General features: G+C 35.9%; 440 protein-coding genes, 9 tRNA genes, 1 other RNA gene, 4 pseudogenes and 2 riboswitches (2 of these 456 only partly in view). Of the genes and pseudogenes, 306 read left to right on the top strand and 148 right to left on the bottom strand.

Features of this window, described 5'->3' with window-relative positions; all coding sequences use genetic code 11:
* The 6 genes in view from A6A10_RS06425 to A6A10_RS06400 are tightly spaced (at most 22 nt apart) and all read left to right on the top strand, a layout consistent with a single transcriptional unit that may run on beyond the window.
* Nucleotides 1-757, top strand: partial view of a glycosyltransferase family 52 gene (locus tag A6A10_RS06425; protein ID WP_121120834.1) — the 3' portion only. 164 nt of this gene lie to the left of the window's left edge; the window shows 757 of its 921 coding nt (coding positions 165-921); the start codon falls outside the window, past its left edge; its stop codon occupies nt 755-757.
* A 1-nt stretch (nt 758) separates the two neighbouring features.
* The gene (locus A6A10_RS06420) at nt 759-1,538 is read left to right on the top strand and encodes a glycosyltransferase family 25 protein (protein WP_121120835.1); all 780 of its coding nucleotides are present in this window, start codon (nt 759-761) and stop codon (nt 1,536-1,538) included.
* Between the two features lie 4 nt (nt 1,539-1,542).
* A complete protein-coding gene (locus A6A10_RS06415; RefSeq protein ID WP_121120837.1) occupies nt 1,543-2,715 on the top strand; it encodes a hypothetical protein in 1,173 nt (390 codons plus the stop codon).
* A 5-nt stretch (nt 2,716-2,720) separates the two neighbouring features.
* Nucleotides 2,721-3,605: a glycosyltransferase family 2 protein gene (locus tag A6A10_RS06410; RefSeq protein WP_121120839.1), complete on the top strand. Its 885-nt coding sequence runs from the start codon at nt 2,721-2,723 to the stop codon at nt 3,603-3,605.
* On the top strand, nt 3,605-4,405 hold the full coding sequence (locus A6A10_RS06405) for a glycosyltransferase family 2 protein (RefSeq protein ID WP_121120841.1): 801 nt from the start codon (nt 3,605-3,607) through the stop codon (nt 4,403-4,405). The genes A6A10_RS06410 and A6A10_RS06405 overlap by 1 nt, the downstream gene beginning before the upstream one ends.
* Before the next feature lie 22 nt (nt 4,406-4,427).
* Entirely contained in the window at nt 4,428-5,018 is a 591-nt protein-coding gene (locus A6A10_RS06400; protein WP_121120843.1) for a Maf family protein, read from the top strand.
* Here A6A10_RS06400 and holA read toward each other — a convergent pair.
* The 3 genes from holA to leuS form a co-directional block, all read right to left on the bottom strand.
* Nucleotides 5,007-6,029: a DNA polymerase III subunit delta gene (gene holA, locus A6A10_RS06395; RefSeq protein ID WP_121122239.1), complete on the bottom strand. Its 1,023-nt coding sequence runs from the start codon at nt 6,027-6,029 to the stop codon at nt 5,007-5,009. The two genes, A6A10_RS06400 and holA, sit on opposite strands and share 12 nt — an antisense overlap.
* A gap of 6 nt (nt 6,030-6,035) precedes the next feature.
* Nucleotides 6,036-6,536 carry an LPS-assembly lipoprotein LptE gene (locus A6A10_RS06390; RefSeq protein ID WP_121120845.1) on the bottom strand — a complete coding sequence of 167 codons (501 nt, stop codon included), beginning with the start codon at nt 6,534-6,536 and terminating at the stop codon, nt 6,036-6,038.
* A 109-nt stretch (nt 6,537-6,645) separates the two neighbouring features.
* Complete coding sequence (leuS, locus tag A6A10_RS06385; RefSeq protein WP_121120847.1) at nt 6,646-9,228, bottom strand: leucine--tRNA ligase; 2,583 nt, start codon at nt 9,226-9,228, stop codon at nt 6,646-6,648.
* Between the two features lie 272 nt (nt 9,229-9,500).
* Here leuS and A6A10_RS06380 point away from each other — a divergent pair, with 272 nt between their 5' ends.
* Complete coding sequence (locus tag A6A10_RS06380) at nt 9,501-10,730, top strand: MFS transporter (RefSeq protein WP_121120849.1); 1,230 nt, start codon at nt 9,501-9,503, stop codon at nt 10,728-10,730.
* Nucleotides 10,731-10,828: 98 nt separating this feature from the next.
* Here the strand turns inward: A6A10_RS06380 and A6A10_RS06375 are convergent, their stop codons facing one another.
* Nucleotides 10,829-11,632, bottom strand: coding sequence for a bacteriochlorophyll 4-vinyl reductase (locus tag A6A10_RS06375; protein WP_121120851.1), 804 nt, complete (start codon nt 11,630-11,632; stop codon nt 10,829-10,831).
* Between the two features lie 283 nt (nt 11,633-11,915).
* On the opposite strand from A6A10_RS06375, the gene thrS reads away from it, so the two are divergent.
* Nucleotides 11,916-13,847, top strand: coding sequence for a threonine--tRNA ligase (thrS, locus tag A6A10_RS06370; protein ID WP_121120853.1), 1,932 nt, complete (start codon nt 11,916-11,918; stop codon nt 13,845-13,847).
* Nucleotides 13,848-13,950: 103 nt separating this feature from the next.
* Here the strand turns inward: thrS and A6A10_RS06365 are convergent, their stop codons facing one another.
* Nucleotides 13,951-16,020: an autotransporter domain-containing protein gene (locus A6A10_RS06365; protein WP_121120855.1), complete on the bottom strand. Its 2,070-nt coding sequence runs from the start codon at nt 16,018-16,020 to the stop codon at nt 13,951-13,953.
* Between the two features lie 302 nt (nt 16,021-16,322).
* On the opposite strand from A6A10_RS06365, the gene infC reads away from it, so the two are divergent.
* From infC to A6A10_RS06345, 4 genes are all read left to right on the top strand, one after another.
* On the top strand, nt 16,323-16,862 hold the full coding sequence (gene infC / locus A6A10_RS06360; RefSeq protein WP_121120857.1) for a translation initiation factor IF-3: 540 nt from the start codon (nt 16,323-16,325) through the stop codon (nt 16,860-16,862).
* Between the two features lie 114 nt (nt 16,863-16,976).
* The gene (rpmI, locus tag A6A10_RS06355) at nt 16,977-17,174 is read left to right on the top strand and encodes a 50S ribosomal protein L35 (RefSeq protein WP_005596065.1); all 198 of its coding nucleotides are present in this window, start codon (nt 16,977-16,979) and stop codon (nt 17,172-17,174) included.
* 55 nt (nt 17,175-17,229) lie between these two features.
* Entirely contained in the window at nt 17,230-17,583 is a 354-nt protein-coding gene (gene rplT / locus A6A10_RS06350) for a 50S ribosomal protein L20 (RefSeq protein WP_121120859.1), read from the top strand.
* A gap of 64 nt (nt 17,584-17,647) precedes the next feature.
* Nucleotides 17,648-17,929 (top strand): hypothetical protein, encoded by a 282-nt coding sequence (locus A6A10_RS06345; RefSeq protein WP_121120861.1) that lies wholly within the window; start codon nt 17,648-17,650, stop codon nt 17,927-17,929.
* 123 nt (nt 17,930-18,052) lie between these two features.
* Here A6A10_RS06345 and A6A10_RS06340 read toward each other — a convergent pair whose 3' ends face one another.
* Entirely contained in the window at nt 18,053-19,330 is a 1,278-nt protein-coding gene (locus tag A6A10_RS06340) for an isochorismate synthase (RefSeq protein ID WP_121122240.1), read from the bottom strand.
* 139 nt (nt 19,331-19,469) lie between these two features.
* Between A6A10_RS06340 and A6A10_RS06335 the strand changes: the two genes are divergently transcribed.
* From A6A10_RS06335 to priA, 4 genes are all read left to right on the top strand, one after another.
* Complete coding sequence (locus A6A10_RS06335) at nt 19,470-20,687, top strand: pyridoxal phosphate-dependent aminotransferase (RefSeq protein WP_121120863.1); 1,218 nt, start codon at nt 19,470-19,472, stop codon at nt 20,685-20,687.
* 86 nt (nt 20,688-20,773) lie between these two features.
* On the top strand, nt 20,774-21,661 hold the full coding sequence (gene rarD / locus A6A10_RS06330) for an EamA family transporter RarD (protein WP_121120865.1): 888 nt from the start codon (nt 20,774-20,776) through the stop codon (nt 21,659-21,661).
* Complete coding sequence (gene rarD, locus A6A10_RS06325) at nt 21,662-22,525, top strand: EamA family transporter RarD (RefSeq protein WP_121120867.1); 864 nt, start codon at nt 21,662-21,664, stop codon at nt 22,523-22,525.
* Nucleotides 22,526-22,529: 4 nt separating this feature from the next.
* Nucleotides 22,530-24,740: a primosomal protein N' gene (gene priA, locus A6A10_RS06320; RefSeq protein WP_121120870.1), complete on the top strand. Its 2,211-nt coding sequence runs from the start codon at nt 22,530-22,532 to the stop codon at nt 24,738-24,740.
* A gap of 14 nt (nt 24,741-24,754) precedes the next feature.
* On the opposite strand, the gene A6A10_RS06315 is transcribed toward priA, so the two are convergent.
* Nucleotides 24,755-26,443 (bottom strand): protein-disulfide reductase DsbD, encoded by a 1,689-nt coding sequence (locus A6A10_RS06315; RefSeq protein WP_170143754.1) that lies wholly within the window; start codon nt 26,441-26,443, stop codon nt 24,755-24,757.
* Between the two features lie 215 nt (nt 26,444-26,658).
* Between A6A10_RS06315 and artP the strand changes: the two genes are divergently transcribed.
* The 5 genes from artP (at nt 26,659) to purD (ending at nt 31,021) form a co-directional block, all read left to right on the top strand.
* A complete protein-coding gene (gene artP / locus A6A10_RS06310; protein ID WP_121120872.1) occupies nt 26,659-27,393 on the top strand; it encodes an arginine ABC transporter ATP-binding protein ArtP in 735 nt (244 codons plus the stop codon).
* A 28-nt stretch (nt 27,394-27,421) separates the two neighbouring features.
* Nucleotides 27,422-28,147 (top strand): transporter substrate-binding domain-containing protein, encoded by a 726-nt coding sequence (locus A6A10_RS06305; protein ID WP_121120875.1) that lies wholly within the window; start codon nt 27,422-27,424, stop codon nt 28,145-28,147.
* A gap of 3 nt (nt 28,148-28,150) precedes the next feature.
* Nucleotides 28,151-28,822: an arginine ABC transporter permease ArtQ gene (artQ, locus tag A6A10_RS06300; RefSeq protein WP_121120877.1), complete on the top strand. Its 672-nt coding sequence runs from the start codon at nt 28,151-28,153 to the stop codon at nt 28,820-28,822.
* Entirely contained in the window at nt 28,822-29,505 is a 684-nt protein-coding gene (gene artM, locus A6A10_RS06295; RefSeq protein WP_121120879.1) for an arginine ABC transporter permease ArtM, read from the top strand. Before artQ ends, artM begins: the two co-directional genes overlap by 1 nt.
* A 232-nt stretch (nt 29,506-29,737) precedes the next feature.
* Nucleotides 29,738-31,021, top strand: a complete 1,284-nt coding sequence (purD, locus tag A6A10_RS06290) for a phosphoribosylamine--glycine ligase (protein ID WP_121120881.1) — start codon at nt 29,738-29,740, stop codon at nt 31,019-31,021.
* Nucleotides 31,022-31,134: 113 nt separating this feature from the next.
* On the opposite strand, the gene A6A10_RS06285 is transcribed toward purD, so the two are convergent.
* A complete protein-coding gene (locus A6A10_RS06285) occupies nt 31,135-32,364 on the bottom strand; it encodes a metallophosphoesterase (protein WP_211327971.1) in 1,230 nt (409 codons plus the stop codon).
* Nucleotides 32,365-32,579: 215 nt separating this feature from the next.
* Here A6A10_RS06285 and ettA point away from each other — a divergent pair, with 215 nt between their 5' ends.
* From ettA to A6A10_RS09635, 5 genes are all read left to right on the top strand, one after another.
* Nucleotides 32,580-34,250, top strand: coding sequence for an energy-dependent translational throttle protein EttA (ettA, locus tag A6A10_RS06280; protein WP_121120883.1), 1,671 nt, complete (start codon nt 32,580-32,582; stop codon nt 34,248-34,250).
* A 45-nt stretch (nt 34,251-34,295) separates the two neighbouring features.
* On the top strand, nt 34,296-34,622 hold the full coding sequence (gene grxD / locus A6A10_RS06275; RefSeq protein ID WP_121120885.1) for a Grx4 family monothiol glutaredoxin: 327 nt from the start codon (nt 34,296-34,298) through the stop codon (nt 34,620-34,622).
* A gap of 142 nt (nt 34,623-34,764) precedes the next feature.
* Nucleotides 34,765-35,205, top strand: coding sequence for a hypothetical protein (locus A6A10_RS06270; protein ID WP_121120887.1), 441 nt, complete (start codon nt 34,765-34,767; stop codon nt 35,203-35,205).
* Between the two features lie 91 nt (nt 35,206-35,296).
* On the top strand, nt 35,297-35,740 hold the full coding sequence (locus A6A10_RS06265; RefSeq protein WP_121120889.1) for a hypothetical protein: 444 nt from the start codon (nt 35,297-35,299) through the stop codon (nt 35,738-35,740).
* 468 nt (nt 35,741-36,208) lie between these two features.
* Nucleotides 36,209-36,631: a hypothetical protein gene (locus A6A10_RS09635; protein WP_229583597.1), complete on the top strand. Its 423-nt coding sequence runs from the start codon at nt 36,209-36,211 to the stop codon at nt 36,629-36,631.
* Nucleotides 36,632-36,739: 108 nt separating this feature from the next.
* On the opposite strand, the gene A6A10_RS06255 is transcribed toward A6A10_RS09635, so the two are convergent.
* The 6 genes from A6A10_RS06255 to A6A10_RS06230 form a co-directional block, all read right to left on the bottom strand.
* Nucleotides 36,740-37,627: an IS256 family transposase, variant Zn-binding type gene (locus A6A10_RS06255; protein WP_418789104.1), complete on the bottom strand. Its 888-nt coding sequence runs from the start codon at nt 37,625-37,627 to the stop codon at nt 36,740-36,742.
* A 282-nt stretch (nt 37,628-37,909) separates the two neighbouring features.
* Entirely contained in the window at nt 37,910-38,215 is a 306-nt protein-coding gene (locus tag A6A10_RS06250) for a type II toxin-antitoxin system RnlB family antitoxin (RefSeq protein WP_121120893.1), read from the bottom strand.
* Entirely contained in the window at nt 38,216-39,283 is a 1,068-nt protein-coding gene (locus tag A6A10_RS06245; RefSeq protein ID WP_121120895.1) for a type II toxin-antitoxin system RnlA family toxin, read from the bottom strand.
* A 259-nt stretch (nt 39,284-39,542) separates the two neighbouring features.
* Nucleotides 39,543-40,877: an ATP-dependent RNA helicase SrmB gene (gene srmB, locus A6A10_RS06240; RefSeq protein WP_121120897.1), complete on the bottom strand. Its 1,335-nt coding sequence runs from the start codon at nt 40,875-40,877 to the stop codon at nt 39,543-39,545.
* Nucleotides 40,878-40,924: 47 nt separating this feature from the next.
* A complete protein-coding gene (rimI, locus tag A6A10_RS06235; RefSeq protein ID WP_121120899.1) occupies nt 40,925-41,362 on the bottom strand; it encodes a ribosomal protein S18-alanine N-acetyltransferase in 438 nt (145 codons plus the stop codon).
* Nucleotides 41,359-41,778, bottom strand: a complete 420-nt coding sequence (locus A6A10_RS06230; RefSeq protein WP_121120902.1) for a DNA polymerase III subunit psi — start codon at nt 41,776-41,778, stop codon at nt 41,359-41,361. Before A6A10_RS06230 ends, rimI begins: the two co-directional genes overlap by 4 nt.
* An 84-nt stretch (nt 41,779-41,862) precedes the next feature.
* On the opposite strand from A6A10_RS06230, the gene A6A10_RS06225 reads away from it, so the two are divergent.
* Complete coding sequence (locus tag A6A10_RS06225) at nt 41,863-42,741, top strand: VirK/YbjX family protein (RefSeq protein WP_121120904.1); 879 nt, start codon at nt 41,863-41,865, stop codon at nt 42,739-42,741.
* 37 nt (nt 42,742-42,778) lie between these two features.
* Nucleotides 42,779-43,768 carry a 16S rRNA (guanine(1207)-N(2))-methyltransferase RsmC gene (gene rsmC, locus A6A10_RS06220; protein ID WP_121120906.1) on the top strand — a complete coding sequence of 330 codons (990 nt, stop codon included), beginning with the start codon at nt 42,779-42,781 and terminating at the stop codon, nt 43,766-43,768.
* Nucleotides 43,769-43,833: 65 nt separating this feature from the next.
* Here the strand turns inward: rsmC and A6A10_RS06215 are convergent, their stop codons facing one another.
* Complete coding sequence (locus A6A10_RS06215) at nt 43,834-44,778, bottom strand: class I SAM-dependent methyltransferase (protein WP_121120908.1); 945 nt, start codon at nt 44,776-44,778, stop codon at nt 43,834-43,836.
* 210 nt (nt 44,779-44,988) lie between these two features.
* Between A6A10_RS06215 and pth the strand changes: the two genes are divergently transcribed.
* Both pth and ychF read left to right on the top strand, forming a co-directional pair.
* On the top strand, nt 44,989-45,573 hold the full coding sequence (pth, locus tag A6A10_RS06210; protein WP_121120910.1) for an aminoacyl-tRNA hydrolase: 585 nt from the start codon (nt 44,989-44,991) through the stop codon (nt 45,571-45,573).
* Between the two features lie 29 nt (nt 45,574-45,602).
* Nucleotides 45,603-46,694, top strand: coding sequence for a redox-regulated ATPase YchF (gene ychF, locus A6A10_RS06205; RefSeq protein ID WP_121120912.1), 1,092 nt, complete (start codon nt 45,603-45,605; stop codon nt 46,692-46,694).
* Nucleotides 46,695-46,753: 59 nt separating this feature from the next.
* On the opposite strand, the gene A6A10_RS06200 is transcribed toward ychF, so the two are convergent.
* Complete coding sequence (locus tag A6A10_RS06200; RefSeq protein WP_121120914.1) at nt 46,754-47,641, bottom strand: TIGR01777 family oxidoreductase; 888 nt, start codon at nt 47,639-47,641, stop codon at nt 46,754-46,756.
* Nucleotides 47,641-48,114 carry a transcriptional regulator ArgR gene (gene argR, locus A6A10_RS06195; protein WP_121122246.1) on the bottom strand — a complete coding sequence of 158 codons (474 nt, stop codon included), beginning with the start codon at nt 48,112-48,114 and terminating at the stop codon, nt 47,641-47,643. The genes A6A10_RS06200 and argR overlap by 1 nt, the downstream gene beginning before the upstream one ends.
* 219 nt (nt 48,115-48,333) lie before the next feature.
* Between argR and mdh (A6A10_RS06190) the strand changes: the two genes are divergently transcribed.
* The 12 genes from mdh (A6A10_RS06190) (at nt 48,334) to A6A10_RS06135 (ending at nt 60,331) form a co-directional block, all read left to right on the top strand.
* Complete coding sequence (gene mdh / locus A6A10_RS06190) at nt 48,334-49,278, top strand: malate dehydrogenase (protein WP_121120916.1); 945 nt, start codon at nt 48,334-48,336, stop codon at nt 49,276-49,278.
* Nucleotides 49,279-49,496: 218 nt separating this feature from the next.
* Nucleotides 49,497-50,441 carry a malate dehydrogenase gene (mdh, locus tag A6A10_RS06185; protein WP_121120918.1) on the top strand — a complete coding sequence of 315 codons (945 nt, stop codon included), beginning with the start codon at nt 49,497-49,499 and terminating at the stop codon, nt 50,439-50,441.
* A gap of 98 nt (nt 50,442-50,539) precedes the next feature.
* Nucleotides 50,540-50,815, top strand: coding sequence for a DUF3761 domain-containing protein (locus A6A10_RS06180; RefSeq protein WP_121120920.1), 276 nt, complete (start codon nt 50,540-50,542; stop codon nt 50,813-50,815).
* Between the two features lie 312 nt (nt 50,816-51,127).
* Nucleotides 51,128-52,069 carry a malate dehydrogenase gene (gene mdh, locus A6A10_RS06175; protein WP_121120922.1) on the top strand — a complete coding sequence of 314 codons (942 nt, stop codon included), beginning with the start codon at nt 51,128-51,130 and terminating at the stop codon, nt 52,067-52,069.
* Nucleotides 52,070-52,257: 188 nt separating this feature from the next.
* Nucleotides 52,258-53,106: a co-chaperone YbbN gene (locus tag A6A10_RS06170; RefSeq protein ID WP_121120924.1), complete on the top strand. Its 849-nt coding sequence runs from the start codon at nt 52,258-52,260 to the stop codon at nt 53,104-53,106.
* Between the two features lie 67 nt (nt 53,107-53,173).
* Nucleotides 53,174-54,118 carry a thioredoxin-disulfide reductase gene (gene trxB / locus A6A10_RS06165; RefSeq protein WP_121120926.1) on the top strand — a complete coding sequence of 315 codons (945 nt, stop codon included), beginning with the start codon at nt 53,174-53,176 and terminating at the stop codon, nt 54,116-54,118.
* A gap of 50 nt (nt 54,119-54,168) precedes the next feature.
* Nucleotides 54,169-54,690 carry an RNA chaperone ProQ gene (gene proQ / locus A6A10_RS06160; protein WP_121122248.1) on the top strand — a complete coding sequence of 174 codons (522 nt, stop codon included), beginning with the start codon at nt 54,169-54,171 and terminating at the stop codon, nt 54,688-54,690.
* Between the two features lie 29 nt (nt 54,691-54,719).
* The gene (gene prc, locus A6A10_RS06155) at nt 54,720-56,723 is read left to right on the top strand and encodes a carboxy terminal-processing peptidase (RefSeq protein ID WP_121120928.1); all 2,004 of its coding nucleotides are present in this window, start codon (nt 54,720-54,722) and stop codon (nt 56,721-56,723) included.
* Between the two features lie 108 nt (nt 56,724-56,831).
* The gene (locus A6A10_RS06150; RefSeq protein WP_121120930.1) at nt 56,832-58,289 is read left to right on the top strand and encodes a L,D-transpeptidase family protein; all 1,458 of its coding nucleotides are present in this window, start codon (nt 56,832-56,834) and stop codon (nt 58,287-58,289) included.
* Between the two features lie 72 nt (nt 58,290-58,361).
* Entirely contained in the window at nt 58,362-58,919 is a 558-nt protein-coding gene (gene mepK / locus A6A10_RS06145; protein ID WP_121120932.1) for a peptidoglycan L,D-endopeptidase MepK, read from the top strand.
* 14 nt (nt 58,920-58,933) lie between these two features.
* Nucleotides 58,934-59,563, top strand: a complete 630-nt coding sequence (locus A6A10_RS06140; protein ID WP_121120934.1) for an MBL fold metallo-hydrolase — start codon at nt 58,934-58,936, stop codon at nt 59,561-59,563.
* Between the two features lie 15 nt (nt 59,564-59,578).
* On the top strand, nt 59,579-60,331 hold the full coding sequence (locus tag A6A10_RS06135) for an MlaA family lipoprotein (protein WP_154399694.1): 753 nt from the start codon (nt 59,579-59,581) through the stop codon (nt 60,329-60,331).
* A gap of 49 nt (nt 60,332-60,380) precedes the next feature.
* On the opposite strand, the gene A6A10_RS06130 is transcribed toward A6A10_RS06135, so the two are convergent.
* The 4 genes from A6A10_RS06130 to A6A10_RS06115 form a co-directional block, all read right to left on the bottom strand.
* Nucleotides 60,381-60,797 carry a YidB family protein gene (locus A6A10_RS06130; RefSeq protein WP_121120936.1) on the bottom strand — a complete coding sequence of 139 codons (417 nt, stop codon included), beginning with the start codon at nt 60,795-60,797 and terminating at the stop codon, nt 60,381-60,383.
* A gap of 81 nt (nt 60,798-60,878) precedes the next feature.
* On the bottom strand, nt 60,879-61,634 hold the full coding sequence (gene kdsB / locus A6A10_RS06125; RefSeq protein ID WP_121120938.1) for a 3-deoxy-manno-octulosonate cytidylyltransferase: 756 nt from the start codon (nt 61,632-61,634) through the stop codon (nt 60,879-60,881).
* A gap of 10 nt (nt 61,635-61,644) precedes the next feature.
* Entirely contained in the window at nt 61,645-62,211 is a 567-nt protein-coding gene (locus A6A10_RS06120; RefSeq protein WP_121120940.1) for an elongation factor P hydroxylase, read from the bottom strand.
* Between the two features lie 5 nt (nt 62,212-62,216).
* Nucleotides 62,217-62,780, bottom strand: coding sequence for an NAD(P)H nitroreductase (locus A6A10_RS06115; protein ID WP_121120942.1), 564 nt, complete (start codon nt 62,778-62,780; stop codon nt 62,217-62,219).
* Nucleotides 62,781-62,891: 111 nt separating this feature from the next.
* On the opposite strand from A6A10_RS06115, the gene sppA reads away from it, so the two are divergent.
* The 7 genes from sppA to A6A10_RS06080 all read left to right on the top strand — a co-directional run bounded on the left by sppA (nt 62,892) and on the right by A6A10_RS06080 (nt 69,693).
* Nucleotides 62,892-64,757 carry a signal peptide peptidase SppA gene (sppA, locus tag A6A10_RS06110; protein WP_121120944.1) on the top strand — a complete coding sequence of 622 codons (1,866 nt, stop codon included), beginning with the start codon at nt 62,892-62,894 and terminating at the stop codon, nt 64,755-64,757.
* A gap of 183 nt (nt 64,758-64,940) precedes the next feature.
* Nucleotides 64,941-66,035 (top strand): RodZ domain-containing protein, encoded by a 1,095-nt coding sequence (locus A6A10_RS06105; RefSeq protein ID WP_121120946.1) that lies wholly within the window; start codon nt 64,941-64,943, stop codon nt 66,033-66,035.
* Nucleotides 66,036-66,039: 4 nt separating this feature from the next.
* Nucleotides 66,040-67,149, top strand: coding sequence for a flavodoxin-dependent (E)-4-hydroxy-3-methylbut-2-enyl-diphosphate synthase (gene ispG, locus A6A10_RS06100; RefSeq protein ID WP_170143745.1), 1,110 nt, complete (start codon nt 66,040-66,042; stop codon nt 67,147-67,149).
* 57 nt (nt 67,150-67,206) lie between these two features.
* Nucleotides 67,207-68,487 (top strand): histidine--tRNA ligase, encoded by a 1,281-nt coding sequence (hisS, locus tag A6A10_RS06095; RefSeq protein WP_121120950.1) that lies wholly within the window; start codon nt 67,207-67,209, stop codon nt 68,485-68,487.
* An 11-nt stretch (nt 68,488-68,498) separates the two neighbouring features.
* A complete protein-coding gene (locus A6A10_RS06090; protein WP_121120952.1) occupies nt 68,499-69,122 on the top strand; it encodes a YfgM family protein in 624 nt (207 codons plus the stop codon).
* A gap of 102 nt (nt 69,123-69,224) precedes the next feature.
* Nucleotides 69,225-69,404 carry a hypothetical protein gene (locus tag A6A10_RS06085; RefSeq protein WP_121120955.1) on the top strand — a complete coding sequence of 60 codons (180 nt, stop codon included), beginning with the start codon at nt 69,225-69,227 and terminating at the stop codon, nt 69,402-69,404.
* Nucleotides 69,397-69,693: a type II toxin-antitoxin system RelE/ParE family toxin gene (locus A6A10_RS06080; RefSeq protein ID WP_121120957.1), complete on the top strand. Its 297-nt coding sequence runs from the start codon at nt 69,397-69,399 to the stop codon at nt 69,691-69,693. The genes A6A10_RS06085 and A6A10_RS06080 overlap by 8 nt, the downstream gene beginning before the upstream one ends.
* Nucleotides 69,694-69,752: 59 nt before the next feature.
* Here the strand turns inward: A6A10_RS06080 and purT are convergent, their stop codons facing one another.
* Complete coding sequence (gene purT / locus A6A10_RS06075) at nt 69,753-70,934, bottom strand: formate-dependent phosphoribosylglycinamide formyltransferase (RefSeq protein ID WP_121120959.1); 1,182 nt, start codon at nt 70,932-70,934, stop codon at nt 69,753-69,755.
* Between the two features lie 40 nt (nt 70,935-70,974).
* Nucleotides 70,975-73,302 carry a Tex family protein gene (locus A6A10_RS06070; protein ID WP_121120961.1) on the bottom strand — a complete coding sequence of 776 codons (2,328 nt, stop codon included), beginning with the start codon at nt 73,300-73,302 and terminating at the stop codon, nt 70,975-70,977.
* A 261-nt stretch (nt 73,303-73,563) separates the two neighbouring features.
* On the opposite strand from A6A10_RS06070, the gene A6A10_RS06065 reads away from it, so the two are divergent.
* Nucleotides 73,564-73,950 carry a DoxX family protein gene (locus A6A10_RS06065; protein WP_121120963.1) on the top strand — a complete coding sequence of 129 codons (387 nt, stop codon included), beginning with the start codon at nt 73,564-73,566 and terminating at the stop codon, nt 73,948-73,950.
* A gap of 62 nt (nt 73,951-74,012) precedes the next feature.
* Here the strand turns inward: A6A10_RS06065 and A6A10_RS06060 are convergent, their stop codons facing one another.
* Complete coding sequence (locus tag A6A10_RS06060) at nt 74,013-74,930, bottom strand: DMT family transporter (protein WP_121120965.1); 918 nt, start codon at nt 74,928-74,930, stop codon at nt 74,013-74,015.
* 54 nt (nt 74,931-74,984) lie between these two features.
* On the opposite strand from A6A10_RS06060, the gene A6A10_RS06055 reads away from it, so the two are divergent.
* Nucleotides 74,985-76,178, top strand: coding sequence for a BaiN/RdsA family NAD(P)/FAD-dependent oxidoreductase (locus A6A10_RS06055; protein ID WP_121120967.1), 1,194 nt, complete (start codon nt 74,985-74,987; stop codon nt 76,176-76,178).
* Between the two features lie 85 nt (nt 76,179-76,263).
* Here the strand turns inward: A6A10_RS06055 and A6A10_RS06050 are convergent, their stop codons facing one another.
* From A6A10_RS06050 to A6A10_RS06030, 5 genes are all read right to left on the bottom strand, one after another.
* Nucleotides 76,264-79,056 carry a lactoferrin/transferrin family TonB-dependent receptor gene (locus A6A10_RS06050; protein WP_121120969.1) on the bottom strand — a complete coding sequence of 931 codons (2,793 nt, stop codon included), beginning with the start codon at nt 79,054-79,056 and terminating at the stop codon, nt 76,264-76,266.
* Between the two features lie 14 nt (nt 79,057-79,070).
* On the bottom strand, nt 79,071-80,777 hold the full coding sequence (locus tag A6A10_RS06045; RefSeq protein WP_121120971.1) for a transferrin-binding protein-like solute binding protein: 1,707 nt from the start codon (nt 80,775-80,777) through the stop codon (nt 79,071-79,073).
* A 292-nt stretch (nt 80,778-81,069) separates the two neighbouring features.
* Nucleotides 81,070-81,480: an ExbD/TolR family protein gene (locus A6A10_RS06040; protein ID WP_121120972.1), complete on the bottom strand. Its 411-nt coding sequence runs from the start codon at nt 81,478-81,480 to the stop codon at nt 81,070-81,072.
* Between the two features lie 2 nt (nt 81,481-81,482).
* Nucleotides 81,483-82,151, bottom strand: coding sequence for a MotA/TolQ/ExbB proton channel family protein (locus A6A10_RS06035; protein WP_121120974.1), 669 nt, complete (start codon nt 82,149-82,151; stop codon nt 81,483-81,485).
* A gap of 20 nt (nt 82,152-82,171) precedes the next feature.
* Entirely contained in the window at nt 82,172-82,945 is a 774-nt protein-coding gene (locus A6A10_RS06030; RefSeq protein WP_121120976.1) for an energy transducer TonB, read from the bottom strand.
* A 268-nt stretch (nt 82,946-83,213) separates the two neighbouring features.
* On the opposite strand from A6A10_RS06030, the gene recN reads away from it, so the two are divergent.
* From recN to rlmC, 5 genes are all read left to right on the top strand, one after another.
* Nucleotides 83,214-84,893, top strand: coding sequence for a DNA repair protein RecN (recN, locus tag A6A10_RS06025; protein WP_121120978.1), 1,680 nt, complete (start codon nt 83,214-83,216; stop codon nt 84,891-84,893).
* Nucleotides 84,894-84,941: 48 nt separating this feature from the next.
* Nucleotides 84,942-85,622 (top strand): DNA mismatch repair endonuclease MutH, encoded by a 681-nt coding sequence (gene mutH, locus A6A10_RS06020; protein WP_121120980.1) that lies wholly within the window; start codon nt 84,942-84,944, stop codon nt 85,620-85,622.
* A gap of 98 nt (nt 85,623-85,720) precedes the next feature.
* Nucleotides 85,721-86,449, top strand: a complete 729-nt coding sequence (locus tag A6A10_RS06015; RefSeq protein WP_121120982.1) for a TerC family protein — start codon at nt 85,721-85,723, stop codon at nt 86,447-86,449.
* Nucleotides 86,450-86,532: 83 nt separating this feature from the next.
* Complete coding sequence (gene nagZ, locus A6A10_RS06010) at nt 86,533-87,570, top strand: beta-N-acetylhexosaminidase (protein ID WP_121120984.1); 1,038 nt, start codon at nt 86,533-86,535, stop codon at nt 87,568-87,570.
* Nucleotides 87,563-88,744, top strand: a complete 1,182-nt coding sequence (gene rlmC / locus A6A10_RS06005; protein ID WP_121120986.1) for a 23S rRNA (uracil(747)-C(5))-methyltransferase RlmC — start codon at nt 87,563-87,565, stop codon at nt 88,742-88,744. Before nagZ ends, rlmC begins: the two co-directional genes overlap by 8 nt.
* 108 nt (nt 88,745-88,852) lie before the next feature.
* Here the strand turns inward: rlmC and lysC are convergent, their stop codons facing one another.
* The gene (lysC, locus tag A6A10_RS06000) at nt 88,853-90,205 is read right to left on the bottom strand and encodes a lysine-sensitive aspartokinase 3 (protein WP_121120988.1); all 1,353 of its coding nucleotides are present in this window, start codon (nt 90,203-90,205) and stop codon (nt 88,853-88,855) included.
* Nucleotides 90,206-90,299: 94 nt separating this feature from the next.
* A riboswitch (Lysine riboswitch) is annotated at nt 90,300-90,513 on the bottom strand.
* Between the two features lie 251 nt (nt 90,514-90,764).
* On the opposite strand from lysC, the gene rng reads away from it, so the two are divergent.
* The 9 genes from rng to A6A10_RS05955 all read left to right on the top strand — a co-directional run bounded on the left by rng (nt 90,765) and on the right by A6A10_RS05955 (nt 98,873).
* Nucleotides 90,765-92,240: a ribonuclease G gene (gene rng, locus A6A10_RS05995; RefSeq protein ID WP_121120991.1), complete on the top strand. Its 1,476-nt coding sequence runs from the start codon at nt 90,765-90,767 to the stop codon at nt 92,238-92,240.
* Nucleotides 92,241-92,386: 146 nt separating this feature from the next.
* Nucleotides 92,387-93,427 carry an extracellular solute-binding protein gene (locus tag A6A10_RS05990; RefSeq protein ID WP_121120993.1) on the top strand — a complete coding sequence of 347 codons (1,041 nt, stop codon included), beginning with the start codon at nt 92,387-92,389 and terminating at the stop codon, nt 93,425-93,427.
* A gap of 189 nt (nt 93,428-93,616) precedes the next feature.
* Complete coding sequence (gene lptC, locus A6A10_RS05985) at nt 93,617-94,219, top strand: LPS export ABC transporter periplasmic protein LptC (protein ID WP_121120995.1); 603 nt, start codon at nt 93,617-93,619, stop codon at nt 94,217-94,219.
* A gap of 13 nt (nt 94,220-94,232) precedes the next feature.
* A complete protein-coding gene (lptA, locus tag A6A10_RS05980; protein ID WP_121120997.1) occupies nt 94,233-94,742 on the top strand; it encodes a lipopolysaccharide transport periplasmic protein LptA in 510 nt (169 codons plus the stop codon).
* Between the two features lie 9 nt (nt 94,743-94,751).
* Complete coding sequence (gene lptB, locus A6A10_RS05975; RefSeq protein ID WP_121120999.1) at nt 94,752-95,477, top strand: LPS export ABC transporter ATP-binding protein; 726 nt, start codon at nt 94,752-94,754, stop codon at nt 95,475-95,477.
* A 59-nt stretch (nt 95,478-95,536) separates the two neighbouring features.
* Entirely contained in the window at nt 95,537-96,094 is a 558-nt protein-coding gene (locus A6A10_RS05970; protein WP_121121001.1) for a PTS sugar transporter subunit IIA, read from the top strand.
* 1 nt (nt 96,095) lies between these two features.
* Nucleotides 96,096-96,953, top strand: a complete 858-nt coding sequence (gene rapZ, locus A6A10_RS05965; protein ID WP_121121003.1) for an RNase adapter RapZ — start codon at nt 96,096-96,098, stop codon at nt 96,951-96,953.
* Between the two features lie 4 nt (nt 96,954-96,957).
* Nucleotides 96,958-98,145 (top strand): FAD-dependent monooxygenase, encoded by a 1,188-nt coding sequence (locus tag A6A10_RS05960; RefSeq protein WP_121121005.1) that lies wholly within the window; start codon nt 96,958-96,960, stop codon nt 98,143-98,145.
* Between the two features lie 131 nt (nt 98,146-98,276).
* On the top strand, nt 98,277-98,873 hold the full coding sequence (locus A6A10_RS05955) for a lipoprotein HlpB (protein ID WP_121121007.1): 597 nt from the start codon (nt 98,277-98,279) through the stop codon (nt 98,871-98,873).
* 76 nt (nt 98,874-98,949) lie between these two features.
* Here the strand turns inward: A6A10_RS05955 and menC are convergent, their stop codons facing one another.
* Entirely contained in the window at nt 98,950-99,927 is a 978-nt protein-coding gene (gene menC, locus A6A10_RS05950) for an o-succinylbenzoate synthase (RefSeq protein WP_121121009.1), read from the bottom strand.
* Nucleotides 99,928-99,953: 26 nt separating this feature from the next.
* Nucleotides 99,954-101,864: an ABC transporter ATP-binding protein gene (locus tag A6A10_RS05945; RefSeq protein WP_121121011.1), complete on the bottom strand. Its 1,911-nt coding sequence runs from the start codon at nt 101,862-101,864 to the stop codon at nt 99,954-99,956.
* Between the two features lie 147 nt (nt 101,865-102,011).
* Here A6A10_RS05945 and moeA point away from each other — a divergent pair, with 147 nt between their 5' ends.
* The 5 genes from moeA (at nt 102,012) to gmhB (ending at nt 105,312) form a co-directional block, all read left to right on the top strand.
* Nucleotides 102,012-103,241, top strand: coding sequence for a molybdopterin molybdotransferase MoeA (moeA, locus tag A6A10_RS05940; protein WP_121121013.1), 1,230 nt, complete (start codon nt 102,012-102,014; stop codon nt 103,239-103,241).
* Between the two features lie 71 nt (nt 103,242-103,312).
* A complete protein-coding gene (locus tag A6A10_RS05935) occupies nt 103,313-104,146 on the top strand; it encodes a hypothetical protein (RefSeq protein WP_121121015.1) in 834 nt (277 codons plus the stop codon).
* A complete protein-coding gene (locus A6A10_RS09670) occupies nt 104,139-104,273 on the top strand; it encodes a hypothetical protein (RefSeq protein ID WP_257792055.1) in 135 nt (44 codons plus the stop codon). The genes A6A10_RS05935 and A6A10_RS09670 overlap by 8 nt, the downstream gene beginning before the upstream one ends.
* A gap of 11 nt (nt 104,274-104,284) precedes the next feature.
* Nucleotides 104,285-104,758, top strand: a complete 474-nt coding sequence (bcp, locus tag A6A10_RS05930) for a thioredoxin-dependent thiol peroxidase (protein WP_121121016.1) — start codon at nt 104,285-104,287, stop codon at nt 104,756-104,758.
* Entirely contained in the window at nt 104,758-105,312 is a 555-nt protein-coding gene (gmhB, locus tag A6A10_RS05925; RefSeq protein WP_121121018.1) for a D-glycero-beta-D-manno-heptose 1,7-bisphosphate 7-phosphatase, read from the top strand. Before bcp ends, gmhB begins: the two co-directional genes overlap by 1 nt.
* Before the next feature lie 83 nt (nt 105,313-105,395).
* Here the strand turns inward: gmhB and thrB are convergent, their stop codons facing one another.
* Both thrB and thrA read right to left on the bottom strand, forming a co-directional pair.
* Nucleotides 105,396-106,346 carry a homoserine kinase gene (thrB, locus tag A6A10_RS05920; RefSeq protein WP_121121020.1) on the bottom strand — a complete coding sequence of 317 codons (951 nt, stop codon included), beginning with the start codon at nt 106,344-106,346 and terminating at the stop codon, nt 105,396-105,398.
* On the bottom strand, nt 106,346-108,802 hold the full coding sequence (gene thrA, locus A6A10_RS05915) for a bifunctional aspartate kinase/homoserine dehydrogenase I (protein ID WP_121121022.1): 2,457 nt from the start codon (nt 108,800-108,802) through the stop codon (nt 106,346-106,348). The genes thrB and thrA overlap by 1 nt, the downstream gene beginning before the upstream one ends.
* A 360-nt stretch (nt 108,803-109,162) precedes the next feature.
* On the opposite strand from thrA, the gene sodA reads away from it, so the two are divergent.
* Nucleotides 109,163-109,789 (top strand): superoxide dismutase [Mn], encoded by a 627-nt coding sequence (gene sodA, locus A6A10_RS05910; RefSeq protein ID WP_121121024.1) that lies wholly within the window; start codon nt 109,163-109,165, stop codon nt 109,787-109,789.
* A gap of 97 nt (nt 109,790-109,886) precedes the next feature.
* Here the strand turns inward: sodA and tsf are convergent, their stop codons facing one another.
* Both tsf and rpsB read right to left on the bottom strand, forming a co-directional pair.
* On the bottom strand, nt 109,887-110,741 hold the full coding sequence (gene tsf / locus A6A10_RS05905) for a translation elongation factor Ts (RefSeq protein WP_121121026.1): 855 nt from the start codon (nt 110,739-110,741) through the stop codon (nt 109,887-109,889).
* Between the two features lie 99 nt (nt 110,742-110,840).
* Nucleotides 110,841-111,560 (bottom strand): 30S ribosomal protein S2, encoded by a 720-nt coding sequence (gene rpsB, locus A6A10_RS05900; RefSeq protein WP_121121028.1) that lies wholly within the window; start codon nt 111,558-111,560, stop codon nt 110,841-110,843.
* A 397-nt stretch (nt 111,561-111,957) separates the two neighbouring features.
* Here rpsB and A6A10_RS05895 point away from each other — a divergent pair, with 397 nt between their 5' ends.
* The 9 genes from A6A10_RS05895 to A6A10_RS05855 all read left to right on the top strand — a co-directional run bounded on the left by A6A10_RS05895 (nt 111,958) and on the right by A6A10_RS05855 (nt 122,320).
* Entirely contained in the window at nt 111,958-112,524 is a 567-nt protein-coding gene (locus tag A6A10_RS05895; RefSeq protein WP_121121030.1) for a hypothetical protein, read from the top strand.
* Between the two features lie 23 nt (nt 112,525-112,547).
* Nucleotides 112,548-113,546: an EF-P beta-lysylation protein EpmB gene (gene epmB, locus A6A10_RS05890; protein WP_121121032.1), complete on the top strand. Its 999-nt coding sequence runs from the start codon at nt 112,548-112,550 to the stop codon at nt 113,544-113,546.
* 37 nt (nt 113,547-113,583) lie between these two features.
* Nucleotides 113,584-115,158 carry a phosphoethanolamine transferase gene (locus A6A10_RS05885; protein WP_121121034.1) on the top strand — a complete coding sequence of 525 codons (1,575 nt, stop codon included), beginning with the start codon at nt 113,584-113,586 and terminating at the stop codon, nt 115,156-115,158.
* Nucleotides 115,159-115,238: 80 nt separating this feature from the next.
* Nucleotides 115,239-117,257 carry an excinuclease ABC subunit UvrB gene (gene uvrB, locus A6A10_RS05880; RefSeq protein WP_121121036.1) on the top strand — a complete coding sequence of 673 codons (2,019 nt, stop codon included), beginning with the start codon at nt 115,239-115,241 and terminating at the stop codon, nt 117,255-117,257.
* Nucleotides 117,258-117,363: 106 nt separating this feature from the next.
* Nucleotides 117,364-117,702, top strand: coding sequence for a carboxymuconolactone decarboxylase family protein (locus A6A10_RS05875; RefSeq protein ID WP_121121038.1), 339 nt, complete (start codon nt 117,364-117,366; stop codon nt 117,700-117,702).
* Between the two features lie 221 nt (nt 117,703-117,923).
* Nucleotides 117,924-118,703, top strand: coding sequence for a threonine/serine exporter family protein (locus A6A10_RS05870; protein ID WP_121122252.1), 780 nt, complete (start codon nt 117,924-117,926; stop codon nt 118,701-118,703).
* Nucleotides 118,704-118,707: 4 nt separating this feature from the next.
* Nucleotides 118,708-119,172, top strand: a complete 465-nt coding sequence (locus tag A6A10_RS05865; protein WP_121121040.1) for a threonine/serine exporter family protein — start codon at nt 118,708-118,710, stop codon at nt 119,170-119,172.
* Between the two features lie 35 nt (nt 119,173-119,207).
* Nucleotides 119,208-121,400 carry a tetratricopeptide repeat protein gene (locus tag A6A10_RS05860; RefSeq protein ID WP_121121042.1) on the top strand — a complete coding sequence of 731 codons (2,193 nt, stop codon included), beginning with the start codon at nt 119,208-119,210 and terminating at the stop codon, nt 121,398-121,400.
* Entirely contained in the window at nt 121,385-122,320 is a 936-nt protein-coding gene (locus A6A10_RS05855) for a DUF2971 domain-containing protein (protein WP_121121044.1), read from the top strand. Before A6A10_RS05860 ends, A6A10_RS05855 begins: the two co-directional genes overlap by 16 nt.
* 66 nt (nt 122,321-122,386) lie before the next feature.
* Here A6A10_RS05855 and asnS read toward each other — a convergent pair whose 3' ends face one another.
* The gene (gene asnS / locus A6A10_RS05850; RefSeq protein ID WP_121121045.1) at nt 122,387-123,790 is read right to left on the bottom strand and encodes an asparagine--tRNA ligase; all 1,404 of its coding nucleotides are present in this window, start codon (nt 123,788-123,790) and stop codon (nt 122,387-122,389) included.
* Between the two features lie 162 nt (nt 123,791-123,952).
* Between asnS and ppx the strand changes: the two genes are divergently transcribed.
* The 5 genes from ppx (at nt 123,953) to A6A10_RS05825 (ending at nt 128,826) form a co-directional block, all read left to right on the top strand.
* Nucleotides 123,953-125,461, top strand: coding sequence for an exopolyphosphatase (ppx, locus tag A6A10_RS05845; protein WP_121121047.1), 1,509 nt, complete (start codon nt 123,953-123,955; stop codon nt 125,459-125,461).
* A 190-nt stretch (nt 125,462-125,651) separates the two neighbouring features.
* Nucleotides 125,652-126,116 (top strand): N-acetylneuraminate anomerase, encoded by a 465-nt coding sequence (gene nanQ, locus A6A10_RS05840; RefSeq protein ID WP_121121049.1) that lies wholly within the window; start codon nt 125,652-125,654, stop codon nt 126,114-126,116.
* Between the two features lie 9 nt (nt 126,117-126,125).
* Complete coding sequence (locus A6A10_RS05835; protein WP_121121051.1) at nt 126,126-126,992, top strand: MurR/RpiR family transcriptional regulator; 867 nt, start codon at nt 126,126-126,128, stop codon at nt 126,990-126,992.
* Between the two features lie 88 nt (nt 126,993-127,080).
* Complete coding sequence (gene nanA, locus A6A10_RS05830) at nt 127,081-127,962, top strand: N-acetylneuraminate lyase (protein ID WP_121121053.1); 882 nt, start codon at nt 127,081-127,083, stop codon at nt 127,960-127,962.
* 108 nt (nt 127,963-128,070) lie between these two features.
* Nucleotides 128,071-128,826 carry a TatD family hydrolase gene (locus tag A6A10_RS05825; RefSeq protein WP_121121055.1) on the top strand — a complete coding sequence of 252 codons (756 nt, stop codon included), beginning with the start codon at nt 128,071-128,073 and terminating at the stop codon, nt 128,824-128,826.
* A 67-nt stretch (nt 128,827-128,893) separates the two neighbouring features.
* On the opposite strand, the gene glnS is transcribed toward A6A10_RS05825, so the two are convergent.
* Entirely contained in the window at nt 128,894-130,570 is a 1,677-nt protein-coding gene (gene glnS / locus A6A10_RS05820; protein WP_121121057.1) for a glutamine--tRNA ligase, read from the bottom strand.
* 232 nt (nt 130,571-130,802) lie between these two features.
* Here glnS and hisC point away from each other — a divergent pair, with 232 nt between their 5' ends.
* From hisC to A6A10_RS05745, 15 genes are all read left to right on the top strand, one after another.
* A complete protein-coding gene (gene hisC / locus A6A10_RS05815) occupies nt 130,803-131,897 on the top strand; it encodes a histidinol-phosphate transaminase (RefSeq protein ID WP_121121059.1) in 1,095 nt (364 codons plus the stop codon).
* A gap of 54 nt (nt 131,898-131,951) precedes the next feature.
* Nucleotides 131,952-133,247 (top strand): 3-phosphoshikimate 1-carboxyvinyltransferase, encoded by a 1,296-nt coding sequence (aroA, locus tag A6A10_RS05810; protein ID WP_121121061.1) that lies wholly within the window; start codon nt 131,952-131,954, stop codon nt 133,245-133,247.
* Nucleotides 133,248-133,367: 120 nt separating this feature from the next.
* Nucleotides 133,368-133,796: a universal stress protein gene (locus A6A10_RS05805; protein WP_121121063.1), complete on the top strand. Its 429-nt coding sequence runs from the start codon at nt 133,368-133,370 to the stop codon at nt 133,794-133,796.
* A gap of 180 nt (nt 133,797-133,976) precedes the next feature.
* Entirely contained in the window at nt 133,977-136,601 is a 2,625-nt protein-coding gene (alaS, locus tag A6A10_RS05800) for an alanine--tRNA ligase (RefSeq protein ID WP_121121065.1), read from the top strand.
* A gap of 57 nt (nt 136,602-136,658) precedes the next feature.
* Nucleotides 136,659-136,835, top strand: a complete 177-nt coding sequence (gene csrA, locus A6A10_RS05795) for a carbon storage regulator CsrA (protein ID WP_121121067.1) — start codon at nt 136,659-136,661, stop codon at nt 136,833-136,835.
* Nucleotides 136,836-136,978: 143 nt separating this feature from the next.
* Nucleotides 136,979-137,866 carry a UTP--glucose-1-phosphate uridylyltransferase GalU gene (gene galU, locus A6A10_RS05790; RefSeq protein ID WP_121121069.1) on the top strand — a complete coding sequence of 296 codons (888 nt, stop codon included), beginning with the start codon at nt 136,979-136,981 and terminating at the stop codon, nt 137,864-137,866.
* An 18-nt stretch (nt 137,867-137,884) separates the two neighbouring features.
* A complete protein-coding gene (degS, locus tag A6A10_RS05785) occupies nt 137,885-138,937 on the top strand; it encodes an outer membrane-stress sensor serine endopeptidase DegS (protein WP_121121071.1) in 1,053 nt (350 codons plus the stop codon).
* Between the two features lie 11 nt (nt 138,938-138,948).
* On the top strand, nt 138,949-139,617 hold the full coding sequence (cmk, locus tag A6A10_RS05780) for a (d)CMP kinase (protein ID WP_121121073.1): 669 nt from the start codon (nt 138,949-138,951) through the stop codon (nt 139,615-139,617).
* Nucleotides 139,618-139,718: 101 nt separating this feature from the next.
* Nucleotides 139,719-141,389 carry a 30S ribosomal protein S1 gene (gene rpsA, locus A6A10_RS05775; protein WP_121121075.1) on the top strand — a complete coding sequence of 557 codons (1,671 nt, stop codon included), beginning with the start codon at nt 139,719-139,721 and terminating at the stop codon, nt 141,387-141,389.
* A 74-nt stretch (nt 141,390-141,463) separates the two neighbouring features.
* Complete coding sequence (locus A6A10_RS05770) at nt 141,464-141,748, top strand: integration host factor subunit beta (protein ID WP_121121080.1); 285 nt, start codon at nt 141,464-141,466, stop codon at nt 141,746-141,748.
* 33 nt (nt 141,749-141,781) lie between these two features.
* Nucleotides 141,782-142,066 carry a LapA family protein gene (locus tag A6A10_RS05765; RefSeq protein WP_121121082.1) on the top strand — a complete coding sequence of 95 codons (285 nt, stop codon included), beginning with the start codon at nt 141,782-141,784 and terminating at the stop codon, nt 142,064-142,066.
* Nucleotides 142,066-143,256, top strand: coding sequence for a lipopolysaccharide assembly protein LapB (gene lapB, locus A6A10_RS05760; protein WP_121121085.1), 1,191 nt, complete (start codon nt 142,066-142,068; stop codon nt 143,254-143,256). The genes A6A10_RS05765 and lapB overlap by 1 nt, the downstream gene beginning before the upstream one ends.
* Nucleotides 143,257-143,272: 16 nt before the next feature.
* Nucleotides 143,273-143,965 carry an orotidine-5'-phosphate decarboxylase gene (gene pyrF, locus A6A10_RS05755; protein WP_121121087.1) on the top strand — a complete coding sequence of 231 codons (693 nt, stop codon included), beginning with the start codon at nt 143,273-143,275 and terminating at the stop codon, nt 143,963-143,965.
* A gap of 29 nt (nt 143,966-143,994) precedes the next feature.
* Nucleotides 143,995-144,306: a stress response translation initiation inhibitor YciH gene (gene yciH / locus A6A10_RS05750; RefSeq protein ID WP_121121089.1), complete on the top strand. Its 312-nt coding sequence runs from the start codon at nt 143,995-143,997 to the stop codon at nt 144,304-144,306.
* Nucleotides 144,307-144,391: 85 nt separating this feature from the next.
* Nucleotides 144,392-144,667 (top strand): DUF1294 domain-containing protein, encoded by a 276-nt coding sequence (locus A6A10_RS05745; protein ID WP_121121091.1) that lies wholly within the window; start codon nt 144,392-144,394, stop codon nt 144,665-144,667.
* On the opposite strand, the gene A6A10_RS05740 is transcribed toward A6A10_RS05745, so the two are convergent.
* The gene (locus A6A10_RS05740; protein WP_121121093.1) at nt 144,653-145,285 is read right to left on the bottom strand and encodes a histidine phosphatase family protein; all 633 of its coding nucleotides are present in this window, start codon (nt 145,283-145,285) and stop codon (nt 144,653-144,655) included. The genes A6A10_RS05745 and A6A10_RS05740 overlap by 15 nt on opposite strands.
* Nucleotides 145,286-145,358: 73 nt before the next feature.
* Between A6A10_RS05740 and A6A10_RS05735 the strand changes: the two genes are divergently transcribed.
* Complete coding sequence (locus tag A6A10_RS05735) at nt 145,359-145,994, top strand: TIGR01621 family pseudouridine synthase (protein WP_121121095.1); 636 nt, start codon at nt 145,359-145,361, stop codon at nt 145,992-145,994.
* Between the two features lie 3 nt (nt 145,995-145,997).
* Here A6A10_RS05735 and fdhD read toward each other — a convergent pair whose 3' ends face one another.
* The gene (gene fdhD / locus A6A10_RS05730) at nt 145,998-146,792 is read right to left on the bottom strand and encodes a formate dehydrogenase accessory sulfurtransferase FdhD (protein ID WP_418789103.1); all 795 of its coding nucleotides are present in this window, start codon (nt 146,790-146,792) and stop codon (nt 145,998-146,000) included.
* A gap of 221 nt (nt 146,793-147,013) precedes the next feature.
* On the opposite strand from fdhD, the gene fdnG reads away from it, so the two are divergent.
* The 4 genes from fdnG to fdhE all read left to right on the top strand — a co-directional run bounded on the left by fdnG (nt 147,014) and on the right by fdhE (nt 152,671).
* Nucleotides 147,014-150,073: a formate dehydrogenase-N subunit alpha gene (gene fdnG, locus A6A10_RS05725; RefSeq protein ID WP_147404736.1), complete on the top strand. Its 3,060-nt coding sequence runs from the start codon at nt 147,014-147,016 to the stop codon at nt 150,071-150,073.
* 1 nt (nt 150,074) lies between these two features.
* Nucleotides 150,075-150,974 (top strand): formate dehydrogenase subunit beta, encoded by a 900-nt coding sequence (gene fdxH, locus A6A10_RS05720; RefSeq protein ID WP_121121103.1) that lies wholly within the window; start codon nt 150,075-150,077, stop codon nt 150,972-150,974.
* On the top strand, nt 150,967-151,644 hold the full coding sequence (locus tag A6A10_RS05715) for a formate dehydrogenase subunit gamma (RefSeq protein WP_121121105.1): 678 nt from the start codon (nt 150,967-150,969) through the stop codon (nt 151,642-151,644). The genes fdxH and A6A10_RS05715 overlap by 8 nt, the downstream gene beginning before the upstream one ends.
* Nucleotides 151,645-151,747: 103 nt before the next feature.
* The gene (fdhE, locus tag A6A10_RS05710) at nt 151,748-152,671 is read left to right on the top strand and encodes a formate dehydrogenase accessory protein FdhE (protein ID WP_121121108.1); all 924 of its coding nucleotides are present in this window, start codon (nt 151,748-151,750) and stop codon (nt 152,669-152,671) included.
* A 62-nt stretch (nt 152,672-152,733) separates the two neighbouring features.
* On the opposite strand, the gene A6A10_RS05705 is transcribed toward fdhE, so the two are convergent.
* From A6A10_RS05705 to znuC, 3 genes are all read right to left on the bottom strand, one after another.
* Entirely contained in the window at nt 152,734-153,534 is an 801-nt protein-coding gene (locus A6A10_RS05705) for a class II glutamine amidotransferase (RefSeq protein ID WP_121121110.1), read from the bottom strand.
* A gap of 97 nt (nt 153,535-153,631) precedes the next feature.
* A complete protein-coding gene (gene znuB, locus A6A10_RS05700; RefSeq protein ID WP_121121112.1) occupies nt 153,632-154,417 on the bottom strand; it encodes a zinc ABC transporter permease subunit ZnuB in 786 nt (261 codons plus the stop codon).
* Nucleotides 154,418-154,425: 8 nt separating this feature from the next.
* Nucleotides 154,426-155,205, bottom strand: coding sequence for a zinc ABC transporter ATP-binding protein ZnuC (gene znuC, locus A6A10_RS05695; RefSeq protein ID WP_121121114.1), 780 nt, complete (start codon nt 155,203-155,205; stop codon nt 154,426-154,428).
* A gap of 151 nt (nt 155,206-155,356) precedes the next feature.
* Here znuC and mepM point away from each other — a divergent pair, with 151 nt between their 5' ends.
* From mepM to A6A10_RS05670, 5 genes are all read left to right on the top strand, one after another.
* Nucleotides 155,357-156,724: a murein DD-endopeptidase MepM gene (gene mepM / locus A6A10_RS05690; RefSeq protein ID WP_121121116.1), complete on the top strand. Its 1,368-nt coding sequence runs from the start codon at nt 155,357-155,359 to the stop codon at nt 156,722-156,724.
* A gap of 12 nt (nt 156,725-156,736) precedes the next feature.
* Nucleotides 156,737-157,426 (top strand): bifunctional protein-disulfide isomerase/oxidoreductase DsbC, encoded by a 690-nt coding sequence (gene dsbC, locus A6A10_RS05685; protein ID WP_121121118.1) that lies wholly within the window; start codon nt 156,737-156,739, stop codon nt 157,424-157,426.
* Nucleotides 157,427-157,563: 137 nt separating this feature from the next.
* On the top strand, nt 157,564-158,616 hold the full coding sequence (gene galT, locus A6A10_RS05680; RefSeq protein ID WP_121121120.1) for a galactose-1-phosphate uridylyltransferase: 1,053 nt from the start codon (nt 157,564-157,566) through the stop codon (nt 158,614-158,616).
* A 9-nt stretch (nt 158,617-158,625) separates the two neighbouring features.
* Nucleotides 158,626-159,780, top strand: a complete 1,155-nt coding sequence (galK, locus tag A6A10_RS05675; RefSeq protein ID WP_121121122.1) for a galactokinase — start codon at nt 158,626-158,628, stop codon at nt 159,778-159,780.
* A gap of 51 nt (nt 159,781-159,831) precedes the next feature.
* Nucleotides 159,832-160,815: a galactose-1-epimerase gene (locus A6A10_RS05670; protein ID WP_121121124.1), complete on the top strand. Its 984-nt coding sequence runs from the start codon at nt 159,832-159,834 to the stop codon at nt 160,813-160,815.
* 103 nt (nt 160,816-160,918) lie between these two features.
* On the opposite strand, the gene A6A10_RS05665 is transcribed toward A6A10_RS05670, so the two are convergent.
* The 5 genes from A6A10_RS05665 to grpE all read right to left on the bottom strand — a co-directional run bounded on the left by A6A10_RS05665 (nt 160,919) and on the right by grpE (nt 167,301).
* Nucleotides 160,919-161,581: a YoaK family protein gene (locus A6A10_RS05665; protein WP_121121126.1), complete on the bottom strand. Its 663-nt coding sequence runs from the start codon at nt 161,579-161,581 to the stop codon at nt 160,919-160,921.
* 294 nt (nt 161,582-161,875) lie between these two features.
* Entirely contained in the window at nt 161,876-165,796 is a 3,921-nt protein-coding gene (hrpA, locus tag A6A10_RS05660; protein WP_121121128.1) for an ATP-dependent RNA helicase HrpA, read from the bottom strand.
* The gene (locus A6A10_RS05655; RefSeq protein ID WP_121121130.1) at nt 165,797-166,249 is read right to left on the bottom strand and encodes a DUF441 domain-containing protein; all 453 of its coding nucleotides are present in this window, start codon (nt 166,247-166,249) and stop codon (nt 165,797-165,799) included.
* A gap of 68 nt (nt 166,250-166,317) precedes the next feature.
* Nucleotides 166,318-166,608: a CCDC90 family protein gene (locus A6A10_RS05650; RefSeq protein ID WP_121121132.1), complete on the bottom strand. Its 291-nt coding sequence runs from the start codon at nt 166,606-166,608 to the stop codon at nt 166,318-166,320.
* A gap of 99 nt (nt 166,609-166,707) precedes the next feature.
* Nucleotides 166,708-167,301 carry a nucleotide exchange factor GrpE gene (grpE, locus tag A6A10_RS05645; protein ID WP_121121134.1) on the bottom strand — a complete coding sequence of 198 codons (594 nt, stop codon included), beginning with the start codon at nt 167,299-167,301 and terminating at the stop codon, nt 166,708-166,710.
* A gap of 192 nt (nt 167,302-167,493) precedes the next feature.
* Here grpE and aspS point away from each other — a divergent pair, with 192 nt between their 5' ends.
* The 5 genes from aspS (at nt 167,494) to ruvC (ending at nt 171,868) form a co-directional block, all read left to right on the top strand.
* Nucleotides 167,494-169,263 carry an aspartate--tRNA ligase gene (gene aspS, locus A6A10_RS05640; protein ID WP_121121136.1) on the top strand — a complete coding sequence of 590 codons (1,770 nt, stop codon included), beginning with the start codon at nt 167,494-167,496 and terminating at the stop codon, nt 169,261-169,263.
* A gap of 89 nt (nt 169,264-169,352) precedes the next feature.
* Nucleotides 169,353-169,787 (top strand): dihydroneopterin triphosphate diphosphatase, encoded by a 435-nt coding sequence (nudB, locus tag A6A10_RS05635; RefSeq protein ID WP_121121138.1) that lies wholly within the window; start codon nt 169,353-169,355, stop codon nt 169,785-169,787.
* 89 nt (nt 169,788-169,876) lie between these two features.
* Nucleotides 169,877-170,617: a YebC/PmpR family DNA-binding transcriptional regulator gene (locus A6A10_RS05630; protein WP_121121141.1), complete on the top strand. Its 741-nt coding sequence runs from the start codon at nt 169,877-169,879 to the stop codon at nt 170,615-170,617.
* A 28-nt stretch (nt 170,618-170,645) separates the two neighbouring features.
* Nucleotides 170,646-171,197, top strand: a complete 552-nt coding sequence (locus A6A10_RS05625) for an ACP-like domain-containing protein (RefSeq protein ID WP_121121142.1) — start codon at nt 170,646-170,648, stop codon at nt 171,195-171,197.
* A gap of 95 nt (nt 171,198-171,292) precedes the next feature.
* Nucleotides 171,293-171,868: a crossover junction endodeoxyribonuclease RuvC gene (gene ruvC / locus A6A10_RS05620; protein WP_121121144.1), complete on the top strand. Its 576-nt coding sequence runs from the start codon at nt 171,293-171,295 to the stop codon at nt 171,866-171,868.
* A 33-nt stretch (nt 171,869-171,901) separates the two neighbouring features.
* Here the strand turns inward: ruvC and A6A10_RS05615 are convergent, their stop codons facing one another.
* The 3 genes from A6A10_RS05615 to A6A10_RS05605 all read right to left on the bottom strand — a co-directional run bounded on the left by A6A10_RS05615 (nt 171,902) and on the right by A6A10_RS05605 (nt 174,110).
* Nucleotides 171,902-172,651, bottom strand: a complete 750-nt coding sequence (locus tag A6A10_RS05615; protein WP_121121146.1) for a histidine phosphatase family protein — start codon at nt 172,649-172,651, stop codon at nt 171,902-171,904.
* A 19-nt stretch (nt 172,652-172,670) separates the two neighbouring features.
* On the bottom strand, nt 172,671-173,018 hold the full coding sequence (locus tag A6A10_RS05610; RefSeq protein WP_195759410.1) for a RidA family protein: 348 nt from the start codon (nt 173,016-173,018) through the stop codon (nt 172,671-172,673).
* A gap of 72 nt (nt 173,019-173,090) precedes the next feature.
* Nucleotides 173,091-174,110, bottom strand: coding sequence for a branched-chain amino acid aminotransferase (locus A6A10_RS05605; protein WP_121121149.1), 1,020 nt, complete (start codon nt 174,108-174,110; stop codon nt 173,091-173,093).
* 484 nt (nt 174,111-174,594) lie between these two features.
* Here A6A10_RS05605 and A6A10_RS05600 point away from each other — a divergent pair, with 484 nt between their 5' ends.
* Nucleotides 174,595-175,488 carry a transcriptional regulator GcvA gene (locus A6A10_RS05600; RefSeq protein ID WP_121121151.1) on the top strand — a complete coding sequence of 298 codons (894 nt, stop codon included), beginning with the start codon at nt 174,595-174,597 and terminating at the stop codon, nt 175,486-175,488.
* A gap of 78 nt (nt 175,489-175,566) precedes the next feature.
* Here A6A10_RS05600 and A6A10_RS05595 read toward each other — a convergent pair whose 3' ends face one another.
* The gene (locus tag A6A10_RS05595; protein ID WP_121121153.1) at nt 175,567-175,869 is read right to left on the bottom strand and encodes a hypothetical protein; all 303 of its coding nucleotides are present in this window, start codon (nt 175,867-175,869) and stop codon (nt 175,567-175,569) included.
* A gap of 102 nt (nt 175,870-175,971) precedes the next feature.
* Nucleotides 175,972-177,303 (bottom strand): argininosuccinate synthase, encoded by a 1,332-nt coding sequence (gene argG / locus A6A10_RS05590; RefSeq protein ID WP_121121155.1) that lies wholly within the window; start codon nt 177,301-177,303, stop codon nt 175,972-175,974.
* Nucleotides 177,304-177,692: 389 nt separating this feature from the next.
* Between argG and yhbY the strand changes: the two genes are divergently transcribed.
* From yhbY to lpxA, 13 genes are all read left to right on the top strand, one after another.
* Complete coding sequence (yhbY, locus tag A6A10_RS05585; RefSeq protein WP_121121157.1) at nt 177,693-178,007, top strand: ribosome assembly RNA-binding protein YhbY; 315 nt, start codon at nt 177,693-177,695, stop codon at nt 178,005-178,007.
* A gap of 62 nt (nt 178,008-178,069) precedes the next feature.
* Nucleotides 178,070-178,792 carry a phosphatase PAP2 family protein gene (locus A6A10_RS05580; RefSeq protein WP_121121159.1) on the top strand — a complete coding sequence of 241 codons (723 nt, stop codon included), beginning with the start codon at nt 178,070-178,072 and terminating at the stop codon, nt 178,790-178,792.
* Between the two features lie 2 nt (nt 178,793-178,794).
* Nucleotides 178,795-179,712, top strand: coding sequence for an N-acetylglucosamine kinase (gene nagK, locus A6A10_RS05575; RefSeq protein ID WP_121121161.1), 918 nt, complete (start codon nt 178,795-178,797; stop codon nt 179,710-179,712).
* Nucleotides 179,713-179,723: 11 nt separating this feature from the next.
* Entirely contained in the window at nt 179,724-181,283 is a 1,560-nt protein-coding gene (locus A6A10_RS05570; RefSeq protein ID WP_121121163.1) for a glycosyltransferase family 2 protein, read from the top strand.
* A gap of 55 nt (nt 181,284-181,338) precedes the next feature.
* Entirely contained in the window at nt 181,339-182,046 is a 708-nt protein-coding gene (gloB, locus tag A6A10_RS05565; RefSeq protein ID WP_121121165.1) for a hydroxyacylglutathione hydrolase, read from the top strand.
* Nucleotides 182,047-182,161: 115 nt separating this feature from the next.
* A complete protein-coding gene (gene uppS / locus A6A10_RS05560; RefSeq protein WP_121122254.1) occupies nt 182,162-182,854 on the top strand; it encodes a polyprenyl diphosphate synthase in 693 nt (230 codons plus the stop codon).
* Nucleotides 182,855-182,878: 24 nt separating this feature from the next.
* Nucleotides 182,879-183,748, top strand: a complete 870-nt coding sequence (locus tag A6A10_RS05555) for a phosphatidate cytidylyltransferase (RefSeq protein WP_121121167.1) — start codon at nt 182,879-182,881, stop codon at nt 183,746-183,748.
* A gap of 12 nt (nt 183,749-183,760) precedes the next feature.
* Nucleotides 183,761-185,095: an RIP metalloprotease RseP gene (rseP, locus tag A6A10_RS05550; RefSeq protein ID WP_121121169.1), complete on the top strand. Its 1,335-nt coding sequence runs from the start codon at nt 183,761-183,763 to the stop codon at nt 185,093-185,095.
* Nucleotides 185,096-185,147: 52 nt separating this feature from the next.
* Nucleotides 185,148-187,565 carry an outer membrane protein assembly factor BamA gene (gene bamA, locus A6A10_RS05545; RefSeq protein ID WP_121121171.1) on the top strand — a complete coding sequence of 806 codons (2,418 nt, stop codon included), beginning with the start codon at nt 185,148-185,150 and terminating at the stop codon, nt 187,563-187,565.
* 75 nt (nt 187,566-187,640) lie between these two features.
* The gene (locus tag A6A10_RS05540; protein WP_121121173.1) at nt 187,641-188,357 is read left to right on the top strand and encodes an OmpH/Skp family outer membrane protein; all 717 of its coding nucleotides are present in this window, start codon (nt 187,641-187,643) and stop codon (nt 188,355-188,357) included.
* A gap of 1 nt (nt 188,358) precedes the next feature.
* Nucleotides 188,359-189,396 (top strand): UDP-3-O-(3-hydroxymyristoyl)glucosamine N-acyltransferase, encoded by a 1,038-nt coding sequence (lpxD, locus tag A6A10_RS05535; RefSeq protein WP_121121175.1) that lies wholly within the window; start codon nt 188,359-188,361, stop codon nt 189,394-189,396.
* A 25-nt stretch (nt 189,397-189,421) separates the two neighbouring features.
* The gene (gene fabZ / locus A6A10_RS05530) at nt 189,422-189,874 is read left to right on the top strand and encodes a 3-hydroxyacyl-ACP dehydratase FabZ (RefSeq protein WP_121121177.1); all 453 of its coding nucleotides are present in this window, start codon (nt 189,422-189,424) and stop codon (nt 189,872-189,874) included.
* Nucleotides 189,875-189,902: 28 nt separating this feature from the next.
* Complete coding sequence (gene lpxA / locus A6A10_RS05525; protein WP_121121179.1) at nt 189,903-190,697, top strand: acyl-ACP--UDP-N-acetylglucosamine O-acyltransferase; 795 nt, start codon at nt 189,903-189,905, stop codon at nt 190,695-190,697.
* An 885-nt stretch (nt 190,698-191,582) separates the two neighbouring features.
* Here the strand turns inward: lpxA and metK are convergent.
* Nucleotides 191,583-192,731: a methionine adenosyltransferase gene (gene metK, locus A6A10_RS05520; RefSeq protein ID WP_121121181.1), complete on the bottom strand. Its 1,149-nt coding sequence runs from the start codon at nt 192,729-192,731 to the stop codon at nt 191,583-191,585.
* 246 nt (nt 192,732-192,977) lie between these two features.
* On the opposite strand from metK, the gene A6A10_RS05515 reads away from it, so the two are divergent.
* Nucleotides 192,978-193,634: a permease gene (locus A6A10_RS05515; protein ID WP_147404737.1), complete on the top strand. Its 657-nt coding sequence runs from the start codon at nt 192,978-192,980 to the stop codon at nt 193,632-193,634.
* Nucleotides 193,631-194,773, top strand: a complete 1,143-nt coding sequence (gene argE / locus A6A10_RS05510) for an acetylornithine deacetylase (RefSeq protein WP_121121185.1) — start codon at nt 193,631-193,633, stop codon at nt 194,771-194,773. The genes A6A10_RS05515 and argE overlap by 4 nt, the downstream gene beginning before the upstream one ends.
* A 53-nt stretch (nt 194,774-194,826) precedes the next feature.
* Here argE and A6A10_RS05505 read toward each other — a convergent pair whose 3' ends face one another.
* Nucleotides 194,827-196,179 carry a chloride channel protein gene (locus A6A10_RS05505; protein ID WP_195759395.1) on the bottom strand — a complete coding sequence of 451 codons (1,353 nt, stop codon included), beginning with the start codon at nt 196,177-196,179 and terminating at the stop codon, nt 194,827-194,829.
* A gap of 228 nt (nt 196,180-196,407) precedes the next feature.
* On the opposite strand from A6A10_RS05505, the gene A6A10_RS05500 reads away from it, so the two are divergent.
* On the top strand, nt 196,408-196,923 hold the full coding sequence (locus A6A10_RS05500) for an NADPH-dependent FMN reductase (protein WP_121121189.1): 516 nt from the start codon (nt 196,408-196,410) through the stop codon (nt 196,921-196,923).
* Nucleotides 196,924-197,009: 86 nt separating this feature from the next.
* Here A6A10_RS05500 and A6A10_RS05495 read toward each other — a convergent pair whose 3' ends face one another.
* From A6A10_RS05495 to hflD, 6 genes are all read right to left on the bottom strand, one after another.
* Nucleotides 197,010-197,948, bottom strand: a complete 939-nt coding sequence (locus tag A6A10_RS05495) for a pirin family protein (RefSeq protein ID WP_121121191.1) — start codon at nt 197,946-197,948, stop codon at nt 197,010-197,012.
* Between the two features lie 216 nt (nt 197,949-198,164).
* Nucleotides 198,165-198,251 (bottom strand) — tRNA-Leu (locus A6A10_RS05490).
* 90 nt (nt 198,252-198,341) lie between these two features.
* Nucleotides 198,342-199,214: a 4-hydroxybenzoate octaprenyltransferase gene (gene ubiA, locus A6A10_RS05485; RefSeq protein ID WP_121121193.1), complete on the bottom strand. Its 873-nt coding sequence runs from the start codon at nt 199,212-199,214 to the stop codon at nt 198,342-198,344.
* On the bottom strand, nt 199,215-199,979 hold the full coding sequence (locus A6A10_RS05480) for a DeoR/GlpR family transcriptional regulator (protein ID WP_121121195.1): 765 nt from the start codon (nt 199,977-199,979) through the stop codon (nt 199,215-199,217).
* Between the two features lie 75 nt (nt 199,980-200,054).
* A complete protein-coding gene (gene purB, locus A6A10_RS05475) occupies nt 200,055-201,422 on the bottom strand; it encodes an adenylosuccinate lyase (protein WP_121121197.1) in 1,368 nt (455 codons plus the stop codon).
* 18 nt (nt 201,423-201,440) lie between these two features.
* Nucleotides 201,441-202,076 (bottom strand): high frequency lysogenization protein HflD, encoded by a 636-nt coding sequence (gene hflD / locus A6A10_RS05470; protein WP_121121199.1) that lies wholly within the window; start codon nt 202,074-202,076, stop codon nt 201,441-201,443.
* 152 nt (nt 202,077-202,228) lie between these two features.
* Here hflD and lon point away from each other — a divergent pair, with 152 nt between their 5' ends.
* The gene (lon, locus tag A6A10_RS05465; protein ID WP_121121201.1) at nt 202,229-204,634 is read left to right on the top strand and encodes an endopeptidase La; all 2,406 of its coding nucleotides are present in this window, start codon (nt 202,229-202,231) and stop codon (nt 204,632-204,634) included.
* Nucleotides 204,635-204,720: 86 nt separating this feature from the next.
* Here lon and leuD read toward each other — a convergent pair whose 3' ends face one another.
* The 4 genes from leuD to rsuA form a co-directional block, all read right to left on the bottom strand.
* On the bottom strand, nt 204,721-205,326 hold the full coding sequence (gene leuD / locus A6A10_RS05460) for a 3-isopropylmalate dehydratase small subunit (RefSeq protein ID WP_121121203.1): 606 nt from the start codon (nt 205,324-205,326) through the stop codon (nt 204,721-204,723).
* 84 nt (nt 205,327-205,410) lie between these two features.
* Nucleotides 205,411-206,817 carry a 3-isopropylmalate dehydratase large subunit gene (gene leuC / locus A6A10_RS05455; RefSeq protein WP_121121205.1) on the bottom strand — a complete coding sequence of 469 codons (1,407 nt, stop codon included), beginning with the start codon at nt 206,815-206,817 and terminating at the stop codon, nt 205,411-205,413.
* 305 nt (nt 206,818-207,122) lie between these two features.
* Nucleotides 207,123-208,316, bottom strand: a complete 1,194-nt coding sequence (locus A6A10_RS05450) for a Bcr/CflA family multidrug efflux MFS transporter (RefSeq protein ID WP_121121207.1) — start codon at nt 208,314-208,316, stop codon at nt 207,123-207,125.
* On the bottom strand, nt 208,316-209,008 hold the full coding sequence (gene rsuA, locus A6A10_RS05445) for a 16S rRNA pseudouridine(516) synthase RsuA (RefSeq protein ID WP_121121209.1): 693 nt from the start codon (nt 209,006-209,008) through the stop codon (nt 208,316-208,318). Before rsuA ends, A6A10_RS05450 begins: the two co-directional genes overlap by 1 nt.
* Nucleotides 209,009-209,149: 141 nt before the next feature.
* Here rsuA and A6A10_RS05440 point away from each other — a divergent pair, with 141 nt between their 5' ends.
* The 3 genes from A6A10_RS05440 to apbC are packed head-to-tail and all read left to right on the top strand — an operon-like array spanning nt 209,150 to nt 212,441.
* A complete protein-coding gene (locus tag A6A10_RS05440) occupies nt 209,150-209,803 on the top strand; it encodes a YchE family NAAT transporter (RefSeq protein WP_121121211.1) in 654 nt (217 codons plus the stop codon).
* Between the two features lie 14 nt (nt 209,804-209,817).
* On the top strand, nt 209,818-211,347 hold the full coding sequence (locus A6A10_RS05435) for a peptide ABC transporter substrate-binding protein (RefSeq protein ID WP_121121213.1): 1,530 nt from the start codon (nt 209,818-209,820) through the stop codon (nt 211,345-211,347).
* Entirely contained in the window at nt 211,344-212,441 is a 1,098-nt protein-coding gene (gene apbC, locus A6A10_RS05430; protein WP_121121216.1) for an iron-sulfur cluster carrier protein ApbC, read from the top strand. The genes A6A10_RS05435 and apbC overlap by 4 nt, the downstream gene beginning before the upstream one ends.
* Nucleotides 212,442-212,535: 94 nt before the next feature.
* Here the strand turns inward: apbC and A6A10_RS05425 are convergent, their stop codons facing one another.
* From A6A10_RS05425 to A6A10_RS05395, 7 genes and pseudogenes are all read right to left on the bottom strand, one after another.
* Nucleotides 212,536-215,670: a TonB-dependent hemoglobin/transferrin/lactoferrin family receptor gene (locus tag A6A10_RS05425; protein ID WP_170143746.1), complete on the bottom strand. Its 3,135-nt coding sequence runs from the start codon at nt 215,668-215,670 to the stop codon at nt 212,536-212,538.
* 399 nt (nt 215,671-216,069) lie between these two features.
* Nucleotides 216,070-216,543: pseudogene (locus A6A10_RS05420) on the bottom strand (type I restriction-modification system subunit M N-terminal domain-containing protein); the annotation flags it as partial.
* Between the two features lie 191 nt (nt 216,544-216,734).
* Nucleotides 216,735-217,658: a DUF4268 domain-containing protein gene (locus tag A6A10_RS05415; protein ID WP_121121220.1), complete on the bottom strand. Its 924-nt coding sequence runs from the start codon at nt 217,656-217,658 to the stop codon at nt 216,735-216,737.
* A 351-nt stretch (nt 217,659-218,009) separates the two neighbouring features.
* Nucleotides 218,010-219,569: an ATP-binding protein gene (locus A6A10_RS05410; RefSeq protein WP_121121222.1), complete on the bottom strand. Its 1,560-nt coding sequence runs from the start codon at nt 219,567-219,569 to the stop codon at nt 218,010-218,012.
* A 70-nt stretch (nt 219,570-219,639) separates the two neighbouring features.
* Entirely contained in the window at nt 219,640-221,367 is a 1,728-nt protein-coding gene (locus A6A10_RS05405) for a DNA primase family protein (RefSeq protein WP_170143747.1), read from the bottom strand.
* A 1-nt stretch (nt 221,368) separates the two neighbouring features.
* The gene (locus A6A10_RS05400) at nt 221,369-221,572 is read right to left on the bottom strand and encodes a helix-turn-helix transcriptional regulator (RefSeq protein WP_121121226.1); all 204 of its coding nucleotides are present in this window, start codon (nt 221,570-221,572) and stop codon (nt 221,369-221,371) included.
* 118 nt (nt 221,573-221,690) lie between these two features.
* A complete protein-coding gene (locus A6A10_RS05395) occupies nt 221,691-222,188 on the bottom strand; it encodes a hypothetical protein (protein WP_121121227.1) in 498 nt (165 codons plus the stop codon).
* Nucleotides 222,189-222,347: 159 nt separating this feature from the next.
* On the opposite strand from A6A10_RS05395, the gene A6A10_RS05390 reads away from it, so the two are divergent.
* Together A6A10_RS05390 and A6A10_RS05385 are read left to right on the top strand one after the other, a co-directional pair.
* A complete protein-coding gene (locus A6A10_RS05390; RefSeq protein WP_121121229.1) occupies nt 222,348-223,400 on the top strand; it encodes a DNA cytosine methyltransferase in 1,053 nt (350 codons plus the stop codon).
* A 1-nt stretch (nt 223,401) separates the two neighbouring features.
* Entirely contained in the window at nt 223,402-224,616 is a 1,215-nt protein-coding gene (locus tag A6A10_RS05385) for a DNA cytosine methyltransferase (RefSeq protein ID WP_121121231.1), read from the top strand.
* Nucleotides 224,617-225,038: 422 nt separating this feature from the next.
* Here the strand turns inward: A6A10_RS05385 and A6A10_RS05380 are convergent, their stop codons facing one another.
* From A6A10_RS05380 to glgB, 14 genes are all read right to left on the bottom strand, one after another.
* Entirely contained in the window at nt 225,039-226,055 is a 1,017-nt protein-coding gene (locus tag A6A10_RS05380) for a restriction endonuclease PLD domain-containing protein (RefSeq protein ID WP_121121233.1), read from the bottom strand.
* A gap of 76 nt (nt 226,056-226,131) precedes the next feature.
* Nucleotides 226,132-226,482 carry a hypothetical protein gene (locus A6A10_RS05375; protein WP_121121235.1) on the bottom strand — a complete coding sequence of 117 codons (351 nt, stop codon included), beginning with the start codon at nt 226,480-226,482 and terminating at the stop codon, nt 226,132-226,134.
* A gap of 9 nt (nt 226,483-226,491) precedes the next feature.
* Entirely contained in the window at nt 226,492-227,862 is a 1,371-nt protein-coding gene (locus A6A10_RS05370) for a relaxase family protein (protein ID WP_121121237.1), read from the bottom strand.
* Nucleotides 227,837-228,190 carry a plasmid mobilization protein gene (locus tag A6A10_RS09630; RefSeq protein ID WP_229583594.1) on the bottom strand — a complete coding sequence of 118 codons (354 nt, stop codon included), beginning with the start codon at nt 228,188-228,190 and terminating at the stop codon, nt 227,837-227,839. The genes A6A10_RS05370 and A6A10_RS09630 overlap by 26 nt, the downstream gene beginning before the upstream one ends.
* Nucleotides 228,191-228,457: 267 nt before the next feature.
* Entirely contained in the window at nt 228,458-229,657 is a 1,200-nt protein-coding gene (locus tag A6A10_RS05360) for a tyrosine-type recombinase/integrase (protein ID WP_121121239.1), read from the bottom strand.
* 203 nt (nt 229,658-229,860) lie between these two features.
* Complete coding sequence (gene guaA / locus A6A10_RS05355) at nt 229,861-231,432, bottom strand: glutamine-hydrolyzing GMP synthase (protein ID WP_121121241.1); 1,572 nt, start codon at nt 231,430-231,432, stop codon at nt 229,861-229,863.
* Nucleotides 231,433-231,443: 11 nt separating this feature from the next.
* Complete coding sequence (locus A6A10_RS05350) at nt 231,444-231,761, bottom strand: hypothetical protein (protein ID WP_121121243.1); 318 nt, start codon at nt 231,759-231,761, stop codon at nt 231,444-231,446.
* A 27-nt stretch (nt 231,762-231,788) separates the two neighbouring features.
* Complete coding sequence (locus A6A10_RS05345) at nt 231,789-232,406, bottom strand: DUF1919 domain-containing protein (protein ID WP_121121245.1); 618 nt, start codon at nt 232,404-232,406, stop codon at nt 231,789-231,791.
* 41 nt (nt 232,407-232,447) lie between these two features.
* Entirely contained in the window at nt 232,448-232,864 is a 417-nt protein-coding gene (locus tag A6A10_RS05340) for a hypothetical protein (RefSeq protein WP_121121247.1), read from the bottom strand.
* Nucleotides 232,865-232,910: 46 nt separating this feature from the next.
* Complete coding sequence (gene guaB / locus A6A10_RS05335) at nt 232,911-234,374, bottom strand: IMP dehydrogenase (RefSeq protein WP_121121249.1); 1,464 nt, start codon at nt 234,372-234,374, stop codon at nt 232,911-232,913.
* 154 nt (nt 234,375-234,528) lie between these two features.
* A complete protein-coding gene (gene glgA / locus A6A10_RS05330; protein WP_121121251.1) occupies nt 234,529-235,962 on the bottom strand; it encodes a glycogen synthase GlgA in 1,434 nt (477 codons plus the stop codon).
* Between the two features lie 90 nt (nt 235,963-236,052).
* On the bottom strand, nt 236,053-237,330 hold the full coding sequence (gene glgC / locus A6A10_RS05325; RefSeq protein ID WP_121121252.1) for a glucose-1-phosphate adenylyltransferase: 1,278 nt from the start codon (nt 237,328-237,330) through the stop codon (nt 236,053-236,055).
* Between the two features lie 18 nt (nt 237,331-237,348).
* On the bottom strand, nt 237,349-239,346 hold the full coding sequence (gene glgX, locus A6A10_RS05320) for a glycogen debranching protein GlgX (protein WP_121121254.1): 1,998 nt from the start codon (nt 239,344-239,346) through the stop codon (nt 237,349-237,351).
* A 13-nt stretch (nt 239,347-239,359) separates the two neighbouring features.
* On the bottom strand, nt 239,360-241,564 hold the full coding sequence (gene glgB / locus A6A10_RS05315; protein WP_121121256.1) for a 1,4-alpha-glucan branching protein GlgB: 2,205 nt from the start codon (nt 241,562-241,564) through the stop codon (nt 239,360-239,362).
* Nucleotides 241,565-241,919: 355 nt separating this feature from the next.
* Here glgB and A6A10_RS05310 point away from each other — a divergent pair.
* The 4 genes from A6A10_RS05310 (at nt 241,920) to A6A10_RS05295 (ending at nt 245,936) form a co-directional block, all read left to right on the top strand.
* Nucleotides 241,920-241,995, top strand: a tRNA-Gly gene (locus A6A10_RS05310).
* Between the two features lie 9 nt (nt 241,996-242,004).
* Nucleotides 242,005-242,078, top strand: a tRNA-Cys gene (locus A6A10_RS05305).
* Nucleotides 242,079-242,178: 100 nt separating this feature from the next.
* The gene (xseA, locus tag A6A10_RS05300; RefSeq protein ID WP_121121258.1) at nt 242,179-243,510 is read left to right on the top strand and encodes an exodeoxyribonuclease VII large subunit; all 1,332 of its coding nucleotides are present in this window, start codon (nt 242,179-242,181) and stop codon (nt 243,508-243,510) included.
* Nucleotides 243,511-243,644: 134 nt separating this feature from the next.
* Nucleotides 243,645-245,936, top strand: coding sequence for a DNA internalization-related competence protein ComEC/Rec2 (locus A6A10_RS05295; RefSeq protein ID WP_121121260.1), 2,292 nt, complete (start codon nt 243,645-243,647; stop codon nt 245,934-245,936).
* A gap of 31 nt (nt 245,937-245,967) precedes the next feature.
* Here the strand turns inward: A6A10_RS05295 and queA are convergent, their stop codons facing one another.
* The 5 genes from queA to A6A10_RS05270 all read right to left on the bottom strand — a co-directional run bounded on the left by queA (nt 245,968) and on the right by A6A10_RS05270 (nt 251,570).
* Nucleotides 245,968-247,056: a tRNA preQ1(34) S-adenosylmethionine ribosyltransferase-isomerase QueA gene (queA, locus tag A6A10_RS05290; protein WP_121121262.1), complete on the bottom strand. Its 1,089-nt coding sequence runs from the start codon at nt 247,054-247,056 to the stop codon at nt 245,968-245,970.
* Nucleotides 247,057-247,106: 50 nt separating this feature from the next.
* Nucleotides 247,107-248,186 carry an AI-2E family transporter gene (locus A6A10_RS05285; RefSeq protein WP_121121264.1) on the bottom strand — a complete coding sequence of 360 codons (1,080 nt, stop codon included), beginning with the start codon at nt 248,184-248,186 and terminating at the stop codon, nt 247,107-247,109.
* 62 nt (nt 248,187-248,248) lie between these two features.
* Nucleotides 248,249-249,010, bottom strand: a complete 762-nt coding sequence (locus A6A10_RS05280; protein WP_121121266.1) for a class I SAM-dependent methyltransferase — start codon at nt 249,008-249,010, stop codon at nt 248,249-248,251.
* 354 nt (nt 249,011-249,364) lie between these two features.
* A complete protein-coding gene (gene ilvN / locus A6A10_RS05275) occupies nt 249,365-249,856 on the bottom strand; it encodes an acetolactate synthase small subunit (protein WP_121121268.1) in 492 nt (163 codons plus the stop codon).
* Nucleotides 249,849-251,570 (bottom strand): acetolactate synthase 3 large subunit, encoded by a 1,722-nt coding sequence (locus A6A10_RS05270; protein ID WP_121121270.1) that lies wholly within the window; start codon nt 251,568-251,570, stop codon nt 249,849-249,851. The genes ilvN and A6A10_RS05270 overlap by 8 nt, the downstream gene beginning before the upstream one ends.
* A 365-nt stretch (nt 251,571-251,935) precedes the next feature.
* On the opposite strand from A6A10_RS05270, the gene A6A10_RS05265 reads away from it, so the two are divergent.
* From A6A10_RS05265 to A6A10_RS05195, 15 genes are all read left to right on the top strand, one after another.
* Nucleotides 251,936-254,209 carry an NADP-dependent malic enzyme gene (locus A6A10_RS05265; protein ID WP_121121272.1) on the top strand — a complete coding sequence of 758 codons (2,274 nt, stop codon included), beginning with the start codon at nt 251,936-251,938 and terminating at the stop codon, nt 254,207-254,209.
* A gap of 115 nt (nt 254,210-254,324) precedes the next feature.
* Nucleotides 254,325-254,741, top strand: coding sequence for a toxin-antitoxin system YwqK family antitoxin (locus tag A6A10_RS05260; protein WP_147404738.1), 417 nt, complete (start codon nt 254,325-254,327; stop codon nt 254,739-254,741).
* Between the two features lie 193 nt (nt 254,742-254,934).
* A complete protein-coding gene (locus A6A10_RS05255; protein ID WP_121121276.1) occupies nt 254,935-255,162 on the top strand; it encodes a hypothetical protein in 228 nt (75 codons plus the stop codon).
* A gap of 117 nt (nt 255,163-255,279) precedes the next feature.
* Nucleotides 255,280-255,507, top strand: a complete 228-nt coding sequence (locus A6A10_RS05250; protein WP_121121278.1) for a hypothetical protein — start codon at nt 255,280-255,282, stop codon at nt 255,505-255,507.
* A gap of 124 nt (nt 255,508-255,631) precedes the next feature.
* On the top strand, nt 255,632-255,901 hold the full coding sequence (locus A6A10_RS05245) for a hypothetical protein (protein WP_147404739.1): 270 nt from the start codon (nt 255,632-255,634) through the stop codon (nt 255,899-255,901).
* A gap of 147 nt (nt 255,902-256,048) precedes the next feature.
* Nucleotides 256,049-256,456: a hypothetical protein gene (locus A6A10_RS05240; protein WP_121121282.1), complete on the top strand. Its 408-nt coding sequence runs from the start codon at nt 256,049-256,051 to the stop codon at nt 256,454-256,456.
* The gene (locus A6A10_RS05235) at nt 256,453-256,827 is read left to right on the top strand and encodes a hypothetical protein (protein ID WP_121121284.1); all 375 of its coding nucleotides are present in this window, start codon (nt 256,453-256,455) and stop codon (nt 256,825-256,827) included. Before A6A10_RS05240 ends, A6A10_RS05235 begins: the two co-directional genes overlap by 4 nt.
* A gap of 131 nt (nt 256,828-256,958) precedes the next feature.
* Nucleotides 256,959-257,369 carry a hypothetical protein gene (locus tag A6A10_RS05230; protein WP_121121286.1) on the top strand — a complete coding sequence of 137 codons (411 nt, stop codon included), beginning with the start codon at nt 256,959-256,961 and terminating at the stop codon, nt 257,367-257,369.
* 64 nt (nt 257,370-257,433) lie between these two features.
* Nucleotides 257,434-257,646 (top strand): hypothetical protein, encoded by a 213-nt coding sequence (locus tag A6A10_RS05225; RefSeq protein ID WP_121121288.1) that lies wholly within the window; start codon nt 257,434-257,436, stop codon nt 257,644-257,646.
* 157 nt (nt 257,647-257,803) lie between these two features.
* Nucleotides 257,804-258,043 (top strand): hypothetical protein, encoded by a 240-nt coding sequence (locus A6A10_RS05220; RefSeq protein WP_121121290.1) that lies wholly within the window; start codon nt 257,804-257,806, stop codon nt 258,041-258,043.
* Nucleotides 258,044-258,722: 679 nt separating this feature from the next.
* Nucleotides 258,723-259,070, top strand: a complete 348-nt coding sequence (locus A6A10_RS09590) for an HNH endonuclease family protein (RefSeq protein ID WP_170143748.1) — start codon at nt 258,723-258,725, stop codon at nt 259,068-259,070.
* A gap of 1 nt (nt 259,071) precedes the next feature.
* On the top strand, nt 259,072-259,917 hold the full coding sequence (locus A6A10_RS05210; RefSeq protein WP_121121295.1) for a hypothetical protein: 846 nt from the start codon (nt 259,072-259,074) through the stop codon (nt 259,915-259,917).
* A gap of 184 nt (nt 259,918-260,101) precedes the next feature.
* Entirely contained in the window at nt 260,102-260,290 is a 189-nt protein-coding gene (locus A6A10_RS09695; RefSeq protein WP_121121297.1) for a hemagglutinin repeat-containing protein, read from the top strand.
* A complete protein-coding gene (locus tag A6A10_RS05200) occupies nt 260,205-261,251 on the top strand; it encodes a VENN motif pre-toxin domain-containing protein (RefSeq protein WP_121121299.1) in 1,047 nt (348 codons plus the stop codon). The genes A6A10_RS09695 and A6A10_RS05200 overlap by 86 nt, the downstream gene beginning before the upstream one ends.
* Before the next feature lie 572 nt (nt 261,252-261,823).
* Nucleotides 261,824-262,369 carry a carboxymuconolactone decarboxylase family protein gene (locus A6A10_RS05195; RefSeq protein ID WP_121121301.1) on the top strand — a complete coding sequence of 182 codons (546 nt, stop codon included), beginning with the start codon at nt 261,824-261,826 and terminating at the stop codon, nt 262,367-262,369.
* A gap of 154 nt (nt 262,370-262,523) precedes the next feature.
* Here A6A10_RS05195 and cspD read toward each other — a convergent pair whose 3' ends face one another.
* Together cspD and A6A10_RS05185 are read right to left on the bottom strand one after the other, a co-directional pair.
* Nucleotides 262,524-262,733 (bottom strand): cold shock domain-containing protein CspD, encoded by a 210-nt coding sequence (gene cspD, locus A6A10_RS05190; RefSeq protein WP_121121303.1) that lies wholly within the window; start codon nt 262,731-262,733, stop codon nt 262,524-262,526.
* A 112-nt stretch (nt 262,734-262,845) separates the two neighbouring features.
* Nucleotides 262,846-263,409: a YceB family lipoprotein gene (locus A6A10_RS05185; RefSeq protein WP_121121305.1), complete on the bottom strand. Its 564-nt coding sequence runs from the start codon at nt 263,407-263,409 to the stop codon at nt 262,846-262,848.
* A 99-nt stretch (nt 263,410-263,508) separates the two neighbouring features.
* Between A6A10_RS05185 and A6A10_RS09665 the strand changes: the two genes are divergently transcribed.
* The 14 genes from A6A10_RS09665 to A6A10_RS05120 all read left to right on the top strand — a co-directional run bounded on the left by A6A10_RS09665 (nt 263,509) and on the right by A6A10_RS05120 (nt 278,943).
* Entirely contained in the window at nt 263,509-263,640 is a 132-nt protein-coding gene (locus A6A10_RS09665) for a hypothetical protein (RefSeq protein ID WP_257792054.1), read from the top strand.
* Nucleotides 263,641-263,711: 71 nt separating this feature from the next.
* Nucleotides 263,712-264,338 carry an outer membrane lipoprotein periplasmic chaperone LolA gene (gene lolA / locus A6A10_RS05180; RefSeq protein WP_121121308.1) on the top strand — a complete coding sequence of 209 codons (627 nt, stop codon included), beginning with the start codon at nt 263,712-263,714 and terminating at the stop codon, nt 264,336-264,338.
* Between the two features lie 77 nt (nt 264,339-264,415).
* Nucleotides 264,416-264,724 carry a trp operon repressor gene (gene trpR, locus A6A10_RS05175; RefSeq protein WP_121121310.1) on the top strand — a complete coding sequence of 103 codons (309 nt, stop codon included), beginning with the start codon at nt 264,416-264,418 and terminating at the stop codon, nt 264,722-264,724.
* Entirely contained in the window at nt 264,711-265,478 is a 768-nt protein-coding gene (gene mtgA / locus A6A10_RS05170) for a monofunctional biosynthetic peptidoglycan transglycosylase (protein WP_121121312.1), read from the top strand. The genes trpR and mtgA overlap by 14 nt, the downstream gene beginning before the upstream one ends.
* Before the next feature lie 70 nt (nt 265,479-265,548).
* A complete protein-coding gene (gene nfsA / locus A6A10_RS05165) occupies nt 265,549-266,268 on the top strand; it encodes an oxygen-insensitive NADPH nitroreductase (protein ID WP_121121314.1) in 720 nt (239 codons plus the stop codon).
* Nucleotides 266,265-267,170: an ATP-grasp domain-containing protein gene (locus tag A6A10_RS05160; RefSeq protein ID WP_121121316.1), complete on the top strand. Its 906-nt coding sequence runs from the start codon at nt 266,265-266,267 to the stop codon at nt 267,168-267,170. The genes nfsA and A6A10_RS05160 overlap by 4 nt, the downstream gene beginning before the upstream one ends.
* Nucleotides 267,171-267,252: 82 nt before the next feature.
* Nucleotides 267,253-268,584: a chromosome partition protein MukF gene (gene mukF / locus A6A10_RS05155; RefSeq protein WP_121122258.1), complete on the top strand. Its 1,332-nt coding sequence runs from the start codon at nt 267,253-267,255 to the stop codon at nt 268,582-268,584.
* Nucleotides 268,585-268,669: 85 nt separating this feature from the next.
* Nucleotides 268,670-269,389 carry a chromosome partition protein MukE gene (mukE, locus tag A6A10_RS05150; protein ID WP_121121318.1) on the top strand — a complete coding sequence of 240 codons (720 nt, stop codon included), beginning with the start codon at nt 268,670-268,672 and terminating at the stop codon, nt 269,387-269,389.
* Nucleotides 269,389-273,858, top strand: a complete 4,470-nt coding sequence (mukB, locus tag A6A10_RS05145) for a chromosome partition protein MukB (protein ID WP_121121320.1) — start codon at nt 269,389-269,391, stop codon at nt 273,856-273,858. The genes mukE and mukB overlap by 1 nt, the downstream gene beginning before the upstream one ends.
* 260 nt (nt 273,859-274,118) lie before the next feature.
* Nucleotides 274,119-275,348 (top strand): aromatic amino acid transport family protein, encoded by a 1,230-nt coding sequence (locus A6A10_RS05140; protein WP_121121322.1) that lies wholly within the window; start codon nt 274,119-274,121, stop codon nt 275,346-275,348.
* A gap of 41 nt (nt 275,349-275,389) precedes the next feature.
* Nucleotides 275,390-276,769 carry an L-serine ammonia-lyase gene (locus A6A10_RS05135; RefSeq protein WP_121121324.1) on the top strand — a complete coding sequence of 460 codons (1,380 nt, stop codon included), beginning with the start codon at nt 275,390-275,392 and terminating at the stop codon, nt 276,767-276,769.
* A 92-nt stretch (nt 276,770-276,861) separates the two neighbouring features.
* The gene (hemW, locus tag A6A10_RS05130; protein ID WP_121121326.1) at nt 276,862-278,019 is read left to right on the top strand and encodes a radical SAM family heme chaperone HemW; all 1,158 of its coding nucleotides are present in this window, start codon (nt 276,862-276,864) and stop codon (nt 278,017-278,019) included.
* Nucleotides 278,020-278,022: 3 nt separating this feature from the next.
* Nucleotides 278,023-278,769 carry a molybdopterin-synthase adenylyltransferase MoeB gene (gene moeB / locus A6A10_RS05125; RefSeq protein WP_121121328.1) on the top strand — a complete coding sequence of 249 codons (747 nt, stop codon included), beginning with the start codon at nt 278,023-278,025 and terminating at the stop codon, nt 278,767-278,769.
* Nucleotides 278,770-278,867: 98 nt separating this feature from the next.
* Nucleotides 278,868-278,943 (top strand) — tRNA-Asn (locus A6A10_RS05120).
* Nucleotides 278,944-279,061: 118 nt separating this feature from the next.
* Here the strand turns inward: A6A10_RS05120 and metF are convergent.
* Nucleotides 279,062-279,952 (bottom strand): methylenetetrahydrofolate reductase, encoded by an 891-nt coding sequence (metF, locus tag A6A10_RS05115; RefSeq protein WP_121121330.1) that lies wholly within the window; start codon nt 279,950-279,952, stop codon nt 279,062-279,064.
* Nucleotides 279,953-280,257: 305 nt separating this feature from the next.
* Between metF and icd the strand changes: the two genes are divergently transcribed.
* The 3 genes from icd (at nt 280,258) to A6A10_RS05100 (ending at nt 285,659) form a co-directional block, all read left to right on the top strand.
* Nucleotides 280,258-281,508, top strand: a complete 1,251-nt coding sequence (icd, locus tag A6A10_RS05110; RefSeq protein WP_121121333.1) for an NADP-dependent isocitrate dehydrogenase — start codon at nt 280,258-280,260, stop codon at nt 281,506-281,508.
* A gap of 196 nt (nt 281,509-281,704) precedes the next feature.
* On the top strand, nt 281,705-284,311 hold the full coding sequence (acnB, locus tag A6A10_RS05105) for a bifunctional aconitate hydratase 2/2-methylisocitrate dehydratase (protein WP_121121335.1): 2,607 nt from the start codon (nt 281,705-281,707) through the stop codon (nt 284,309-284,311).
* 58 nt (nt 284,312-284,369) lie between these two features.
* Nucleotides 284,370-285,659 (top strand): citrate synthase, encoded by a 1,290-nt coding sequence (locus tag A6A10_RS05100; protein WP_121121337.1) that lies wholly within the window; start codon nt 284,370-284,372, stop codon nt 285,657-285,659.
* A 59-nt stretch (nt 285,660-285,718) separates the two neighbouring features.
* Here the strand turns inward: A6A10_RS05100 and A6A10_RS05095 are convergent, their stop codons facing one another.
* From A6A10_RS05095 to mazG, 4 genes are all read right to left on the bottom strand, one after another.
* Nucleotides 285,719-286,492 carry a Nif3-like dinuclear metal center hexameric protein gene (locus A6A10_RS05095; protein ID WP_121121339.1) on the bottom strand — a complete coding sequence of 258 codons (774 nt, stop codon included), beginning with the start codon at nt 286,490-286,492 and terminating at the stop codon, nt 285,719-285,721.
* 21 nt (nt 286,493-286,513) lie between these two features.
* A complete protein-coding gene (gene cpxA / locus A6A10_RS05090; protein ID WP_229583593.1) occupies nt 286,514-287,932 on the bottom strand; it encodes an envelope stress sensor histidine kinase CpxA in 1,419 nt (472 codons plus the stop codon).
* Nucleotides 287,933-287,974: 42 nt separating this feature from the next.
* Nucleotides 287,975-288,697: a response regulator gene (locus A6A10_RS05085; RefSeq protein ID WP_121122262.1), complete on the bottom strand. Its 723-nt coding sequence runs from the start codon at nt 288,695-288,697 to the stop codon at nt 287,975-287,977.
* A 77-nt stretch (nt 288,698-288,774) separates the two neighbouring features.
* Complete coding sequence (mazG, locus tag A6A10_RS05080) at nt 288,775-289,557, bottom strand: nucleoside triphosphate pyrophosphohydrolase (RefSeq protein ID WP_121121341.1); 783 nt, start codon at nt 289,555-289,557, stop codon at nt 288,775-288,777.
* A gap of 141 nt (nt 289,558-289,698) precedes the next feature.
* On the opposite strand from mazG, the gene pepP reads away from it, so the two are divergent.
* The 10 genes from pepP to A6A10_RS05030 all read left to right on the top strand — a co-directional run bounded on the left by pepP (nt 289,699) and on the right by A6A10_RS05030 (nt 301,012).
* Nucleotides 289,699-291,000, top strand: a complete 1,302-nt coding sequence (gene pepP / locus A6A10_RS05075; RefSeq protein ID WP_121121343.1) for a Xaa-Pro aminopeptidase — start codon at nt 289,699-289,701, stop codon at nt 290,998-291,000.
* Between the two features lie 117 nt (nt 291,001-291,117).
* Nucleotides 291,118-292,200, top strand: coding sequence for a 3-phosphoserine/phosphohydroxythreonine transaminase (gene serC, locus A6A10_RS05070; protein ID WP_121121345.1), 1,083 nt, complete (start codon nt 291,118-291,120; stop codon nt 292,198-292,200).
* Nucleotides 292,201-292,267: 67 nt separating this feature from the next.
* Entirely contained in the window at nt 292,268-293,287 is a 1,020-nt protein-coding gene (gene glpX / locus A6A10_RS05065; protein WP_121121347.1) for a class II fructose-bisphosphatase, read from the top strand.
* Nucleotides 293,288-293,390: 103 nt separating this feature from the next.
* Nucleotides 293,391-293,467, top strand: a tRNA-Met gene (locus A6A10_RS05060).
* Between the two features lie 206 nt (nt 293,468-293,673).
* Nucleotides 293,674-294,135 (top strand): ribosome maturation factor RimP, encoded by a 462-nt coding sequence (rimP, locus tag A6A10_RS05055; protein WP_121121349.1) that lies wholly within the window; start codon nt 293,674-293,676, stop codon nt 294,133-294,135.
* 15 nt (nt 294,136-294,150) lie between these two features.
* Entirely contained in the window at nt 294,151-295,665 is a 1,515-nt protein-coding gene (gene nusA / locus A6A10_RS05050; protein ID WP_121121351.1) for a transcription termination factor NusA, read from the top strand.
* A gap of 18 nt (nt 295,666-295,683) precedes the next feature.
* Nucleotides 295,684-298,224: a translation initiation factor IF-2 gene (gene infB / locus A6A10_RS05045; RefSeq protein ID WP_121121353.1), complete on the top strand. Its 2,541-nt coding sequence runs from the start codon at nt 295,684-295,686 to the stop codon at nt 298,222-298,224.
* A gap of 175 nt (nt 298,225-298,399) precedes the next feature.
* Entirely contained in the window at nt 298,400-298,786 is a 387-nt protein-coding gene (gene rbfA / locus A6A10_RS05040; RefSeq protein ID WP_121121355.1) for a 30S ribosome-binding factor RbfA, read from the top strand.
* A 2-nt stretch (nt 298,787-298,788) separates the two neighbouring features.
* Nucleotides 298,789-299,709, top strand: coding sequence for a tRNA pseudouridine(55) synthase TruB (gene truB, locus A6A10_RS05035; RefSeq protein WP_121121357.1), 921 nt, complete (start codon nt 298,789-298,791; stop codon nt 299,707-299,709).
* 223 nt (nt 299,710-299,932) lie between these two features.
* Complete coding sequence (locus A6A10_RS05030) at nt 299,933-301,012, top strand: lytic murein transglycosylase (RefSeq protein WP_121121359.1); 1,080 nt, start codon at nt 299,933-299,935, stop codon at nt 301,010-301,012.
* Between the two features lie 107 nt (nt 301,013-301,119).
* Here the strand turns inward: A6A10_RS05030 and A6A10_RS05025 are convergent, their stop codons facing one another.
* A complete protein-coding gene (locus A6A10_RS05025; RefSeq protein ID WP_195759409.1) occupies nt 301,120-302,310 on the bottom strand; it encodes an amino acid aminotransferase in 1,191 nt (396 codons plus the stop codon).
* Between the two features lie 223 nt (nt 302,311-302,533).
* Between A6A10_RS05025 and accD the strand changes: the two genes are divergently transcribed.
* Complete coding sequence (gene accD, locus A6A10_RS05020; RefSeq protein ID WP_121121363.1) at nt 302,534-303,466, top strand: acetyl-CoA carboxylase, carboxyltransferase subunit beta; 933 nt, start codon at nt 302,534-302,536, stop codon at nt 303,464-303,466.
* Nucleotides 303,463-304,764, top strand: coding sequence for a bifunctional tetrahydrofolate synthase/dihydrofolate synthase (gene folC, locus A6A10_RS05015; protein ID WP_418789102.1), 1,302 nt, complete (start codon nt 303,463-303,465; stop codon nt 304,762-304,764). Before accD ends, folC begins: the two co-directional genes overlap by 4 nt.
* An 84-nt stretch (nt 304,765-304,848) precedes the next feature.
* Here folC and A6A10_RS05010 read toward each other — a convergent pair whose 3' ends face one another.
* The gene (locus A6A10_RS05010; RefSeq protein WP_121121367.1) at nt 304,849-305,241 is read right to left on the bottom strand and encodes a Z-ring associated ZapG family protein; all 393 of its coding nucleotides are present in this window, start codon (nt 305,239-305,241) and stop codon (nt 304,849-304,851) included.
* 302 nt (nt 305,242-305,543) lie between these two features.
* Here A6A10_RS05010 and rplM point away from each other — a divergent pair, with 302 nt between their 5' ends.
* From rplM to A6A10_RS04980, 6 genes are all read left to right on the top strand, one after another.
* Nucleotides 305,544-305,972: a 50S ribosomal protein L13 gene (gene rplM / locus A6A10_RS05005; RefSeq protein ID WP_121121369.1), complete on the top strand. Its 429-nt coding sequence runs from the start codon at nt 305,544-305,546 to the stop codon at nt 305,970-305,972.
* A 15-nt stretch (nt 305,973-305,987) separates the two neighbouring features.
* Entirely contained in the window at nt 305,988-306,383 is a 396-nt protein-coding gene (gene rpsI, locus A6A10_RS05000) for a 30S ribosomal protein S9 (protein WP_121121371.1), read from the top strand.
* Nucleotides 306,384-306,458: 75 nt separating this feature from the next.
* Complete coding sequence (gene yaaA / locus A6A10_RS04995; RefSeq protein WP_121121373.1) at nt 306,459-307,232, top strand: peroxide stress protein YaaA; 774 nt, start codon at nt 306,459-306,461, stop codon at nt 307,230-307,232.
* Nucleotides 307,233-307,234: 2 nt separating this feature from the next.
* Nucleotides 307,235-307,792 carry an ABC transporter ATPase gene (locus tag A6A10_RS04990; protein WP_229583592.1) on the top strand — a complete coding sequence of 186 codons (558 nt, stop codon included), beginning with the start codon at nt 307,235-307,237 and terminating at the stop codon, nt 307,790-307,792.
* Nucleotides 307,793-308,701, top strand: coding sequence for a cation diffusion facilitator family transporter (locus tag A6A10_RS04985; RefSeq protein ID WP_121121375.1), 909 nt, complete (start codon nt 307,793-307,795; stop codon nt 308,699-308,701).
* Nucleotide 308,702: 1 nt separating this feature from the next.
* Nucleotides 308,703-309,470 carry a Zn-ribbon-containing protein gene (locus tag A6A10_RS04980; protein ID WP_121121378.1) on the top strand — a complete coding sequence of 256 codons (768 nt, stop codon included), beginning with the start codon at nt 308,703-308,705 and terminating at the stop codon, nt 309,468-309,470.
* A gap of 45 nt (nt 309,471-309,515) precedes the next feature.
* Here A6A10_RS04980 and folD read toward each other — a convergent pair whose 3' ends face one another.
* On the bottom strand, nt 309,516-310,367 hold the full coding sequence (folD, locus tag A6A10_RS04975) for a bifunctional methylenetetrahydrofolate dehydrogenase/methenyltetrahydrofolate cyclohydrolase FolD (RefSeq protein WP_121121380.1): 852 nt from the start codon (nt 310,365-310,367) through the stop codon (nt 309,516-309,518).
* Nucleotides 310,368-310,527: 160 nt separating this feature from the next.
* On the opposite strand from folD, the gene A6A10_RS04970 reads away from it, so the two are divergent.
* Both A6A10_RS04970 and A6A10_RS04965 read left to right on the top strand, forming a co-directional pair.
* Nucleotides 310,528-310,604 (top strand) — tRNA-Pro (locus A6A10_RS04970).
* An 18-nt stretch (nt 310,605-310,622) separates the two neighbouring features.
* Nucleotides 310,623-310,699, top strand: a tRNA-Arg gene (locus tag A6A10_RS04965).
* Between the two features lie 31 nt (nt 310,700-310,730).
* Here A6A10_RS04965 and A6A10_RS09625 read toward each other — a convergent pair.
* From A6A10_RS09625 to rnd, 3 genes and pseudogenes are all read right to left on the bottom strand, one after another.
* Nucleotides 310,731-310,922, bottom strand: a pseudogene (locus tag A6A10_RS09625) (site-specific integrase); the annotation flags it as partial.
* Between the two features lie 54 nt (nt 310,923-310,976).
* The gene (locus A6A10_RS04955; protein ID WP_121121382.1) at nt 310,977-311,942 is read right to left on the bottom strand and encodes a hypothetical protein; all 966 of its coding nucleotides are present in this window, start codon (nt 311,940-311,942) and stop codon (nt 310,977-310,979) included.
* A 173-nt stretch (nt 311,943-312,115) separates the two neighbouring features.
* Nucleotides 312,116-313,246 (bottom strand): ribonuclease D, encoded by a 1,131-nt coding sequence (rnd, locus tag A6A10_RS04950; RefSeq protein ID WP_121121384.1) that lies wholly within the window; start codon nt 313,244-313,246, stop codon nt 312,116-312,118.
* 157 nt (nt 313,247-313,403) lie between these two features.
* On the opposite strand from rnd, the gene A6A10_RS04945 reads away from it, so the two are divergent.
* The 4 genes from A6A10_RS04945 (at nt 313,404) to lldD (A6A10_RS04930) (ending at nt 318,154) form a co-directional block, all read left to right on the top strand.
* On the top strand, nt 313,404-314,606 hold the full coding sequence (locus A6A10_RS04945) for an ROK family protein (protein ID WP_121121386.1): 1,203 nt from the start codon (nt 313,404-313,406) through the stop codon (nt 314,604-314,606).
* A gap of 51 nt (nt 314,607-314,657) precedes the next feature.
* Nucleotides 314,658-315,377: a dethiobiotin synthase gene (bioD, locus tag A6A10_RS04940; protein ID WP_121121388.1), complete on the top strand. Its 720-nt coding sequence runs from the start codon at nt 314,658-314,660 to the stop codon at nt 315,375-315,377.
* Between the two features lie 250 nt (nt 315,378-315,627).
* A complete protein-coding gene (lldD, locus tag A6A10_RS04935; protein WP_121121390.1) occupies nt 315,628-316,776 on the top strand; it encodes an FMN-dependent L-lactate dehydrogenase LldD in 1,149 nt (382 codons plus the stop codon).
* 232 nt (nt 316,777-317,008) lie between these two features.
* A complete protein-coding gene (gene lldD, locus A6A10_RS04930; RefSeq protein WP_121121392.1) occupies nt 317,009-318,154 on the top strand; it encodes an FMN-dependent L-lactate dehydrogenase LldD in 1,146 nt (381 codons plus the stop codon).
* Between the two features lie 199 nt (nt 318,155-318,353).
* Here the strand turns inward: lldD (A6A10_RS04930) and A6A10_RS04925 are convergent, their stop codons facing one another.
* Both A6A10_RS04925 and folA read right to left on the bottom strand, forming a co-directional pair.
* Complete coding sequence (locus A6A10_RS04925) at nt 318,354-319,949, bottom strand: L-lactate permease (RefSeq protein ID WP_121121394.1); 1,596 nt, start codon at nt 319,947-319,949, stop codon at nt 318,354-318,356.
* A gap of 163 nt (nt 319,950-320,112) precedes the next feature.
* Nucleotides 320,113-320,610, bottom strand: a complete 498-nt coding sequence (gene folA, locus A6A10_RS04920; protein WP_121121396.1) for a type 3 dihydrofolate reductase — start codon at nt 320,608-320,610, stop codon at nt 320,113-320,115.
* Nucleotides 320,611-320,686: 76 nt separating this feature from the next.
* Here folA and proB point away from each other — a divergent pair, with 76 nt between their 5' ends.
* The 3 genes from proB to nth are packed head-to-tail and all read left to right on the top strand — an operon-like array spanning nt 320,687 to nt 323,183.
* Nucleotides 320,687-321,787 (top strand): glutamate 5-kinase, encoded by a 1,101-nt coding sequence (gene proB / locus A6A10_RS04915; RefSeq protein ID WP_121121398.1) that lies wholly within the window; start codon nt 320,687-320,689, stop codon nt 321,785-321,787.
* Nucleotides 321,787-322,548, top strand: a complete 762-nt coding sequence (locus A6A10_RS04910; RefSeq protein WP_121122266.1) for a TSUP family transporter — start codon at nt 321,787-321,789, stop codon at nt 322,546-322,548. The genes proB and A6A10_RS04910 overlap by 1 nt, the downstream gene beginning before the upstream one ends.
* Entirely contained in the window at nt 322,548-323,183 is a 636-nt protein-coding gene (nth, locus tag A6A10_RS04905; RefSeq protein WP_121121400.1) for an endonuclease III, read from the top strand. Before A6A10_RS04910 ends, nth begins: the two co-directional genes overlap by 1 nt.
* An 80-nt stretch (nt 323,184-323,263) precedes the next feature.
* On the opposite strand, the gene A6A10_RS04900 is transcribed toward nth, so the two are convergent.
* Both A6A10_RS04900 and topA read right to left on the bottom strand, forming a co-directional pair.
* Nucleotides 323,264-324,205, bottom strand: a complete 942-nt coding sequence (locus A6A10_RS04900; protein ID WP_121121402.1) for a Slam-dependent surface lipoprotein — start codon at nt 324,203-324,205, stop codon at nt 323,264-323,266.
* 89 nt (nt 324,206-324,294) lie between these two features.
* Nucleotides 324,295-326,901, bottom strand: coding sequence for a type I DNA topoisomerase (topA, locus tag A6A10_RS04895; RefSeq protein ID WP_121121404.1), 2,607 nt, complete (start codon nt 326,899-326,901; stop codon nt 324,295-324,297).
* Nucleotides 326,902-327,039: 138 nt separating this feature from the next.
* On the opposite strand from topA, the gene A6A10_RS04890 reads away from it, so the two are divergent.
* A complete protein-coding gene (locus tag A6A10_RS04890) occupies nt 327,040-327,930 on the top strand; it encodes a LysR family transcriptional regulator (RefSeq protein ID WP_121121406.1) in 891 nt (296 codons plus the stop codon).
* Between the two features lie 19 nt (nt 327,931-327,949).
* Here A6A10_RS04890 and A6A10_RS04885 read toward each other — a convergent pair whose 3' ends face one another.
* From A6A10_RS04885 to A6A10_RS09685, 6 genes and pseudogenes are all read right to left on the bottom strand, one after another.
* Nucleotides 327,950-328,987, bottom strand: coding sequence for an oligopeptide/dipeptide ABC transporter ATP-binding protein (locus A6A10_RS04885; RefSeq protein ID WP_121121408.1), 1,038 nt, complete (start codon nt 328,985-328,987; stop codon nt 327,950-327,952).
* A gap of 5 nt (nt 328,988-328,992) precedes the next feature.
* A complete protein-coding gene (locus A6A10_RS04880; RefSeq protein WP_121121410.1) occupies nt 328,993-329,880 on the bottom strand; it encodes an ABC transporter permease subunit in 888 nt (295 codons plus the stop codon).
* The gene (locus A6A10_RS04875) at nt 329,870-330,829 is read right to left on the bottom strand and encodes an ABC transporter permease (RefSeq protein WP_121121412.1); all 960 of its coding nucleotides are present in this window, start codon (nt 330,827-330,829) and stop codon (nt 329,870-329,872) included. Before A6A10_RS04875 ends, A6A10_RS04880 begins: the two co-directional genes overlap by 11 nt.
* Nucleotides 330,829-332,517 carry an ABC transporter substrate-binding protein gene (locus A6A10_RS04870; protein WP_121121414.1) on the bottom strand — a complete coding sequence of 563 codons (1,689 nt, stop codon included), beginning with the start codon at nt 332,515-332,517 and terminating at the stop codon, nt 330,829-330,831. The genes A6A10_RS04875 and A6A10_RS04870 overlap by 1 nt, the downstream gene beginning before the upstream one ends.
* Nucleotides 332,514-333,458: a sigma 54-interacting transcriptional regulator gene (locus A6A10_RS09620; RefSeq protein WP_229583631.1), complete on the bottom strand. Its 945-nt coding sequence runs from the start codon at nt 333,456-333,458 to the stop codon at nt 332,514-332,516. Before A6A10_RS09620 ends, A6A10_RS04870 begins: the two co-directional genes overlap by 4 nt.
* A 354-nt stretch (nt 333,459-333,812) precedes the next feature.
* A pseudogene (locus A6A10_RS09685) lies at nt 333,813-334,115 on the bottom strand (sigma-54-dependent transcriptional regulator); the annotation flags it as partial.
* 358 nt (nt 334,116-334,473) lie between these two features.
* Here A6A10_RS09685 and can point away from each other — a divergent pair.
* Nucleotides 334,474-335,169 carry a carbonate dehydratase gene (can, locus tag A6A10_RS04860; RefSeq protein WP_121121418.1) on the top strand — a complete coding sequence of 232 codons (696 nt, stop codon included), beginning with the start codon at nt 334,474-334,476 and terminating at the stop codon, nt 335,167-335,169.
* Nucleotides 335,170-335,225: 56 nt separating this feature from the next.
* Here can and A6A10_RS04855 read toward each other — a convergent pair whose 3' ends face one another.
* The 4 genes from A6A10_RS04855 to A6A10_RS04840 form a co-directional block, all read right to left on the bottom strand.
* Nucleotides 335,226-336,350: a methionine biosynthesis PLP-dependent protein gene (locus A6A10_RS04855; protein WP_121121420.1), complete on the bottom strand. Its 1,125-nt coding sequence runs from the start codon at nt 336,348-336,350 to the stop codon at nt 335,226-335,228.
* A 61-nt stretch (nt 336,351-336,411) separates the two neighbouring features.
* Nucleotides 336,412-337,224: a 4-hydroxy-tetrahydrodipicolinate reductase gene (gene dapB / locus A6A10_RS04850; protein ID WP_121121422.1), complete on the bottom strand. Its 813-nt coding sequence runs from the start codon at nt 337,222-337,224 to the stop codon at nt 336,412-336,414.
* 109 nt (nt 337,225-337,333) lie between these two features.
* Nucleotides 337,334-338,449: a 23S rRNA (cytidine(2498)-2'-O)-methyltransferase RlmM gene (gene rlmM, locus A6A10_RS04845; RefSeq protein WP_121121424.1), complete on the bottom strand. Its 1,116-nt coding sequence runs from the start codon at nt 338,447-338,449 to the stop codon at nt 337,334-337,336.
* Nucleotides 338,450-338,851 (bottom strand): DUF423 domain-containing protein, encoded by a 402-nt coding sequence (locus tag A6A10_RS04840; RefSeq protein ID WP_121121426.1) that lies wholly within the window; start codon nt 338,849-338,851, stop codon nt 338,450-338,452.
* A 162-nt stretch (nt 338,852-339,013) separates the two neighbouring features.
* A riboswitch (molybdenum cofactor riboswitch) is annotated at nt 339,014-339,173 on the top strand.
* Between A6A10_RS04840 and moaA the strand changes: the two genes are divergently transcribed.
* The 3 genes from moaA (at nt 339,162) to A6A10_RS04825 (ending at nt 341,362) form a co-directional block, all read left to right on the top strand.
* Complete coding sequence (gene moaA / locus A6A10_RS04835; protein WP_121122268.1) at nt 339,162-340,184, top strand: GTP 3',8-cyclase MoaA; 1,023 nt, start codon at nt 339,162-339,164, stop codon at nt 340,182-340,184. It overlaps the preceding riboswitch by 12 nt.
* Before the next feature lie 29 nt (nt 340,185-340,213).
* Nucleotides 340,214-340,687, top strand: a complete 474-nt coding sequence (gene moaC / locus A6A10_RS04830; RefSeq protein WP_121121428.1) for a cyclic pyranopterin monophosphate synthase MoaC — start codon at nt 340,214-340,216, stop codon at nt 340,685-340,687.
* A gap of 45 nt (nt 340,688-340,732) precedes the next feature.
* Entirely contained in the window at nt 340,733-341,362 is a 630-nt protein-coding gene (locus A6A10_RS04825) for a hypothetical protein (protein ID WP_121121430.1), read from the top strand.
* A 192-nt stretch (nt 341,363-341,554) separates the two neighbouring features.
* Here A6A10_RS04825 and pldA read toward each other — a convergent pair whose 3' ends face one another.
* Complete coding sequence (gene pldA / locus A6A10_RS04820) at nt 341,555-342,388, bottom strand: phospholipase A (protein ID WP_229583630.1); 834 nt, start codon at nt 342,386-342,388, stop codon at nt 341,555-341,557.
* A 180-nt stretch (nt 342,389-342,568) separates the two neighbouring features.
* Between pldA and moaD the strand changes: the two genes are divergently transcribed.
* From moaD to parC, 9 genes are all read left to right on the top strand, one after another.
* The gene (gene moaD, locus A6A10_RS04815; protein ID WP_121121432.1) at nt 342,569-342,814 is read left to right on the top strand and encodes a molybdopterin synthase sulfur carrier subunit; all 246 of its coding nucleotides are present in this window, start codon (nt 342,569-342,571) and stop codon (nt 342,812-342,814) included.
* Nucleotides 342,815-343,267, top strand: a complete 453-nt coding sequence (gene moaE, locus A6A10_RS04810; protein WP_121121434.1) for a molybdopterin synthase catalytic subunit MoaE — start codon at nt 342,815-342,817, stop codon at nt 343,265-343,267. It abuts the gene before it with no gap.
* A 32-nt stretch (nt 343,268-343,299) separates the two neighbouring features.
* Nucleotides 343,300-343,776: an rRNA maturation RNase YbeY gene (gene ybeY / locus A6A10_RS04805; RefSeq protein ID WP_121121436.1), complete on the top strand. Its 477-nt coding sequence runs from the start codon at nt 343,300-343,302 to the stop codon at nt 343,774-343,776.
* Complete coding sequence (locus A6A10_RS04800; protein WP_121121438.1) at nt 343,777-345,642, top strand: GNAT family N-acetyltransferase; 1,866 nt, start codon at nt 343,777-343,779, stop codon at nt 345,640-345,642.
* Nucleotides 345,643-345,768: 126 nt separating this feature from the next.
* Nucleotides 345,769-346,764: a galactose/glucose ABC transporter substrate-binding protein MglB gene (gene mglB / locus A6A10_RS04795; protein WP_121121440.1), complete on the top strand. Its 996-nt coding sequence runs from the start codon at nt 345,769-345,771 to the stop codon at nt 346,762-346,764.
* A gap of 54 nt (nt 346,765-346,818) precedes the next feature.
* Nucleotides 346,819-348,336: a galactose/methyl galactoside ABC transporter ATP-binding protein MglA gene (mglA, locus tag A6A10_RS04790; RefSeq protein WP_121121442.1), complete on the top strand. Its 1,518-nt coding sequence runs from the start codon at nt 346,819-346,821 to the stop codon at nt 348,334-348,336.
* 18 nt (nt 348,337-348,354) lie between these two features.
* On the top strand, nt 348,355-349,365 hold the full coding sequence (gene mglC, locus A6A10_RS04785; protein ID WP_121121444.1) for a galactose/methyl galactoside ABC transporter permease MglC: 1,011 nt from the start codon (nt 348,355-348,357) through the stop codon (nt 349,363-349,365).
* Between the two features lie 124 nt (nt 349,366-349,489).
* Nucleotides 349,490-350,704, top strand: coding sequence for a sugar efflux transporter (locus A6A10_RS04780; RefSeq protein WP_121121446.1), 1,215 nt, complete (start codon nt 349,490-349,492; stop codon nt 350,702-350,704).
* 98 nt (nt 350,705-350,802) lie between these two features.
* Nucleotides 350,803-353,049, top strand: coding sequence for a DNA topoisomerase IV subunit A (gene parC / locus A6A10_RS04775; RefSeq protein WP_121121448.1), 2,247 nt, complete (start codon nt 350,803-350,805; stop codon nt 353,047-353,049).
* Between the two features lie 86 nt (nt 353,050-353,135).
* On the opposite strand, the gene lysS is transcribed toward parC, so the two are convergent.
* From lysS to cmoB, 3 genes are all read right to left on the bottom strand, one after another.
* A complete protein-coding gene (gene lysS / locus A6A10_RS04770) occupies nt 353,136-354,638 on the bottom strand; it encodes a lysine--tRNA ligase (RefSeq protein WP_121121451.1) in 1,503 nt (500 codons plus the stop codon).
* Between the two features lie 158 nt (nt 354,639-354,796).
* A complete protein-coding gene (gene gyrB / locus A6A10_RS04765) occupies nt 354,797-357,229 on the bottom strand; it encodes a DNA topoisomerase (ATP-hydrolyzing) subunit B (protein ID WP_121121453.1) in 2,433 nt (810 codons plus the stop codon).
* Between the two features lie 126 nt (nt 357,230-357,355).
* On the bottom strand, nt 357,356-358,321 hold the full coding sequence (gene cmoB / locus A6A10_RS04760; RefSeq protein WP_121121455.1) for a tRNA 5-methoxyuridine(34)/uridine 5-oxyacetic acid(34) synthase CmoB: 966 nt from the start codon (nt 358,319-358,321) through the stop codon (nt 357,356-357,358).
* 549 nt (nt 358,322-358,870) lie between these two features.
* Between cmoB and ffs the strand changes: the two genes are divergently transcribed.
* An RNA gene (gene ffs / locus A6A10_RS04755) (signal recognition particle sRNA small type) lies at nt 358,871-358,969 on the top strand.
* Between the two features lie 184 nt (nt 358,970-359,153).
* Here the strand turns inward: ffs and A6A10_RS04750 are convergent.
* Nucleotides 359,154-359,230: transfer RNA gene (locus A6A10_RS04750), tRNA-Met, on the bottom strand.
* Between the two features lie 215 nt (nt 359,231-359,445).
* On the opposite strand from A6A10_RS04750, the gene mltA reads away from it, so the two are divergent.
* Complete coding sequence (mltA, locus tag A6A10_RS04745) at nt 359,446-360,552, top strand: murein transglycosylase A (protein WP_121121457.1); 1,107 nt, start codon at nt 359,446-359,448, stop codon at nt 360,550-360,552.
* Nucleotides 360,553-360,649: 97 nt separating this feature from the next.
* On the opposite strand, the gene A6A10_RS04740 is transcribed toward mltA, so the two are convergent.
* The 6 genes from A6A10_RS04740 to sixA all read right to left on the bottom strand — a co-directional run bounded on the left by A6A10_RS04740 (nt 360,650) and on the right by sixA (nt 366,404).
* Nucleotides 360,650-361,387 (bottom strand): ATP-binding cassette domain-containing protein, encoded by a 738-nt coding sequence (locus A6A10_RS04740; RefSeq protein WP_121121459.1) that lies wholly within the window; start codon nt 361,385-361,387, stop codon nt 360,650-360,652.
* Entirely contained in the window at nt 361,384-363,204 is a 1,821-nt protein-coding gene (locus tag A6A10_RS04735; protein WP_195759394.1) for a glycine betaine ABC transporter substrate-binding protein, read from the bottom strand. Before A6A10_RS04735 ends, A6A10_RS04740 begins: the two co-directional genes overlap by 4 nt.
* Before the next feature lie 211 nt (nt 363,205-363,415).
* Nucleotides 363,416-364,678: a serine hydroxymethyltransferase gene (gene glyA, locus A6A10_RS04730; protein WP_121121461.1), complete on the bottom strand. Its 1,263-nt coding sequence runs from the start codon at nt 364,676-364,678 to the stop codon at nt 363,416-363,418.
* 214 nt (nt 364,679-364,892) lie between these two features.
* Complete coding sequence (gene cspE, locus A6A10_RS04725; RefSeq protein WP_121121463.1) at nt 364,893-365,102, bottom strand: transcription antiterminator/RNA stability regulator CspE; 210 nt, start codon at nt 365,100-365,102, stop codon at nt 364,893-364,895.
* Nucleotides 365,103-365,415: 313 nt separating this feature from the next.
* Nucleotides 365,416-365,625: a transcription antiterminator/RNA stability regulator CspE gene (gene cspE, locus A6A10_RS04720; protein WP_121121465.1), complete on the bottom strand. Its 210-nt coding sequence runs from the start codon at nt 365,623-365,625 to the stop codon at nt 365,416-365,418.
* Between the two features lie 272 nt (nt 365,626-365,897).
* On the bottom strand, nt 365,898-366,404 hold the full coding sequence (gene sixA / locus A6A10_RS04715; protein ID WP_121122274.1) for a phosphohistidine phosphatase SixA: 507 nt from the start codon (nt 366,402-366,404) through the stop codon (nt 365,898-365,900).
* 159 nt (nt 366,405-366,563) lie between these two features.
* On the opposite strand from sixA, the gene pyk reads away from it, so the two are divergent.
* The 3 genes from pyk to A6A10_RS04700 all read left to right on the top strand — a co-directional run bounded on the left by pyk (nt 366,564) and on the right by A6A10_RS04700 (nt 371,709).
* Complete coding sequence (gene pyk, locus A6A10_RS04710) at nt 366,564-368,003, top strand: pyruvate kinase (protein WP_121121467.1); 1,440 nt, start codon at nt 366,564-366,566, stop codon at nt 368,001-368,003.
* Nucleotides 368,004-368,117: 114 nt separating this feature from the next.
* Complete coding sequence (recD, locus tag A6A10_RS04705) at nt 368,118-370,079, top strand: exodeoxyribonuclease V subunit alpha (RefSeq protein WP_121121469.1); 1,962 nt, start codon at nt 368,118-368,120, stop codon at nt 370,077-370,079.
* 73 nt (nt 370,080-370,152) lie between these two features.
* A complete protein-coding gene (locus A6A10_RS04700) occupies nt 370,153-371,709 on the top strand; it encodes a SulP family inorganic anion transporter (protein WP_121121471.1) in 1,557 nt (518 codons plus the stop codon).
* 65 nt (nt 371,710-371,774) lie between these two features.
* Here A6A10_RS04700 and A6A10_RS04695 read toward each other — a convergent pair whose 3' ends face one another.
* From A6A10_RS04695 to A6A10_RS04680, 4 genes are all read right to left on the bottom strand, one after another.
* A complete protein-coding gene (locus A6A10_RS04695; protein ID WP_121121473.1) occupies nt 371,775-372,416 on the bottom strand; it encodes a hypothetical protein in 642 nt (213 codons plus the stop codon).
* On the bottom strand, nt 372,416-373,390 hold the full coding sequence (gene cysB / locus A6A10_RS04690) for an HTH-type transcriptional regulator CysB (protein ID WP_121121475.1): 975 nt from the start codon (nt 373,388-373,390) through the stop codon (nt 372,416-372,418). The genes A6A10_RS04695 and cysB overlap by 1 nt, the downstream gene beginning before the upstream one ends.
* 32 nt (nt 373,391-373,422) lie before the next feature.
* Nucleotides 373,423-374,097, bottom strand: coding sequence for a pyrimidine 5'-nucleotidase (gene yjjG, locus A6A10_RS04685; RefSeq protein WP_121121477.1), 675 nt, complete (start codon nt 374,095-374,097; stop codon nt 373,423-373,425).
* An 84-nt stretch (nt 374,098-374,181) separates the two neighbouring features.
* The gene (locus A6A10_RS04680; RefSeq protein WP_121121479.1) at nt 374,182-375,294 is read right to left on the bottom strand and encodes a porin; all 1,113 of its coding nucleotides are present in this window, start codon (nt 375,292-375,294) and stop codon (nt 374,182-374,184) included.
* A gap of 448 nt (nt 375,295-375,742) precedes the next feature.
* On the opposite strand from A6A10_RS04680, the gene priC reads away from it, so the two are divergent.
* Nucleotides 375,743-376,243: a primosomal replication protein PriC gene (priC, locus tag A6A10_RS04675; protein ID WP_121121480.1), complete on the top strand. Its 501-nt coding sequence runs from the start codon at nt 375,743-375,745 to the stop codon at nt 376,241-376,243.
* A gap of 42 nt (nt 376,244-376,285) precedes the next feature.
* Here priC and pmbA read toward each other — a convergent pair whose 3' ends face one another.
* Nucleotides 376,286-377,635 carry a metalloprotease PmbA gene (pmbA, locus tag A6A10_RS04670; protein WP_121121482.1) on the bottom strand — a complete coding sequence of 450 codons (1,350 nt, stop codon included), beginning with the start codon at nt 377,633-377,635 and terminating at the stop codon, nt 376,286-376,288.
* A 158-nt stretch (nt 377,636-377,793) separates the two neighbouring features.
* On the opposite strand from pmbA, the gene yjgA reads away from it, so the two are divergent.
* Both yjgA and A6A10_RS04660 read left to right on the top strand, forming a co-directional pair.
* Nucleotides 377,794-378,324, top strand: coding sequence for a ribosome biogenesis factor YjgA (gene yjgA, locus A6A10_RS04665; protein ID WP_121121484.1), 531 nt, complete (start codon nt 377,794-377,796; stop codon nt 378,322-378,324).
* A 9-nt stretch (nt 378,325-378,333) separates the two neighbouring features.
* Nucleotides 378,334-378,678 (top strand): SirB2 family protein, encoded by a 345-nt coding sequence (locus tag A6A10_RS04660; protein WP_121121487.1) that lies wholly within the window; start codon nt 378,334-378,336, stop codon nt 378,676-378,678.
* A 57-nt stretch (nt 378,679-378,735) separates the two neighbouring features.
* Here the strand turns inward: A6A10_RS04660 and rplY are convergent, their stop codons facing one another.
* Nucleotides 378,736-379,023: a 50S ribosomal protein L25 gene (gene rplY / locus A6A10_RS04655; RefSeq protein ID WP_121121489.1), complete on the bottom strand. Its 288-nt coding sequence runs from the start codon at nt 379,021-379,023 to the stop codon at nt 378,736-378,738.
* 265 nt (nt 379,024-379,288) lie between these two features.
* Between rplY and A6A10_RS04650 the strand changes: the two genes are divergently transcribed.
* Entirely contained in the window at nt 379,289-381,802 is a 2,514-nt protein-coding gene (locus tag A6A10_RS04650) for a glycogen/starch/alpha-glucan phosphorylase (RefSeq protein WP_121121491.1), read from the top strand.
* An 87-nt stretch (nt 381,803-381,889) separates the two neighbouring features.
* On the opposite strand, the gene sstT is transcribed toward A6A10_RS04650, so the two are convergent.
* Entirely contained in the window at nt 381,890-383,098 is a 1,209-nt protein-coding gene (gene sstT / locus A6A10_RS04645) for a serine/threonine transporter SstT (RefSeq protein WP_121121493.1), read from the bottom strand.
* Nucleotides 383,099-383,371: 273 nt separating this feature from the next.
* Between sstT and A6A10_RS04640 the strand changes: the two genes are divergently transcribed.
* The 7 genes from A6A10_RS04640 (at nt 383,372) to A6A10_RS04610 (ending at nt 390,409) form a co-directional block, all read left to right on the top strand.
* Nucleotides 383,372-383,734 (top strand): diacylglycerol kinase, encoded by a 363-nt coding sequence (locus A6A10_RS04640; protein WP_121121495.1) that lies wholly within the window; start codon nt 383,372-383,374, stop codon nt 383,732-383,734.
* 21 nt (nt 383,735-383,755) lie between these two features.
* Nucleotides 383,756-386,320, top strand: coding sequence for a bifunctional uridylyltransferase/uridylyl-removing protein GlnD (glnD, locus tag A6A10_RS04635; RefSeq protein WP_121121496.1), 2,565 nt, complete (start codon nt 383,756-383,758; stop codon nt 386,318-386,320).
* A gap of 19 nt (nt 386,321-386,339) precedes the next feature.
* Nucleotides 386,340-386,972 carry a lipoprotein insertase outer membrane protein LolB gene (gene lolB / locus A6A10_RS04630; protein ID WP_121121498.1) on the top strand — a complete coding sequence of 211 codons (633 nt, stop codon included), beginning with the start codon at nt 386,340-386,342 and terminating at the stop codon, nt 386,970-386,972.
* A 1-nt stretch (nt 386,973) separates the two neighbouring features.
* Nucleotides 386,974-387,822, top strand: coding sequence for a 4-(cytidine 5'-diphospho)-2-C-methyl-D-erythritol kinase (ispE, locus tag A6A10_RS04625; protein WP_121122276.1), 849 nt, complete (start codon nt 386,974-386,976; stop codon nt 387,820-387,822).
* Between the two features lie 21 nt (nt 387,823-387,843).
* Nucleotides 387,844-388,794 carry a ribose-phosphate pyrophosphokinase gene (locus A6A10_RS04620; protein WP_121121500.1) on the top strand — a complete coding sequence of 317 codons (951 nt, stop codon included), beginning with the start codon at nt 387,844-387,846 and terminating at the stop codon, nt 388,792-388,794.
* Between the two features lie 89 nt (nt 388,795-388,883).
* Nucleotides 388,884-389,888, top strand: coding sequence for a quinone-dependent dihydroorotate dehydrogenase (pyrD, locus tag A6A10_RS04615; RefSeq protein ID WP_121121502.1), 1,005 nt, complete (start codon nt 388,884-388,886; stop codon nt 389,886-389,888).
* A 56-nt stretch (nt 389,889-389,944) separates the two neighbouring features.
* The gene (locus A6A10_RS04610; RefSeq protein WP_121121504.1) at nt 389,945-390,409 is read left to right on the top strand and encodes a cytochrome b family protein; all 465 of its coding nucleotides are present in this window, start codon (nt 389,945-389,947) and stop codon (nt 390,407-390,409) included.
* Between the two features lie 45 nt (nt 390,410-390,454).
* Here A6A10_RS04610 and dcd read toward each other — a convergent pair whose 3' ends face one another.
* Both dcd and udk read right to left on the bottom strand, forming a co-directional pair.
* Nucleotides 390,455-391,036 (bottom strand): dCTP deaminase, encoded by a 582-nt coding sequence (gene dcd / locus A6A10_RS04605; RefSeq protein WP_121121506.1) that lies wholly within the window; start codon nt 391,034-391,036, stop codon nt 390,455-390,457.
* An 8-nt stretch (nt 391,037-391,044) separates the two neighbouring features.
* A complete protein-coding gene (gene udk, locus A6A10_RS04600; protein WP_121121508.1) occupies nt 391,045-391,701 on the bottom strand; it encodes a uridine kinase in 657 nt (218 codons plus the stop codon).
* A 349-nt stretch (nt 391,702-392,050) separates the two neighbouring features.
* Between udk and sucA the strand changes: the two genes are divergently transcribed.
* The 4 genes from sucA (at nt 392,051) to sucD (ending at nt 398,291) form a co-directional block, all read left to right on the top strand.
* A complete protein-coding gene (sucA, locus tag A6A10_RS04595; RefSeq protein WP_121121510.1) occupies nt 392,051-394,858 on the top strand; it encodes a 2-oxoglutarate dehydrogenase E1 component in 2,808 nt (935 codons plus the stop codon).
* Nucleotides 394,859-394,924: 66 nt separating this feature from the next.
* A complete protein-coding gene (gene odhB, locus A6A10_RS04590; RefSeq protein WP_121121512.1) occupies nt 394,925-396,145 on the top strand; it encodes a 2-oxoglutarate dehydrogenase complex dihydrolipoyllysine-residue succinyltransferase in 1,221 nt (406 codons plus the stop codon).
* A gap of 110 nt (nt 396,146-396,255) precedes the next feature.
* Nucleotides 396,256-397,422 carry an ADP-forming succinate--CoA ligase subunit beta gene (sucC, locus tag A6A10_RS04585; protein ID WP_121121514.1) on the top strand — a complete coding sequence of 389 codons (1,167 nt, stop codon included), beginning with the start codon at nt 396,256-396,258 and terminating at the stop codon, nt 397,420-397,422.
* A complete protein-coding gene (gene sucD, locus A6A10_RS04580; protein ID WP_121121516.1) occupies nt 397,422-398,291 on the top strand; it encodes a succinate--CoA ligase subunit alpha in 870 nt (289 codons plus the stop codon). Before sucC ends, sucD begins: the two co-directional genes overlap by 1 nt.
* A 100-nt stretch (nt 398,292-398,391) precedes the next feature.
* Here sucD and dapA read toward each other — a convergent pair whose 3' ends face one another.
* From dapA to alr, 6 genes are all read right to left on the bottom strand, one after another.
* Nucleotides 398,392-399,279 (bottom strand): 4-hydroxy-tetrahydrodipicolinate synthase, encoded by an 888-nt coding sequence (dapA, locus tag A6A10_RS04575; RefSeq protein WP_121121518.1) that lies wholly within the window; start codon nt 399,277-399,279, stop codon nt 398,392-398,394.
* 100 nt (nt 399,280-399,379) lie between these two features.
* Nucleotides 399,380-399,901, bottom strand: a complete 522-nt coding sequence (locus tag A6A10_RS04570; protein WP_121121520.1) for a GNAT family N-acetyltransferase — start codon at nt 399,899-399,901, stop codon at nt 399,380-399,382.
* A 13-nt stretch (nt 399,902-399,914) separates the two neighbouring features.
* On the bottom strand, nt 399,915-400,733 hold the full coding sequence (locus tag A6A10_RS04565) for a pyridoxal phosphatase (RefSeq protein WP_121121522.1): 819 nt from the start codon (nt 400,731-400,733) through the stop codon (nt 399,915-399,917).
* 90 nt (nt 400,734-400,823) lie between these two features.
* On the bottom strand, nt 400,824-401,672 hold the full coding sequence (locus A6A10_RS04560; protein ID WP_121121525.1) for an OmpA family protein: 849 nt from the start codon (nt 401,670-401,672) through the stop codon (nt 400,824-400,826).
* A 108-nt stretch (nt 401,673-401,780) separates the two neighbouring features.
* Nucleotides 401,781-403,502, bottom strand: coding sequence for a single-stranded-DNA-specific exonuclease RecJ (gene recJ, locus A6A10_RS04555; RefSeq protein WP_121121527.1), 1,722 nt, complete (start codon nt 403,500-403,502; stop codon nt 401,781-401,783).
* Between the two features lie 269 nt (nt 403,503-403,771).
* Complete coding sequence (alr, locus tag A6A10_RS04550; RefSeq protein WP_121121529.1) at nt 403,772-404,896, bottom strand: alanine racemase; 1,125 nt, start codon at nt 404,894-404,896, stop codon at nt 403,772-403,774.
* 123 nt (nt 404,897-405,019) lie between these two features.
* Between alr and A6A10_RS04545 the strand changes: the two genes are divergently transcribed.
* The 27 genes from A6A10_RS04545 (at nt 405,020) to A6A10_RS04415 (ending at nt 428,197) form a co-directional block, all read left to right on the top strand.
* A complete protein-coding gene (locus A6A10_RS04545) occupies nt 405,020-405,931 on the top strand; it encodes an SPFH domain-containing protein (RefSeq protein WP_121121531.1) in 912 nt (303 codons plus the stop codon).
* A 39-nt stretch (nt 405,932-405,970) separates the two neighbouring features.
* Nucleotides 405,971-406,417, top strand: a complete 447-nt coding sequence (locus A6A10_RS04540; protein WP_121121533.1) for an NfeD family protein — start codon at nt 405,971-405,973, stop codon at nt 406,415-406,417.
* Between the two features lie 83 nt (nt 406,418-406,500).
* Nucleotides 406,501-406,577 (top strand) — tRNA-Val (locus A6A10_RS04535).
* A 265-nt stretch (nt 406,578-406,842) separates the two neighbouring features.
* Nucleotides 406,843-408,078, top strand: coding sequence for a tyrosine-type recombinase/integrase (locus A6A10_RS04530; RefSeq protein ID WP_121121535.1), 1,236 nt, complete (start codon nt 406,843-406,845; stop codon nt 408,076-408,078).
* Nucleotides 408,079-408,470: 392 nt separating this feature from the next.
* On the top strand, nt 408,471-408,866 hold the full coding sequence (gpU, locus tag A6A10_RS04525; protein ID WP_121121537.1) for a phage tail terminator protein: 396 nt from the start codon (nt 408,471-408,473) through the stop codon (nt 408,864-408,866).
* A 12-nt stretch (nt 408,867-408,878) separates the two neighbouring features.
* Complete coding sequence (locus A6A10_RS04520; RefSeq protein WP_121121538.1) at nt 408,879-410,066, top strand: phage major capsid protein; 1,188 nt, start codon at nt 408,879-408,881, stop codon at nt 410,064-410,066.
* Between the two features lie 54 nt (nt 410,067-410,120).
* Entirely contained in the window at nt 410,121-410,684 is a 564-nt protein-coding gene (locus A6A10_RS04515; RefSeq protein WP_121121540.1) for an HK97 family phage prohead protease, read from the top strand.
* Nucleotides 410,685-411,899 carry a phage portal protein gene (locus A6A10_RS04510; RefSeq protein WP_121121542.1) on the top strand — a complete coding sequence of 405 codons (1,215 nt, stop codon included), beginning with the start codon at nt 410,685-410,687 and terminating at the stop codon, nt 411,897-411,899.
* Complete coding sequence (locus tag A6A10_RS04505; protein WP_121121544.1) at nt 411,883-412,233, top strand: phage head closure protein; 351 nt, start codon at nt 411,883-411,885, stop codon at nt 412,231-412,233. The genes A6A10_RS04510 and A6A10_RS04505 overlap by 17 nt, the downstream gene beginning before the upstream one ends.
* 12 nt (nt 412,234-412,245) lie before the next feature.
* Nucleotides 412,246-412,551 (top strand): head-tail connector protein, encoded by a 306-nt coding sequence (locus A6A10_RS04500; RefSeq protein WP_121121546.1) that lies wholly within the window; start codon nt 412,246-412,248, stop codon nt 412,549-412,551.
* 7 nt (nt 412,552-412,558) lie between these two features.
* A complete protein-coding gene (locus A6A10_RS04495) occupies nt 412,559-412,915 on the top strand; it encodes an HNH endonuclease signature motif containing protein (protein ID WP_121121548.1) in 357 nt (118 codons plus the stop codon).
* 560 nt (nt 412,916-413,475) lie between these two features.
* Nucleotides 413,476-413,835, top strand: a complete 360-nt coding sequence (locus A6A10_RS04490; protein ID WP_121121550.1) for a phage terminase small subunit P27 family — start codon at nt 413,476-413,478, stop codon at nt 413,833-413,835.
* Nucleotides 413,832-415,502 (top strand): terminase large subunit, encoded by a 1,671-nt coding sequence (locus A6A10_RS04485; protein WP_121121552.1) that lies wholly within the window; start codon nt 413,832-413,834, stop codon nt 415,500-415,502. Before A6A10_RS04490 ends, A6A10_RS04485 begins: the two co-directional genes overlap by 4 nt.
* Nucleotides 415,503-415,510: 8 nt before the next feature.
* Entirely contained in the window at nt 415,511-415,978 is a 468-nt protein-coding gene (locus A6A10_RS04480) for an HK97-gp10 family putative phage morphogenesis protein (RefSeq protein WP_121121554.1), read from the top strand.
* A 68-nt stretch (nt 415,979-416,046) separates the two neighbouring features.
* Nucleotides 416,047-416,343, top strand: coding sequence for a hypothetical protein (locus A6A10_RS04475; RefSeq protein ID WP_121121556.1), 297 nt, complete (start codon nt 416,047-416,049; stop codon nt 416,341-416,343).
* Nucleotides 416,344-416,436: 93 nt separating this feature from the next.
* Nucleotides 416,437-417,435 (top strand): hypothetical protein, encoded by a 999-nt coding sequence (locus tag A6A10_RS04470; RefSeq protein ID WP_121121558.1) that lies wholly within the window; start codon nt 416,437-416,439, stop codon nt 417,433-417,435.
* A gap of 139 nt (nt 417,436-417,574) precedes the next feature.
* Nucleotides 417,575-417,772 (top strand): helix-turn-helix transcriptional regulator, encoded by a 198-nt coding sequence (locus tag A6A10_RS04465; protein ID WP_121121560.1) that lies wholly within the window; start codon nt 417,575-417,577, stop codon nt 417,770-417,772.
* Nucleotides 417,773-417,774: 2 nt separating this feature from the next.
* Nucleotides 417,775-418,107 (top strand): hypothetical protein, encoded by a 333-nt coding sequence (locus tag A6A10_RS04460; protein ID WP_121121562.1) that lies wholly within the window; start codon nt 417,775-417,777, stop codon nt 418,105-418,107.
* Nucleotides 418,108-418,283: 176 nt separating this feature from the next.
* Nucleotides 418,284-418,883 (top strand): host cell division inhibitor Icd-like protein, encoded by a 600-nt coding sequence (locus A6A10_RS04455; protein ID WP_121121564.1) that lies wholly within the window; start codon nt 418,284-418,286, stop codon nt 418,881-418,883.
* Nucleotides 418,876-419,085, top strand: coding sequence for a hypothetical protein (locus A6A10_RS04450; RefSeq protein WP_121121566.1), 210 nt, complete (start codon nt 418,876-418,878; stop codon nt 419,083-419,085). Before A6A10_RS04455 ends, A6A10_RS04450 begins: the two co-directional genes overlap by 8 nt.
* Entirely contained in the window at nt 419,075-419,317 is a 243-nt protein-coding gene (locus A6A10_RS04445) for a hypothetical protein (RefSeq protein WP_121121568.1), read from the top strand. The genes A6A10_RS04450 and A6A10_RS04445 overlap by 11 nt, the downstream gene beginning before the upstream one ends.
* Before the next feature lies 1 nt (nt 419,318).
* Nucleotides 419,319-419,555 (top strand): hypothetical protein, encoded by a 237-nt coding sequence (locus A6A10_RS04440; protein WP_121121569.1) that lies wholly within the window; start codon nt 419,319-419,321, stop codon nt 419,553-419,555.
* Complete coding sequence (locus A6A10_RS04435) at nt 419,548-421,371, top strand: DNA primase family protein (RefSeq protein WP_170143749.1); 1,824 nt, start codon at nt 419,548-419,550, stop codon at nt 421,369-421,371. The genes A6A10_RS04440 and A6A10_RS04435 overlap by 8 nt, the downstream gene beginning before the upstream one ends.
* 760 nt (nt 421,372-422,131) lie before the next feature.
* Entirely contained in the window at nt 422,132-423,595 is a 1,464-nt protein-coding gene (gene betB, locus A6A10_RS04430) for a betaine-aldehyde dehydrogenase (protein ID WP_121121573.1), read from the top strand.
* A 60-nt stretch (nt 423,596-423,655) separates the two neighbouring features.
* Entirely contained in the window at nt 423,656-425,341 is a 1,686-nt protein-coding gene (gene betA / locus A6A10_RS04425; RefSeq protein ID WP_121121575.1) for a choline dehydrogenase, read from the top strand.
* Between the two features lie 101 nt (nt 425,342-425,442).
* Complete coding sequence (gene betT, locus A6A10_RS04420; RefSeq protein ID WP_121121577.1) at nt 425,443-427,458, top strand: choline BCCT transporter BetT; 2,016 nt, start codon at nt 425,443-425,445, stop codon at nt 427,456-427,458.
* Nucleotides 427,459-427,957: 499 nt separating this feature from the next.
* Nucleotides 427,958-428,197 carry a hypothetical protein gene (locus tag A6A10_RS04415; protein ID WP_121121579.1) on the top strand — a complete coding sequence of 80 codons (240 nt, stop codon included), beginning with the start codon at nt 427,958-427,960 and terminating at the stop codon, nt 428,195-428,197.
* A 102-nt stretch (nt 428,198-428,299) separates the two neighbouring features.
* Here A6A10_RS04415 and A6A10_RS04410 read toward each other — a convergent pair whose 3' ends face one another.
* The 4 genes from A6A10_RS04410 to A6A10_RS04395 form a co-directional block, all read right to left on the bottom strand.
* Nucleotides 428,300-429,631 (bottom strand): L-cystine transporter, encoded by a 1,332-nt coding sequence (locus tag A6A10_RS04410; protein ID WP_121121581.1) that lies wholly within the window; start codon nt 429,629-429,631, stop codon nt 428,300-428,302.
* Nucleotides 429,632-429,744: 113 nt separating this feature from the next.
* A complete protein-coding gene (locus tag A6A10_RS04405) occupies nt 429,745-430,365 on the bottom strand; it encodes a class I SAM-dependent methyltransferase (RefSeq protein ID WP_121121583.1) in 621 nt (206 codons plus the stop codon).
* Between the two features lie 154 nt (nt 430,366-430,519).
* On the bottom strand, nt 430,520-431,230 hold the full coding sequence (locus A6A10_RS04400; protein ID WP_121121585.1) for an MFS transporter: 711 nt from the start codon (nt 431,228-431,230) through the stop codon (nt 430,520-430,522).
* A 462-nt stretch (nt 431,231-431,692) separates the two neighbouring features.
* Nucleotides 431,693-432,505, bottom strand: a complete 813-nt coding sequence (locus tag A6A10_RS04395) for an ORF6C domain-containing protein (RefSeq protein WP_121121587.1) — start codon at nt 432,503-432,505, stop codon at nt 431,693-431,695.
* Between the two features lie 114 nt (nt 432,506-432,619).
* Between A6A10_RS04395 and A6A10_RS04390 the strand changes: the two genes are divergently transcribed.
* The 44 genes and pseudogenes from A6A10_RS04390 to A6A10_RS04180 all read left to right on the top strand — a co-directional run.
* Entirely contained in the window at nt 432,620-432,886 is a 267-nt protein-coding gene (locus A6A10_RS04390; protein WP_121121589.1) for a DNA-binding protein, read from the top strand.
* Between the two features lie 14 nt (nt 432,887-432,900).
* Nucleotides 432,901-434,857: pseudogene (locus tag A6A10_RS04385) on the top strand (transposase).
* A gap of 4 nt (nt 434,858-434,861) precedes the next feature.
* On the top strand, nt 434,862-435,743 hold the full coding sequence (locus A6A10_RS04380; RefSeq protein WP_121121591.1) for an AAA family ATPase: 882 nt from the start codon (nt 434,862-434,864) through the stop codon (nt 435,741-435,743).
* Nucleotides 435,744-435,751: 8 nt separating this feature from the next.
* A complete protein-coding gene (locus tag A6A10_RS04375) occupies nt 435,752-435,982 on the top strand; it encodes a hypothetical protein (RefSeq protein ID WP_121121594.1) in 231 nt (76 codons plus the stop codon).
* A complete protein-coding gene (locus A6A10_RS04370; RefSeq protein WP_121121596.1) occupies nt 435,945-436,250 on the top strand; it encodes a hypothetical protein in 306 nt (101 codons plus the stop codon). The genes A6A10_RS04375 and A6A10_RS04370 overlap by 38 nt, the downstream gene beginning before the upstream one ends.
* Nucleotides 436,251-436,252: 2 nt before the next feature.
* On the top strand, nt 436,253-436,519 hold the full coding sequence (locus A6A10_RS04365; protein ID WP_121121598.1) for a hypothetical protein: 267 nt from the start codon (nt 436,253-436,255) through the stop codon (nt 436,517-436,519).
* Nucleotides 436,516-437,130 (top strand): DUF3164 family protein, encoded by a 615-nt coding sequence (locus A6A10_RS04360; RefSeq protein WP_121121599.1) that lies wholly within the window; start codon nt 436,516-436,518, stop codon nt 437,128-437,130. Before A6A10_RS04365 ends, A6A10_RS04360 begins: the two co-directional genes overlap by 4 nt.
* 78 nt (nt 437,131-437,208) lie before the next feature.
* Nucleotides 437,209-437,412, top strand: coding sequence for an ANR family transcriptional regulator (locus A6A10_RS04355; protein WP_229583622.1), 204 nt, complete (start codon nt 437,209-437,211; stop codon nt 437,410-437,412).
* Nucleotides 437,413-437,424: 12 nt separating this feature from the next.
* Entirely contained in the window at nt 437,425-437,733 is a 309-nt protein-coding gene (locus A6A10_RS04350; protein WP_121121601.1) for a hypothetical protein, read from the top strand.
* Nucleotides 437,734-437,742: 9 nt separating this feature from the next.
* Nucleotides 437,743-437,940 carry a hypothetical protein gene (locus A6A10_RS04345; protein WP_121121603.1) on the top strand — a complete coding sequence of 66 codons (198 nt, stop codon included), beginning with the start codon at nt 437,743-437,745 and terminating at the stop codon, nt 437,938-437,940.
* Between the two features lie 117 nt (nt 437,941-438,057).
* Nucleotides 438,058-438,846 (top strand): polymer-forming cytoskeletal protein, encoded by a 789-nt coding sequence (locus A6A10_RS04340; protein ID WP_121121606.1) that lies wholly within the window; start codon nt 438,058-438,060, stop codon nt 438,844-438,846.
* 14 nt (nt 438,847-438,860) lie between these two features.
* Nucleotides 438,861-439,343, top strand: a complete 483-nt coding sequence (locus A6A10_RS04335) for a hypothetical protein (protein ID WP_121121608.1) — start codon at nt 438,861-438,863, stop codon at nt 439,341-439,343.
* Nucleotides 439,325-439,702, top strand: a complete 378-nt coding sequence (locus A6A10_RS04330) for a hypothetical protein (RefSeq protein WP_121121610.1) — start codon at nt 439,325-439,327, stop codon at nt 439,700-439,702. Before A6A10_RS04335 ends, A6A10_RS04330 begins: the two co-directional genes overlap by 19 nt.
* On the top strand, nt 439,678-440,097 hold the full coding sequence (locus A6A10_RS04325) for a gp16 family protein (RefSeq protein WP_121121612.1): 420 nt from the start codon (nt 439,678-439,680) through the stop codon (nt 440,095-440,097). Before A6A10_RS04330 ends, A6A10_RS04325 begins: the two co-directional genes overlap by 25 nt.
* 9 nt (nt 440,098-440,106) lie before the next feature.
* Nucleotides 440,107-440,310, top strand: coding sequence for a hypothetical protein (locus A6A10_RS04320; protein WP_121121614.1), 204 nt, complete (start codon nt 440,107-440,109; stop codon nt 440,308-440,310).
* A 176-nt stretch (nt 440,311-440,486) separates the two neighbouring features.
* On the top strand, nt 440,487-440,717 hold the full coding sequence (locus A6A10_RS04315) for a hypothetical protein (RefSeq protein ID WP_121121616.1): 231 nt from the start codon (nt 440,487-440,489) through the stop codon (nt 440,715-440,717).
* The gene (locus A6A10_RS04310; protein ID WP_121121619.1) at nt 440,717-440,968 is read left to right on the top strand and encodes a hypothetical protein; all 252 of its coding nucleotides are present in this window, start codon (nt 440,717-440,719) and stop codon (nt 440,966-440,968) included. The genes A6A10_RS04315 and A6A10_RS04310 overlap by 1 nt, the downstream gene beginning before the upstream one ends.
* Nucleotides 440,969-441,286: 318 nt before the next feature.
* Complete coding sequence (locus tag A6A10_RS04305; RefSeq protein ID WP_121121623.1) at nt 441,287-441,709, top strand: Mor transcription activator family protein; 423 nt, start codon at nt 441,287-441,289, stop codon at nt 441,707-441,709.
* 80 nt (nt 441,710-441,789) lie between these two features.
* A complete protein-coding gene (locus A6A10_RS04300; RefSeq protein WP_121121625.1) occupies nt 441,790-442,335 on the top strand; it encodes an N-acetylmuramoyl-L-alanine amidase in 546 nt (181 codons plus the stop codon).
* A 119-nt stretch (nt 442,336-442,454) separates the two neighbouring features.
* Complete coding sequence (locus A6A10_RS09660) at nt 442,455-442,589, top strand: hypothetical protein (protein ID WP_257792061.1); 135 nt, start codon at nt 442,455-442,457, stop codon at nt 442,587-442,589.
* A 137-nt stretch (nt 442,590-442,726) separates the two neighbouring features.
* Complete coding sequence (locus tag A6A10_RS04295) at nt 442,727-442,963, top strand: DUF2644 domain-containing protein (RefSeq protein WP_121121627.1); 237 nt, start codon at nt 442,727-442,729, stop codon at nt 442,961-442,963.
* Nucleotides 442,956-443,219: a DUF2681 domain-containing protein gene (locus A6A10_RS04290; RefSeq protein ID WP_170143750.1), complete on the top strand. Its 264-nt coding sequence runs from the start codon at nt 442,956-442,958 to the stop codon at nt 443,217-443,219. Before A6A10_RS04295 ends, A6A10_RS04290 begins: the two co-directional genes overlap by 8 nt.
* A 105-nt stretch (nt 443,220-443,324) precedes the next feature.
* Nucleotides 443,325-443,585 (top strand): hypothetical protein, encoded by a 261-nt coding sequence (locus A6A10_RS04285; protein WP_121121631.1) that lies wholly within the window; start codon nt 443,325-443,327, stop codon nt 443,583-443,585.
* Nucleotides 443,582-443,845, top strand: coding sequence for a hypothetical protein (locus A6A10_RS04280; protein ID WP_121121634.1), 264 nt, complete (start codon nt 443,582-443,584; stop codon nt 443,843-443,845). Before A6A10_RS04285 ends, A6A10_RS04280 begins: the two co-directional genes overlap by 4 nt.
* A gap of 2 nt (nt 443,846-443,847) precedes the next feature.
* Complete coding sequence (locus tag A6A10_RS04275) at nt 443,848-444,351, top strand: DUF1804 family protein (RefSeq protein ID WP_121121636.1); 504 nt, start codon at nt 443,848-443,850, stop codon at nt 444,349-444,351.
* Entirely contained in the window at nt 444,351-445,973 is a 1,623-nt protein-coding gene (terL, locus tag A6A10_RS04270) for a phage terminase large subunit (RefSeq protein ID WP_121121638.1), read from the top strand. The genes A6A10_RS04275 and terL overlap by 1 nt, the downstream gene beginning before the upstream one ends.
* Nucleotides 445,974-445,985: 12 nt before the next feature.
* Nucleotides 445,986-447,611: a DUF935 domain-containing protein gene (locus A6A10_RS04265; RefSeq protein WP_121121640.1), complete on the top strand. Its 1,626-nt coding sequence runs from the start codon at nt 445,986-445,988 to the stop codon at nt 447,609-447,611.
* Entirely contained in the window at nt 447,601-448,878 is a 1,278-nt protein-coding gene (locus A6A10_RS04260) for a phage minor head protein (protein WP_121121642.1), read from the top strand. Before A6A10_RS04265 ends, A6A10_RS04260 begins: the two co-directional genes overlap by 11 nt.
* Nucleotides 448,879-448,977: 99 nt before the next feature.
* Nucleotides 448,978-449,442, top strand: a complete 465-nt coding sequence (locus tag A6A10_RS04255; protein ID WP_121121644.1) for a phage virion morphogenesis protein — start codon at nt 448,978-448,980, stop codon at nt 449,440-449,442.
* 234 nt (nt 449,443-449,676) lie between these two features.
* Nucleotides 449,677-450,738: a phage protease gene (locus A6A10_RS04250; protein WP_121121646.1), complete on the top strand. Its 1,062-nt coding sequence runs from the start codon at nt 449,677-449,679 to the stop codon at nt 450,736-450,738.
* Complete coding sequence (locus A6A10_RS04245) at nt 450,738-451,652, top strand: Mu-like prophage major head subunit gpT family protein (RefSeq protein WP_195759402.1); 915 nt, start codon at nt 450,738-450,740, stop codon at nt 451,650-451,652. Before A6A10_RS04250 ends, A6A10_RS04245 begins: the two co-directional genes overlap by 1 nt.
* A 10-nt stretch (nt 451,653-451,662) precedes the next feature.
* Entirely contained in the window at nt 451,663-451,887 is a 225-nt protein-coding gene (locus tag A6A10_RS04240; protein ID WP_121121650.1) for a hypothetical protein, read from the top strand.
* 5 nt (nt 451,888-451,892) lie between these two features.
* Nucleotides 451,893-452,330: a gp436 family protein gene (locus A6A10_RS04235; protein ID WP_121122279.1), complete on the top strand. Its 438-nt coding sequence runs from the start codon at nt 451,893-451,895 to the stop codon at nt 452,328-452,330.
* Nucleotides 452,327-452,962, top strand: coding sequence for a phage protein Gp37 (locus tag A6A10_RS04230; protein ID WP_121121652.1), 636 nt, complete (start codon nt 452,327-452,329; stop codon nt 452,960-452,962). The genes A6A10_RS04235 and A6A10_RS04230 overlap by 4 nt, the downstream gene beginning before the upstream one ends.
* On the top strand, nt 452,952-453,146 hold the full coding sequence (locus tag A6A10_RS04225) for a DUF2635 domain-containing protein (protein ID WP_121121654.1): 195 nt from the start codon (nt 452,952-452,954) through the stop codon (nt 453,144-453,146). The genes A6A10_RS04230 and A6A10_RS04225 overlap by 11 nt, the downstream gene beginning before the upstream one ends.
* Nucleotides 453,146-454,570: a phage tail sheath subtilisin-like domain-containing protein gene (locus A6A10_RS04220; protein ID WP_121121656.1), complete on the top strand. Its 1,425-nt coding sequence runs from the start codon at nt 453,146-453,148 to the stop codon at nt 454,568-454,570. Before A6A10_RS04225 ends, A6A10_RS04220 begins: the two co-directional genes overlap by 1 nt.
* Nucleotides 454,571-454,583: 13 nt before the next feature.
* Nucleotides 454,584-454,958 (top strand): phage tail protein, encoded by a 375-nt coding sequence (locus A6A10_RS04215; protein ID WP_121121658.1) that lies wholly within the window; start codon nt 454,584-454,586, stop codon nt 454,956-454,958.
* Entirely contained in the window at nt 454,958-455,308 is a 351-nt protein-coding gene (locus tag A6A10_RS04210) for a hypothetical protein (protein ID WP_121121660.1), read from the top strand. Before A6A10_RS04215 ends, A6A10_RS04210 begins: the two co-directional genes overlap by 1 nt.
* A 263-nt stretch (nt 455,309-455,571) precedes the next feature.
* Entirely contained in the window at nt 455,572-457,857 is a 2,286-nt protein-coding gene (locus tag A6A10_RS04205) for a phage tail tape measure protein (protein ID WP_121121662.1), read from the top strand.
* 1 nt (nt 457,858) lies between these two features.
* The gene (locus tag A6A10_RS04200) at nt 457,859-459,160 is read left to right on the top strand and encodes a DNA circularization protein (RefSeq protein ID WP_170143751.1); all 1,302 of its coding nucleotides are present in this window, start codon (nt 457,859-457,861) and stop codon (nt 459,158-459,160) included.
* Nucleotides 459,144-460,262: a phage baseplate assembly protein gene (locus A6A10_RS04195; protein WP_121121666.1), complete on the top strand. Its 1,119-nt coding sequence runs from the start codon at nt 459,144-459,146 to the stop codon at nt 460,260-460,262. Before A6A10_RS04200 ends, A6A10_RS04195 begins: the two co-directional genes overlap by 17 nt.
* A 2-nt stretch (nt 460,263-460,264) precedes the next feature.
* Nucleotides 460,265-460,924, top strand: a complete 660-nt coding sequence (locus A6A10_RS04190; RefSeq protein ID WP_121121668.1) for a phage baseplate assembly protein V — start codon at nt 460,265-460,267, stop codon at nt 460,922-460,924.
* Between the two features lie 56 nt (nt 460,925-460,980).
* Entirely contained in the window at nt 460,981-461,331 is a 351-nt protein-coding gene (locus tag A6A10_RS04185) for a phage GP46 family protein (protein ID WP_121121670.1), read from the top strand.
* Between the two features lie 11 nt (nt 461,332-461,342).
* A protein-coding gene (locus A6A10_RS04180) for a baseplate J/gp47 family protein (RefSeq protein WP_121121672.1) crosses the window boundary here: on the top strand, nt 461,343-461,373 show its 5' portion. Its footprint extends 1,037 nt past the window's final position; 31 of the gene's 1,068 nt are visible here — the first part of the coding sequence; the start codon lies at nt 461,343-461,345; the stop codon falls past the right edge of the window.

The raw sequence follows: 461,373 nt of genomic DNA, 5'->3' as shown, positions 1-461,373 counted from the left end.
TTCATTACATCAACATACTGATCGCTTTAATCTTCTTAAAGAAATTATCGAATTAAAGTATCGATTTTACCGTAAAAATTTTCAGCGAGTATTTGTTGCAAGTATTAATGATATTCAGATTCAGTTTTTGCTTAGTTCAATCAGTTTTCAGCATTTTTATACCTTTGATGATGGTACAGCAAATATTGTGCCTTCAAGTGTTTATTATAAAGATGAACCGAAAACATTTATTCGTCGAACTATAAATCGAGTGTTACATAATAAATATAGTGTAGAAATTCTTAAATCATTATCTGAGGCTCATTATACGATCTATCCAGATTTTCCTAACATTATTAGTAATACAATCAATATTGATCTTTTTTCATCTTTATCTTCATCAAGCAATGTTGAGTCAGTTTCTATCTTACTTGGGCAACCTGCCTTTTTAGAGAATGAAAAAAATATAAAGTTAGCAGAGAGTGTTATTAAAAAATTTAATATTCAATATTATTTTCCTCATCCAAGAGAGCAGTATCAATTAAGTCAGGTTGAATATATTGATACACCACTTATTCTAGAGGATTATTTATCTCAGGTTGTAAAAAATAAAAAATGTAAAATCTATACCTATTTTAGTAGTGCGGTACTTAATGTTTATCACAATGAAAATATAGAGGTAACTTCACTTAGAATAGATACGGATGAGCCTGCTTTTATTGAGAGTTATGAATTACTTAAAAAAGTAGGGATTAATATTATTGATATTAGAGAATAAGATGAAAAAATATTTAATTTCATTAGATAAAGATACACATCGTAGAGAATTATTTTTTGCACAACCTGATACAAGAGATTTTCAAGTTTTTTCTGCATTTAATACGATGAATGATGATTTGGATAGTCTCAGTAAGCGGTTTGATTGTGAATATTTTTTGCAAAAATACGCTAGAGCAGTGACAAAAGGTGAAGTGGGATGCACGCTAAGCCATTTAGGTGTGTATCAACAGATTATTGATGATGAAAGTATTGCGGATAATGATTTCTGCTTAATTTGTGAAGATGATGCATTATTTAATCACGATTTTCAGGCTCAACTCACAAAACTTATTCAGCAAGGCATATCAGCCGACTTAGTTTTAGTTGGACAATCGAAGATTACCGATTTTAATCATCTAGAACTGGAAATCAATTATCCAACAACCTATCAATTCCTGCAACAGAGAATGGATGGATGTTACTTTAATGTGGTTTACCCTTATAAAAACTATTTTGCAGGTACAGTGGCTTATTTGATTAAGAAATCGGTGGCGAGAAAATTTATTGAGGAAATGGGTAATAAACCTTATTGGCTAGCGGATGATTTTATTCTCTTTGGTGATAAATTCGGCTTAGATATTCAATATGTGCGTCCATTGATGGCAATTGAAAATCCAAAATTAAACAGTAACTTAGAATCAATCAGAGGTTCAGTGTCTAATAATCTCATCAAAAAGTTAATCAAATATCCATTTAAAAAATTACTGGCGATCAAGCGTAATTTGAAGTTATCAGGATAGTAATATGTCAGCATTAGTGAATTTATTTTATATTTATGATCCTTGGCTATTCCATTTTTTTAGAATGGCATTTTTTGTTGGTATAGTTACAGGTTGTTGGCTACTTTATAAAAAGCTAAAAGGGGATTTTAGACAAGGCTTTATTGTTCCTGTTGATAGCTTAGGTGTTGTGTTGGGGTTAATTGTCATCAGTATTATTCCCGCCTTAATTTATAAAACCGCTGATTTTTCTGTTGCCTTAATGTATATCAAAGGGCTTATTTTGTTTGGATTGGGGGTGGCAATTTATAATGCATTTTATATTAATCAATCCTCAGAAAAATTGATTAGCGATTTTAAAATTGGGATCAGTGTACAAGCAATCATTGGTTTTTTAGCATTGCTTGGTATTCCTTTTATGATCGATTTTGCTTTATCCACCAATATTGTCTTACCGCGTTTTTATGGTTCTGAACAAGAATATCGCTTATATAATTTGACCTCATCGGCATTTTTCCAATTAAGTATTTTTTACTTAATGCTACTTCATTTCTTACTCGCTTATAATGCAAAACATAATACGATGAATAGTGTTTTCTTATTTTTATTGCTTTTTATTGGATTGATCTCAGGCAGAACATTTTTAGCATTATCGGTGGTGAGTATTCTTGTCTATTTTAAATGGCGATACATTCCTTCATTGCTAGTATTTGGTGGAGTTTGTCTATTTTTAGCTTTTAATTATCCAGAACATAAATATGTTGCTCATGCTTTAGAACCTTTAATTAATATTATTCATGGTACGGGACGAATTAGTTCATCTACAGAAACTTTAGTACAACAACATTTATTTGTACCAGAGTTAAAACAAATTCTATTCGGCGATGGTTATTACTATGCACCTGAAGGGGGATACTATGGCAGAACAGATTCTGGCTTTATTCGCCAAGTGTTGTATGGTGGAATAGGTTATTTGATCGTGTGTTTTGCTTTTACCGCTTATTTTGTTTTCCGTATTGCACAAAATTGGTTTGAGGGTAGTTGGAAGTTTATTTTATCTACGCTCTTTATTCTAAGTGTACTCAATGTGAAAGCCGATACTTACGCATTCCCTGGAATTATGATGGTATTACTCATGTTTTTATCTTTATTTGGCAATGCAGGCAAGCAACTTATCTTATTTAAAGGGAAGGAATAAAGTAAATGTTAAGTATTATAGTGCCTTCTTATAACCGAAAGGGTGAAGTTACCGCTTTATTGCAAAGCTTAACCTATCAAACTCGCTTTAATTTTGAAGTCGTGATTGTGGATGATAATTCTGTTGAGCCAGTAGAAATCACGCAGGATTATCCATTTACTGTTACCTTAGTCCGTAATCAAGCAAATAAAGGAGCAGCTGAAAGTCGCAATATTGGTGTCGCAGCCGCTCAGTATGACTGGTTGCTTTTCCTCGATGATGATGATCGTTTTACAAATGAAAAATGTGAAGTGGTTGAGCAAGCGATTCTAAGCAATGAAAGGATTAACTTTATTTATCATCCAGCTCAATGTGAAATGGTGAATGAAGGGTTTTCTTACTTAACGCATCCCTATGCAGATACAGCTCAATTAACTTTAGAAAATATCTTAAAAGCCAATAAAATTGGTGGAATGCCAATGTTGGCGGTGAAAAAGTCGTTTTTTCAGAAATTAAACGGACTTTCAACGGATCTATTGTCGTTGGAAGATTATGATTTTGTTTTGAAAGCGATTACTGATCCCACTTTTTCCCCATTGTATTTACCTCAAGCACTGACCAAATGTACTTTTCATACTAAACGCTCAAGTGTATCGACCAATAATACTAATACGGAACAAGCGATTTTAAAAATCAAACAAAAATTTGTGAGAACGCCTGAACAAGCTGAGAACTTTCAGCTCAATTCGTTGTATATGTTAGCATTTCCTTATGCAATGAATTTATCCAGAAAAGCGGCAAAATATTATTTTGAATTGTTTAAACACAGTAAAAATATTAAATATTTAGCGATTATGATAATTACACTAATTTCGCCGAAGTTAGCGATCAATATAAAAAGGTTTATTTAATGAAATTTTCGGTTTTAATGTCTTTATACTTTAAGGAAAACCCACAATATTTAATCGAATGTTTTGAAAGTTTGCAAGCTCAAACATTACCCGCTGATGAAATTGTACTTGTTTTTGATGGTAAATTGACCGATGAATTAGAACAAGTTGTGCAAAATTTTTCGACGATCTTACCGCTTGTGATTATTCGACTTCCTCAAAATAGAGGATTAGGTAAAGCCTTAAATGAAGGGCTATTGCATTGTCGTAATGAATGGGTCTTTAGGATGGATACCGATGATATCTGTTTACCCGATCGTTTTGCTAAACAGGTTGCTTTTATTGAAGCGAACCCTGATACCATTGTAGTTGGAGGACAAATTACCGAATTTGGACAAAATGTTAATGACGTTGTTGGGCATCGCCAAGTGCCGACCACCCACAATGAAATTATTGAATTTACGAAAATACGTTGCCCATTTAATCATATGACGATTGCTTATCAGAAAAGTGAAGTTTTAGCTTGTGGTGGGTATGAGGATTTACAAGAAGACTACTATTTATGGATTAAACTGGTGTCCTCAGGTAAAAAAGTCGCAAATTTGGAAGATACTCTCGTCTATGCAAGAGTAGGGAATGGGATGGTTGGACGTCGTCAAGGTGTTGCTCAAGCAAAGGCTGAATGGCGATTATTCGAATTAAAACGGAGATTAGGTGTTCAGAATTATGTTTCTGGTATGGCTGTATTCTTATGTCGAGCTATTCCTCGTTTATTGCCTGTTTCAATATTAAGTCGCTTGTATCGCTTAGTGCGTAAATAGTCAGCTAAATAAAGGATAGCTAATGAAACCAATTTACCTCGCTTCAAATAGCCCTAGACGTTGGGAGCTTTTACAACAATTAGGATTAGACTTGCATTCACTACAAAGTGAGATAGATGAAACGCCTTATCCTAATGAAGAGGCTAAAGCATACTGTTTGCGAGTTGCTATCGAGAAAAATAAGGCTGCACAAGCGGTTAGATCAGCAAAAAATTTAGCAAATTTTCCAATATTGACCGCTGATACAACGGTATCTATCGATCAGATGATTTTAGGTAAACCTAAAGATAAGGATGAGGCTTACTCGATGCTGAAAAGGTTATCAGGTAAAACTCATCAAGTATTTACCGCGGTTTGTGTCAGTGATGGAGAACAACAATACAGCTGTGTACAAACCAGTGAGGTAACCTTTAAGGTACTTTCCGATCAGGAAATTAATGCGTATATTGCGACAGGACAACCAATGGATAAAGCGGGTTCTTATGGTATTCAAGGAATTGGTGGTTGCTTTATTAGTCATTTAAGTGGCAGTTTTACAGGAGTCATGGGACTTCCAATGTATGAAACTGCTGATTTATTAAAACAGTGTGGAATAGCGGTGTTAGGTAAATAGTAAGCCTAAATGTTCTAAGTTTGCCCAAATTTCCTCACTAAATTCTTGTTTAATTTGTTTCTCGAGTTCAGCAAGGGCTTGGATTTGTTGGTAGAGTTTACGATAAGTTAATCGTTGTACCGCACTTTGATAGGTGGTGCGACGATTTTGCCACACTTTCAAGCGGTCAAATTCCGTACGTAAATTACGATTAAATAAGGGTTCATTACTATTGATTACCATTGGAGAACGTGTAATCTCGAGCAATATCATCAATTCTTTTTGAATAATTCTAAGCAATACAACGGGTTGTACTTCTTCATTTTTTAAATGATTTAGGATATGGGTTGCCCGTGCAATTTTACCTTCTAATAAGGCATCAATCCATTGAAATGGGGTATATTGAGCAGATTGAGCAATAACGTCTTTTGCTTTGATTGAAGTAATAAGTTGATTGGGATATTGCAACTGTAGCAATTGCAGCGTTTGCTTGAGTGCAAGTAGATTACCTTCATAGCTATAGCAGAGTAAATCAATGGTTTCCTGATCCAATTGTATTTGCATTGATTTCGCTCGGTATTTCAACCAGGTAGGTAATTTTGTAATATCTGGTGTTTGGCACTGAATCTGGATTCCATCATTTTCTACTATTGAAAACCAAGATTGCTTTTCCATCGCTTTGGTTAATTTAGGAAAATGTAGAATGAACAGTACATCAGAATGTGCAAGTTCTAATAAACTCATCAATTGCTTTTGATGCGTTGTGGTTGGATTATCAGGAAAATTGAGAATGAAGATTTGTTTGCTAGAAAATAACCCCGTCGATTGTAATTGATCAGCAAGATCATCCCACTTGGTTTCATTATTTACAGCGATTTCTATTTTTTCATCGAATTCATATTGGCGTGTCGTAGCAATAATTTTATCTTTGCTTTCTAGCACCAATAGAATATCTTGCCCACTTAACAGATAAAAAGGTTTTAAGCCTTTCTCTAGGGCAAGATCTAATCCTTCCGAAAAAATACGTTGAATCATCAATTATTTACTTTCAGATAATTCTTTCTGTAATCCAGCCATTTTGACAAGTAATTGGCGTGATGCTTGCTCATACATTTGGTTGATAATGACATCCCTTTCCTCTGATTTTGCAAGGGCGGCACGGGAGTCATCAAAGAATGTACGATGCACAGTTACTTCCAAAGGATAGCTACCTTTTTCTGGAATAGTCATCGTTGCTTTAACTGTAATATTGAGAATTTTCTGAGCTTCTCTTGCCTGTTTAAATACAGAAGCAACGGCAGAGCTATTTTCTGCTGAATTTAATCGTAATGTGGCGACAGGTGACTTATCTTCACTCGGTAATACGGTTATGCCACTCAATACTAATTCATTACGTAATACGCGAGACATATCGCTGTACATATCTGAACTTTCATAATGTAGTGTGCGTAACTCTTCTGGGAAACGTTCACTCGTTTTAAAATGCCAGCCACAAGCCGTGAGTAAAAAAACGAGGAGAAAAGTACACTTCTTAAACATGGTTTTTCCTTTTGATTTTGTAGGATATATGGGAAAATTTTGCAAAACTTTCCCAATAAACTACCGCTTGTATCCCTAGTTCTACTGATCTAGGGAAAACAGAGAACGATTATTTTGCCACAAAACTTAACATTTTGAATGGAATATAAATCACTTTAATGATATTTAATCCATCTAAATGTTTAGCGACGTTTTCATCATTTAACGCAACGGCTTTGACTTCATCTTCAGTTGCATTTGCTGAAACAGTGACTTTACCACGTACTTTACCATTTACTTGAACAACGACAAGTTTTTCATCTTCAACCATTGCAGATTCATCTGCTTGTACCCAAGGGGCGAAGTCGATAGTGGTTTCGTTACCAAGTGCTTGCCATAATTCAAAGCAAACGTGCGGAGTAATAGGGTAGAGCATACGTACAACTGCACTCAATGCTTCTGCCATTACTGCTTTATCTTGATCTTGAACAAGCGGTGCTTTAGTCAGTTTGTTCATCAATTCCATAATCGCTGCAATCGCAGTATTAAAAGTTTGACGACGACCAATATCATCACTCACTTTTGCAATCGTTTTATGCACTTCACGACGTAAAGCTTTTTGTTCACTTGAAAGTGATGAAGGATCTAATGCCACAGTTGCAGGCGCTTGTTGGTATTCAAATACTAAATTCCATAAACGACCTAAGAAACGTTTTGCCCCTTCCACACCAGACTCTTGCCATTCAAGTGTCATTTCTGCCGGTGACGCAAACATCATAAATAGACGCACAGTATCCGCACCGTATTTATCCACCATTTCTTGTGGATCGATACCATTATTTTTAGATTTAGACATCTTCGTCATACCGCTATGGATAAGCTCACGACCTTCTTTGTCAAAGGCTTTAACAATACGGCCTTTTTCGTCTTTTTCTAAAGTTACTTCTGTTGGTGACACCCAAATACGCTCATTAGTTGGGCTTGTGTAGTAGAACGCATCAGCTAATACCATGCCCTGACAGAGTAATTTGTCATTTGGTTCATCACTGCTTACGAGTCCCGCATCACGTAATAATTTGTGGAAGAAACGGAAGTAAAGCAAGTGCATTGTTGCGTGTTCAATCCCACCAATATATTGATCCACTGGTAACCAATAGTTTGCTTCATCACTATCTAACATACCTTGTTGATATTGTGGTGAAGTGTAGCGAGCGTAATACCAAGATGATTCCATAAAGGTATCGAAAGTATCTGTTTCTTTCAATGCAGGCTGACCTTGGTAAGTTGTTTTTGCCCATTCAGGATCGGCTTTAATTGGGCTTTTCACGCCGTCCATTACCACATCTTCAGGTAAGATAATCGGTAAATCTTCCATTGGAACAGGTACTACATCGCCATTTTCTAATGTAAGCATTGGAATTGGTGAACCCCAATAGCGTTGGCGAGAAACGCCCCAGTCACGTAAGCGGTAATTCACTTGACGTTTACCCACGCCAAGTTGTTCTAATTTATCCGCAATACCATTAAATGCTTTATCAAAATCTAAGCCATCAAATTCAGCTGAGTTAATTAACTTACCGTGTTCAATAAACGCTGATTGAGAAAAATCCCAAGCGGAATCATCAAGCGGTGCGATCACTTGTTTAATTTGCAAACCATATTTTTGAGCAAACTCAAAGTCACGTTGATCGTGTGCTGGTACTGCCATTACCGCACCTGTTCCGTAGTGCATCAATACAAAGTTTGCTACCCAAACAGGGACTTCTTGTTTAGTTAATGGATGAATCGCATACAAGCCAGTTGCCATCCCTTTCTTTTCCATTGTGGCTAATTCTGCTTCCGCTACTTTGGTATTTTTTGCTTCATTGATGAAAGCGGTCAGTTCAGGATTATTTTTTGCAGCTAAGGTTGCTAATGGATGAGCTGCAGCCACTGCAACGTAACTTACTCCGTAGAATGTATCAGGGCGAGTCGTATAAACAGGTAGTTTTTCATCAGAATCTTTAATATCAAAAGTGATTTCCACCCCTTCTGAACGACCAATCCAGTTACGTTGCATAGTTTTTACTTGATCAGGCCAGTTAGGTAACGTATCTAATCCATCTAATAACTGTTCTGCATAGTCAGTAATCTTGATAAACCATTGTGGAATTTCACGTTGTTCTACTGGTGTGTCACAACGCCAGCAACACCCTTCATGTACTTGTTCATTAGCTAATACGGTTTCATCATTTGGACACCAGTTTACTGTTGACGTCTTACGATAAATTAAGCCTTTCTTATATAACTCAGTAAAGAACCATTGTTCCCATTTGTAATATTCAGGTTTACAAGTGGTAACCTCACGATCCCAATCGAATCCAAAGCCCAAAATTTTGAGCTGATTTTTCATATATTCGATATTTTCGTAAGTCCATTTTGCAGGGGCTGTTTTATGTTTGATCGCAGCACCTTCAGCAGGTAATCCAAACGCATCCCATCCCATTGGCTGTAATACATTTTTACCATTCATACGTTGGTAGCGAGAGATGACATCGCCGATAGTATAGTTACGCACATGCCCCATGTGTAAACGACCTGATGGGTAAGGGAACATTGACAAGCAGTAATATTTTTCTTTCGACTCGTCTTTAATCGCTTTAAATACTTTATTTTCAGCCCAGTATTTTTGTACTTTAGGCTCAATCGCACTTGGATTATATTGTTGTTGCATATTTTATAACCTTGGAATTTGAATAAGAAAATTACCGCATAGAATAGCGTAATTTAAGGATTTTTTAAATGGAGATAGTTCATTTAGTTGCATTATATTGCAAATAGCTAGAGGAATTGAGTAAAAGGTAAATATGAGATAGTGATGAATAGAAATGAACATAGATTTTTCTTTTCTCTTGCTGAAAATTAAGTAAAATATGCGCCGATTTCTTCGAGGAGAAATCTTATTTCACTTTAATAGGCTAACAGAGAGTAGCAAAAGGATACAAAATGAACACTAAAGTTACTAAAGAAGGCTGGAAAGCCTTATTAGGATCCGTTGTCGGCTATGCGATGGATGGATTCGATCTTCTTATCTTAGGTTTTATGCTATCAGCAATTTCAGCAGATTTGGCATTAACTCCCACCCAATCAGGATCACTCGTTACTTGGACACTTATCGGTGCTGTTTTTGGCGGTATTGTCTTTGGTGCATTAAGTGATAAATATGGACGTATTCGAGTTCTTACTTGGACTATCGTTTTATTTGCCGTTTTCACTGGTTTATGTGCGTTAGCACAAGGCTATTGGGACTTGTTAGTATATCGGACTATTGCAGGGATTGGTTTAGGTGGAGAGTTTGGTATTGGGATGGCATTAGCCGCAGAGGCATGGCCTGCTAAACATAGAGCTAGAGCATCATCTTATGTTGCATTAGGGTGGCAACTGGGTGTACTAGCAGCTGCTTTATTAACACCACTTTTACTACCAGTAATTGGTTGGCGAGGTATGTTTGTTGTTGGTATTTTCCCTGCGTTTGTTGCTTGGTATTTACGTTCAAGATTACATGAACCAGAAGTCTTTGTGAAAAGACAAGTAGAGAAGCTCTCTCAGCCATCATCTCAATCTCGTTCAACATTAAATTCATTCAAATTATTAGTCAAAGATAAAGCCACAGCAAAAGTGAGTTTGGGAGTAGTCGTTTTAACCTCCGTTCAAAACTTCGGTTACTATGGCATTATGATTTGGATGCCAAATTTCCTTTCTAATCAACTTGGTTTAAGTTTAACTAAATCAGGATTATGGACGGCATTCACCATTTGCGGAATGATGTTGGGTATTTGGTTGTTTGGTCAGTTAGCCGATAGAATTGGGCGTAAACCAAGTTTCCTTTTATTCCAAGGTGGGGCAGTAGTAAGTATTCTTGTTTATTCACAACTGACAGACGCAAATTATATGCTATTTGCGGGCGCAATCTTAGGTATGTTTGTGAATGGAATGATGGGCGGTTATGGCGCATTAATGTCTGAGGCGTACCCAACAGAAGCAAGAGCAACAGCACAAAACGTATTATTTAATATTGGGCGAGCAGTTGGAGGATTTGGACCTGTGATTGTAGGTGCATTAGTCTCACTGTATTCTTTCCAAGTTGCTATAGCATTTCTTGCGGCGATTTACTTGCTTGATATATTGGCAACAGTATTTTTAGTGCCAGAACTAAAAGGTAAGGTTTTAGATTAGTTTAAATCTAATTAATAGAATTGAAGGCTCAATAAGGATTATTTATTGAGCCTATCATTTTACGGATAATATGAGATTTGCATTAAAAAAAATCAATTTTATTGATGATCCAATATTTCTTCATAAACAGCATCATAAACTTCTGGCATTTCCTTTTTCATAGATTCAATATCAGATTGTCTTTGGATATCAGTATAATTTATTCTTTTATCTAATTCTGTAATTAAACGGTTATTCATTTTGTTTATGGTAAAGTATGTTATGCCTCCAGAGACAATTCCTCCAAGGATAGGAACCACCTTTGATATTCCTTTTACGGCGGAATCTTTAGTCACTTTTATTCCGACATATTGGCCAATATTTTTAAGAATAGGATACCAGATTGTTTTTGTTAATGCCTGTTTAGGTAACTCAGTTACTAATCTCTCAGTCATTACTTGACTTATGTATCTTAAACTACTTGCTGCGCCACCTACTCCGAACATAGTACCTAGATATAGCATAAGTTCACTTTTAACTTTTTCATCAATAGTATTTTTATCAATCCAAAAATCTTTACTATCATATAAATATGCAATTTCTTGTGCTATTTTTAGTGTAAAACTGAAAAATTGTAATATATCTGTTGGTATTGTTGCTGCCATTGCAACACCACCAGGAATACCTGATGCAAAAGATAATGATGATGTTTGCCAGTTCCGTTTATTACCAAGATTTTTAGCTATTTTTGCTATCTCTTCCCTAGTGAACAGCCCCGACCCAATAGGTCCTTTATCTAACAATAGCGCGATTTTATCATTATCAACTTTTAGTGTTTTACTTAAAAATTCACGACGATTAACTTTTACACCAGGCATTGCTAAGACTGAGCTAACAGTATTTACTAACTGAGTACTATCCATTTAGGTTTCCTTATTTGCTTTGGTTAAAATTAAAACAGTGAAGTTATTTGTTTATTATATAGTACAAAATTATTTTAAGTATGAACGTATTTTAATTTTTATGATAAAATCTTCCCCGCTTTTTCGTCCGCCCATTTGTGAGGGCGAGTAAAGTACTCAATCATTGCAAAAAATCATCTTAAACTGACCGCTTGAAGCGGTCTTTTCGTTTCATTTTTTTGCAAAATTTTCAAACTAATAACAAGTAACCTCTCGTATGGGTTACCACTGTAAGGAATTTATTATGCCAATTATTACATTACCTGATGGCTCTCAACGCCAATTTGAAAACCCTGTTTCCGTGATGGAAGTTGCACAAAGTATTGGAGCTGGTTTAGCTAAAGCAACGATTGCAGGGCGTGTGAATGGCGAACGCCGTGATGCCTCAGATATTATCGATCAAGATGCAACCCTTGAAATTATTACAGCTAAAGATGAAGATGGTTTAGAGATCATTCGTCACTCAACCGCACACTTATTAGGGCACGCAATCAAACAACTTTTCCCTAACGTTAAAATGGCAATTGGTCCAACGATTGACAATGGTTTCTATTATGACGTTGATCTTGATCGTTCGTTAACTCAAGAAGATATTGATGCATTAGAAAAACGTATGCACGAGTTAGCAGATACAAATTATGACGTTGTTAAAAAACGCGTTACTTGGCAAGAAGCCCACGATGTATTTGAGCAACGTGGCGAGCCGTACAAAATGGCAATTTTAGATGAAAATATTGCTAAAACAGATAGCCCAGCACTTTATCATCACCAAGAATATATTGATATGTGTCGTGGTCCACACGTCCCAAATATGCGTTTCTGTCACCATTTTAAATTACAAAAAGTGGCGGGTGCATACTGGCGTGGTGACAGCAAAAATAAAATGTTGCAACGTATTTACGGAACAGCGTGGGCGGATAAAAAACAATTATCTGCATACTTAACTCGCTTAGAAGAAGCGGCAAAACGTGACCACCGTAAAATTGGTAAAGCATTAGATTTATTCCATCTACAAGAAGAAGCACCGGGTATGGTATTCTGGCACAATGATGGTTGGACAATCTTCCGTGAACTTGAAACTTTCGTTCGTACTAAATTAAAACAGTATGATTACCAAGAAGTAAAAGGTCCATTTATGATGGATAGAGTGCTTTGGGAAAAAACAGGTCACTGGCAAAATTACGGTGCGATGATGTTTACTACTTCATCTGAAAACCGTGAATATGCGATTAAACCGATGAACTGCCCAGGTCATATTCAAATCTTTAATCAAGGCTTAAAATCATACCGTGATTTACCATTGCGTATGGCGGAGTTTGGTTCTTGTCACCGTAATGAGCCATCGGGTTCTTTACACGGTATCATGCGTGTGCGTGGATTTACTCAAGATGATGCTCATATTTTCTGTACAGCAGAACAAGTTGAAAATGAAGTCACTTCATGTATCAAAATGGTATATGACATTTACAGCACTTTCGGCTTTGATAATATCAAAGTGAAATTATCAACTCGTCCTGAAAACAGCATTGGTACAGATGAAATGTGGGCAAAAGCGGAAGCTGATTTAGCCGCTGCATTAACTCACAATGGACTTGAGTATGAAATTCAAGAGGGTGAAGGGGCATTCTATGGTCCTAAAATTGAGTTTACTTTACACGATAGTTTAGATCGTGCGTGGCAATGTGGCACAATTCAGCTTGATTTCTTCTTACCTGAACGTTTAAGTGCATCTTACGTTGCAGAAGATAATGATCGTAAGACACCAGTAATGATCCACCGAGCAATTTTAGGATCGCTAGAACGCTTTATCGGTATCATCACAGAAGAATATGCAGGTTTCTTCCCTGCATGGTTAGCCCCAGTACAAGCTGTTGTGTTGAATATTACTGACAGCCAAGCAGACTATGTACAAAATGTTGTGAAAACATTATCTGATGCAGGTTTACGTGTTAAATCTGATTTACGTAACGAAAAAATCGGCTTTAAAATTCGTGAACATACCTTACGTCGTGTACCTTATATGCTTGTTTGTGGCGATAAAGAAATCGAAGCAGGCAAAGTGGCAGTGCGTACTCGTAAAGGTAAAGATCTAGGTACATTCACTATTGAAGAATTTACTGAAATGCTTAAAAACCAAGTAAGACAACGTGAGTTGAAATTGTTTGGTGAAGAGTAAATTTGACAGTAAGTCATTTGTAGCTTACTAATGAAAATAAAAGTTGCTAAAGGTGATACCGATAGCAACTTTTTATTGTCTTACATATTGTCTTAGAAATTATCTAGAATTGATACTGAATGCCTAAGTTTGCTTTTGTTTTTGCTAGGCTATGAGTTCTCCCCACTTCTTGCGTTAAGCTTGCATAAATTTGCAGAGGAAGACTTTGAGCTTGCCATTGTATGCCGGCTTGCAAATCAAACCATGAGTGATCTTCTGGATCAAGTAATACATTAAATTTACTTCCATTTAACCCAACACGAAGTGTTTGATCTTTGTGTAACCATTCATTAACCCAACGAGCGGATAGATAAGGTTGGAAATTTGCAATTTTATAGCGATATTCCAGTCCCAATCCTGTTTTGAATTGACGATGGGATTGTTCATCGAAGGCAAGGCTAGTTGCTTTCATTCCTCGTTCAGCAAAAGGATCGATCTTATCTAGTGAATATGTCATATCGAGAGTAGATGAAAGTGTATGATTTTCCCAATCCCATGCGTATCCCCCAAACAGTGATGCTAGCATAGATGAACCACTACTTTTACCTTGGTGAGTATGTGAAACACCACCTAATTTTATTGTACGTTGGCTATCATAATCAGCAATACTGATTTGTACACTTGAACCTAACCACCATTGTTTCGCATCATAACGTAATGTAGTATTCACTAATTTTGTTTTACTCTTCGCATTGGTTAACTTATAGCTTCCATCTTGTTGTTGATGACCAAATATCGCACTGAATTGCCATTCTGGATTAAATTGGATTTTTGCACCCACATAGAGATTTTCACTCTCTTTCTGCTTTTCATAAATAGAGATTGCACTCACCGTTTTAGGATCTTGACGTAAAAAATGATTACGATTGCTTTCTTGTCGAGCGATATCCATCGCATTTTCTGCATTATGATTGGCTAAACGGGTTAATATTTTCATTTCTTTTGGGGAGTTTAACGTTGTGAAAATATAATCAGCCATGACATTGTGAACTAAAACATTTGGATGGAAGCTATCTGCAAACATCATTGAGTCAGACGAATTATCAGTTGTATCACATGAATGAGTAAAATCATCTAAATTCACAGTGCCATCAGGACACGCCATACCCACAGTATTAGATAAACCATAAGCAGCTGGATTTGATAATAATTCTTTAAATAGTCCATTTGTATCAAGTCGTACAACATTACCACCGACATGATTTATTTCTTTGGTTATTGTTGTATTTAATAGTGCTGTAACTTGTTCTGCATTTTGTGTAACTTCTTGATATTTTGAATCAAGTAATGCAATCGCATCTTCTTTTGTGATGTAATCAGCTAATTGAGAGCCATATATTTCATATAAATTTTCTACTGAATTATGTAATGCAGCTTGGCGTTCACGATCAAAATCAGAAAATTGTGTTTGAGTTGAATTTTGTAGTTTACTTTGTTCTTCTTTAAAAATGGTTTCAAAACGTGATTGAATTGCATTAATCACAAATTGACCAAACAAGCGAACAATAAAGTTCTGTTGCTGAAGTTGTATATCGGCTTTATCTCTAATTCCTTGAGCGACAGCTTTACCAAACTGACTAAAAAATTCTGGGGTGTATAACACATTGGGAATGGTTGGCATAACAACAGTATTTATTCCCTTTGTTGTCAGTTTTTTCCACTGTTTTGCATTTTCATCTGCAAGTTGTTGGGCTGATGTTAGGATATAGGCCAATTGTTCCGCTTGATTCTCTTTGCTAATAGCGGTTTGTAGGATGGCGGCAATATCATTACCGCCCATCCACATAATGTGTAATGCATTTGGATCGACGCCATGAGCTAGATAATTATCAACTTGAGTATCGAGTAAAATATTGGGTTGCCGACTAGATCTAGCACTATTAGTCGCTAAAAGCACTCCGCCACTATAGGCATAGTTTTTTCCACCTTTTGTTGATGCAGTAATATTACTGCCTAGCAATTTGGCTAATAATTCATTATATAAAGGATTTGATTTTCCATTAATGGAATAACTGGCTTTATGTCCCCAATTATTTTGCCCGATATCACTAAGACTATCTCCAAAGACTACAATATCCTGAGCAAATGCGCTTGAGCATAATAAAAGAGACAGTGCTAATGGACTTTTTTTCATGTAAATTTCCTTTTGATGAATTCATAACATAGTGTAATAATTTTGACAATTATATGAAAAATACGTAGTGATAGTGGTAAGCTGAGTGGATGATTTAAGGTGGTTGGAGCAGTGAAATTTTCAATTTGGATGTAAATTAGTCCAGTATTGAATTTTGATGGCGCAAATTAGGCTTGATTGAAATAATAAAAATCAGTAGAATACGGCTCGTTTTGCTCTATCTAGGTAGGGTGTATAAGTAAGAAATCATATCTTCTGCAAGCGGTATGATCGTAAGTTAAATTTACTAGAGGAATAGTACTATTAAACCCGTAAAACGTGTTCAAACAAATCGCGCACATCGCCTTAATGATGAAATTCGCGTAAAAGAAGTTCGTTTAACTGACCAACATGGCGAACAAATTGGTATCGTGTCCATTCAAGATGCTCTAGCCAGAGCTGAAGAAGCTGAATTAGATTTAGTTGAAATTAGCCCGAATGCTGAGCCACCAGTTTGTCGTATTATGAACTATGGTAAGTTCATTTACGAGAAAGAAAAAGCAGCAAAAGAGCAGAAGAAAAAGCAGAAAGTTGTACAAGTGAAGGAAGTTAAATTCCGTCCTGGTACAGACGAAGGCGATTATCAGGTAAAACTACGCAACCTGACTCGCTTTTTAGAAGATGGGGATAAAGCTAAAGTAACTGTTCGTTATCGCGGACGTGAAATGGCTCACCAAGAAATTGGTTTAGACGTGCTAGAGCGTGTTAAAAATGATTTAGCTGAGATTGCCGTGGTAGAATCAGCGCCCGGCAGACTTGAAGGTCGTCAAGCCGTAATGGTCTTAGCCCCGAAAAAGAAATAATAAGTGCATCTAAGTAGAATGACGGTAAGGTTTGCTAAGTTTTTAGTGGAACTTACCGCTTGTTTTCGCCTTATTATTAGTGATTAACTTAAACAATGCGGAGTTATTTTAACAATGCCTAAAATTAAAACAGTACGTGGTGCTGCGAAGCGTTTCAAAAAAACAGCTTCTGGCGGTTTCAAACGTAAACAATCTCACTTACGTCATATTTTGACTAAGAAAACCACTAAACGTAAACGTCATCTACGTCATAAATCAATGGTTGCAAAAGCAGACCAAGTTTTAGTAGTAGCGTGCTTGCCATACGCATAAGCACGAGCGTACGATTAGTAAATTTTAGTTAAATTAGACAAATAGGAGATAAATAATGGCTCGTGTAAAACGTGGTGTTATTGCAAGAGCACGCCATAAGAAAGTTCTTAAGGCTGCTAAAGGTTATTATGGTGCACGTTCACGCGTGTATCGCGTTGCTTTCCAAGCAGTAGTTAAAGCTGCACAATATGCTTACCGTGACCGTCGTCAACGTAAACGTCAATTCCGTCAATTATGGATTGCTCGTATCAACGCTGCGGCTCGTCAAAACGGTTTATCATACAGCAAATTCATCAACGGCTTGAAAAAAGCTTCTGTTGAAATCGATCGTAAGATCCTTGCTGATATCGCAGTATTTGACCAAGTTGCATTTGCAGCTTTAGTTGAAAAAGCAAAATCTGCTCTTTAATTTTTTTAAAGAATAGAGAAAAGGCACCCTTAGTGGTGCCTTTTTGCTAAATAAGGAGTAAAGAATGAAGAAATGTTTATTACCGATTATTTCATCTTTTATTATTGTTGGTTGTTCGCTACCAAAGCAACAAAGTACTGTTCCTATGGATATGAAAACAGTTCAGGAATATCAACAACGTGTTGCTTCAGGAAATACTGTCAGTGATCAAAATTATGATGAGAGTGATTTGAATCATAGTGACAAAGTTGTCAAAATTAATGTATATAACAATTATCCGAGAGTTTACCCTTCAATCGGTTACCATCATGGATGGGGGCGATCAGGTATTTATTGGGGTTATTAATTTTTAGACTATTTTATGTATATTCATTTGACTTATATAAAGCGGTTGGATTTCACTCAAATTTTGCAAAAAGTTGGAGGAAACTTACCGCTTGTATTTATCTAATTAAGTCGTTTGAATGATTTATTTTACAAATAAGCTTGCCATAGCAAGTGATTTTCGTTCGATTTCTTGCCATTCTGATTCTGGATCAGAACCTTCAACAATGCCCGCCCCTGCGTATAACATAATTTGATTTTTTTCGATTTGTGCGGAGCGGAGAGCAACGCAAAATTCTGCATGAGTAGGGTTAAAATAACCTAATGTTCCTGCATACCAATTGCGTTTAAAGCCCTCATTATCTGCAATAAACTGTTTTGCAAGTAGGCGAGGCAGACCTGCAACCGCTGCGGTTGGATGAATTCGCATAAGGCAATCGGCATCAGATACGCCTTTTTTCAAGGTGGCTTGAATATTACGGCGTAAATGCTGTACGTTGTGTAGGCGTTTGATTTCAGCCTCACTAATTTGAATTTCTTCAATACTGTCTTTGATATGGTGATAAATATTATCGACTACTAATTGATTTTCATGGACATTTTTTTGATCACTCAACAACCACAATCCATTTCTTTCTGTTTGTTGTGGATCACTCGTTACTGCGACTGTGCCTGCCAATGCTTCGGTATAAAATAGTTGCTCATCACGTTGATAAAGCTTTTCAGGACTTGAACCAATAAAAGCACTTTCAGGCTTTTCAGACCAAAGGAAATGATAGCAACCGAGGTTTTTTTGTTGGCTTACAACAAGTAAATCATAGGCTGAAAGTGATTGATTAAAGGTAAGCGTTGAGGCATTTGCTAATACCACCTTGCTAAATTGATTTTCTCGAATCGCTTGGATTGCTTTTTCTATATTACTTTTCCATGTTGGGAAATCAGTCACACTCTCATGCTCAATAATCTGATAATGAGGGGCAGAAAGTTGTTGAATCGTATCTAAGCTATCCAGTACTGCTTTACTTTGTCGTTTTTCTTCTGTGAGATTAGCAGTATCAATATATAAGTAAGCGGTGAGTTTTGTTTTCGTTTTTGTCATTACGATACGAGGCAAAATAAATTGGCACTCGCATTCAAATTTAATCCCACCCAGTAAATCGTAGCCTGTTTGTTGGCTAAATTGTTGGGCTGATTCAAGCGTGTAAAATTGGCGTACCTTTCCTATCGAGGCGAGAGTCAGTTCTGCCGAACGATTTTTCCAGAAAAAATGAGGATAGGTAATATTTCCTTTTAACCAACCAAGTAAATCTGTATCTTTAGCAAGTAACGGCATTTCTGCTGTCAGTTGAATTATTCCTTGAGCTGTGCTGATTTTTGTTAATGCTGTATATAATTTTTGTTTTAGTTCTGTGAAAATAGACATAAGTAAACTTCGCGGTAAATCCAACACAATTGATAAAAAAGAGTGCTATTCTAGCTCATTTCCTCTTTTTTTTCTTAAAAAATCAGAGTAGAGTGGGATATTTTTCATCATATTATAATTAATCTATTAGGAAGTATAAATGGAACGTTTTGCAAAAACAGAGAAGCTGGAGAATGTACGTTATGATATTCGTGGTCCAATACACAAGGAAGCACTAAGACTTGAGGAAGAAGGGCATAAAATTCTTAAATTGAATATAGGGAATCCTGCTCCTTTTGGATTTGATGCCCCTGCTGAAATCTTAGTTGATGTCATTAGAAATTTACCGACTGCACAAGGGTATTGTGATTCTAAAGGGCTTTATTCTGCTCGTAAGGCAATTGTTCAATACTATCAATTAAAAGGTTTGCTTGAGATTGATGTTAATGACGTGTTCATTGGTAATGGAGTATCTGAGCTTATTACTATGTCAATGCAGGCGTTATTAAATGATGGCGATGAAATTTTAATTCCTATGCCTGATTATCCATTATGGACAGCAGCTGCAACTTTAGCAGGTGGTAAGGCGGTACATTACGTTTGTGATGAAGAAAATGAATGGTTCCCTGATATTGAGGATATCAAAGCTAAGATTACGCCAAATACTAAAGCAATTTTGGTTATCAATCCAAATAATCCAACAGGTGCGGTATATAGCCGAGCAGTGCTATTAGAAATTGCAGAATTAGCACGTCAGCATAATTTAATTATTTTTGCTGACGAGATTTATGAAAAGATCCTTTATGATGGTGCGGTTCATCATCACATCGCAACGTTAGCGCCCGATTTATTAACCGTAACTTATAATGGCTTGTCTAAGACTTATCGTGTAGCAGGTTTCCGTCAAGGTTGGATGGTGTTAAATGGACCTAAGCACCAAGCGAAAGGTTTTATTGAAGGGCTAGAAATGCTTGCGTCAATGCGTTTGTGTGCTAACACACCAATGCAACATGCGATTCAAACGGCATTAGGTGGATATCAAAGTATCAATGAATTGATTTTGCCGGGTGGTCGTTTATTAGAGCAACGTAATAAAGCTTATGAATTGCTTACTCAAATTCCGGGTATTAGCTGTGTTAAACCAAAAGGGGCAATGTATATGTTCCCTAAAATTGATACGGAAATGTATGGGATCAAAGATGATCAACAGTTTATTTTAGATTTATTACAGCAAGAGCGAGTGCTATTGGTGCAAGGCTCTGGCTTTAATTGGCATAAGCCTGATCATTTCCGTGTGGTTACTTTGCCTTATGTGTATCAATTAGAAGAAGCGATAGGCCGTTTAGAAAAATTCTTAAAGAAATATCGCCAAAGCTAACCTAATGAGTATTGTGCAAAGGCGTATATTTATACGCCTTTCTTTATTGTATTATTTTCTTATTTTGTATCGAGATCGATTTTAAAATGTATAAAGGTATCTTTTTTTCAGTATTTGCCTCGGTTTTATTCGGCGCACTATATTACCTCGCCACTTTTTTAAAACCACTGACAGGCGAAGATATCTTTGGATTTAGAATGGTAGTCATGCTCCCTTTTTTATGGGGGGCTATCGTTGGATTTAAACAACAAAAAGAGTTTACCGCTTTCCTACATAGATTAAAAAACGAACCGCATTTGATTTTGGTTTTATTCCTTTCTGCTAGTTTGGTTGGTGTACAAATGTGGCTTTTTTTATGGGCGCCGAATAATGGACGAGCGATAGATGTTTCCATTGGTTATTTGTTGATGCCGATTATTATGGTTGCAGTAGGTAAATTTATCTATAAGGAATATCTTTCCTTAAACAAATGGTTAGCCATTGGTTTTGCCTTAGTAGGCGTACTCAGCAATATATTCTTGTCGGGAAAATTATCTTGGGTTAGTAGTTTGGTTATGGTGGGGTATCCTGCTTACTTTATGTTACGAAAACGATTTGATATCAGCCATATTCACAGTTTTGTGCTAGAAGTAACTTTATTGTGTGTAGTCGCTATTTATTTCATCAGCCAAGTTGATTTAGTCGCGGTGAAATCTAACAATGATAATATTTATATTTACCTATTTTTATTAGGATTAATCAGTGGAACCGCATTGCTAGCTTATACAATGGCGAGTGCTTTAGTGCCATTTAATTTACTCGGATTATTGGGCTATGTAGAGCCATTGGGCTTATTACTGGTTTCATTTATTATTGGCGAAACATTGCAACCTAGTGCTTATATGCTGATGATTTGTCTTGCAATTGCTATCTTTTTCTTAGGATTAGATGGTGTATTATTGTTACGTAGAAAACAACGAATAAAGGTGGAATAGATGCTAAAAGGAGTTTTATTGTCATTAGGCGCAAATGTCTTATTTGGTATGGGATTTTATTTTGCCATTTTGCTTCAACCTTTACCTGATATGGGGATGTTTGGCTTTCGAATTTTAGTCTTAATTCCCATGTTGCTCTTAGCCATTTTTTTATTTAATCAGCAAGCAGCCTTTAAAGATTTAGCAAGAAGAATCAAAGAAAAGCCTTGGTTGATAGGCTTTGTAGTTTTATTAGCATGTAATTTAGGTGCTCAATTATGGCTCTTTTTGTGGGCACCCAATAACGGACAAGCAATACAAGTTTCTATTGGCTATTTATTATTGCCTATTGTTACGGCAGCAATGGGTAAGATCGTATTTAAGGAGTATTTTTCGCCATTCAAATGGCTTGCTTTAGCTTTTGCTTGTGTCGGTGTCGGGGCTAGTATTTTCCTAAATAGTGAAATCTCTTGGGCGACCTTTTTGGTAGCGTTTGGTTATTCTAGCTATATTGTGATTCGTCGTTATTTCAATATCAATACATTAGCCACCTTTGTGGTCGAATTAATTATTTGTTTACCTTGGGCGTTGTACTACGTGTTGCAATTAGATATGCCGATGATCATCAGTCAAAATGAATATTTATACTACTATCTTATTTTATTTGGTGTTGTGAATGGCTTTGGCTTTATTTGCTTTGTTGCCTCAAGTAATATTTTACCCGTCAATGTACTAGGATTGATGGGCTATGTTGAGCCATTAGTCATGCTGATTATCTCCTTTGCGATTGGTGAGGTATTAGATTCGCAATCTTATATTTTAATGGCTTGTTTAAGCGTTGCTATTTTGCTCTTAACCCTTGATAGCTTTAGGAAAAAAGCATAAGACTATGACTGTTATTCGCATTGCGTTGCCTGTTCCTCTTTTTCGTTATTTTGATTATCTCTTGCCAGAAACCATGAAAGCAGTGGTTGGGGCGAGGGTTTCTGTTCCTTTTGGGCGACAACATAAAATAGGCATTGTCGTTGAATTTCCTGAATCCAGTGATATTCCTTTAGAAAAACTAAAGCCAATAGATGAAGTGCTTGATAGCGACTCTATTTTTGATGAGGATAGTTGGCAATTATTAGCTTGGGCGGCTAAGTATTATCACGCTCCTTTAGGCGAAGTGTTGCAGACAGCTTTACCGATTAAACTTCGTCAAGGCTCTCCCGCTGAAAGAGGCGATGTGACTTATTTCACGATAACTGAACTAGGTAAAAAAGCCTTAATTGATCAGCGTTTAAACCGAGCTAAAAAACAAAAAGAGTTATTAACAGAATTAACGCATTTTGCAAAATTATTTGAGAAACCGACCGCTTGTTCCCCATCTGCTTGGAAATGTTTACTTGAAAAGGGTTATATTGAGCCAGTGCAAGTGCCAGACCAAGCTAAATCTTGGCGAGAAAAATTAGCTGATCTGCCGATTTGTAATCAAAACAACCGATTAACCCTCAATAAACAACAAAGTTTAGTCACAAGCCGATTAGTATATCAGCAAGGCTTTGCTACTTTTTTACTGAATGGGGTAACGGGATCGGGTAAAACCGAAGTCTATTTGCAGGTAATTGAAGAAGTCTTAAAACAGGGCAAACAAGTGTTAGTGCTTGTGCCTGAAATTGGGCTAACTCCTCAAGCCATTCAACGTTTTCAAGCCCGATTTAATGTAGAAATGGATGTGCTTCATTCAAACTTAAACGACACCCAACGCTTAAATGCTTGGATAAGAGCCAAGCAAGGTGAAAGTGCGATAGTGATTGGTACGCGTTCCGCCCTTTTTACCCAATTTCATCAATTAGGCTTAATCATTATTGATGAAGAACACGACTCCTCATTTAAACAGCAAGACGGTTGGCGGTATCACGCTAGAGATTTAGCGATACTGAGGGCGAAGAATAATGATATTCCGATTATTTTAGGCTCCGCAACACCTAGCCTAGAAAGCCTACATAATGTACAAAGCGGTAAGTTTGTTGAATTAAAACTCGATAATCGAGCAGGCAATGCGGTATTTTCTAAGCAACGACTGATTGACCTTAAAAAAGAACGGATTCATTCTGGAATTTCTGAAGGCTTGATGACTATGATGAAAGCCCATTTAGAAAAAGGCAATCAAGTGATGCTTTTCCTCAATCGCCGTGGCTTTGCTCCCGTATTATTGTGTCACGAATGCGGTTGGATGTGTCAATGTGAAGCCTGTGATAAACCTTATACCTATCATCAAAAAAATCGAGTGTTACGTTGCCATCATTGTGGATCCCAACATATTATTCCTCGTCAATGTGAGCATTGTGGCTCAACCAATTTAATTACGACGGGAACGGGGACAGAACAGCTGGAACAAGTCTTAGCGGAACAATTTCCAACCTATAAAATTAGCCGAATAGATAGTGATAGCACCGCTAAAAAAGGGGCGTTAGAACAGCATTTAAGTGAAATTCAAGCAGGCAAAAGCCAAATTCTCATTGGTACGCAAATGTTAGCCAAAGGGCATCATTTCCCAAATGTAACACTGGTTGCGATTGTGAATGTGGATAGCAGTTTATTCTCTACGGATTTTAGGGCAGAAGAACGACTTGCACAGCTTTATATTCAAGTGGCAGGACGAGCAGGACGTGCGGAAAAGCAGGGCGTTGTCGTGTTACAAACCCATTATCCAGAAAATGAATTACTCAAAAGTTTACTGAATGAAGGTTATGCAAAATTCGCACAACAAGCACTAGAAATGCGAAAACTCATTGGCTTACCGCCTTATTCTTCTCAAGTGCTTTTTCGAGCGACAGGTAAAGATAATCAAAAAGTGGAAGAATATGTCCAACAACTGACCGCTTGTTTAGATAGTGCGATTACTCAATATCAATGGCAAAACTTCCAATTAGTCGGACCAATGAGTTCGGCTATGGCAAAAAAAGCTGGGTATTATCGCTGGCAGTTGCTAGTCCAACACCCTAACCGTAGTGCCTTACAAAATTTATTGACTTATTTTGATAGAGTAAGGGATCAATTCCAACGTAGTGATATTCGACTTACTGTGGATATTGATCCGATAGAAATAGGTTAGAAGATGAATCGGTTTTAAAGCTGATTCAACCACTTAGAAAATTCTGGAGCTTTCATCTCTCCAGTTATACGTGAGTTACCGAGTTCATTACCTTTTTCATCAAAAAACAGAATGGTTGGAAGCCCTAGCACATTAAAATGTTCCATTAACTCATCATTTTTTTCTGAATTTTTAGTCATGTCTACACGTAAAAGCAGCATATTGTCTAATTGAGATTTAACTTGTGGATCGCTGAAGGTGTATTTTTCAAACTCTTTACAAGCCACACACCAATCGGCATAGAGATCAAACATGACTTTCTTATTCGGATTTTCGGCAATTTTTTGTTGTAATTCTGCTAAAGAACTGACTTGGGTAAATTGGCTTTCTGTTGTTTCAACAACTGGAGATTGATTCCAAACTAAATCTGCCCAAGGTTTTGCCACAACAACCATTCCCAAGATTAAAGCGACTCGCACTAATTTTTGCCAGATTTTAATCGTTGCAAATTGATCGATTAACCAAATTAAAAATGCGACAGAGAGAGCAGACCACATTAGAGGCTCAACGTAGCTTGGTAGTAAGCGAGAAAGTAGGAATACGGGTAGGGCTAGCATCACAAAACCAAATATCGTTTTTACTTTAAGTAACCAATCGCCTGATTTTGGTAAAATTTGATTGCCAAATAACGTGACTAAAACAAGCGGAAGTCCCATTCCCAAAGCTAGTAAATAGAGAGCTAATCCACCTGTGAGAATATCGCCACTTTGAGCTACATAAAGTAATGCCCCTGAGAGTGGTGCAGATGTACAAGGCGAAGCGACTAATCCTGCAATCATCCCCATTACAAATACGCTAGGATAAGCACCTCCTTGTTGTTTTTGGCTAATTTCATTTAATTTTTGTTGCCAACTATGCGGAAGTTGAATGGTGAATAAACCAAACATAGAACTAGCTAGGATGATAAATAGGACAGATAAGCCAATCAGTACTGGAGGGCTTTGTAGTGCCACTTGGAATGGTAAGCCAATTGCCGCGACGATCAAACCTAGTAATGTGTAAGTTAATGCCATACCTTGCACATAGGTTAAACTAAGCAAAAATGCTCTGACCATATTCGGTCTATTTTTATTACCAATCACAATGGCGGATAACAATGGGAGCATTGGTAATACGCAAGGGGTAAAGGCTAAACCAATGCCCAATATGAAAAACCAGAAAATAGAGAGTTGGCTTGTTGCTAAATTATTGGCTAAGACATTTTGTTCTGCTTGTAATGTTGCAGAATCTGGCAAGAAACTGACCGCTTGTGGTGATAATTTGACATTCACCGTTTGTGGTGGATAGCAGAATCCAGTTGTACAACCTTGATAACGTACTTCAATAGTTGAGTTTGATGATTGATTTTGGACAGGGACTTCAACTTTTAATTGATTGCGGAAGATTTCCGTTATCCCAAAAAATTCATCTTCGTGAGATTCACTTGGTGGGAAAACAGGCTTACCTAACGTGTTATTTTCACTTTTAATTTGAATTTCTTTTTTGTAGAGATAATAGCCATCAGCGATTTGCCAATTGAGATCAACTTTGTCCGACATTTGCTCATAGGAAAATCGAAAAGCATCTTCACTTCTTAAAAATTCAGGCTTTTTATCAAATAGCCCAGCCATTGCAGGTAATGCTACCAACAATGAAATCAATAAAGTGAAAAATCGAGCAAATATCATAGAAAATGTATTTTTAGTCATAGTTTATGCATTTTAATATGCAAACTGCATTTGTTAAAGCTTTAATTGGTTATTGTTTGGGGTTATAGCAGATATAAATTCAATCAATAATAAAAAAGGCGAAAATTTTTCAAAAAATAACTTGCATAATTATGCATTAAATCATAATATCTATTCAGTTTAATTTTAAAGGTAAATAGGATCTCATAAAAATGGCTATTCACATTAGCAATGTCAATTTTTACTATGGTTCAAATCAAGCATTATTTGATATCAATTTAACCATTGATACAGGTGATACGGTTGTTCTTCTTGGACCAAGTGGTGCGGGTAAGAGTACATTGATTCGTACGCTCAATTTAATGGAAGTACCACAATCAGGCATATTAGAAATTGCAAATCATAAGTTTGATCTCACCGCTAAAACCGATTCAAAACAAGTTGGGATATTGCGTAAAGAAGTCGGAATGGTATTTCAGCAATACCATTTATGGCCACATTTAAGTGTGATGCAGAATTTAATCGAAGCACCGATGAAAGTATTGGGCTTAACAAAAGAACAAGCGATCGAAAGAGCAAAAGGGTTGTTAGAAAGATTGCAACTTTCTGAGTTATCAGAGCGTTTTCCACTTCATCTTTCTGGTGGACAACAGCAACGTGTGGCGATTGCAAGAGCCTTGATGATGCAACCACAGGTATTGCTATTTGATGAACCAACAGCCGCTCTTGATCCTGAAATTACGGCACAGGTTGTCGATATTATCAAGGAATTACAAGAAACAGGAATTACTCAAGTCATTGTTACCCATGAGGTTTCTGTAGCACGTAAAGTGGCGACTAAAGTCGTCTATATGGAAAAAGGACATATTGTAGAACAAGGTGATGCAAGTTGTTTTGAGCAACCAAAGACAACACACTTTGCGAATTATCTTTCACATTCTGAATAATTTTAATAAGACTAACGAGGTAAACACAATGAAAAAATTACTACTAGCAACTATTTTAACTACGGCTGCGTTTGCGAACGCTCAAGATATTACTTTTGCAATGGAACCAAGCTATCCTCCATTTGAATCAACCACTCAAACAGGTGAAATCGAGGGATTTGACGTTGATATTGCTAATGCAATTTGTAATGAAATCGGTGCAAATTGTAGCTTTAAAGCTCAAGCCTTTGATGCGTTAATTCCTAGCCTAATTAAAGGAAGAGGTGGTTTTGATGCCGCAATTTCTGCGATTGATATCACAGAAGCACGTGCAAAACAGGTTGCATTTACCGATTCATATTATGATAGTTCAGCAAGTTTCATTGCAGTAAAAGATAAAGGTATCGATTTAGCAAGTGCGAAAAAGGTTGGGGTTCAAAATGGAACGACTTATCAACAGTATGTGAATGCTGAGGCAACTCAATATGCATCTAGCTCTTACAATAGCTTACAAGATGCAATCTTAGATCTTAAAAATGGTCGTATTGATCTGATTTTTGGTGATACTGACGTGTTAAAAGATATGTTCACTAAAAATCCAGAAGTGGGCTTTGTGGGCGAAAAAGTAACAGATAAACGTTATTTCAATAACGGTTTAGGCATTGCGGTGAAAAAATCAAATACCGAGCTTGTTGCTGAATTAAATAAAGGTCTCGCTGCAATTAAAGAAAATGGTGAATATCAAAAAATTTATGATAAATGGATGAGTAACTAATCTATGTTTTTGGATTATCTTCCCTTAATTTCAACCGCAGCCCTAATGACCTTAGGGTTGGCGGTTTGTTCCTTAATCTTAGGACTTATCTTGTCTATTGTTTTTGTTTCATTAGAAACGAATAAATGGGCTGTGATCAATAAGCCTGCAAGCGTTTTTATTGCACTCTTGCGTGGTTTACCAGAAATTTTGGTGGTTTTCTTAATTTATTTTGGCGCCCCAGAAGTACTAGAGCTTATTGTCGGTGAATATATTGAATTTAGTCCTTTTAGTAGTGGTGTAGTTGCACTTTCTCTTATTTTTGCAGCTTATGCTTCACAAACGTTAAGGGGAGCGATTCAAGCTATTCCTATTGGACAATGGGAATCGGGTGCAGCACTTGGATTAAGTCGAGCTTACACTTTTGTGAATATCATCATGCCACAAGTTTGGCGACATGCTTTACCTGGATTAAGTAACCAATGGCTCGTGTTGTTAAAAGATACCGCTCTAGTTTCATTGATTGGCGTGAGTGATTTAATGCGTCAAACAGAACTTGTTAATACTTCAACTCATGAACCATTTACGTGGTATGGCTTCGCTGCATTGATTTATTTAGTGATCACCTTAGTCAGCCAAGTGATTATTCGTAGATTAGAATTACGCTTTACTCGCTTTGAGAGAGGAGTTGAATAATGTTATACGATTATTTTATGGCAATAGCACAAGGGATTCCGACTAGCTTATTGCTTACTGTCGTTTCGTTATGTGTTGCCTTTTTCCTAGCGATAGTTCTTACTTTCCTATTATCGATGGAAAATAAAGGTATAAAAGCCGTCATTAATCTGTTCTTAACAGTATTTACGGGTACACCATTACTCGTACAATTCTTTCTGATTTATGCCGGTCCGGGACAATTTCAATGGATTGTCGATAGTCCACTATGGTTAGTATTATCTAACGCATGGTTCTGTGCAATGTTAGCTTTAGCATTAAATAGTGCAGCTTATACGACTCAACTATTTCACGGTGCAGTAAAGGCAATTCCCAAAGGGCAATGGGAAACTTGTGCAGCTTTAGGGTTGAATCGTTTACAAACATTGAAAATTTTGATTCCTTACGCATTAAAACGTGCATTACCTTCTTATAGTAACGAGATTATTTTAGTCTTTAAGGGTACTTCGCTTGCTTCAACCATTACCATTATGGATATTATGGGCTATGCTCGCAGATTATATGGTACAGAATATGATGCGCTTTCTATCTATGGGATGGCGGGTGTCATTTATCTACTTATTACAGGTGTGATGACTTTGGTATTACGTCGGGTAGAGAAAAAAGTATTGCGATTTGAACGTTTTGAAACAGAAAACGCATAACGTTTTAGTGCTTTTCAAGATAACCGAACATAATTTATTGTGTTCGGTTTTTTTATGCCTAAATTTTCCAATAAAAGCCATTGAATTCTTTTAGAAATTAAAGAAATTCGGTACACTACACGCATTTATGCAATCGTTTGCCTAACAAGCGGTAGGTTATTCAACTTATTTTGCAAATCACTTATTTTATGGCGAAGATTTTCGCTAGAACATTTAACTTACGAGGAAATTTATGAATATTTTGATCATTGGTAATGGCGGTCGTGAACATGCACTTGCTTGGAAAGCACGTCAATCCCCACTAGTAAAAACAGTCTTTGTTGCACCAGGTAATGCAGGTACCGCATTAGAAGAGGGGATTGAAAATGTGGCGATTTCAGCCACAGATGTGCAAGCCTTAGTCCAATTCGCTCAAAAAAATGAAATCGGCTTAACGATTGTTGGACCTGAAGCGCCATTAGTTATTGGTGTTGTTGATGCATTTCGCCAAGCGGGTTTAAAGATTTTTGGACCAACTCAAGCAGCAGCACAATTAGAAGGATCAAAAGCTTTCACTAAAGATTTCCTCGCTCGTCACAATATTCCGACTGCGGAATATCAGAATTTCACAGAAGTTGAACCTGCTTTAGCTTATTTAAAAGAAAAAGGTGCACCTATCGTGATTAAAGCGGATGGGTTAGCAGCTGGTAAAGGTGTTATCGTAGCAATGACGCTTGAAGAGGCGGAAGATGCTGTAAGAGATATGCTTTCAGGCAATGCTTTTGGTGATGCAGGTAGCCGAGTGGTGATCGAAGAGTTTTTAGATGGTGAAGAAGCAAGCTTTATTGTAATGGTGGATGGCAAACACGTTGAGCCAATGGCAACTAGCCAAGATCATAAACGTGTTGGTGAAGGTGATAAAGGACTCAATACTGGTGGAATGGGCGCATATTCACCAGCACCCGTAGTAACGCCTGATATTCATCAACGTATTATGGATGAAGTGATTTATCCAACCGTTCGTGGTATGGCTGCAGAAAATAATCCATATACAGGTTTCTTATATGCAGGGCTAATGATTATGCCAAATGGTCAGCCAAAAGTGATCGAATTTAACTGCCGTTTTGGTGATCCAGAAACGCAACCAATTATGATGCGTTTGGAATCTGATTTAGTTGAATTATGCTTAAAAGCCTGTGATGAAAAATTAGATGAAATTCAATCTAAATGGTGCGAACAAGCCGCATTAGGTATCGTCCTTGCCGCAGAAGGTTATCCTGCTGATTACCGCAAAGGTGATGAAATCACAGGGATTCCAACAGAATTAAATTCATCACAAAAAGTTTTCTTAGCGGGTGTTGAACAAAAAGACGGAAAATTATTAACCAATGGTGGACGTGTACTTTGTGCCACTGCACTAGGTAACAGCGTAAAAGAAGCTCAACAACAAGCTCTTGCTCTCGCAGAACAAATTAAGTGGACAGGACGTTTTTATCGTCGTGATATTGGATACAGAGCGGTGGCTAGAGAACAGTAATTTATTTTTTGATTTTCTGAAATACAAGCGGTCTGATTCTCATGATAATTTGCAAATTATTTAAAGAATCAGACCGCTTGTTTATTAATATAAAAACGAAATGTTATTTATTATTAAGCAGTAGGTGTTTTGCGTAATTCAATTACAGTAATTTCTGGCCATACACCTAATCGACCTGGGAAGGCGAGGTAACCGAATCCACGGTTTACATTGAGTCTCTTACCTTGTTCTTCGTACATACCTGCCCAGTATTTATATTGCCATCTTGCAGGACTCCATTTAATAAATCCTTCAATTTCAATCCCTAATTGCATACCATGAGTATGGCCACTGAGTGTTAAATGGATATTTTTATTTTGTGGTAATATCACATATTCCCAGTGAGTCGGATCATGGCTCATTAAAATTTTGAAATCTTTATCATCGACACCTTCAAGGGCTTTCTCTAAATCACCATGTTTAGAATAGCGACCATATCCCCAGTTTTCTACGCCAACTAACGCAATTCTTTGTCCGTCTTTTTCAAGATAGCGATGTTCATTTAATAATAAATCCCATCCCATTTCTTTTTGCAATCTTTTCAACGTTTCAAAGTTTTGTGTTTTTTCTTGAGTATTAGCCCAATTGGAATAATCACCATAATCGTGATTACCTAAGGTTGAAAAAACCCCATCTTTTGCTTTAAGTTGGCTAAAGATATCTTTCCAAGGCAATACTTCTGTTGCTATGTTATTAACAAGATCCCCTGTAAATAAAATGACATCACTTTCTTGTTGATTGATTAAATCAATCCCATACTGAATTTTTTCTCGGTTGTCGAAGCTACCACAATGGATGTCTGATATTTGGGTTAATGTATAACCCTCAAACGCTTCTGGGAGATCATCATAATAAAGAGTGTATTTCCACACTTTATAGTTATATCTACCTTTAGTAATAGCGTAAATCATGGAGGCAAAGGGTACCATCGCTAAACCTAATGCCATCCAGCTAATAAATTTTCGTCTTGATGGCAAAGAGGTTTTTGTATTTGGATCTGGTTTTTTACGGAACAAGCGTGCGCAAATTCGTTGAATATCTTCTAAGAATAACACCAAGGTTATGGTTATAAGAGTGAGTAACCAAATAATCAACGCTGAAACAGAATAGAGTTGAACACTATTCCAAATAGATTGGGCCCGGAATGTCCATTGCAGAATCAAGTTAAGAGGAATAATAATCGCCACTAGCCAAAATAGGTAATACCATATTTTAGAGGCTTGTAAGGTTTTTAATACCTGACTTACGTAAAAAGACAGGACAAAACATACAGGAATAAATATTGTAAAAAGATAAATCATCATATTAGTTACATCAATTAGTTATTAGTTAAATAAATATTATATAAGGATAGTGCCTCACTGTGACAAACTTACAAGTGCATAGTTCACTCACAAACTATCTATATGTTACAAATATGTAAAAAAAGGTCAAGGTTGTACGTTATATGTTTTCAATTCCAACTTAAGCTAATTTCAAGTAGAATGTGCGGTAATTTTTATCATAAGGAATAAATGTAATGTCCACACAATTTGTTTATACAATGCATCGTGTTGGTAAAGTAGTACCACCAAAACGACACATTCTAAAAAACATTTCTCTTAGCTTTTTCCCGGGTGCGAAAATTGGGGTACTTGGTTTAAATGGTGCGGGTAAATCGACCCTCTTACGTATTATGGCAGGGATTGATACTGAGATTGAAGGGGAAGCTCGCCCACAACCGGGGATCAAAATCGGCTATTTACCACAAGAACCAAAACTTGAACCACAACAAACTGTGCGTGAAGCCATTGAAGAAGCCGTTGGCGAAGTCAAACACGCTTTAACTCGCTTAGATGAAGTTTATGCGTTATATGCTGATCCTGATGCGGATTTTGATAAATTGGCCGCAGAACAAGCAGAATTAGAAGCGATTATCCAGGCTCATGATGGACATAATTTAGATAACCAATTAGAACGTGCAGCGGATGCATTACGTTTACCAGAATGGGATGCCAAAATTGAGCATTTATCGGGTGGTGAGCGTCGTCGTGTGGCACTTTGTCGCTTATTGCTAGAAAAACCAGATATGTTGTTGCTTGATGAGCCAACAAACCACTTAGATGCAGAATCTGTAGCGTGGTTAGAGCGTTTCTTACATGATTATGAAGGTACGGTGGTTGCAATTACCCATGACCGTTATTTCTTAGATAACGTAGCAGGTTGGATCTTAGAGCTTGACCGTGGGGAAGGTATTCCGTGGGAAGGTAACTATTCTTCTTGGTTAGAGCAAAAAGAGAAACGTTTAGCTCAAGAACAAGCGGCTGAATCGGCCCGTCAAAAATCAATTGAAAAAGAATTAGAATGGGTTCGTCAAAATCCAAAAGGTCGCCAAGCGAAAAGTAAAGCGCGTATGGCACGTTTTGAAGAATTGAATAATGGCGAATACCAAAAACGTAATGAAACCAATGAACTCTTTATTCCACCGGGTCCACGCTTAGGGGATAAGGTTATTGAAGTTCAAAACTTAGTAAAATCTTACGGAAATCGTACCCTAATAGATGATCTTTCTTTTAGCCTTCCAAAAGGTGCAATCGTTGGGATTATCGGGGCGAATGGTGCGGGTAAATCTACTTTATTCCGTATGCTTTCAGGGCAAGAACAACCTGATGCAGGTTCAATCACACTAGGTGAAACAGTGGTTATGGCATCGGTTGATCAGTTCCGTGATGCTATGGATAATAGTAAAACTGTTTGGGAAGAAGTGTCTGGCGGTTTAGATATTATGAAGATTGGTAACTTTGAGATCCCAAGCCGTGCTTATGTAGGACGTTTCAACTTTAAAGGTGTTGATCAACAAAAACGTGTTGGTGAATTATCCGGTGGGGAACGTGGTCGTTTACACCTTGCTAAATTGTTACAAGTAGGTGGGAACGTACTATTATTAGACGAACCGACCAATGATCTCGATGTCGAAACATTGCGTGCATTAGAAAATGCTATTTTAGAATTCCCGGGTTGTGCTTTAGTTATATCACATGACCGCTGGTTCTTAGACCGTATCGCTACGCATATTTTAGACTATGGTGATGAGGGCAAAGTAACCTTCTATGAAGGTAACTTCTCAGACTACGAAGAGTGGAAAAAGAAAACATTTGGTGCTGAAGCAACACAGCCACACCGTATTAAATATAAACGTATTGCAAAATAATTAAGTGCAATAAGTGAAACCAATTTCTAAAACATGAGGTAAAAAATGGAAACGATTGATAGAATCAAAAAACAAATTAGCGAAAACCCAATTCTTCTTTACATGAAAGGCTCACCAAAATTCCCTTCATGCGGATTCTCTGCTCGTGCAGTAGAAGCGGTAATTAATTGCCAAGTACCATTTGGATATGTGGATATTTTAACAAATCCTGATATTCGTGCAGAATTACCAAAATATGCAAACTGGCCAACATTCCCACAACTTTGGGTTGAAGGCGAGTTAGTTGGCGGAGCAGATATCGTGATTGAGATGTTCCAAAAAGGCGAATTACAAACTTTATTAAAAGAAGTAGCAGAAAGACATCCTGCTTAATTTTTTAAAGCTTAATTAGCAAATGACAAGCGGTCAGATTGGTAAAATAATTTACGGATCTGACCGCTTTTTTGTGTATGGAATACTTAGACAATAGATTATGATAACGTAATCTTAGAGTGCGATTGAGGATTTTAGTGTAGTGAACTTAAAAAATAAAATAGATCATTTAATGCTATTACAGGGCGAAAATATCGTAAAACCTAGAGATTCTGTTCTAAAATCTTATTCTTCTTTAGATAAATTAAATATAGATAAAGAATCTGACTTTTACAATTTCTTTTCTACATATTTTACTTATGGGTTGATAAAAAGGGTAGGTATAGAATCTTTAGTCGAAGTTGCTAGAGAAAAGGAATTTTTAGCGTTAAATAGAAATTTAAAAAATAGTTGGAATATACCTAATGAATATATCATTTTTGCGAATGATGGATATAGTGGAGGGTATTTATACAACACCGAAGATAATTCAGTTTGGAATTTTACCCTAGGCGAGCAAGATTTACTTGGAACGGATAAAATGAAACATTGGGATAGCTTTTATGCGTTTTTAGAATGGTATTTGACAAGTGAAGAAGAATAAATTAATAAAAATATACTTATTCTAAAATTAATTATTTGTGATTTTTTTACATAATAAGTTTTGAATTAGCTCAGAGAGAAGGGGAAATATTGTGAAATTAAAGAATAAGATAGAAATTTTATTAGCCAAACAAGATATGGCTAGATTAAAAAATGAATCAGAGAAACAATTAACAAGTAAAGTTCTTAATTCTTTTGGAGTTAAGAATAATAGTGAATTTTATAAATTATATACTAAATATTTTTTAGGATGTTTAGAATATAGAGATGGAGCTTCTGAAATAGTAGATCCTTGCCCACCTCAAAGTTTTAATGGTGTTATATTTGCCCATGAAGTATGGGGAATACCTAAAAACTATATCCTATTTACAACGGGAGAAGGGGAAGGTGGATATTTATATAATACCGAAGATAATTCAGTTTGGGATTTTACCCTAGGCGAGCAAGATTTACTTGGAACGGATAAAATGAAACATTGGGATAGCTTTTATGCGTTTTTAGAATGGTATTTGATCGAAGATGATGGAATGGATTAGAGTGATAAGAGTGGCGAACGAAGAAGTTAATATGTGAGAATTATAAAATGAATTTTGTCAACGAGCAGGAACTACATAAGCTTTTTACAACAGTTTATTATAATGTGAATGATATACCCTACGAATCATTATCATTAAGAGATATTAGTAGGGAATTTAATGGGTATAATTTTTTTCAATATGGGGATTTATTTGAATATATCATTGCACCATTTAAAGATACGCAACCGTTATCTTATAAGTATTTAATGCAAGGAAGATTTTTTATGCGGTAAAAAAAGCAAAGCAACCGCCTTTACAGTCAGATTTGACTCAATTAGGCATTTTAGTGAATGATAGAGCTTATTTTATTTATTATGATCCTTATTCTTATGCTGAAAATAATAAACAATACTCAACTATTCCGTTAGCTATATTAAACTCTTGGTTATATCGCAGTGAAAGTTGGGGGGGGGGATAGAGTACACTGTGCATAATGTTTATAAAAGCACGCTTCCTTCAACAACATTAATGCCATTACATTCATTGATTGCTGGTTTTGAAGATAAGAAAGGGTATGCGTTACCCAAATATGTGGATTTTTTAGAGGCGAAATTCAATCATTCATTTAGACAAGAATATGATACAGATGATTTTCTTGATGATGAAAAGTATTTTGAATTACGCTGTTTGCTCGATACCCGCCCAAATGAAAGTTGGGATAAAAGTGGTTTTCAGCTTTTTGTCTCTTCCCATAATCAGGAAAGAAATGTGTACCTTGTTCCCCAAGCGGATGTATTGAAAATCAAAAAACTGAGCAACCCCGCAGAAGCCATCGACCACTACGCCGCCCACCTTTTCGCCAAAAAAGAGGGGGAATTTGACTTTATGCAATACGCCGAGGATTTCTAACCCTCCATTGCAACAACACAAGCGGTAAGATTTCATTCAAAATTTGGGTGTAATGGACAAAATTCAGGCTGAAAATTAGCGGTTAGTCTCTAATGGACAAAATTCAGGTTATGTTGCAGAGTACGTAAGCAAAAAGTGCTTAATAAACTTGATCTTACGTTGTTTACTTAGCCCATTATGACTACTTAATTGTCGTTTTAACTCACTAAACAAACCTTCTAGAGAATTGGTGGTATTTGGAATGTTTAAGTTCCCCAATTCTCTATAAGTAAATAGCCAGTTACTATTTGTTCTTAAATTTCTATACGCACTTCTAAGACGCTTATGGGTGTACCAAGTCTTGCCTGTTTCTGCATTGATGCTACGCTCATTTAAGTAATCTTTATAAGCCAAATACCAACTCTCTAAATTTTGAATAAACGCTGTTTTATCATAAGATTTTATGTTTAAAACTAGATGTCTCAATGCAATACTTGCGATATTTTGAGGGCGACGAGTTAAATATCGGGTAATTATCTGTAACTGATGAAATTGACACATTTGCATAGGAATATCTTTAAACAACACGTTAAGACCCCGTCTTCCATCACAAGTAATGCTTTTTATATCAACACCTTGTGATTTTATATATTCTATTCCTTGCTGATATAATGCATTGGTTTCATAATCAATAATGCAGTGATGTAATACAACTTTCCTTGATGCGTCGATAAATACCATTAAGCCAAAGCTTCTACCGAAGTAGGTCGTATCCATTACGATATTTGCACGAGTAGTTAGCCTATTACGTGACTTAATGTCAATTGTATCCAACCGCCTTTGTATGGTCTTTTGACTACAGCCATACTTATCAGCAAGTTGTTTATAAGTCTGTTTACCTTGCGTATATTCTTGCCACAAAATTTGATTATTAAGGCGTTTACCCCCTAAAAACTGCCGATTACAGGTAAGGCATTTATACTGCTGTTTCCCTGATTTATAACCATTCTTTTTAATGTGTTTTTTTCCACAAAAAGCGCAGTTTTTTGATTCATTACTTTCAATCCACGCAAATGCATATAGTATATAGCCTTAAGAGGTTTTACAGCCTGAATTTTCTCTATTACACCTTTGTTAATTGTTTATTTGAGTTTCAGTGATAAAACCTAAAAGACAATAATTAGATGGGTGATGTTATTTAATAATAAAATAATAAAAGTCCATAATTTTATATCTATAAAATGTTATCTTATATAAATGGTGTAGTATTTAGAATTAATACACTCTATTATCACCAAATTAATGTTCGAATTTCTTATTTTGTTGATTAACTATTTCCTCATCAATCTTTTTAATAGGAATAATAGAATATGTTTCAGGAACAAATTTATTTCCATTAAAATATATTTTTGCAAATCTATTATCAGAATTTCCATTGGTATAATACATATCAAATAGCATTTCTGTTGGGGTTGAGTCATGTAGGTAAACCCATTTTTCTCTAATTTCTTTTAATAAAGAAAATAGGTTTAAATAATCTGTTCCCGTACAAACAACCAAAGACTTACCTAATTTAGTTTTATAAATATCTATTGTGAATAACATTTAATAAAAGCCTTCTATTAAACTATAAACTTTATCACATATATTTATAGCCGCCTGTAATGAGTCTACTTTAGAGCTTGTGTGAATAAAGCCTTGCATATGAAATAATGAATGTCGACGAGCTCTATAATATTTATATGCTGCTTCGATAGGAGTTTTAATTTGATTCAATTCCTTATACTGTTGTAGAATTTCATTTTTTAATGTAATTGCTTTTGGGTCATGTGGAATTTCAAATAGTTCACCAACATTATTTGGTATTTCTACAATTTGACATTCTACAAGTTTTGATTTAATGATACCTTCCAGAGCTTTTAATTCACAGTATGTTAGCATGGAATATTCAGGTAGATTGGGAGATGCAGCTCTTATACAACAACTTGATATTAACAAATTTTTGATTTCTTTAGGTAAATTATCATATGATTTTGGTAATTTCATTTTTAAAAGAGATTCAGATGTTTCTGGTCTTGCAATATTTTTTTCGCAATCATCTTTTTTGTAAAGAATTCTTGCCAGAGTGTCTGTGTTTATATCCATTGATAGTGAATAAGCTACTACTTTATAACAAGATAAAGGTCTCCCTTGAATTAATAAGTTATGATTTTTATCGTAATAAGAAAGATTTAATTGATCATCAAATGTTTCTGATTTAAGTTCATACAAGGTACCGCCGTTAATTTTTTTAGGTGTAATATTAATTTTGTTTATTCCTTGAATAGACTCTATTTCAGAAAAAATTTTTTCCATAGTGGTATTGCTTATTCCTTTAATCAAGATATTTAAACTTTTTATTTCTTCTTGACACAAGTTAAGTTTAATATATTCAGCAATTTCACAATTAAGTTTTTTATTTTTACCTTCATTAATTTGAATTGTAGTTGCTCCAGATTTCTTTAGATGAAAAACTAAACGAGCAGGTTCAAGTCCTGATTTAATAATTTTGAAAGTTTTCTTATTAGGTTTATCTTCTACAAATTCAAGATGAAACTCATTTTTTTTACAAAATTGCTCCAAACAGTTTTTTAATTTTTCTCTATCTAAGTTTAAATCTGTGAATTCATCCATTTTATATTCCTTAAATAATTATTTTTTAAAGTATAACCAAGGTTCTCGGCTGTATCTTTCTATCTATGATTTATATTATTGATAATAAGTTATTAAAGTTAATAAGTAATACAGTTTTTTATGAGTTATTACAATATAAACTAACATAGTTTAGTATATAAATCTTCTTATGAGATGTTTTTAGCATCTATTACTCAATCTATATAGGGCATATATTATTCAAAAAGTTAATATCCTTATTTTACTAGGTACGATGTTGCTAATCTTCTTTGTTCTCTACATTAGCAGAACTTGGCTTTCTACGTTTGCCGATATTTTTGGTATCTTTATGGCGGACTTTGACTTTTTTCTTTGTCGCCTCTTTTTTCGCCTCTTTCTTTTTCTTGATTCGTGCTTTTTCTTTTTTCGTCGTCGTGTTTAGCTCGCCATCTTTTGGGGCTTTTGTTCTTGGTTCTAAGCCTTCGATTGTTCTTGGCTTAAGTACTTCATCGGTGTAGCGTTGAATTTTACCTAACAATTTGTAATCGTGAGCCTCGACTAAAGAAACAGCTGATCCTTTTTTACCTGCACGGGCAGTACGTCCGATACGATGAAGATAGGTATCAGCACTGTATGGCAGATCGAAGTTAATCACAAAATCGACATCTTCAATATCAATACCTCGTGCGGCAACATCGGTGGCAACTAACACATTTACTACGCCTTCTTTTAGACGAGTAATCGCTTGAGTACGTTGAGTTTGTGCCATTTCCCCTTCAAGATAAGTAGAGCGGATGCCTCTTTTACGTAACGTATCACTTAATTCTCGAACATCATCTCGACGACGGACAAACACGATGCCTCGGTCTATTCCAAAATTGGTAATTAAACGGGCTAAGAGTTTTGTTTTATGCTCAACATTATCTGCATGGTAATACCATTGCTGAATCTTTTTGCGTTCACGACGGCTTGGTTCGGCATCAATTTCGATTGGATTGTCTAAAATACGCTGTGCAAAATCAGTAAGCAGTTCGCCCTCAAGAGTGGCAGAAAATAACCAAGTATATTTTCTCCAACGAGTTTCAGCCGCAATGCGTTCTGCATCTTGTCCAAATCCCATTTGTAACATTCTGTCTGCTTCATCAAAAATAAGGATTTCAACTGAACGACAATCGAAATTTTCTTCTTTAATGTATTGTAATAATCGCCCCGGTGTTGCAACGACTAAATCTTGGTTTGTATTAAATACTTCCCCATGATTTTGGTAAGCGACACCACCTGTGATGGTAGCAATATTCAGATTAGTGAATTCACTTAAAATTTCTGCTTGTTCCGCAACCTGCATGGCTAGTTCACGAGTAGGGGTGAGGACTAAAACGCGTGGTGGACCGGGTTTACGGCGTGGATAATCCAGTAAATGTTGAATGGCAGGTAATAAAAATGCCGCAGTTTTACCTGTACCCGTTGGGGCTGAGCCAAGGACATCACGTCCGTCTAATGCGGGTGGAATAATTTCTTGTTGGATTGCCGTTGGGCGTTTGTAACCTTTTTTAGTCAAGGCTTTTAATAATTCAGGGCTTAAATCAAGCTCTTCAAATGTTTCAATGGTGTTCATAGTGTTCTCATGTAATGACGATAGTTATCATCATAAAGTGAATAGGGTTAAAGATAAAGTGCCATCACGATCGCATTTTCTCGTTCGCCATTTGGTTTTGGGTAATAATTTTTGCGAACGGTCACTTCATTAAAGCCCATTGTGGTGTATAAGTGTTGTGCGGTTTGATTCGACTCTCTAACTTCAAGCCAAATCGTAGCAATATTCTTCTCGTTTAATTTTTCAATCAATCCTTGTAGCAATTGTTTGCCGTAACCTTTTCCTTGATAAGCGGGATCGACTGCAATATTGAATAAAGTCGCTTCATCTAAAATCGTTTGGCAAATAGCAAAGGCAATAATTTTTCCATCAATAGATAACTTTAAATTGAGATAACGCTCGCCCTGGTTATTCAGTAAAGTGCCTTTACTCCAAGGGGTAATATGTGCTTGTTGCTCAATGTTAAATAAGCGGTCAAAATCGGTAGATGTGATAAGTTCGATCACGAATTTTCCTCTAAATTAGGGCAAAAGGATTCAATTTGTTGCCAAAATTGTCGTTTTTGTGGGGGAAGTGAAAGATCATTCCAATCCGTTTGATACCAAGCGGTCAGATCTGCATATTTTTTTGCAAATAATTCATGATTTGATTTATCTTGAATTATCCAAAAAATAGGGCTGTGCTGGAAGTTGAGCCTCATAGATTGTGAAAAATTGATCCATTGATATTCTTCATTACTAATTTTTAAGGCTAGTAAAATATCTTGGAATCGTTGAGTTTGTTGATGATCTTCATCACAGACAATAACGAGTTTGATGTGATCTTCTAAGCGAATTTGAGCATCCCCTTTCAAAACCTGTGGTTTTGTTAATATCCATTGGGGGATATTCATTTCATGTAATAGTAAATCACGTCGATTCATTATGTTTCCTTATAAAATATTAGGGAATAGTAGCAAAAGTTGATAAAATGCGGAAATTGTTTTTGTAATTGGATGTTGTAATAAATGGAGTCGGAGTTTTTATTTCCAATTTATAAAGAATTATATGCAGATGAAAAAAGAGCATTAAAAAGAATTCGTTTATTTTTTCGCTATCATTTTTATAGCCTGTGGTGTTCAACTGAACGTAAACAATTTGAATCATATCTAAATCATAATCCATTATGGATACCTGTTTTTACTGATGTTCCTTATCGATGTAATGCGGTGCTACAAAAGTTTTGTGATAATAGTTTTACTAAGGCACAACGTGTTAAGGCAATTATTGATAGCCTTGCGATGACAAAGAATAAATTTGGCATAGCCTTTTCTAGTAAATTAGTTCAGCAAAAAACGATATTGCTCGCACAATTAACGGAAGATTTAAGCCTGTATTTGAATCTCAATAAGATTGATCCTTTTGAAGGATTTTTTTCTTTAAATATTAGAGATACAAATGGTAAGAGTGTTTATGATGCCTCATTTTCATTTTTATCTCCTAATTTATTATTGATTGCATCTATTCAGGGACCTAATGGTGAAAATGCTAAAGAATTAGTAAAGAAGGCGACTAAAAATTTACATGGTTTTAGACCTCATGCGCTGTTAGTGAATGCGTTTAAAATGTTGGCTAAAGTTTTCGATTGTGAATTGGTGGGTATTGCACATAAACATCAAGCGAAATACCGTAGAAATGATCATTCCAGATTACTATTTAACTATGATCATTTTTGGCAAGAGCATGAAGGGATACTCAACGAACGTGGTTATTGGGTATTGCCATTAGAAATTAAACGTAAGCCATTAGAAGAGATTGAAACCAAAAAACGATCGTTACACCGCAAACGCTATCAGATGTTTGATCATTTGCAAGAGAGCATTGAGCAGATGTTTGGTCAAAACTAATCCATTAAATTGTATGGAAAATTAAAATAGGAAAAATATGTTATCACCAGAGAGTGAAGTATTAGAACGCCATTTAGCGTTATTTGAAAAGAAAAATATCTTGCTATTTGGCTATATTAAAGATCATTTTGCGGAAGAAATTCGTAAGCAAAGTCAAAATGTTACCGTGTTTAGTAGCTATTTTGATTATGTAAATCAGTATGATAAAGCTAAATTTGGGTTGCTTTGTGAGGATTCTGCTGATTTAGCAGTTTTCTATTGGACGAAGAACAAACAAGAGTGTCAATTTCAACTGTTACAATGGTTATCTAATGCACCGATTGGGCAAGAAATGCTGATTATTGGTGAAAATCGTTCTGGTGTTCGCTCTGTTGAAAAAATGCTTGAGCCATTTGGTGATATTGCCAAAATTGATTCCGCTCGCCGTTGCGGACTGTATCATTTTTCTTTACAGACTCAACCTGATTTTAATTACAATTCTTTTTGGAAATCTTACCGCTTGCAATCACTTAATGTGTTTGCTTTACCTGCGGTATTTAGTTCGGCAGAGTTAGATAGTGGCTCGCAATTATTGCTTTCTACTTTTGATAAAGCGGATCGGTTAAAAGGTAAAGTGTTAGATTTAGGCTGTGGTGCGGGAGTGATTGGTGGATTCTTAAAACAACAGTTTCCAAAAATTAAACTGACAATGTCTGATGTACACGCAATGGCAATAGAATCAAGCAAACGTACATTAGCAGAAAATGAATTAGAAGGTCATGTCATAGCGAGTGATGTGTTTTCACATATTCCAGAGCGATTTGATTTGATTGTCTCTAATCCGCCATTTCATGATGGGGTCGATACCGCATATCGAGCAGTTGAATCTTTAATTCTTCAAGCCAAACAGCATCTGAGTAAAGGTGGTGAGTTGCGTATTGTCGCTAATGCTTTCTTACCTTATCCAGATTTACTCGATCACGCTTTCGGTTCACACACTTTGTTAGCTAAATCGAATAAATTTAAGGTGTATTCAGCAAAAGTTTAATTTCCGATTTACAAAATAAAAATGGCTCAAAATAAGTGACTAAAATGAGCCATTTTTTATGGGATTTAGTTAATTTCTATTGAATAATTAAGGATTTTAGAGAATTTACGGAATTTAGGTATCAATCTTATTAATTTGGCTTTGATTGACCATAGATGTGGCTTGATATCCATAATATATTTTGAGGACTGTAACTTATAACGTTTATCCCAAATAGTAAGTTGTTCATTATTTGACATTCCCCATTTAAATTCAGCATTCATGTGTCGAACTGCATCATGTTTTTTTGAGAATTTAGTGGCCAATACGCCTGTTGCATCAAACATGATATCTATATCAGCAATATGATATGAGTCTTTGGATGTTTTATTTGCGTGGGTTAAGGTATCAGCAAGCATAGCAAAAAATGATTTCACTTGTTCGGACTGAAAATACATTAAAACCCCTTCAATTAAAAAGCAGAAATTTACATTAATGGGCAGATTATTATTTGTTGTATTAAGCTTTAGAGTGTTAAGGATATCAATCAGCCATTTATCTTCAAACATTGAGCCAGCGATATAATGTTGGTTATACTTTTCAGGTATTAATTTTGAGCGTAATTCAATGACCTCAGGTAAATCGATTTCATAAAAATGGATATTATCAAAATAGGTTTTATCGATATTGGTTTGTTCTACAATACGTTGATATCTATTATCTAACCCACAGCCAATAGAAATAATAACTAAATGGTAATTTTGTTGAATAGATTGCTCAATTTTCTGAATTGCATATTGGTCAAAATAGTCAGCTCGTAAACCGCATCCAATCAAACTCATGTCTGCCGCAGAAAATTTATCAAAATTGTAGTTTAGCTTAGATACTAAATCAACGGCACTGCTGTCCTTGATTATAATGCTATTTTGATTAGTTAATTTCGCTTTCATGTATAGAGGAATTAATAAGGTTTCAGCGATAGGATTTTCAATATGTAAAGGTTTTTTGTCATTAGATGATAGTTTATTCATACATAACCACCTTTTTAAATGAGAATGATTATCGCATTTTAAGCTTTATCTTTAATAAAATGAAGATGTCATTCAATGATTAATAAAATATTTTATTTTAAATAGATAAAGGTTACATATTCTTTGTAAAGGCTTTCTCTTGTTAAGTCTTCGCTTTTTTCCTACAATACCGCCTTTATTATTTTAGGCCAGTATTTTAGGATAGATGACGTGTCACAAATTAAGTTGATTGTTGGATTAGCCAATCCAGGTGCCAAGTATGAGGAAACGCGTCACAATGCAGGGGAGTGGTTAATTAATGAAATCGCTCGCCAATATAGCGTTTCATTGAAAGAAGAATCAAAATACTTTGGTAAGGTTGCTAAAATTAATCCTGCACAGGGTGAAGTGCGTTTACTCGTGCCAACGACTTTTATGAATTTAAGTGGTAAAGCGGTTGGTGCGTTAGCAAATTTTTATCGCATAAAGCCTGAAGAAATTTTAGTCGCACACGATGAATTAGATTTACCTCCAGGTGTGGTGAAAATCAAACAAGGTGGTGGCCATGGCGGACATAATGGCTTAAAAGACATTATTGCAAGCCTAGGGAATGACAAGAATTTTTATCGTGTCCGAATTGGTATTGGTCACCCAGGACATAAAGATCTAGTAGCAAGCTACGTGTTAGGAAAACCCTCGCCAACAGATAAGCCATTGATTGATGCTGCCGTTGATGAAGCGGGGCGTTGTATGGATCTTTTATTTAAAGAAGGCATTGTCAAAGCAACGAATCGTTTGAACGCATTCAAGGCATAGCCATTTAACATTAAGAAATAGGAAAAATTATGGGATTTAAATGTGGTATCGTGGGTTTACCCAATGTAGGTAAATCAACGCTTTTTAATGCATTAACAAAAGCAGGTATTGAGGCGGCAAACTATCCGTTTTGTACAATTGAGCCGAATACTGGTGTCGTACCAATGCCAGATCCTCGCTTAGATGCATTAGCTGAAATTGTGAATCCAGAACGTGTATTACCTACTACAATGGAATTCGTGGATATTGCAGGTTTAGTGGCGGGTGCAAGTAAAGGCGAAGGATTAGGCAATAAATTCTTAGCAAATATTCGTGAAACGGATGCAATTGGGCATGTTGTTCGTTGTTTTGAAAATGATGATATTGTGCACGTTGCAGGAAAAATTGATCCCCTTGATGATATTGAAACTATCAATACAGAGCTTGCTTTAGCTGATTTAGATAGCTGTGAGCGCGCTATTCAACGTTTACAAAAACGTGCAAAAGGCGGCGATAAAGATGCAAAATATGAATTATCGATCATGGAAAAAATCCTACCTGTACTCGAAAATGCAGGCATGATCCGTACCGTTGATTTAGATAAAGATGAATTACACGCGATTAAAGGTTATAACTTCTTAACCTTAAAGCCAACAATGTACATTGCTAATGTCAATGAAGATGGTTTTGAAAATAATCCATATTTAGATAAAGTCCGTGAGTTTGCAGAAAAAGAAGGTTCTGTAGTTGTGCCAGTGTGCGCAGCGATTGAAGCTGAAATTGCTGAATTAGACGATGATGAAAAAACAGAATTTTTACAAGATTTAGGCATTGAAGAACCGGGTTTAAATCGTGTAATTCGTGCAGGATATGCTTTATTAAATTTACAAACTTACTTCACTGCCGGTGTAAAAGAAGTAAGAGCTTGGACAGTAGCCGTTGGCGCAACTGCACCGAAAGCCGCTGCAGTGATTCACACTGATTTTGAAAAAGGATTTATCCGTGCAGAAGTGATTGCCTATGAAGACTTTATTCAATATAAAGGTGAGAATGGTGCAAAAGAAGCGGGTAAATGGCGTTTAGAAGGAAAAGAGTATATCGTTAAAGATGGCGATGTCATGCATTTCCGCTTTAATGTATAGCATTTACTAAAGATGAGAAAGGGAGCGGTTGCTCCCTTTTTGTTTGTTTTTTATTGAGTTTAGAGAAACAAACTTGGTGTGAGTTTGTTATCTTGGAAAGTAAATCCTTCATTCAATAATTTTTGCGGAACAAGCGGTTGGTTATCTAATAATAATTGTGAACGTTCTCCAAGTATCATTTTTAACATAATTTCGGGAGCATGAAAAAATGCAGGACGTTTTACCACTTGAGATAAGATCCGATTAAATTCAGCATGAGTGATGGGTTCTGGAGAAACAAAGTTGTAAGCGCCTTTTGAGTTTGGATTATTCAGTAAAAATAATATTGCATTAACATGGTCTTCAAGAGAAATCCAAGACCAATATTGTGAGCCATTTCCTATTTTTCCACCGAGTCCTAATTTATAAAGCGGTAACATTCGTTTTAATGCACCGCCTTCTTTATTTAAGACAATTCCCGTTCGAATGAGACAAACTCGTGTTTTGTCAGAGTTCGCTTTAAGGGCGGTATTTTCCCAATCTGCACATAATTGAGCCGCAAATTGATCGCCACAAGCGGTCAGTTCATCATAATATTTTGCATTATTTTGTTTAGGAAGATCGCCATAAAAACCAGTGGCTGAACCCGATATAAAAGTGTGTGGTGGATGATTGCTATTTTTTATGAGATCAACTAATTGTTGCGTAATATTGATTCGGCTAGCTCGTAAAATGTCTTTTTGTTTGGTGGTCCATTTTTTATCAAAAATCGGCTCGCCAGCTAAATTAATAATCGCATCAAATCCATTCAAATTATCAAAATTTGCTAAAGTTTGATAATAAGTGACCGCTTGTGTATTTTGATGAGGGGAGCGACTTAAAATACTTAATGTATGATTTTGATCGATGAGTTTTTGGCAAAGCTCTTTACCGATAAAGCCAGTTCCCCCAGTGATTAGAATGTTCATTATAAGCTGTTTTCAAAGAGTTCTGTGATATTTTCAATAAGTTGATCCATTGCTGTTTGGCGTGTTGGGGTAATAAAAATAGTATCATCACCTGCAATGGTACCAAGAATACCTTCTGATTTTCCCATTGAATCTAATAAAAGCGCAATCAGTTGTGCCGCACCGGGAATGGTTCGGACAACAATGAGGTTATCGTTATGATCAATATCAACAACAAGATTTTTTAGTGGGCTTGATGTGGTTGGAATAGCAGGTTCATTGGGTAATTGATAAACCATTTCCATTTTTGCATTACGCGTCCTTACCGCACCAAATTTTGTGAGCATGCGGGATATTTTGGATTGATTTACATGTTCAAAACCAAGTTCTTGTAACGCTGTCACAATTTCACTTTGAGAACCAAATTTTTCTTGGTGTAACAAAGACTTGAAAGCTTCTGTTAGTGATTCATCTTTGTCTAGTTTTTTTTCCATCTTATCTGCTTGTTCCACTTGATTTCCTTTTTGATTTTTTATGGGACAAATATTTGAAATTTTTGCTTGTTTATATATAAAAAGCAATGAGAATTAAAATTTATTTGAGAAAAGTTTGCGTTATGTCGCAAATTTTTATTTTGTTGTTTGAATATTTGCACAATTTTACATAAACTTGCTACAAGATTTATATTTATACAAACTCATAAGGAGAAGTTTATGAAAGTTGCAGTATTAGGCGCAGCAGGCGGGATTGGTCAAGCATTAGCTCTTTTGCTAAAACTACAATTACCAGCAGGAACAAATCTTGCATTGTATGATATTGCTCCTGTTACTCCCGGCGTTGCGGCGGATGTGAGCCACATTCCAACTGCGGTGAAAGTTGAAGGTTTTGGTGGTGAAGATCCAACTCCTGCACTACAAGGTGCTGACTTAGTTTTAATCTCAGCTGGTGTAGCTCGTAAACCAGGTATGGATCGTTCTGATTTATTTAATATTAATGCCGGTATTGTTCGTAATTTAATTGAGAAAGTTGCAGCAGTTTGTCCAAAAGCGTGCGTAGGTCTTATTACAAACCCAGTCAATACTACTGTTGCGATTGCTGCAGAAGTATTAAAGAAAGCAGGTGTTTATGACAAAAATAAATTATTCGGTGTAACTACGCTTGATGTTCTTCGTTCAGAAACATTTGTATCAGAACTAAAAGGTAAAGATGTCAATAAAATTAAAGTGCCAGTTGTTGGCGGACACTCAGGTGTAACAATTCTTCCTCTACTTTCTCAAGCACATGAAGAAGATAAAATTAAATTTACAGATGAAGAAGTTGAAGCACTAACAAAACGTATTCAAAATGCAGGTACAGAAGTTGTTCAAGCTAAAGCGGGTGGTGGATCTGCAACTCTATCAATGGCGCAAGCAGCGGCTCGTTTTGCTCGTGCTGTATTAAAAGGCTTAACTGGTGAAGAAGTGGTTGAATACGCTTATGTTGAAGGCGATGGTAAATATGCTCGCTTCTTTGCACAACCAGTCCGTTTTGGACGTAATGGTGTTGAGAAAATATTACCAATTGGTGATTTAAGTGCTTATGAACAAGCTGCAATTGAGGCGATGATTCCTACATTGAAAGCAGATATTGAGTTAGGTGAAAAATTTATTAATGGGTAATAATCTTTTAATTTAATAAAAATAATAATAGCCGAGGAAAAATCCTCGGCTTTTTTTTAAAGAGTAATAGATTTGTATTCATATTTTTTTTAATTGTACTTCAGAAAATTGATAAAAATTAATTTTTAAGAATTATTTCACTTATATTGAATATTCGCATAATTTTACATAAACTAATAATATGATTTGTTTTTATACAAATTTATGAGGGGAAACTTATGAAGGTCACAATATTAGGTGCATCAGGTGGTGTAGGTCAAGCATTGTCGTTGTTACTTAAAGTGCGACTGCCAATAGGATCTCACCTTTCACTATATGATATAGCCCCATCAATGTTAGGCGTTGCAAGAGATTTAAGCCATATTCCAACAGAAGTTAAAGTAACTGGTTTTACAGGAGAGGATCCGACAAAAGCTTTGGAAGGGGCTAATTTAGTCTTAATTACAGCAAGTGCTGCTTTTACTCCAACTTCAGATCGTTCAGAATTGTTTACTTATAATGCGAGTATTATTAAAAGTTTGGTTGAAAAAATTGCAGTAACATGCCCAACAGCTTGTATTGGAATGATCTCAAATCCTGTTAATTCAACAGTTGCTATTGCTGCTGAGGTATTAAAAAAAGCAGGAGTGTATGATAAGCGTAAATTATTTGGTGTAACAACATTGGATATTTTACGGGCAGAAACCTTTGTGGCAGATCTTAAATCAAAAGATGTGAGTAAAGTTAAGGTCCCGGTTATTGGTGGTCATTCAGGTATTACTATTCTTCCATTATTTTCTCAAGCTTATGAACAAGTAAAATTACAATTTACCGATGAGGAAATTGAGAAATTGACCAAAAGTGTACAAGACGCTGGTGTTGAAGTAGTTAAAGATAAAGCAGGTACTGGGTCTGCTACATTATCAATGGGGGAGGCAGGCACACGTTTTGCTTTGGCTGTATTGAAAGGATTAGCTAGTGAAGATATAGTTGAATATGCTTATGTTGAGGGCGATGGAGAATATACTCGATTTTTTGCACAAGCAGTGAGTTTAGGTCGTAATGGTATTGAAAAAGTATTACCTTTAGGTGAGCTGAGTGCTAGTGAAAAAATAGCGTTCGAATCTCTGATTCCATTATTAAAAGCAGAGATTGAAGTGGGTGAGAAATATATCAATGGATAATGCTTGAATTTTGAATAATATCAAGTCATTATATATACCAAAGATTAAAATTTTCAGTTTTTATCTAACCTAAATTTTAGAGAAAATAGGAGTACATAATGAAAAATATTACAGTGGCTATGAGTTTATTAGTTCTACCTTTTGTATTAGTGGCTTGTACTCAAACAACTTCAGTTAAAGTAGCTGAAACTACATCAGATAAGACGGCAGTTTTTCCTCATCAAATTTTACAGTTACAAGCAACTGAAAATTTACCTGAAAATGTAACTGCTATTTGTCGTGATGGAAGTTATTCTATGGCTCAAGATGAGTCTAAATGTGCAAGTAATGGTGGAGTGAGAACGATAATTAGCCGTTATTCAGCAAAATACTAAACAATCATATTTTGGCATATAAAACTAAGTAAGAATGGGAGCCTTAATCATAGATTAGATGTAGGCAATATGAATAACACAGTTTATTTTATATTCAGGTATGATTAAGTTGCTTTGTCTATCTATTTCTCTTACTTTATTTTTTAATGGTAATACATGATCTTTTACTCTCATAGAATATATGCAAATTAAAATATTTTTAATATGAGTTTGTTTTAAGTTGAACAGTTTTTTATATTTGAATATTTTTATAATTATCCATAAATTTATTTTGGGAATGTTTTAGTACAACTTTAAGATATGGAGGCATTTATGAAAGTAACACTACTAGGTGCGGCAGGTGGTATAGGCCAATCATTAGCACTATTGCTTAAGTTACAATTGCCAGAAGGAACTAATTTGGCATTGTATGATATTGCACCTGTTACCCCAGGTATTGCAGCAGACATAGATCATATTCCAACATCAATTAATATTGTTGGCTATTGTGGGGATGATCCGAGTGAAGCTTTGAAAGGCTCTGATTTAGTACTAATTACGGCGGGAGTCCGTAAAACTGTGATGGATCGAGCTGAATTATTCGATTTTAATGCAGGAATCATTAAAAATTTAATCGAAAAAATTGCTGAAGTTTGTCCAAAAGCTTGTATCGGTATTATTACAAATCCAGTGAATACCATGGTTCCTGTTGCTGCAGAGCTTTTAAAAAAAGCAGGTGTTTATGATGAGCGTAAATTATTTGGGGTCACTTCTTTAGATCTTTTACGTTCAGAAAGATTTGTTGCTAGATTGAAGGGTAAAGATGTCAATAATGTTAAGGTTCCTGTCATTGGAGGTCATTCTGGTGTAACAATTCTTCCGTTATTCTCTCAGGCTACTGAAGAAGAAAAATTACAATTTACAGAAGAAGAAGTCGAAGAACTCACACTCAAGGTTCAAAATGCTGGGGTTGAGATTGTTAAAGCAAAATTAGGTTCTGGCTCTGCGACATTATCCATGGCTCAAGCTGCTGCTCGTTTCGCTCGTTCAGTTGTAAAAGGTTTGATTGGTGAAGATATTATTGAATACGCTTATGTTGAAGGTAATAGTGGATACACTCGTTTCTTTGCTCAACCAATACGCTTAGGACGTCATGGTATTGAAGAATTTTTACCAATTGGTAAGTTAAGTACGTATGAAGAAGCTGCGATTAATGCCATGTTACCTACATTAAAAGCAGAAATTGAATTAGGTGAAAAATTTGTCAATGGATAATGCTTGAATTTTAATGAATAGCTCAATCATCTGGACCGAGGACATTGTCCTCGGTTTTTTATTATAATATGATTGATAGATGTGAAGTTTTTAGTGGACATGATTCTATCAAATATAAGATCAATTATCGCTATATAACAGAATAGTGTTTATAATGATTACAATACGCTGAGTTTTATAAGGTAACAATGAATTATTTAATAAATGTAGACGAAACTAATTTTAGCGAAGTAATTAACGCCACAGCTGAAGTGCCTGTGGTGTTTCACTTTATTTCACCTAGCGAATCAATTTCTCTTGAAATGGAAGCGTTATTACGCAGATTAGCGGATGAATATGCCAAGCAGTTTTTACTTGCAATTGTGAATTGTGATGAACAACCGATGATTGCCTCACAATTTAGAGTGCAAGCCATTCCTACAACATATTTCTTTTTAAATGGTCAACCTGTAGATGCGATTCAAGGTGCGGTTTCTGAACAGGAATTACGTATTCGATTAGGTAATATTTTACCGAAGGAAGAAGAGTTACAATTTAGCCAAGCTATTGAATATCTAGAGGCAGAACAATATGATCTCGCTCTTCCTTTACTGAAATCTGCTTGGGAAAAAACAGATAAAAAGAATAGTGATTTTGGATTACTTTACGCTGAAACCCATATCGCATTGAAGAATATTGAGCAAGCGACAGAGATTCTATCTCAAATTCCGATTCAAGATAGAGATAGTCGATGGACAGGATTACAGAGCCAAATAAAATTACTAATGGAAGCGGCAGACTCACCTGAAATTCAGCAATTACAGGCAGAATATGAGCGTACTGCAACGCCAGAGATTGCGATTCAATTAGCTAATCAACTTCATCAAGTAAAGAGAAATGATGAGGCGTTGTCTCTATTATTAGCATGGTTAAAGAAAGATTTAACAGTTGCTAATGGCGAAATTAAAACACAGTTTTTAGCAATTTTATCAGCAATGGGAAATGCTGATCCTTTGGCTGCAAAATACCGCAGACAGTTATATTCCTTATTATATTAGTTAAATAAGCGGTAAGATAATTGCTCTTTTTTGTTATTATCTTACCGCTTATCTTTGGAGAAAAAGAATGACAGTAAAACATGCTAAGTTGTTGATATTAGGTTCTGGTCCAGCTGGATATACAGCAGCTGTTTATGCAGCAAGAGCAAATTTAAATCCAGTATTAGTCACTGGTATGCAACAAGGCGGACAACTCACTACAACTTCTGAAATAGAAAATTGGCCAGGAGAGTTTAATGAAATTACCGGTTCAGAATTGATGAATAAGATGCAACAACATGCTGAAAAATTTGATACAGAAATTATTTTTGATCATATTCATTCTGTTGATTTATCTAAACGTCCTTTCACTTTAAACGGTGATTTTAATACTTTTACTTGTGATGCCTTGATCATTGCGACTGGAGCTTCAGCAAAATATTTAGGTTTACCATCAGAAGAAGCTTACAAAGGGCGAGGTGTTTCTGCTTGTGCGACTTGCGATGGTTTTTTCTATAGAAATAAGCCTGTTGCTGTGATTGGTGGTGGAAATACTGCGGTAGAGGAAGCATTATATCTTTCGAATGTAGCTTCTGAGGTTCATTTAATTCATCGTCGTGAAACGTTTAGAAGTGAGAAGATTTTAATTGACCGCTTAATGAAGAAAGTAGAAGAAGGCAAAATTATCTTACATTTGAATAGTGTACTTGATGAAGTATTAGGTGATAATTCTGGTGTAACGGGCATAAATATTAAATCAACCAATGATGGAGAAGATAAGCTTATTACTTTAGATGGGGTATTTGTTTCAATTGGGCATTCACCTAATACTGAAATATTTGCAAACCAGTTGGAATTAAATAATGGTTATATTGTCGTAAAATCGGGATTAGATGGAAATGCAACAGCAACAAGTGTGGCTGGAGTGTTTGCCGCAGGTGATGTAATGGATCATCAGTATCGTCAAGCGATTACTTCGGCAGGTACAGGATGCATGGCTGCACTTGATGCAGAAAGATTTTTAGAAGGTTAGATTAAATAATTTGTTCTAACTTAGGTATGGATTTTTATATGGAAACTAGTATGACTGAACAACAAGTTGACGTTCAACAAAACAATAAAACAGCATTAACAACTAAGGAAGTAATTGTTTATTTAGCGGAAAAATTTCCACAATGCTTCTTCTTGGAAGGGGAAGCAAAACCATTGAAGGTTGGTCTTTTCCAAGAGTTAGCAGAAGCTTTGTCTGATGATGAGAAAATAAGTAAAACGTTATTACGTCAAGCATTAAGATCTTATACTGCAAATTGGCGTTATTTACATGCGTGTAAAGAAGGGGCAATTCGAGTTGGTCTTAATGGAGAACATGATGGTATTGTTGATGCTGCTCAAGCAGAGCATGCCGCAAAATCATTAGAACAAGCTAAAGCCGCTTATGCTGAAAAGAAGGCTCAGCAAATAAAAGAAAAACGTAAAGCTTACTTTAAGCAACAAGCTAAAGAGAATAATAAAAAACGTACAATGAGAAAGAATACTGAAGCACCTAAAGCCTCATTCGAAAGTCTTGTTGCATTGGAGAGTAAATTTAGTCGTGAACGTCACTAAATTTATTTTACTACAGGAGTAGAATTTATATGAAATACAACAAATTAAAGTATATTGTTAGTTTGGTTGGTTTGGTCGTATTAAATAGTTTAGCTGTTGAGCCGACAATTAAAGAATCAGATATCACGATTCCAAAATCAACAAGTCAACATGAGCTTTCAACTAAACGGGTTACTGCTCGTCTAACTCAATCTCATTATCGTAAATTTAATTTAGATGATAAATTTTCACAAAATATATTCAATCGTTATATTGACTGGTTAGATGGTAGCCATAATACCTTTCTTCAATCTGATGTTGATCAATTGAGACAAAAATATGCTTTAAAATTAGATGATGAATTATATGATGGTCAATTGACTTCAGCTTTTGAAATGTATGATTTAATGACAAAGCGTCGCTATGAGCGTTATAAGTATGCTCTTTCACTATTAGATAATGAACCTAATTTGACAGAGCAAGATCAAATTGAAAGTGATAGAGAAAAAGCAGCATTTCCTAAAACAATAGAAGAAGCTAATAAGCTTTGGACTCAGCGTGTTAAAAATGATGTTATAAATCTGTATTTAAAAGATAAAAAATGGCCAGAGATTAAAAAAACATTAGTTAAGCGCTATAACTTGGCCATTCGTCGCCTAACTCAAAATAGAGCAGATGATATTTTACAGACCTATTTGAATGCATTTGCAAGAGAATTGGATCCTCATACAAGTTACCTTTCGCCACGTTCTGCACAACGTTTTCAAGAGAGTATGAATTTATCTCTAGAGGGAATTGGTGCAACGCTTGAAATGGAAGATGATATTACAACTATTAAATCCCTTGTACCGGGTGCTCCAGCGGCTAGAAGTAAAGAAATTTCTGCAGGGGATAAAATTGTCGGTGTTGGTCAAACTAAAAGTAAAATTGAGGATGTAGTTGGTTGGCGTTTAGATGATGTTGTTGACAAAATTAAAGGTAAAAAAGGCTCTAAGGTTTATTTAGAAATAGAACCAGAAAAGGGTGGGAAAAATAAAATTGTTACTTTAGTTAGAGATACGATTCATTTAGAAGATAGTGCAGCTAAACTGACTTTTGATAAAATTGATGGCAAAAATATTGCTGTGATCAAGATACCTTCATTCTATATTGGACTTACTGATGATGTGCGTAAATTGTTAGTCGAAATGAAAGAAAAAAATGCTGAAGGATTGATTATCGATTTACGCGAAAATGGTGGCGGATCTTTACCTGAAGTCGTTGAATTAACAGGATTATTTATTAAAGAAGGTCCAGTCGTTCAAGTACGTGATGCTTTCAATCGCATTAGAGTGCATGAAGATCCTGATAGTGATGTGCAATATACTGGCGATATTATGGTGATGATTAATCGTCACAGTGCATCAGCTTCTGAGATTTTTGCTGCGGCATTGCAAGATTACAATCGAGCAATTATAGTTGGTCAAAAAACCTTTGGTAAAGGAACTGTACAACAAAGTCGCTCTTTAAACTTTGTCTATGATCTTGATAAAAATCCATTAGGGTATATTCAATATACTATTCAGAAATTCTATCGCATTAATGGCGGTAGTACTCAATTGAAAGGCGTTGAACCTGATATCTATTTTCCTGAGATTATTAATGCAGAAAAAACAGGTGAAAGCTTTGAAGATAATGCATTACCTTGGGATAAAATTCCAGCCGCAAATTATTCAGAAGTTGGTCATGCTCGCAATGCTGTAGCTGAATTAACCAAGAAGCATGAGGAACGCATTAAGGATGAACCTGAATTTATCACTTTGGCAGAAGATATTGCAGTTGATCGAGAAAGGGATGCCCGTAAATTTATTTCGCTAAATTTAGCAGAGAGACGTAAAGAACATACTGAAATGGATGCTAAACGTTTAAAAGATCTCAATGCTAGATTTAAACGAGAAGGAAAGAAACCATTAAAAAGTCTTGATGACTTACCAAAAGACTATGAAGCTCCAGACTTTTTCTTAACCGAAACTGAGCATATGATGGCGGATTGGTTAAAATTTGATAAAAAGTAAAAATTTCGTTTATAATGAAACAGTCCTCAGGTCGTAGGAATTTAGCGACCTGTATTTATACGCAGTTATACGAATATAGTATGCGAAATTTTTAAACACGGATTTAGAATGAAAAAATTAAAATATCTTCCTCTTGTGATGCTATCGAGTGTCACTTTTTCTACTATTGCTATTGCTAGTGATAATGTTTTGTCACAACTTAGCTTCAAGGTTCAGCAAGAAAAAGCGATGGAATTGGCAAGAAGTGCCCAATCTGCTATTCAACAAGAAAATAGTAAGATTGCAGCTGAGCAATTGGCAGTAGCACAGCAAAGAGTTCAGCAGGAAATAGGTAATAATCAGTTATTGTTATTAAAGACAACGGCTGGAATTTATTTGCAAAATGAGTTTATGCCATTATGGCAAGATAAAATGGCTGAAAAACTTTTCTTGAAGGAATATGCAGTATTTGCTGCTAGTGGTATTTCTAAGAAATCCACAATGGCACTGAAGCAAATTTTGAATAGTAATTCTGAATTAGAAAGAGATATTTTACTAACTGATAGTTTTTTAGATTATTTGTATTACACTAAAAATGTATCAAAATTTGCTAATGAGTGGTTATATGATCTTGGTAGCTACAGTGTGAAAGCACCATCTAACCAAGATATTGAACTTTGGATTAGCATGATAAAAACTGGCTATTCAGCTCAATTTGTTGGAGATTTAATTCCTCGAAATCATGTCTATCAAGAAACAGTAAATAAAATGTTTGAGTTATTATCGTCAAGCTCAACAAATTCTAATGTTTCTGCCCAGAATCTAGCTTTAAATGCTGAGCGATTACGCTTAATTCCTAGCTTTGATAATGGTATTTTTGTCAATATACCAAGTTATCAGCTTTACTATTTCCGTGATGGAAAACTGGCATTACAATCAAAAGTCATTGTAGGCAGAACTGATAGACGTACACCTGTAATGTATAGCAAGCTAAGCAATGTTGTGGTTAATCCACCTTGGAATGTACCAACTAGTATCAAGAATAAAGATTTAGTGCCTAAAATGAGAAAAGATCCAGGTTACGCTGAAAGAAATGGGTATGAACTCTTTGATAGTAAAGGTAATAAAGTTGATGCTTATAGTATTGATTGGACTTCTTATGATAATCCAAAAAAGAATTTTCCGTATCGTATAAGACAGAAAGCCGGAGATGATAGTGCTTTGGGGCGTTATAAATTTAATATGCCAAGTTCCGATGCAATTTATTTACATGACACACCAAATCATGGATTATTCGGTAGAAGTATGCGTGCATTAAGTTCAGGCTGTGTCAGGGTAGCAAAATCAGATGAACTGGCAATGATGTTATTAAAAGAGGCTGGATGGTCAGAGCAACGTAAGAATAAAGTATTACAAAGTAAAAAAACAACATCTGCTCGTATTCAATCCGATAATCCAGTCTATCTTTATTATGTGACTGCATGGGTAGAAAATGGGCAAGTACATACATTGCCTGATATTTACAAGTTAGATAAAAAAGTATCAAGTATTTCGCTAGATTGGGCAAAGTTAAGTACTCTGATCTAGAGTAATATAAGTTAATAATATAAATTAAGGGGTATTTTGATACCCCATTGTCGTTTAAATAATGGAGCTATGATGAAATCTATAGATGTACAGCGCCGAAGATGGCTTTCACTTGGAGGAGTGATTCTTGGTTCGAGTTGCTTATCTAATCTTGCTATGGCAATTGTATCAACTCCGAAACCCCTTTCTTTACGTTTGCATAATGTAAATACAGGAGAGTCTTTAGTTACCTCACATCGTGAAGGGCGTTTTTCACAAGCTGATCTAAAAAAACTCAATTATATTATGAGAGATCGCCATACTAACCAAGTTAAAGCAATTGACCCCAATTTATTTTTCAAGTTAACTAAAATTCAAGCTCGGTTAGGAGCTAGAAATTCTGAAATTCTTATCTTGAGTGGATACCGTTCTGCAAAAACAAATGCTGCAATGCGTCGTCGATCTAAACAAGTTGCTAGTAATAGCTATCATATTAAAGGCCAAGCTGTTGATTTTTATATAAAAGATATTCCATTGGCTAAACTTAAGTCTGTAGCAGAAAGCTTAAAGAGTGGTGGTGTAGGTTATTATCCTCGTAGCCATTTTGTTCATGTAGATACTGGACCTGTCCGTACTTGGCGAGGTTCTTAATAGGGTAGTGTATAATGTTTAATTTACAAATTATTCCTGTTGGTGCCTTTCAGCAAAATTGTTCGGTAGTATGGGATAATAATAAGAATGCTGTCATTATTGATGCTGGAGATGAAGCAGAAAAGATTATTAAATTTGTTGAATCACAACAATTAAAAGTGGATAAACTTGTTATTACGCATGGTCACCTAGATCATATAATGGCGGTTGAACCACTAAAAAAATACTTTGATGTTGAAGTTTTTGGTTCTCATCAAGATGATGAGCCTTTATTTGAGCAACTTCCTACAATCTGTCAAGAATATGGTTTTCCTCCAGTTCCTGCTTTTTTACCTGATTATTGGTTAAATGAATCAGATAATTTGAGCGTGGGTGAGCTGACTTTTTCTATTCGCCATTTACCAGGACATGCACCAGGTCATGTTGGATTTTTTGATTTTAATAATAAAATTGCTTTTACTGGTGATGTACTTTTCCGAAATAGTATAGGTAGAACTGATTTATTTGGTGGTAATTTTGAACAATTAATTGATACAATTCATTCTAAATTATTTGATTTAGCTGATGATTTCATTATTATTCCTGGGCATGGTGCACATACGACTATTGGACAGGAAAAGAAAAGTAACCCTTTTTTGAATTAAATGGAGATGAATTTTATGGGTAAATTGAAAACAGTTTGTATGCTAACTTCGGTTGCTTTTTTGGTTGCGTGTTCATCTTCACAAGATCCAAATACTGGTGAGAGAGTTGATTCTTTTGAAGGGTTTAATCGTGCGATGTGGAAGGTTAATTATGAATATCTTGATCCCTATGTACTTAAACCAGTCGCACAAGGATGGAGAGATTATGTACCTAGCCCAATTAAAACAGGGTTAGTGAATGTCGCAAATAACTTAGATGAGCCTGCTAGTTTTGTTAATCGTTTAGTTGAAGGTGAAGGTCAAAAGGCGATGGTCCATTTTACTCGATTCTGGTTTAACTCTATTTTTGGTTTAGGTGGACTCTTTGACTGGGCTAGTTTAACTGATGATTTGAAATTGGATAATGGGCAGCGTTCATTTGGACATGCTTTAGGTACTTATGATGTACCAACAGGTCCTTATGTGATGTTACCTGCTTATGGGCCAGCAACACCTCGTCAAGATTTGGGAGGGCTTGTTGATTCAACCTATCCTGTATTATCGCTACTTACTACGCCATGGACATTAGCGAAAGTAGGGGTTCAAGGCATTAATGCAAGAGCTAATTTATTAGATCAAGATGAGTTATTAAAACAATCACAAGATCCTTATGCGACAGTAAGAGAAGCGTATTTCCAAAATCTTGATTTTAAAGTGAGGGATGGAAAAGTGCCAAGCAGTGAATTACAAGAAACACTGTCGGAAGAAGAATTAGAAAATATTGACTAATTCACTGAAGAGTAAGCCCCTAATGGACAAAAATTAGGGGCTTAATTTTTTAATTAAACAATTTTCCAAATACAGCTTTTGCACCTTGTTGTAATAGATCGCTTGTATTTAGACTATCCAAATCTAATTTTCCATCTGGGCTGAGCGTATCTACAATTTTTGGTAGGTATTCAGAAAGTAAATTGGGTGCTTCATCTTGCTCAATACCCGCTTCTTGTGCAGCATTATCTAAATTGTCTTTACCAAAGATATCGACGATTTGATGATGAGAAATAGGCTTGTTTTCCCCTGTACTAATCCAAGATTTAACTAAATCTTCTAATCCACCTTGTTGAAATTTTGCAATAAGGCCTTGAATCCCACCTTGAGATTGTAACAATGTTTGAATAAGCTGTATTGCTTTTGACTGCCCTTCTCCACCACCTAATACTGATGATGCTACAGAACCTAAAATATTACCTAACATAAATGTCTCCATGTAAAATATAAGCGGTAACATCATTCGATTATTTTGCAAATCATGAATGTGATCTTACCGCTTGGGTTATTATTCAGATAGAATCTGACGTACTCTTTCTAGATCTTCTGCTGTATCTACACCAACCTGAGGGGCTTCTTTAGCAAGTTCTAGATGAATTTTTTCTCCATGCCATAATGCACGTAGTTGCTCTAAAGACTCTAATTGCTCTAAGGCACTTGGTTGCCAAGCTATATATTGTTTCACAAAGCCTGCTCGGTAGGCATAGAGTCCAATGTGACGCAAATAAGGTTGTTGCTCAATAAAGCTATCATCACATGCGGGAAATTGATCGCGAGCAAAAGGAATAGGCGCACGAGAAAAATACAATGCGATGCCATTTTTATCTGTTACTGCTTTAACCACATTTTTATTAAATAGTTCTTCACTTGAGGTTAATTTAACCGCTAATGTCGCCATATTTACTTGGTGTGAATCAAGATTTTTTGCGACTTGAGCAACAATAACTGGAGGAATAAGAGGTTCATCACCTTGAATATTGACGATGATTTCGTCATCACTAATTTCCATCTTGTCGATAACTTCGGCAATGCGTTCGGTACCTGATTGATGGTGCTCTGAAGTTAAACAAACTTCCCCGCCAAAGTTGGTTACCACGTCCACAATTTCCGGATGATCTGTGGCAACAATAATACGAGTAGCTCCCGATTGTTTGGCTTTTTCCCACACGTGTTGGATCATCGGTTTACCTACAATATCCAATAATGGTTTACGAGGTAATCGAGTTGAAGCATATCGAGCGGGAATAATTACAGTAAATTGCATAATATCCTTCCTAAATTCTGGTTATATCAAATTTTGAGAGATCAATAAAATTGGGTGTATTGTAAAACTGACTCAAGGCTTGTCTGAGTTTTTCTGCACGCAAAGGCAAACCTTTCTCTGCATAATGTTGCACTTGAGCATAGACCGCATGTTTAAAAGCGGTGTTATCACCTGCATTGCCTGTTAAGTTATCGGCACTCGCGAAATAACGAAAATTAGCCGCAGTAGAAAGGATCCATTCTATTGCTTGAGGTTTTACTTCGACCTGTTCAAATTCTCTTTGTCGCTCTTCAGAACGGCCATCAGGCTCATACCAATAGCCAAAATCTTCTAATTTTCGTCTTTTTTTGCCCGCAACTAGCCAATGCGAAATTTCGTGCAAGGCACTACTATAAAATCCATGGGCAAATAAGATCACATTATAAGAGCGATCACTCTTAATTTTTCCCTCATCACAAAATGCTGGGAGATAAATGGGATAATCACCGCCTTTTTCCAATTTTGTATTATAACTATCCGAAAAGCATTGATTAAAAATTTGAATCAAATCTTCATAATTATGATTATCTTGTTGCATAATAATTATTTGAGGTAACTCACAAAAGGGGTTGTATCATCGGTATGACTTGCTAGCGTGATACTTTCGCTATCGGCAGGCGATCCTATCATGACTAAGCCGATAATTTTATCGGATTCTTGGCAGTTAAATGCTTTGCGAAGATCTGAACCATCGATCCATTTATTCGAGATCCAACATGTCTCAAATCCTTGAGCGTTGGCAGCTAATTGCATCGCATAAGTTGCGCAGCCTGCGGTTAGCATTTGCTCCCAAGCGGGTACTTTCTCGATATCTTTTGTAATTTTTGCGACTACGCCAATAATCATCGGCGCTCGCTGACTAATTTTTTCCGCTTTTGCGAGTATTTCGTTACCTAATTTAAATTCAATTGCTGCCGATTTTAAATGCTTTTCAAACAGGGCCATACTCTCTTTTTCAATTACAACAAAATGATAAGGTTTTAAACGACCATGATCGGGAGCGCGTAGTGCGGATTTTAAAATAATCTCTAATTGTTCTTTAGTTGGTGCAATATCACTAAACTTTTTACTGGAACGGCGATGCTGTAATAGATTTAATACTTCCATTATGGAATCTCCATGCGAAAAATTGTGGTAAAGCATAGCATATTTTATTAATTTTCGTGTTTTTTTGTGGTAGCTTATACAACAACTTTTTTATTTTGTTTGAGAGTTAAAATGCTAGTATTTCTTAAAAATGTATATCGTGTTTTTCGTTGTATTAGAGAATTCGTAATGAGCTTGTTTTTTATTTTATTTGTGCTCTTTGTTTTTTCTATTTGGGGGCTTTTGTCTGAGGAGCCTACTTCGTCAAATCAATCCATGCCTTTTGATAAAGGGGCGTTACGATTAAATTTAGATGGATATCTTGCTGATAATCATGATGATTTTGGTGATTTTCGTCGTTTTGTAAGAAGTGAGTTTGGTAGTGGGAGTGAACCCGTTAAAATTTCTACATTTGATGTAGTGAGCGCAATCAGAAAGGCAACTTACGATGATGCTATCACTGGTTTAGTGTTGGATTTAAGCTTTTTTGAAGGGGGGGATCAACCTTCTTTAGAATTTATAGGCAAAGCTATTACCGACTTTAAAGCAGAGAATAAACTTGTTATTGCCATCGGGGATTATTTTTCTCAGAGACAATATTTTTTAGCTAGTTTTGCAGACAAAATTTTATTAAATAAAGCGGGTTTTGTTGATTTACATGGCATGAGCTATGAAACGGTTTATTTTAAGACGTTATTAGACAAAATAGAGGCTGTGCCACATATTTTCCGTGTAGGGACTTATAAATCTGCTGTAGAACCATTTATTCGCGATGACATGTCTCCAGAAGCAAAAGAAAATGCAACCTTATGGCTTTCCGCAGCTTGGCAAAATTTTAAAAATGGCATTGCTACTAATAGACAGATTGACCCTGAATCAATCGTTCCAGAACCCTCTAAATATATTGCTCAATTTAAAGAAGCGAATGGTGATGACGCTCAGTTTGCATTATCTCGTCAATTAGTCACTGAATTAGCGACTAATGCAGAGATTCATCAAATGCTGATTGATGAATTTGGGCGAGATCCAGAAGGTGATTATAATTATATTGATTTTTTTGATTATGTTAGCCATCTTCCTGATAGATTTAATGTTAATGGGCCAAATAAAATTGCAGTTGTGAATGTTGAGGGGGCAATTGTTTTAGGCGATAGTGATGAAGATTCAGCAGGTAGCGATACCATTGTTAGATTATTAAGAGAAGCAAAAGAAGATGAAAATGTAAAAGGCTTAATTTTGCGGATTAATAGTCCAGGCGGAAGTGCTATGGCATCAGAATTGATTCGACAAGAAGTTGAGTCAATTCAGAAAAGTGGTAAACCTGTGATTGCTTCTATGGGGGGAATGGCTGCATCTGGTGGCTATTGGATTGCTGCAACTAGCGATAAAATTGTCGCAAGCCCTACAACATTAACAGGCTCCATTGGTATATTCGGTCTTGCTGTAACTTTTGAAAATACCGCTAAAAAGTTAGGTTTAAGCCAAGATGGAGTCTCTACTTCATCACTTGCAAGCCAATCTCTGCTAAAAACATTACCGAGAGAACAAGCTGAATTGATGCAAATTAGTATTGAAAGTGGATATGATCGCTTTTTAGATTTAGTGAGCAGAGGAAGACATATGTCAAAATCAGATGTAGATAAAGTAGCTCAAGGGCAAGTTTGGCTGGGTGAAGTTGCATTAGATAAAGGTTTAGTTGACAAATTAGGTGATTTTGATGATGCCTATAATGAAATGGTAACTTTAATCAATCAACATCAAGTTGCAGAAGGAAAAGATGAGATTGATAATTTTGCTACACAATGGTTTATTTACACAGATGATTCATTTTTTGGCCAGGTAATGCGTGATTTTAAAATGAATATGAAAACAGAGTTAACACAATTACTTAATTTACCACTAGCGAGTCAAGTGAAACAGCAAGCGGATCTATTGAGTAAGTTTAACGATCCGAAACAATCCTATTTATATTGTTTAAACTGTGGAACAATAAACTGACGAGTGTAGTATAATGCGACCAAGCGGTGAAATAAAATATTTCATTTTTGTAAATGTATGAGAAAATCTCACCGCTTATATGGAACTTTCTATAAATTTGCGGTTCTTGACATAATGAAGATTGCAAAACAATCCATACGCCTTTAAACTTCCCTACAATTTTTCTTTAAAAAGTGGATGATAATGACTGAAACAACATCAACACTGTCTCTTGGACAGCAACTTAAATATGCACGTGAAAGCCTCAATATCAGTATTGAAGAAGCAGCTAAACAAACAAATCTAAAAAGATCCCATATTGATTCTTTAGAAAATGATATTTTTATTTTAGCAAATGTACCACCAACGTTCGTTAGAGGTTATGTTCGTAATTATGTCAGATTCTTGCGTTTACCTGAGGAATTGATTAGCTCTGTCAATTATGGTGAAGTAACGATTCCCAAGCAAGCCAAACGACCACTTAAGCCAATTAAAGTAACGAACAATCATAAATCTCAGACTCGCTGGGTAAAAATACTGACATGGTTAGTGTTGCTATCTGCTATTGGTATGACTTTAGCTTGGTGGTGGCAAGATCATCAAAAGACTCAAAATGGTGATGAACAGTTAGTTAACGAGTCAATTCAGTTATCTGAAAATTCAGATTCAGCTGTATCGTTACCTCTACCTACAACAAGCAGTTCATCTGAGTCAAATTCAATTGATTTATCTAATGTTTCACCAGCAATAACATCTGAAAAAAATAATGCTGTATCTGAAGCTACAACTGCAAGTTCTTCTGCAGAGATCCCAAATTCAGCTGTAAATGCGACTGGTACTGTGGTTGAATCTTCTCCAGTTGAACAAGCAAGTTCAATTACTGCTGTAGCTATAACTACAACAGAAAATACTTCAACTTCCCAAGAGAACATGAATGAAGCTGTGACATCTGTAACTACAGAAGAGTCAACAACGCCAGTTAATATTCTACAGCAAATTGCTCCAGTAGAATCCACAGCAGAAGAAACGACAGAAGTAACACCAGCTGTAATCAATAATGATGAATTACGTATTGAAGTGATTAATGCACAAAGTTGGTTGACAGTACGTGATGGAAATAATAAGAAATTAGCAGAAAAGCTTTATAATCCAGGAGATATATTAACTTTTAATGATAATGAAAATTATCGTTTAACTGTTGGCGCACCAATTAATGTGAAAATTTATTATAAAGGGCAAGAAGTTCCTATGCAATTAGATGGACGAGTTGCTCGTTTCAGATTACCTTTAGCGAATTAAAATAATGTTAAAAGAACCTTCTATTAAACGTCGTGAATCGACAAAGATTTATGTGGGAAATGTGCCTGTGGGGGGCGATGCTCCTATTGCAGTACAATCAATGACGAATACTCGTACTACTGATGTAGAAGCCACAGTAGCACAGATTAAGTCTCTAGAGCGTGTTGGTGCCGATATCGTACGTGTGTCTGTACCGACAATGGATGCAGCAGAAGCTTTTAAACTGATAAAACAGCAAGTCAAAGTGCCTTTAGTTGCCGATATTCATTTTGACTATCGTATAGCATTAAAAGTAGCAGAATATGGTGTTGATTGCTTGAGAATTAATCCAGGTAATATCGGCAAAGAAGAACGTATTCGTGCTGTTGTAGATTGTGCAAGAGATAAAAATATTCCAATTCGAATTGGAGTAAATGCGGGTTCATTAGAAAAAGATATTCAAGAAAAATACGGTGAGCCTACACCTGAAGCTTTACTTGAATCAGCATTACGCCATGTGGAAATTCTTGATCGTCTCAACTTCGATCAATTCAAAGTGAGTGTAAAAGCTTCTGATGTCTTTTTAGCGGTTGAATCTTACCGCTTACTTGCAAAAGCAATTAAACAACCTCTGCATTTAGGTATTACTGAGGCAGGTGGAGCAAGAGCAGGTGCGGTTAAATCTGCAATAGGCTTAGGCTTGCTTCTTTCAGAGGGTATTGGTGATACATTACGTATCTCTTTAGCAGCCGATCCTGTTGAAGAAATTAAGGTTGGCTTTGATATTTTAAAATCACTACGTATTCGATCTCGAGGGATCAACTTTATTGCTTGCCCAACTTGTTCTCGTCAAGAATTTGATGTTATCGGAACAGTCAATGCTTTAGAACAACGCTTAGAAGATATTATTACGCCAATGGATGTATCTATCATCGGTTGTGTGGTAAATGGACCAGGTGAGGCTCTTGTGTCTGATTTAGGTGTAACCGGTAGTAATAAAATGAGTGGATTCTATTTGGATGGCGTTCGTCAAAAAGAGCGTTTTGAGAATGAAAAATTAATTGATCAGCTTGAAACAAAAATTCGAGCGAGAGTAGCTGAACAGCATAAACGTATTGATGTTACCCAAGTCTAATCTCGACAAATAAGCGGTTAATTGGTTAATAAAATTTGTAATTATAGGAAATAAACAGTGGCAAAAGCGATTCAAGCAATTCGAGGAATGAACGATTGTTCCCCATCAGAAACGCCATTATGGCAATGGGTAGAGCAACAAATCAAAGACACTTTTACCAGTTATGGTTATACGGAAATTCGTAGTCCAATTATTGAATCGACTAACCTTTTCAAAAGAGGAGTTGGCGAAGCTACGGATATCGTTGAGAAAGAAATGTTTACGATGGTCAGAGATGAAGAAAGTCTGACACTCAGACCAGAAGGAACAGCAGGTTGTGTTCGTGCAGCGATTGAGCATGGATGGGTTTATAACCAAGAACAACGCTTATGGTATATCGGACCAATGTTCCGTTATGAAAGACCACAAAAAGGTCGCTATCGTCAGTTCCACCAAGCAGGTGTAGAAATCTTTGGGATTCAAAATGCAGAAGCTGATGCGGAACTTATTTTATTAACCGCAAGATTATGGGAAAAACTGGGTATTCGCGATAAAGTGACTCTACAACTTAACTCAATTGGTGGGTTAGAAGTGAGAAAAAAATACCGTGAAGCTTTAGTTGCCTTCTTGCAAGATCATCTTGATGTACTCAAACAAGATCCTGACAGTGAACGTCGCTTAGTGACTAATCCATTACGCATTTTGGATACTAAAAATCAGGCATTACAAGCTGTTTTAGATGGTGCGCCAAAATTGTATGATTTCTTAGATGAAGAATCGAGAACCCATTTTGATAGACTTTGCACTATCTTAGACAATATGGGCATTAGTTATGAAATTAATCCTAAGTTGGTACGAGGATTAGATTACTACAACAAGACTGTATTTGAGTGGGTTACCACAGCATTAGGCGCACAAGGCACAGTTTGTGCCGGTGGACGTTATGATGGCTTAGTTGAACAATTAGGTGGACATGCCACTCCAGGCGTAGGGTTTGCGATGGGATTAGAGCGTCTAGTGCTATTAATTCAAGAAGTTAATACCAATATTACTTTACCGAGAGCTGTTGATATCTATGTGATTAGTGCGGGCGATGGTGTCGCTGAAAAAGCATTTGGCTTAGCGGAAAAATTACGTTCAGCTTTACCACAATTAAGAATTATGCAACATACCAGTGGCGGTAACTTTAAAAAACAATTTAAACGAGCCGATAAACTCGGTGCAAAAATAGCATTAGTATTAGGCGAAACAGAAGTCGCTGCAAATACGGTAGTAATTAAAGATTTATTAGGTGAAGCAGAGCAAGTTACCGTTTCACAAAATGACATTATTCAACAATTAACATCACGCTTTGCATAAAAGGGGATAGGATGAGCGATTATTATAACAGTACCGAAGAACAACAATTTAATGAAGCTAAGAATTGGTTTAAGCAAAATGGTACGCCGATATTGTTAGTTATTGCTTTAGTTTCTGGCGCAAGTTTTGGTTGGAATTATTGGCAAAATCATCAAATGGAAGTTTCTCAAGCCACTTCTGCACAATATCAGCAAGTGATGGAAACTTATTTGCAAGATCCAACAAAGAATGCACCGCTTATTGATAAGTTTATCGATGATAATTCTGGTAGTTATGCAGTATTAGCAGAACTTGAACAAGCGAGACAAAATGTATTGCAAAATAAATTCACTGAGGCAGAAAGTGGCTTACAAAAAGCATTGTCAGGCACAGATGATCCGACATTGCAAAATATCATTCGTTTCCGTTTAGCATCCGTTCAATATCAACTAGGACAGTATGATACAGCTATTGCAACTTTAGGTAATGTTCAAGATAAAACGTGGGAACTTCGCAAACAGATTTTAGTCGGCGATATTTTGTCTAAAAAAGGCGATATAGATGCGGCTAGAAGTGCTTATGAACAAGCCAAAGCAAATGAAAATGCCTCAGAGCAAGATCGAGTGTTATTAGATCTGCGTTTGAATAATTTGTAAATCTATAAGCAGATGAAAACTTAAGCCCTAGGAAAATCCCTAGGGCTTTTTCTTTTTTCTAAATGTGAGCTATAATCAAAAATCAAGCTATTGGGGGCTGTTATGATTAAAGATAAAGGTTACGATGAATTTCTTGCTCAAGAAATTGAGTTAGGATTAAAAAATATTGAACAAGGCAATACATTGACACTTGAGCAATCTAAGATGGTAGTTGAAAAACTTCTAACTGAGCAAATTTCTGTATTAGAAACCCTTGATGAGAGTACGGTAATTTATGGCTAAACAAGTCATTATTACTCAAAATGCTCAAGATAATATTAATGAGATTATTAAAAGTGTCATTGAATTCACGGGACATTCATCAAGTGGGATAAAGCTTTACAGAGATTTATATGAAAAATTTGAATTGATTGGGTTTTTACCTAAGAGCGGAAAATTAAGGAATGATAATTCTGGTTTGAGAGAAATTTTTTGCCGTGGTACTTATCGAATAGTTTATCGAGAATTAGATGATATTATTCAAATTATCACAGTAATTCATACTAGAAAGAAATATCCGATAGTTAATTAGTTGATTTATAAAATAGCCACCTTAGAAATAATCCAAGGTGGCTTATTTTATGGGAGAAATTAAAGATTCACTTCTAATTTGTCATAAGCACGTCTGGCTTTTTCTAACGCTTTGTCTGTATTTTCATCACGGGCAAGGATTACACCTAAACGTCGGTGTCCATTTACCTCCCCTTTACCAAATAAGCGAATATTGGTATTCGGTTCAGCCAACACTTGTTCCAAGTTACCAAAAGATACTTGAGTTGATTTCCCTTCAACAACGATTGCTTTTGATGCAGATGGGCTAATCAAATTAATTTCTGGGATTGGTAAGCCTAGAATGGCTCTTGCGTGTAACGCAAATTCAGAGAGTTCTTGGGAAATTAAAGTCACCATACCTGTATCGTGTGGACGAGGAGATACTTCATTGAAAATGACTTCATCGCCACAAATAAACAATTCAACGCCGAAGATACCACGACCACCTAATGCGGTTGTGATTTTTTCTGCTACTTCTTGTGCTTTTTGCAGAGCGATATCTGACATTGCTTGTGGCTGCCAAGATTCACGGTAGTCACCGTCAATTTGAACGTGTCCAATTGGTGCAAGGAATGACGTGCCATTGATATGACGTACTGTTAAAAGCGAAATTTCATAATCAAATTTAATAAAGCCCTCAACAATCACTCGACCCCCGCCTGCACGTCCGCCTTGTTGAGCATAATCCCACGCTTTTTGAATATCTGCTTCTGATTTAATTACACTTTGCCCGTGACCCGATGAGGACATAATCGGCTTAACCACACAAGGAATACCAATATCATTGACAGCTTGTTTAAAGTCCTCAAGATTATCAACAAAACGATAAGGTGAAGTTTTTAAGCCTAGTTCTTCTGCGGCTAGACGACGAATCCCTTCTCGGTTCATTGTTAATTTTGTCGCTTTTGCCGTTGGGATAACGTTATAGCCCTCTTGCTCAAGTTCGACTAATGTGTCCGTTGCGATCGCCTCCACTTCTGGCACGATAAAATCAGGCTTTTCTTTTTCAACAAGTTTACGAAGAGCCTTACCATCTAGCATTGAGATCGTATAAGCACGATGAGCAACTTGTTGAGCTGGGGCGTTTTCGTATCGATCGACAGCGATAACCTCTACACCTAAGCGTTGAAGTTCAATGACGACTTCTTTGCCTAATTCGCCAGAGCCTAACATCATCACTTTGGTTGCTTTTGCAGTAAGGGGAGTGCCAAGTGTTGTCATTTTTTGTTCCTTTTAATTGAAATAAAATGTAAGTAACGGATTATTTTTTCCAGCCTTTTAATGCATCGGCAAAGGCATTATTGCTAAAACTATTTCCAGAATGATTACGATCTTGTCGTGACAAGCGGTCAGATCTTTCAACTTTTTTACGATTTTGATTTTGTTCATTCTGGTTTTTTTCAACGGGTTTATCGTCTAAACGCATTGTCAATCCAATACGTTTACGTGGAATATCGACTTCTAGCACTTTGACTTTTACCACATCGCCTGTTTTGACTACTTTATGCGGATCATCTACGAAACTATTGGATAACATTGAAATATGCACCAATCCATCTTGATGAACACCAATATCCACGAATGCACCGAAGTTGGTCACGTTAGTAATAGTCCCTTCTAAAATCATTCCAGATTTGAGATCTTTGATATCCTCAACGCCATCCATAAAGGTGGCGGTTTTAAATTCGCCACGCGGATCTCGTCCCGGTTTTTCTAATTCTTTGAAAATATCATTCACTGTTGGCAAGCCGAATTGTTCATCAACAAATTGTTTCGCATCAAGGCTATGAATTTTTGTCGCATTACCCATTAAATCTTGTAGGGTAGATGCAGTCGCTTGAAGAATTTTTTCAACAACCGGATACGCTTCAGGGTGAACACTTGAGGCATCTAATGGATTTTTACCGTCAATAATTCGCATAAAGCCCGCACATTGTTCAAAGGCTTTTGGTCCAAGTCGAGACACTTTTTTCAATTCAGCACGAGTGGAAAAGCGACCATTTTCATCACGATAAGCGACAATATTTTGTGCCAATGTTTTTGTCATCCCTGCAACACGAGCCAGTAATGGAGCAGAGGCTGTATTCAAGTTTACCCCAACGGCATTTACACAGTCTTCAACCACCGCATCAAGCTTGCGTGCTAATTGCGTTTGATTGACATCGTGTTGATATTGCCCAACGCCAATCGCTTTAGGTTCAATTTTTACTAATTCCGCGAGGGGATCTTGTAAGCGACGAGCGATAGAAACCGCACCACGTAAAGACACATCTAAATCTGGAAACTCATTGGCTGCCAATTCGGAGGCGGAATAAACCGATGCTCCCGCCTCACTGACTACAACGGTCTGGGGCTTCCAATCACTCACTTGTTTAATAATGTCTTTCGCAAAGCGTTCCGTTTCACGAGAGGCTGTGCCATTACCAATCGCGATTAAATCAACGTTATATTTTTTACCTAAGCTGTAAAGGATTTGTCCTGCTTTGATTGGATCGTTAGTGTGAGGGTAAATTGTTGCGGTATCTAATAATTTCCCGGTATTATCCACTACGGCAACTTTTACCCCAGTGCGTAAACCAGGGTCTAAGCCTATTGTATTTCTAGCGCCTGCTGGGGCTGCCATAAGTAGAGCAGATAAGTTACGAGCAAATACATCAATGGCTTCATCTTCTGCTTTTTCGCGTAATGCACCCATTAACTCTGTTTCAAGGTGGAGAGAGGCTTTGATTTTCCACGTCCAAGCGATCACTTGAGATCGCCATTGATCAGCAGGTTGTTGGCGGAGTTGTACACCTAAATGCTCACGAATAATTTCTTCACAATAACTAGAACGGCTACCTTCTTCCGCATCAGGATCGGCATTGAGGCTTAAGGATAAAATCCCCTCGTTTCTGCCTCTAAACATTGCTAATGCACGGTGAGACGGGACATTTTTTAATAATTCGGTATGAGCGAAATAATCGCTAAATTTCACACCTTCGGCTTTTTTACCTTCAATCACTTTGGATTCAAGGGTTGCATTAGCGGTCAGATACTGACGTAATTTTGCAAGTAATTCTGCATCTTCCGCAAAACGTTCCATTAAGATATATCTTGCACCATCAAGGGCTGATTTTGTATCAGCAATACCTTTATCGGCATCAATATAATTTTCTGCAACGGATTCTGGTACTTGGCTTGGATCTTGCCATAAACTATCGGCTAGTGGTTCTAGCCCTGCCTCAATCGCAATTTGCCCACGAGTACGACGTTTCGGTTTGTATGGAAGATAAAGATCTTCTAATTCTGTTTTACTTTCCGTTTGTTCAATTTTGGCACGAAGATCATCAGTCAATTTCCCTTGTTCCTCAATGGATTTGAGAATGGTTTGGCGACGATCATTGAGTTCACGCAAGTAAATTAAACGTGTTTCAAAATGACGGAGTTGAGTATCATCTAATCCGCCTGTCACTTCTTTACGATAACGTGCAATAAAGGGGATTGTATTGCCTTCATCAAGTAAGGTAATAGCAGCAAAAATTTGTTCGGATTTGACAGAGAGTTCAGTCGCAATGATTTGACTAATTTGTTGGGTAAGCGTATTTGTCATTTGTCTTCCTTGAAGAAAAGGTCAATAAACAGAAAAGGTTTCCAGTGATGGCGTAATATTATCATGAAATTTATAGGAGTTTTACATTAGGTATTATTGATATAATTGATTATTTTCTAATAGTAAATTATATTTTTCTATTTTTTATCTTTTTCTTATATTAGTAGATTGTTATCATGTACACAGTTATCGGTTGGTAACTCACTTTAATATTAATAAGTAGAGTATTACATTAAATTTTATATTAAGAAGGAAACTTAAATGAACTCATTAGATAAATTCACTCCATATGCACTTGCGGCGTTAAGACTTGTTACTGCGTATCTTTTCTTTACTCATGGTACTGATAAAGTATTCGGCGTACCGCATTTATTTGGTGCACAACCATTAGATTCTCTATTTGGTATTGCAGGTATTATGGAAGTGATTGGTGGAGCATTAATGATTTTAGGCTTATTTACCCGTCCAGTTGCATTCATCTTATCTGGTCAAATGGCTGTAGCTTATTTCCATGTTCATGCAACAGCTGATACTTTCTTGTTCCCTATTTTAAACCAAGGTGAACCACCAGTATTATACACATTCATCTTCTTACTTATCGTGTTTGCTGGTCCAGGTGCTTGGGCATTAGATAACAGAAAAAAATAAGAATTGATTAATTTAGTAATTCTAAATATTGACCATCTTACTGTAAAGTAAGATGGTTTTTTTCATCTGTTTCTAGAGAAATAAGGGAAAAGCTGTAGAGCGATACTTGCTCCTACAATAACTACAATGGCAGAAATAACTTGCGTAAGTGAAATAGTTTCGCCAAGTAGAAAATAAGCGATAACCGCTGTTGATATTGGCAGAATCAATTCTAAAACTTGATAAGTTACAATCCCTTGTTTTTGAATGACACTGAAGGTTAGCACCATCCCCGTTCCTATGCCATATAATCCAACCAAAATTAAACTAAATAATAGCCAAGTAGGAATTGTTGTCAGTTGTCCAATATTACCTGATTGTTGGCTGAAAATTAGGCTCATAATCCCAGCTGTCAGTGAAGTAAAACAACTTAAAACAAAGGTATTCAATTTATTGTTTGAAAATTTCACAATTAGATTTTGAATATTTCGAATGGTAATAGAAAGTAGCAAGAAAAAAGCCCCAAGAAAAAACGAATCGCCAATGGCAATGGTATTTCCCGACCAAATAAAACTGAGCGATCCTGCTAATGTCAGTATGCATCCAATCCAGAATTGCTTACTTTTTAATTTTTCTCGCTCATCTTGGAATACGACACCTGCAAATAAAATCCCAAAAGGCATAGAAATTACCCCAAATATTGCAGCAGTAATGGCATTTGTTGTCGCTACGCCTTTCAGATAAAAATACATATTGGCAGTCATCATAATTCCCACAGATAAGGCTAATGTCAGTAATTTAGGTGTGGTCAGGATCTGTTTAAATTGTTGTCGATATTTGAATAAGACAAAAATCAATAGGGCAATACCGCCCACAGTGAAACGTACGCCATTATTATTTAGGGCATCAAGATGTATGCTGAAATAGCGTAATAGCACAATATTTAAACCAATGGCAAAAATATAAAATAGGTTAATTGTAAAGGGATTCAGATTTTTCATAAGAAAAAAGATAAAATGATGAGATGGCTAATTTTAGCTAAAAAAGGATGAAAAATGAAACAGTATGATGTGGTAGTTATTGGCGCTGGTGCGGCAGGATTATTTTGTGCAGCACAGTTGGGACAGAATGGAAAATCGGTCGCAGTATTAGACAATGGTAAAAAGATTGGTCGAAAAATTTTAATGTCTGGCGGCGGTTTTTGTAATTTTACTAATTTAGAGGTTACGCCGAATCACTATCTTAGCCAAAATCCTCATTTTGTGAAATCAGCACTATCACGTTATACCCAATGGGATTTTATTTCGTTGGTGGCAAGTCATGGGATTAGTTATCATGAAAAAGAGTTGGGGCAATTGTTTTGTGATGAAAGCTCGCAACAAATTGTTGATTTGTTACAAGCGGAATGTGAGAAAGGCAAAGTTGATATTCAGCTGAGACAAGCGGTGACTTCCGTCGAAAAAATTACAAATTTATTCCATATTCAGACCGCTTATGAGAGTTATCAAACAGAAAATCTGGTGATTGCAACGGGAGGACTTTCAATGGCTGGGTTAGGAGCTAGTCCGTTCGGGTATAAGATTGCGGAGCAGTTTGGCTTACCAATCGTACCCGTTCGAGCCAGTTTAGTACCGTTCACTTGGAAAGAGAGCGATAAACCTTTCGCCTCACTTTCTGGGATTGCATTACCTGTTCGAGTAACGAGCCAAAATCAAAGTTTCTATAATCAAATGTTGTTTACGCACAGAGGATTATCTGGCCCTGCTATTTTACAAATCTCAAATTATTGGGAAATGGGGAATACGGTCGAAATTGATTTATTACCCGCAGAATCAATCTTATCCATTTTAGACGATCTTCGCCAATCTTCACCAAAATTGATGCTAAAAACCGTATTAAGTCGCTATCTTCCTAAAAAATTAGTCGATCTATGGTTTGAGCAGAAACAACTGAAAGATAAGATTATTGCAGAGTTAAGTAAATCAGAACTGAATTTTCTTGAGCAATTTATCCACCATTGGCATTTCTTACCGAATGGTACAGAAGGGTATCGCACCGCAGAAGTCACAATGGGCGGAGTCGATACGCATTATATTTCTTCCAAAACAATGGAAGTTAATAATGTAAAAGGGTTGTATTTTATTGGCGAAGTACTGGACGTAACCGGTTGGCTTGGTGGCTATAATTTCCAGTGGGCTTGGTCATCTGCTTTTGCTTGTGCAACGGGGATTCTAGCAACTAAAAAATAGAAACATTGCCAAAGAATTCATTGCAATTTATATGAAATAAATGGTTGTTAATAAAGAGTATTAACAACCATTTCGATTTAAATGATTAGAATTTTAATTCTAATGAAAGGGTATAATTTCTACCTGGAGCTGCATAACGAGAATAATTTGTCACACCTTTTTGGGAATGTTGTGAGTTCACTGAAGATTGGCGAACAGATTCCCAAGTTACGTAGCGAGTATTAAATAGATTATAAATCCCCGCTCTTAATGTTAAGAAATCCTTCACATTATAGTATCCAACTAAATCGTATATTCTCCAATGTCTAGTCCGTTTTTTCGTTGCATTTGATTCATAGTTTGCTCCCTCATATTGAGCAGTACCAAGGAGTTCTGCATTACTTTTCCCTTTTGAATAAGTCATAACAGCATTAGCTCCCCAGGTACCTTCTGGGTCATCATAACCTAGCCCAATAACGTAGCGAGAAGGCTGTAATGAATCAAGTAGCGGGCTTTGAATAAAAGTTAAAGATGAGCGAGTTTTCACTTTTTTGGGTTTTATTCGATTATATGCAAGTGATGTATAAAGACCCTCTGGAATTTCATCATATACACCATTCCAATCAATTTTACCAATCAAGTTAATGCCTGAAATCGTAATGTCTTGCGCATTATGGTAACCATAATCAAATTCTGACGGATTTTGAGATTCTTTGGTTTTTGCAAGAATAATCATATCTTTATAGGTATTATAAAAATAGCTAGTTTCTAACGTACCAAAATTCCCTCTAAAATTGATACCAATTTCCTGATTAAAAGCTTTTTCTGGAGAGAGTTTACTCACATATTGTTTATCTAGAGATGAATTACGATATCCAAATTGTTCATAGAAACTTGGTACTCTAAATCCGGTAGATGCTCTATAGGAAAGAGACATGTATTGGGTAGGTTTTGCAACAAGACCAATATTCCAAGAGGTTGTTTTATATGTTCCCGTTCCTGTCCATTTATCGTCAGATTTCATTTTGTGATAATCGTAACGCAGTCCTCCACCTACTTCAAAATACTTGCCTAAAGATACATGATCACGTAATGCTAAAAAGTAATTAGAGCCATCTATATTACGAGTAGTACAGTTGTAAATATTATCTACGCAATGATCCAAGGTTACTAAAGAGGCTTTACCTTTTGAATAACGATATGGTGAATTGAAGGTTCCTTTTCCATCGATAAATTCTCTGTTATATACAACATTTTCTTCAAAATAATCCCTAATTTTTAGAGAAGAAGAGAAGTGATCTAATCCAGTAAGTAAATTGATACGATGAGTTGTAAATCCTAATTTAGTTTCCTTATCTAAATTAAGTTTTACTAATTTATGATCTTCCTCATAAATATTTCTTTCTGACTGGTAATAAGAAAATGGTTTATCTAAACTCACTCGACAGTTTTTATCGACAGTTGGATATTCTGAACAATGATTGAGGTGGAAGAAATTATCTATCTCAATTTTTTGATTATCAAAGGTTAATTCAGCATGATCAATAGGACTATCTTTAGCTTCATTGTTATAACGATATAAGATACCTTTGCGGACTTTGGTGTGCTCTTCATCGATAAATCTAGCCCTTGCCCAGCGGACACCTATATGACTATTAGATCTATTATCAGGTCTAATGAATACTCCATCAAGAAAGTTATTACCACTATATGTACCTTTACTACTAATCTGATTAGCTGCTTGGTTATCAAGTTCTTCATCCAATATATATTTAGGAACAGACATATCTTGAATATCATATTTTTGTTTAGTATGTTCAAAAATAGCCCCTAAATAATGCTTTGAAGTAAATTGATAGCCTAATCTAGCCAACCATGAGTCGGTACTATAATCCATAGGATTAGGCTTTATACGATCTTTACCTGTATATTCATTACCATTAACTACTTCTGTTTTATGTTTATGAGCAAGGTAATCAGCTTCTTCTTCAGGAGAATAATTTGGGATAGTTCTTCGAGTTGGTAGAGTCGGTCTAGTAATTACAGACAATTGTTTTGGATCACATTGGCTTGGCGAATTACACTCCCCATCAATAATAAACCAACCATTTGTTGATTTTGTATTAGGTATAACACTACTTAGGTTGTATTCACTTATATGACCACTTACTCTTTCTGTTGTATGGTTATAATTGCCTGCATCTTTATGTACTTGTAACTCTTTACCAGAACGATGTGTGTAAATAATCATTGCATCAATGCCATTAGATTCACCAGCAAAAGCAAGAGAATTTGTCAATTGATGATTTTTGCCACTGTATGCATTTTTAGTTTGAAGTCCCCAAGATTTACCGGATTTAATGATATCTTTTGCTTCTTTTGTTGTAAAAGCGACCGCTCCACCAAGAGAGCCACTACCATATTCAGCAGAACTTGCTCCTTTACTTATTTCAACTGAGCGGATGTTTTCGTATTCTATTTCATTGATTGCGCCACTACCTCCAGAAGATTCGGCGCCGATCCAATTTTTTTGAATTTTATAAGCTTGGATTTGTGGAAGTCCATCTACTAATAAGGCAACACGGTTTTGATCAACACCTCGGATAGAATAACCACTAGATGCTCCCCTGCCTTGTTCAACAACAGAAATACCAGGATCATAGCGAGTTAGATCTCTAATATTTAATATTTGTTCTTTACTTAGTACATCACTATTTTTGACTAATTTACCTAGTCCTGTTATTTCATTATCTTTACGTTGAGCTTTCTTTTTGGAGCCCGTCACAGTAACGGAGTTTAATTGTGTTGTATCTGCTGTTTCTGCGATTGCATGCCCAATATATAAACAAGAAAATAAAGCAATACTAATGATATTAAGATTAAAAACAGTATTTTTCATTTCTATATTCCTTTTTAGTTACCAGATTGTTGACGTGTAGCACCAAAAACAACACCTATTTTTGTATTATCTTTGTTGTAATAGAAATGACCACCTAATTCATTAGCATTTGGACCGAAAAAACCGCCATTAACTGAAACATCCTTAAAATTAATTGTATTCCCACCAAGTTCACTCCCATTATCTACATTGTATTCATCAAATGTAGAAGCAAGTCCTGTAAATCCATTCTTGTTGATGTTGCCTATTAGGTTGAATGCTTTAATGTTGCCTTTATTATCAATCTCATCGTAAAGAATTCCTGAAAGTTGTTTATCTGCAAAATTTACATTAAATTCGGATAAGTTACCTTCTAACCTGTTCCAATTAACTCCATTTACGCTACCATTTCCATCCCATTTGCCTTTGTAAACTACAAGTCCTTCTGGTTGAGATTGCATATCTTTTAAAGATGTTCTTTCTCCTTGAAAATAAAGCCAATATTTATTTTCTTTTTTATCTGTCATACTCCCAAATTTCAAATTCACTAATCCTGATTCCAATATGGATCTTTTACTTCCATTAGTTAGCTCAATTTCCGGATTAAGTGGATATTCAACACCATCAATAACAATGTTGGATATTTCTCCAAATGTATATTGATTTTCATAACCATGGTTATTTGTTATGTCAATTACAACTGTATCTAATTTTTGTTCTATTTCTTCGTTATTTTTTACATCTCTTTTGGCTCCAAAAACTGCAAATAAAGATCCATTATCAGTTAAGAATTTTCCTGCTAATTCTTCAGCGTTTGGACCATAAAATCCTCCCTCTAGAAAATTAGATGAGTCACCAAAATAGAGATCCTCTTTATTTGTTGCTGTAGCTGAACCAGAAAAACGATTTCCTGATATTTTAGCTCGTATAGAGTATCGATTAATTTTTTCTGATTTGTTAGATTGAATAGGAGGAGAATTTTTATATAGTTCGCCTGTGAGATTTTTATTAGAAAAATCGACTTCAAATTCACTTGTATGGCCAATATCTCCTCTAGTTATATCGCTATTCGTACTTTCATCAGTGGATGTTGCTCCATAATCAGTACCAGCTGCTTCACTATCAAAAGAGCCTTGTTCTCTTTGAGTATTGATATCTGTAACAAAATCCCAATTCCCTTTATAAGATATTTTTCCTTGAGTTATTGGTATAGATTGAGATGGTTCATTACCCCTAAAATAGATGTATCCTTTCGGACCAGTTTCATAAATATTGCTACTCCAATCTAATTTTCTGTACTCATCGTTTAAAACATATCCAAATTTAATGTGGTCATATTGTTCTCTTTTCTGATTCTTTTTACCATTGGGATTATGAGTATAAATAGCATATCCAGCCTCTTGAATTATTTCATCTAAGTGTGGTATATCCATATCAGGATTCATAAGAGGTTTAATATTATTAGAGCTTAAAGTAATATCTCCAGTATTTTCAGTTCCATTAGGATGTCTATTTCTTATTGGTGTTGATATTTCATATCCAAAAGCAGGTTTCATTATTCCTTCAGCTTGTTCTACTCTTTCTCTTGGTTTTACCTCAACATCTTTAAGTACATTAGCATTTTTATTTGATTCTGAAGGATGAATTACATCATCAACTTCAAAATTTCCTCGAATACCGCTACAAGCGATAATCGTTGATGAAATAAATAGGGCTAAACTAGTTTTTACTAGGTGATTCATAAATATTCCTTTTCTAAGGTTGTGAAATAATTAGAATATTTTAATACTAAAGATAATGATTATCAATTGTATTTAGTTGAATTTAAAGTAAAAAATATTAACCTTATGTTTAAAGGTTGTAACATTATTTGAATAGCTATAAACGGAAGGAAGATATTATAGGAATGATATAGAATATTAGTTATAAAAAGAAAAACCGAAAACTTTCTAGTCATTTTATGAGAATGGCAGATAAGAATTTCGGTTTAAGTTGAGCATATAAAAAGTGGTTCTAAATATATAGATTTTGGAATTACTTGGCGCTTTCAGTAACAAATCCAATTTTTTTCAACCCAGCTTGTTGGGCTAATTCTAAAACTTTAACAACATGACGATATTCTACGGCAACATCTGCAGAAATAGCAATGACAGTATCTTTATCTTCTTCAAATTGATGAGTTAATTGCGATTTTAATTGTTGTTCATCAACTATTTGCTCACCAATGTATGTTCCAGATTGATTAATTGCAATTCTCATTACCTTTTTCGGCTCCGATTGCTTTTCAATGCTTGATGTTGGCAATTCAAGAGGGATTGATTGAGTTAGAACAGGCATGGTAATCATAAAAACAATCAATAATACTAACATTACATCTACTAAGGGAGTAACATTGATATCAGAAACAACATTTTCTGATTTATTATCAAATGAGCCAAAAGACATAATTATTCTCCCTCTCTATTAAGTAGATAGACATATAAATCATGAGCAAAAGCATCTAGATCTTGAGATAAGTTCCGATTTAAGCGAGAAATCGCGTTATAAGCTAAGACAGCTGGAATCGCTACAAATAGCCCCATTGCTGTTGCAACCAATGCTTCTCCAATTGGGGCAGATACTGTAGCAATACTTACTTGTCCCTGTTGGCTAATATCCATTAAAGCATTAAAAATGCCCCAAACTGTACCGAATAATCCAATAAATGGCGCAACAGCTCCAATGGATGCTAATGCTACTAATCCTGTATCAAATTTACGTAAAGATAAACTAATCGCATTACGAATATTTAAGGTTAAATAATCTTTAAGTGAAAGTTGTGCTGTTAAGCCAGACAGTTTCTCTTGTTTATCATAATATCGATTATAGGTGGGTAATACATTTCTCAAAATTTCTGCAATAACCGATTTATCATTTTTTATGTAACTTTCTGCATCACTAATATTTTTTGATGACCAAAATGCATTTAATGTGGCTAGATTACGATGTTTAACATTAACTATTTTCAGTAATCTTATTATAATAATGCTCCAAGAGATTACACTCATGATGACTAAAATAGAAAATGAGATAGTCAAAATGATGTCTTGATGCTCAAAAATTTCAAGTAAATTCATATAAAAAGCCTCTTAAAAAGTTATGCGGCGTTTCCGCATTTAAAGTTAATACTAAATTCTACTTTGCCCACAACTGCTTTACCATTTGCCTTTGCTGGACTATAGGTATGTGATGATGCCATTCTTTTTGCTTGATTATCTAATCGCTTTATTCCTGATGATGAAAGAATGTCAACATTAGTTGCTTTACCACTTTCGTTAATCGTAACGCCTAATTTTACACTACCTTGATCATCTGCTTCATCTGAAATATCTGAGCATCTTCCTATCATTGCTTTACCATAACCTGCTCCTAATGCTGCATTAGTATTACTATTTCCTTGAGTAGAGGAGCTTCCCTCTCTACCATTAGCATTCCCCACAGGTAAGTTAGATTTAGTGTTTTCAACATTACTACTTTTTTTCTTTACCATTTGCTGTTTTGGTGCTTGTTTTGGGGGTTTAGGTTTTGGCTGTTTTTTTTCGACTATCTTAGGTTTGGGTTTTGGAGTCTCTACTTTTTTAGGTGGAGGGGCGTCCTTTTTGGGTTCCTCTTTAACTAAATCAGCAGGTTCTTTTACTTCTTGAGTTATTATTTCTTCTTTAGGTGGAGTTATTTCAGGTTTAGTATCTGGTTCTATCATTTCCTCTTGAGGTTGAGGCTCAACACCTAAATTTACTTCTACCATTTGTAAATTACCTAGTTCTTCAAATTGTATAAAATCAAAATTCATACGAGACATACTCCATCCAAGAAGAATATGTAAAAGAGAAACAATAGCAATTATAGACAAAGTATTCAGTTTACTTTTCATAGCCTCTCCTTTGTTAGCAAATACGGGTTGATACATAAATAAAGGGAGACATTCTTATTTGGCAAGAATTAGCGAAAACAAAGTTTAGAGACATGAGTATCCAATAAATATTCTAAATGTAAATAACAATGATTATCATACGTATATTTTACAAAAATTTGTTATTTTGTAAATAACGTATAGCATTTTTTAGTATGTAAGTATATTTACTGTTTAAAAATACAGTGGTACTATGTGTCTATACAGTTATTTGTATGGGTTTTATTTTATGCTAACACAACTTACGATTAATAATTTTGCGATTGTGCGTCATTTATCTCTTGAGCTAAACGAGGGAATGTCTGTCATTACAGGGGAAACTGGTGCGGGTAAATCCATCGGGATTGATGCACTTGGGCTATGTTTAGGTTACCGTTCGGAAAGTAGTATGATCCGCAACGGTGCAGATAAAGCAGATATTTCTGCGACTTTTACAATGCAGCCGAATAGTCCCGCTTATTTATGGCTAAAAGAGCAAGAGTTGTTAGATGAAGATAATCCTTACGAATGTATTTTACGTCGAATGATTAATGTTGAAGGGCGTTCCAAAGCCTTTGTCAATAATCGTCCTTTACCTGTTTCTCAACTCAGAGAGTTAGGGCAGTATCTCATTCATCTTAATGGACAGCACGCTCCACAATTATTGCTAAAAAATGATTACCAATTAGAGTTAGTTGATAATTATGCAAATCTGCATGGGTTGCAATCTCAAATGGCAGAAAAATATTCTGCGTGGAAGAAATTGCATAAGCAGGTTAAAAATTTCCGTCAGCAATGTGAGGAAAACGAATCAAAAAAACAGTTACTGCAATATCAAGTTGAAGAATTAAATGAGTTTGCGATTAAAGAAGGCGAGTTTGAGCAACTTGAAGAGGATCAATCTCGTTTAGCTAATTCAGAACAATTAACAGAGCTTTCCCAATCTGTGCTAAATCAGCTTTCAGATAATGATTTGAATGTGGATAGCATGCTTTATCGGGCTATTCGAGATTTAGAAACCTTAGTCAATATTGATGAACAATATCAACCTGCTTTGGAAATGTTAAACGAGGCGTTAATTCAAGTGCAAGAGGCGAGTTCTGAAGTCAGTCATCTGGCGGATAATATTGAGCAAAACCCTGAATTGTTAAATGAATTAGATAGCCGAATTAGTAAGGCGATTCAATTAGCGCGAAAACACCAAGTATCAGTAAATACGTTATGGAAACACCATCAAGCTCTTCAACAAGAATTAGAGGGGTTATTATCTTTTGAGGAAAATGAAGAGCAACTTATTGAAGATGAAAAACAAGCGTATCAAAACTGTGTGGCAATAGCCGAACAAATTTATCAAAAAAGGGTAGAGGCAAGTCAAAAATTATCGGCACAGGTAACAGAACAAATTAAGCAATTAGCCATGGAAAACGGCGAGTTCTTTATTGATGTTCAGCATAATTTAGCTAAGTTATCGGCAAATGGAGCGGATACTGTCGAATTTAATTTACGCAGTAATTTAGGGCAACAATCTCAACCTCTCGCTAAGATAGCATCGGGCGGGGAACTATCTCGAATTTCCCTTGCTGTCCAAGTTTTAACAGCGAATAAATTATCGACGCCAACCATTATTTTTGATGAAGTGGATGTGGGAATCAGTGGACCAACTGCAACGGTAGTTGGGAGGTTATTACGTCAGCTAGGTAACAAATGCCAAGTATTGTGTGTTACGCATTTACCACAAGTCGCAAGCCATGGGCATCATCATTTTAATGTACAAAAATATGTCGAAAATGAACAAACTGAAACAAAAATGAGTTTGCTCAAGCGTAAAGAGAGAATCACAGCTTTAGCCCTATTACTTGGTGGAAGTAAAATTACCGATGCCGTTTTAGCCAATGCAGAGGAAATGCTTGATTTGGCAGAAAGTGAGTAGTTAGCTACAATATTGCATAACGACGTCACATTCATTTTTTAAGGTATTATGCAATTAGCAACATTCTCAAAAACCGAACAAGAATTACTAGAAAAAGCCCAATGGTTAGCGGGCTTTACACTTGGTGAGATTGCAGAATATTTAAATGTACCAGTACCACCTGATTTACGTCGTGACAAAGGCTGGGTCGGTATGTTGATTGAAGTCGCTTTAGGAGCAAAAGCGGGCAGTAAAGCTGAGCAAGATTTTGCCCATTTAGGGATTGAGCTAAAAACAATTCCAATCAACGAGAAAGGTGTACCTTTAGAAACTACGTTCGTCAGTCTTGCCCCCTTAACGCAAAATCACGGCGTAACTTGGCAAACTTCTCACGTTCGACATAAATTGTCGAAAGTACTATGGGTACCTGTTGAGGGCAAAAGGGATATTCCTCTTGCTCTACGTAAAATTGGGATGCCTGTGTTGTGGAAACCCTCTTTAGCGGAAGAACAACAGTTACAGCAAGACTGGGAAGAGTTAATGGAATTAATCGTTTTTGGCCGATTAAATGAGATCAATGCAACATTAGGCGAAGTGTTGCAATTACGTCCCAAAGGTAAGAATAGTAAAGCATTAACCAATGCTGTAAATCATCAAGGTGAAAAAATACAGTCATTACCACTAGGATTTTATTTGCGTAAACAATTTACTACACAAATTTTACAAAATTTTTTGGCTTCCCATCTTTAATTTATTACAGTCTCTCTATATTATGTAGCGTTTCAATTGTTACCTGCTAGAACGCTAGTTGTAATGAATTTGTATTTTTATTTAAAGGATGTATTTTTATGTTTGAGTGGATAGCAAATCCAGAGGCATGGGTTGCGCTTTTAACCTTAACAACACTTGAAATTGTGTTAGGTATTGATAACATTATTTTGATTAGTATTCTTGTTTCTCGATTACCAGAAAAACAACGCCAATCGGCCCGTATTCTTGGGTTAGGCTTGGCAATGATAACTAGAATCCTATTATTACTTTCACTTGCTTGGATTATGCGGTTGGTTGAGCCATTATTTACGATTATGGATACGCCAATTTCTGGGCGAGATTTAATCCTCATTTTAGGGGGATTCTTCTTGATCGTGAAAAGTAGTAAGGAATTAAAAGAATCAGTCAGTGGAGCAGAACATCGAGAGAATGGATTAGTAAAACAAAAAGCAGGTTATGCTGTGACCTTAATTGAAATTGCATTATTAGATATTGTATTTTCACTCGATTCTGTGATTACCGCAGTGGGTATTGCTAACGATATACCTGTAATGATTTTAGCTATTATGATTGCTGTTGGAATGATGATGCTAGCAGCTAAGCCTATTGGTGATTTCGTGGACAGAAACCCAACTATTAAAAATTTAGCTTTAGCCTTCTTGGTTATGATTGGAATTACTTTGATCGCAGAAGGATTTATGTTCCATATTCCAAAATCAGCGATCTATGTTGCGATGGTTTTCTCGGTTATCGTCGAATTATTAAATATTAGAATGCGAAAAAACCAAGCAAAGCACAGCGGATAATAGAAACAAGCAAAATGAGTTAAATCATTGTAAAATGCTCTTATATGCCTAAATATGAGAGCATTTTTATTTGGAGAACAGTCATGCTATTGATGGATTTAGTTGGAAAAGAACTCACGATAGAAGAACAAGAATTATTAGAGCATCCTTTCGTGTCAGGATTGATTTTGTTTACTCGCAATTTTTATGATAGAGAACAAATTCAAGCGTTAGTGAAGTCAATTAGACAGCGAGTTAAAAAGCCACTACTGATCACCATCGATCAAGAAGGGGGAAGAGTACAACGCTTTCGTGAGGGATTTACCCAACTCCCTGCAATGCAATCTTTCCAACAGCTTATTCAAGATCCAGAAATTCAGCAGAAGTATGCTCATGAGGCAGGATGGTTAATGGCGGCTGAAATGTTTGCCCTTGATATTGATTTAAGCTTTGCCCCTGTACTTGATTTAGGGCATCAATCTAAAGCTATTGGCGATCGTTCTTTTGGGAAAAATATCGAACAAATATTACCCATTGCGGAATCCTTTATAGATGGCATGCAAGAAATGGGTATGGCAACAACGGGTAAACATTTTCCTGGGCATGGGCATGTTATTGCTGATTCACACTTAGAAACGCCGATTGATGAACGAAGTAAAGACGCGATTTTTTCGCAAGATATTCAGCCTTTTAAACAACTTATTGCGAAAAATAAATTAGATGCCATTATGCCTGCTCATGTAATTTATACCCAATGTGATGCTCAACCTGCTAGTGGTTCAAGCTATTGGTTGAAAGAGATATTAAGAAAACAATTACAGTTTAATGGCGTGATTTTCTCCGATGATTTAGGCATGAAAGGGGCTGGTTTTATGGGGGATTATGTCGAACGAAGCCAAAAAGCATTAGCGGCGGGCTGTGATTTATTATTATTGTGTAATGAACCAGAGGGCGTTGTGCAAGTATTAGATAACTTAAATTATCAAACTACACCAGAACAGAAAATCATTCACCAAAAATTGATGAAACGTAAGCAGATTCGTTGGCAAGATCTTGTTGTCACAGAGCGATGGAAAAAAGCCCATCAGCAATTAGAAGCCTTACAAAATGATTGGTTAGAGTGGAAAGCAAATCATGCTTAATCGTTTACAATGTTCGCATTTTGAACAACATAAATGCCTTTCTTGCCAATGGATTGAGAAAGATTATGACGTTCAAATCGAAGAAAAATATGCTGAACTTAAGCGGTTAGTTTCGCCATTTATTTTACCAAAAACAGAAATATTGCCTGCAATTAAGTCAGAATTGGCTCAATTCAGAAATAAAGCAAAAATGGTCGTATCGGGCAGTGTAGAACGTCCGATACTGGGGATTTTGTCTGATCCCAATGATCCACAAAGTGCGGTCGATTTAACGGATTGTTCCCTTTATCCAGTGAGCTTTGCGCTGTTATTTCCGATTTTAAAACAATTTATCGGCAGGGCAGGGCTTGTACCTTACAACGTAGCGAAAAAACGAGGTGAGCTGAAATATATCCTCATTACTCAAAGTGAATATAATCAATCCTTAATGATTCGATTTGTGCTAAAAAGTGAAACGAAACGACCGCTTGTTGAACGAGAATTTCCCGCTTTTTATGCTCAACTTCCGCCTAATTCTGTGGTAACACTTAATATTCAGCCACAACATTCAGCGATTTTAGAAGGCGAAAAAGAGATTTTTCTTACCGAGCAAAAAGTGATCGAGGAATATTTTAATGGCATCCCACTTTTTATCCGTCCACAAGGTTTTTTCCAGACGAATCCTAAAGTCGCCAGTCAGCTTTATGCCATGGCTCAGTCTTGGGTTTCTAATCTAAAAATTAATCATCTTTGGGATCTGTTTTGTGGGGTTGGCGGTTTTGGTTTACATTGTGCCACAGCATTACAGCAGAAAAATCCTAATGTAACGCTAACAGGGATCGAAATTTCCCCTTCAGCTATTGCCAGTGCGACAAAATCCGCAGAAAAATTGGGATTACGAAATGTGCAGTTTTCATCGCTAGATTCCGCCCAATTTGCCTTAAATTCACAAGGGACACAACCTGATCTTGTGATCGTAAATCCTCCTCGTCGAGGGATTGGTAAACAATTAGCAGAATATCTTAATCAATTAGGATCTGATTATCTTATCTATTCAAGTTGTAATGCTAAAACTATGGCAAAAGATCTTGAATCTTTAACCCAGTATCAACTTGAAAAAATACAGTTGTTTGATATGTTTCCACATACCGCACATTATGAAGCTTTGGTATTTCTTTCAAAAGAGTATTCTTAATATTTTGAGATCATATTTAGTTTATATAAAGTTCAGTAGCAATACTTTTTTATTGGAGTATTGATAATAATGGGGGAGTAATAATTATCCCCCATTTTTTATTCTCATTTACTCAAATAATTCTGAATGAAGTGACTTGATAATCGTATTAGCATTTTCATTATGCACTAAAGTACATACATTATTGCTACTTGCGCCACAGCTAATTAAACGAATATTGTGATCTGAAAGAGTATTAAATAGCTTTTTCGCAATTCCCGATTGTGAGTGTAGGTTATTACCAATGATTGCAATGAGTGCTAAATCTTCTTCGACTTTAACATGTGAACATTGTCTCAATTCACTTAACAGATCTTCAGATAATATATCTGCTCCAGAAGATGCTGATCCTGTTTTATCTAATGTCAATGCAATACTGACTTCCGATGTGGTAATCACATCTACTGATATTTTATATTTGGCTAGAATAGAAAATACATTAGCTAAAAAACCTTGTGCGTGTAACATATTTAGATTCGATAATGTAAGTAAAATCTGATTACGGCGTAGTGCTAAAGCTCGGAATGTCGGGCGAGGTTGGGGATCTCTTGTTACCCATGTTCCACCTTGTTCTGGTGCTTTACTTGATCCCACATAAACAGGGATATTGCTGCGAACCGCTGGAAGCAATGTTGCAGGATGGAGGACTTTGGCGCCAAATGTTGCCATTTCAGCTGCTTCATTAAAGCTAATAGTTTCAATGCGTTGTGCATTGGGTACGATTCTTGGATCGGTCGTATAAATTCCAGGTACATCAGTCCAAATGAGTACATCATCTGCATGTAATACCTCAGCAAGTAGGGCGGCAGAATAATCACTTCCACCACGACCTAACGTTGTTGTTTTTCCTTCCTCATCTCGACCGATAAATCCTTGCGTAATAATAATTTTGCCTTCTTCAATTAACGGTTTAAGCAGATTATCTGATTGTTGTTGAGTCAATTCATCATTTGGTCTAGCCTTTCCAAAATGACTATCTGTTGCAATAATTTCTCTAATATCAACCCATTGAGCAGGAAAGTTTTTTTCAATTAACAACTGAGTGAAAATTAAGGTGGACATCATTTCACCATGACTAATTAACTCATCAGTGAGAGCCAATGATGTTGCAAGGCTGGCTGACATTGCCAATGCTTCAATCTGATCAAGTAATTCTTCAATCTGGGAAGTAACAGCATCAGGATTTTGTAATTGATTAATAATATTAAATTGGATAGTTTTCAGCGCAGAGAGAATTTCAGCTCTTTTATCATGTGAACAACCATTAGCTAGTTCTACTAAGTAATTAGTTACACCAGCAGATGCTGATAAGATAACAACTCGAGTATTTGGGTCATTAACAACAATATTGGCACAAGCAGACATTGCTTCATAATTAGCAACACTGGTACCACCAAATTTTGCAACAGAGAGATGAGACATAAGGCATTTTCCTATATTATTTAAATTATGTTTGCAGATATTTTGAGGGTGGAAATGGAATAGAAAAAATGTTGGTGAGTACATTGGGTAAAAGTTATTTCAGAGCACTCCATTTAAAACTATTGTTTCTAAAACCACTGTTTTTTAAACCACTGTTTCAAACGACAGCTGGCAAGATTCAACCTACTCAGCCGATGTTAAATTCCTATCTAGTGAATCCACACCTCGGCAATCATTCCCATGGCTTATCCTCAAACGGCCTAGTTTCCTAAGATAAGTTACCTGAATGTTGCGCCTCTCCCGCTATGATTTTTATAAATCATGACTTTTTTGCTAATCGCAAAAACGTATATAGAAATAACTTTTTCTTATGATAATGTCAAATTAAATTTATCGCATATTTTAACTATTTGAGTAATTTACTAGTTTATAGGCGGTTTATATTTAAATTTTTATCAATACACTATTTTATTGCTTATTCTTTGATTCAGATTATTGCATGTAATAATTTTTTTAAGTTTAATGTCGATACTATTGATAATCAGGATAAGAATATCTAATGAATTGCGCAGAATTATTAGTTAATGTGACGCCAAGCGAAACGAGAGTCGCTCTAGTTGAGAACGGTGTATTGAAAGAAGTCCATATAGAGAGAGAAACTAAAAGGGGTATTGTTGGTAATATTTACAAAGGAAAAATTACACGAGTTTTACCAGGAATGCAGTCCGCTTTTGTTGATATAGGATTAGATAAAGCAGCTTTTTTGCATGCTTCCGATATTGTTTCACACACCGAGTGTGTGGGGGAAAATGAGAAAAAGCAGTTTGTTGTTAAAAATATCAGTGAATTAGTCAGAGAAGGGCAAGATATTGTTGTACAAGTTGTCAAAGATCCATTAGGTACTAAAGGAGCTAGGTTGACAACCGATATTACTCTACCATCACGTTATTTAGTCTTTATGCCAGAAAATAGTCACGTTGGTGTATCTCAGCGTATTGAAAGTGAATCTGAACGTGAACGTCTAAAATCGTTAGTTGAACCTTATTGTGATGAATTAGGTGGTTTTATTGTTCGAACAGCAGCAGAGGATGTAACTGAAGAAAGCTTAGAACAAGATGCTGCTTTTTTGAAACGATTGTGGCGAAAGGTTTTAGAGCGTAAAGCGAAATATGTAACAAAAAGTATGTTATACGGTGAATTAGCCTTAGCACAGCGAGTATTGCGTGATTTTGTTGGAACGCATATTCAATCTATTCAAATTGATTCAAAGATAACTTATGAACAAGTTAAGGAGTTTCTTACGGAATTTATGCCTGAATTATCCGAAAATGTAAATTTATATAGTGGTACACAGCCATTATTTGATGTTTACCGTGTAGAAGAAGGCATTCAAAAAGCATTGGATAAACGTGTTGATTTAAAATCAGGCGGTTATTTGATTATTGAACAGACAGAAGCCATGACAACTATAGATATTAATACAGGGGCTTTTGTTGGTCATCGAGATTTAGCGCATACTATTTTTAATACCAATATCGAAGCAACTAAGGCAATTGCTCATCAACTTCAGCTCAGAAATCTTGGCGGTATCATTATTATTGATTTTATCGATATGCAAGAGGAAGAACACAGACAACGTGTTTTAGAATCATTAGAGCAAGCGCTAAAAGGAGATAGAGTTAAAACAAATGTGAATGGCTTTACTCAACTTGGATTAGTTGAAATGACTCGTAAACGAACAAGAGAGAGTTTAGAACGAATATTGTGTTGTGACTGTTCTTCTTGTAAAGGTCGAGGAACGATTAAAACTGTTGAAACAGTTTGTTATGAAATTTTGCGGGAAATTGTAAGAGTACATCACTTATATCGGACAGAGAGATATGTGGTTTATGCTTCTCGAAGTGTTGGTGAATATTTAATTAACGAAGAGTCTCACGCATTACTTGCAGAGTTAGAGGTATTTTTAGGTAAAAAAGTCGAGATAAAGATAGAACCTTACTATCATCAAGATCAATTTGATGTAGTTGTCATGTGATTTTGCCTAAAATTTAGGCGGGTATTATATAAAAGGCTTGCAAAATATAGGGGGGCAATTAGAATGCCCCCCTACCTGTATAGTGATATAGGTAAACTTTTGGAGCAATCCAACCGCTTTTTTACTCATTCTGGGAGAAAACTTAAATGAAAAAATGGGCTGTGGCTTTAACATCAGGTATGGTTATGCTAAGTGCAAATGCAATGGCAGAGGAAGATACCGTACATTTATATACTTGGACTGAATATGTACCAGAAGGATTACTGGACAAATTTACCGAAGAAACTGGTATTAAAGTTGAAGTTTCAAGTCTTGAATCAAATGAGACAATGTATGCTAAATTAAAGATTCAAGGCAAAGATGGTGGTTATGATGTTATTGCGCCAAGTAACTATTTCGTGTCTAAAATGGGACGTGAAGGAATGTTATTAGAGCTAGATCATAGCAAATTACCCGTAATTAAGGATCTTAATCCTGATTGGTTGGATCAAGCGTATGACAAAGGTAATAAATATTCATTGCCTCAGTTATTAGGTGCACCAGGTATTGCATTTAATACAGATGACTATCAAGGTAGCAATTTCACTTCTTGGAGTGATTTATGGAAACCTGAATTTAAAGATAGTGTCCAATTATTAGATGATGCTCGTGAAGTATTTAATATTGCACTTTTAAAATTAGGTCAAGATCCGAATACTCAAGATCCAGAGGTGATTAAAGCTGCGTATGAAGAGTTACTAAAATTGCGTCCAAATGTGCTTGCATTTAGTTCTGATAACCCTGCAAACTCATTCATTTCTGGTGAAGTAAGCGTAGGACAATTATGGAATGGTTCTGTACGTATTGCGAAAAAAGAACAAGCACCCGTAGATATGGTTTTTCCGAAAGAAGGACCAGTCCTTTGGGTTGATACATTAGCAATTCCGGCTAACGCAAAAAATCCAGATGGTGCACATAAGTTAATTAATTACCTTTTAAGTGCGCCTGTTGCAGAGAAGTTAACGTTAGCAATTGGTTACCCAACATCAAATATGAAAGCTTTAGATGTTTTACCTAAAGAAATTACTGAAGATCCTGCGATTTATCCGCCTTCAGAAGTGCTAAAAACAAGTCATTGGCAAGATGATGTAGGCGAGGCAATTGAGCTTTATGAAAAATATTATCAAGAGCTAAAAGCAGCACAATAATTTATCTAATATCTTTTAGGTTTATACATAAAAACCTTAGATTTTTATCTAAGGTTTTTTTATTACGTAATAAATTTATTTAAAATGATAATGTCTAAAGATATAGGAATTATTCCTTATGCTTAGTGCCTATGGTTGCTATAAAAAAATATGCTATAATCGGAAGGTACTCAATTCAGTAGAGATAATATGAATAAACGGTTAAATATAATATTACTCTTGGTTGTTGCTGTGTTGGCTGGATGGTATTTTAGTCAACAAGATGATCAGCGGCCTCAGTTAGCTCAACTTGTTAAAAGAGAAGGTGAACCAGAGTATACTGGTAATAAGATAGATACTATAGTATATGATCTAAAAGGTAAACCACAGTATTTTGCTGAGGCACAAGAGGTTAAACATTACGAAACAACAGAGAGAACAGAATTTTTTAAGCCTTTGCTGAATCTTTTTAACTCTGAATCTTCATTAAAAGATTGGAAAGTTACTGCTGATTATGCGGAAATAACAAAAGAAAAAATCTTAAATCTGAAAGGAAATGTGAAGATAGAGAGTTTAAATGAGGATACCCGTTTGAATTACATTGAAAGCGAGATTCTAACAGTTGATTTATCAAATTATGATGTGTATACAGATAGTATAGTTACCTCAAAAGGTATGGGATTTATCACTAGTGGTAAAGGATTGAAAGGTAATCTAAGAAGTCAGGTAGCAACATTATTGGAAAATGTTGAGACTCGTATTGAACCCACAGTAATTCAGTCTGAATCTGATTCTCGAAATATTCAAAATTAACAAAGGATATTGAATGAAATTTCTAATAAAGCCATTATTTATGGCGACTTTTATTGGTATCAGTTTAAACTCTTATGCCTTAAAAGGAGATACTGATCAACCAATTAATATTACATCGGGAAGCCAATCCTTAGATTTGGAAAGTAATACTGTTATTTTTTCCGATAACGTATTAATTACTCAAGGTTCAATTAAAATTAATGCAGCGAAAGTCACAATTATTCGTAAAGAAGGTCAACGAGAAAAGATTGAAGCGATAGGCTCTCCTGCAAAATTTGAGCAAACCATGGATGATGGAAAACCAGCTAACGGACAAGCTAATCAGATTAATTATGACTTAGGGAGTGAGTTTTTAATTTTAACGGGTAATGCTGAATTAAAGCAGTTAGATAGTTCTATTAAAGCAAATAAAATTACTTATGATGTTAAAAAGCAACAACTTAAGGCAACAAGTGGAAATAAATCTCGGGTTACAACTATATTGATTCCAACTCAACTACAAAATACGAAGAATAAAAAATAGGTAGAGAATATGCCAGTTCTTTATGCAGAACATTTAGCGAAAAGTTATAAAAGTCGTCAGGTTGTTAAAGATGTGAGTTTAAACGTAGAATCGGGCGAAATAGTCGGATTACTTGGTCCAAATGGTGCAGGGAAAACCACAACATTTTATATGGTAGTTGGTCTTGTACGTCATGATCAGGGTCAGATACGTATTGATGATAGTGATATTAGTTTATTGCCTATGCACGATCGAGCTAAGCAAGGTATCGGATATTTACCACAGGAAGCATCAATTTTTAGACGTTTGAGCGTATATGAGAATTTAATGGCTGTACTACAAGTTAGAAAGGATTTAACTAATCAGCAACGTAAATTAAGAGCTGATGAGTTAATCACAGAGTTCCATATTGAGCATATCCGTAATAATTTGGGACAATCTCTTTCGGGGGGGGAGCGTCGAAGAGTTGAAATTGCACGTGCTTTAGCGGCGAATCCAAAATTTATCTTATTAGATGAGCCTTTTGCGGGTGTTGATCCAATTTCTGTTATTGATATCAAGAAAATTATTGTTAATTTAAAGGAAAGAGGACTTGGTGTTTTAATTACTGATCATAATGTTCGTGAGACCTTGGATGTTTGTGAAAGAGCTTATATCGTGGGTAGTGGACAAATGATTGCAAGCGGTTCTCCGAGTGAAATCTTGAATAATCCAGATGTAAAACGTGTTTACTTAGGTGAGCAATTTAAACTCTAATTTGATAAGCGGTTAGATTGTCAGTTTATTTTACAAATTTAATCGTTTGGTGGTGTAGTATGAAATTAACTGAATTTCTTTCTCCTGAGCGCATTTATCCTGCAGTAGCTCTTTCAAGTAAAAAACGTGTATTAGAATTTATTGCTAAAGTTGTTGCAGATTCTTTCAATCATATGGTTGATTTTGAAAAAGAGGAAGAATTAGCTTCTTCTTCAGAATGTTTCAATTATTTAGTTAAAAGAGAAAAATTAGGTTCTACTGCAATCAATAATGGTGTTGCTATTCCACATGCAAGATTACCCCTTGATTATGCTACGATTGACAAGCCCATTGCAATTTTTGTGCAATTAGAAAATCCAATTGATTATGATTCTAATGATCATAAAAATGTTGATTTAGTTTATGCAATCCTTTTCCCTGAATCTTGTTGTACAGAATATAAAGATTATTTATCGAAAGTTGCACAACGTCTTTCGGATAAGAATATATTAAAACACCTTCGAGCATCGACTTCATCGGAAGATATTTGGCAGGTTTTATCCTATTCTGATCAGCATACTCAAGAAGATGAGATGGATAGTCAATTAGAAAATAATAGTACAGAGGAAATAAGTTGATATGGAGTTGATCATTATTAGTGGCCGTTCTGGTGCGGGTAAATCTGTCGCATTACGAGCATTAGAGGATATAGGTTATTATTGTGTTGATAATATTCCACTTACTTTGTTGCCAGAGCTAGCCAATTTCCTATTCCAATCAGATCGTTCAACTGTTGTAAGTTTAGATATTAGAAATTTACCCGAGAATAAACAAGCTTTAGATGATCTATTTTCTAAATTACCTGCAGAAATTAAAATAAAACTCATATTTTTAGAGTGTGGGCGAAAAACATTAATTAGACGTTATAGTGACTCCCGACGTTTACATCCCTTATCTACCAATAATCTATCCCTCGAAAGTGCAATTGATTTAGAAGAAAAACTTCTTGAACCTATTCTCCATCAAGCGAATTGTGTGATTGATACTACTTATCTCTCATCGCATGAATTGGCTGAAAAATTAAGAGAATTATTAAGGGGTAATGCGGCTAAAGAATTAAAAATTGTGATTGAATCCTTTGGATTTAAATATGGATTACCATCTGATGCAGATTATGTTTTTGATGTCAGATTTTTACCTAATCCACATTGGAATCCAGAACTGCGCCCAATGACAGGGTTAGAGCAGCCTGTTATTGATTTCTTAGAGCGTCAGACAGAAGTACATAATTTTATTTATCATACACGTAATTACTTAGAAATGTGGCTTCCATCTCTTGAGAATAACAATCGAAGTTATTTGACTATTGCAATTGGTTGTACGGGTGGAAAACATCGTTCAGTATTTATTGCAGAGCAACTAGCGAATTATTTTAAAAGTCGAGATAAAGATGTACAAGTTCGTCATCGCAGTTTAGAAAAACATTATAAGAAGTAATAAAATGAAGAAAGCAGATATTGTTATTGTTGGTGGAGGTATGGTAGGGCTAGCATTAGCAGCTTTACTCGCTGATACCAAATTACAAATAAAAGTCATAGAGAAAAATAAAACGATTGAATTAGATCCAACTCGTATTTCTAATCGTGTAAGTGCCATTAATTTTTCTAGCCAAGCGATGCTTGAAAAAATCGGTGCATGGCAAAAAATTGCATCGCAAAGATTGTCTCCATATTCGCAAATGTACGTATGGGAAAAGGATAGTTTTGCAAAAATTCATTTTGATAATCAGGATCCAACTATTACTCAACTCGGATTAGAACAGCTAGGACATATTGTTGAGAATGGGCAAATTCAATCAGCGATATGGAAGGTCGTTGAAGCCCAACATAATGTTGAAATTATTCTAGACCAACCTAAAAAGCTTGATATTACTGACGATCTTGGATTTGTAACATTAGAAAGTGGAGAAATGATTTCAGCTAAATTAGTTGTTGGTGCTGATGGTGCAAATTCTTGGGTACGCAGACAGGTAAATTTCCCGTTGATTAGTCGAGATTATGAGCACACAGCTTTAGTTTGTAATGTAAAAACTTCAGAGCCTCATCAACAGACTGCTCGTCAGATTTTTGCAAAGGATAGTATTTTAGCATTTCTCCCATTACCCAATGAAAATTTATGCTCGATTGTTTGGTCTTTACCACCAGAAAAAGCAAAATCTCTTGTGAATTGTGATGAGAAGGAATTTAATCAAGCTTTAACCATAGCCTTTGATAATCGTTTGGGAGTGTGTGAATTACAAAGTGAGCGTGCGATCTATCCGCTTACTGCCCGTTATGCACGTAATTTTGCTCAACAACGTGTTGTTGTAGTTGGAGATGCTGCTCATACCATTCATCCTTTAGCTGGTTTAGGTGTAAATTTAGGGTTTGCTGATGTGATAACATTAGCTAACGAATTAAAATATCACTTGGCATTAGAGCATGATATTGGTGATTATCGCTATTTAAGACAATTTGAGCGGAAACGTAAAGTTGAGGCAGCAAAAGTGCTTTTTGCTATGGGGAGTTTGAAATCATTATTTTCAGGTGAACAGCCTATTAAGAAGTTGATTAGAGGAATAGGATTAAGTTTGGCAGATAAGAGTGCTGAAATTAAAAAATTATTTATTCAACAAACACTAGGTTTTTGAGATATATTATTTTTACAAAAATTTAATTATATTTTTGAACAGAGATGTTTTATATGTGTCTATGACAGAGTATAATTTATCTACTGGTAAATTTATACCTGTTAATACTTACATTTTGAGGAATATTTTAAATGAACAAATTTACTAAAATTAGTGCAACCGCATTATTTGCTATTTTTCTATCTGCTTGTGATACAGCTGCAGATAATAAAACCTCTACAGCAACTACAGAAACACCTAAAGCAGAAATGACACAAACAACAGAGACAGCTCAAACTACAGAGACGACAACAACTGCAGTTGCAACAGAGTCTGTGGATACTCAAGGTGTAGAAGATTTCCAAAAATTAGTAGTTTGGAATCAATCACAAGAACAGAACATGGCTTCAGCTCAAGCTGAACTTCAGCAAAAATTAGCTACACAAGATCAAGTACAGATTGAAGAGGCGATGACAGAATTTAAAGCTAAAGTTGATGATGTATTGAAAAGTTTAGATGCATTAGACATCAAAAATGCAGAAGTTAATGCTTTTAAAGAAAAAACAAAAGAAACATTAACATTATCAAATGATTTAATTACTGAATCAGTGAAGGTAATGTCAAATCCAACTGAAGATGCTCAGAAGCTTATTCAAGAAAAATCTCAAAAACTTATGCAATCAGGTGCAGATTTACAACAACTTCAAGCTGAATTACAACAAAAATATGGCACAGCGAGTGCAAATTAATTAGTCATTCACTTTTCGTTTAAAGGCTAGCAAATATGCTAGCCTTTTTCGTTGTTCTCATTTCTTATTTGAATATTTACAGTGTTAATTTAGTAATAAACTCACTGTCTAAATCAGCCAAAGGTAAGTCTGAATTATCCCATTGGCGAAGTAATTGAGCTTGCATCAAATCTAAGGTATCTAACCCAGGGATCATATCTGGCGTATATTGTTGGGCGATTCGTGCAAGTTGAGTAAGCCCGAGGCTTGATTCGATACTTGAACTAATTACCGCTTTTAATCCTTGTTGGTGGGCTTGTTCGATAAGTTGTTTACATTTCCCAAGTGAGCCAACTAAAGTTGGTTTAATGATAATAGCGGTTAGATTCGGTTCTTTTTTTACCAAAAAATCAGGATCTCGAACGGTTTCATCCCACGCAATAGCAATATTATGTTGTTGAGCAAACTCTCGAGAAAGCTTAGGAGTTTTACACGGTTCTTCAATAAATTGAATGCGAGATTTCCGTTCTGGGGCAATTTTACTGGCAAAGAGAGAGGCTTTTTCTAATGACCAACCTCGATTAGCATCAAGACGAAGATATAAATCAGGAATCGCTTCTAAAAACATATCCACAATTAAACCATCTCGATTAGCCTCATAAAGTCCCACTTTTATTTTTGCGACTTTTTCACCTTCCATTTGATTCAATTCAGCATACAATTCATCAGGATCGCCGTAGCAGAGTGGGGCAGCACGATAGTTTGCCTCTTGTTCTAATTCATTATGCAATTCAGCCAAAGCACAACTTAAGCCAAATGCAACGGAAGGCACATAATGATTGATATCTTGCTCGTTATGAGCTAACCAAGTATTCAACCATTCTTTTGCTTGTTGAGTAGCGATCTCTAATGTTTCTTGACTAAATTCAGGTAAGGGAGCAATTTCCCCCCAACCTGTTTGATCATCTTCTTGTAACTGAACAATCAATCCTTCCCGTTGTTTTAGGCGACGATGACGCAAAATCACGCCAGTTTCGACAGGTAGGCAATAATGATAAAGTTTTGCTTGTCGCATAATGATTCCTTATCCGATTTAATCGTTTATGATAATAACTGTTCTAATTCTTCTTGCACTTCAAGCCATTCCATTTCTACTTCATCTATCTGTTTCTTTGTTTCCACTTGTTTGGCTAATGTTGCTGTCAGAGTAGCTTTATTTTCTGCTTCATAAATTTCTGTGGTAGCTAGTGTTGCTTCTAATTCAGCTAAACAAGCGGTCAGTTTCTCTAAATTTTTTTCCAATTGTGTAGCTTTTTTACGCAGAGGGGCAGCTTGCTGGCGAAGTTCCGCTTCTAAACGTTTTTGCTCTTTTCGATTGACTGCACTATTTTCATTATTGGAAGCGGTTGGATTCTCTTCTTTTTTTGCAGATTCTTGTGCTGCATTTTGATCGTTCAGCCATTTTTGATAATCATCTAAATCGCCATTAAATTCTTCAACTTTATGATCGTGAACTAGATAAAATTCATTGACGGTACTACGCAATAAGTGGCGATCGTGGGAAACAATCACTAAAGAGCCTTCATATTGGGTGAGGGCTTCCGTTAAGGCTTGACGCATATCCAAATCTAAATGGTTGGTCGGTTCATCAAGTAACAGTAAATTAGGACGTTGCCAAACAATAAGCGCAAGCACCAAGCGAGCCTTTTCGCCCCCTGAAAATGAATGGACTGCCTGTTTAACTTTATCGCCGTGAAAATCAAATCCACCCAAATAATTACGCAATTCCTGTTCAGTTTTTTCTGGAGCAATGTGGGCTAAATGCCATAAGGCACTTTCTTCTGCTCGTAAAGTATCTAATTGATGCTGTGCGAAGTAACCCAGTTGAACGCCTTTTGCTAACTGAATATGCCCTGATTGCGGGGCAATTTCACTTGCTAATAATTTAATTAAGGTTGATTTTCCCGCACCGTTTCGGCCTAATAACCCGATACGAGAACCGGGAACTAAATTCAATTTAACCGATTGTAAAATCGTTGTGTCTGCATAGCCCGCACTTACTTTTTCCATTGAAAGTAGTGGGCTAGGTAAAGAAAGTGGTGGACGGAATTCAAATGAAAATGGATTATCAAAATGCGCAGGTGCAAGCATTTCCATTCGCTCTAAGGCTTTCATTCGGCTTTGGGCTTGTTTTGCTTTGGTGGCTTTGGCTTTAAAGCGATCGATGAATTGTTGCAAATGCGCAATTTTTTGTTGTTGTAATTGATAAGCTGATTGTTGTTGAGCCAGCTTTGTTGCTCTTTGCATTTCAAAAGAGGTGTAATTTCCTGTGTATTCATTTAATTTGTGTTGTTCGATATGCAATACACGATCAATGATTGGATCTAAAAAATCTCTATCGTGGGAAATCAATAGCAAAGTAACACGATATTGGCTTAACCAACGTTCTAGCCACATAACCGCATCTAAATCTAAATGGTTAGTCGGCTCATCAAGCAGTAATAAATCGGAACGGCAGAGTAGGGCTTGTGCCAAGTTCAACCGCATACGCCATCCCCCCGAAAATGATTTCACGGGGAAAGTGAGTTGTTCTGTACTAAACCCCAACCCATTTAATAAGGTGGCAGCACGGGATTCAATCGTCCACGCATCAATGGTATCTAATTGAGCGTGTAAAGTCGCAATCAAATGCCCATCGTTATCCGCATTGGCTTGATCCAGTTTTGCTATTAAAGCCGTATATTCTCTGTCGCCTTCAATCACATAATTGATCGCAGGGGTATCTAGTGCGGGTGTTTCTTGATTTACCCAAGAAATTGACCAATTTTGCGGATATTTTGCTTCCCCACCTTCAGGCGAAAGTTGATTCTTTAATAAAGCTAATAGGGAGGATTTACCGCATCCATTTTTACCCACTAACCCAACTTTTTGTCCTGTGTGAATTGTCGCATTAGCATTTTCTAATAAAGTCGTGTGACCACGTTTGAGAGTAAGATCTGTAAAAAATATCATTGAATAGCTACTTCAGTTCCTTGAAAAAGAAATGCACAGTAAAAGTCTGTGCAAAATATTGGGCTAATTCTACCTTTTTTCTCGATAAGGTAACACCGATTTAATGCTATAATCGGTAATATTATTGACAATGTTAGCGAGGAAAAAATGTCTTTACTTAATTTAGAACAAGCACTTGCGAATATGCTTGACCGCCTTCCACTTCCAACAACACAAGAACAAATCAGCTTAGATCAATCGGCTAATCGAATTTTAGCTGAAGATATTTTTTCCCCTTTAAATGTACCGAGTTTTGATAATTCAGCAATGGATGGCTATGCGGTAAGAGTTGAAGATCTAGCAGAAAATAATACGCTTACAGTGGCAGGAAAATCCTTTGCGGGCAATCCTTTTACGCAAACAATGGCAAAAGGACAATGTGTGCGTATTATGACGGGGGCGAAAGTGCCTGCGGAGGCGAATGCCGTTGTGATGCAAGAGGACACTACAGTCAATGCCGATGGTTCTGTTACTTTCAATTGCCAACCTAAACTTAATCAAAATATTCGCCGAGTGGGTGAGGATATTAAACAAGGAGCATTGGTATTGGCTAAAGGTAGTTTATTGAATGTAACCACTTTACCTTTGCTTGCTTCATTAGGAATTGCCACTGTTTCAGTTTATCCCCGTTTAAAAGTCGCCATTCTTTCGACTGGCGATGAATTAGTAAGTGTAGGTAAACCGCTCAACGAAGGGCAAATTTACGACACAAATCGTTTTGCTGTACGATTAATGCTCGAAAAATTAAATTGTGAAATCATGGATTATGGCATTTTGCCTGATGATCCTGAATTATTTGAAAAAACGTTCACAGAAGCACAACGTACTGCCGATGTCTTGATTACCAGTGGAGGCGTTTCCGTAGGAGAAGCAGATTTCACTAAAGATGTACTGGAAAAATTAGGTGAAATTGGTTTCTGGAAAATCGCAATGAAACCGGGTAAACCATTCGCCTTTGGACGTTTAGAAAAATCGTGGTTCTTCGGCTTACCGGGTAATCCTGTTTCTGCATTAGTCACTTTCTATCAATTGGTGCAACCTGCACTCTTAAAATTAGCAGGCAACACACCAGAAAAAATTGCAAATTTCTCGCCAAATCTTACCGCTTACACCTCAGAACCATTGAAAAAATCTGTTGGAAGACAAGATTTCCAACGAGGCTTTTTCTATGAAAATGAACAAGGGCAGTTAGTGGTAAAACCGATTGGTAAACAAGGCTCACATATCTTCAGTGCTTTTAATGAAAGCAATTGCTTTATCGTATTAGAAAAAGATAGAGGTAATGTAGCGGTGAATGAAAAAGTCACCATTCAACCGTTTAATCATTTATTGAAATAATGCGACATGATTTTGCGTATTTGACACTATGCTATGAATATGATTAATCCACATAGTAAGAGGAAAGTATTATGGCAGAGCAATTGTACACATTAAAAGAAGAGCAAGAGTTAAATGAAAAACTTCAAGCTCTCTTTGATGAATGGAAATCTTATTTAGAGGATCAGGATTCTACTTCTCAATATATTAAAGAAGGATTATTTATTAGAGATGGTTTCTATCCGAGCTATACCCAACAAAAAGGGTGTAAGGTTTTATTTATTGGAAGAGAATGTCGAAGTTTAGGAGAGAAAGATTACTCTGTTAATAATTATATTGATATCTTGTTTGATGCTTACAGAGGTAATGAGATCAATGAGAAGTCTGTAGAGTCTTATAATTTTCATCGTAGATTATTCTGTTTTGCGTGGGCACTGAAATATTATGCACTAAGCGGAAGTTTACCAGAATGGGAAAACATTCCAAGCATAAACCCTGATGAGAGTACCTTGCTTAAGGATTTTGGTACAGATAAATTAAGCTTTGCATTTATGAATTTTTCAAAATTTAGCAACAATGATGAAAATTACGAAGCCAATATAGATTTAATGGAAGCCTTTTCACAAGCTACAATGTTAAATAGCACCAAGAATTTTTATACAGAAGAAATTACCCTACTAGATCCTGATGTAATTATTACAATGAATTTAGAAAGAGATTGGCTTTCTCGTTTAGGCAATATAGTTGAATCATCATCAAAAGATCCTAACGTTACTGCATTTAAAATGGATTTTAATGGGAAGGTCGTTCCTGTATTTGATTGCTACCATTTCTCAGCAATAAAATCTAATATAGAAGGGTATTATGATCCATTTAGAAAAGCATACCTAGAATATCAAGGTAAAACGAGGAATAGTAATGAATAAGCCTAGAGCAAAAATAATCGGTATTGGTAGTGGAGGGACTAATATAATTAATTTTTTCCAACAACACCAACAATATGTAGAATTCGTAAAAAATACGATGAGCAAGTATGATAATACTGATAAATAGGAAGAAGTAGTATGAACACATTAAAAGTAGGCGATAAAGCCCCAGAATTTACATTATTAGATCAAAATGAACAGTCCGTTTCATTATCACAATTTCAAGGCAAAAAGGTTTTAGTGTATTTCTATCCTAAAGCATTGACACCAGGGTGTACAACACAAGCTTGCGGATTACGAGATAGCAAAACAGAATTAGATGATCTTAATGTCGTAGTATTAGGTGTTAGCCCTGATTTACCTAAAAAATTAGCCCAATTTGTTGAGAAAAAAGAATTAAATTTTACGTTATTATCTGATCCGGATCATCAAATTGCAGAAGCTTTTGGTGTGTGGGGCGAGAAGAAATTTATGGGAAAAACTTATGATGGCATTCATCGCATCAGTTTTTTAGTGGATGAAAGCGGTCAGATCGAGGCAGTATTTGACAAATTTAAAACTTCAAATCATCATCAAATCGTGGTTGATTTCTTAAAAGGCGAAAGTAAATAATGGCAAATAAGGCTATTTTTCTAGACAGAGACGGGACGATCAATATCGATCATGGCTATGTTCATCAAATTGATGATTTCCAATTTATTGATGGTGTAATTGATGCCTTGTTTGCTTTAAAGCAAAAAGGCTATTTGTTGGTGTTAGTGACTAATCAATCGGGCATTGCACGAGGCTATTTTACCGAAGAGCAATTCTTACAACTTACGGAATGGTTTGATTGGTCGTTGGCAGATCGTGGTGTGGATTTTGATGGTATTTACTATTGCCCGCATCATCCAGAGGGGATTGGCGAATATCGTGAAGATTGTGATTGTCGTAAGCCGAAAGCGGGTATGTTTACCCAAGCGATTGCTGAATTAAATATCGATCCAAATCAATCTATTATGGTTGGTGATAAATTGGAAGATCTACTTGCCGCAGAAAATGCAGGGGTGAAAACTAAAATTTTGGTGAGAACTGGCAAGCCTGTAACACCAGAAGCCGAAGCTAAAGCAGATAAAGTATTAGATAGCTTGGCGGATTTGCCGAAGTATGTAAGTAATAATTATTAAAGAGTATATTTATTTATAAACTAAAGGGGCTGAGTTAAAACCTAGCCCCTGAGTTAATTATTCACTGAGCTTTTCTGATTCTATCAGTTAATTTTCCTTACTCCTTGATTATCAACCTTACAAATATGAATAAATCCATCTGAATTTTGTAAGTATTCTTTTTCTAAGAAAGCTGAGATTTTTTGTGCTAAGGCTAAATCAGGTGCAATTGCAAACATAGTTGGTCCTGAACCCGAAATACCAACAGCCATAGCGCCTAAATCTTTACAGCCTTGTCGAACTGCTGAGAAATTCGGTAATAAATTTTCTCTATATGGCTCTGCAATAAAATCTTTCATCATAGATACTGCTAATTGAGCTTGCTGGGTATGGCAGGCATGCACAAAACTGCCTAAATGTCTTGCTTGAGCAATCATATCCTGTCTGCTGTAATTCTTTGGCAAAATAGATCTTGCTTCCGAAGTAGAGACCTTGATACCTGGATAAGCTAACACCCAATACCAATCATCAAAGAATGGCAATGTTTGACAAATGTTACCTTGTGATTCAGTCATCATTTGTAAGCCACCTAAGTAACAAGGGGCGACATTGTCATAGTGAATAGAACCAGAGATTCTACCTTCCAATTCTCCCATCATTGCCAATAATTCCATTTCAGTAAATGGGTTATCGTGAAATTGATTCAGTGCAACTAAAGCCGCAACGATAGAGCAAGCACTTGACCCTAAACCCGAACCAATTGGCATATTTTTTTCGAGGGTTAATCGAAGGTGTTTTATTTCTCCACCACGTAATTTTAAACGTTCACTAAATAAGACATAAGCTTGGTAAACGATATTTTTATGTAAGTCTTTCGGGAGTTTTCGTGCAAAAGCGCCTACATTTTCCAATTCAAAAGGTACGCTTGATGATTCAATTTGCACTACATCACCAAGTAATGAACCATCAACAGGAGAAATTGCAACACCCAAAGAGTCAAATCCAACGCTTAAGTTTGCACTGGTTGCTGGGGCGTAAATTCTTAGTGACGTCATTAGTTTGCGCCTCCGCGTAAGGTACGTAGGATATCCGCAAAAATACCGGCTGCGGTCACATCATTACCCGCTCCGTAACCTCTTAATAATAGTGGGCTAGGGCTATAATAGCGAGTGTAGAATGCGAGTGCATTTTCACCATTTTTTACTTTATAGAGTGGATCATCTTCACTGACTTCTTTGATTTCGACTCTACATTTATCGCCTTCAATTACACCCACATAACGCAATACATTACCATTAGCGGTCGCTTTCTCAACACGTTTTGCAAATTCTGCATCAAGCTCTGGCAACATAGTTAAAAACTCTTCTGTTGTTTTACCTTCTGCAAAATCCACAGGAAGGATGCCTTCAACTTCAACATCTTGTAGCTCTAATTCAAGCCCTGTTTCACGAGCGAGAATTAATAATTTACGTGCCACATCTTGTCCAGATAAATCATCACGAGGATCAGGTTCAGTAAAGCCTTTTTCTTTAGCTAATGCTGTTGCTTGAGAGAGTGTTAATCCTTCTTCAAGTTGTCCAAAAATATAAGAGAGTGATCCAGATAAAATTCCTTCAAATTTTTGCACTTCATCACCCGCTGCAAGTAGGTTTTGTAAGTTTTCGATAACAGGTAAGCCTGCACCTACGTTTGTGTCATATAGGAATTTACGCTGACTTTGACGTGCTTTTTCTCGCATTTCTTGGTAATACTCAAAGCTTGAGGTATTGGCTTTTTTGTTTGGGGTAACTACATGGAAACCTTCTTTCAAAATATGACTATATAAATCAGCCACCGATTGTGAGGTCGTACAATCTACTAATACAGGATTGACGACATGGTGCAATTTGATGAAAGAGCGGATAAGTTCAAAATCAGAAGGTTGGGTCGCATTTTCTAAGTCTTCTTTCCAATTATCTAACGCTAATCCATTTTCGTTGAGTAGCATTTTGTTAGAGTTCGCTAAAGCACAGACACGAATTTCTATATCTTTTTGAGCAAGATAATCTTTTTGGTGTTTGATTTGTTCGATTAACTCACTGCCTACACCACCTACACCGATAAGGAATACATCCACGATTTTTTTACGATTGAACAAAGCTTGGTGAGTCGCCTTGACCGCTTCAATCGCTTTATTTTGAGAAATAACAACAGAGATAGAGCGTTCAGATGACCCCTGAGCAATCGCCACAATGCTGATATTGGCTTTTGCTAAGGCAGAGAAGAAACTTGCGGCAATACCTTTGGCTGTTTTCATTCCATCGCCCACGACAGAAACAACAGAGAGTTCTTTACTAATTTCGACAGGATCAAGCAATCCCTCTTTTAGTTCTTGAGCAAATTCTTCATTGAGTGCAGAAAGGGCTTTATCTGCTGATTTCACAGGAACACAGAAACTGATACTGTATTCAGAAGAGGATTGAGTAATTAAAATAACGGAGATACCTTCTCTTGACATTGTTGAGAAGACACGCGCTGCCATGCCTACCATACCTTGCATACCAGAACCAGATACATTAAACATTGCTACATTATCGAGGTTAGTAATGCCTTTTACTTTTAATCCATCGGTTGCAACGTTACCATCAATGACAGTACCTTTACCATCAGGGTTGCCGGTATTTTTAATTAAACAAGGAATGTTGAGAGGGACGAGAGGACCGATAGTTCGAGGGTGAATTACTTTGGCGCCGAAGTAGGAGAGTTCCATTGCTTCTTGATAGCTCATGGATTCCAAACAAATCGCATCAGGTACTAAGCGAGGATCACAAGTATAAACCCCATCAACATCAGTCCAGATTTCACAGACATCCGCATTTAAACAAGCAGCTAAACAAGCAGCAGAGTAGTCAGATCCATTTCTACCTAATAAAACCAATTCTCCTTGTTCATTTCCAGCTGTAAAACCAGCCATTAATACGACATTCTTTTTAGGAATTGAGTTTGCATCAACGCGTTTTGTCGATTCTTCAATATCAACGGAAGATTCTAAATAGTTACCATAGGCTAATAATTTTTCAACAGGATCAATACGAGTTACGTCATAACCTTTAGCTTCAAACCATGCTTTCATCATTGCGATCGAAAGCTTTTCACCACGGCTATGGACAGTTGCACTAATATTGTCGGGGCAGAATTTGTTTTTTGCGGCTTCAGTTGCAATATCGCAAATTTGTTGTAGTTCTGCTTGAATAAATTGAGCAAGTCCTTCACGGTCAAAATTGTTATTTTGTGCGTAAAGTCCATTAATAATGTTATCAAAGATTTCGTTCGCTTCATCTAAATGCGATTGGTAAGATTCTCCTGCTTGAGCTTTATCTACAATTGCCACTAGATGATTAGTAATTTTAGCTGGAGCAGAAAGTACGCCCGCTGCTTGGTCTGCTAAATGTGCTTTTTCAATAATATCTGCGGCTTGCATAAAACGTTCAGCATTTGCTAAAGATGTGCCACCAAATTTTAGAACTCGCATAGTTTCTCCTGAATAGATAATTATTAAATATTTGTAAAATTAGATACAAAAAAACCCGCTTTTTCGGCGGGTTCTTGGTGTCTCTTTCTATTTTTTAGCAACGACAACCCGCATTATGAGTGTGCATAATGGTAATAATGGTTGTGGTAATTATTGTTGCTAAATGATTCATTGTCAGTTCATAAGTGTGAAAAACAGACGGAAGAATGTGCGAAAATGATTGTTTTGTCAATGAATTTTTTTATTTTTTTCATTTATTGTTCTAGATCAAAAAAATATGTATTTTTTGTTAAATTTTTGATAAAATGACGACAGAGTTTAGCTCTAATTTACCAAATTATTTTTGAAGAGGATTACAATATGACATATAAATTACCAGAATTGGGTTACGCTTACGATGCGTTAGAACCACATTTTGATGCAAGAACAATGGAAATTCACCATTCTAAACATCACCAAACCTATGTGAATAACTCAAATGCGGCATTAGAAGGCTTGACTGAGTTTGCAGATAAAACACCAGGTGAAGTCATTGCAAACTTATCATCTGTACCTGAAGAAAAACGCGTTGCTGTGAAGAATAATGTTGGGGGACATGCGAATCACACAATGTTCTGGAAAGGATTAAAAACAGGTACAACATTAAGTGGTGCATTAAAAGATGCTATCGTACGTGATTTCGGTTCAGTAGAAGCATTCCAAGCAGAATTTGAAAAAGCGGCAGCAACTCGTTTTGGTTCAGGTTGGGCATGGTTAGTATTAGAAAATGGTAAACTTTCAGTTGTTTCAACTGCAAACCAAGATTCACCTTTAATGGGTAAAGAATTTGCAGGCGTATCTGGCTACCCTATTTTAACATTAGACGTTTGGGAACATGCGTATTATCTAAATTACCAAAACCGTCGTCCTGATTACATCAAAGCATTCTGGAATGTTGTAAACTGGGATGAAGCGTCAAACCGTTTTGAAAACCAAATCAAAGACTAATTCAAATTTGAATTTTAAATAACAAAATAAAAAGGGCAGTTTTAAACTGCCCTTATCTTTTTACGTATTCTTGAAAAATACGGAGGTGAAAAGCTAATTAAGCTTGACCACCACTCATTTTCGCAACTTCAGCTGCAAAATCTTCTTCAACTTTTTCGATACCTTCACCAACTTCTAAACGAATAAAGCCAGTAACGTCAGCACCGTGGTCTTTTAAGAATTCACCAACAGATTTTGAAGGATCCATAACAAATGCTTGACCTGTTAATGAAACTTCACCTGTGAATTTCTTCATACGACCTTCAACCATTTTTTCTGCGATTTCACGTGGTTTACCAGATTCCATTGCGATAGCAACTTGGATTTCACGTTCTTTAGCAACAACTTCAGCAGAAACATCTTCAGGTTTAACGTATTCAGGACGGCTAGCTGCAACGTGCATTGCGATTTTTTTCAATAGTTCTTCGTCTGCATTAACGCCAGCAACTAATACACCAATTTTCGCACCGTGTAAGTATGAACCTAATAATTCTCCATCTAAGAATTGAACACGACGGATATTCATGTTTTCACCGATTTTTGCAACTAATGCTGCACGTTTTTCTTCAAATTGAGCTTGAAGTGCTTCGATTGTTACACCTTTATTTGCTAAAGCGTAATCTGCTACTTCATTTGCTAATTCTAAGAAACCAGCATCTTTAGCTACGAAGTCAGTTTCGCAGTTCATTTCAACTAATGCACCAAAACCGTTGCCAGTACGAGCAAGGATAACACCTTCTGCTGCTACACGACCTGCTTTTTTAGCGGCTTTAGCTTGACCTGATTTACGCATGTTGTCGATTGCTAATTCGATATCACCATTTGCTTCAACTAACGCTTTTTTACATTCCATCATGCCAGCGCCTGTACGATCACGAAGTTCTTTTACGCGTGCTGCTGTAATTTCAGCCATTTTTTATTCCTCTCAATTTAGATATAAAGAAAAGCAGGGTACAAATAGCCCCTGCTTCACAACTATGAATGTGTTTTAAGGGCTTGTGCCTTAATACGATTATTCAGCAGCTGCTTCTTCTGCAACTACAACTTCTTCTTGACCACGACCTTCTTTAATTGCAGCTACTGCTGAACTTAAATAAAGTTGGATCGCACGAGCCGCATCATCGTTACCAGGGATAACGAAATCAACACCGTCTGGATCTGAGTTAGTATCAACGATAGCAAAAACAGGAATACCTAGGTTGTTTGCTTCTTTGATTGCGATATGTTCGTAATCTGCACCGATAACAAAAATTGCATCAGGAAGACCAGCCATATCTTTAATACCACCTAAACTTAATTCTAATTTATCAAGTTCACGAGTACGCATTAATGCTTCTTTCTTAGTGATTTTATCGAAAGTACCGTCTTGTGTTTGAGCTTCTAAATCTTTTAAGCGTTTGATTGATTGACGAACTGTTTTCCAGTTAGTCAACATACCACCTAACCAACGGTGGTTAACATAGAATTGTTGGCTCTCTACTGCTGCTGCTTTTACTGCTTCAGACGCTGCACGTTTTGTACCAACGAAAAGAATTTTACCGTTGTTACCTGCGATGCGAGTTAACTCAGCTAATGCATCGTTGAATAATGGTAAAGTTTTTTCTAAGTTTACAATGTGAACACCATTACGAGCACCAAAGATGAATGGTTTCATTTTTGGGTTCCAGTAACGAGTTTGGTGACCGAAGTGAACGCCCGCGTTAAGCATATCGCGCATAGATACTTGTGCCATAAGAAATTTTCCTTTTGTTTAAGTTCTTTATTCTTCTTTCTTATAGAATAAAGAAGGGTTTTGCCTCCACATACCCTAATAACCGACCATTGAGAAATATCTTCTCGCAAGCACCCCGATAATTAGTTTTTGATATGTGTGTGATTTTGTATTAATGATTAAAAAAATAATGTTTTTTGGCTCATTAGTTAATAAGCACAAAAAACGGACGGATTTTACAGAAAAACTAGAGTAAATGCTAGTGGTTTTTGCTTAATCAGTGGTAAATGGATTCATTTATAGTCAGTTGATAGGGAATTGTTAGGCTTATCGAGTTAATCTACCTTAACAGCGTTATTTTAGGCTATAATTCGTCGGATTTTACTTTAAGAAATAATAACATTAGGAATACAATTTAATGAAGAAAATGATCGTAGCAAGTCTAGTTTTAGCTTTATCAATCACGTCTTTTGCCGAAGCAAGATTTAAAATCAGAAAATCTAGAACGCCAGCAGTTCAGCCACACAAATCTCAGCCAAAACCCGATGCCGATTTTAATAATACGCAAAATGCATCGGTAACAAATAATATGAATGGTCAGGGTCGATCAACGAGTAGTGGTTTAGGGAATTTTGTGACTGGGGCAGCCGCAGGCTACTTGCTCAGTGATATGCTTTCACCAGAGCAAGCTCAAGCACAGGAAAACATACAGCAAGTAGAAAATATGCAAGCGGTCAGATCTGAATCACAATCTGCAAATCCGATGAATCAGTTAAGCCAACAAGTGAATGGCATAACACCGACTGTGCAAGCATTCAAATCGATTGATCCTAATGATCCTAATCTCATCGAAAAGACTGGCGGTTACGCTCGTTATTGCTTGAATGGAGTACAATATCTAATGAGTACCACCAACAATCAATTGCCTCCAACGCTGATGGTGGATAAAAACAATGCACCCGTACAGTGTGTTATTCTTCCTTAGTTTGATTTACACGGTTTAACCTAATGCAGATACTGGATTCCGTAAAGCCACAATGGTTAGTCGACCTTGCTCAAGCTTTTAATCGTCCACAAGATTTGCTGGAATATCTTGAATTGGATCCAAAAGCTTTTGAGCAAGATAGTGCGGCTCGGCAATTATTTGCATTACGAGTCCCACGTCCTTTTGCGGAAAAAATGCAAAAAAAGGATCGGAACGACCCGCTTTTTTTACAAGCAATGTCAGCTCAACAAGAATTTTTACAAGCCGAAGGGTTTGTGAAAGATCCCCTTGAAGAGCAACATTCACCCGCTCCAAATATTTTGCATAAATATCATAATCGCTTGTTATTTATGATTAAAAGTAGCTGTGCGATAAACTGCCGTTACTGCTTTCGTCGCCATTTCCCTTATGATGAAGTCAAAAGTGGTAAAGAAACGTGGAAACAAAGTTTGCAATATATTGCAGAGCATAGCGAAATCGAGGAAGTGATTTTATCGGGGGGCGATCCGCTGATGGCGAAAGACAAAGAGTTTGATTGGCTATTGGATGAATTTGAAAAAATTAAGCATCTCAAAACATTGCGAATTCATAGTCGTTTGCCCGTGGTGATTCCAAATCGTATCACTTCAGAATTTTGTGAACGGTTATCAAAATCTCGGTTAAAAGTGGTCTTAGTCACTCACGTTAATCATCCTAATGAAATTGATGAGGTATTTGCCGATAAAATGGCAATGCTGAAAAGAGCGAATGTTACCTTATTAAATCAGTCCGTATTGCTCAAAAATATCAATGATGATGCTCAAGTGTTGAAAGCCCTTAGCGATAAATTATTTCAATATGGCATTTTGCCGTACTACTTGCATTTATTAGATAAAGTCGAAGGGGCGAGTCATTTCTATATTGATGATGAAACCGCTTTTGAAATTTATCGGGCCTTACAGCGTATCACGTCTGGTTATCTGGTACCTAAGTTGGCGAGAGAAATCGCCTTCGAGCCAAATAAAACTCTAATGGCGATATAGTAGATACATATATTATTACAACTAAAGTAGAGAAAATATGAAAAGAAATATTTTAATTTTATCTTTATATTCAATTATATTATTATCAAGTGAAATATTATATCGTTATTTTTTTGAAATTACACCATTATATAGAATTGGTGAAAGTTTTATTATTATATTTGTTTTATTATCTTTTTATTATTTTTCTAAATATAAGATTACCCAATTTTTTATTGTTGTATTTTTTATATCTAGTACGATATTCAATAATATTCACTACGAAATTTATCAGAATTGGATTAATGGTACAAACTATTTTCTACTCATCAAAGAATTTTCTGAAGTAATACAAGCTGGATTATCTATGATTGGAAAAATATCTGGTGGTGTAATTTGGGGATTTTTTGATGTTATTGTTTTCATATCTATTATTTATTTTAGAAAGCAAAAGCATATTGTAGCAGATTCTCTATTCTTTATATCATTAATTTATATCTTTGCACGATCATTTTATACAAATCAAGAATTTGGAATTACCTCGAATCCAGGGTATTCTAGAATAAAATCTAATTATTTTTCTGTTGGTTTTTTTGTTGGAAGAGTATTACCATATAATATTTTCAATTTATCAAATGTAACTATTTATACTAGAGAGTCTCCCATTGTAGAAAGAGAGCCTACATTCAAAAATATTATATTAATAATGGGAGAGAGTGCTAGCGCTAATAATTTTAGTGTTTTTGGCTATCAACGTCATACTAGCCCATTTTTAGATAAAATGAAGAGTGAGTATAGTAATGTTTTAATTAAAAAAACCTATTCTTCAGGATTATATACTGCAGTATCTTTACCTGCGCTTTTTAATGCAATACCACGACCAAATGGATTAGAGCAGATTGTATCAGGTAGAACAAATATATTTAAATTAGCCCAAGCTCAAAAGTATAAGACTTATTTTTATTCGTCTCAGCCTGAAAAAGAGATGATGATTATTAGTATCATAGGAAAAACTTGGATAGATGATTTAAGATTTCCTTCTAATCAAGGTTATAAAATTTCTGAAGGTATGAATGATCATAACCTATTGCCACTGTTTGAGAAAATAGATCTTGAACAAGGTAATAATTTTATTGTTTTACACCAAAGAGGTTCTCATACCCCTTATGCAAATTATTTAACTGATGAAGAAAAAGTATTTAAAGAAGATACAATAGTAGATAAATATGATAGCACTATTTATAATACAGATTTATTGATTAAAAAAGTGTTTAATTATTTAGAAAATAGAAAAAAAGATGATTGGTTATTAATATATACTTCTGATCATGGACAATATGTGACAAATAAAACATATAACCAAGGAACAGTCAAAGAGGAAAATTATTTAGTACCAATTTTTATATTTACTCCAAATGAAAATTCACAAGAAAATATTTATAATAAATTTTCTTCTTGTAAACGAATGTTTCATCAACAATTATCAACATTTATAATCAACTCAATGGGATATGATATGCCAATATCAGATTGTCATAGTGGTATTATCAATTCAAAAATCCTTACAGGAGATTCAGGTTTTTTATCTATTGAAGATAGAAGCGAACCAAAATTTATTTTTCCTAAACGATAATTAAGAGTTAAAATATCCTCAATATTTATAGACTGGTTATGATAAAATCCTATTCAAAGTACTTGGATAGGATTTTTTTAATGAGTAAGCAAGGTAAGCCTTTTATTCTTCATTCCCCTTTTAAGCCATCAGGCGATCAGCCGACTGCCATTGCAAAATTGGTCGAAGGGCTAAACGATGGTTTAGCTCATCAAACTTTGCTAGGGGTGACAGGTTCGGGAAAAACCTTTACGATTGCAAATGTGATCGCAACCCTCAATCGTCCTGCAATGTTACTCGCCCCAAATAAAACCTTGGCGGCACAGTTGTATGCGGAAATGAAAGCCTTTTTCCCTGAAAATGCGGTGGAATATTTTGTGTCTTACTACGATTATTATCAGCCAGAGGCTTATGTGCCAAGTAGTGATACCTTTATTGAAAAAGATGCCTCGATCAATGAACAAATCGAACAAATGCGACTTTCTGCTACAAAATCATTTTTAGAAAGACGAGATACGATTGTAGTCGCATCCGTTTCTGCTATTTATGGTTTGGGAGATGTCGATGCTTATATGCAAATGATGTTGCATTTGCAAGTGGGGGCGATTATCGATCAGCGGACGATCTTAACTCGCTTAGCTGAATTGCAATATACCCGCAACGATCAAGCCTTCCAGCGTAGTACCTTCCGCGTTCGAGGCGAAGTGATTGATATTTTTCCTGCGGAATCTGATGAAGTCGCGGTGCGTGTCGAATTATTTGATGATGAAATTGAAAATTTATCGCTGTTCGATCCGCTTACAGGGCATAGCTTAGGCAAAGTGCCACGTTATACGGTCTATCCAAAAAGCCATTACGTTACACCGAGAGAACGTATTTTAGAGGCGATTGAGCAAATCAAAGAAGAATTGGCAGAACGCCGTACTTTCCTCATTAAAGAGAATAAATTAGTGGAAGAGCAACGCTTGGCACAGCGTACCCAATTTGATATTGAGATGATGAATGAGTTAGGTTATTGCTCTGGTATCGAAAACTATTCCCGCTATTTATCGGGAAGAAAAGAGGGCGAACCACCTCCGACTCTATTCGATTATATGCCAAGTGATGGCTTGCTGATCATTGATGAATCGCACGTAACTGTGCCACAAATCGGTGGGATGTATCGAGGGGATAGAGCAAGAAAAGAAACTCTTGTGCAATACGGTTTCCGTTTGCCTTCTGCTTTGGATAACCGACCGCTTCGCTTTGAAGAATTTGAGCAACTTTCCCCTCAAACGATTTATGTGTCTGCTACACCGGGTGCTTATGAGCTAGAAAAAAATCCAGATGTAATCGACCAAGTGGTGCGACCAACGGGCTTACTCGATCCGATTATTGAAGTTCGCCCAGTAGGCACACAGGTTGATGATTTACTTTCTGAAATTCATAAACGAGTGGAAGTGAATGAGAGGGTTTTAGTCACCACCTTAACCAAGAAAATGGCGGAAGATTTAACGGACTACCTTGATGAACACGGAGTAAGAGTGCGTTATCTGCATAGTGATATTGATACGGTTGAGCGTGTTGAGATCATTCACGATCTCCGTATGGGAATGTTTGACGTATTGGTCGGGATCAACTTATTACGAGAAGGCTTAGATATGCCAGAAGTGTCGTTAGTAGCAATTTTGGATGCGGACAAAGAAGGCTTTTTACGTTCTGAACGTTCCTTAATTCAAACCATCGGACGTGCTGCACGTAACCTAAATGGGAAGGCGATTTTATATGGCGATCGTATTACCAACTCTATGCAGAAAGCGATTCAAGAAACCGAACGTCGTCGAGAAAAGCAGATGGAATATAATAAAGAGCATGGTATTGTGCCACAAGGGTTGAATAAAAAAGTCGGTGAATTATTGGATATCGGTCAAAGCGATAAACCAAAACGTGGTAAAAAATCGGCAAAAGTTCGTGAAGAACCGACCGCTTACACGGCAAAATCCCGCAAAGATTTAGAAAAAGAATTAAAAACCTTACAGCAACAAATGCAACAATATGCGAAAGATCTTGAATTTGAGAAAGCTGCTGCGGTACGGGATAAGATCCATCAATTAAAAGAGTTTTTATTGATTTCAAGCTAATAAATTAAATAGTGTTTAGTAATGAAATCATTTATGATTGCTTTGGCGATCAGTTCAGAAATTATGAATTAATCAATCTTTAATCTATCTATAAGAGAGGATAATTATGTTTATAGATTGGAAACAACACCTTGATCATCTTAAAAAATCTTTTGCTCAGTTAGGAAAAAAACACCCTAAGATGCTACAAGCTTATGGAGCATTAGATGCTGCAGCAGCAGAAGGAAATGTGCTTGATCCGAAAACACGTGAATTAATTGCACTTGCGGTTGCGATTACTACTCGTTGTGAAAGTTGTATTGCGGCTCATGCGGAGCAAGCTGTAAAAGCAGGAGCAACAGAAGAAGAGGTAACAGCAGCATTAGCGACTGCAATCGAACTCAATGCAGGTGCAGCCTATACTTATTCATTACGTGCAATAGAAGCATTTAACGCACAAAAATAAGTTTTAAATATAGTGTTATTTTACCCTATTAAATTGGTCATGATTTAATAGGGTATTTTGTTTTTCCTCTCTGATTTCATTCACTTTTCTCAATTATTTTTTAGATTAAAATAAATTTCTCGCCTTTTTTAGCAATAATGATTTAAAACAAACATTTTTTAGCGAAAGTTCATATAATATTCACATGAAATTTTTAATAAGAGGTCTTGCGAATTATGCTAATGGAATCAACTTGTAATGAAGAGCGTCAAAGGGAAGTCACTCGGCTTTGTATTCATGCTGCGTTATTGCTTTTACAGCATGGTGCAGAAAGTACGCTGATTGTACAACTTACTCACCGATTAGGCGCAGCGTTAGGCATGGAAAGTGTGGAATGTGCCTTAACTCCGAATGCGATTATATTATCGACTATCCTTAATGGACATTGCATTACGACAGTACGGAAGAATCAGGATAAAGGGATCAATATGCAAATCGTAACAGAAGTTCAGCGTATTATAATTACCGCTGAGCGTAAAATTTACGATTTTGATATGGTGAAGAAGAAGTTACATAATTTACCCGCCTTTAAATATAATCGATATTTAGTCGCCTTTATGGTTGGGTTATCTTGTGCCTGTTTTGCTCGATTAGCGGGAGGCGATCCTATGGTTTCCCTTGTTACCTTTTTCGCATCCACTCTTGCTATGTTTGTTCGCCAATTTTTAGGTGCGAGGCATTACAACCCTGTTATTGTTTTTGCTTGTACTGCCTTTGTGGCTTCGGTTGTAGCAGGCTTATCCCTTAAATATCAAATTGGCAATGAACCGCAAATCGCATTGGCTTCAAGTGCCTTATTACTTGTTCCCGGATTCCCGCTTATCAACGCCTTGGCGGATATATTAAAAGGGCATATTAATATGGGATTAGCACGCTGGACGATTGCAACAGTACTGACTTTTGGGGCGTGTTTAGGCATTGTATTAGCATTGAGTGTACTTGGTATTACGAATTGGGGGTAATAAAATGGAATTTCTTTTACAATTATTAGATGATTTTATCGTTTCTGCGATTCCAGCAGTGGGGTTTGCCTTGTTGTTCAATGTACCAAAAAGAGCATTGAAATATTGTGCTATTTTAGGGGGATTAGGACATACATTCCGATTTATACTGATTCATTTTGATATGCCTCTTGTGTTTGCTACTTTCTTTGGCGCCAGTTTAATTGGTTTTATCGGTGTGCATTTTTCCCATCGTTATTTAGCCCATCCTAAAGTGTTTACCGTTGCCGCTATTATCCCAATGATCCCCGGTGTTTACGCCTACAAAGCCATGATCTCGATTGTACAAATCCATCACTTTGGTTGGTCAGAAGAATTATTTGTTGAAATGACTAATAATTTTATTACCACAGGCTTTATTTTAGGTGCGTTAGTCTTTGGCTTAGCATTACCAGGGTTATTGATATATAGACAGAGACCGGTAGTGTAAGTTATTGGAATAATAGACGTACTAAGGAATAGATAATGGGTAATAAACAGAAAGCTATAGAGTTATTTAAGCAAGCAAAAGAGTTTTATGATCAAAATGAACTTGATAAAACGATTGAATTATTGTCGAAAATAAAACGAGAGGATGATAAAGAAACTTTTGCTAAATCAAGAGTGAATTTGGGCGTATTGCTTGAAATGCTAGATAGAAAAGAAGAAGCGATAGAGAGTTATAGAGATATTAATCGAGAAGATGGTAGAGAATATTTTGCTCAATCAAGAGTGATGTTAGGTGTCTTATTTAGTCAGCAAGGAAAGCTAGAAGAAGCGGAAGCAAGTTATAGGGAAATAAATCGAGATGATGATAAAAAGCAATTTGCGTATTCAAGATTTAACTTAGGTAATCTTTTTAGGGAACAAGGTCGAGAAGAAGAAGCGATAGCGAGTTATAAAGAGATTGCACGAGAGGATGATGCCGAACAATTTGCTAACTCAAGATTTAATTTAGGCATATTGTTCAGTGAATTAGGTAGAAAAGAAGAAGCGATAGGGAGTTATAAAGAGATTGTAAGAGTTGATGATAAAAAAATTTTTGCACAATCAAGATTTAATTTAGGTAATCTTTTTAGGGAACAAGGTCGAGAAGAAGATGTGATAGGGAGTTATAAAGAGATTGCACGAGAGGATGATGCCGAACAATTTGCTAACTCAAGATTTAATTTAGGCATATTGTTCAGTGAATTAGGTAGAAAAGAAGAAGCGATAACGAGTTATAAAGAGATTAATCGAGAAGATGACAAAGAAATTTTTGCTAAATCAAGAGTGAATTTAGGCTTATTGTTACGAGAGCAAGGTCGAGAAGAAGAAGCGATAGGGAGTTATAAAGAGATTGTAAGAGTTGATGATAAAAAAATTTTTGCACAATCAAGATTTAATTTAGGCATATTGTTCAGTGAATTAGGTAGAAAAGAAGAAGCGATAACGAGTTATAAAGAGATTAATCGAGAAGATGACAAAGAAATTTTTGCTAAATCAAGAGTGAATTTAGGCTTATTGTTACGAGAGCAAGGTCGAGAAGAAGAAGCGATAGGGAGTTATAAAGAGATTGTACGAGAAGATGATACCAAACAATTTGTCAACTCAAGATTTAATTTAGGCGTATTACTTGATGAATTAGGGAGAAAAGAAGAAGCGATAACGAGTTATAAAGAGATTAATCGAGAAGATGACAAAGAAATTTTTGCTAAATCAAGAGTGAATTTAGGCTTATTGTTACGAGAGCAAGGTCGAGAAGAAGAAGCGATAGGGAGTTATAAAGAGATTGTACGAGAAGATGATACCAAACAATTTGTCAACTCAAGATTTAATTTAGGCGTATTACTTGATGAATTAGGGAGAAAAGAAGAAGCGATAGAGAGTTATAAAGAGATTAATCGAGAAGATGACAAAGAAACTTTTGCAAAATCAAGATTTAATTTAGGCGTATTACTTGATGAATTAGGGAGAAAAGAAGAAGCGATAGGGAGTTATAAGGATATTAAGCGAAAAGATGATAAAGAAACTTTTGCACAAGCAAGAGTGAATTTAGGAGTATTACTTGATGATTTAGATAGAAAAGAAGAAGCAATATCGTGTGTTAAAGATGTTAAGCTAGGGGACAATAAAGAAATTTTTGCTATATCAAGATTGGTGTTAGGAATATTACTTAATGAATTAGGTAGAAAAGAAAACGCGGTAAACAGTTTTAATGAGGTTAAGCAAAATGCTAATAAAAAAATTTTTGCTATATCAAGAGTGAAGTTAGGAATATTACTTGATGAGTTAGATAGAAAAGATCAAGCTGTAGATAGTTATAGGGATATTAAGCGAGAGGATGATAAAAAACAATTTGCGTATTCAAGATTTAATCTTGGTGTATTACTCGATAAGTTAGATAGAAAAGAAGAGGCGATAGCGAGTTATAAAGAAATTAAGAGAGATGATGATAAAGAAACTTTTGCTGAATCAAGATTTAATTTAGATTTGCTTATATCTAAATTAGATAGAAATAAAAAAAAGGTGATAGATTATAAAAAAATTATTAAAGAAATCATAGAAGATTATAAAGATATTTCTCAAGATTATGAATATGGATATAAAAATGTTATTAGAGCTAAAATTAATTTAGAAGAAAAGAAAATAGATAAAAAAATCTCCAGTATATCTTTGATAATGTGCATGTTATTTTAGATAGGTTGATTATAAAAGATAAAGAATATGAGGAGTATGTTGCTCATTACACTAGACCTACTATAGCTTTTAAATTAATAGAAAAAGGAAGCCCATCAAAACTTAGATTAGGTTCTATTAAGAATGTTAATGATCCTATGGAAGGCAAGGTATTAAGTAAGTATTTAGAATACAATGAAACTGAAAATGATGATCTCTTAACATTTGTAAGTTGCTTTACTTTTAATCATGATAGTCTTAATCAATTTAGGTTATATGGTAAAGAAAATAATGAAGAAGCATCAGGAACTAGTCTAGTTTTGGATTGTGACTCTTTCTTTAATCAAGATAATAATATTTCATTAGCATTTCAATTTTATAATTTAACAAAAAATAAAGTTGATAGTAAACTAAAAGGAAGTGGGGATAATAATGGCATTTTTTTACCACTGTATAGATGTATTTATATAGATCCAGAAAGTAATTATCTTTCTTTAGCCTCTCGAGATAAAATTACATTTTATAGGGATAATAGTGGTGAAAAGTGGGATCTTTATTTTAAGAATATTGCAAAAAGAACAAAAGAAATCGATGGTTTGTTAAATAAGATTAAAAGGAAAGTTACAAAAATACCAAAAAGCTCTTATTGGCTATTAAATGAAATTTTATTACCATTAAAATATCTTATTAAGCATGCTGCATTTGAAGAAGAACAAGAGGCAAGAATTTTTTATATTGCCTCTTTATGGGATAAAAAAATTCATGCATCTCTAGATGAAATGTATATTGAATATGGTAAGGAACTTTCTGAGAAAAATATTCATAAAGTTTATCTATCAGTTGGAGCAAGTAAATATCAAGATATCTTTAGAAGAGAGCTTAATGATATAGAGGGTGAAGTTGTAAAAGTGTCCAAGAATCCATTTAGAAACAAAAAATAAGAAAAATGTAAAAAATGCCAGAGAATCCTTTCATTTCTCTGGCATTTTCGATTTTTAATCGACTAATTAGAAATTCGCATTACGTGGCGCACGTGGGAATGGAATTACTTCACGGATATTTTGAAGTCCTGTTACATAAACGATTAAACGTTCAAAACCTAGACCAAATCCTGCGTGGGGTACTGTGCCGTATTTACGTAAATCACGATACCACCAGTAATCTTCTGGATTTAAGCCCATTTCAACCATACGTTTATCTAAGACATCTAAACGTTCTTCACGTTGTGAACCACCGATGATTTCGCCGATTCCCGGTGCAAGTACGTCCATAGCTGCTACTGTTTTACCATCGTCATTTAAACGCATATAGAAAGCTTTAATATCTTTTGGATAGTTTTTCACAACTACTGGCGATTTAAAGTGTTCTTCTGCAAGGTAACGTTCGTGTTCAGATGAAAGATCGATTCCCCATTCAACTGGGAATTCAAATTTCTTACCTGATTTTAATAGCACGTCGATTGCATCGGTATAGTCAATTTGCGCAAAGTCTGAATTGATGAAGTTTTCTAGGCGGTTAATTACATTGCTATCAATGTGTTTAGCGAAGAATGCCATATCGTCTTTACGTTCTTCTAATACGGCTTTGAATACGTATTTCAACATTGCTTCAGCAAGTTTTGCATCATCTTCTAAGTCAGCAAATGCGATTTCAGGCTCAACCATCCAGAATTCTGCAAGGTGACGAGTCGTATTTGAGTTTTCCGCACGGAATGTTGGCCCAAAAGTGTAAACTTTACTTAATGCACAAGCGTAGGTTTCTGCATTTAACTGACCAGATACGGTCAAAAATGCTTCTCTACCGAAGAAGTCTTCATTGAAATCAACTTTGCCATTGTCTGTGCGTGGTAGGTTTTCGACGTCTAATGTAGAAACACGGAACATTTCGCCCGCACCCTCAGTATCTGATGCTGTGATTAATGGCGTTGCTACCCAGTAGAAACCTTGTTCGTTGAAGAAGCGATGGATTGCTTGCGCTAAACAGTGGCGAACACGGGCCACTGCACCAATTAAATTTGTTCTTGGACGAAGGTGTGCCACTTCACGTAGGTATTCGATTGAGTGACGTTTTGCTGCCATTGGATAAGTATCAGGATCTTCAACCCAACCCACCACTTCTACATTATTTGCGTGTAATTCGACCGCTTGTCCTTCTGCTGGGGACTCAACCACTTTACCTGTTACGATAACAGAACAACCTGTTGTGAGGTGTAAAACTTCGTCTTGGTAATTTGGAACGTCATTATTCACAATGGCTTGGATTGGATCAAAGCAAGAGCCGTCATATACAGCTAAAAAAGATAATCCAGCTTTAGAATCACGACGGGTTCTTACCCATCCACGAACGGAAACTTCTTCTCCTACTGCGATTTTGCCTGATAGGATTTCCGTAACTGATGGAAATTTAGACATATTTACCTCGGTTTATAAAATGAAATAGATTTTACTTGAAAAATGCCAAGCATTTTACTAGAAATTACTAGGAAAGATAAGGAAATTATCTACATTAAATAAAAAAATGTTACACTAAAAACAATAATATTTTACATGGTTTTATACAGAATAGAGGCATATATGCGTCCCGACTTTGATCCCCCTCGAGAATTTGCAGCTATTGATCTTGGCTCTAATAGTTTTCATATGATTATTGCTAGGATTGTGAATGGTTCGATTCAAATCTTATCTAGAATTAAACGTCGTGTACGTTTGGCTGAGGGGCTAGATGAAAATAATGTGTTAAGTCAAGAAGCCATTAATAGAGGTGTAGCGTGTTTATCATTATTTGCTCAACGTTTAATGGGCTTTTCTGCCGAAAATGTCAAGGTGGTGGGGACTTACACATTGCGTAGTGCTGTTAATAATCAAGATTTTTTAGATCAAGCAAGATCCGTTTTTCCATTTCCTATTGAAATTATCTCGGGTGAAGAAGAAGCTAAACTAATTTATTCAGGTGTAAGCCATACTCAGCCAGAAAAAGGCAGAAAATTGGTAGTTGATATTGGTGGTGGATCAACGGAGATGACGATTGGTGATAATTTTATACCTTTGAGAGCAGAAAGTCGTCATATGGGATGTGTGAGTTATGGTATACGTTTTTTCCCTAATGGCGAATTGACTAAAGAGCACTTTGAACAAGCCTATTTTTCAGCATTAAAAACCATTGAAGATCTATCAGAAGAGTACAGACAGTTGGGGTGGAATCACGTATTGGGTTCATCGGGGACAATTAAAACAGTCAGCAAAGTACTAATTGCCAATGGGTATCGTGATGGGTTTATTACAGAAATTAGATTAAAGCGTGTTATCGACCGTTGCTTAAAATTTGATAATTTAAATCAAATTGAACTGAAAGGTTTAATAGAAGAGCGAGCTGATGTCTTAGTACCAGGCTTAGCTATTTTATTAGCTCTTTTTCATACTTTTCATATTCATTCTATGCGATATTCTGATGGAGCATTGCGTGAAGGTGTGATGTATGGTTTGGAAAAGCAGTTTCAGGTGAATGATATTCGCCAACGTACCGCAGAAGGATTAGCAGAACAATTCAATATTGATCCAATTCAAGCCGAAAAGGTAAAAGAAACGGCAATTATTTTATTTGATCAAATTAAAGTTTGGCATAATAAAAAGCAGATTGCTGAATTAAAAGCCATTTTAAGTTGGGCGAGTTTATTGCATGAAGCGGGCATTAGTATTAATCACAATTATTTCCATCGTCATTCAGCGTATATTGTTGCAAATAGCGATTTACCAGGCTTTGATATTGAGCAGAAGCATTTATTAGCAACATTGATACGCTATCATCAAAAATCATTTAAAACGACAGATATTCGTAAGCTCAATCGTTTTCAGCATCAAGATGTACTTGTCTTATTAAGGATTTTCCGTTTAGCTGTGATTCTTAATCGGTCTCGCCAAGCGACACATTCTCCAGAAAAGTTGCGTTTAAATATTTTCGAGGATGCATGGAATCTCTCCTTTGAACCTGATTTTTTAATTCAGAATCCTTTGTTACTCAATGATCTTGAAGAAGAACAGATATTATTGTCTAGGATTCAGCTAAATTTATTCATTGAGAAATAATTAAAAATGCCACTTAAAATTTTAGTGGCATTTTTTATAGATTGCTAAAAAGTGATCTATATCGCATTTTTTTCATTTATTGCTTGTTATTTGTCTCAGAAATATTTAATCTATGGAGTATATCTTCTTTTAAAATTATTTTTGTGGAGTGGAGTATTCATGATTGCTACTTCCAGTGTAGGAGACTTATATGTTATTAGGTGATTTATCTCGTTCTGATTGTACTGATTCATTACACCCAGTATTTGCACGTTTATGTAAAAAATTACAAACATTAGATTTACCGAATTTACCGCTAGGATGGCAAGAACTAGAGGATGGTATTCAAATGAATGTTATGGAATTTAAAACAGCTGGTGCAGAGACAAAACAAGCAGAAATGCATCGTAAATTCATTGATATTCAAGTGTTGATTAGTGGTGATGAAGCTGTTAATTATAGTGTAACTCAGCCAACTCTTGAATTATTTGATGAGTATCGCGATGATGATGACTATCAATTGATTCCTGAAGTTGAAAATAAAAATACAGTTGTTCTAAAACCTAATATGTTTGCTATTTTTATGCCTTATGAGCCTCATAAGCCTGGGATTTCTGTCAATGGCGATAAAATGTTGAAAAAAGTGGTGGTAAAAGTTCCAGTAGAAATGTTATAGGAGCTAAGTATGTCATCTCGAGGAAAAATTCTAGATACCATTGGTGCATTACAGGCGAGTTTAACTAAAACAGAGAAGAAGATTGCAAATGCTATTTTGGCTCAACCAGGATTATTAGCTCAATGTTCTTTATCTGAGGTTGCATCACAGTTAGATGTTGGTGAAGCGACATTCATTAGATTTTGTCGAACACTTGGTTTCAAAGGATATACTGATTTTAAGCTTGATTTAGCGATTGAATTAGCTACTCAAGAAAAAGAGAGCAGTACACTATTGGATACGGAAGTATTAGAAAGTGATACATCTCAAGAAATTGCAACTAAGTTACATTCAACCTTGCATAACGTTATTGCAGAAACGATTAATCTATTAAATTATGATGATTTAGAAAAAGTAGTTTCTGAATTACGTAAAGCGGACAGGATTTTTCTATTTGGAGTTGGAACATCAGGTATAACAGCCGAAGATGCAAAACATAAGTTGATGCGTATTGGTTATCAAACAGATGCAGTAACTAATAATCATTTTATGTATATGCAAGCCTCATTATTAAGAAAGGGGGATGTTGTAATTGGGATTAGTCATTCTGGATATTCAGAAGAAACGACTAGAGCATTACGTATCGCAAAGGATAATAAGGCAAGAACAATTGCTATCACACATAATTTGCGTTCACCAATTACTGCGGTAGCTGATTATGTGTTAATTAATGGTAACCGCCAAGGTCATATGCAGGGCGACTCCATTGGAACCAAAATGGCACAGCTCTTTATTTTGGACTTAATTTATACCTTATTAGTAAAATCTGAGCCAAATAAAGCGATTAAGAATAAGCAGAAAACACTTAATGTTATTTTGGAACAACGGATTAAATAATTTTATCAAACTTTTAAGCGGTCAGTTCTGCGAGAAACTTTGCAAATTATACCGCTTATATTATTTACTTTAGTAAAAGGACTAAGCAATGAAAAATTTAAAAGGTATCTTTAGTGCATTATTAGTTTCATTTAATGAAGATGGAACAATTAATGAAAAAGGTTTACGTCAAATTATCCGCCACAATATTGATAAAATGAAAGTGGATGGTCTATATGTTGGTGGATCAACTGGTGAAAACTTCATGCTTTCAACTGAAGAGAAAAAAGAAATCTTCCGTATTGCAAAAGATGAAGCAAAAGACCAAGTTGCGTTAATTGCACAAGTTGGTAGCGTAAACTTAAAAGAAGCAGTAGAACTGGGTAAATATGCAACTGAGCTTGGTTATGATAGCTTATCAGCAGTAACTCCTTTCTATTACAAATTTAGTTTCCCTGAAATCAAAAACTTTTACGAAACAATTATTCGTGAAACAGGTAGCCCAATGATCGTTTACTCAATCCCATTCTTAACAGGGGTAAACATCGGTGTTTCTCAATTTGCTGAATTATTCGAAAATCCAAAAATCATTGGTGTGAAATTCACAGCAGGCGATTTCTACCTATTAGAACGTTTACGTAAAGCATTCCCTAACCACTTAATCTATGCTGGTTTCGATGAAATGATGTTACCTGCATCAGTATTAGGTATTGATGGTGCAATCGGTAGTACATTCAACGTAAATGGTATCCGTGCTCGTCAAATTTTTGAATTAGCACAACAAGGTAAAATCAAAGAAGCATTTGAAATTCAAAATGTAACAAATGACTTAATTGAAGGTATCTTAGGTAACGGTTTATACCAAACAATCAAAGGTTTACTTGAATGCGAAGGCGTTGAAGCAGGCTACTGCCGTGAACCAATGACAAAAGAATTAAATGCGAAACAAAAAGAAGTTGTTAAAGAATTAAAAGCAAAATATCTTTCATAATTTTGTATTTAGTTAATGGAGAGGCTGTTAGTGATAACAGCCTTTTTTCTTGTCTGATAATTGGTAAAATAAATGCTCAATCTAACCGCTTGTAAAGTAGGATTTGATATGTTTGATAGCCATATTCATTTAGATCAGTTTACCGATGAACAAATTGAAACTATTTTTAGTAATGCTAATTTGTCTGGTGTAATTGCAGTAGCAACTGATTTAGCCAGTACTCAACGTTTATCCCATCTTAAGCAGAAATTTCCTAAGATTCAGTTTTGTGCTGGATTTCACCCTGAACAAACATTGCCTACATTAGAAGAAAAATTACAATTATTTGATTGGATTGAATCTCACCAAACGGACCTTATTGCAATTGGCGAAGTAGGATTGCCTCACTATTTAAAGCAAGAACGAAGCGATATTAATTATAAAGAATATATTGATTTACTTGAGCAATTTATCCAGTTAAGTCAGAAATATGGTTTACCGATTGTATTACATATCGTTTATGACGATACAGAAATCGCCTTAGCATTACTTAAAAAATATCAGATTAAAAAAGCCCATTTTCACTGGTATAAAGCAAGTGATGAAATGATTCAGCAATTATTACAAACCCCCTATATGGTCAGTTGTACACCTGATATTTTATGGAATCAGAAAACCAGAAAAATCGTTCAAAAATTTCCTCTAGAACGAATAATGGTTGAAACCGATGGCCCTTGGCAACATGAGGGTTTTGAAACAACTGATATTGAATCACAGTTAATGGCAGTGATATCGGAAATAGCTAAGATTAAAAATCTTTCGCAAGAAAATGTTTTTCAGCGGGTAATGCAAAATATACGGGAGTTTTATTTTGATGGGAGGTAACGAATGAGAGGTATAAAAAAAGATCAATAATGAGTTATTGATCTTTTTTTATAGGTAAGATTGCTAATTAGAACGCAACGCTTTCTTTTAAACTTACAGTTAAATTAAATACAAGGTGATCTGCATTGCCATCTTTACTATCTAAACAGTAGTAACCTTCACGTTCAAATTGGTAGCCTTGTCCAACTTGCGCATTCGCTAAGTTTGATTCCACAAACCCTTGTTTGATGGTTAAAGAATTTGGATTAATCACACTATTGATATCTTCTTCTGCGCCTGGATTAGGTACAGTAAATAGACGATCATAAATTCGGAATTCCGCAGGTTTATTCTTGGTTGCAGAAACCCAATGAATAACGCCTTTTACTTTACGTCCATCACTCGGGTTTTTACCCAATGTTTCAGGATCATAACTACAAAAGATTGTGGTGATCTTACCGCTTACATCTTTTTCTACACGTTCAGCTTTAATTACATAAGCATTACGCAAACGCACTTCTTTACCAAGCACAAGGCGTTTAAATTGTTTATTCGCTTCTTCTCTAAAATCCGCTTCATCAATGTAAAGTTCACGGGTAAATGCTAATTCTCTTCGACCAAGCTCTTCACGATTTGGGTGATTAGGTGCACTTAAAATTTCTTCCCCTTCAAAGTTTTCGATAACAACTTTAACAGGGTTGATTACTGCCATTGCACGAGGTGCATTAGTATTTAAGTCATCACGAATACAAGCTTCTAATGCGCTGTATTCCACGACATTATCTTGTTTAGTGACACCAATACGGCGGGCGAACTCTCTCAATGATGCAGGAGTATAACCACGACGACGTAAGCCTGAAATAGTTGGCATACGAGGATCATCCCAACCATCGACAATTTTATCTTCAACTAATTTTAATAGTTTACGTTTAGAAGTTAGCGTACCTTCTAAATTTAAACGTGAAAATTCATACTGATGTGGTAATGGTCTTTCAATCGAAATATTTTCTAATACCCAATCGTATAAACGACGGTTATCTTGGAATTCAAGTGTACATAATGAATGGGTAATGCGCTCGATTGCATCGGAGATACAATGGGTAAAATCATACATTGGATAAATACACCATTTATCGCCAGTTTGGTGGTGGCTGGCAAATTTAATACGGTAGATAACAGGATCACGCATTACCATAAATGGTGAAGCCATATCAATTTTTGCACGCAAACTTGCTGTACCTTCTGCGAACTCCCCATTCTTCATTTTTTCAAATAGGGCAAGATTTTCCTCTACTGAACGATCACGGTAGGGGCTATTTTTACCTGGTTCAGTGAGCGTTCCACGGTATTCACGCATTTGCTCAGGAGAAAGTTCATCCACATAAGCTAAGCCTTTCTCGATTAATTCAATTGCATAACCGTGTAATTGATCGAAATAGTCAGATGCATAGCGAGGCTGCCCTTCCCATTTAAAACCTAGCCATTCAACATCTTGTTTAATTGAATCAACGTACTCAACATCTTCTTTTACGGGGTTAGTATCATCAAAACGAAGGTTGCATAAACCGTTATAGTCTTCCGCAATGCCAAAATTTAAACAGATAGATTTTGCGTGCCCGATATGCAAGTAACCATTAGGTTCTGGTGGGAAACGAGTGTGAATAGACTGGTGTTTTCCTGATGCGAGATCTTCATCAATAATATGGGTAATAAAATTCTCACGAACATCATTGTGTTCATTAGTTAAAATATTTTCTTTGCTCATACCTTTCTCGTTTTAGTGGAAAATAACTATTTATTCTACACTTTATAGCTAATAACTTAAATAGATATTCGTAGAGTTTCATAGAGTATAGAAATCAAAAACTATATTCTTTATCAAAATGCTGAATTTATTATGTTTGTGTGTTGAAAAAAACAGCAAAAAAAGGCTATCTGTTTTATTTTAAATAGGCTATGATTCTGATGAATCAATTAAATAATAACGGAGGTTCATAATGCAATTTATCAACATCGCAAACGAAGGGGTAAAAACTCTCTCGCCTTACCAACCAGGAAAACCCATTGAAGAATTAGAACGCGAACTGGGTATTCAAAATATCGTCAAATTAGCCTCAAATGAAAATCCTTTTGGGATTCCAGAAAGTGCTAAAAAGGCTATTCAAGAGCAGTTTGCAGAGTTGACTCGTTATCCTGATGCAAATGGCTATGCTTTAAAAGAAGCTATTGTTGAAAAGTTTGGTGTAAATATGGATCAAATTACATTAGGTAATGGTTCAAATGATTTACTTGAATTGATCGCTCATACTTTTGCTTCGGAACATGATGAAATTATTTTTTCACAATATGGATTCGTCGTATATCCTCTCGTTTCACAAGCAATCAATGCGAAAGCTGTAGTTATTCCAGCAAAAGATTATGGACATGATTTAGATGCATTTATAGCGGCTATAACAGATAAAACCAAATTAATTTATGTCGCTAATCCTAATAACCCTACTGGTACATTCTTAACCCATGAACAAATTGATTCATTTTTATCAAAAGTCCCAGAAAATGTGATCGTGGTATTAGATGAAGCTTATACGGAATTCACTTTACCAAGTGAGCGAGTAGATTCATTTGCACTTTTGAAAAAATATTCAAATTTAGTTATTTGTCGTACGCTATCTAAAGCATATGGTTTAGCTGGATTGCGTGTTGGTTATACTGTTTCAGATCCAGAAATTGCAGATTTATTTAATCGAGTACGTCAACCATTTAACTGTAATAGTTTAGCTCTTGCTGCAGCAATTGCTGTGCTTAAAGATGAAGACTTTATTGAAAAAGTAGCTGAAAATAACCGTGTAGAAATGGCTCGTTATGAACAGTTCTTTAAAGAAAATAATTTAGAGTATATTCCATCTAAAGGTAATTTTATTACTGTAGATCTTAAACAACCTGCGTTACCAATCTTTGAAAAACTATTGAGAGAAGGGGTAATTGTTCGTCCAATTGCGGGTTATGGATTACCAAATCATTTACGTATTAGTATCGGCTTACCTGAGGAAAATACTAAGTTATTTAAGGCATTATTGAAAGTCTTAAAGTAAGTTATAGTAAGTCATTAGAGTCAGCTAAATTATTTGAAATAAGGATTTTATTTTATGGAAAAACTTGTTCTCGAACCAATAGAGCATATTGAGGGAAAAATAAATTTACCTGGCTCAAAAAGCTTATCTAATCGAGCTTTGCTCTTAGCTGCATTGGCTGAGGGCAAAACTAAAGTGACTAATTTGTTAGATAGTGATGATATTCGACATATGCTAAATGCATTAAAGCAATTAGGTGTCGAATATCAACTTTCAGAAGACCGAACTATTTGTGAAGTACAAGGGATTGGCGGAGCATTTAATCTTCAGAATGGCTTAGCATTATTTTTAGGTAATGCAGGTACTGCAATGCGACCTTTAACAGCAGCATTATGTCTGAAAGGAAAAAATGAGGCTGAGGTTGTTTTAACGGGTGAACCTCGTATGAAAGAACGTCCTATTTTGCATTTGGTTGATGCACTACGCCAGTTAGGTGCGGATATTAATTATTTAGAAAAAGATGGGTATCCACCAATCGCAATTAGAAATTCGGGATTGCGAGGTGAAAAAGTCCAAATAGATGGTTCCATCTCATCTCAATTCTTAACAGCGCTATTGATGGTCGCACCACTGTGTGAAAATGATATGATCATAGAAGTTGTGGGGGATTTAGTATCAAAGCCTTATATTGATATTACTTTAGCAATGATGTCTGATTTTGGCGTTTCTGTTTCCCATGAAAATTATCAACAATTTTTTGTCAAAGGCAGACAGATTTATCGTTCACCTCAGCAATACTTGGTGGAGGGGGATGCCTCTTCTGCCTCTTACTTTTTAGCGGCAGCCGCAATAAAGGGTAAAGTAAGAGTGACTGGAATTGGGAAAAATTCCATACAAGGTGATCGATTATTTGCTGATGTATTAGCAAAAATGGGGGCAAAAGTCACTTGGGGAGATGATTACATTCAAGTGGAAAAGGATAAACTTCATGGCATTGATATGGATATGAATCATATTCCTGATGCGGCAATGACGATAGCCACAACTGCTTTGTTTGCCGATAGAGAAACTGTGATTCGTAATATTTATAACTGGCGAGTGAAAGAAACTGATCGCTTAACAGCTATGGCCACAGAGCTACGTAAAGTTGGTGCAGAAGTGGAAGAAGGTAAAGATTTTATCAGAATTCAACCACTAGATTTAGCGCAGTTTCGTTTAGCGGAGATTGAAACTTACAATGATCATAGAATGGCAATGAGCTTTTCCCTTATAGCCTTATCAAATACTCCAGTAACAATTTTAGATCCTAATTGTACGGCAAAAACTTTTCCAGAATTTTTTACATTATTTAATCAAGTTAGTATTCGATAAAAATAAATCATAGCTATTTTGTAAAGAATTTTTAAAATTTGAGAACTTTGTCAAATAATCACCAGATATAATGTGCTAACATCCATACACTAGATTGTTTAACTACTGAAGGAGTTTATTATGTATAAACATGTTTTAGTCGCGGTAGACCTTTCCGAAGAAAGTTTAGTTTTAATTCGTAAAGGAGCAAAAATTGCAGAAAGATCAGGGGGAAAATTATCTTTAATTCATGTTGATGTAAATTTTTCTGATCTTTACACAGGATTAATTGATATAAATATGTCCACAGTTCAAGATTCAGTCACTGAAGAAACTACTCAAGCGTTAGATGCGTTAGCTGAAAAAGTGGGATATCCTGTTTCTGAACGTCTAAATGGTAGCGGTGATTTTTGTCAGGTATTAGAAGATGCTGTCAAGAAATATGATATAGACTTATTAGTAACTGGACATCATCAGGATTTTTGGAGTAAGTTTATTTCATCTACTCGTCAAGTGATGAATAATATTGCGATAGATATGTTAGTTGTTCCTCTTTCAAGTGAGCAATAAATTAGAATAATCTGACCGCTTGTTATTACAATATGTAACAAGCGGTTATTTTTAGTATAAATTTTCCAATTCTTTGCGCTATTTCATAGCAAAACTCCTTAAAAAATGTGTAGAATAGCAACATATCTGCTAGGTAAACAAATTATTACCTACATAATTTTATCTATTTAGAGTATTTAAATGAAAACAACTTCAGAAATTAGACAATCCTTTTTATCTTTCTTTAACAGTAAGGGGCATACCATTGCTCCGAGCAGTTCTTTAATTCCAGAAAACGATCCTACATTACTATTCACCAATGCGGGGATGAATCAGTTCAAGGATGTTTTTTTAGGTGTGGACAAGCGTAGCTATACACGAGCAACAAGCTCTCAGCGTTGTGTTCGTGCTGGTGGTAAACATAATGATTTAGAAAATGTGGGTTACACTGCGCGTCATCATACTTTCTTTGAAATGTTGGGTAATTTTAGCTTTGGTGATTATTTCAAAAAAGATGCTATTTCTTATGCATGGGAATTTTTAACATCTTCAGAGTGGTTAGGTCTACCTAAAGAAAAACTTTGGGTAACAGTCTATGAAACTGATGATGAAGCCTATGATATTTGGAATAAAGAGGTCGGAATCCCAGCAGAACGTATAATTCGCATTGGCGATAATAAAGGGGCACCTTATGCCTCAGACAACTTTTGGCAAATGGGTGATACAGGCCCTTGTGGACCTTGTACAGAGATTTTCTATGATCATGGTGATCATATTTGGGGAGGTCCTCCAGGTTCTCCAGAAGAAGATGGCGATCGCTATATCGAAATTTGGAATGTGGTGTTTATGCAATTCAATCGCCAAGCAGATGGCACCATGGAAAAATTGCCAAAACCATCTGTAGATACGGGGATGGGATTAGAGCGTATTAGTGCAGTATTACAACATGTGAATTCCAACTATGAGATCGATATTTTCCAAACATTAATCAAATCTGTTGCAACACTTTTAGATGTACAAGATTTGGATAATAAATCATTGAGAGTTATCGCTGATCATATTCGTTCTTGTGCTTATTTAATTGCTGATGGTGTAGTGCCTTCAAATGAAGGTCGTGGATATGTCCTTCGTCGTATTATTCGTCGAGCAGTCAGACATGGCAATCTTCTCGGCGCAAAATCAGCTTTCTTCTATAAATTAGTACCGACATTAGCAGAAGTAATGGGGCAAGCAGGTGAAATCATCACAGAAAAACAAGCTCTTATTTCAAAAACGTTGAAAGCAGAAGAAGAACAATTTGCGAGAACCTTAGAAAGAGGATTGGCTTTACTCGAAGATGCGCTATCTAAGCTTGATGGAAAAGTGCTTTCAGGGGAAGTAGCATTCAAACTTTATGATACCTATGGTTTCCCATTAGATTTAACGGCTGATGTTTGTCGTGAGCGTGATATTACGATTGATGAAGATGCTTTTGAGCGTGAAATGCAAGCTCAAAGAGCAAGAGCTCAAGCAAGCAGTAATTTTGGTGTTGATTACAGTAATGTGATCAAAGTAGATGGTACAACGCTATTCAAAGGATACGAAGTTACAGAAACAGAAGCAAAAGTAGTTGCCTTGTTCACTAATGGCAAGTCTGTTGACAGTATTCAATCGGGTGAAAATGCAGTCATCGTACTTGATCAGACCGCTTTTTATGGTGAGTCTGGCGGGCAAATTGGTGATAGCGGTCAGATTTCATCAGATATTTGCAATTTTACTGTAACAGATACGCAGAAATATGGAGCAGTGTTTGGACACATTGGTCAGTTAGTTTCTGGATCATTAAGTGTCGGTGATAGTGTATTTGCTCAGGTTGATCAAGAAAGAAGAAAAGCGATTACACTCAACCATAGTGCAACCCATTTATTGCATGCTGCTCTGCGTCAAGTACTTGGCGATCATGTCGCTCAAAAAGGATCTTTAGTTGCAGAAAATATGTTGAGATTCGATTTTTCTCAACCTGAAGCAATTGCTAAAGGTGATTTAGAGGAAATCGAACGCATTGTTAATCAAAAAATCCGTGAAAATATTGTTGTTAAAACGGAAGTAATGGATTTAGAAGAAGCAAAACAGAAAGGGGCAATGGCATTATTTGGTGAGAAATATGGTGATCGTGTTCGTGTACTCACTATGAGTGAATTTTCAATCGAATTATGTGGTGGTACTCATGTAAAACAAACTGGTGAAATTGGATTATTCAAATTCACTTCAGAAGGTGCTGTTGCTGCAGGTGTTAGACGGGTTGAAGCAGTAACAGGCGAAGCTGCGATTGCTTTATTGCATAATCAACAGAGAGTTCTAGACCAAAGTGCTGAATTACTTAAATCCGATAGTCATAGTCTGATTGAAAAAATACAGCAGTTGCAAGATAAAGCAAAAAAAGCGGAGAAAGAGTTACAACAATTAAAAGAAAAATTGGCTTCACAAGCTGGTGGTGAGTTAGCGAAACAAGCTAAACAAATAAATGGTTGTAATGTTATTGTTAAACAGTTAGACAATGTTGATGCAAAAGCATTAAGAACAATGGTCGATGATTTAAAAAATCAATTGGGTTCAGCGGTTGTAGCTTTTGCAACAAAATCAGGTGAGAAAGTCAATCTGATTGTAGGAGTAACATCTGATTTAACTAGCAAGATTAATGCAGGAGAACTTGTTGGTTTAATGGCTCAAGAGGTTGGAGGAAAAGGTGGTGGACGACCAGATATGGCAATGGCTGGTGGATCTAATCCAGAAAATATTCCTCAATCACTTGATTTTGCAATGAATTGGATTCAAGCAAAACTATAGTGAAATAAGCAAGGTACAGGGATGTTACTTTGCTATGCGTAATGTAAGGAGATTATTATGCTTATTTTGACACGCAAAATAGGAGAAAGTCTGTTAATTGGCGATGATGTCGAAATCACAGTGTTAAGTGTTAGAGGCAATCAAGTTAAATTAGGAGTAAAAGCACCTAAGGAAATTGCTGTACATCGCGAAGAAATTTATCAAAGAATAAAGTCTTTAGCAGATAATCAATAATAATTATAAATTCTACATGTATTTCATTGGCTAGATCGAGCTGTTTCTAGTTACTACTGAGTATGAATGTATCTGTATTTTTTAGATATATTTCGAATCGGTGTTAGCTAGCAGTTAAATCATGATTGTAAATAAGGATGTCTATGAAGGTAATTATTCCTGTAGCAGGGCTTGGTACTAGAATGTTGCCCGCAACAAAAGCTATTCCTAAGGAAATGTTGACAATTGCAGATAAACCACTAATACAATACATTGTTAATGAATGTGTTGCTGCTGGTATTCGAGATATTGTATTAGTTACACATTCATCTAAAAATGCGATAGAAAATCATTTTGACACATCATTTGAATTGGAAACAATGCTAGAAAAGCGAGTTAAGCGTCAATTGCTTGATGAAGTGAGGTCTATTGTACCTAAAGATGTTACTATTATGCATGTTAGACAAGGTCAAGCAAAAGGGTTGGGACATGCAGTGTTATGCGGACGATCATTAGTGGGAGATGATGCTTTTGCCGTAGTTTTACCAGATGTGTTACTTGCAGATTTTTCAGCAAATCAAAAGCTAGAAAACTTAGCTGCTATGATTGCTAGATTTAAAGAAACAGGTAGAAGTCAAATAATGATTGCCCCTGTAGATAAGAATGAAGTAAGTAATTATGGTGTTGTTGATTGCCAAGGCGTGTCTTTAGAGCCTGGTAAGACAGCAAAAATAAAAAATATTGTGGAAAAACCTCCTATTGATAAGGCTCCTTCAAATTTTGCAGTTGTTGGTCGTTATGTTTTTTCTGCAGATATTTGGGATTTACTGGCCAAAACTCCAATTGGGGTGGGGGATGAAATTCAGCTTACTGATGCTATAGATATGCTTATTTCAGAGCAAGATGTTGAAGCTTTTCATATGACAGGCAAAACTTTTGATTGTGGAGATAAATTAGGTTATATGAAAGCTTTTGTTGAATATAGCTTAAATCATGATAAATATGGTAAACAATTTAGCGAATATCTTAAAAACTTGGCAGAATATTTATAAAATAGGGATAAGTTATTCTTGAATACACTTAATACAAAAAAAATACTACAAGCAATAGCATTTGGTTTATTTTGTGCAATCCTTATTATTTATGTTACACCACTTGTTAATAATAAGATGGATGTATGGAGAAATAACGATATCATAAGTTATAATGATGCTGTTGTGGTTGCATCCCCTGCTGTTGTTAATGTTTATAATCAAACTTTTGATACTAATAATGTCCAACGCAATCAGGAGTTAACGGTTAATAATTTAGGGTCTGGTGTTATTATGACGGATTCTGGTTATATACTGACTAATAAACATGTAATTGAGAATGCAGATCAGATTATTGTCGCTTTACAATCAGGATCAGTATTTAATGCAACTCTTATTGGGTCGGATATGCTAACAGACCTTGCAGTATTAAAAATTGATGCTCAACATCTACCTACTATTCCTCAAAATCCAGATAGAATTATCAGAGTTGGGGATGTAGTCTTGGCTATTGGTAATCCACTAAATTTAGGGCAAAGTATTACTCAAGGTATTATTAGTGCAACTGGACGATATGCTCTTTCTGATGGTGGACGTCAAAATTTTATTCAAACAGATGCGTCTATCAATAAGGGGAATTCTGGTGGTGCTCTTGTCAATTCAAAAGGCGAACTTATAGGCATTAATACACTTCAGTTAGGTCGAAATTATGATGAGTTAGCTGAAGGGTTAAATTTTGCTATTCCTATTGATTTGGCAGATGATGTGATGAATAAAATTATCAAAGATGGTAAAGTGATTCGAGGATATTTAGGGGTTAATAGCGTATTATTTTATTCAGCTAAACAGTTAGGATTAAGTGATAATGGTGTACTTATTACCCGAGTTGCTAAGGGAGGGCCAGCAGATATAGCAGGTATTTTACCGAATGATATTATTTTAAAAATTGGTGATATTGATGCAGAAACACCAACACAAATGATGAATGATATTGCAGAAATGAAACCTAATACTGAGGTGCCAGTATTAATTTCTCGCCAAGGTAATATCATTAAGTTAGATGTAGTGTTAGGAGAGTTTCCTGAGTTATAAGAGAAAAATAAATGGAAAATATAGTTATTACAGTAGATGGACCAAGTGGAGCAGGTAAAGGAACACTCTGTCATGCTTTAGCGAGTAAGTTAGACTTTGACTTTTTGGATTCGGGTGCTATTTATCGAATATTGGCGTTAGCAGCAAAGCAAAAATCAATTGAACTAGATGATGAGGTTAAGTTAGCTGAGTTAGCAAAAAACTTAGATGTAAAGTTTATTCCTCATAATAATGAAATTAATGTTATTCTTGAGGGCAATAGTGTAGGCGATCAAATTAGAACTGCGGAAGCGGGGCAAAATGCGTCGAAGGTTGCGATCTTTCCTCTTGTAAGAGATGCTTTATTACAACGTCAGAGAGATTTTAGTTCTGAAAGAGGCTTAGTGGCTGATGGCAGGGATATGGGAACTGTTGTATTTCCAACAGCTAGAATCAAGTTCTTTTTAGATGCAAGTGCAGAAGAAAGAGCAAGACGACGTGTAAAACAGTTGCAAGACAAAGGATTTAATGCTAACTTTGACCAGATTTTAGTCGAGATAAAAGAACGTGATTTTCGCGATAGAAATAGAACGATAGCTCCTCTAATTCCAGCTAAGGATGCGTTAGTTCTAGATTCAACAGATTTATCTATTGAAGAAGTTATTAAACAAGCATTAGAATATATTAAAACACGTATTTAGTTTTCGTTTGCCTGATAATGGATTATTGGGTTTTTATCATCAACCCCATTTAAATGGATATAAATGGACGTTTTATATTTATTAAAGAAGATTAAAAAATTATGACAGAATCTTTCGCTCAACTATTTGAAGAATCATTAAAAGCAGGTCAAGAAGCCCGTTTAGGTTCAATTATTAAAGGTACTGTAGTTGCTATTCAAAAAGGCTACGTATTAGTAGATGCTGGTTTGAAATCAGAATCTGCAGTTCCTATGGAAGAATTCCTCAATGCACAAGGTGAATTAGAAGTTCAAATTGGTGACGTTGTTGATGTGGCTCTTGATGCTGTAGAAGATGGTTTCGGTGAAACTAAACTTTCTCGTGAAAAAGCTAAACGTAATGAGTCTTGGACTGCTTTAGAAAAAGCATTTGAAGAACAAGAAACCGTTGTTGGTTTAGTTAATGGTAAAGTAAAAGGTGGATTCACTGTTGAGTTAAATGGTGTTCGTGCGTTTTTACCAGGTTCATTAGTTGATACTCGTCCTGTTCGCGATTCTATCAATCTTGAAGGTAAAGAATTAGAATTTAAAGTAATCAAATTAGATCAAAAACGTAACAACGTTGTTGTATCTCGTCGTGCGGTAATTGAATCTGAAAATAGTCAAGATCGTGAAGAAGTATTAGCTAACTTAGAAGAAGGTGCAGAAGTTAAAGGTACAGTTAAGAATTTAACTGACTATGGTGCTTTCGTTGATTTAGGTGGTGTAGATGGTTTACTTCATATCACAGATATGGCTTGGAAACGTGTCAAACATCCAAGTGAAGTGGTTAATGTTGGTGATGAAGTTACTGTTAAAGTATTAAAATTTGATAAAGAGCGTACTCGTGTTTCTTTAGGCTTAAAACAATTAGGTCAAGATCCTTGGGTTGCGATTGCTGAAAATCATCCAGTAAATAGCAAATTAACAGGTAAAGTAACTAACTTAACTGATTATGGTTGTTTTGTTGAAATTTTAGATGGCGTTGAAGGATTAGTTCACGTTTCTGAAATGGATTGGACAAACAAAAATATTCACCCATCTAAAGTTGTAAGTGTTGGTGATGTTGTTGAAGTAATGGTTTTAGAAATTGATGAAGAGCGTCGTCGTATTTCATTAGGTTTAAAACAATGCAAACCTAATCCATGGGAACATTTCGCTACAACACATAACAAAAATGATAAAGTATCAGGTAAAATTAAATCAATTACTGACTTTGGTATCTTCATTGGTTTAGAAGGTGGAATTGATGGTTTAGTTCACTTGTCTGATATTTCTTGGAATGTTTCTGGTGAAGAGGCTGTACGTAATTACAAGAAAGGTGATGAAGTTGAAGCTGTTGTTCTTCAAGTTGATGCAGTTAAAGAACGTATCTCTCTAGGTATTAAACAATTAGATTCAGATCCATTTACTAATTTCGTTGATGCAACTAAGAAAGGCTCTGTAGTTAAAGGTAAAGTTACAGAAGTTGATGCTAAAGGCGTTAAAGTAGAATTAGCAAATGGTGTTGAAGGCTATGTTCGTGCTTCAGAAGCAACTCGTGATCGTGTTGAAGATATCACTACTGTTATCAGTATTGGTGACGAATTGGAAGCTAAATACACAGGAGTTGATCGTAAGGCTCGTGTTGTTAACCTATCTGTTAGAGCTAAAGATGAAGCAGAAGAGTCTGCAACATTAGCACAAGTCAATAAGCAAGAAGAAGCTATTCCAAATGCTATGGCTGAAGCATTTAAAGCCGCTAAAGGCGAGTAGTATTAATTAGCTATATTATTAGAGCTAAAAGCGGATATACTACTGTATATCCGCTTATATATTAAGGAGAAAATATGACTAAATCGGAATTAATTGAACGTTTAGTAGTAAAAAATCCTGGTTTACAAGTAAAATCCGTTGAGGATAGCGTTAAAGAAATTTTAGAGCAAATAATACACACATTAGAAGATGGTAAGCGCATAGAAGTGAGAGGATTTGGAAGTTTTTCCCTACATTTTAGACAATCTAGAGTAGGGCGAAATCCTAAAACTGGGGAAAGTGTTAAGTTAGATTCTAAATATGTACCTCATTTTAAAGCTGGTAAAGAATTAAAAGAGCGTGTTGATCATCACTATTGATATTGACACTATGTATTGTAGTGGAGATTTATTATGAAATATATTTTGGGAGTTGTTATTGCTCTTGCTATTATCATTGTTGCAATAACAATTGGTGCCAATAATGATCAGATAATTACTTTCAGTTATATTATTGCAAAGAGTGATCTAAGATTATCAAGTTTAGTTGCGATATTATTTGGATTTGGATTAATTCTTGGTTGGATTATTACTGGATTCTTCTATATTAAATTGAGATTTAAAAATATTGCATTAAATCATCGAGTTAAGCGTCAGGCTCAACAGATTAATGAATTAACTCTTCCAAAGGATGAGTGATGCTTGAATTGTTATTTCTTTTGCTTCCTATTGCCGCTCTTTATGGGTGGTATATGGGGCAGAGAAGTGCTAAAAAAGATCAAGAAGACGTAAGTAACAAGTTTTCCCGTGATTATGTCACGGGATTAAATTTTTTACTTTCTAATCAACAAGATAAAGCTGTTGATTTGTTTCTCTCAATGTTAGAAAAGCAAGAATCAGAAAATGAGATTCTTTCAGGATCTCAGTTTGAGGCTGAGTTGATGTTGGGGAATTTATTTCGCTCTAGAGGAGAAGTTGATCGAGCGCTCCGAATTCATCAATCCTTAGAAACGAATATCAATTATACTTTTGAACAAAAGCTACTGGCAAAGCAACAGTTGGCAAAAGATTTTATGGCTGCTGGATTTTATGATCGAGCTGAAAATTATTATATAACACTACTTGAAGAGCCAGAATTTGCACGTCAATCCCTTTCTCAATTAATTTCTATCTATCAGAAAACAAAAGAATGGAAAAAAGCAATTAATGTGTCTGAGAAGCTATTAAAAGTATCACCAGATGTGGATAGAGTTCCTATATCTCATTTTTATTGTGAATATGCAAATACCATAGAAAATAATCATGCATTATTTATCAGTTTACTTAGTAAGGCGTTAGAGTATTCACCAAATTGTGCTAGAGCATCTATGATGTTTGGCTATTATTATTATAATCAGAATGATTTTTCTCGTTCATTGACTTATTTTGAAAATATATTGGAACAAGATCCTAACTATATTAGTGAAGTTTTAGGTAAAATAGAGCAGTGCTATATGGCATTAAATTTGTTAGAACAATTTGAGCTATTTTTGATAAAGGCAAATCAAATCAAACATAACAGTAGTATAGATCTTGCTTTGGCTACACTTATTGAAAAGAAAGATGGCATTGATGCTGCTCAATCTAGGTTATATCAGCAAATAAAGCAATATCCAAGTACTATAACTTTTCATCGGTTTATTTATTACCAAATTAATAAAGCAGAAGAGGGAAGTGGAAAGGAAAGTCTTATTCTTTTGCATAAAATGGTGGGTAATCGTATTCAGAGTGGATTTAAATATCGGTGCTTAAATTGTGGTTATCAGAGTTATCGATTGAATTGGCATTGTCCTTCATGCCGTCAATGGGAAACAATTAAACCAATACAAAGTATAGATGAAATTCTTTAGTCATTATGAGGTATTTATGGATAATAAAGTAATTGTTGCGTTAGATTATGAAACGGAACATGAAGCATTAGCACTGGTTGATCAAGTTGATCCATCACTATGTCGCTTAAAAGTTGGCAAAGAAATGTTTACAACACTTGGCACCAATTTTGTAAAACAGCTCCAGCAACGTAATTTTGATGTGTTTTTAGATTTAAAGTACCATGATATACCAAATACTGTTGCTAGAGCTGTACGCTCGGCCGCTGATTTAGGTGTTTGGATGGTTGATTTACATGCTTCAGGCGGTTTAAGAATGATGGAAACTGCTAAGCAAATCCTTGAGCCATATGGTAAAGATGCACCTTTACTGATTGGGGTAACTGTATTAACTAGTATGGAAGATCTGGATTTGCTACAAATAGGGATTAATACATCGCCAATGGAGCAAGTGATTCGTCTTGCTAATTTATGTCAAAGAGCTGGCTTAGATGGTGTTGTTTGTTCTCCTCAGGAAGTAGAAGTACTTCGTACTCATTGTGGACCTGATTTTAAACTGGTTACCCCAGGTATAAGACCAGAAGGTTCTGACATAGGCGATCAGCGTAGAGTAATGACACCAAAGGAAGCTATTGCAACAGGTGCCGATTATCTCGTTATTGGAAGACCTATTACTCAAGCTGAAAATCCTCTTGCTGTATTGACGACAATTAATCAATCTATTGTATAATTTATAGCCTTGATTAAGGATTTTTAGCTATGGCATTAGTATATTCAACAGATGGTGGGCGAATAAAACCAGAAGGTGAAAAAGGAAGAGCGCCTGAAGGTGATGGTATTGTAAGAATACAACGTCAAACAAGTGGACGGAAAGGAAAGGGAGTCTGTGTTATTAGTGGACTATCTCTGGATGGTAAGGCATTAGTTTCTTTAGCATCTGAATTAAAGCGAAGAACCGGATGTGGTGGATCTATAAAAAATTATACGATCGAAATTCAAGGTGATCATCGAGATATGCTGAAGCAAATTTTAGAAGAAAAAGGCTTCAATGTGAAATTTTCTGGTGGCTAATTTGAAACAGTAAGGACAAAGAGACAAGAAAAATCTTTGTCCTTATTTTATAAATATGATTATATTGATTATTAGGTAAAATTTTATGCTGTATATTTTAATATATTTCACTTTTATTAATATAGTCAGTGCATATTTAATGTATATAGATAAAAAACGTGCTGTTCATAAAGCGTTTAGAATTCCCGAATCTAATTTACTTTTTCTTTGCTTATCTGGTGGTTTCTTTGGAACTTATATCGTAATGAAATATGCCAAGCATAAAACCAAGCATTGGCAATTTCATTTGGCAGTCATTTTGTCTTTTTTATTTTGGTTGTTTATTTTACCTTTGATAACTTACTTTCTATTCCGTGTCTAAATGTTTTGTATTATTAAATTCAATTAATTCCATTTTTCCGTCTTCAACTCTTGCAACGTTTATTGCTGTATTTGCCACAAAAGTATGTAATTCAGGATTTCTAAATTCTTGCCATTTTAAACCTTTTAAGATTGCGGTAAGTAATGTGAGAGTCATACCATGAGATACAATAAGTATATTTTCATCCCCATGTCTATGACGATCTATAATTTGTTGAAATGCTTTCATCACTCTATTATAGAGTTGCTCAATTGTTTCACCTTGGCTTTCTATTGCTTGATAATTTTTAGGGTCAGTTCTTAACAGAATGTATTCAGGGTGTTCAGCTAAATCAACGGATTTCTTACCTTCCCAACTGCCAAAATGAATTTCATTTAATCCTCTGTGATGAAAATGAGGAATATCTCTAGAGCCAATAATATAATCGGCTGTATCTTGTGCTCGTTTCATTAAACTAGAGTAACAAGCAGAGAATTTTATATGGGATAATGCATTACCAGTAATTTTTGCACCGTTTATACCTTCTTCTGTGAGAGGAGAATCGCAAGTTCCTTGTAATAATCCTTGATTGTTCCACTCTGTACGTCCATGACGAATAAGATATATATTAAGAGCCATTTTATTTTCCTTTTAAACTTGTAATCAGTTATTCTAATACTATGTAATTTAACAATAAGTAGTATAACAAAGAATGAAGCAAAAATTTACTATATGCTATCGCCATGATGATTTTGTTGTCATAAACAAACCTACAGGAGTAAGTGTTCATAAAGATGAGGAAGCGGTTGGATTAACACAAAATATTGCAAATCAGTTAAATGTAGATAAAGTCTGGTTAGTACATAGATTAGATAAAGTTACATCAGGTTTGCTTATTTTGGCATTAAATAAAGAGGCTGCAACTGACTTCTTTCATTTGTTTTCTCAACATCAAATACAGAAAACTTATTGGGCTTTATCCGATAAAAAGCCAAAAAAGAAACAAGGCAAAATTATTGGCGATATGGAAAAAAGTCGTAATGGTGCTTGGAAACTTTGTCATACAAAAAATAACCCAGCGGTCACTCAATTTGTATCTCAAAGTGTTGCACCTAACTTGCGACATTTTATTCTTTTTCCTAAAACAGGAAAAACTCATCAACTAAGAGTTGCAATGAAGAGTCTAGGTAGTCCCATTTTAGGCGATACAGTGTATGGAGCTAATCAAGCTGATAGAGTGTATTTACATGCTTATCAACTTGATTTTCATTATAGAGGGCAACATATTAGTATCTCACAATCCCCAGAAGATGGTGATTTATGGGGTGGTATAGAGTTAACAGTATAATTTCTAAGCTAAGTTTAATCGATGACTTCCTGTATAAACTGTCGTTTTATGTTTTCTAGTAAAGGCAAGAAGAGTAAAGTTATTTTCATTCGCTAATTGATATGCCATTTCAGTTGTTGCGGAGATGGCACATAGCATTTCTACTCCACAAGCTAAACATTTTTGAACCATTTCGAAACTTGCTCTACTGGTGACGAATACAAATCCTATAGGTTCACCAGCTTTTGCATACCATCCAAGCAATTTATCTAAGGCAACATGTCTACCGACATCTTCTCTAATTGCTAATAATTTTCCATCGAGCGTAAAAAAAGCAGCAGCATGACTCGCCCCAGTTTGATGAGACAAGGTTTGTGATTGTTCTAATTGCTCTAAACAGTGATCAAAAATCAGAGGATTAATATTTTGCAAGCGGTTAGATTTTGGAAATAATTTGCAATTTTGTTGCACCTGTTCTAATTGTTCAACACCACAAATCCCACAACCAGTTCTTCCAGTCATAGAGCGTCTTTTTTCTTTCAGGGCAACAAATTGGCGAGTGGCAATTTCAATTTCAATTTCAATACCATTTTGACCTTCAATAATGTCTAATCCAAATAGTTGATTTTTGTTAACAATTATTCCTTCAGACAATGAAAATCCCAGTGCAAAATCTTCTAAATCTGATGGGGTTGACATCATAACCACATGTGATATTCCATTATAAACTAGTGCAATAGGAACCTCTCTGATTAAGTTATCTTCTTGTTTTTGTTGTAAAAAAGAACCATTCTCAATAATAATTCGATTTGACGATATTTTTATGATCGAACTCAAATTTTCCTCTCAAAAAGATAGTGTATGTTGTTAAAAAAATGTATAATTTTATAGATTTTCAATTTACATCATATTATAAGTTTATTTTTGATAGGTACATTCTTTCATCTATCATAAATATGATCAACTACTATGTAATGGTGTCAATATACATTGATGTAAAGAATATTGGTTCCGTAAATACGGATTTTTTAGGAGTGATTATGCAGATCAGTAGACGTAAGTTTTTTAAGATCTGTGCAGGAAGTATGGCGGGAACATCTGCTGCAATGTTGGGCTTTGCTCCAGCAACTGCGTTAGCAGCACCTCGTGAATACAAATTATTACAAGCAAGAGAAACTCGTAATACCTGTACATACTGTGCCGTTGGTTGTGGAATGCTATTATATAGCTTAGGCGATGGCTCAATGAATTCTAAAGGGAAACTCATTCATATCGAAGGGGATCCCGATCATCCAGTCAGCCGTGGGGCATTATGTCCAAAAGGTGCGGGTGCATTAGATTATGTAAATAGTGAACGCCGTGTTAAATACCCAGAAGTCCGTGAAGCTGGCTCAAATGAGTGGAAACGAATTTCTTGGGAAGAAGCGATTAGCCGTATTGCTAAACATATGAAGAAAGACCGAGATGAAAACTTTATTACACATAATGAAGAAGGTTTAGAAGTAAATCGTTGGATGACAGCTGGATTCTTAGCGGGTTCCGCATGTAGTAATGAAACAGGGATTCTTACTCAAAAATTTGTACGTTCACTCGGTATTGTTTTTACAGATAACCAGGCGAGTATCTGACACGGACCAACGGTAGCAAGTCTTGCTCCATCATTTGGTCGCGGTGCGATGACCAACCACTGGGTTGATATTAAAAATTCTGATTTAGTGATCGTAATGGGCGGTAATGCAGCAGAGGCACACCCTGTTGGTTTCCGTTGGGCTGTTGAAGCGAAAAAACAAAATGGTGCGAAATTGATGGTGGTCGATCCACGCTTTAATCGTACTGCAGCAGTCGCTGATATTTACATGCCACTACGTTCAGGTACTGATATTGCATTCTTATCGGGTGTTATCCGCTATTTGTTAAAGAATGACAAAATTCAGCATGAATATGTTAAGCATTATACTAATGCCACATTCTTAATTGATGAAAATTTCAATTTTGAAGAAGGTTTATTCTCTGGTTATGATCCAGAAAAACGTCAATATGATCGCTCAAGCTGGGGTTATCAATTTGATGAGGATGGTAATGCTAAACGTGATATGACAATGCAAGATCCACGTTGTGTAATTAATTTATTACGTGATCATGTTGAACGTTATACACCTGAAATGGTAGAGCGTATTACGGGTACACCTCAAAAAGATTTCCAAGTTTTCTGTGAAGAGATTGCTAAAACCTCTGCACCAGATAAAGCAGCTACATTCCTATATGCATTAGGTTGGACTCAGCATACTGTTGGATCTCAAAATATTCGTACTATGGCAATGATTCAATTGCTATTGGGTAATATTGGGGTTTCTGGTGGTGGTGTTAATGCGTTACGTGGGCACTCAAATGTTCAAGGAATTACAGACTTAGGTCTTTTCCCTAACCGTTTACCTGCTTATATTGCTTTACCAACGGACTCTGATCCAGATTTGGATTCTTTCCTTGGACGTATTACACCAAAGGCATTGATTAGTGATCAAATTAACTATTGGCAAAATACACCAAAATTTATGGTAAGTATGCTCAAATCGTTCTACGGTGATAAAGGTACACCAGAAAACGATTATGGATATCACTATTTACCTAAACTACCAAAAGGTGGAACAGATCAATTCCGTTATATTGAGGATATGTATCAAGGCAAGGTGAATGGTTTCTTCTGTCAAGGAATGAACCCAGTGGCTTCATTTGCCAACTCTGGAAAAATAATCAAAGCATTAAGTAATTTAAAATATTTGGTAATTTTTGATCCGTTAATAACAGATACATCAGAGTTCTGGAAAAACCATGGCGAATATAACGATGTTAAAACTGAAGATATTCAAACAGAAGTATTCCGCCTACCAACCACATGTTTCGTAGAAGAAGATGGATCTATTGCTAACTCAGGTCGTTGGTTGCAATGGCACTGGAAAGGTGCAGAGCCACCAGGTGAAGCAAAAACTGATGGTGAAATTTTATCTGAACTTCGTGCGGAATTACTCCATCTTTATCATGAGGAAGGTGGAAAAGCACCGATTGAACCAATGGAAGCAATGGCATGGGATTATGCAAATCCATTAGCGCCAACTGCAGAAGAAGTTGCAAAAGAAAATAATGGTTATGCTCTTGTGGATATCAAGGATGCAAGTGGTAACATTATCCTTAAAAAAGGACAATTATTGTCTAGCTTTGCACAAATGCGTGATGATGGCACAACTTCAGGCGCTTGTTGGATTTATACGGGCCAATGGACTGAAAAAGGTAACCAAATGGCGAATCGTGATAATTCAGATCCGTCAGGCTTAGGTAATACGTTGGGTTGGGCATTCGCATGGCCATTGAATAGACGTATTATTTATAACCGTGCAAGTGCAGATTTATCTGGTAAACCATTTAACCCTAAACGTCAATTAGTTAAATGGAATGGTTCAAACTGGAACTATGTAGATGTTGCTGACTTTGGTAATGCTCCACCAAATAGTCCGACATTACCATTTATTATGCAACCAGATGGTGTGAGTGGCTTATTTGCAAGAGATCGTATGGCTGATGGTCCATTCCCTGAGCATTATGAACCAGTAGAAACCCCAATTGGTACAAATCCATTGCATCCAAATGTTGTATCAAGTCCTATTGTTCGCATATTTGAAAGCGATAGAGCTGAATTGGGTACAAGTGAAGAATTCCCTTATGTTGGAACGACTTATCGTTTAACAGAACATTTCCATTTCTGGACTAAAAATGTATTGCTAAATGTGATTGCACAACCAGAACAATTTATTGAAATTGGTGAAGCGTTAGCACAAGAAAAAGGAATTGGTCATGGGGATGTAGTTAAAGTGACATCTAAACGTGGTTATATTAAAGCAGTAGCTGTAGTAACAAAACGTATTCGTCCTTTAGTTGCAGATGGAAAACCTGTCCATACAGTAGGTATCCCAATACACTGGGGATTCTCTGGAATTGGTAAAAAAGGATTCTTTGCGAACAATTTAACAGTTCGTGCAGGCGATGGTAATACCCAAACACCAGAATCTAAATGTATGTTAGTTAATATTGAGAAAGTGGGGGCATAAGATGGGAACAGTACAATCTCAAAATATTATTAAAGCCTCTGCAACATCGGGCTTAACTCCACCACCACAAGCAAGAGATCATCAAGTTGAAGTGGCAAAATTAATCGATGTCACAACTTGTATCGGTTGTAAGGCTTGTCAGGTGGGATGTTCTGAATGGAATGATATTAGAGCAGAGCCAGAGAAATGTATAGGGGTATACGATAACCCTATCGATCTCAATGCGAAAGCTTGGACGGTGATGAAATTCAACGAAGTTGAAGAAAATGATCGTTTAGAGTGGTTGATTCGTAAAGATGGCTGTATGCACTGTGCAGAACCAGGTTGTTTGAAGTCATGCCCTTCACCAGGTGCGATTATTCAATATGCTAATGGTATTGTAGATTTCCAATCGGATAAATGTATTGGTTGTGGTTATTGTATTGCTGGATGTCCATTCAATATTCCAAGAATGAATCCAGAAGACAATAGAGTATATAAATGTACACTTTGTGTGGATCGTGTAACTGTAGGTCAAGAACCAGCTTGTGTTAAAACTTGTCCAACTGGAGCTATCCGTTTTGGTAGCAAAGAAGAGATGAAAGTTTATGCGGAAAAACGTGTTGAAGACTTAAAATCTCGTGGTTATGAAAATGCAGGTCTTTACGATCCAGAAGGTGTAGGTGGTACGCACGTTATGTATGTATTACACCATGCAGATAAGCCTGAACTCTATTCAGGATTACCAAAAGATCCGAAGATTGATCCAACAATTACTTTATGGAAAGATGTATTGAAACCAGTTGCAGCTGTTGCTATGGGTGGTTTAGCATTGAGCGCAGCTGCGCACTACATTGCATTTGGACCAAATACTGAAGAGCTTGATGAACACGAAGAGCATAAGGGAGATAATCATGAGTAAAATTAAGATCGACAATGATCATAAAATTATACGTCATAAATTACCTGCTCGCTTTAGTCATTGGCTATTGGTGCTTTGTTTTATGGTAACAGGGTTGTCTGGAATCGCTTTTTTCTTTCCTGACTTTGCTTGGCTCACTGAGATTTTGGGTACGCCTAAATTAGCAAGAGCAGTGCATCCATTTACTGGAATTATAATGTTCCTTGCTTTCTGTAATTTAGTCAGAATTTATTGGCGCCATAATTTCCCTGAAAAAAATGACTGGGTATGGCTTAGAAATATCCATGAGGTTTTGAAAGGTAATGAGCATGCGGTATCAGATAATGGTAAATATAACTTAGGGCAAAAACTATTGTTTTGGACATTGAGTTTTGCCATGATTACTTTGTTAATTACAGGGATTATTATGTGGCGTCAGTATTTCGCTGCTAACTTCCCAATTCCAGTTATCCGTATTGCTATCTTACTTCATTCTGCTTGTGCATTTATGCTATTTACTGGCATTATGGTACACATCTATATGGCATTTTGGGTTAAAGGCTCAATTCGTGGTATGGTTGAAGGATGGGTTACGGTTCGTTGGGCTAAGAAACATCACCCACGTTGGTTCCGTGAAGAAGTATTACCTGAGCTTGAAAAAGAGCTAGTAGAAAAGCAAAAATCTAACTAAGCTATAACTAAGAGAATAAAAGTGCGATAGAAATATCGCACTTTGTTTATTAAAGGTAACGTATAGTTACTTTTTCCGTGTTACCTAATTAAGAAGATATTTTATGAGTATTAGAATTTTACCAGATACAGAAATTAAGCAAGCAGCCAGTTCTTTTTATAGTCCTCCGTTACTATTTGCTAATCCTAAGAATTTATATCAGAGAAGGGCAAAACGTTTGCGTGAATTGGCTGAGAGTAGTCCTCTTGGCGATTACCTTAATTTTGTTGCACATATCGTAGATGCACAATTAAAGCTTTTAGATGAAAAACCTATTGCAAATATTTCTGATGAACTTACCGCTTATATAACTAAAAATGAAGGGGTAAAGCCTTTAAGTGCTAGTGAGTTTAAGCGTTCTGACGAGTGGAGAGAATTGCTCTTTTCGCTTATTAATGAATGTAAGCCTATTGCAGAAGGTCCTATACAAGGGACTCTAGAATGGTTAGAAAAGGCATCTGTATCTGAATTAGAAACATTGGCGGATCATTTGCTCAATGAACGCTATGAGGAAGTTGGTGCGGATAAAGCGGTATTTTTATGGGCAGCGCTTTCTCTATATTGGGTGCAGTTAACTCAACAATTACCTCGTCAATCTAAAACAGAATATGGGGAAGCTCGTCATGTCTGCCCTGTATGTGGCTCTGCTCCTGTGGCAAGTGTTATACATTTTGGTGATGCACAAGGTTTACGTTATTTACACTGCTCATTGTGTGAGAGTGAATGGAATGTTGTGAGAGCAAAGTGTACTAATTGTGAGCAAACAGGAAAACTTAATTATTGGAGCTTAGATAGTATGGAGGCTCCTGTTAAAGCTGAAAGTTGTGGTGACTGTAATACTTACTTGAAAGCAATGTATCAAGAAAAAGATCCGCATGTAGAACCTGTAGCAGATGATCTTAACTCTCTATTTTTAGATGCAGAAATGGAAGAGAAAGGATTTTATCGTAGTGCAATCAATCCATTTTTATTCAAGGTAGATGAATAAATCACATTTATTTCTGTTAACTAGTAATTTCTTAAGAGCATATCTTATATGCTCTTAAGGGGCTATACATGATTGTCGCAATCAGGCAATGTTCCTTCGATTTCGTAAAGGAGATCACCGTCTTTAAAAAAGACATATCCACCATTTTTCATCTTTATCCAAGTTTCATTTTTGGTAAGTGGTTTGGTCGTGATGATTGTTACTTTATCTGATTCTGCAGTATATTTTCTAAAATCAATCATGACATCATCATCTCTCAATGCTTTACCAAAAGGTGCTTTACGGCAAACATAATGCAAGTTTGTTGAGCAACGAGCGATCATCCAATGTCCATTGGAAAGAATAAAATTGAAGACTCCATGTTGAGCAATTTCACTTGTTATTTCTACAATAGTATCAAAAAGTTCTTTGTCTGCAGGTTTTTCTGCAAATTTATTTTTTAATTTTGCAGCGATGTAGCAAAAGGCTAATTCAGAGTCTGTTGTACCTATGGGTTGATAGTGAGTATTTGAGCAAATTTCCAAATTTTCTACAGTTCCATTATGAGCAAATACCCAATTTTCTCCCCATATTTCTCTAATAAAAGGGTGAGTATTTTCTAAGTTAACTTCGCCTTTTGTTGCTTTTCTAATGTGTGCAATCACATTGTACGATTTTATTCTATATTGACTGACCAAGTCGGCAATTGGTGAGGATGCACCAGGCTGATTATCTCGAAAAATACGAACCCCCTTGCCTTCAAAAAAGGCAATTCCAAACCCATCTTTATGGCAGTCAACCAACCCACCTCTTTTGCGAAAGCCTTCAAACGAGAAAGTAATATCGGTTGGAGTGTTGCAATTCATCCCTAATAGTTGACACATATTTATCCTAGTAACTTTTTCCTTTTATAAAATAATGATATTGTTTTTTTATAACATCATCTATTGAAATTTCAACTAAATAATCGTTATATCTTATTCAATTTGGTTGTTTTTTGCATAAAGAAAGCATAAAAAGAAAACCAGCACAAATTACAACGGAAGGACCTGCAGGAGTATCTTTTATGCTAGAAAGAAGCAATCCACCACTTACAGAAATAATACTGAATAAAACAGAATACAGGACCATTACTTCAGGTGTTCTAGCAAAACGTCTTGCTGTAGCTGATGGAATGATAAGTAAAGAAGTTATAATAAGCGCTCCTACAAATTTCATGCTTAAAGCAATAGTTATTGCAGTCAGTACCATAAGTAATAGACGTAATTTGGCTATATTAATTCCTTCAACTTGAGCTAATTCAGGGCTAATTGTCATTGATAGTAGCTTTTTCCAAGAAAAAGCTAAAACCGAGACAATAACAATAACTCCAGTTCCAATAAATATAATGTCATGCATATTAATGGCTAATAAATCACCGAATAAGTATGACATAAGGTCAACCCTAACATTATTCAATAAACTAATGGTAATAACACCTAGGGATAAGCTTGTATGAGCAATGATGCCGAGTATAGTATCAACAGAATGATTGGAATAATGTTCTAGCCACACTAATCCAAGGGCTAATAATATCGTCATGATAATGACAGAAAGATAAGGATCAATATTTAAGAAGATACCTAATGCCACTCCAAGCAGTGCTGAATGAGATAATGTATCACCAAAGTATGCCATTTTTCTCCAAACAACAAATGCACCTAATGGTGCCGTAACAAACGATAGTAAAACACCCGCAATCCATGCAGGCAAAATAATTTCTAACATACTACTCCCTAGTCTAAACTCTTTTTATTGCAAATATTACCATGCAAATCATGATAATGATTATGATTATGTGAGTAAAAAGCAACATTATTGGCAAATTGATTTCCAAAAAAATGGATAAAAGTTGGATCCGTAGAAATAGTTTCTGGGGTACCAGCACAACAAATATGCTGATTAATACATAGAACTTCGTCAGTATTTGCCATAACAATATTTAGATCATGAGAAACCATGAGTATTGCACAGTTTAAAAACGCTTTAGCCCGATTTAGTAGTTGATAGAGTTCGGTTTGCCCTGTAATATCCACACCTTGCATTGGTTCATCTAGTACTAATAAATGAGGATGATTGAGAATTGCTCTTGCTAATAGAACTCGTTGCATTTCACCTCCAGATAATTTTTGCATACTATTGTTTTGCAAGTGAGTAATTGAAAATAAATCAAGAGATTCTTCAATATTTTTTGCTGTTACATTAGGTTTGAGAGATAGAAATTTTTTAACTGTGATCGGCATTGAGTTATCTAAATATAATTTTTGAGGTACATAACCAATTTTTAAGCCTTTTTTATGAAAAATTGTACCGGAGCTTGGTGGAATGAGTTTAAGTAGAACTTTGAGTAAAGTTGATTTACCTCCACCATTAGGTCCTACAATGGTAGTAATAGAGTTAGGATAAATATTAAGAGCGATATTTTCTAAGATAGTTTTTGAGCCGAAAGCGACATTAATGTTGTTTAGTTTGACTAGAGGACTGTTAGGCTCAATAGATCTTGATTTTATTTCCATTGTATAATTGTGGGTTTATTGTAGATATTTGATTAAAGTTAGCGGATTTACATTCATTTGACAAGAATGTTGTGGGGAATTTTTTGTATTTGGTATAGTCATAGGAAAACAAGATAGATGATTATACAAATTTTGAGACTAGGGTAGTATTTTGCAACATGTTATATTTGCTAGAGACAGACGTCGTAAAAAAAATCGCATTATAGTGATTCTTTTTTTAGTATCTGTCATTTTTATCTTTATTGCAGTAATGCTTTCTTTAAAGATCAATTCGAATAATGCTACAGATGAGATTAATCTGAGCTTATCAGTGGATCAAATTAATGAAAATGCAACATCCTATGAGGATGATTTCTTGCTTGATGATGATTTGGATGATGAAACTATTAAGCGAATCCAAGATGAGGCTGCAATAGATGGTGCTATAGATTCATTTATTGATATGGCAGAGGAAGCTATCAGAATTCAGCAACAATTTAGTTATACAGTAACTGATGGCGATACGTTATCTAATGTATTAGAGCAATCTGGTTTGGGCGGAGATACTGCAGTTTCCTTAGAAAAACAATTTCCTGAACTTGTTCATTTGTTACCAGGACAGCAGTTTTACTGGGTTTTGGGAAAAAACAATGAATTAGATTATATGAATTGGCTCATTTCAGAAAAAGAAGAAAAAATTTTTGAGAGAGCCTCTGACGGTCAATTTAGTGTTAAAACTGTAGAGAAAGAGAGTGTTTGGAAAACTGAAGTTATTAAGGGGACTATAGAAGACAGCTTATCTACTAGTTTGAGTCAAGAAGGATTATCTAGTCGACAAATAAAGCAGTTAGCAACAGCATTACAATGGCAAATATCTATGACTAAATTACAGAAAGGAGATCAATTTTCGATTTTAGTAAGACGAGAATATGTCAATGATAAAGTGACTGAATTAGGAAATGTCGAAGCGATTCACCTTATGAGCGGTAACAAGAGTTATTATGCGATTCAGGCTGATAATGGTCGATATTATAATCTACACGGTGAAACCTTGGGGCAAGTATTTTCTCGTTATCCATTACAATCTCGAGCAAGAGTTTCATCACCATTTAATTTAAGACGATTACATCCTATTACTCGCCGGATTTCTCCTCATAAGGGAGTAGATTTTGGTGTACCTATTGGAACACCTGTTATAGCACCTGCAGACGGGATTATTGAGCGTGTCGCCTATCAAGCAAATGGAGCTGGACGTTACATTACTTTGAAGCATGGTAGTCAATACACAACAGTTTATATGCATTTGAGTAAAGTGTTAGTTAAAGCTGGGCAGAACGTTAAAAAGGGCGATAGAATTGCTTTATCTGGTAATACAGGACGTTCTACAGGACCTCATTTACATTATGAATTCCATATTAATGGTCAACCAGTTAATCCTATGACTGTAAAATTACCTGGTACAGGCTCAGGATTACCAACGAAAGAAAGAAAGTCGTTTTTAGCTAAAGCAAAACAAATTCAAACACAACTTAAATTTTGAGGATCTTTTTACATGAAAAAAAGCATAATAGCATTCGCTCTTGCATCACTCATCAGTACTAGTTGGGCAAGTGATGCATCATTAAAACAGCAACTCGAAAAAATTGGAGCAAAGAATATAAAAATATCCGAATCAGTATTACAAGGATTCAGAACAGCAGTTTCAGATCAAGGTGTTGTACAAATCAGTAATGATGGACGTTTTATCATTCAAGGTAAGATTTTTGAATTAAATAATGGAAAAGTCACAGATATAAGCAATAGTGTTCTCATGCCAGAATTAAATGCATTAAGTGATGAGATGATTGTATATCCTGCAAAAAATCAAAAACATGTAGTTACTATATTTATGGATATTACTTGCCAATATTGCCAACTACTTCATAAAAGAATCAAAGAGTACAATGAGTTAGGTATTACTATTCGATATTTAGCTTTTCCTAGAACTGGATTAGACTCTCAAATCGCGAGACAAATGGAGTCTATTTGGAAATCTGAGGATAAGGTGTTTGCGCTTAATGAAGCAGAAAATGGACGTTTACCAAAACAGTTATCTAAGCCTAATATTGTAAAAAAACACTATAATTTAGGACTTAAGTTTGGGGTAACAGGAACACCAAATATTGTGACTGAAAATGGAGAGTTAATATCGGGTTATGTTGAGCCTAAAGATTTATTAGCAATGTTAGATGAGCAATATTAATATAAAGTGAAGTTTGTTACATATCATATAGTATAAATGACCGCTTGATTTATCGTTTTTATGATCTTGCTCATATACTCCTTAAACGCTTTTGGATATAATTTTAACCAGTGTTATTTGACTATTAAGGAAAGAATATGAGTGAACAATTTGTATTAAACGACCATCCTCATCGTCGATTTAATCCACTTAAAAATCAATGGGTTTTAGTTTCACCTCATCGTGCAAAACGCCCTTGGCAAGGACAACAAGAAAAATTAGTTCAAGATGAAAGACCAACATACGATCCAACCTGTTATCTCTGCCCAGGAAATAAACGTATAACAGGGGAGAGTAATCCGAAATATACTGAACCTTACGTGTTCAAAAATGATTTTTCTGCATTACTTTCTGATACCCCAGCTCCGCCTGAAAGTAACGACCCGCTTTTCAAAATTTCTCATACGCAAGGTGAAAGCCGAGTTATCTGTTTTTCACCGGATCACAGCAAAACACTCCCGCTTTTAACCCAACAAGAAATTGCGAAAGTAGTGAAAACTTGGCAAGACCAAGCCAATGAGCTAAAACAACGTTACCAATGGGTACAAATTTTTGAAAACAAAGGGGAGATGATGGGCTGTTCAAACCCACACCCTCACGGACAAATTTGGGCGAGTAATTTCTTACCAAATGAAATTGCCACAGCAGATCAATGCCAAGCAGATTACTTAAAAGAGCATGGTTCTGTACTTTTAGTTGATTACGCAAAACGTGAATTAGAATTAAAAGAACGTATTGTGGTTGAAACAGAAGATTGGCTTGCGGTTGTGCCTTATTGGGCAAGTTGGCCGTTTGAAACATTGCTTTTACCAAAAGCAAAACAATTCAAACGTATTACTGATTTGAATGCGGAAGAAAGAGAGGATTTAGCTCTTGCATTGAAAAAATTAACGACTCGTTACGATAATTTATTCAATATCAGTTTCCCTTACTCAATGGGTTTCCATTTTGCCCCATTTAAAGAAGGAAATGATGATCATTGGCAATTACACGCTCATTTCTATCCACCGCTTTTACGTTCTGCAACAGTACGTAAATTTATGGTGGGCTATGAAATGATGGCAGAAACTCAGCGTGATTTAACCCCAGAGCAAGCGACTGAAAGATTGCTAGCCGTAAGCGACGAAATTCATTACAAATTTGCTAAATAAGGAATTCCTATGAACCCAATCGAACTTTCCCAAACTGAATTTGAGAAACACTTTGGTTATAAAGCAGCACAAACTGTATTTGCACCGGGCCGAGTCAATATTATCGGTGAACATACCGATTATAACGATGGATTCGTCATGCCTTGTGCGATTAACTACGGTATGGCAGTGAGCTTTACAAAACGTGATGATTCAATTTTTAGAATTTATGCAATTGATATCAATGAAACTGATGCTTTTGATATCAAAAAGGAACTGTTAAAAAGCGAAGATAAATGGAAAAACTATGTGCGTGGCGTGGTTAATTTCATCAAAGCACGTTGCCCAGAGTTTATCCAAGGGGCAGATATTGCAATGACAAGTGATGTGCCAATGTCTTCAGGCTTAAGCTCTTCTGCTGCATTGGAAATTTCAATTGGTAAAACTTGCCAAGTATTAGGTGATTTACCACTCAGCTTGGCGGATATTGCACTTATTGGACAAGAGGCTGAAAATAAATTTGTTGGGGCGAATGTAGGGAATATGGACCAACTTACTTCTGCATTAGGGCAAAAAGATCATTTAGTGATGATTGACTGCCGTAGCCTTGAAATTACGCCAACGCCAGTGCCACAAGGCTATTCAATTGCCATTATCAATTCAAATGTTAAGCACGACTTAGTAACGGGCGAATATAATAGCCGTCGCCAAGAATGTGAAAATGCGGCAGAATTCTTTGGTGTGAAAGCGTTACGTGATGTGAGCGTTGAGCAATTTGAACAACGTGCGGAAGAGTTAAAACAACAAAGTGAATTAGCTTATAAACGTGCAAAACACGTTGTCACTGAAAATGCACGTGTACTTGAGGCGGTTAAAGCCTTAAAAGCAAATGATATGGAAAAATTAGGCGTATTAATGGCTCAATCGCACAACTCAATGCGTGACGATTTTGAAATTACTATTCCTGAAATTGACTACCTTGTTGAATTAGCTCAAGTAGCTGTCGGTAAGAAAGGTGGTGCGAGAATGACTGGCGGTGGCTTTGGTGGTTGTATCGTCAGCCTTGTTCCAAATGATAAAGTTGAGGCATTACGTCAATTAGTTGCTGATAATTATGAAAAACAAACGGGAATTAAAGAAACATTCTACGTTTGCACGGCAAGTGATGGGGTTCATCTCGTTTAATCATTGAATAAAAAGGTGGGAAAATCCCACCTTTATTTTTTGGAGATTATTATGAATTTATATGTACTTGAAAATGATTTCTTAAAAATTACCTTATCAGATTTTGGGGCAAATTGGCTTTCCTGTATCGTGAAGTTACCGAATGAGCAACGAGAAGTCTTAGTAACCACTACACCAGAAAATTGGCAGAAACAAACAGCCTATTTTGGTGCAACAGTAGGGCGTTATGCCAATCGTATTGCCAATGGTCGCTATACTTTAAATGGTAAAACCTATCATCTGGCACAGAATAATGGCGAGAATAATTTGCACGGTGGAAACATTGGGGCAGATAAACAGTTATGGCAGGTTGAATCATCTTCCTCACAAGCGGTAAGATTTAGCAAAACTTTTGCAAATGGCGAAGAAGGCTTTGGTGGCGAAGTGAAAGTAACGGTCGATTATCGCTTAGCAGACAATCAATTAGAAATTGAATTTAACGCAATCAGCGATGAAGATACGCCACTTGCTTTAACCAATCATGCTTACTTTAATCTATCGGGTGAACCGACCATCAAAAATCATCTGCTAAAACTCAATGCCACTCACTATTTACCCGTAGCAGAAAATGGTATTCCTAATGCTCCATTAAAAGCAGTACAAGGCACAAGTTTTGACTTCACTCAAGCGAAACTGATTGGGCAAGATTTATTAAGTGATGCTGATCAACAAGCAGTAAGAGGTTACGATCATGCTTTTAAACTTGCAAAAGATTCAGATGATCTCACCGCTTACGCCGATGCGACACTCACAGCAGATCATCTAACCCTTGAATTACGCACAACCTATCCTGTTCTACAAGTTTACACAGGGAATTGGTTAGCAGGGCAGCCAAACTTGACTGATGGAGTTTATGAAGATTATGCAGGAGTTGCATTAGAGGCAGGTTTTTATCCTGATACACCAAATCATCCTGAATGGTCGAATGTTGGTGGAGTTACAACAGCAAATGAGCCTTATCATCACAAAATTCAATATCGGTTTATTCAGGCGTAATAAGGGATATGTAAGGCTTTAGCTTTGGACATTATAATAAGGTAAAGAGGGGCAATAGGTAATCTATCGCCCTTTAAGTTTGTTAATTTAGAATGCTCCACGCTTAGAGAAAAGCTTTTTTGTCTTTAATAAGTAAGAAGAGTGTGATCCCTAAAAAAATCAAACTAAATAAAATAGTCCGTTGACCAAAATGTGAGATAAAAAATCCATTTACTAATGCTCCAAAGCCAAAACTACCTAAAATGAACAACGTATCTTTAAAGGCAACTTTTTTGACTGGGTCATGATCGATATAGCCTTCAAAGAAATGAGTTGAGAGGTTTCGCAAATTTCCTGTCATCATCAAAGAGGTAAAAGGCTTGCCTTTTAATTTTGTAAATGCTTGTAACTGCATAGCTGCGGCAATTGAAAGTAATGCATTTGATAGGAGATCTGGGAAAAACGGAGAAAATAATCCAACAAACAGTAACAATACAGTTTCAATGAGTAAAAAAGTGAGTTGCTGATTATTGGTGATTTTATTTTGTAGGTATCGTGCGATTAAAGCACCTGAGAAGAAAGCAATAATAGGAATAATATAGTTAATTAACACATTCCAATTACCTTGCCCTAAATGAATGCCAAGTAAAATAAAGTTACCTGTTTGGAGTCCAGCAAAGACTTCCCCATGGGTCAAAAATGTATAGGCATCCAACCCACCTGCTGTTGCGGCGAGTGCAAGCCCAAACTCTAAACGTTCATGTACTTCATGTTGTTTTGTATCCATCTTATATTTCCTTTTATTTTTATCCTATTATATTTATAAAAGCGGCAAAATAGATTTATTAATGAGAAAAGATTGTTAAGAAAAAATAGTCACGTTTATCTATCAATTGCCGTTACCTATTTTGAGGCTTTTTTAAAAAGTGAAGATAGAGAAATGATCTGTCTGAAAATCTCGGTTTCTATTTTATAACTAATGGCGTAGAGATCAATTGTTTCAAACGTATAAGAGTTTCCTATTCTTTTTCAGTGCAAAGAATAGGAAATCTATCTTACTTATATTGGGATCTAAAAAAGATTATTTAATTTCTGCAATACTATTCAAAATCCGTTTATCTGAAATTGGGTATTTCGTCCCAAGTTGTTGGGCAAATAGGCTGACTCGTAATTCTTCAATCATATAGCGGATTTCTGCAACTTCATCAGAAATCGGTTTTGATTTTGGCAGTTTCGCCAATAATTGTTGATAGGCTTGTTGCACTTGTTCAACTCGTAACATTTTCGCTCTATCTGCATTGCTATCGACCACTAATTTATCTAATCGTTTATCAATAGCGGTTAGATAACGATAAAGATCGGCAAGTTTTTGATAGCCCATTTTTGTAACGAAATTCGGGTAAATTAACCCTTTAAGTTGCGCTTGAATATCGGATAAAGCAAATGCCATCGTGAAGTCTAATTTACCTTTTAATCGTTTACTGATTTCATAGGCAAGCGTTAAGCTTTTTTCCACTTGTTTGGCTATTTCAACGGTCATATCGTTTAAGTTAGCTCGGACATACTCTTGTAACGCAGTGTATTTTTCTTCAGACCAAACAAAGCCACCAAAATCTTCAATCAGTTTATCAACGGCACAAGCGATACAGTCATCAATCAATTCTAATACTTTGCCAAATGGGGCGAAGTAAAGCCCTAATTTTGCTTTATTTGGCAGTTTTTCGTGTAAGTATTTGATTGGCGATGGCACATTCAATAGCAATAATCGACGAAGTCCCGCTTGCATTGCATTAGCTTGTTCAAATTCCGTTTCAAACAGTTTTACGCCCACGGAGGTTTGTTCATCCACAATAGCAGGGTAGGCTTTTACGCTGAAATGCTGTTTTTTCTGTTCGTAGAATTTGGGTAAATCGGAGAAATTCCACAAATGCACACCGCTTTGCTCGATGCCATCATCGGCGATATGTGAAAGGGTAGATTGCACTTCATCTTTTAATGAGAATTTGAGTTCGTCCAAGTTTTCACTTTCAGCAAGGGTTTTATTTTTGCCATCAATCACTCTAAATCGCATACGCAAATGAGCCGGTAATTGTTGTAGATCCCACGACTCAGGCTCGACTAACACTCCAGTCATTCGACGGAGTTCGTAACTTAAACTTTCTAGTAATGGTTTTTCAAAAGGTTTGGCTCTTGATAAAAAGGCCTCCGCATAGTTTGGTGCAGGCACAAAACTGCGTCGGATGGATTTTGGTAATGATTTGATTAGGGCGATAATCAACTCTTGGCGAAGTCCAGGGATTTGCCAATCAAAGCCTTCGGGTTCAACTTGGTTCAGTAATGGCAATGGGATATAAACTGTTACCCCATCAGCTTGTGAGCCAATATCAAATTGATAGCCTAATTTTAATTTGAGATCGCCTTGATACCAGAAATTTGGGAAATCTAACTCACTAATTTTATTGGCATTTTCATTAATTAAGAATGATTTTTCAAAATTGAGTAAATCAGGATCTTTCTTACTTGCGACTTTCCACCAGCTATCAAAATATTTAGAGGAAACAACCTCAGTGCCTACACGTTGATCGTAAAAATCAAATAGCACTTGTTCATCAACCAAAATATCACGACGACGAGATTTATGTTCTAAGTTTTCAACTTCTTTGATCAAGCGGTTATTTTCTTTGAAAAATTTGTAATTATTATGCCATTCGCCCTCTACTAATGCAGAACGAATAAATATTTCTCTGCTGACAAGCGGGTCGATCTTGCCATAATTTTGCAAACGATTTGCGACAATTGGTACACCATAAAGGGAGACTTTTTCATACGCCATTACCGCACCTTTGGACTTCGCCCAGTGAGGTTCGCTATAACTATTTTTGACTAAATGTTGAGCGAGTGGTTCCACCCATTCAGGTTCAATTTTAGCGGAGATCCGTCCCCATAATTTTGAGGTTTCGACCAATTCTGCCGTCATAATCCACTTCGGTTGCTTTTTGAAAAGCACAGAGGCAGGGAAAAGGGAGAAATGGGCATTTCTTGCCCCCAAGTAAGTTTGCTTTTCACTATCTTTTAAGCCGATATGGGAGAGCAAGCCAGTGAGTAGGGCAGTATGAATTTGTTGATAGCTCGCTTCATCCGTATTGATGCGTAACCCCATTTCTCGTACTGACAGGCGCAGTTGATGATAAATATCTTGCCATTCACGCACACGTAAATAGTTGAGATAATCCTTTTGACATAAGCGACGGAATTGGTTTTTGCTCAAGGCTTTTTGTTGCGCTTGAATAAAATGCCATAAATTCACGAAGGCTAAGAAGTCCGATTCTTTATCAGCAAAACGTCGGTGTTTATCATCGGCAGATTGTTGCTTTTCTTGAGGTCGTTCTCTCGGATCTTGAATAGAAAGTCCAGAGACAATCATCATCACTTCGTGCAAGCTACCATTTTGGCTGGCAGCAATCACCATTCTGGCAAGACGAGGATCGATAGGTAATTGGGCTAATTGACGACCAATTTGTGTGAGTTCTCGGATTTCGCCACGCTTTGTTGAACGGGTTTTAAAGGCTTGTAATTCTTCAAGTAATTTTATCCCGTCTTGAATATTTCGATGATCGGGTGCATCAACGAATGGAAAAGCCCCAATATCACTTAAGCCTAACGCTGTCATTTGTAAAATAACAGAGGCTAAATTGGTGCGGAGAATTTCTGGATCGGTAAACTCAGGGCGATTATTAAAATCTTCCTCAGAATAAAGACGAATACAGATCCCTTCTGATGTCCGCCCGCAACGACCTTTACGTTGATTGGCAGAGGCTTGAGAAATTGGCTCAATCGGTAAGCGTTGTACTTTGGTACGATAGCTATATCGTGAAATACGCGCCGTCCCAGTGTCAATCACATATTTGATATTCGGAATAGTGAGGGACGTTTCTGCTACGTTAGTGGCTAACACAATGCGATTTAATCCGCTTGGATTAAAAATGCGTTGTTGTTCGCTACTGGATAATCGAGCATAAAGGGGTAAAATTTCCGTATGGCGAAGTTCTTGCTTTTGCAATGCTTCGGCAGTATCACGGATTTCCCGTTCACCATTCATAAAAATCAGAATATCGCCACGACCTTCTGCTTGCAGTTCATCAACCGCATTGAGAATCCCTTGTAACTGGTCTTGATCTTCTTCCTCAATAATCGGGCGGTAACGGACTTCAACTGGGAAAGTTCTGCCCGATACTTCAATAATTGGGGCATTATCAAAATGTTTAGAAAAACGCTCAATGTCAATGGTCGCAGAGGTAATGATCACTTTAAGATCAGGACGTTTGGGTAAAATTTGTTTTAAATAACCAAGGATAAAATCATTGTTTAAGCTACGTTCGTGAGCTTCATCAATAATTAGTGTATCGTATTGATTGAGGTAACGATCTGTTTGAATCTCGGCAAGTAATATCCCGTCTGTCATCAATTTGATTAAGCTATTATCGCTCACTTGATCGTTAAAGCGGACTTTATAACCGACAACTGAACCTAATTCTGATTTAAGTTCTTCTGCAATGCGAGTGGCAACAGAACGTGCTGCAATTCGACGAGGTTGTGTGTGTCCAATTAGTCCTTTCACACCTCGACCAAGTTCTAGGCACATTTTCGGTAATTGGGTGGTTTTCCCTGAACCTGTTTCCCCCGCAATAACGACGACTTGGTTTTCTTCAATGAGTTTTAAGATTTCTTGACGATGAGCAGATACGGGTAGGTCAGGGTAGTCGATAGTAAGATTTTGTTCTTTGCGAGCAAAATAACGAGCCTTACAAGCGGTCAGATCTTTCTCAATTTCTGCAATAACAGCTTGTTGTGATTGTTCATTTTTTATCGTGGCAATCCCTCGAATGCGACTGGCTAAATGGCGACTATCTGCGATAGTTGTTTCTTTTAATTGTGCCATTAACGCTTTTTGTTGATGGGTAAGCGGTCGGTTATGATATTTTTTTTGCTTATTTTGATTCATTTATACTTTCCCTATAGCCAACGATAAAATCCCTGCTGCAATGAGTGGACCGACGGGAATTCCACCCAGAAAGGCGACCCCAATGATAGTACCGATTAATAACCCTGTGACTAACACAGGTTGGCTTCCCATTAAGCTTACACCTCGTCCGCCTAGCCAAGCGACTGCAATACCCGTGATTATGGCGAGGATCATTTTTAAATTCACAAGTTGAGCAATTTCAGGTAGTGAAATTCTGCCATACACGAGAGGGCTGAGTACTCCAACAGTTAAGATAATGACACCGATTTTCATGCCATATTTATCCATCGTTGGAAGATATTGGGATAAAAAGGTTTGTTGCATTATCAATAATATTGCTGCAGAAATGGTGACGGAACTGTTTTGGCTTAATAAGCCTAATACGATAAGAATAACGAGCAGTAAAGCGATTGCATTAAATTGTAAAGACATAGTGATTTAAATAATAAAATCCCTTATTTGTTTGGCAAATAAGGGAAGAGATAAGATTGTGTGAATCGTTAATTGATAAACTTCATTAGCCCCATTAGGACACCAACACCCGCAAGAATGAAACCTGCCATTTTATACATTGAGGCAGTTAAGCGGACTTCTAATTGCGACATATCGTTCTTTATTTCCGATTTCAATTCTTTCAGATCGGCTTTTGTGGCAAGCTGACTTTGGCTTTGCTCCAAAGCTTCATCAAGAGCGTCCGCAAATGCCTCTGCCATTTCTGGAGATTGGTTAGCTTCTTGTAATTTTTTTACAAAACGCAGTTTATCAAATCGAATATTCACAGTATGTTCCATTTATTTTCCTCTCATTAGTGATAAGTGATTTAATCATAACCACTCGTATAATAGTTGAGGAAATTTGGTTAAACTTTTACGATCGAGATCGCCGAATAATTAACTGGCAACCATAACCATTGCAGGACGAATCACACGTCCGTGTAGTGTGTAACCTTTTTGCATTACCACACTGATATGGTTAGGTTCAATACCTTCTGCGGGTTGCATTGAAATAGCTTGATGTAATTCAGGATCGAACGCATCACCCACAACACCTACAGATTCAACACCAAAGTTAGCCAAGGTTGAAACTAAACTTTTATGGGTTAATTCCACACCTTCTGCAAGAGCTTTGACGTTTTCATCTGCCCCTTCAAGTGCTTGTAACCCTCTTTCAAGGTTATCAACGACATTTAATAATTCTTTTGAGAATTTTTCTAATGCAAATTTATGTGCTTTTTCAACGTCTTGTTCAGTGCGACGACGGATATTTTCAACTTCTGCTCTTGCTCTAAGTTGAATTTCTTGTTCTCTCTTATCTGCATTAGCAATGTATTCTTCGAGTTCTTGAACACGAGCAATCGCTTCTTCTAGCGGATCAGTTTGTGGTTGTTGTTCTTGATCAACTGCCTCTGGTGCAACTGTTTCTTGTTCTTGTGTTTCAGTTACAATTTCTTGCTCGACTTGTTCTTTCTCAGTTTGGTTTGTCATTCATTCATCCTCTAAACATAATAACAATTAAATTTTGCAAAATTTTGCAATTAAGTGACCGCTCTAATATAGCGTTAAATTATCGGAATTCAAGGTATTGTAGATTATTTTTGTATGGAATCTGTTTTCTCACCTTATATTTCGCTATAATCACGGCAATTTTTTGCAAAATTCACAAAAGGATAATTTTATATGATGCGTTCTCATTATTGCGGTAGTTTAAATCGCACACACGTTGGTGAACAAGTAACGCTTAGCGGCTGGGTTCATCGCATTCGTAACTTAGGCCGTTTTATTTTTATGCAAGTGCGTGATCGTGAAGGGATTGTACAAGTATTCTTTGATGAAAAAGATGAGGCTATTTTTAAAATCGCATCAAGCTTGCGTAATGAAGCTTGTATTCAAATTAAAGGCGAAGTGATTGCCCGTGATGAATCTCAAATTAATAAAGAGATGGCAACAGGGGAAATTGAAGTATTAGTTAAAGATATTTTTGTTTATAACAATTCAGATGTATTACCTCTCGACTTTAACCAAACTAATACCGAAGAACAACGTTTAAAATACCGTTATTTAGATTTACGTCGTCCTGAAATGGCAGAACGTTTAAAAACACGTGCTAAGATTACAAGTTTTGTACGTCGCTATATGGACGATAACGGTTTCCTTGATATTGAAACTCCAATGCTAACTAAAGCAACGCCAGAAGGTGCAAGAGATTACTTAGTGCCAAGTCGTGTGCATAAAGGTAAATTCTACGCATTGCCACAATCACCACAGCTATTCAAACAGTTGTTAATGATGTCTGGTTTTGACCGTTACTACCAAATCGTAAAATGTTTCCGTGATGAAGATTTACGTGCAGACCGTCAGCCTGAATTTACCCAAATCGATGTGGAAACTACCTTTATGACTGCACCTGAAGTGCGTGCCACAATGGAAAAAATGATCAGAGGCTTATGGTTAGATCGTTTAAACGTTGATTTAGGTGAATTCCCACAAATGACTTTTGCGGAAGCTATGCGTCGTTTTGGTTCTGATAAACCAGATTTACGTAACCCGCTTGAATTAATAGATGTGGCTGATTTAGTTAAAGACGTAGATTTTAAAGTGTTTAGTGGTCCAGCAAACGATCCTGAAGGTCGTGTTATCGCAATTCGTGTACCGAATGGTGCTGAAATCACCCGTAAGCAAATTGATGAATATACGCAATTTGTCGGTATCTACGGAGCAAAAGGCTTAGCGTGGGCTAAAGTAAATGATGTGACTGCGGGCTTAGAAGGCTTACAAAGCCCAGTAGCTAAATTCTTAAATGATGATGTAGTAAAAGCATTACTTGAAAGAACACAAGCACAAAATGGCGACATTATTTTCTTCGGTGCAGACAAAGAAAACGTTGCAACGGATGCAATGGGGGCATTACGCTTAAAAGTGGGGCGTGATTTAGGTTTAACTGACTTAGATGCTTGGAAACCTCTTTGGGTTGTTGATTTCCCAATGTTTGAAAAAGATGATGAAGGTAATTGGTCTGCAATGCACCATCCATTTACTGCACCAAAAGATTTAACCCCTGAAGAGTTAGTGGCTAATCCAAAAGAAGCGGTAGCTAATGCTTATGATATGGTGATTAATGGTTACGAAGTCGGCGGCGGTTCTGTGCGTATTTTTGATCCGAAAATGCAACAAACAGTATTTGGCATTTTAGGTATCAATGAACAAGAACAAAGAGAAAAATTTGGATTCTTACTTGATGCATTGAAATTTGGTACACCACCACACGCAGGTTTAGCATTTGGGTTGGATCGCTTAACCATGTTGATTACAGGCACAGAAAATATCCGTGATGTAATCGCATTCCCTAAAACAACGGCAGCGGCTTGTTTAATGACAGATGCGCCAAGTTTAGGTAATCCAAAAGCATTAGCTGAACTTGCAATTCAAACAACAGTGCAACCTGAATAATTCAGTCAAAGTCCCTATTACTATGCAATATTGATAGTAATAGGGACGTTCTATTTTATAAGCGGTTAGATTAATCTCATATTTTGCAAATGAAATATAAAAATCCTTTCTCTGTGCTTGTGGTGATTTATGCTAAAGATACTCATCGAGTGCTGATGTTACAGCGAGATGATGATTCTGAGTTTTGGCAATCGGTAACAGGGACGATAGAAACTGGTGAACAACCTTATCAAACAGCACTTCGGGAAGTAAAAGAAGAAATTGGTGTAGATATTGTTGAGCAAGGTTTAGTTTTAAAAGATTGTGAATATTCACTAAAATTTGAGATTTTTCCCCAATTCCGTTATAAATATGCACCTGAAACAATATACTGCACTGAACATTGGTTTTTGTTGGAATTACCAGATGAAATTGTTCCTAAATTGACGGAACATTTAGACTATCAGTGGGTATCGGCAGTTGAAGCCATTCAATTGACAAAATCGCCTAATAATGCAAAGGCGATTGAGCAATATTTAATATAAAAATTTACATTAGAAAGAAGTAACTTTATGTTGTTAAACATGATTTTACTCAATACATTTGAACTTTGATTTAATATAGGGAACTAACGATGGCAGGTCATAGTAAGTGGGCTAACATTAAGCACCGTAAGGCAGCACAGGATGCGCAACGCGGTAAAATTTTTACAAAATTAATTCGTGAACTTGTTACAGCTGCAAAATTAGGCGGTGGAGATATTAATTCTAACCCTCGTTTACGTACTGCGGTAGATAAAGCATTAGCAAGTAATATGACACGTGATACGATTAATCGTGCGATTGATCGCGGTGTTGGTGGCGGTGATGACACTAACATGGAAACCAAAGTTTATGAGGGCTACGGTCCAGGTGGTACAGCGGTAATGGTTGAATGTTTGAGTGATAATGCAAACCGCACAATCTCTCAAGTGAGACCAAGCTTTACTAAATGTGGTGGTAATTTAGGGACAGAAGGATCTGTTGGATACTTATTCAGCAAAAAAGGTTTGATTCTTATTGAATCTGCAGATGAAGATAGCTTAATGGAAGCTGCTATTGAAGCTGGTGCTGATGATGTGCAACCACAGGATGATGGTAGCTTTGAAATTTATACTGCTTGGGAAGACCTAGGTAGTGTACGTGATGGTATCGAGTCTGCGGGATTTAAAATTGAATCGGCAGATGTTGCAATGATTCCATCAACAACAGTTGATTTAGATGCGGAAACCGCACCTAAATTACTTAAACTGATCGATATGCTAGAAGATTGTGATGACGTACAAAATGTTTATCACAATGGTGAGATCAGTGATGAAGTGGCAGCTTTATTGTAGTGCCATTCTTAATTTACGGAGAATAAATATGAAATTAGTTAAATTTTTACCAGCAGTTACAGCAGCATTAGTTTTAGCAGCTTGTTCAGATGTAGGTAGCATGGCAGCTAAAACTGACAGTATGGTAAAAAGTGGAGTAGATGCAGTAGATGGTGCAGCTTCTGCTGTATCAAACGCTGCTTCGGCAACAGGAACTGCGGTAAAAAATGGTGCTGAGTCTGTCTCTGACAAAATGACTCAAGCAAAAGACATGATTACTACGAGAAATAAATCTGTTGTTTATACTTGCCAAAACAATACAACAGTAACAGCAACTTATGGTTTCCAAAATAATTTACCTAAAGGTGCGAAAGTATTATTAGGCAAAAATACTCTAATTACTGATTTTGTACTCGATGAAGATCATAGCAAGAAAACTGATACAACAACATTTGTATCAGGTGACTATGTTTGGAGCGTAGAATCTGGATTAACACAACAAAATTTAGGCAAAATTGATGCGATTATGTTGTATAAAACAGGTGCTCAAGCAGACGAAATTCTTGCTAAAAATTGCTCGATTGTTCAATTTGATAACTAATCAAATAAATTATTCATAGTTGATTAAAAAGCGGGTAGATCTGCAAAATATTTTGCAAATCTATCCGCTTTAGTATTTTGATAAAGGGAATTTTGATGGCAATTATCTTAGGCATTGATCCTGGTTCAAGAGTGACGGGATACGGTGTGATTAAGCAAACAGGTAAGCAATTGGATTATTTAGGTAGTGGGGCAATTCGTACTTCAGTGGATGATCTGCCAACACGTTTAAAGAGAATTTATGCGGGAGTAACGGAAATCATTACGCAATTTCAACCTGATATGTTTGCGATTGAACAGGTCTTTATGGCAAAGAATCCTGATTCTGCCTTAAAACTAGGGCAAGCTCGTGGAACAGCGATTGTTGCAGCAGTAAATCAAGATTTACCCGTATTTGAATATGCAGCCAGATTAGTCAAACAAACGGTGGTGGGAATTGGTTCAGCGGATAAGGTACAAGTACAGGATATGGTAACACGTATTTTAAAGCTTTCGGCTAAGCCTCAAGCTGATGCTGCTGATGCATTAGCTATTGCGATTACTCATGCACATTCTATTCAACATTCATTAATTGTTGCCCATAATAGCGAACAACAAGTTGGCTCGGATAAGCAAAAAATATTAGCTTTAATGAAAACTCGTTACAGTAGAGGAAGATTTAGGTTGAAATAAAAGGGGCTATTTATTAACCCCTATATTTGTGTTTTATTCATTAGCTAAGGCTAACCATTCATCTAAAGTTAGGTTGGCAATCACATTGGGTTTTCCCGACCCATCAGGTTGAAAAATAATAGTTTGACCAGGGTTTAAGTAATAGCCATAAGCTTTATCAAATTTCCCTTGATGTGTAAAAAGGACAATATTTGTGCCAGCTGGTGGGGGTGTAACGGTTCTGTTACGTAGCCCTTGTAATGAGCGTTGTAATTCGTCGTTATCTCTAAAATAAAGTGATCCAGTAAGATCACGATTCATGATTACAGGTTTTCCCATTGCGGCTAACGCATGCTGATAAACAAAGTAATATTCACTTGACCAAACCGCACTAATCGGCGCATTAAGCGAAGTGTATACATTACCAAGCTGTTGCATTAAATTTGTACTTTTCTCGGAAATTCTTTGCCCATCGTCCATAGAACCGGGAATAGCATTACCGTCTCTTCCCCCTGACCCTGTATAGCGATGAATAATAATGAGTCCACCTTTCGCAATACGATTTTTAAGATCCGTGGGTGTAGAAGGTTCAGGTTGTGACAATTTATTTGTCGTCGCAGTAATAAATGCAGTGTTGTTATAGGCGGTATTGTAAATTTGTGAAGCGGGATCGGTATTCGGTGCGAGTCGTTCAGCAATATTGATAAACGTAGTCGGTGGAGGGCGTTGATTAGTTGCTGTTGCATTAGCTAATGAGGGTAATGAGAGCATGGCGGTTAAAATAAAAGAGGTGCAAAACTTCATAATATTCTCCGATTAAAATTTAAGTCGTTGCTGCGGTGATCACAATTTCTACTTTCCAGTTTGGATTGGCTAATCGAGCTTCGACAGCTGCTCTAGGTGGTGCATTTCCATCTGAAACCCATTCATCCCAAGCTTTATTCATTTCGTCAAATTCGAGCATATTAGAAATAAAGACTTGTGCCATTAAGATACGCTCTTTACTTGTGTTTGCTTCTGCTAATAGTTTATCTATTTCGGCTAAAACTTGTTTTGTTTGACCATACATATCTTGTGAGTCATCTTCTGGAACTTGTCCTGCTAGATATGCGACACCATTATAGATAGCCATTTCTGATAGGCGTTTACCTACATTAAATCGTTTTATCATCATTATTCTTCTCTAAATAATAAAACAGTTAAATCGGTTTATTTTAGATTTAACTGTTTTATTTTGCTGAGTTTATTCTACTTTAACTATCCAACCTTCAGGGGCTTCAATATCACCAAATTGGATACCCACTAATTCATCATATAGACGTTGTGTGATAGGACCCACTTCTGTTTCTGAATAGAATACATGGAAATCATCACCATACTGGATACCACCGATTGGTGATATTACAGCGGCTGTGCCACATGCACCGGCTTCAATAAATTGATCGAGTTTATCAATATAGATATCCCCTTCTATCGCTTCTAAGCCTAATCTTTCTTTTGCAAGATAGAGTAGGGAGTATTTAGTAATACTTGGTAAAATAGATGGAGAATTTGGCGTGATAAATTTATTGTCTGCTGTGATACCGAAAAAGTTTGCTGCACCAACTTCTTCTATTTTTGTGTGTGTTTTTGGATCAAGGTAGATACAGTCTGCAAAGTTTCTTTCTTTTGCTAATTTCCCTGGGTATAAGCTTGCAGCATAATTCCCACCTACTTTAGCTGCACCAGTACCGGCTGGAGCTGCTCTATCATATTCTGAAATTAAGAAATTAGAGGGTTTCATCCCATTTTTGAAATAGGCTCCAACAGGACAACAAAATACGCTGAATATAAATTCAGGAGCGGAATGTAGCCCAAGGTTTTCCCCTACACCAATAACAAATGGGCGTAAATAAAGTGTTGCACCACTACCATAGGGGCCAAGCCAATCTTTATTTGCTTTTACCACTTCTGTACATGCACGAATGAATAATTCAGCAGGAACTTGTGGCATTAATAAGCGAGCACAACTTTTTTGAAGTCTTTTAGCATTTTCTTCAGGACGGAAAAGGTTGATAGAATTATCTTTGCAACGATAGGCTTTTAAGCCCTCAAAACATTGTTGTCCATAGTGGAGTGCAGGAGACCCTTCATGGATATGTAGTGTATCATCTTGAGTAAGTTCTCCTTCATTCCATTCCCCATTTTTCCAGTGTGCAATAAAACGATAATCTGTTTTTATGTAAGAAAATCCAAGATTTTGCCAATCAATATTTTTAGTCATGTTATTTTATCCTTGTTTTATTTGTTGTTTGCAATAAGCATGAATTTACACCATTCAAGATAGTTTTGAAAAGAGTAAGAGATAAAAATTAGGGAGATTTATATAAAAAAATGGATTTACTAGCTAGAATTTTTAGTTGTGATAGAATACCAAGGATTTTTGATATAAAAAAACCGCCTAAAGTAGGCGGTCACAAACCAAATAAGAGGTTCAAAATATACAGGAAGTGAAACGAGTAACTTAGTTACTCTTGTCTAGTTTCCTAGACCAATATGCAAACACAACATCATACTTAAATTCAAAGTAATCAACAAAATTCTCCATATGGAGCAAAGCGTTAATTACAACCTTTTATCTAAGTACGGCGAGTATTTTAGCCTGATCGTACTGCTCTAACAAACGATATTTTTTTATTTTATTTATTAAAAAAATTAATGATATAGTTTAAAATAACTATGTAAAAAACAACCACTAGTGAAAATATATGAGTAATAAAAAACTTCCCCCACTAAATGCATTAAAAGCTTTTGAATCGGCTGCTCGTCATTTGAACTTTACTAAAGCCGCAGAGGAGTTGTTTGTTACGCAAGCAGCTGTGAGTCATCAAATTAAACTATTAGAAGATTTTTTAAGTGTAAAATTATTTCATCGAAAGAACAGATTATTGGAATTGACTGAGCTTGGGAGTCAATATTTTGATGATATTAGACCACTATTAGAACATATCGCGACAGCTACAGATAAAATTCGTCAAAAAAATAATCGACAAGTATTGACTATTAGCGTTCCTCAAACATTTGGTATGCATTGGTTGGTGCCTAGATTGAATGATTTCCACCAAAAATTTCCCGATATTGAAGTCAGAATTAAAGGTGTCGATCAAGATGAAGGGTTACTAGGTAAAGAAATTGACGTTGCCATTTATTATGGTGCTGGCCATTGGCAAAATGTTGAATCTGTTCGATTAGGTGAGTCTCCACTTGTAATTTTGGCTTCCCCAGAATATTTAGAGCGTTATCCTTTAAATGGTCCTGAAGATTTAATTGGTAAAACATTGCTTCATGTATTTAGCCGAAATAAATGGAAAAGAGTAGTGGAGCATTTTGGATTATTATCTAAGATAGATATTGATGAAATAGGCACCATGTTCAGTCACACATTCATGGCGTTACAAGCGGCAATGCACCAACAAGGTATAGCGATAGCTAACAAAATCGTAGCTCAACATGAATTGGAACAAGGCCATTTAATTGAACCTTTTTCCACAGGGCTATATGATGAGAAGTCGTTTTACGTTGTTTACCCTCCAGAAATGTCAGACATTTCAAAAGTAAAACATTTTGTAGAATGGATTGTGGAAGAAATTAATCTTTCTTAGTTTGCATGAAAAAAGTGTGGTTGAAGAGTCGAAATCAACCACACGTTGAATGTATCCTTGGAATTTATGTAAGAATTTTTACTTCTCGATTATAGTAATGTTACATTTATAAATTTTATAGCCTTTTTGTAACAGCGGTTGTCCCACGATAACAGTAAGCATATGTTTTCCTAAAGGGAGTCCAGTAGGCAATGTAATAGAATTTCTTTTTGCTTTACCAGTGTATCTTATGCCGTCTTCTTGTTCAAATTCCCAAACAATCTGTCTTTTCTTCACAGGATCGGGGAAAAATAGAGGGATAAATGGAGGAGAAATTTGATTAAATTCGAGATTTTCTGATAGTAATTGACGCCCTGATGGTCTATTTTTAGGTTTCTGCATATCAAATCCTTAATGATATAAATTTTTAGTTTGCGTATTAGTTACAACTACCTTATAAAAAAATCGCACTGAATTAACGCAGTGCGATTTTTTTAACATTTACTATTTGTTACCTAATTGTGGCAGTTCATTATTTTTGACAGAAAGCAAACCTGTATCACTATAGATGCCCAGTTTTTGTCGGGTATCAGTAATATCTAGGTTACGCATCGTTAATTGTCCAATACGATCAGTTGGATCAAATGGCGCATCTTCAACTTTTTCCATACTTAAACGTTCTGGCTCATAAGTTAAATTTGGCGATTCTGTATTTAAGATTGAGAAATCGTTACCACGACGTAATTCCAGTGTGACCGTTCCTGTAATTGCTTTTGCAACCCAGCGTTGAGCTGTTTCTCTTAGCATTAATGCTTGAGGATCAAACCAACGACCTTGATATAATAGGCGACCTAGGCGTAAACCATTAATACGATATTGTTCAATGGTATCTTCATTATGAATACCTGTTAATAAACGTTCGTAAGCAATATGTAATAGCGCCATTCCTGGTGCTTCATAAATACCACGACTTTTTGCTTCGATAATTCGATTTTCTATCTGGTCGGTCATGCCTAATCCATGTCTTCCACCAATTTTATTGGCTTCCATAATTAAATCAACGGCATCATCTAAACGTTTACCGTTAAGTGCTACCGGTACACCTTCTTCAAAGGTTACTGATACTGTTTCTGCTTTGATCTCCACGGTCTCATCCCAAAATGCTACTCCCATAATTGGTTTAACAATTTTGATACCCGTACTTAATAACTCAAGATCTTTAGCTTCGTGTGTCGCACCAAGCATATTAGAGTCAGTCGAATAAGCTTTCTCAACAGACATTTTATATTTGAATCCATTGGCAATAAGGAATTCAGACATCTCATGTCTTCCGCCTAATTCATCAATAAATTTTTTATCTAACCATGGCTTGTAAATTTTTAATTCAGGGTTAGTTAATAGACCATAGCGATAGAAACGCTCGATATCATTTCCTTTAAATGTACTGCCATCTCCCCAAATATTAACGTCATCTTCCTTCATTGCTGCAACTAACATTGTCCCAGTTACGGCTCTACCTAGAGGAGTTGTATTGAAATATGGCATACCGCCAGTAGAGATATGAAATGCACCACACTGAATAGCCGCAATCCCTTCATGAGCTAACTGAGTGCGACAATCAATTAAGCGTGCATTTTCAGCCCCGTATTCCATTGCTTTTTTAGGAATTGCATTGTAATCATCTTCATCAGGTTGACCTAAATTTGCGGTATAAGCATAAGGAACCGCACCTTTTTGACGCATCCATAGAAGGGCTGCACTAGTATCGAGTCCTCCAGAAAAAGCGATGCCAACTTTTTGACCAAGTGGAAGTGTTTCTAAAATTGTTGCAGACATATAGTTTCCTATAATAATTTTGAATAGTAATAAATGAGGGTTTCACACAAAACTTTTTGTGTTCAGGGGACGTATTCTATCTTAATTTGGCGAAAATTAAAGCCCAATTATTATATATAAAATATAGTTCTTAACTCTTTTATTTAACTAAAATTGTATTAATAAGAAAGATAACAATATCTCATTCTTGATTTGAGTACTTTTTTCTTAAACTGGCGATATTTTCTTACTTCTATCCTTAAGGTTACAACAAGGGACATAGTTGGTTTTATATAACATTTTCTAAGTGTATTAAAAGATAGAAGCAATTGGATATTCAAATCCTTCTTTAAAAAAAAGTCTATTTATGCTATTTTCCCGCAGATTTTTATTCAGAAAGGCAAAATTAAATGTCAATTATATTAACTACTAAACAAAAACAATATCTTAAAAGCTTAGCTCATCGTCTGAGTCCAGTCGTTATGTTAGGAAATAATGGTTTAACAGAAGGTGTACTTGCAGAGATAGATAGTGCATTGAATCACCATGAATTAATTAAAGTAAAAATTTCAGGTGCAGATCGTGAAACTAAGCAATTAATTATCAATGCCATTGTTCGTGAAACTTTAGCGATTAATGTTCAAACGATAGGGCATATTTTGGTTTTATATCGTCAAAGTGAGGATAAAAAGATCAGTTTACCTAAGGCAACAAAGGTTATTTAAGAATTGTTATGTGAATTTAACTGCTTGTAGGTTCAAGTGGTTTTTATATGGTTAGGATCGTTATGCTTAAAAAATTATCCCTTTTTACATTGGCAATGCTATTTATTCCTATTATTGCGTGGTTGAATCGATGGCAATGGCTATTAGATACAAATTTACAATATCCCAATTTGGATAGAGGATTACTTATTTGGACAGAAGCTGGTTCCACACCGTATGCATTTATTACTTGTGTGTTATTTATGCTATGGATTATGTGGCTTACACGCCATCGCTATTCATGGCTATTAGTTGGCTTTATTTGTGCAAGTTCTATCTTGGGAACCCAAATAATAAAAGAGGGTGCAAAATTAGCATTTAAGGAACCTCGCCCTTTTGTCACACAGATGTTCAATACAGATTCAGAGCAATTTTATGCACTTTCGAAAATTGAGCAAAAGAATGAAGTTATGGAGTTTGCAACGGAAGATACAATGCCAATAGTCTCACACCAAGCGGATGAACTTGGATATTCATTCCCTTCAGGACATACTATTTTCGCAGTGTCTTGGTTATTATTATTTTCAGGGTTTCTTCTAGGACAGTCTGGACAAGCGGTCTTTTTCTCGCAAATTTTTGCAGTTTTTTGGGCTGGATTGATATTGATCAGTCGATTGCGATTAGGAATGCATTATCCTATTGATCTCTTCGTAAGTACATTGATTGCTTGGGTATTTAACCTAGTGATGTTTATTTACGTAGTACCTTATCTAGAAACTCGGAGCTTATTTAAGAAAAGGGGCTAAAAATGAAGTTTTATTATGGTTTAGACATTGGCGGTACAAAAATTGAGTTGGCAGTTTTTAATGAAAAACTAGAAAAATTGCATAGCGAGCGAGTTGCGACACCTCAAACAAGTTATGAAGATTGGCTGACTACCATTGAAACATTGGTGAATAATGCCGATTCGAAATTTGAAACAAAAGGATTTGTGGGTTTAGGCTTACCGGGTTTTGTGCATAAAGAAACAGGTATCGCAAAAATATCTAATATTAAAGTTGCAGATGGTAAAAATATTTTAAATGATTTATCCCAACGCTTAAATCGTGAAGTAAGAGGGGAAAATGATGCCAATTGTTTTGCTCTATCAGAGGCGTGGGATAGTGAAAATCAGCAGTATCCAACAGTATTAGGACTTATTATTGGAACAGGCTTCGGCGGTGGGCTTGTTTTTGATGGTAAAGTTCATTCCGGCAGTATTGGTATGGCAGGTGAAGTTGGGCATATTCAATTAAACTACCATGCACTTAAATTATTGGGTGGGGATAAAGCACCAATCTATGATTGTGGATGTGGGAATATTGCTTGCTTAGATACGTATCTTTCTGGACGGGGTTTTGAGTTTTTATATCGAGATTTAGTTGGCGAGAATATTGATGCAAAAACCATTATTAGTCGTTTTTATCAAGGTGAACAGAAAACTGTTGATTTTGTAAATAAATTTATTGAGCTAATGGCAACTGGTGTCGGTAATCTAATCACAATTTTAGATCCTGATATGATCGTATTTGGTGGAGGATTATCTAATTTTGATTATATTTATGAAGCATTACCAAAAGTACTACCTAAATACCTATTAAATATAGCTAAAGTACCTGTAATTAAAAAGGCAATACATGGTGATTCTGGTGGAGTACGTGGCGCCGCTGCATTATTTTTAAAATAGAGATAATAGAAATGAATAAGTTACCTATTAGCGTTACGATGCTAGTTAAAAACGCAAGTAAATATCTTCATAAAAGTTTATCTTCATTACAAGATTTTGCAGAGGTAATTATCCTTGATAATGGTTCAATGGATAATTCAATAGAAATAGCACAACAATTTAAGAATGTTAAGATTCATTATCATGATTTCATTGGATTCGGTCCAATGAAAAATTTAGCAGCGGAGCTTGCCAATTATGATTGGATTATTAATATTGATAGTGATGAAATATTTGATCCAGAATTGATTAATGAAATTAGTAAAATTGACTTTACAGATATAAATAAAGTTTATGAAATTTTACGGATTAATCATTATAGAGGAAAAGCCATAAAAACGTGTGGATGGTATCCTGATTATGTTAAAAGGTTATATCATCGTTCGTCAGTAAAATTTAATGATAAGCAAGTTCACGAATCCTTAGAATTGTCTCCTGATATCTCAGTTATTCGATTAAATAATCATTTTTTGCACTACTCATTTGATGGAGCTACTGCACTGATCAATAAGATGCAGCAATATACTACATTATTTGCTGAGCAAAATAGATTTAATAAGAGAGCTTCCATCTTTTCGGCAGTAGGGCACGGTTTTTCCGCATTCATAAAAAATTATTTCTTTAAAAAAGGTATCTTATCGGGATCGGATGGTTTCGTTATATCTTTTGCTAATGCATGTGGCTCCTACTATAAATATGTAAAGTTGTTTGAGTTAAATCAAGAGATCGAAGTATCACTAATTATTACTACTTATAATAGAACTGATGCACTAGAGGCTGTATTGTATTCTGTCTTGAATCAAGAAATATTACCTAATGAAGTTATTGTTGCTGATGATGGGTCAACAGCAGAAACTAAAGATATGATAGAGCGATTACAAAAAATATTTCCAATTCCACTGAAACATGCTTGGCAAGAGGATATTGGTTTTAGGCTAGCGGAATCTCGAAATAAAGCTTTATCTATGGCAGAACATGAATATATAGTGATTATTGATGGAGATATGGTTCTTCATCCAAAATTTATTGTTGATCACAAAAAATCTGCTAAAAAAGGCTTATTTGTTCAAGGTGGAAGAGTGATGCTAACAGAGGAAAAAACAGCAAAGTTATTATCTGATCCTACCAATTATAGGGTATTAAAATGGTATGAAAAGGGACTAGAAACAAGAATTGAAAAAAGATTATCAGCTATTCGAATACCTCTGCTATCTACTGCAATTTTAAATAAAGAAACTAAAGATAATTATAAAGCAATTCGCGGTTGCAATATGGCGTTTTTTAAAGAAGATGCAGTAGCAATTAATGGATTTAATAGTGATTTTATTGGTTGGGGAAGAGAAGATAGTGAATTTGTTGCTCGATTTTTTAATAATGGAGGAAAAAGAGCTAATATAAAGTTTTCTGCCATTGCATATCATCTTTGGCATAATGAAGCGACAAGAGCATCATTGCCTGAGAATGATATGCTACTTGAAAAGAGTATAGTAGAGAAACTTAAATGGTGTGAAAATGGTTTAGATAAAGTATAGACATAAGGATGGGCAATGTAATTGCCCATTATTGTATGTATAGATGGAGTTTATGATGATAAAAATTACCCCAATACCAGTGTTATCTGATAATTATATTTGGATTATTCAAAAAGAGAAAAATGTTATTGTTGTTGATCCTAGCCAATCACAACCTGTGTTAGATTTTTTAGTAAAAAATAAGATGGATCTAACCGCTATCTTACTCACACATTATCATAATGATCATACTGATGGTGTAGTAGGTCTTTTATCTCAATATCCCAATATTCCCGTTTACGGATCAAATGAAGTTCGAGATCTTGCAACTTATGTTGTTAAAGCAAAGGAACATATTTCTTTATTAGAGCTAGATATAGAAGTGATACAGAGTGCAGGTCACACAGAAGAACATATTAGCTATCTTATTGATAGACAGTATTTGTTTTGTGGTGATGCTCTTTTTTCTGGGGGATGTGGACGAGTTTTTACTGGAGACTATCAGGCTCAATTTGACACATTACAACGTTTTAAACAGTTACCAGATTTTGTAGAGGTCTATCCTGCACATGAATATACACAATCAAATTTAAAATTTGCAGAAAAAGTAATGAAACCTAGTTGTGCACTCATGGAGTATCAAGAAAAAGTTGATATTTTACGTTCTCAACATAAACCCACTTTACCGACTACAATTGGATTAGAAAAGCAAGTGAATCCATTTTTATATGCTGATTCATTAGAACAATTTATTCAATGGCGAAAAGGAAAAGATAATTTATAAAAAATGTTTGAAATATTATAGGATTTTCGAAAAAATTGTATTGTGGTATAGTTAAAAACATTTTGCGTAATATTAATTAAAAAAGAGAGTTTTTGTGGACTATAATGCTCAAAAAATGCCTAGGCATGTTGCCATTATTATGGATGGGAATGGTCGATGGGCAAAACAAAAAGGGAAATTACGCGTTTTTGGTCATCAAAATGGTGTTAAAGCGGTCAGATCTGCTGTGAATTTTGCAGCGAGAAATGGAATAGAAGTATTAACCTTATATGCCTTTAGTAGTGAGAACTGGAGTAGACCAGAGAATGAAGTCTCTGCGTTAATGACATTATTTATGAAAGCGCTAACATCTGAAGTTGAAAAATTACATAAAAATAATATTAAATTAAACATTATTGGTGATAAATCAGCTTTTAGTGAAGACTTGCAAAAACGAATTGTTGAATCAGAGAGTTTAACATCAGAAAATACGGGTTTAATCCTTAATATTGCTGCAAATTATGGTGGATGTTGGGATATTGTTAATGCAACTGTAGATTTAGCTAAAAAAGTAAAATTAGGAGAACTGGAGCCTGAAGGTATTACTATGGAATTATTCCAATCCAGTTTGGTAACAAAGGATCAACCTGCTGTTGATTTATTGATTAGAACAAGTGGGGAGCAACGCATAAGTAACTTCTTACTTTGGCAAATTGCTTATGCAGAATTATTTTTTACACCTGTACTATGGCCAGATTTTGACGAAGAAGTATTTTCCGAAGCAATCAATGCCTATCAACAACGAGAACGTCGTTTTGGCAGTTGTTAGTTAGAGTTTTTATAAGGATACAAAATGTTAAAAGAACGAATTCTATCGGCTATTATCATGATTGTTGTTGCTGTGATAGCGCTTTTTTGGTTAACACCACTTCCTTTCACTTTAGCTTTATCAGCGATTATTGTTTTAAGTATGTGGGAATGGGCTCAATTTGCTGGATTTAAGCGTCCAGTTGTTCGAGCGATTGTTGCTTTTGTCACTGTTGGAATATTGCTTTTCCCTATTATGGCTGCAACTCATTACGTTAGAGCAGCAAGATTTTTAACAGATGAAAGTACTCCCTTTCTTTTCCTTGGATGTATTTGGTGGATTGTTTCACTCGGATTGGTCGTTTCATATCCTGGATCAGCAAAAATTTGGGTCAAATCTATCAGTGCTAAATTTATTTTTGGCTTTTGCACACTCGTTCCTTTTTTACTCGGTGTGCTAGCATTACGCTTTTATCAATATAATACAAATGCTCATCAAGGTGCATATTTATTACTTTATGTCTTCGTACTTGTTTGGGGGGCTGACTCGGGTGCTTATTTTGTTGGGCGTAAATTAGGTAAACATAAATTAGCGCCAAAAGTTTCTCCAGGTAAATCAGTAGAAGGTGCAATTGGTGGTGTAATTACTTCTGGAATTATTGCCTTTGTCTTTTTACAATTTGCTCCATTAACCATTCTCGGAAGAGAAGTCGCTACTTTACCTTTTGTCTTTCTTTCAATATTAACTGTGGCTGTTTCTATCTTGGGTGATTTAAGTGAAAGTATGTTTAAACGCCAAGCCAATATAAAAGATAGTAGTAATTTGATTCCGGGGCATGGTGGTATTTTGGATAGAATTGATAGCTTGACTGCTGCTGTGCCAATCTTTGCGACTGGATTCTTTTTCTTTTTATAGGTAGGGATTTGCGTGTTTTCTATTATTGCATTCTTTGTACTAATTTGTATTTTAGTTTTTGTTCATGAATATGGGCATTTCTGGGCGGCTAGAAAGTGTGGTGTTGCAGTTTTACGGTTCTCTATTGGGTTTGGAAAAGTGCTTTGGAGAAGAAAAGATAAGCAAGGTACTGAATTTGTGTTTTCTATGATTCCTCTTGGCGGATATGTTCAAATGTATAATGGAGAAGACGAATATAAAAATCAAATAGAAAACTCTCGTTCTCTGAATCAGAAGACAGTCTGGCAAAGGGCTTTTATTGTTATTGCAGGACCATTAGCTAATATTCTTTTTGCGATTATCGCATATTGGGTCGTTTTTAGTATTGGAATGCCAACGGTTAAGCCCGTAATTGATAATGTCGTTGAACAAAGTATTTCTGCTGAAGCAGGACTTAAACCTAATTTTGAAATAACCAATATAAATGGAAAGGATACTCAAAATTGGGAAGATGTTGCTTTGATATTGATTGGACAAATAGGCTCATCAAAAGTTGAAGTGAAAGGTAGAGATTTAAATCTTTTCAGTCAGCAAGAAGATCAAACGTTTATTTTAAATTTGAGCCACTGGAATGTGGATAGTAATAAAGAAAATCCGTTGACGTCACTAGGTATTAGACCTAAAGGTGCTAGTGTTGAACCTATCATTGAAAAGGTAGTCGAAAATTCTGCATCAGATAAATCTGGCTTAAAATCGGGCGACAAAATTATTAGTGTGAATCAAAAAATATTTGATTGGCATTATTTATTGAGTGAGACTCAACAAGGTAATGAACTTGAATTTATTATTGAAAGAAATAATCAGCAGTATAAATTTTTGGTTACACCAGAAATGTCTAAATCGGATAATCGGTATTTAATAGGTATTGCACCAAGAGTCAAACCACTAGAAGATCAGTATCGAACTTATTTAAAGTATGATATTCTTACAGCACTTGGAAAAAGTTTTGCTAAAGTAACTTCATTAGTTGAGACAATTTTTCAGTTTATTATTAATTTAATAACGGGCGATCTTTCTATTCAGAATATAGGTGGACCTATTTCTATGGCAAAAGGTGCCGGAACAACTGCAGAAATTGGTATTATTTACTATTTAGGGTTTATGGCTTTGATTAGTGTTAATTTGGGGATCATGAATTTATTTCCTATTTTACCCTTAGATGGAGGTCAGCTATTGATACTTTCAGGCGAGCTAATTAGAGGTAAACCTTTGCCAGAGAAATTCCAATCCATATTTCAACAAATAGGATTTATGTTAGTTATCAGTCTAATGGGATTTGCTTTGTTTAATGACTTAATTCACTTCTAACCATATGTAGGTGGTTAGATACTATATAATTTATATGACTAGGGTTTGTTCAATGAAAAAACTATTACTTTCAACGTTGATTATGGCTAATGGTATGGCTGTAGCTTCACCATTTGTTGTTCAAGATATTCGTGTTGATGGAATTCAGCCTGACATAGGCACTTCAATTATTTCTTCTTTACCTATAAAGATTGGACAGAGAGCAACAGATGACGATATAGCTAACGTTGTTAGACAGCTTTTTTTGCAGAAGCGTTTTCAAGATGTGAGTGCTAACCGTGAGGGTAATACTTTAGTAATTAAGGTTGTAGAATTTCCTGTGATTAATAACGTTTCTATTAATGGAAATTCTGCTATTCCTAGAGAACCACTAGAAGAAAATTTAAAAGCTAATTTAATTAGCAGAGGGGAAGTGTTTGACTCAGAAAAATTGGAGAGTTTCAAAGAGGCACTAACTGATCATTATCATTCAATTGGAAGATATAATGCACAAATTGATTCTGAAATAATTAAGGCTGAATCAGGAAGTGTTGATATCAAACTTGATATCAAAGAAGGTGATGTTTCTTATGTTAAAACGGTAACTTTTGAAGGTAATAATGATTTTGATTCAGATGAATTATTAGATCAATTAGATATTCAGCCAGATGTGAAATGGTGGAATATATTTTCTAGTGGTAAGTTTGAGCAACCTGTTTATAATCAAGATATGGAAAATTTACGTAACTTTTATATGAATAGAGGTTATGCAAAATTTAGTATTGAAAATTCAGATGCTTCATTTAGTGATGATAAAAAAGAAGTTTTCTTAACGTACAAAATTAATGAAGGACAGCAGTATAGAGTGAGTGAAATTAGAATTATTGGTGATACAGCCAAAATGGATAATGAACTCAATGAGCTGTTAGTGGATTTTGAACCAGGTCAACAATTTCGTCGTGATGATCTAGCTAAAATTGAGGAGAATATTAAAACTGTTTTAGGTGATAGTGGTTTTGCTTCTGCTAAAGTGGATACTTATCCAATATTTGATGATGAGAATAAAACTGTTCGTATTAATTATGTTGTTGAAGCAGGTAAACGAATTTATGTGAGAAGAATTCGCTTTGAAGGTAATACAGTGACAGCAGATTCGACTTTACGTAGAGAAATGAGACAGCAAGAAGGTGCTTGGTTATCCACTAGTTTGGCTGAACTCAGTAAATTACGCTTAGATCGAACAGGGTTTTATGAAAGTGTTGAAGTAAGTTACCCTAAAGTCAACCAATCTGACGATCAAGTTGATTTAGTGTATAAAGTTAAGGAACGAAATACAGGAAGTATTAATTTTGGTATTGGCTATGGTACAGAAAGTGGATTAAGCTATCAAGCTGGAATTAAACAAGATAATTTCTTAGGTATGGGATCAACCATTAGTTTGAATGGATCACGCAACGATTATGGTACTACACTTAGCTTAGGCTATACAGAACCTTATTTTACAAAAGATGGAGTTAGTCTAGGTGGAAATATTTTCTATGAAGATTATGATAATTCAAGAAATGACAATGTTTCTAGTTATAAGCGCCAAACTTATGGTGTAAGTGGAACATTAGGATTCCCAGTTGATGAAAATAATTCATATTATCTAGGATTGGGTTATACACACGATAAGATAAAAAATGCACAACGTGAGTTCAGTAGAGATTTATATGTAAGATCACTTGGTATTGATATCCCTCCAAGTAGTGAGGCATATAAGAGAATTAAAGCTGATGACTTTGATTTCTCATTTGGTTGGAATTATAACAGTTTAGATAGAGGGTATTTACCTACAGAAGGAACTATTGCTAATATTGGTGGAAAAATCACAATACCAGGATCAGACAACAAATATTATAAGTTAAGTGCTGGATTTAAAAATTATTATCCACTCAATAGAGATCATAGTTGGATAATTCAGACTAGTGCAGACGTTGCTTATGCTAATGGAATTGGTGGAAAACGCCTACCGTTTTATCAAAATTATACTGCTGGAGGTATAGGATCTTTACGTGGATTTGGATATGGAGCTATTGGACCAAAAGCTATTTATTTAGGTGAGAATGGTAATGGTGATCCGATATTTAATCGATTAAGTGAAGATGTTATTGGTGGTAATGCTATGGCTACAGCTAGTTTAGAATTAATAACACCAACTCCGTTTGTAGATGAGAAGTATCAAAGTAATGTAAGAACTTCAATTTTTATTGATGCCGCTAGTGTTTGGAATACTAAATGGAAAAAGAATCCAATTTTGGGGAATCAGCAATATAATTTTTCCAATATAGAGGATTTTAAAGATTATAAGCGTATTAGAGCATCGATTGGTATTGCATTTCAGTGGAATTCACCTATCGGACCATTATTATTTTCATATGCTAAGCCAATTAAGAAATATAAAGGTGACGAGATTGAGCAGTTTCAATTTAGTATCGGCGGTTCTTTCTAATTTAACTATGTTTAACTTTGCGCAGATTTCAATTATTTAGAGGTCTGCACTTTTACTATATTTAAAGGATTTTTAATGAAAAATTTATTTAAAACAGCAACTATAACAACAGTTATGGCTTTATCTATTAATGTAGCTCATGCAGATGAAAAAATTGGTTTCGCTGATCCAAATTATTTATTGCAGAATCATCCATTAATGGTTGAATTAAATGCTAAAGTAGATAGTTTTATGCAAGAAACCAAAGAAAAGTTTCAACCAGAAGAAAATGAGTTAACTAAAGAAGAAGAATCATTAATTGCGGAAAGAGATAAAATTGATGCAGATGCTAGTAAACTTAGAGAAGAGCAGACTTCAGTTGAAAAATCATTAAAAAAGAAAGTTGATGCTTTGGAGAAAGATGCTCCAAGATTACGTTCGAAAGATATACAAGCCCGTCAAAAAGTAATAAATGATGAAAGTAAAGCTTTTCAAGATAAAGTTGAAGCCTTGCAAAAAAGGGAAGCTGAATTTTCTAAAAAGGCTGAAGCATTTCAGATAAAGGTTTCTGATTTACAAACAAAATTAGCTGAAGAGCAAGAAAAGGCTAATGCAATGATTTCTAGAGAGGATCAGCAAAAAGCTGTTGATGATATAAATAATACTATTAAATCTATTGCTGATTCTAAAGGCTATACTTTGGTTTTATTACCTTCAGCAGCTCTATATGCTAAGAACGAGAGCGTAGATATTACAGAAGAAATTTTAGCAGAGATAAAGAAACATACGCCAGCTAAAGCTCAGGGAAAATAAAATGAATCTGTTCCGTTTAGGTGAATTAGTATCACAGGTCAATGGGTCTTTGAGAGGAGACCCTGAATTGATGATTATGGGAATCGCTCCTTTAGATAGAGCAACTGTAAATCAGATTACTTTTGTATCTAGTGCAAAATATCGATCTCAATTAGCTAAAACACAAGCAGGAGCAATAATCGTTTCAGAATCTGATGTCGAATATTGTTTAGATACCCAAAATTTAGTTGTTGTAAGAAATCCTTATTTAGCCTATGCATTATTAGCACAATATATGGATACTACACCTTTGCCAGCAGACAATATTTCTGTATCAGCTAGTATAGCTAGTGATGTAATACTTGGAAAAAATGTCTATATTGGTCCTAATGCTGTTATTGAAAGTGGGGTGAAATTAGGTGATGGCGTTGTTATTGGTGCAGGGTGCTTTATAGGAAAAAATACTACAATAGGTAATCGAACAAAATTATGGGCAAATGTTACAGTATATCATGAAGTGGAAATTGGAGCTGATTGCTTGATCCAATCATCTGCTGTAATTGGTGGTGATGGATTTGGTTATGCTAATGATAATGGTAAATGGATAAAAATACCACAACTCGGGAATGTTATTATTGGCAATAATGTTGAAATTGGAGCTTGTACATGTATCGATAGAGGAGCTTTGGATTCAACTATTATTGAAGATAATGTAATAATTGATAATTTATGTCAGATTGCTCACAATGTTACTATCGGCTATGGTACAGCCGTTGCTGGTGGAGTGATTATGGCAGGAAGTTTAACTGTTGGAAAGTTTTGCCAAATTGGTGGAGCAAGTGTAATTAACGGTCATATGGAAATTTGTGATGGTGCGATTATTACAGGAATGGGAATGGTAATGAGACCTATTACTGAAAAAGGAATTTATTCATCAGGTATTCCTTTGCAACCAAATAAAGAATGGCGGAAAACGGCTACTTTAACGATGAATATTGATGGTATGAATAAGCGTTTAAAATCAGTAGAGAAACAGTTAGCAGAAAAGTGTAATAAATAATAATTAAAAGAGGATTGGTGTAAAAATGGAAAATAAAGAAGAAAAAGTTATAATCGACGTTCGTGAAATTAAGGAAATTCTGCCACACCGTTACCCTTTTTTACTTATTGATAGGGTAATTGAATATAAAGAAGGGGAGTGGTTAAAGGCTGTTAAAAATATTACTTTTAATGAACCTTGTTTCACTGGACATTTCCCTTCTGATCCTATTTTTCCTGGTGTTTTAATATTAGAAGCGATGGCTCAGGCAACAGGGGTGCTTGCTATTAAGAGTTATGGCAAATTAAAGGAAAATGAATTGTATTATTTCGCAGCGGTTGATAGTGCCAAATTTAAAAATCCTGTAGTACCTGGTGATCAAATGATTATTGAAGTACATTTTATCAAAGAGCGTAGAGGTATTAGTGTATTTACAGGTAAAGCTTTTGTTGACGGGCGATTAGTTTGTGAAGCTGATTTAAAATGTGCTCGCAAATAAGATTAATTCTAAATTAGAGAATATTACTATGCAATTTATAGATCCTTCTGCGAAAATTAGTCCTCTTGCTGTTGTTGAAGATGGTGCGATAGTAGGTAAGAATGTTGAAATTGGTCCATTCTGTGTTATAGGGAAAAATGTTAGAATTGGTAATGGTACTCGCATTCACTCTCATGTAGTAATTCAAGGAGATACTGAAATTGGAGAAGATAACCATATTTTTCAATTTGCAAGTATTGGTGAAATTAATCAAGATCTAAAATACAATGGAGAGCCTACAAAAACAATCATTGGGAATCGCAATAGAATTCGAGAAAGTGTAACTATCCATCGAGGCACAGAACAAGGTGGAGGATTGACTAGAATAGGTGATGATAATTTATTTATGATAAATTGCCATATTGCTCATGATTGTAAAATTGGGCATCGTTGTATCATAGCAAATAATGGAACATTAGCAGGGCATGTCACATTAGATGATTTTGTGATTGTTGGTGGTATGTCTGCTATTCATCAATTTGTTGTTATTGGTTCTCATGTTATGTTGGGAGGTGGATCAATGGTTAGTCAGGATGTACCACCTTATGTTATGGCTCAAGGAAACCATGCTCATCCATTTGGTGTTAATCTAGAAGGGTTAAAACGTAGGGGTTTTGAAAAAGCAACAATGCATGCAATTCGTAATGTTTATAAGTTAATTTATCGAAGTGGTAAGACATTAGAGGAAGCTATGCCAGAGATTGAGCATTATGCTAAAACTGAGGCTGCAATAAGTTTGTTTCTTGATTTTTTCAAACGCTCGACTAGAGGTATTATTAGATAGTATAAAAGTAAAAATACCACGTGGCTAATTCTACTAAGGATTAGCCATAAGTATGATAAAAAATATATGGAATTTTAATTGTTTTCTATCATTATTCCCTATTCTTTTTATTTTTTGTATAAATTATCTATACTATTTTTGTCCTTTTCATACTTAATCCACATATTTTCAAAGTTAATAAATATCGTGTAAAAATTTACTTCCATAATAACTTCTTATATTTATATATCATAAGGCTTATGTCTCCCTTCATTCAGTATGTTCATTTAGTAAAGTTTAATAAATAATTAAAAGATATAAACTAATATAAAATCTATTCTCCGATATTGAAATTATTTAGGTAAAGCTGATTTTATTTTTAGATAATAATATTTATTAGTCAGTTATTTATGAATCTATTTCATTCAGGGATAATAAAATCAAATTTATATTTAATTTTTAGGGAGTGAAAATATTTTATTAAGGTTAGAGTATTTATAATGCTTAATATTAGTCTTTACAGTACATTTAGGAATAATCTAATAGTGAAAAATGGGAATTTCTTTCGTATGAATTAAATAAATCAATCAATTAATCTTGTAGTATAAGGTTTTAACTTACTTTTTTAACTATATAATAGAGTTAAAGACATTAATTTAAGTAGAGTTTATTTATAGAGGGTAAGTGATAATGTAATTATATAATATAAAAATCGACTCTATAGCCCTATTATTATGATGAGTATGAGCAAAAAGCCTTATATCCTATATAAACTAGATACCGATGAAACTAAAACAAACCGAAAAACTTTATTATATTACTGAAATGTGAATTTCGGTTTGTTCTTTATTTAAGCGGTAGAGTCTAAAATTATAAAGACGTAGAATAAATCAACTTTGCTTTATATTATTTTAATGAACTCATTAGGACTTCTGCTTTATCTGTTTTTTCCCAAGGAAAGTGTTCGCGACCAAAATGCCCGTATGCTGCAGTTTCACGGTAAATCGGTTGGATGAGATCTAACATTTTGATTAATCCGTAAGGGCGTAAATCAAAATGTTCTCTGACTAATTTAACAAGTTCTTCGTTACTTATTTTTCCTGTACCAAACGTTTCCACCATGATTGATGTAGGATCGGCAACACCAATAGCATAAGATAATTGAATTTCACAACGGTCAGCTAATCCCGCTGCAACGATATTCTTAGCCACATAGCGAGCGGCATAAGCTGCAGAGCGGTCAACTTTAGATGGATCTTTACCAGAGAATGCACCACCGCCATGACGAGCTGCTCCACCATAAGTATCAACAATAATTTTACGCCCCGTTAGTCCACAGTCACCCATTGGTCCACCAATCACAAAACGACCAGTTGGATTAATAAAATATTTTGTCTCTTTATTTAACCATTCACTTGGCAAAATTGGCTTGATGATTTCTTCCATAACGCCTTCATAGATTTCTTTTTGTGAAACACTTTCCGCATGTTGGGTAGAAAGAACTACTGCATCAATACCTTTAATTTTGTTATCTTCATAAACAAAGGTTAATTGGCTTTTTGCATCTGGACGTAACCAGTTCAATTTACCACTTTTACGTACTTTTGCTTGTTGTTCCATTAAGCGATGAGCATAAGTAATTGGTGCAGGCATTAGAACGTCAGTTTCATTGGTTGCGTAACCGAACATAATACCTTGGTCACCAGCCCCTTGAGCTAATGGATCTTCACGGTCAACGCCTTGATTGATATCAGGAGATTGTTTACCTATCGCATTTAATACTGCACAAGAACTAGCATCAAATCCCATATCAGAATGAGTGTAGCCAATATCACTAATTACTTGGCGAGTAAGATTTTCAATATCAACCCATGCAGAAGTGGTAATTTCACCACCCACTAATGCCATACCTGTTTTAACATAGGTTTCACAAGCCACACGTGCTCTAGGGTCTTGTTTTAATATTTCATCAAGTACTGCATCTGAAATTTGATCTGCAATTTTATCTGGATGTCCTTCTGAAACGGATTCGGACGTAAATAGATTGATCGTCATTAATTTATCCTTAATTGATTTATAAATGAGTAATATACAAGCGGTGACTTTATGTAAAAATTTTGCAATATCTCACCGCTTGCATTGTATTTTGTTAATTTTGCCATCTAGACGTCTATAATACTTTTTTTATTAAGAAATCTCAAACTATTTTACACAGATTACACCTATTTTATATTCGTGATATTATGTGGTTATTGATTGAATAGAGTGTGATTAGTCTTTTATATGCAATTTTATGCTTTAATGAATTCTCCATGGGTTAAATTAACTCAATACTGGCTCGTAAAATTATTAGCGGTTTTAGCGGTTTTTATCGGTATTGATTATTTTGCGACAGAGTTGGTTACCATTGCATTTAGTAATGAGGGATTTTCTGCTTATTATGAGCATACTATCCTTGAGTTGCTTTTACCTATTGGTTCTATTGTTGATGCTCAAACAAGTCATCTTTCTCCTCTTTCTTTTGTCATGCGATCAACTTTTATTACGCATGGATATTTGTTCTTATTCATCTATTTGATCGCAGTGAATCAAATGATTAAAGGATTTAGACTCATAGGAAGTATGGCTGCGATCTTTTTTTCATTAGGGATGATTTTGATATATTCAGCCCAAGGTGGTAACTATACGGAAGGTGGTTTGCAAAATTTAGGGGTAAGTATTACCTTCTTATTAGGCAATATCATGATGATAGCAACAGGAATTGGCATTAGCGTCCCATTTTTACGTAAATTCAAATGGTTTAGTTTAATTGCAGGTATGGTGGGTATGATTGCTATTGTTGTTACGATGTTTGGGTTTACGACTTTTTTAGCCATTTTTGAGCGTATTAGTTTTTATCTTATTGCTATTTGGGATATTGCCGCTGGCTTTGTTATTTTGAGATATATGAGAGCATGAAAAAATCAATTCCTTTTATTCATAGATACCAACAACTTATTGCAATTCCGACTATTAGTAGTTTGCAACCAGAATATGATTTAACCAATAAGCCTTTAATTGATTTGTTAGCCACTTGGCTAGATGATTTAGGATTTCAGATTGAGATTTTGCCCGTTGAAGGTAGTAGAGGTAAATATAATTTGTTAGCAACTTATGGTGAAGGCGAGGGTGGTTTATTATTTGCGGGGCATACCGATACCGTACCTTTTGATGAGGGAAGATGGACGTTTGATCCTTTTGCCTTAACAGAAAAAGAAGGGAAGTTCTATGGTTTAGGTACAGCTGATATGAAAGGCTTTTTTGCTTTTGTGATTGATACACTTAGCCAAATTGATTTAAAAAAATTGAACAAGCCGATCCGTATTCTTGCTACCGCAGATGAAGAAACTACAATGCTGGGAGCGAGGGTCTTTTCTCAACAAGCAACGATTAAACCTGATTGTGCAATCATCGGGGAACCGACTTCATTAAAACCTATTCGAGCCCATAAAGGTCATATTGGCGAATCCATTAATATTATTGGGCGTTCTGGACATGCAAGTGATCCTAAGCAAGGTGTGAATGCCATTGAGATCATGCATAAAGCTGTAGGGCATTTATTAGAGTTAAAATCAGAATTACAGAATAATTACCACAATTCACTATTTAAAATACCTTATCCAACAATGAATTTAGGCAATATTCATGGCGGAGATGCGATCAATCGTATTTGTGCCTGTTGTGAATTACAGTTAGAAATTCGACCGCTACCTAATATGTCTGTTGCTGATTTACAAGGTTTACTGTATCAAAGCCTCACACCATTGATTGAAGAATTTGGTGATAATATTCAAATCAAGCATCTTCATGGTGGAATACCTGGCTATGAATGTGAACACTCCGAACAGATTGTACAGGTGGTTGAAACGTTATTAGGCGAAAAGTGTGATGCGGTAAACTATTGTACCGAAGCGCCTTTTATCCAAAACATTTGTCCAACTCTAGTGTTAGGACCAGGTTCGATTGAGCAAGCACACCAACCCAATGAATTTTTAGAAACAAAATTTATTGATCCGACAATCAAATTACTCACAAAATTAATTCATCATTTTTGCTAATTCAAATTTGCATAACTTTTCGAGTAACTAACCGCTTGTCATGCGTGGTTAGTTTATTCCTTATATTCTTCTTGAATACGTTGACGGAAACGGCTTGCCATTAAATGATAAAATGGTCGAGGATTAAATTGTCTAGAAATAATCGAAGAAACCAAACTACAAATCAATAGCCAGAAAAGCACAGGTTGAGCCCCAGTCATTTCCATAACAACTACACTTGCAGTTACGGGGGATTGTGTCGCACCAGCAAGGAAGCCAGCCATACACAATAGCACTAAGAGGCGTTGATCGACTAACTCATCTGTTAATGACCAAATTTGAACTCCAATACCAGCCCCTGTCGTTAATGACGGAGTAAAAATACCGCCTGCAATTCCCGTCCAATAGGTCGCAACGGTAGAAAATAATTTTAATAAACCCAAATTACTGTCGGTATCTGAGCCAGTAAGAGCCAAAGATGCAACTTCATAGCCTGTCCCATAAGTTTGTCCTTGAGTATAAGTTCCGATAGCCGCTAGTAATAATCCAAGGAAGAAAGCAATAATAATAGGATGACGACGAATCCCCCCCCTAATCGCCGCGGGAGAAATCCCCGCCAAGCCTTTTGCCAGTAAGCGTGCAAATATGCCGCCAAGTACCCCACAAACAACGGCACAGAGAGCAACCCATAAGAACATATAAGGCACAGAGGTTTCGCCTTGATATTCAGGGAAATAAGGGTTGTTCCCTTGTATCGCAACAAGTATGAAACCAGAAGTAAGTACACCAAGTAAGACTTTACGCTCCCAACGCAATAATATGCCTCGCCCTAACTCTTCAATAGCAAAAATTACTCCCGATAGAGGGGCGTTAAATGCAGCCGCCAATCCTCCTGCTGCACCTGTTGCCATTAATTCATTAGTTGTGAGTCCAGTAAAAGCAAAACCTTGTTTTCGACATAAATTTCCCCATGCAAGCATAGCCGCAGCCCCTACTTGTACGGAAGGGCCTTCACGTCCAACAGAGCCACCTAATAACATAGCAATGAAGGTTAACGGAATCTTCCACAGTGTTTGCCAAAAAGATAATAATTGATTTTTACTTTTACCATGGGGAAGACTAAGAGAAGCGATAACTTGTGGGATCCCACTCCCTGCAACATAAGGAGTATATTTCGCAGTAAACCATGCAAGAAAGGCTAAACCTAAGGGTAATGCTATCCAAACTGCTAAGGGATATTGAGTTGTCCAATATGCATTGAGTTCCAATCCTAAATCTGCCAATGTAGCAAATCCATATGAGAGAAGAGAAACAATAGCTGCACCGATAAGTAGGCAGATAAATTCACGTGTTTTATAAGAAAGACGGTGGGTTTGTCGCAATTTTTTCCGTACAAAATGGCGACATTTTGTTTTTAAATTCAACATGGTGATAATGTACAAAATCAAATTGTACGAAATTATAGCGGATATATGAAAAAGTTTCGACAGATTTACTGGCGACCTTTTGTAAAATATATTTAGAAAGTTACCTCTTAAGCACATAATTCTTAAAATAGTAGATTAGATACAGATCCAAAAAGTAAATATTGATGAAGGAGATAAAACATACGTGTTATAATCAGCGCACGTTATTAATAATAAGAGGAAAAAATTATGAGTATTATTGCATTTGCAGGAAGTAATAGTTCAGTTTCGATCAATCACGCTTTAGTGAATTATGTAGCTAATAAATTAGGGAAAGATATCGAGGTTATTCGTTTAACAGATTACGATACCCCTGTATATAGCTTTGATATTGAACAAAAAGAGGGGATTCCTGCTGCAACTCAAAAATTAGCTGAGAAATTAGCTACTGCGGATAAATTAATTATTAGTGTTGCAGAACACAATGGTAATTTAACAGCATTTTTTAAAAATCAATTAGATTGGTTGTCTCGTCATAATCGTAATTTTTTAGCAGACAAAAAAGTAATGTTATTAAGTACTTCTCCAGGTAAAGGTGCGGGTGCTCATGCGTTAGCAATAGCTAAATCAACATTACCATTTTTTGGTGCAGAAGTTGTTTCAGGTTACAGTATTGCTAGCTTCAATGAGGTTTTCAAAGAAGGGAAACTTTCTGATGAAGTAGCGAAACCATTATTAAGTGAAGTTGAGAAATTTCTTGGATAAGAATTAAAATATTTCGTATCTTAAATAAAAAGGCTATTTAGTTTTAATCACTAAATAGCCTTTTTTATAGACAGTGATAGGAATAATTATCCTTTAAAACCTCTTGGCATTAATGGTGATGGTGTACGCTCTAATTCCGAATTCACTTTTCCAAATCGAGGGTGATTATTGTTCCAATCTTCTATAGCTTGTTCCAAATCAGCCTTATTGTCTGCCACAAAGTTCCACCACATCAGCACCTTATTCTTCAATGGTTCTCCCCCTAATAGCATAAAGCGAGTTCCCTTATTGGCTTTAACGATAATATTGTCGACTTTTTCTATTTCTTCATTATCAAAATGTACAAGTTCAGTTTTATTGTAAGTTTCCCCATCAATAATTAACTCACCGTCAATAATAAGAATACCGTATTGCATTCCTTTTTCTATGGTTAAGGTTATTTCATCATCTTCCACAAGATTAACGTCTAAACCGACTAATTTTGAATATTGTTTGGTTGGGGCTGTATAAACTGTACCAGTAGGACTCGTATAACTACCTGTAGTTAGCGTAAATTCAGCTTTATTTTCTGTCCAATGTGGTAATTCAGGATAATAATCAAAACTTGCTTCAATGTCTTGATCAGTAGGTAGAGCAATCCATAATTGCACCATATTGAGGTTACGTTCATAATCTTCATGTGTTTCTTTTAGAGCAAAAACACTTTGTTCAGTATGACTAATCCCTCTATTTGGTCCTGTACCTGCTGTCATTAGATTGACTTGATTTGAATCAATAGTTTTTTCATTGCCTAAACTATCTTTATGAAGCACTTCACCTTCTATCATCCAAGTAAATGTTTGTAGGTTAGTATGAGGATGAGGTCCAACTTGCATGCCTCTATCGCCTCTCTTAAAAGTAGTCGGTCCAGCATGATCTAAAAAACACCATGCACCAATCGTTTTAATGCCAATATTCGGTAAAGTACGGGTAAGCGGTATACCCCCAACATCTTTAATTTTAGGACTTAATCTCGTTATTTTCATATTATTCCCCCATTATGAAATATATTAATTTTGTAGTGTAGAAATGTTAATTACACAAGATGAGAGCGATTCTACTACACCAAGTAGGTTTTGTATATTGAACGTATAGAATGGGGAACTTATGTAATATTGATTAATATGGGCGAATAAGATTAGAAATTTATAATAAAAAAAGCCTTTCAACAATGAAAGGCTTTTCTTTAAGAATTTGGTTAATGGTGCCAGTGGCCGGACTCGAACCGGCACGCTTTTAAGGGCGGCGGATTTTGAATCCGCTACGTCTACCAATTTCGTCACACTGGCAATCAAATACGGGCGTGATTATAGAAAGACTAAGCGTTTTATGCAAGTGGAAAGATGCTAAAAATCATTGATTGATTTTATTTTCAGCATCTATGCTGTAAAAATGCCAACCACAATCGAAATAAAAATCCCCATGCCGACATAGTGATTGTTTAAAAAGGCTTTAAAACAATTCTCACGATCTCTATTTTTGGTTAGTTTACATTGGTAAATAAATAGCGTAGTAGTAATTACCAGTGCTACAAAGTAGAACACACCAAAATGGCGTAAATAGCCAAATGTAATGAGAAGAAATAGTGCAAATAATTGTAGCAAAGCAACTATTTTATTATCGTATTGTGCAAATAAGATAGCGGTTGATTTCACTCCAATACGAAGATCATCATCTCTATCCACCATCGCATACTGAGTATCATAAGCCACTGTCCAAGCTAAATTTGCAAAAAAGAGTAGCCAACATTCTAATGGCAATGATTGATTAATTGCCCCAAATGCCATTGGAATAGACCAGCCAAATGCCATACCCAGTACAAATTGAGGTAAATGTGTATAACGCTTCATAAATGGATAAATCATAGCAAGTAATGCGGCGATAACTGATAATCCAATCGTGTATAGATTAAGTTGCAACACAAGGATAAAAGCAATAACTAAAAGAAATATAAATAAGATTTTAGCCTCTTTGGCAGTAGCTCTTCCCGTTGCAAGTGGTCTTTGCGATGTTCTTTTTACACTACCATCTATATTGCGATCAGCATAATCATTGATAACGCAACCCGCTGCTCTCATTACAATAACACCGAGTACAAAAATCACTAGAATGGATAAAGGAGGAAAGCCATTAGCTGCGGTAAATAATGCCCATAGTGTTGGCCATAGCAATAACAATGTGCCAATCGGTTTATCTAATCGCATTAATTGTGCATAGGCGATCAATTTATCTTGAGTAAAATGTGCTTTCATTTAAAGATCGTTACAAATGTGGACATTAACATCACTATGATTTAGGTAATGCTGTAATTCTGCGGGTAATGCTTTATCTGTAACTAAATGATGAATTTCTTTTAGATCACCTAAACGTACAATAGCATTACGTTTAAATTTAGAGTGATCGGTCACTAATATTACATTTCTTGCATTACGCATTAATGCTCGTTTTACTTGAACCTCATGATAATCGTAATCCATCATTGATCCATCAAGCTCAACGGCACTGATTCCTAATATACAATAATCTAAACGGAATTGATTAATAAAATTCACTGTAGCTTCACCAATAATACCGCCATCCGAGCGAAGTTCTCCGCCCGCAATAGTGACTTGGCAATCATCCTTTTGTAATAATATGTGAGCAGCATTCAGATTATTAGTGACAACCCTTAGATCTTTATGTGACATCAGAGCAAATGCGACTGCTTCTGGTGTTGTGCCTATATCAATAAATAATGAGGATCCATTAGGGATCATGTTAGCAACAGCTTGCCCAATACAATTTTTTTGAGAAGAGAAAAATTGTTTCCGTTCTGAATAATCACTGTTTTCTGAATTAGACGGCGATGCGGCTCCACCATGATGACGACGAATCAGATTTTTTTCAGCCAATTCATTAAGATCTCGACGAATAGTCTGTGAGCTGACATTGAGCTCAGCAACTAATTCTTCCGTGCTGACATAGCCTAGCTGGCTTACTAATTCAATAATTTTATGATGGCGAATAGATTGTTTCATAAAATTCTCTTTAGAATTTGCATAAGTTTAATGATAACTGACCGCTTGTGTAAGCGGCCAGATCACGTGAATAATTTACAGTTTATCAACTAATTCCACAGCATAGCCAATATAACTAGCCGGTGTCATCTGTTTTAAACGATCTTTTTCTTCACTTGGTAAATCTAAATTATTAATAAATTGACGCATAGCTTCACCATCAACACGCTTACCGCGAGTAAGTTCTTTTAATTTCTCATACGGTTTTTCAATACCATATCGACGCATCACAGTTTGAATTGGTTCTGCTAAGACTTCCCAGTTTTGATCTAATTCATCAAGTAAATGTTGTTGATTAACTTCTAATTTACTGATGCCTTTTAAAGTGGAAGCATAAGCAATCAATGTATAGCCTAAACCAACACCCAAGTTTCTTAATACTGTAGAATCGGTTAAATCACGTTGCCAACGAGAGATTGGTAATTTCGCACCAAGGTGAGCCATTACCGCATTCGCTAATCCTAAATTACCTTCAGAATTTTCAAAATCAATTGGGTTGACTTTATGTGGCATTGTTGATGAGCCAATTTCACCGGCAATTGTACGTTGTTTGAAGTGATTTAATGCAATATAGCCCCACATATCACGATCGAAGTCGATCACAATCGTATTGAAACGTGCTACACAATCGAAGAATTCTGCGATGTAGTCATGGGGTTCAATTTGAGTTGTGTATGGATTCCAAGTCACTCCCAGAGACTCAATAAATTCTTGGCTAAATGTATGCCAGTCAATTTCAGGGTAAGCGGATAAATGAGCATTATAGTTACCTACCGCACCATTGATTTTTGCAAGAATGTCGAGATTTTCGAGCTGTTTATATTGGCGTTGTAAACGATAGACCACGTTTGCCATTTCTTTACCCACAGTTGTTGGGCTTGCTGGTTGTCCGTGTGTACGAGAAAGTAATGGAATATCTCTATAACGTTCTGCTAATTCTTTAATTGCATTAATCAATTTCTTCCATTCAGGTAAAAGCACTTCTTCACGAGCTGTTTTTAACATTAAAGCATGTGACGTATTGTTGATGTCTTCAGAAGTGCAAGCAAAATGAATAAATTCACTGACTTTTGCTAATTCTGGTAACGCTTCGCTTTTTTCTTTTAAGAAATATTCGACCGCTTTTACATCGTGATTAGTTGTGCGTTCAATGGTTTTAATTCTCTCTGCATCTTCAAGAGAAAAATTAGCAACAATTTGATCAAGATAAGCGAGAGCTTCTTTCGATAAGCTAGCCACTTCTTTAATTTGAGCATGGCTTGCTAATTTTTGTAACCAACGAACTTCAACCGTGACTCGAAATTTCAGTAATCCAAATTCACTGAAAATAGGGCGAAGTGCAGTCGCTTTATCTTGATAGCGACCATCAATAGGGGATAATGCAGTTAACGCATTAAGTTGCATAGAAATTTCTCCAATTTATTATAACGAGGAATATAAAGACTGTGCTGTAGCTAAAATTTTCTTACGAGAGAAAAAAAGTTGCCATCGAGAGCCTCCCACTTGTTGCCATAGGATTCCGGCACGGATACCTGCTAACAGTGAGGCTCTTATACTGTTTTGAATATGAGGTTGAGAAAGATAATTAGGTACACCTAGTACTTTTATTCTAGCACCAAGGGGGCTAATACATTCACTGTATATATTTGCCATATTGGCAATCATTTGTTCATTGAGCAGATCACCATCATTCTCATAAAAGGTTCTTTGGTGGATAAGTGTTTCAAGACGTTTTGCAAGTTCTTGTTTAGCCTGTGGGTTTTTCGATAACTTTTGACTTAATGCCAACACGCCCACCCAATAACGCCCAATTTCAGTATCAATTTTACCTTGGCTTCCACCAAATTGAGATAAGATAGTTTCAAATCCCAGCTTCAAGTGGTTTAGGTTATTATCATAAACATCTAAGGTTGTTTCTGGTTGAGTGGCTAGTAAAGAACTAAAAGAATATTTAAGATATTCCTCAGAGGTATAGCCATTATGCGCTAATTGCTGAACCAAGCTTGCAGTTTGACAAACACCCGCTAGGGCAATACTGATATCTTGATAATTCACCATTTTGTATTTACAAATAAAACTTTAACTTGATGTTAAATATAGCATTTTTTAAGTGGGTTTTGAATGCTTTTATTTTATTACTTATTTTTCTCTTGTTTTTCCAAAATACGCCCTCATAATGTAGAAATTAGATTTTTCGGAGAGTACATAAAATGGCAAAAAAGAAAAAAACAATTGAATTACCACTACTACCATTGAGAGATGTGGTGGTCTTTCCATTTATGGTTATGCCTTTATTTGTTGGGCGTGATAAATCTATTCAAGCATTGCGTTCCGCAATGGAAAGTAATAAACAACTTTTTTTAGTTACGCAGAAAGATCCCAATAAAGAAGATCCAACAATGGATGATGTGTACAGTGTAGGTGTCATTGCTAATATCATTCAAATGCTCAACTTGCCAGATGGTACAGTTAAAGTTTTAGTTGAAGGTCAAGTCAGAGGGAAGATTGATCACGCTCATGATGATGAGAATGGTTTTTGGGCAGGTGTAGAGCCACTTATTTCAGAATATCAAGATGAAAGCGATGAACTCAAAGCGATAGCTAAAACAACGTTAAGTGAATTTGAAAATTATGTTAAGGCAAATAAAAAGGTTCCAGCGGAAATCTTACCTAAGTTACAAAAAATTACTTTAGAAGATCGTTTGGCTGATACGATGGCAGCAAATTTAGTTGCATCAGTAAAACAAAAACAGCTTTTATTGGAAGAACCCAATTTAATTGCACGATTTGAAGCTTTACTTGTTGCTATGGCAACAGAAATGGATACGCTGGAAATGGAAGGGCGTATTCGTAGCCGTGTTAAGCAACAAATGGAAAAAAATCAACGTGATTACTATTTGAATGAACAAATTAAAGCAATTCAAAAAGAGTTGGGGCATGGTGAAGATCAAGAGCAGAGTGAATTAGATAAACTTAAAGAGAAGATTCAAGCGGCTAAATTACCGAAAGAAGTTCAAGAGAAAGTGGACGGTGAGTTTAATAAATTAAAAGCTATGCCACAAAGTTCATCGGAGGCAACGGTTGTTCGCGGTTATATTGATTGGATCTTACAAATGCCATGGCACAAGCGGTCAGCAGTTAAGAAAGATTTGCAAAAAGCCCAAGAAATTTTAGATAAAGACCATTATGGGTTAGAACGTGTGAAAGAGCGTATTTTAGAATATCTTGCAGTACAAACACGTTTAAATAAATTGAAAGGGCCAATTTTATGCTTAGTTGGACCTCCAGGTGTAGGTAAAACTTCATTGGGTCAATCTATTGCGAATGCGACAGGACGTAAATATGTGCGTATGGCATTAGGTGGTGTACGTGATGAAGCTGAAATCCGTGGTCACCGTCGTACTTACATCGGTTCAATGCCTGGTCAATTAATGATGAAGATGGCAAAAGTTGGTGTGCGTAATCCGCTATTTTTACTCGATGAAATCGATAAAATGGCACAAGATATGCGTGGCGATCCAGCATCTGCATTATTAGAAGTTTTAGACCCAGAACAAAATAAAGCCTTTAATGACCATTATTTAGAAGTGGATTATGATTTATCTGATGTGATGTTTGTTGCAACATCAAATTCAATGAATATTCCACCTGCATTACTTGATCGTATGGAAGTTATTCGTCTTTCTGGTTACACCGAAGATGAAAAAATGAATATTGCGAAAGAACATTTGTTAGCAAAACAAAAGGAAAATAACGGCATTAAAGATAACGAGTTAGTGATTGAAGATAGTGCAATCCTTGGCATTATTCGTTATTACACTCGTGAAGCTGGCGTACGTAATTTAGAGCGTGAAATTGCGAAAATTTGCCGTAAGGCAGTAAAAGCCTTGGTGTTAGATAAGAAATTAAAATCTATCACTGTTTCAGGTGACAATTTGAAAGAATATTTAGGTGTTCAGCGTTTTGATTACGGTAAAATGGATAGTCAAAATCGTGTTGGTGAAGTCACAGGATTAGCGTGGACTGAAGTCGGTGGTGATTTATTGACGATCGAAACAGCATCTGTTGTGGGTAAAGGTAAATTCTCTTATACCGGTTCTTTAGGCGATGTGATGAAAGAATCTATCCAAGCGGCCATGACAGTGGTTCGAGCAAGATCTGAAAAATTAGGAATTGCGACTGACTTCTATGAAAAACGTGACATCCACATTCACGTACCTGAAGGAGCAACGCCTAAAGATGGTCCAAGTGCAGGGATTGCGATGTGCACGGCATTAGTTTCTAGCTTAACAGGTAATCCAGTACGAGCAGATGTTGCAATGACTGGGGAAATTACTTTACGTGGTAAAGTGTTGCCAATAGGTGGGTTAAAAGAGAAATTACTTGCTGCACACCGTGGTGGTATCAAAACTGTGATTATTCCAAAAGAAAATGAAAAAGATCTTGAAGAAATCCCAGAAAATGCAAAACAAGCATTAGATATTCATCCTGTTGAAACAATTGATGAAGTATTGGCGATTGCATTAGAAAATCCACCAGCAGGCATTGATGTTGTTGGACATTCAACGAAAGCAATTAAAGTCAAAAAGACTAAATCAACACCTGCAATTCAGTAATTGTAAGTTGTAAATACAATCAGCCCTTAGGTAAGATATCTAAGGGCTGATTCTTTATGTAAGAGAAATTTTCTTACACTTGATAATTATCTAAGGAATGCGGGTATTTTGCTTTCATATTCTGCAATTTTTGCCTCATGTTGTAAGGTAAGTCCAATATTATCTAATCCATTAAGTAGGCAATGACGACGGAAACTATCGATTTCAAAATGATAGGTTTTTCCATTTGCAGTTACAGTTTGTGTTTCTAAATCAACGGTAATTTGAGCACCATCCTGATTGGTTACAAATTGAAATAATTCATCGACTTCTTGTTCGCTTAAACGAATAGGGAGAAGTTGGTTATTTAAACTATTACCATAAAAGATATCAGCAAAGCTTGGGGCAATGATTACTCGGATTCCATAATCATCTAATGCCCAAGGAGCGTGTTCACGCGAAGAACCGCAACCAAAATTCTCTCGTGCGAGTAAAATACTTGCACCTTGATAACGAGGGTAGTTGAGGGTAAATTCAGGGTTAGGTTGCTTACCTTCATCGTCTAAAAAACGCCATTCATGAAATAAATGTTTGCCAAATCCTGTACGAGTGACTTTTTGTAAAAATTGTTTTGGGATTATCGCATCAGTATCTACATTTGAAGCATCAAGAGGAACAGTTATTCCTGTGTGTTGTTTAAATTCTCTAGTCATATATTCTTCCTGTTGTCTAATTCAGGTGAGTTTCGTTTTTGCAAAAATAGTGATTGAACTCACCGCTTGTTAGATGAAATCTAGTTACTGTAAGTCTAATTGTCTAACGTCTACAAATTTTCCAAAGATGGCAGCAGCGGCAGCCATTGCTGGACTGACTAAGTGCGTGCGGCCTCCACGTCCTTGACGTCCTTCAAAATTTCGGTTACTTGTTGATGCACAACGCTCACCACTTTTTAAGCGGTCGTTATTCATTGCAAGGCACATAGAGCAACCTGGTTGACGCCATTCAAATCCTGCATTGATAAAGATTTTATCAAGTCCTTCTTTTTCAGCTTGATCTTTGACTAATCCAGAGCCTGGAACAACTAAAGCTTGAACGCCCGTTGCCACTTTTCTACCTTTGGCAATGGCTGCAGCGGCACGCAGATCTTCTATACGAGAATTGGTACAAGAACCAATAAATACTTTATCAATAGTGACATCAGTTAATTTAGTACTTGGCGATAAATCCATGTAGGCTAGAGCTTTTTCTGCTGATTGACGTTCTATTGGATCGGCAATATGTTCAGGGTTTGGAATATAATCATTGACACTAATCACTTGCCCTGGATTTGTTCCCCAAGTGATTTGAGGTTGAATTTCACTTGCCTCTAAAGTGATTACAGTATCAAATTCGGCACCTTCATCTGTATGTAATGTTTTCCAATAAGCGACGGCATCATCCCAATCTTTACCTTTTGGAGAGGATGGAAGATCTTTTAAATAAGCGAAAGTGGTTTCATCGGGTGCAATAATGCCTGATTTCGCACCCAATTCGATTGCCATATTACATACTGTCATTCTGCCTTCCATAGATAAATCGGTAATGGCTTCTCCGCAGAATTCAACAACGTGGCCTGTACCACCCGACATGGTTGTTTTACCAATGATTGCAAGCACAATATCTTTTGCTGTTATGCCCGGTTTTACTTTACCTTTTACCTCAATTTTCATTTTTTTAGCACGAGCTTGTTTGACTGTTTGAGTTGCAAGTACGTGTTCAACTTCAGATGTCCCAATCCCAAATGCTAATGCACCAAATGCACCATGAGTTGCTGTATGCGAATCGCCGCAAACAATCGTCATACCGGGTAAGGTTAGCCCTTGTTCTGGCCCCATAACATGGACGATACCTTGATTAATATGATTAATATCGTAAAGCTGAATACCAAATTCTTCCGTATTTTTAGCCAATTCAACCATCTGAAGTTTCCCCATTTCTCCAGAACCATCTAATTTTCGGCTATCGGTCGGTACATTATGATCCATTGTGGCAACAGTTTTGCTTGGTTGTCTTACTGCTCGCCCCATTGCTCTAAGTCCATCAAATGCTTGTGGTGAGGTAACTTCATGAACAAGGTGACGATTAATATAGAGTAGTGGTGTTTCACCTTCCGCTTCATGAACAATATGGGCATCAAATAATTTTTCATATAACGTCTTTTTCATAGGTTTCTCCACTCAAATTTAAATTTTTATAAGACTAGCAAGCGGTCAAAAATCTCTAAAAAACAGAGATTATCAGACCGCTTGTGTAAGATATGAAATGAATATATAAGGTATCCAAATGAAAGTAAATCCTGTTTTTTGATAAAAATTATGCATAATATTCTATTTAAAATAAAATAAATGGGCTTTTTTTAGTTATTTTAAGAATATTATTCTTTTTTTTATCCATGAATAATGGATTTACACTGGATTATTTTAATCTTTTAGATAATTATATGATCATAAAAATTTTCATTTTTTTAACATTATTCTTCAGATTTTTTATAGGATAAGAAATAGTAAACTGCTGAAGCACATAATGAACACGTGGCCATGGTGTAGAGCATTGGGCGTTCAGTCGTTAATGGAATATGAGATAAACCAGAACTTATAATAGAAGCTATACCAAATCTTGCAGTACCTGCAACTGCATTTGCGGTACCTGCCATTTGAGGATAACGATCTAATATTGCTGCGGATGCATTACTGTTAATTGTTGATACCATACCAACAAAGAAAGCGATACCAAGTGCCATTGGCCAAAAACCAAGTTGAAATGTCGCACAAATGATTAACCAAATAGCCCCAATAAATTGTAGTGTTAGACCGAGTTTAAGCATATTTTCAGATCCAAATCTTGTCACCACTCGGCCATTGATGAAGGTCATAGTGATTAGCACACCAATATTTAGAAAGAAGAAATAACCAAAGTTTTCTTGTGGTATGCCATATATGCCAATATAAACTAATGAGCCTGAAGTTAAGAAACAGAACATCCCTGAAAATGATAAGCCACCCACCATAACATAGCCTAAAGTTGGTTTATGTAATACCACCTTAACAAAATTTTGGATGGTAAGTTTAAAACTAAGCGGTTCTCTATTTTCTGGAGCAAGAGTTTCTGGCACATTTTTAGTAAAAAGAATAACAGAAATTAATCCCATTGCAGATAGTATGTAGAAGATAAAATGCCAGTGGAACCACTTTGTTAGATATCCTCCAATAATTGGAGCAAGCAAGGGTGCTAACATAGTAATAATCATAATACTAGACATAATTCTAGCGAATTGGTTACGAGTAAATAAATCTCTGACTAATGCTCCAACAACAACTGTAGGCGCTGCAGCAAAACTACCTTGAACAAGACGAAAGATATAAAAGGTAATAAGATCTGTTGTTTGCGTTAAGGCAAAAGCCATGGCAGATGATCCCAATAGCCCTATTATAATAATTGGCTTTCGCCCAAAGCTATCTGCCATAGGGCCCCAGAATAATTGACCAAGTGAGAATCCTAGAGTGAATATAGCTAATGTAATTTGGATATTTTCTTGGGAAACTTGCAAAGTTTTTGCGATTTCTAAAAATGATGGGAGGTACATATCTATGGCCAAAGGTGGAAGCATAGACAACAGTCCAATTATGATGATAAATAATTTATTTATTGTTATTGATTGATTCATTAAAAACTCTCCATTTCTTGTTGTGTTAGTGGACGCAAATCACCCTCTTCAAGGTTTTCATCAAGTACCACTTCACCAATTCTCCAACGGTGTAATCCAATGACTTTATTACCAAGAGCTGCAAACATCCTTTTTACTTGATGATATCGACCTTCGCTAATCGTTAAATTAACATTGTAATCATCAATAATTTCTAATGATGCTGGTTTTGTGAGTGTTTTTTCACCTCGTAATAAAATACCTTGGGATAATAATTGAGCGTAATTAGATTCAACGGGATCTGCTAATGTGACAAGATAGGTTTTATCACATAGATATTTGGGTGATGTAATTCGGTGTGACCATTGTCCATCATCCGTCAATAATACTAAACCCGTAGTATCTACATCTAAGCGACCAGCACAGTGCAATCGAGTTGTAAGAGGGTGGTCAAAAAACTCAAAAACAGTCGGATAATTGCCTTCTTCATGAGTACAAACATAATTTTGTGGCTTATAGAGCATAAAATATTGTCCAACCTCTACCCATGTTAATTTTTCACCATCAAAATAAATTTCATCTTCAGGGGTGATTTTTTTAGTACCACTTTTTTCGATAAAATTATTGACCATAACTAAGCCAGATTTGAGTGCTTTGCTTGCTTGAGAGCGTGTGAGTCCGGTATTTTCTGCAATAAATTTATCTAAACGCATATGCTAATCTTGAATTAAAAATAAGAGTGATGTAATTATATCCTTTTATCGCAAAGAAGTTGTAAATTTTTGAAAGCTTCTTAGGTTATTTACACATATCCTTATATAATACGCAGCAATTCATTCTTTTTTGGATATGCTGTGGATATCAATATTAATTTTGCCATTTACTTGCAATTCTTTATTGGATTAGTTGCTATTGTAAACCCATTTGGGATCTTACCAGTGTTTTTCAGTATGACCTCCCATCAATACGAAGCTGAACGTAACCGTACAAATCTAGTCACTTCAATTTCAGTTGGCATAATTTTGCTAGTTAGTCTTTATTTTGGGAAAGTTATTTTAGACATTTTTAGTATTTCATTACATTCATTCCGTATTGCGGGTGGTTTTTTAATTGTAACTATTGCAATGACGATGATTAGTGGAAAACTTGGGGAACACAAACAAAACAAAGAAGAAAAAAATGCGGATCCAACAGAATATGAAAATATTGCAGTTGTTCCATTAGCTATGCCCATTTTAGCAGGGCCTGGGGCAATTGGATCAACGATTGTATGGGGAACGCAATACAGTTCATGGATTGATTACGTCGGTTTTACTATTTCAATAGTCGTTTTCTCTTCTATGTGTTACATATTATTTCGATTTTCTGGGACATTAATGAAAAAATTGGGTAAAACTGGGTCAAATATTGTTACACGTATTATGGGACTAATTTTAATGGCATTAGGCATTGAAATTATAGTGGCTGGATTAACTAATCTTTTTCCAGTGCTTACCTCAATAAAATAATTATGAAAAAATACATGAAAAAGTTATCACGTTTTATAAAATTTATCAGTTATCTGACCGCTTGTGTACTATTAATAGTAGGATGCGATCAACAGCCTATGCCACAAACAAAGGTAAAAATTGAGGAAAAAATCCCAACGGAGTTGAGTAGAGCGATTTATTCTGCATATCTACAGTTAGATCCTCATTTTGTTAAGGTATCTGCGGATGCTGCCCCCGTAAGAGATTTATTTGTTGGACTCATGCGTTTTGATTCTAAGGGCAACATCGTTAATGGTGTAGCCGATCGTTATGAAACTCAGGATAGTAAAAGCTGGATATTTATACTCCGAGATGATGCTAAATGGTCAAATGGTGAGCCTGTTACGGCTAATGATTTTGTTGATAGCTGGAAACGCTTACTTGACCCAATAGAATCATCACCATTATCCTATTATCTTGTTTATATGGGGTTAGAAAATGCTAAAGAGATTCTTGAAGGGAGTAAACCCTTAGGGGATTTAGGGATTCATGCATTGAACTCTCGCACATTACAAATTGATTTAAAAGAACCAAACCGACAGTTGCTTAAAATGTTAGCTCATGTAGCACTTTTACCTACATATCATGGAAAAAGACCTGAAGATTTTAGTGAAATTATTGTTAATGGTGATTATGAGATTATATCTAAAGATAAAAATGAGGTAACTCTACACTCTAGAGAGGAAGGAAATGCATTTAAATCAGTCAAATATCAATTGATTAGTACAGCACAAAATCCAGATAGATTTGATATTGTTGAAAATCCTCTGAGTAGTTATAAACGTAATATCATTAACTTACCTCAATTATGTACCTATTTTTATGAATTTAACTTTAGTGATCCAAATTTGAGTAAAAAAGAAATTCGGCAAGCTATTCGGGCAATGGTTTCTTCCTCAGATGTTAGTAATGGATTTGGCATACCTAATTATCTAGCTTTGCCTTCAACAATGGCAAGTGAGATTGGGTATCAGTTGTCTACGGAGAGTGCTGAGCAATTTTTTGAGCAATTAGGTATTAAAGATAAGAAACCTCTAAATATTAAGATTACTTTTGATGATCAGGGACGACATAAAGAAATTGCTAATCGCATTGCTAGAACATTAGGACAATCTGATCTTTTTAGAGTCAGCCTTGATCCAGTACCATGGGAAAGATTATTAAGAAAACGAAGAAATAAAGATTTTCAGTTAATTCGTTCGGGATGGTGTGCTGATTATAGTGATCCAGTATTATTTCTTAATCAATTTCATTCTACGAGTTTGGACAATAAGAGTGGATATTCAAATCCAGTAGTAGATGAAAAACTAGAGAAACTTAGAAATGAATCATTAACAATTGAGCAACGAGATAACTTAATTTTAGAAATTACTCAACAGTTGGAGAAAGATGTTGCACTTTTGCCTCTTTTTCAATACCAAAGACGAGTTTCAGTTGCACCAGATATTGTTGGCATTGATAAAGATAATTCAAGTGAAGTAATTTATAGTAAAGATCTATATAGGAATAAGGAAAAAGGATGAATCAAATTAGTGAACAGCAATTAGCTGAAATTACAAAGATTTTTCAAAATTTTAAACATGAAACTTTGCAAAAAGATTTAATCACATTAAATACATTAAAAAAAGCTGAGTTAGTTAATGGCGTTTTACGCGTAGAATTAGCGATGCCATTTGCCTGGAATACTGCTTTTAAGCAATTCAAACAAGATATTGAAGAAAAAATAAAGAAAGTGGTCAATGCTGATCGAATTAAGTGGGTAATCAATTATAAAATTGCCACATTAAAAAGAGCGAACAATCATCCTGCTGTAAATGGTGTAAAAAATATTATTGCAGTGACTTCAGGAAAAGGTGGCGTAGGGAAGTCAACTACTGCGGTTAATTTAGCTTTAGCCTTAAAAGCACAAGGGGCAAGAGTGGGGATTCTTGATGCAGATATTTATGGGCCATCTATTCCCCATATGCTAGGTGCAGCAGATCAACGACCAACCTCACCAGATAATCAGCACATGACTCCCATCGAAGTACATGGGATTTTTTCTAACTCAATTGGCTATTTAATGGATGCTAATAATGCAACAATTTGGCGTGGACCAATGGCAAGTAGTGCATTAAGTCAATTATTACAAGAAACATGGTGGCCAGATTTAGATTACTTGGTGATTGATATGCCACCAGGTACAGGGGATATTCAGTTAACTCTCTCCCAACAAATTCCAGTGACGGGTGCTGTTGTTGTTACTACGCCACAAGATATTGCTTTATTGGATGCAATTAAAGGTATCTCAATGTTTGAACGAGTTTCAGTACCTGTATTAGGTATTATTGAAAATATGAGTGTATATATTTGTTCTAATTGTGGGCATCATGAAAATATTTTTGGTACAGGAGGGGCAGCAAAAGTTGCTGAGAAATATAATACCCAAGTGCTAGGTCAATTACCATTGCATATTAAGCTTCGTGAAGATCTGGATAAAGGCATTCCAACGGTTGTTGCAGATCCAAATCATGAAATTAGTCAATTCTATTTGGATTTAGCGGCTAAAGTGGCTTCTGAATTATATTGGCAGGGTAGTGTGATTCCTTCTGAGATTATGATTAGAGAAGTAAAATAATTTACTATTTAGCCATGCAACTAAATAATGAAAAAGACTGATTATTTCAATAATCAGTCTTTTTGTTTTTTTGGACTAGAATATTACATTCTAATTAGAATACATATTCAAGATCTAATCTAAAGTTTCTACCTGGAGCAGTAAAACGATTTAGTCCTAAACCATCACTTTTTCGTACTCTATTTGTCGTTCCGAAAGAACGAATAGAGCGAGCAGAATCCCATGTAATATATTTTTTATTGGTAATATTATAAGCACCAAATCTTACAGTTAAATCTTCGATTGGTCTCACAAATCCAATAAAATCAAGCGTGGTATAGCTCTTGCTTAACCAATGAGAAGATGAATCTGAGACTTCTTTTCCATTGATGGGATCACCAAGGGCTTGTTCATTACGCCAGAACATATTATAAGTATCTTTCGCTTTTTTGGCTGAAGCATGAGTTACATAAATATCACCACCAAATTTACCACTAGGGCTAGCATACCCAATGCTATATACCGCAGTAGTAGGCTGAATAGCGTTCATTGGTACTCTGCCATCGTTTTCAGTAAGTACTTTACCTTTTTGTTTTGTAAATTTCCAACCAACAGTAAAGCCTTCTAAATTACTGTATACATCACCCAATGATAATAGTGAATTAACCTCAAAACCTTTGACACTTGCATTTTGTCTGTTTACATTTTGGTAAATATCAAAATCTAAGGCACTGTTTGCATTTATATTTACACGTTGTACACCAACATATCTTAGATCTAAGAAGTTGTCATAATCTGTTTTAAATCCACTAAGAGTAATAAAGCTATTATTTTTATGGAATGTAAATGCAATTTCTTTTGTTTTAGCAATTTCTGGCTCTAAATCTACATTTGGTTTAATCGTAAAATCAGGATGTCTAAATGTAAAATATAACTCTTCATGAGTTGGAGCTCTGAATCCTCTAGAATATTTAGCTTGAACTTTTAAGAAATCTAAAGGATCAAGATTCATACCAAAAGAATAGGAGTTGCTATTAAACTTTTTCTTCTGAGAGAAATATTGAATATTAGCTTCAGCGTTTTTATCATTTGCCTCTTTTATTCTATTATATTCTGCTAAATCTCTTAGATAATTAGGATCATTTTGACTTTGATAAGTCCACCATCTTGGCTCCTCAGGTAATGTTTCAAGAGGAATAAATAAGCCTTCTACCATTCCATCTGGAATTTTAGGACTTATACCTGGTTTATAGTTAGGTTTATATTTGATTTTGTCGAATCTATAGCCAAAATCAATACCAAATACACTATTGAATTGAATTTCATCAGCTATGTATAAAGCACCTTCTTTACTTTTGACTGGCACCAAGAATGATGTTTCTCCTTCACTTACTGGACATGAAAGAGCATTCCCTGCAACACCAGGTGCTGAACAGTCTGGGGCATAAGTCTCAGCCCACCATTGAGGATTGGTTGCATCATAACCCTGTCTATTAACCATTCTCTTTTTAGTTTCAGCATATGATCCACCATAGGAGATCTCGTGTTCTGTATTCTTTATGCTAAGATATTTAGTGAAATCAAGGTTGATTTGTTTTGTATCTGTGTCTAAATCTCTTTCTTTCCAATCTCTCTCAAGGAATCCTTTAGATGCTGGAAGAACAGCAAAAATATCTCGTGTTGCAAAATCAACATTTCTTTCTAAAAAAGAGCTATATTGGGTATAAGTAGCAGATAATTTTTTATACTTTTTATTATTAAACTCTTCATCGGTTACATCCACATTATAGGTTCTATGCTCTATAATAGGATCCCAATTGTCATCAAATCCATCTATTGAAGTGTCGAAAGACACTCTATCCTTAGTGAGATCGATATTATGTTTTTCATAATAGATATCCTGACCAGTTCTACCCGCAGTTTGTTGGGGGCTCAAGTAGGTTGTAATGTTACTATTACAATCAAAAATTGTACAATCGAAATAATATTCATTGACTGGTGTTAGGCTATATCCTGCATTATGTAAGTTACCTTGGCTATCTTGTAGTGAAGTTAAACCCGCAGTACTTGCTGCTGTTTTAACAATATCAACAATGCCTCCATTACTATCAACAACATTAGCGCTATCTACTTTTAAGCCTATGGGATTAGCGATCTCTTGGCAATAATCTCCTCGGCAATATTCTTCAGTTCTTGCCCTATTTTTAATTTTCTGATCGGAGAATGTCACTTTCATACTATCCCACAGTGGTGTCTGGGAATAGTTTTCAAAAGTTATTGCATAATTTTTTCTAGTTGATTTATCATCAGTGTAACGTTGACCAACAACATCAGTAAAATTATCACGTCCAAAGTCACTTGCTGATCTTGGTGTGAGATTATATGAATAGTCATGACCTCTAGCTTTATTTGTATAACCATCAAAAGTAAAACTTAATCGGTTTTCTTCATTAGGTTGGAAACCTAACTTTACTAAAGTACTTTCTTTTTGGATATGGTAGGGATCTGCTTTTTCTCTTTCCTGACCAAAGACAGCATTATCATAATGACTATAATCAAAGTTTTTTAATTGATGTTGGTTTCGTTTTGTATAAACAGCAAGAACATCAAACCACTTATACCTTCCCGCTAAGGTTTGTGAGTGATAGGCTTGTTTATTTGCATCAGCTAACCCACCTTTTATACTATAGAAGAAATCTCTATCAATTAATAAATCTCTAGCATCTTTTGTTTCATATACTACAGAACCACCTAAAGCTCCAGACCCCACCTTTACTGAGTTAGCACCTTTATTGATAGTAACTTGTTTTAATGTTTCCATTTCAACACTATTTCGTGTGTTGTTAAAATTACCATATCCTTCAAAGAGTTCTTTGAAACCTTGTGAGGAAAGTGCTTCAGCCTGATGTAAACCATCAACTGTAATAGCAACACGGTTTTCATCAACACCACGAATTGCAAAACCACTTGAACCAAATCTACCTGTTTCTACAACTGTAATACCCGTATCATAGCGTACAAGATCTCGGCTATTTTGAACTTGTTGTTTTTCTAAGGTTCTTGATGTTTTTACTGTTTCAGCAACCTTTTTATTAGGAGTATTCACCCCATCTTGTCCAGGTGTTACTGTAATAGTATCCAATTCAGATACCTCATCATTTTCTGCGGCTAAAGCAATACTGCCACAGTAGCTAAATAAAGCTAGTGTAATTAACGAAAATCGTGCGGTTTTATGATCTAAAACTGACATGAAGTCTCTCCAAAGAAGAAAAAGATATGGGTGAATTGTGTAAGAACCCACCCGCATAAATGCAATTAGTAATGATTATTAATTGTAAGCTAAAGAGGGTTAGTTTTCAATGGAAAGTAGAGGTTGTCAGGAAAGTATTTAGAATAGAAAAATATCCTAATACTTTTTTAGTGAAATAATCTTAGCTTCTTCTAAACGTAAAGTGTAAGCAAATTCAAATAGCGTTTTTCTATCAGCAGGCAGTTTTAACGTAAAGGAATTATCATTAGTGAGCGATCTAGCATCCAACTCAAGTGTTGTGATCCATACATCGCAATTGGGTTTAAACGTGAGTTTAAATCCGCCATTAGAGAAATCAGAAATTGAATCTTCTTTATTTTGTTCTAGAGCCTCAAAGCAAAGGCATTGATTTTTCTCCGCAACTGTTCCACCTAAGCGATTACTTGTGGTATCAACATCTTCAAATAAGCCTTTGATATCATTTTCTGATGGAAATCCGACCGCACTTGCTTCAATGGATTTAAAAATATTGGCTAAATCTGTATTGAGATTTTCATTTTCCTTAGCAGTTTTGACGACATTTTCAAATAATTGGCTTGGTAAGATAAAAAAGCCTTTATCTTCCACTGTATTTGGTCGGAAGTCTTGTTCAGCCTCTGCATCACTGAGTTTTGCATAATCAAAGGTTAAATCGCCCGCTTCCTGCTCTGCCGAATTAAAAAACTCCGTCATATTTTCTGAAATAAAGCGATAAAACAGAATACCTAGTATATATTGTTTAAAATCCTAACTATCTACTGCTCCACGCACATCATCTGCAATTGCCCATATTTTTCGATGCAACTCTGCACGTTGTGTTGCTTCACTGTTTATTTTTGAAGATTTATTATCCATTTTTTATATTTACCTTGTTATTTTTATTTAATATAGTTTATTCACCTGAGTTTAATTGATTGTATTTTATATAAAAATAGGTGATAAACAGAGACCATAACTGAAGTTATGGTCTTTAATTGTTTTATACTTTTATTTTTAGGAATATCAAACTATAGAGATAAGTATAATCAAAGATATTCATTAAATACTTTTTTTATATTAATCACTTTATCTATAATTTCTTCTATTAGAAGTTCATAATTATCATGATTATCAAAATCTAACCCTTTGATATAGTAAATAATTCTAGATGCTTTCTTGTTATCTAGTCTTTGCCAATCCATATTAAATCCAAGTTCATGATGAATATCTTCAGATGAACTATATAGCTTGTCAAAAAGTTCTTTATTATTATTTATATATATCTCTATGCCTATACTGTTTATCTTGTTTACTAATGTTATTGATATATGTGCTTCACTTGTGCCAAGAGCAACATCATACCAGTGATCTGTAGTTGCTTTTCTAACATTAAATGGTCTATTTTTTGAAATTAAAATTTCATTAAATTGATTCCAAAAAATTAATCTTTCTATTTGTGATTTATTCTGTTTACCACTTTCAGTACTAGCTTTGGTAGATTTTGAAAAGTTATTAGGTTTTTCCACTATTTCAAATTTTGGTGCTAGAAGTGAATCACCAATTTTATAAGCATGAATCTCGATTAGGAAAAAAGATATATCTTTTGTGGTTTTATTATTAAGCCATTCTATTGCACTTCTATGTTCTTCCCTTGCTTCTTTTACAATCCAAATTACTACATCAGTATCTAAACCAGATGCATAAGTAATAATTTTACCAAGATGCTCATGATTTGTTGCTTCTAATTGATTTTCTATTATTACTTTAATACCCGTAGTTTCATCTTTAGCCACCAAATCGCATCTATAAGCACCAACAAAAACCTCTTTAGTTATATCTGTAAGGGTTAGCCCAATCTCATTATTAAGTAATTCAATATTTTCGTCTTTAGATAACCAATCTGAAAAATCGTACTGTTCATGTTTCCATAATTCTCTGACTTCTAGTTCTTGTAATTTTCCAATTTTCATTTTTTACACCATATAAATATGTTATATCTCTTATCTATTAAAAAAATTCATCTGACAGTTTTACTGTCAGATGAATTTTATTTATATTATTCCCACTCAATCATATCTTTTAAGTTTAACTTATTGATATTTAATGATAATTTTATCTACTAAAATAGATTGTACCGTCAAAAATACCGACAAATAAAAATGATAGTATTGATTGTAAAATAAACTATTTTCCTTGTTTAAAAATCCAAAATTTCTTTTTATGCAAAGTATGCACCTTGTGCATCGTAATCAATATTATAGCCTTCATTTTTCTAGATTAGCTTACAAAGAATCCCTTATTGATTGGTTTAAGCTAAATACCTAAGATTCCCCTTTATTTTTCTTTTTTTCAGATATATATATTCTCATTTGCTCTATAGATTCTTTTAATTGGTTTGGAGTAAATCGAGTATTTAGATTATTTTCGGGATGATGAATCTGGTGCCTAATATAATCTGTTAAACATATTTTTTGCGGTCCATCAGGGTTCACTGGACTCCCATCTCTATTTTGTTTATGATATGACATTTTGGATTTATTAGCTCTATATTCTTGTAGCCAACCTTGTAGTTCAATATGTCCATATAATTCATTGTGATATTCTTCAGTTATTTCTTCAAAAGCTAAGTAATTTACTTCATTTAATGATGGATAATTTAATTGTTTAGGAGATACATTTATGATTTTTTTGTCTTCATTAGTATTTTTTAGTAGTCTAAGATTTTCAAAATCTAGTTGTTTTACTATGTTAGAGCTATGAGTGGTTAGTAATATTTGTGTTTTGTCTTGATTTGAAAGCTCTTTAAGGGCTTTAATTAATTTATGCTGATTACTTGTATGTTGTGATGTTTCTGGCTCTTCAATAGCATAAATAACATTAGCATTTTCATTATTTTCTGCACGTCTTTCTGCTTCAGCTCTAAAAAAATTTAGTAAAATTAATCTCCTAACTCCACTTCCTCTTTTATTAATTGGAATATTTTCGTCTCCTGAAATAGAAACGTTTTTGAAAACATCTTGCCATTTTAAATCTTCTGATGATGGAATAATTGGATTTAGCGTATTGGCTATTTCTGGATCCATTTCTCTAATCTTCTGTAGGGTTCTAGATGAGACTTCCTCTATCTTATTTCTAACTATATCTGCAATTTCAGCCAAGCTAGTTTGCAAACTTTCATCATTAACTATTTGCTTTACTGCTTCTTTAAGTGGATCTTGCACTTCATTATCGTTATCACTATTTTTTCTGTCAGATTGAAATAAAGAATAAACAGGTAAATATATAGCTAATTTATCCCAAATTTTTCTAGCATCTTCTTTAGTGACATCAATTTCAATATCTTCAAGTTGCAGATCATTTAAATATTTTTGCCACAATCCCTTTCTCATAGAAGAGTTTATATTAAAATCAGCATTTGAAATATCTTCATCTTGCATCAATTTTTTCAGTTCGGTGTTTTTCTTTAGTAATAAATCAGAACATTTAGGATTATTTGGATGTTTTGCTTTTAAATAGACTTTATGGGAACCACCATTTTTATATTTTTTGATAATTTCTAGTTTTTCTTGTGAGTTAAGTAAGTATTCATCTTTAAGTGTTGTTTCAACAGAGGAATCTATAATAATTTTTTCTGGAAGATCATCAAAACAAACAGTAATAATTGTTTCAAAATCTCCAGATTCTACAGCCTTTTTATTTACATCATTTTTATCTATCTTAATGATTCCTTTACCATTATTAAAAAAAATGTCTAGAGCCTCAAGTATAGTGGATTTTCCAACATCATTTTTACCTACAATTGCAGTTAGGTTGTCAAAATTTACTACTATTTCTTTTTCGTATCCCCTGAAGTTTTTTATTTTTATATAACTTATTTTCATATTATTTCACTCCTAGTAATAAAAACTATTTGTTAACATATAACTTTATACAATGAGTATTTTCGAACTTTTATTTGATAAAAAGTACACTAAATTCTTCGATATCCTTAAAGTGTACATTGGTTTGAAAACCTTGTTTTCTCTTGGTTCTTGTGTAGTCAAATGTACACTTATTCTGCCTAAGCCCTTGTTCCATAGCTTTGGCGAACAGAGGCAATGTAATTTTATAGGACAAGTTGTTTGCTTTCAAGAAAGCTAGATAAGCCGAATATAGAGTATCTTTCCAATTTTTGCTATTGGCATTTCCGACAAAAAGTCCATTTGTATCAGCAGTTGTTTTGAAATGACTACAAAACTCTACAATGGGATCTGAAAATTGGTTGATTTTTAAGGATTCGCTACTTTTTTTGTGGTCTAGTAGAATCTCTCTAGCTATTAAGGGATTATCTGAAAATTTTGATAATAGTTGTTGGATTATACTTGGGATTTCAGTTTTAATTTTTTGATAGAGTTGTAAATCTCGTTCGTTATCAGGGACTACACGAGAAAGATGGATAATAATTCTTCTACGCTCTATACCACCACTTCGATCAATAAATTTAGTAGGTTCATTATTGACTATAATCACAACAGCTTTGCAAGTAATGCTAATAGGGTCTTTATATTTAGGTTCTACTCGAATTAAATCTCCTCCAGTAATTGCTTTCAGACCAGAGCCTATCATCTTATAGCTAGGTTGATCAGGGCAGATGATGAGTAATTTATCTTTAATAGGATAACGTTCCTTTGGGTTATCAAGATTATTTAAATTGAGAGAGATAACATTATCTAATCCTATGATTTCCATGCAAATATTAGTAAGAATTGATTTTCCTGTTGCACCATTTCCTGTTATTTCCATAAATAATTGCCAGTCATAACGATTGCTTAAAACCATATACAGTAAAGCTAATAAAACGTTTTTTTTCTTTTCGCTATTATTACTAACGAAATTAAGCCATTTATCAAAATTAGGTGTATGTTTTTGAGTGTTTTTATAATGAAAGGGGATAATAGACAATAGCCAATGAGTAGGGCTATGTTCCGATACTTCACCAGTTGATCGATCAATCACAGCATCTAAAAATCCCATTAATTCAGGCTTTGGATTTTGCATTAAAGGTACATCATAACGTAATAAAGCTACATAATTATCAAGCTGTTTTTTGGTGTACTTAGCGTTAATGCTCTTGAGAAATTTAATGAGATTAGCAGTTAATAGATAATCATCAATTGGTTTCCAAATATCTTTCTCATAATAATAAAATTGTTTTGTTTCTTTATTATAAGCATAGCTTTCTTCACAGTATTCAAGAAAATGTTTCGATACATCAGATTCATTAAGTTGTATAGTTCTATCTAGTTCAGCGAATGTAACGGCTTGATTATTTCGAATACGCTCAAGATAATTAGTTAAATTTTCTTTGAGTGAAAGGGCATTATCAAATAGCAGTAATGTTGATACTCTTGATAACATTGCAATACTTTGGCAAATTAGTGCAATATGAGTACCACTTAATTCTCCAAGTTGAATAATTCTTGCAGATCGCTTTTCTTTTCTCACAATTTGTAAATTGGGTAATTTTTCTAATTGTTCATCCCCTAAAATAACGAACTTCTTATCATTTTTTAATGATAGCCAATTAATGATCGTTTCATGGTAACCTTTATCCCAAGCTAAAGTTCCAGCCAATATAATTGTTTCATCAAAAGGAGCTTTAGATTGATGTGAGAAGTAGGGAGCTTTTTGAATATTCATATTAGCCCCTCTCTGATTTTTTGGTTTCAATCCAAGAAAGAATTTCGTTAAGAGAGTAGCGTACTGCATTTTCTCCTATCTTAATTGATTTAGGAAAATCTCCCGCTTTGGATAGTCGCCAAATTGATGTACTCGATAACCCTGTAAGTTTAGATACTTCTGATTTACGAATAAATCGATCTGTTGGTTGCATTGGTTGTTTCATAGAATCTCCTACTAGTGTTTGAATTAAATTGCAACTGCAAGAAATCCTAGAAAAATTTGTATAAAATGTCTTTTCAAAAAGGTAAATTCCACTTTTGAAAAATTTAACCTATTGATATTTAAAGTTTATTTTTTACTGCATCATTTGACATAGCAAACCACTTATTAATGGTTGTTTTTCCTATATTAATTTCATCTCTTAAATTTTCAGATATAAATACACTCATAGAATCCCTAGTGAAGCCTTCTTTTTCTGCAAATGCTAACATTCCATTGATAACTTTTAATAACTTTTTAGGAGATGGCAAATTTTTAAATTCATATTCAAGATTTTTTTGATACAGTTTTAGAAGAACGTCAATCATATATCTTAAAAGCCAAACAATTGCTAACAATAGAATGGAAAGAAGTAAATATTGTTTAATTGATGTATCTAATGTAAACCAATAGATGCAGAGTAAAGAGGATGTAATATAAAATGAAATTGTTAGTAGTAAGCCTATCTTTCCTGTGTTTGAAAAATTCTCGCAATTTAATAATGAGATTGGTTTTAATGAAGCTTTAGCATATAACTCAGCGATTTGTTTTTTACTAGTGTATGAATATGGGGTGGTCATATAAAACTCCTATTTTTTAAATTAGCTAAGAAGGGCAAGTACACACAGAGCTAGCTCTGTGGACTTGCAAGGGAATTCCCTTGACCTTTTTAGATAAATTTATATGGTAAGTGTGGATTGTGATACAATTGTACATTATAGAATTTTTATAGGTAAAAAATGATTAAAAAATATATGATTGACTTATTCTCTGGATGTGGAGGATTATCATTTGGATTCGAACAAGCTGGATTTGAGTGTATAGTTGGAGTAGATATTGAACAATCTGCGTTAGATTCTTTTTCTCACAACCATATGCATGCAAAAGCACTAAAGCTAGACTTATCGAAACAAGAAAGTTTGGATATTATAATCGATGCATTAGGTAGAAAAAAAATAGAATTGATAGTAGCAGGACCACCTTGCCAAGGTTTTTCATTAACTGGTAAAAGAGAAGAAAATGATAATAGAAATAAATTATTTTATTCTGTTTTTAAATTAGCAGAAAGAATTAATCCTAGGTTTATTGTTATTGAAAATGTGCCAGGCATTGCAACTTTGTATAAAGGAAGAGCAAAAGAGGCCATTATGAATGAATTTAAACGATTAGGCTATTCTGTATCAGAAAAATTACTTTATGCCCCTGATTATGGTATTCCACAAATTCGTAAAAGAATGTTTTTTGTGGGTACTAAAAGTAGAGAACCATTTGAGTTTCCACCTCCTACACATGCAGAAAAAGATTATGTAACTTGTGAACAAGCTATAGGAGATTTACCTAGTTTGGAAAACATGTTAGGAACTGAAGTAGCAGAATATACTAAACCAGCTCAAAGTAGTTATCAGAAGATGATGAGAAGGAAATCATTAAAATTATTAAATCACGTAGCCACTAAACATACTGATTTGGTTGTTTCTGTAATCAAGCAAGTTCCAGAAGGTGGTAATTATAAAGATCTTCCTCCTGGGGTTGGGGAATCGAGAAAATTTAATGAAGCTTGGACTCGTTATCATAGTCAAAAGCCATCAAGGACTATTGATACGGGCCATAGAAATCATTTTCATTATTGTTGGAATAGAATTCCTACAGCCCGAGAAAATGCGAGATTACAATCATTTCCAGATCATTTTGAATTTAAAGGAACAAAAACTCAGCAATATAGACAAATTGGTAATGCTGTTCCTCCATTATTAGGTTTTGTTATTGGTAAAAAGCTATTAGAAAAAAAATAATATGTTAAATACTATTGAATTATTTGCAGGTTGTGGGGGATTATTAGATGGTTTTGAGCAAACACAAAAATATAATTGCCTAGCAGCCGTTGAATGGCAAAAGCCACAAGTTAATACATTAATTAATCGATTAGAAAACAAGTATCAAATAGAGGATGCTAAATCAAGGGTGTTATATTTCGATATTCAGAGGACAACAGAATTAATACATGGATGGAATGATAATATTTTTGGTGATTCACTAGGTCTAGATTCTATTATAAATAAAAGAAAAGTTGATATTATTACTGGAGGCCCTCCCTGCCAGGCTTATTCTATTGCAGGTCGAGCTAGGGATGTTAATAATATGAAGAACGACTATAGGAATTTTTTATTTGAATCTTACATTGCTGTTGTAGCTCATTATCGTCCAAAGCTAATTATTTTTGAGAATGTAGAAGGCATTTTATCAGCTATTCCAACGGGTGAGAAAATTACTACTTTAATTCAAAAAAGTTTGCGAAATATAGGTTATGAAATTATTGACAATATGAAGGAAAATGCACTTTTAGATCTCTCAGAGTTTGGTATTCCACAAAATAGAAAACGGGTAATTATTATTGGAATAAGAAAAGATACTGACTTTATTGATTATCAGAGTGAATTAAATTATTTTTATAAATTATTAAATAAAAGAAAAATAATAACAAAATTGACTGTTAGAAATGCAATAGGAGATCTTCCACCAATATATCCACTTAAAAATCCTGAAAAAAGAGTAGCATATAATAATAATTCTGAAATTAATGGACATATTTCAAGATTCCATAGCCAAAGAGATCAAGATATTTTTTATGAGTTAGCAAAAGATATAGAAAATGGCACATTTAGATATTCTAAAGTTGATGCATTGATTAAGTTTTATTATGAAAAGACAGGAAAGGAAACTAGCGTACATAAATATTATGTATTGAGATGGGATGAGCAAAGTAACACGATTCCTGCACATCTAAAAAAAGATGGTTTAAGGCATATTCATCCAGATGCTTTACAAAAGCGTTCTATTACCGTTAGAGAGGCCGCTAGACTACAAACTTTTGATGATGACTTCTTTTTTAATGAATCAATGGTTGCTAATTTTGAGATGATTGGTAACGCAGTTCCTCCTAAATTTGCGAAGATTTTAGCTGAGACTGTATATGATTTTCATCAATACTTAATTAGAAAAGAGAGTTGATGCTTTTCATAGTAGATAAAATCTTGAGGAGTAGGTCAATACTAAAAAACTTTATGATTTACTGAATGGGCATAGTAGACAAAAGTGAGATAGAGCCTTGTACTATAAGGGCTTAACCCACTTTTTTCCCACACTTTTGTCTACTATGCCTCATAATTCCACAATTCATAAATATGGTACCAACAGCTCGATGAAAAATATCATTGCTCAATAAGAACCATTCAACGATATATTGATAAAGATCCAAAAGCTGAATTAACCTTGCCTAGAAGTACTCAATTAAATCTATTAATGGATGTGACTTTCTTTGGACGAGAATTGGGTATTTTAGTTTTACTCAATAGCCTAACTAATCGGGTTGTTTATCACCAAGTAGTTAAATTACCCATTCTTTTGTCTACTATGCTAATATTTTGATTAGTTTAAACAGAAAAATCGGCAAAATATATTCCATTCTCAACTAAAGATAATGTGATTGTATTTCGTCCGTATGTCCTTAATGTTTCAATAGTAATTTCTTCTTCTAAGGATACATTTAATCGTTTTCGTAAATATCGGCCTAGGATACTTTTAGCCGAAATACGTTTACCATTGTGATAAATTGGGGTTTGGCTACTATAAGAGGCTATTTGCTTTGGATACTTTAAGCCATTAAAATCTTGATTTCCTTCCAAAGATGCTTCCATGATAACTCCATCATCCCATATGATTTCAATAGGATCAGAGTTACGTCGTCTTGATGATTCAGAAATATAGCTATCTTCAAAAGAAGGAATTAAATTTTGATTTTCTTGTAATAACTTTTGAGGAATTCTAATATAAGCATCTCCTTTTGATACATGCCCATTTGACAATCCCCAGTTTAACCCACTTTTAGGCGGAACAATATTTTTTTGCTCATCATATAGTGGAATATCATATTTGAATTTTAAATTGTATTGTTGGTTTTTATCATTTACTGCATATGTATATTCTGTAGATTGTGAGTTGTCAGATATTTTTGGGGTTGTCGTAGAATTCTGTTTGATCAATGTTAAGTATTCATTTAATGGCTCAAAAGTATCACTAGAGGCATCAGCTAAAGATTCTCTAAAATTAGTGCATAATCCGTTACGTGAAAAATTGGCAGAACCAATTAAAACTGAAATTATTTCATTTTTTTTCTTCCATAAATATATTTTAGAATGGATATCTAATGTAGAAAAATAAAGATCAATATTTTTATTTTGTGAGCTTATGTGATTTAATGATTCCCATAGGTTTGGATTTATGCCCTTAGAATACATTCCTCCAATGACAGTAACTCTTAGGGGTAATTCTTTTAATCTTTGCATTGGAGTTGGTCCAATATATCCTGAGATAATAACCAACTCATCAGGTTTTGGTAGATGAAGATGTTTGTTAAAGATAATCTCTTCCAAATTGGTGTAGTAAAGCATATGTATTATCAAGTACAAGGATATTTTTTGAAATGTACCAATAAAATTAAAAACATGCAAGTAAAGTTATATGCTTTTATGTATTAGTTTTTGAAATATGAATCTCATATATATTTTCAATAATACCTAATTCACTGAAATCAATGATATTATTTTTTGGAGAATAACGATATTTTTTATTCTGATTAGTAAAAAAGGCTATTCTATATCGTTTTTTACTAAAAATATCTTGAAAAAAACAATTTAAACTATTTTTCTTTCCCCATGTTTTAAACATTAATTTTAGATTATGTATTCCAATAGGAATATCTCTACTATAACTTTCAGGTTCTAGTCCCAAATCTACAGCGTCATAATAATCAATAGCTCGAGTATCACCTATATCAATATATTCTTCATTTTCAATGAGTTCTATTAAATTGCTCATACATTTCTCCTATATAATGATCTTGAACGCTGGCTTTAGTTTTTGCTGTTTAATAGCTGATTTAATCGTAAGTTCTGATTCTGTAATTCGTTGTTGAGCTGTATTAATTGTTCGTTTTGATTGCGTAATTCTAAATTCAGTAATCTGAATTGATCGTTTTCTATCAATAATCTGTTCAAGTCGATCTCTAGTTGTGCTAAGTAATCGTTTAATGCATCGCTGAATTCGTTTTGCATGGGCAATTCCTAATCCTTGTAAATCTCTAAAATATAATTTCCATTTTGGCTTTGGAATATTCTCCCTTGTTCTTGTGGGATTTTTAATTGAATAATTCTCTCGTTCTCGAATAGGCTTAATTTCGAAAGATCTTTGAGTTGTAGTCGGTTGTACATCATTTCGTATTGTTGTAATTTCGCTTGAGTGGAATCTATTTTGTTGTTTAGATAAAGTAGTGTCACTATGAGTACAATCGGTAGAGCTAAGCAAACTATGCTGATAATCAAAAGAGGGCGAATTAACAAGCGATTCAATTTTTCGATATTTTTTCTGATTAAATTTAACTCGTCGTTGAAGTAATTGTTCAAATACTTTTTGTGCTTGTTTAACTCGTTCTCCAGTTCTTGATTGATATAGTGCTGTTTCTCGTTTAAATTCTTCTGCAAATTTGCCGTCAAACTCTCTATGTTCATATATTGCTCCTGAAAGACGGATATTTTTCTTCAATGCAGGGTGACTAATTGAAATGGATTTTTCTGTTGTTCTTTCAATCTTAAAGCCACTTTGTTCTAATAATTCGATAATATCTTCTCTAGATGAAATTTGTTGCTCAGTAATACCATTAGCGATAAGATTTGTTAAATCTTCTTTAATTTGTGACTGTTTCATATCTGAGCTAAATTCAAACTTGCAGAGTTGTTTTTTTCTAGGATCATGTGGATCACTTAGTTTATAGTGAGCATTTTGTAACTGAATCCAACTATCAAATAAATTTTTATCACTTTTGTGAAAATATGGTTGATAACGTTTACCAGAAATGAGTTCTACATTGGGTATAAAGAAATTAAGTTCCAACCTACCTTTATCACGATGCTCAATCCAACTGATATTAAATTGTTCATTATGAAGCCCAGCAAAAACCATATTTTCAAATTTTTCCATTAATTCTAATTTAGATTGATGAGGTAAATTATCTTCTTCAAAAGATAAACATCCTACGGTGTATTTATTAGCAAAAGTTAGACTTTGTGCTACTTCTAAAGAAAGTTCAGGATTACCTTTTAGAATAGTCGCAAGTTCACGATTTCTTTCCTTACCAAGTAAATAGTCAATACTTGCCTTTGCACTACCTTTACCTTTATTTTTGAAGATCTTTATCAGCATATTGTGCTTCTAGTAAGTTATCTAAATTTGAGCGAATAAGAGCTAATTCAGATAAAACTTTAATGATATCAATTCTATTTTGGATAGCATTTTGTACATTAATGTACTTAGCAATCTGATTGAGATTGCCATTTAATCTACCCAACCATGAGATTAAATTTTTATCTATTCTACAATGATGTTTACTAGAGGATTTTTCATTTAAGCAAGTTTCACGAATCCAAGTTGCAAGGTGAGGACGAGTTGAATTATGTAGTAGTTGAATATATTCTTCTTCCGTTACTCTAATAATTATCTGCTTAGTACGTTTATTTTGTTGTTCGATCATCGTATTTTCTCATGGTTTTAGTCATTATAGCCATCATAGCAATAAATTAAAATACATATAACATATTGATTTTTAAATTGAAATTAATTGAAATGGTTAGGGTTAATTAGAAAATAAAAATTTTTGTGAAGGGTTTTGAATAAGAGATGAATATTTCTTATTAGTAACTTATTGTTTTACTTATTGGATGAATAAGGTGAATATTTATTTAGAAAGTAAATTTTAAGATAAAATAAAAAAAACAAGGTGGGGATTACCCACCAATAATTATAAATCCTTTCCGCTAATCCAAGTATCGATCATATCAGCCCATTTTTGCATCATATCCTTACGTTGTTTAGCATATTCTGCTTTATTGTAAACAGCTCTAACTCCTTGTTGCTCATGAGCTAAAGATTTTTCAATCCAATCAGTATTAAATCCTTTTTCATTAAGTAAGGTTGAAGCAGTTCTTCGAAGATCATGAACTGTAAACGGATCAAATTCAATTCCCTTGTTATTCATTATAGATACGGTTTCATTTACAACTCTATTTAGGGAAGATAATGCAATAGGTTTTAAACGGCTAGTACGAGATGGAATAATAAATTCTGAATCTTCGCAATAGAGTTTAAATGCAGTCAAAATTTCTATAGCTTGAGTTGATAAATATACATTATGGGCTCTACGAGCTTTCATCCTTTCACTAGGTATAGTCCAAATATTACGAGTAAAATCAAATTCATTCCATTTAGCATTAACAAACTCACTTTTTCTTACCATAGTATATAGAATAAAAAGTACTCCTTTTCTTAGGGTAAAGTAACGTTCGGTTTTATTTAATTCTTTGAAAAATAAATGAATCTCTCTAGGTGTTAGAGTCCTTTCTCTAGGGCGAAAAGTTGCAATTGATGAATTAGAAATTTTCTCCGCTGGATTTATAAAATTATGACCTTTTCCAATAGCAAATTTGTATACTGCACTAAATAAATCACGAACAAAAATAGCAGTAGAGGGAGCTCCTCGCTCTTTTATTATTTGGCAATGATTACGTATTTCTTCGGTAGAAATTTCAGTCATCAATTTTTTTGCAAAATAAGGTGCAATTTCTCGCTGATAGGTAGCGTTTCGTAAATCTCTTGTACTTTCTGCAAAATTAGTTTCTTGGATATAGCGTATAGCAAAATCTTCAAAACGTTCAGCATTTTGAATAGCATTTTTTAATTTACGCTTTTCTCCAGCAGGGGAAATTCCTTTAGCAACTAATTTTCTTGCTTCAATTAATTTTTCACGAGCTTGTGATAGTGTTAAGCCATCTATCCCATATTTTCCGATAGATAATGTTTCCCTACGTCCATTGATACGATAATCATAGCGAAACATTATTGTTCCAGCTTTTGATATGGCAACATATAAGCCATCACGATCAGGAACTTTATAAAGCTTTTCTTTTGCTTTGAGCGATTTTATTTTGCTATCAGTAAGCATAATACGATTCTCCAATACCGTCATAATCTTGACGGTATTTTTGATCTTAATGGAATGGGTGTCAAACAATACCGTCCATAATACCGTCAGGAAATGGAACTAGGTAGAAAAGGGGAGAATAGCGTTGAAATAAATAAAGCCTTGATAATCAAGGCTTTTATGTTTGTTTGAAATGTTAAGAAATTATCTGAAACAGTGAGTTTTTATTCCCACTCAATCGTCGCAGGCGGCTTTCCGCTTACGTCATAAACCACTCTCGATATACCATCTACTTCATTGATAATACGATTTGAGATTTTACCGAGTAGGTCGTAAGGTAAATGCGCCCAGTGTGCAGTCATAAAGTCGATAGTTTCAACTGCACGGAGGGAAACAACCCAATCATATTTACGACCATCGCCCATTACGCCCACAGATTTTACTGGAAGGAATACGGTGAAGGCTTGGCTCACTTTATAGTACCAACCTGAGTTGTATAACTCTTCGATAAAGATTGCATCGGCTTTACGTAATAAATTGCAGTATTCTTTTTTGATTTCACCTAATACACGTACACCTAAGCCTGGACCAGGGAATGGGTGGCGGTTAAGCATTTCAGCCGGTAAGCCTAAGGCTAAACCAATTTTACGCACTTCGTCTTTGAATAGTTCGCGTAAAGGTTCAACTAAGCCAAGTTTCATATAATCAGGTAATCCACCTACGTTATGGTGCGATTTGATTACGTGCGCTTTACCTGTTTTACTTGCCGCTGATTCGATGACATCAGGGTAGATTGTACCTTGTGCTAACCATTTCACGCTTGTGAGTTTTTTCGATTCATCATCAAATACATCCACAAACACTTTACCAATGATTTTACGTTTCGCTTCAGGTTCATCTGTGCCTTTTAATGCATCAAGGAAACGATCTTCTGCGTTTACACGGATAATATTTAAACCGAATTTATCGCCAAACATTTCCATTACTTGATCGCCTTCGTTTAAACGTAATAGACCGTTATCAACAAATACACAGTGGAGTTTTTTACCGATGGCACGGTGTAAAAGTAGGGCAGTTACAGAAGAATCGACACCACCAGATAAGCCTAAAATCACTTCATCATCGCCGACTTGTGCTTTGATACGAGCAACCGCATCTTCGATAATGTTTTCTGCTGTCCAGTTGGTTTCACAACCACAAATATTGACCACAAAGTTGGTTAATAACGCTAAACCACTTTTCGTGTGGGTAACTTCTGGGTGGAATTGTACACCGTAGAAATGGCGACTTTCATCAGACATCGCAGCAATCGGGCAAGTTGGAGTAACGCCAGTTACTTGGAAATTTTCTGGTAAGCGAGTAACTTTATCACCGTGGCTCATCCACACATCTAATTTTGGTGTAGAAGCGGTGAGATCATCATTTAATTTTGCAAATAATGAATCATTTGACTTTAATTCAACGGCAGCATAGCCAAATTCACGGTGATTAGAGCTTTCAGTTAGACCACCTAATTGCATTGCCATTGTTTGCATTCCGTAGCAGATACCCAATACAGGTACATTTGCTTGGAATACGTATTCAGGCGCTCTCGGGCTATCATCTTCTGTGGTACTTTCTGGACCACCAGAAAGAATGATACCTGTTGGGTTAAATTCACGAATTTGTTCTTCGGTAACGTCCCAAGCCCAAAGTTCGCAGTAAACACCGATCTCACGTACACGACGTGCGATAAGTTGAGTATATTGTGAACCGAAGTCTAAAATTAAAATCTTGTGATTATGAATGTTGTTCATTGTTTTCTCTTCTATTGTTTGTTACCACATGCTCTAGTTTCTAAAGCTTGTAATCCATGATCTTTTATAAATAAAAATGCTGCTTCTCTGCACTCAGAGGCAAATAATTCACTAAATTGTTTAGTCGGTTTACCTGATGCCAATAGTGCTTCTTCTTCCTCTGAAATACGTTTTTCTTCGTGAATGATCCAATGATTTTTTTCTAGAGAACGCATTACACTTTCTTTTGATTGCCCTTCATAAATATCAGGTACTCCCGATGAAGACCAATCATTTGCACAGGCAAAAAGCATAAAAGTAGAAGATAACAGTAGTGTGAGTTTTTTCATTACCTCTCCATGTTAAATAAATAGAATCTATCGATTAAACCAATCTACAAAATCAAAGTGATCATAATATCGCTTACCACTTAATCCTGTGTATTCAAATAGATCTCCCACCATGCCATTTTGTTCAAATCCAGCAATATAAAATGCACTTTTTAATTCTGGATAATGTTGATGAGTGAAAACTATTTTATGGTTAAATGGAAGATTGTCGAATTCTATCAAATCTTGATAAGTGCAACCATCACGATCTGTCATCACAACGAATAAATTTTCTAAATTCATACGCTTAGTCCGAATTTCCCATTTCTGTTTAGCCTCTTGCTCTGAGTGATAGTGCATAAAATGAATAGTTAAATCATTTAATTTGGCGACAGGGTAACGTTTTTCTGTGGTGATGAATTGCAGAGATTGATGTTGATAATATTCAATATGTTTTAAATATTGGATAAAATCTTTTGCCGTTAAATATAAATTGATAAAAGGGGAGTTAAATTTTTGATTGAGATCATGTAATACAAATCCCCCAATACAATTGCTCGACAGTAAAGTTGGGTTTTGTGCTTTTAATCGTTTTCTATTTTGGGTATTGAGCCCTTGTCTTAGATAGCTATTAATCTTATCGGTGACTTGTTTTCGTGAAACCATGATAGATCCTTTGGAAAATAATATTGAAAACTGACCGCTTGTTAATTAAATACACAAATTGGCTTAGCCGTTGCTGAACGGGTATATTTCAAGTTGATACTAGGAATGATCTCATCATTAATAAATATTTGTTTTGCCCTTAACGTATTGCTAGTGAGACTGCTAATACTAAATTTAGCAAAGGGTGATTGGTTATCTTCTGAGAGATAAAAGTTTGTATTATTGATTTTAGTCAGAGAGTAGTTTTCGATAGCATTTAGTGTATAACTTTTGTCACTTTCGTTACAATTGTAATCATAAATATCAACAGTACCATTTTTATTAAATTTCACTGAACGATATAGATTATCGACAGGCGACATTGCCCAATATCCATCATATAGATTTGAGGATAGATTTGAAGATTGGCTGCAACTAGCAATAACTAGAGGAATTAAAATTAAAAGTATTGGTTTCATAAAAAAATTTTCCCCTAATAGTATTCACTCTTAGGGGAAATCCATATTAGCTCATACGATAGTTTGGCGCTTCTTTCGTGATAGTCACATCATGAACGTGACTTTCCTTGATACCTGCACCACTGATTTTTACAAATTGTGCTTTTGTACGAAGATCTTCGATTGTCGGACAACCTGTTAAACCCATACAAGAGCGTAAGCCACCCATTTGTTGATGGATGATTTCTTTTAAGAAACCTTTGTAAGGAATACGACCTTCAATACCTTCTGGTACTAATTTATCTGCAGCATTATCAGATTGGAAGTAACGGTCTGATGAGCCTTTAGACATTGCACCTAATGAGCCCATACCACGATAAGATTTAAATGCACGACCTTGGAATAGCTCAATTTCGCCAGGTGCTTCTTCTGTACCAGCAAACATTGATCCTACCATTACACAAGATGCACCAGCTGCTAATGCTTTAGCAATGTCACCAGAGTAACGAATACCACCATCGGCAATAACAGGTATACCTCGATCTTTTAATGCTTCTGCCGCATCAGAAATTGCGGTGATTTGTGGAACACCCACACCAGTAACGATACGCGTTGTACAAATTGAACCTGGTCCAATACCTACTTTAACTGCACTTGCGCCTGCATCAGCTAACGCAATAGCACCTTCTGCGGTAGCAATATTACCTGCAACAATTGGTAAGTTAGGGTATTTTGCACGTGTTTCACGTACACGTTGTAAAACACCTTCTGAATGTCCGTGTGAAGAGTCAATTAATAACACATCAACGCCTGCTTTTACTAAAGCCTCGATACGTTCTTCATTACCTGGACCAGCACCAACAGCCGCGCCAACACGTAAGCGACCAAATTCATCTTTACATGCGTTTGGTTTACTTTCTGCTTTTTTGTAGTCTTTAAGGGTAATCATACCTTTTAATTTGAAATCGTCATCGATAACAAGTACTTTTTCAACACGATTTTCATGCATTAAGCGGAAGATTTCATCACGTTCAGCACCTTCTTTAACAGTGACTAGACGTGATTTTGGGGTCATAAATTCAGACACTGTTTTATTCATATCAGAGATAAAACGGGTATCACGTCCTGTTATGATACCGACTAGATTATTTTCCTCATCAACAACAGGGTAGCCAGCAAAACCATTTTTTGTGACTAATTGAGACAGTTCTTTTAGTGTTAGGTTTGGTGACACTGTAACGGGTTCTGAAACAATCCCACTTTCAAATTTTTTCACTTTACGCACACGATCTGCTTGGCGTTCAATGGTCATATTTTTGTGAATAAAACCAATGCCACCTTCTTGAGCTAAAGAAATAGCCAGTTTTGTTTCTGTAACTGTATCCATCGCCGCTGAAAGCATTGGGATATTTAAACGGATTTCTTTGGTAAGTTGGGTTGAAAGATTGGCTGTATTTGGTAGCACAGTAGAATGTGCAGGGAGAAGAAGTACATCATCAAATGTAAGTGCTTCTTTGACTACTCGTAACATTGCAATAGTTCCTTAGTTAAAATTTAAAATATAAAGCTGGAAAAATTGCGAGGGGATTATACAGAGTGTTACTAGATTTGTAAATTTACAAGCGGTGAGTTTTAGATGTTTTTTGATAAATTTTTCTAAAACTGACCGCTTATTACGATATTATTTATACAATTTTATGGTAGAGCTCTTGGTACTGCTTAGCGATTTTTGCCCATCCAAAATCTTGGGCTAAGGCATTCTGACGAATACTTGACCAAAGTTTTTGTTTCTTCCATAGCTTGATGGCTTTTAAGATTGCATCTAAGAAATCTTCAGGATTGGGCTCTTTAAAAACAAAACCTGTTGCAGTACGGTTTTCTATTGATTCCTTATTGCTATTATTGACTGTATCAGCGAGTCCACCTGTTTTTCGTACAAGAGGAAGTGTGCCGTATTTTAAGCCATAAAGTTGAGTTAAACCACATGGTTCAAATCGGCTAGGAACTAAAATTACATCTCCACCCGCAATAATTTGGTGTGATAAGGCTTCATCATAACCAATTTTAACCCCGATTTGATTTGGATATTTTTCTTGAGCATTTCTCAATGCTTGTTCTAAATCAGGCGAGCCACTTCCTAGTACAATTAATTGCACAGGGTATTGCATGATGGTATCAATATTTGCAAGCAAGAAATCAGCTCCTTTTTGTTCTGTCAATCGTGTGACCATAACTAAAAGTAGAGACTCTTTTTCTTCAGGTAAATTAAAGTAACGTTGTAATTCAGCCTTATTTTTTGCTTTCCCTTGCATGTAGCCTGAGTGGTAATTTGCAATAATATTTTTATCTGTTTCAGGATTCCAAACATCCCCATCTACGCCATTTAAAATGCCTTGTAAGCTACCTTCTGCTTGGCGTGTTTGTAATAATCCATGCAACCCACCACCAGCAATTTCTTCCGTAATTTCTTGAGCATAGGTTGGGCTTACTGTTGTGACTTTATCAGCATAATATAAACCCGCTTTTAAATAAGAGATTTCGCCGTAAAATTCGAGACCTTCTGTATTGAAGAAAGACCAAGGTAGTGCAATTTCACTGAGGTGATGAGCTTGGAAACGACCTGAATAAGCAATATTGTGAATAGTAAAAACACTTTTAACAGGGCTATTCCAGCTTTTTAAATAGGCACAAGCTAGTCCAGCTTGCCAGTCATGAGCATGTAGAACATCAGCTCGTCCCCACCAATTATCAAGGCCTTCGGAAAGTTGAGCGCCTAGATAGCTCAGTAACGCAAAACGTTTATAGTTATCCATATAGTCATGATAATTTTCATCATAGTAGGGTAATGGACGGTTAAATAACTCAGGTGCATCAATAACATAAACACCTAATCCATTAAAATACGCGAATCTCAATGTGACAACGCCAGCAAATGTACCCAATGTGACAACTTCAGAGGTTTCTCCTAGCTTTTCTGCAACCTGAGGATAGTAGGGGAGAAGCACTCGTACATCATTACCTTCAGCTTGTTGTGCATAAGGTAATGCCCCAATGACGTCAGCAAGTCCACCTGTTTTGATAAGCGGATACATTTCTGAGCAAACATGTAAAATTTTCATTTAGATTAACCTGTTTGATATATCGAAAAACATAGGGGCGTAACGTAATATACATAATGCCGTTACGCCCTAAAATTACCTAAGGAGAATTTATTTTGCTAATTTATCTAACATTTTTTGACAAACTAGTACAATACCGCCTTTACTAATGCGGAAGTATTTCGCATCATCTTCTGGATTGACTCCAATTTGTAATCCATCAGGAATTTCACAGTGACGATCAATTACCGCACGTTTAATGACACAATTTTTCCCGATAGTGACTTGTGGCAAGATAACAGATTCTGAAACAACACTATCTTCGCCAACCTTAACTTCATGGAATAAAACAGAATTACTAATTTCAGCATCAGTGATTACACAACCACCCGCAATTAAAGAGTTATCTAATGTTCTGGTACGCTCTTTTTTATAGAAGAATCTTGCAGGTGCAGTTTGTTGTGGACGTCCGTGAATTGGCCATGATTTATCATAAAGATCTAATTGTGGTTTTTCACTGACTAAATCCATATGTGCAGACCAATAGCTATCAATAGTACCGACGTCTCGCCAGTAAATAGTACCTGTTGCATTGCGACCTTCACTAGAACGTTCAAATGGGTGTGCATAGATCACACCTTGTTCTACCGCTTTAGGAATAATATCTTTACCAAAATCGTGAGTCGTATTTGGATTACTGACTTCTTTATCTAACATTTCATATAAGTAATCTGCATCAAATACATAGATTCCCATGGATGCAAGTGATGAATTTGGTTTATCAGGCATTGCAGGAGGATCGGCAGGTTTTTCTACGAAAGCTTTCACTTGTAGTTTTTCATTCACAGCCATTACACCAAATTCGCTAGCTTGACTACGAGGCACTTCAATACAACCTACGGTACATTTAGCTCCAGAATCAACGTGATCTTCTAGCATTCTGTTGTAGTTCATTTTATAAATATGGTCGCCCGCAAGAATAATGACATATTTTGGACGATAGTGTCTCTTCATTATTTCCATATTTTGATAAACCGCATCAGCCGTTCCACGATACCATGTTGTCTCATCAATTTGTTGGCGGGCAGGTAACATATCAATGTATTGATTACGTTCATAAGGTAAGAATGACCAACCACGTTGTAAATGACGAAGTAGTGAATGGGCTGCGTACTGCGTAATAACGCCTACTTTCAGGAGATTTGAGTTAATACAGTTTGATAGTGCGAAATCAATAATACGGCGACTACCACCAAAATATACAGCTGGTTTTGCACGTGTATCTGTTAGTTCATATAAACGAGATCCTCTTCCTCCAGCTAAAATCAACACGAGAGTTTGTGAGGTTAAATTACGTTTATTATCTGTATATGTTTCTTGTGTTAGCATAATTGTCTCCAAATTGAATTAGTAAATGACATTCCTTTGAAGTACGCATACTCCCATATTTGAGAAAGTAACTGCTGGCGTATCAGTCATCAGAGTAATATTTTCTGTACCTAACAGAACGCTCCATTTTCCTTCAGGTAGTAAAAATGCTGTGGATGCTCGATTTACGTTAATTAAAATTAGCCAATCCTTATCGAGCAATATTTGTAAACCTTTATTATCAGGGTTATGCCAATCATCTGATTGGATCAAAGTAGAATCTGCTTTTAACCATTGAACAGAGTCTGAACCCCACCACTTATCTTGATTAGATAGTGATGGAATTTGCTTTCTTATTTTGATTAATTGTGTTGTAAATTGAATTAAATCTTGATCAGCTTTCTGCCAATTAATCCATGTTATTTCATTATCTTGACAATAACTATTGTTATTGCCTTTTTGGCTATGACCTAATTCATCGCCTGCGAGAATCATTGGGATACCATGTGATAAAAGTAAGGTAGTCAGTAATATTTTTTTACTTTGTATTCTTGCCTTAATAATATCGGGATCAGAGCTTTCACCTTCTACACCATGGTTATAGCTGATATTATCATTATGACCATCTCGATTTTCTTCGCCATTGTCCCAATTATGCTTTTCGTTATAACTGACTAGATCATGTAGCGTAAATCCATCGTGCGCAGTAATAAAATTGATGTTATTTAACGGTAAACGATTGTGAGCAAAGATATCATCGCTACCTGCAAATCTGCGAACAAATGTGCCTAAGTCACCGCTTGTAGCTAAGATAAAACGACGCATATCATCACGATATTGTCCATTCCACTCTGCAAAAGGTTTTGGAAATGCGCCCAGTTGATAGCCACCTAAACCAATATCCCAAGGCTCTGCAATGAGTTTCACATTAGAGAGCTCAGCATTACTGGTAATTGCTGTGAAAAATGCGGCTTTGTCAGAAAAACTCGGCGTTCTGCCTAAAATAGGCGCTAAATCAAAACGAAAACCATCAACGTGGCATTCTTTTACCCAGTAAGTGAGACAATCAATAACCCAACGTAATACCATTGGATCATCATTGATGTTGACACTATGCCCACACCCAGTCCAGTTGTAGTAATCTTTATTTTCATTTAGCCAGTAATATGCTTGGTTATCTATTCCTCGTTGGCAAAGAGTAGGTCCGCCTATACCCGCTTCAGCTGTATGGTTAAATACAATATCTAATATCACTTCAATACCTGCTTTATGTAGACTTTTAACCATATTTTTAAATTCAGCAAGTGGGTTCGTTTTATCACTCGCTAAGGTTGGATCTATCGCAAAATGTCCTAAAGTATTATATCCCCAGTAATTAGACAGTCCTAATTTTTGTAAATGAGGCTCATCTACATGGTGGGCAACAGGTAGAAGTTCAACAGCCGTAATCCCTAAATTTTTCAAATATTCAATGGATGATTTATGGGCTAAACCCGCGAAAGTACCTACAATATTTTCAGGAATATTAGGATTTTTTTTGCTAAATCCCTTGACGTGGGCTTCATAGATAATTGTATCAGACCATGTTACTTGAGGAGATTGGTCATTTTCCCAATCAAAAGCGCGATTAGTTACAATTGATTTAGGGGCTAACAGTGCATTATCTCTATCATCATCCCATGAAAACCAAATATCTCCCTCTTTAGTGGATAGATCGGGCATGCCTTCAATAGTATAAGAATAAGGATCAATCAATAATTTTTGTGTATTGAATAAATTCCCTTGAGATATATCGCTTATTCCATCAACTCTGAATCCGTAACGAATGCCCTCTTCTAAATCTGTTACAAAAATATGCCAAATATCATTATTTTTATCATGTAACATTGGAATACGAATTTCTTTATCATCAATAAACAAACAAAGATCGACAGCTGTTGCACGACGAGAAAAGAGTGAAAAATTAACCCCTTTTTTGCCATTAAATTCTGTGATTAAGCTTCCTAAAGGAAATGATCGTCCTGAAAAATACTGCATGATACTACCTAGTTTATTCCTTAATAATAAATATAGTTGAAAGTGGTGGTAATGTTAAATTAAGTGAATAAGGCTTATTGTGTGAAGGTATTTCATCACAGTTAATATAGCCAAAATTTCCTACATTACTTCCCATGTAATACATAGAATCTGAGTTAAGAATCTCTTTGTATTGCCCTTGTCGGTGTACGCCAATTCGATAATTTTCACGAGGATTAGGCGTAAAATTACTGACGACAATGATGCTTTGCCCATTTTTTGCTTTTCTTTCAAAAGCAAATATAGATTGATCAGCATCATCTACCACTAGCCATTCAAATCCTTCTGGTGAATAATCTAATTCGTAAAGAGCTGGATTTTGTGTATATAGGCGGTTAAGATCTTTTATCCAACTGAGCATTCCTTTGTGTCCGTTACTCTCGTTATCATCAGAAAGTAAGAACCAATCAAGACTTTCTTCATAATTCCATTCTCTGCGTTGAGCAAATTCATTGCCCATAAAGAGTAGTTTCTTACCTGGATAAGCCCACATATAACCATAGTAAGCTCGTAAATTAGCAAATTTTTGCCAATCATCTCCAGGCATTTTTTCGATAAGTGAACCTTTACCATGAACGACTTCATCGTGAGAGAGTGGTAACATAAATTTTTCGCTGTATTGGTAAACCATACCGAAGGTCATCAAATTATGATGATATTTTCTATAAATTGGATCAGTTCTCATATATCGAAGGGTGTCATTCATCCAACCCATATTCCATTTATAGTCAAAGGCGAGACCATGATGTTCTACAGGATGAGTAACACCGGGGAAAGAGGTAGATTCTTCTGCAATAGTGATACTACCCATTCCTTCTTTTTTGAGCATGGTATTAGTTTTGCGTAAAAACTCTAAGGCCTCTAAATTTTCTCTACCACCATATTGATTTGGGATCCATTGACCTTCTGCGCGTGAATAATCACGATAAATCATTGAAGCAACCGCATCGACACGTAAAGCATCAATACCAAAGCGTTCAACCCAATAGAGCGCATTACCTGATAGGTAGTTATGCACTTCATTTCGCCCATAATTGAAAATTAAGGTATTCCAATCTTGGTGATATCCCTCTTTAGGATCAGCATGTTCATACAAATGAGTACCATCAAAATAACCTAAACCATGTTCATCCGTTGGGAAATGGCCGACAACCCAATCTAAAATTACATTGATGCCTGCTTCATGGGCTTTACTGATCAAGAAACGTAAGTCGTCAGGCGAACCAAAACGACTTGTTGGCGCATAAATCCCTGTTGGTTGATAGCCCCAAGAACCATCAAATGGGAATTCTGAAATAGGTAATAATTCAATGTGGGTGAATCCCATATCTTTTACATAAGGAATCAATTCATCTGCAATTTCTTGGTAATTAAGCCAATAGTTGTTTTCTAAATTACGGCGCCAAGATCCTAAATGGACTTCATAAATTGAAATGGGTTGGTCTGGTGCATTGGCTTTACGTCTTGTTTCATCAGGTTCAACAATAGCTGGTAAACCAGAGGCAACGGAGGCAGTATCTGGACGGAATTGCGCAGAAAACGCATAAGGATCTGATTTTAAACGTAATTGTCCGTTATTATCTAAAATCTCAAATTTATACAACGTATTTTTATGTGCATTTGGAATAAAAATATCCCAAATTCCCGTATTAGGATGAAATCTCATTGGATGACGTCTGCCATCCCAAAAATTAAAATCACCTACAACAGAAACACGTTTAGCATTCGGAGCCCAAAGGGTAAAATGAATACCTCCCACCTCATTTTGAGTAACTAGATGTGCCCCTAATTTTTCGTAAGGGCGAATATGTGTGCCTTCTGAGATTAACCAACTATCAAAATCGGTGATATGAGATTGAAAACGATAAGGATCTTCAATATCAATAGTTGTATGAGCATATTCAACTAATAAGCGGTAAGATAAATCCGTTTTTTTTCCAATTAATTCAGTAACAAAGACAGAACGTTCATCAATTTTTTCCATTTTTTTTATAGGATGAGCATTCTGATCAATTACAGTAACGGATATTGCTTCGGGTAAATAGCTTCTAATGATAACTCCAGTGTCAGTAGAGTGAATACCTAAGTAAGCAAAGGGATCTCGACAAGTTCCTGAATTAAGTTGTTCAATAAAGAGGGAGTCTTGATTAGACAGGGATAGTTTTTTTGAATCTTTCATTTGCTCTCCTTAACTGCATAGCATTGAAAGGAAGACTATTATCTGAACAAGAATCTATCAGAAATCCTTTTGTAATACAAATTTAAAATTAAAATATTTGACATTGATCACAAAGTAAAAATTCCAATATAATCAATGAATTAATTATATTTTTAATCATTGTATCATTAAAATTTTTTTAGAAGATGAATTTTTGTAAAGTTATGTCAGTACTAAGATGGCTTTTAAATTTCTATGGTCTAGTAATACATAATGCGATCTTTTTTTAGTCATTCAAACAGTTAGCCTCAAATTATCGTTTGACAGACGCAGTAATTTTCGTAAAATGCACACCGTTCAAAACAACATATCATTTGCGGGAATAGCTCAGTTGGTAGAGCACGACCTTGCCAAGGTCGGGGTCGCGAGTTCGAGCCTCGTTTCCCGCTCCATTTTTTTATGGCGTGTTAGCAAAGCGGTTATGCACTGGATTGCAAATCCATGTAGCTCGGTTCGACTCCGGGACACGCCTCCATTTAATGCTTCACAAAAAATCTTGGATTATCATAGTATCCACGAGTAAACTACTCTTATTTAGTAAATTTTTATATCTAATTTCTCCTCTTTTAGACACTATGCAAAATAATATTTTAACCATTACACAATTAAATTATTCCGTAAAACAACTATTAGAATCTCAATTAGGCTATGTATGGCTTGTTGGGGAAATTTCCAATTTTAGCCAACCCATTTCAGGACATTGGTATCTAACTCTTAAAGATGAGCAGTCTCAAGTACGTTGTGCGATGTTCCGAATGAAAAATCAACGTGTGAATTTTAAACCACAAAATGGTATGCAAGTCTTAGTGAGAGCAAATGTGAGCCTATATGAGCCGAGAGGGGATTATCAGGTTATTATTGAATCGATGCAGCCTGCAGGAGATGGGCTTCTTCAACAACAATTTGAACAGCTTAAAATGAAATTGGCTGGTGAAGGACTATTTTCTCACGATCATAAAAAGCCAATTCCTCCGCATATTAAAACTGTCGGTGTTGTGACATCACAAAGTGGTGCAGCATTGCAAGATATTTTGAATATTCTTAAACGTCGAGATCCTAGTTTACAAGTAATCATTTATCCCACTTTAGTGCAAGGAAAAGATGCGGCTCAAGATATTACTCAAATGATTAATTTGGCGAATTTAAGAAAAGAGTGCGATGTGTTAATTGTCGGGCGAGGTGGCGGATCCCTTGAGGATTTATGGTGTTTTAATGAGGAAATTGTTGCGAGAGCAATATATGAATCCACTTTACCGATAATCAGTGCAGTCGGACACGAAACGGATGTTACCATTGCAGATTTTGTGGCAGATTTAAGGGCTCCAACCCCTTCAGCTGCTGCTGAATTAGTCAGCAGAGATAGACAAGAGTTGGTGCGACAGCTACAAAATCAATTTGATCGTGTCAATTTAGCTTTTGATCGCTTATGGTCAGTAAAAACTAAGCATTTTACTTACCTCAAAACACGCTTAGCGGCACAACATCCGCAACGTCATTTATCCAGACAAAAACAGCAAATCGAAGCCTTGAACCAACGTATTATTCAACAAATGCAACAGGTGTTCGTCCGTAAGGAAAATCAATGGAAAATGATGCAACACCGAGTAAACAAAAATCCATTGCCACATAAAATTAGCCAAAAGCAGTATGATATTGTGAAATTACAGCAAAAATTAAATTATCTGATGGATAAAAAACTGGTACATAATCAACGTGAATTTCAACAACTCTGTATTCAATTAGAAAGTTTAAGTCCGCTAAAAGTCTTTTCACGAGGTTACTCCATGACACAAGATCAGTCAGGAAAAGCTCTTGTTTCTACTCAAGGTTTGAAAGTTGATGATGTGATTTCTACACGTTTGGCGGACGGTCAGATAACCAGTAAGATCCTATCTGTTGAAAATTAAACAATAAGATATAGATACAGGAATGGTGGAATAAGGCAGATCATTAATGATCTGCCTTTTCTTTTGCGATGCTTATCGAAAAAACAATGCGGTAATCTACCTATCTTTTAAGCTAGATTTATACTAAGCCAACTATGAATAGCTCAAAAATGAATTTAGATCGATTTTGTTACTTTTTCTGCCTGGCATCGCTACCCATTATCTTTTTACCGAGTGAATATTTATATTTAGGAATAGTGTGGGGAGTAACTTGTGGTTTATGGGGATTCATTCGGCAGGATAAAGCCTATATTGGTTTAGGTATTGCTATTATTGCGGTCTATATTCAGATTTTTTTGGCTTTTCAAACGGCAAATAGCGTGCAGGTTAGGAAGTCTAATGAAGAAATTTACGTTTCAAGAATATTAAAGCAACAAGATTATCAAACAGCAATTATTACTCATCAAGATGGAAAGAAAAGCTATGCAAAATGGCAAACTAAAGAACCTTTGGTATTGGGCGGAGTTTACCAAGCGAGGCTCATTATTAGACCTATTTCATCTCGGTTAAATTTAGGTAATTTTGATAAACAGCGTTGGTATTTTTCACTCGGTATCCAACAAGTAGTAACCATTAAACAAGCTGAGAAAATTAGGGTAGAGCAAACCTTTCGTGATTATTGGTTGGATAATGTTAAAGGGCAATTATCATCCGCCAAAATGCAAGGGATTTTACTGGCGATTTCCTTTGGGGAGCGAGCTTGGTTAGATGCTCAACATTGGCGGACTTTTCAACAAACCGGGACCGCTCATCTAATAGCAATTTCTGGATTACATATTGCGTTAGTGATGGGATTCGGCTTTTTTCTCACTCGAGCAATTTATTGGCTTGGACTTAGAGTGGGTGTATTACAAGCGGTAAGATCATCTTACTATATTGCAATTTTAATTGGTGTATTCTTTGCGTTTATATACAGTTTCTTAGCAGGCTTTTCTGCCCCAACAGTAAGGGCTTTGGTTGCGATTATCTTTGTTGTAGTCTGGCGATATTATCGAAGGCATTATACGCCGTGGCAATATTGGTGGCGGTGCGTGAGCTTGTTAATCTTACTTAATCCGCTCTCATTGATTTCAGACAGCTTTTGGCTTTCAATCCTCGCAGTGTTGGGATTGATTATTTGGTATCAATTTTTTCCACTACAGAGTTGGTGGTGGGTTGCTTATGACAAAATTAAATTACCTATCTTAAGATGGATTATTGCCTTATTTCATTTGCAGATTGGGATTTTGTTAGTGTTTACGCCAATTCAAATTTTCTTTTTTCAAGGTGTTTCAGCAACTGCATTTCTTGCTAATATCCTTACAGTTCCGATCTATTCATTTCTGATTATGCCGATAATGCTATTCAGCTTGGTGACCGATAATCTTTTGCATAGTTGGGTTATTGCAGACAGTTTGATTAGCTGGAATATGCAGATATTAGAAGGCTTATCATTTGCTTGGCAAGATCTCAGCTATCAACAACAGTGGTTTATCTTTAGCATTGATATGGCGTTATTATTTGCCCTTTTCGGTGTACAAAATTTTTTGCAAAAGTGGCTTTGGATGTCACCGCTTGTGGCAGTGAGTTTATCTTCTTTATGGTTTATTCCAGCCATTGTTTCCCCATTTCCAAAGGTAAAATGGATTAATTTTGATGTGGGGCAAGGGTTAGCGATGGCATTGATTTATAAAGAGGATCATCAATCAAAGGCGATTGTTTATGATACAGGGGCAAAGTGGCGGGGTGGTTCTATGGCTAAGTTAGAAATGTTACCTTACTTTATTCGGAATGGTATTGACGTTGAGGCGATTTTTATTAGTCATCAGGACAATGATCACGCAGGCGGTGTGAATGATTTAATGGAACACTATCCCAATGCGAAATTAATTGTGTCTGATGAATATCCCGATTTTCGACAAAACTTAGATTATTGTTTAGCGGATAAACAGTGGCAATTTGGCAATATTGAGTTTAAGGCAATATATCCCACCAGAATTGTGCAACGAGCGAAAAATCAAGATTCTTGTGTTTTGATGGTCAATGTTGGCTCTGAAAAGATATTACTCACGGGCGATATCGGTATTCAGCAAGAGCGGTTATTTTCTTCTCAATTAGAGCAAGCTACATTTTTACAGGTGGGACATCATGGCAGTAAAACCAACACAAGTAATACCTTATTGGCTAAGATTAAACCTCAATTTGCATTTATTTCAGCGGGGCGGTGGAATTCTTGGGGATTACCTAATAAGCAAGTTGTACGGCGATTAATAGATCAAGATGTTACGATCTTTAATACAGCAAAAGAAGGGATGAGTAGTGTTTCTTTTTACGAGAATAAATATAGGATAAATACTGCAAGAAATGAATGGAGTCCTTGGTATCAGGAATATTTAGGTACGCCATAGTCTATTTTACTATGGCGTATGTTTTTTTTGATTATGGTCTATCGTTTAATGCATTCGGATTTTTAGTGATAAACATTGCATCACCATAGCTAAAGAAACGATATTTTTCTTCCACAGCGTGCTGATATGCATTCATACAATGACGATAGCCTGCAAAAGCAGAAACTAGCATAATAAGCGTTGATTCAGGTAGATGGAAATTTGTTACTAAGGCATCAACGATATTGAATTTTTTGCCAGGGTAGAGAAAAATCGAAGTATCCGAATAAAATGGCACAATAATATCTTTACCTTCTTTTTCGGCTGCTTGTGCTGCACTTTCAATTGATCTCACAGAAGTCGTACCCACACAAATGACGCGTTTGCCTTTGGCTTTAGTCGCTTTGATTTTTTCCACAACTTCAGGGCTTACTTCGGCATATTCCGAGTGCATTTTGTGATCTTCAATAGTCTCGACACGTACTGGTTGGAAAGTACCAGCGCCAACGTGTAATGTGACAAAAGCGGTATCGACGCCTTTTTGTTTTAATTTTTCTAGCATCACATTATCAAAATGTAGCCCAGCAGTTGGTGCAGCAACAGCTCCTAATACTTTACTATATACAGTTTGATAGCGTTCTTGATCAGTTTCTTCATCAGGGCGATCAATATAAGGTGGTAGAGGGATATGACCTGCATTTTGGAGTAGATCAAATAAGGGTTTATCAGCCTCAAATTGTAATTCGAACAAAGCATCGTGACGGGCAATCATGATGGCTTTAAGCCCATTTCCTTCGCCTAATTTATCTTCCCCTAAAATAATTTCACTATCAATTTTAGGTGCTTTTGAAGAGCGAATATGAGCAAGACAACGTTTTTCGTCTAATACTCTTTCAATAAGCACTTCTAATTTACCACCACTGGCTTTTTTGCCATATAAGCGAGCGGGAATCACTCGAGTATTGTTAAATATCAGTAAATCGCCTTCATTAATATGAGAAAGTAAATCAGTAAATTTTTGATCTTGATACTCACCAGTTTCTCCATTTAAGTAGAGTAGGCGACTAGCTGAACGCTCTTTAGTTGGATAACGAGCAATAAGTTCATCAGGAAGATCAAAATGGAAATCTGTTACAAGCAAAATAAATCCTTTATATAAATATTTTAATTAATGGTTGTATAGGGAACACATTATAGTAGTTCTTCGTCAGCAAAATTGTCTTTTGTCGCGGAAATTGCTTTCAAAACCGCTTTTACTAAGGTTGCTAATGGAATAGCGAAGAATACGCCCCAAAATCCCCATAATCCACCAAAAATCAATACTGAAACAATAATGGTAAGGGGATGGAGATTAACAGCTTCTGAGAATAAGAATGGAACAAGTAAATTTCCATCAAGCAATTGGCTAATTACAAAAGCTAGCAGTACATAATAGAAATCAGGCGATAAGCCAAATTGGAAAAGGGCGACTAATGCCACAGGAATTGCAACCAACACTGCTCCGATATAAGGCACCAGAACAGAGAGTCCCACTGCTGCTGACAATAGAAGAGGGTAACGTAGATGAAAAAATAAGAATAAAATATAGGTAACTACACCAACAATGAGAATTTCTAAAAATTTCCCACGAATATAATTGGCAATTTGTTGTTGCATTTCACCCCAAACACGCATTGCTAGGTGCCTATTTTGGGGCAAAAATCTTTCTACATCTTGAATGAAAATGGTTTTGTCTTTTAGTAAGAAGAAAACCATCAATGGAACAAGAAAGGCGTAAATACCTAATCCAACTAAACTTACGATAGAGTTTAGTGAAAATGCTAAAAGAGAATCTCCAAATCCTACAATTTTTGATCTTAATGCTGTCATCATTGAGTCAAGAGTTACATAATCAATAAGCTCTGGATAATGCTCTGGAAGAGCTAAGAGCCATTCATTAAGTAGGTTAAACATACTTGGTAAATCTTTTAAGAAAGTGACCGCTTGATTCCATAGAGCTGGAAGAATGACAACAAATAGAAAAATAGAAACAGAAACAAACCCGCCTAAAACGAGGATTAAGCTGAGTAGGCGAGGTAATTTTAACGTATTGGTAAAGAAACGAATTGGCCACTCAAGTAAATAAGCGAAAACAATCGCAATTAAAAGTGGCATGAGTATTTGATTAAAAAAATAGAGTGTTCCAAATCCAATCAATAATATCGCGACTAAAACAGCTGTTTGAGGATCGTTAAATTTTTGTCTATACCAATTCTGAAATATTTCAATCATACTAATTTATTCTCAGGTAATCTAAAGATTTGAAACACATTATATTTATTGTTTTAACCACATTATTTTTGGCTACATAGCACAATGAAACCAAGTTTATTTTCAGGATCATTAAAGGTCTGAAATAATTTTTTAAGATGTTCTCTGTTTTCTGCTTTGAGTGCATTACCCACAATTTTTATTGTACCAACTACGCCTTCATCTTGAATCCAGTCTTTTGGAGAAAGCAAGTTTAACTCTCCAGTAAAAGTTTCTATATTACGGAATTTTTGATCTAGGAACAAAGATTTCCATGCTGATTTTGATAGCGGGCTAACTTCCGCATCAATCGCTTCACAAAGTTGTGATACCACTGTTTCAGCTTCATTTTCTTCCACATTTAATAAAACATCATGAGTTAAAAGTAATCCGTTTGGTTTGAGTACACGATAATATTCACTGACTACTTCTTTTTTATCTTCATTCGATAGCATGGTTAACATTGCCTCATTAATAACAACGTCAAAGTGGTTATCTGGGAAAGGTAATGTACTTGGCGAAGCATTTTGTACTTCAATTAATTCACTGACTTTATTTTCTGCAATATTTTTGCGTGCTTTATCTAACATTGAGTCATCAACATCAGTACTGATGATATGACAACCATAATTTTTAGCAATAGTGATAGACATATTTGCAGTATGGCAAGCGACTTCGAGGACTTTTTTATTCTTATTGAAGTCACCATTGGCGATAAGCCAATCTGTTGCAATTTTTCCACCAGGGCGTAAACGCACTTTTCCTAGACGAGCTAAGAAGTGTTGTTTAATTTCTTCTTTTTTCATTATTAACCACCTTAATTTTGGCAAAACAGGATAACGTTCTGACCACTTGAATCGTTTGAGGTTCAGAGCGCTAAGCTTCCCAATTATAGCCTCTTTTTATTGTTTCTTATATACTATATAACATATTTCCATTGAATAATTGCTACTTTTCCGAATTGGTGCTTGTGAGCTTGTAAAGTAAGCAATTTTAAGTGGGATTTAATCGTGGATTGATAGTGATTGACATAATAAAAAAACCCATTATATGGCATTGTGTTAGATGCAATAAAATGGGGATTTTTAATAAGGTGTTATCGGTACAATTTTTACAAATTAGTTGGTTTAACTGACCGCTTATATGATATGCCTATTAAGTTACAAGCAGTTCTTGTCTCCTCGAGATAAACTAATTACTCCAGATCGTACTATCTCGATAATCGTTGTTTCTGCTTTTACCGCCTCAATAAAGGCATTGAGTTTTTCACTTGTTCCTGAGAGCTGGATTGTATATTGTTTAGGCGTAATATCAACAATTTGTCCTCTAAAAATATCTACCATCCGTTTAAGCTCATCACGAGTGCTACCAGAAGCATGTGCTTTAATTAATAGAACTTCTCGTTCGACATGTTCATGATGACTTAAATTCATCACTTTAAAGACATCAACAAGTTTATGTAATTGTTTTTCGATTTGCTCTAAAACGGCTTCATCCCCTTTTGCAACGATTGTCATGCGGGATAAACTGCCGTCATCCGTTGGGGCAACAGTTAAGCTTTCGATATTGAATCCTCGTTGAGAAAACAGCCCTACAACACGAGATAAAGCACCGGATTCATTTTCTAATAATACTGATAATGTTCTACGCATCTGTTCTCTCCGTTTTATTAAGCATCATATCTTTCATTGAACCGCCACGAATTTGCATTGGGTAAACGTGTTCGGTTTCATCAACTAGCACATCAACAAAGACCAGTTTATCTTTAATTGAGAAAGCTTCTTTAAGCTTATCTTCTAGCTCTTCAGGTTTGGTAATTTGAATACCAACATGCCCATAAGCCTCTGCCAATTTCACAAAATCAGGTAATGAATTCATATAAGATTGAGAATGACGACCTGCGTAAATAATATCTTGCCACTGTTTTACCATCCCTAAAAATCTATTGTTAAGATTAACAATCACCACAGGTGTATCATATTGTTTCGCAGTAGAAAGCTCTTGAATATTCATTTGAATACTGCCATCGCCCGTTACGCATACTACGGTTTCTTTTGGATAGGCAAATTTCACCCCAATCGCAGCAGGTAAGCCGAATCCCATCGTACCTAATCCACCAGAATTGATCCAACGACGAGGTTTATCAAAAGGGTAGTATAATGCGGCAAACATTTGGTGTTGCCCTACATCAGATGCAATATAAGCATCACCTTTAGTCAATTTATAGATGGTTTGAATTACTTCTTGAGGTTTGATTACCTCTCCTTTCTCAAAACGCAAGCACTGACGATCTCTCCAAGGCTGAATTTCATCCCACCAAGCGGTCAGATCTGATTGGCTTTTTAACAAATTCTCATCATCTAATAAGGCTAAGAATTCCTCAAAAACATTTTTCGCACTACCGACTATTGGAATATAAGCAGGCACTGTTTTGGAAATTGAGGTTGGATCCACATCAATATGAATCACTCTTGCATTTGGACAATATTTCTCAAGATTATTTGTTGTCCGATCATCAAAACGCACACCAACCCCAATAATCAAGTCACTCTCATGCATCGTAGTATTGGCTTCATAAGTTCCATGCATACCAAGCATGCCTAAAAATTGTTTGTCTGTACTTGGATAAGCACCAAGACCCATTAGGGAACTTGTTACAGGTAGGTTTAGTTTTTGGGCAAATTCAGTCACTTGTGCACTTGCTTCCCCAATAACAACTCCGCCCCCCACATATAGCACAGGTTTTTTCGCCACTAAAATCGCTTTTAAGGCTTTTTTTATCTGTCCTTTATGACCTTGTACCGTTGGATTATAAGATCGTAATTTAATCTCTTTAGGGTAGTGATAATTAAATTTATTCGCTGGATTCACCACATCTTTCGGTAAATCAATTACGACAGGTCCGGGTCTGCCTGTTGATGCAATATAAAAGGCTTTTTTGATGATTTCAGGAATATCTTCTGCATTTTTGACTAAGAAACTGTGTTTTACAACAGGACGTGAAATTCCCACCATATCACATTCCTGAAATGCGTCTGAACCAATTAAACTAGATGGTACTTGCCCAGAAAACACCACAAGAGGAATAGAATCAGAATAGGCAGTTGCAATACCTGTAATGGCATTTGTTGCGCCTGGTCCCGATGTAACTAACACACATCCCACTTTACCTGTCGCTCGAGCATAGCCATCTGCCATATGTACAGCACCTTGTTCATGACGCACTAACACATGTTTTATCCCACCTAACGTGTGAATTGCATCATAGACATCAAGAACAGAACCACCCGGGTAACCAAAAACGTACTCAACGCCTTCATCACGCAAGGATTGCACTACCATTTCTGCACCAGAAAGTTTTTTCATTAAATCCTCCACTCATACCACATTATTATTTAACGTTTTATTTACAATCTTGTTTTGGATTCTGCAAGAAAAATTTCATATTGTCTAGTCTCTGCAATTTAATTTTTTTGGTATTTTTTGGATTAATATATTGTATATTTTAAATATTTAGCATTTAATTTTAAATAATATTATATTTATACTCTTTTAATTTAATTTTAATATATTTTATAAAATATTTATTTTTATAAAAATTTTTGTTTTAAGGACGAATTAAGAGTTCATAAATTCTGAAAAATTAGACATGTGTCACAAAATCAATTTTGGGTTTCAGGTAAAATGTCAAAAATTTTTAGTGTATGTAAATAATTATTGAGGATAAGACTATGGACGAACAATTACGCCAAGCTGCTTTAGATTTTCACGAATTTCCAGTTCCAGGAAAAATTGAGGTTGCGCCAACTAAATCACTAGCAACACAGCGAGATCTTGCTTTGGCTTATTCACCAGGGGTAGCGGAACCTTGCTTAGAAATTAAAGCTGATCCTTTAGCCGCCTATAAATATACAGCAAAAGGAAATTTAGTCGCAGTTATTTCTAATGGTTCTGCAGTTTTGGGATTAGGAAATATCGGTGCTTTAGCGGGTAAGCCTGTAATGGAAGGTAAAGGAGTATTGTTTAAGAAGTTTGCCGGAGTGGATGTATTTGATATTGAAGTTGATGAAAAAGATCCTGACAAACTTGTTGATATCATCGCAGCGCTAGAACCAACATTTGGTGGTGTCAACCTTGAAGATATCAAAGCGCCAGAATGTTTTTATATTGAAAAGAAATTACGCGAAAAAATGAAGATTCCTGTATTCCATGATGACCAACATGGTACAGCGATTATCAGTGCGGCAGCTGTTATTAATGCATTAAGAGTGATTGATAAGAAAATTGAAGACGTACGTTTAGTTGCATCAGGTGCGGGTGCGGCATCCATTGCATGTTTAAATTTATTATTATCTTTAGGCATGAAACGTGAAAATATCGTCGTGTGCGATTCAAAAGGGGTGATCTATAAAGATCGTGATGATCGTATGGACGAAACCAAAAAATTCTACGCGATTGAAGATAATGGATGGAGAACCTTAGGCGATGCAATTCCAAATGCAGATATTTTCTTAGGTTGCTCAGCAGCAGGGGCTTTAACACCAGAAATGGTTAAGACGATGGCTGCTCATCCTCTCATTCTTGCCTTAGCTAACCCAGATCCAGAAATTACGCCACCGGAAGCAAAAGCTGCACGCCCTGATGCGATTATTTGTACAGGTCGTTCTGACTATCCAAACCAAGTAAATAACGTACTTTGTTTCCCATTCATCTTTAGAGGGGCATTGGATGTTGGTGCAACCACAATTAATGAAGAGATGAAACGTGCGGCAGTTTACGCTATCGCTGATTTAGCGTTAGAAGAACAAAGTGACGTTGTAACGTCTGCTTATGGTGGTGAAGGTACAGAATTTGGACCTGAATATATTATTCCACGCCCATTTGATCCACGTTTAATTGTTCGTATTGCACCAGCAGTTGCAAAAGCCGCTGTTGAATCAGGTGTGGCAACTCGACCAATCACAGATTGGGATGCTTATGCAGATAAATTGACTCAGTTCGTTTACAAAACAAGCCTATTTATGCGTCCAATCTTCAGCCAAGCTAAAGCAAATAAACAACGTATTGTATTAGCAGAAGGTGAAGATGCTCGTGTTTTACACGCAACACAAGATATTGTATCTATGGGCTTGGCATATCCAATTTTAATTGGACGTCCTGCTGTTATTACTTCACGTATTAAAAAACTAGGACTAAGAATTGAAGCTGGTGTTGATTTTGAAATTGTAAACAATGAACAAGACGAACGTCATGAGCAATTATGGAAACGCTATTATCAATTAATGAGCCGTAAAGGTGTCACAGTAGAAATAGCTAAACGTGTAACCACTTCTAATACTACAACTATCGCCTCATTACTTGTTGAAATGGGATACGCAGATGGTATGGTGTGTGGTTTATTTGGCACATATAGCCGTCACTTAGACACTATTTTAGATGTTATCGGCTTAAAAGAAGGTGTGAAAGTACCTGCTGCATTAAATAGTTTAGTATTACCAATGGGTAATGTATTTATGACAGATACTTATGTAAATGCAAATCCTACTGCAGAAGAACTTGCAGAAATTGCACTCATGGCTGCAGAAGAAGTTAAACGCTTTGGTATTGAACCTGCTGTCGCGTTAGTTTCACACTCTAATTTTGGCTCATCTAATTCATTAGGTGCGCCAAAAATGCGTGAAGTGCTTGAAATTGTGAAACAGCGTGATCCAAGCTTAATGATTGATGGTGAAATGCATGGCGATTTAGCATTATCTGAAAAATTACGTAACGAATACATGCCAGAAAGTACCTTAAAAGGTTCAGCAAATCTACTCATTATGCCAAATGTTGAATCGGCTCGTATCAGCTATAATTTATTACGTGCGACAACAACAGCAATCACTGTTGGTCCAATTTTAATGGGGGTTAAAAAATCGGCTCATATATTGACACCAGTAGCATCTGTGCGTCGTATTATTAATATGGTGGCATTTGCAGCAGTAGAAGCTCAATCAATAAAATAAGTTAGCTTTTCTTAATTGCTAAAAAATAATATCTGCACCTTAATCGATTTGTTCTAACTGATTGATAAGGTGCAGATTTTGTATCTGATATAGAACTATAAATTAAAGTGAGGTTATGATGAAAAAGGTCTTGATGGTATCGGCTTGTATATTAATGAGTGGGTGTACAGGATTTGCTCAAAAGTATGTAGAGATTTCGGACAGCTTAGGATTAACACCAGATTATGCTAAACCTATCGAACAAGAACAATCTACAAAGTCTTTTAATACTCCTCAAGTCCCCCCTAATACACCAGAGGGTGAATTTGAAACGACAAGTTCGAACGGGCTAGTCTTTAAAAGCTATGTTGAGAACGGAAAATTTAACAGATATGCTGATGTGTATTACCCTAATGGACAATTGCAATCTCATACTGTACTAAAAGATGGATTAGTTGATGGATGGTCTTATGGCTATACGCCACAAGGAAAATTGATGAGTAGAATTTTGTATGAAAAAGGTAAGATCATTAAGCAAGAAAAGGTTGAATAAAAAATACCGAAACTAGCCTTGACATACAAGCGGTGAGTTGTTGCTGAAATTTTGCAAAAATAAAAGCGGAACTCACCGCTTTGTTGTAAGTTTATCTTTTTCAGTGCGATAAAAAGTGGGATCCTAAGGGTATAAAAGATAATCCATCACTACCAATTCTAATTAAGCCAAATAAAAATTAAGGAGTTATGAAATGAAGCGTTTTTTTATTTTAGTAATATCTTTTTTTGTACTAAGTGGTTGTATGACTAGTAGAGATCCTCTTGTTTGGTTTTGGAATAATGGGTTTAAAATGTCTGATAAGGAAAGAGAAGCTTATCACACTTGTCATGATGAAGCTCATAAATTGTATGATTACAAAACTCAATCAGAGTTATGGTATGAAGTTGTTTATAAGTGTCTAGAAGAAAAAGGCTATTAAAGAAATTAAAAATCCTTATTTTGATGATTTTGATAAAAAGTGGGATCCTAAGGGTATAAAAGATAATCCATCACTACCAATTCTAATTAAGCCAAATAAAAATTAAGGAGTTATGAAATGAAGCGTTTTTTTATTTTAGTAATATCTTGTTCTGTATTAAGTGGTTGTATAACGGGTAAAGATCCTTTGATGTGGTTTTGGGAGCATGGGTTTAAAATGTCTGATAAGGAAAGGGAAGTTTATAGAACTTGTCGTAAAGAAGCTAGTAAATTTTATAATGGGGAAACTCAAGGAGAATTATGGGCTGAATTTGCTCGTAACTGCAGAAAAGAAAAAGGCTATTAAAGAAATTAAAAATCCTTATTTTGATGATTATTCCAATAAATAGAGAAAAGAGAAAACTGATGATCTAAATGAGAAGAATCTTTCATTACCCGTGTTAGTCAATCCAACAATTAAAGAGGAGTAAATGATGAAAATAATGAAAATGATCGCTGTATTAGCTTTAATGATACCGTTATCAGGCTGCATGGATACTTTTACTAGGTTTTGGAATAATACTGGTTTTGAATTATCTGGCAAAGAAAAGGAGATTTATGATATTTGTTTTGAAGAAGTCGAAAAACAAATGAGACCTGATCCAAATAAATGGGTAGGGGATAAGGAACAACGAGAATGGGATACTGAATTTGCTAACCGATTAGGACAGTGTACCTATAAAAGAGAAAGGGCTAAATAAAAGTTATATTTCATTACCCGTATTAGTCAATCCCAAAAACTTAAAGGGAGAAGGAAGATAATTTGTTATTAAACAAGCGGTGAGTTGATGCTGAAATTTTGCAAAAATAAGAGCGGAACTTACCGCTTTGTTGTTGTATTAATTTGAATGCAATCAAATAGTTTAGTGAATAAATTGACCTTAGGGCGAGTAGAGAAAAGCTATGTAGATAGTGCGGCAGAATTATTTGGCAAGGGTCAAGTATCTTACACCGCCGCCCCTGCCGATGTTGTTGCTACGGGGATAGGTTTACCATGGGTTGCAGGGCGATATGGTATCGGGATTGGTAATTCAGATTCCACCTCTGAGAAGAAATGGTATATCCCAATAATTGATATGGTTAAAGGTGATCATACAATGATATATGCTAGGGATGAACGAGCTGAAAGATTTCTTCTTGGAAATAGTGAAAACTTTAAGAAGTTGAAAGATCATCATCAAGATAGATGGGGTAGATTTGAGCCAAAGACAAAAACAATTCAATTTAATAATCATAAAGTGGAGAAATTGCAATGAAGAACTGGCTATTAATATTCTTAATTGTAGGGCTTACTGGGTGTCGGTTAATTTTTGTAGGTCCGGAACCTCTAGGGCATCAATGGAAAAAGGATGGGGTTTATCTTCAGGGAAAAAATTTTAGAAAGTGTTATGATAGAGCAGAAAATGCAATGACTGAAAGAGAAAAATATTTGGATAATGCTTATTCTGAGAGGGAGCTAACTCCTGAAGAAATGAAAGAGTGGGATTTAGCCATGGATAGATTTAGTAAAATACATTATGGCTGTGCTTATGAACTAGGCTACCGCTTTAAGCCTGATTTAGGTTGGTGTTGGGAAGGTAGTTTTAATATGAGAATGTGTGATAAATATAAAAAATACCGAAACTAGCCTTGATAAATAAGCGGTGAGTTGTTGCTGAAATTTTGCAAAAATAAAAGCGGAACTCACCGCTTTGTTGTAGGTGAGGGGTAGAGGTGGAAATATAAATCAGGAAAAATGTTTAAGATAGGAGGGGATTAATGAAACTTGTTAACTCCAAGAAGTTTTTCTTTGCACTATTTATTATATTGGGTATTAATTTATATGGGTTGGTTAGTGGTGATTTGTTTAATCGGAACTCTATAGAGAAAGAAACCAGACATATTTACAATGCGATAACTGAAGAAATCGAATTAATGAATGGTAAGTATGAACAATTTGGTGGACGAGTTAATTCAGGATTTATTTTGAAGTCTGATTTTTTACAATCTCATCGTTATGATAAAGAAAACATAATAAAAAAAATAGAAAAATTAGGATTTACTATTGATGAAAAAAAATCCCAGGATAATTCTTACGTTTTTTGTAAAGGTGAAAGTGGTTTTTTAGTTAGTGGAGATCGGGAACTGACCATAGATTATAACTATAAAATGTTTTATTGCTCTAATTGAATATCTTACCTTATGAAATGAATGTGCATTAGTAAGTGGTATTGGTTCTGCCAGTAGTTATGGTGTGGCTAAAGCAATCAAAAGTCCATTGGATAAGTATTTTAACCCACATAGTAATAAATATTCATTTGTTCCAATTAATATAGAGGCACAATATAATTTTCCTGAGGTGGAAAAAATGAAAAAAGTATGGATTAAAATATTTTTGTTTCTAGTTGTTATGTGTACTTTTGCAATGGCTATCAGTGCTATCTTGGCAGAAGTTTTATGGAATTAGTATTTTCTTTGAAAATGATAGTCTCTTATAGTGTATTATTATTTATTGCAGTTTACTTAGAGCATCGTTTGTCTAAGAAAAAGAATTGTAGGTAATGCTGGTGGATAGTTAATTAATAGAGCTTTTCAGTATATTTATATGAATGAGGTAAAATTTGATGAAAAATAAAAAGCTTTATTTTTATGTGTTTTTTATCGTATTTGCTGGATATTCTGTTTGTGGAATTTTGGCTTTTTTACTTGCAAAGATTTTATATAATTTAAATCATAATATATTTTTATTTGATATTAATTTTATGGATATATTTAACTATACGGAATTGTTGGCAAAAATGGTTGTGAGTATGTCTGTGATTTATTTGTTAGGTGTTTTTATTTATATTAAAATGAAAAAATAATATTGATTTTATAATGATAAAAAATACAGCATATTTTTTAAAATCTTTAAATTTTAAGGAAAATACCTTGCTTTAGGTGAAGAATTTAATAGAAAAATATAAGTGTTCTACTGTAAGAGGATAAAATGAAAAAAGTATGGGTTAAAATATTTCTTATTTTAATGCTGATGTGGATATTTATAGCAATCTTCACATTTTTTTGGACTAGAATATCGTGGAATATTCATCATAACATACCCTTTTGGGATATAGATTATAGTCAACTATTTAGCAAAGATTATTTAATATTCTCTTTTAAAATGATTGCACTTTATACTGTATTAATGTTTGTTACAGTTTACTTAGTGCATCGTTTGTCTAAGAAAAAGAATTGGCGGTAGATTTTTATATTTAAAAGCCATTAAACAAAGTGCGGTAGTATTTTTAAAAGTTTCAAAACTTACAGAAAATCAACTGCACTTTTTATTATTTTTATCCAACCCTAACCATTGTCAGCCAACAAGCGACAGGTAAGTTTGAAACGGTTTACAATATCAAAGTTGAACAGTTTAGCACTTACCATATAGGGCATTTAGGTGTTTGGGTACATAATGCGAATTGTTGTGATTTTACGAATAAATATGGCAATATCGAACAAAAGCTCAGAGTCGGTGGTTGGGTTGATGAAAAAACGGGTAAAGTGAATTATTTAGATCCATCGGATGGTGTATATAAATTATTGCCTGATGGTGTAAAAGTTTCAATCGACCATATTCTGCCTCAATCGGCGTTTAAAAGGATACCGGGCTTTAATAAATTACCTAGAGAGGTGAAGAAAGCATTGATTAATGATCCAAGTAATTTACAGCCGACACCACTACATATTAATATTTCAAAAGGAGCGAAAGTTGGAGATAAGATATTGGAATGGGAAAAAGTTAAGTCAACAGGAGAACTAATCTCACTAAAATATAGACAAAAAATAAAGACAAGGCAAGATCAAATAATAGATATGGTAACAGAAGAAGTTAAAAAAAGAGGGTTATAAAATGAAATTTGTTAATGAGCAGGAACTGCGTAAGCTTTTTACAACAATTTATTATGATATGAATGATATACCCTATGAGTCTTTATCTTTAACTAAACTTAATAGAAAATTTAATGATTATAATTTTTTTCAATATGGGGATTTATTTGAGTATATTATTGCACCATTCAAAGATACGCAACCGTTATCTTATGAGTATTTAATACAAGGACAATTTTTTTATGGGGTTGATAAATCAAATGATCCTTTTCCTTTTGGAACTGATTTTACTCAATTAGGAATTGTAGTAAATGATAGAGCCTATTTTATTTATTATGATCCTTATTCTTATGCTGAAAATAATCAACAATACTCAACTATTCCATTAGCAATATTAAACTCTTGGCTATATCGGAGTAGGCGATGGGGTATTATAGAAGAGACTGTGCATGGTATTTATAAAAGCACGCTTCCTTCAACATTATTAATGCCATTACATTCATTGATTGCTGGTTTTGAAGATAAGAAAGGGTATGCGTTACCCAAATATGTGGATTTTTTAGAGGCGAAATTCAATCATTCATTTAGACAAGAATATGATACAGATGATTTTCTTGATGATGAAAAGTATTTTGAGTTACGCTGTTTACTCGATACCCGCCCAAATGAAAGTTGGGATAAAAGTGGTTTTCAGCTTTTTGTCTCTTCCCATAATCAGGAAAGAAATGTGTATCTTGTTCCCCAAGCGGATGTATTGAAAATCAAAAAACTGAGCAACCCCGCAGAAGCCATCGACCACTACGCCACCCACCTTTTCGCCAAAAAAGAGGGGGAATTTGACTTTATGCAATACGCCGAGGATTTCTAACCCTCTATTGCAACAACACAAGCGGTAAGATTTCATTCAAAATTTGCAAAAAATAAGAGGAAACTTACCGCTTGTAGTTTCTAATAAACGCAGGGAATCTTCACCTTAAAACGACAGAAGGAGATATTGATATTCTCGGCTCCACACTCAAAGGTAAGCAAGTAATACCCAAAAGAACAGCTACATTAACGGAGAACAGGTTACGATAAAAACCGGCGAAGATGCGAACTTTAAAGGAGGGGTAGTGAATGCCGAGCAATTAAAGGCGGAGATTGGTAACAATCCTAATGGCACATGCGGTATTGGGTGCAATAGAAGCACAGGTTACAGGCAACCACGCTCTTGCAGGTGCGGCGGGAGCGGTTGCGGGTGAGTTGAGTGCGAAAATCATAACAGAAAAACTCTACAACAAAACCCCAGACAAACTGACAGAATCTGAAAAACAAACTGTTGCGACCCTAAGCCAAATCGCAGGGGGATTAACGGGTGGTTTAGTTGGCGATAGCACAGGCAGTGGTATCAGTTCCGCAGGGATTGCGACAAGGGCGGTGGAGAATAATTTTCTTAGCAATGCAGAAGATGAAAGACTTTTTAACCTATCTAAAACATATAATGAACGAGGATGGTTATCTTCTCAGGAACAAAATGAGGTTGTAAATTTGCTACTAAAAGATTATTTGATCGATAAAAATATTATGAAGTATCAATCTGATCCGAGTAGTCTAACGGAACAGCAACGACGAGATTTAGACCTAGAGTTGCATAAAATTGCACACTCTTATGGTTTCCCAGTTGAGACGTTATATAATCTTGATTTTTCACACAGGATAACTCGAGATGATCGCAATTTGCTCTCTTATTTGAAAACTCAAGGAGCAATAAAAAATTCCTTTACCGTGAAATTAGGAGAGTCACTTTATGATGGATTGAATTTGATGACGTTGGCATATGGTGGATTGAATGCCCCTAAAGTGATTGCAGAAACGGGAAGTATCTTAAAGGCAATGAATTCAGCAGTTTCTGGTTCAACTAAAATTGCCATTGGTGTTGGAGCAACAGGAAGCGTGACTTCTCAATTATTAACGGAGGGGAAAATAGATCCAAAAGTATTAGCCCTAGATGTAGGAACAGCTTATATAACTAAGGATAAAGGACTTGCTATGGTGGTAGGTGTGAACGTGTTATCAGGTGGGTTAAGTGCGTATGTAACAGATAATTCAGTTTATGATGGTGCATTAGCAAGTGGTATTGGTTCTACCATTGGTTATGGTGTGGGTAAAAATAAGTTTTGCAATGAGTATAATTTATTTAGTTGGAGTGTATTTATTTTATAAAAATAGAAGGTGATTATTTTATAACTGAAAGTTATTAATATAAAAGTGCGGTAGTTTTTAAAAGTTTCAAAACTTACAGAAAATCAACCGCACTTTTTGTTATTTTAGCCAACCCTCACCATTGTCAGCCAACAAGCGACAGGTAAGTTTGAAACGGTTTACAATATCAAAGTTGAAAAGTTTAGCACTTACCATATAGGGCATTTAGATGTTTGGGTACATAATGCAAATTGTTGTGATTTTGCTAATCGTAAATATGGCAATATAGAGCAAAAATTAAGAGCGGGAGGTTGGGTTGATCCTAAACCTTAAAAACTTACTAATGCACAGTCAAGGTAATACCATATACAGTACCTTGGGAGATAAAAATAGATTAAAAAGAATCAAAGTGTGGTTTGATTTAGATTTAAACATAAATCAGTTGTGATAATGTTAAATAAGATAAGCGATTAGATCTAATAAGTTTTTACATATAACTAAATTGTACTCGATATAGCTAAGTCGTATTTTTATTTTTTATCTATTAGGGGTAATCTTTCAAAGATTTCAGATAACTTAAAAGGAAATATGTGATGAGTACATTTCAAATTCATACTTATGAAACAGCGCCAGAAGATGTAAAGGAAGCATTAAAGGCAGTTAAAAATGCAAACGGGTTTGTGCCTAACTTAATTGGGATTTTAGCGAATGCACCAACTGCATTAGAAACATACCGTACTGTTGGCGGAATTAATGGAAGAAATAGTCTAACAGCAGAAGAAAGGGAAGTCGTGCAAATTACTGCAGCAGTGGTAAATGGTTGTGGCTTTTGCGTAGCAGGGCATACGAAGATTGCATTAAAATTACTAGATATGCCTAAAGATGTAGTAGAAGCAATTCGTGCAACAACTTGTATTGAAAATGATCTTAAATTAGATACATTGGCTCGCTTTACTTTGACAGTGATGTTACAAAAAGCAAAATTATCTGAAGCACAATTAAAAGCTTTCTTTGATGCAGGGTACACTCAACAAAATGCAATTGATGTCATCCTTGGTGTAAGTTTAGCAACCTTATGTAACTATGTTAATAATATCGCTAATACGCCAATTAATCCTGAGTTACTGGATTTTGCTTAATGAGTGATATAAATTGATTTAAAACTAAAAAAGCACAGTGATATAATGGATATGGCTGTGCTTTTTTTATATTTATAATTGAGAATAAAAACCAAAACTGTTCTATTTTTAAAAGAACAATTGGTTAGAATAGTAAGATAGAATTTGGGGTAAACTATTCAATGATTGGTACAATACGAGATGCGGAAGCCCCTTTATCACCGTTAGTAAATTCAAATTGGACTTTTTGTCCCATTTTGAGTGAGCGGTAGCCTTCACCTTCAATTACTGAAAAGTGAGCAAAAATATCGCCTTCAAATACATCTGATGTAATAAAGCCAAATCCTTTCGCATTGTTAAACCATTTTACGACGCCAATTTCCATTGTAATATCTCCGTTATTGTTTATACGCCGTTGATCTTAATAAAAAAAATAAGATTCTCAATTGGCAATATTTAAAATATAGACATTGATCACAAAATTTTTAATAAAAAGTTTAAAATATCGATGTTTCTAACTGTAATGCACCATCTGTTACCACAATTTTTTCTGCAAATTTTTTGATGAGTAACTCTTTGGCTCTACTTTCATCAAGTGTATAGACTGGCGTAGAGTTTAATATTGAAGATAAACCGTCAATGATAAAAGGCATGAAATACTGTAAATCATCTTGATATTTGTCAGGCGAAATTTTCCAGTTTTTTAAGTTAATATCTTTTAGGAATAATTCGCCTTTATTTGGATCGTAGTAAGGCATTGTGGCAATATTAAGATCAATTTTTACGGGATACTGCTTTCTCTTTATTTTTAACAAGCCATCAACAGTTCCTGAGACTTCTACATTTTTATCTGAAGTTCTTCCAATTTGAGTACTGAGATCGTGTAGGTCATAATCAAGTTCAAATATCCTATGAATACCAACAGAATCTTTAAGTGTGACTTTCTTATCTAACTCATTACCTAGATAACTATTGATTTCTTCTTCAGTAATATTAATGTTTGCATGGCAGGTTGTTATGAAAAAGAAGGTAAATAAGAGATATTGTGATAATTTTTTCATAAACTTTCCTTTAAAATTGATCTGATATACTTAAAACAAGTAGAATGGCGATTGAATAGTAGTGAATGTATATCAGTTTTCAATGAAAAGGAATAAGGAATGAAGAAATTTTTGGTCTTAATAATGGCAATTACTCTAGCAGGATGTGCTATTGGTGGGAGTGTTAATGCAGGTGGCGGATCCAATGGTGTCGGGGTTGGGTTCGGTTTGGGAACAGGCATTCGCTTTTAGTTGATTCAGTCGAAATGAACTTTTTATACTGAACTTGTCCAACCAGTTATTCCAAATTAAAAGGGTACATAATGAATAAATTTTTCAAAAAGGCACTCATTGGCTTGTCTTGTTTATCAGTAACATCGTGGGTATTTGCTGATGCTCAATCAGTACAAGAATTGCAAAAACGCTTAGAGTCCGTCACTCAATATAGTGCTGATTTTCAGCAAACAGTACGTTCTAGTAAAGGTGCCGTTGTGCAACAAGGTTCAGGTACGTTTCAAGTGAAGCGTCCTAATCTATTTAGAATGGATACAAAAGCACCACAAGAAAATTTAATTGTTTCTGATGGAAAAACGGTTTGGTTTTATGATCCTTTTGTGTCACAAGTTACTGCAAATTGGGTAGGTGATGCGGTGAATAATACGCCTTTTGTTTTGTTAACAAGCAATGATAAAAATCATTGGAATGAGTACAATGTTGAGCAAAATGTAGATAGTTTTACGTTAAAGCCAAAGTCAAAAAGTAATATTAAGCAATTTGATATTCGTATTGATAGTACTGGACTATTAAAAGGCTTTAGTACTATTGAGAATGATGGGCAGAGTAATCTTTATATCTTGAGAAATATTACAACAGCAACTTTACCAACAAATTTATTTAAATTTGATGTACCTAAAGGTGCGGAATTAGATGATCAACGTACAGGTAAATAGAAAAATAGTAAACAAGCGGTGAGATGCAGACAATAATCTGCATGTCATCATTTATTTTTATTTTAAAGCGAATGATTATGAAAGCACTTTATCAACAAAGAGATCCAAAAGAATGGCAGAGATTTATTGATTTGCTGAAACAATCCGTTGTGGAAGATCGTGTGGAAGAGTTACTATCAATGTTATTAACAACTGATGAGCGAAGCTCATTAGGATTACGAGTACAAATAATTGATGCATTGTTAAATGGGCAAGACTCTCAAAGAGAGATCCAACAGCAACTCAATACCAGTGCAGCAACTATAACTCGAGGTTCAAATATGTTAAAAACAATTGAGCCAGAAATTCGTGATTGGATAAGTAATAAGTTAAATGGTGAAGGTTAGTTTTAGTTTAACAAAATGGTGTTTGCGTAAATATTTTATTCCTTCCTCAAAAATAAAAACAATAAAAGGCTGGTTATGGTTTTTTATTAGTCGAATAGTGGTATTATTTAGCAGTTTTTATTTCTTACTCACTTTGCTGTTTTCTTTAGTTCCTATTCCATTTTCTGCCTATATGCTCGAGAAACAAATTGAGCATATCGGTAGCTCTGATTATCAACAAAATTACGAATGGGTACGTGCGGATAAGATTGCATGGCAGATGAAGATGGCGGCGATTGCAGGGGAAGATCAAAAATTTGATCAGCACTATGGTGTAGATTGGGATTCAATCAAAAGTGTCGTGACTGGAAGCATATTTGGGGATGCTAAGTTAAGAGGAGCATCAACCATTTCACAACAGACGGTCAAAAATCTCTATCTCTGGCATGGCACAAGTTGGATCAGAAAAGGCATCGAATTGCCTTTGACTTTATTGATTGAAACACTGTGGAGTAAGGAACGAATACTTGAGGTTTATCTTAATATTGCAGAATTTGGTGAAGGAATTTTTGGTGTAGAAGCCGCTGCCAAGCACTATTTCCATAAAAGTGCGTCATCACTTAATTTATCTGAAGCTTCGCTACTTGCAGCATCATTGCCTAATCCTCTTATTTTTAAGGTATCAAATCCAAATGCGCAAATGCGTAAAAAGCAACAATGGATAATTTCTCAAATTAGAAATTTAGGTGGTCGCCAATATTTAGAAAAATTATAATCGATGATAAAAACCGATGGAAAACCTATGTGACGACTGATTAAATGAGTTATTAACAAAGGATATAAAAATGAACAGTAAACAAACAGTTGAGACTATTTTATCTCATCGTTCTATTCGTAAATTTACTAATCAACCTATCTCAGAAGAAGTTTTCAATACGCTGATTGATTCAGGGCGTAGGGCATCGAGTTCAAATCATCTTCAAGCGGTATCTATTGTTCGTGTAACCGATCCTAAAATTCGTCAGGGTATTAAAGAAGCATCGGGTATGACTTACGTTGAAGAATGTGCGGAATTTCTAGTATTTTGCATTGATTTTCAAAAACATCATCAGCTTAATCCTGATGCTCAGCTAGATTGGGCTGAAGTCACAATAATTGGTGCAGTTGATGCTGGAATTATGGCTCAAAATGTGCTGTTGGCTGCTGAATCGCTAGATCTAGGTGGGGTTTATATTGGTGCATTAAGAAATAACATTGAACAAGTATCAGAGCTTTTACAATTACCTGAATATTGTGCCCCTTTAGTTGGATTATGTCTAGGATATCCAGATCAAGACCCAGGATTAAAACCACGAGTACCTAAAGAGTTAATGCTTTATGAAAATAGCTATCCTGAATTAGATAAAACCGCAGTAGATAGTTATAATAAAGAATTATTTGATTATTATGAAAAACGTTCAGGAAAAGGATTACACTGGCAAGATGGTATTAAAAAAGCACTAGAACAACCAGTTCGTCCGAATGTATTGCCATATTTACAAAAACAAGGTTTATTGAAACGATGAAATTATTGATGCTTTGCCGTGAACCTCGGCTATACAGTTGCCAACGGCTAAAGCAAGAAAGTGAACAGTTAGGATTTGAAATGGATATTTTGGATCCTAACCGTTTTTCGTTACACCTCTTGAAAGGGCAGTTTCAATGTTATTATCAGCTTGGTGAAAGTTATGATAAAAACCGCCCTTTACCTCAATTAGTCGATCACTATTCCGCTATTATCCCCAGATTTGGCACAACCAGTACTGAAATGGGGTGTTATGTGTTATCACATTTTGAAGCACAACAAATTCCAGTGCTAAATTCATCACAATCCTTTAAATTTGCTCGGGATAAATGGCAAAGTTTGCAATTGTTGGCAGCAGCTAATTTACCCGTCCCCGACACTGCTTTTACGGGTGACTTATTTTCCAATACACAAGCGGTTAAATCATTCACGCCAAGTACAATTATTAAAACCTTGGCAGGCTCACAGGGCGTTGGTGTGATGCTGTCAGAAAATGAGCGAAGTACGGTAAGTTTATTAGATACTTTGCGTGGAGCAAAAGTAAAATCGCTCTTACAAAAATATATCAAAGAAGCAAGCGGACAAGATATTCGAGCTTTTGTGATTGGCGATAAAGTGGTAGCAACCATGGTAAGATTTGGTGCAAGCGGTGAGTTCCGTGCCAATATTCATCAAGGTGGCCACGCAGAAATTATTGAATTAACGGAGCAAGAGCAAGAAATTGCGATAAAAGCAACTAAAATACTAGGGTTAGATGTAGCGGGTGTTGATCTCATTCGATCACAAACTGGCACGATGATTCTTGAAGTAAATGCAAGTCCAGGGCTAGAAATGATTGAGAAAGTGAGTGGAGTGAATATCGCAAAATTAATGATCCAGAATTTATGCAAAAAAATCGCATAATCTAACCGCTTACCTTTCCTATTTGAAGCTGATTAAGTTACAATATAGCCATTTTTGATCAATCATGGTAATTGACTTGCTTATGCATAACGAATTAGTTCAAACCCTTCCAGAACTTATCTCATGGACGAAAGAACGTGAATTTTCCCTTTCATTGCCAACTGACCGCCTTTCCTTTTTGTTAGCCATTTCACTTTATAATAATGACAGATTGGATAGTGAGTTATTAGAAAGCGATTTGCTTGATTTGTTTCGCTATGTTTCTGAAGGATTTGAACAGTCTGAAGCAACACTTATTCAGCGTGCTAATAACGCAATCAACGATTTGGTTAAACAGCGATTTTTAAACCGATTTAGCAGTGAATTTACTGAAGGGCTAGCTATTTACCGCCTTACACCATTAGGTGTCGGGGTTGCGAGTTACTATATTCGCCAACGTGAATTTTCAACATTACGATTATCACTTCAACTTTCCATTGTCGCAAACGAGATTCAGCGTGCATCAGCCTCCGCAGAAGAGGATGGTGATGAACATTTTTGGCGACAACAAGTTTTTGCCCCATTAAAATATTCCGTAGCAGAAATTTTCGATAGCATCGATCTTTCTCAACGTATGATGGATGAAAATCAGCAACAGATCCGTGAACGTATTGCTGCATTACTGAGTCAAAATTGGCACGAAGCGATAGCAACTTGTCAGCAATTATTAGATGAAACGTCAGTTAATTTACGAGAGTTACAAGACACCTTAAATGCTGCTGGCGATAAATTGCAAGCACAATTATTGCGTATTCAAAGTTGTTTGATTGGACGCCGCGATTTGGATTTTATCGACGTAGTGGTCATTAATTTACAAAACAAGCTAGATCGCATTATTAGCTGGGGACAACAAGCCATTGATTTATGGATTGGTTATGATCGCCACGTGCATAAATTTATCCGTACTGCAATAGATATGGATAAAAATCGCGTATTCGGGCAACGTTTACGACAATCCATTCAAGATTATTTTGATGCACCTTGGATGCTTTATACTGCTAAAGCCGATAGCTTATTAGACTTGCGTGATGATGAAAGCGAGTTGAATGATGCTGAGGCTGTTGGTGAATTACCAAGCGAATTAGAATATGAATCACTTTCTGATGTGCAAGAGCAAATTATTGCCATTATGCAAGCCCACCTTATTCCTTACCGTGAAGAAGGTAAGCCAATTGATTTAAGCTTAATTTTAAAAGAGCAACTTGCGAAATATCCACTTTCTCGTCATTTTGATGTAGCAAGAATTATTGTTGATCAAGCGGTTAAATTGGGTATGGCAAGTGATGATAACCAAGCGGTTTACCCAAATTGGAAAGCCATTAATGACAATGGTGCCGAAGTTCAGGCGAATGTAATCGATCAATATAAAGTATAAGCGGTCAGATTTGAGTAAAATTTTACCAAAACAAGCGAATGTATAACGAATACTGAAAATACAGCATACAGACTGAGAAATAACTATGACAGAAACCCAAGATCTTATCCCAACGAAATTAGCACAAGCGATTGCTAATCCTATTTTCCCTGCACTAGATAGCCAGTTACGTTCAGGGAGACATATTGGCATTGAAGCGTTGGATGAACACGCTTTTTTAATGGATTATCAAGCTGAATTAGAGCTTTTTTACCGTCGTTATCACGTTGAATTAATTCGTGCACCAGAAGGGTTTTATTATTTACGTCCTCGTGCATCAACGTTGATTCCTCGCAGTATGATGAGTGAAATGGAAATGCTAGTGGGAAAAGTGCTTTGTTATCTCTATCTTAGTCCAGAACGTTTGGCACAACAGGGTATTTTTAGTTATGACGAAGTCTATCAAGAATTATTGAGCTTGGCGGATGAAACAAAATTATTAAAAGCGGTCAATCCTCGTTCTAGCGGTTCGGATTTAGATAAGGCGAAATTGCAAGAAAAAGTGGGGGGGGCGTTACGTCGTTTACAACGTATTGGCATGATTAGTCGAGTAGGTGATCAGAACAGCAAAAAATTTATTATTTCAGAGTCAGTATTCCGTTTTGGTGCAGATGTCCGTTCAGGAGAAGATCCAAGGGAAGCACAACGTCGTTTATTGCAACTTGGGGAAGCAACCACTCCAATGGATTTACAAGACATAGAAGTAGAAGATGAAATTGAACAAGATTCTGATGATGAAACTGAATTAATGGGTGAGGAAGAATAATGGAAAATAGCGTATCGCAAACTGTTGCACCAATCACACCGCTTACTCGTGCGGAGGCGATTGTCCGTGGGAAATTTAGCTCATTAACACTAATTAACTGGAATGGTTTTTTTGCTCGTACCTTTGATTTAGACGAATTGGTTACGACCTTATCAGGTGGTAATGGGGCAGGGAAGTCCACCACAATGGCGGGCTTTGTGACTGCACTTATTCCCGATTTAAGCTTGCTAAACTTCCGTAATACCACCGAAGCGGGTTCCACTTCAAGCTCAAGAGATAAAGGACTATACGGCAAATTAAAAGCAGGTGTTTGTTATGCCGTATTAGAAAGCGAAAATTCCCGTGGAGAACGCATTATTTCAGGTGTGCGATTACAACAAATTGCAGGACGAGATAAGAAAGTCGATATTAAGTCTTTTTCCTTGCAAAATATTCCAAAAACGCAGTCGATTATCAGTATCTTAACGGAACAGGTTGGCGATAGAAATGCCCGTGTTTTAGCATTAAATGACTTAAAAGAAAAATTTGAAGAGTCAGAGGTTACTTTCAAACAATACAATGCGATTACCGATTATCACAGTTTCTTATTTGATTTAGGCGTATTGCCAAAACGTTTACGCTCTTCTTCAGATCGTAGCAAATTCTATAAATTAATTGAAGCCTCATTATATGGTGGGATTTCAAGTGTAATTACTAAATCTTTGCGTGACTATTTGTTACCGGAAAATACAGGTGTGCAACAAGCTTTCCAAGATATGGAATCAGCATTGCGTGAAAACCGTATGACATTAGAAGCGATCAAATTAACTCAATCTGATCGTGATATGTTTAGAAAGTTAATTACGGAATCGACCAATTATGTGTCCGCAGATTATATGCGTCACGCAAATGAGCGACAGGGTAACGTTAAAGATGCTGTAGAAAAACGTCAAGAATGGTATCAAGCGAAATCTAAGCTAACCACAGAGCAACAACGATTAGTCGAGTTTAGCAAAGAGGCGGAAGATTTATCTCAATCCGAATCACAATTAGAGACAGAATATAATCAGGCGACCGATCATCTTAATCTTGTATCGAATGCAATGCGTCATCAAGAAAAGGTTGAACGTTACCAAATTGATATTGAAGAGTTATCTGAAAAATTAGAAGAGCAACAAATTGCGGTGGAAGAAGTTCACGAGCAAGTGGAATATGCCCAAGAAAAAGCGGATTCATCGGATGAATTAGTTGAAGATTTGCGTACACAAATGGCAGATTATCAGCAAGCGTTAGATGCCCAACAAACTAGAGCCTTACAGTATCAGCAAGCAGTCCAAGCCTTAGAAAAAGCGAAACAATTATGTGGTTTACCACAGCTTGATTTACATAATGTGGAAGATTACCACGCGGAATTTTCTGCTCAAGCAGATGAGATCACAGATACAGTATTCGATTTAGAGCAACGCCTTTCTGTATCGGATATGGCGAAAAGTCAATTTGATAAGGCGTACGATTTAGTTTGCAAAATTTCAGGTGGAACAGACCGCTTGCAAGCGTGGGATGAGGCAAAAGCATTATTAGATTCTTACCCAAATCAAAAAGCACAGGTTCAACAAGCGGTGACTTTACGTCAAAAATTAGCAGAATTAGAGCAACGTTTGCATCAACAACAAAATGCAGAGCGTTTATTTAATGAGTTTGCTCAGAAATCGCAATCAACGATTACGCTTGATAATGTGGCAGATCTTGATAGTTATTATGAAGAGCAACAAATTCGCTTAGAAGATTTAGAGGGCGAATTATCAGAACTTGTTGAAATGCGTTCAACCCATCGTCAGCAACGTGATCAACTGGCTAAACAATATCAACAATTAGCTCAATCTGCACCTGCGTGGCATACGGCTCAATCAGCATTGGCTCGTTTACAAGAGCAATGTGGCGAAACCTTTGAAGCAAGCCAAGCTGTAATGCAATTTATGCAAAATACGTTAAGTAAAGAGCGAGAGGCGACATTAGCTCGAGATAAATTAGCCAGAAAAGAGCAAAGTTTAGATGAGCAAATTTCCCGCTTAAGTCAACCAGATGGGGCAGAAGATATTCGCTTAAATCCTTTAGCCGAAAAGTTAGGCGGTGTGCTGTTATCTGAATTGTATGAAGATGTATCTTTAGAAGATGCACCTTACTTCTCCGCCTTATATGGCGAAGCTCGTCACGCTATTGTGGTGCGGGATTTAGAGTCAGTTAAACAGCAACTTGCTGATTTAGATGATTGCCCTGATGATCTCTATTTAATCGAGGGAGATCCGAATTCATTTGATGATAATGTATTTGATGCAGAAGAAGTCGCTGATGGGGTTGTGGTACAGGTATCAAATCGTCAATGGCGTTATTCTAAATTCCCAGAAGTACCATTATTTGGCCGTGCATCTCGTGAGCAACAGCTTGAAAAATTAAAAATCGAGCGTGATGAAACGTCTGAACAACACGCAGAAAAAGCTTTTGATGTGCAGAAATGCCAACGTTTATATCAACATTTAAGTCAATTTGTTGGTACACATTTATCCCTTGCATTTCAGCCTGATCCTGAATTAGCAATGCAAGAAATCACTCAACAACAAGCAGAAATTGAGCGTGACTTAGCCCAAGCAAGCGGGCAAGAACAACAAATTCGCCATCAGTTAGATAATGTCAAAGCTGAATTGCAATTATTGAATAAATTGTTACCACAAGTCAGCTTATTGGCGGATGATTCGTTAGCCGATAAAGTTGAAATTTATCGTGAGCAATTATTAGAAGCACAAGAAGATGAACAATATATTCGTCAATTTGGGCAATATTTAGCACAACTTGAGCCAATTGCGGTGGCGTTAAAGAGCGATCCAACTCAATTTGACCAATTACAAGCGGATTACAAGCGGTCAGTTGAGCAACAAAAATTGCTAAAACAGAAAGTATTTAGCCTTGCAGATGTAATGAATCGTCGTTTGCACTTTAGCTATGAAGATAGTGTTGGTGCAGAGGGTTCAGCATTAAATGAAAAACTCCGTCAGCAATTAGCAAATGCACAAGCTGATCGTGAGAAAGCCCGTGAGCAATTACGCCAATCTCAAGCAAAATTAGCGGAATATAATCAAGTTTTAACGGTATTACGCAGTACTTACGACACCAAAAATCAATTATTGCAAGAGTTACTGCACGAAATGGATGAATACGGTATTCGTAATGATCCAGAGGCAGTAGAGCGAGCAACTATTCGTCGTGATGAGGCACAACAACGCTTAAATCAACAACGTACACGTCGTAGCTATGTTGAAAAACAAGTAGCTGTAATTCAAGCCGAAATGGACGGAATGCTTAAAGCAGTGCGTAAAGCAGAACGTGATTACCATACTCAACGTGAAATTGTGGTGCAAGCAAAACAAAGTTGGTGTTTAGTGTTGAAAATGTCACGGGATAGTGATGTCGAAAAACGCTTAAATCGTCGTGAGTTAGCCTATCTTTCTAGCGAAGAATTACGCTCTATTTCTGATAAAGCGTTGGGTGCGTTGCGTCAAGCGGTTGCGGATAATGAATATTTACGTGATACCTTACGTTTGTCCGAAGATAGTCGTAAACCAGAGCATAAAGTTGCGTTCTTTATTTCCGTCTATCAACACCTACGTGAGCGTATTCGTCAAGATATTATCAAAACAGATGATCCGATTGATGCGATTGAGCAAATGGAAATTGAGTTATCTCGTTTAACGAATGAATTAACGAGCCGTGAGAAGAAATTGGCGATCAGTGCGGAAAGTGTGGCAAATATTTTACGCAAAACTATTCAGCGTGAGCAAAACCGTATTCTACAACTTAACCAAGGACTACAAAATATCGCCTTTGGTCAAGTAAAAGGGGTGCGTTTAGTGGTGAATATTCGTGATACTCACGCAATTTTACTTAATGCCTTATCGAGTGAACGTGAGCAACATAGCGATCTTTTCGAGAATCAACAATTAAGTTTCTCTGAGGCATTAGCGATGTTGTATAAACGTGTCAATCCACATATTGAAATGGGACAACGTACGCCACAAACCATTGGTGAGGAATTGTTAGATTACCGCAATTACCTTGACCTTGAAGTCGAAACCTACCGTGGTGCAGATGGTTGGATGCGAGCAGAAAGTAGCTCACTTTCAACAGGGGAAGCAATCGGTACGGGTATGTCTATCTTATTGATGGTTGTACAAAGCTGGGAAGAAGAATCTCGCCGTTTACGTGCGAAAGATATTTTACCTTGTCGTTTACTCTTCTTAGATGAGGCGGCTCGTTTAGATGCGATGTCAATCAATACATTATTTGAATTGTGTGAACGTTTAGATATGCAATTATTGATTGCAGCCCCTGAAAACATTAGCCCAGAACGAGGAACAACCTATAAATTGGTGCGTAAAATTGCTAATAACCAAGAGTATGTACACGTTGTTGGATTAAAAGGATTTGGGGAACATTAAACACATCCCTATTTGTTGATTACTAAGATTAATTTTGTAACATAGATAACCGGTTGATATATAAGCAGTCTTATAAATTTAGATATTCTGACTGCTGTATAATCGACCGGTTAATTTATTAGAAGTGAGAAAAATTTTATTTAGATCATATTTAAGTGACTTCTCATTTGTGATTTTATTTTCTAGGACTATGATCCTTTCCGCTCAATATGGGGCTTTCTTTATTACAATAAAATCATTATTTGTGAGGATGTATTTTTATGGATAATCTTACGTCAAAACGTTTTGCACTTACTTGGATCTTAAATCTCTTTGGGACAGCAGTTGGAGCAGGAGTACTATTTCTTCCAATCAATGCCGGTATGGGTGGCTTTTTTCCGTTAATTATCATGACACTTTTAGTCGGCCCAATGACCTATTTAGCTCACCGAGGATTAGCTCGCTTTGTTTTATCATCTTATCAAACTGGTAGTGATATTACCCAAGTGGTTAAAGAGCATTTTGGTGATGGAGCAGGAAAATTAATTACGCTATTGTATTTTTTTGCCATTTTCCCAATTTTGTTGATTTATGGTGTAGGGATTACCAATACGGTTTCCTCTTTTATCGAGAATCAGTTACACTTTACCCCGCCACCAAGAATTGTCTTATCATTTATATTAATTGCAATCATGATTAGTGTGATGTTATTAAATGAAAGAACGATGTTAAAAATTACAACACTTTTAGTTTATCCTCTTGTGGCAATTTTATTTGGTTTATCTTTATATTTAATTCCACATTGGAATGGGGCAATTTTAAACCAAATGCCGAATAGTGATAATTTTGCTCTGACACTATGGCTAACGATTCCGGTATTGGTCTTTTCTTTCAATCATTCTCCCGCAATTTCGTCTTTTGCTTTATCACAACAGCGTTTTTATCAAGAAGCAAATAAAGTGGATGTAGAAAGTAGCCGAGTGTTACGTTCAACGGCAATGATTCTTGTATTGTTCGTGATGTTTTTTGTGTTTAGTTGTGTACTCACGCTGACACCTGATGAATTACAAGAAGCGAAAGTCCAAAATATTTCGATTTTATCTTATTTAGCGAATAAATTTGATAATCCGATTATTTCTTACTTTGGGCCTTTTGTCGCATTTCTTGCTATCGGTAGCTCTTTCTTCGGGCATTATTTGGGTGCGAGAGAAGGATTGGTCGGTCTTATCAATCAAATGAGAACAGATCCAATTGAGCCTGCAAAATGTAAAAAAATCACAGCGGTGGTTTTCTTCATTATTTTATGGATTGTGGCAACCTTAAACCCAAGTATTCTTGGTTTTATCGAAAGTCTAGGTGGACCAATTATTGCCATGATTCTTTTTATTATGCCAATGTATGCAATTCATAAGATCCCAGCACTACAACAATTTAGAGGGAAATGGAGCAATGTATTTGTGGTAATCATGGGTTGTATTGCCATTTCTGCAACAGTCTATGGATTATTTTAAAGAGATAATATTTCGTTTTATTTATTGGTTATGTAGGTTTTATGATTAGTGTATTTGATATGTTTAAAGTGGGAATTGGACCGTCGAGTTCTCATACCGTTGGTCCAATGAAAGCAGCTAAGCTGTTTGTCGATCAATTAATTAATCGCAAATTATTAGCTCAAACTGACCGCTTGCAAGTTGATGTTTATGGCTCTCTCGCCTTAACAGGTAGAGGACATAGTACAGATATTGCCATTGTTATGGGGCTTATGGGAGATTTGCCTGATAATGTAGATATTGAACGTATTGAAATCGTGATCGCTGAAGTTAAAGCGGATAAAACACTCGTTGTCGCGGAAGCATTTTCTGCTCATAGCAAAAAGATCGCATTCGATTTTTTCAACGATATGCCATTTCACTATGATTTTTTACCTCGTCATGAAAATGGGTTGATTCTTCGAGCATTCAATAACGATTCGCTCTTATTTGAACAAACGTATTATTCAATCGGCGGTGGTTTTATTGTTTCAGAAGATGAATTCGATCTGACCAAGCAGGAAAGTGTAGAGGTTCCATTTCCTTATAAAAGCTCAGCAGATTTACTAAAACACTGTAAAAATCAGGGCTTACCGTTATCTAGCTTAGTTTGGAAGAATGAACTTGCGATCCATTCTAAAATGGAAATACAAGACTACCTTGCTAAAGTGTGGCAAACGATGGATGAATGTATTGAGCGAGGTATGCACACAGAAGGGCTGTTACCCGGTCCATTGAAAGTGGTTCGCCGAGCAGCTGCATTACGTCGCACACTGCAAGCATCGAGTAAATTAAATAGCGATCCGATGCAAATTATTGATTGGGTCAATTTATTTGCTTTAGCGGTCAATGAAGAAAATGCAGCGGGCGGGAGAGTAGTTACCGCTCCAACAAATGGAGCTTGTGGCATTGTGCCTGCTGTATTGGCGTATTATCGGCAGTTTGTTGGCGAGTTAACGCCTGAAACGGTCGAGCGATATTTATTAACGGCTAGTGTAATCGGCTCATTGTATAAAATGAACGCCTCAATTTCTGGAGCAGAAGTGGGGTGTCAAGGTGAAGTGGGTGTTGCATGTTCTATGGCGGCGGCAGGGCTAACTGAAATTATGGGCGGTACACCAGAACAAGTTTGTGCAGCAGCTGAAATTGGAATGGAACATAATTTAGGATTGACTTGTGATCCTGTTGGCGGGCAAGTGCAAGTCCCTTGTATTGAACGGAACGCTATTGCATCAGTTAAGGCAATTAATGCGTGCAGAATGGCGTTACGTTTATCTTCAGAACCTCGTGTTACTTTGGATAAAGTCATTGAAACCATGTATGAAACAGGACGTGATATGAATGCTAAATATCGTGAAACCTCAACAGGTGGGCTTGCGATTAAAATCGTGCCTTGTGATTAATTATCCCTAAGTATTCAAAAAACACTGAATTGATAGACAAGAGAATGGCGACAAGGGATAATGTCGCCATTTTTTATTATTAATGGATCTTTGTGAAACTCACTTTACCTCCCCTAAGCCTTTATATTCATATTCCGTGGTGTGTGCAAAAATGCCCATATTGCGATTTTAATTCGCACGCTCAAAAAGGTATTATTCCTGAAACCGACTATATACAACACCTATTAAATGATTTGAAACAGGATTTGAGTTCGCATAAAGATGCGATTCAAGATCGTAAATTACATTCCATTTTCATTGGCGGAGGCACACCAAGCTTATTTTCAGCAGAGGGTATTGCTTATTTGTTAGAGAATATTCAGCAATATATTGCGTTTGAAGAAAATATTGAAATTACCTTAGAAGCTAATCCTGGTACGGCGGAGGCAGAGCGTTTTATTGGTTATGCACAAGGTGGTGTGAATCGTATTTCAATGGGCGTGCAGAGTTTTGAGCCTGAAAAATTATTAAAATTAGGGCGAATTCATGATAATAATGAAGCGGTACAAGCGGTCGGTTTTGCTAAAAATGCTGCAAAAAATGGTTTAACCAGTTTTAATATTGATTTAATGCATGGTTTACCTAACCAATCTGTGAAACAAGCTTTGGCAGATTTAGAACGCGGGATTGAATTATCTCCGCCTCATTTGTCGTGGTATCAATTGACAATCGAACCGAATACGATGTTCTATTATCGCCAGCCTACATTGCCAGACGATGATGATTTATGGGATATATTTGAACAAGGTCATCAATTATTGATCAAAGCAGGTTATGAACAGTACGAAACTTCAGCCTATGCTAAAAAAGGCTATCAATGCCGACATAATCTCAATTATTGGCGGTTTGGCGATTATTTAGCGATTGGTTGTGGGGCTCACGGAAAAATTAGCTACCCTGATGGAAATATTTACCGCTTTAGTAAAACAAAACACCCGAAAGGCTATATGCGAGGGGAGTATTTGTATCAGCAAGATCCGATTGAACTCGCAGATCGCCCTTTTGAATATTTTATGAATCGTTTTAGATTGTTAGAAGCTGTGCCTAAACAACAATTTGAAGCTTATACGGGGCTGAATGAGCAAATCGTGCGGACAACAATGGATTGGGCTTTATCTGAAAATTACATTACAGAAACAGCGAGCCATTGGCAAATTACTCAGCATGGCAAGTTATTTTTAAACACATTACTAGAGGGCTTTTTAGATTAGGTTATGGAATTAACAGATCAAGAAATGCTACGTTATAACCGTCAAATCATGCTAAAAAGCGTTGATTTTGAGGGGCAAGAAAGACTGAAAGAGAGTCGAGTATTAATTATCGGACTTGGAGGGTTAGGCTCCTCCGCCTCACAATATTTAGCAAGTGGTGGAGTGGGGCATTTAACTTTAGTCGATTTTGATACGGTTTCGGTATCTAATTTGCAACGTCAAATATTATATACGGACGAGATGGTGGGTTTATCTAAAGTAGAATCAGCCAAGCAACGTTTATCACAACTAAACCCGTATATTGAAATTGAAACGATAGATAAAAAGCTGTCTCAATCGGAGTTGAGTACACTTATTCCGCAATATGATGCCGTTGTGGATTGTACGGATAATGTCGAAATTCGTAATCAATTAAATCAAGCGTGTTTTTCCGCTAAAAAGCCATTAATTTCAGGTTCGGCGATTAGGTTTGAAGGACAAGTTTCTGTCTTTCTTTATCAAGAAAATGAACCGTGTTATCAATGTTTAAGCCAATTATTTGGTGATAATGTTCTCAGTTGTGTAGAGGCGGGCGTTATTGCGCCGATTGTGGGAGTGATTGGCAGTTTGCAAGCTTTAGAAACGATCAAAGTTTTATTGAATATAGGGAAAACTTTATCGGGTAAATTGCTTGTGATTGATGGATTGAATTTCTCGGTAAGAGAAATGGCATTACCTAAACAGTCAAATTGTGCAATTTGCAGTAAATAAATGAGGAAAAAATCACTCGTAAAATTAAAGAATTGCAAAGATTAGCTTTAACCCTTTGACGAGAAATTTAATTTCACTTAAGATTCACACCGTTTTGTTCCTCTTTAGTTCAGTCGGTAGAACGGCGGACTGTTAATCCGTATGTCGCTGGTTCAAGTCCAGCAAGAGGAGCCACTTTATTTCCTCCTTTACTTTTGATCTTGTTTTATTTGTCTCCTTTGATAAGACATTAATTCATACCTCCAGAATTAGATCAAAAGATTTACCCCTCAAGAGTTTTGAGGGGTTTTTTTCAGTTTTTTATAGAGGGTCTAGCACCTAAAGTATGGCAAATTGCGTAACTTAATTCAGAGCGATTTAATGTATAGAAGTGAAAATCTTTTACACCTTCTTTTGACAGAATTTTCACCATATCAATTGCAATACTCGCACCGAGTAAATTACGAGTAGTTTGATCGTCATCTAATCCTTCATACAATTTATTCATCCAACTTGGAATTTTCACATTGGTAATTTTTGACATTTTTACTAATTGTTTAAAATTAGAAACGGGTAAAATACCTGGCACAATTTCAACATCAATGCCAACAGTTGCACAGCGGTCACGGAATCTAAGATAGCTATCAATATCAAAGAAAAATTGAGTAATCGCACGACTTGCTCCTGCATCAATTTTCTTCTTAAGATTGAGTAAGTCCGCTTGTGCTGATTTTGCTTCAGGATGAACTTCTGGATAAGCGGCAACTGAAATATCAAAATCAGCGACTTCTTTCAATAAACTGACTAAATCAGAGGCATAAAAAGGTTTTTTCGCATAACCTGCAGGTTCATCACCTCTTAGTGCAACAATATGACGTACTCCACTTTCCCAATAATCTTTTGCAATTTCTCTTAGTTCATCAGGTGTTGCATCAATACCTGTAAGGTGTGGTGCAACCGTAATGCCTGTTTCCTTTTGAATATTTTTAACGATATTGTGTGTGCGATCACGCTCACCTGAATTGGCTCCATAAGTCACAGATAAAAATTTAGGCTTAAGTACTTTTAAACGATTAACAGATTCCCAGAGTAAAGATTCCATTTTTTCATTTTTAGGAGGAAAAAATTCAAATGAAATATTAATTTTCCCGTTCAGATCAGCAATGCTTTGATTTAAAAGATCAATTTCTTTTGCATAGCTCATATAGACTCCTTACTTTATTTTGATTTTTATTGTCTTTGCATATTGTTTGGATATTTAGATGTTTAAACATCTAGATGTTTAGATGTCTATTAATCTATTCTAATGTGTATTTTATGTCAATAGGGTAATTTGCATTAGATTGTAAAATTTAATACGTACTAAATATGTAATATTTGACTTAACCCGCAAAAATTATGTAAACAATTTGTAAAATTATTGGTAAGATAGGCAAGATTATTTTTTAGGTAAATTGCATGATGTATCGCAAATTTGTCCATTTTACTTTTACTTTGAGGAGCCATCTAATGCAACATAAAGTCCAAAAATCCACATCAGGTCAAGCCATTACTCTAAATAGTGATGGTTCATTGCTTGTTCCTAATAATCCTATTATTCCTTTTATTGAAGGGGATGGAATCGGGGTAGATGTCACTCCTGCAATGAGGGATGTTATTGATGCAGCAGTTAAAAAAGCTTACAAAGATAAACGTAAAATAGAGTGGCTTGAGATCTATGCAGGGGAAAAAGCCAATAAAATCTATGGTGACAATACATGGTTACCAGATGAAACACTTGCCTTAATTAAGGAATACCATATTGCAATTAAAGGTCCTTTGATGACCCCAGTTGGTGGCGGTATTCGTTCATTAAATGTGGCGATGCGTCAAGGGTTAGATTTATACAATTGCTTACGTCCTATTCGTTACTATGAAGGTACACCAAGCCCAGTAAAACATCCTGAATTGGTTGATATGGTGATTTTCCGTGAGAATTCAGAAGATATTTACGCAGGGGTTGAATGGGTCGCAGGTTCAGCAGAAGCAGATAAAGTCATTGAATTTTTACAAAAAGAAATGGGTGTGACAAAAATTCGCTTCACAGAAGATTGCGGTATTGGCATTAAACCCGTATCTAAGCAAGGTACACAACGCTTAGTCAGAGCAGCGTTGCAATATGTGATTGATAATGATCGCGACTCTTTAACTTTAGTGCATAAAGGTAATATCATGAAATTTACTGAAGGTGCATTTAAAGAGTGGGGATATCAAGTTGCTAAAGAATTTGGGGCTGAACCTATTAATAATGGACCGTGGCACAAGTTAATTAATCCAAAAACAGGTAAAGAAATTATCGTTAAAGATAGTATTGCAGATGCCTTTTTACAAGAGATCTTATTGCACCCAACAAATTATGATGTGATTGCAACACTTAATTTGAATGGAGACTACATATCCGATGCACTGGCAGCACAAGTGGGCGGCATAGGTATTTCACCAGGTGCAAATATTGGTTCAGAAGCGGCAATATTTGAGGCAACACATGGAACAGCACCAAATATTGCAGGACAAAATAAAGCTAACCCAGGCTCAATTATTTTAAGTGGTGAAATGATGTTACGTCACTTAGGATGGTTGGAAGCTGCTGATTTAGTGGTTAATGCAGTATCAAAAACGATTGCTAATAAAACAGTAACTTTTGATTTTGCAGAAACATTAGAAGGCGCCCAGTTAAGATCAACTTCTGAATTTGCACAAGATATAATCAATAATATGTAGTAAACTATTCATTGATTGATATTAATATTGGAATGGAGGCCATCTTTAGTATAAAGATGGCTTTTTGTTAACAAAAATTGTGATATTGTTAACAAAATGTAAAATATTATTTATTTTGTTTTTGTCTATTTTTATTTCCTCGGCTATTATGAGTATATTGTAGCTGTATCTATTTTATTTTTTGAGTGGAGTTTTTATGTCTTTTTTAGATGATTATCGTAAACATGTTGAAGAACGTGCAGAGCAAGGAGTGGTTCCATTACCATTGAATGCGGAGCAAACATCTCAACTGATTGAATTGTTGAAGAATCCAGTCTCTGGTGAGGAAGATTTTATTTTAGAGTTATTTGAAACTCGAGTTCCTGCTGGAGTGGATGAAGCTGCTTATATAAAGGCGGCATTTCTTGCTGCAATCGCTTCCGATCAGGCTACATCACCACTTATCTCCAAATCTCACGCAATTAAATTATTAGGTACAATGCAAGGTGGTTATAATATTGAACCTCTTTTAAATGCACTTGATGATGAAGAAGTCGCTCCGCTCGCAGTAGATGCACTATCAAAAACATTACTTATGTTTGATAGCTTTCATGATGTGGTTGAAAAATCAAAAGCGGGAAATCGCTTTGCTAAGGAAATTTTAACCTCATGGGCTAATGCTGAATGGTTCCTATCTCGTCCTAAATTAGAAGAAAAAATAACATTAACTGTTTTTAAAGTGACGGGTGAAACAAATACTGATGATTTATCTCCAGCTCAAGATGCTTGGTCTCGTCCAGATATCCCTCTACACGCTTTAGCCATGCTAAAAAATGAAAGAGAAGGGATTGTTCCTGATGAACCTGGCGTAGTTGGACCAATGAAACAAATTGAACAGCTAAAAGAAAAAGGTTTCCCTCTTGTTTATGTAGGGGATGTCGTTGGAACAGGCTCCTCACGTAAATCGGCAACGAACTCTGTACTTTGGTTAATGGGTGATGATATTCCATATATCCCAAATAAGAGAGCTGGTGGATTTGTGTTAGGCGGTAAGATCGCACCAATCTTTTTCAATACGATGGAAGATGCAGGTTCATTACCTATTGAAGTTGATGTCGATAAGTTAAATATGGGGGATGTCATTGATTTATATCCTTATTCAGGCAAAGTGTGCAAACATGATTCTGATGAAGTATTAGCTGAATTCAAATTAAAGACTGCAGTTTTACTTGATGAAGTGAGAGCAGGTGGACGAATTCCTCTTATCATTGGTCGAGGATTGACTCACAAGGCTAGAGTAGAACTAGGATTGCCAGAAAGTGAGGTATTTGTTAAACCTCAAGTGGCTATTGACACAGGTAAAGGCTACACACTAGCACAAAAAATGGTAGGGCGTGCTTGTGGTGTTGAAGGGATTCGTGCAGGTCAATATTGTGAACCAAGAATGACAAGTGTGGGTTCACAAGATACCACAGGCCCTATGACCAGAGATGAACTTAAAGATTTAGCATGTTTAGGATTCTCATCAGACCTTGTTATGCAATCTTTCTGTCATACAGCGGCTTATCCAAAACCAGTTGATGTTGTGACACATCACACCCTTCCTGATTTTATTATGAATCGTGGCGGTATTTCTTTACGTCCAGGTGATGGTGTTATCCATTCTTGGCTAAACCGTATGTTATTACCAGATACGGTGGGGACAGGTGGGGATTCTCATACTCGTTTCCCAATTGGAATTTCTTTCCCTGCTGGTTCAGGACTTGTTGCTTTCGCAGCAGCAACGGGGGTTATGCCTCTTGATATGCCAGAATCTGTATTAGTTCGTTTTAAAGGTGAAATGCAACCAGGTATTACGTTACGTGATTTAGTCCACGCCATTCCTTACTATGCGATTCAAGAGGGTTTATTAACGGTTGAAAAATCAGGTAAGAAAAATATTTTCTCAGGTCGTATTTTAGAAATTGAAGGATTAGAGCATCTTAAAGTTGAGCAAGCCTTTGAGCTTTCTGATGCATCAGCGGAACGTTCTGCAGCAGCGTGTACGATAAAACTTGATAAAGAACCAATCATTGAGTACTTAAATTCAAATATTGTTTTATTGAAATGGATGATTGCTGAAGGATATGGCGATGCTAGAACATTAGAACGTCGTATTAAAGCAATGGAAGAATGGGTCGCTAATCCAGAATTAATGGAAGCAGATAAAGATGCGGAATATGCAGCTGTTATAGAAATTGATCTAAATGATATTAAAGAACCTATCGTGTGTGCACCAAATGATCCTGATGACGCGAGAAAATTATCAGAAGTACAAGGCGATACTGTTGATGAAGTATTCATAGGATCTTGTATGACCAATATTGGACATTTCCGTGCAGCAGGGAAATTATTGCAAAAAAATCAAGATGTAATCCCAACTCGTTTATGGATTGTTCCACCAACAAAAATGGATGCATCATTATTAATTGAAGAAGGATACTACAATATTTATGGTAAAAATGGTGCAAGAGTAGAAGTACCTGGGTGCTCTTTATGTATGGGTAACCAAGCAAGAGTTGCTGACGGTGCCACAGTGGTTTCGACTTCAACGAGAAACTTCCCAAATCGTATGGGTAAAGGTGCGTTTGTTTATCTTGCCTCAGCAGAGCTTGCATCTGTCTGTGCTATCTTAGGTAAGTTACCAACACCAGAAGAATATCTAGATTTTGTTGTGAAAGGGTTAGGTGATGATAAAGATGATACTTATCGTTACATGAACTTTAATGAAATCAATAGCTATGTGGAAAAAGCAGATGATGTAATTTTTCAAACTTCAGTATAGGAAAAATTGAACTGTAATATTATTTTAATTAAAAAATTATAACTAAAAGGGGATTGATATGCCAAAACTACATCCAACATTAAAAGCTGAGTTACATTTGAGCGATGGGCGCACATTTGAATTGCCTGTGTATCAAAGTAATTTAGGCTACGATGCTATCGGTGTTGAATCTTTGCAAAAAGAAAAATTATTTACCTATGATCAAGGCCTTACATCAACAGCATTATGTGAATCTAGTATTACTTATATCGATGGTAATCAAGGCATCTTGTTACATAGAGGCTATCCTATTGATGAGTTAGCTATGCAAAAGAGCTATTTAGATGTTTGTTACTTATTGTTAGAAGGAGAGTTGCCAACCCCAGAGCAATTAGATACATTTAAAAAAGAAATCTCTTCTCATTATATGGTTAATGAACAGTTTACTCGTTTATTCCAAGGATTCCGTCGAGATTCACATCCAATGGCAATTATGTGTGCTGCAAGTAGTGCTTTGGCTGCCTTTTATCACGATATGTTAGATGATACAGAAGAATCTCGTGAGAAAACAGCTGTACGCTTATTAGCAAAAATGCCAACATTGGCGGCAATGTGTTATAAATATAATATTGGCCGCCCGTTTATGTATCCTCAGAATAACTTATCTTATGCGGGAAATTTCTTATATATGATGTTTGCAACACCTTGTGAACCATATGAAGTTAATCCTGTTCTTGAAAAAGCTATGGATCGTATTTTTACATTACATGCGGATCATGAGCAAAATGCTTCAACATCATCTGTACGTAGTGTGGCATCTTCTGGACCAAATCCTTTTGCTTGTATTGCAGCTGGGATTGCATCACTTTGGGGGCCAGCTCACGGTGGGGCTAATGAAGCTTGTATTAAAATACTTGAAGAAATTGGTACTGTTGATCGTATTCCAGAATACATTGCTAGAGCTAAAGATAAAAATGATCCATTCCGTTTAATGGGATTTGGTCATCGAGTTTATAAAAACTACGATCCTAGAGCAAAAGTAATGAGAGAAACTTGTCATGAAGTATTAGGTGAACTTGGTATAAATACACCATTACTTGAAGTCGCAATGGAATTAGAGCGTATAGCATTAAGTGATCCGTACTTTATTGAAAGAAAATTGTATCCAAATGTAGATTTCTATTCAGGTATTATTCTGCAAGCAATAGGTATTCCAACATCTATGTTTACAGTAATATTTGCTCTCGCAAGAACAGTAGGGTGGATTGCTAACTGGAAAGAAATGCATCATGAAACAGATAGTTTGAAAATTGTACGTCCTCGTCAGATTTATACTGGACATAAAGAACGTCATATAGAAAAAGCTTAATTAGAAAAAAGGAGATAGATTACTTATCTCCTTTTTATTTTTTGATAAAAAATTGTTTATTATGCGGGATTATTTATATCGATAAATTCTACATTTATATTATATTCATCTGAGAGCCATTCGCCCAATGCTTTAATTCCACCTCGTTCGGTTGCATGGTGGCCACAAGCAAAATAATAAATTCCTTGCTCCCTTGCTGAATGAGTAGTTTGTTCAGAAATTTCACCGCTAATAAATGCATCGATACCTTTACTTGCTGCGAGGTCAATATATCCTTGTCCGCCACCAGTACAAATACCAACAGTTTTTATCAATTTGGAAGGATATTGATCAATAAATTCATCACATAAAATAACTTGATGTTTTAATAAGGATGTTAATTTTAGCTTTAAATCATGTGCAGAAATTGGACTCTCTAGCTCACCATAGACAGGGATAGAATAAGGTTTATCTTCAAGCCCTTGCAAATTAGTTACCCCAATACATTTTGCTAATTGTGCATTATTACCTAATTCCGGATGTACATCCAAAGGTAAATGATAGCCAAACAAGTTAATATCATGTGTTAATAATTCTTTGATTCTTCGCCCTTTCATTCCTCTAATACATGGATTCTCATTTTTCCAGAAATAGCCATGATGAACCAATATAGCATCAGCATTTCGTTCAATAGCTGCTTGTATTAAAGGGAGTGAGGCTGTTACGCCAGTAACAATCTTTCTTATTTCTGATTTCCCTTCAACTTGTAATCCATTTGGTGCATAATCAGAAATCATAGAACTACTTAATTTTTCATTTAAAATGCATTCCAGTTCTAGGTTTGTTAATATCATGACATTCCTTAATTATAGTAGTTAGTCAAACCATAGAGGCAACTCTATTTTTATTCTAAGTCCTCCAAGATGGCTTTTTTCTGCAATAACAGAGCCAGAATGTTGATTTACAGCATTAGAAACTATAGCCAACCCTAATCCAGTTCCCCCTGTTTGCCTTGCTCTATCTTCTTGTACTCTAGCAAAAGGTCTAAAGATCTCTTCGTATTGATCTTCAGGTACACCTATTCCATCATCATCAACTGTAATAATAAGCCAATTTTTTTCAATATATATTTTGACGGCAATTAAGGTCTGTGCATATTTTTGCGCATTTCTAATCACATTTTCTACCGCACTAGAAAGTGCAGAGAGATTACCATTAATATAGTATTGGGATGATTCACTAATATCTATATCTGTAGAAAAGCTTAACTTATTTTGCTCTATTTCAAATTTTGCGTCTTCAAACACATCTTCCCAAATTTTATTAATTTGAAAAATCTCTCTATTAATGTGTTGATTTAATTGATTTCTAGATAAGGAGAGTAAATCATGTATCATGGTATCTAATTTCTGAATTTCATTACTAATTCGAGTCAGTTCATTAGATTCCCCATTTCTCAGTCTCAATAAAGATACTGCTAATTGCATTCTCGTTAATGGGGTTTTTAATTCATGAGAAATATCAGAGAGCAAACGTTGCTGATACGTTGTCAGTTCTTGTAGAGATCTTATCATCTTATTAAAACTGTTTCCCACTAATCTGAGCTCATGAATTCCTTCATTTTCTAATTTAGGATTAACAACTAAATTGCCTCTAGCAACTGCATCAGCTGATAAACGTAAAGCTTTCACTGGTTTTGCCATTCTCATTGATAACCATAATAAGAGAGGTAGTGACATGAGCAGTAGTAAAATCAGCATTAAAAGAGGGGAATCAAAAATTCGATCAAATACCTTATCAATAAAAGAAATTTGTTCATCCGTCTGTATAATAAAATACTGATAATAGCTTCGGCTACTTGATTCTATAACAAATGGTCCATAAATTTCTAAAGAGTCAAATCGACGTTGTAATGGTTTTTCGGGATCTTGGGCTTCTAAAATAAAGGCATATAATATATTTAAATCTGAATTACTTACGCCACTTATTTTTTGAGTAATTGGGTCAAAAAGTATAACATCAAATCCATTAATTGTAGAAACCGTCAGATTTCTTCTGAATAACTCATCTAAATTGTATTCTAATTGAGTATTAATACTCTCATTTTGAAAAAATACTAATTCTCTTTTTTCAATAGGATTAAATACTCGAGCATCAAAGTTTGGTAAGATAAGTGCAATACCTATCATAAGAGAAACAATTACAACAAAAGATACAAAAATTTGATAAACAAAATAAGTATGTAATGTTTTAATTTTATTCCAAAATTTAATCATATCATTTAATCTAATCATTAAAAGAATAGTTTCTCTAATGATAAGAAACTACCTTTTCATTTATTTTTCGGTAACAAGAAGATATCCTCTTCCTCTCAGAGTTTTAAACCAAGGTAGATTATCATCACGCTCTGGTAATTTTTTGCGTAAATTTGAAATGTGCATATCAATTGCTCGATCATAAGGAGTTAAACGTTTTCCTAAAATTTCTAAGCTCAGTAACTCTCTAGATAGAATTTGACCAGGATGACTTATTAATATTTGTAATAAAGCAAATTCTGTACCAGTTAAATCTAAATCTTCACCATTATATATGGCTTGCTGTCTTCCAGGATGAAGTTCCACTCCACCGAATTGTAATTTTTTTTGTTCTTTTTCTTCTATTTCTGATAAATGGTCAGTTAATCCCTCAACAGAACCAGTACGACGTAAAATAGCTTTAATTCGAGCAACTAATTCTCGATCATTAAATGGCTTAGGTAAATAGTCATCTGCGCCAAGTTCTAGACCTAATACACGATCAATTTCATCATCTCTAGCACTTAACATAAGAACAGGGAGAGTATATTTTTGACGAACTCTTTTTAAAGTTTCAATCCCATTTAGCACTGGCATCATGACATCTAATAATATAATATCATAACTTTCTGATTCCAATTTATTTAGTGCTTCTTGTCCATTATGTACAACTTGAATATAAAATCCTTCTAGTGATAATAATTCAGCAAGGAGTTCTGTTAATTCTATATCATCATCAACAAGTAAAATTTTAGATGTCGGCATTTTTTCCATTTGATTCTATCCTAGTTGTTGCTTTATAAATTGTAAAAATCATGCTTACTTTACATAAATTTGCTTATTTATTCCATAGTTTTTATTCTATTCCATAAAATATCTAATTCTGCAAGTGAGGTAGTATTCAAATTTTTTCCTTCTGATTTCAAGATCTTTTCAATTTTCTTAAAACGATTTTCAAATTTGATATTGGCATTGCGTAAACTCGTTTCAGCATCAAAATTATAATGTCTACAAAGATTTACAGTTGCAAAAAGCAAATCACCTAATTCTTCATTTAATTTTTCAGGTAATAAATCTTTTCGATTCATTTCTTCTTGTACTTCTGCTAATTCTTCTTGGACCTTATCAAAAACATCTTGCGGTTTTTCCCAATCAAATCCTACGTTAGCACAACGTTTTTGTATTTTTTGTGCTCTTGTTAAAGCAGGGAGAGCAAAAGGAAGATCATCAAGAATAGATTCTTGTTCTTTCCTTTTAGCTTCATTGGATTTTTGCTGTTCCCAATGCTTTAGTGCTTCTTCGCTATTTTTTGCTGATTCATTTCCAAATACATGGGGATGTCGATAAATCAATTTATCATGGATATCATTAAGGACATCCTGGAATGTAAATGAACCTTCTTCTTTAGCTAATTGGCTAAGAAATACGACTTGTAGCAATAAATCGCCCAATTCCTCGCGTAGAGATGAGCGATCTTGAGTGTGAATAGCTTCAGCGACTTCATAGGTTTCTTCTAAAAGATGAGGAAGCATTGAGTCAAAATTTTGTTTGATGTCCCAAGGACAGCCTGATACGGGATCTCTCAGCTTAGCTACAACATTTTGGAATTGTTCAATCGTTATCATAATAATCTCCTTAAATCTGTTATTTTATTCTCTCTTTACCGATGGAGATTGTCCAATAATTTATAAAGTGAGTTTTATTTTTCATGCTATAATTTATCAAAATTTTAATTATTTTTTACCCAGATTTAGTAGGAGATTAAAATGGATTTAGCTTATCTTCAAAAATTACCAGATAGTGAATTTATAGAAAGACGCCAACGTGTATTTGAACAAATGCAAGATAACTCTGCATTAATTGTTTTTACAGAAACAGAAAAGCGTCGCAATAGTGATAATGAATATTTATTCCGCCCCGATAGTTACTTTTGGTATCTGACGGGATTTGCAGAACCTAAATCAGTCTTATTATTGATTAAAGCAGCAGAAAAAAATGAAAGTATTATTTTCTTACGTGAGAAAAATCCTGAAATGGAAACATGGCATGGACGTCGTTTAGGTACTATTGCAGCCCCACAGCAATTAAATATTGATGAAGCATATAATATTGATGATATCGATGCTATTTTTGCAAAAAAATTGAGAGATCTTACCGCTTGTTATTATGCAAAAGGTTTGCAAGAGTGGGGGGATAAGATTGTATCTAAAACATTCAGTATTGATTGGGATAATGTAATTGATTGGCAACCAATGCTCTCTGAAATGCGTTTGTTTAAATCCAAAAATGAAATTGCGTTAATGCAACAAGCAGGGCAGATTTCTGCTCTAGGGCATATTCGAGCAATGAAACAAACTCGTCCTAATCGCTATGAAATGGAAATTGAAGGGGAGTTACAATACGAATTTTCTCGCTTTGGGGCTAGATTCCCTGCTTATAATCACATTGTAGCAGGGGGGCATAATGGTTGTATTTTACATTACACAGAAAATGATCAAGTATTAAAAGATGGTGATTTGTTACTGATTGACTCAGGAGCAGAATTTGCTATGTATGCAGGCGATATTTCTAGAACATTCCCCGTAAATGGAAAATTCTCACCCGCTCAACGTGAAATATATCAGATCGTTTTGGATTCAATGAAAGCCGCCATAGAGTTACTCGTTCCTAACAGTTCAATTAAAATTGCTAATGAAAAAGTCTGTCGCATTATGGTAGAAGGCTTAGTTCGCTTGGGTGTATTAAAAGGTGATGTTGAACAGTTGTTAGCAGATAAAGCCTATCGTCAGTTTTACATGCACGGTTTAGGACATTGGTTAGGATTGGATGTACACGATGTCGGAAATTACGGTACTGAAAGAGACAGACCATTAGAGCCTGGTATGGTTCTTACTGTTGAACCAGGGCTTTATATTTCACCTGATGCGGATGTGCCAGAACAATATAAAGGGATTGGTGTTAGAATAGAAGATAATTTATTAATTACAGAATATGGTAATAAAAATTTGACGACTGCTGTGCCAAAAGAAATGGATGAAATTGAAGCAATAATGGCTCAATCGGCTTAAGATTAAAAATAAGTGGTGTGAATAGTTTCACACCATTTTTTTATTTATTTAAGAATCTTCAATCCGTGTCTTTTTTTCGCTAGAATGCAAGGGTTATGATCAAAAAAGGGAAATATCATGAATTCAGTTTTTAACTTTAGTGCAGGTCCTGCAATGATGCCAAAAGCGGTATTAGAACAGGCACAACAAGAATTATTAAATTGGCAAGATCAGCAAACTTCTGTGATGGAAATTAGTCACCGCAGTAAACTATTTATGGAACTAGTAACACAAGCGGATAAAGATTTTCGTCAGTTATACAATATTCCTGATAATTACAAAATTCTATTTTTACAAGGTGGTGCTAGAGGGCAATTTTCTGCGATCCCAATGAATCTTATTGGTGAAAAAGGCAAAGCATTATATCTAAATAGTGGGCATTGGTCTGCAACAGCAGCTAAAGAGGCGCGTTTATTCTGTGACGTGGATGAATTAAATATATTAGAAGATGGCGATACGCTTAAAATTAAATCGCTCGATTTTACAGGTATTGCCGATCAATATGATTATGTTCATTATTGCCCAAATGAAACAATTAGCGGTGTTGAGATTTTTGATGTGCCAGAAGTAGGTAATACGGTACTAGTCGCAGATATGTCTTCAACTATCCTTTCTCGTCAAATCGATATTTCAAAATTTGGTATCATTTACGCAGGCGCGCAAAAGAATCTAGGTCCTGCTGGAATTACCATCGTAATCATTCGTGAAGATTTAATTGGTCGAGCAAGAAAAGCAACGCCATCTATTTGGAATTACGAAACTCAAGCTAAAAGTGATTCAATGATCAACACACCTCCTACTTTTGCGTGGTATCTTTGCTCCCTTGTGTTCAAATATTTATTAAAACAAGGCGGTGTAAAAGCAATTGAAAAAGTGAATCAAGCCAAAGCAAAATTATTGTATGACTATTTAGATCAAAGTGATTTTTACCGCAATACTGTAGCAAAAGAAAATCGTTCATTAATGAATGTGACTTTTACGACAGGCAACGATGAATTAAATGCAAAATTTGTTGCAGAAGCGACCGCTTGTGGCTTACAAGCATTAAAAGGGCATAAAGTATTGGGCGGAATGCGTGCATCAATCTATAATGCAATGCCAATCGAAGGTGTTAAAGCTTTGATTGCTTTTATGCAAAAATTTGAACAAGACAATAAGTAATTAACACAAGTAATTGATACTTACTTTTTAATCATTCTTTTAAAGCATTTCTCTTAAGGAGCTAAAGATGAAACGATCTCTTTCTATTGAATTCTCTCGTGTAACTGAAGCGGCTGCACTAGCCGCATTTGCATGGCTAGGGCGGGGGAATAAAAATGCTGCTGATGATGCAGCTGTTAAGGCTATGCGTTTGATATTGAATCAGATGGAAATTCGAGGTGAAGTCGTTATCGGCGAAGGTGAAATTGATGAAGCTCCGATGTTGTATATCGGGGAAAAAATTGGCTTATCTCGCCCAGAAGATGAAGAAATTACGATTGCTGTAGATCCTATTGATGGTACAAGAATGACAGCTTTAGGACAAGCAAATGCACTTTCTGTTTTGGCTGCAGGTGGGAAAGAAACCTTTTTAAAAGCCCCTGATATGTATATGGAAAAAATGGTGGTAGGTAACGAAGCCAAAGGAATGATTGATTTAAATCTATCCCTTGAGCAAAATCTTCGTCGCGTTGCATCAAAAAAAGGAAAACTACTTTCTCAACTTACCATGGCTATCCTTGATAAGCCTAGACACGGTAAAATTATTGCAGAGATGCAACAATTAGGTGTGCGAGTAATTGCAATTCCTGATGGCGATGTGGCGGCTGCTGTACAATGCTGTTTACCTGAAGCTGAACTAGATATGTTATATGGTATTGGTGGTGCGCCAGAGGGCATTGTTGCAGCAGCTGCTGTGAGAGCATTAGGCGGAGATATGCAAGCTAAGCTCATTCCTCGTAACCAAGTAAAAGGCAATACATTAGAAAACTTTGCCTTTGCTGAAAAAGAAATTTCTCGTTGTGAAGCGTTGAATGTACCTATTAATGCAGTTTTAAAATTAGAAGATTTGGTTCGAGATGATAACCTTGTTTTCTCAGCAACAGGTATAACAACAGGTGATTTGCTCAATGGCATTAAACGAAAAGGAAATTTGGCAACGACTGAAACATTATTAATTAGAGGGCGTTCACGAACTATTCGCAAAATTCAGTCTTCTCACTATTTAGATAGAAAAGATGCAGATTTATATCGTTTAATGAATATCTAATAATCTAGAGTAAATAGTATGCCTAAAAAAAGGACATTTGATTCTAAATACTAAAAAATGCCTTGCAATCTTTTTGGGATTCACTATAATACACCACATCAGACGCGGGGTGGAGCAGCTTGGTAGCTCGTCGGGCTCATAACCCGAAGGTCGTTGGTTCAAATCCGGCCCCCGCAACCAGTTTTAAGGCTCATCGTTATGTTTATAACGGTGAGTTTTGTTTTATAAGTACTTTGTGATTTAAAAATGCTTATCTAAACAAACCGCTTGGAAGCCCCTCGACTGCGTTGTTGATTGGGGCTTTTTTGTGGCTGATAGTCAGCTTTGTTGTTTTAAGAGGGCTTTTAATAAAGGCCCTTTTTTATATCCGTTAGGTGGAGGTTTTTTTGGCAACACTAGAACAAAAATTACAGGAACTTGTACAAGATTCTATTGATGCAATGGGATTTGAACTTGTTGGCATTGAATGTCAACGCGCAGGTCGTTTTTTGACGGTTCGATTATATATTGATAAAGAAAGTGGCGTTACTATTGATGATTGTAGTGATGTGAGTCGTCAGGTAAGTGCAATTTTTGATGTCGAAGATCCTATCACTGACAAATATAATCTTGAGGTTTCTTCCCCTGGATTAGATCGTCCATTATTTACTGTGGCACATTATGAACGCTTTATTGGACGAGATGTAGTGATACATCTACGAATTCCAATGCTTGATCGCCGTAAATGGCAGGGTAATTTAGTGTCAGTAGAAGGCGATTTAATTACATTAAATGTAGAAGGAAATCTACAACAATTTGCTTTTGGCAATATTCAAAAAGCGAATTTAGTGCCAGTATTCAATTTTTAAGGAAATCACAGAAAAATGAGTAAAGAACTTTTATTAGCCGCAGAGGCGGTCTCAAATGAAAAACTATTGCCAAAAGATGCTATTTTTGAAGCATTAGAAACTGCATTGGCTATTTCAACTAAGAAAAAAGCAGCAGCGGAAAGAGAAGATCGTAAACTAAGTAATGGTATAGATATTGATGTGCGTGTTGTTATTGATCGTAAAACAGGCGAGTTTAGAACTTTCCGTCGTTGGCTTGTTGTAGAGAAAGTACAAAATCAAACAAAGGAAATTACGCTTGAAGCCGCACAGTTTGAAGATCCAAGTATTCAATTAGGTGATTTTATTGAAGATGAAATTGAATCTATTGAATTCGATCGCATTACGATGCAAACAGCACGCCAAGTCATCACAACAAAAATCAGAGAAGCAGAAAGACATAAAGTCGTCGAGCAATTCCGCTCTCAATTAGATAGTATGATTTCTGCAACAGTAAAAAAAGTCTCTCGTGAACAAATTATCTTAGACTTAGGTAATCAAGCAGAAGCAGTTATTGTACGTGAAGATATGTTACCACGTGAGAATTTCCGTCCAGGTGATCGTGTGCGTGGTGTCTTATATCAAATTAAACCAGAGTCTAAAGGCCCACAATTATTCGTAACTCGTGCAAAACCTCAAATGCTTGAAGAACTATTCAAATTAGAAGTCCCTGAAATTGGCGAAGAGCTAATTGAAATTAAAGGTGCTTCACGTGATCCGGGTTCTCGTGCAAAAATTGCAGTGAAAAGCAATGATAAACGTATTGACCCAGTAGGTGCTTGTGTGGGTATGCGTGGTGCACGTGTGCAAGCTATCACTAACGAATTAGGTGGTGAGCGTATTGATATCGTATTGTGGGATGATAATCCTGTTCAATTCGTGATTAATGCAATGGCACCAGCAGATGTAAGTTCAATCGTCGTTGATGAAGATAATCACTCAATGGATATCGCCGTTGAGTCAACTTCACTTGCTCAAGCAATTGGACGTAACGGCCAAAATGTTCGTCTTGCAACCCAATTAACAGGTTGGGCATTAAATGTAATGTCGACAGATGAGTTAAACCAAAAACATCAAGCGGAAGACAATAAAATTATTGATTTATTTGTGAATAGCTTGGAAATTGATGAAGAATTTGCGCAGATCCTGATTGATGAAGGTTTCACAAGTTTAGAAGAATTAGCTTATGTACCAGTTGAAGAACTGACAGCAATCGATGGTTTAGAAGATGAAGATCTTGTTGAAGAGTTACAATCTCGCGCTAAAAATGTATTGACTGCAAAAGCATTAGCAGAAGAAGAAGCTTTAAAACAAGCACAAATTGAAGATAAATTACTAAACCTTGAAGGTATGGATCGTCACATTGCCTTTAAATTAGCAGAAAAACAAATTACCACCCTTGAAGAACTTGCAGAACAAGGGGTTGATGATTTAGCTGATATCGAAGAATTATCTGCTGAAAAAGCAGGTGAATTGATTATGGCTGCACGTCAAATTTGCTGGTTTAGCTAAATGGAAGGAGAACAAATAATGAGCGACAACGAAAATACTAAAACACCTAAAAAACTTAGCTTACAGCGTAGAACAAAAACAACGGTAAGTGCAACAACTTCTAATGGTAAAGCGAAAGAAGTGCAAGTAGAAGTCCGTAAATCTCGTAAAGTTGACACTGAGGCAGCTAAAAAAGCAGCAGAAGCCGCTAAATTAAAAGCTGAAAAAGAAGCGGCAGAAAAAGCTGCAAAAGAGAAAGCAGAACAAGCGGCAAAAGTTGCTGAAGAGAAAAAAGCGGCTGAAGCAATTAAACAAGAAGAAACGAAAAAAGTAGTTCACCAGCCACCAGTAATGCCTAACAAACAAGCCAAGCCAGTTCAAAAAGCTGAAAAAGCAGCTAAAGTAGAAAAAGTGGTTGATGCAGAAAAAGAAGCAAAACGCAAAGAAGAAGCTGAACTTCGTCGTAAACAAGAAGAATTAGCCCGTCAGAAAGTTGAAGAAGAAGCGAAAAAAGCAGCTGAGGAAGCTAGACGTTTAGCAGAATTAACAAGCAGTGAAACTGAAGATACTCCAGCAGATGATTCAGTTGAAGATGATCGTTTTACCTCAACTTATGCATTAGAAGCAGAACGTGATTCTGAACGTCGCAGTGAAAACCGTGGACGCAAACAGACCAAGGCGAAAAAAGGCCGTGATGATGAATCAAGTAAATCTGAACGTGAAGCAAATCGCCGTAATCAAAAAGGCGGAATGGGTAAAGGTAAACATGGTAAGAAGAAAGGTAGTGCATTACAACAAGCCTTTACTAAACCAGCTCAAGCCGTAAACCGTGATGTTGTGATTGGTGAAACGATTACTGTTGCAGAATTAGCGAATAAAATGGCAGTTAAAGCAACTGAAATCATCAAGACTATGATGAAAATGGGTGAAATGGTTACGATTAACCAAGTGATTGACCAAGAAACTGCACAGCTTGTTGCAGAGGAAATGGGACATAAAGTTATTCTACGTAAAGAGAATGAACTTGAAGAATCAGTATTAGAAGATCGTGATGTTAATGCAGAAAAAGTAACCCGTGCGCCAGTTGTAACCATTATGGGACACGTTGACCATGGTAAAACGTCATTACTTGACTATATTCGTAAAGCTAAAGTTGCAGATGGCGAAGCGGGTGGTATTACACAGCATATCGGTGCTTACCACGTAGAAACAGAAGAAGGTAAAGTAATTACTTTCTTAGATACTCCAGGACATGCTGCATTTACTTCAATGCGTGCTCGTGGTGCGAAATCGACTGATATCGTTGTACTTGTTGTTGCTGCTGATGATGGCGTAATGCCACAAACAATTGAAGCGGTTCAGCATGCTAAAGCAGCAGGCGCACCAATTGTTGTTGCAGTGAACAAAATTGATAAACCAGAAGCAAACCCTGATCGTGTAGAGCAAGAATTACTTCAATACGAAGTGGTTTCTGAAAAATTCGGTGGTGACGTGTTATTCGTTCCAGTCTCTGCGAAAAAAGGTTTAGGTATTGATGAATTACTTGAAGCGATTTTACTTCAAGCAGACGTTCTTGAATTAACCGCAGTGAAAGATGGTATGGCATCAGGGGTCGTAATTGAATCATACTTAGATAAAGGTCGTGGTCCAGTTGCAACTATCCTTGTTCAATCAGGTACCTTAAATCGTGGCGATATTGTGCTTTGTGGCTTTGAATATGGTCGTGTTCGTGCAATGCGTGATGAAAACGGAAAAGAAATTCAAGAGGCAGGTCCTTCAATTCCTGTTGAGGTACTTGGTCTTTCAGGCGTACCAGCCGCAGGGGATGAAGCAACCGTTGTTCGTGACGAGAAAAAAGCACGTGAAGTAGCATTATATCGTCAAGGAAAATTCCGTGATGTGAAATTAGCACGTCAGCAAAAAGCGAAATTGGAAAATATGTTTACCAATATGGCAGAAGGCGATGTCGCAGAATTGAACGTTATCGTTAAAGCTGACGTACAAGGTTCTGTGGAAGCAATTAGCCAAGCGTTAAATGAACTTTCAACAGATGAAGTGAAAGTGAAAGTTGTCGGTTCTGGTGTAGGTGGTATCACTGAAACTGATGCAACACTTGCAGCAGCATCTAATGCTATTGTACTTGGATTTAACGTTCGTGCGGATGCGTCAGCTCGTCGTATTATTGAAAGTGAACATATTGATTTACGTTATTATTCAATCATTTATGAATTGTTAAATGAAATCAAAGCTGCAATGAGCGGTATGTTACAACCAGAATTCAAACAAGAAATCATTGGTTTAGCAGAAGTACGTGATGTATTCCGCCACCCTAAATTTGGGGCGATTGCAGGTTGTATGGTAACAGAAGGTATTGTTAAACGTAACAATCCAATCCGTGTATTACGTGATAATGTGGTTATCTTTGAAGGCGAATTAGAATCTCTTCGTCGCTTTAAAGATGACGTAGCAGAAGTGCGTAACGGTATGGAATGTGGTATCGGCGTGAAAAACTACAACGATGTAAAAGTGGGCGACCAAATTGAAGTCTTTGAAGTTGTTGAAGTAAAACGTACTATCTAATTATCATTTAGATCGAATAAGCGGTCAGTTTCTTATAAAAATTTGCAAAAATTGAAAGAAAACTGACCGCTTTTTTAGCTAAATTAGGTTTAATTTAATACTGAGTTTATGGTGTTTAGATTAAACTTAATTTTGTTAGTACTTAAAGTGAGTATTGAAAATATAGGAAAAAAGAATGGCAAGAGAATTTAAACGTAGTGATCGTGTTGCTCAAGAATTACAAAAAGAAATCGCGATTATTTTACAAAGAGAAGTAAAAGATCCACGCATTGGCATGGTAACAGTTTCTGATGTTGAGTTAAGCCGAGATTTGGCTTACGCAAAAGTATTTGTAACTTTCTTATTTGATGAAGATGAAAGTGCAGTCACTCGTGGATTAGAGGGACTGAATAAAGCATCTGGGTATATTAGAACCTTAGTGGGTAAAGCAATGCGTTTACGCATTGTGCCAGAACTTCGTTTCTTCTACGATCAATCTCTCGTGGAAGGGATGAGAATGTCTAGCCTTGTTACCAATGTGATCCGTCAAGATCAAGCTCGTCATCATGATGATGAGGAATAATTGTGGCAAGACCAAAGAAAAAAGGCCGTGATATCCACGGTATATTTTTATTAGACAAGCCCGAAGGGGAAAGCTCTAATAATGTAATGCAAAGAGTAAAGCGTTTATTTCAAGCCAATAAAGCAGGGCATACGGGGGCTTTAGATCCTCTAGCAACAGGCATGTTGCCGATTTGCTTGGGGGAGGCAACGAAGTTCTCTCAATTCTTACTGGATTCAGATAAACGTTACATTGTCACTGCCAAGTTAGGTGAAAGAACTGATACCTCAGATGCGGAAGGGCAACTTGTTGAAACACGTGATGTCAATGTCACACAAGAACAAATTTTAGTAGCATTACCTCAATTTCAAGGTGATATTTTACAAGTACCGACGATGTTTTCTGCATTAAAGCACCAAGGCAAACCTTTGTATGAATATGCAAGAGCAGGCATTACTGTTAAACGAGAAGCTCGTCCCATTACTATATTTGAGTTGAAATTCATTGAGTATCAATCGCCATACTTAACTTTAGAAGTACATTGTTCAAAAGGGACTTATATTCGTACCCTTGTTGATGATTTAGGAGAAGTGCTAGGTTGTGGAGCTCATGTAACAATGCTTAGACGTATTGCGGTCGCTGATTATCCAACAGAGAGAATGGTCACGCTAGACGAATTGCAAATGTTAGCAGAGAACCAACCGCTTGCAGAATTAGATAGTTATTTATTACCAATGGATTCTGCGGTTTCTCGACTTCCTGAATTATCATTAACTGCGGAACAAACAAAAGCAGTCGGTTTTGGACAACGGGTTAAATTTGACAATTCATTAAATATTTATGGATTAGTGCGTCTTTTTTCAGATCAAGCACAATTTCTCGGTGTAGCGGAAATTGATAGTAATAATGTTATTCGCCCAAATAGAATGGTTAATTTAGCTTAATACATTGTTTAAATTGATAAATTTTAAAAATCCCTTTATCAGTTTGCATTATTGCACATGGTAAAGGGATTTTTTATTGTAAATCATGGAATTTATTGTCTCATTAATGTACTACATATTTATGATATCAAACTGAATATTCATTCTATTTAGTTATAATTATTGATAGAATGAGAACAAATTTAATACAACAATAAATACTAAAAGTAAAGGAAATAGGAATATGAAAAAATTATCATGTCTGGCTCTTGCTTGTATAAGCCTTGTGGCTTGTTCAAATACACAGCCTGCTTATGTTGAAGTACCATTAGATGCAAATTATACAAAATCTCGCGATTTTAGTAATTTTAATGATTATGTTCTTTTCTTAAAGAAAAAAGCGGCGGGGGAAGGCGTATCTGAGGATATACTTAAATCGACATTAAATATTCAATATATTCCTAAAGCTGTTGAGCTTGATCAGAAACAAGCAGCAAGAAGACGTGATCCAAATACACCACCTCCACCGCCCAATCCCAATGGCGTTACTAATTATCTCAATAAAGTTCTTAATCAAACAAAAGTGAATATGGCTGTAAATCGTTGGTGGGAATATCAACCTCAATTGACTAGAGCAAGCCAAAATTATGGCGTACAGAAAGAGTACATTATGGCACTTTGGGGAATGGAAAGTAGTTTTGGGCGCTATCAAGGTTCATATGATGTGTTGTCTGTTTTAGCGACATTATCATTTGATGGTCGTAGAGAAAAATTATTCACTCAAGAATTTGTTAATGCGATGAAAATGTTAGAAAGTGGGTATATCTCTCGCCCTGAAATGAAAGGCTCTTGGGCGGGCGCTATGGGGCAAACGCAATTTATGCCAACCTCTTACTTAAACTATGCAGTTGATGGTGATCAGGATGGGAAAAAAGATATTTGGAATAATGAATATGATGCCTTTTCTTCCATTGCATCTTATCTATCTACAGTAGGTTGGGATAAGAATTTACCTTGGGGTATAGAAGTTAAATTATCCCATCCCATTGATTTATCATTTTCTGGTCTAGAGGATAAAAATGCAAAAACATTGGCTGAATGGCAAGCTTTAGGTGTTTATTTAGCTTATCCAAATGCAACCGCAGTAACTAAAATGAATAAGTTAAATAAAGATAGATTATGGTTAGTAAGACCTGATAAAGAAGTTGGAAGAGCATTTTTGGTATCCAATAATTATCGTACTTTACTGGATTGGAATCGTTCAAATAATTTTGCTGTCAGTATTGGTAAATTTGCAGATCGAATTTTAGAAGGAGTTCAATAGGTCTTTCTAGCTCTTTATTACAAAAAATAAACAAGCGGTAACTTCTGTCAAAATTTTGCAAAATAATTGAAGGAAATTACCGCTTAGTATGTTTTAATTATTTAAAATTAAAGTACTTGTACGATACATTCACACAGACGATCGATATTATCATCAGTGATACCTGCAACGTTGATACGACCAGAGCGAACGATATAGATACCAAATTCTTCTTTTAAGCGATCAACTTGTTCTGGGGTTAAGCCACTGAATGAGAACATACCATTTTGAGCAATGATAAAGTCAAAGTTTTGTGTTGCCCCTTTTTCTTTTAAAAGTTGAACAAATTTAGTACGCATTGATTTGATGCGATCACGCATTTCAGCTAATTCAGCAATCCAATCTGCACGTAATTTATCATCAGCTAAAACAGTCGCAACAGCACTTGCACCGTGAGATGATGGGTTAGAGTAGAGTACACGAATAATTGTTTTAACGTGACTGAATGCATTGTTTGCCACTTCTGCATTATCTGCAACAAGCGTGAAAGCGCCAACACGTTCATTGTATAAACCGAAGTTTTTAGAGAATGAACTTGATACCAATAATTCACGGTGATTTTTAGCAAAAGTACGTAAACCAAAAGCATCTTCCTCTAAACCGTTCGCAAAGCCTTGATAAGCAAAGTCGAATAATGGTAACCAGCCTTTTTCTGCTGACATTTTGGCTAAAGTTTCCCATTGTTCTGGTGTTGGATCGATGCCGGTAGGATTATGGCAACAACCATGTAATAGAACAACGTCACCTTCTTCAGCTTTGCTAAGATCAGCAATTAAATTATCCCAATCCAATGCTTTGGTCTCTTTGTTGTAATAACGATATTCTTTGATATTCATGCCTACAGCATTAAAAATAGCATTGTGATTTGGCCAAGTTGGCGTAGAAATCCATACATTTTTAGCATTGGTTTGACGTTTAACAAATTCAGCAGCAATACGTAATGCACCTGTACCACCTAAACTTTGGGCGGTTTTTGCGCGCCCAGAGGTTATTATTTCTGCAGTTTCGCCAAACAGCAATGCCTGCGTTTGTTTATTAAAATCAGCTCGACCATCAATAGTCAAATAATTTTTAGTGTTTTCTTCTGCTAATAGACGAGTTTCAGCTTCTTTAATTGCTTTTACGATTGGTGTTTGACCTTTTGCATCTTTATATACCCCAATACCTAAATTAATTTTATTTGCTCGAGTATCTGCTTTAAAGGCTTCACCTAAACCTAAAATTGGGTCTGCTGGAGCTGCTTGGATATGACTAAACATTGCCATTGAATTTTCCTCTTCTGTGTTGTGTTGCAAAAAATGTTGAATTTATACGTCTAAATGCCTTTTTTATCAAGTCTTAAGCGGTCAGTTAGGTAAGAAAATTTGTAAGTTATTACATTTCTCGTCCGAGTAGTCGCTTTTTTGTGGTTTGAGCATACCCAATTTTTTCATTTTATGGTTTAATAGCTGTAATTTTCTCAACACAAATAAAGGTGTAAAAATGAGTTGGATTGAAAGAATATTAGGAAAAACCTCTACATCATCTTCAAGTGGGAAATCAAAAATTCCAGAAGGTGTTTGGACAAAATGTACCAGTTGTGAGCAGGTTTTATATAGTGAAGACCTGAAACGTAATATGTATGTTTGTCCTAAGTGTGGTCATCATATGCGTATTGATCCTCGAGTTCGTTTGCTCAGTTTATTAGATGAAGATTCAGCTGAAGAAATGGCAACAGAATTAGAGCCACAAGATATTTTAAAATTTAAAGATTTAAAAAAATATAAGGATCGTCTAGTTGCAGCACAAAAGCAAACAGGCGAAAAAGATGCCTTTATCGTAATGTATGGCAAACTCTATGATATGCCTGTTGTTGTTGCTTCATTCAATTTTAATTTTATGGGTGGATCAATGGGTTCTGTTGTGGGAGCGAAGTTCGTTCGAGCGGCAGAAAGAGCATTAGAAGAGAATATTCCATTTATTTGTTTCTCTGCATCAGGCGGGGCTCGTATGCAAGAAGCTTTACTTTCATTAATGCAAATGGCAAAAACAAGTGCAATACTTGCAAAAATGAGAGAGAAGGGTGTACCTTATATTTCTGTACTTACCGATCCAACACTAGGTGGTGTTTCTGCAAGTTTAGCCATGCTTGGTGATATCAATATTGCTGAACCAAAAGCATTAATTGGTTTTGCCGGCCCACGTGTTATTGAACAAACCGTTCGTGAAAAATTGCCTGAAGGATTCCAACGTAGCGAGTTTATATTAGAAAAAGGGGCAATTGATATGATCGTGAATCGTAAAGATATGAGAGATACGTTGTCACGCTTAGTTGCTAAAATTACTGGTAAACCGACACCATTTCGTACAGGCGAATTAATCGAGCCAGAAGAAATTGTGCCAGATGAAGTTATTACCGCAGAAGAAAGTGCATAATGATTCAATTAGTTACACCTAAAGCCACGGATTCTTTGGAAACGTGGCTTTCCTATTTAGAAAAAAGCCATTTTAAACCTATTGATATGGGGTTGGAACGTATTCGTGATGTGGCTCAACACTTAGATATTTTAAAGCCTGCCCCTTATGTGATTACGGTTGCGGGGACTAATGGTAAAGGTTCCACTTGTAAATTTATTGAAACTGCTTTATTGAAAGCAGGATTGCGAGTTGGGGTTTATAGTTCACCACATTTACTGGTTTACAATGAACGGATTCGGATTCAAGGCAATTCTGTTTCAGATGAAGATCTAATTAGTACATTCAATGAAATAGAACAAAATAAGTCACAATCATTAACGTATTTTGAATTTGGTACACTTGCCGCATTTCATCTTTTTAAACAGCATCAAGTAGATGTTGCAATCCTTGAAGTTGGCTTAGGGGGACGATTAGATGCAACCAATATTGTCGATGCTGATTTTGCGGTAATTACCTCTATTGATATCGATCATGTTGAATTTTTAGGTGATAACCGTGAGGATATTGGTCGAGAAAAAGCCGGCATTTTTCGTGAAAATATTCCAGTGGTTATTGGTGAGCCTGATTGCCCTCAAAGTATATTAGAGCAAGCGAGTATCCTCAATTGTCGTGTTTCACAGCGAGATGTGGATTGGTCTTATTCAATTAAGCAAGATGAGCTATATTGGCAATCAAAGGCTCAACAAGTCATTTTACCTATGCCACATATTCCAATACCTAATACAGCTACTGCATTAACCGTATTAACTCAATTACCATTTGATATCAGCGATGAAATCTTACAAGAAACCGCAAAAATAGCTGCAATGCCTGGGCGTTTTCAACAGTTACAAGATCAGGATTTTGCAAAATTTTCCCATAACCGACCGCTTGCAAAGGTCATTGTAGATGTTGGGCATAATCCACATGCAGCTCGCTATCTCGCGGCACAATTAACCCATTTAAAATCTCACAAAAAACATATCTATGCCGTATTTAGTGCTTTAGTCGATAAAGATATCTCTGGCATTGTTAAACCATTAACAGATATCATTGATGAATGGCATTGTGCGGGACTAACAGGGTATCGCGGTCAATCGGGTACAGATGTTTATAACAAACTGATACATGAACTACCTTCAGCTAAAGCTTATCAATATGAAAGAGTAGAGGATGCGAGTTTAGTACTCTTTGAAAAAACGACAGAAAATGATGCGATTATTGTATTTGGCTCATTCCATACAGTTGCTGATTTTATGCTATGGATTAATCATTAATTTAAACATAGTTAAAAAGAGGAATAAAAAATGGGATTATTATCTAAATAATCCCATTTTTATGTGTGAATAGCGAATAAGTGATTAAGATTTTAATAGCCCAGATGAACCTTCTGAATAATCTTTAGGCTCTTCTTTTGTGATTTCCTCAGATTTTTCATCTTCCTGTTTGAAAAATTCAATCTTATGATTGACTTCTTCTGGTAATAACGTTTGAGAGCTTTGTGCTAAATGAGTATAGAGTTTTTTATAATCTTCAGCTAATGTAGAAAGTAGGTTAGCTGACTCTTGGAAATGTTGTTCAAGTTGAGCTTTATGCTCTTCCTGTGACGCTCTTGCCTCTTTTAACTCTTTTTGCAATACATGCTGTTTTTTTACATTGCCATTTGTTGCTCTAAGAATAACTGCACCTATAATTGCTCCCACAACAAATGCTGCTACAACTGCAATCCAAATATCACTTGACCATTGTTCCATAATCATCTCCTACCTATGAACAAAATATACATTTATGTTCTACCATGTTATATCCCTAATGAGAAGATAAAATACAAATAATTTGCTAACTTTCTTTAAAATATACTTATTCTTCACAAAACTCATAAAAAGTTTTAGATTTTTTTAGTGTAAATCTGTATAATGTTGGCACCCTGTTTTTGTTTGGTTTTCCCACCATTCAAGTTTGGTCAGATTTTGACTCGAAGGGGTCGGATTCTACCGTATTAGGTAATATCCTGAAAGGATATTGGGTTTAAACAATTCAAATTGGTATTTAATTAATGAAAACTTTTGTAGCAAAACCAGAAACAGTTAAACGTGACTGGTATGTAGTAGATGCGACAGGTAAAACGTTAGGTCGTTTAGCTACTGAATTAGCGCGCCGTCTTCGTGGTAAACACAAAGCAGAATATACTCCTCACGTAGATACTGGTGATTACATCATCGTTATCAACGCAGAGAAAGTTGCGGTAACAGGTAAAAAAGAAACTGACAAAATCTACTACTGGCACACTGGCTATGTAGGTGGTATCAAAGATGCTACTTTCAAAGAAATGATTGCTCGTCGTCCAGAAGCAGTGATTGAAATCGCGGTTAAAGGTATGTTGCCAAAAGGCCCATTAGGTCGTGCAATGTTCCGTAAATTAAAAGTGTATGCAGGTAGTGAACACAACCACGCTGCACAACAACCTCAAGTTTTAGATATTTAATCACGGAGCATAACAATGACAGCAGCAAATCAAAACTACGGCACAGGTCGCCGCAAAAGCTCTTCAGCTCGTGTATTTATCAAACCGGGCAGTGGTAACATTATGATTAACCAACGTTCTTTAGAAGTTTACTTCGGTCGTGAAACTGCTCGTATGGTGGTTCGTCAACCTTTAGAATTAGTTGAGTTAACTGATAAATTAGATTTATACATCACAGTTAAAGGTGGTGGTATTTCTGGTCAAGCAGGTGCGATCCGTCACGGTATCACACGTGCATTGATGGAATACGACGAATCTTTACGTCCAGCATTACGTGCTGCGGGCTTTGTTACCCGTGATGCTCGTCGCGTTGAACGTAAAAAAGTGGGTTTACACAAAGCACGTCGTCGTCCACAATACTCAAAACGTTAATACGACAGTATTACAACAAAGGCAGGAATTATCCTGCCTTTTTCTATTTGTTCTATATATCTAATCGAGGATCTTATGCTCGCTATTATCTCTCCTGCTAAAACGCTTGATTATAAAACTCAAATTGAAGGCTTTGCATTTTCTCAGCCTGAACTGACCGCTTATAGCCAAAAATTAATTAATATTTGCAAGCAAATGACACCCGCTGAAGTATCTTCTTTAATGTCGATTAGTGATAAATTAGCCAGTTTGAATGTGGCTCGTTTTGCTCAATGGCAATTAGAGCATAATGAACAAAATGCTAAAGCAGCTTTATTTGCATTCAAGGGAGATGTTTATACAGGATTGGATGCAGAGAGTCTTACTCATGAGCAAGTAGAATATGCGCAAAGTCACTTGAGAATGTTATCGGGTTTATATGGGTTGCTTAGACCACTTGATCTGATGCAACCTTATCGCTTGGAAATGGGCACAAAATTAGCTAACGAAAAAGGCAAAGATTTATATCATTTTTGGGGCGATATTATTACTCAACATTTACAACAAGCGATAGATCAACAAGAAGATAATGTTTTGGTTAATTTAGCTTCTGATGAATATTTTAATTCTGTCAACACTCACTCATTACAGGCAAAAATTATCAAGCCAGTTTTCTTGGATCAGAAAAATGGAAAATTCAAAGTAATCAGCTTTTATGCTAAAAAAGCTCGAGGCATGATGGTGCGTTTTATCTTAGAAAACCAACCAACAAAAATAGAGCAGTTAAAAGCATTTAATTTGGGTGGATATTGGTTCGATGAAGATAATTCCACAGATACCGAATTTGTATTTAAACGTGAGGAACAATAATAGTGCGTAGGCTATTACACCACACATTCGGCTTATTGATTATTTTATTTGTTGCAGGTTGTACTTCCCATCTTGCAGAATTCAGCTTGCCTAAAGAAATTCAGTTTCAAGATAAGACTTTTCAGCAAGTTACCCATAATCAATTAGATGAAATGCAACAATCGCTGTATCTAGAAAGTCATAGCACAAAAGATCCTGATAATTGGCAGGAAGGTTTTTTACTCTTTGTCGATAAAAATAGTGAAGGAAAGACATTACAAGATCGCTTAGTATTGCGACAAAACATTTTCAAACAACAAGATAAAACGATTGCCTCACTCAGCATTGAGCAGGGTGAGTTGCGTAGCCAAGTTATTTACCCACCGACAGAGCGTTTTAATGATATTCAGTTAGAGGTGTCTCGTGGGCAAAATTCACAATGTGGATTTAGCCAAATGCAGTTTTCTAACAAGCGGTCCGTTTCAAGCAATAATTTGCAAAATTTAGCGACGTATCAGACCGAATTAATCAGCCTTGCAGAACAACTAGCTGTAATGCCTTGGGTTATTGAGTGTAAATAAATGGAAAAAGATTATACAAAACAAGTTAATCGGGCGGCGACTTTAGCCATTACCGTTGCGTCGATCCTTATCATCGTTAAAGCATTTGCATGGTGGAAAACCGAGTCTATGGCAATTCTTGCAGCGATGACGGATTCACTTGTGGATTTATTTGCCTCTTTAACCAATATGGCAATTTTGCGCTTTGCGTTACGTCCTGCTGATGAAAATCATACTTTTGGGCATGGTAAAGCGGAATCACTTGCCGCCTTGATACAAAGTGCCTTTATTACAGGTTCTGCGGCTTTCTTACTTTTGCAAGGAATACAACGTTTTACTTCGCCACAATTTGTGAAGAGTAGCGAATTAGGTATTGTCATTAGTATTATTTCTGTATTGCTCACAGCTGTGCTAGTGATATACCAAAGGAAAGTGGTAAGAGAAACCAGTAGTCCTGCCATTCAAGCTGATTGTTTGCATTACCAAACTGATTTATATATGAATACAGCCATTCTTGTGGCGATGGTATTGAATTTGAACGGATTCATCTATGCCGATGCAATATTTGCGATTGGAATTGCATTTTATATCTTGTATAACGCAGGGAAAATGCTATGGAAAGCGATGCAATCTTTATTAGATCAAGCCCTTCCACAAGAAGAAGTAGATAAAGTTTGGAATATTGCATTAGAACACCCTGGAATTATCAGTATCCATGATGTAAAAACCCGTAGAGCTGGGGCAATTCGTTTTTTCCAATTGCATTTGGAATTGGATGATAATTTACCATTGATTGTTGCTCATGAGATCACCGATGGGCTTGAGCAAAAACTGCTAGATGCTTTTCCGATGTCAGATGTTATTATTCATCAAGAGCCAACAAGTGTAGTGAAAAAAGAGCAGGCTCTCCAAAAACAAGCACAGGAATAATATGTATCAAGCAATTGCACATTTCAGCTATCAAAATTTCAAACATGACCCTGTCACGCTAATTGATTGTGTATTAGAAGAATGGCGCATTAATGGACAAGTTATTGGGCGAGAAATGGGAGTTACCCATCACCAATCGGATACTTATTCTAAATTTGAAGTCAATTTAGCCATCCCCGACCAAGATAGTTTGCTACCTCAGTGGAATAGTGAAGAAGTTAATGAGATGCTTGAACAAGCTAAAGAATTTGGTGTGGTGTTCGAGTATTTTGAGCTCGTTGGACGAGATTATAATGCGGTTGAAAGCAGTGATCATCCTGCTGATTTTTATATTCTCTATACAACCCATTTAGAAAGTTGCTCGCCTATTTATAATGGCTATGATTTTTGTCCTACACCATTATATAGAGTTGATTTAGGTCATGATCTTTATCAATCAATTATTCATTGGCAAGAAAATTGGCAAGCTTGCGATCAATTACAAATGAATGGGGGAGTGTTAGAGCAGCAAGCACTTGCTGAAATTTCGAATCATGATAGTGAATTAAGCTTACAGGGTAGGGCGTTAGCCCAACAAATCGAAGAACAGAGTAAGATTCCAACCTATTATTATCTCTATCGATTAGGTAAAGATGTGGAATTAGAACAAAATAGACGTTGCCCAAGTTGTAATGATGAATGGAAATTAGCTGAACCCTTACACGATATCTTCTATTTTAAGTGTGATAAGTGTCGATTAATTTCAAATTTAAGTTGGGAAATACAGTAAAAAAACGTCCTAGCTTTTTGCTAAGACGTCATAGAATGGATCAAATTAAGCGGTATGTTGCTCATAAGCTTGTAATGTATTTTTCATTAGCATAGCTACGGTCATTGGCCCGACACCACCAGGCACAGGAGTAATGAAGCTTGCTTTCTCTTTTGCGATATCAAATTCTACGTCGCCAATTAATTTGCCATCAATTCGGTTAATACCAACATCAATTACAACAGATCCTTCTTTTACCCAATCCCCTGGAATAAATTTAGGTTTACCGACAGCAACGACTAAAATATCCGCTTGGCGTACATGTTTTTCTAAATCCTCAGTAAAACGATGGGTAACAGTCACTGTGCAACCTGCTAACAGTAATTCTAATGCCATTGGTCTGCCGACGATATTCGATGCCCCTACAATCACTGCATGTTTACCATGTAAATCAACATTGGTTGTATCTAATAACTTAATAATGCCATAAGGCGTACATGCTCTCAGTGTTGGAATACGTTGGCATAAACGCCCCACATTATAAGGATGAAATCCATCAACATCTTTATCAGGCTGAATTGCTTCAATCACTTTAGTGCTATCAATATGCTTAGGTAAAGGCAATTGTACAAGAATACCATCAACTGCATCATCTTGATTAAGCTGCTGAATAAGCGCTAGTAAATCACTTTCTGAGGTTTCTTGTGGTAAATCATAGGACTTTGACTCAATCCCAATTTCAGCACAGCTTTTTCTTTTACTATTTACATAGACTTGAGAAGCTGGATCTGCCCCAACCAGGATTACTGCTAATCCAGGAGCTCTCTTGCCTTGTGATTGATAATCTAAAATTTGAGATGCAACTTCCTGTTTAATTTGTTTAGAAAGGGTAGTGCCAGAAATAATTTGTGCTGTCATATAAACTCCCAAAAGTAATAGTAGGGTTATTTTCTCAAAAAAATGACACTTTGATAAGGAATAATCTCGATAATGCTCAAAGAACCAACATTTAATTTGAAGAAAGACGAAAGCTATTGACGACAGAGAGAAAAAAACTATAATTAGCACCATCTTACGTCGGCGAGTAGCGCAGCTTGGTAGCGCAACTGGTTTGGGACCAGTGGGTCGTAGGTTCAAATCCTATCTCGCCGACCACTTCAAAAAGCATTCAATGCGCCCTTAGCTCAGCTGGATAGAGCAACGGCCTTCTAAGCCGTAGGTCATTGGTTCGAATCCAATAGGGCGTGCCATTAAATACCTTTAAAATCAACATGTTATGAGTTAAGTAACAAGCTTTAATTTTGAGTTTTTATCAAAACGTGACGAAATCGTGACACAAAATTCAACTTTGTTTGCGTGAGACAGCAAATGGTCGGCGTTAAGATGTGCGTATTTTTTACCATTTCTAATGTTTCCCATCCGCCTAACTTTTTAAGTGTGAATAGGATGGGGGATAGCTTGAATATGCCAACTTTTGCTAAGATTTGATTTAAAAGACTTTTTATCTAATCAAGGGTAATCTGCAAATTATTTTTCAAGTTTAGGAAAAAATTTTTCTAATATTCTAGAGATAACAGAATTTTCTATTGGGCTAGATTTAACCTGTTTATCAAACAAATTAACAGGATTTTCACCTAAATTAGCAACTGATAATTCTAATAAAAGTTTTTTGATATCTGGATCATCTGATTCATCTACTTTTCTTTGATATCCTTCAAAAGCTAATGCAACGGATGCTTTATGTGCATATTCTTCTTGTATTCTTACTAAATGAGCATTTCTTTGTGAGTTGACCCACACAAGCCAAATCAAAGGACTTATTACTGGTAATCTAGATAGGAAACGACCATAATCAAAACCAATATCCCATTCATAAACTAGAATTACACATAGAATAAGAGACATCAATAATAGCCCAAAATTTCTCCAGTTGGCACTATTTTTTAGAGAAGGATCTAATTCTTCTTTTCTTTCCAAAAATGATTGAGCCATACTAGCTCTATTAGCATCTCCAAGAATTTTATGTATTTTTACTTGTTCATCAGATAAATTCTTTCTTAACTTAATTAGTTCATTTTGCTCTGTTTGCATCTGTTCAGTTAATTTTTGATATTCCTTGCCAATATTGCTTATTAATTCTGAATACTTATCAACTTCTTCATCATATTTTGATGCTATATGACTTATTTCATTTTTGATTTTGGAAACATCTTCTTCTGATTTTCTAACATTACTTAAAGTATTTGAAATATTCGCTGCATCTGCGGTTGCATTACCCAAAGAAGTCTTAATATCATTTTGAAAATCATTAAATTTGTTTTCGTATGTGCTCAAATTAAGTCTAAAAGATTTATCTAATTCCTCAAGTTCATTTTTAAACTCATGAAGTTCAGTTTCAAGTTCATGAAGTTGAGCAGATTGCGTCTTTATGTCATCTAGAATTTCACTTACATCAAGAGTAGTCATACCATCAGGCAGTTTCACATCTAACATATATTTACCTCATTTACCTTATGATTTATATGTAATACGCGGGAGAATATAATAATTCCAGATAATGTCAATTTACACATTGTCCAATTATCGCCTGATGTACAAGAATAATTCAATTTAACATAATATAGATTATGCGAAGTTATTACTAAAGTAAATATTGGGCGTTTGAGTTATCCTAAATACGCTAAATACCGTTTATATAGCTCATCACCAAACCGCTTTCGCCATCCGGATAATAATTCTGGCATCGTATGATTTGTTTTATAAACGTTATGCCATTTGAATAATTGTTCTAATTGTCGCTTACTGCAAAATACTTCTATCGGTAAACTTTCAGGTTTAATCGTTGCTGCGCTTTTCTTTAAGAATTGCATATCTTTTTTATAATTAGGCACATCCATTAATCGACTGACTCTGGCCGGATAATCTTCTTCAGGAATTTGTTTAGCTTGTTCAACAATCAGTAATAATTTTTTACCATAAATTCTTACTTCGTTTGGGTGCATAAATTCGAGTAATTGAGCGGTATGTTTAGGCTGATCTTTTGCAATTTTCCATAAAGATGCTTCTTTTACGATGAAATTTAACGCTAAATCACGTTTTTTGGCTTCTTCAACACGCCATTTTTCTAATACTTGCAAAATAGCTAATTGCTGAGGTTCTAATTGCCAAGCATTGCCAATACGTTTATATGCTTTTTCTGGTAAGATTTCTTTTTGACGTTTAATTTTTAACTTGTCACATTCTTCATTAACAGCTTCTTGCCACTCTGTTTCTTTTAATTGTTCCATTATTTTTTGATAAATAGGCAACAAGAACCATACATCCGCTGCAGCATACTGGAGCTGTTTTTCACTCAATGGTCTAGCTAGCCAGTCTGTTCTTGATACGGACTTATCTAATTGAATATGACAATAATTTTCTACGAGCTTAGAAAATCCAATCGATGATCCCAATCCTAAAAATGCACTCATAATTTGTGTATCAAGCATTGGTTGAGGCATTTGTTTGAAATAATGGTAAAAAATATCCAAATCCTCACCACTTGCATGCAATACTTTGATAATGTTTGTATTTTTTAATAAATCAATGATGGGTTGGAAATGAGAAAGATGAGAGGGATCAATAAGATAAACTTGTTCACCATCAAATAACTGTAATAGTCCCAGTTTGGGATAATAAGAACGAATGCGGACAAACTCTGTATCTAATGCAATCACTTTATGCTTTTGGATACTTTGATATGCATTGTGTAAACTTTCATCAGAATCTACCCATACAAAATTAATTTTATTATCCATTTTCTCTTATTGCCCTTATTTTTAGTATTTTTTTTGTTTTAAAAAATAATTTTGTGAAGTTTCTCTCAGAATCTATTTAAATTCGTTGCTATTTTACTAGAAGATTCCAAAATACAGAAATTATCTTATGGAGTTGTAATTATAAAGGATAAAAAATATGAAAGTTTCATCCTCAGAAGAAAAATATCACCACCTTGGACGAGTTTATCAACTCATTGATCAATTTGAACTCATTTCTCGTAGAGATATTGCTAAGTTAGCAGGATACGCACCAGCTTCTATTACAGGTATAACGAAGAAGCTGATTGATAATAAGTTTATTTTAGAGCGAACTGCTCAGAATGTGACTAGTCGTGGTCGTCCTGCTGTTGGATTATCAGTTTCTCCTTTCCATTGGCAACTATTGTGCCTTATCATTTCTACCAATAAAGTCGCTATTTCGTTATGTGAGCTTTCTGGTGAAGTTATTTATAAACACGACTACCCTATCTCATTGAATGGTAATATTGATAATGATGTCGAAAATGCCATTAGCCATTTTTTATCTCATTATCCTGTCGAAAATAAACGGTTAATTGCAGTCTCTACAAGTGTAAAAGGTAAAGTTGACAAGCTTAAATCAGTAATTACACAATTAGATAATGAGCAAGTTGAATGCCATTTATTCCAGATTATTAGCAAGTTAGTATCTAATAAACCTATTTTTATCAATGAGCACTTCCAATTATGGCTATTATCAGAATCTATATTAGGTAGCTTACTTCGTAGCGATAATGTCATTTTTCTTCAATTAGATGAATTCATTAATCTCAGTGTGTTATTGCGTGGTGAGCTTCTACATCGTGATGAGCATAAAAGAATGAATATAGATCGTATGCTTATGCCTAAATTTGGAGAAGTCAGCGAAGTGATTAGCCAAGATTTAGATGAGATGCGCCGGTACCAGTTAATTAATCAGATAGGCTTTTCTGCATTAGAAAAAGCTATCGATCACTATCTACCTAATACATTGCCTGATTTAAATTCAAAAATTGAATGGTTTTGTGAATTAGCAGATAAAGACGATACTAAAGCGCTTTTGATTCTTAAGCATATTACTGATAATTTAACTTACATGTTGCATAACCTAATTGCTCTTTTTTCTATTGAAAAAATTATGTTGTGCTCCCCTCTTGTTGGTATCCAAAAATCATTATTCAATAAATTGAAAGATGATATCACTACTCAATTGTTGAAAGATGGTATTACAGTGGATATTGTTACTAGTCAATATGATCGGGATAGTCCTATGATTCCTGCATCAGCAATTAAATCGGCAATTTATACAGGAAATTTGATTCAAAACATAATTCAATTGTAAAAAATTTGTTAGACTCCTTGCCGTTTTTTAATTTTATAGAGAGTCTACAATATGCCGGCTTTATTTATTACAGGTACTGATACCAGTGTAGGAAAAACAATTATTACTCGAGCGTTATTACAGACGCTCTCACAATTTGATATTCCTGTAGTGGGATATAAACCGATAGCTTGTGGAGGAGATGATTCACTTCCAACAGAGCCGAATATGGATGATTATGCTAGTGAAGATAATCAAGATGTCCTCATTATCCAAGATAGCAGTTCCATTCCTGTCGAATATAGAGAAATAAATAGTTATACTTTTGTTCATTCTAGTACTCCTATTTTTGCAGCTTTAGATGCTGTACGCCATATTTCTGAACAAAAGCTTGATGATGATTTACAACGATTAGCAGAGAAGTATACTAATGTACTCGTTGAAGGTACTTATGGTTGGTTAACACCTATAAATAAGGAGCTTAGTTTTGCTGATTGGGCTGAGAAAAATGATATGCCTGTTATTTTAGTTGTTGGAATAAAGGAAGGTTGCGTCAATCATGCTCTGCTTACAGCAGATTCAATCAAGCAAAAAGGTGGTCGATTAGTTGGATGGATAGCCAACAGAATCAATCCTGGACTAAGACATTATTCAGAATTAATTGAATTATTAAGTCGACGCATAGATGCCCCTCTTCTTGGTCAACTTCCCTATATTGGACATCCTGAACGAAAAGAACTTACACAATTTATTCAGAATCCAGAGCCATTGATACAATTCTTTACAAAATAGAATAGCGTACTACACAACTTACTGTAAGTGGATTTAGAGAGGCAAATAATGTATGATTCGCCTCTCTAAATTTTTGTGATCTATTTCACAGTTTTATAAAAAATCTTACTCACAAGTACATTTTTACATGAGTTTAGATTAGTATGTTCGACGTTAATTAATTGCTAATATTTTGTTGACAAAAATAACCAAATTTTCAACAGTTTTATCAGTATAAATTACAGCTATTATAAATATAAAAGAGGTATGCATGATTATTTCATCAGCTAATGATTATCGAAAAGCAGCAAAACGAAAAGTTCCACCATTTATGTTTCACTATGCAGATGGTGGTTCATATAACGAACTAACTTTAGAAAAGAATGTAACAGATTTAAGTAATATCGCATTAAGACAGCGTGTACTTAAAGACATGTCCGAATTAGATACCGAAATTGAATTATTTGGCGAAAAACTTTCTCTTCCGGCGATCCTTGCCCCTGTAGGTGCATTAGGTATGTATGCACGCCGAGGTGAAGTTCAAGCAGCAAAAGCCGCTGATAATAAAGGAATTCCTTTTACATTATCTACTGTTTCTATTTGTGCAATTGAAGAAGTTGCGCCTCAAATTAACAGACCTATGTGGTTCCAGCTTTATGTATTAAAAGACCGTGGTTTCATGAAGAATGCATTAGAAAGAGCTAAAGCTGCAGGGTGTACTACACTAGTCTTCACCGTTGATATGCCAACACCTGGTGCAAGATATCGTGACATGCACTCTGGAATGAGTGGTCCTCTTAAAGAAATTCGTCGTGTTATCCAAGGGGCTACACATCCTTTCTGGGCATGGGATGTAGGTATTAAAGGTAAACCTCACACTTTAGGTAATGTTTCTCATTACATGGGTAAACAAGTGGGATTAGATGACTACATTGGATGGTTAGGTGAAAACTTTGACCCATCAATCTCTTGGAAAGATTTAGAATGGATCCGTGAATTTTGGGATGGTCCAATGGTAATTAAAGGCATTCTTGATCCTGAAGATGCAAAAGATGCGGTTAGATTTGGTGCTGATGGTATTGTGGTATCTAACCATGGTGGACGCCAATTAGATGGTGTTTTATCTAGTGCTAAAGCTCTTCCACCAATTGCTGATGCAGTTAAAGGCGATATTAAAATCCTTGCTGACTCAGGTGTTCGTAACGGATTGGATATCGTACGCATGATTGCATTGGGTGCAGATGCTTGTATGCTAGGACGCTCTTTCGTTTATGCTCTTGGTGCAAATGGTCAAGCTGGTGTTGAAAATATGCTTGATATCTTCAAAAAAGAAATGAAAGTTGCGATGACTTTAACAAGTAACAAAAGCGTTGCTGATATCACACCTGAAGCATTAGTTGGTTACACTCAAAAACCATAATTAATTCATCTAGATTAATTTTAGGGAATAATGAAAATTATTCCCTATTTTTTATAGTAAAAAACACTTCCTTGCCAGTATCCCAATTCATTCATATCTCTATAATCTATTGGTGTATAAAATATTTTTAGTAAAATGTAAACGTTTTATTTACAATTTATTGACAAAATAAGTTTATTTCAATAACTTTACTGATAAAAATTATGACTGTTTTAATATAAAAGAGGTAAATATGATTATTTCATCAGCTAATGATTATCGAGAAGCAGCAAAAAGAAGAGTTCCTCCATTTTTATTTCACTATGCGGATGGCGGCTCTTATGAAGAGAAAACCTTACAAAATAATGTATCAGATCTAAGTAATATTGCACTTAGACAGCGCGTACTTAAAGATATGTCTCAATTAAATACAACAACTGAATTATTCGGTGAAGACCTTGCAATTCCAGCTGTACTAGCACCAGTCGGTGCATTAGGTATGCATGCACGACGTGGTGAAGTTCAAGCAGCAAAGGCCGCAGATAACAAAGGTATCCCTTTTACTTTATCCACTGTATCAATATGCTCGATTGAAGAGGTCGCTCCTCAAATTAATAGACCTATGTGGTTTCAGCTTTATGTACTAAAAGATCGCGGTTTTATGAAAAGTGTATTAGAAAGGGCTAAAGCTGCAGGTTGTTCAACTCTAGTCTTTACTGTTGATTTACCTGTACCTGGCGCAAGATATCGTGATATGCATACAGGAATGACAGGGCCTTATAAAGAAATTCGTCGTATTATTCAAGGAGTAACGCACCCATTTTGGGCATGGGATGTGGGGATTATGGGAAAACCACACTCATTAGGAAATATTTCCCATTATATGAATAAACAAATAGGATTAGATAATTATATGGAATGGTTATCAGAAAACTTTGATTCATCAATCTCTTGGAAAGATTTAGAGTGGATCCGTGAATTCTGGGATGGTCCTATGATAGTTAAAGGAATACTTGATCCTGAAGATGCAAAAGATGCTGTAAGATTTGGTGCGGATGGTATTGTCGTTTCTAATCATGGTGGTCGTCAACTTGATGGGGTTTTATCAAGTGCTAAAGCTCTTCCATCTATTGCTGATGCAGTGAAAAGCGATCTTAAAATCTTAGCAGATTCAGGCGTACGTAATGGATTAGATATTGTCCGTATGATTGCTTTAGGAGCAGATGCCTGCATGCTAGGTCGAGCTTTTGTTTATGCACTTGGTGCTAATGGACAAGCTGGTGTTGAGAATATGCTAGATATCTTCAAAAAAGAGATGCAAGTAGCAATGACATTAACAAGCAACAAAAGTGTTGCTGATATCACCTCTGAAGCATTAGTTGATTTTAGCAAACTATAATTTAATATTACCTGAGTATCTTAGGGAATACTTTGGAAGTATTCCCTAATTTTTTACATCATCCCTACTCTACTTTCCTTTTATAGCTTAAAGATGAAGGAATAATATTGAGAGAAATATAGTTAATAAAAAACAATCCGATTTTGCAAATTAATGACAAAATCGGACCGCTTGTTTTTTTAAATCAATAATGACTTTGCTATACAGTATAGAAAATAGGAATAATGAAGAATGCTACTAATGCTGCAATAATACCGTAAACGATCATTGGTACTACAGTTTTCTTAATGATTACACCTTCTTTATTATCAATATTCAGTACTGAGCTTACTGCAACGATATTATTAATACATACCATGTTACCCATTGCACCACCAACAGATTGTAATGCTAATACCAATGTTGCAGATAAACCTGTTATTTCAGCTGTTGATAATTGAACACTACCAAATGTTAAGTTGGATACAGTGTTTGATCCAGAGAAGAAAGCACCAACTGCACCAAGGTAAGAGGCAAATAATGTCCAGTATTCTCCAGTTGCTGCTGCGAAACTTCTACCAATGATTTTAACCATTGAATCATCACCACCCACTAGCATTAAGTTAACCATAATTAATGCGCCAACAAGTGCGAAGAATGGATTTTTAGTTTGTTTGAAACTACCAACAAAAACATCTTTTACTTTGCTTCCAGAAACTGCAAATACAGGAATTGCTATTAATACTGTCACAACAAATGGAATAAATGCAGGTACATATAAGAATTTATAGCTTGCTCCAGTAGTTGTACCGAAGATATTTTTTAAACTAAAGATAAGGCTTTGACTGACATCAAATAGACCTAATGAACCAAGTTGTACACTGAACCAAGAGGTTGCGTCATTCATCATAGCTTTAAATGGTAATTGTTGAAGACGAGTTACAATCAAGATAACAATCAATAATCCTGTCGGGAATAAGGCTTTAGTCACTTCGCCTCTTGTTACTGAATCAGCATCTAATGTATCTTCAACTTTTGCTAAACCTATACCTTTATTGGCAACAAATACAGAAACAAGTAGACCAATAGCACCCCCAATTAATGATGGGAATTCATAGTTTACTTGAGCTAAGAAGAAATATGGAACCACACATGCAAAAATACTGATATAAACGAAAAGTAAGTTTTTACGAATATCTTCCCATGAAACAATTAAGCGTAATCCCATAATTGGAATAATTAATGCCGCAAATGCGTGGATAACTGCTGTCATTGAGCCGATTTCAAGAATTTGAGCATCACCTAGATTTAATGCTCCGAATCCAAACCAAGTTGGCGTACCTACTGCACCAAATGATACTGGTACAGAGTTCATGACTAATGCAAGCATTGCAACTTTTAATGGATTAAAACCTAAACCTACTAAAATTGGAGCTGCAATAGCTGCTGGAGTACCGAAACCACTTGCTCCTTCAATCATAAATGCAAATGCCCAACCAATAATCATGATTTGCGCAACAGGGTTAGGATTGATTGTACCTAACCATTTACGTAAAGTATTTGTAACACCTGAGACTTCAGAGAAACGATTGAAAAGAATTGCACCAAAAATTACGGTAATTGGAGTTTGAACTGCGATAACCGCGGAAGCGATATTTGCACTGACTGTGGTGATATCAGTACCAAAGAAAATTAATTGAATGATAAGAACAACAACTGCAATCCAAGGTAATGCAACATAGGAAGGTAATGCATTACGTTTCACCATAAGGTAAATTAGTAAAGCAATTGGAAAAATACTAAGAAAAAGAGCCATTCAGCACTCCATATACAAATAAAAAAGAAAAGACCGAAGTCACGACTGAGGGTGACATTCTATTGATAATTAACAAATATGAAAGCAGATTGTTATATTTTTGTGAATGTATTCACAATTTCATTGTTTGCATGCTTAAAAAACACTCTTCTTATCTCAGGTTTTAGAATTCTTTTTTTCTAGAAAAAATCATAAAATGGCAAACATGATCATTTTTTTCATCAATCTTAGAAAATTCTTCTTTCTCCAATTTCCAATCATTTTCCTTAAACTCAAAAAATGTATCACCATCAATATTGGCTTGAATTTCAGTGATGTAAAGTTTGGTTGCTAAGGGCATTGCTTGTTTAAATAACTCTCCTCCACCTATAATCATGATCTCATCAACATTTGCAAAACTTTTGGCTAATTCAACCGCTTGTTCTAACGTTTTGGCTGTATATGCTCCTTCAATATCGAAATCAGAACGAGATAAGATAATATTAGGACGATTAGGTAAGAGTCTTCCTATTGATTGATAAGTTTTTCTTCCCATAATCACGGGCTTACCTAACGTATTCTTTTTAAACCACGCTAAATCGGCTGGTAAATGCCAAGGCATTGCATTATTTTTACCAATGACATGATTCAATGTTCTCGCAACAATCAAACTTATTTGCATACTTGCTATTCTCCTTTTAAATACCGAGATTTTAGCAGATAATAGAAGAATACTTTTATTTATTTTATTTACAGTTATGTCTAAAACAATCGTTATTAAACTCGGAACAAGTACCCTAACACATGGCTCAAAAAATTTAAGTCGCCCTCACATGTTAGAGATAGTGAAACAAGTTTCAGATCTTCATCAACAAGGTTTCAGAATTATCCTTGTTTCTTCTGGTGCTGTTGCTGCGGGAAGAGAATATTTGAATCATCGAGAATTACCTAAAACGCTTGCGAATAAACAACTTTTAGCGGCAGTAGGACAAAGCCAACTAATTCAAGTATGGGAAAATCTGTTTTCTATTTATGGCATTAAAATTGGTCAAATGCTATTAACTCGTGCAGATATTGAAAATAAAGAGCATTTTTTAAATGCACGAGATACGCTTAACGCCCTACTCACTCAACAAATTATTCCTATCATTAATGAAAATGATGCGGTAGCGACTGCTGAATTTCGAATCGGCGATAATGATAATTTATCGGCTCTAGTTGCAATACTTGCACAAGCAGAGCAACTTATTCTGTTAACCGATCAAGAAGGCTTATTTGATAGTGACCCTCGCAAGAATCCTAATGCGAAACGCATTGCCACAGTTGAAAAAATCACGCCAGAAATAAGACAAATGGCAGGTGGTAGCGGAACAACGCTTGGCACGGGAGGAATGAGTACTAAAATTATTGCTGCCGATATTGCTACCCGCTCAGGAGTAGAAACAGTGATTGCATCAGGTGAAAAACATAATGTGATTGCAAACGTTGCTCAAGGTGCAGAAATTGGCACAAGATTTATCGCTCAATCAGATAAATTGGAAGGAAAAAAACAATGGTTGTTTGGCGCTCCACCTGCAGGCTCACTTTATATTGATGAAGGAGCTAGTGCTGCTTTGATTTCTGAACATAAATCTTTATTACCAGCAGGGATTAAACAAATTGAAGGAAAGTTTGCACGTGGTGAAGTCGTCAAAGTGATCGATGGAAAAGGCAATGTTATCGCACTTGGTATCTCTCGCTACAATAGCGAAGCCTTATCCCTAATTAAAGGGAAAAAATCAAGTGAAATAGAAGCGACACTTGGCTATGAGTTTGGTTCGGTGGTGTTACATAGAAATGAAATGGTTGTGTATAGATGATAGATTTAACCTTTGATGTAATCGCCCTACTCTTTTTGGCCTCTTTTGTTGCTGGAACGATAGATTCTATTGCAGGAGGAGGCGGGTTAATTACCATACCAGCTTTACTTGCAGCAGGTGTACCACCTACACTGACATTAGGTACAAATAAATTGCAATCTTGTGGAGGCTCTTTTGCGTCCTCATTCTATTTTGTCAGAAAAAAGGCTGTTAATCTTAAAGAAATTCGCTTCTTAATTTTGATGACCTTTATCGGTGCTACTTTGGGCACAATCTTTGTTCAACTCATTAATGTTGATGATCTCAAAATTATTTTGCCCTTTCTAGTACTCATTATTGGAATTTATTTCCTCCTTAGCCCCCAACTTGGCGATGAAGATAGCAAACAGCGTATTAGTTATCTGTTATTTGGATGTACTGCGGCTGTCAGTATTGGGTTTTATGATGGGATGTTTGGCCCCGCAACAGGCTCTTTTCTCACTTTAGCTTTTACCGTACTCCTTGGGTTTAATTTAACCAAAAGCGTTGCACATGCTAGGGTTCTCAATTTTACCTCTAATATTGCAGCACTTATTTTCTTCGCCCTTGGTGGCGCAATTATTTGGAAAATTGGATTCATCATGATGATTGCTCAATTTTTAGGGGGAAATGTAGGAGCTAGACTTGTCGTAACCAAAGGAAAGAAAATTATCAAACCAATTATCGTGACAATGTCACTTATCATGACGTTCAAAATGTTAATGGATCAAGGATATTTTTAATGAATAAAGCAAAACGTATAGAAATTTTAACTCGACTACGAGATCAAAATCCGCATCCAACAACAGAACTAAATTATAACAATCCTTTTGAGTTACTCATTGCTGTTATTTTATCTGCACAAGCGACTGATGTGGGCGTAAATAAAGCCACTGCAAAACTCTATCCTGTGGCAAATACCCCTCAAGCAATTTTAGATCTTGGCGTAGACGGTTTAAAATCTTATATAAAAACGATTGGACTGTATAATAGTAAAGCTGAAAACATCATAAAAACTTGTCGAGATTTGATTGAAAAGCATAGTGGCGAAGTACCTCAAACTCGTGAGGAATTAGAAGCCTTAGCAGGTGTCGGTCGAAAAACCGCAAATGTCGTGTTAAATACTGCCTTCGGGCAACCTACTATTGCCGTTGATACTCATATTTTCCGCGTATCTAATCGTACGAACTTTGCTCCTGGCAAAGATGTAGTAAAGGTTGAAGAAAAACTACTGAAAGTCGTTCCAGATGAATTTAAGGTCGATGTGCATCACTGGCTAATCTTACATGGTCGCTATACCTGTGTCGCCCGCAAGCCTCGCTGTGGCTCTTGTATTATAGAGGATCTATGTGAATATAAAGAGAAAACGGACGTATAACCTTATATTAAATAAACAAGCGGTAAGATTTATCGAAAATCTTACCGCTTTTCAGATCATTTTAGCTTAATAAATTAAATTTATTGAGAAGCACCAAAGGCTCCACCCCAAGTATTTCTATCATCTTTGAAAATACCGCCAAGTTCTTTTGCATTGTTACCAAAGAACTTACCTTCAACTTTTGCATCTGTCGCAAAATCTCTTGAAACCAAATCACCAGTGAAGCTATTCCCTGATATTTTTGCAGTCATTGATAAAGGCGCTAAGCCACTACTACTTTCACCTTCAAGATTTCCAGATAAGGTCTTATTTCCAAAATTAACGCTAAATTTACCTGTCCCATATAACAAATCATCATCATCAAAACGAGGTTCTTGATCAGCATTAATTACAAAATATCCCTGATAGCTAGCACTTCCTTCCATTGGCATTGTTTTAGTTGGATTACCGTGGTAATAAATATAATCTTTATCACTATTATCAGCATCTAAAACACCAAAACGAACATCACTATATCTTCCACAACAGTTAGCGGAATCATTCTGTCTAAACCAACTTCCAGCAGAAATGCCTTGATCTTGATATGAAACTCGTAATCTTTGTCCATCAATGACTAACACATTTAGATTCGATGCATCAGTTATATCTTTATGTAAAACAGTTACGCGATCATCTTCACCAGAAATTACATAAGCCGCTCCAACAGCATTAGTAGACTGTGTAGTAGAACCTGAGTTAGTAGTGCCTGAGTTCGTAGTACCTGAGTTCGTAGTACCTGAGTTCGTAGTGCCTGAGTTCGTAGTACCTGAGTTTGTAGTACCTGAGTTCGTAGTACCTGAGTTTGTAGTACCTGAGTTTGTAGTACCTGAGTTTGTAGTACCTGAGTTCGTAGTACCTGAATTGATACTAGGAGTATTAGCACCAGTAGGAGCACTGTCATTATGACTGCTACCACCGCTACTACAAGCTACTAATATAGAACATGCTACTATACTTAAACTAAATTTGATTGTATTTTTCATGGTTTACTCCCAGTAAAAGTGATGCATAATTGCAACGCGATTGTACAAAAAGCAATGAATAAAACAAATATTTATTGCCTTTTCTTTGATTAAGATCTATTTCTTTCTATCCATTTTCCATCGATATAATCCACTATCCATTTTGTCGCTTTGCCATTTTTTTCGGAAGTGACATATTGTCGTTTTTCTTTACGACTGAAACGAATAATTGCTTCATTTCCTTCAGGATCTTTTATCGGTGCATCGGCTAAATATTGCAGTTTTTCAGGTAGTCGGTCACGATATTGCGCTAACTCTACTACTTTTGCTGCTCTACTTTCGCGTGATTTAGGGAAATTATGAGCAGACATAAATACTCCACTCGCACCATCACGTAACACAAAATACGCATCGGATTTTTCCGTTTTTAATTCAGGGAACGGAACTGGCTCTTCTCTTGGTGGTGCAACTTCACCATTTTTAAGTATTTTCCTAGTATTATCACAATTCGTACAAGCCATATATTTTCCGAAGCGCCCCAATTTAAGATGCATATCTGCACCACATTTATCGCATTCGACCACAGGCCCATCATAGCCTTTAATTTTAAATGAACCTTCTTCTATCAGATAACCATCACAATTTGGGTTATTTCCGCAGATATGAATTTTTCTTTCTGGGTCAATTAAATAACTATCCATTGCCGTATTACATTTAGGGCAACGTTTACGATGTAATAATGCATTCGTTTCTGAATTTTCATCCAAAACATTCAATAACTCAGATTCTGGAATTAAATTAATCGTTGTTTTACAACGTTCTTTAGGTGGCAATGCATAGCCTGTACACCCAAGAAATACACCAGTACTCGCTGTACGGATAGCCATTTTTCGTCCACAAGTTGGGCAAAGAATATCTGTCTCAACAAGATTATTCGGACGCATTCCACCTTCAAGTTCATCTAGTTCGGCGGTAGTCAATTTCTCCGAAAAATCATTAAAGAAGCTATCTAATTCATCTTTCCAATTTGTACTACCCGATGCAATTTTATCCAGCGTATCTTCCATATTGGCAGTGAAATCATAGTTCATCAACTCACGGAAGGATTCGTTTAAACGATCTGTGACGATCTCTCCCATTTTTTCCGCATAGAAACGACGATTTTCAACGCGAACATAGCCTCTATCTTGAATGGTTGAAATGATAGCTGCATAAGTTGAAGGACGACCAATTCCTCGTTTTTCCAACTCTTTAACAAGAGCAGCTTCGGAATAACGAGCAGGTGGTTTTGTAAAATGCTGACTTGGAATCACTTCATTCAATGATAATGTTTCATTTAAACTCACTTCAGGTAATTCTTGATCCTCAGCACTTTTACTTTGTATTGGTAATACTTTTGTCCAACCATCAAAACGTAATACTCTACCCTTTGTTTTTAACGAGTAATCGCCTGCAGTTACCGTTAAGCTTGTTGAATCGTATTCAGCAGGTGGCATTTGACAAGCTAAGAATTGACGCCAAATAAGGTCATATAAACGTTCGGCATCTTTTTCCATTCCTTTTAAATCAGATTGTTTAACCAGAATATCTGATGGACGAATCGCTTCGTGGGCTTCTTGAGCTTTTTCTTTGCTTGAATAGAAATTAGGTTTGGCAGGCAAATACTGATTACCAAATTCTTTTTCGATATAACCTCTCGCCATGACTAACGCATCTTGGCTAAGATTGGTTGAGTCAGTACGCATATAAGTGATATAACCCGCCTCATATAAGCGTTGAGCGAGCATCATTGTCTTTTTAACACTAAAACCTAGTCGAGTACTTGCTGTTTGTTGTAATGTCGAAGTAATAAAGGGGGGCTTCGCTTTTGATGATGTTGGTTTTTTCTCAATATCGCTGACAATAAATGCAGAATTTTGTAACGAAGTGACCGCTTGTATTGCTTGCTCTTGGTTCTTCGCTGTGAATTTTTTCCCTTTGAAATGCGTTAAATCAAGGGATAATGCTCCCGATTGAGCAGTGACTTTAGTCATCACTTCCCAAAACTCTTCAGGTTTAAACGCTTTAATCTCTCTTTCGCGTTCAACGAGTAATTTTACCGCAACAGATTGGACTCGCCCTGCTGATAATCCTCTTGCTACTTTTTTCCAAAGCAACGGAGACACCATAAAGCCTACAACACGATCTAAAAATCGACGAGTTTGTTGTGCATTAACACGATCTAAATTAAGTTGTTCTGGTTTTTCAAATGCTTGTTTTATTGCATTTTTAGTGATTTCGTTAAACACCACTCGGCTAAAACGTTCATCATCTCCGCCAATCACTTCTTTTAAATGCCATGCGATTGCTTCCCCTTCTCTATCCAAATCGGTTGCGAGATAGATATGATCCGCTTTTTTAGCTAATGACTTAAGTTCAGAAACAACCTTTTCTTTTCCTGGTAAAATTTGATAATTCGCTTTCCAATCATGATAAGGATCAATCCCCATTCTCTTAACCAAGGCTGTTCTTTCTTTTTCAGATTTAATTTTTGCTTTCTGTTCCGTACTCATTCCTTTAGTTGAGATAGATTTAGCTTTTTCTGATTTATCTCCTCCACTGGTTGGTAAATCTCTAATATGCCCTACACTGGATTTAACAACAAAATCAGTACCTAAATATTTATTTATTGTTTTTGCTTTGGCTGGTGACTCAACTATAACTAATGATTTGCCCATTTATCCACCTAAAATAAAGAAACAATAAGATAATGATCTAATAAATTGTTTCTTTATAGTTTATATTTAATCAATTTTAAAATAGAATATATATACAGTAGCAAGGCTTTCTAAAAAAAACAATATAAAGGATGTAAAATGGATAAACTCAATGCAATTAACCTATTTTGTCGAGTAATTGAAACACAGAGTTTTACTCAAGCTGCACAACAGGAAAAGATATCACTTGCGATGGCAAGTAAATTAGTTGCACAGCTTGAAGAGCATTTAAATGTAAGATTATTACAACGTACTACTCGAAAAATAACACCAACCGAGGCTGGCTTGTTATTTTACCAACGTTGTCAACCCATATTAACAGAGTTAAGAGATGCAGAATCTTGCATATCTGATACAGCATCAAGTCTACATGGTACATTAAGAATTTCTGTACCAATGGATTTCAGTTCTCGCTTTATTGCGCCTAACTTAGGCAGTTTTGTAGAAACTTACCCTAATATTAAATTGGATATTGAATTTACTGATCGTCGAGTTGATGTGATCGCTGAAGGCTACGATCTTGTTTTAAGAATTGGAAAACTTGAAGATAGTTCCCTTGTAGCTAAACGAATTGCGCAAGCAGAACATGTCATCGTAGCATCTCCTACTTATTTAGAAACTTATGGTACACCAACATCAACAGACGAATTAGAAGAGCACCAATGCCTGATGTACGGAGAGCAAAATTTCTGGCAATTTAATGAAAATGGTACAAATGTAAAATGTAAATTGGACGGAATAATCCATAGCAATAATGGACATTCTTTAGTGAAAATGGCTAAATCCAATCTAGGTATCATTAATATACCTAAATTCCTTGTTAAAGATGAATTGATGACTGGAGAACTCATTTCAATATTACCTCATCTCAAACAAGAAAAGCTTGATATCAGCCTACTTTACCCTCATAGACGTTATTTGTCTCCAAAGGTAAAAGTTGCTATTGAATTTTTATCAAAATTAATGGATGAACAACGTGCTTATTTATAACAAGTTATAATAAATCATATTACTCAGATATATCTTGTACTATTACCGGAGCAAAATCGGATTTTTTAAGAAAATTTTGCTCTCTAAAATTGATTGGATAGTGGCACGCAAATTCATGTTGTTTGAATTTTCGTAACGGTGGCTTAGTAATACATTTTCTTTGAGCAAATGGACATCTTGGACCAAGTCTACAACCAATGGGCATATCTTGTAGCATCGGAATTGTGCCTTTTAAGGTATTTAACTTACTTTTAAAAGGATAAGGTTGAGAAAAATCAGGCACACTATGTAGCAACACTGATGTATAAGGATGAAATGGAGTCTCTAAAATTGTTTCTTTATCTGCAATCTCTACTGTTTGCCCACAATACAATATATTATAAGAATCAACCCACTTTTGAATACTTAAAATATCATTACTTGCCAAAATAATTGAAGTCCCCAAGTTTTTATTCATACTGGAAAGTAGACGATAAATCTGTAATTGTGTCGTGGCTTCCATTGTGTTTGTCGGTTCATCTGCTACTAATAAACGAGGTTGATTAGCTACCGCCATGGCAATAATCACTTTTTGTGCTTCACCCTCAGTTAAATCACAAGGGTAACTCTTCATGATATCTTTATGATCTTTAATCCCTACTCGATGTAAAAGTTCAATGGCTTTTTTCTTTTTCCAGCCAAACCATTTCCACCATTTTCCTTTAAAGCGAATAGTCTGAATAAGTTGCTTACCTATGGTTCTACTTGGATCAAGGGATGAAAGAGGATCTTGAAAAATCATTGAAATATCATCACCAATTTTTTTTCTTCTCTGTGAAGGCGATAATTTTAATAATTCGATCTCTTTAAAGCGAAAACGATCAGCCGTAACAATCCACTCTTCCTTAACCAAACCACAAATAACTTTAGCAATCAGACTCTTTCCTGAACCAGATTCACCAATCAACCCACAAATTTCACCCTCATCAAGCGTTAGATTGACATTATCAATCATCTTAACACGCCCTTTAGGCGTATCAATTTCAATACTTAAGTGACGAATATCTAATAATGCCATAACAATTAATACCGATATTTTTTTAATACACGAACAAGGCCATTACCTAACATGGTAACGATAAATATAACAAAGGTAATTGCTAAACCAGGTAAAATAACCGCCCATGGTGCAATATAAATAAGTTCAAAAGAGTCTCTTATCATTGCTCCCCACTCTGGTGTAGGACTTTTAGCACCTAAAGAGATAAAGCTCAGTGCACTAATATCCAATGTAGCAATAACAAAAATATGGGATAACTCTTTGATTACAGTAACGGTTAAGTTCGGGAAAATAACATCTTTGATAAGATCCCAACGTTTCGCCCCATCTAGCCTTAATGTCACCACGTATTCCCGCTCTAATTCATGTTGTGAGGTTTGGTAAAGCTTATGAATAAAATGAGGTAACATGGCAAGAAAAATAGCCAAGCATGCATTAGTTAAACTAGGCTCTAACAATGTCGCAATAATAATGGCGATCAGCAAAATAGGTGTAACCAAAAATGTATCAAATAAATGACTAAGTAGAAAAACAGATCGACTTTTCTTTGTTACTGCAAATACGCCAATAATGCCCCCTAATACACCAACAGAGAGCGTAATTAATAATGCTGAACCAGCTGTATAATAAAAACCATGTAGAATACGGCTAAAGATATCTCTACCAAGATCATCTGTTCCCATAAAATGAGCAATCTCACCACCATTATTCCAGGAAGGTGGTAACAATTCTAAGCCAATAAATTCTTTATTTGTATCATAAGGAGCAATCAGATGCCCAAGTAAGATTAAGACCAGCAATAATACAAAAAAATAGACACTCGTTAATGCTAATGCATCTTTACGTAATAACCTAAAGAATTGATTAACATGTTCTGTTTCTCTAAATTGTTCAGGATCTTTATTTAACATACCAATCCTTCTTCTGTGAAGGGTCTAATAAGGTTGCGACGATACTTGCAAGTAAATCGACAAGCAACACAAATATCCCAATAGTAATGACACCAACAGAAATAGCATGATAATCTTGAATCATAAGCGCATTGATCATCCAACGCCCTATTCCTCCCCAACTAATCACATTTTCAATTAACATCGCAAAAGCAAAAGTTAAGGTAATATTGCGAATAATCGTTGGAAGAAGAGGTAAAAGCGTATTTCTGAGAATATGATTTTTCCAAATTTTGAATGATGACCACCCTCTAGCTTGCGCTATTTTGATATAATTTTGTTGCAATATATACAAGGTTCTTTGTTCAATAATTCTAATCATTTCCAATGTTGCTGGCACGGCTAAAACGATGGTTGGTAAGGCTAAATGCTGTAATGCACTTTGCATCATTTTTAATTTATAAGGCGATTCTGCCAGTAAAATATCAATAAAAGTCACCCCAGTAATTGCTTCAACATAGTATATAGGATGAATCTCACCTATAGCGGAGATCTCCCATTGATTCAACGAAGCATATGAAAGCATTAAGATTGCGAACCAAAATACAGGTAAAGCCAAACTTAAGGAAGCTACTGTTGAAAGAATTTTACCTACAGGATTTTTATATAATGTCGCTGATAGAAAACCCAAAGGTACACCAACAATTAAAGATAGAATTAAAACGGCAATACATAAGGAAATTGTCGCAGGGAAGACATCTAATATTTGCTTAACTAAAGGTTCCCCAGTCGTCTGACTAATCCCCCAGTCCCCCTGTAATAAATTGGTAACATAATCGATATAAGTGGAAAAATCACTCTCAAACAAATTATTCAAGGGATCTCTTAATAAGATGTTGTAACTAATGATAGAAAGAATGACTAACGTAATAAATGTGAGAAATAACTTTCTTAATGCAGCAAGTAACATTATTCATTCCCCACATTATATTTTAATTTCAACTTAGCTAAATTTACATGTCCAAATCGACTAATCGAAAGGTTGTCAATTTTATCCGTTGTTACAACAATCCTATCTACACTCACTAACGGCAATACAGGCATTTCTTTTTCGAGTAGATCTTGTGCAAATTCATACAATCCATTTTTAGCATCGCCATCGGGTAAAGATTTTGCTGAATCAAGTAAAGCATCAAACGCTGGACTACACCAATTAGATAAATTCGTAATAGAATTGACTGATTGGCAACTTAAAATTGGTCTAAAGAAGTCATCTGCCTGAAAATTATTCGCTAACCACCCATCAAGAATTAAATCGTAATCCGCGGTATTATTTGCAATTTGTTGTACTAAATAAGCACGACTCACTTTTCTAATATTTAACCTAATTCCAACCTTTGCCAAATCGGAACGAATAAGTTCCGCCATTTTCACTGGATGAGAATTGTAAACTTTCTTTTCATCAACTACCCATAAACTAAAGCGGTCACTTTTACGTAATTTTTTACTGATCGGTTCAGGCTGATAAGGATAACTCTTACTATTTATTTGATGAGAAATAGCATAAGGCAACACACTGTCTGCAATTTTAGCTGTATCATAAAATAACGTTTTTAGCAGCCTTTTACGATTAATTGATTCAGCTATCTTTCTTCGAAGCAGAGCATTTTTCATCGTTTCTCGCTCAGTATTAAACGCTAAAAAAGCCAAATTTGCCCCTTCATTTTCAATGATACGACTTTTCTGTTTTTTTAAAATAGGCATCTGGCTAGGCTCAGGAAAAGCGAGAATATCACACTCACCATTCAAAAATTTAGCCATCCTACCAGTACTTGAACTAGCAAAGTCAACAACCATATTAGTAATTTCAGGCTGCTCTCTCCAATAATAAGAATTAGCCTTTAATCGAGCAAAATCATTTTGAGCGTAATTTTCTAATTGATAAGATCCAGTCCCAACAGGTAAGCGAGCTAGTTGTTGTAAATTATCATCAGCATTCAATTGCAGAGCGTATTCTTTAGATAAAATAACAGCATGCTGACTCGATAGATGCTCTAGAATAGTAGGACTCTTCTGCCATAATTCAATTTGTACCGTATTGTCATCAATTATCGAAACAGCTTTTATTGACTCTTCCAATCTAACACTTTCAAAATAGGGAAAATAAGTACGCTCCGCAATTTCATGGTTAATATGATAACGGCGTAACGTTTCCTGTTGTTCCTCACTTAATTCGGGTAACTCAAATTCCTTATTCATCATGCGATTTAAAGAAAAGACTACATCCTCAGCATTCATTTTTCGTGTTGGTGTAAACCAATTAGTATGCTGAAACTCAACATCTTTACGTAAATGGAATGTAATCAATAATCCATCTTCACTCACTTCAAATCGTTCTGCGAGGGAAGGAATAAGTCGATTCTCATTAGGATCAAACTCGATCAATTTGTCGTAAATATGTTCTGTAACGACATTGACATTACTGCCAACTTCCGCACGCTGAGGATTAAAAGACCCGTTCCAAGTATCTGTACAATATATTGCACTACTATTCAATAATGGTTCTGGGATCCGAGGTGCTGCTAAAACGGTATTGGGTACATAACCTAATGTTGCAAAACTTACTGCTAAACTCACCGCTTGATAAACTAATTTCATTCTTTATTGATCTCATATTGACGTAATTTATTCGCAATAGCGGTATGTGATACGCCCAATCTCTGTGCCAATTTACGTGTACTTGGATACTCTGCATAAAATTTGCGGAGTAATGAAGCTTCAAAGTGACTTACCATTTCATCCAGTGACATATTCTCCGTTGACGCCAATGATAAAAATGTAGATTCATCTTGTGGTAATACCAATTCATCTATACGCAATGAGCCATTACTTAAAGTACAAGCTCGATAAAGCACATTATACAACTCACGAAGGTTTCCTGCCCAATAGTGATTCCGTAAATGATGGATAAATTCATCTGTATAAACAGGGGTAACAATTCCCAACTGTAAACTAATTTGTGTAACAAAATAAGCAACCAATGGGACAAAATCTTCTTTTCTATCACGTAATGGTGGTAAATTCAAAGATAATACATTTAAACGATGATATAGATCTTCTCGAACTTTCCCTTCTTCCACCAATTGATGAAGTGGAATTTGAGAAGTACAAATCACCCGTACATCGACCTGAATTTCTCGATCTTCTCCTACACGGCGAAAAACACCATCATTCAAAAACCGCAATAATTTAGCCTGCATATCTAAAGATAAATCAGAGACATTATCAAGCAAAACTGTCCCCCCATTCGCATATTCAAAAAAGCCTATACTCTCTGAACCTGCACGATGATAACCAAACATTTCACTTTCAGCCTCATTTTCAGGTAATCCCGAACAATTAATTGCTACAAATTTATGATCACGCCTAAAGCTAAATTGATGGCATGCCTTAGCAAAAACATCCTTTCCTGTGCCAGTTTCCCCTTGAATTAACAGCGGTGCATTTAGCATGGCAAACTTTTTAGCCTGCTCTACCACTTTCTTCATTTTTTGGCTTTGAGCAATGATCGCATCAAAATCACTATTTTGATTCGCCATGAATTGACGTAAATCTAATTGCATTGATTGCTGAGATTGTAGCGAAACAACATACCCTAAAGGATGATTTTTATCAGTTTCCCATAACTCGATCGGCAGTAAATCAATCCGCCAGACTTGATTATCAAATTGAATAGGATGAGAAATAGGCTGAATGGTATTACGCTGAGCCTGAACACCTTGTTCAAGAAAAGTGCTATACCATTTTGTTTTATTCAGATTAACGATAATATTATTCAATGCCAAATTTTCGAGTGAGACACATTTATCTTGTTTTTTCTTAGGTAGTGTTGCTTTGTAATATGGCAGTAATAGTTGGTAGGCCTGCTGATTCGCAAACTCAATATTGCCTGCTAAATCTAAAGATAATACAGGATTAGGTAATGCTTCAAGCACCGCTTGTAATTCAAGATTTTTACGTTCCTGTGGCAAATAATTAATCAATTCAACTTTCTTAATTCCAGCAATTTTTTTTATTGAATTTAATAATGGCCTCTGTAATACTTCATCTACAGATTCTGTTTTAACATAAACAATACCTTTATCTTCTAACCTTTGTAATTCAATCCCTTCAAGATTAACTTTCTTCTCGACCAATAAACTCAAAATATCTTGAGCAACGCCGATACGCTCAATACACTCTATCGCTAATCTCATTATCTCATTCCTTTGTTAACTCAATAGGCAATAACCCTATCCCAACTATTTATAATAGATAGATCATACTCTGAATAAAAAATTTTGGAAACTTTAGTTTACAAAGCTATGCAAAATTTATCAACAAGCAAGAAATGTAATAAAAGAAGTAAAGCTGATATCTGATCAAAATAGCAAAAAACGATAAGTTTCAATTTAATTTTTATAAAATTTTAGTACCAACTCTCAGCCTTATATTTCTTATAATTATTCTTTTTTATGTCTAACTCTTTAAATGAAAATCATATCTGACCGCTTACTACTTTTATTCTATTTCATGGTAAAATGAAAAAACAATCATTAAGAGATGTACCTAACAATGAATAAAATTGAACGTTTATTTGCCAATAATCATGCTTGGGCAACCCAAATGAAAGATGAGCAATCTGATTTCTTTAAACAGTTGTCTGAACATCAAAAACCCAATTATCTTTGGATTGGCTGTTCTGATAGCCGAGTGCCAGCTGAAAAGCTAACGGGGCTAGAACCGGGGGAATTATTTGTGCATCGCAATGTGGCAAATCTTGTAATTCATACAGATCTAAACTGTTTATCGGTTGTACAATATGCCGTCGAAGTGCTTGAAATAGAACATATTATTATTTGTGGACACACAAATTGCGGAGGGATTAAAGCCGCTATTGGCACAGAAGATTTTGGTTTAATTAATAACTGGTTACTGCATATTAAAGATTTATGGTTTAAACATAGTCACCTATTAGGCAAACTATCTTACGATCAACGAGCCGATATGCTGACTCGTATTAATGTTGCAGAGCAAGTTTATAACCTTGGACGTTCTTCTATTATTGATTCCGCATGGAAGAAAGGAAAATCTGTATCAATTCATGGTTGGGTCTATGATGTGAATGATGGTTTTTTAATTGACCAAGGTGTTATTGCCAATAGCCGTGAAACGCTTGAGATCACTTATCGCCAAGCTATTGCAAAACTTCTTACAGAAGCTGATGAAATTTGTGCTCAAAATGAGATAGAACAAGCCAAGACAGAATAATAAGTAAAATAAAAATAGCGGTAGTTTTGACTACCGCTATTGGTTTACTGTGCCGTTTATTTTAACTGTGCAAATGCCTGAAGTAGATCAGCTTTAATGTCTTCTATGTGCTCTAATCCTACCGAGAAACGTAGTAATTTATTATCAATTCCCCGTGCTATACGCTCTTTTTCTGGAATATCCATATGCGTTTGCGTAGCTGGGTAAGTAATAAAACTTTCCGTTCCCCCTAAACTTTCAGCAAAGGTAATGAGTTTGATACTTTTTAAGAAAGTATTGACCCAAGTTTCCTCTCTTAATCGGAAGGACAGCATACCCCCTTTACCTGAATACAGCACATCCTGTATTTGAGGTTGTTCAGCAAGAAATTTAGCCAGTGCCGTTGCGTTTTCTTGATGACGTTCTACACGTAATGCCAAGGTTTTTAAGCCACGAATAATGAGATAAGAATCAAATGGCGAAAGCACTGCGCCTGCCCCATTTTGCATATAGTATAAACGTTCGCAAAGTGCTTTACCTTTGGCAACCACCACCCCTGCAAGCACATCATTATGCCCTGATAGGTATTTAGTCGCACTGTGAATCACAATATCTGCACCTAAATCGATCGGTTTAAATAAAACGGGAGTTAAGAATGTATTATCAACGATCAATAGCAAGTTATGCTTTTTCGCAATTTTCGCGATTGATTCCACATCACACTCTTCCATTAATGGATTTGATGGCGTTTCCACAAAAATTGCTTTGGTGTTTGGTGTAATGGCTTTTTCGATCGCAGAAAGATCCGCCGTATTCACATAAACAGGTTTAACTGCATGATTATGCTTATGGCTAAAATCAAGTAAGCGGTAAGTACCACCATACACATCACTGGAAATAATCCATTCATCTGGTGCGCTAAAGAGTGACATAATCAATTGAATGGCAGCCATACCTGATGCACAAGCAAAGCCCGCATCACCATGCTCTAATTTTGCGATTCCTTCTTCTAAAACGGATCGAGTTGGGTTTTTCGTACGCGTATAGTCAAACCCTGTCGATTCACCTATTCCATGATGCCCATAAGCCGTTGATAAATAAATAGGTGTTGCGACTGCCCCGGTTCTAGGATCAGTTTTGTTGCCTAACTGCACGAGAGTCGTTTCAATATTGTCGTAATCATTATTTGTGTTGTGTTGCATAATTATTCCTTATTTTTATTATGGTAAAACTTTTTTGGAATCTGACCGCTTGTACTACTTATTATAAGTTATTGAGGTCTAATACATCGGTCATATCAAATAATCCTGTTTGCTTGCTTTCGAGCCATTTTGCTGCTCTTACTGCCCCTTTAGCAAAAGTCATTCGGCTTGATGCTTTATGAGAAATTTCGACACGCTCACCTTCATCGGCAAACCATACGCTATGTTCACCCACTACATCGCCTGCACGAATGGTAGAAAAGCCGATTTCATCACGTTTGCGTTCGCCAGTAATCCCCTCACGAGCAAATACGCCGTGTGTTTTTAAATCACGACCTAAAGTTTTTGCAATATGCTCACCCATTGATAATGCTGTACCCGAAGGAGCATCAACTTTATGACGATGGTGTGCCTCAATCACCTCAATATCGCTATAATCGCCCATCACTTTTGCCGCTTTTTCCAGAAGTTTAAAAACGAGATTAACGCCCACGCTGTAATTAGAGGCAAATACAATGGCAATTTTTTCTGATGCAGATTGAATCGCTTGTTTACCCGCCTCATCAAAACCTGTAGTACCAATGACCATTGCTTTATGATGGACTTTACAAATCGCAATATGAGCTAAAGTACCTTCTGGACGAGTAAAATCAATCAATAAATCAAACTGATTAATTTGGCTTTCTAGGTCATCACTGACTTTAACACCAATTTGCCCAACGCCCGCTAATTCGCCCGCATCAGAACCTACAAGCGATGAACCTTTTCGCTCAAAAGCTGCACCTAATTCTACTCCATCAGCCTGAACTACTGCTTGAATTAATTGGCGTCCCATACGACCGCCTGCACCGACAATCCCAATTCTCAATGTCATATAATCCTTCCTATTGTGTACTTATCTATCTAACTATATGAAAGCGGTAAGATCGGATTATAATTTTGCAATTTTTCATCAATAACTTACCGCTTGTCTATTTAACTACTTAACTGTGTCTATTTTCGTTTGTTCCTACTACATTTTTGCTAATAACAGCAATATGTACGGTAATTTCCTCACGATCATGATAAAGGTGTTTTGCTTGAATCTTAAACCAAAAGCCGTGCTTAGTTAATTCTTCTTCCAAGTAAGCTAAACATAATTTCACTTCTTGGTAGCGTTTTTTCATCGGCAATTTAAGGTTAAAGATCGTTTCTCGACACCACCCATTGATAAGCCACTTAGCAATCAGCTTACTGATTCGTATAGGTTGCTCAACCATATCACACACTAACCAATCGATTTTTGTGCGTTTAGGTGGATGGAATTTAAACCCATCTTCAGGGCAATGCTCTATTCTGCCTGTGTCGTGTAAACTTGCCGCCATTTTTCCGTGATCGACCGCATAGACAAACAGCCCTCGTTTAACTAATTGATAAGTCCAACCACCTGGGCAAGCGCCAAGATCTACTCCGATCATTTGATCACTTAACCGCTTCTTCTCTTCATTTTCAGGAATAAAGGTCAAAATCGCTTCTTCTAACTTTAAAGTAGAACGGCTTGGTGCATCTGCTGGGAATTTTAATCGCTGAATCCCCATAAAAAATGGCGATTGATTGCTATTGTAAGCATAACCCACATAGCATTTCCCCGAACCAATAAAAAGAATGTGTAAGGTAATACTATTTTTTACCGTTTCTCTCGTTTTTAGCCATTCTTGCTTTTTCAATTGATTACGCAAAGGCACGGTAAATTTTCGACAAAACGTTAATAACTCTTTTGCCTCATTAGTATCGGGTGTTTCCACCAGCACATCGCTACTCAATTTTGGATCAATTTGTTTATACACCTCAAGAATCGGTGTAATTCGATCATTTTCAGGGAGATCTTGCAATAAATCAGAAACCACCATCATTTGACGAACAAAAATCAACTGCGTTAATTTAAGTTCTTTAGCCAGTCTATCCGCATCACCTTTTTGGTAACATTCAAAAATAACAAAACCGCTATTCTCTTTTAGATTTGCAAATCCGAATACGCCTAAATCTGCGGCTTTATCTGAAATTTCACCTGCAACTTCTTTTTCAAATCCTGAACGGCATAATAATGCAAGTTTATTCATTTATTGTTTTTTTCCTTTAAAACTAATAAACATCAAAGCAGCCCAACCCACTAAAAAGGCTGTGCCGCCGATAGGCGTTAGCCAAACCAAAGCTTTACTTGCTCCAAATGCCAACAGATACAAACTTCCACTAAAAAGCAAGATACCTAGCGTCCAACTACCGCCTATTATCGTAAAAGCTTTTGCTCGGCAAGCGGGTGGATTTTGAGTCTGATTTGCAATTTGGAATAAACCTAATCCAACCAATGCAATTGTATGAAACATTTGATACTTCAATCCTGTATCAATCCACTCTAATGCTTTTTCATCTAAAATTGAAGCTAGCCCATGTGCAGCAAAAGCACCTAAAGCAATACTTAAAAAACCACTTAATGCTCCAATAAATAACCATTTATTTTTCATTTTTTCCTCTGTTAAATAGACTAATTATGATGAGCAATAATATAGCAACCCACACTATACATATCAAAGCATATTATATGCGTTCGCCTATAAATTTCAGATAATCGAACGAATCTTACCGCTTGTTCCCTTGATATATCAACCAACAACCTCTACAATGAAGCACTTTATAGACTCCGAGCTTGTCTTCCTAAGTCAAATTCTCCAGAAAATGATATGGAAACAATGCCAGAATCCGCTAACTAATCAAAAGAGGATTCCATGGATAGCTGAGAAATTAACTGTCCACTCGTATTTAGAAAGGTGTCAAATGCAAACTATCCCGATTAAAAATATCGGTGATGATCTCTCTTCTGGGCTTATTGATCGCTTTCAGCGTCAATATGTTTACCTAAGGCTATCAATTACTGATGTTTGCAACTTTCGTTGCAATTATTGCTTACCCAATGGCTATCAACCGCCAACACATAAGCAAACATTCTTAAATGTTGATGAAATTCAGCGTTTGGTCACAACGTTCTCCAACCTGGGTACAGAAAAAGTGCGTATCACAGGTGGCGAGCCGACCTTACGCAAAGATTTTTTAGATATTGCCCACACTATTTCCCAAACTCAAGGTATCCGCCAAGTTGCTTTAACGACTAATGGTTACCGTATGCAACGTGATGTCGAAGCGTGGCGAGAGGCCGGAATTAGCCATATTAATGTGAGCGTAGATAGCCTTGACCCCCGCCAATTTCATTTAATTACTGGCGAAAATAAACTCTCTTCTATACTTAATGGAATTGATCGTGCCTTTGAAGTTGGCTATGAAAAAATCAAAGTCAATGCGGTATTAATGAAACAATATACTGTCAGCGGTTTTAATGACTTCTTACGTTGGATCAAAGATCGTCCAATTCAAATGCGATTTATTGAATTGATGGAAACGGGTGAAATGGACAGTTTCTTTCATTCTCAGCATTTATCAGGCAAAACCATGCTCAAGCGATTACTCAACGAAGGTTGGACGCTTAAGCAAAAAGCCTTATCCGATGGTCCCGCAAAAGTTCTCTCTCATCCTGACTATATGGGCGAAATTGGCTTGATTATGCCTTATGAAAAGAATTTCTGTGCAAGTTGTAATCGCCTGCGTGTTTCTGCATTGGGGAAATTACACCTCTGCTTATTTGGCGAAGAAGGTGTGGATATTCGAGATTTATTACAATCGAATGAACAACAATTACAACTTGAAACTCGTTTAAAATCCGCATTACAAGGAAAACGAGAACACCACTATTTACACCTAGGCGACAGTGGTGTCCGTCAGCATCTTGCTAGCATTGGTGGATAACAATTTATTACATATTATTAAGAGAAAAAATGACAACATTTACACATATCAATCAAAATGGCGAAGCCAATATGGTGGACGTTTCGGGCAAGCAAGAAACAGTAAGAGAAGCACGTGCCGAGGCTTTTGTCACAATGAATCCTGAAACTTTGCAAATGATTGTATCGGGCAATCATCATAAAGGCGACGTTTTCGCTACTGCCCGCATTGCGGGCATTCAAGCTGCAAAACGCACTTGGGATCTCATTCCACTCTGCCACCCTTTACTGCTTTCAAAAGTCGAAGTACAACTAGAAGCATTGCCCGAAACAAACCAAGTACGTATTGAATCTTTATGTAAATTAACTGGTAAAACAGGGGTAGAAATGGAGGCACTAACAGCCGCAAGCGTTGCCGCTCTTACCATCTATGATATGTGCAAAGCTGTTCAAAAAGATATGGTTATTGGACCCGTCCGCCTATTAAGCAAAAGCGGTGGAAAATCTGGCGATTTTTCTGTTTAGTTAATTTAAGATCGCAATTTTTAAATCGCAGAGAGTATATTTAAAATGACCATATTACCTCTTGTTTATGACAATATATTCCCTTTAAATGAACAGTTCAAAACAGTAAAAGACTATTTTGAATATTTTATATTTTGTGCAAATACATATGTTTTGGATCAACCTTTACGTGAATCTAAAGAGAGAAAAGAATGGCTTAAGCATTATCCTGATATTTCTAATTTTCCAAAAACATTAAAGTATATAGAAAACGAAAACTCAGTATCTCTAAGTGAAGTTGAGAATGAATTATCTTCTATTTCTTTGTATCTTTCTAAAGGGGAAATCTTATTTCATTCAGGACAAATCCCTGAAGGTATTAACTTACAAATAGGAGAAGAGTTTCAGTTAAAAAATATTTTTTCCGCAACGTTAGACCCTTATATAGCTAACGCTCACGATAGCAATGATGATACATACTGGTACATAACCATTAATAGTGACAATATTCGTTGTTTTCCCGTTCCTGATCGAGAAGATGATAGTACTGAATATGAAGTAATTATTTTAGATTCACCAAAAGTAAAAATAACCAATATTAAAAAAGGTATAAGAAACTCAAAATGGGATAAGTCTCCTCCTACTGAATATCAAGATATAGAAAAAACGATTGTTTATGTGGAATTTACTTTATAGCTTAAATCTAACTACCTACAAAATCAAAAAACGGAGCAATGGCTCCGTTTTTATTTCTGTATAGAATACTTACGTAATTTCATGATTATCTTATTGGGTGAATGCCAATACAAGACACAAGCGGTCAGTTCTTAGTTATTTTTTGCAAAATTTAACTATAAGCTGACCGCTTATTTTTCTCTATGATCTGGATTAGAAAATATTATTTAAAGAAATCCCAATCCCAAAACGCTGAATATTTTTATTATAATCAATTAATGATTCACCATATCCACCATAATATTGGGTATATAAGCGAATATATCGAGTGATTGGGTAACTGTAAGTTACTTCTGCACCACCACGACCATATTTAGGATTATAATGCCCCTTTACTTTGATTTGATGTTTGTTATAACGATAGCCAACAGTTAAATCGAAGTGTCCACGATATTTTGTGATATCTGGATTATCATCATCTTCTGATTTTTCTGGAATACGCCACCAAGGTTTTAATTCTACAATCCAGTTTCCTTTACTTACTAATGCTCTAGTGTAAAGTCTATTCCAACTGCGAGATCTATTCTCATCTTCACCTCGCCCATTAGACTCGTGGTTCCAACCTGTTTCAATATCATTTAGCGTCCAGCCGAATGGTAACTGGTACTTTGTATCCCAAGCTAAAAATAATTGTGGCTCGTAGTTACTTTCGCGGAAAGGCGATGATTCCCCTGAATTTGAGAACTGGAACCATGAACGTTGCGTATAGGATGCAGCCAATACAGAATTTTCACTTAAAATGCCACGCCATAAAGGTAAAGCTAAACTAATTTGGAATTTAATTTCATCATGCTTAGCACGATCTCTATTGTAATTAATATTTTTATTAAATACGCTTTCCATTAGGTAGTTTTGACCATATGCCATTAACCCAATAAAATCATCCGAACGTTTTGTTAAAAGCATTTGTGTTCTGCTTTTATAAGGAAAATCTATAGGGGCATTAATATCTTCCTCCCCATCAGTAGCAAAGGTTGGCAAGCTCAGCGAAAGTATTGCTGGGATCACAGAAAAAGTAACAACTCGATTCACAATATAACTCCAATATATAATTTGGGACGTATTTAACCATTTTTCTATTATATTTTCATCCTTTTTATTACCTAACGAAATGAAAGACTTTGTGATAAAATATCTGCCAAACTCACAATGGTTAATTTCTATTTTATGATTAAAGTGCTTTTTTTTGCTCAAACCCGAGAATTAGTGAATACAGATAGCCTAGAGCTTGAGGCTAATTTCTCTACTGCCGAACAACTTCGTGAACATCTTTCCCAAAAAGGAAATAAATGGGCGTTGGCCTTAGAATCAGGGAAATTATTGGTTGCAATCAATCAGACAATATCTCCTCTGAGTGCAGAAATTAAAGATGGCGATGAAGTGGCATTTTTCCCGCCTGTGACTGGGGGTTAAATGAAGCAAGATCTCATTCAAGTTCAACACGAAGTATTCGATCAAAACAAAATTTATCACTGGCTCAGTGAACATCACTCTGTCGGTGCAACCACCATTTTTGTGGGAAAAGTGAGAGAAATGAATTTAGGTGATAATGTTTCTGGCTTATTTTTAGAACATTACCCTGCGATGACAGAAAAATCACTTCGTGACATTGTCACGGAAGCAAGAAGCCGTTGGGATTTACAACGTGTTGCGGTCATTCATCGTATCGGGCAATTAAATACAGGTGATGAAATTGTGCTAGTTGGGGTAAGTTCTGCTCATCGAGGTGATGCTTATCATGCCAATGAATTTATTATGGATTACCTCAAAACCAAAGCCCCTTTCTGGAAAAGAGAAAAAACCTCAGAAGGCGAACGCTGGATTGAAGGGCGAGAAAGCGATCAACATGCCGCCGAAAAATGGTAAAAATAACTAAAAATAACATAGTGGATTGTTAAATGAGTTTATTAATTGATTTACAAATTGCAACGGAAAATGACAACGACTTGCCTTCTGAGGCACAATTTACACATTGGGTAAAACAAGCCTTAAGTCACGAATCACAAACAGAAGACTTTCCTGATACTGAAATGACGATTCGGATCGTCGATGAAGCAGAAAGCCATGAGTTAAATCTTACTTATCGTGGTAAAGATAAGCCAACTAACGTACTTTCTTTTCCTTTTGAAGTGCCAGAGGGAATTGAACTCCCTTTACTTGGTGATTTAGTTATTTGCCGCCAAGTTGTCGAAAATGAGGCTAAAGAGCAAGAAATCTCCCTTGAATCCCATTGGGCACATCTTGCGATTCATGGCACTTTGCATTTGTTAGGCTATGATCATATAAATGATGAAGATGCAGAAGAAATGGAAGGTTTAGAAACACAAATTATGCAATCTCTCGGCTATGAAGATCCCTATATTTCTGAAAAATAGATGAGAACGCTATCAATTATTACGGATCCTAATTTTTCTACCACAGAGGCTATTTCCACCTCTGTGCCTTATTTATCCCACAGTAAACTCGTCGATAATTCATTAAATGTCCCCTTCTCTAATGCTAAAAGGCTACTTGGACAGGAATTTACATTTGCGATCTATGATATGCGGACAGAGCAAGGCATCTGCCTTCATTTAGAAGCCTTAGCCATTATTGCGGGGACTATTCAAGAAGATGGAACGCTTTATGTTATTTGTCCGCACTGGCACAATTTAACCACTACACCCGATATTGATTCTCTGCGTTGGAATAATCAGCAATTAATTGCAACACCCCATTTTTATCACTATTTTCAGGATTTAGTTAAACTATTTAATTTTGAAGTTCGGGTATCAAAATTTAACTTAGATCTCAAAAATAATAGTGACAACGTCACTGTTATAGATAAAAGTTTAACTAAAGATCAGCAAATTATTTATGATAACTTACCGCTTGATCCTGCTACTGTTCATCTTATTACTGCCCCTCGTGGACGAGGAAAGTCCACATTAGCAGGCAAATTAGCTCAATATTTATCTACAAATAACAATGTTATTATCACAGCTCGTAGCCGTTCCGTCTTACCTAATTTTTGGAAAGGGATTGAAAATGACAATATTCAATTTTATGCGCCCGATAAACTGATTGAGTTAATTGAATATGAACAAGTCTCTCAAAATACTTGGTTATTTATTGATGAGGCAGCGAGCTTACCAATACCGATGCTAGCCAAACTTTGCCACTACTTTGCTAAAGTGATGTTAACAACCACAACGCAAAATTATGAAGGAACAGGAAGAGGATTTTCACTCAAACTACTCTCTCAACTCAATCAACGTTATCGTCATTGGCAATTAACTGAACCGTTACGATGGGGAGAAAACGATCCGCTAGAACGCTTTATCAATCAATTATTGTTATTGGATGATGATCTCTATTTTATTGATAAACTTATGCCAAGCCATCATGATGCTTATAAAGAAAAATTGCCGTTTTATTCGCTACTTGCACAAGCCCATTACAAAACAACCCCAACGGATCTTCGTCGATTATTTGATGGTTCTGCTCAAACTTTTTATCAAATTAAAGAAGAAAACCAACTCATTGCAGGCTGTTGGTTAGTTAATGAGGGCGGATTAGATCAAGATCTTGCAGAAGCGATTTGGCGAGGGGAAAGACGCCCTCAAGGTAATCTTGTCGCTCAATATCTCTGTTTTCAAGCCAATTTACCCGAGGCTTGTACGCTTCATTCGGTACGCATTTCGAGGATTGCCGTCGATCCTATTTATCAAAATCAAGGTTATGGTAAGCGGTTAGTTCAACAAGTTATTTCGCAAATATCACCTAATATTGATTTTATTTCTGTGAGCTTTGGTATGAGTCAAGCATTACTCAATTTTTGGCAAGATTGTGGCTTTGAATTGATTCAAATCACCCCAACACCCGAAGCAAGTAGTGGCTATCATAGTGCGATGATGATTTACCCTCTTTCTGAAAAAGGTAAATTATTGCAACGAACTGCCCGCTTACAATTTAAACGCGATTATCCAATCGTCACTGATTTACCAATAGTCAAAAATTGTGATACCTATACTCTTACTACGGCAGATTGGCAAAATATTAAAGGCTTTGCGACTGCCAATAGAACACTAATTGCCTGTTATGCAAGTTTAAAACGTCTATACTGGTACTATCCCAAAGGCTTTTCCTTATTTAGAGAATTGATTAATTATACGCCAAAAAAATTAATTAAATTTAACAAGCTCATATTGTTAGAACTTCGCCGCCAAGTCTCTCTTGTTATTCTTCAATATAAAAAATAAATAGCATAATTATTACAAATTTGTGAATAAGATCACGTTTTTTATGCGGATTTTGGCGTAAAATTCCGCTCGCTTTCAATGTGATAGCTAATTTTGATTTAATAAAAAATCCAGTAGGAGCCAATTATGAAAAAAACAGTTTTAAGTACACTTGCTTTAGCTGTGGGATTAGGTGCTATGACGACAGCCGCACAAGCAGCTGATCGCATTGGTGTAACAATTTACAAATACGATGATAATTTCATGTCATTAATGCGTAAAGAGATTGAAAAAGAAGCAGATCTACATAAAAATGATGTAGAACTATTAATGAATGACTCTCAAAACTCTCAATCTATCCAAAATGACCAAGTTGATGTACTTATTTCAAAAGGTGTTAAAGTTTTAGCAATCAACCTAGTTGACCCAGCTTCTGCACCAACCATCGTTGGTAAAGCAAAACGTGATGATATCCCTGTAATTTTCTTCAATAAAGATCCTGGCGAAAAAACTATTGGTAGCTATGATCAAGCTTACTATGTAGGTACAAACCCTCAAGAATCAGGTATCATTCAAGGTGACTTAATTGCAAAAGCTTGGAAAGCAAATCCAGCTTATGATTTAAACAAAGATGGTAAAATCCAATTTGTGTTATTAAAAGGTGAGCCAGGTCACCCTGATGCAGAAGCTCGTACAAAATATGTAGTTGATCAATTAAATTCTTTAGGTATTCAAACTGAAGAATTGTTCAACGATACAGCAATGTGGGATGCTGCAATGGCAAAAGATAAAACTGATGCTTGGTTATCAAGCTCTAAAGCAAAAGATATCGAAGTTATTATTGCCAATAACGATGGTATGGCAATGGGTGCTTTAGAAGCAACTAAAGCTCATGGTAGAGATTTGCCTATCTTTGGTGTAGATGCATTACCTGAAGTATTGCAACTTATCCAAAAAGGAGAAATTGCTGGTACCGTATTAAATGATGGCGTTAGCCAAGGTAAAGCAATCGTTCAATTATCTAATAATTTAGCAAAAGGTAAACCTGCTACTGAAGGAACTCAATGGCAATTAGAAAATCGTGTTGTGCGTATTCCTTATGTCGGCGTAGATAAAGATAATCTTTCTGAATTCTTAGAATAAAATGTAGTTGTAGGGGGGAGAAGAACTACTCTCCCCTTTTTTATGAGGTTAGATATGACAGAACAAACTATGCAAGATGGTCAAGTATTGCTAACAATGACCGATGTAAGTAAGTCTTTTCCTGGAGTGAAGGCCTTAGATCATGCAAACCTTACCGTTAAATCGCACTCTGTACACGCTCTTATGGGTGAAAATGGTGCAGGTAAATCAACACTTCTCAAATGTTTATTTGGAATCTACGCAAAAGACGAGGGTGAAATTCTATTTTTGGGTAAACCTATTGATTTTAAAACTTCAAAAGAAGCGTTAGAAAATGGTATTTCAATGGTTCACCAAGAGTTAAACCTTGTACGTCAACGTAGTGTAATGGATAATTTGTGGTTAGGTCGCTATCCTTTAAAAGGGATATTTGTGGATCATGCCAAAATGTATCGCGATACAAAAGCAATCTTTGATGAACTTGATATTAATATAGATCCTAAGGATAAGGTTGCTAATCTTTCTGTTTCTCAAATGCAGATGATTGAGATTGCTAAAGCATTCTCATACAATGCTAAAATAGTTATCATGGATGAACCAACATCTTCCCTCTCAGAAAAAGAAGTTGATCATCTATTTAAAATTATCCATAAACTTAAAGAACGTGGTTGTGGAATTATTTATATTTCACACAAAATGGATGAGATTTTTAAGATCTGTGACGAAGTCACTATTTTACGTGATGGAAAATGGATTAATACCGTTGCAGTTAAAGATACCACCATGGATCAAATCGTAGCTATGATGGTAGGTCGAGAACTCACTCAACGCTTCCCTCCGAAAACAAACACACCAAAAGAAGTGATTTTAGAAGTTGAACATCTAACTGCACTAAATCAACCTTCTATTCAAGATATTAGCTTTGAATTGCGTAAAGGCGAAATTTTAGGCATTGCAGGACTTGTTGGTGCTAAACGTACTGATATTGTTGAAACAATTTTTGGTGTTCGCGATCGGAAAAGTGGCACAATAAAATTACATGGCAAAGAAGTCAAAAATAATACTGCATTAGAAGCTATAAATAATGGATTTGCATTAGTAACGGAAGAACGCCGTTCTACTGGTATTTATGCTAATCTTAACATTGAATTTAACTCACTCATTTCTAATATGAAATCATATATGTCTTCATTCGGATTGCTCAGCAATAAAAAAATGAAAAGTGATACACAGTGGGTAATTGATTCAATGAATGTAAAAACACCATCCCATAAAACAAATATTGGTTCACTTTCTGGTGGTAACCAACAAAAGGTTGTTATTGGGCGTTGGTTGCTTACTCAGCCTGAAATTCTAATGCTTGATGAGCCAACTCGAGGTATTGATATTGGTGCGAAATTCGAAATTTATCAGCTAATTATGCAATTAGCCCAAAAAGACAAAGGTATTATTATGATTTCTTCTGAGATGCCTGAGTTATTAGGGGTAACAGATCGTATTTTAGTGATGAGTAACGGAAAAGTCGCAGGTATTGTTGAAACTGCAAAAACTTCTCAAGAAGAGATTTTACAACTTGCTGCAAAATATTTGTAAGTATAGAAGGAAAGTATTATGTCCACGCTAGCAAAAAATAAATCATTAGATTTTTTAAAACAAAATGCGATTTATTTCGTATTATTAATTTTACTTGTGGTGATTATTGCACAAGATCCAAGTTTCTTAAGTTTAAGAAACTTCAGTAATATTTTAACTCAATCTTCTGTTCGTTTAATTATTGCTCTTGGAGTTGCAGGTTTACTTGTAACTCAAGGTACTGACTTATCCGCAGGTCGTCAAGTTGGTTTAGCTGCGGTTATTTCGGCAACTTTATTACAATCAATGGATAATATGAACCGAGTCTTCCCAGATTTGGCTCAAATTCCAATTCCAGTGGTTATTTTGATTGTTGCTGCTGTTGGTGCAGTATTGGGATTACTCAATGGTATTATCATTGCTTACCTCAACGTAACACCATTTATTGCAACAATGGGAACAATGATCATCGTTTATGGTATTAACTCACTTTACTACGATGCTGTAGGTTCCTCACCAATTGCGGGCTTTAACGAAAGCTTCTCTGAATTTACTCAAGGATTCTTCAGATTAGGTTCCTTTAACTTATCCTATATTACTATTTATGCCGCTATTGCCGCAGTGGTAGTATGGATTATGTGGAATAAAACACGCTTTGGTAAAAACATCTTCGCTATCGGTGGAAACCCTGAAGCAGCGAAAGTATCTGGTGTAAACGTATCTAAAAACCTTGTGGTAATTTATATGATCGCGGGTGCATTCTATGGCTTTGGCGGTATGTTAGAAGCAGGTCGTATCGGTAGTGCAACTAACAACTTAGGGTTCTTATATGAATTAGATGCTATCGCAGCTTGTGTGGTTGGTGGTGTATCTTTTGCTGGTGGTGTAGGTACTGTAATCGGGGTAATCACAGGGGTATTAATCTTCACTGTTATTAACTACGGTTTAACATATATCGGTGTAAACCCATACTGGCAATATATCATTAAAGGTAGCATTATCGTCTTTGCCGTTGCAATTGACTCTCTCAAATACGCGAAGAAAAAATAATTTACACTTATTCAATCAGCCCCTCATTTCGAGGGGCTTTTTTATGGACTTATCAATTTTAAATTTCCCTCTTTTTGCTTTACAGATATAATAAGACATCTATTTATCCTCAAATTTCTGAGCTATGTTACCGCTTACACCACAACCACCTTTGCAACCGCAAATTAATCGAAAACTCCTTTCTTCTGCATCTGCGGCATTTTTGATGGTTATTTTTATGACGGGACTTGCTGGAGCGCTACGAATCCCAGCATTGAGTGTATATCTACATAAAGAAGTGACCAATGATCCTATGATGGTGGGCTTGTTTTATTCAATAAACTCTTTAGTTTCTATGATATTAAGCCAAATTGTTGCACATTACTCAGATAAAAATCCTAATCGCAAAAAAATCATTGCTGTAAGCTGTCTTATGCAAATGTTAGGCTGCCTACTTTTTGCTTTTAATCGTGATTATTATGTTCTACTGATTTTAGGCACGCTTATTTTAGGGCTTGGTTCATCTGTAACGTCCCAATTATTTGCCCTATCCCGTGAATACAGCAAAAGTCAAAAACGCGACAGTACAATGTTTAATACGGTATTAAGAGCCCAATTATCACTTGCTTGGATTGTTGGCCCTCCTCTTGCTTATTTTCTCTCGGATCAGTTTGGTTTCACTTTTATGTATAGTGTAGCTGCCACAATTTTTGCCATTTCAATTATTATTGTATTGTTGATGTTGCCACAAGCGGTCACTTCCTCTCCGCAAAATGCAAATAATGATCAATCATTGCGGGAAGAAGGCATTACCAGTAATCGTAATTCGATTATTCTCCTTTCATTAGTTTGCCTATTAGTGTGGACATGTAATAGTATGATGTTTATTAATATGCCCATCTACCTTAATACGGATTTAGGACTTTCAGATCGATTAACTGGTGTATTGATGGGAATGGCGGCAGGTATCGAAATTCCTGTTATGTTGATTGCAGGCTATTGTACAAATTGGATGAGCCGAAAGACATTAATGATCATCGGAATTGTTGCAGGAATGTGCTACTACATGGCACTATCTTTTGTACAAACTGAATTCCAGCTTATCGCAATCCAACTACTTAATGGACTCTTTGTTGGAATCTTAGCATCCATTGGTATGCTTTATTTCCAAGACTTAATGCCCTATAAAATGGGAACTGCTACCACCTTATATAATAATACAGGGATAGGTAGCTGGATTACGGCAGGTCCAATTGCTGGCTTTATGGCATCTCAATTTGGTTACCATAGTACTTGGTATCTTGCTATTGGACTGTGCTTTATCGCATTGATTCTTATGTTATTTGTTCGCAAAATCTAATGACGACGAGTGTTAGATAAAATGCTATAATAGACAATAATATTATATATATCGGACGCATTACTTTGCGTCCCTTTTTTTGAAAACAGCAATAATCTATGAATTCAGAAATCAACTACGAAGGCGTTGAACAAATGCCAATTAAGCGTTTTACTGAAGACGCTTATCTCAACTACTCAATGTACGTTATTATGGATCGTGCCCTACCTTTCATTGGGGATGGCTTAAAGCCAGTACAACGCCGTATCATTTATGCCATGTCCGAACTGGGCTTAAACGCTTCTGCAAAATATAAAAAATCTGCCAGAACAGTTGGGGACGTACTCGGTAAATTCCATCCTCACGGCGACAGTGCTTGTTATGAAGCAATGGTATTAATGGCACAACCCTTCTCATACCGCTATCCACTCATTGATGGTCAAGGAAACTGGGGAGCGCCAGATGATCCAAAATCATTTGCGGCAATGCGTTATACCGAGTCTAAACTCTCTAAAATGTCGGAAATGCTGTTAGGTGAATTAGGACAAGGCACCGTTGATTATCAACCGAATTTTGATGGTTCTCTGGATGAACCTAAATATTTACCCGCTCGATTACCCCATATTCTATTAAATGGTACAACAGGTATCGCAGTAGGTATGGCAACGGATATTCCGCCACATAATATCAATGAACTTGCTCAAGCATTGGTAAAACTTTTGGATGAACCGACCGCTTCTCTAACTGACTTATTGAGTATCGTACAGGGTCCAGACTACCCAACGGATGCAGAAATCATTACGCCAAAAGCCGATATTTCCAAAATCTACGAGCAAGGCAAAGGCTCAATTAAAATGCGTGCTGTATGGAAAAAAGAAGATGGGCAAATCATCATTACTTCCCTCCCCCATCAAGCTTCGCCATCAAAAGTCATTGAGCAAATTGCGACACAAATGCGTAATAAAAAACTACCGATGGTGGATGATATTCGTGATGAGTCAGATCACGAAAACCCAATTCGTATTGTGTTAGATCCTCGTTCAAATCGTATTGATTTTGATGCTTTAATGGCACATCTATTTGCAACCACAGATTTAGAAAAAAGCTATCGAGTCAATATGAATATGATTGGCTTGGATGGCAAACCTGCAGTCAAAAATCTACTGACAATTTTAACCGAATGGCTAACTTTCCGTAAAACCACTGTTACTCGTCGTTTAAATTATCGTTTAGATAAGATCTTAGCACGTTTGCATATTTTAGAAGGTTTATTAGTTGCTTATCTTAATATTGATGAAGTGATTGAAATCATCCGCAATGAAGATAATCCTAAAGCGGAATTAATAAAGCGTTTTAATTTAAGTGATACGCAAGCAGAAGCGATTTTAAATCTTCGCTTACGCCACTTAGCTAAATTAGAAGAACACGAATTACAAGCGGAACAACAAAAACTTACTGAAGAAAAAGAACATTTACAAGGCATTTTAGGTTCAGAACGCAGGCTCAACACCTTAATTAAAAAAGAGATCCAAGCTGACGCAAAAACTTTTGCAAGCCCTCGTCGTTCGCCTATCGTAGAACGTGAAGAAGCAAAAGCAATCTCCGAAAGTGATTTAACCCCAGCGGAACCTGTCACAGTCATCTTGTCAGAAAAAGGTTGGGTGCGTTGTGCTAAAGGCCACGATATTGACGTGAAGAACCTCAGCTATAAAGCAGGGGATAATTATTTATCTCACGCTCAAGGTAAGAGTAATCAACCAGTGATCTTTATTGATAGTTCAGGAAGAAGCTATGCAGTAGATCCTCTCTCATTGCCTTCTGCCCGTTCACAAGGCGAACCAATTACGGGGAAAATCAATTTACCCGAAGGGGCAACGGTTGAATATGTATTAATGGGGGAAGAAAATCAAAAAGTCTTAATGGCATCGGATTCAGGTTATGGCTTTATTTGTCAATTTGAAGATTTAGTTTCCCGTAATAAAGCAGGTAAAGCGGTCATTTCCTTAACAGAAAATGCAAAAGTATTGCCTCCACAATTACTTACTCAAACCGAAGATAATCTCCTTGTTGCAATGAGTAATGTCGGCAGAATGCTTGTGTTCCCTGTATCCGACTTACCAACCTTATCAAAAGGCAAGGGAAATAAAATCATTAATATTTCATCGGCAGCCGCTAAAGCTGGTGATGAATTGCTCTCTCGCTTACTGATTATTCAACCAACAAGCTCTTTAGTCTTTACTTCTGGTAAACGTAAGATTACGTTAAAACCAAGTGATATTGAAAAATATCGTGGCGAACGTGCAAGAAAAGGCTCTCAACTTGTAAGAGGCTTAAATGCGAAGACTGAAGTGGAAATTGTGAACTAAAATAAACAAATCTATTTCCATTACCAAAACAAAAACCACCTTATTAAAGGTGGTTTTGACTTATCTTATTTTGTTATTTTAGCGTACTATTTATGACGCATTGCAGGGAATAAGATCACATCACGAATAGATGGTGCATTAGCATAAATCATTGCTAAACGGTCAATACCTAAACCTTCACCTGCTGTTGGTGGTAAACCGTGTTCAAGTGCAACAACAAAGTCATCATCATAGAACATTGCTTCATCATCACCGGCTTCTTTTGCTGCCACTTGTGCATGGAAACGCTCAGCTTGGTCTTCTGCATCATTTAATTCTGAGAAACCATTTCCGATTTCACGTCCGCCGATAAATAATTCAAAACGATCCGTTACTTCTGGATTTTCATCATTACGACGTGCTAATGGCGAAATTTCTGCTGGGTGCGCCATTAAGAATGTCGGTTGAATTAATTTATGCTCTGCCACTTCTTCAAAAATAGCGTTCACTACTGAACCTAATCCCCACGATTTTTGAATTTCGATATGTAAGCCTTTCGCAATTGCCACTGCTTTATCAAAATCATGTAAATCTTCAAGAGTAATACCATTGCCGTGTTTTACGATCGCATCGTGCATTGTAATACGCTCAAATGGTTTGCCGAAATCAAATACGTATTCACCATAAGGTACGTCCGTTGTGCCTAGAATATCTAAGGCTAAACGGCGTAATAATTCTTCCGTGTTATCCATTAGATCGTGATAATCTGCATACGCTTGGTAGTACTCAATCATCGTAAATTCAGGGTTGTGACGAACAGACACCCCTTCATTACGGAAGTTACGGTTCAATTCAAATACACGCTCAAAACCACCTACAACTAAACGCTTTAAGTAAAGTTCTGGTGCAATACGTAAGTACATATCCACGTCAAGTGCGTTGTGGTGTGTAATAAATGGTTTAGCCGCTGCCCCACCTGGAATGACTTGCAACATTGGTGTTTCAACTTCGATAAATCCTTTTTCTAAGAAGAACTGACGAATACCTGATACGACTTTAGAACGAATCATAAATGTGCGACGAGAATCATCATTTGCGATTAAATCTAAATAACGTTGACGGTAACGAATTTCTTGATCCGTTAAACCCTTATGTTTGTCTGGTAATGGACGAAGTGATTTCGTTAATAATTGTAACTCACTCACACGAACTGTTAATTCACCCGTTTTAGTTTTAAATAATGTCCCTTTTGCACCAACAATATCACCTAAATCAAGCATTGCGATTGTGCTTGCATATTCACCTTCAGGTAGGCTATCACGAGCAACATAAAGTTGGATTTTACTACTCACATCTTGAATAGTAATAAAAGTCACTTTCCCCATTGAGCGACGTAACATAATACGTCCAGCCACAACAGCTTTGATTTCTTTTTCTTTTAAAGCTTCACCATCTTCATCATCATAGTCTTTATGTAGATCAGCAGCTAAGTTCTCACGACGGAAAGTATTTGGGAATGGGTTGCCTTTTTGGCGTAATTGATTCAATTTTTCACGACGAGCTAACATTTCGCCATTTAGATCAACTTCTTGGTTTTCTTGTTCAGACATTGTATTACCTTAAAATTTTTAAAATGAATTCGGTTCTATAAAGTGGGGAATTATAAGCGATTTTGAGGAAATTGGGTAGGAAGCAAGCGGTAACTTTAGCAGATAATTTTGCAAAAAATACCCCGAAAGCTCGGGGTATTTAAAATTCAGTAGTAAAACTAGATATCTAGGTTCGCATACAACGCATTGCTTTCAATGAAATCGCGACGCGGTTCAACGTCATCGCCCATTAATGTGGTAAATAATTTATCTGCAGCAATCGCATCGGTAATTGTCACTTGCAACATTTTTCTTGCCACTGGATCCATGGTTGTTTCCCACAATTGTTCAGGATTCATCTCACCTAACCCTTTATAACGTTGAACTGTTAAGCCTTTACGAGATTCTTTTACTAACCACTCAATTGCTTCCTCAAAGTTTTCGATTGGTTGTTTACGTTCGCCACGCATTACGTAAGCTGTTGGCTCAAGTAACCCAATAAGTTGCTGACCTAATTTAGTGATACGCCCATATTCATTACTATTGATAAAGTTGAAATCTAGGTGATAGGTTGTATCAATACCATGAGTGGTTACAATAATTTGCGGTTCATAAATAGAACGTTCGGTATTGTAATGTGTGCCAGCCTCATAGCTACTTCCACCCGTTTCATTTTCTACCAATTTTTCAACAAGTTGATTACACCAAGCGGCTACATCTGCTTCATTTTTTGCAAAATCCAAGGACAATGCAGGTTGATAAATTAATTCATTTAAAATTGGCATTGGATAACGACGGACTAAACGCTCAAATAATTTTTTCACACCATTAAATTCAGAAATTAAATTCTCTAGTGCGACGCCATTCATTGCGGGCGCAGTTTCACTCACATACAACGCTGCACCATCTAAGGCTAAAGCTAATTCGTATTGAGTCATTTCATCGTTATCTTGAATATATTTCTCTTGTTTACCTTTTTTTACTTTATAAAGTGGTGGTTGAGCAATATAAACATAACCACGCTCGATCAATTCTGGCATTTGACGATAGAAGAAAGTCAATAACAAGGTACGAATATGCGCACCATCAACATCCGCATCGGTCATAATAATGATTTTGTGATAACGTAATTTTTCAATGTTATATTCATCTCGTCCGATACCCGCCCCAAGTGCAGTGATTAAAGTCGCTACTTCTTGAGAAGAAAGCATTTTGTCAAAACGGGCTTTTTCTACGTTTAGAATTTTACCTTTAAGCGGTAAAATCGCTTGGTTTTTACGATCACGCCCTTGTTTTGCTGAACCGCCCGCAGAGTCACCCTCCACTAAGTACAATTCAGATAATGCAGGATCTTTTTCTTGGCAATCGGCTAATTTGCCCGGTAAGCCACCAAGATCTAATGCACCTTTACGACGAGTCATTTCACGCGCTTTACGAGCAGCATCTCTTGCTCTTGCTGCATCAATAATCTTGGTCACAATGTTTTGTGCATCATTCGGATTTTCAATTAAGTACTCTTGTAAAGCTTCATTCATTGAGCTTTCTACCGCTGAACGCACTTCGGAAGAGACTAATTTATCTTTAGTTTGTGATGAGAATTTTGGATCAGGCACTTTTACAGAAATTACCGCAACCAAGCCTTCACGAGCATCATCCCCAGACGCATCAATTTTTGCATCGGCTTTCTTGACCTTACCGCTTGAATCCATATAGTTTTTCAATGCACGAGTTAATGCACCACGGAAACCCGCTAAGTGAGTACCACCATCACGTTGTGGAATATTATTGGTAAAACAATAGACATTTTCATTGTAATTGTTATTCCACTGCATTGAAATTTCGACACCAATGCCATCTTTTTCTGTCGATAAATAGAATGGGGTTGGGTGAATTGGGGTTTTACCTTCATTTAAAAACTCAACATAAGCTCGAATTCCCCCTTCATAGTGGAAATGCTCGAATTTATCATCCCGTTCATCAATAAGTTTGATTGATACGCCAGAATTTAAAAATGAAAGCTCACGCAAGCGTTTAGATAAAATTGCGTATTCAAAATCGGTTTTATTTTTGAAAATATCATGGCTTGGCCAAAAGCGTACTAAAGTACCTGTTTTTTCCGTCTCACCAATCACAGTCAATGGCGCATCAGGCTCACCTAAGCTATAAAACTGCTCATGAACTTTCCCTTCACGGCGAATAGTTAATTGTAGTTTTGATGATAACGCATTAACCACAGAAACACCTACTCCGTGCAGACCACCTGATACCTTATAGGAATTATCATCAAATTTACCACCTGCATGAAGTACGGTCATAATGACTTCAGCCGCTGATACGCCTTCTTCAGGGTGAATACCAACGGGAATACCACGCCCATCATCTTGCACAGATACAGAATTATCCGAATGAATTGTTACAACGATATCATTACAATAACCCGCTAATGCTTCATCAATGGCGTTATCGACCACTTCGAAGACCATATGATGCAGTCCAGTTCCATCATCTGTATCTCCAATATACATACCTGGGCGTTTACGCACAGCATCCAGTCCACGTAAGACTTTAATGCTAGAAGAATCATAGCTATTTGTTGGTTGTTGTTCTGACATTATCATTCCTATTATCTTAAAATATAGTCTTAAAAACAGACTACGGTAAATTACCGAAAATTAGTGAATATTATAGCAGAAAAATAGAAGAAAGTGACCGCTTGTTAGCTGACAAGCGGTGGTTTTTTAGGGATTATTTGCAATAATTACAGCACGTTTAGGGGCAGGATATCCTTCAATGGTTTTAGCATGATCATTTGGGTCTAGAAAATCTATCAATGACTCATTTTCTAACCATTCTGTTTTACGTTGTTCTTCCAATGTTGTCACGGCTTCATCAACACAGCGTACATTTTTAAACCCAACTTTTTCTAGCCAGTTAATTAATGCTGGCACTGAAGGAATAAAATAGACATTCTTCATTTTCGCATAACGATCAGCTGGCACAAGCACATCATTTACATCACCATCAATCACTAGGGTTTCTAACACTAACTCTCCACCTTTTACTAGCTGATTTTTTAATTGGGAAAGATGATCTAATGGCGATTTACGATGGTATAACACCCCCATTGAGAAAACTGTATCGAAAGCTTGCAAAGGTTGCATTTGCTCAATACCGAGTGGAATTAAATTGGCTCGACGATCATTATTTAATAATTTACGCACCGCTTCAAATTGGCATAAGAAAAGTTCAGTAGGATCAATACCCACAACAAGTTTTGCTCCTTCACCAACCATTCGCCACATATGATATCCACTACCGCACCCCACATCTAAAATGGTTCTATCTTTGAGTGGTGATAAATGCGGTAACACTCTGTCCCATTTAAAGTCAGATCGCCATTCACAATCAATATGAACACCATACAGATGATAAGGTCCTTTTCTCCAAGGCATTAATTGCTTAAGGTGATGCACCATTCGCTGTTGTTCACCTGATGACAATGGCTGATCTAATATGGATTCCACTCGATCTTTTAAATTAAGGGTTGCAGAATAGCTTGGCAAAAAATCAATCAGTTTTACCCATTTGGCATATTCGCCGTGAGTTTGTTTTTCCCATTGTTTTAATTGTAAAGGTAGCGTTTCTAACCAACTAGAAAGAGACGTTGTAGAAATTTGCTGATAAAAAGGGCGAAAGTCAATCATGAAAATTTTAATTTTTGAATTGTGTAAACAAGGGGAAAGATTCTAATGTAAATCGCTAGATTCTGCAAAAGGGATAAAGAATAATCGGCATAAAAAAGCTAGATAAAAAAAGGCTAGATAAAATCTAGCCAAAAATATTTATGAATAAAATTTCCTTTGTTATACAACCGTTTCACCAACATCCTGATGAACATCACCGAAACTGTTGTCATCCTACCAGTTTAAATAACTCAAATCAATAATTTATTTACGTTTAAATAAATTAATTTACCAAAATCAAAAAATAAATAAAATAAACTTACAAATTATTTTAGTAGTTCAAAACAAAAATGTATAACAGAAAGCCCACTATCCATTATTTTAAAATATTTAAATGACTGATAATAAATATTCTTACTTAATATGCTTAGAGTAAAATGATCAATTAATTATCTCTATTTGTCTGTTTTTATATCGGTTTGCACCTTTGTTTTTTTAATTCTTGTATTCATTAATATTACATACTATAATCCTGAACATTGCACATTATAGTGTAACTCTATGGGAGTATTTTTGGTTCCTCGCAATGGTATTCAGTTTACTTGGTCAGGTTCGGAAGAAAGCAGCCAGAATTGAAATTACTGTGTGCCGAGGTTTTGCTGGGAATACTCCCACCCTTCTTTTCATATCATCTAATAGTTAATACATTTATCAATAGCATCAAGAATAAAATTACTCACACTGATCAAATGAAGCAATGTAACAAACTCACGCCGACTTAATTATTGAAAATAAACAGAACAAAAATAAAATACAAACAGATTATTTTGGTAGAAGTGAAAAAACTCAGGTGTGGTTGCGGGGGCTGGATTTGAACCAACGACCTTCGGGTTATGAGCCCGACGAGCTACCAAGCTGCTCCACCCCGCGTCTGATAAATTCATAATACGAATTTTTAGTGAGTATTCAAGTAATAATTTACTATTACAATTCGTTTGTCCTAAACAAATACAATAATGAATCAAAAACACACCATTATGCTTTCTTTTTGCACTTCGAGAAATTATCGCTATCGAACGATTATCTTTTTTGCTATCCTCACTGACTAATTTTTATTTTATTGCTGACTTGCTAGGAATTGAACTATGACTTGGAAAAAAAACAAAAAATTTTTACTTACAACTGCTATCGCATTATTAATCGCAGGTTGTTCAACAAACACTACTCAAAAACATACAAAAGTATATTCATCTGATACACAAAAATTAGGCGCGATTTTCCAAAACCGCCAATTCGTTTCGCCACAATATCCATATTATGCAACAGCAACAATCGGTGCTAATGGAAGAATAGTCAATCCAAGAGAATTCCTGCAACAATTAAATTACGCGAGATCCTATTCATCCACAATAACAAGTCGCTTTGCAAGTACTTATGGAAAAATCACTAACTGGCTTAATCAGAGTGGAAATATCAATGATCTTCCTCGATATGGTATCCAAACAAATCAAATGCGAGGGGAAGATGGATTCCAAAATGTATTAATGACAGGTTACTATGTTCCTGTTATTCAAGCTCGTCTTACTAGACAAGGTGAATTTGTGCACCCTATTTATGCAATACCCAAAGGACCGAAAAAATATACTCGAGCTGAAATTTATAATGGTGCATTATATGGTAAAGGCTTAGAATTAGCTTATACAAACTCAATGCTTGATAATTTTTTAATGGAAGTGCAAGGAAGTGGATTTGTTGATCTCGGTGGTGGAAATCTTCGTCATTTTGCCTATGGTGATAAAAACGGATATGGCTACACCAGTGTAGGGCGTTTGCTTGTTGAAGATGGAGAAATTCCAAAAGAACAAATGTCCGTACAAGCGATTCGTGAATGGGGAGCTAAAAATCCATATCGTTTACAAGCATTATTAGAACGTAATCGCTCATTTGTTTATTTTAGATATGATCAAACTTTAGATGTTAAAGGCTCAGCAGGTGTTCCTCTTGTTCCTTTAGCCTCTGTTGCATCAGATAAAAGCATTGTTCCAACTGGAAGTGTTTTATTAGTAGAAATGCCACTCATTGATAACCAAGGAAATTGGACGGGTAACCATGAATTGAGATTAATGGTTGCATTAGATGTTGGTGGTGCCGTAAAAGGTCAACATTTTGATTTATACCAAGGCATTGGAGATAAAGCAGGACACACCGCTGGTCTATTAAAACATTATGGACGAGTTTGGATCTTGAATTAATTTTAAATAAAAATTAGTTCTATCTAAAAATAGAAAACTAGCGATTAAAATCTTTTAATCGCTAGTTTTCTTATCAAGTTTTATCAAGTGATAAAAGCTAACTATGCTTACTTTGCATAAATGCGACAACATGCTCTGTTGCCGGTGAATTGAGTAATTCCTCAAAAGTACCTACTTGTTCAATTCTACCTTGCTCCAGTAACACAACATGATCACTGACTCTTTCTGCTTCATCTAAATCATGAGTGACAAATACAATAGTTTTAGGCCATTTTGTTTGCAATTCTAAAACTAAATTTTGTAGCCCTGCCCTTGTAATAGGATCTAAAGCGGAGAAAGGTTCATCCATAAGTAAAATAGGTGTATCACAAGCAAACGCTCGAGCAATGCCAATACGCTGTTTCATCCCTCCAGAGAGATCCTGAGGATAACTTTGTGCATTTTCAGCCAAGCCGACTTCATTTAACCAATATAACGCTGTTTCACGTCGTTCTTTAGCCCCGATTCCTTTCACTTTTAGCCCATATTCAATATTTTCAATTACATTCAAATGAGGTAATAACCCAAAGTGTTGAAAGACCATACTGACACAATTTTGTCTAAATTTTTGCAATTCTTTCGTACTTAGCTCGATAAGATTTTTACCGTCAGCCCATACTTCACCCGAAGTTGGATCAAGTAATCGATTAATGTGGCGAAGTAATGTGGATTTACCTGAACCAGATAATCCCATAATACAGCTGATTTTTTGGTTAGGTAAACTCATTGAGACATTATCCAATGCGACTTTTTTGCCATACATTTTAGTCACATTTTTAAATTCAATATTACTCACTTCTTACCTCCATATCCCTGTGTTACACGATCCACAATAATCGCTAAAATAACTATCGCACCACCTGCTTGTAATCCTTGCCCCACATTTAAGGTTTGAATCGCTTGTAAAATAATTTGCCCTAAACCCGATGCACCAATCATAGAAGCAAGTACAACCATCGCTAACGACATCATCACGGTTTGATTAATTCCAGCCATAATTTGCGGTTTTGCGAGAGGTAAAGTGATCCATTTCAACATCTGCCAACGGCTACTACCGAATGCCTTTCCTGTTTCAATTAATTCTTTATCGATCTGCTGAATACCAAGTACGGTCAATCGAATTAAAGGTACGATGGCATAAATCATACAGGCAAATACCGCAGGAACTTCGCCGATACCAAATAGCATCAATACTGGAATTAAATAAACAAAACTTGGCATGGTTTGCATAATGTCGAGTAATGGCAAGATTACCCGATAAATTTTTGAATAGCGTGCTAATAAAATCCCTAAAGGAATACCGACTATAACAGTCAAACCAATCGAAACTAGCATGAGCGAAACGGTCTGCATAGCCGCAGACCACAACCCAAAAGAACCAATCAGAAATAATCCTAACGCACTAAGAATAGTAAAATGCCATTTTCGTGTCGAATGCCACACAATCACCGCAATTAATCCAATAAATAGCCATGCGGGAATTTGAGCAAAAAAATACCCCACTGGATTTAATACATATTGCTGAAGATAATGACTGACTTGGCGGAATAAATCCCCATGATTTTGCACAAAGATTTTTAGCCATTGGTTAAATGGCGTTTGTACCGACCATTCAGGGAAAAATCCAGAAGAGGCTTGAGGCATAAAGGATGATTTTAATTGTTCTGCCACTTGAGGATTAACCCAAGACTCCCATCTTTTTGCATTTTTTTGGAGGAAAATGACCGCTTGTTCTGCACCTGTGCGACGCTGTTCTGTCATTTCAAGGATTTGTTGATTTAACTCTTTAGGCTCTAACTGTACTTTTTCAAGGAAATCAACTAAATCAGGATAATCTTGAGTAAATTTTTCAGATACTGCGACTGCAAGTTTAGACACAGGGAACCCAGATACACAATCTGTATCGCTATCTGCCTTTAATAATTCAGCCCAACAAGTCGCATTATGTGCGGGGAACTCTAAAGGAACGAAATCATACTTAGCCATTAATCCAGTCGGTTGCCAGTAATAAAATAATATCGGTTTTTTCTGCTCATAATAAGATGATATTTCACTATCTAAAGCAGCACCTGTGCCTGGGTGAGTATTATTAAATTGTTGGTCTAATCCTAAATTGTGTAATAAATGTGTATTGAATACTTCACACGTCCACCCCGTTGGGCAATTCAAAAAACGAGAATGTTCGGGATCATTGGGATCAGTAAACAAAAAAGAAAATTGAGGTAAGTCTCTAACATGTTTTAATTGTGGATATTGTTCCCGAGTATAACTAGGAATATACCAACCTTGAGTCGCACCACCTTTTAAGGTATCACCCACAACCTTAACTTGACCATCTGTAATGGCTTTTTGCATAACTTCTGAGCGACCAGCCCAGACTTCGCCGATAATTTGGATATCGTCCTGAATAAGTGCATTTTCAAGTGCAACACCTGCTCCAGAAACTTCCTGAGTGGGATAACCATATCCTTTCTCAATAATTGTTTGTAATAATGCTGTTGTAAATTGACCACTTTCCCAAGTTAACCCACCAAATTTGATAGGTTCTTCAGCGGCATAACTAAATGGTGAGATTAAAAACAAAAGGAATAACTTACTCAGAATTTTTTTCACAGATTTTCTCTTACTTTCATATAGTATCTATACCCAAAGGTATAGGTAACTTTTTAATATTTAGGTCTTATTATAATACCTTAACTATTTTATGCACATAAAATGTTCTGTTGTAGATAATAAAAAAAGCCTGTATTCTAATTTTAAAAACTAAAATACAGACTTATTCAATAATTACAAAAAACTAACTACAAGTTACCGCTTACTGCAACTAAGCGTAAACAGGTAAACGTTTACAAATCGCTAAGACTTTTTCTTTAGTCTTCGCAATCACATCTTCATGATTGTCTTGATTAATGCTATCTAAAACATCACACATCCAACCTGCTAATTCTACTACATCTGCTTCAGTAAATCCACGACGTGTTACTGACGGCGTACCAACACGAATACCTGAAGTCACAAACGGTTTTTGTGGATCATTAGGCACTGCATTTTTATTTACAGTAATGTTTGCGCGACCAAGGGCTGCATCTGCGGCTTTTCCTGTTAAACCTTTTGAAACGAGATCAACAAGGAATAAATGGTTTTCTGTACCATTTGATACCACATTAAAGCCACGTTGTTTAAATACTTCGACCATTGCTTTCGCATTTTTAACAACTTGTGCTTGATACACTTTAAATTCTGGCTCTAATGCTTCTTTAAAACATACCGCTTTTGCTGCGATCACATGAACAAGTGGACCACCTTGACCTGCTGGGAAAACAGCACTTTGTAATTTTTTATACAAATCTTCATCTTTCGCATTAGAAAGAATTAATCCACCACGTGGGCCCGCTAAAGTTTTATGGGTTGTTGTTGTAACAACATGAGCATGATCCATTGGACTTGGATACACACCCGCTGCAATTAAACCTGCAACATGCGCCATATCAACAAATAAATATGCACCAACCTCATCAGCAATTTCACGTAGTTTTGCCCAATCAACAATTTGAGAATAAGCAGAGAATCCACCTACGATCATTTTCGGTTTACATTCTAATGCTTTTTGGCGAATATCTTCATAATCTAATACGCCATCATTAGTAATACCATACTGTACGGCGTTATAAATTTTACCAGAGAAACTCACTGAGGCACCATGAGTCAAGTGACCACCGTGTGCAAGGCTCATACCTAAAATGGTATCGTGAGGTTGTAATAAAGCCATATATACTGCAGCGTTTGCTTGTGAACCAGAGTGTGGTTGCACGTTTACATAGTCTGCACCAAATAACTCTTTTGCACGATCAATTGCAAGTTGCTCAACAATATCAGCATATTCGCATCCACCGTAATAACGTTTACCTGGATAACCTTCAGCATATTTGTTAGTAAATTGAGAGCCTTGAGCTTCCATAACTCTTGGGCTTGTGTAGTTCTCAGAGGCAATTAATTCAATATGCTCTTCTTGACGACGATTCTCATCTTGAATGGCTTGCCATAAAATTGGATCATAATCAGCGATATTCATATCACGTCTTAACATTGAGATTCTCCTATAGGTAATCGTTTGCGTAACTAAAAAACTTTTTCATTTTACGCATTTTTATTTCACTCGGGTAGTCTTTTTCACAAAAATATCCTTACCAATGGAGATAAGTGAATCACAACTATACAATAGTATTTTAAAGGCATGAAAAAACCGAGACTTACATTTGTAATGTCTCGGTTTTAGAATTTTTTAGCTAGATAGTGCTAGATTAGATTACAACAACATCAATTGCTGCTGGACCACGATCTGAATCTTGTACAGTATATTCTACTTTATCACCTTCATTTAAGGTTCTGAAGTTTGTACCAACAATACCAGAAAAGTGAACAAATAAATCTTTGCTATTATCAGATGGAGTGATAAAACCAAAACCTTTATCTGCGTTGAACCATTTTACTGTGCCTTGTAATTTAGACATATTGTCTTCCTTCTTATTAAAAATTAAATCTGTTAGCTTGAAAAAGCCGTAACGCTAAGAAATTGAATAGAAATTGGTATTAATTAGAACTTTCAAGAAACAAATTTAAAACTTGTAGTACAGGAAGTGCAATAAATAACGAACTTATATAACCAGCTCTTTAGCTTGATCACATTAAAACATATAAACCGATCAAATACAAGTAATTAAAAATATTTAATACTTATAATATAAAAAAATCTCCATTTTAATTAATTAAAATGGAGATTTAATATTACTAATAAACAATAATTGTTATTAGTAATAAAATAAATTAAATAACAACCACATCAATAGCTGCTGGACCGCGGTCAGAATTTTGTACCGTGTATTCTACACGGTCACCTTCATTTAAAGTTCTGAAATTTGTACCTATGATACCAGAAAAATGAACAAATAAATCTTTGCTATTATCAGACGGAGTGATAAAACCAAAACCTTTATCCGCGTTGAACCATTTTACTAAACCTTGTAACTTAGACATATTGTCTTCCTTATATAAAAAATTAAATTTGCGTACTATTAACAGTAAGCGATAACGCTAAGAATTTGAATTTAAATAGAGATAGATATTAATAGAACTTTCAAGAAACAAATTTAAAACTTGTGATAAAAGGAAGTGCAATAAATAACGAACTTATATAACCAGCTCTTTAGCTTGGATAGCATTAGAACACACTAATTCAAGTAAAGCAAACTATTTATTAATTATATTTTTAATTTAGAAACAACTTGCTTTATTTCAAATATTTTTAATCAAGGATGTTTTGTATCTATTAAAGTACTACTTTCTAAATTTTCCACATCCAATACGTTAACTTCAGCAATCACTGCTGGATAAAAATGAACATGCGCTTTATTGTGAGTTAATGTACTGACTAAATCAAAAACTAAAGGTAAATGAGAAATAATCAACACGTTTTGGATATTTTGTTCAGTATACAAAAACTCAAGATAGTCTATAACATCATCAACGTCACCTGATGGAGTAATCCCTTGCCAATTTTCAACTTGCTCATTTCCAAAGAAAGATTGTGAAGTTACCGCTTGCATACCTGCGAATACTTCAGAAAAAGTTTGCTGAGCTCTTAAATAAGGGCTCACAATCACTTTATCTAATTTAACTTGTTGACTTTGTAATCTTGTTGCTAACCATTTTCCTTGACTAAATGCCATATCATGTCCTTTATTAGTCAATGAACGTTGTTGATCTGTTTGAGCATTAAAGCCCGCTTCACTATGTCGCATTATCCAAATATTCATCATGTAATTTCCAATTATTAATTGTTTCAAGATTGACAAATTGAGCGTATAATGCACTTCATTTTTGTTGGTTTCAAGCCACTTATTACTAAAATTGAAAGAATTTAATCATTTTCAACTATCAAACTATTACTAAATACAAAATGGAGTAAATAAATAATGTCTCGTAAACTCAGAAGAACCAAAATTGTTTGCACAATGGGTCCAGCAACGGATCGTGGCAATACACTAGAAAAAGTGATTGCTGCGGGTGCAAATATGGTTCGAATGAACTTTTCTCATGGTGTACCAGAAGATCATATCGGTCGTGCCGAAAAAGTCCGTGAAATCGCAAAACGTTTAGGTAAACATGTTGCTATTTTGGGAGACTTACAAGGACCTAAAATTCGTGTTTCTACTTTCAAAGAAGGTAAAATTTTCTTAAATATCGGTGATCAATTTACTCTAGATGCAAACTTACCAAAAGGTGAAGGTACTCAGGAAGCCGTTGGATTAGATTATAAAAATCTACCAAATGACGTAGTGCCTGGTGATATCCTTTTACTTGATGATGGTAATGTACAGTTAAAAGTCACTTCAATTGATGGTGCAAAAGTTTTCACCGAAGTCACTGTTGGTGGTCCTTTATCAAATAATAAAGGAATCAATAAATTAGGTGGTGGATTATCAGCTCCTGCATTAACAGAAAAAGACAGAGAAGATATCAAATTAGCCGCTAAAATTGGCGTGGATTACCTTGCTGTTTCATTCCCTCAATCTAGTAAAGACCTAGATCTTGCTCGTCAATTAGCAAGAGAAGCAGGATTAGAAACTAAAATTGTTGCAAAAGTAGAACGTGCTGAAACTGTTGCAACTGAAGAAGCGATGAATGATATTATTCTTGGTGCGGATGTTATCATGGTTGCACGTGGTGACCTTGGTGTTGAAATTGGTGATGCTGCTCTTGTCGGTGTACAGAAAAAATTAATCCGCCGTTCACGTCGTTTAAATCGTGTTGTGATTACTGCGACACAAATGATGGAATCAATGATCAAAAAACCAATGCCAACTCGTGCTGAAGTAATGGACGTTGCAAATGCAGTATTAGATGGTACAGATGCAGTAATGCTTTCAGGTGAAACTGCAAATGGTGACTACCCGGTTGAAACAGTAAAATCAATGGCTGAAGTTTGTTTAGGTGCAGAAAAAATGCCAAGCATTAATGTTTCTCGTCATCGTATGGATAATAATTTTGCTACGGTTGAAGAAGCAACGGCAATGTCTGCAATGTATACAGCTAACCATACAGATAAAGTTAGTGCAATTATTGCATTAACACAATCAGGCGAAACAGCAAAACTAATGAGCCGTATTAGTTCTGGCTTACCAATTTTCGCTTTATCTCGCAATGAACAAGCACTTAATCGTAGTGCGTTATATCGTGGTGTTACACCTGTATTCTACGATCATGACAGCCGTACTATCGAAGGTGCAAAAAAAGCAATTAATGAATTAAAAGAACAGGGCTATTTAATGGCTGGTGATATGGTTCTCTTAACTCATGGTGATGAATTAAAAGAAGGTGGCACAAATACGTGTCGCATACTTACAGTAGACTAACCTTTTTAGCTATTTGATTTAGTGTAATAAACGAAATCCATACTTGATTGTATAAGAGTACAAAAAGTATGGATTTTTTTATATACTCATACTTATTTTTCTATCTTATCCATTATGCTAACTATACTTTCTAATCTCAAAACAGAAGGATTCATTTCTGAGCTAAATTATCAATTTGCTAAAATGATTGATACCAAGCAAAAACAGTATAATTATTCTATTCAGCAACAAGATCTAGCGATTTTCTTAAGTGCATTGGTTTCATTCAATGTCATGCAAGGGCATAGCTGTATTGATTTAAGCTCATCTCTTACATCAAATCCTTTTGAATTATTATTTAATGCTAATGGGAGAAAATATTATGAAGAAATTTTACAAAAAATTGAATTAATCTCACCGCTTGAATGGCAAGTTTTATTAAAAGATCATATTGCCTTTAGTCATACTCCATCACATATTGCACCATTAATATTTCAAAATAATAAACTCTATTTCTACCGCTATTGGCAAGCCGAATATCGTATTGCAAATTATTTGAAACAAAAAATATCATTTATCACTCACAGTCATGATACTGAATTGGATAAACAAATTCTTTCGACCTTATTTGACGATAATGAAAAGACAAAATGGCAAAAAATTGCAGTAGCAACAGCACTAAATCAAACGTTCAGTTTAATTTCTGGTGGTCCAGGAACAGGAAAAACTCGGACAGTTGCTTCTTTACTTGCGGCATTACAGATCAAACAACTCAAGCAAAATCTGCCATTACTCAAAATAGCACTCGTTGCTCCGACAGGAAAAGCCGCGGCTAGACTAAAAGAGTCCATTACAGCAAATTTATCTGAAATTTCTATACCAGAATCTATAAAATCAGCCGTACCAATTCAAGCATCAACAATTCATCGACTTATTGGTATTAATCCTAACAGTGATAAACCTTTTCATAATGAAGAAAATCCACTCCATATTGATTTAATCGTCATTGATGAAGCATCGATGATTGATCTTTTTATTATGGAAAAACTACTCTATTCATTAAAATCTTCTACTCGTATTGTTATGTTGGGTGATAAAGACCAACTTGCCTCCGTTGAGGTCGGAAATATAATGGGAGAATTAGGACAATTTATTGATTGGGGATATAGTCAAACTCACTGTAATTACTTAGAAAAAACAACAGGATATAGAATTAAACAACAAAGAGAAAATGTGCTTCCAATTTGTGATTCACTTTGTCATTTAAAGTATAGTTTTCGTTTTTCTGATAGTTCAGGTATAGGGCAATTAGCTGCACAAATTAATGCTCAACAAGCGGTCAGTTCTTGGCAAATAATTGCAAATAAAACCTATTCAGACTTAAATTTAGTGAACTACCCTGAAAGTGATACAACTCAAGATAAAATCGATTGGATCAGCAAATCGATAAATCTTGTTGTTTCATCAGCTATATCACATTATAAAACCTATTTATCTCTTGTCACAAAAAGAGAAAACAAACCTACTACTGTTTCAGTAGAATCAATTTTTACTGCATTTCAAGCTGTTCGATTTCTTTCAGCCCTGCGAATTAGTGAATTAGGATCAGAAAAATTAAATCAATCTATCGCAAATGGCTTACTTCACGCTAAACTCGTGGATTTTAGGAATCATAATGCACATTATACAGGTAAGCCTATTTTAATTACCCAAAATTCGCCACAACAGCACCTTTATAGTGGTGATATTGGTATCATTCTCCCTAATGAAAATGGAGAATTGCGTGTCTATTTTGAAACAAAAATAAATGAAGAGTATTTAAATATCTCACCTAGTCGATTACCTAGTCATGAGCCAGCTTATGTTATGACTGTTCATAAATCACAAGGATCTGAATTTAAGCATACATTCCTAATTATGCCATTATCTTATTCTCCAGTAATCAGTAAAGAGTTACTCTACACCGCTGTTACTCGAGCTAAAGAAAACTTCACCTTATTTAGTCATCAAAAGACTTGGGAGCAAGGTGTAAAAACAAAAACACAACACCAAAGCGGATTAATGGAACAATTATTACAACTTTATCAGTATTTTTGATCTTTATGTAATAAACCTAAATTCTTGCGACAAAAAAGAGTAGAATGCTACTTTATTCCTTTATTATTAAGCTATGAACCCACTACAAAACAAAAAACAATTACTGAAACAAAACTTTTCATCGGGATTAGTCGTATTCCTGATTGCATTACCACTTTGCTTAGGCATTGCCGTTGCATCTGGCGCACCTCCTCTCTCTGGTATATTATCAGGCATCCTTGGTGGCATACTTATCGGTGTATTAAGCTCTTCTCATATTAGCGTTTCTGGACCTGCGGCTGGATTAGCCGCTATTGTACTTAATGCTATTACTGAATTAGGTTCTTTTGAACTCTTTTTATGTGCGGGGATCGTCGCAGGTGTGGCACAATTATTATTAGGCATCATCAAAGCAGGGAGTTTAACTAACTATATTCCGATTGCGGTTATAGAAGGTATGCTTGCGGGGATTGGGATTATGATTATTCTTAAACAAATCCCTTATGCTTTTGGGAATGAAAGTTTTCCTGATTTTATGAATATTTCAACAATGGAAATTCATTTTGGTGCGTTTATCATTGCTATTCTCTCACTGGCTGTCATGATCGGTTGGGATGCTATTCCTAAACTGCGCAATATTAAATTACTTCCCTCAGCATTAATTGCTGTGATTATTAGTGTCATCGTCAATGATATTTTTGTCTATTTTGATAGTCCACTCGCTGTTCCAGCAGTGCATCTAGTACAAATTCCAATTCCTCATACGCTTCTTGAAGCAGAAAATTTAATTCGCTTTCCTGATTTTTCAGGCTTTCTAAATAGCATTGTATGGGTAACAGGGATCACTATTGCGATTGTGGCATCAGTTGAAACTCTGCTTTCTATCGAGGCATCCGATAGATTAGATAAGCACCGTCGAATTACTGACACAAATAAAGAATTAAGAGTGCAAGGTTTTGGTAATATTATCGCTGCACTAGTAGGTGCATTACCTTTAACTGCCGTTATCATTCGCTCATCAGCTAATGCAAACGCAGGTGCGACACATAAACTCTCAGCAATAGTTCATGGTATCTTATTTCTTGTTTGTGCATTAACGATTCCATCGTTACTCAACCAGATTCCTCTCGCAAGCTTAGCTGCAATCTTACTTATCATTGGATATAAATTAACTCGCTTAAGTACCTACGCTCGTTATTGGAAAAAAGGAATCTACCAATTTATTCCTTTCGTTGCCACCGTACTTGCCGTTGTCTTTTTTGATTTACTCAAGGGCGTTGGATTAGGTCTAGTGATCAGCTTAATCTTTATATTGCATGGCAATATGAAACGCTCCTACTATCTAAGTAGAGAAGAACTTGCAGATGCAGATGAAATTATTTTAGAGCTTGGGGAAGAAGTTTCTTTTCTAAATAAAGCGGCATTGAAGAAAACGTTGAAAAATATTCAACCTAATTCAAAAATTACTATCAATGCAGAAAGAGCAATCTATATTGCTAGCGATATTTTAGAATTACTTGAAGATTTCACTAATGTTTATGCTCAAGAAAACAATATTCAGGTGAAACTAAGGGGCTTTAAATATGACTACGAGAACCAAGAAGGCATTGCTCATACAAATGTTAGAGTAGAACACCGAAGTAGAATATAATTAATAAAAATAAAAGGTCACATCCAAAAATGTGACCTTTTTTATAAATTGAATCTCTTTTTATATTATTGAACAAATCCATCAAAGGTTAGTTCATACTTATCATCGTCTCTAGTGTATAAAACATAACGAGGGAATTTTTCACCTACTAATTTTTTTATTGTAAAAAACTTATCATCAGCTCTAAATTTATAGGTGATTTGATCAACATCTTTTCCGTTCAACTTTACTTTTGCCTGAGACTTATCAAGATTCACATTTTCAGAAGGATATAATTTTTTCCCATTTGTTGTCTGAAAACTACTTGGTAGCTTATCATAATAACTCAATTGAAAAACTAAACTAAACAAATCAAAAGTAGGTAAAGATAAACTCTCTTTTTTTAACGGTTCTTTTACCTTTCCGTACTGAATACTATTACTACCTAATTCCACTATGGCATAATTTTTACCATTACGTACATCCTTATAACTATCTAAACTCAGGCGACTATTATTATCACGCCCTTGAGCAATAAACTGTATTTTATATAGTGGAATGTTAATTCTTGATTCAATTTTATACTTACCCGCATTATTGTTAAAATGAACATAGGCAGGCATTAAATAATTTGTACTGTATTTTAAATTTAGGTCATCTGCTACCGCATTTACAATATATCCCACAGAACTAACCGCTAGCAATGCTAGCCTATAAAATAATTTCATTATTTCTCCTCTAAGGTGATTTTTTCAAATAGACGCAATATTGCACTATTATCTCTTAATTGCTCTGCTTCCTCCACCCTCATTTTTGTTAAATGTGGTGAAAAATAGTTAATAAAATCATACATATAATTTCTTAAAAACATTCCTCTACGAAATGCAATTTGTGTCATGCTTGATTGAAACAAATGACTTGCATCAATAGCAACTAGATCTACGTCATCTTTGGTATATGCCATTGAGGCCATAATACCTACGCCTAGCCCCAACCGCACATAGGTTTTAATGACATCCGCATCTGTTGCTGTAAACACAATATTGGGTAATATTCCTACTTTATTGAATGCATGATCGAGATCAGAACGTCCTGTAAATCCAAATGTGTAAGTAATAAGATTATATTTACCCAACTCTTCGACCGTTAATTTTTGATTTTGTTTCGCTAATGGATGATCGGGCTTTACAATAACCGAACGATTCCATAAATAACAAGGTAATAACACTGCACTTTCAAATAAGTACTGGGCCTCAGTAGTAATGGCTATATCCACTTCACCTAACATCAGTGCATCATAAATCTGATTAGGAGATCCCTGATGCAAGTGCAAATTCACTTCTGGATATTGAGCCTTAAATTTTTCAATAATACTAGGTAGAACATATCTAGCTTGGGTATTGGTTGTAGCAATTCTGAGTGATCCTTTATTTGGATGCGTTTCTTCTTCCGCTACAGCTCTTATACCTTGAGTTTTCAATAATAATTCTCTTGCAATAGAAATAATTTGCGCACCCGTTGGAGTTAAACCTTTAATATGCTTACCATTTCTTTCAAAGATATTAATTCCAAGTTCACTTTCTAATAATCTAACTTGTTTACTCACTCCAGGTTGAGAAGTATAAAGAACCTCTGCCGCCTCTGTAATATTAAAATTCTGGTTTACAATTTCAACAATATAACGTAGTTGTTGTAGTTTCATCTGTATGCTCTTTTTGCTAATTATGGTTATATCTAACCGCTTATAATCTTTATTAAATCGGAGAATAATTTAATTTCATGGGTTGGGATAATCGCTGTATTATTATTTTCTTCTGCATGATTGAACCAACAAGTATCAATTCCTACATTTATTCCTCCCTGAACATCAGAAGCTAACGTATCTCCGACCATTAAAACTCTTTCTTTTTCAACATCACCCATCTGTGAAAAGGCAAACTCAAAAATTTTTGGTGAGGGCTTTGCCTCACCCACCATTTCAGAAACAACAACAAGATCAAAATATTTATCCATTTTGGTATTCATTAATCTTTTTTGCTGAAGAGCATTAAATCCATTAGTAATAATCCCCATTTTAACGCGACCATATAGCTTATCTAATGTACTTTTAACACCGTCAAGTGGATGACTAAGTAGTGCCATTTCTTCCATTAGTTGACTATTCAGTATTAATGGTTCTATTCCTGTCTGTTTTGACAATTTTTCAAAACGAATTCGTTGAATATCCTTAGCTTCAATTTCATTATTTTGATATGCAACCCATAAAGGCTTATTGATAGCTTGAAACTCAGCATAATCCTCAGGCGTAAAATCAATATTATATTTCAATAACATTGATTTTAATCCTAAAAATGAATTAAACGAAAACAACGTTTCATCCGCATCAAATAAAATCCATTGATATTTCATCTATTATCCTTCTATCTTCTAAAAAATAAAAAGCGAGTAATATTCATTACTCGCTTTAAAGAACTACAAATTTCTAGCTACAAATTACCAGAAAACACGTAACCCTATACCAAAGTTAGTTTCACGAGGTTTCTCCTCAACTTGACCTTTTGTTATTTTAGCAGTTGAATACCCAGCTTCTACATAAGTCATAATTTGTTTATGAGGTTTATAAGATGTACCTAACATGAATCTATGTCTTTGAGATCTTTCTTTTACTGAATCACCTGAATCTTTAACTTCGTTGTATAATAATCCATAGTTACCATATACTGCAACATTAGGAAGGACATTGTAAAGACCACCGACACGGAAACCATTTACAACATTCTTTTCAGAACCTTTTTTACCAAATTGGCCGGTATAATCTAAAGCGAATTCGAAATCATTGATTTCATACTTAGCACTTGCACCCCATGCATCACGAGTATGTTTTTTATAAGCATAAGGACCCACAACATCTGATTTATAGTTATCACGCGTATAACCGGCAGCAAGTGTTGCTGCTTGACCATCAGCAACATCAAATGAGTAAATAATACCAGCACCATAACCTGATTTTAACACATACTCTTTATCTGCTGTAGGATCTACAACTTCACCATCTTTACCACGTTCTTCAGCAAAACGATAATCGAAGCCAACTTGTAAACCTTCAATTCCTTTGTAATCGTAACGAATAACAGATCTACCTGAATCAGTTAACGCTGTATCAAATACACCGTATGCATTATCATAACCAGCTTGGTGGATATCATCTCCAATAGTAACTTGACGACCGAAAGTTACTTCACCATATGTTTTACTACCTAACCCAACATAAGCACGGTTAGTATATAAATCACCAAATTGGTCAGTACCTGATGCTCTATTGCCACCATTAAAGCGGAACTCTAAACGTCCGAATCCATAAAAATCATCATTGATGTCATGACGCATTTTCAATTCAAAACGAGAACCATCATTATGTAAATTAGTATGAGCTCTCTTTTCATCTTGTTTAACACCGCCAACTTTTGTATATTCACGATGATTATCTAAACGCATACGAATAGAACCACCAAAATCTACTTTTGTACCATCTGCTTCATAAATAGTTAAAGCTGAAGCTGAAGTTGCAAATGCGGTTACTGCTAACGCTACTAGTGTTTTTTTCATAGTGTTCACCTTAAAAAATTATTTTAGTTTCGCTAGATTATCCTAGTTAAGGTCATTTGGATAATCACCAAATCCATCATCCACCCCTTATGCAAACTTTGAGCGAAATCTGATTTCTTGCGTATAGTGTCAGAATAAGTATAAAGTGTCAATATATTACACCACATTCAACACCCGAAAAATATAATTTAAAAACAATCAGTTACACTCAACTCACTCAAAAGCGAGTAAATTTCCCATATTTACCGAGTATTACTCCAATCAAGAAATACATATAACTCATTGATTTTAAATTAATTTTAATAAAATAAAAAAGTTCATTAGAAATGTGACATATCTCACATTTTTACAAATTAATTCCATATTTGATGAAATAAACAACAAAAAATCATTATTGAAAGTTACTTAAAGTTACATATAATGTACAAATTTCAAATCATTAGCCGTTATGAATAAATTTGTAAAATCTATTGAAGATAAATGTTCTATTTTCGAAGCATTCCATTCATATGAAATTGTCATTTCATCTATGTATTTTTCAAAGAGTAAAGGTAATGTGATAAGTTTTGTGAATGAAATAAAACTCACGGCTAAACTTGCTACACAACAAAATAGTTTAGAATATGCAGAATATTATGCACAAAAGCTGATATCTCAATTTGTTGAATTAAAAACAGCTACGGACAAACTCTTACCTCAACAAAATATCTCATATCCTAAATTTATCTCTCATTATCGCGTTAATAAAAAACTTACTAATTTATCTTCTGACGAAAAATTACAAGAATATCAAAAGGCTCTAAGAGCACTTAATGAAAAATTAAGCTGGCTCATTGAACAAAACTATTTATGTACAGATAATAAGCAAAGACAAATTTATCAAGAGAAAATTTATGAAACAGAATATAGAAAACAAAAATGTATGGATGCAATTAATACATTAAGATAAGTGAAAGTAGGTTTTAGAATACCTACTTTTCTAATTTTACGATTATTGTCCAGAGATTTTCATACTTTCAAGTAAAATTGAACCTGTCTGAATATTTGAACGTTCTTCAATATCATTACTCACTGCAATAATATTTTTATACATATCTTGTAATTGGCCTGCAATAGTAATTTCAGCAACTGGATAACAAATTTTCCCATTTTCTACCCAAAATCCAGCAGCACCTCGAGAATATTCACCTGTCACGCCATTAATTGCACTACCTAACATTTCAGTGACCAATAAACCTGTATTCATTTCTCTTAGCAAAGTTTCCACTCCACCAAGACGATTTGATTTGACTTGCCAGTTATGGATACCTCCTGCATGCCCTGTCGTTTGCATGCCTAATTTTCTTGCGCTATAACTGGTCAGTAAATAGGTTTGTAAAATTCCATTCTCAATAATACGTCTATCTTGTGTTTTGACACCCTCACTATCAAATGGTGATGAAGCAAGTTGTTTTAATAAGTGAGGATGTTCACTGATTTCAAACCATTCAGGTAAGATTTTTTCACCTAACTTATCAACTAAAAAGCTAGACTTGCGATATAACGCCCCTCCACTGATCGCGCCTGCCAAATGTCCAATCAGCCCCGTAGCAACATCATTATAGAAAATAACAGGCACTTCACGCGTCGATAATTTTTGTGGGTTTAATCGTTTTACTGTCTTTTGTGCCGATTTTTCTCCAACCCATTGAGCTGAATCTAAACGATCAAATTCTCTAGAAATCGTATACTCGTAATCTCGCTCTAGATGTTCCCCATGTGCTGCAATAACACTGCAAGATAAAGAATATCGACTGGATAAATAACTTTGTAACATACCATGTGTGTTCCCATAAACACGAATGCCACTGTGTGAATTGAATGTTGCCCCTTCACTATTTACAATTCGCTGATCATAATTTAAGGCATAATGCTCTGCTTCTATGGCTAATTGTACCGCCTGATCAACATCGATCTCTGCTTGATGATACAAATCTAAATCGGGTACATCAAATGCCATTAATTCTTTATCTGCTAGGCCACTACATTCATCTTCTGACGTATATTTTGCAATTGCTAATGCAGATTCGACCGCTTGTTGAATTGATTTTACTTGTAAATCGGATGTTGATGCATTGCCCTTTTTCTTACCTAAGTAAACAGAAATACCTAAGGAGCCATCATTATTAAATTCAATATTTTCTGTTTGCTCTAATCGGGTAGAAACGGATAATCCCGCAACCTTTGTTACCCCGACTTCTGCTGTTGCCCCAGCTTTTTCTGAAAGGGATAATGCCAATTTAACAGCCTCTTTTAATTGTTGCTCTTGTTGTTGTAATTCTTCTTTTGTAATTAAGCTCATAAATAATTCCTGAATACCAGTAAAATCAATATATTATGTCAAACATTTGACCTAATTCACATTTAATAATAGAATGCAAAGATGAAAAATCATAGCAGAAAAGCCTATCCTTTGCGATAGGCTTTTTAACTCAGTAATCTCAGGAAATTAATATCAATATGGCTAAAAAAAAGCGGCATGAAGAAATAGATTGGACAGATGAAGACGAAGAAATCATCTGGGTCAGTAAAAGTGAAATAAAACGTGATGCAGAGCAACTAAAAAAACTAGGTGATAGTTTAGTCAATCTCACGTCAGCTAACCTTGCTAAAATTCCACTTGATGATAATTTGAAAGAAGCTATTGAACTGGCTCAACGCTTACGTTTAGAAGCCCGTCGTCGCCAAATTCAATATATTGGTAAATTATTAAGAAATATTGATCCTGAACCAATTCAAGAAGCTTTAGATAAGGTAGAAAATCGTCATCAACAACAATTAGCTCTATTGCAAAAATTAGAAGTAACTCGAGATCAACTGATTGAGCAAGGTGATTCTGCCTTAAATACATTGTTGGAAGAATACCCAACTCTTGATCGCCAACATTTAAGAAATTTAATTCGTGGAGCCAATAAAGAAAAAGAATTAAATAAGCCACCTAAAAATTATCGTGAAATTTTTCAATACTTAAAATCTACTATTTTGGAATAGAGAAATACAATGAAAAGTTTATTTTTTGCCCATATTGCTTCTGCCTATTTAAGTTTAATTTTATTACTTATTCGTGGCTTACTGTCAGTGAAAGAAATCAATTGGAGACGGTATAAATTATTACGAATAGCCCCTCATATTATCGATACTTTATTACTTATCAGTGGTATTGGTATTTTTCTCGTATTTGGATTCTCAATTTTACAAGTATGGATTTGGTTAAAATTAGTATTTATATTGCTTTACATAACTTTTTCTATACTGGCCCTCAAACAAGCAAATTTTTCCATCACATACTTCATTCTTGCTATTACTAGCTTTTTATTAGTAGTAGTTACAACATTATTTAAATGAACGTTATAAAAAAAGCCCTTATTTAAATAAGGGCTTTTTTACTCAATTTAAATTTCTTTATACACGTTTAAAATCTAAATGTAAGAGTTTAGGTTTAGTCGGATGACGTTGTATTGCCTGAACCTTAACCTTTTCTTCTTTTTCAGAAAGAACTATTGTTAAAACTTCACTATAAAACTCATCGTTGATTTGTGCATTATTCACCTTATCGTGATCTAAAATGATTGATACAGGCTCAGCATTACCACCATAAATAATTGCTGGTACCTGACCATTGTGGCGCAGGCGGCGGCTCGCACCCTTACCTTGCGCTAAACGAGCTTCAGCTTCAAACTTGAATGACATTATTAAATTCTCATATAAAAATTGGAACAATTTAGTTCCGTTAATATAAAAATAGCAGGCGACCCAGCTATTCCCTAAAATTTTACGGCAAAAAGCCGAGCGGTAATTCTAATATTAAAGTAGAAAAAATCCAACTACTTTTCAATATATTTTTGACTATTTTGTCATCACGAGCATATTGATGAAATTATTTGCCAATATCGTACGAAGTTATTGTAGAATGTGACACATTTTTACACATTTACTAAATTAGGAGTAGTTAATAATGGGCAATTATTTATCAGAGTCATATTTGAGTCCAGAAAATATACAAAATGTAAAAAATGCCATTTTATATAAATTAGTTTTTGCACTCGGTGTTGAGCCTAGAGAAGCGAGTAATCGAAACTGGTTAAATGCGGCACTTCGTGTTGTTAGAGACCTTTCTACAGAATCATGGTTACAAAGTCGTCGTGGGCAAGCAGCGAATATGAGTCGCCGAGTCTATTATTTATCAATGGAATTTTTGATGGGTAGAACCTTTAGTAATGCCATGATCTCTGAGGGTGTTTATGAGGTTATTCGTGCGGCATTAGATGAATTAGGTCACAAACTAGAAGATATTATTGATGAAGAAGGTGATCCAGGATTAGGAAATGGTGGTTTAGGTCGTTTAGCTGCTTGCTATCTAGATAGCTTGGCTACCATGAAAATACCTGCTATTGGATATGGTATCCAATATGAATATGGTATGTTCCGCCAAGAAATAAGAAATGGGGAACAAGTTGAATATCCAGACTATTGGATGGATAAAGAGTTTGCTTGGCCCTATATTCGTTCTAGTAAACGTTTTCCAATTCGCTTTGGAGGAAGAACATGGCAAGAAGGGAAAAAAACACATTGGCAAGCTGAAGAAGAAATTATTGCACAAGCCCACGATCAACTTATCCCTGGATTTGGTACATCATCCACTAATAGCTTAAGACTCTGGTCTGCACATGCAGGAGATAAAGTTTTTGGATTAGCTGATTTTAATCGTGGTGATTATTTCTCTGCAATGGTTCAACAAAACAGTTCTGAGAATGTCTCAAGAGTGCTTTATCCCGATGATTCTACTTACAATGGTAGAGAACTTCGTTTACGTCAAGAATATTTCCTTTGTTCTGCATCAGTACAAGATATTATTCGTCGCCATGAACTTGAATCAGGTTCATGCTTAAATCTAGCAGAAAAAGTAGCGATTCACTTAAATGATACCCATCCGACCCTAGCTATTCCTGAATTAATGCGCATATTAATTGATGAAAAAGGATATAGCTGGGAACAATCTTGGAATATCACACGTAAAACTTTCTTCTATACAAACCATACATTAATGGCTGAAGCATTAGAAACATGGCCTGTCGAAATGGTGGCAAGAATTTTACCTCGTCATTTACAAATTATTTTTGAAATAAATGAATGGTTTCTCAAAAAAGTCAGTGAAAAATTCCCAGAGGATAATGATCTGATTCGTCGAGTATCTATTATTGATGAAAACGGCGATCGCAGAATTCGTATGGCATGGTTAGCCGTTATTGCCTCAGGAAAAGTCAATGGTGTTGCAAAAATCCATTCAGATTTAATGGTAGAGTCTATTTTTGCTGACTTTGCTAAAATTTTCCCAGATCGTTTTACCAACGTGACAAATGGTGTAACACCTCGTCGTTGGATTCAAATAGCTAACCCAGGTCTTGCTTCTATCTTAGATAAATATGTTGGTAAAGATTGGAGAACAGATTTAAGCCAATTAGATAAACTAAATCAGTTTGTAGATGATGAAGATTTGCAAGAGCAAATTTCAGCAGTCAAAATAGAAAACAAAAGAAAATTGGCTCGTTACATTGAAAGTACTCAAGGTATCAAATTAAATCCAGAGGCAATTTTTGATGTGCAAATTAAGCGTATTCACCAATACAAACGCCAACAATTAAATGTTCTCCATATTGTTGCCTTATATAACAGAATATTGAAGAACCCAAGTGCGAATTGGCAACCTCGAGTCTTTATTTTTGCTGGAAAAGCGGCTAGTGCATATTATGCAGCTAAAAAAGTTATTCGCTTAATCAACGATGTCGCTGCCGTTATCAATAATGATTCAAGAATTAACGATCTTATTAAAGTTGTTTTCATACCAAATTATAGCGTTACTCTTGCTCAAATGATTATTCCTGCTGCGGATATCTCAGAACAAATTTCTCTTGCTGGAACAGAAGCGTCTGGAACTTCAAACATGAAATTTGCACTCAATGGAGCTTTAACTATTGGTACCCTTGATGGTGCAAACGTAGAAATTTTAGATTGTGTAGGCCAAGAAAATATTTTCATCTTTGGTAATACAGTGGAACAAGTAGAAGAGTTACGAAAAAATGGATATTCTCCATATACGTTCTATGAAACAGATACAGAGCTGAATGAAGCTATTTTACAAATTCTAAATGGTAAATTTTCTCCTGAAGAACCGTATCGCTATCAAGACATTATCTTGGATTCAGGAGATTACTACCAAGCGTGTGCTGATTTCCGCAGTTATATTGACACTCAAGATAAAGTGGCACAATATTTTGGTGATAAAACAGCATGGACTCGTTCAGCTATTATTAATATTGCCAATATGGGATATTTTTCATCAGATCGTTCTGTTCTTGATTATGCTAAGAATATTTGGAATATTGAGCCAACAAGTGATAAACAACTTTCGGAACAACCAAAAATATTGGATATAATCAAAGACTCTAATAAAGTTATAAACCTGAAATAATAAAATAATAAAAAAGACTGAGATTTAAATCTCAGTCTTTTTTGCTAGTACATCAAATATAATACTGATTATTAAACTAATTAATCATTATTCTTCAGAAGATAAACTTACCGCTGCAGTAAATAATACGTCTGTTGAAGAGTTTAATGCAGTTTCAGCTGAATCCTGAATAACACCGATAATAAATCCAACACCAATAACCTGTGCTGCAATATCATTTGGAATACTGAATAAACTACATGCAAGTGGGATTAATAATAATGAACCACCCGCAACACCATATGCACCACAAGCACACACTGAAGCTACGATACTTAATAGTAATGCAGTCCAGAAATCAGGCACAATCCCTTGTGTATAAGCTGCTGCTAAAGTTAATACAGTGATTGTGATTGCAGCACCCGCCATATTGATCGTTGCACCAAGAGGAATAGAGACAGAGTAAATTTCCTCTTTTAAGCCTAAACGTTTTGCAAGGTTCATATTTACAGGAATATTTGCCGCAGAACTACGAGTAAAGAATGCTGTTACACCACTTTCACGTAAACAAGTTAATGTAAGTGGGTAAGGATTACGACGTAATTTCCAATATACAAGTAAAGGGTTTAATACGAATGCTACAATTAACATCGCTCCTAATAAAACAAATAATAGGCGAACATAACCAGCAAAGGCATCAATACCATTAGTTGCGATAGTTTCAGCAACTAAACCGAAAACCCCAATAGGTGCAAAAGCAATCACAACTCTAACCACAAAAGAAACAGCATCAGCCATATCGCTCAATAATACTTTAGTACTATCCGCACCGTGACGTAATGCGATTCCTAATCCAATTGACCATGCAAGAATACCAATAAAGTTACCATCAGTAATTGCACCTAGCGGATTATCCACTAAATTAAAAATTACTGCTTTTAATACTTGCCCAACACCTTCTGGTGGTGCTAATCCGCCTGGACTTGCAACAAGTTCTAATGTTGTTGGGAATGCATAACTTAAGACAACTGCGGTTAATGCAGCTAAGAATGTACCGATAAGGTAAAGAACAATGATTGGTTTTAATCGACCATTACTCCCCACTTGTTTATTTGCAATCGCTGACAATACAAGGGTAAATACTAAAATTGGTGCAATTGCTCTTAATGACTTAACAAAGAACTGACCTAGTACTCCAAAATTAGTTGCAAGATCAGGAGATACAAGCGCAATAATTACGCCAAGTACTAAACCAATGACAATCCGTAATACCAAATTGCCGCCAAGAATTTTAGAAGAGAGAGAAGAATTACTCATAAAGTTTCCTATAAAAATGAAAAGAATAAATAAATTTCATGTATTTTATTAAAATATGTATGGATAGTATCTAAAAACGAGCAAAATGTGAATAGTTGATGACAATTAGAATTAAAAAATTTACATTTCCACAAAAATTTTATAGCTATTGTTTTATTTAGATAAATTTATTGATTATTCATAGTCAAAAACTATAAAATGCGTTCATTATTTATGATGTTTTATCAAAATATTACAATTCATATTGTCTTGTCATAAATCTAAAAGGTACCTATGAAGCCCGCTAACAAAGCAAGTTTCCAACGAGTGATTAATGCAACCCAGTACTCATTAAAAGGACTTAAAAGTGCTTACATCAATGAAGCAGCATTTCGTCAAGAGATTTGGCTTTCTTGTATATTAATTCCTTTAGGCTTTTTTCTAGGTCAAACCCCTGTGGAAAAAATCTTACTGGTGGGTAGCATATTACTTATCCTTATTACTGAGTTGTTAAATAGTGCGATAGAATCTGTTGTTGATCGTATTGGATCTGAATTTCATGAACTATCAGGTCGAGCCAAAGATATCGCCTCAGCGGCTGTTTTTATGAGTATGATTTTGGCTGGGATGACGTGGTTCATGATTTATTTTTTTTAAACGCAATACAATAACTATCTAATGAATATATCAGACCTAAAAGAACAGCTCGATGCATTAAATACCGAACAAAAAACAGCATTTAACACCGTTGATGTGATGACACTACTCCACCAACGAAGTCATTTTTATGATCAGCTACTTCAAACGCTATGGAAACATTTTTCATTAGATAAACAGAGCGATCTTGCACTTATCGCGGTTGGAGGATATGGTCGCCAAGAAATGTTTCCTCTCTCCGATCTTGATATTCTCGTTATCAGTGAACGCCCTATTGATAAAACAACCCAAGATAAAATCACTCAATTATTTAATATTTTATGGGATTGCAATTTACAGTTAGGATCCGCAATTCGCTCCATCCAACAATGTATTGAGATTGGGCTTAATGAACTGTCCGTTGCAACCAATATGTTTGAAAGTCGATTCTTAGTGGGGAATAAATCGTTATGGGAACAATTAATTTCTCGCTTATATCAAGATGATTTCTGGGCGGTTCTCGCATTTTTCCAAGCAAAAATAGAAGAAAAACAAACTCGCTACGAGAGATATCACAATACCAGTTATAACCTTGAGCCTGATTTAAAACATAGCCCGGGGGGATTACGCGATCTGCATTTACTTTCTTGGATCATGCTTAGACAATATGGCGTGCAATCCCTAGATGCACTTTATTCAAAGGGTATTCTTTTTCAAAAGGAATATGAAGAATTAAAAGAGGCGCAGCAAATTCTTTTTCAGATGCGTTTCGGATTACACCTCCAACTTAAACGCTATGACAATCGTTTACGCTTTGATCGTCAGTTAGCATTGAGCGAACAATTAGGTTATCAAGGAGAAGGAAATCATCCCGTAGAAATGATGATGAAAGCCTATTTCCAAGCGACTCAATCTATCTCCCAACTGAGTCAGCTAATTCTTGATAATTTTAACCAAGACGTACTCAATCCTTTGCAAAATAAAGGGACAAAGTTACCGCTTGATGAATTATTCTTTTTACGAGATAACCAAATCAGTTGTTATAGCCCAAGGAATTTATCGCAAGCACCTGAAAAAATTTTAGATCTTTTCTATTATTTAACCAAATACCCTGAAGCCTCTGTTGCCATAACAACCTTACGCCATTTACGTCTTACAATAAAAAATATTGAAACACCATTATGTGAAAATCCAAAAGCAAGACACCGCTTTATTCAGATCTTTACACAACCTCACTGTATTCAACGGGCAATTCTGCCTATGCACCGTTTTGGCGTACTTTCGATATACCTTCCACAGTGGAAAAATATCCGTGGATTGATGCAATTTGATATGTTTCATCTTTATACCGTTGATGAACATATCGTTCGTGTTATGCAAAAATTAGAGAGTTTTCTCGATCAAACTAACAGCGAAAAGCATCCGTTATGTTGTGAAATCTTTCCAATACTCGAAAAACGTCCGCTACTCTATCTCGCGGCTTTATTCCACGATATTGCGAAAGGTCGCAATGGTGATCATTCTAAACTCGGTGCGGAAGATATACTTCAATTTGCACACTTACATGAATTTAGTGAGGAAGATGGTCGTTATATGGCATGGTTAGTCGAGCAACATTTAGCAATGTCTATTACAGCTCAACGACGTGATATTCATGATCCTGTGGTAATCAAAAATTTTGCAAATCTTGTCAATAATCCGACCGCTTTATCTGCTCTAACTTGCTTAACTGTTGCGGATATTTGTGCAACAAATGAAACGCTATGGAATGATTGGAAACGATCATTAATTCGTAAGCTCTATCAATTTACCCTTGAGCAACTTAATTTAGGCAAAGAGGAATCCATCGACTATCATCAATTAGCTCTTGAGAATCGTAATCAAACCCTACAACAACTTAATTTTTCTGAAATTCAACAGCAAAAACTCAATGAATTTTGGGATAGCTGTCCTGAAAGTTATTTTGTTCGCCATAATCCAACGCAATTAATTTGGCACGCTACATCATTTATTCATAATGATACTCTGCCCTTGGTGTTAGTGAGTAATCAGTACGCACGGAGTGCAACGGAAATTTTTATTTATACACAAGAAAAACCGTATATCTTTGCTCGTGTTGCACAAATGATGAGTCAGAAAAAAGTGACTGTTCATGATGCTCAGATTTTAACGAGTGATAATGGATTTATCTTAGACAGCTTTATCATTTCCGAACAGAATGGTAAAGCACTCAGTAAGGATCGGCTTAAGCAAATTCAACTGGCTTTGAGCAAAACCTTACAACATACTGAATCTAAACCCATAAAAATTGTCAAAAAGCCAATAAAGCATCGTTCATTCAAACGTAAAACAATGATTCGCTTTTTAGATGAATTAAATCCATCTCAAACTGCGTTTGAATTATTTACACTGGATCGGGAAGGATTACTGGCTCAAATAGGATATATTTTCCAACAATTACAATTAAACCTAATTAATGCCAAAATTACGACGATTGGTGAGCGTGTTGAGGATTTTTTTGTTGTGACAACCTCACAAAATCACGCATTATCCGAAGAACAAAAACAGCAACTAAAACAAGCTATAATAGCTGAATTAACAAATTAACCATCTCAAAAGGATAATTATGAAAACGACTACCAAAATTTTATCATTGGCAGGATTACTTGTCTTAGCTGGCTGTAACTCTATTTACGATACCCCTTCAGAAGCAAGTAAACCTATGGTGACAATTCCCCATTCGGATCCCCAATGGCAACAGCACCTATCACAATTGCAAAAAATCAATGGTTATTCTACTAGCGGACAATTTGGCTATATCTCGCCAGAAGATCGTTTTTCATCACACTTTGATTGGCAATATCACTCGCCTTATCAGTTTAACTTAGTCATGTCTTCTAATCTTTCAAGTAAGTCACTGAAATTACAACGTACCCAACAAGGAATGACAGTTTCTGACAGCGAAGGCAATACACGCACTGAGTCGGATGTTGCGAAATTAATGGAAGAAATGATTGGCGTATCTTTTCCTATTGACCATTTTGCTTATTGGGTAAAAGGTCAACCCGAAGAAAATATGCCTTATGTGGTCAATGAAAAACGTCAGCTTGCTCAATTTACTTATCAAATTAATGGCGTAACGTGGAACGTGAATTTTGTGGAATATCATGAAGATCGTGTTCCAAACCTACCAAAACTTATTTCATTAGATAATGGAACACAAACCCTAAAAATTCGTATTGATGAATGGACATATTAATATGAGCAATATTCTTACATTTCCTAGCCCAGCAAAACTTAATTTATTTTTATATATTACAGGCAAGCGGTCAGATGGCTATCATGAATTGCAAACGCTATTTCAATTTTTAGATTTTGGGGATGATATCCATTTTGAAATTACTCAAGAATCTCAAATTGAACTGCTTGATCAACTAGACTCTGTACCGGCTGAACAAAATCTGATTTATAAAGCAGCAAAATTATTACAGCAACATACTGCTTGTACATTAGGTGCAAAAATTGGCATCACAAAAAGGCTCCCTATGGGAGGTGGTGTAGGCGGAGGATCATCCAATGCTGCAACAACCCTCGTTGTGCTTAACCAATTATGGAATACCCAACTCTCCTTAGAAACTCTCGCTGAGATCGGCTTAAAATTGGGTGCAGACGTACCTATTTTCGTGAGAGGCCATGCTGCATTTGCAGAAGGTGTAGGAGAAAAATTAACATTTTGCAATCCACCAGAAAAATGGTTTGTAGTGCTAAAACCTAATGTATCTATTTCAACAGCCCTTATTTTTAGCCAACCTACTTTACCTCGTAATACACCAAAAAGAGAATTAAGTGAACTTTTATCCATAAATTGGGAAAACGATTGCGAAAAAGTTGTTCGAGATCAGTATTCAGAGGTTGAAGAACTCCTTGCTTGGTTGGTACAATACGCACCGTTTCGTTTAACGGGTACTGGCGCTTGTGTCTTTGCCGAGTTTGAAAGTGAAGAAGACGCTTGCCAAGTTTTTGCTAAAAAGCCAGATAATATACAAGGCTTTGTAGCAAAAGGACAAAATGTGTCACCCTTACACCAAAAACTAAACTTATTTCCCTAATTTAACCCAGAGGTTTCCCCAATGCCTGATATTAAACTCTTCGCAGGAAATGCTACACCAGAATTAGCAAAACGAATTGCTGAACGTCTTTATACTAACCTTAGCGATGCAACAGTTGGTCGTTTTAGCGATGGTGAGATTCAAGTACAAATTAATGAAAATGTGCGTGGCGGAGATATTTTTATTGTGCAATCAACTTGTGCGCCCACCAATGATAATCTGATGGAGTTAATTGTAATGGTCGATGCGTTAAGACGTGCATCTGCAGGTCGTATTACCGCAGTTATTCCTTACTTTGGCTATGCTCGACAAGATCGCCGTGTTCGTTCCGCTCGTGTTCCTATCACGGCTAAAGTTGTTGCAGATTTTCTTTCTAGTGTCGGTGTTGACCGTGTGTTGACTTGCGATCTGCATGCAGAACAAATTCAAGGTTTCTTTGATGTACCAGTGGATAATGTATTCGGTTCGCCGATTTTACTTGATGATATTTTAAAGAAATCTGACTTAGTCAATCCAATCGTTGTTTCTCCAGATATCGGTGGTGTGGTTCGTGCTCGTGCGGTAGCAAAACTACTCAACGACACTGATATGGCAATTATTGATAAACGTCGCCCTAGAGCGAATGTTTCTCAAGTTATGCACATCATTGGTGATGTTGCAGAACGTGATTGTATCCTTGTGGATGATATGATCGATACGGGAGGTACATTAGTAAAAGCGGCAGAAGCATTAAAAGAAAGAGGGGCTCGTCGTGTATTTGCTTACGCAACACACGCAGTGTTCTCCGGCACTGCTGCAAAAAATCTTGCGAATACTGCACTAGATGAAGTGGTTGTTACCGATTCTATTCCACTTTCAGCTGAAATTAGAGCATCAAATAAAGTTCGAGTATTAACTGTTTCAGGCATGTTGGCAGAAGCTATTCGCCGAATTAGTAATGAAGAATCTATCTCAGCAATGTTTAATCATTAATAGAAAAAAGCCCATTGTTGGGCTTTTTTATTGGCTTTAATTTATGTCATTCTCTTATACAAGCAGATAGATTTAGGAGTTTTTTGCAAATGCATTATTCCCTCATTCGAAAAGCACTATTTTCTCTCGATCCAGAGCAAGCTCATCAATTTTCAATTCAAGCATTGAAATGTCTAGGAAAATTCCCTTCTCTATGTAGCATCCCAGAAAATAAAGTAAAGGTAATGGGGTTAACCTTTCCCAACCCTATTGGTTTAGCTGCTGGAGCAGATAAAAATGGAGAAGCCATTGATGGATTTGCCAAACTTGGCTTTGGATTCATCGAGGTTGGCACAGTAACCCCTGTCGCTCAAGATGGTAATCCTCGCCCTCGTCAATTTCGCCTATTAGAAGCGGAAGGCATTATTAATCGTAATGGATTCAATAACCTTGGTGTCGATGTTTTAATTGAGAATGTCAAAAAAGCTAAATATCGTGGAATCTTAGGCATTAATATTGGAAAAAACGCAATAACACCTATAGAAAAAAGTATTGATGATTACCAAATCTGCCTTCGTAAAGTTTATCAACATGCAAGTTATATTACCGTTAATATATCCTCGCCTAATACAAAGAACCTCCGTTCATTGCAGTATGGTGAAGCATTAGATTCGTTATTACAAACTCTCAAATCAGAGCAAGCAGAATTAGCCAAAAGACAAGGTATTTATAAACCTTTAGTTTTAAAAGTTGCACCCGATCTTACTCAATCAGAAATAGAATCTGTTGCTGAAAGTTTGCTTAACTATAAGATAGACGGACTTATTGCGGGAAATACCACGCTCTCTCGTGATACAGTTGCGGGGTTAAAATATGCCAATGAATCAGGCGGATTAAGTGGAAAACCATTGCATAAATTGAGTACAAATTTAATTCATCAATTCCAAAAAGCATTACAAGGTAGCATTCCAATTATTGGTAGCGGTGGAATTCATTCTGTATCATCAGGGCAAGAAAAGATCGATGCAGGTGCAAGTCTATTACAGCTCTACTCTGCAATGGTTTATCAAGGACCTAAGCTGATTAAAGAATTGGCTACTCATATCCAGCCTTAGATAAATGCCATTGGTCTATAATCTAGCAAGTAAAGGAAATTTAAAAGGATGAAGAAATGATTGAATCAATATTAGAAACAATAAATATCATTACTTATTTTGCAATGATTATCTCTTTCGCTCTTATAATTTATTTCGCATACCATAGCGAGCAAGAACCGTATTTATACCACTCTTTAATTGGGCTTTTGATTTATCATCTTTTGTTGTTTGTATTATCTAACCAGTTAGCAATTCTCAGCTTATCGAGTATTGGTTTAATTATTATTTGGAAACTTATCAAAGCGTACGGTAATAAAATCACAAAAGAATACAACCTTGAGAACTTAGATAACTTACTCAGTAATATAACTCAAGAGGATTTAGATAAATGGGAACAGGAACAACAAGAAAAATATAAAATACGGAAAGCGGAAATCGAAGAAATTAGAAGAAAACATAACGAACACGCAGAAGAAATGCTAAGTACACTTACTCAAGAAGATTTTGAGAAGTGGCAAGAGGAACAGCGTAAGCGTTAATCTACGCCCATGCTGATCCTTGACAGTATTACCATATAAAATTAATTAGTCTTGATCGATTCGACTCGATATGGCACTTTGCTGATTTTTATATTTAGCATCTTTACGCATATTATAAGGTCTTTCTGCATTACCACTTAAAATCTCAAAGCTTAAGGCACCAATTGCCATATTAGGTCTTAATGCAAGTGGTAATTTTCCAGCATTGAAAAACTCTAACACGATTTTTCCTTCCCAACCGGGATCGATTCTATGTGCGGTAATATGCACCATTAATCCCAAACGAGCTAACGATGATCGACCATCCAGCCACCCGATAATATTTGCGGGCAATTTAACTGTTTCTAAAGTGGTCGCCAGTGCAAGTTCGCCTGGATGCAAGAAAAAAGCCTCTCCTTTATTGATGATAATTTCATCACTCATTACGCTCTCTAATTGAGCACTCATCTCTTCACGAGTCCCACTTAAATCAATATATGGCGTGGCATGCTCTCGGAAAACACGGAAAGAATTACCCAAACGAACATCTATCGTGGCCCCATTAATTTTATCGTTACTTGGACGAGGTGTTAGACTAATTAATCCCTCATCCAAGTAACGCTCAATATCCGTATCACAAAGACGCATATTTTCCTCTACTTGTGATGTTTAAGTAATTGTTTGATCTGTGCCTTTAATATGTTAATCGCGATACGATTTTTTCCACCTTTAGGCACAATAATATCAGCATATTGCTTAGACGGCTGCACAAACTGTAAGAACATAGGACGAACAGTTTTACTGTATTGTGAAACTACAGATTCTAATGTTCTTCCACGTTCTTGCATGTCTCGATTTAATCGGCGAATGAAGCAAATATCAAGTGGCGCATCCACGAAAATTGATACATCAATTTCATTTCTAATATGCTCATCCGTAAGTAATAATATTCCTTCCAAAATAATTACTTTTTTAGGGGAGAAATGAATTACACTTTGTTTTCTATTATGTTCTGTATAATCATATTCAGGAATATCAACAGGCTGTCCTTTTTTCAATGCTTGAAGGTGAGTTACAAGTAAAGCATGATCCATTGAGTTGGGATGATCGTAATTTGTTTTCACCCTTTCTTCCATAGCTAAATGGCTTTGATCTCGATAATAAGAATCTTCTGAAATAATCCCAATATCATCCTTGCCAAGTTCTTCCTTTAATTCTTGATAAATAGTCGAAGCAATCAGACTTTTGCCCGAAGCTGATGCTCCAGCAATAGCAATAACAATGCAAGTTTCGCACTCACTTGAATTTGACATAAAAACTTCCTTAAGCAGATGAAATGAATTTCCTTGATTATACAATAAAATATTAGTAAAACCGATTCAAAATTCAGCGTAAATACATTCATTTATCAGCCCTTAAGTATCAATAACTCAAAAGTAAACGTTTTACATAATAATTTCGATAAAAATGTTATAAAAATGTAAAAAATAAGACTTGTGTCACAGTTTTATTCGATAAGAATAGGCATAATATGCACATCATATGTGAAATTAGGAAATCCATAAGGTTTATCCTGATGATTTATACTTTTATTGCTATTAAGCATATATAATGGCAATGGAATTATTTGTAAATAAACTACTTAATAAGGTTAGGTCCTATATGCAACATAAAACTTTTGACGAATTACTTTCTTCCACTGCATTAGGGGGAGCTAATCAATCTTATGTTGAAGAAATCTACGAACAATATCTAGAAGATCCAGAAAGTGTTGATAGAAGTTGGCAGGAGATCTTTTCTCAACTACCGAATAACAACATTCAAGAACAACCTCATTCTATTGTAAGAGATTACTTTCGTCGATTAGCTAAAGAAAGTCACTCTCAATCCGTTACTGTAATTGATCCAGAAGCTAGTGCAAAATTAGTTAAGATTTTGCAGTTTATTAATGCTTATCGTTTTCGTGGTCACCTTGAAGCAGACTTGGATCCTTTGGATTATTACCGTTGGAAAACCTCTCAAGTACCGGAGTTAGATTACCACTATCACGGCTTTACCGATGCAGACTTAGATGAAACTTTTAATATTGGTCGCTATGTATACAATAAAGAAACCATAAAATTAAGAGAATTAGCCGATGCACTTAAGGAAACTTATTGTGGAAGCATTGGACTTGAATTTATGCATGTCCAAGATATGGAGCAAAAAAATTGGCTTCAAGCTAAAATGGAAAGTGTGCTAGATAAACCTCTTTTTTCACGTGAAGAAAAAATTACTTTATTAAAAGAACTGACAGCAGCCGATGGTCTTGAACGCTATTTAGGTGCTAAATTCCCTGGTGCTAAACGATTTTCTCTTGAAGGAAGTGATGCTTTCATTCCAATGATGAAAGAAATTGTACGTCACGCAGGTAAGCAAGGTATTACTGATGTAGTAATGGGTATGGCACACCGTGGACGTTTAAATCTTTTAGTGAATCTGCTAGGTAAAAAACCAATAGAATTATTTGATGAATTTGCGGGTAAACATGCCAATGTAAATCGTACTGGGGACGTGAAATATCACCAAGGATTTTCTTCTGATTTTGCAGTAGATGATAAACGTGTACATTTAGCCTTATCATTTAACCCTTCACATTTAGAAATCGTTAACCCTGTTGTTATTGGTTCTGTCCGTGCTCGACAAACAAGAAGTCTTGATACAGCACGTGATCGTGTATTAGCCGTGACTGTCCATGGGGATTCAGCTGTTGCGGGGCAAGGTGTAGTGCAAGAAACCTTAAATATGGCGAATGCCCGTGGTTATACCGTTGGGGGAACCATCCGAATTGTTATCAATAACCAAATTGGTTTCACAACTTCTAACCCTAATGATACCCGATCAACAGAATACTGTACGGATATCGCTAAAATGATTCAAGCACCAATTATTCATGTAAATGGCGATGACCCAGAAGCTGTGGCATTTGCTTCTCGCATGGCTGTTGAATATCGCAACCTATTTAAACGTGATATTTTCATTGATCTTATTTCTTACCGTCGTCATGGACATAATGAAGCAGATGAACCATTAGCAACACAACCAATGATGTATGGCATCATCAAAAAGCATCCTACACCACGTAGAGTCTATGCTGAACGTTTAATTGCCGAAGGCGTTATTACGGCAGATGAAGAAACTGAAATGGTCAATCTTTATCGTGATGCACTTGATAATGGGGATCGTGTTGTACCTGAATGGCGAGAAATGGATACTGCTAAAATGGATTGGTTAAAATACCTTGATTCAGATTGGACAGAACCTTACGAAAGCAAATTCCCACAAGACAGATTCCTAACATTAGCTAAACGTGTCTGTGAATATCCCGAAACAGTGGTTCCACACTCTAGAGTGAAGAAAATTTATAGCGATAGACGTGAGATGACCGAAGGCAATAAATTGCTTGATTGGGGGATGGCAGAAACAATGGCTTACGCTACTCTACTTGACGATGGCGTTCATGTAAGAATTTCTGGCGAAGATGCTGGACGTGGAACCTTCTTTCATCGCCACGCAGTCGTACATAATCAAACTGATGGTACAGGCTATGTTCCTCTAACTCACTTACACGCAAATCAAGGCCGTTTTGAAGTATGGGATTCTGTATTATCCGAAGAAGCTGTTCTCGCTTTTGAATATGGCTATGCAACCACAGATCCAAAAACACTCACTATTTGGGAAGCCCAATTTGGTGACTTTGCTAATGGCGCACAAATTGTTATCGACCAATTCATCAGTTCAGGTGAACAAAAATGGGGAAGAATGTGTGGGCTAGTTATGCTACTCCCTCATGGCTATGAAGGACAAGGTCCAGAACACTCTTCTGCACGTTTAGAACGTTATCTACAACTTTGTGCAGAACAGAATATGCAAGTCTGCGTGCCATCTACGCCAGCACAGGTTTATCACATGTTACGTCGCCAAGCTATCCGTAAAGTTCGTCGACCACTCATCGCGATTTCACCTAAATCATTATTACGTCATCCTCTTGCGGTTTCATCATTAGATGAATTAATTAATGGACATTTCCAAAATGTGATTGGAGAAGTGGATGATTTAGATCCGAAAGAGGTAAAACGTGTCGTAATGTGTTCAGGAAAAGTCTATTACGATTTATTAGAACAACGTCGAGCCAATGAACAAAAAGATGTAGCGATCATTCGTATTGAACAGCTTTATCCTTATCCTCATGATGAAATCAAAGGTATTTTAGCTCAATATCAACATGTAACTGATTTTGTATGGTGCCAAGAAGAACCTCAAAACCAAGGTGCATGGTATTGTAGTAAGCATAATTTTGAGGCATCAATTCCTGAAAATGCTAAACTCAAATATGCGGGAAGAGAAGCTTCTGCTTCACCTGCTGTAGGTTATATGTCACTACATACCAAACAACAAAAACAACTAGTTGCAGACGCACTAACTCTATAATTACAAGCGGTCAGATTATTACTATTTTTTGTAAAATCTGACAGCAATTTAAGAAGGAAACAAAAAATGACTATTGAAATTCTTGTCCCAGATCTTCCAGAATCTGTTGCCGATGCAACTGTTGCAACTTGGCATAAAAAAGTGGGTGACCCTATTAAACGCGATGATGTTATCGTTGAAATTGAAACAGATAAGGTTGTGTTAGAAGTACCTGCCATGAGTGATGGGGTACTGACAGAAATTCAACAAGATACTGGAGCAACGGTAACTAGCAAACAAGTGCTAGGTATTCTATCAATTGCTCAAGCTGGGGATTTTAGTAAAGAAACATTAACGCCTGCTAATCAAGCAACACCAGCAGATCGCCAAACTGCATCACTAGAGCCAGATAATAGTGCTTCAGATGTTGTTAGCCCAAGTGTGCGTCGCCTACTTGCAGAACATGATATTTCAGTAAATGATGTTCAAGGCACAGGCGTAGGTGGTCGTGTTACTCGCGAGGATGTAGAGCAAGCAATTGCAAAACGAACTAATCAACAGGTTGCAGACAAAGTAGAAAATACAATTAGCACGGTTGCTTATTCTGCTCGTAGTGAAAAACGAGTACCGATGACTCGATTACGCAAACGTGTTGCAGAACGTTTATTAGAAGCGAAAAATACGACAGCAATGTTAACCACATTCAATGAAGTTGATATGAAACCAATCATGACATTGCGTAAACAATATGGTGAAAAATTTGAAAAACAACATGATGTACGTCTTGGATTCATGTCTTTCTACATTAAAGCCGTAGTCGAAGCATTAAAACGTTATCCGGAAGTTAATGCCTCTATTGATGGCGAAGATATCGTTTACCACAACTACTTTGATATTAGTATCGCTGTTTCTACACCTAGAGGACTTGTTACGCCAGTCTTAAGAGATTGTGACAAATTAAGTATGGCTGATATTGAAAAACAAATTAAAGTATTAGCTGAAAAAGGTCGTGATGGTAAATTAACAGTAGAAGATCTTACTGGTGGTAACTTTACTATCACTAATGGTGGTGTATTTGGTTCACTCATGTCAACGCCAATTATTAACCCTCCTCAAAGTGCAATTTTAGGTATGCATGCGATTAAAGATCGTCCTGTTGCGATTGATGGTCAAGTTGTTATTCGTCCGATGATGTATCTCGCACTCAGCTATGATCACCGCTTAATTGATGGTCGTGAATCAGTTGGCTTCCTTGTAACAATTAAAGATTTACTTGAAGACCCAACACGTTTATTACTTGAAATTTAATTATAAAAGGGCTACTAGTTTACAAGCTTGTAGCCCCTTATTTAAACACTTTGTGCTCTACATGAGTATCTATCCTTTATAACACACCTTTTACAAGGGGAACCTTATTTATGAATTTACACGAATATCAAGCTAAGCAAATTTTTGCTGAATATAACTTACCAGTGGGAAAAGGTTATGCGTGTAAAAATGCTGATGAAGCAACGGAAGCTATCCACAAGTTAGGTGGAAATGTTTGGGTTGCTAAATGCCAAGTACATGCGGGAGGACGAGGAAAAGCTGGTGGCGTAAAACTCGTTCATAGTGAAGCTGAAGTACGCGCTTTTGCAGATCAATGGTTAGGCAAACGCCTTGTTACTTTCCAAACAGATGCCCAAGGACAGCCTGTTAATCAAATTTATATAGAGGAAGGCTCAAGTATTGCTAAAGAACTCTATTTAGGTGCTGTAATTGATCGTACATCTCAACGTGTTGTATTTATGGTATCAACTGAAGGTGGTGTGAATATTGAAGAAGTTGCAGAAAAAACACCAGAATTATTGCATAAAGTTGCTGTTGATCCATTAACAGGTGGAATGCCTTACCAAGCGAGAGAGCTTGCATTCAAACTTGGATTAAAAGGTAATCAAATCAAACAATTTGCTCATATCTTTACTCAAATGTCGAAAATGTTTGTTGATAAAGATTTAGCGCTTTTAGAAGTAAACCCGCTTGTTATCACTAAAGAAGATAATTTACTTTGCTTAGATGCAAAAATCGTCATTGATAATAATGCACTCTATCGTCACCCTGAATTAGTGGCTATGCAAGATCCTAGTCAAGAGGATCCTCGTGAGGCTTTAGCTGAATCGCATCAATTAAATTACGTAGCATTAGAAGGTAATATCGGCTGTATGGTAAATGGTGCAGGTCTTGCTATGGGTACAATGGACATAGTGAAACTCCATGGTGGAATGCCAGCTAACTTCTTAGACGTTGGAGGTGGTGCAACGAAAGAACGTGTTGCAGAAGCATTTAAAATTATCTTATCGGATAAAACAGTAAAATCTGTACTAGTAAATATCTTTGGTGGAATCGTTCGTTGTGATTTAATTGCAGATGGTGTTATTGCTGCAGTCAATGAAGTTGGTGTAAGTATTCCTGTTGTTGTAAGACTTGAAGGTAATAATGCAGAATTAGGTAGAGAAATTCTAGCGAATAGCGGATTAAATATCATTGCAGCAAAAACACTAACTGATGCAGCTATCCAAGCTGTAAAAGCAGCGGAGGAAAAATAATGTCTATTTTAATTAATAAAGATACGAAAGTAATATGCCAAGGTTTTACTGGTGGACAAGGTACCTTCCACTCTGAACAAGCTCTTGATTATGGCACACAATTAGTGGGCGGTGTTTCTCCAGGAAAAGGTGGAACAATACATTTAGGGCTACCGGTATTCAATACAGTTAGAGATGCTGTAGAATCTACTGGTGCAACAGCGAGTGTAATTTATGTTCCTGCTCCAGGCTGTAAAGATGCAATTTTAGAAGCTATTGATGCTGGTATTCAATTGATCATCTGTATTACAGAAGGAATTCCAACTCTCGATATGCTACAAGTTAAAGAAAGATTAAATTCGACCGGCGTTCGCATGATTGGACCTAACTGTCCTGGTGTTATTACTCCTGATGAATGTAAAATTGGCATCATGCCAGGTCATATTCATAGAAAAGGAAAAATTGGTATTGTATCTCGTTCTGGTACACTTACCTATGAAGCAGTAAAACAAACAACAGATGAAGGATTTGGTCAATCAACTTGTGTTGGGATTGGTGGCGATCCAATTCCTGGTTCAAGTTTCATTGATATTCTTAAATTATTCCAAGAAGATCCAAAAACAGAAGCAATTGTAATGATTGGCGAAATTGGTGGAAGTGCAGAAGAAGAAGCTGCAGCATTTATCAAAGCAAATGTCACTAAACCGGTTGTTAGCTATATCGCTGGAGTGACTGCTCCTAAAGGTAAACGTATGGGACATGCAGGAGCAATTATTAGTGGAGGTAAAGGTACTGCTGATGAGAAATTTGCAGCCCTTGAATCTGCGGGCGTAAAAACTGTAAGAAGTTTAGCTGATATTGGTTCAGCTTTAAGAGAACTTCTTTCATAAAAATTCCTTTTAATACAAAAATCGCTAGTAAGATTCAATTTTACTAGCGATTTTCTTTTATTGAGTAGAGTATTTTATACTTTGATTTATAACTATCAATTTAAATTAATTTTGCTTGCTTGAGTGCATCCATTATTCTTGAATGATAAGCTTCTGATAAAGTGGTCAGTGGTAAACGTAAATTCGGTTGTCCTATTAATCCTAACTTATAAGCAGCCCATTTAACTGGAATTGGATTGGCTTCGACAAATAGATCTCTATGCAAAGAAATTAAACGTTGATTAATTTCTTCTGCTTCAGCAAAATTGCCATCTAATGCTAGTTCACACATTTTCGCCATATCTTCTGCAGCTAGATTATTTGTAACAGATATGACACCTTGGCCACCTAATTTCATAGATTCTAGACCAGTAGCATCATCCCCACTTAAAATAATAAAATCCTCACCTGCTAGTCTTTTGATATCAGGAATACGACTTAAATCACCCGTTGCTTCTTTTATACCAATAATATTCGGTATCTTCGATAAACGCCCCACTGTCTCTGGTTTTAAATCACAACCTGTTCGACTTGGCACATTATATAGAATCTGTGGTAGTGAAGTACTTTCAGCAATTGCTTTGAAATGTTGATATAGCCCCTCTTGAGTTGGTTTATTATAATAAGGAACAACGGTTAAACACCCTACCACCCCACTATCAGCAACTAACTTAGTTATCACAATAGCTTCACTTGTTGAATTAGAACCAGTCCCTGCAATAATAGGAATTCTACCATCTGCATACTCAACTGTCTTTTTTATAACTTTAATATGTTCGTCTGTACTTAATGTAGTCGATTCTCCAGTTGTTCCAACAGACACAATTGCATGAGTACCTGACTTAATATGAAACTCTACCAAATTTTTTAATTCACTAAAATTTATTTCACCATCTGTCATGGGAGTAATAAGAGCCACCATACTCCCTGAAAATAAAGGTCTTGTCATTGCCTACTCCTGTATAATAAGAACACTAATAGCTTGCAAAATTAATTTAAAATATGCAAGACTTTTTTTATTATAATCACTAATATTTTTTTAATTAGAGTCATATTTTAATTCCGTCTTCATAAGCCATCATCACTAAAGTTCTCCAACGTTCATGACCTTTATCATCTTTACCCATATTCGCAATATTAGGAAGTCTTCCCCAAGATATAAATCCATGTTTATCCATCATTTTCAAACTTATTGTATTTAGCTCAAAAACATACGCTACTAAAATATTGATATTCTTACTTAACATTTGGGACTTCATATATTCGATAATCTGAGATCCATAACCTCTTCCATGAACAGGTGGATCAAGATATATACTAATTTCTGAAGCATGTGCAAAAGCTGGTCTATCATAAAATGGGGAGAAACTAAACCATCCCACAACCTCATTTTTCTCTTCTACAACCCATAGAGGATATTTTTCACTATTAAGATGAAACTCAAACCATGCCTTGCGACTTTCAGTTGTGGCTAGAAGCAAATCACCAGTAATTTGATATGTGAGAATAGCTTTATTATAGATTGCTAAAATACTTTCAAAATCTTGTCGTTGTGCTAAACGAATTCTCATATCAATGCCCAGCTTATAACTCAATTAGTTGGGATAATGCTAAAGAAATACTATCTTCATTATTGGAGCCTATTACGTTCTTAGCTTGTTTTTGAATTTCTGACTCAGAATTTCCCATAGCAATTCCCATGCCTACATACTTCAACATGCTTACATCATTAAAATTATCACCAAATGCAATTACATTTTCTGGATTAATATTTTCTAATTTTAATAATTCAGCTAGACATTTTCCTTTACTATTACCACTTGCTGTAATATCAACACGATCAACCCATGACCACTCTGGACTAAATTGATCAAGCGGTAAGTTATCTATATAGTTTTGCATTTTTGAAGCATTTGGATCACTTATCAATATTTTCCAAATTATTGTTTTTCCATCTAAATAATCATCAAAATGTTTAACTTGGTGAATATCTGGTTTTGCATCCATTGGGCAAGTTTCAACCCATTTTAGCAATTTTTCAAAATGTGGATTAAGTACCTCAAATGTCATAGCATCTCGAGTGTACATTGCAATATGAAATCCCTGTTCCCTAGAGGAATTGACTAGTAAAGTTGCTTGTTCCTTAGTAAGAGGATTTGAAGCAAGTATCTCATCATGATAAAAATCATAAAGATAAGTTCCATTACAACAAACAACAGGAGTATCCAGTTCCAATTCTTTGTAATAAGGGCGCACCGCTGTATGATGTCTACCAGTAACAATAAAAACTTTAATACCTTTTTCTATAGCTTTTTTAATTGCTATCTTACTTGACTCTAAAATAGTGGATTGGCTAGTAAGTAAAGTACCGTCAAGATCAAATGCAATTGCTTCATAAGTCATAATATTCTCCATATAATTTATTCTAGAATAATAAAAAAGGGTGATATAAATATCACCCTTATTCTACTATTCTAATTTAGAATCAGTAAATTATTGATTACCATCATATGCAGGTGTTTGATAAAGTGGTGCTGGACCATTAGGACCTGCAACATTACCACCTTCACTTTGTGTAAGAACACCACCATTAGCAGTTACTTCTACACGACGGTTTGGACGTAAACAATCACGAAGAGCTTGACCATTTTCACCCTCACATGCTTTAACTTGGTTTGCTTCACCATACCCAATAGCATTAATCTGTGCTGTTACGCCCTGCTGTATCAATCTAGCTTTAACTGTATTTGCTCTACGTTGAGATAGATTTAAGTTATAAGCATCTGAACCCAATGGATCTGTATAACCAGCCACTTTAACTTGTTGTGCTCTTGATGCTTTGAGTTGTTCAGCAACGCTATCCACAACTTCTCTACCTTTCGCTGTCAATACATCTTTATCAAAATCGAACAAGAAATCACCACTTAAATTGTATGATGCATTACCATTACATCCATTTGGATACCAAAAAAAGCTTTGAGCATTCATATTAGTATCAAATAATACTTTAAATTGGCAAACCTTATGTACACCATTTTCGCGGTAATTAAATACATAATCCCACTCACGAACGCCATATAAGCCTTCCGAGAAATGTGGACGACCAATCAAATAATAAAGTTGATCTTTGTTCATTCCCTTTTCAATTTGGCGAACATTTTCCCAATTAGGCCAAGAACCGAATTGAGATCCATCATGATTGAATTTTGATTCCGAAATCTTAGGGAATACTGGACTATCTGTAGTACCTTCATTAGATACATTACTCAAATTACCACAAGCAGCTAAAGCTAAAGCTAAGCTTGTTAATAATAAACCTCGGGAAACAGTTGTCTTTTTCATTATAAAGGATCCTTGTAAATATTTTGTTAATTGTAAATGACTTTTGAGTCAAAAAACCCATAAGAGCTTTTACCATTCTACAATACTTAATTAGTTTATTCTAGCCTTTTATACATATTTTGTACAATATAATTCCTCAACCAAAAGTTGTAAACTTTCTTCCCCCCTAAACTCATTGATAGTAAGTTTATAAACTATATTTGCTTTCTTCAATGACATATCCGGATAATTGCTACGATCAATATTAAACCAAATTGCATCTAAACATTTACCATACTTTGTTTCCAATATTAATTTTAAATGATTTTGCCCAACTATCCGTTGTTGAAGAATTTTAAATTCACCTTCAAACATAGGTTCAGGAAAATATTGTCCCCATGGACCTGATTTTTGTAATAATTCAGCTGTATCCAAGGTTAATTCATCCTCCCTCAACTCGCCATCTGTATAGATTACACCTTGTAATTGTTCTATCTCAATAAAATCCTGAACTACCTGATTAAAATAATGTTGAAATTGAAGTAGATTTTCTTCTTTGATTGTCAAACCTGCAGCCATTGCATGTCCACCAAATTTCACAATCAAATTTGGGTAGTTTGAATTCACTCTTTCCAATACATCACGAATATGCACACCTGATATAGAGCGAGCCGAACCTCTTAACAAGAGATCTCCATCTTTTGCAAACACAATTGCAGGTCTATGAAATTGGTCCTTTAATCTTGAGGCTAGAATACCAATAACTCCTTGGTGCCAATCTTCTTGATATACAACAATACATTGAGCTTGAGAAGAATCTTTCAAATGAGGTAACTTTGCACAAATAGCTAATGCCTCAGTCTTCATATCCTGTTCAAATTCTTTTCTAGTTTGGTTTAAACTATCCAATTCCAAAGCTAATTGTCGTGCTGTATTAATATCATCACAAATCAATAATTCTACGCCTAACGACATATTTTCTAATCGCCCAGCAGCATTGAGCCTAGGAGCGATAGAAAACCCTAAATCGCTCGCTTGTAATTTACCCAAATTACGTTTAGATATTTCAACTAAGGCCTTAATCCCTACTCGACAAACACCAGCTCGAATTCTATTTAATCCTTGAAAAACTAAAATTCTGTTATTATGATCAAGGGGTACAACATCTGCCACTGTACCCAATGCAACTAAATCAAGTAATTCAGTAATATTAGGTTCAAAATCTTTAAATACTCCATTTTTTCTAAATTTTATACGTAATGCGACCATAACATAGAAAGCAACACCTACTCCTGCAAGTGCTTTAGATGGAAAAGTACAATCATCAAGATTCGGATTTACAATGGCATCCGCATTTGGAAGATAATCCGCAGGTAAATGGTGATCGGTCACAATTACACAGACATTGTTAGATTTAAGCAATTCAATACCTTCAACTGAAGAAACACCATTATCTACAGTAAGTACGACGTCGGAACCTTTTTCAAGAAGTAATTCTGCAATATCAAGACTCAAACCATAACCTTGAGAAATTCGATCAGGAATAAGATAATCAACTTTTTTGAAACCAAATTGCCGTAATGCTAATAATACTAATGCCGTACTCGTCGCTCCATCTGTATCAAAATCCCCAACAATAGTAATATGCTTATTATCTAAGTAACTTTGATAAAGTAGTTCTACTGCTATATCAATATTAGAAAGAGATTGAGGATTTAGCATTCCTTTTAAAGACAAATTAAGCTCATCCGGAGAAGATATCTCCCTTGCTTGATAAATTCGATTGAGCAGAGGATTATCTGATAACATTTTTGTGGTTTTCAAGGTACGACGTCTAATAAGCTTATTCATAAAATTCCATTGTTACACATATTTTAAGTACATTGATTAATTTAACTCTAAATTAAGCAATTATCCTGAATAATTCAAAACGATATTTTATCCCAATATATCTTAGATATTCATTCAATCCTATTGTTTATATTTTTCATACCAATCAGCGTAATTTTACAAAATCACTATAATATGACCTTAGTAAACTATAATATAAATATTGCCACTATTTATACTGAAGCCTCGCTTTTGTATTTTTAGAGAAATATATTGCTGTTATTGTTCGCTTAATCCATGTATTCAATTAGCACTCTTGGAGTTAATTGTGTGATGAGTTCATAATTGATAACGCCAATAGAGGTTGCAACTTCTTCAATCAGTAAATCTTTACCCCACAAGATCACCTCATCGCCCACTTTATCTTGACTATCCGAGCCAAGATCAACCGTCATCATATCCATTGACACTCGCCCTACAATCGGCACTTTACGTCCATTGATAAATACGGGCGTACCTTCTGGGGCATTACGAGGATAGCCATCGCCATAACCAATCGCCACCACACCAATTTTAGTATCTTGCACGCTGACCCAAGCTCCGCCATAACCGACTGGCTCACCTGCTTTATGATCTCGAACCGCAATGAGTGAGGAAGATAATGTCATCACAGGTTGAAAACCTAGATCGATGATTGGTGTATTATGTGGCGAAATGCCATACATAATAATGCCCGGTCTAACCCAATCATAATGGGCTTGTTTCCAATATAAAATACCATTAGAGGCAGAAATGCTACGTTGTGCAGGATAGTCACGGCTTGCATTTTCAAAGACTTGAATTTGTTTTTCTGTATAGCCGCAATCCAATTCATCAGCTCGGCTAAAATGGCTAATAAAAGTGATACTTTCTACAAGAGGGCAATTTTTTAAACGTCGATAAAATTCTTCCACTTGATCAGGATGGATACCTAATCGGTGCATACCTGTATCAATTTTTAGCCAGACATTAATGGGGAAATAAATCTTTGTTTTGCGTTGCCAAAATCCTTTTTCTTGCTCGGCTTGCCACTTATCTGCCACTGACTCAAGTAAGGTTAATTGTTCAAGATTATGGATCACCGTATCAAATCGGCGAGAGAGTGTTTTGAGTAATTCTTCTTTATTGAAAAATCCTTCTAATAAGACGATTTTTCCTTCATAGCCACTCTCTTGAATCATTAATGCTTCTTTAATGCGAGCGACCCCGAAAGCATCAACATGATCTTCCAGCTCCCTAACTACCCGACGAATACCCAATCCATAAGCATTAGCTTTTACGACTGCACAAATTTGGCTATTTGGTGCAAGGGATTTAATAATATCAATATTATGGCGTAATGCTTTTCCATCAATAATTGCTGTTGCAGGCTTCATAAATCGTTTTTATTCATTAATTCAATGTGAAAATTATACGCTTAAAAGGATTGAAACTACTAGAATTTCATAAAAAAAGATATATCATTACCATTGCATTTATTAATCTAAAAGGGGGTTGAAATGTTTGAATTTCCAATTGTTTCCATCGTATTTGTTGTTTTAGTTATTGTCGTTTTAATCTCTACCATCAAAACCGTTCCTCAAGGTTATCACTGGACAATCGAACGATTTGGTCGTTATACCAAAACACTTACACCTGGTTTAAATATAGTTGTTCCATTTATTGATAGAGTCGGTCGTAAAATTAATATGATGGAGCAAGTACTTGATATTCCATCTCAAGAAGTCATTTCTAAAGATAATGCAAGTGTTGCGATTGATGCCGTCTGCTTTGTACAAGTGGTTAATGCTCGTAGTGCAGCTTATGAAGTCAATCACCTAGAACAAGCAATTATTAACTTAACCATGACGAATATGCGTACAGTGTTAGGTTCAATGGATTTAGACGATATGCTTTCTCAACGCGATCTCATCAATGGTCGTCTATTATCAATTGTCGATGAAGCGACTAATTTATGGGGTGTAAAAGTTACCCGTATTGAGATCCGTGATGTTCGCCCACCAAAAGAATTAGTAGAAGCGATGAACGCTCAAATGAAGGCTGAACGTAATAAACGTGCAGATATTCTAGAAGCGGAAGGAATTCGGCAAGCAGAAATCCTTCGTGCAGAAGGGGATAAGCAAGCTCGTATTCTAAAAGCCGAAGGGGAAAGACAAGAGGCCTTTCTACAAGCAGAAGCGCGTGAACGTGCCGCTGAAGCCGAAGCTAAAGCGACACAATTGGTTTCTGACGCAATTGCCTCTGGCGATACTAAAGCAATTAACTACTTTATTGCTCAAAAATATACTGAAGCAATTCAACAAATTGGCTCTGCTGAAAATAGTAAAGTTGTCTTAATGCCTCTTGAAGCAGGAAACTTAATTGGTTCTGTTGCGGGTATTGCTGAACTACTTAAAGCTGATAAAAAATAAACATACAATCCCTACTATCAATAACCTAAGGAGAAGATAATGGACTGGTTAAGTAACTGGACAATTTGGTTAATTGTTGGCTTTGTCTTACTCATTTTAGAAATTGCCATACCGGGTGTATTTCTTATGTGGTGGGGATTTGCAGGTATTATCGTGGCAGGTGTTGTTAAATTATCCCCTACGTTACCACTAGGTTGGCAACTTGCACTTTTCGCCATATTATCCATTATATTTAGTTTTCTTTGGTGGAAATTCCAACATAGCAAAGACAGTAAAGAAGATGGTGCAACCAATCTTAATGCAAGAGACCATGCTATGATCGGACAGCAAGGTGTCATCTCGGAAATCTTAGAAAATGGGGTAATTCGTGGCAAGTTTGGCGATACGACTTGGAAAGTAATAGGTAAAAATCTGCAAGTCGGCGATATAGTCGAAGTGAATAAAGTAGAAGGCATTACACTCTTCGTTACCACTATATCAGTATAACCTGCACTAAAAACAATCAACTAAAAAGCGGAGTCTTGCATAACTCCGCTTTTTAATTTAGAATTCGCCTCGTTTTCAAATATGCGACCGTAGCTCAGTTGGTTAGAGCACCACCTTGACATGGTGGGGGTCAGTGGTTCGAGTCCACCCGGTCGCACCATCTTTCATCTCATACCCTCTCGTAACTTCTCGTTTAACCCTTGTAAATACTAGCTTTAAGCCACTTTTTTATAATTTTACTATACGCAGTATCTCGTAGTTTTCCGTCTTTAATCGCTGATTTTAGTAACACAAATAGTAACACAATGTATAATACGCAAAATTTTGTGTTACAAAAAATGTGAGAAAGCTTGTCTATCAAGGCTTAACTCAATTTTATTTTGTGTTACTAAAACTAATAAATATAACTTTTGTGTTCCAATACTATGCCTAAACAAACTAAACCGCTAACTAATACCGAAGTTGATAAAGCCAAGCCCAAAGAAAAAGATTACTCTCTTGTTGATGGGCAAGGATTATTTTTAAGAGTAAAAACTAATGGCTCTAAATATTGGCTATTTAACTACATAAAACCAATTACGAAAAAAAGAACTAATATGGGCATTGGTATTTATCCAGATGTAACGCTTGCTCAAGCTAGAGCCAAAAGGCAAGAATATCGTTCTTTACTAGCTCAAGGTATCGATCCACAAATTCATCAAAAAGAGAAAGAAATTGAACATTTACAGAATCAATCCAATACACTTTATAAAATAGCTGAAAATTGGAAAAAAGTTCGAAGTGCGGGAATTGAGGCTCTTACAATGGAAAAGAACTGGGCAAGACTAGAAAAACATTTATTTAGCCGTATTGGTGATTATCCCGTAACTAGCATTACTCCAGTCATTCTAATTGAGGCATTAAAGCCTTTAGCCGAGGAAGGTAAAAGCGATACATTGCATCGTATTATAAGACTCACTAATCAAATTCTAAACTATGCTGTAAACATTGGAGTAATGCAATTTAATTATTGCGAAAAGGTCAATCAAGCATTCAGTAAGAAACCAAAACAAAAAAATCCTGCTATACACCCCAAAGAATTACCCGAATTTCTTACTACACTAAATAATTCAAACAGGGATATGATCACAAAGATTTTAATTCAATGGGAATTATTAACTATGGTTAGACCTGCTGAAGCTGTTAGCATTGAATGGTCAGAAATAGACTGGAAGCAAAGCCTATGGAACATACCTGCAGAGAAAATGAAGAAAACCAAAAAGGGTGCAAATCCGCATACTGTTCCCCTTTCCACCCAAGCTATCGCAATATTGCAAAAAATGAAGGTTATATCTGGTAATAAAAAATTTGTATTTCCTCATTACAGCAAACCTAATCAATCTATGAGTAAAGAAACAGCTAATAGTGCGATTAGAAAAATGGGCTATGCAGGCAAACAAACAGCACACGGATTGCGAGCCATAGCAAGAACCTATTTAGCAGAACAAGGGGTAAGCTATGAAGTTGCAGAGGCTTGCCTTGCTCATGCGGTAGGTAGCGAAGTCAGTTTAGCCTACATGCGTTCTACTTACCTGGAACAACGAAAGCCTGTGATGCAGATGTGGGGCGATTATGTAGAACAATGCTCTATTCACTCTACCCTTGCCACACCTACCAAATAACCATAAAGCCTAGCATTATTTGCTAGGTTTTTTTATGCCTTTTACTCAACCACTCAAAAAAAAACTAAATTTTTTAAAAAAAAGTCACTTATCCACTTATTACTATATATTTTATTTATAACTTATTGAAAAATAAAAAGAATAATTAAGTGAATTTGTAAGTGAATTTCAAGTGAAAAAGTGAACTTGTAAGTGAGATTATCTAAAGCAGATTTAGAACATTTTGCCCTGAAAATACCACTACAACCCAATTAAAAAATAAAGTTTTGTAAATTTTGCTTTCGTATCTTTTCGTAGTCTTTCGCTTAAAAAATATGCCATTTACTTCTGATAATTAGGCTATATATTGTTCTATGGGCTTTCTATACCACCAACTTTTAAAGGATAACTAAATGATTTCAAATGAAAATATTAGAAAAGAAGTAATTTCCTTATTAAGGGAAAATATCAATGGATCATTCCGATTTTATAGCGGTCGTCCAATCTTTAGAGATGTAAATGCAGAACTTCCTACGATAGCTGTTTATATTGATGAAGCAGAATATTCAGAAAGTACAATCTGCTTAAATGAATGTGATGCATCTTTATGTATTGGTATTTATCTCCCGATGACATCGAGTGAAGAAAATTTAGATCTCGTTGCTGAAAATATTGCAGCTATTTTCCGAAAAGTCAACCTATCATCTGTGGACGACTGTCAAATTCGCAGATACGCATATGAATATGATCCAGAAGAAAATAAATGGATTAATTCAACTCTTTATTTTGATATAAATTATCTCAACTAAGGAATACCAATAATGCTTAAGAAATTAATTGAATTACGTCAAAAAAAGGCACAAACAGTTTCAGATATGCGAGCTTTAATTGAGAACGCAGATAAAGAAAATCGCTCATTAAATGAAGATGAAGCAGGCAAATTTGATGCACTAAAAAAGATTGCTGATGATTTACAGACTGAAATCGGTCGCTTGGAATCTGTTACAGATGAAGAGCGTAGTAATCCGCAATTACAACGCACAGAAAAGGCGACAAACAGACCAGGTAATGAAGACCTTCGCCATTGGATTAAAACGGGTGAATTACGCTCTTTAGCAACGAATACAGATAGCGGTAAAGATGGTGGCTATTCTGTTATTCCAATGTTAGATAAAGAGGTTATGACACGTTTAACAGATGATTCTGTAATGCGTCAAATCTGTAATGTTGTTCGCTTACCTGTTGGGGCTAAAGAGTATAAGAAACTCGTTTCTGCAGGTGGTGCAGTAATAAATCATATTGGCGAAGGTGAAGCACGAACAGAAACCAACACCCCGAAAATGAATGAAGTAACGATTGAACTTCATAACATTTATGCTTACCCGAAAACAACACAAGAAATCTTAGATTTTGGTGGGGTTGATATTTTAGGATGGCTAACGGATGAAATTTCAGAAACATTCACCGAAACAGAAGAAACCGACCTAACCAATGGTAACGGCACAAAACAAGCAAAAGGTTTCTTGAATTACCCAAGAGCTGCAACCAACGATAAAACTCGTCCATTTGGCACATTGCAAAAAATGGAAATCCAACCATCAAAACTTACTGCAGATGTATTAATTGACTTGTATTTCACCTTACATAGCAAATACCGCAAAAATGCCGTGTGGGTTATGAACTCACAAACAGCAAGCACATTGCAAAAACTTAAAAATGGCAATGGTGATTATATCTGGCGAGATGGTTTACAAGCAGGCTCACCTGCTACCTTATTGGGTTTACCTGTTTACTACTTGGAAACAATGCCAGAGGCAAGCGGCACGAATCCATTCCTTGCAGTAGGTGATTTCAAACGAGGCTACACCATTGCAGATCATGAAACAGGCATCAGAACAAAACCTGATGCAATTACTGAGCCTGGATTCTACAAAGTCCATACCGACAAATATCTAGGCGGTGGTGTGGTTGATTTCAATGCTATCAAGGTATTAGAAGCCAAAGGATAAATCCTCTTAGGGGTATTCTGAATAGATGCCCCTTTTTTGTCTTAAGGAGAAGAAATGAAAGATTTAGAAATCCGTTCCTCTATACTCACGGCTGATAATGAAAATAAAAAGCTTGTTGGTTATGTCGTCCAATGGAACAAAGACAGCGAAGTCCTTTGGGGCGAATTTGTAGAGCGTTTTTCACCAAATGCCTTTAGTGATTCATTAAGAGCAGGAAAGGATATCCGTGCCTTATTTGAACACGATCACACTAAATTACTTGGCAGAACATCAAGCGGTACATTAAAGCTTGAGGAAGATGATATAGGCTTACGCTTTGAGCTATACCCACCTGATACACAAACAGGACGAGATTTACTAATTAGCGTTGAACGTGGCGATATTAGAGGGATGTCCTTCGGTTTTCTCACACAGCAAAACGAGTGGGATTTTTCAGTCGAACCGAACCTAAGAACCGTACAAAAAGCCGAACTAATCGAAATCACTGTTACCAGTGTTCCTGCTTATCCTGATTCAAGCTTAGAAGTCTTAAAGCGTTCTAAGGTGATGGCAAAAAAAGGTGATCACCCTTGGCAAGATGCAAATCGAAAAAGAAAGTTAGAAGTGTTGGGGTTATAAATGTTTGGATTATTCAGAAAGAAAGCACCTGAAAACCGCAGCCTAACGATTGATGATATGTTTTCAGTAATGGGTGCAACCAATACAGGATCAGGCGAATTTGTCAGCCCTCTTAATGCGGAAACCTTACCCGCAGTCTTAAATGCAGTCAATGTCATTGCTCAAGCCGTAGCAAGTATGCCGTGCTATCTGTTTGAACTCAATTCAGACGGAAGAAAAAGAATAGAAAACCACAGCGTAGAATACCTGCTCAATGAAATGCCGAACCGCAATCAAACACCATACCAATTTAAAGAGGTGATGATGAGGCACGTTCTTTTAAGTGGTAACGCTTACGCAGTCATTGGGTGGGATGATAAAGGACAGCCCGAATCACTCACACCTTACCCACCTTATGCGGTTAATGTTCAAAGAACACCAAAAGGCACTTATATTTACCAGATTACCGATATTGACGGCAAAGTAAAAAACTACCTGCAGGATGAAGTGCTGCACTTACGACACGCATCACATGATGGCTTTATGGGAAGAAGCCCTATTACTGTTTGCCGTGAAGCTATCGGCTTGGGTATTGCTCAACAGAAACACGGATCGGCAGTAATGAAAAATGGCATGATGGCAGGTGGTGTGGTAACTACTGCCGAATGGTTTGATCAAGCCAAAGGCAAAAAAGCAATGGATGCCCTCAAACGCTATCAAGGTGCAAAGAATGCAGGTAAAACCCCAATCCTTGAAGGTGGGATGGAATACAAGCAGTTAGGTATGAGCAACCAAGATGCCGAATGGTTAGCAAGTCGTAGATTTACGATTGAGGATATCGCACGCATTTTCAATATTAGCCCAATCTTTTTACAGGATTACAGCCATTCAACCTATTCAAATTTTAGTGAAGCAAGTCGGGCATTTTTAGGGCAAACATTACGCCCACATTTAGTCAATTTTGAACAACAGCTAAAAGATGCCTTAATGATTGATCTATCAAGCAATCGTAAAAAACGTTATGTGATTGAGTTTGATACAAGCGACCTATTAAGAACCAATCAACAAGAAAGATTCAGCAGTTACGAAATCGCAATCAAAAGCGGAATATTAAGCCCAAATGAAGCACGCAAACGTGAAGGCTTACCACCTTATGAGGGCGGTGATGAATATAGCCAAGCTTGGAAACAAACCGTAGAAGTTAAGAAAGGGGCTAATGATGTCAAGGATGGTTAGAGCAGGAAAATTTGACAAGGTAATCACTCTACAAAAACGCAATATAGCAAAAGAGCCGATTATCAAAACAAACGATAGCATTTATGCGTGGGAAGATTTTGCCACTATACGAGCATCTATTGAGCCATTACAGGGACGTGAATACTTTAGCGGTCCTTTTCAGCTAGGCGAAAACATTATCCGAATTAGGATCAGATATATAGCAGGATTAAATCGAAAGATGAGAGTGAAATACGGCGACAGGATTTTACAAATCTATTCTGTGATCGATTCCCAAGAAAAACATAAAGAAATTCAGTTAATGTGTAAAGAAGGTGAAGCCCACGAATATTAAGGAATAGAAAACATGGCAAGAATTGATATAGAAGAAATAAAAAATCATTTACGCATTGATCATGATTTAGATGATGAACTCTTAGAGGTGTTAGCAGATTCAGCCCTTGAGGTTGCTCAAAATCATATAGGCAAACGTTTTGCAGATACAACCACAGAGGAAACTGTTCAATTTACTCAAGGAATAAAAGTAGGTTGCTTAATGTTTATTGGCCATCTATATGCAAATAGAGAGATAGTAAGTGATGTTCAACTCTATGAAGTGCCAATGGCAATTAGTGCTTTATGGAATCCATACCGAGAGTTAAGTATATTCTAAGGACGTTATGCCATATCAACCATTAAGACGTTGCACCTTCCCTGGTTGTCGTAATCGTGTGAAGTCTGGCAGATGTGAAGAACACAAGCCAAAGGATAATAGAGAAAGTGCAAGCAAAAGAGGATATGACCACAGATGGTCAAAGTACAGAGCCGAATACTTAAAGCATCATCCATTATGTGTCATGTGTTTAGATAAAGGAATATATACACCTGCAACAGTCATTGACCATATTAAGCCAGTAGAGAACGGACAGCGTGATCCGCTTTTCTGGGTGCAATCTAATCATCAAGCATTATGCCGTAACTGCCACAGCTACAAGACACGAGAAATAGATAAACGAGGATATGGCTCGAAAAAGTAACAAAAACCAATTTTGGTCTTTGCTTAAATATCAATGAGTTGTACCAATCCAATTTTGGATTGGCTGGAATATTCAGTTGTTGCGATATCACAACAACACAAGATTTATAAAACTATTTTCAGTTGTTTCGTTATCGAAACAGCTCAACCGTGGTGATATGGCCATAGTTCAGTTATAGACATATCTCTATAACTGGATCAGTCGTGGTGATATGACCACAAGTGCAACCGTTGCGATATCACAACAGTTCAACCGTAGAGATATGTCTATAGTTCAGTCGTGGATATACCTCCACAACTACAACCGAACTCATATGAGCTCAGTTCAACTATAGACATATCTCTATAGTTCAGTCGTGTTCATATGAACACAACTGAATACAAGTAAATGTAATAACAAAAACCAATTTTGGTCTTTGCTTTAAAAACAATAAGTTAAAAATAAATTATAGAGGTGGGGGGAGTATTGGAAAAAAATCACGAAAGCCAGAGAACCGCCCCCCCAATTAGATTTTTACGCACAATGATTTTTTAGAAAATATAGGAACATAAGGAAAGCAGATGACAAGGAAACGAACAATCAAAGCCCCTGATTATCTGGATGATATTGCAAAGGGGCAATGGAAATTAAAAATCAAAGCACTTTCAGAGCGTGGGGATATTACTGCAGAAGATTACACAAACCTTGAGTTATATTGTGTAAATTATTCTCTTTATCGCCAAGCTATACAGAACATAGCAGAACGTGGTTTCAGCATCACAAACAGTCAAGGTACAGAGGCACGCAATCCTGCCTTAACAGCTAAATCAGAGGCAGAAAAAATCATCATAAAAATGTCTGCTTTGCTTGGCTTTGATCCAGTTAGCCGAAGAAAAACACCAGTAGATAACGAAGAATTAGACGAAATAGACAATCTATGAGTATCTGGAATGATTATGCTAATGGGGTAAAAAGTGGCGAAATAGTGGCTTGTAAACGCATAAAACAAGCCGTAAACCGCTATTTTAATGACTTAAACAACCCCATTTACTATTTTGATGATGAAGTAGTTGAGAAGTTTATAAAATTCTCTCGATTATGTCCGCACGTCAAAGGTCATTTATATAAACAGCCAATAGAGCTATCTGATTGGCAAATCTTCCTCTTTGCTAATATCTTGGGGTTTAAATACCGAGAAACAGGATTAAGAAAATACCGTTCTGCTTATGTACAGGTAGCAAGAAAGAACGCTAAAAGCACCATTGCAGCAATTCTAGCTAATTGGTTTCTAGTAATGGAAAAAGGGCAGCAGGATATTTACACCGCTGCAGTCAGTCGTGATCAAGCAAGAATAGTATTTGATGATGCAAAGAAAATGGCAATGTTATCCAAGCCATTAAGTAAGCGTTTAACTATCCAACAGCACAAAATGCTTTTTATGCAAAAGAATAGCCTAATGCGACCGCTTGCAAGTAAATCATCAACTATTGAAGGAACTAACCCAAGCCTTGCGATTGTGGATGAATACCATTTACACGCTGATAATAGCGTTTATTCTGCTTTAGAATTAGGACAAGGGGCAAGACCAGAAGGGCTATTATTTGCAATAACCACCGCAGGCAGTAATACCATTTCAGCTTGCAAACAGCATTATGATTATTGTTGTCAAATCTTAGATGGTGCAGAACAAAATGAATCTATCTTCATTCTGATTTATGAGTTAGATGATGAAAGTGAAGTAGATGATCCTACCCAATGGATAAAAGCCAATCCAAACATTGGTAAATCAATTCCATTTAAAGACTTTGAGAACACGATAACCAAAGCAAGGGGAATACCTTCCGAATGGGTAGAAATGCTGACTAAACGCTTTAATGTGTGGTGCAATGGCTCTACCCCTTGGCTTGGTGAAGGTAACTGGAAAGCGTGCGAGAGAAGCTATCAAGAGAGTGATTTACACGGCAAGGCTTGCTATATGGGATTAGATTTATCCAGTACCAACGATTTAACCAGTATTTGCTATGTATTCCCAACCGATAATAATCGAGTAAGGTTGATCACACGGCACTACATTCCCGAATACCAACTAAAAAACGTGGCAAACAAGAACAGAGCAATCTATCAGCAATGGCAAAGGATGGGATGGTTACGCATTACTAAAGGCGACTGTATCGACTATGACAGAATCAGAGATGATATATTCAATGATGCAGAACATTTTGAAATTAAGATGATAGGCTTTGACGTTTGGAATGCAACACACCTACGCACACAATTACAAGGCTATGGCTTAGAGGTTGAACCATTTCCTCAAACTTACCAACGATATAGCCCCGTTGCAAAATCCGCAGAGGTACTAATCAATCGCCAAGTTATCGAACATAACGGCGACCCTGTTCTATCTTGGGCTTTATCAAATGTGGTGATGGAAAGTGATGCAAATGCCAACATCAAACCAAATAAGAAGAAATCAGCCAACAAGATAGACCCTGCAATAGCTTTCTTAATGGGATTAGGAACGTATCAGCTTGAGTATGGGGATTTAGCCTTTGATATGACAGAAGAACAACGGCAGGAATTAGACACATTTACAGGCATTGATTTATAGGAAAATATATGAGCATTAAAATCACAGGTTTAAAAGAGATTGAACGGAATATCAAAAGAAAACAAAAAGAACTTGAACAAGCAGCAAAAAAAGCTATTAGGAAGTCGCTTAATGAAGCAGCAAAAGAGTTAGAGAAAACAGCTAAACCACTTGTACCTACATTAGGAAGAAGCACTGATTTTAGACAGAAAGGTAGTGTTAAAAATAATATACGTCATAGAACAAAAGTTCGGAAAAATGGCTTATCTGGTTATACCGTAGTAAGAGTAAGACGAACAAAAGGCAGACGGATGGCTAGAATCGGAGAAAACACCAGAGACCGCACCGACCCGTTCTATTGGTTTTTGCTTGATCAAGGAACTAGCAAAATGGAAGGGAAACATTTTATGGAAAAAACCAAAAAACAAGGGGGCGATAAAGCTCTCAAAAAAGCTGAAAAAATCCTTGTAGATGAACTAAAAAAACAATTTAAGTAATTGTTGAATATACAGCTATTTTTGATATATTGAAATAAGTTGTTTCTCTTTTATTATGAGGAAAATTTATGATCTCATGGCAATCTTTATCGATTGTTGGTGTGTGTTGGATATTATTAACTGGGCTATTTAGGGTGTTTTTTGGGAAAAATCGAGATAACAATTCAGACCCAAAAGAGTTAGAAGATAGTGAGGAAATTTTATTCCCGAAGAAATCCAACCATTTTAGAAATTCAAATATGAAAAATAAAGACCTCACAGAAAAACCATTTGCATCAGGAAAAGTATCCTGGGTTAATAATAAGACTGGAGAAAAAACCGATTTATTTGATATTAAAATTGATATTGAAAATAGTAAAAATTAATCCAAATAAAACACGTCTAGGCTGATCACCGAAAACTAGCACCTTACTAGCTGGCGTGTTCCTCATAAGGTAATAAATGATGAAGGAGCATTTATGACAAACTCTAGGGTATTGCCAAAGCCTGCATATTCACTAGATGATGCTGTTAAATACATATCACAAAATCATAATATTGATATATCAAAAAAAGATTTGATTGAATATATACAAAATGAGGAATTACAGGCATCAATATATGTGTGTGGAAATGTTGATTCTCTATACTCAATAAATAAAAAAAGTATAGGGAATAAGATTTCAACATCAATTATTAGATTAATTGTATCAGAAACAAATATCTGTAATCGACAATTTAGAAATTACTCTACTGATGCACCAATACCTTTAGAAATACATAATGACTACTTTTTCTTATCCGTTTATATAGATGCAGACTCTGAAGATTACAGGAATTTACTTACCTATCAAAAATTTTGGCATAACCAAAAATCAAAACCATTAAAGTTAGCGGAATTTTCTGGATACATGCATATATATCCATATGAGTTTTCAAGCTACAATGTGGATGAATTGTTAGAAAAAAACTACATTAGCGATATAAATTCAATATTTTTCAATGATAGCTTCTCAATACAAATAGAAATAAAAGATCATATAAAAATACAATTAAATGATATTGTTATATTGCATAATAATTTGATTAAATTTTTAGAAATGTTTTCTATTATTGATTCAAGCTATTCACACCCAGAAGAGATCAAAAAGCTAACGGATAAAATAAAAGAGTTAGAAAAAGAAATCCTATCTAAAGACAAAACAATAGAAGAATTAAGCTCACAAAAAAGTAAGAAACCATCTCCTGCCTCTGATAACAAGAAAAATGCTTTTATTAAATCCTTACTTTATATTCATTATGGTGAGAAGATTGCAGAAAACCCAAGACCTCATGTTCATGATCCAAATAGTAGTCCAATAAGTGCGAATGGTGCAATCCAAAGATCTTTTGATGAAAACGGGCTTAGTAAGCACCTCCCAACAGGAAAAACCTTACTGAACTGGGTAAAAGGCATAGAGTTAGATATAAAAGAATAGCTATATACAGGAAAACACTGGAAAGTTCGGGAAATTTCCAGAATTACAAATTTTAAGGCATAAGATTCCTATCGTTCGAACAACTTCGCAAAGTTATGCATAACTTCACCAAGTTTAACTAACGATAGGAATTTTTTTTATGGAAAATTTACAACCTCAAAAACTCATCACAACGGCTGAATTACTCAAATTTACATCTTTTGGTCGTACCAAATTAAATGCTCTTGTTAAAGCAAAACAATTCCCTCAACCAATCCGATTCTCTCAAAACTTTATCCGTTGGGATTTAGAGGAAGTTAATGCGTGGATTGAAGCACAAAAGGCGACAAGGGGGTAAGTATGAGCTGTGAAATTGAAACACAATTAACCGATGAAGAAATCAATCAACTACCAATCTCAATTACTAGAGAACTGGTATTCCCGCATTTCTCTATTGAGTATGACACTGAAAAAGATATGTTTTTCTCAATTTATCGCTTAGATAAAACTAGATATTTTACTGATGATTATTGGTTAGAAAATCTTGATGCCTTACTTGATGTTATCTCATTTAAACAAGCAACTTCTGACGTTCCTTTATTGGTTACATCTGCTGATTTAGGACTTATTTATCAGTTAAGACCACAAAAAACAATCATTGATTTAGATACAAAAAACCGAGTTTATCAATAAATGGAAGTAATCAACGGACGCAATTTTGCGTTGGTTAGCCGATCCAATTTTGGATTTACCGCATCAGTCAATAAACCTTTACCAAAACAGTAAAAAACCACTAACAAAAATTGTACCTAGTAGCAAAAAACGCACCTAGTTACAAATTGTTAGTGGATATTTAAGGAATGAAATCTATGGTAAATAATACACCTTTTGTAGAAAAATGGGTAAAAAATCCCATAAATCTATACCCTAAATTTAAAAAATGTGAACAAAATCACTTTACAAACTGGCTCAATTTATTTTATTCTAATTACGCATTAGCAAAATCTAATGCCGAGCCTGGAAACTCGAACTATAAATCAACGGCGAACAGTAGCACGCCTTTAACTCGTGCTTTTTTTGTTTGTAGCACACGCACACCTAAAATAGATCTATCTACTGATAGTCTATTCTCTATGGTAGCGTGTAATGGGAAAGGTTTCGCCCTTTGCTGTGTTCCGTTGATCGCAGTTTTCCAGCCCGTTACACGTTACCGCCCAAGACTGGAAACTTTAGCGGTAACTCTAGATAAAATCATCAACGGAGTTACGACAATGATCTATCAATTTCTAGGCATATCTCGCCAACATTACGACAAAACCAAAGCAGAACAAATCCGCATACTTGCTGAAAACGAAACACAAGCTAGAGCCTTTAAAGCTCGTGAATATGTTTTGATTCCAGTTGGTCGCTTGCCTGATTCCGCTTTCAATGCGAACACTTTTAACGCTTTGGAGGTGGCTCATGTCTAAGACTTTCACTATTTCACAAATTGATCTAGATGTTTTATTTCAATACCAAGAAGAAGCCGAAGCTATCGTTACCTTGCTACAGCGTTGGACAGAAAACAACGAAGAAGTAACCGCTAATAAAGCTTTATCAGTATTAGAAAGTTGTTTATGGAAGATTTATACAGAGTTGAAACGCATTGAGGGGGCAAAAAATGGCAAATAAGGCGACAAGACAAGCAGAGCAAAAAACATTTACTTACATTAAAGACGTCTTACCACAACCAGAACTAAATGCTTTTAAAAATGCTAAATCGTCTTTGTGGAATGCTCAATCAATGCTAGAGGTAATCGCTCGAGCAGATATTCAAGATATAGAACCGCATATCTTACAAAGTGCGATTAGAGGCATTAATGAAATCGTACTCGATAGCGTGGCACAACTGGAGGAGCTTTAAGATGAAAGTTTTATATCAAACAATCGCTTATAAATCCAGTTCGCAGGTAGAAGGTACTCCATTTGTTCTTGCTGAAAATGTATCTTTTGCAGAAGCCAATCGCATAGCAAAAGAGGCTATGGAACAAGACCAAGATATCTATTCTACTCATGTGCAACGGGCATTTAATCCAGGACAAGCAGAAAAGCTACAAGGTGATCGCTTTGATAATTGGATTACAGGGGGTAATGATGAGTAAATTAATTTCAGCCCCAAACTTCAAGAAACAGGCGAAACAGGTTGATGTTTTTACTGATTGGATTGTTCTAGTCGGTGATGGTGCAATGGGGGCTTACTATCACAACAAGAAAGCAGGCGAAGGTGTACAGTGGGGGATGATCCGAGATACCTATAAACTTTCTTTAGATAGAGTGCCTGTAATTATTGATAGTAAATCATTCGATCAGATTGAAAACCTGAAAATAGCTCCAGAAGACCAAAAATTCATTAAGATTATTCAAGTGGGGGATATCCCCACTTTAGCCAAAGACTGCAACTGTTTAAAAACTCGTATTTTGATGAACTTGGCTCAAAATATGAAATCACTTTCTGTGGTGGAATGGTTAGACAATGTCCTACAAGGTGAAAACGTCTTACCTGAAATTGAGAAAATCAAAAATGGTCAATCGGCAATCGCTGAACTGATGCAACAAAAAGTCGATTCAGAAGTAAATATTGATTTAAAACAAAAACAATTTACCCAAAAGGAAATATTGGAAGCCTTTTTGCGTTGGCACAAATCGCCTTTAAGACGTGATATTACTTTAGGCGAAACATACCAATATAACGATATATATTGGGAAATTGTGAGTGATGAAATGTTGCACCGTAAATGTATGGCTTTCTATGAGGCATTTAATGGTGATTATACTGCAGCAAGAATCAAACGATTAGCAGAACTCGTCATCATGAAAATAGAAGAAATGCCACAAGAACAAGCAGGCTATATCGGTTTTAAAAATGGTGTATTGAATAAGAAAACGGGTGAGTTTTCCGCTATCAAAGCATCTCATTATTTACGCTATATTGAGAAATTTGAATGTAAGGTTGATAGTCTTGATACACCGCATTTTAACCAATGGTTAGACTTTGCAAGCAATAATAATGCAGAGAAAAAAGACGTACTACTGGCAGGCTTGTATATGATTCTTACTAATCAGCACGGGTGGCAGTTATTCCTAGAGGCAACAGGGAAAGCAGGTGCAGGGAAATCTGTATTTGGTGAGATTGCAACTATCATCAATGGTACAGGTAATACTGCAATCATTAATTTACAAAGTATGGAAGACCCAAAAGGGCGATCCATTCTAATAGGGAAAACATTTGCCTATTCACCAGACCAAAAACATTATAGAGGTCCTGCGGATGAATTAAAGAATCTCACTGGTGGCGACCAAATCAAAGTAAAACGGCTCTATAAAGATGAAATCCAAGTTAAAGTAGATGCCGTCTTTATGATGACCACGAACTACCCTATCACTTTCACAGATAGAAACGGGGGTATAGCAAGACGAAGGGTGATCATATTATTTGATAGAGAAGTACCAGAGAATAGCCGTGATGTGAATTTTGTCGATAAAGTAAAATCAGAGGTGTACGGCATAGTAAATCTGCTTTTGAAAAGATTTTCTGATCCAACAGAGGCAAAAACTATCTTAGAAACACACAAGCGACAAAATGAAGGTTTATTAGTAAAAAGAGAATCTAATCACTTGGTAGCTTTTGCTGATGCTTTCTTTGTTGATGACAAAAAACCTTCTTCTATGATATGGGGAAGTAATAGCACGAAGAAAAAGGACAGCGAAGCAATTTATAAGGCATATTTATTTTACTGTAATTGTATCAATATCAAGCCTCTTAACTTGCAAGCTTTCAAGCAGTCATTATCTGATGCACTAAAGGAATCTGGCCAGAAAACAGAGTTAAGAGAACTACCAATAAAAGACGGTTACATTCGATTAAATGTTCATTGGAAAGACTACCATAACACCATCAAAAGATGGGAAGATGGCTAATACAGGGGGCGGAATAACCGCCTTTTTTATGCAATAAATCCAATATTTCGCAAAGTTCACTTAAAACCTCACTTTCTCACTTTACTCTCACTTGCAAATTCACTTGAATTTTAACCTTTAAAATCAATATATTATTAAAAAATTAGCTTAAAATAAGTGGATAAGTGAATTTTGATAGAAAAAATATTTATTTTTTTATTTTATTTTTTTCTTTGGTAGAATTTAGCTGTAAACCACAATGATTATTCGTTATGTGGAATGAATTTAATGTAACACAAATAGTAACACAAGAAAAAACAATAATATATTAAACCAATATATTTCAATATGTTATATTATAAAACCGAATCCACCCGGTCCCTATCGTAACTTCTCGTTTAGCCCTTGCAAATACTAGCTTTAAGCCACTTTTTTATAATTTTACTATACGCAATATCTCGCTGATCTTAGTAACTATAAATTATGATATTAAAAATAAAAATGGTATTCAGCAACTTTGAATTACGCTACATCTACACTATCTATATTTATTAAAATATTATTCATTTAGAAGTACTACAATTCATCCATTCTCTTTTATAAGCTTACAAAATTTAGAATATTACCTTTAAAATCAAACATATAAATCTTAGGATTTAACTATAAATTTGTATTTATTAGTATATTATGCTAAAATTTTACAAAACTTTAATATTATAAATATATAAAATTACATTTTTTGGTAAAAAATAGTGCTTTATTTCAAAGGAGAAAATCAATAATGCAAACTCTCACCGCTTATATTCATGGGCAATTTGTTGCTGTTCGTGAAAATGCAGAAACTTTTAAAAATATCAATCCCGCCACTAATACAATTCTATCCCATGTTCAACAAAGCGATGAAAGTGAAGTACAACATGCCATTGAATCTGCCCAACAAGGACAAAAAATATGGGCTGCAATGACAGCCGTTGAGCGTAGTCGTATTCTTCTTAAAGCCGTTGAATTATTACGTGAAAGAAATGATGAATTAGCCAAAGTGGAAACACTAGACACAGGTAAACCATTATCAGAAACATTATATGTTGATGTGGTAACGGGTGCAGATGTGATTGAATACTATGCAGGCTTGGCTCAAGCTATCGAAGGTCGTCAAATTCCGTTACGTGAAACCGCTTTTGTTTATACCCGTCAAGAGCCTTTAGGCGTTGTAGCAGGTATCGGAGCTTGGAATTATCCAATACAAATTGCCATGTGGAAAGCAGCCCCTGCGCTTGCAGCGGGTAATGCGATGGTATTTAAGCCAAGTGAAGTGACACCAACAGGTGCATTAAAACTGGCTGAAATCTTGACTGAAGCAGGCTTACCTGATGGTGTGTTTAATGTTGTTCAAGGTGACTGGCGTGTCGGTGAAGCATTAAGTACTCATCCTGAAATTGCGAAAGTCTCTTTCACTGGTGGCGTGGTCACTGGTAAAAAAGTGCTATCACAAGCGGCAAGTTCTTCATTGAAAGATGCAACAATGGAATTAGGTGGTAAATCACCATTAGTGATTTGCGAAGATGCAAATTTAGATTTAGCCGCTGATGTTGCTTTAATGGCGAATTTTTATAGTTCTGGACAAGTGTGTACAAATGGTACACGTGTTTTTATTCCAAATAGCATCAAGTCAGCCTTTGAAGAAAAAGTATTAGAGCGTGTAAAACGTATTCGTATTGGTGATCCACTTGATGAAAATATTAACTTTGGTCCATTAGCGAGTTTCCCGCATATGGAAAAAGTCTTGAAATATATTGAACAAGGTAAAGCCGAAGGGGCAAAACTACTTACTGGTGGTTATCGTTTAACAGAAAAAGGGCTTGATCAAGGCGCTTATGTTGCACCTACCGTGTTCACAGATTGCCGTGATGATATGTCGATTGCAAGCGAAGAAATCTTTGGTCCAGTGATGTGTATTTTAGGTTACGATACAGAAGAAGAAGTGATCGTTAGAGCAAATGATACAGAATATGGTTTAGCTGCTGGGGTGGTTTCTAGTGATATTAAAACCGCTCATCGTATTATCGCTAAATTAGAAGCGGGTATTTGCTGGATTAACTCTTGGGGTGAATCTCCGGCACAAATGCCTGTGGGTGGTTATAAACAATCAGGTATCGGGCGTGAAAATGGTGTACAAACACTAATGCACTACACTCAAACTAAATCAGTATTACTTGAGTTAGATGAATATCAATCAGTGTTCTAATCACTCGATCATAAAACGAATTAAATATACAAAGATAAAAATAAATAATTAAGGAAATATATGACGTTAAAATTATCTTATGACTATATCATTATCGGTGCGGGTAGTGCTGGTAATGTCCTCGCAGCAAGATTAACTGAAGATGAAAATATCTCAGTACTTTTGCTAGAAGCAGGTATTCCAGACTATCGCTTTGACTTTAGAACACAAATGCCTGCTGCATTAGCAATGCCTTTACAAGGTAGAACTTATAACTGGGGTTATAAAACCGATCCTGAACCACATATGAATAATCGCCGTATGGATTGCGGTCGAGGTAAAGGATTAGGAGGATCATCATTGATCAATGGCATGTGTTATATCCGCGGTAATGCACTAGATTTTGATCACTGGGCAAAAAATGATGGCTTAGAAGATTGGACTTACTTAGATTGCTTACCTTACTTCAAAAAAGCAGAGCAACGTGATGCTGGGGAAAATGATTACCATGGTGGAAGTGGTCCTGTACATGTTACCACTGCTAAAGCGGGGGTTAATCCACTGTTTGAAGCTATGATAGAAGCAGGTGTAGATGCAGGCTATCCTCGTACAGAAGATCTTAACGGCTACCAACAAGAAGGTTTTGGTCCAATGGATCGATTCGTTACTCCGAAAGGCCGTCGTTCATCAACTGCCCGTGGCTATTTAGATATGGCAAAACACCGTGATCGTTTAACCATCCTAACAGGTGCTTTAACTGATGTGATTTTATTTGATGGTAAACGTGCAAGAGGCGTACGTTTCAGCCATAAAGGACAAGTCCATAGCATTGATGCTAATAAAGAAGTATTACTTTGTGCAGGCGCGATTGCCTCTCCACAAATCTTACAACGTAGTGGCGTTGGTCCTGGTGCTTGGTTAAAAGACGTTGGTGTTAGCGAAATCCTTGATTTACCGGGCGTAGGAAATAACCTACAAGACCATTTAGAACTTTATATGCAATATGAATGTAAAGAACCAGTTTCAATTTCCCCTGCGAATAATTGGTGGAACAAACCACCTATCGGTGCAGAATGGTTATTTAAAGGAACAGGACTTGGCGCAACCAACCATTTTGAAGCGGGTGGATTTATCCGTAGCCATGAAAAATTTGAATGGCCGAATATTCAATATCACTTCTTACCAATAGCGGTGCGTTATGACGGAAGAAATGCAAGTAAAGCCCATAGTTTCCAAGCTCACGTAGGTTCAATGCGTTCGCCTAGTCGTGGTCGAGTGAAATTAACCTCTAGAGATCCTGCTCAACATCCAAGTATCTTATTTAACTATATGAGTCATGAACAAGATTGGGAAGAATTTAGAGCGGCTATTCGTATCACACGTGAAATTATGAATCAACCTGCATTAGATCGCTATCGTGGGGCTGTTATCTCACCTGCGGAAAATCTGCAAAGCGATGCAGAACTTGATGAATACGTACGTAACCATGCAGAAACTGCTTATCACCCATCTTGTACTTGTGCAATGGGAACAGGTAATGATGCTGTTGTAGATGGAGAAGGCCGAGTACACGGGTTAGAAGGATTGCGTGTAGTTGATGCATCAATTATGCCAACAATCATCACTGGTAACCTAAATGCAACCACTGTCATGTTAGCTGAAAAAATTGCAGATAAAATTCGTGGGCGTATGCCATTACCAAAATCTACAGCTGATTATTATGTTGCAAATGGTGCGCCAGTGCGATCTGCACCTAAACGAGGATAAATAAAGAATATATTTTGGTAGTGATTTCGATTGCTACCAATATTACCTAATATCATCAATCATAATGATATAACTAAAATTAAATAATTAAAGGAAACTATATGCACAGCACTCCATCATCCAATGGCGGAGACGGCAATTTTTCTGTGAATAAAACAGTATTTATTGCTTCATCTGCTATTACCATATTACTAATCTTATTTACGATCTTATTCCCAACAATCAGTGAATCTATTTTAAGCAATTCTCTAGGTTGGGTCTCAGATCATTTTGGCTGGTACTACATGCTTGTAGTCGCCATTTACGGTATTTTCTCAATTTTTGTCGGGGTATCTCGTTATGGCGATATCAAATTGGGACAAGACCAAGAAAAACCAGATTTCCCTTTTCTCGCTTGGGCAGCAATGCTTTTCTCTGCTGGGATCGGTATTGATCTACTATTCTTTGGTGTATCTGAACCATTAACACATTACCTTTCTCCTGTACTTGGCGAAGGTGGGACACCAGAAGCTGCAAGAGCTGCAATGGCACAAACCTTCTTACACTGGGGGTTACATGGTTGGGGAATCTATGCTCTGATCGGTATGGCGCTAGCTTACTTTGCTTATAGAAAGAATATGCCATTAGCCTTAAGAAGCGCTCTTGTTCCTGTTTTTGGACAAAAACGTGTGGATGGTTGGTTAGGTAACACCGTTGATATCTTTGGTGTTGTATGTACCCTTCTTGGTATCGCAACAAGTTTAGGTATTGGTGTATTACAAGCTAATGCAGGCTTGACCCATGTATTTGGTATTGAATCAAGCAAGCTAGTTCAAACTATCATTATTGTCACTGTTGTTATTGTTGCTGGCTTATCGGCAATGTCTGGTGTAGCTAAAGGTGTTCGTCGCTTATCTGAAATTAATATGCTTGGTGCAACATTAATTTTAATTGCCTTACTCGTCATGGGACCAACTGTATTTTTATTCAATGGATTAGTTGATAATATCGGTAGTTATTTCCAAACTATTATCGATAAAACATTCCGTGTGTATGCGTATGAAGGTGCAGAGGCTGCTGAATGGAAATCATGGTGGACAATCTTCTTCTGGGCATGGTGGGTTGCTTGGGCACCATTCGTTGGATTATTCATCGCTCGTATTTCTCGTGGACGTACGTTAAGAGAATTCGTATTAGGTGTAATGTTTATCCCTCTCGGCTTTATCTTTGCATGGTTCTCTATCTTTGGTAATAGTGCAATTAGTTTAGTTGATGCAGGTAGTGCAACAGAACTTGCTGAAGTAGCTCTAGCTGAACCTGCAATGGGGATGTTCCTACTATTTGAACATTATCCACTTTCTGATTTATGGTCTACATTAGGCGTTATTATCGGTTTAATCTTCTTCGTCACATCTGCCGATTCAGGTGCGTTAGTATTAGCAAATTTAAGCTCGAGAAATCTTTCTAATAAAACGGATGCACCAATTTGGTTAAGATTATTCTGGGCTGGTGGTACAGGATTTATCACCTTAGGATTATTATTTGCAGGTGGTTTTTCTTCATTACAATCAGTATCAGTAATAGCGGGTCTTCCATTCTCCATCATTCTAATTATCTATATGATCTCATTATGGAGCTGTTTACGCCAAGAGGGTACAAAACGTAAAGCTTCACAAATTGATAAAGCGATTGTATTAGATAGCGGTAATAACTGGAAAAATCGCATTAACAGAATGGTTAGCTATCCATCACTTAAACGTGTATTAAGCTTTGTTGATACCACTCTATTCCCAGCAATGGAAGATGTTTCTAAAGAACTTAGAAATAAAGGCTTAGAGACAAAACTTATCAATGATAAAGAAAATAATCAGTTTACCTTTGAAGTTTTACATGGTGAAGAAATTGACTTTATTTATGAAGTATACTTAATTGAAGCAGTTAAACCTGTATTTTTACTAAGTTCTTCATCAAATGTTTCAAATGAAAAAGATAAACATGATATCTATTATCGTGCAGAAGTCTTCTTAGCTGAAGGTAGCCAAGACTACGATCTCTATGGTTATACTAAAGAACAAATTATTATCGACATACTCAACCAGTATGAACGCCATATGCAGTTCTTACATATGGAAAGATAATTGGTTAAATCTAAATAAAACTAAAATCGGTATCAAATTATAAGTATTGATACCGATTTTTTTATTTTCCCACCTACTTTTCTATCGTATCTAAAAAATTAATCCAGCTTATTTTTTTGCTCAGCTAAATTCTATGTGGTTAATCCTACTTCTTTCCTATGTGGCTGAATTTTTTCCAATCGCTAGATCGATTTCAGTGGCAATAATCTTGTTCATTTTTACTTCACTCATTAATTTACTCAATGAATAATATTTTTATTATTTATACTATTTTATTAACTACACTAAAATTTAGGGTGGAGTTGTAGAATTATATCTTAAATAAACATTCACTCTTTTAAAAATAATTCACAAACTTCAATATTTAATACTTATGCCCCGTACGCTGTTAGCTTCTAAAATTGATAAATATCAATTTAATTTAAGACAGGAATGGAGCATAAAAAATGGCTGATATAAAATCGAGATATTTTTAGTTTTAACTCTTAGGATTAATTACATGAAAAAATATGCTTTTTTATTACCCACCATATTTATATTATCTTCTTGCGCTATGCCTATCATTGAGCAACCTCGCTGGTATAAACAAGGCATTTCAGAATTTGAAACAAATAACTATCATGCGGAATGTGTTTACAACGTAGGAATGAATAAAGTTGAACCTCATAAAGAAATTGAACTAGTAAAATCTTGCATGGTAAAAGCAGGATTTAGATGGGGAATTCCACCTAAGAGTTAGAATATCATTATATTAATACAACCAAACAAGCGGTAACTTCCTTGTAAATATTTGCATATTTTATAGGGAAAGTTACCGCTTGTTTTGTCATTAATTTATCTATTATTGATAACTTCGATTTAAGAATCTGTCACTTAATGTACCTGCTACCATAGCACCATTTACATTTAAAGCTGTTCTACCCATATCAATTAATGGTTCGATAGAGATCAATAGTCCAACTAATTCTAGTGGTAAACCCAGTGCGGATAATACAACGATTGATGCGAAAGTTGCACCGCCACCAACACCCGCAATACCAAATGATGAAATAGCTACAATCAAAATCAAACTAAAAATGTAATTTGCACTAAATGGATCAATACCAACAGTTGGTGCAACCATTACTGCAAGCATTGCTGGATAAATTCCTGCACAGCCATTTTGCCCAATTGTCGCGCCAAATGTTGCGGAGAAATTCGCAATGACACTATTGTTGCCTAATTTATCTGTTTGAGCTTCAATATTTAAAGGTAAGGTTGCAGCACTTGAACGTGAGCTAAATGCAAAACTTAATACAGGTAATACTTTTTTGTAATAATCGAATGGATTGACTTTCACTACGAAAAGTAAAATGCCGTGAACGATAAACATTAATAAGATCGCAAGATAAGAGGCAATAATAAAGCTACCTAAATTAACGATATCTGCCCAAGCTGACGTCGCTGCCATTTTTGTCATTAATGCAAAAACACCATAAGGTGTTAAACGAATAATAAAGCGAACTAAACGCATCACCCATTGATTTAGTGTATCAACACCTTGGGCAATACGTGATCCCAATTCTTTATTTTCTTTTGCTAGGCTTAATGCAGCAACACCTAGGAACACCGAAAAAATCACTGTACTAATAATGGATGTTGGATTTGCACCAGTTAAATCTGCAAATGGGTTACGCGGAATAAAAGATACTAACAATGAAGGAATTGTTAATCCACTCACCGCTTCTGCTCTACCCGATACGCTAAGTTGTGCAGCTAATTCTCTCTCGCCTGCTACTAATCCTTCTGCGGATAAATTAAATAGATATGCCATCAAAATACCAATAGCCGCTGCAATCGCTGTAGTAATCAATAAAATAGATAATACGCTAAAGCTTACTTTACCTAGTGAGTTTGCTTGATGCAGGCGTGTAATTGCCGAGAGGATGGAAATAAACACCAGTGGCATTACGATCATTTGCAATAAACGCACATAACCATTACCCACGACATTTGTCCATTCTAATGTGCCATCGATAATTGATTTATCGTAAAAGTTTTGCAGTAACGCACCGCTTATTAGCCCTAAAAATAAGCCGATAAATACCGTCCAGCCCAATTTTTTAGTACGTTGGAAAATTTTAAATAACGCTATCAGGAAGATAGCAAAGATCACTAAATTAAAAATAATCATATTTAATTCCTCAAAAAAAATAATGGCGAGAATATCCACTCGCCATTATTATTTCCAATAAGCATTAACTATTTTTTATAACAAATTATTATAAAAATACTTTGCTTAAGATTTTATTGTTTTTGAGCCACAAATCTAATGACTTTGCCTTTGCCATTATGCAAAAGTCCCTCTGACAACTCGACTTCTTTTTCTTCTAAAACCCAAAAGTCAAAATCCTTAAAATCATCTTTTAGCTCTTCAATCGAAAACAATAACTCTAATTTATCTGGACCACCTACCTTTGGATTTTCAGTTCGATATGCTAAATGCTGCTTACTAAACGCTTCAAAAATAATGTATCCCCCTTTCTTTAAAAGAGACGCCAATTTTTTGTGGTAATCAGATCGTAAACTTGGTGGAAAATGAGCAAAAACAAGCCCTATCGCATCAAAGGATTCAGGCTCAAAGGCTAAATTAGGCAGTTCACCGACAACATAATTGATCGACGTTTGATTTTCCTCTGCTAATTTTAAGGCTTTTTTACGTCCTTCTTCGCTAATATCAAAGGCACTCACTGTCCAATTATTTTTGGCTGCATACACAGCATTTCGCCCCTCGCCTTCTGCCCCCAGTAAGATAGAGGCTGGCGATAACTTATCTAATTCATTCTTGAAAAAAGTGTTAGGCGTTTTGCCATAGACAAATTGTTCATTTCGATAATTATTGTTCCATTTATCCGCTAATGTATTCATATTTTAATTTCTAAACCCGCTTAATATAAAAAATAGCTATCTATAGTTGCTGTAATTTCCGCTATAGATAGCCTCTCAGTTATCTTGACCTACCATTATAAAAATCAAACAATTAAATACAATAGGTCAAGATAAACAAAATAGTTAAATAGTCTTACTCATCAGTGATATGCACTTTATCACTATTACCTGTTTCAGGTACTCTTAATAAAGCAACTAAGGATAAGACGCCATTTAATGCTAAATAAATCCCTACACCCATTAAGCCAAAGTTGGCATTGATTTGTAGGGTAATAATTGTCGCCACACTTGCGCCAAGAATACCCGCCACATTGTAGGATAACGAAGAACCCGTATAACGAATTTCCGTAGGAAATAATTCAGGTAAAATGACTGACATAGGTCCAAAGGTTGCCCCCATCAGTATCATTCCTACCATAAGGAACATAAATAATGAGGTTTCTGTGCCATTTTCTAAAAATAACGGTAAGGTAAACCCAAAGACAATAATAAGTAACGTAGTACCAATTAGGAATGGTTTACACCCCCATTTATCTGACAAAATACCTGATAATGCAATGGCAATAGCAAATACAAAAGAGCTGATAAGTAAGTATTTAGTGAATACTTGGGATGAAAAGCCAAGTCCTTGTGCATAACCTGCTGGCGATAATGTTGTTGGCGATTTTGCATAAATTTGTGCAAAGGCTGCCAAAATATAGAACAGCACATAGCCTGCGGTGGCAAGGAAAATGCCCGCTAAAAATACGCGATAATATTTTTTGAATAAACTCGCAACGGGTAAATTCACTAATTTGCCAGACTGTTTCGTTTTCTCAAAAACTTCACTCTCCCACAATGTCATACGAACATAAAGCCCGATAACTGTGGGGTACTAACTCTTTTTGCATAGGTAGAATGATAAATTTGGCGGGAAAAAATTGGCGGTAAAGTCTTGCGTGGTGGGGCTTTGCCGTTTTTTGTTGGGGGAAGCTATGCAAAAAACGAAAATGAGCAAAAATAGGTAAAAAATGGTTATTTTTGCATTATTTTTTGCATAGGTTCGATCAGGTTTTAAATGGTTTTTAAATAGATTTTAAAATACCTTAACCTTTTATTAAATAAAGTGTTTTATCGTTATATCCATTAACAACTATGTATATAGTTACTACCATTATTCGTATAAGTTAGACATAACAAACTAAGACAAATATAAAAATTAAGTCGGACATGACTAACTTCTTATCTATGCCTTATACATCAACCAATTGATGACAATAAGAGTAGTTATGATGTTGAAATAAACTATGACGTATTTAAGTCCAAGTTATTTGGCTTGTTTACGTTTATACGAGCTTAATTTACTACTAATGTTGTGATATAACGCATCCAACTGATCATTGCTGAGTTCAGTTATGCTTCCTACGCAATATCTTTCTTGAAGGTATTCTCTCAACCACAATTCTAAATCTAATTTTTTAACATTAATGTGAATGTAACTGTATTTCCGTTTACGCCAATCGTTGCCGATTTTCTTTGGAGCTGATTTTGATGAATTTAAACGACCAATCCATTTTCTAAGGTAGTTTTCTGCTTTTTCATATTTTTCTATTGGTATAAGTTTATAAGTTGTTACTCCACAATGTTTATTCAAGGAAGCCCATACTGCTTGAAATGTTTTGGGTTGTTTTTTTAGTTCATTCTCTAAATTAACCACCTCATTCACAAGATCTTTTAAGGTTCTTGCCATCTCTTCGTTGATGTGTTTGTTATCAGGTTCAACGATAGCCTTAGTTCTAGTTACATGTTTTTCCGTTGTTATATTATTAATAACTCCTTTCTCTCCGTAAATCACGTTATTGTTATTACCATCAACATTTTGCGATATTCCAGACTCTTTATTTTTATTTATATGTGTAATAGACCTAATGCCAGTTATAACATATTGAATATCAACTCCTAATTGTGCAGCTCGACCTAGGAATTCTGCCGACATACCACTTCGCCCTAACTCATTTAACCTTAATGTTTCTCTGTTTATTTCTGTTTGATGAGCAAAACTTGCTTGAGAATACCCTAATCTTGTTCTTTCTTCTACGAGCCTAATACCCATATCTTCTTTAGTGATAGTCATATCCATAAAAATCCCAGTCAAATATTATTGACATGCCAAAAATATTTGGCATATAATAAAGTTGTTTTGTTAGTAGTTGAATCAATCAATTTAATAAATTGATTGATTAAAGGGGATTTTATGGATCAAAAAGAAATTTATCAAGCATTAAAAGATAAAGGGCTAAACGCAGTTATTTTAGCAAAAGCTTTAGATGTTAGCGTCCAAGCCATATCAAGTACGATTAAAAAAGGAAAAGGGAGTTTGCGTATTGCAAATGCTATATCAATAGCTATTGATAAACCTATTGAAAAAACCTTTCCTTATTATGAGGAAAAGCAGTTACAACAACAGGCAAGAAAACAACAAATAGAACAGCTTAAAACAAAGCTATCTCAAGAAAACTGATTGAGGGGTGGTAAATGTCTGTTTTGCATAAATTTTACAGTATTAAAGAATTGGCGATCCTTAAATTAAGCACGTTGCCTCATAGCAATAGACGTATTTTAGATAAAGCAAAGCGTGAAAAATGGGAATTTCGTAAAAGAGAAGGTCGAGGCGGTGGTAATGAATACGCATTAAGTTCCTTGCCTGAAGATGTTCAAAATGAAATTTATGAGCGTGTTTCTGTTTCTGTAATAGCAAAACAACCCAAAAGACTGCCTGTTAATAAGTTAAATATGGATTTAGCCAATTTAACGAACAAACAGAGAGCAATCGCCGATGCTCGTATGGCATTGGTTCAGTATGTTCTTGATTTAGAGGAGTCTATGTCTCGAGTCAAAGCGGTTAATTACTTATGCGATCTTGCTCAAGGTTTATCTTTACCTCCGCATCTTGCAGATTTGATTGAGGTTGCAAATGCAAAGAAAGCCGATGGTAGAACGCTTGGTACTCGCACTTTAAATCAATGGGTGATTGATTACTGCAAGGCTGAAAACGTGGAGCAACGTATGAAGTTACTTGCTCCTGCGGTTAGACAGGAAAAAAAGCTAGAAGAGATTTGGTGGTTGAGTTTCTTTTTGGGTGTGTTTCGCAAGAAGAATGGGGTTTCGCTCAATGAGGCATATCGTGAATTTGAAATTTTGTGGTGTGAGCATTATGCCGACAATCCTGTTCTGCTTGAACAAATACCTAGCCTTAGCACTGTTCGTCGAGTAATGAATCGCCTTCCTTTATATGTGAAAGAGCACGGCAGACGTACAGGTTCGCACTATAAAACATTGTTGAGTTACGTTAAGCGTGATTGGTCGGTGTTAAGAGCAAATGATGTGTGGATTGGTGATGGTCACGCTATGAAGTTAAAGGTCGAGCACCCTATCAATGGTAAGCCTTTTACACCTGAGTTAACACTGATTATTGATGGAGCAAGTAGAAAGGTTGTCGGGTGGTCGATGGCTCTTGCGGAAAACGCTTTCGCTGTGGCTGATGCACTCAGACACGGTATTCAAACTCACGGTGTGCCTGCTATTTACTATTCAGATAATGGTGGCGGTGAGAAAAATAAATTCTTAGATGCGGAAGTTACAGGGATGTTGCCAAGATTGGGGGTTAGACACGAGACAGGGATTGCAGGTAATCCTCAAGGTCGTGGGATTATTGAAAGATTGAATAAAACGTTGGGCTTATTCATTGCTCGCCAGTTTGAAACGTATTACGGGGCGGGAGCAGATCCTGAAACGATAAGAAAAACATTGTATGGCGTGAACTCTTTAGCTAATGCAAAAGGTACAGAGCTTACACCATTACAGAAAAGAGCAAGGGGCAAGTTACCTAGCTGGCAACAGTTGTTAGATATGGTTGAGGTGTGTGTTGATTGGTACAACAACGAGCATATTCATTCAGAAATCAAGACGACACCCGCTAAAAAATATCAACAGATGTTGCATGAGGAAGATGTAGTAAGGCTCACTGATGTTGAGTTGAGAGATATGACCCGACCTGAGTTTATTCGTAAGCCTCAACGTGGCTAGATTAGTTGGAATAATAACAATTATTTCAATACCAAGTTACTAGATTTTGAGGGAATGGATGTAGTTATTGGGATTGATATCCATAACGCTGAACTGGTGCAGGTTCGTTCTCAACGATGGACGTTTTATCTGTGATGCGGTTTGGAATGGTAACACAAGAGAGGCGTTCCCTGTTTCTATGGTTGAACAGCAACGTAAAGAGCGACACAAACGTCGTGGCAATCTTAAACAAAGACAGCTTGACGATATTAATGCTGAGTTAAATCCAGTGATAACGATTGAGCAAACAAATGATTTTAGTCTTTTAACACCAGTTAAAAAGCCTAGTAGAGAAAAACAACCAATCTTCTTAACTCGTGCAGAAAAAGAGGAATGGGAAAGAAAACAAATAGCCGTAGGAGAATAAGCAAATGCAAAACCAACAACTTAAAGTCTTTATGGAATCAAAAGGATTCAACCAAAAGCAAGTTGCCAATCTATTCGGGGTATCTATTGCCACAGTTAGCCAGTATTTGAGCGGTAAATATCAAGGGAATTGTGAAGAGCTAGATAAGAAAGTAGATGAGCTGATGGCTCGCTATAAAGCGAAAGTGATTGAGGCTAAATACGACTCTTCTTTTGTGGAAACTTCAACGGCTAAAAGAGGCATGGAGATTATGGATTTTGCTCACGTTGAGGGGGAAATCAATGTGATTTTTGGTGCAGCAGGATTGGGAAAAACGCAAATGCTGAAGCAATACGCAAAAACGCATAGCTCTGCAGTGTTGATTGAGGTTGATCCAAGCTGTACGCCTAAAGTTTTACTACGTCGTATTGCGGAAAAGGTGGGAGTTACTGCGAAGGGTATTAATAGCGAATTGCTTGAGGGGATTGTAAGTAAATTAACTGGTTCTGAGCGTTTACTGATGATTGATGAGGCTGAACTACTCTCTACTCGCTCGCTTGAGTTTGTAAGACGTATTCACGACTTAACAGGTATTGGGGTTGTCTTGGCTGGTATGCCTAGATTACTAGTGAATCTTAAAGGTAAAAACAATGAGCTTGCTCAATTGTATAGCCGTGTAGGGTTTGCTTGTGATTTGGGGAACGCTTTACCTGATGAAGATTTGGGATTGTTAGCAAAATCAGCTTTAGGAACAGATGAGTATAACCCTCCGCTTATTAAAGCAAGCAAAGGTAATGCTAGACGGTTGAGTAAGTTAATGCGTGGTGTTGTAAGAAGTGCAGAGTTCAACAATATGGAAATCAGTAATGAGTTAGTTGAGCAGTATTCAAAAATGCTTATTAGTTAGGAGGAAAAATGGCAAGAGTTGAATCAATTTATGCCGTTTACAAGGGTGATAAGTTTTGCTTTGACGGAACAGCTAAAGAAATTGCTAAGGCTCTTGGTATTAAAGAGAGTTCAGTCAGAAAGATGAAAACACCAAGCTATCAAGCACGAGGCAGAAATATTACCACTATTGTTAAGTTAGATTTTGAAGAGGTTATTGAAGATGAAAGCGAAGACAAAACACACATACAACAGAGCTAATCAGTTGGCTTATAAGTATTTAAAGCAAGTTCAAAAGGCGATTATTCACTTAAACGCGTTCGGCTTTACGGTTTTAAACATTGATTTTACAGGCATTAAACCTCGAATAGAGGTCGATATAGGAAATAGTCAGGAGGTAGCAGATGAGTTAATCAAGCAGAGAAAAGCAATGTGGTATGCACAAGGATATAGTGAAAGGCTAGGAAGATGTAAGGGCTACTACACTATGTTAGAGGGCATTAGAGTTTACTGGGAAAGTGAGGCGTAAGCATGAAGAAAGTTATAAAGGAGTACCTAGATTCGATAGGCGTAAAAGTAAAAACTAAAAGAAAAGGGTTTTCTTTAGTTAAGCGAATTGGACAAGGAGCAGCTGAGCGCCCTGATGGAGATTTGTCTTTTGAGATAGTAGAAGGTACGAAAGGTATTGAAATAAGAGTTAAAGAGAATAAAAAGTACTGCGAAATCCCTTTTGATGCAATGTTGGAAATAGCAGATATGGTTGGTGCTTTTGATTTTGATGAAGGAGAAAAAAAATGAAAACACAAATTGATGGCAAGAACTACTGGGAAGATGCACAAGGGCGTCTTATGGCTGAAGACTTAATAAAAGACATTGATAAAGAGCGTGATGAATTGGTTAATGGTTTTATTGAAAAAGCCAAAGAACTTCAAGCCCAGATGAAAAAGTTCAAAGCTGAGGTTTCTGCTGATGTTCAAGCGTTTATAGAGCTGTCTGCGGAAAAATATGGTGTTCAGCTTGGTGGGCGAAAAGGCAATACCACTTTATTAAGCTTTGATGGAAAGCTTAAGTTACAAGTGGCTGTTAGTGAGCGAGTAGGTTTTGATGAGCGTATTCAAGCGGCTAAAGCGTTGATTGATGAATGCCTGCACGAGTGGTCGGGTGAGGCTCGTCCTGAGTTGAAAGTGTTAATCAATGATGCCTTCCAAGTTGATAAAGAGGGGAATTTGAGTACGCAACGAATCTTGTCTCTTCGTCGAGTTGATATTCAAGACGAACGCTGGACAGAGGCAATGAAAGCTATTTCCGATAGCGTTCAAGTAGTTGGCAGTAAAGATTACATTCGCTTCTATGAGCGTGATGCTCAAGGTAAATACATTCCAATTTCGCTAGATATTGCGGGGCTTTAAAACCCATTTAAACGCTCTTTAAATCGAATTTGAGGGGCGTTCATAATGTGTTTTAACGTTAATTAATAAGGAGTTTTTATGAAAAAACCAATGGTTTTAAGTGAATCCGCTCGCTTTAAATACGCAACCGAAGGTGCAGCTTATGCGGAAAGAAAAGGAGATTATAAAGAAGCGAGTAATAAATGGAATTATGCATCAAAGCTTGCTCCTAATGAGGCTAATAAGGAATGGTGTGTTCACCGTTGTGATTTTTGTGAACGATTAACAATAAGATCGTTTTAGGGGGAGTGAGTTATGCATATTCAGTACATTACATTCGATACATTCGATAAAAAACCAACAAAAGAGGATATTTTAAAAGCTCTAAGTGACGGTGAAGATGAGTGGTTTGATAGCTTTGTTGCTGAAGTAGGGTTTGATTCAGGGGCTATCGCTAAAGAAATTTTAGAAGATCAATACGCTGCTTGGGAAATGTATCAAGAAGATGAGAGCATTTATATTGTAGTTATTAATCCCAACAAGGAAGACGAATATCACGTTCATCGAGTTTCTGTTGGGTATGTTATGTGTGCTTCTTCTAAGTTTATCGAGATATATAACTAAGGATTAATTATGGAAAATACAGAAAAACAAATGTTAAAAGAAAGACTTCTTGATGTTGCAGAGGGGGTTCATCAAGCGAAAGATTGGATTGAGGCTGACGACTATGATTTAGCCTTGATTCAATTAAATGATACCTTGAGATTACTCCAGAAAATGAAAACAAAAGTAGCTTTGGAAATTTTTAGTAAAAAGGAGACAGTTATGTAAACACAATCAACCCCACCGCCCCACAAAACCTTCTTATTTGCTTAATGCTGGGGCGGTTTGATTAGAGAGAATATTAAAAAATGACCGCATTTTTTAATGTTTTTTTAAGGAGGTTAAATGGATAAGAAATACAAATTAACTGATGAGACACTTACGTTAAGCAATGGTGTTAAGTTGTACAGAATAAAAGCGTTGAAAAGTTTTGGTGAGGTAAATAAAGGCGATCTTGGTGGTTTTGTTCAATCAGAAGATAATTTATCTCATAAAGGCAATGCTTGGGTGTATTGCAATGCTCAGGTTTATGACGATGCTCATGTGAGTGGTAATGCCAGTGTTTATAGTGATGCTCAAGTGTCAGGTAATGCTCAAGTGCGAGACTATGCGGAAGTGTCAGGTAATGCTCAAGTGCGAGGCTATGCGGAAGTGTCAGGTAATGCTCAAGTGCGAGGCTATGCGGAAGTGTATGGTCGCGCTTCTGTGTCAGGTAATGCTCAGGTATATGGTAATGCTCAAGTGTATGGGCGAGCTAGCATATATAATCATGCTTTCGTGTACGGCAATGCTTGTGTGCATGGTCGTGCTTGCGTAAGAGGTAATGCGTTGGTGCGAGGTGATGCTGATGTGTGTTTCTATACCAAGGTTTATGGTAATGCTATAGTGTCTGGTGATGCTAAGATTTATAATTCAACGGATATAATTTGGTTCTCGCACGTTGGGACAGAAAATGGCACATTAACTGTTTTTAAGGGAAAAGCAGGTAATCTTCTTGCAACAATAGGTTGTTTTTATGGGACAGTTGATGAGTTCCTTGAAAAATCAGCCAAAGTGCATGACAAGAGAGTAAAAACCGAGTATCAACTTCTTATAAAAGTTGCCAAATCAAGAATACAGCACAATCAGCTTTAACGGGAGAAAATAAAATGAGAGTGAAATGCCCTGCGTGCGGTGCTGTGAACTCTTTGGATGCGTTGATTGCCCACGATGCAGCAAGCGAGGCTTTAAATGCTGCTTTGTTGCTTAATGGGGATTTAGGCAAAAAGCTTGTAAGTTATTTGGCTTTGTTTCGCCCCTCAAAATCAGCTTTAACCTTCCAAAGAGTGACAACGCTACTTAATGAGCTGCAACCAATGATTACAGCACAACAAATTAGTCGAGATGGTCAATATTACCCTGCTCCAGTAGAGGCTTGGGTATATGGTTTTGAAAGTGTTCTAGCGAAACGTCAGGATTTAAAGCTACCGCTTAACAGTCACGGTTATTTGCTTGAGATCATCAAAAACTGGAAGCCTAAAACGGCAAATCAAGCCCTTTCAGTTGTTCAAGCAGTAAAAAATGACAATGTGAGTACATCAAAAACAGTAACCGCTATACAAGGAGCAATGCAATGGGCGAACAATGGCTAAAACAGTCGCTTGCCTCAGGTGTGTCTATGCTACTTCTTTTAAGATTAAAGAACGCTCCACCAGAAGATGCGATTCAACCCACATTAGAAGCGTGGTTTAGGGTAATTACTTATAAGAAAACGTGGGATAAAGAGCTAGACCGAGCAAGATTTGAATCAGCGTTTATGTATTTAGCTCAAAATTGCGATAAATTCCCCAGCCCAAAGCAACTATTGGAGGCAATGCCTAAACGAGAATTTAAAGAACTCCCCCCCCCTGAAATCACGCCAGAGCAACAGCAAAAGTTTGCTGAGGGGTGGAGGAAGTTAAAAGAGCAACTAAGAGGAACATATCAATGTATCAATCAAGAAAACAGTTAATTCAAAAAATTCATATCGGTAAAAATGAATTAAAAATGGATCAGGATACCTATGTTCGGTTTTTGTTAGAGGTAGTCGATAAGCATAGTTGCTCAGTGATGAGTGATGCTGAATTAGATTTAGTGTTAAAAGCAATGAAGAAAAAAGGCTTTAAAGTGAAATCTAAACAGTTCGGTAAACGTCCTACGGCAAGTGCGAGTAATGAAACTAGACAAAAATCACTAGATAAAATTGAGGCATTTTTAGCAAGTGATGGAAAGCCTTGGGCTTATATTCACGCTATTTGCAAAAGATCGTTTGGAATTAACCGCTTGCAGTGGTGTTCAGATGAGCAAGTTAGAAAAGTGCTTCAAATGTTGGCGGTTAAAGCTAAACGGGATGGGAAAAGAGTTTAAGGGGTGAGGATGAAGAATTATTATTTAGAAGTAATTAGGGTGGCGCGTAATATTGAATTGCGTTGTGATGCGTATGTTTCGTGTAATGATAAGTGTTTTGTTTCAATTAGAAATCGAAAAACAGGAAAATCAAAGAGGCTTATGGAAACAATTGATCGTGATGAAGCTGTTGCTTATTTCTATCATCTCCGTGATACGATGATATGGTGGTAATTTTTTACGAATTATTTTGCATAACCCCGACATTGTTCGGGGTTTTTTGTTTTTTTATAAAAAGTTAAAAAAACTCTTGTAATATGTATTTAAAATACATATAATAACCGCATCAAAGGTTAAAGCGTGGTTATCCCACAATGCGCGCCTCGGCATATCAGGGGCGGAGAAAGAAAATGAAAGCTAAAGAATTCAGAGTGACTTCAACAGTAAATTCAATCTACCCACAAGACGCAGCGGAATTCATTAACAAAACAGTAATGGAAAGTATCGGAATCACTGCATTTTCGCCAAAAGAAGAAGAATACATTTTTTCTACATTAGAAAACGAGATAAACTCGTGCGATCCTGATATAATTCCTTTTCTCAAAATAGAAGTTGAAGAAGTGGAATTTGAGGACGAGTAATGGCAAATCACCCTAATAGAAGTTGGAAAGGTAAATGGGATGTTGACCTAGAAAAAAGGTTAGCCACTCATGAAGATGGTTGGGTATTTCAGTTTGTGAAGGCTGAAGAAAAGGGTGTGTGGGACGGAAAATTAATTATCCGTCCTCAAAATATGACTTTTGACCAAATTAAAAATGCTCAAAGTATTGCCACTCAAGCAGGAAAAGCTTGGAATTTAGCTAGAGAAAAGGCAAAGAAAAGTGAATGGTGATTTTGAGCTTGGTTACACCCCAGCAAACCTTAGAAGGTTAAGAGAGGAACGTGATCTCACTCAACAAGAGGTTGCAGATATTTGTGAAGTTAGAAGCTGGCGAAGTGTGGCAAGGTGGGAGTGTGAAATAGATCAATCTGACCATGCAGATATGACTTACACAAGTTGGGTCAAGTTTCTCTCGTATATTTCTTCAAAAGACCGCTAACAAGCGGTCTTTTTTTTATCATTTTTTTGCAAAAAATTACCGAGTAATATTCACACTTTTTAAAATTGTATCTGATAATTCAGTGGTGTAGTGAGTTAAGAGGATATAATATGAGTGAATTAGAATTAGCAAGCGTGGAGGCTTATTTGCCTGATGTGGTAAAACAGATGATTGAAGTGGTGGGGTTTCCTGCGACTGAGAATGTGATCAAGTCTTTCGGTGGGGTTGATTTCAGTTTTTCGTTAGGCAAACAGTATTTTCCGCGGTTGGTTGATGTGATTGGGCTTGATTCTGCCACAAAATTACGGCAACATTTCAACCGTGAGCGGTTGTATATTCCAAGATGTGATGCTGCATTGCGAATTTTACGCAATGCAAAATTTAGAGCAGAGTTTGAAAAAATCAAAAAAGAAAAAGGCATAAGCGGTAATTTGGCTATGCTTGAGCTTTGTCCTAAATATGGCATTTCAGAACGCTTTGCGTGGAAGGTTTTACAAGAGCCATCAAGCCTTGAGCAAGAAAGCCTGTTCTAGTTACTGAACCCCATCACCTGTCTGATTTCCCTTAAGTTTTCAATAATACCCCTAGTTATATTTACTGGGGGTATTTTTATATGTCTTTTCCAATCTTAAAAATTGTCGTGCATTGCTCTGCCACTCGCAATGGCAAAACTTTAAAACGCAATGGTGCGACTTCTGCACAAGCTATTGATTCTTGGCATAAGCAACGAGGCTTTAAGCGTAGCGTTCATGCTGTCCGTAACTTCAATTCTCATCTTAAACATATCGGTTATCACTTTGTGATTGATATTGATGGCACAGTGGAAACAGGTCGCCAAGTGGGTGAAATAGGAGCTCATGTTAAAGGACATAATTCTAATTCAGTAGGTATTTGTCTTGTGGGTGGAGTTACTGCTGAAGGTAAGAATCACGGGCAGTACACCAAAGCGCAATGGGTCGCTCTGCATACCTTAATTCGCAACCTTGAGGCTCGTTACCCTAAAGCTAAAGTATATGGGCATCGTGATTTATCGCCTGATTTGAATGGTGATGGAAAAATCACAAAGAACGAGTGGGTAAAAGATTGCCCTTGTTTTGATGTTTGGGATTGGTTGGATTCCGAAGAAGTTGTTAATACAGATCACTTATTTAAGGAGTAGCAAAATGAGAAAAATGAGCAATAACGCAAAACGCAATAAAGCCCTTAACAAAGGGATAACCGTAGCCTCTTATTTTTATTTGGTGTGGGGTTATTAGTGGATTTACAGGAATTTAAGGAATGGCTATGACAGTTTTAAGTTTTGTTTTTGGAATAATCGCTATTGGATTGTTATTTAAGGTTGGCGAAGCCATAGGTGTTTGTATTGGTGATCAAATCAAGTATCACTATGTTGTATGGCGAGATAAAAAATAAATAAGGAGTAATTAATGTTTTTAGGTAACTTTGATAAAGCTATTACTTTTCTTATTTTGGTAGCTTGTGCGATAGGTGTTGCGGTAGGCGTTTTATTGGGGTGTCTCATTGGAATATTTATTTAGCGGAGGTAATTAATGAAACTTGCTGAATTAATCACAAATGACAACGGTCGTTTATCTACGACCTCATTTATTCAGTTTTTTGGCGCCATTTTAATGGCAATTATTCTAGCTTTCTGCGTGTATTTAGACAGAGTCTATACACCAGAGCTTTTCATGACCTTCGCTATTTTTTGTGGAGGTGGTGTTGCAACAAAAGGTTTTGCGAATGCAATTCGAAGACCTAGACAACAAGGAGAACAGGATGATTAACACATATTTAATAGGTGGACTGGCAGGGGTTTTGTCTATTATTGGGTTTTATATTGGCTTTTTGAAAGCGAAATCCAATCGATTAGATCAAGAAAATAAATACATGAAAAGAAGAAATGAAGCACTTACGAAGGAGTTGGATGATGCAAAAAAAGCTAAAGAGATCATTGAAAATAATCGGACTTTGTCTGGTGGCGATATTGACAATCAGTTGCAAAACAACGACTGGTTCAGAAGTGACGGTAACGGGATGTAGTGCATTTGGCTTTATCTATCCAAGCCTCAAAGACACAACAGAAACGAAACGGCAGGTACTTAATCATAATTTGGTTTATGAGGAAATTTGCAAGAAGGAAAAGCTATGATAGATGACAAACTTTTTCAGATGTTGATTTCTTTTGTAGTGATGCCTGTATTGGGTTTTAGTATCAAAATCGTAGTCGATAAAATCAATCGAAATGAAGCCAGCATTCAAGAGCTAAAGCGTGAAGTTGAAGATAAATACCAATCGAAGGAATTGGCTCGTGAGGTAAATCGTTCCTTACAAGAAAGGTTGGATATGATTTTAGATCAGATGCGGGAAATTAATGCAAAGTTAGACAAAAAGGCGGATAAGCAATGAGTCGTAGAAATAAAAAACAAGAGCAAAAAGCTATGGAAGGTAAGTTAGATCAGATTTTGTTAGCCGTTTCTGAGGTTAATCACAAGGTTGATAGACAGAATGTGGAAATTGAGGCATTACGTCGAGAGGTGGTAGCAACTAAGAAGCTTGTGGATGAAATGGCTAAGAAAAATCGCAAAGATGCCTTGATTGCTGGTGGTCTAGGTGGTGGTTTAGCTGCGATTGGCTTTGAATTATTACGTATGAAATTCGGGATGTAGGAATGGCACACGATCCACAAGTAAGAGTTGAATTAAGACGTTACTATGTTTTTGACCGTTTTTCACTAGAGCAATCCGCTCAAAAAGCTGGGGTTTCTTTTGGTACGGCTCGTCGCTGGAAGAATGAAGCGTTGAAAGCAGGTGATGATTGGGATAAGGCTCGTGATGTTCAAGTAATGGTGGGTGGTGATGTTGAGGCTTTGGCAACAGGCTTATTAAGTGGCTTTGTGGTTCAATATAAAACTGTAATGGATGAGCTGGAGAAAAGCGATATTGCCCCTTCGACTAAGATTGAATTATTAACAGGATTAGCTGATTCCTTTGCGAAAATGACCGCTTCAAGTAAAAAGCTGATTCCGTCTGTAAGTGAAATGGCTACGGCTCTCAAAGTGGTGGAGATGTTTGCGAATAAGGTCAAACAACAAAAGCCAGCATTATTACCTGATTTTATGCAAATTATGTCTGAGTTAGAAAGTGATTTTGGCAAAGCGTTTAAGGATAGATAATGAACTTCAAGGATTTTAAAAAAGGGTTAGAGGCTCTTCGGGTTGATTTGCAGAAATCTATTGACGCGAATTATGAAGGTTGGAGTGATAAATCAGAAGATATTATTAAGCGTAGGCAACAGGTTCTTAATCAAAAAGAGGGATTTGAGTACTTTGTTAATAATTACTTCCCTCACTATGTCCGTTCGGAGCATAAATCTCAACTGCATGAGTATTTGTTTAAAAATTTACCTGATTCTATTATTCAAAAGGATAAATCTGTTCGTCAAGCAATTGCAGCCCCCAGAGGCGAAGCTAAATCAACGATATGCACTCAACTCTTTCCTTTGTGGTGCTTGGTTTGTCAATTAAAAAAATACATTATCATCGCCATGGATACAAAGGAGCAAGCATTCAGTATGCTTGAAGCTATTAAAGTTGAAATAGAATCTAATCCACGACTAAGAATTGATTTTCCTGAATTGGCACAAGGAAGAGTTTGGCGTGCAGGTGTAATTATAACAAGTCATGAACAAAAAATAGAGGCGGTTGGGGCTGGACAAAAATTAAGAGGAAGACGTCATGGAGCTTATCGCCCTGATTTGGTTGTATTAGATGATATTGAGAATGACGAAAGTGTAGAAACTCCTGCGCAAAGGGATAAGTTGCATAATTGGGTTTTGAAAGCTGTTCTGAAATTAGGGGCGGCAGGTGAGAAATTTGATGTAATCTATGTTGGCACAATTCTTCATTATGATAGTGTTCTTAATAGATTTCTAAGTACAAAAGGATGGCGAAAAACTCGATTTAAAGCTGTACTGCGTTATCCAGATAATATGGTGTTATGGGACGAATGGGAAAATATTTACCTATCTGAAGATGGTGATGATGATTCGCTTTCTGATGCGTTCTATTACCAACACAAAGCGGAGATGGATAAGGGTTCAATAGTGTCTTGGCTAGCTCGCCCTATTCTTGCTTTAATGAAAATTAGAGCTTCGGATGGGCATTCAGCTTTTGATTCCGAGTATCAAAATGATCCTGTTTCAGGTGATGATGCCATTTTTGCGAACTCACTCCAGTATTGGACAGAATTACCTGAAGATTTAATTTACTTTGGAGCATTAGATCCGTCTATGGGTAAAGCTGGAGCAAGCCGTGACCCTTCGGCAATTCTTGTGGGTGGTTATCATCGTGAAAGCGGTAAGTTGTACGTAATTGAGGCGCAAATTAAGAAAAGATTGCCTGACTTGATTATCGAGGATGTGATCCGTTTACATAGTCAATATAACTGTCACCGCTGGTTTGTGGAAACGGTGCAATTTCAAGAGTTTTTACAAACGGAGTTGGTTAAGCGTTCCGCCCAACGAGGAAAGCCTGTGCCAGCGACGGCGACTAAGCCTAATACAGATAAGATGCTACGGATTGAAAGCCTTCAACCGCATATTGCCAATGGCTTAATTTTATTGCATCGCTCGCAAAGCACGCTTGAAAGCCAGTTAAAGCATTTCCCGAAAGCCGATCATGATGATGGTCCTGATGCGTTGGAAATGCTTTGGCGAAATGCGGTTAGCTCATCAATGCCTATTGAATGGGAGTCTATTGATGATGATATGGATTACTCAAGTAAATGGCGACATTAAGGCGGTGGTTTAATGGATATTTTAAAAAGGTTTAAACAGGTTTTAAAACAGGATAAAGGTAATCCTCTTCAAACGGATGATGCGGAGATTATTGGAACAGGTCGAGTATTATCCGACCATCCAAGTTATCGAATTAATCCGTCTAAAATGAAACGCATTTTTGAAGATGCAGAAAATGGCGATATTACCGCTCAGCACGAGCTATTTATGGATATTGAGGAGCAAGATTCCTCTATCTTTTCTAATCTGCAAACACGCAAACGAGCGACTTTAGGGGTGGATTGGAGTATCGTCGCCCCTAGAGATGCTACACCTCAAGAAGAAAAGTTGTGTGATGAGGTGCGTGATTTCTTTCATCAATTTAGCCAGCTTGAAGATTTGGTAATGGATTGCATGGATGCGGTCGGTCACGGTTTTTCTGCGTTAGAAGTTGATTGGGCATTTAATGGTAAGGTTTGGTATCCAAGGGCTTTTATTCATCGTCCTCAGTCTTGGTTTTTGTGGGATAAGACGGATAACCTTTTATTAAAAACACCAAATAACCCTAATGGCGAACCATTACGTCCGTATGGTTGGGTGATTCATACTCATAAATCTCGCTCAACGCAAGCAGCAAGAAACAACTTATTTAGAACGCTGGCTTGGTTGTATATGTTCAAGCATTATTCTATTTATGATTTTGCTGAGTTTTTAGAGTTATACGGCATGCCAATTCGCATTGGTAAATATGGCTCAGGAGCGACGCGACAAGAAAAAGATACATTAAAACGAGCGTTGGTGGAAATTGGGCATAATGCAGCAGGTATTATGCCTGATTCAATGAGTGTTGAATTGCATAATGTTGCCACAGGTAGTGCTGGGAGCAATCCATTCTTAAGTATGGTGGATTGGTGTGAGAAATCCATTGCCCGTTTGATTTTAGGGCAAACGCTCACCAGTGGTGCAGATGGAAAAAGCTCCACAAATGCGCTAGGTCAAGTCCATAACGAGGTGCGTCACGATTTGCTGGTTTCTGATGTGAAACAGCTTGGGCAGACATTCACTAAGCAGATTATTCTGCCTTACTTGCTATTAAATTTTCCGAATGTTGATCCGAATCGCATTCCTTCTTTTGAGTTTGATACAAAAGAAACGGCTGATTTAGCCTTGTTCGCTGACAGTTTGCCGAAACTGGTTGATATAGGCTTACCTATCCCTGTTGAATGGGCTAGAGAAAAGCTAGGGATTCCTGAGGTGCAAGAAAGTGATGCAATACTTGCTAGAGTTGCTCAAACGCAAGCGGTCGGATTGTCGGCAAAATTACCTAAACAGGAGCAATGGGATGGACTAGGTTGCCCTTGTGGGTGTGGTGGAAAAGTGCATGCGTTGTCTGCAAAAGATGACTTTGATGAACAAGTGTTTATAGATGAATCTCTTGATAAGGCTTTACTTGAAATAGATTTCAATAAACAGCTAGACCCAATGATTAAACAAGTTGTAGCCGTGTTACATAGTTGTCGTAGTTATGAAGAAGCAAGTGAAAAGCTTGTAGAGCTTTACCCTAAATTGCATTCTCAGCAACATTTTGATTATTTGAATAAAGCTATCTTTATTTCTGAGTTACTTGGTGCAGGAGAAAATACAAATAATGGGTATTAAATTTGCCTTAGATCTTGAGCCAAAAAAAGCGATTGAATTTCTCGAAAGCAAAAAAGTTTTTTCTAAAAATTTAGATAAAGAAGGTTTACAAAATTCAGCTAGAGCAAGAGCGGCTAGAATTGCTAATTTATCCAGCTTGGAATTAACTGCTAATATTTACCAATCAATGGCAGATGCTAAACGTGATGGACAATTTTATTCAGATTGGGTAAAAGATGTTCATTCAATGCTTGAGCGTAAAGGGTGGACTGCTCATTACGATAAGGAAAGTAAGGAGCACTTAATTGTTGATTCAAATACGGGTGAAGTGTTTGGTTCACCTCGTAGGCTGGAAACTATTTATAGAACCAATATGCAATCAGCATTATCAGCTCAAAGATATCAGCAGCTGATGGATAATGTGGATAATCGACCATATTGGCAATATAGTGCTATTTTAGATAGTAGAACTCGTCCTCGTCATGCTTCTATGCATGGCTTAGTATTTCGTTATGACGATCCTTTTTGGGCTACATTTTATCCTCCCAATGGCTTTAATTGTCGATGCAGTGTTAAGGCATTAAAACAAAGGGATTTGGATAGAAATCATCTTCAGGTTTCTAACAGTAAATCAATAATGGTGGATGCTGTTATTGAACCGCGTAAAGGTGAGAAAAAAATCACAAAAGGATTAAAACTAGCAGATGGTTCAGTTGTAGTGACAGATAATGGTTTTGATCATAATGTTGGGAGACGGGTTTATAAACCTAATCTTGAGTTATATCCTGAAGAACTTGCACATGAGTTTGCTAAAAAAGAAATGCAAGGGGATATTTTTAAATTAGATTATTCTCGACTTGAGCAGGAGATGAATGAAGTTAAAAAGCAGTTAGGATTGGTTGGAAAATTAAACAACGATCAATTGCGTCTTGTTAGTAATAATATTAGGCAAGAGTATAAGTTTGCGGTGGGAATATTAACTAAAAACTTAAGAGAAAAGTTAAATAGTTCCGTATCTACGGTGTGGTTATCCGATGATACTTTATTAAAACAGTTTAATAGTCGCATTAACGAATCGTTTGGCATTAATGATTATACTATTCTACCAGATCTAATTCGTAATCCAGATAAAGTTACTTTAGCAAAGGATAAGCGTTACCAGTTCATAAAAGACATACATGGGAAAAAATATAGTGCAATAATAAAACCCTTAGAGGGTGAGATTTTTATTGCATCCCTAAGAAGAATGGATAATAAAGAATGGAATAAATTAATGGTCACTAGGTAGGGCTCCCCACACCTACACACAACTATGGTACTCTTTCAACCACTCGTTTGCGATCAGGGAGATTCATCGCTTTTCTAGTGACCTCTAAGGAATATAACAATGCTTGAAATAAAAATCAATAATGCGGATAAAATTATTGCAACATTGGAGCAATTAAGAGATAAAGCTATTCATCGCGGACCATTAATGAGAGATATAGCTGGGACTATGCAAACCGCGGTGGTGAATAATTTTGAAGCGGGAGGGCGTCCTGCTTGGTTGGGTGTTAAGCATAGAAAAGGTACTCCATTGAATGATACAGGAAATTTAAAAAATAGCATTCAGCAGTCCTATGATGATGATTCTGCCGTGGTCGGAACAAATGAGCCTTATGCGCGTATTCATCAATTCGGTGGAGTAATTAAACCCAAAAAAGGCAAATATCTTGTATTTAGGATTGGGGATAAATGGGTAATGACTGATAAGGTTGTAATTCCTGCTCGTCCATTTTTAATGCTTACTTCGCAAGATGAAGAAGATATTTACGACGATGTTCAAAGCTACTTCCAGAACATTCTAAAATGAACATTGTCTATTTCGCTCTAAATCGCCCATTGTGGCGATTTTGCTTTTAGTGGTATGATTTATCATTCTTAAATTTTTAAAACAATTTAAAACGGGTTTAAAACGTTTTAAAATGGGTTTGTATCCTTTCTCTTATTTTATTTCTACTTTTTATCTTCTACTGAACTTGATCATCAGTTTTATTTTTTCTTAATCCTCTACTCTATAACCTCTAAATTTTGTTTTGAGGTTTCAATGAAATTCAAGCTTAATCCCATTGCTTGTAGCTTTAAATTATCACAAGAGGCGAATGGTCGTATTCAGCTTTTCCCTTTTGGATGGTTTCGCCCGCAAGATGGACGACAAGGAGAATGGTATGTAGATGATTCTAATGGTTATCAGTTAGCAACTGATATTAATAACTTGCAGATTGATTTGATGATTGATTATGAGCATCAGACTTTGTATGTAAATGAGAATGGTAAAGGCAATCCTGCTGCGGGTTGGATAACTCGTGCGGAATATGTATCAGGTGAAGGGTTGTTTGCTGATGTGAAGTGGACAGATAAAGCAGTAAATGAAATCAAGACTGATGTTTATCGCTACATTTCACCGTTATTTTTGGCTGAAGCTGATGGTCGTGTTGTAAAGGTGCTAAATGCAGCCCTAACCAATCGCCCTGCTCTGCATAATCTTAAAGAGGCAATGGCTTTGTCTAGCCAGTTTTCACAATATCTAGAACCCGTTGATAAAGGTAATGAAATGAAAGAAAAAATTAAAGCAATGGCAATCGCATTGCTTGGCTTGTCTGCACAAGCAAGTGATGAGGAAGTAGTAGCAGAACTCACTGCTCTTTCTGCAACAAAAGGTGATTCGCCTGTTGCATTAAAAGAAGTCTATGGGAAATTGAAAGAAGTTGAAGCACAAAAAGTGGCTTTATCTGCTCAAGTAGGTTCACCTGACCCTGCCGAGTTTGTGGCATTAAGTGATTTGCAAGCGGTACAAACAGAGCTAAACACACTCAGACAACAAGTGAATGATAAAGAGCGTAATGAGTTAATTCAAACAGCGTTATCAGATGGGCGATTATTGCCTGCTCAGAAAAAATGGGCGGAGGATTTGGGTAAAAAAGACCTTATCGCTTTATCCGATTACTTAAAAACAGTTTCGCCTAACTCCGTCGCTCAAGGTATGCAGTCTGGCGGTGAAGCCCCTAATAAAAAGCAAACAATTGCATTATCTGATGGGCAAATAGCAGCAGCTAAAGCCATGGGGATAACGCCTGAAGAATATTTATCTAAGTACGTGGAGGGATAATGAAAAAATCAGAGTTACTAAATGCGCTTGATGTGGCATTTAAAACAGAGTTTAAAAGCGGATTGGCATTAGTTGATTCTCAATGGGAAAGTGTTGCAATGAAAGCGAATTCGACAACCAAAATCAATACTTATGGTTGGCTAGGGCAATTTCCTAAAATGCGAGAATGGGTTGGTGAGCGACAAATTCAAAAAATGCAAGCGCAAGCAATGAGCATTGAAAATAAAAAATTTGAAAGTACTGTTTCAATCCCTCGTACTGATATTGAAGATGATCAAGTTGGGTTATACGCTCCAGTAGTTAAGCAAGCAGGGCAAAGTGCGGCAGAGTTACCTGATGATTTAGTGTTTGGGTTGTTAAAAAAAGGGAAAAGCACTCTTTGCTATGACGGACAAAACTTCTTCGATACCGATCACCCTTGTTATCAGAATGTGGATGGCTCAGGTACAAACACTGTTCAAAGTAACTTAACTACAGGATCGAAATCAGGTAAGCCTGCATTTTATATTTTGGATGCAACAAATGTTCTTAAGCCATTAATTTGGCAAGAGCGCACTAAACCTGAAATTGAGACGAAGTTTGACCCATCTCGTTCAGATAAAGTGTTTATGGAAGATGATTATTTGTGGGGTATTCGTGCTCGCGGAAATGCTGGCTTTGGATTTTGGCAGTTAATGCATCGAGTTGAGGATTCAGAATTAACTATTGATGTAGTGAAAGAAGTTATTGCCAGCATGCGTCAGTTAAAAGGTGACGGAGATAAAATTCTCAATATTCGTCCAAGTGCTATTGTAGTTCCTCCTTCTTTGGAATATACCGCACGTGAATTATTTGAATCAAGTGTAATTAATGGAACAAGTAATCCATTGAAAGGTGTGTTGAAAGTGATTGTTAGTGCGTATGTTGTGGAATAAGGGGTAAGGAATGGCAAAAAAGAATCCAGAAAACAAAGAAGGTAATGATGTTATTGAGCCAGTTGCTTTTGATATTACATTGAAAGCAATTCATCCTCAATCCAGTTATGGTCGCTGTGGTTATCGGTTTTTTAAGGATGAACCAGTGAGAATTGAAAGTAATAATTTAACACCTGAGCAAATTAGAGTGTTAGTTAGCGACCTTTACCTTGATGTTGTACCTGTAACGGAGTAATGCGAATGAATTATGCCACACCTGAAGATTTCTTGTTGCGTATTGGTGAACAAGAGGCAATCGAATTAACCGATAGAGAGCGTTTGGGTGTGGTTGATTCAGGTATTCTCGCAATGGCATTAGGTGATGCATCTAGTCAGATCGACGGGTATTTGGTGGGTCGATACAGCTTACCGCTCAATTCCACTCCATCTATTTTAACCAGAATTTGTTGCGATATTGCTCGTTATTACTTAACGAGTATGTCAGGGGTAACAATTACTGAAGAAGTGATTGAACGCTATAAATTCTGTTTAAAAGAATTGGAAAATATCGCTAAGGGGCTTGTTGCATTAGGGGTTGAAGGCAATAAAGGCGAAGATGACTTGGAGAATAATGATTCTGATGATGCGGTGCAGTTCGCTAATGGTGGCTCTCGAATTTGGGCAAGGGAGCGGAGATGATCACAAAAATTGAAAATGCGTTGATTGAGCGATTACGTTTAGGGCTTGGAAAACTCGTCTATTCCGTAGGAAGTTATGCGGGTGAAATTGATGATGCAAACTTAAATGTAAGACGTTTGCCTGCGTGCTTAGTATCTTATGCTGGTTCGGATTTTGATGCGAAATCTATGGGTATGAGAGGTAAGCGATACGTTGCGAATAACACCTTTGTTGTATTGGTCTTAGCTCGCTCAATGCGTAGTGAGGAATCAGGTCGAAAAGGTGGATTAACGTCTAATGAGATTGGCGTGAACCAGTTGCTTGACGCGGTTAAGTATCTGCTTATCAATCAGACGTTAGATGGCTTAGTTGCTCCTATCCAACCTAAGCGAATCAGAACAATTTGGAATAACGCAGAGGTGCGTAATGAAAAGTTATCTGCACTTACCATTGAGTTCGAGGTGCGGTATGACGAGGATAAATTCCTTGATGATGGTTGTTTCCCTGTCGGTGAAGGGGATGAGGTTTTATTTAAAAAATATCATGGAAAATTGGATCAACCTAAAGGTGAGTTGGTTCAAGTAAATGGGGGTATCTTTGACCCAAATAGCGATGCAAAAGTAGAGTTTGAGGTGGTGACACATGAAAGTTAAAGCAGTAGATGGTGTGAAAGTGCCAATGGAAAATCAACCATACAATTATATTGTAGGTGATGCAGTGGTGGAGGTTGAGGATTCAGTTTATTACCACCGTCGTTTAAGTGATGGTGATTTGGTGCTTGTTGAAGAGCAAGCGGTTAGTTCTGGTCGAAAAAATGCAAAATCAGGAGAAAAGTAATGACAAATATTGTCTTTGATAGCATCCCTACATCAATTAGAAAGCCGGGGGTTTATTCAGAATACAATTCAAAGCAAGCGGTTAATTCGTTACCAGTAAACCCTCAAGAAGTGCTAATTGTTGCACCTCAAACTAAAGAAATTGAAACAGAATTTAGCTCACCAATCAAAATATTCAGCGACACTCAAGCTGAAGAAGAGTTTGGGGCTGGTTCTTGGGCTCACTTGATGGTTCGTCAAGCGTTGCGTAACAACCCCAATATCCGTTTGACTGTTGTTGGTTTAAAAGATAACCGTGCAGGTGTTGCTGCTACTGGTAAAGTTGCATTCAATGGCACAGCGTCTAATGCAGGGGTGATGTCTTTAAAAATAAGTGGTGTCCCTTATTCATTAGCAATCGCTAAAGGTGAGTCTGATACTGCATTAGCTAATAGATTGATGGCAGTAATTAATGGCGCGAGAGATTGTCCTGTATTGGCGACTATTGATGCAGATAGTAGCAATAAAGGGTTAAAGCTTACAGCAAAATCCAAAGGGGAAATCGGTAATGAAATTGAGCTTGATGCACCAAGTGCTGTTGCTGATGTTGCTATTTCACTTACTGCCCTAGCGGGTGGACAGCAAAACGCTAGTTTAGCTGGAGCATTAGCTAGTGTTGCGGGTGAGCATTTTAATATCATAGTTTCCCCTTTTGTGGATGAAACAAATGCGAGTGCGTTACGTGAACATTTGGAATCCGTTTCAAGCCCTACAGCGAAAAAGCCAGCTATTGGCGTGATGTCTTGGCGTGGAACAATGGCAACAGGTATTACTTTTACCTCTCGTTTAAATAGTGAACGTATTACGGTAGCTTGGTATAAAGGAGCGATTGAATCCAATGCGATACTTGCAGCAGGTTATGCGGCAATTATCGCAAGTGAAGAAGACCCAGCTAGACCTTTAAACACTTTGGAGGTTAAAGGGTTGTCAGTCGTAGATAGTTCTCAATACCCTACATTCTCAGAGTTTAACCAAGCATTGTATAACGGTTTGACACCTTTAGAGGTTGTGAATTTCAAAGTGCGAATTATGCGTGCTATTACTACTTACACGAAATCTGCGACTAATACAGATGACCCAAGTTGGTTAGATTTAACAACTATTCGTTCAATGGATTATGTTAGAAAAGCGATTGAGCAACGTATTGAGCTACGTTTCCCTCGCTCTAAGTTACATAACAAAATCGCTAAACAGGTGCGTTCTGAAATCTTGGATGTGCTTTATCGATTAGAAGATCTGGAGGTTGTAGAGCGTGTTGATGAGCATAAGAGCAAGTTGATTGTAAGCCGCAATGGACAAGATGCGAATAGGCTCGATACTGCAATTCCTGCGGATGTGGTGAATGGTTTACACGTTGTGGCTAATCGCATTGATTTGATTTTATAGGTAGGAGGGATAAATGGCTGAGAAATACGCTGGCTCTATCGTGCTCGAGGTGGATGGTAGAGAAATTGAGGTGACAAAATGTGACCCAAGAGAGGTTACAGGTCGCAAACTCGTGAAAACAATGAACAGCTCAGGTAGAGCGAGAGGATTTGCTAAAGGCATTAAAGAATGGACGATTGCGGTTTCTGCAGTTATGCCTACTGATAGCTCTGAGATTGATTGGGCGGGAATCGATGATGCAAAATTAACTATTTACCCTCTTAATAATTCAGATAAACGAACATCTTATCTAGGGTGTTTTGTTACCGAAGTGGGTGAAAGTTACACTGTGGATAATGAGGCCGTGATTGATATTCAATTAAGTGCATTGAATAAGGTGGAAGAATAATGCAGTTAACGTCGTCAGGTCAATTATTGCTTGGTGTCTATTATCAAGATGAGTTGCATTATGATTTTAGTGTGAGTTTATTAACTATTGGAAGGGAAATTCAAGCGTTAGATATGCTTGAATCGCTTAATATTGACAGGAATGATATTAAGAGCCGCCCTCTAATCGATATGGCATATCTTGCTCAACAGTTGAATATTGAAGGTATTCCTGCTGAAGAACTCACTCCTCAATTTCTGTTAGATAATCTTACCACCGATGATTATGACCTTGTGCTTGCTCAGATTGGCGATTTGAGAAAAAAGCGGCAAGGTGCTGGGGAGAATTTAGCACCAAAGGAAAAAGTTTAACGCATTACGGATTAAAAGAAGCTTATCAGCACTATCAAAAAACAGTGTTGATATTAGTCAAGGTGGGATTTAATGCAGAAAGTGTATGGAATATGTCACACCTTGAGGCGACTAGCTGGGTGAAGTGTTATATAGACAGTATTAATGGTTCATCTGATTCTAGTAAAAAAGAATCTAACAGCACAATTTTTTCAATGCGAAAACCAAGGGGATAAATAAAAGGGCGTTATGCCCTTTTTTAATAGCAGTTAAATGGGGTTTATATGGCTAAAAACTTCACGATGAGCTTGTTGCTAAAAGTGCAAGATTACGCAAGTAAAGCAATTCAAGGTGTTTCACAAAAAGTTAAGCAATCGAATAAAGAAATTGAAAACAGCACAAAGCAGACAGCAAGGGTTCAGCAACAAACTGTAAAGCAGACGGAACAAGTTACCAATAAAGCTAATCGTAGTGCGATTTACTCCAGCCAGCAATTAGCTCGAGCAAGAGAGGGGTTAGGGGTTCGCTCTGAGCGTCAAATTCAGCGCGAAATCTCTCGTACTGTTGCTCAATATAACCGCTTAGCACGAAGTGGAACTGCATCTGCTCGCGAAATAGCTCGAGCACAGGATGTCGCTCGCCAACGGGTTAAAGAACTTAATGCAGAAATGGGAAAAATGCCTACTGGTCAGCGTATGGGGAATATGGCGCGAGGTGCAATGGCATTAACTGCGGGAATTGGGGTGGGTGCGAGATTAATTTCTGATCCAATTAAATCCACTGCAAATTATGATTTGAAATTGGCTTACTTGGCAAACACCGCCTATTCCGACCGAGATAAAGCTGGGCGAAAAGAAGGGATGCAGAATATTCATCAAGCAATCAAAACCGCTATGAGTTATGGAGGTGATGAAAATACAGTAATTGATGCTCTGAGTGAAATAATCTCCAAAGGTAAAGTAAGTGTGGATGATGCGTTATCACTATTGCCTACTATTCAAATGAATGCAACAGCGACAGGAGCAAGCACCTTAGATATTGCTGCTTTGGTGAATTCAGGACTGGGTTATGGTATTGAGCAAAATCAAATTCAAGATTTTATTGACTACGCTAATGCTGCGGGTAAAGCGGGTGGATTTGAGTTAAAGGATATGGCTCAGTACGCTCCATCATTGTTCGCTGCTGCTAATGGTGCTGGATTAAAAGGTTTGGATGGGGCAAAAGAGATGTTCAAGATTTTGCAACAAGTAACCAATGTATCAGGAGGAAGTTCAGAAACCGCTACAAATACCATGAATTTCTTAGCAAAGTTAAATTCACAAGATACGATTAATCGAGCATCAAATATTGATTATGTTGACAAAAACGGCAAAGCTCGTGAGGTGGATTTAAAGGCAAGCATGGCGGGTTATATGGGGCAAGGTAAAAGCCCTGTAGAAGCTTTTTTGTCTATTGTTGATGATATTCTTGTTGGGGATAAGGAATATCAAAAGGCAATTCACGACTTGCAAAATGCAAGTACAGAAGGAGATCGTGCTGAAGCATTAAATCGAATCGCAGACTATATGGAAGGTTCACGTGTTGGTGAGTTAGTAGCTGACCGTCAAGCTTGGCTCGGCTTGTATGGGGTTCGCTCTCAAAAGAAAACAAGTGAGAATGTTGAAGAAGCTTATCAATCTGCGTTAGGTGGAACTGCACAAGATGCTGATTTCATTATGGATACAGCAGCTATGAAATTTCAAAAGGCTGAAAATGTAAAAAAAATGGGAGAAATCGAATCTTTTCGTTCAATTACTGATGCCACTGGCGACATCGCTGAAAAACTAGCGAATTATGGTGAGGAATATCCAAAATTAACTTCAGCATTAGTTGGTGCGACAGAAAGCGTGAAGGCTTTAGCTGGAGCGGCTGTCACTGCTGCAGGTGCTATGGCATTATTTGGTGGGCGTGATTTCTTGCCTGATTTGCTTAGTCGAGGTAAAGGTGGAATAGGTAAAACGTCAGTAGCAGGAACAGCTAGTGGAATAAGTAGTGGCTTAAGCAAAAGCGGACGACTTAGCCGCTTGTTAGGTGCAGGAAGTACATTGCTTAGCGGGACTGGTTATTTGGGGATGATTGGAGCTATTGGCGAACAACAGCCTTACCAGCAAGCTAGATCTGAAATGGAAGAAGAAAAGCGAGTAAGTGCTAAAGTTAAGTTCGCAAAAGCTTACAACAACGGCGAGACTAAAAGCTCATTTTATTATGGTGGTCCTTCCATTCAGAGCAAAGAAACCAAGCCTCTTTATGGGGGATATGCTTTGGCTTATTTAGCACAGGACAATAAGGTTGCTCAAGCTCGTTATGAGATTGGAGGATATTCTCAAGAGCAGATGGATAGTAGAACCCAGAGAAATAATGAGTTAATGAATGGCTTTTCAACATTGGGGAATACCATTGGCGAAGCTTTAAAAGTTGGATTGTCTCAGCAATCTAAAGTGATTGATAATCGAATTACTGTGGAGCTAGATGGTCGAGTTGTGGGTGAGGCTCAGTCTCAATACTTATTTAATGAAGCGATTAGGGGGTAATATGGGCTGGACTGTTCCTATTCAACGAGCTTCATATCGAGGTGTTCGATTTGATGTGTTAAGTATTACCGATTCTCTTGATAAGTCGCTAGTTGAGCATTCATACCCTTTTGTGGATGGCGTTGATTTAGAGGATATGGGCTTAAATGCTCGTACTGTTCAGATGCAGGCTGTTTTCTTTGGTGAAGGATACAATACTGATTTAAACAAATTAGTGAGCGTGTTACAAAAACAAGGTGCTGATGTTTTGGTGCATCCTGTTTTTGGTCGAATGCCTAATATGATTTGCTCATCCGCATCACTTCGACATGAAGCTGATTACGTTGATTATGTTGCTCTAGATTTGAATTTTATTGAGGCTACGCCAGCGAAGCCTATTTTTTTATTCCAATCTCAAATTGGGCAGATTGATGAATTAATCTCAAAGCTAGAAGATACTGTTGATTTGGGTATGAATTTTTGGGCTAATTCAGTCTCTAGTATGTCTGTGTTATATAACTGGAAATCAAGATTATTAAACTCATGGGGAGCAATTCATGAGACATTTTCTAGTATTAGAGAGCTTTTTGATTTGGATAAAAATAAGTACAAATTATCTTCAGCTATATCAATGTTATCTTATCAAGAGAAAAGTGCCAACGCTATTTTGAATATTAAAGAGATGATTGATGTCGGAGTGGCAAACGTGGCTGATAGATACTCTTTAACGTCCACATCTAAAATAAGAAATGTAAATGAAGCTACGTCAGCAGTAAAAAAAATTCCTTTGGATCTTGTGAAAAATGAAACTTATGGGAAATCTAAACTTATAAAGTTAAATGAAGGGGATGTGATTTATTTTTCTGCAATTGTTGATTTTTTTATAACAATAAAGCTTATTCAATTCTCAACGTTATTAATAGAGGATAAAGGCGATATATTAACCGCTTTTGAAATTGAGAAGTTAAATCATGATGTAAGGTTAAATGCTTTGGATTTAATCAATAAGGTTAGACATATTCAGCATGAAGATCAAAAGAAAAGTGAATCAGCTAAAACTACCGCAATCTATCAAGCAACAGAAAAATTGACTGAGGAATTAAAAAGTATTGTCCATAAATTTAAGTTATTGGCGATTACTACAATTAACAAAAAACCTCCGTTAATTGTAAGAAAAAGTGAAGTAAGCGGCACAATCCATCAAGTTGCACATCACTTTTACCAAGATTATCGCCGCGCTGACGAATTACTTTTGTTAAACCCCCAAATCGCTATGCCTAATTTTATTAAAGCGGAGGATTTGCTCAATGCTTATACAAAATGACATTATAGTTGAGATTGATGGTAAGCAGCATAAAAGTTGGAAAAGCTACAATATTGATAGCGATTTTTTAATTCCTGCTGATGCTTTCCAATTTGAGCTAGGTGTACCCTCTCAGCAAAATGAGGTAATTCCTGATTATTCGGGGAAGACTGCAAAGGTTTACATTAACCAACAATTGGTTATGACAGGTATAGTTGATAACACAAGGCATTATTTAAGAAAAGGCGAACGAACATTCTCTCTTAATGGAAGAGATAGAGCTTCAATTTTAGTGGATTGCTCTGCTCCAATTACTAATGTTAAAGGATTGACTGTGTTAGAGGCTGTAAAAAAAATTGTTGAACCATTGGGAATTAAGCAGGTTGAGCTAAAGGCAGAAAATAACCCTATTCTTGATAAGGTCGATATTGATATTGGCGAAAGTGCATGGGAAGCCATTATGCGTTGTGCCAATTCTGCTGGGTTGCATTGCTGGTTTAATTCTTCGGGTGTTCTTATTGTAGGAGGGGCGGATTATTCATCTCCCCCTGTCGCTACGCTTTGTTGCATGAAAAATGGTGAAAGAAATAACTTTTCTGATGTCAGTTTGGTGTATGACGTTACGCAACGTTATAGTGAAGTGACTTTTTTGGGGCAGCGACATGGTCGGGATGGAGACAGTAACAAGAATGATTTGAAGTGGATTTATAAAGATGAAGATATGGAAATTTATAAACCGAAAACCGTTGTATTAAGTGATGTTGAGGATTTGGAAGCACTGAAAAAACAAGCAAAAAAGCAATTATCTGATTGGCAATTAGAGGGGTTTACTTTAACGATTGTTGTACCTGATCACAAAACAGAGCAAGGTACATTATGGGAAGCTGGTCAACGAGTGCATGTCATTGTTGAGGAATATGGTGTTGATGCGATTTTTTTCTTAATGGGTCGGCGATTCTTATTATCCAGAATGAATGGAACACAAACGGAATTAAGGTTAAAACAAGATGGGGTTTGGACTCCAGATGCTTATTCTTCGAAATCAGAAAAAGCAAGAAATCGAAAAGGTAAAAAAGGCAAAAAGAGTAAGAAAGATAAGATTAATTTAGCGTTGGAGAAATAAAAATGAGAAAACTCACTCAACAATTAAAACAAATTGGAAAATCTGCAACAGATGCTTTGCGATTGGCTTTTAGAGGGAGTTTAAAGGTAACAAAAACCCAAAGTGCTATCCAGTTTTCTCAAGCTACAGGGTTATCAGGCGAAGTTTTGCAAGATATTGAGCTTATGCAACACTTCGGATTTACCTCTGTTCCGCCTGAGAATACCGAAGCGGTAATATTGCCAATGGGGGGCGAAACAACACATAGTGTTGTGATTGCCACAGAGCATGGTAGCTTTAGAGTTAAAGGGTTAAAGAATGGTGAGGTTGCCGTTTATGATAAAAGCGGTAGTACTATTATTTTAAAAGAAGGTCGTGTAATTGAAGTTGATTGTGATACTTTTAAAGTTAATTGCAAAAACTACGAAGTTACAGCTTTAAGCCAAGCAAAATTTTTTACCCCAACCTTAGAAACCTCTCAAGTATTTACCGCACAAGGTCAAATTAATGGTAACTCAGGCATGGCAGTGCAAGGTGGTAATGGTGCGAGTTTTTCAGGACCTGTTCAACAAAAAGATGGTAGTTTTTCTACTACTGGCGATGTGAAGGCAGGCAGTGTATCATTAAAAACTCATAAACATAATGAACAAGGCGATGGTAAGCCTACGTCATCTCCTCTCTAAAATCTACTGAACATCATCAGCATTTCTTCTTGTTTTGATTTCTCTATCCTTTGAGTATGGACAGAGAAATCAGCCCGCTTACTGGCGACTACACAACTAATACCATTCATTCACTGCAAAATGCAGTGTATATCAGATTGACTACACCGTTAGGCTCTTGGTGGGCAGATGGGCGTGTAGGTTCTCTGCTCCATACTATTCAACGAGAAAAAGATCTTGCTAGGGTTGGGTTGCTTGCTCAGCAATATGCAGAGGAAGCCTTAAAACCTTTAATTGATGATGGTAGAGCAATCGAAATCACTGTGACTCATACACAAAAGGGCGATGGAAATTTGTTATTGCAAATACAAGTTACAGATAACAGAGGTGAGATTTTGGTTTTTAAACACTTAGTAAAAGTAGTTTAAATGAGGTTTAAATGGCATTTATAACACCAACTTTAGAAGAGA

The organism is Otariodibacter oris (genome assembly GCF_009684715.1).
Classification (GTDB): Bacteria; Pseudomonadota; Gammaproteobacteria; order Enterobacterales; family Pasteurellaceae; genus Otariodibacter; species Otariodibacter oris.
Note: the sequence above shows the minus strand (reverse complement) of the source record. Positions and strands in the feature narration are given on the sequence as shown.

Bases quoted from the DNA above. Each gene is read 5' to 3' on its own strand.
- A6A10_RS06420 (WP_121120835.1), top strand. From the start codon at position 759: ATGAAAAAATATTTAATTTCATTAGATAAAGATACACATCGTAGAGAA.
- A6A10_RS06415 (WP_121120837.1), top strand. From the start codon at position 1,543: ATGTCAGCATTAGTGAATTTATTTTATATTTATGATCCTTGGCTATTC.
- A6A10_RS06410 (WP_121120839.1), top strand. From the start codon at position 2,721: ATGTTAAGTATTATAGTGCCTTCTTATAACCGAAAGGGTGAAGTTACC.
- A6A10_RS06405 (WP_121120841.1), top strand. From the start codon at position 3,605: ATGAAATTTTCGGTTTTAATGTCTTTATACTTTAAGGAAAACCCACAA.
- A6A10_RS06400 (WP_121120843.1), top strand. From the start codon at position 4,428: ATGAAACCAATTTACCTCGCTTCAAATAGCCCTAGACGTTGGGAGCTT.
- A6A10_RS06390 (WP_121120845.1), bottom strand. From the start codon at position 6,536: ATGTTTAAGAAGTGTACTTTTCTCCTCGTTTTTTTACTCACGGCTTGT.
- leuS (WP_121120847.1), bottom strand. From the start codon at position 9,228: ATGCAACAACAATATAATCCAAGTGCGATTGAGCCTAAAGTACAAAAA.
- A6A10_RS06380 (WP_121120849.1), top strand. From the start codon at position 9,501: ATGAACACTAAAGTTACTAAAGAAGGCTGGAAAGCCTTATTAGGATCC.
- A6A10_RS06375 (WP_121120851.1), bottom strand. From the start codon at position 11,632: ATGGATAGTACTCAGTTAGTAAATACTGTTAGCTCAGTCTTAGCAATG.
- thrS (WP_121120853.1), top strand. From the start codon at position 11,916: ATGCCAATTATTACATTACCTGATGGCTCTCAACGCCAATTTGAAAAC.
- A6A10_RS06365 (WP_121120855.1), bottom strand. From the start codon at position 16,020: ATGAAAAAAAGTCCATTAGCACTGTCTCTTTTATTATGCTCAAGCGCA.
- rpmI (WP_005596065.1), top strand. From the start codon at position 16,977: ATGCCTAAAATTAAAACAGTACGTGGTGCTGCGAAGCGTTTCAAAAAA.
- rplT (WP_121120859.1), top strand. From the start codon at position 17,230: ATGGCTCGTGTAAAACGTGGTGTTATTGCAAGAGCACGCCATAAGAAA.
- A6A10_RS06345 (WP_121120861.1), top strand. From the start codon at position 17,648: ATGAAGAAATGTTTATTACCGATTATTTCATCTTTTATTATTGTTGGT.
- A6A10_RS06340 (WP_121122240.1), bottom strand. From the start codon at position 19,330: ATGTCTATTTTCACAGAACTAAAACAAAAATTATATACAGCATTAACA.
- A6A10_RS06335 (WP_121120863.1), top strand. From the start codon at position 19,470: ATGGAACGTTTTGCAAAAACAGAGAAGCTGGAGAATGTACGTTATGAT.
- rarD (WP_121120865.1), top strand. From the start codon at position 20,774: ATGTATAAAGGTATCTTTTTTTCAGTATTTGCCTCGGTTTTATTCGGC.
- rarD (WP_121120867.1), top strand. From the start codon at position 21,662: ATGCTAAAAGGAGTTTTATTGTCATTAGGCGCAAATGTCTTATTTGGT.
- priA (WP_121120870.1), top strand. From the start codon at position 22,530: ATGACTGTTATTCGCATTGCGTTGCCTGTTCCTCTTTTTCGTTATTTT.
- artP (WP_121120872.1), top strand. From the start codon at position 26,659: ATGGCTATTCACATTAGCAATGTCAATTTTTACTATGGTTCAAATCAA.
- A6A10_RS06305 (WP_121120875.1), top strand. From the start codon at position 27,422: ATGAAAAAATTACTACTAGCAACTATTTTAACTACGGCTGCGTTTGCG.
- artQ (WP_121120877.1), top strand. From the start codon at position 28,151: ATGTTTTTGGATTATCTTCCCTTAATTTCAACCGCAGCCCTAATGACC.
- artM (WP_121120879.1), top strand. From the start codon at position 28,822: ATGTTATACGATTATTTTATGGCAATAGCACAAGGGATTCCGACTAGC.
- purD (WP_121120881.1), top strand. From the start codon at position 29,738: ATGAATATTTTGATCATTGGTAATGGCGGTCGTGAACATGCACTTGCT.
- A6A10_RS06285 (WP_211327971.1), bottom strand. From the start codon at position 32,364: ATGATGATTTATCTTTTTACAATATTTATTCCTGTATGTTTTGTCCTG.
- ettA (WP_121120883.1), top strand. From the start codon at position 32,580: ATGTCCACACAATTTGTTTATACAATGCATCGTGTTGGTAAAGTAGTA.
- grxD (WP_121120885.1), top strand. From the start codon at position 34,296: ATGGAAACGATTGATAGAATCAAAAAACAAATTAGCGAAAACCCAATT.
- A6A10_RS06250 (WP_121120893.1), bottom strand. From the start codon at position 38,215: ATGTTATTCACAATAGATATTTATAAAACTAAATTAGGTAAGTCTTTG.
- A6A10_RS06245 (WP_121120895.1), bottom strand. From the start codon at position 39,283: ATGGATGAATTCACAGATTTAAACTTAGATAGAGAAAAATTAAAAAAC.
- srmB (WP_121120897.1), bottom strand. From the start codon at position 40,877: ATGAACACCATTGAAACATTTGAAGAGCTTGATTTAAGCCCTGAATTA.
- A6A10_RS06230 (WP_121120902.1), bottom strand. From the start codon at position 41,778: ATGAATCGACGTGATTTACTATTACATGAAATGAATATCCCCCAATGG.
- A6A10_RS06225 (WP_121120904.1), top strand. From the start codon at position 41,863: ATGGAGTCGGAGTTTTTATTTCCAATTTATAAAGAATTATATGCAGAT.
- rsmC (WP_121120906.1), top strand. From the start codon at position 42,779: ATGTTATCACCAGAGAGTGAAGTATTAGAACGCCATTTAGCGTTATTT.
- A6A10_RS06215 (WP_121120908.1), bottom strand. From the start codon at position 44,778: ATGAATAAACTATCATCTAATGACAAAAAACCTTTACATATTGAAAAT.
- ychF (WP_121120912.1), top strand. From the start codon at position 45,603: ATGGGATTTAAATGTGGTATCGTGGGTTTACCCAATGTAGGTAAATCA.
- A6A10_RS06200 (WP_121120914.1), bottom strand. From the start codon at position 47,641: ATGAACATTCTAATCACTGGGGGAACTGGCTTTATCGGTAAAGAGCTT.
- argR (WP_121122246.1), bottom strand. From the start codon at position 48,114: ATGGAAAAAAAACTAGACAAAGATGAATCACTAACAGAAGCTTTCAAG.
- mdh (WP_121120916.1), top strand. From the start codon at position 48,334: ATGAAAGTTGCAGTATTAGGCGCAGCAGGCGGGATTGGTCAAGCATTA.
- mdh (WP_121120918.1), top strand. From the start codon at position 49,497: ATGAAGGTCACAATATTAGGTGCATCAGGTGGTGTAGGTCAAGCATTG.
- A6A10_RS06180 (WP_121120920.1), top strand. From the start codon at position 50,540: ATGAAAAATATTACAGTGGCTATGAGTTTATTAGTTCTACCTTTTGTA.
- mdh (WP_121120922.1), top strand. From the start codon at position 51,128: ATGAAAGTAACACTACTAGGTGCGGCAGGTGGTATAGGCCAATCATTA.
- A6A10_RS06170 (WP_121120924.1), top strand. From the start codon at position 52,258: ATGAATTATTTAATAAATGTAGACGAAACTAATTTTAGCGAAGTAATT.
- trxB (WP_121120926.1), top strand. From the start codon at position 53,174: ATGACAGTAAAACATGCTAAGTTGTTGATATTAGGTTCTGGTCCAGCT.
- proQ (WP_121122248.1), top strand. From the start codon at position 54,169: ATGACTGAACAACAAGTTGACGTTCAACAAAACAATAAAACAGCATTA.
- prc (WP_121120928.1), top strand. From the start codon at position 54,720: ATGAAATACAACAAATTAAAGTATATTGTTAGTTTGGTTGGTTTGGTC.
- A6A10_RS06150 (WP_121120930.1), top strand. From the start codon at position 56,832: ATGAAAAAATTAAAATATCTTCCTCTTGTGATGCTATCGAGTGTCACT.
- mepK (WP_121120932.1), top strand. From the start codon at position 58,362: ATGAAATCTATAGATGTACAGCGCCGAAGATGGCTTTCACTTGGAGGA.
- A6A10_RS06140 (WP_121120934.1), top strand. From the start codon at position 58,934: ATGTTTAATTTACAAATTATTCCTGTTGGTGCCTTTCAGCAAAATTGT.
- A6A10_RS06135 (WP_154399694.1), top strand. From the start codon at position 59,579: ATGGGTAAATTGAAAACAGTTTGTATGCTAACTTCGGTTGCTTTTTTG.
- A6A10_RS06130 (WP_121120936.1), bottom strand. From the start codon at position 60,797: ATGTTAGGTAATATTTTAGGTTCTGTAGCATCATCAGTATTAGGTGGT.
- kdsB (WP_121120938.1), bottom strand. From the start codon at position 61,634: ATGCAATTTACTGTAATTATTCCCGCTCGATATGCTTCAACTCGATTA.
- A6A10_RS06120 (WP_121120940.1), bottom strand. From the start codon at position 62,211: ATGCAACAAGATAATCATAATTATGAAGATTTGATTCAAATTTTTAAT.
- A6A10_RS06115 (WP_121120942.1), bottom strand. From the start codon at position 62,780: ATGGAAGTATTAAATCTATTACAGCATCGCCGTTCCAGTAAAAAGTTT.
- sppA (WP_121120944.1), top strand. From the start codon at position 62,892: ATGCTAGTATTTCTTAAAAATGTATATCGTGTTTTTCGTTGTATTAGA.
- A6A10_RS06105 (WP_121120946.1), top strand. From the start codon at position 64,941: ATGACTGAAACAACATCAACACTGTCTCTTGGACAGCAACTTAAATAT.
- ispG (WP_170143745.1), top strand. From the start codon at position 66,040: ATGTTAAAAGAACCTTCTATTAAACGTCGTGAATCGACAAAGATTTAT.
- A6A10_RS06090 (WP_121120952.1), top strand. From the start codon at position 68,499: ATGAGCGATTATTATAACAGTACCGAAGAACAACAATTTAATGAAGCT.
- A6A10_RS06085 (WP_121120955.1), top strand. From the start codon at position 69,225: ATGATTAAAGATAAAGGTTACGATGAATTTCTTGCTCAAGAAATTGAG.
- A6A10_RS06080 (WP_121120957.1), top strand. From the start codon at position 69,397: ATGGCTAAACAAGTCATTATTACTCAAAATGCTCAAGATAATATTAAT.
- purT (WP_121120959.1), bottom strand. From the start codon at position 70,934: ATGACAACACTTGGCACTCCCCTTACTGCAAAAGCAACCAAAGTGATG.
- A6A10_RS06070 (WP_121120961.1), bottom strand. From the start codon at position 73,302: ATGACAAATACGCTTACCCAACAAATTAGTCAAATCATTGCGACTGAA.
- A6A10_RS06065 (WP_121120963.1), top strand. From the start codon at position 73,564: ATGAACTCATTAGATAAATTCACTCCATATGCACTTGCGGCGTTAAGA.
- A6A10_RS06060 (WP_121120965.1), bottom strand. From the start codon at position 74,930: ATGAAAAATCTGAATCCCTTTACAATTAACCTATTTTATATTTTTGCC.
- A6A10_RS06055 (WP_121120967.1), top strand. From the start codon at position 74,985: ATGAAACAGTATGATGTGGTAGTTATTGGCGCTGGTGCGGCAGGATTA.
- A6A10_RS06050 (WP_121120969.1), bottom strand. From the start codon at position 79,056: ATGAAAAATACTGTTTTTAATCTTAATATCATTAGTATTGCTTTATTT.
- A6A10_RS06045 (WP_121120971.1), bottom strand. From the start codon at position 80,777: ATGAATCACCTAGTAAAAACTAGTTTAGCCCTATTTATTTCATCAACG.
- A6A10_RS06040 (WP_121120972.1), bottom strand. From the start codon at position 81,480: ATGTCTTTTGGCTCATTTGATAATAAATCAGAAAATGTTGTTTCTGAT.
- A6A10_RS06035 (WP_121120974.1), bottom strand. From the start codon at position 82,151: ATGAATTTACTTGAAATTTTTGAGCATCAAGACATCATTTTGACTATC.
- A6A10_RS06030 (WP_121120976.1), bottom strand. From the start codon at position 82,945: ATGAAAAGTAAACTGAATACTTTGTCTATAATTGCTATTGTTTCTCTT.
- recN (WP_121120978.1), top strand. From the start codon at position 83,214: ATGCTAACACAACTTACGATTAATAATTTTGCGATTGTGCGTCATTTA.
- mutH (WP_121120980.1), top strand. From the start codon at position 84,942: ATGCAATTAGCAACATTCTCAAAAACCGAACAAGAATTACTAGAAAAA.
- A6A10_RS06015 (WP_121120982.1), top strand. From the start codon at position 85,721: ATGTTTGAGTGGATAGCAAATCCAGAGGCATGGGTTGCGCTTTTAACC.
- nagZ (WP_121120984.1), top strand. From the start codon at position 86,533: ATGCTATTGATGGATTTAGTTGGAAAAGAACTCACGATAGAAGAACAA.
- rlmC (WP_121120986.1), top strand. From the start codon at position 87,563: ATGCTTAATCGTTTACAATGTTCGCATTTTGAACAACATAAATGCCTT.
- lysC (WP_121120988.1), bottom strand. From the start codon at position 90,205: ATGTCTCATCTCTCTGTTGCAAAATTTGGTGGTACCAGTGTTGCTAAT.
- rng (WP_121120991.1), top strand. From the start codon at position 90,765: ATGAATTGCGCAGAATTATTAGTTAATGTGACGCCAAGCGAAACGAGA.
- A6A10_RS05990 (WP_121120993.1), top strand. From the start codon at position 92,387: ATGAAAAAATGGGCTGTGGCTTTAACATCAGGTATGGTTATGCTAAGT.
- lptC (WP_121120995.1), top strand. From the start codon at position 93,617: ATGAATAAACGGTTAAATATAATATTACTCTTGGTTGTTGCTGTGTTG.
- lptA (WP_121120997.1), top strand. From the start codon at position 94,233: ATGAAATTTCTAATAAAGCCATTATTTATGGCGACTTTTATTGGTATC.
- lptB (WP_121120999.1), top strand. From the start codon at position 94,752: ATGCCAGTTCTTTATGCAGAACATTTAGCGAAAAGTTATAAAAGTCGT.
- A6A10_RS05970 (WP_121121001.1), top strand. From the start codon at position 95,537: ATGAAATTAACTGAATTTCTTTCTCCTGAGCGCATTTATCCTGCAGTA.
- rapZ (WP_121121003.1), top strand. From the start codon at position 96,096: ATGGAGTTGATCATTATTAGTGGCCGTTCTGGTGCGGGTAAATCTGTC.
- A6A10_RS05960 (WP_121121005.1), top strand. From the start codon at position 96,958: ATGAAGAAAGCAGATATTGTTATTGTTGGTGGAGGTATGGTAGGGCTA.
- A6A10_RS05955 (WP_121121007.1), top strand. From the start codon at position 98,277: ATGAACAAATTTACTAAAATTAGTGCAACCGCATTATTTGCTATTTTT.
- menC (WP_121121009.1), bottom strand. From the start codon at position 99,927: ATGCGACAAGCAAAACTTTATCATTATTGCCTACCTGTCGAAACTGGC.
- A6A10_RS05945 (WP_121121011.1), bottom strand. From the start codon at position 101,864: ATGATATTTTTTACAGATCTTACTCTCAAACGTGGTCACACGACTTTA.
- moeA (WP_121121013.1), top strand. From the start codon at position 102,012: ATGTCTTTACTTAATTTAGAACAAGCACTTGCGAATATGCTTGACCGC.
- A6A10_RS05935 (WP_121121015.1), top strand. From the start codon at position 103,313: ATGGCAGAGCAATTGTACACATTAAAAGAAGAGCAAGAGTTAAATGAA.
- A6A10_RS09670 (WP_257792055.1), top strand. From the start codon at position 104,139: ATGAATAAGCCTAGAGCAAAAATAATCGGTATTGGTAGTGGAGGGACT.
- bcp (WP_121121016.1), top strand. From the start codon at position 104,285: ATGAACACATTAAAAGTAGGCGATAAAGCCCCAGAATTTACATTATTA.
- gmhB (WP_121121018.1), top strand. From the start codon at position 104,758: ATGGCAAATAAGGCTATTTTTCTAGACAGAGACGGGACGATCAATATC.
- thrB (WP_121121020.1), bottom strand. From the start codon at position 106,346: ATGACGTCACTAAGAATTTACGCCCCAGCAACCAGTGCAAACTTAAGC.
- thrA (WP_121121022.1), bottom strand. From the start codon at position 108,802: ATGCGAGTTCTAAAATTTGGTGGCACATCTTTAGCAAATGCTGAACGT.
- sodA (WP_121121024.1), top strand. From the start codon at position 109,163: ATGACATATAAATTACCAGAATTGGGTTACGCTTACGATGCGTTAGAA.
- tsf (WP_121121026.1), bottom strand. From the start codon at position 110,741: ATGGCTGAAATTACAGCAGCACGCGTAAAAGAACTTCGTGATCGTACA.
- rpsB (WP_121121028.1), bottom strand. From the start codon at position 111,560: ATGGCACAAGTATCTATGCGCGATATGCTTAACGCGGGCGTTCACTTC.
- A6A10_RS05895 (WP_121121030.1), top strand. From the start codon at position 111,958: ATGAAGAAAATGATCGTAGCAAGTCTAGTTTTAGCTTTATCAATCACG.
- epmB (WP_121121032.1), top strand. From the start codon at position 112,548: ATGCAGATACTGGATTCCGTAAAGCCACAATGGTTAGTCGACCTTGCT.
- A6A10_RS05885 (WP_121121034.1), top strand. From the start codon at position 113,584: ATGAAAAGAAATATTTTAATTTTATCTTTATATTCAATTATATTATTA.
- uvrB (WP_121121036.1), top strand. From the start codon at position 115,239: ATGAGTAAGCAAGGTAAGCCTTTTATTCTTCATTCCCCTTTTAAGCCA.
- A6A10_RS05875 (WP_121121038.1), top strand. From the start codon at position 117,364: ATGTTTATAGATTGGAAACAACACCTTGATCATCTTAAAAAATCTTTT.
- A6A10_RS05870 (WP_121122252.1), top strand. From the start codon at position 117,924: ATGGAATCAACTTGTAATGAAGAGCGTCAAAGGGAAGTCACTCGGCTT.
- A6A10_RS05865 (WP_121121040.1), top strand. From the start codon at position 118,708: ATGGAATTTCTTTTACAATTATTAGATGATTTTATCGTTTCTGCGATT.
- A6A10_RS05860 (WP_121121042.1), top strand. From the start codon at position 119,208: ATGGGTAATAAACAGAAAGCTATAGAGTTATTTAAGCAAGCAAAAGAG.
- asnS (WP_121121045.1), bottom strand. From the start codon at position 123,790: ATGTCTAAATTTCCATCAGTTACGGAAATCCTATCAGGCAAAATCGCA.
- ppx (WP_121121047.1), top strand. From the start codon at position 123,953: ATGCGTCCCGACTTTGATCCCCCTCGAGAATTTGCAGCTATTGATCTT.
- nanQ (WP_121121049.1), top strand. From the start codon at position 125,652: ATGTTATTAGGTGATTTATCTCGTTCTGATTGTACTGATTCATTACAC.
- A6A10_RS05835 (WP_121121051.1), top strand. From the start codon at position 126,126: ATGTCATCTCGAGGAAAAATTCTAGATACCATTGGTGCATTACAGGCG.
- nanA (WP_121121053.1), top strand. From the start codon at position 127,081: ATGAAAAATTTAAAAGGTATCTTTAGTGCATTATTAGTTTCATTTAAT.
- A6A10_RS05825 (WP_121121055.1), top strand. From the start codon at position 128,071: ATGTTTGATAGCCATATTCATTTAGATCAGTTTACCGATGAACAAATT.
- glnS (WP_121121057.1), bottom strand. From the start codon at position 130,570: ATGAGCAAAGAAAATATTTTAACTAATGAACACAATGATGTTCGTGAG.
- hisC (WP_121121059.1), top strand. From the start codon at position 130,803: ATGCAATTTATCAACATCGCAAACGAAGGGGTAAAAACTCTCTCGCCT.
- aroA (WP_121121061.1), top strand. From the start codon at position 131,952: ATGGAAAAACTTGTTCTCGAACCAATAGAGCATATTGAGGGAAAAATA.
- A6A10_RS05805 (WP_121121063.1), top strand. From the start codon at position 133,368: ATGTATAAACATGTTTTAGTCGCGGTAGACCTTTCCGAAGAAAGTTTA.
- alaS (WP_121121065.1), top strand. From the start codon at position 133,977: ATGAAAACAACTTCAGAAATTAGACAATCCTTTTTATCTTTCTTTAAC.
- csrA (WP_121121067.1), top strand. From the start codon at position 136,659: ATGCTTATTTTGACACGCAAAATAGGAGAAAGTCTGTTAATTGGCGAT.
- galU (WP_121121069.1), top strand. From the start codon at position 136,979: ATGAAGGTAATTATTCCTGTAGCAGGGCTTGGTACTAGAATGTTGCCC.
- cmk (WP_121121073.1), top strand. From the start codon at position 138,949: ATGGAAAATATAGTTATTACAGTAGATGGACCAAGTGGAGCAGGTAAA.
- rpsA (WP_121121075.1), top strand. From the start codon at position 139,719: ATGACAGAATCTTTCGCTCAACTATTTGAAGAATCATTAAAAGCAGGT.
- A6A10_RS05770 (WP_121121080.1), top strand. From the start codon at position 141,464: ATGACTAAATCGGAATTAATTGAACGTTTAGTAGTAAAAAATCCTGGT.
- A6A10_RS05765 (WP_121121082.1), top strand. From the start codon at position 141,782: ATGAAATATATTTTGGGAGTTGTTATTGCTCTTGCTATTATCATTGTT.
- lapB (WP_121121085.1), top strand. From the start codon at position 142,066: ATGCTTGAATTGTTATTTCTTTTGCTTCCTATTGCCGCTCTTTATGGG.
- pyrF (WP_121121087.1), top strand. From the start codon at position 143,273: ATGGATAATAAAGTAATTGTTGCGTTAGATTATGAAACGGAACATGAA.
- yciH (WP_121121089.1), top strand. From the start codon at position 143,995: ATGGCATTAGTATATTCAACAGATGGTGGGCGAATAAAACCAGAAGGT.
- A6A10_RS05745 (WP_121121091.1), top strand. From the start codon at position 144,392: ATGCTGTATATTTTAATATATTTCACTTTTATTAATATAGTCAGTGCA.
- A6A10_RS05740 (WP_121121093.1), bottom strand. From the start codon at position 145,285: ATGGCTCTTAATATATATCTTATTCGTCATGGACGTACAGAGTGGAAC.
- A6A10_RS05735 (WP_121121095.1), top strand. From the start codon at position 145,359: ATGAAGCAAAAATTTACTATATGCTATCGCCATGATGATTTTGTTGTC.
- fdxH (WP_121121103.1), top strand. From the start codon at position 150,075: ATGGGAACAGTACAATCTCAAAATATTATTAAAGCCTCTGCAACATCG.
- A6A10_RS05715 (WP_121121105.1), top strand. From the start codon at position 150,967: ATGAGTAAAATTAAGATCGACAATGATCATAAAATTATACGTCATAAA.
- fdhE (WP_121121108.1), top strand. From the start codon at position 151,748: ATGAGTATTAGAATTTTACCAGATACAGAAATTAAGCAAGCAGCCAGT.
- A6A10_RS05705 (WP_121121110.1), bottom strand. From the start codon at position 153,534: ATGTGTCAACTATTAGGGATGAATTGCAACACTCCAACCGATATTACT.
- znuB (WP_121121112.1), bottom strand. From the start codon at position 154,417: ATGTTAGAAATTATTTTGCCTGCATGGATTGCGGGTGTTTTACTATCG.
- znuC (WP_121121114.1), bottom strand. From the start codon at position 155,205: ATGGAAATAAAATCAAGATCTATTGAGCCTAACAGTCCTCTAGTCAAA.
- dsbC (WP_121121118.1), top strand. From the start codon at position 156,737: ATGAAAAAAAGCATAATAGCATTCGCTCTTGCATCACTCATCAGTACT.
- galT (WP_121121120.1), top strand. From the start codon at position 157,564: ATGAGTGAACAATTTGTATTAAACGACCATCCTCATCGTCGATTTAAT.
- galK (WP_121121122.1), top strand. From the start codon at position 158,626: ATGAACCCAATCGAACTTTCCCAAACTGAATTTGAGAAACACTTTGGT.
- A6A10_RS05670 (WP_121121124.1), top strand. From the start codon at position 159,832: ATGAATTTATATGTACTTGAAAATGATTTCTTAAAAATTACCTTATCA.
- A6A10_RS05665 (WP_121121126.1), bottom strand. From the start codon at position 161,581: ATGGATACAAAACAACATGAAGTACATGAACGTTTAGAGTTTGGGCTT.
- hrpA (WP_121121128.1), bottom strand. From the start codon at position 165,796: ATGAATCAAAATAAGCAAAAAAAATATCATAACCGACCGCTTACCCAT.
- A6A10_RS05655 (WP_121121130.1), bottom strand. From the start codon at position 166,249: ATGTCTTTACAATTTAATGCAATCGCTTTACTGCTCGTTATTCTTATC.
- A6A10_RS05650 (WP_121121132.1), bottom strand. From the start codon at position 166,608: ATGGAACATACTGTGAATATTCGATTTGATAAACTGCGTTTTGTAAAA.
- grpE (WP_121121134.1), bottom strand. From the start codon at position 167,301: ATGACAAACCAAACTGAGAAAGAACAAGTCGAGCAAGAAATTGTAACT.
- aspS (WP_121121136.1), top strand. From the start codon at position 167,494: ATGATGCGTTCTCATTATTGCGGTAGTTTAAATCGCACACACGTTGGT.
- nudB (WP_121121138.1), top strand. From the start codon at position 169,353: ATGAAATATAAAAATCCTTTCTCTGTGCTTGTGGTGATTTATGCTAAA.
- A6A10_RS05630 (WP_121121141.1), top strand. From the start codon at position 169,877: ATGGCAGGTCATAGTAAGTGGGCTAACATTAAGCACCGTAAGGCAGCA.
- A6A10_RS05625 (WP_121121142.1), top strand. From the start codon at position 170,646: ATGAAATTAGTTAAATTTTTACCAGCAGTTACAGCAGCATTAGTTTTA.
- ruvC (WP_121121144.1), top strand. From the start codon at position 171,293: ATGGCAATTATCTTAGGCATTGATCCTGGTTCAAGAGTGACGGGATAC.
- A6A10_RS05615 (WP_121121146.1), bottom strand. From the start codon at position 172,651: ATGAAGTTTTGCACCTCTTTTATTTTAACCGCCATGCTCTCATTACCC.
- A6A10_RS05610 (WP_195759410.1), bottom strand. From the start codon at position 173,018: ATGATAAAACGATTTAATGTAGGTAAACGCCTATCAGAAATGGCTATC.
- A6A10_RS05605 (WP_121121149.1), bottom strand. From the start codon at position 174,110: ATGACTAAAAATATTGATTGGCAAAATCTTGGATTTTCTTACATAAAA.
- A6A10_RS05600 (WP_121121151.1), top strand. From the start codon at position 174,595: ATGAGTAATAAAAAACTTCCCCCACTAAATGCATTAAAAGCTTTTGAA.
- A6A10_RS05595 (WP_121121153.1), bottom strand. From the start codon at position 175,869: ATGCAGAAACCTAAAAATAGACCATCAGGGCGTCAATTACTATCAGAA.
- argG (WP_121121155.1), bottom strand. From the start codon at position 177,303: ATGTCTGCAACAATTTTAGAAACACTTCCACTTGGTCAAAAAGTTGGC.
- yhbY (WP_121121157.1), top strand. From the start codon at position 177,693: ATGTCAATTATATTAACTACTAAACAAAAACAATATCTTAAAAGCTTA.
- A6A10_RS05580 (WP_121121159.1), top strand. From the start codon at position 178,070: ATGCTTAAAAAATTATCCCTTTTTACATTGGCAATGCTATTTATTCCT.
- nagK (WP_121121161.1), top strand. From the start codon at position 178,795: ATGAAGTTTTATTATGGTTTAGACATTGGCGGTACAAAAATTGAGTTG.
- A6A10_RS05570 (WP_121121163.1), top strand. From the start codon at position 179,724: ATGAATAAGTTACCTATTAGCGTTACGATGCTAGTTAAAAACGCAAGT.
- gloB (WP_121121165.1), top strand. From the start codon at position 181,339: ATGATAAAAATTACCCCAATACCAGTGTTATCTGATAATTATATTTGG.
- uppS (WP_121122254.1), top strand. From the start codon at position 182,162: ATGCCTAGGCATGTTGCCATTATTATGGATGGGAATGGTCGATGGGCA.
- A6A10_RS05555 (WP_121121167.1), top strand. From the start codon at position 182,879: ATGTTAAAAGAACGAATTCTATCGGCTATTATCATGATTGTTGTTGCT.
- bamA (WP_121121171.1), top strand. From the start codon at position 185,148: ATGAAAAAACTATTACTTTCAACGTTGATTATGGCTAATGGTATGGCT.
- A6A10_RS05540 (WP_121121173.1), top strand. From the start codon at position 187,641: ATGAAAAATTTATTTAAAACAGCAACTATAACAACAGTTATGGCTTTA.
- lpxD (WP_121121175.1), top strand. From the start codon at position 188,359: ATGAATCTGTTCCGTTTAGGTGAATTAGTATCACAGGTCAATGGGTCT.
- fabZ (WP_121121177.1), top strand. From the start codon at position 189,422: ATGGAAAATAAAGAAGAAAAAGTTATAATCGACGTTCGTGAAATTAAG.
- lpxA (WP_121121179.1), top strand. From the start codon at position 189,903: ATGCAATTTATAGATCCTTCTGCGAAAATTAGTCCTCTTGCTGTTGTT.
- metK (WP_121121181.1), bottom strand. From the start codon at position 192,731: ATGACGATCAATCTATTTACGTCCGAATCCGTTTCAGAAGGACATCCA.
- A6A10_RS05515 (WP_147404737.1), top strand. From the start codon at position 192,978: ATGAATTCTCCATGGGTTAAATTAACTCAATACTGGCTCGTAAAATTA.
- argE (WP_121121185.1), top strand. From the start codon at position 193,631: ATGAAAAAATCAATTCCTTTTATTCATAGATACCAACAACTTATTGCA.
- A6A10_RS05505 (WP_195759395.1), bottom strand. From the start codon at position 196,179: ATGTTGAATTTAAAAACAAAATGTCGCCATTTTGTACGGAAAAAATTG.
- A6A10_RS05500 (WP_121121189.1), top strand. From the start codon at position 196,408: ATGAGTATTATTGCATTTGCAGGAAGTAATAGTTCAGTTTCGATCAAT.
- A6A10_RS05495 (WP_121121191.1), bottom strand. From the start codon at position 197,948: ATGAAAATAACGAGATTAAGTCCTAAAATTAAAGATGTTGGGGGTATA.
- ubiA (WP_121121193.1), bottom strand. From the start codon at position 199,214: ATGAAAGCACATTTTACTCAAGATAAATTGATCGCCTATGCACAATTA.
- A6A10_RS05480 (WP_121121195.1), bottom strand. From the start codon at position 199,979: ATGAAACAATCTATTCGCCATCATAAAATTATTGAATTAGTAAGCCAG.
- purB (WP_121121197.1), bottom strand. From the start codon at position 201,422: ATGCAACTTAATGCGTTAACTGCATTATCCCCTATTGATGGTCGCTAT.
- hflD (WP_121121199.1), bottom strand. From the start codon at position 202,076: ATGGTGAATTATCAAGATATCAGTATTGCCCTAGCGGGTGTTTGTCAA.
- lon (WP_121121201.1), top strand. From the start codon at position 202,229: ATGGCAAAAAAGAAAAAAACAATTGAATTACCACTACTACCATTGAGA.
- leuD (WP_121121203.1), bottom strand. From the start codon at position 205,326: ATGACTAGAGAATTTAAACAACACACAGGAATAACTGTTCCTCTTGAT.
- leuC (WP_121121205.1), bottom strand. From the start codon at position 206,817: ATGAAAAAGACGTTATATGAAAAATTATTTGATGCCCATATTGTTCAT.
- A6A10_RS05450 (WP_121121207.1), bottom strand. From the start codon at position 208,316: ATGAATCAATCAATAACAATAAATAAATTATTTATCATCATAATTGGA.
- rsuA (WP_121121209.1), bottom strand. From the start codon at position 209,008: ATGCGTTTAGATAAATTTATTGCAGAAAATACCGGACTCACACGCTCT.
- A6A10_RS05435 (WP_121121213.1), top strand. From the start codon at position 209,818: ATGAAAAAGTTATCACGTTTTATAAAATTTATCAGTTATCTGACCGCT.
- apbC (WP_121121216.1), top strand. From the start codon at position 211,344: ATGAATCAAATTAGTGAACAGCAATTAGCTGAAATTACAAAGATTTTT.
- A6A10_RS05425 (WP_170143746.1), bottom strand. From the start codon at position 215,670: ATGTCAGTTTTAGATCATAAAACCGCACGATTTTCGTTAATTACACTA.
- A6A10_RS05415 (WP_121121220.1), bottom strand. From the start codon at position 217,658: ATGAAAATTGGAAAATTACAAGAACTAGAAGTCAGAGAATTATGGAAA.
- A6A10_RS05410 (WP_121121222.1), bottom strand. From the start codon at position 219,569: ATGAAAATAAGTTATATAAAAATAAAAAACTTCAGGGGATACGAAAAA.
- A6A10_RS05405 (WP_170143747.1), bottom strand. From the start codon at position 221,367: ATGAATATTCAAAAAGCTCCCTACTTCTCACATCAATCTAAAGCTCCT.
- A6A10_RS05400 (WP_121121226.1), bottom strand. From the start codon at position 221,572: ATGAAACAACCAATGCAACCAACAGATCGATTTATTCGTAAATCAGAA.
- A6A10_RS05395 (WP_121121227.1), bottom strand. From the start codon at position 222,188: ATGACCACCCCATATTCATACACTAGTAAAAAACAAATCGCTGAGTTA.
- A6A10_RS05390 (WP_121121229.1), top strand. From the start codon at position 222,348: ATGATTAAAAAATATATGATTGACTTATTCTCTGGATGTGGAGGATTA.
- A6A10_RS05385 (WP_121121231.1), top strand. From the start codon at position 223,402: ATGTTAAATACTATTGAATTATTTGCAGGTTGTGGGGGATTATTAGAT.
- A6A10_RS05380 (WP_121121233.1), bottom strand. From the start codon at position 226,055: ATGCTTTACTACACCAATTTGGAAGAGATTATCTTTAACAAACATCTT.
- A6A10_RS05375 (WP_121121235.1), bottom strand. From the start codon at position 226,482: ATGAGCAATTTAATAGAACTCATTGAAAATGAAGAATATATTGATATA.
- A6A10_RS05370 (WP_121121237.1), bottom strand. From the start codon at position 227,862: ATGCTGATAAAGATCTTCAAAAATAAAGGTAAAGGTAGTGCAAAGGCA.
- A6A10_RS09630 (WP_229583594.1), bottom strand. From the start codon at position 228,190: ATGATCGAACAACAAAATAAACGTACTAAGCAGATAATTATTAGAGTA.
- A6A10_RS05360 (WP_121121239.1), bottom strand. From the start codon at position 229,657: ATGCTTACTGATAGCAAAATAAAATCGCTCAAAGCAAAAGAAAAGCTT.
- guaA (WP_121121241.1), bottom strand. From the start codon at position 231,432: ATGAACAACATTCATAATCACAAGATTTTAATTTTAGACTTCGGTTCA.
- A6A10_RS05350 (WP_121121243.1), bottom strand. From the start codon at position 231,761: ATGAAAAAACTCACACTACTGTTATCTTCTACTTTTATGCTTTTTGCC.
- A6A10_RS05345 (WP_121121245.1), bottom strand. From the start codon at position 232,406: ATGGTTTCACGAAAACAAGTCACCGATAAGATTAATAGCTATCTAAGA.
- A6A10_RS05340 (WP_121121247.1), bottom strand. From the start codon at position 232,864: ATGAAACCAATACTTTTAATTTTAATTCCTCTAGTTATTGCTAGTTGC.
- guaB (WP_121121249.1), bottom strand. From the start codon at position 234,374: ATGTTACGAGTAGTCAAAGAAGCACTTACATTTGATGATGTACTTCTT.
- glgA (WP_121121251.1), bottom strand. From the start codon at position 235,962: ATGAAAATTTTACATGTTTGCTCAGAAATGTATCCGCTTATCAAAACA.
- glgC (WP_121121252.1), bottom strand. From the start codon at position 237,330: ATGCTAACACAAGAAACATATACAGATAATAAACGTAATTTAACCTCA.
- glgX (WP_121121254.1), bottom strand. From the start codon at position 239,346: ATGCAGTATTTTTCAGGACGATCATTTCCTTTAGGAAGCTTAATCACA.
- glgB (WP_121121256.1), bottom strand. From the start codon at position 241,564: ATGAAAGATTCAAAAAAACTATCCCTGTCTAATCAAGACTCCCTCTTT.
- xseA (WP_121121258.1), top strand. From the start codon at position 242,179: ATGCAAAATAATATTTTAACCATTACACAATTAAATTATTCCGTAAAA.
- A6A10_RS05295 (WP_121121260.1), top strand. From the start codon at position 243,645: ATGAATAGCTCAAAAATGAATTTAGATCGATTTTGTTACTTTTTCTGC.
- A6A10_RS05285 (WP_121121264.1), bottom strand. From the start codon at position 248,186: ATGATTGAAATATTTCAGAATTGGTATAGACAAAAATTTAACGATCCT.
- A6A10_RS05280 (WP_121121266.1), bottom strand. From the start codon at position 249,010: ATGAAAAAAGAAGAAATTAAACAACACTTCTTAGCTCGTCTAGGAAAA.
- ilvN (WP_121121268.1), bottom strand. From the start codon at position 249,856: ATGCGTAGAACATTATCAGTATTATTAGAAAATGAATCCGGTGCTTTA.
- A6A10_RS05270 (WP_121121270.1), bottom strand. From the start codon at position 251,570: ATGAAAAAACTTTCTGGTGCAGAAATGGTAGTGCAATCCTTGCGTGAT.
- A6A10_RS05265 (WP_121121272.1), top strand. From the start codon at position 251,936: ATGGACGAACAATTACGCCAAGCTGCTTTAGATTTTCACGAATTTCCA.
- A6A10_RS05260 (WP_147404738.1), top strand. From the start codon at position 254,325: ATGATGAAAAAGGTCTTGATGGTATCGGCTTGTATATTAATGAGTGGG.
- A6A10_RS05255 (WP_121121276.1), top strand. From the start codon at position 254,935: ATGAAGCGTTTTTTTATTTTAGTAATATCTTTTTTTGTACTAAGTGGT.
- A6A10_RS05250 (WP_121121278.1), top strand. From the start codon at position 255,280: ATGAAGCGTTTTTTTATTTTAGTAATATCTTGTTCTGTATTAAGTGGT.
- A6A10_RS05245 (WP_147404739.1), top strand. From the start codon at position 255,632: ATGATGAAAATAATGAAAATGATCGCTGTATTAGCTTTAATGATACCG.
- A6A10_RS05240 (WP_121121282.1), top strand. From the start codon at position 256,049: ATGCAATCAAATAGTTTAGTGAATAAATTGACCTTAGGGCGAGTAGAG.
- A6A10_RS05235 (WP_121121284.1), top strand. From the start codon at position 256,453: ATGAAGAACTGGCTATTAATATTCTTAATTGTAGGGCTTACTGGGTGT.
- A6A10_RS05230 (WP_121121286.1), top strand. From the start codon at position 256,959: ATGAAACTTGTTAACTCCAAGAAGTTTTTCTTTGCACTATTTATTATA.
- A6A10_RS05220 (WP_121121290.1), top strand. From the start codon at position 257,804: ATGAAAAATAAAAAGCTTTATTTTTATGTGTTTTTTATCGTATTTGCT.
- A6A10_RS05210 (WP_121121295.1), top strand. From the start codon at position 259,072: ATGAAATTTGTTAATGAGCAGGAACTGCGTAAGCTTTTTACAACAATT.
- A6A10_RS05200 (WP_121121299.1), top strand. From the start codon at position 260,205: ATGGCACATGCGGTATTGGGTGCAATAGAAGCACAGGTTACAGGCAAC.
- A6A10_RS05195 (WP_121121301.1), top strand. From the start codon at position 261,824: ATGAGTACATTTCAAATTCATACTTATGAAACAGCGCCAGAAGATGTA.
- cspD (WP_121121303.1), bottom strand. From the start codon at position 262,733: ATGGAAATTGGCGTCGTAAAATGGTTTAACAATGCGAAAGGATTTGGC.
- A6A10_RS05185 (WP_121121305.1), bottom strand. From the start codon at position 263,409: ATGAAAAAATTATCACAATATCTCTTATTTACCTTCTTTTTCATAACA.
- A6A10_RS09665 (WP_257792054.1), top strand. From the start codon at position 263,509: ATGAAGAAATTTTTGGTCTTAATAATGGCAATTACTCTAGCAGGATGT.
- lolA (WP_121121308.1), top strand. From the start codon at position 263,712: ATGAATAAATTTTTCAAAAAGGCACTCATTGGCTTGTCTTGTTTATCA.
- trpR (WP_121121310.1), top strand. From the start codon at position 264,416: ATGAAAGCACTTTATCAACAAAGAGATCCAAAAGAATGGCAGAGATTT.
- mtgA (WP_121121312.1), top strand. From the start codon at position 264,711: ATGGTGAAGGTTAGTTTTAGTTTAACAAAATGGTGTTTGCGTAAATAT.
- nfsA (WP_121121314.1), top strand. From the start codon at position 265,549: ATGAACAGTAAACAAACAGTTGAGACTATTTTATCTCATCGTTCTATT.
- A6A10_RS05160 (WP_121121316.1), top strand. From the start codon at position 266,265: ATGAAATTATTGATGCTTTGCCGTGAACCTCGGCTATACAGTTGCCAA.
- mukF (WP_121122258.1), top strand. From the start codon at position 267,253: ATGCATAACGAATTAGTTCAAACCCTTCCAGAACTTATCTCATGGACG.
- mukE (WP_121121318.1), top strand. From the start codon at position 268,670: ATGACAGAAACCCAAGATCTTATCCCAACGAAATTAGCACAAGCGATT.
- mukB (WP_121121320.1), top strand. From the start codon at position 269,389: ATGGAAAATAGCGTATCGCAAACTGTTGCACCAATCACACCGCTTACT.
- A6A10_RS05140 (WP_121121322.1), top strand. From the start codon at position 274,119: ATGGATAATCTTACGTCAAAACGTTTTGCACTTACTTGGATCTTAAAT.
- A6A10_RS05135 (WP_121121324.1), top strand. From the start codon at position 275,390: ATGATTAGTGTATTTGATATGTTTAAAGTGGGAATTGGACCGTCGAGT.
- moeB (WP_121121328.1), top strand. From the start codon at position 278,023: ATGGAATTAACAGATCAAGAAATGCTACGTTATAACCGTCAAATCATG.
- metF (WP_121121330.1), bottom strand. From the start codon at position 279,952: ATGAGCTATGCAAAAGAAATTGATCTTTTAAATCAAAGCATTGCTGAT.
- icd (WP_121121333.1), top strand. From the start codon at position 280,258: ATGCAACATAAAGTCCAAAAATCCACATCAGGTCAAGCCATTACTCTA.
- acnB (WP_121121335.1), top strand. From the start codon at position 281,705: ATGTCTTTTTTAGATGATTATCGTAAACATGTTGAAGAACGTGCAGAG.
- A6A10_RS05100 (WP_121121337.1), top strand. From the start codon at position 284,370: ATGCCAAAACTACATCCAACATTAAAAGCTGAGTTACATTTGAGCGAT.
- A6A10_RS05095 (WP_121121339.1), bottom strand. From the start codon at position 286,492: ATGATATTAACAAACCTAGAACTGGAATGCATTTTAAATGAAAAATTA.
- cpxA (WP_229583593.1), bottom strand. From the start codon at position 287,932: ATGATTAGATTAAATGATATGATTAAATTTTGGAATAAAATTAAAACA.
- A6A10_RS05085 (WP_121122262.1), bottom strand. From the start codon at position 288,697: ATGCCGACATCTAAAATTTTACTTGTTGATGATGATATAGAATTAACA.
- mazG (WP_121121341.1), bottom strand. From the start codon at position 289,557: ATGATAACGATTGAACAATTCCAAAATGTTGTAGCTAAGCTGAGAGAT.
- pepP (WP_121121343.1), top strand. From the start codon at position 289,699: ATGGATTTAGCTTATCTTCAAAAATTACCAGATAGTGAATTTATAGAA.
- serC (WP_121121345.1), top strand. From the start codon at position 291,118: ATGAATTCAGTTTTTAACTTTAGTGCAGGTCCTGCAATGATGCCAAAA.
- glpX (WP_121121347.1), top strand. From the start codon at position 292,268: ATGAAACGATCTCTTTCTATTGAATTCTCTCGTGTAACTGAAGCGGCT.
- nusA (WP_121121351.1), top strand. From the start codon at position 294,151: ATGAGTAAAGAACTTTTATTAGCCGCAGAGGCGGTCTCAAATGAAAAA.
- infB (WP_121121353.1), top strand. From the start codon at position 295,684: ATGAGCGACAACGAAAATACTAAAACACCTAAAAAACTTAGCTTACAG.
- rbfA (WP_121121355.1), top strand. From the start codon at position 298,400: ATGGCAAGAGAATTTAAACGTAGTGATCGTGTTGCTCAAGAATTACAA.
- A6A10_RS05030 (WP_121121359.1), top strand. From the start codon at position 299,933: ATGAAAAAATTATCATGTCTGGCTCTTGCTTGTATAAGCCTTGTGGCT.
- A6A10_RS05025 (WP_195759409.1), bottom strand. From the start codon at position 302,310: ATGTTTAGTCATATCCAAGCAGCTCCAGCAGACCCAATTTTAGGTTTA.
- accD (WP_121121363.1), top strand. From the start codon at position 302,534: ATGAGTTGGATTGAAAGAATATTAGGAAAAACCTCTACATCATCTTCA.
- A6A10_RS05010 (WP_121121367.1), bottom strand. From the start codon at position 305,241: ATGGAACAATGGTCAAGTGATATTTGGATTGCAGTTGTAGCAGCATTT.
- rplM (WP_121121369.1), top strand. From the start codon at position 305,544: ATGAAAACTTTTGTAGCAAAACCAGAAACAGTTAAACGTGACTGGTAT.
- rpsI (WP_121121371.1), top strand. From the start codon at position 305,988: ATGACAGCAGCAAATCAAAACTACGGCACAGGTCGCCGCAAAAGCTCT.
- yaaA (WP_121121373.1), top strand. From the start codon at position 306,459: ATGCTCGCTATTATCTCTCCTGCTAAAACGCTTGATTATAAAACTCAA.
- A6A10_RS04985 (WP_121121375.1), top strand. From the start codon at position 307,793: ATGGAAAAAGATTATACAAAACAAGTTAATCGGGCGGCGACTTTAGCC.
- A6A10_RS04980 (WP_121121378.1), top strand. From the start codon at position 308,703: ATGTATCAAGCAATTGCACATTTCAGCTATCAAAATTTCAAACATGAC.
- folD (WP_121121380.1), bottom strand. From the start codon at position 310,367: ATGACAGCACAAATTATTTCTGGCACTACCCTTTCTAAACAAATTAAA.
- A6A10_RS04955 (WP_121121382.1), bottom strand. From the start codon at position 311,942: ATGTTAGATGTGAAACTGCCTGATGGTATGACTACTCTTGATGTAAGT.
- rnd (WP_121121384.1), bottom strand. From the start codon at position 313,246: ATGGATAATAAAATTAATTTTGTATGGGTAGATTCTGATGAAAGTTTA.
- A6A10_RS04945 (WP_121121386.1), top strand. From the start codon at position 313,404: ATGAAAGTTTCATCCTCAGAAGAAAAATATCACCACCTTGGACGAGTT.
- bioD (WP_121121388.1), top strand. From the start codon at position 314,658: ATGCCGGCTTTATTTATTACAGGTACTGATACCAGTGTAGGAAAAACA.
- lldD (WP_121121390.1), top strand. From the start codon at position 315,628: ATGATTATTTCATCAGCTAATGATTATCGAAAAGCAGCAAAACGAAAA.
- lldD (WP_121121392.1), top strand. From the start codon at position 317,009: ATGATTATTTCATCAGCTAATGATTATCGAGAAGCAGCAAAAAGAAGA.
- A6A10_RS04925 (WP_121121394.1), bottom strand. From the start codon at position 319,949: ATGGCTCTTTTTCTTAGTATTTTTCCAATTGCTTTACTAATTTACCTT.
- folA (WP_121121396.1), bottom strand. From the start codon at position 320,610: ATGCAAATAAGTTTGATTGTTGCGAGAACATTGAATCATGTCATTGGT.
- proB (WP_121121398.1), top strand. From the start codon at position 320,687: ATGTCTAAAACAATCGTTATTAAACTCGGAACAAGTACCCTAACACAT.
- nth (WP_121121400.1), top strand. From the start codon at position 322,548: ATGAATAAAGCAAAACGTATAGAAATTTTAACTCGACTACGAGATCAA.
- A6A10_RS04900 (WP_121121402.1), bottom strand. From the start codon at position 324,205: ATGAAAAATACAATCAAATTTAGTTTAAGTATAGTAGCATGTTCTATA.
- topA (WP_121121404.1), bottom strand. From the start codon at position 326,901: ATGGGCAAATCATTAGTTATAGTTGAGTCACCAGCCAAAGCAAAAACA.
- A6A10_RS04890 (WP_121121406.1), top strand. From the start codon at position 327,040: ATGGATAAACTCAATGCAATTAACCTATTTTGTCGAGTAATTGAAACA.
- A6A10_RS04885 (WP_121121408.1), bottom strand. From the start codon at position 328,987: ATGGCATTATTAGATATTCGTCACTTAAGTATTGAAATTGATACGCCT.
- A6A10_RS04880 (WP_121121410.1), bottom strand. From the start codon at position 329,880: ATGTTAAATAAAGATCCTGAACAATTTAGAGAAACAGAACATGTTAAT.
- A6A10_RS04875 (WP_121121412.1), bottom strand. From the start codon at position 330,829: ATGTTACTTGCTGCATTAAGAAAGTTATTTCTCACATTTATTACGTTA.
- A6A10_RS04870 (WP_121121414.1), bottom strand. From the start codon at position 332,517: ATGAAATTAGTTTATCAAGCGGTGAGTTTAGCAGTAAGTTTTGCAACA.
- A6A10_RS09620 (WP_229583631.1), bottom strand. From the start codon at position 333,458: ATGGCGAATCAAAATAGTGATTTTGATGCGATCATTGCTCAAAGCCAA.
- can (WP_121121418.1), top strand. From the start codon at position 334,474: ATGAATAAAATTGAACGTTTATTTGCCAATAATCATGCTTGGGCAACC.
- A6A10_RS04855 (WP_121121420.1), bottom strand. From the start codon at position 336,350: ATGCAACACAACACAAATAATGATTACGACAATATTGAAACGACTCTC.
- dapB (WP_121121422.1), bottom strand. From the start codon at position 337,224: ATGACATTGAGAATTGGGATTGTCGGTGCAGGCGGTCGTATGGGACGC.
- rlmM (WP_121121424.1), bottom strand. From the start codon at position 338,449: ATGAATAAACTTGCATTATTATGCCGTTCAGGATTTGAAAAAGAAGTT.
- A6A10_RS04840 (WP_121121426.1), bottom strand. From the start codon at position 338,851: ATGAAAAATAAATGGTTATTTATTGGAGCATTAAGTGGTTTTTTAAGT.
- moaA (WP_121122268.1), top strand. From the start codon at position 339,162: ATGCAAACTATCCCGATTAAAAATATCGGTGATGATCTCTCTTCTGGG.
- moaC (WP_121121428.1), top strand. From the start codon at position 340,214: ATGACAACATTTACACATATCAATCAAAATGGCGAAGCCAATATGGTG.
- A6A10_RS04825 (WP_121121430.1), top strand. From the start codon at position 340,733: ATGACCATATTACCTCTTGTTTATGACAATATATTCCCTTTAAATGAA.
- moaD (WP_121121432.1), top strand. From the start codon at position 342,569: ATGATTAAAGTGCTTTTTTTTGCTCAAACCCGAGAATTAGTGAATACA.
- moaE (WP_121121434.1), top strand. From the start codon at position 342,815: ATGAAGCAAGATCTCATTCAAGTTCAACACGAAGTATTCGATCAAAAC.
- ybeY (WP_121121436.1), top strand. From the start codon at position 343,300: ATGAGTTTATTAATTGATTTACAAATTGCAACGGAAAATGACAACGAC.
- A6A10_RS04800 (WP_121121438.1), top strand. From the start codon at position 343,777: ATGAGAACGCTATCAATTATTACGGATCCTAATTTTTCTACCACAGAG.
- mglB (WP_121121440.1), top strand. From the start codon at position 345,769: ATGAAAAAAACAGTTTTAAGTACACTTGCTTTAGCTGTGGGATTAGGT.
- mglA (WP_121121442.1), top strand. From the start codon at position 346,819: ATGACAGAACAAACTATGCAAGATGGTCAAGTATTGCTAACAATGACC.
- mglC (WP_121121444.1), top strand. From the start codon at position 348,355: ATGTCCACGCTAGCAAAAAATAAATCATTAGATTTTTTAAAACAAAAT.
- A6A10_RS04780 (WP_121121446.1), top strand. From the start codon at position 349,490: ATGTTACCGCTTACACCACAACCACCTTTGCAACCGCAAATTAATCGA.
- parC (WP_121121448.1), top strand. From the start codon at position 350,803: ATGAATTCAGAAATCAACTACGAAGGCGTTGAACAAATGCCAATTAAG.
- lysS (WP_121121451.1), bottom strand. From the start codon at position 354,638: ATGTCTGAACAAGAAAACCAAGAAGTTGATCTAAATGGCGAAATGTTA.
- gyrB (WP_121121453.1), bottom strand. From the start codon at position 357,229: ATGTCAGAACAACAACCAACAAATAGCTATGATTCTTCTAGCATTAAA.
- cmoB (WP_121121455.1), bottom strand. From the start codon at position 358,321: ATGATTGACTTTCGCCCTTTTTATCAGCAAATTTCTACAACGTCTCTT.
- mltA (WP_121121457.1), top strand. From the start codon at position 359,446: ATGACTTGGAAAAAAAACAAAAAATTTTTACTTACAACTGCTATCGCA.
- glyA (WP_121121461.1), bottom strand. From the start codon at position 364,678: ATGTTAAGACGTGATATGAATATCGCTGATTATGATCCAATTTTATGG.
- cspE (WP_121121463.1), bottom strand. From the start codon at position 365,102: ATGTCTAAATTACAAGGCACAGTAAAATGGTTCAACGCAGATAAAGGT.
- cspE (WP_121121465.1), bottom strand. From the start codon at position 365,625: ATGTCTAAGTTACAAGGTTTAGTAAAATGGTTCAACGCGGATAAAGGT.
- sixA (WP_121122274.1), bottom strand. From the start codon at position 366,404: ATGAATATTTGGATAATGCGACATAGTGAAGCGGGCTTTAATGCTCAA.
- pyk (WP_121121467.1), top strand. From the start codon at position 366,564: ATGTCTCGTAAACTCAGAAGAACCAAAATTGTTTGCACAATGGGTCCA.
- recD (WP_121121469.1), top strand. From the start codon at position 368,118: ATGCTAACTATACTTTCTAATCTCAAAACAGAAGGATTCATTTCTGAG.
- A6A10_RS04700 (WP_121121471.1), top strand. From the start codon at position 370,153: ATGAACCCACTACAAAACAAAAAACAATTACTGAAACAAAACTTTTCA.
- A6A10_RS04695 (WP_121121473.1), bottom strand. From the start codon at position 372,416: ATGAAATTATTTTATAGGCTAGCATTGCTAGCGGTTAGTTCTGTGGGA.
- cysB (WP_121121475.1), bottom strand. From the start codon at position 373,390: ATGAAACTACAACAACTACGTTATATTGTTGAAATTGTAAACCAGAAT.
- yjjG (WP_121121477.1), bottom strand. From the start codon at position 374,097: ATGAAATATCAATGGATTTTATTTGATGCGGATGAAACGTTGTTTTCG.
- A6A10_RS04680 (WP_121121479.1), bottom strand. From the start codon at position 375,294: ATGAAAAAAACACTAGTAGCGTTAGCAGTAACCGCATTTGCAACTTCA.
- priC (WP_121121480.1), top strand. From the start codon at position 375,743: ATGAATAAATTTGTAAAATCTATTGAAGATAAATGTTCTATTTTCGAA.
- pmbA (WP_121121482.1), bottom strand. From the start codon at position 377,635: ATGAGCTTAATTACAAAAGAAGAATTACAACAACAAGAGCAACAATTA.
- yjgA (WP_121121484.1), top strand. From the start codon at position 377,794: ATGGCTAAAAAAAAGCGGCATGAAGAAATAGATTGGACAGATGAAGAC.
- A6A10_RS04660 (WP_121121487.1), top strand. From the start codon at position 378,334: ATGAAAAGTTTATTTTTTGCCCATATTGCTTCTGCCTATTTAAGTTTA.
- rplY (WP_121121489.1), bottom strand. From the start codon at position 379,023: ATGTCATTCAAGTTTGAAGCTGAAGCTCGTTTAGCGCAAGGTAAGGGT.
- A6A10_RS04650 (WP_121121491.1), top strand. From the start codon at position 379,289: ATGGGCAATTATTTATCAGAGTCATATTTGAGTCCAGAAAATATACAA.
- sstT (WP_121121493.1), bottom strand. From the start codon at position 383,098: ATGAGTAATTCTTCTCTCTCTTCTAAAATTCTTGGCGGCAATTTGGTA.
- A6A10_RS04640 (WP_121121495.1), top strand. From the start codon at position 383,372: ATGAAGCCCGCTAACAAAGCAAGTTTCCAACGAGTGATTAATGCAACC.
- glnD (WP_121121496.1), top strand. From the start codon at position 383,756: ATGAATATATCAGACCTAAAAGAACAGCTCGATGCATTAAATACCGAA.
- lolB (WP_121121498.1), top strand. From the start codon at position 386,340: ATGAAAACGACTACCAAAATTTTATCATTGGCAGGATTACTTGTCTTA.
- ispE (WP_121122276.1), top strand. From the start codon at position 386,974: ATGAGCAATATTCTTACATTTCCTAGCCCAGCAAAACTTAATTTATTT.
- A6A10_RS04620 (WP_121121500.1), top strand. From the start codon at position 387,844: ATGCCTGATATTAAACTCTTCGCAGGAAATGCTACACCAGAATTAGCA.
- pyrD (WP_121121502.1), top strand. From the start codon at position 388,884: ATGCATTATTCCCTCATTCGAAAAGCACTATTTTCTCTCGATCCAGAG.
- A6A10_RS04610 (WP_121121504.1), top strand. From the start codon at position 389,945: ATGATTGAATCAATATTAGAAACAATAAATATCATTACTTATTTTGCA.
- dcd (WP_121121506.1), bottom strand. From the start codon at position 391,036: ATGCGTCTTTGTGATACGGATATTGAGCGTTACTTGGATGAGGGATTA.
- udk (WP_121121508.1), bottom strand. From the start codon at position 391,701: ATGTCAAATTCAAGTGAGTGCGAAACTTGCATTGTTATTGCTATTGCT.
- sucA (WP_121121510.1), top strand. From the start codon at position 392,051: ATGCAACATAAAACTTTTGACGAATTACTTTCTTCCACTGCATTAGGG.
- odhB (WP_121121512.1), top strand. From the start codon at position 394,925: ATGACTATTGAAATTCTTGTCCCAGATCTTCCAGAATCTGTTGCCGAT.
- sucC (WP_121121514.1), top strand. From the start codon at position 396,256: ATGAATTTACACGAATATCAAGCTAAGCAAATTTTTGCTGAATATAAC.
- sucD (WP_121121516.1), top strand. From the start codon at position 397,422: ATGTCTATTTTAATTAATAAAGATACGAAAGTAATATGCCAAGGTTTT.
- dapA (WP_121121518.1), bottom strand. From the start codon at position 399,279: ATGACAAGACCTTTATTTTCAGGGAGTATGGTGGCTCTTATTACTCCC.
- A6A10_RS04570 (WP_121121520.1), bottom strand. From the start codon at position 399,901: ATGAGAATTCGTTTAGCACAACGACAAGATTTTGAAAGTATTTTAGCA.
- A6A10_RS04565 (WP_121121522.1), bottom strand. From the start codon at position 400,733: ATGACTTATGAAGCAATTGCATTTGATCTTGACGGTACTTTACTTACT.
- A6A10_RS04560 (WP_121121525.1), bottom strand. From the start codon at position 401,672: ATGAAAAAGACAACTGTTTCCCGAGGTTTATTATTAACAAGCTTAGCT.
- recJ (WP_121121527.1), bottom strand. From the start codon at position 403,502: ATGAATAAGCTTATTAGACGTCGTACCTTGAAAACCACAAAAATGTTA.
- alr (WP_121121529.1), bottom strand. From the start codon at position 404,896: ATGAAGCCTGCAACAGCAATTATTGATGGAAAAGCATTACGCCATAAT.
- A6A10_RS04545 (WP_121121531.1), top strand. From the start codon at position 405,020: ATGTTTGAATTTCCAATTGTTTCCATCGTATTTGTTGTTTTAGTTATT.
- A6A10_RS04540 (WP_121121533.1), top strand. From the start codon at position 405,971: ATGGACTGGTTAAGTAACTGGACAATTTGGTTAATTGTTGGCTTTGTC.
- A6A10_RS04530 (WP_121121535.1), top strand. From the start codon at position 406,843: ATGCCTAAACAAACTAAACCGCTAACTAATACCGAAGTTGATAAAGCC.
- gpU (WP_121121537.1), top strand. From the start codon at position 408,471: ATGATTTCAAATGAAAATATTAGAAAAGAAGTAATTTCCTTATTAAGG.
- A6A10_RS04520 (WP_121121538.1), top strand. From the start codon at position 408,879: ATGCTTAAGAAATTAATTGAATTACGTCAAAAAAAGGCACAAACAGTT.
- A6A10_RS04515 (WP_121121540.1), top strand. From the start codon at position 410,121: ATGAAAGATTTAGAAATCCGTTCCTCTATACTCACGGCTGATAATGAA.
- A6A10_RS04510 (WP_121121542.1), top strand. From the start codon at position 410,685: ATGTTTGGATTATTCAGAAAGAAAGCACCTGAAAACCGCAGCCTAACG.
- A6A10_RS04505 (WP_121121544.1), top strand. From the start codon at position 411,883: ATGTCAAGGATGGTTAGAGCAGGAAAATTTGACAAGGTAATCACTCTA.
- A6A10_RS04500 (WP_121121546.1), top strand. From the start codon at position 412,246: ATGGCAAGAATTGATATAGAAGAAATAAAAAATCATTTACGCATTGAT.
- A6A10_RS04495 (WP_121121548.1), top strand. From the start codon at position 412,559: ATGCCATATCAACCATTAAGACGTTGCACCTTCCCTGGTTGTCGTAAT.
- A6A10_RS04490 (WP_121121550.1), top strand. From the start codon at position 413,476: ATGACAAGGAAACGAACAATCAAAGCCCCTGATTATCTGGATGATATT.
- A6A10_RS04485 (WP_121121552.1), top strand. From the start codon at position 413,832: ATGAGTATCTGGAATGATTATGCTAATGGGGTAAAAAGTGGCGAAATA.
- A6A10_RS04480 (WP_121121554.1), top strand. From the start codon at position 415,511: ATGAGCATTAAAATCACAGGTTTAAAAGAGATTGAACGGAATATCAAA.
- A6A10_RS04475 (WP_121121556.1), top strand. From the start codon at position 416,047: ATGATCTCATGGCAATCTTTATCGATTGTTGGTGTGTGTTGGATATTA.
- A6A10_RS04470 (WP_121121558.1), top strand. From the start codon at position 416,437: ATGACAAACTCTAGGGTATTGCCAAAGCCTGCATATTCACTAGATGAT.
- A6A10_RS04465 (WP_121121560.1), top strand. From the start codon at position 417,575: ATGGAAAATTTACAACCTCAAAAACTCATCACAACGGCTGAATTACTC.
- A6A10_RS04460 (WP_121121562.1), top strand. From the start codon at position 417,775: ATGAGCTGTGAAATTGAAACACAATTAACCGATGAAGAAATCAATCAA.
- A6A10_RS04455 (WP_121121564.1), top strand. From the start codon at position 418,284: ATGGTAAATAATACACCTTTTGTAGAAAAATGGGTAAAAAATCCCATA.
- A6A10_RS04450 (WP_121121566.1), top strand. From the start codon at position 418,876: ATGTCTAAGACTTTCACTATTTCACAAATTGATCTAGATGTTTTATTT.
- A6A10_RS04445 (WP_121121568.1), top strand. From the start codon at position 419,075: ATGGCAAATAAGGCGACAAGACAAGCAGAGCAAAAAACATTTACTTAC.
- A6A10_RS04440 (WP_121121569.1), top strand. From the start codon at position 419,319: ATGAAAGTTTTATATCAAACAATCGCTTATAAATCCAGTTCGCAGGTA.
- A6A10_RS04435 (WP_170143749.1), top strand. From the start codon at position 419,548: ATGAGTAAATTAATTTCAGCCCCAAACTTCAAGAAACAGGCGAAACAG.
- betB (WP_121121573.1), top strand. From the start codon at position 422,132: ATGCAAACTCTCACCGCTTATATTCATGGGCAATTTGTTGCTGTTCGT.
- betA (WP_121121575.1), top strand. From the start codon at position 423,656: ATGACGTTAAAATTATCTTATGACTATATCATTATCGGTGCGGGTAGT.
- betT (WP_121121577.1), top strand. From the start codon at position 425,443: ATGCACAGCACTCCATCATCCAATGGCGGAGACGGCAATTTTTCTGTG.
- A6A10_RS04415 (WP_121121579.1), top strand. From the start codon at position 427,958: ATGAAAAAATATGCTTTTTTATTACCCACCATATTTATATTATCTTCT.
- A6A10_RS04410 (WP_121121581.1), bottom strand. From the start codon at position 429,631: ATGATTATTTTTAATTTAGTGATCTTTGCTATCTTCCTGATAGCGTTA.
- A6A10_RS04405 (WP_121121583.1), bottom strand. From the start codon at position 430,365: ATGAATACATTAGCGGATAAATGGAACAATAATTATCGAAATGAACAA.
- A6A10_RS04400 (WP_121121585.1), bottom strand. From the start codon at position 431,230: ATGACATTGTGGGAGAGTGAAGTTTTTGAGAAAACGAAACAGTCTGGC.
- A6A10_RS04395 (WP_121121587.1), bottom strand. From the start codon at position 432,505: ATGGATATGACTATCACTAAAGAAGATATGGGTATTAGGCTCGTAGAA.
- A6A10_RS04390 (WP_121121589.1), top strand. From the start codon at position 432,620: ATGGATCAAAAAGAAATTTATCAAGCATTAAAAGATAAAGGGCTAAAC.
- A6A10_RS04380 (WP_121121591.1), top strand. From the start codon at position 434,862: ATGCAAAACCAACAACTTAAAGTCTTTATGGAATCAAAAGGATTCAAC.
- A6A10_RS04375 (WP_121121594.1), top strand. From the start codon at position 435,752: ATGGCAAGAGTTGAATCAATTTATGCCGTTTACAAGGGTGATAAGTTT.
- A6A10_RS04370 (WP_121121596.1), top strand. From the start codon at position 435,945: ATGAAAGCGAAGACAAAACACACATACAACAGAGCTAATCAGTTGGCT.
- A6A10_RS04365 (WP_121121598.1), top strand. From the start codon at position 436,253: ATGAAGAAAGTTATAAAGGAGTACCTAGATTCGATAGGCGTAAAAGTA.
- A6A10_RS04360 (WP_121121599.1), top strand. From the start codon at position 436,516: ATGAAAACACAAATTGATGGCAAGAACTACTGGGAAGATGCACAAGGG.
- A6A10_RS04355 (WP_229583622.1), top strand. From the start codon at position 437,209: ATGAAAAAACCAATGGTTTTAAGTGAATCCGCTCGCTTTAAATACGCA.
- A6A10_RS04350 (WP_121121601.1), top strand. From the start codon at position 437,425: ATGCATATTCAGTACATTACATTCGATACATTCGATAAAAAACCAACA.
- A6A10_RS04345 (WP_121121603.1), top strand. From the start codon at position 437,743: ATGGAAAATACAGAAAAACAAATGTTAAAAGAAAGACTTCTTGATGTT.
- A6A10_RS04340 (WP_121121606.1), top strand. From the start codon at position 438,058: ATGGATAAGAAATACAAATTAACTGATGAGACACTTACGTTAAGCAAT.
- A6A10_RS04335 (WP_121121608.1), top strand. From the start codon at position 438,861: ATGAGAGTGAAATGCCCTGCGTGCGGTGCTGTGAACTCTTTGGATGCG.
- A6A10_RS04330 (WP_121121610.1), top strand. From the start codon at position 439,325: ATGGGCGAACAATGGCTAAAACAGTCGCTTGCCTCAGGTGTGTCTATG.
- A6A10_RS04325 (WP_121121612.1), top strand. From the start codon at position 439,678: ATGTATCAATCAAGAAAACAGTTAATTCAAAAAATTCATATCGGTAAA.
- A6A10_RS04320 (WP_121121614.1), top strand. From the start codon at position 440,107: ATGAAGAATTATTATTTAGAAGTAATTAGGGTGGCGCGTAATATTGAA.
- A6A10_RS04315 (WP_121121616.1), top strand. From the start codon at position 440,487: ATGAAAGCTAAAGAATTCAGAGTGACTTCAACAGTAAATTCAATCTAC.
- A6A10_RS04310 (WP_121121619.1), top strand. From the start codon at position 440,717: ATGGCAAATCACCCTAATAGAAGTTGGAAAGGTAAATGGGATGTTGAC.
- A6A10_RS04305 (WP_121121623.1), top strand. From the start codon at position 441,287: ATGAGTGAATTAGAATTAGCAAGCGTGGAGGCTTATTTGCCTGATGTG.
- A6A10_RS04300 (WP_121121625.1), top strand. From the start codon at position 441,790: ATGTCTTTTCCAATCTTAAAAATTGTCGTGCATTGCTCTGCCACTCGC.
- A6A10_RS09660 (WP_257792061.1), top strand. From the start codon at position 442,455: ATGGCTATGACAGTTTTAAGTTTTGTTTTTGGAATAATCGCTATTGGA.
- A6A10_RS04295 (WP_121121627.1), top strand. From the start codon at position 442,727: ATGAAACTTGCTGAATTAATCACAAATGACAACGGTCGTTTATCTACG.
- A6A10_RS04290 (WP_170143750.1), top strand. From the start codon at position 442,956: ATGATTAACACATATTTAATAGGTGGACTGGCAGGGGTTTTGTCTATT.
- A6A10_RS04285 (WP_121121631.1), top strand. From the start codon at position 443,325: ATGATAGATGACAAACTTTTTCAGATGTTGATTTCTTTTGTAGTGATG.
- A6A10_RS04280 (WP_121121634.1), top strand. From the start codon at position 443,582: ATGAGTCGTAGAAATAAAAAACAAGAGCAAAAAGCTATGGAAGGTAAG.
- A6A10_RS04275 (WP_121121636.1), top strand. From the start codon at position 443,848: ATGGCACACGATCCACAAGTAAGAGTTGAATTAAGACGTTACTATGTT.
- terL (WP_121121638.1), top strand. From the start codon at position 444,351: ATGAACTTCAAGGATTTTAAAAAAGGGTTAGAGGCTCTTCGGGTTGAT.
- A6A10_RS04265 (WP_121121640.1), top strand. From the start codon at position 445,986: ATGGATATTTTAAAAAGGTTTAAACAGGTTTTAAAACAGGATAAAGGT.
- A6A10_RS04260 (WP_121121642.1), top strand. From the start codon at position 447,601: ATGGGTATTAAATTTGCCTTAGATCTTGAGCCAAAAAAAGCGATTGAA.
- A6A10_RS04255 (WP_121121644.1), top strand. From the start codon at position 448,978: ATGCTTGAAATAAAAATCAATAATGCGGATAAAATTATTGCAACATTG.
- A6A10_RS04250 (WP_121121646.1), top strand. From the start codon at position 449,677: ATGAAATTCAAGCTTAATCCCATTGCTTGTAGCTTTAAATTATCACAA.
- A6A10_RS04245 (WP_195759402.1), top strand. From the start codon at position 450,738: ATGAAAAAATCAGAGTTACTAAATGCGCTTGATGTGGCATTTAAAACA.
- A6A10_RS04240 (WP_121121650.1), top strand. From the start codon at position 451,663: ATGGCAAAAAAGAATCCAGAAAACAAAGAAGGTAATGATGTTATTGAG.
- A6A10_RS04235 (WP_121122279.1), top strand. From the start codon at position 451,893: ATGAATTATGCCACACCTGAAGATTTCTTGTTGCGTATTGGTGAACAA.
- A6A10_RS04230 (WP_121121652.1), top strand. From the start codon at position 452,327: ATGATCACAAAAATTGAAAATGCGTTGATTGAGCGATTACGTTTAGGG.
- A6A10_RS04225 (WP_121121654.1), top strand. From the start codon at position 452,952: ATGAAAGTTAAAGCAGTAGATGGTGTGAAAGTGCCAATGGAAAATCAA.
- A6A10_RS04220 (WP_121121656.1), top strand. From the start codon at position 453,146: ATGACAAATATTGTCTTTGATAGCATCCCTACATCAATTAGAAAGCCG.
- A6A10_RS04215 (WP_121121658.1), top strand. From the start codon at position 454,584: ATGGCTGAGAAATACGCTGGCTCTATCGTGCTCGAGGTGGATGGTAGA.
- A6A10_RS04210 (WP_121121660.1), top strand. From the start codon at position 454,958: ATGCAGTTAACGTCGTCAGGTCAATTATTGCTTGGTGTCTATTATCAA.
- A6A10_RS04205 (WP_121121662.1), top strand. From the start codon at position 455,572: ATGGCTAAAAACTTCACGATGAGCTTGTTGCTAAAAGTGCAAGATTAC.
- A6A10_RS04200 (WP_170143751.1), top strand. From the start codon at position 457,859: ATGGGCTGGACTGTTCCTATTCAACGAGCTTCATATCGAGGTGTTCGA.
- A6A10_RS04195 (WP_121121666.1), top strand. From the start codon at position 459,144: ATGCTTATACAAAATGACATTATAGTTGAGATTGATGGTAAGCAGCAT.
- A6A10_RS04190 (WP_121121668.1), top strand. From the start codon at position 460,265: ATGAGAAAACTCACTCAACAATTAAAACAAATTGGAAAATCTGCAACA.
- A6A10_RS04185 (WP_121121670.1), top strand. From the start codon at position 460,981: ATGGACAGAGAAATCAGCCCGCTTACTGGCGACTACACAACTAATACC.